Origin of the sequence: Frankia sp. R43 (genome assembly GCF_001306465.1) — a bacterium.
Taxonomy (GTDB): Bacteria; Actinomycetota; Actinomycetes; order Frankiales; family Frankiaceae; genus Parafrankia; species Parafrankia irregularis.
Map to the genome: position 1 here is coordinate 461,374 of NZ_LFCW01000002.1, position 444,990 is coordinate 906,363.

Annotated in this window: 490 protein-coding genes, 5 tRNA genes, 1 other RNA gene, 2 pseudogenes and 1 riboswitch (2 of these 499 cut by a window edge); of the genes and pseudogenes, 291 read left to right on the plus strand and 207 right to left on the minus strand. The window is 71.9% G+C overall.

Annotated elements, in window-relative coordinates; all coding sequences use genetic code 11:
• From ACG83_RS09420 to ACG83_RS09430, 3 genes are all read left to right on the plus strand, one after another.
• Positions 1-149, plus strand: the end of a protein-coding gene (locus ACG83_RS09420) for an SPFH domain-containing protein (RefSeq protein ID WP_054565773.1). It extends 811 nt beyond the left edge of the window; only the last 149 of its 960 coding nucleotides appear in the window; the start codon falls outside the window, past its left edge; it ends in the stop codon at positions 147-149.
• 278 nt (positions 150-427) lie between these two features.
• Complete coding sequence (locus ACG83_RS09425) at positions 428-961, plus strand: DUF3145 domain-containing protein (protein WP_054565774.1); 534 nt, start codon at positions 428-430, stop codon at positions 959-961.
• A gap of 191 nt (positions 962-1,152) precedes the next feature.
• Positions 1,153-1,443 (plus strand): DUF4193 domain-containing protein, encoded by a 291-nt coding sequence (locus ACG83_RS09430; RefSeq protein ID WP_006539043.1) that lies wholly within the window; start codon positions 1,153-1,155, stop codon positions 1,441-1,443.
• 49 nt (positions 1,444-1,492) lie between these two features.
• On the opposite strand, the gene ACG83_RS09435 is transcribed toward ACG83_RS09430, so the two are convergent.
• Positions 1,493-2,083, minus strand: a complete 591-nt coding sequence (locus tag ACG83_RS09435; RefSeq protein ID WP_054565775.1) for an isochorismatase family protein — start codon at positions 2,081-2,083, stop codon at positions 1,493-1,495.
• A 185-nt stretch (positions 2,084-2,268) separates the two neighbouring features.
• Between ACG83_RS09435 and ACG83_RS09440 the strand changes: the two genes are divergently transcribed.
• Positions 2,269-3,087 carry a DUF3097 domain-containing protein gene (locus tag ACG83_RS09440; RefSeq protein WP_006539045.1) on the plus strand — a complete coding sequence of 273 codons (819 nt, stop codon included), beginning with the start codon at positions 2,269-2,271 and terminating at the stop codon, positions 3,085-3,087.
• A gap of 257 nt (positions 3,088-3,344) precedes the next feature.
• Positions 3,345-4,175, plus strand: coding sequence for an N-acetylmuramoyl-L-alanine amidase (locus ACG83_RS09445; protein WP_054565776.1), 831 nt, complete (start codon positions 3,345-3,347; stop codon positions 4,173-4,175).
• 155 nt (positions 4,176-4,330) lie between these two features.
• Here the strand turns inward: ACG83_RS09445 and ACG83_RS09450 are convergent.
• The 3 genes from ACG83_RS09450 to ACG83_RS09460 all read right to left on the minus strand — a co-directional run bounded on the left by ACG83_RS09450 (position 4,331) and on the right by ACG83_RS09460 (position 4,607).
• Positions 4,331-4,405: transfer RNA gene (locus ACG83_RS09450), tRNA-Val, on the minus strand.
• A gap of 14 nt (positions 4,406-4,419) precedes the next feature.
• Positions 4,420-4,491: transfer RNA gene (locus ACG83_RS09455), tRNA-Cys, on the minus strand.
• A gap of 44 nt (positions 4,492-4,535) precedes the next feature.
• Positions 4,536-4,607, minus strand: a tRNA-Gly gene (locus ACG83_RS09460).
• Positions 4,608-5,084: 477 nt separating this feature from the next.
• On the opposite strand from ACG83_RS09460, the gene ACG83_RS09465 reads away from it, so the two are divergent.
• Positions 5,085-6,242 carry a chorismate-binding protein gene (locus tag ACG83_RS09465; protein ID WP_054565777.1) on the plus strand — a complete coding sequence of 386 codons (1,158 nt, stop codon included), beginning with the start codon at positions 5,085-5,087 and terminating at the stop codon, positions 6,240-6,242.
• 217 nt (positions 6,243-6,459) lie between these two features.
• On the opposite strand, the gene ACG83_RS09470 is transcribed toward ACG83_RS09465, so the two are convergent.
• Positions 6,460-6,891 carry an SsgA family sporulation/cell division regulator gene (locus ACG83_RS09470; protein WP_006544472.1) on the minus strand — a complete coding sequence of 144 codons (432 nt, stop codon included), beginning with the start codon at positions 6,889-6,891 and terminating at the stop codon, positions 6,460-6,462.
• Positions 6,892-7,448: 557 nt separating this feature from the next.
• Here ACG83_RS09470 and ACG83_RS09475 point away from each other — a divergent pair.
• Together ACG83_RS09475 and ACG83_RS09480 are read left to right on the plus strand one after the other, a co-directional pair.
• Positions 7,449-7,520, plus strand: a tRNA-Val gene (locus ACG83_RS09475).
• 594 nt (positions 7,521-8,114) lie between these two features.
• On the plus strand, positions 8,115-8,681 hold the full coding sequence (locus ACG83_RS09480) for an HIT domain-containing protein (RefSeq protein WP_054565778.1): 567 nt from the start codon (positions 8,115-8,117) through the stop codon (positions 8,679-8,681).
• A 40-nt stretch (positions 8,682-8,721) separates the two neighbouring features.
• Here ACG83_RS09480 and ACG83_RS09485 read toward each other — a convergent pair whose 3' ends face one another.
• On the minus strand, positions 8,722-11,154 hold the full coding sequence (locus ACG83_RS09485) for an elongation factor G-like protein EF-G2 (RefSeq protein ID WP_369812878.1): 2,433 nt from the start codon (positions 11,152-11,154) through the stop codon (positions 8,722-8,724).
• 200 nt (positions 11,155-11,354) lie between these two features.
• Between ACG83_RS09485 and pgsA the strand changes: the two genes are divergently transcribed.
• The 4 genes from pgsA to ACG83_RS09505 all read left to right on the plus strand — a co-directional run bounded on the left by pgsA (position 11,355) and on the right by ACG83_RS09505 (position 15,342).
• On the plus strand, positions 11,355-12,167 hold the full coding sequence (gene pgsA / locus ACG83_RS09490; RefSeq protein ID WP_054565780.1) for a phosphatidylinositol phosphate synthase: 813 nt from the start codon (positions 11,355-11,357) through the stop codon (positions 12,165-12,167).
• An 87-nt stretch (positions 12,168-12,254) separates the two neighbouring features.
• Positions 12,255-13,118, plus strand: a complete 864-nt coding sequence (locus ACG83_RS09495; protein ID WP_054565781.1) for a phosphatidylinositol mannoside acyltransferase — start codon at positions 12,255-12,257, stop codon at positions 13,116-13,118.
• Between the two features lie 13 nt (positions 13,119-13,131).
• Positions 13,132-14,316 carry a glycosyltransferase family 4 protein gene (locus ACG83_RS09500; RefSeq protein ID WP_054565782.1) on the plus strand — a complete coding sequence of 395 codons (1,185 nt, stop codon included), beginning with the start codon at positions 13,132-13,134 and terminating at the stop codon, positions 14,314-14,316.
• Positions 14,317-14,706: 390 nt separating this feature from the next.
• A complete protein-coding gene (locus tag ACG83_RS09505; RefSeq protein WP_054565783.1) occupies positions 14,707-15,342 on the plus strand; it encodes a hypothetical protein in 636 nt (211 codons plus the stop codon).
• Positions 15,343-15,395: 53 nt separating this feature from the next.
• Here ACG83_RS09505 and ACG83_RS47725 read toward each other — a convergent pair whose 3' ends face one another.
• Positions 15,396-16,208 carry a hypothetical protein gene (locus ACG83_RS47725; protein ID WP_054565784.1) on the minus strand — a complete coding sequence of 271 codons (813 nt, stop codon included), beginning with the start codon at positions 16,206-16,208 and terminating at the stop codon, positions 15,396-15,398.
• A 683-nt stretch (positions 16,209-16,891) separates the two neighbouring features.
• Here ACG83_RS47725 and pdxS point away from each other — a divergent pair.
• The 13 genes from pdxS to cutA all read left to right on the plus strand — a co-directional run bounded on the left by pdxS (position 16,892) and on the right by cutA (position 32,527).
• A complete protein-coding gene (gene pdxS, locus ACG83_RS09515) occupies positions 16,892-17,851 on the plus strand; it encodes a pyridoxal 5'-phosphate synthase lyase subunit PdxS (protein WP_054566528.1) in 960 nt (319 codons plus the stop codon).
• Complete coding sequence (gene pdxT / locus ACG83_RS09520) at positions 17,848-18,459, plus strand: pyridoxal 5'-phosphate synthase glutaminase subunit PdxT (protein ID WP_054565785.1); 612 nt, start codon at positions 17,848-17,850, stop codon at positions 18,457-18,459. Before pdxS ends, pdxT begins: the two co-directional genes overlap by 4 nt.
• On the plus strand, positions 18,456-19,211 hold the full coding sequence (locus ACG83_RS09525) for a YebC/PmpR family DNA-binding transcriptional regulator (RefSeq protein ID WP_054565786.1): 756 nt from the start codon (positions 18,456-18,458) through the stop codon (positions 19,209-19,211). The genes pdxT and ACG83_RS09525 overlap by 4 nt, the downstream gene beginning before the upstream one ends.
• Positions 19,212-19,297: 86 nt before the next feature.
• Complete coding sequence (gene ruvC / locus ACG83_RS09530) at positions 19,298-19,837, plus strand: crossover junction endodeoxyribonuclease RuvC (protein WP_054565787.1); 540 nt, start codon at positions 19,298-19,300, stop codon at positions 19,835-19,837.
• A gap of 37 nt (positions 19,838-19,874) precedes the next feature.
• A complete protein-coding gene (gene ruvA / locus ACG83_RS09535; RefSeq protein WP_054566529.1) occupies positions 19,875-20,567 on the plus strand; it encodes a Holliday junction branch migration protein RuvA in 693 nt (230 codons plus the stop codon).
• 49 nt (positions 20,568-20,616) lie between these two features.
• Entirely contained in the window at positions 20,617-21,684 is a 1,068-nt protein-coding gene (ruvB, locus tag ACG83_RS09540; RefSeq protein ID WP_054566530.1) for a Holliday junction branch migration DNA helicase RuvB, read from the plus strand.
• Between the two features lie 112 nt (positions 21,685-21,796).
• Positions 21,797-22,342 carry a preprotein translocase subunit YajC gene (gene yajC, locus ACG83_RS09545; RefSeq protein WP_054565788.1) on the plus strand — a complete coding sequence of 182 codons (546 nt, stop codon included), beginning with the start codon at positions 21,797-21,799 and terminating at the stop codon, positions 22,340-22,342.
• A 211-nt stretch (positions 22,343-22,553) separates the two neighbouring features.
• Complete coding sequence (gene secD, locus ACG83_RS09550; protein WP_054565789.1) at positions 22,554-24,677, plus strand: protein translocase subunit SecD; 2,124 nt, start codon at positions 22,554-22,556, stop codon at positions 24,675-24,677.
• 1 nt (position 24,678) lies between these two features.
• Positions 24,679-25,914 carry a protein translocase subunit SecF gene (gene secF, locus ACG83_RS09555; RefSeq protein WP_054565790.1) on the plus strand — a complete coding sequence of 412 codons (1,236 nt, stop codon included), beginning with the start codon at positions 24,679-24,681 and terminating at the stop codon, positions 25,912-25,914.
• A 186-nt stretch (positions 25,915-26,100) separates the two neighbouring features.
• Positions 26,101-26,655, plus strand: a complete 555-nt coding sequence (locus ACG83_RS09560; protein WP_054565791.1) for an adenine phosphoribosyltransferase — start codon at positions 26,101-26,103, stop codon at positions 26,653-26,655.
• Positions 26,656-26,857: 202 nt separating this feature from the next.
• Entirely contained in the window at positions 26,858-29,401 is a 2,544-nt protein-coding gene (locus ACG83_RS09565; RefSeq protein ID WP_054565792.1) for a bifunctional (p)ppGpp synthetase/guanosine-3',5'-bis(diphosphate) 3'-pyrophosphohydrolase, read from the plus strand.
• A gap of 23 nt (positions 29,402-29,424) precedes the next feature.
• Positions 29,425-32,001, plus strand: coding sequence for a bifunctional (p)ppGpp synthetase/guanosine-3',5'-bis(diphosphate) 3'-pyrophosphohydrolase (locus ACG83_RS09570; RefSeq protein WP_054565793.1), 2,577 nt, complete (start codon positions 29,425-29,427; stop codon positions 31,999-32,001).
• 196 nt (positions 32,002-32,197) lie between these two features.
• The gene (cutA, locus tag ACG83_RS09575; RefSeq protein ID WP_006540897.1) at positions 32,198-32,527 is read left to right on the plus strand and encodes a divalent-cation tolerance protein CutA; all 330 of its coding nucleotides are present in this window, start codon (positions 32,198-32,200) and stop codon (positions 32,525-32,527) included.
• Between the two features lie 10 nt (positions 32,528-32,537).
• Here cutA and ACG83_RS09580 read toward each other — a convergent pair whose 3' ends face one another.
• Complete coding sequence (locus ACG83_RS09580; protein ID WP_054565794.1) at positions 32,538-34,007, minus strand: helix-turn-helix transcriptional regulator; 1,470 nt, start codon at positions 34,005-34,007, stop codon at positions 32,538-32,540.
• A 180-nt stretch (positions 34,008-34,187) separates the two neighbouring features.
• Here ACG83_RS09580 and ACG83_RS09585 point away from each other — a divergent pair, with 180 nt between their 5' ends.
• The gene (locus tag ACG83_RS09585) at positions 34,188-35,990 is read left to right on the plus strand and encodes a DEAD/DEAH box helicase (RefSeq protein WP_054565795.1); all 1,803 of its coding nucleotides are present in this window, start codon (positions 34,188-34,190) and stop codon (positions 35,988-35,990) included.
• A gap of 174 nt (positions 35,991-36,164) precedes the next feature.
• Here the strand turns inward: ACG83_RS09585 and ACG83_RS09590 are convergent, their stop codons facing one another.
• Positions 36,165-37,034 carry a peptidylprolyl isomerase gene (locus ACG83_RS09590; protein WP_054565796.1) on the minus strand — a complete coding sequence of 290 codons (870 nt, stop codon included), beginning with the start codon at positions 37,032-37,034 and terminating at the stop codon, positions 36,165-36,167.
• Positions 37,035-37,502: 468 nt separating this feature from the next.
• Between ACG83_RS09590 and serS the strand changes: the two genes are divergently transcribed.
• On the plus strand, positions 37,503-38,765 hold the full coding sequence (gene serS, locus ACG83_RS09595; protein WP_054565797.1) for a serine--tRNA ligase: 1,263 nt from the start codon (positions 37,503-37,505) through the stop codon (positions 38,763-38,765).
• Here serS and ACG83_RS09600 read toward each other — a convergent pair.
• The 5 genes from ACG83_RS09600 to crtI form a co-directional block, all read right to left on the minus strand.
• A complete protein-coding gene (locus ACG83_RS09600; protein ID WP_054565798.1) occupies positions 38,738-39,817 on the minus strand; it encodes a phytoene/squalene synthase family protein in 1,080 nt (359 codons plus the stop codon). The genes serS and ACG83_RS09600 overlap by 28 nt on opposite strands.
• 37 nt (positions 39,818-39,854) lie before the next feature.
• On the minus strand, positions 39,855-40,814 hold the full coding sequence (locus tag ACG83_RS09605) for a VWA domain-containing protein (RefSeq protein ID WP_006540903.1): 960 nt from the start codon (positions 40,812-40,814) through the stop codon (positions 39,855-39,857).
• On the minus strand, positions 40,811-41,818 hold the full coding sequence (locus ACG83_RS09610; protein WP_083473119.1) for a DUF58 domain-containing protein: 1,008 nt from the start codon (positions 41,816-41,818) through the stop codon (positions 40,811-40,813). Before ACG83_RS09610 ends, ACG83_RS09605 begins: the two co-directional genes overlap by 4 nt.
• A complete protein-coding gene (locus ACG83_RS09615; RefSeq protein ID WP_054565800.1) occupies positions 41,815-42,990 on the minus strand; it encodes a MoxR family ATPase in 1,176 nt (391 codons plus the stop codon). The genes ACG83_RS09610 and ACG83_RS09615 overlap by 4 nt, the downstream gene beginning before the upstream one ends.
• A gap of 139 nt (positions 42,991-43,129) precedes the next feature.
• The gene (gene crtI / locus ACG83_RS09620; protein WP_054565801.1) at positions 43,130-44,650 is read right to left on the minus strand and encodes a phytoene desaturase family protein; all 1,521 of its coding nucleotides are present in this window, start codon (positions 44,648-44,650) and stop codon (positions 43,130-43,132) included.
• 341 nt (positions 44,651-44,991) lie between these two features.
• On the opposite strand from crtI, the gene ACG83_RS09625 reads away from it, so the two are divergent.
• Both ACG83_RS09625 and metF read left to right on the plus strand, forming a co-directional pair.
• Positions 44,992-45,678: a hypothetical protein gene (locus ACG83_RS09625; protein ID WP_083473120.1), complete on the plus strand. Its 687-nt coding sequence runs from the start codon at positions 44,992-44,994 to the stop codon at positions 45,676-45,678.
• A gap of 101 nt (positions 45,679-45,779) precedes the next feature.
• Positions 45,780-46,682 carry a methylenetetrahydrofolate reductase [NAD(P)H] gene (metF, locus tag ACG83_RS09630; RefSeq protein WP_054565802.1) on the plus strand — a complete coding sequence of 301 codons (903 nt, stop codon included), beginning with the start codon at positions 45,780-45,782 and terminating at the stop codon, positions 46,680-46,682.
• Between the two features lie 244 nt (positions 46,683-46,926).
• On the opposite strand, the gene ACG83_RS09635 is transcribed toward metF, so the two are convergent.
• Positions 46,927-47,178, minus strand: coding sequence for a hypothetical protein (locus tag ACG83_RS09635; protein ID WP_006540910.1), 252 nt, complete (start codon positions 47,176-47,178; stop codon positions 46,927-46,929).
• Here ACG83_RS09635 and ACG83_RS09640 point away from each other — a divergent pair.
• Positions 47,141-47,938, plus strand: coding sequence for a CDP-alcohol phosphatidyltransferase family protein (locus ACG83_RS09640; protein WP_054565803.1), 798 nt, complete (start codon positions 47,141-47,143; stop codon positions 47,936-47,938). The two genes, ACG83_RS09635 and ACG83_RS09640, sit on opposite strands and share 38 nt — an antisense overlap.
• 19 nt (positions 47,939-47,957) lie before the next feature.
• On the opposite strand, the gene ACG83_RS09645 is transcribed toward ACG83_RS09640, so the two are convergent.
• The 5 genes from ACG83_RS09645 to ACG83_RS09665 all read right to left on the minus strand — a co-directional run bounded on the left by ACG83_RS09645 (position 47,958) and on the right by ACG83_RS09665 (position 53,459).
• Positions 47,958-49,511 carry an NAD(P)/FAD-dependent oxidoreductase gene (locus ACG83_RS09645; RefSeq protein ID WP_054565804.1) on the minus strand — a complete coding sequence of 518 codons (1,554 nt, stop codon included), beginning with the start codon at positions 49,509-49,511 and terminating at the stop codon, positions 47,958-47,960.
• Positions 49,512-49,521: 10 nt separating this feature from the next.
• Complete coding sequence (locus ACG83_RS09650) at positions 49,522-50,727, minus strand: glycosyltransferase family 2 protein (protein ID WP_235497814.1); 1,206 nt, start codon at positions 50,725-50,727, stop codon at positions 49,522-49,524.
• Positions 50,728-50,801: 74 nt separating this feature from the next.
• Complete coding sequence (locus ACG83_RS09655; RefSeq protein ID WP_054565805.1) at positions 50,802-51,674, minus strand: carotenoid biosynthesis protein; 873 nt, start codon at positions 51,672-51,674, stop codon at positions 50,802-50,804.
• A gap of 140 nt (positions 51,675-51,814) precedes the next feature.
• Entirely contained in the window at positions 51,815-52,426 is a 612-nt protein-coding gene (locus ACG83_RS09660; RefSeq protein ID WP_083473122.1) for a GNAT family N-acetyltransferase, read from the minus strand.
• Positions 52,427-52,520: 94 nt separating this feature from the next.
• Complete coding sequence (locus tag ACG83_RS09665) at positions 52,521-53,459, minus strand: hypothetical protein (protein ID WP_054565806.1); 939 nt, start codon at positions 53,457-53,459, stop codon at positions 52,521-52,523.
• A gap of 158 nt (positions 53,460-53,617) precedes the next feature.
• Between ACG83_RS09665 and ACG83_RS09670 the strand changes: the two genes are divergently transcribed.
• The 7 genes from ACG83_RS09670 (at position 53,618) to ACG83_RS09695 (ending at position 62,062) form a co-directional block, all read left to right on the plus strand.
• Complete coding sequence (locus tag ACG83_RS09670; protein WP_235497815.1) at positions 53,618-54,289, plus strand: SAV_6107 family HEPN domain-containing protein; 672 nt, start codon at positions 53,618-53,620, stop codon at positions 54,287-54,289.
• Positions 54,280-54,984, plus strand: coding sequence for a hypothetical protein (locus ACG83_RS09675; RefSeq protein WP_054566533.1), 705 nt, complete (start codon positions 54,280-54,282; stop codon positions 54,982-54,984). The genes ACG83_RS09670 and ACG83_RS09675 overlap by 10 nt, the downstream gene beginning before the upstream one ends.
• The gene (locus ACG83_RS09680) at positions 54,981-56,693 is read left to right on the plus strand and encodes a DNA polymerase Y family protein (protein WP_054565808.1); all 1,713 of its coding nucleotides are present in this window, start codon (positions 54,981-54,983) and stop codon (positions 56,691-56,693) included. Before ACG83_RS09675 ends, ACG83_RS09680 begins: the two co-directional genes overlap by 4 nt.
• On the plus strand, positions 56,686-59,982 hold the full coding sequence (locus tag ACG83_RS09685; protein WP_054565809.1) for an error-prone DNA polymerase: 3,297 nt from the start codon (positions 56,686-56,688) through the stop codon (positions 59,980-59,982). Before ACG83_RS09680 ends, ACG83_RS09685 begins: the two co-directional genes overlap by 8 nt.
• Positions 59,983-60,083: 101 nt before the next feature.
• Complete coding sequence (locus tag ACG83_RS45780; protein ID WP_162604157.1) at positions 60,084-60,236, plus strand: hypothetical protein; 153 nt, start codon at positions 60,084-60,086, stop codon at positions 60,234-60,236.
• Between the two features lie 8 nt (positions 60,237-60,244).
• Complete coding sequence (gene dinB, locus ACG83_RS09690) at positions 60,245-61,447, plus strand: DNA polymerase IV (RefSeq protein WP_076824232.1); 1,203 nt, start codon at positions 60,245-60,247, stop codon at positions 61,445-61,447.
• A 192-nt stretch (positions 61,448-61,639) separates the two neighbouring features.
• Positions 61,640-62,062 (plus strand): DUF3040 domain-containing protein, encoded by a 423-nt coding sequence (locus tag ACG83_RS09695; protein WP_054565810.1) that lies wholly within the window; start codon positions 61,640-61,642, stop codon positions 62,060-62,062.
• 212 nt (positions 62,063-62,274) lie between these two features.
• Here ACG83_RS09695 and ACG83_RS09700 read toward each other — a convergent pair whose 3' ends face one another.
• The 5 genes from ACG83_RS09700 to ACG83_RS09720 are packed head-to-tail and all read right to left on the minus strand — an operon-like array spanning position 62,275 to position 68,552.
• Positions 62,275-62,565, minus strand: a complete 291-nt coding sequence (locus ACG83_RS09700) for a hypothetical protein (protein ID WP_083473123.1) — start codon at positions 62,563-62,565, stop codon at positions 62,275-62,277.
• Positions 62,566-62,600: 35 nt separating this feature from the next.
• Entirely contained in the window at positions 62,601-63,500 is a 900-nt protein-coding gene (locus ACG83_RS09705; protein ID WP_054565812.1) for an IS5 family transposase, read from the minus strand.
• A gap of 55 nt (positions 63,501-63,555) precedes the next feature.
• Positions 63,556-65,961, minus strand: coding sequence for a DUF3488 and transglutaminase-like domain-containing protein (locus ACG83_RS09710; protein ID WP_054566535.1), 2,406 nt, complete (start codon positions 65,959-65,961; stop codon positions 63,556-63,558).
• Positions 65,958-67,517 carry a DUF58 domain-containing protein gene (locus tag ACG83_RS09715; protein WP_054565813.1) on the minus strand — a complete coding sequence of 520 codons (1,560 nt, stop codon included), beginning with the start codon at positions 67,515-67,517 and terminating at the stop codon, positions 65,958-65,960. Before ACG83_RS09715 ends, ACG83_RS09710 begins: the two co-directional genes overlap by 4 nt.
• 6 nt (positions 67,518-67,523) lie before the next feature.
• Positions 67,524-68,552 (minus strand): MoxR family ATPase, encoded by a 1,029-nt coding sequence (locus ACG83_RS09720; RefSeq protein ID WP_054565814.1) that lies wholly within the window; start codon positions 68,550-68,552, stop codon positions 67,524-67,526.
• 539 nt (positions 68,553-69,091) lie between these two features.
• Here ACG83_RS09720 and mraZ point away from each other — a divergent pair.
• From mraZ to murC (ACG83_RS09775), 11 genes are all read left to right on the plus strand, one after another.
• Complete coding sequence (gene mraZ / locus ACG83_RS09725) at positions 69,092-69,523, plus strand: division/cell wall cluster transcriptional repressor MraZ (RefSeq protein ID WP_054565815.1); 432 nt, start codon at positions 69,092-69,094, stop codon at positions 69,521-69,523.
• A gap of 263 nt (positions 69,524-69,786) precedes the next feature.
• Complete coding sequence (gene rsmH / locus ACG83_RS09730; RefSeq protein WP_198955435.1) at positions 69,787-70,806, plus strand: 16S rRNA (cytosine(1402)-N(4))-methyltransferase RsmH; 1,020 nt, start codon at positions 69,787-69,789, stop codon at positions 70,804-70,806.
• Entirely contained in the window at positions 70,803-72,440 is a 1,638-nt protein-coding gene (locus ACG83_RS09735; RefSeq protein ID WP_054565817.1) for a hypothetical protein, read from the plus strand. The genes rsmH and ACG83_RS09735 overlap by 4 nt, the downstream gene beginning before the upstream one ends.
• Complete coding sequence (locus ACG83_RS09740) at positions 72,437-74,812, plus strand: penicillin-binding protein 2 (RefSeq protein ID WP_054565818.1); 2,376 nt, start codon at positions 72,437-72,439, stop codon at positions 74,810-74,812. Before ACG83_RS09735 ends, ACG83_RS09740 begins: the two co-directional genes overlap by 4 nt.
• A 195-nt stretch (positions 74,813-75,007) precedes the next feature.
• Positions 75,008-76,555, plus strand: coding sequence for a UDP-N-acetylmuramoyl-L-alanyl-D-glutamate--2,6-diaminopimelate ligase (locus tag ACG83_RS09745; protein ID WP_054566536.1), 1,548 nt, complete (start codon positions 75,008-75,010; stop codon positions 76,553-76,555).
• On the plus strand, positions 76,552-78,102 hold the full coding sequence (gene murF, locus ACG83_RS09750; RefSeq protein WP_054565819.1) for a UDP-N-acetylmuramoyl-tripeptide--D-alanyl-D-alanine ligase: 1,551 nt from the start codon (positions 76,552-76,554) through the stop codon (positions 78,100-78,102). Before ACG83_RS09745 ends, murF begins: the two co-directional genes overlap by 4 nt.
• Before the next feature lie 7 nt (positions 78,103-78,109).
• Positions 78,110-79,177: a phospho-N-acetylmuramoyl-pentapeptide-transferase gene (mraY, locus tag ACG83_RS09755; protein WP_006540936.1), complete on the plus strand. Its 1,068-nt coding sequence runs from the start codon at positions 78,110-78,112 to the stop codon at positions 79,175-79,177.
• Positions 79,178-79,335: 158 nt separating this feature from the next.
• On the plus strand, positions 79,336-80,874 hold the full coding sequence (gene murD, locus ACG83_RS09760; protein WP_054565820.1) for a UDP-N-acetylmuramoyl-L-alanine--D-glutamate ligase: 1,539 nt from the start codon (positions 79,336-79,338) through the stop codon (positions 80,872-80,874).
• Positions 80,875-80,932: 58 nt separating this feature from the next.
• Entirely contained in the window at positions 80,933-82,390 is a 1,458-nt protein-coding gene (gene ftsW, locus ACG83_RS09765) for a putative lipid II flippase FtsW (protein WP_054565821.1), read from the plus strand.
• 195 nt (positions 82,391-82,585) lie between these two features.
• The gene (gene murG / locus ACG83_RS09770) at positions 82,586-83,716 is read left to right on the plus strand and encodes an undecaprenyldiphospho-muramoylpentapeptide beta-N-acetylglucosaminyltransferase (RefSeq protein WP_054565822.1); all 1,131 of its coding nucleotides are present in this window, start codon (positions 82,586-82,588) and stop codon (positions 83,714-83,716) included.
• A 13-nt stretch (positions 83,717-83,729) separates the two neighbouring features.
• Complete coding sequence (gene murC, locus ACG83_RS09775) at positions 83,730-85,259, plus strand: UDP-N-acetylmuramate--L-alanine ligase (protein ID WP_063793034.1); 1,530 nt, start codon at positions 83,730-83,732, stop codon at positions 85,257-85,259.
• A gap of 73 nt (positions 85,260-85,332) precedes the next feature.
• Here the strand turns inward: murC (ACG83_RS09775) and ACG83_RS09780 are convergent, their stop codons facing one another.
• Together ACG83_RS09780 and murC (ACG83_RS09785) are read right to left on the minus strand one after the other, a co-directional pair.
• Positions 85,333-85,881: a nitroreductase/quinone reductase family protein gene (locus tag ACG83_RS09780; protein WP_054565824.1), complete on the minus strand. Its 549-nt coding sequence runs from the start codon at positions 85,879-85,881 to the stop codon at positions 85,333-85,335.
• Positions 85,882-86,002: 121 nt separating this feature from the next.
• The gene (gene murC / locus ACG83_RS09785) at positions 86,003-87,736 is read right to left on the minus strand and encodes a UDP-N-acetylmuramate--L-alanine ligase (protein ID WP_054565825.1); all 1,734 of its coding nucleotides are present in this window, start codon (positions 87,734-87,736) and stop codon (positions 86,003-86,005) included.
• 303 nt (positions 87,737-88,039) lie between these two features.
• Here murC (ACG83_RS09785) and ftsZ point away from each other — a divergent pair, with 303 nt between their 5' ends.
• The 7 genes from ftsZ (at position 88,040) to ACG83_RS45965 (ending at position 93,645) form a co-directional block, all read left to right on the plus strand.
• On the plus strand, positions 88,040-89,644 hold the full coding sequence (gene ftsZ / locus ACG83_RS09790) for a cell division protein FtsZ (protein ID WP_054565826.1): 1,605 nt from the start codon (positions 88,040-88,042) through the stop codon (positions 89,642-89,644).
• 6 nt (positions 89,645-89,650) lie between these two features.
• Positions 89,651-90,361 (plus strand): peptidoglycan editing factor PgeF, encoded by a 711-nt coding sequence (pgeF, locus tag ACG83_RS09795; RefSeq protein WP_054565827.1) that lies wholly within the window; start codon positions 89,651-89,653, stop codon positions 90,359-90,361.
• Positions 90,358-91,314: a YggS family pyridoxal phosphate enzyme gene (locus ACG83_RS09800; protein ID WP_054565828.1), complete on the plus strand. Its 957-nt coding sequence runs from the start codon at positions 90,358-90,360 to the stop codon at positions 91,312-91,314. The genes pgeF and ACG83_RS09800 overlap by 4 nt, the downstream gene beginning before the upstream one ends.
• A gap of 10 nt (positions 91,315-91,324) precedes the next feature.
• Positions 91,325-91,888: a cell division protein SepF gene (locus tag ACG83_RS09805; protein WP_054565829.1), complete on the plus strand. Its 564-nt coding sequence runs from the start codon at positions 91,325-91,327 to the stop codon at positions 91,886-91,888.
• A 94-nt stretch (positions 91,889-91,982) separates the two neighbouring features.
• Positions 91,983-92,237 (plus strand): YggT family protein, encoded by a 255-nt coding sequence (locus tag ACG83_RS09810; RefSeq protein ID WP_054565830.1) that lies wholly within the window; start codon positions 91,983-91,985, stop codon positions 92,235-92,237.
• Positions 92,238-92,330: 93 nt separating this feature from the next.
• Positions 92,331-93,368 carry a DivIVA domain-containing protein gene (locus ACG83_RS09815; RefSeq protein WP_054565831.1) on the plus strand — a complete coding sequence of 346 codons (1,038 nt, stop codon included), beginning with the start codon at positions 92,331-92,333 and terminating at the stop codon, positions 93,366-93,368.
• A gap of 106 nt (positions 93,369-93,474) precedes the next feature.
• On the plus strand, positions 93,475-93,645 hold the full coding sequence (locus tag ACG83_RS45965) for a hypothetical protein (RefSeq protein WP_165615827.1): 171 nt from the start codon (positions 93,475-93,477) through the stop codon (positions 93,643-93,645).
• A gap of 310 nt (positions 93,646-93,955) precedes the next feature.
• On the opposite strand, the gene ileS is transcribed toward ACG83_RS45965, so the two are convergent.
• The gene (ileS, locus tag ACG83_RS09820) at positions 93,956-97,312 is read right to left on the minus strand and encodes an isoleucine--tRNA ligase (protein WP_054565832.1); all 3,357 of its coding nucleotides are present in this window, start codon (positions 97,310-97,312) and stop codon (positions 93,956-93,958) included.
• A gap of 632 nt (positions 97,313-97,944) precedes the next feature.
• On the opposite strand from ileS, the gene lspA reads away from it, so the two are divergent.
• From lspA to ACG83_RS45970, 7 genes are all read left to right on the plus strand, one after another.
• A complete protein-coding gene (lspA, locus tag ACG83_RS09825; protein ID WP_054565833.1) occupies positions 97,945-98,694 on the plus strand; it encodes a signal peptidase II in 750 nt (249 codons plus the stop codon).
• Between the two features lie 235 nt (positions 98,695-98,929).
• Positions 98,930-99,871 (plus strand): RluA family pseudouridine synthase, encoded by a 942-nt coding sequence (locus tag ACG83_RS09830; protein WP_054565834.1) that lies wholly within the window; start codon positions 98,930-98,932, stop codon positions 99,869-99,871.
• Between the two features lie 20 nt (positions 99,872-99,891).
• Positions 99,892-100,944 carry a hypothetical protein gene (locus ACG83_RS09835; RefSeq protein ID WP_054565835.1) on the plus strand — a complete coding sequence of 351 codons (1,053 nt, stop codon included), beginning with the start codon at positions 99,892-99,894 and terminating at the stop codon, positions 100,942-100,944.
• 278 nt (positions 100,945-101,222) lie between these two features.
• Positions 101,223-101,867 (plus strand): DUF6308 family protein, encoded by a 645-nt coding sequence (locus tag ACG83_RS09840; RefSeq protein ID WP_006544916.1) that lies wholly within the window; start codon positions 101,223-101,225, stop codon positions 101,865-101,867.
• Between the two features lie 172 nt (positions 101,868-102,039).
• On the plus strand, positions 102,040-103,002 hold the full coding sequence (locus tag ACG83_RS09845; protein WP_054566537.1) for an ABC transporter ATP-binding protein: 963 nt from the start codon (positions 102,040-102,042) through the stop codon (positions 103,000-103,002).
• On the plus strand, positions 102,999-104,018 hold the full coding sequence (locus ACG83_RS09850; protein WP_054565836.1) for an ABC transporter permease: 1,020 nt from the start codon (positions 102,999-103,001) through the stop codon (positions 104,016-104,018). The genes ACG83_RS09845 and ACG83_RS09850 overlap by 4 nt, the downstream gene beginning before the upstream one ends.
• 481 nt (positions 104,019-104,499) lie before the next feature.
• Complete coding sequence (locus ACG83_RS45970; protein WP_235497816.1) at positions 104,500-105,078, plus strand: hypothetical protein; 579 nt, start codon at positions 104,500-104,502, stop codon at positions 105,076-105,078.
• A gap of 94 nt (positions 105,079-105,172) precedes the next feature.
• Here ACG83_RS45970 and ACG83_RS09860 read toward each other — a convergent pair whose 3' ends face one another.
• Positions 105,173-105,847, minus strand: coding sequence for an LON peptidase substrate-binding domain-containing protein (locus tag ACG83_RS09860; protein ID WP_054566538.1), 675 nt, complete (start codon positions 105,845-105,847; stop codon positions 105,173-105,175).
• Positions 105,848-106,089: 242 nt separating this feature from the next.
• On the opposite strand from ACG83_RS09860, the gene ACG83_RS09865 reads away from it, so the two are divergent.
• Positions 106,090-106,485 carry a hypothetical protein gene (locus tag ACG83_RS09865; RefSeq protein WP_235497817.1) on the plus strand — a complete coding sequence of 132 codons (396 nt, stop codon included), beginning with the start codon at positions 106,090-106,092 and terminating at the stop codon, positions 106,483-106,485.
• Between the two features lie 106 nt (positions 106,486-106,591).
• On the opposite strand, the gene ACG83_RS09870 is transcribed toward ACG83_RS09865, so the two are convergent.
• Positions 106,592-108,928 (minus strand): hypothetical protein, encoded by a 2,337-nt coding sequence (locus tag ACG83_RS09870; protein WP_054565838.1) that lies wholly within the window; start codon positions 108,926-108,928, stop codon positions 106,592-106,594.
• A gap of 125 nt (positions 108,929-109,053) precedes the next feature.
• Positions 109,054-109,275 carry a hypothetical protein gene (locus ACG83_RS09875; RefSeq protein ID WP_006545650.1) on the minus strand — a complete coding sequence of 74 codons (222 nt, stop codon included), beginning with the start codon at positions 109,273-109,275 and terminating at the stop codon, positions 109,054-109,056.
• A 160-nt stretch (positions 109,276-109,435) separates the two neighbouring features.
• Here ACG83_RS09875 and ACG83_RS09880 point away from each other — a divergent pair, with 160 nt between their 5' ends.
• The 5 genes from ACG83_RS09880 (at position 109,436) to ACG83_RS47890 (ending at position 114,056) form a co-directional block, all read left to right on the plus strand.
• Positions 109,436-110,458: a Nif3-like dinuclear metal center hexameric protein gene (locus ACG83_RS09880; RefSeq protein ID WP_083473124.1), complete on the plus strand. Its 1,023-nt coding sequence runs from the start codon at positions 109,436-109,438 to the stop codon at positions 110,456-110,458.
• Entirely contained in the window at positions 110,455-111,198 is a 744-nt protein-coding gene (locus ACG83_RS09885; RefSeq protein ID WP_054565839.1) for a zinc ribbon domain-containing protein, read from the plus strand. Before ACG83_RS09880 ends, ACG83_RS09885 begins: the two co-directional genes overlap by 4 nt.
• Positions 111,199-111,314: 116 nt before the next feature.
• On the plus strand, positions 111,315-112,451 hold the full coding sequence (locus ACG83_RS09890) for a bifunctional RNase H/acid phosphatase (protein WP_054565840.1): 1,137 nt from the start codon (positions 111,315-111,317) through the stop codon (positions 112,449-112,451).
• Positions 112,452-112,707: 256 nt separating this feature from the next.
• On the plus strand, positions 112,708-113,769 hold the full coding sequence (locus ACG83_RS09895; RefSeq protein WP_054565841.1) for a hypothetical protein: 1,062 nt from the start codon (positions 112,708-112,710) through the stop codon (positions 113,767-113,769).
• A gap of 89 nt (positions 113,770-113,858) precedes the next feature.
• Positions 113,859-114,056 carry a helix-turn-helix transcriptional regulator gene (locus ACG83_RS47890; RefSeq protein WP_369812879.1) on the plus strand — a complete coding sequence of 66 codons (198 nt, stop codon included), beginning with the start codon at positions 113,859-113,861 and terminating at the stop codon, positions 114,054-114,056.
• 34 nt (positions 114,057-114,090) lie between these two features.
• Here the strand turns inward: ACG83_RS47890 and ACG83_RS45260 are convergent, their stop codons facing one another.
• Both ACG83_RS45260 and ACG83_RS09905 read right to left on the minus strand, forming a co-directional pair.
• A complete protein-coding gene (locus tag ACG83_RS45260) occupies positions 114,091-115,200 on the minus strand; it encodes a hypothetical protein (protein ID WP_054565842.1) in 1,110 nt (369 codons plus the stop codon).
• Positions 115,197-115,799, minus strand: coding sequence for a SigE family RNA polymerase sigma factor (locus ACG83_RS09905; protein WP_054565843.1), 603 nt, complete (start codon positions 115,797-115,799; stop codon positions 115,197-115,199). The genes ACG83_RS45260 and ACG83_RS09905 overlap by 4 nt, the downstream gene beginning before the upstream one ends.
• A gap of 316 nt (positions 115,800-116,115) precedes the next feature.
• Here ACG83_RS09905 and ACG83_RS09910 point away from each other — a divergent pair, with 316 nt between their 5' ends.
• Positions 116,116-116,499: a hypothetical protein gene (locus tag ACG83_RS09910; RefSeq protein WP_054565844.1), complete on the plus strand. Its 384-nt coding sequence runs from the start codon at positions 116,116-116,118 to the stop codon at positions 116,497-116,499.
• Positions 116,500-116,676: 177 nt separating this feature from the next.
• On the opposite strand, the gene rnpB is transcribed toward ACG83_RS09910, so the two are convergent.
• An RNA gene (gene rnpB, locus ACG83_RS13695) (RNase P RNA component class A) lies at positions 116,677-117,089 on the minus strand.
• A gap of 118 nt (positions 117,090-117,207) precedes the next feature.
• On the opposite strand from rnpB, the gene ACG83_RS09915 reads away from it, so the two are divergent.
• Positions 117,208-117,678, plus strand: a complete 471-nt coding sequence (locus ACG83_RS09915; RefSeq protein WP_054565845.1) for a lipopolysaccharide assembly protein LapA domain-containing protein — start codon at positions 117,208-117,210, stop codon at positions 117,676-117,678.
• A 335-nt stretch (positions 117,679-118,013) separates the two neighbouring features.
• On the opposite strand, the gene ACG83_RS09920 is transcribed toward ACG83_RS09915, so the two are convergent.
• Together ACG83_RS09920 and ACG83_RS09925 are read right to left on the minus strand one after the other, a co-directional pair.
• Positions 118,014-118,661, minus strand: coding sequence for an MBL fold metallo-hydrolase (locus ACG83_RS09920; protein ID WP_054565846.1), 648 nt, complete (start codon positions 118,659-118,661; stop codon positions 118,014-118,016).
• A gap of 194 nt (positions 118,662-118,855) precedes the next feature.
• Entirely contained in the window at positions 118,856-119,956 is a 1,101-nt protein-coding gene (locus ACG83_RS09925; protein WP_054565847.1) for an S-(hydroxymethyl)mycothiol dehydrogenase, read from the minus strand.
• A gap of 537 nt (positions 119,957-120,493) precedes the next feature.
• Here ACG83_RS09925 and ACG83_RS09930 point away from each other — a divergent pair.
• The 38 genes from ACG83_RS09930 to ACG83_RS10105 all read left to right on the plus strand — a co-directional run bounded on the left by ACG83_RS09930 (position 120,494) and on the right by ACG83_RS10105 (position 146,157).
• On the plus strand, positions 120,494-121,480 hold the full coding sequence (locus ACG83_RS09930) for a ParA family protein (RefSeq protein ID WP_006540347.1): 987 nt from the start codon (positions 120,494-120,496) through the stop codon (positions 121,478-121,480).
• 234 nt (positions 121,481-121,714) lie between these two features.
• Positions 121,715-122,404 carry a Zn-dependent membrane protease gene (locus ACG83_RS09935; protein WP_054565848.1) on the plus strand — a complete coding sequence of 230 codons (690 nt, stop codon included), beginning with the start codon at positions 121,715-121,717 and terminating at the stop codon, positions 122,402-122,404.
• Positions 122,405-122,511: 107 nt separating this feature from the next.
• Entirely contained in the window at positions 122,512-123,549 is a 1,038-nt protein-coding gene (locus ACG83_RS09940) for a ScpA family protein (protein WP_235497818.1), read from the plus strand.
• Positions 123,546-124,157, plus strand: coding sequence for an SMC-Scp complex subunit ScpB (gene scpB, locus ACG83_RS09945; protein WP_054565850.1), 612 nt, complete (start codon positions 123,546-123,548; stop codon positions 124,155-124,157). The genes ACG83_RS09940 and scpB overlap by 4 nt, the downstream gene beginning before the upstream one ends.
• The gene (locus tag ACG83_RS09950; RefSeq protein WP_235497819.1) at positions 124,154-125,044 is read left to right on the plus strand and encodes a pseudouridine synthase; all 891 of its coding nucleotides are present in this window, start codon (positions 124,154-124,156) and stop codon (positions 125,042-125,044) included. Before scpB ends, ACG83_RS09950 begins: the two co-directional genes overlap by 4 nt.
• The gene (locus ACG83_RS09955) at positions 125,041-126,210 is read left to right on the plus strand and encodes a prephenate dehydrogenase (protein ID WP_083473127.1); all 1,170 of its coding nucleotides are present in this window, start codon (positions 125,041-125,043) and stop codon (positions 126,208-126,210) included. Before ACG83_RS09950 ends, ACG83_RS09955 begins: the two co-directional genes overlap by 4 nt.
• Positions 126,211-126,369: 159 nt before the next feature.
• Positions 126,370-127,209: a (d)CMP kinase gene (cmk, locus tag ACG83_RS09960; protein WP_054565851.1), complete on the plus strand. Its 840-nt coding sequence runs from the start codon at positions 126,370-126,372 to the stop codon at positions 127,207-127,209.
• Positions 127,206-128,231, plus strand: a complete 1,026-nt coding sequence (locus tag ACG83_RS09965; RefSeq protein ID WP_054565852.1) for a 1-acyl-sn-glycerol-3-phosphate acyltransferase — start codon at positions 127,206-127,208, stop codon at positions 128,229-128,231. Before cmk ends, ACG83_RS09965 begins: the two co-directional genes overlap by 4 nt.
• A gap of 131 nt (positions 128,232-128,362) precedes the next feature.
• The gene (gene der, locus ACG83_RS09970; RefSeq protein WP_054565853.1) at positions 128,363-129,763 is read left to right on the plus strand and encodes a ribosome biogenesis GTPase Der; all 1,401 of its coding nucleotides are present in this window, start codon (positions 128,363-128,365) and stop codon (positions 129,761-129,763) included.
• A gap of 205 nt (positions 129,764-129,968) precedes the next feature.
• Positions 129,969-131,669, plus strand: a complete 1,701-nt coding sequence (locus ACG83_RS09975; protein WP_152991303.1) for a hypothetical protein — start codon at positions 129,969-129,971, stop codon at positions 131,667-131,669.
• Positions 131,670-131,782: 113 nt separating this feature from the next.
• Positions 131,783-132,916, plus strand: a complete 1,134-nt coding sequence (locus ACG83_RS09980; protein WP_054565854.1) for a hypothetical protein — start codon at positions 131,783-131,785, stop codon at positions 132,914-132,916.
• 129 nt (positions 132,917-133,045) lie between these two features.
• Positions 133,046-133,531: a hypothetical protein gene (locus ACG83_RS09985; protein WP_054565855.1), complete on the plus strand. Its 486-nt coding sequence runs from the start codon at positions 133,046-133,048 to the stop codon at positions 133,529-133,531.
• A gap of 428 nt (positions 133,532-133,959) precedes the next feature.
• On the plus strand, positions 133,960-134,193 hold the full coding sequence (locus ACG83_RS09990; RefSeq protein ID WP_054565856.1) for a hypothetical protein: 234 nt from the start codon (positions 133,960-133,962) through the stop codon (positions 134,191-134,193).
• Positions 134,190-134,411 (plus strand): hypothetical protein, encoded by a 222-nt coding sequence (locus tag ACG83_RS09995; protein WP_054565857.1) that lies wholly within the window; start codon positions 134,190-134,192, stop codon positions 134,409-134,411. Before ACG83_RS09990 ends, ACG83_RS09995 begins: the two co-directional genes overlap by 4 nt.
• Entirely contained in the window at positions 134,408-134,752 is a 345-nt protein-coding gene (locus ACG83_RS10000; RefSeq protein ID WP_054565858.1) for a hypothetical protein, read from the plus strand. The genes ACG83_RS09995 and ACG83_RS10000 overlap by 4 nt, the downstream gene beginning before the upstream one ends.
• Before the next feature lie 109 nt (positions 134,753-134,861).
• The gene (locus ACG83_RS10005; protein WP_054565859.1) at positions 134,862-135,146 is read left to right on the plus strand and encodes a hypothetical protein; all 285 of its coding nucleotides are present in this window, start codon (positions 134,862-134,864) and stop codon (positions 135,144-135,146) included.
• Positions 135,146-135,949: a class I SAM-dependent methyltransferase gene (locus ACG83_RS10010; RefSeq protein ID WP_054565860.1), complete on the plus strand. Its 804-nt coding sequence runs from the start codon at positions 135,146-135,148 to the stop codon at positions 135,947-135,949. Before ACG83_RS10005 ends, ACG83_RS10010 begins: the two co-directional genes overlap by 1 nt.
• Positions 135,946-136,245, plus strand: a complete 300-nt coding sequence (locus ACG83_RS10015) for a hypothetical protein (protein ID WP_054565861.1) — start codon at positions 135,946-135,948, stop codon at positions 136,243-136,245. The genes ACG83_RS10010 and ACG83_RS10015 overlap by 4 nt, the downstream gene beginning before the upstream one ends.
• Positions 136,242-137,279: a hypothetical protein gene (locus tag ACG83_RS10020; protein WP_152991304.1), complete on the plus strand. Its 1,038-nt coding sequence runs from the start codon at positions 136,242-136,244 to the stop codon at positions 137,277-137,279. The genes ACG83_RS10015 and ACG83_RS10020 overlap by 4 nt, the downstream gene beginning before the upstream one ends.
• A 119-nt stretch (positions 137,280-137,398) precedes the next feature.
• Positions 137,399-137,698: a hypothetical protein gene (locus ACG83_RS10025; protein ID WP_152991305.1), complete on the plus strand. Its 300-nt coding sequence runs from the start codon at positions 137,399-137,401 to the stop codon at positions 137,696-137,698.
• Entirely contained in the window at positions 137,695-138,180 is a 486-nt protein-coding gene (locus ACG83_RS10030) for a hypothetical protein (protein WP_054565864.1), read from the plus strand. The genes ACG83_RS10025 and ACG83_RS10030 overlap by 4 nt, the downstream gene beginning before the upstream one ends.
• Entirely contained in the window at positions 138,177-138,611 is a 435-nt protein-coding gene (locus ACG83_RS10035; protein ID WP_054565865.1) for a hypothetical protein, read from the plus strand. Before ACG83_RS10030 ends, ACG83_RS10035 begins: the two co-directional genes overlap by 4 nt.
• Positions 138,608-138,907: a hypothetical protein gene (locus ACG83_RS10040; RefSeq protein WP_054565866.1), complete on the plus strand. Its 300-nt coding sequence runs from the start codon at positions 138,608-138,610 to the stop codon at positions 138,905-138,907. Before ACG83_RS10035 ends, ACG83_RS10040 begins: the two co-directional genes overlap by 4 nt.
• Positions 138,907-139,467 carry a hypothetical protein gene (locus tag ACG83_RS10045; protein WP_152991306.1) on the plus strand — a complete coding sequence of 187 codons (561 nt, stop codon included), beginning with the start codon at positions 138,907-138,909 and terminating at the stop codon, positions 139,465-139,467. The genes ACG83_RS10040 and ACG83_RS10045 overlap by 1 nt, the downstream gene beginning before the upstream one ends.
• Positions 139,464-139,793 carry a hypothetical protein gene (locus tag ACG83_RS10050; protein WP_054565868.1) on the plus strand — a complete coding sequence of 110 codons (330 nt, stop codon included), beginning with the start codon at positions 139,464-139,466 and terminating at the stop codon, positions 139,791-139,793. The genes ACG83_RS10045 and ACG83_RS10050 overlap by 4 nt, the downstream gene beginning before the upstream one ends.
• Positions 139,790-140,281 (plus strand): hypothetical protein, encoded by a 492-nt coding sequence (locus tag ACG83_RS45975; RefSeq protein WP_200931295.1) that lies wholly within the window; start codon positions 139,790-139,792, stop codon positions 140,279-140,281. Before ACG83_RS10050 ends, ACG83_RS45975 begins: the two co-directional genes overlap by 4 nt.
• Positions 140,278-141,108 carry a phosphoadenosine phosphosulfate reductase family protein gene (locus ACG83_RS10055; RefSeq protein ID WP_200931296.1) on the plus strand — a complete coding sequence of 277 codons (831 nt, stop codon included), beginning with the start codon at positions 140,278-140,280 and terminating at the stop codon, positions 141,106-141,108. Before ACG83_RS45975 ends, ACG83_RS10055 begins: the two co-directional genes overlap by 4 nt.
• Positions 141,105-141,329 carry a hypothetical protein gene (locus ACG83_RS10060; RefSeq protein ID WP_152991307.1) on the plus strand — a complete coding sequence of 75 codons (225 nt, stop codon included), beginning with the start codon at positions 141,105-141,107 and terminating at the stop codon, positions 141,327-141,329. The genes ACG83_RS10055 and ACG83_RS10060 overlap by 4 nt, the downstream gene beginning before the upstream one ends.
• Before the next feature lie 163 nt (positions 141,330-141,492).
• On the plus strand, positions 141,493-141,873 hold the full coding sequence (locus ACG83_RS10065; RefSeq protein WP_054565870.1) for a hypothetical protein: 381 nt from the start codon (positions 141,493-141,495) through the stop codon (positions 141,871-141,873).
• Positions 141,870-143,036 (plus strand): DNA polymerase III subunit beta, encoded by a 1,167-nt coding sequence (locus tag ACG83_RS10070; RefSeq protein ID WP_054565871.1) that lies wholly within the window; start codon positions 141,870-141,872, stop codon positions 143,034-143,036. Before ACG83_RS10065 ends, ACG83_RS10070 begins: the two co-directional genes overlap by 4 nt.
• Entirely contained in the window at positions 143,036-143,287 is a 252-nt protein-coding gene (locus ACG83_RS10075) for a hypothetical protein (RefSeq protein WP_054565872.1), read from the plus strand. The genes ACG83_RS10070 and ACG83_RS10075 overlap by 1 nt, the downstream gene beginning before the upstream one ends.
• Entirely contained in the window at positions 143,284-143,739 is a 456-nt protein-coding gene (locus ACG83_RS10080; RefSeq protein WP_054565873.1) for a hypothetical protein, read from the plus strand. The genes ACG83_RS10075 and ACG83_RS10080 overlap by 4 nt, the downstream gene beginning before the upstream one ends.
• Positions 143,736-143,978, plus strand: coding sequence for a hypothetical protein (locus ACG83_RS10085; protein ID WP_054565874.1), 243 nt, complete (start codon positions 143,736-143,738; stop codon positions 143,976-143,978). Before ACG83_RS10080 ends, ACG83_RS10085 begins: the two co-directional genes overlap by 4 nt.
• Entirely contained in the window at positions 143,975-144,373 is a 399-nt protein-coding gene (locus ACG83_RS10090; RefSeq protein WP_054565875.1) for a hypothetical protein, read from the plus strand. The genes ACG83_RS10085 and ACG83_RS10090 overlap by 4 nt, the downstream gene beginning before the upstream one ends.
• Positions 144,370-144,528 carry a hypothetical protein gene (locus ACG83_RS45265; protein WP_161934729.1) on the plus strand — a complete coding sequence of 53 codons (159 nt, stop codon included), beginning with the start codon at positions 144,370-144,372 and terminating at the stop codon, positions 144,526-144,528. The genes ACG83_RS10090 and ACG83_RS45265 overlap by 4 nt, the downstream gene beginning before the upstream one ends.
• Entirely contained in the window at positions 144,525-145,157 is a 633-nt protein-coding gene (locus tag ACG83_RS10095; protein WP_152991308.1) for a hypothetical protein, read from the plus strand. The genes ACG83_RS45265 and ACG83_RS10095 overlap by 4 nt, the downstream gene beginning before the upstream one ends.
• The gene (locus tag ACG83_RS10100; RefSeq protein ID WP_054565877.1) at positions 145,157-145,591 is read left to right on the plus strand and encodes an SLOG family protein; all 435 of its coding nucleotides are present in this window, start codon (positions 145,157-145,159) and stop codon (positions 145,589-145,591) included. Before ACG83_RS10095 ends, ACG83_RS10100 begins: the two co-directional genes overlap by 1 nt.
• The gene (locus tag ACG83_RS10105; RefSeq protein WP_152991309.1) at positions 145,588-146,157 is read left to right on the plus strand and encodes a hypothetical protein; all 570 of its coding nucleotides are present in this window, start codon (positions 145,588-145,590) and stop codon (positions 146,155-146,157) included. The genes ACG83_RS10100 and ACG83_RS10105 overlap by 4 nt, the downstream gene beginning before the upstream one ends.
• Positions 146,158-146,189: 32 nt before the next feature.
• On the opposite strand, the gene ACG83_RS10110 is transcribed toward ACG83_RS10105, so the two are convergent.
• A complete protein-coding gene (locus ACG83_RS10110) occupies positions 146,190-146,549 on the minus strand; it encodes a hypothetical protein (protein WP_054565879.1) in 360 nt (119 codons plus the stop codon).
• Positions 146,550-146,677: 128 nt separating this feature from the next.
• Here ACG83_RS10110 and ACG83_RS10115 point away from each other — a divergent pair, with 128 nt between their 5' ends.
• The 8 genes from ACG83_RS10115 (at position 146,678) to dnaE (ending at position 153,740) form a co-directional block, all read left to right on the plus strand.
• Positions 146,678-147,547, plus strand: coding sequence for a DNA adenine methylase (locus tag ACG83_RS10115; protein WP_054565880.1), 870 nt, complete (start codon positions 146,678-146,680; stop codon positions 147,545-147,547).
• An 88-nt stretch (positions 147,548-147,635) separates the two neighbouring features.
• The gene (locus ACG83_RS10120) at positions 147,636-147,863 is read left to right on the plus strand and encodes a hypothetical protein (RefSeq protein WP_054565881.1); all 228 of its coding nucleotides are present in this window, start codon (positions 147,636-147,638) and stop codon (positions 147,861-147,863) included.
• Positions 147,860-148,150: a hypothetical protein gene (locus ACG83_RS10125; protein WP_054565882.1), complete on the plus strand. Its 291-nt coding sequence runs from the start codon at positions 147,860-147,862 to the stop codon at positions 148,148-148,150. The genes ACG83_RS10120 and ACG83_RS10125 overlap by 4 nt, the downstream gene beginning before the upstream one ends.
• 37 nt (positions 148,151-148,187) lie before the next feature.
• The gene (locus ACG83_RS10130) at positions 148,188-148,697 is read left to right on the plus strand and encodes a single-stranded DNA-binding protein (protein WP_054565883.1); all 510 of its coding nucleotides are present in this window, start codon (positions 148,188-148,190) and stop codon (positions 148,695-148,697) included.
• 85 nt (positions 148,698-148,782) lie between these two features.
• The gene (locus ACG83_RS10135) at positions 148,783-149,499 is read left to right on the plus strand and encodes a hypothetical protein (protein WP_054565884.1); all 717 of its coding nucleotides are present in this window, start codon (positions 148,783-148,785) and stop codon (positions 149,497-149,499) included.
• Positions 149,496-149,858 (plus strand): hypothetical protein, encoded by a 363-nt coding sequence (locus tag ACG83_RS10140; RefSeq protein ID WP_054565885.1) that lies wholly within the window; start codon positions 149,496-149,498, stop codon positions 149,856-149,858. The genes ACG83_RS10135 and ACG83_RS10140 overlap by 4 nt, the downstream gene beginning before the upstream one ends.
• Positions 149,848-150,090 (plus strand): hypothetical protein, encoded by a 243-nt coding sequence (locus tag ACG83_RS10145; protein ID WP_054565886.1) that lies wholly within the window; start codon positions 149,848-149,850, stop codon positions 150,088-150,090. Before ACG83_RS10140 ends, ACG83_RS10145 begins: the two co-directional genes overlap by 11 nt.
• Positions 150,087-153,740: a DNA polymerase III subunit alpha gene (gene dnaE, locus ACG83_RS10150; RefSeq protein WP_063793035.1), complete on the plus strand. Its 3,654-nt coding sequence runs from the start codon at positions 150,087-150,089 to the stop codon at positions 153,738-153,740. The genes ACG83_RS10145 and dnaE overlap by 4 nt, the downstream gene beginning before the upstream one ends.
• Before the next feature lie 3 nt (positions 153,741-153,743).
• On the opposite strand, the gene ACG83_RS10155 is transcribed toward dnaE, so the two are convergent.
• Positions 153,744-154,034 (minus strand): hypothetical protein, encoded by a 291-nt coding sequence (locus ACG83_RS10155; RefSeq protein WP_054565887.1) that lies wholly within the window; start codon positions 154,032-154,034, stop codon positions 153,744-153,746.
• Positions 154,035-154,194: 160 nt separating this feature from the next.
• On the opposite strand from ACG83_RS10155, the gene ACG83_RS10160 reads away from it, so the two are divergent.
• Entirely contained in the window at positions 154,195-154,512 is a 318-nt protein-coding gene (locus ACG83_RS10160; RefSeq protein ID WP_152991310.1) for a hypothetical protein, read from the plus strand.
• Here ACG83_RS10160 and ACG83_RS45785 read toward each other — a convergent pair.
• Positions 154,505-154,723, minus strand: a complete 219-nt coding sequence (locus ACG83_RS45785) for a hypothetical protein (RefSeq protein WP_054565889.1) — start codon at positions 154,721-154,723, stop codon at positions 154,505-154,507. The genes ACG83_RS10160 and ACG83_RS45785 overlap by 8 nt on opposite strands.
• Positions 154,724-154,869: 146 nt before the next feature.
• Here ACG83_RS45785 and ACG83_RS10170 point away from each other — a divergent pair, with 146 nt between their 5' ends.
• Complete coding sequence (locus ACG83_RS10170; RefSeq protein WP_152991311.1) at positions 154,870-155,418, plus strand: hypothetical protein; 549 nt, start codon at positions 154,870-154,872, stop codon at positions 155,416-155,418.
• A gap of 7 nt (positions 155,419-155,425) precedes the next feature.
• Complete coding sequence (locus ACG83_RS10175; protein ID WP_054565891.1) at positions 155,426-156,019, plus strand: hypothetical protein; 594 nt, start codon at positions 155,426-155,428, stop codon at positions 156,017-156,019.
• Here the strand turns inward: ACG83_RS10175 and ACG83_RS10180 are convergent.
• Positions 156,016-156,543, minus strand: a complete 528-nt coding sequence (locus ACG83_RS10180; protein WP_054565892.1) for a hypothetical protein — start codon at positions 156,541-156,543, stop codon at positions 156,016-156,018. The genes ACG83_RS10175 and ACG83_RS10180 overlap by 4 nt on opposite strands.
• Positions 156,544-156,714: 171 nt before the next feature.
• Positions 156,715-157,023 (minus strand): hypothetical protein, encoded by a 309-nt coding sequence (locus ACG83_RS10185; RefSeq protein WP_152991312.1) that lies wholly within the window; start codon positions 157,021-157,023, stop codon positions 156,715-156,717.
• Between the two features lie 119 nt (positions 157,024-157,142).
• Here ACG83_RS10185 and ACG83_RS10190 point away from each other — a divergent pair, with 119 nt between their 5' ends.
• The 3 genes from ACG83_RS10190 to ACG83_RS10195 all read left to right on the plus strand — a co-directional run bounded on the left by ACG83_RS10190 (position 157,143) and on the right by ACG83_RS10195 (position 158,259).
• Positions 157,143-157,454, plus strand: coding sequence for a hypothetical protein (locus ACG83_RS10190; RefSeq protein WP_152991313.1), 312 nt, complete (start codon positions 157,143-157,145; stop codon positions 157,452-157,454).
• A gap of 233 nt (positions 157,455-157,687) precedes the next feature.
• On the plus strand, positions 157,688-157,864 hold the full coding sequence (locus ACG83_RS45270; RefSeq protein ID WP_161934730.1) for a hypothetical protein: 177 nt from the start codon (positions 157,688-157,690) through the stop codon (positions 157,862-157,864).
• A 182-nt stretch (positions 157,865-158,046) separates the two neighbouring features.
• Entirely contained in the window at positions 158,047-158,259 is a 213-nt protein-coding gene (locus ACG83_RS10195) for a hypothetical protein (protein WP_161934731.1), read from the plus strand.
• A 20-nt stretch (positions 158,260-158,279) separates the two neighbouring features.
• On the opposite strand, the gene ACG83_RS10200 is transcribed toward ACG83_RS10195, so the two are convergent.
• Entirely contained in the window at positions 158,280-158,783 is a 504-nt protein-coding gene (locus tag ACG83_RS10200) for a hypothetical protein (protein WP_152991314.1), read from the minus strand.
• Positions 158,784-159,276: 493 nt separating this feature from the next.
• On the opposite strand from ACG83_RS10200, the gene ACG83_RS10205 reads away from it, so the two are divergent.
• Entirely contained in the window at positions 159,277-160,038 is a 762-nt protein-coding gene (locus tag ACG83_RS10205) for a hypothetical protein (protein ID WP_152991315.1), read from the plus strand.
• A gap of 109 nt (positions 160,039-160,147) precedes the next feature.
• Here ACG83_RS10205 and ACG83_RS10210 read toward each other — a convergent pair whose 3' ends face one another.
• From ACG83_RS10210 to ACG83_RS10220, 3 genes are all read right to left on the minus strand, one after another.
• A complete protein-coding gene (locus ACG83_RS10210; protein WP_054565898.1) occupies positions 160,148-160,441 on the minus strand; it encodes a hypothetical protein in 294 nt (97 codons plus the stop codon).
• Between the two features lie 89 nt (positions 160,442-160,530).
• On the minus strand, positions 160,531-160,737 hold the full coding sequence (locus ACG83_RS10215; RefSeq protein ID WP_083473221.1) for a hypothetical protein: 207 nt from the start codon (positions 160,735-160,737) through the stop codon (positions 160,531-160,533).
• A 219-nt stretch (positions 160,738-160,956) separates the two neighbouring features.
• Positions 160,957-161,439 (minus strand): hypothetical protein, encoded by a 483-nt coding sequence (locus ACG83_RS10220; RefSeq protein ID WP_152991316.1) that lies wholly within the window; start codon positions 161,437-161,439, stop codon positions 160,957-160,959.
• Positions 161,440-161,863: 424 nt separating this feature from the next.
• Between ACG83_RS10220 and ACG83_RS10225 the strand changes: the two genes are divergently transcribed.
• Positions 161,864-163,465, plus strand: a complete 1,602-nt coding sequence (locus tag ACG83_RS10225; RefSeq protein WP_054565901.1) for a hypothetical protein — start codon at positions 161,864-161,866, stop codon at positions 163,463-163,465.
• A gap of 33 nt (positions 163,466-163,498) precedes the next feature.
• Here ACG83_RS10225 and ACG83_RS10230 read toward each other — a convergent pair whose 3' ends face one another.
• The 5 genes from ACG83_RS10230 to ACG83_RS10250 all read right to left on the minus strand — a co-directional run bounded on the left by ACG83_RS10230 (position 163,499) and on the right by ACG83_RS10250 (position 168,041).
• On the minus strand, positions 163,499-164,374 hold the full coding sequence (locus tag ACG83_RS10230) for a DNA adenine methylase (RefSeq protein ID WP_054565902.1): 876 nt from the start codon (positions 164,372-164,374) through the stop codon (positions 163,499-163,501).
• A gap of 211 nt (positions 164,375-164,585) precedes the next feature.
• Positions 164,586-165,275, minus strand: a complete 690-nt coding sequence (locus tag ACG83_RS10235) for a dihydrofolate reductase family protein (protein WP_054565903.1) — start codon at positions 165,273-165,275, stop codon at positions 164,586-164,588.
• The gene (locus ACG83_RS10240; RefSeq protein WP_054565904.1) at positions 165,272-166,009 is read right to left on the minus strand and encodes a class I SAM-dependent methyltransferase; all 738 of its coding nucleotides are present in this window, start codon (positions 166,007-166,009) and stop codon (positions 165,272-165,274) included. The genes ACG83_RS10235 and ACG83_RS10240 overlap by 4 nt, the downstream gene beginning before the upstream one ends.
• Positions 166,006-167,046 carry a hypothetical protein gene (locus tag ACG83_RS10245; protein WP_054565905.1) on the minus strand — a complete coding sequence of 347 codons (1,041 nt, stop codon included), beginning with the start codon at positions 167,044-167,046 and terminating at the stop codon, positions 166,006-166,008. Before ACG83_RS10245 ends, ACG83_RS10240 begins: the two co-directional genes overlap by 4 nt.
• 239 nt (positions 167,047-167,285) lie before the next feature.
• Complete coding sequence (locus ACG83_RS10250; RefSeq protein ID WP_054565906.1) at positions 167,286-168,041, minus strand: GntR family transcriptional regulator; 756 nt, start codon at positions 168,039-168,041, stop codon at positions 167,286-167,288.
• Between the two features lie 196 nt (positions 168,042-168,237).
• Here ACG83_RS10250 and ACG83_RS46570 point away from each other — a divergent pair, with 196 nt between their 5' ends.
• The 17 genes from ACG83_RS46570 to ACG83_RS10330 all read left to right on the plus strand — a co-directional run bounded on the left by ACG83_RS46570 (position 168,238) and on the right by ACG83_RS10330 (position 179,956).
• Positions 168,238-168,444 (plus strand): BldC family transcriptional regulator, encoded by a 207-nt coding sequence (locus ACG83_RS46570; RefSeq protein ID WP_054565907.1) that lies wholly within the window; start codon positions 168,238-168,240, stop codon positions 168,442-168,444.
• Positions 168,441-168,575 (plus strand): hypothetical protein, encoded by a 135-nt coding sequence (locus tag ACG83_RS47580; RefSeq protein WP_255354718.1) that lies wholly within the window; start codon positions 168,441-168,443, stop codon positions 168,573-168,575. Before ACG83_RS46570 ends, ACG83_RS47580 begins: the two co-directional genes overlap by 4 nt.
• Positions 168,572-169,399: a BRO family protein gene (locus ACG83_RS10260; protein WP_054565908.1), complete on the plus strand. Its 828-nt coding sequence runs from the start codon at positions 168,572-168,574 to the stop codon at positions 169,397-169,399. The genes ACG83_RS47580 and ACG83_RS10260 overlap by 4 nt, the downstream gene beginning before the upstream one ends.
• A complete protein-coding gene (locus ACG83_RS10265) occupies positions 169,396-169,665 on the plus strand; it encodes a hypothetical protein (RefSeq protein ID WP_054565909.1) in 270 nt (89 codons plus the stop codon). Before ACG83_RS10260 ends, ACG83_RS10265 begins: the two co-directional genes overlap by 4 nt.
• Positions 169,662-169,961, plus strand: a complete 300-nt coding sequence (locus ACG83_RS10270; RefSeq protein WP_054565910.1) for a hypothetical protein — start codon at positions 169,662-169,664, stop codon at positions 169,959-169,961. The genes ACG83_RS10265 and ACG83_RS10270 overlap by 4 nt, the downstream gene beginning before the upstream one ends.
• On the plus strand, positions 169,958-170,233 hold the full coding sequence (locus ACG83_RS10275; RefSeq protein ID WP_054565911.1) for a hypothetical protein: 276 nt from the start codon (positions 169,958-169,960) through the stop codon (positions 170,231-170,233). The genes ACG83_RS10270 and ACG83_RS10275 overlap by 4 nt, the downstream gene beginning before the upstream one ends.
• Before the next feature lie 221 nt (positions 170,234-170,454).
• Positions 170,455-170,994: an NADAR family protein gene (locus tag ACG83_RS10280; protein WP_054565912.1), complete on the plus strand. Its 540-nt coding sequence runs from the start codon at positions 170,455-170,457 to the stop codon at positions 170,992-170,994.
• Positions 170,995-171,002: 8 nt separating this feature from the next.
• Positions 171,003-171,572, plus strand: a complete 570-nt coding sequence (locus ACG83_RS10285) for an XF1762 family protein (protein WP_200931297.1) — start codon at positions 171,003-171,005, stop codon at positions 171,570-171,572.
• Positions 171,569-173,296 carry a DEAD/DEAH box helicase gene (locus ACG83_RS10290; RefSeq protein WP_054565913.1) on the plus strand — a complete coding sequence of 576 codons (1,728 nt, stop codon included), beginning with the start codon at positions 171,569-171,571 and terminating at the stop codon, positions 173,294-173,296. The genes ACG83_RS10285 and ACG83_RS10290 overlap by 4 nt, the downstream gene beginning before the upstream one ends.
• Positions 173,293-175,449 (plus strand): YfjI family protein, encoded by a 2,157-nt coding sequence (locus ACG83_RS10295; RefSeq protein WP_054565914.1) that lies wholly within the window; start codon positions 173,293-173,295, stop codon positions 175,447-175,449. Before ACG83_RS10290 ends, ACG83_RS10295 begins: the two co-directional genes overlap by 4 nt.
• Before the next feature lie 257 nt (positions 175,450-175,706).
• Positions 175,707-176,906 carry a DUF3987 domain-containing protein gene (locus ACG83_RS10300; protein WP_054565915.1) on the plus strand — a complete coding sequence of 400 codons (1,200 nt, stop codon included), beginning with the start codon at positions 175,707-175,709 and terminating at the stop codon, positions 176,904-176,906.
• Positions 176,903-177,427: a hypothetical protein gene (locus ACG83_RS10305; protein WP_054565916.1), complete on the plus strand. Its 525-nt coding sequence runs from the start codon at positions 176,903-176,905 to the stop codon at positions 177,425-177,427. Before ACG83_RS10300 ends, ACG83_RS10305 begins: the two co-directional genes overlap by 4 nt.
• A 394-nt stretch (positions 177,428-177,821) precedes the next feature.
• Complete coding sequence (locus ACG83_RS10310) at positions 177,822-178,133, plus strand: hypothetical protein (RefSeq protein WP_152991318.1); 312 nt, start codon at positions 177,822-177,824, stop codon at positions 178,131-178,133.
• Positions 178,130-178,402: a hypothetical protein gene (locus ACG83_RS10315; RefSeq protein WP_054565918.1), complete on the plus strand. Its 273-nt coding sequence runs from the start codon at positions 178,130-178,132 to the stop codon at positions 178,400-178,402. The genes ACG83_RS10310 and ACG83_RS10315 overlap by 4 nt, the downstream gene beginning before the upstream one ends.
• A 279-nt stretch (positions 178,403-178,681) precedes the next feature.
• The gene (locus ACG83_RS10320) at positions 178,682-179,185 is read left to right on the plus strand and encodes a hypothetical protein (RefSeq protein WP_152991319.1); all 504 of its coding nucleotides are present in this window, start codon (positions 178,682-178,684) and stop codon (positions 179,183-179,185) included.
• 34 nt (positions 179,186-179,219) lie between these two features.
• Positions 179,220-179,486: a hypothetical protein gene (locus ACG83_RS10325; RefSeq protein WP_054565920.1), complete on the plus strand. Its 267-nt coding sequence runs from the start codon at positions 179,220-179,222 to the stop codon at positions 179,484-179,486.
• 35 nt (positions 179,487-179,521) lie between these two features.
• Entirely contained in the window at positions 179,522-179,956 is a 435-nt protein-coding gene (locus tag ACG83_RS10330) for a hypothetical protein (RefSeq protein WP_054565921.1), read from the plus strand.
• A 545-nt stretch (positions 179,957-180,501) separates the two neighbouring features.
• Here ACG83_RS10330 and ACG83_RS10335 read toward each other — a convergent pair.
• Positions 180,502-180,978, minus strand: coding sequence for a hypothetical protein (locus ACG83_RS10335; RefSeq protein ID WP_054565922.1), 477 nt, complete (start codon positions 180,976-180,978; stop codon positions 180,502-180,504).
• Positions 180,979-181,169: 191 nt separating this feature from the next.
• Here ACG83_RS10335 and ACG83_RS10340 point away from each other — a divergent pair, with 191 nt between their 5' ends.
• The gene (locus tag ACG83_RS10340; RefSeq protein WP_152991320.1) at positions 181,170-181,622 is read left to right on the plus strand and encodes a hypothetical protein; all 453 of its coding nucleotides are present in this window, start codon (positions 181,170-181,172) and stop codon (positions 181,620-181,622) included.
• Here ACG83_RS10340 and ACG83_RS10345 read toward each other — a convergent pair.
• The 8 genes and pseudogenes from ACG83_RS10345 to ACG83_RS10375 all read right to left on the minus strand — a co-directional run bounded on the left by ACG83_RS10345 (position 181,587) and on the right by ACG83_RS10375 (position 185,075).
• Complete coding sequence (locus ACG83_RS10345) at positions 181,587-182,168, minus strand: hypothetical protein (protein ID WP_054565924.1); 582 nt, start codon at positions 182,166-182,168, stop codon at positions 181,587-181,589. The genes ACG83_RS10340 and ACG83_RS10345 overlap by 36 nt on opposite strands.
• Positions 182,165-182,554 (minus strand): annotated as a pseudogene (locus ACG83_RS10350) (RNase adapter RapZ); the annotation flags it as partial. The gene ACG83_RS10345 and the pseudogene ACG83_RS10350, both read right to left, overlap by 4 nt.
• Positions 182,555-182,579: 25 nt before the next feature.
• Complete coding sequence (locus tag ACG83_RS10355; RefSeq protein ID WP_054565926.1) at positions 182,580-182,777, minus strand: hypothetical protein; 198 nt, start codon at positions 182,775-182,777, stop codon at positions 182,580-182,582.
• Positions 182,778-182,799: 22 nt separating this feature from the next.
• Positions 182,800-183,267: a hypothetical protein gene (locus ACG83_RS10360; protein ID WP_054565927.1), complete on the minus strand. Its 468-nt coding sequence runs from the start codon at positions 183,265-183,267 to the stop codon at positions 182,800-182,802.
• Between the two features lie 10 nt (positions 183,268-183,277).
• Entirely contained in the window at positions 183,278-183,943 is a 666-nt protein-coding gene (locus tag ACG83_RS10365) for an NUDIX domain-containing protein (protein ID WP_200931298.1), read from the minus strand.
• Positions 183,944-183,981: 38 nt separating this feature from the next.
• Positions 183,982-184,206 carry a hypothetical protein gene (locus ACG83_RS10370; RefSeq protein WP_054565929.1) on the minus strand — a complete coding sequence of 75 codons (225 nt, stop codon included), beginning with the start codon at positions 184,204-184,206 and terminating at the stop codon, positions 183,982-183,984.
• A gap of 2 nt (positions 184,207-184,208) precedes the next feature.
• Positions 184,209-184,370: a hypothetical protein gene (locus ACG83_RS45275; RefSeq protein WP_161934732.1), complete on the minus strand. Its 162-nt coding sequence runs from the start codon at positions 184,368-184,370 to the stop codon at positions 184,209-184,211.
• Between the two features lie 66 nt (positions 184,371-184,436).
• Complete coding sequence (locus tag ACG83_RS10375; RefSeq protein ID WP_054565930.1) at positions 184,437-185,075, minus strand: hypothetical protein; 639 nt, start codon at positions 185,073-185,075, stop codon at positions 184,437-184,439.
• Between the two features lie 136 nt (positions 185,076-185,211).
• On the opposite strand from ACG83_RS10375, the gene ACG83_RS10380 reads away from it, so the two are divergent.
• The gene (locus ACG83_RS10380) at positions 185,212-185,475 is read left to right on the plus strand and encodes an AlpA family transcriptional regulator (RefSeq protein WP_054565931.1); all 264 of its coding nucleotides are present in this window, start codon (positions 185,212-185,214) and stop codon (positions 185,473-185,475) included.
• Between the two features lie 39 nt (positions 185,476-185,514).
• Here the strand turns inward: ACG83_RS10380 and ACG83_RS10385 are convergent, their stop codons facing one another.
• From ACG83_RS10385 to ACG83_RS10405, 7 genes are all read right to left on the minus strand, one after another.
• Entirely contained in the window at positions 185,515-185,751 is a 237-nt protein-coding gene (locus tag ACG83_RS10385; RefSeq protein ID WP_054565932.1) for a hypothetical protein, read from the minus strand.
• Positions 185,751-185,966, minus strand: a complete 216-nt coding sequence (locus ACG83_RS10390) for a hypothetical protein (protein WP_054565933.1) — start codon at positions 185,964-185,966, stop codon at positions 185,751-185,753. The genes ACG83_RS10385 and ACG83_RS10390 overlap by 1 nt, the downstream gene beginning before the upstream one ends.
• Positions 185,963-186,916 (minus strand): ImmA/IrrE family metallo-endopeptidase, encoded by a 954-nt coding sequence (locus tag ACG83_RS10395; protein ID WP_054565934.1) that lies wholly within the window; start codon positions 186,914-186,916, stop codon positions 185,963-185,965. The genes ACG83_RS10390 and ACG83_RS10395 overlap by 4 nt, the downstream gene beginning before the upstream one ends.
• Positions 186,917-187,014: 98 nt before the next feature.
• Positions 187,015-187,176 (minus strand): hypothetical protein, encoded by a 162-nt coding sequence (locus ACG83_RS45280; RefSeq protein WP_161934733.1) that lies wholly within the window; start codon positions 187,174-187,176, stop codon positions 187,015-187,017.
• Positions 187,177-187,222: 46 nt separating this feature from the next.
• Positions 187,223-187,414 (minus strand): hypothetical protein, encoded by a 192-nt coding sequence (locus tag ACG83_RS10400; RefSeq protein ID WP_054565935.1) that lies wholly within the window; start codon positions 187,412-187,414, stop codon positions 187,223-187,225.
• Positions 187,415-187,416: 2 nt separating this feature from the next.
• Positions 187,417-187,554, minus strand: coding sequence for a hypothetical protein (locus ACG83_RS45285; RefSeq protein ID WP_158230700.1), 138 nt, complete (start codon positions 187,552-187,554; stop codon positions 187,417-187,419).
• The gene (locus ACG83_RS10405; protein ID WP_054565936.1) at positions 187,554-188,687 is read right to left on the minus strand and encodes a hypothetical protein; all 1,134 of its coding nucleotides are present in this window, start codon (positions 188,685-188,687) and stop codon (positions 187,554-187,556) included. Before ACG83_RS10405 ends, ACG83_RS45285 begins: the two co-directional genes overlap by 1 nt.
• Positions 188,688-188,828: 141 nt before the next feature.
• Here ACG83_RS10405 and ACG83_RS10410 point away from each other — a divergent pair, with 141 nt between their 5' ends.
• The 24 genes from ACG83_RS10410 (at position 188,829) to ACG83_RS10520 (ending at position 200,350) form a co-directional block, all read left to right on the plus strand.
• On the plus strand, positions 188,829-191,105 hold the full coding sequence (locus tag ACG83_RS10410) for a hypothetical protein (RefSeq protein WP_152991321.1): 2,277 nt from the start codon (positions 188,829-188,831) through the stop codon (positions 191,103-191,105).
• A gap of 3 nt (positions 191,106-191,108) precedes the next feature.
• On the plus strand, positions 191,109-191,399 hold the full coding sequence (locus tag ACG83_RS10415; protein WP_054565938.1) for a YggT family protein: 291 nt from the start codon (positions 191,109-191,111) through the stop codon (positions 191,397-191,399).
• Positions 191,400-191,421: 22 nt separating this feature from the next.
• Complete coding sequence (locus ACG83_RS10420; protein WP_054565939.1) at positions 191,422-191,964, plus strand: hypothetical protein; 543 nt, start codon at positions 191,422-191,424, stop codon at positions 191,962-191,964.
• Between the two features lie 41 nt (positions 191,965-192,005).
• Entirely contained in the window at positions 192,006-192,236 is a 231-nt protein-coding gene (locus tag ACG83_RS10425; protein WP_054565940.1) for a hypothetical protein, read from the plus strand.
• Positions 192,233-192,562 (plus strand): hypothetical protein, encoded by a 330-nt coding sequence (locus ACG83_RS10430; protein ID WP_054565941.1) that lies wholly within the window; start codon positions 192,233-192,235, stop codon positions 192,560-192,562. The genes ACG83_RS10425 and ACG83_RS10430 overlap by 4 nt, the downstream gene beginning before the upstream one ends.
• Positions 192,559-192,813 carry a hypothetical protein gene (locus ACG83_RS10435; RefSeq protein WP_054565942.1) on the plus strand — a complete coding sequence of 85 codons (255 nt, stop codon included), beginning with the start codon at positions 192,559-192,561 and terminating at the stop codon, positions 192,811-192,813. The genes ACG83_RS10430 and ACG83_RS10435 overlap by 4 nt, the downstream gene beginning before the upstream one ends.
• Positions 192,798-192,974 (plus strand): hypothetical protein, encoded by a 177-nt coding sequence (locus tag ACG83_RS45290; RefSeq protein ID WP_158230701.1) that lies wholly within the window; start codon positions 192,798-192,800, stop codon positions 192,972-192,974. The genes ACG83_RS10435 and ACG83_RS45290 overlap by 16 nt, the downstream gene beginning before the upstream one ends.
• Before the next feature lies 1 nt (position 192,975).
• Positions 192,976-193,179, plus strand: coding sequence for a hypothetical protein (locus ACG83_RS10440; protein WP_054565943.1), 204 nt, complete (start codon positions 192,976-192,978; stop codon positions 193,177-193,179).
• A gap of 1 nt (position 193,180) precedes the next feature.
• A complete protein-coding gene (locus ACG83_RS10445) occupies positions 193,181-193,381 on the plus strand; it encodes a hypothetical protein (RefSeq protein WP_054565944.1) in 201 nt (66 codons plus the stop codon).
• A 1-nt stretch (position 193,382) separates the two neighbouring features.
• A complete protein-coding gene (locus tag ACG83_RS10450; protein WP_054565945.1) occupies positions 193,383-193,619 on the plus strand; it encodes a hypothetical protein in 237 nt (78 codons plus the stop codon).
• A 53-nt stretch (positions 193,620-193,672) separates the two neighbouring features.
• The gene (locus ACG83_RS10455; RefSeq protein WP_054565946.1) at positions 193,673-194,236 is read left to right on the plus strand and encodes a hypothetical protein; all 564 of its coding nucleotides are present in this window, start codon (positions 193,673-193,675) and stop codon (positions 194,234-194,236) included.
• Between the two features lie 36 nt (positions 194,237-194,272).
• Entirely contained in the window at positions 194,273-194,608 is a 336-nt protein-coding gene (locus tag ACG83_RS10460; RefSeq protein WP_054565947.1) for a hypothetical protein, read from the plus strand.
• A gap of 88 nt (positions 194,609-194,696) precedes the next feature.
• A complete protein-coding gene (locus ACG83_RS10465; RefSeq protein WP_054565948.1) occupies positions 194,697-195,014 on the plus strand; it encodes a hypothetical protein in 318 nt (105 codons plus the stop codon).
• A 160-nt stretch (positions 195,015-195,174) separates the two neighbouring features.
• On the plus strand, positions 195,175-195,432 hold the full coding sequence (locus ACG83_RS10470) for a hypothetical protein (protein WP_054565949.1): 258 nt from the start codon (positions 195,175-195,177) through the stop codon (positions 195,430-195,432).
• Positions 195,429-195,716, plus strand: a complete 288-nt coding sequence (locus ACG83_RS10475; protein ID WP_152991322.1) for a hypothetical protein — start codon at positions 195,429-195,431, stop codon at positions 195,714-195,716. The genes ACG83_RS10470 and ACG83_RS10475 overlap by 4 nt, the downstream gene beginning before the upstream one ends.
• Positions 195,713-195,979: a hypothetical protein gene (locus ACG83_RS10480; RefSeq protein WP_054565951.1), complete on the plus strand. Its 267-nt coding sequence runs from the start codon at positions 195,713-195,715 to the stop codon at positions 195,977-195,979. The genes ACG83_RS10475 and ACG83_RS10480 overlap by 4 nt, the downstream gene beginning before the upstream one ends.
• A gap of 582 nt (positions 195,980-196,561) precedes the next feature.
• Positions 196,562-196,879 carry a hypothetical protein gene (locus ACG83_RS10490; protein ID WP_054565953.1) on the plus strand — a complete coding sequence of 106 codons (318 nt, stop codon included), beginning with the start codon at positions 196,562-196,564 and terminating at the stop codon, positions 196,877-196,879.
• A gap of 96 nt (positions 196,880-196,975) precedes the next feature.
• Positions 196,976-197,101, plus strand: coding sequence for a hypothetical protein (locus tag ACG83_RS47585; RefSeq protein WP_255354719.1), 126 nt, complete (start codon positions 196,976-196,978; stop codon positions 197,099-197,101).
• Positions 197,098-197,415, plus strand: coding sequence for a hypothetical protein (locus ACG83_RS10495; RefSeq protein ID WP_054565954.1), 318 nt, complete (start codon positions 197,098-197,100; stop codon positions 197,413-197,415). The genes ACG83_RS47585 and ACG83_RS10495 overlap by 4 nt, the downstream gene beginning before the upstream one ends.
• Before the next feature lie 65 nt (positions 197,416-197,480).
• Positions 197,481-198,020 (plus strand): hypothetical protein, encoded by a 540-nt coding sequence (locus tag ACG83_RS10500; RefSeq protein WP_054565955.1) that lies wholly within the window; start codon positions 197,481-197,483, stop codon positions 198,018-198,020.
• Positions 198,020-198,517 (plus strand): hypothetical protein, encoded by a 498-nt coding sequence (locus tag ACG83_RS10505; protein ID WP_152991323.1) that lies wholly within the window; start codon positions 198,020-198,022, stop codon positions 198,515-198,517. The genes ACG83_RS10500 and ACG83_RS10505 overlap by 1 nt, the downstream gene beginning before the upstream one ends.
• A 66-nt stretch (positions 198,518-198,583) precedes the next feature.
• Positions 198,584-199,561, plus strand: a complete 978-nt coding sequence (locus tag ACG83_RS10510) for a glycosyltransferase family 4 protein (protein ID WP_152991324.1) — start codon at positions 198,584-198,586, stop codon at positions 199,559-199,561.
• A complete protein-coding gene (locus ACG83_RS10515) occupies positions 199,545-200,078 on the plus strand; it encodes a bifunctional 2-polyprenyl-6-hydroxyphenol methylase/3-demethylubiquinol 3-O-methyltransferase UbiG (protein ID WP_054565958.1) in 534 nt (177 codons plus the stop codon). Before ACG83_RS10510 ends, ACG83_RS10515 begins: the two co-directional genes overlap by 17 nt.
• Entirely contained in the window at positions 200,063-200,350 is a 288-nt protein-coding gene (locus ACG83_RS10520) for a hypothetical protein (protein WP_054565959.1), read from the plus strand. The genes ACG83_RS10515 and ACG83_RS10520 overlap by 16 nt, the downstream gene beginning before the upstream one ends.
• On the opposite strand, the gene ACG83_RS10525 is transcribed toward ACG83_RS10520, so the two are convergent.
• The 5 genes from ACG83_RS10525 to ACG83_RS10540 form a co-directional block, all read right to left on the minus strand.
• Positions 200,309-200,740 (minus strand): hypothetical protein, encoded by a 432-nt coding sequence (locus ACG83_RS10525; protein WP_054565960.1) that lies wholly within the window; start codon positions 200,738-200,740, stop codon positions 200,309-200,311. The genes ACG83_RS10520 and ACG83_RS10525 overlap by 42 nt on opposite strands.
• 94 nt (positions 200,741-200,834) lie before the next feature.
• A complete protein-coding gene (locus ACG83_RS45295; RefSeq protein WP_161934734.1) occupies positions 200,835-201,002 on the minus strand; it encodes a hypothetical protein in 168 nt (55 codons plus the stop codon).
• Positions 201,003-201,050: 48 nt separating this feature from the next.
• A complete protein-coding gene (locus ACG83_RS10530; RefSeq protein ID WP_054565961.1) occupies positions 201,051-201,347 on the minus strand; it encodes a hypothetical protein in 297 nt (98 codons plus the stop codon).
• A gap of 108 nt (positions 201,348-201,455) precedes the next feature.
• A complete protein-coding gene (locus ACG83_RS10535) occupies positions 201,456-202,178 on the minus strand; it encodes a hypothetical protein (protein ID WP_054565962.1) in 723 nt (240 codons plus the stop codon).
• A 27-nt stretch (positions 202,179-202,205) separates the two neighbouring features.
• Positions 202,206-202,574 carry a DUF6011 domain-containing protein gene (locus ACG83_RS10540; protein WP_054565963.1) on the minus strand — a complete coding sequence of 123 codons (369 nt, stop codon included), beginning with the start codon at positions 202,572-202,574 and terminating at the stop codon, positions 202,206-202,208.
• A gap of 113 nt (positions 202,575-202,687) precedes the next feature.
• Here ACG83_RS10540 and ACG83_RS10545 point away from each other — a divergent pair, with 113 nt between their 5' ends.
• From ACG83_RS10545 to ACG83_RS10560, 5 genes are read left to right on the plus strand one after another with little or no spacing between them, the layout of a single operon-like run.
• Positions 202,688-202,999 carry a hypothetical protein gene (locus tag ACG83_RS10545; RefSeq protein WP_054565964.1) on the plus strand — a complete coding sequence of 104 codons (312 nt, stop codon included), beginning with the start codon at positions 202,688-202,690 and terminating at the stop codon, positions 202,997-202,999.
• Positions 202,992-203,237, plus strand: a complete 246-nt coding sequence (locus ACG83_RS10550) for a hypothetical protein (RefSeq protein WP_054565965.1) — start codon at positions 202,992-202,994, stop codon at positions 203,235-203,237. Before ACG83_RS10545 ends, ACG83_RS10550 begins: the two co-directional genes overlap by 8 nt.
• 4 nt (positions 203,238-203,241) lie before the next feature.
• The gene (locus tag ACG83_RS10555; RefSeq protein ID WP_054565966.1) at positions 203,242-203,559 is read left to right on the plus strand and encodes a hypothetical protein; all 318 of its coding nucleotides are present in this window, start codon (positions 203,242-203,244) and stop codon (positions 203,557-203,559) included.
• Positions 203,553-203,723, plus strand: coding sequence for a hypothetical protein (locus ACG83_RS45300; protein ID WP_161934735.1), 171 nt, complete (start codon positions 203,553-203,555; stop codon positions 203,721-203,723). Before ACG83_RS10555 ends, ACG83_RS45300 begins: the two co-directional genes overlap by 7 nt.
• A 12-nt stretch (positions 203,724-203,735) precedes the next feature.
• Entirely contained in the window at positions 203,736-203,972 is a 237-nt protein-coding gene (locus ACG83_RS10560) for a hypothetical protein (RefSeq protein ID WP_054565967.1), read from the plus strand.
• Here the strand turns inward: ACG83_RS10560 and ACG83_RS10565 are convergent.
• From ACG83_RS10565 to ACG83_RS10660, 21 genes are read right to left on the minus strand one after another with little or no spacing between them, the layout of a single operon-like run.
• Positions 203,969-204,550, minus strand: a complete 582-nt coding sequence (locus ACG83_RS10565; protein ID WP_054565968.1) for a hypothetical protein — start codon at positions 204,548-204,550, stop codon at positions 203,969-203,971. The genes ACG83_RS10560 and ACG83_RS10565 overlap by 4 nt on opposite strands.
• Complete coding sequence (locus tag ACG83_RS10570) at positions 204,547-205,695, minus strand: hypothetical protein (RefSeq protein ID WP_054565969.1); 1,149 nt, start codon at positions 205,693-205,695, stop codon at positions 204,547-204,549. Before ACG83_RS10570 ends, ACG83_RS10565 begins: the two co-directional genes overlap by 4 nt.
• Entirely contained in the window at positions 205,695-206,729 is a 1,035-nt protein-coding gene (locus tag ACG83_RS10575) for a hypothetical protein (RefSeq protein WP_054565970.1), read from the minus strand. The genes ACG83_RS10570 and ACG83_RS10575 overlap by 1 nt, the downstream gene beginning before the upstream one ends.
• A 10-nt stretch (positions 206,730-206,739) precedes the next feature.
• Positions 206,740-207,591 (minus strand): phage tail domain-containing protein, encoded by an 852-nt coding sequence (locus tag ACG83_RS10580; RefSeq protein WP_054565971.1) that lies wholly within the window; start codon positions 207,589-207,591, stop codon positions 206,740-206,742.
• Positions 207,591-210,845, minus strand: a complete 3,255-nt coding sequence (locus ACG83_RS10585) for a phage tail tape measure protein (protein WP_054565972.1) — start codon at positions 210,843-210,845, stop codon at positions 207,591-207,593. The genes ACG83_RS10580 and ACG83_RS10585 overlap by 1 nt, the downstream gene beginning before the upstream one ends.
• 3 nt (positions 210,846-210,848) lie before the next feature.
• A complete protein-coding gene (locus ACG83_RS44045; protein ID WP_054565973.1) occupies positions 210,849-211,151 on the minus strand; it encodes a hypothetical protein in 303 nt (100 codons plus the stop codon).
• Between the two features lie 29 nt (positions 211,152-211,180).
• Positions 211,181-211,672, minus strand: a complete 492-nt coding sequence (locus tag ACG83_RS44050) for a hypothetical protein (protein ID WP_054565974.1) — start codon at positions 211,670-211,672, stop codon at positions 211,181-211,183.
• Positions 211,669-212,232 carry a hypothetical protein gene (locus ACG83_RS10600; RefSeq protein ID WP_054565975.1) on the minus strand — a complete coding sequence of 188 codons (564 nt, stop codon included), beginning with the start codon at positions 212,230-212,232 and terminating at the stop codon, positions 211,669-211,671. The genes ACG83_RS44050 and ACG83_RS10600 overlap by 4 nt, the downstream gene beginning before the upstream one ends.
• Positions 212,232-212,396 (minus strand): hypothetical protein, encoded by a 165-nt coding sequence (locus ACG83_RS45305; protein ID WP_161934736.1) that lies wholly within the window; start codon positions 212,394-212,396, stop codon positions 212,232-212,234. The genes ACG83_RS10600 and ACG83_RS45305 overlap by 1 nt, the downstream gene beginning before the upstream one ends.
• Positions 212,393-212,614, minus strand: coding sequence for a hypothetical protein (locus tag ACG83_RS10605; protein ID WP_054565976.1), 222 nt, complete (start codon positions 212,612-212,614; stop codon positions 212,393-212,395). The genes ACG83_RS45305 and ACG83_RS10605 overlap by 4 nt, the downstream gene beginning before the upstream one ends.
• Complete coding sequence (locus ACG83_RS10610; RefSeq protein WP_054565977.1) at positions 212,611-213,075, minus strand: hypothetical protein; 465 nt, start codon at positions 213,073-213,075, stop codon at positions 212,611-212,613. Before ACG83_RS10610 ends, ACG83_RS10605 begins: the two co-directional genes overlap by 4 nt.
• Positions 213,072-213,368, minus strand: coding sequence for a hypothetical protein (locus tag ACG83_RS10615; RefSeq protein ID WP_054565978.1), 297 nt, complete (start codon positions 213,366-213,368; stop codon positions 213,072-213,074). The genes ACG83_RS10610 and ACG83_RS10615 overlap by 4 nt, the downstream gene beginning before the upstream one ends.
• 47 nt (positions 213,369-213,415) lie before the next feature.
• Positions 213,416-213,757, minus strand: a complete 342-nt coding sequence (locus tag ACG83_RS10620; RefSeq protein ID WP_054565979.1) for a hypothetical protein — start codon at positions 213,755-213,757, stop codon at positions 213,416-213,418.
• Positions 213,754-214,206, minus strand: coding sequence for a hypothetical protein (locus ACG83_RS10625; protein WP_054565980.1), 453 nt, complete (start codon positions 214,204-214,206; stop codon positions 213,754-213,756). Before ACG83_RS10625 ends, ACG83_RS10620 begins: the two co-directional genes overlap by 4 nt.
• 1 nt (position 214,207) lies before the next feature.
• Positions 214,208-214,534 (minus strand): hypothetical protein, encoded by a 327-nt coding sequence (locus ACG83_RS10630; RefSeq protein ID WP_152991326.1) that lies wholly within the window; start codon positions 214,532-214,534, stop codon positions 214,208-214,210.
• An 11-nt stretch (positions 214,535-214,545) separates the two neighbouring features.
• Positions 214,546-216,363 carry a hypothetical protein gene (locus ACG83_RS10635; RefSeq protein WP_054565982.1) on the minus strand — a complete coding sequence of 606 codons (1,818 nt, stop codon included), beginning with the start codon at positions 216,361-216,363 and terminating at the stop codon, positions 214,546-214,548.
• Positions 216,364-216,372: 9 nt separating this feature from the next.
• Positions 216,373-217,851, minus strand: coding sequence for a ubiquitin-activating E1 FCCH domain-containing protein (locus ACG83_RS10640; RefSeq protein ID WP_054565983.1), 1,479 nt, complete (start codon positions 217,849-217,851; stop codon positions 216,373-216,375).
• A gap of 1 nt (position 217,852) precedes the next feature.
• Complete coding sequence (locus ACG83_RS10645; RefSeq protein WP_054565984.1) at positions 217,853-218,293, minus strand: hypothetical protein; 441 nt, start codon at positions 218,291-218,293, stop codon at positions 217,853-217,855.
• A 10-nt stretch (positions 218,294-218,303) separates the two neighbouring features.
• Entirely contained in the window at positions 218,304-218,954 is a 651-nt protein-coding gene (locus ACG83_RS10650) for a hypothetical protein (protein WP_054565985.1), read from the minus strand.
• Positions 218,951-219,295, minus strand: coding sequence for a hypothetical protein (locus ACG83_RS10655; protein ID WP_054565986.1), 345 nt, complete (start codon positions 219,293-219,295; stop codon positions 218,951-218,953). The genes ACG83_RS10650 and ACG83_RS10655 overlap by 4 nt, the downstream gene beginning before the upstream one ends.
• Positions 219,295-220,251: a phage major capsid protein gene (locus tag ACG83_RS10660; protein ID WP_235497820.1), complete on the minus strand. Its 957-nt coding sequence runs from the start codon at positions 220,249-220,251 to the stop codon at positions 219,295-219,297. Before ACG83_RS10660 ends, ACG83_RS10655 begins: the two co-directional genes overlap by 1 nt.
• 214 nt (positions 220,252-220,465) lie before the next feature.
• Here ACG83_RS10660 and ACG83_RS44055 point away from each other — a divergent pair, with 214 nt between their 5' ends.
• Positions 220,466-221,605 carry an effector-associated domain EAD1-containing protein gene (locus ACG83_RS44055; protein WP_152991327.1) on the plus strand — a complete coding sequence of 380 codons (1,140 nt, stop codon included), beginning with the start codon at positions 220,466-220,468 and terminating at the stop codon, positions 221,603-221,605.
• Positions 221,602-222,090, plus strand: a complete 489-nt coding sequence (locus ACG83_RS10665) for a hypothetical protein (RefSeq protein ID WP_054565987.1) — start codon at positions 221,602-221,604, stop codon at positions 222,088-222,090. Before ACG83_RS44055 ends, ACG83_RS10665 begins: the two co-directional genes overlap by 4 nt.
• A gap of 18 nt (positions 222,091-222,108) precedes the next feature.
• Here the strand turns inward: ACG83_RS10665 and ACG83_RS10670 are convergent, their stop codons facing one another.
• The 17 genes from ACG83_RS10670 to ACG83_RS10740 are packed head-to-tail and all read right to left on the minus strand — an operon-like array spanning position 222,109 to position 233,179.
• Entirely contained in the window at positions 222,109-222,816 is a 708-nt protein-coding gene (locus ACG83_RS10670; protein ID WP_054565988.1) for a hypothetical protein, read from the minus strand.
• A gap of 42 nt (positions 222,817-222,858) precedes the next feature.
• A complete protein-coding gene (locus ACG83_RS10675) occupies positions 222,859-223,863 on the minus strand; it encodes a hypothetical protein (protein WP_054565989.1) in 1,005 nt (334 codons plus the stop codon).
• Positions 223,856-225,304, minus strand: a complete 1,449-nt coding sequence (locus ACG83_RS10680; protein ID WP_054565990.1) for a phage portal protein — start codon at positions 225,302-225,304, stop codon at positions 223,856-223,858. Before ACG83_RS10680 ends, ACG83_RS10675 begins: the two co-directional genes overlap by 8 nt.
• Positions 225,305-225,311: 7 nt before the next feature.
• The gene (locus ACG83_RS45310) at positions 225,312-225,575 is read right to left on the minus strand and encodes a hypothetical protein (RefSeq protein ID WP_054565991.1); all 264 of its coding nucleotides are present in this window, start codon (positions 225,573-225,575) and stop codon (positions 225,312-225,314) included.
• Positions 225,572-225,694, minus strand: coding sequence for a hypothetical protein (locus tag ACG83_RS47590; RefSeq protein ID WP_255354720.1), 123 nt, complete (start codon positions 225,692-225,694; stop codon positions 225,572-225,574). The genes ACG83_RS45310 and ACG83_RS47590 overlap by 4 nt, the downstream gene beginning before the upstream one ends.
• Entirely contained in the window at positions 225,691-226,011 is a 321-nt protein-coding gene (locus ACG83_RS10690; protein ID WP_152991329.1) for a hypothetical protein, read from the minus strand. Before ACG83_RS10690 ends, ACG83_RS47590 begins: the two co-directional genes overlap by 4 nt.
• Positions 226,008-226,277, minus strand: coding sequence for a hypothetical protein (locus ACG83_RS10695; RefSeq protein WP_054565993.1), 270 nt, complete (start codon positions 226,275-226,277; stop codon positions 226,008-226,010). The genes ACG83_RS10690 and ACG83_RS10695 overlap by 4 nt, the downstream gene beginning before the upstream one ends.
• Positions 226,278-226,288: 11 nt before the next feature.
• Positions 226,289-227,845 (minus strand): hypothetical protein, encoded by a 1,557-nt coding sequence (locus ACG83_RS10700; protein WP_054565994.1) that lies wholly within the window; start codon positions 227,843-227,845, stop codon positions 226,289-226,291.
• Positions 227,846-227,868: 23 nt separating this feature from the next.
• Entirely contained in the window at positions 227,869-228,027 is a 159-nt protein-coding gene (locus ACG83_RS45315) for a hypothetical protein (protein ID WP_158230803.1), read from the minus strand.
• A gap of 2 nt (positions 228,028-228,029) precedes the next feature.
• Positions 228,030-228,608 (minus strand): hypothetical protein, encoded by a 579-nt coding sequence (locus ACG83_RS10705; protein ID WP_054565995.1) that lies wholly within the window; start codon positions 228,606-228,608, stop codon positions 228,030-228,032.
• The gene (locus ACG83_RS45980) at positions 228,601-229,065 is read right to left on the minus strand and encodes a hypothetical protein (RefSeq protein WP_054565996.1); all 465 of its coding nucleotides are present in this window, start codon (positions 229,063-229,065) and stop codon (positions 228,601-228,603) included. The genes ACG83_RS10705 and ACG83_RS45980 overlap by 8 nt, the downstream gene beginning before the upstream one ends.
• Positions 229,065-229,661, minus strand: coding sequence for a GTP cyclohydrolase I (gene folE / locus ACG83_RS10715; protein WP_054565997.1), 597 nt, complete (start codon positions 229,659-229,661; stop codon positions 229,065-229,067). The genes ACG83_RS45980 and folE overlap by 1 nt, the downstream gene beginning before the upstream one ends.
• Positions 229,661-230,386 carry a radical SAM protein gene (locus ACG83_RS10720; RefSeq protein ID WP_255354721.1) on the minus strand — a complete coding sequence of 242 codons (726 nt, stop codon included), beginning with the start codon at positions 230,384-230,386 and terminating at the stop codon, positions 229,661-229,663. The genes folE and ACG83_RS10720 overlap by 1 nt, the downstream gene beginning before the upstream one ends.
• The gene (locus tag ACG83_RS10725; RefSeq protein ID WP_054565998.1) at positions 230,383-230,754 is read right to left on the minus strand and encodes a 6-carboxytetrahydropterin synthase; all 372 of its coding nucleotides are present in this window, start codon (positions 230,752-230,754) and stop codon (positions 230,383-230,385) included. The genes ACG83_RS10720 and ACG83_RS10725 overlap by 4 nt, the downstream gene beginning before the upstream one ends.
• Position 230,755: 1 nt before the next feature.
• Complete coding sequence (gene queC, locus ACG83_RS10730; RefSeq protein WP_054565999.1) at positions 230,756-231,457, minus strand: 7-cyano-7-deazaguanine synthase QueC; 702 nt, start codon at positions 231,455-231,457, stop codon at positions 230,756-230,758.
• Positions 231,447-232,448, minus strand: coding sequence for a hypothetical protein (locus ACG83_RS10735; RefSeq protein ID WP_054566000.1), 1,002 nt, complete (start codon positions 232,446-232,448; stop codon positions 231,447-231,449). The genes queC and ACG83_RS10735 overlap by 11 nt, the downstream gene beginning before the upstream one ends.
• Entirely contained in the window at positions 232,445-233,179 is a 735-nt protein-coding gene (locus ACG83_RS10740; RefSeq protein WP_152991330.1) for a hypothetical protein, read from the minus strand. The genes ACG83_RS10735 and ACG83_RS10740 overlap by 4 nt, the downstream gene beginning before the upstream one ends.
• An 84-nt stretch (positions 233,180-233,263) precedes the next feature.
• On the opposite strand from ACG83_RS10740, the gene ACG83_RS10745 reads away from it, so the two are divergent.
• Genes ACG83_RS10745 through ACG83_RS10760 form a run of 5 tightly spaced genes read left to right on the plus strand, consistent with a single transcriptional unit; the run spans position 233,264 to position 235,352 of the window.
• On the plus strand, positions 233,264-233,521 hold the full coding sequence (locus ACG83_RS10745; protein WP_054566002.1) for a hypothetical protein: 258 nt from the start codon (positions 233,264-233,266) through the stop codon (positions 233,519-233,521).
• Between the two features lie 3 nt (positions 233,522-233,524).
• Positions 233,525-233,845, plus strand: coding sequence for a hypothetical protein (locus tag ACG83_RS10750; RefSeq protein WP_054566003.1), 321 nt, complete (start codon positions 233,525-233,527; stop codon positions 233,843-233,845).
• Positions 233,842-234,015: a hypothetical protein gene (locus tag ACG83_RS45325; protein WP_161934738.1), complete on the plus strand. Its 174-nt coding sequence runs from the start codon at positions 233,842-233,844 to the stop codon at positions 234,013-234,015. The genes ACG83_RS10750 and ACG83_RS45325 overlap by 4 nt, the downstream gene beginning before the upstream one ends.
• Positions 233,996-234,475 (plus strand): hypothetical protein, encoded by a 480-nt coding sequence (locus ACG83_RS10755; RefSeq protein WP_054566004.1) that lies wholly within the window; start codon positions 233,996-233,998, stop codon positions 234,473-234,475. The genes ACG83_RS45325 and ACG83_RS10755 overlap by 20 nt, the downstream gene beginning before the upstream one ends.
• Entirely contained in the window at positions 234,468-235,352 is an 885-nt protein-coding gene (locus ACG83_RS10760; protein WP_054566005.1) for a peptidoglycan-binding domain-containing protein, read from the plus strand. Before ACG83_RS10755 ends, ACG83_RS10760 begins: the two co-directional genes overlap by 8 nt.
• Here ACG83_RS10760 and ACG83_RS10765 read toward each other — a convergent pair.
• The 32 genes from ACG83_RS10765 to ACG83_RS10915 all read right to left on the minus strand — a co-directional run bounded on the left by ACG83_RS10765 (position 235,349) and on the right by ACG83_RS10915 (position 249,357).
• Entirely contained in the window at positions 235,349-235,561 is a 213-nt protein-coding gene (locus tag ACG83_RS10765) for a hypothetical protein (RefSeq protein WP_076829299.1), read from the minus strand. The genes ACG83_RS10760 and ACG83_RS10765 overlap by 4 nt on opposite strands.
• Positions 235,562-235,698: 137 nt before the next feature.
• Positions 235,699-236,754: a glycosyl hydrolase gene (locus ACG83_RS10770; RefSeq protein ID WP_054566007.1), complete on the minus strand. Its 1,056-nt coding sequence runs from the start codon at positions 236,752-236,754 to the stop codon at positions 235,699-235,701.
• Between the two features lie 594 nt (positions 236,755-237,348).
• A complete protein-coding gene (locus ACG83_RS10775) occupies positions 237,349-238,563 on the minus strand; it encodes a helix-turn-helix domain-containing protein (protein WP_054566008.1) in 1,215 nt (404 codons plus the stop codon).
• Positions 238,550-238,933, minus strand: coding sequence for an HIT family protein (locus tag ACG83_RS10780; protein ID WP_054566009.1), 384 nt, complete (start codon positions 238,931-238,933; stop codon positions 238,550-238,552). The genes ACG83_RS10775 and ACG83_RS10780 overlap by 14 nt, the downstream gene beginning before the upstream one ends.
• Positions 238,923-239,222 carry a hypothetical protein gene (locus ACG83_RS45330; protein ID WP_054566010.1) on the minus strand — a complete coding sequence of 100 codons (300 nt, stop codon included), beginning with the start codon at positions 239,220-239,222 and terminating at the stop codon, positions 238,923-238,925. The genes ACG83_RS10780 and ACG83_RS45330 overlap by 11 nt, the downstream gene beginning before the upstream one ends.
• Entirely contained in the window at positions 239,215-239,553 is a 339-nt protein-coding gene (locus ACG83_RS10790) for a hypothetical protein (RefSeq protein WP_054566011.1), read from the minus strand. Before ACG83_RS10790 ends, ACG83_RS45330 begins: the two co-directional genes overlap by 8 nt.
• Positions 239,553-239,774 (minus strand): hypothetical protein, encoded by a 222-nt coding sequence (locus ACG83_RS10795; RefSeq protein ID WP_152991332.1) that lies wholly within the window; start codon positions 239,772-239,774, stop codon positions 239,553-239,555. The genes ACG83_RS10790 and ACG83_RS10795 overlap by 1 nt, the downstream gene beginning before the upstream one ends.
• The gene (locus tag ACG83_RS10800) at positions 239,767-240,210 is read right to left on the minus strand and encodes a hypothetical protein (protein WP_152991333.1); all 444 of its coding nucleotides are present in this window, start codon (positions 240,208-240,210) and stop codon (positions 239,767-239,769) included. Before ACG83_RS10800 ends, ACG83_RS10795 begins: the two co-directional genes overlap by 8 nt.
• Positions 240,211-240,224: 14 nt before the next feature.
• Entirely contained in the window at positions 240,225-240,416 is a 192-nt protein-coding gene (locus ACG83_RS10805; protein WP_054566014.1) for a hypothetical protein, read from the minus strand.
• Positions 240,413-240,898 (minus strand): hypothetical protein, encoded by a 486-nt coding sequence (locus tag ACG83_RS10810; RefSeq protein ID WP_054566015.1) that lies wholly within the window; start codon positions 240,896-240,898, stop codon positions 240,413-240,415. Before ACG83_RS10810 ends, ACG83_RS10805 begins: the two co-directional genes overlap by 4 nt.
• Positions 240,895-241,173, minus strand: coding sequence for a hypothetical protein (locus ACG83_RS10815; protein ID WP_054566016.1), 279 nt, complete (start codon positions 241,171-241,173; stop codon positions 240,895-240,897). The genes ACG83_RS10810 and ACG83_RS10815 overlap by 4 nt, the downstream gene beginning before the upstream one ends.
• Positions 241,174-241,333: 160 nt before the next feature.
• Positions 241,334-241,690 carry a hypothetical protein gene (locus ACG83_RS10820; RefSeq protein ID WP_054566017.1) on the minus strand — a complete coding sequence of 119 codons (357 nt, stop codon included), beginning with the start codon at positions 241,688-241,690 and terminating at the stop codon, positions 241,334-241,336.
• Positions 241,687-241,875, minus strand: a complete 189-nt coding sequence (locus tag ACG83_RS10825) for a hypothetical protein (protein WP_054566018.1) — start codon at positions 241,873-241,875, stop codon at positions 241,687-241,689. The genes ACG83_RS10820 and ACG83_RS10825 overlap by 4 nt, the downstream gene beginning before the upstream one ends.
• A 3-nt stretch (positions 241,876-241,878) precedes the next feature.
• Positions 241,879-242,223: a hypothetical protein gene (locus ACG83_RS10830; protein WP_152991334.1), complete on the minus strand. Its 345-nt coding sequence runs from the start codon at positions 242,221-242,223 to the stop codon at positions 241,879-241,881.
• Entirely contained in the window at positions 242,220-242,480 is a 261-nt protein-coding gene (locus ACG83_RS10835) for a hypothetical protein (protein ID WP_054566020.1), read from the minus strand. The genes ACG83_RS10830 and ACG83_RS10835 overlap by 4 nt, the downstream gene beginning before the upstream one ends.
• A complete protein-coding gene (locus tag ACG83_RS10840; RefSeq protein ID WP_054566021.1) occupies positions 242,473-242,802 on the minus strand; it encodes a hypothetical protein in 330 nt (109 codons plus the stop codon). Before ACG83_RS10840 ends, ACG83_RS10835 begins: the two co-directional genes overlap by 8 nt.
• Positions 242,799-243,131 carry a hypothetical protein gene (locus tag ACG83_RS10845; RefSeq protein ID WP_152991335.1) on the minus strand — a complete coding sequence of 111 codons (333 nt, stop codon included), beginning with the start codon at positions 243,129-243,131 and terminating at the stop codon, positions 242,799-242,801. Before ACG83_RS10845 ends, ACG83_RS10840 begins: the two co-directional genes overlap by 4 nt.
• The gene (locus tag ACG83_RS10850) at positions 243,128-243,730 is read right to left on the minus strand and encodes a hypothetical protein (RefSeq protein ID WP_054566023.1); all 603 of its coding nucleotides are present in this window, start codon (positions 243,728-243,730) and stop codon (positions 243,128-243,130) included. The genes ACG83_RS10845 and ACG83_RS10850 overlap by 4 nt, the downstream gene beginning before the upstream one ends.
• Positions 243,727-243,957 (minus strand): hypothetical protein, encoded by a 231-nt coding sequence (locus tag ACG83_RS10855; protein WP_152991336.1) that lies wholly within the window; start codon positions 243,955-243,957, stop codon positions 243,727-243,729. Before ACG83_RS10855 ends, ACG83_RS10850 begins: the two co-directional genes overlap by 4 nt.
• Entirely contained in the window at positions 243,957-244,304 is a 348-nt protein-coding gene (locus ACG83_RS10860) for a hypothetical protein (RefSeq protein WP_054566025.1), read from the minus strand. The genes ACG83_RS10855 and ACG83_RS10860 overlap by 1 nt, the downstream gene beginning before the upstream one ends.
• A gap of 10 nt (positions 244,305-244,314) precedes the next feature.
• Positions 244,315-244,467, minus strand: a complete 153-nt coding sequence (locus tag ACG83_RS45335) for a hypothetical protein (RefSeq protein WP_161934739.1) — start codon at positions 244,465-244,467, stop codon at positions 244,315-244,317.
• Positions 244,464-244,754: a hypothetical protein gene (locus ACG83_RS10865; RefSeq protein WP_054566026.1), complete on the minus strand. Its 291-nt coding sequence runs from the start codon at positions 244,752-244,754 to the stop codon at positions 244,464-244,466. Before ACG83_RS10865 ends, ACG83_RS45335 begins: the two co-directional genes overlap by 4 nt.
• 2 nt (positions 244,755-244,756) lie before the next feature.
• Entirely contained in the window at positions 244,757-245,029 is a 273-nt protein-coding gene (locus ACG83_RS10870) for a hypothetical protein (protein WP_054566027.1), read from the minus strand.
• Positions 245,030-245,112: 83 nt separating this feature from the next.
• On the minus strand, positions 245,113-245,415 hold the full coding sequence (locus ACG83_RS10875) for a hypothetical protein (protein ID WP_152991337.1): 303 nt from the start codon (positions 245,413-245,415) through the stop codon (positions 245,113-245,115).
• On the minus strand, positions 245,408-246,340 hold the full coding sequence (locus ACG83_RS10880) for a DUF3560 domain-containing protein (RefSeq protein WP_054566029.1): 933 nt from the start codon (positions 246,338-246,340) through the stop codon (positions 245,408-245,410). Before ACG83_RS10880 ends, ACG83_RS10875 begins: the two co-directional genes overlap by 8 nt.
• On the minus strand, positions 246,337-246,672 hold the full coding sequence (locus ACG83_RS10885) for a hypothetical protein (RefSeq protein WP_054566030.1): 336 nt from the start codon (positions 246,670-246,672) through the stop codon (positions 246,337-246,339). Before ACG83_RS10885 ends, ACG83_RS10880 begins: the two co-directional genes overlap by 4 nt.
• Complete coding sequence (locus tag ACG83_RS10890) at positions 246,672-247,103, minus strand: hypothetical protein (RefSeq protein ID WP_054566031.1); 432 nt, start codon at positions 247,101-247,103, stop codon at positions 246,672-246,674. The genes ACG83_RS10885 and ACG83_RS10890 overlap by 1 nt, the downstream gene beginning before the upstream one ends.
• Positions 247,100-247,396 (minus strand): hypothetical protein, encoded by a 297-nt coding sequence (locus tag ACG83_RS10895; protein WP_054566032.1) that lies wholly within the window; start codon positions 247,394-247,396, stop codon positions 247,100-247,102. The genes ACG83_RS10890 and ACG83_RS10895 overlap by 4 nt, the downstream gene beginning before the upstream one ends.
• Complete coding sequence (locus tag ACG83_RS10900; protein ID WP_054566033.1) at positions 247,393-247,587, minus strand: hypothetical protein; 195 nt, start codon at positions 247,585-247,587, stop codon at positions 247,393-247,395. The genes ACG83_RS10895 and ACG83_RS10900 overlap by 4 nt, the downstream gene beginning before the upstream one ends.
• A 13-nt stretch (positions 247,588-247,600) precedes the next feature.
• Positions 247,601-247,909, minus strand: coding sequence for a hypothetical protein (locus ACG83_RS10905; protein WP_152991338.1), 309 nt, complete (start codon positions 247,907-247,909; stop codon positions 247,601-247,603).
• A gap of 174 nt (positions 247,910-248,083) precedes the next feature.
• Positions 248,084-248,311 (minus strand): hypothetical protein, encoded by a 228-nt coding sequence (locus ACG83_RS10910; protein ID WP_152991339.1) that lies wholly within the window; start codon positions 248,309-248,311, stop codon positions 248,084-248,086.
• Positions 248,312-248,613: 302 nt separating this feature from the next.
• Positions 248,614-249,357: a hypothetical protein gene (locus ACG83_RS10915; RefSeq protein ID WP_152991340.1), complete on the minus strand. Its 744-nt coding sequence runs from the start codon at positions 249,355-249,357 to the stop codon at positions 248,614-248,616.
• A gap of 208 nt (positions 249,358-249,565) precedes the next feature.
• Here ACG83_RS10915 and ACG83_RS10920 point away from each other — a divergent pair, with 208 nt between their 5' ends.
• The 21 genes from ACG83_RS10920 (at position 249,566) to ACG83_RS11015 (ending at position 259,428) form a co-directional block, all read left to right on the plus strand.
• Complete coding sequence (locus ACG83_RS10920) at positions 249,566-249,841, plus strand: helix-turn-helix domain-containing protein (protein ID WP_054566037.1); 276 nt, start codon at positions 249,566-249,568, stop codon at positions 249,839-249,841.
• 75 nt (positions 249,842-249,916) lie between these two features.
• On the plus strand, positions 249,917-250,132 hold the full coding sequence (locus ACG83_RS10925) for a hypothetical protein (protein WP_152991341.1): 216 nt from the start codon (positions 249,917-249,919) through the stop codon (positions 250,130-250,132).
• Complete coding sequence (locus ACG83_RS10930) at positions 250,132-250,467, plus strand: hypothetical protein (protein ID WP_054566039.1); 336 nt, start codon at positions 250,132-250,134, stop codon at positions 250,465-250,467. The genes ACG83_RS10925 and ACG83_RS10930 overlap by 1 nt, the downstream gene beginning before the upstream one ends.
• Positions 250,467-250,895 (plus strand): hypothetical protein, encoded by a 429-nt coding sequence (locus ACG83_RS10935; protein WP_054566040.1) that lies wholly within the window; start codon positions 250,467-250,469, stop codon positions 250,893-250,895. The genes ACG83_RS10930 and ACG83_RS10935 overlap by 1 nt, the downstream gene beginning before the upstream one ends.
• Positions 250,892-251,161: a hypothetical protein gene (locus ACG83_RS10940; protein ID WP_054566041.1), complete on the plus strand. Its 270-nt coding sequence runs from the start codon at positions 250,892-250,894 to the stop codon at positions 251,159-251,161. The genes ACG83_RS10935 and ACG83_RS10940 overlap by 4 nt, the downstream gene beginning before the upstream one ends.
• Positions 251,154-251,468 (plus strand): hypothetical protein, encoded by a 315-nt coding sequence (locus ACG83_RS10945; RefSeq protein WP_054566042.1) that lies wholly within the window; start codon positions 251,154-251,156, stop codon positions 251,466-251,468. The genes ACG83_RS10940 and ACG83_RS10945 overlap by 8 nt, the downstream gene beginning before the upstream one ends.
• The gene (locus ACG83_RS10950) at positions 251,461-251,727 is read left to right on the plus strand and encodes a hypothetical protein (RefSeq protein WP_054566043.1); all 267 of its coding nucleotides are present in this window, start codon (positions 251,461-251,463) and stop codon (positions 251,725-251,727) included. The genes ACG83_RS10945 and ACG83_RS10950 overlap by 8 nt, the downstream gene beginning before the upstream one ends.
• On the plus strand, positions 251,724-252,092 hold the full coding sequence (locus tag ACG83_RS10955; RefSeq protein WP_054566044.1) for a hypothetical protein: 369 nt from the start codon (positions 251,724-251,726) through the stop codon (positions 252,090-252,092). The genes ACG83_RS10950 and ACG83_RS10955 overlap by 4 nt, the downstream gene beginning before the upstream one ends.
• Positions 252,085-252,369: a hypothetical protein gene (locus ACG83_RS10960; RefSeq protein WP_054566045.1), complete on the plus strand. Its 285-nt coding sequence runs from the start codon at positions 252,085-252,087 to the stop codon at positions 252,367-252,369. Before ACG83_RS10955 ends, ACG83_RS10960 begins: the two co-directional genes overlap by 8 nt.
• Positions 252,366-253,097: an exonuclease domain-containing protein gene (locus ACG83_RS10965; protein ID WP_235497821.1), complete on the plus strand. Its 732-nt coding sequence runs from the start codon at positions 252,366-252,368 to the stop codon at positions 253,095-253,097. Before ACG83_RS10960 ends, ACG83_RS10965 begins: the two co-directional genes overlap by 4 nt.
• Positions 253,094-253,507, plus strand: a complete 414-nt coding sequence (locus ACG83_RS10970) for a hypothetical protein (protein ID WP_054566046.1) — start codon at positions 253,094-253,096, stop codon at positions 253,505-253,507. The genes ACG83_RS10965 and ACG83_RS10970 overlap by 4 nt, the downstream gene beginning before the upstream one ends.
• Positions 253,504-253,833 (plus strand): hypothetical protein, encoded by a 330-nt coding sequence (locus tag ACG83_RS10975; RefSeq protein ID WP_054566047.1) that lies wholly within the window; start codon positions 253,504-253,506, stop codon positions 253,831-253,833. Before ACG83_RS10970 ends, ACG83_RS10975 begins: the two co-directional genes overlap by 4 nt.
• Entirely contained in the window at positions 253,830-254,087 is a 258-nt protein-coding gene (locus ACG83_RS10980; protein WP_054566048.1) for a hypothetical protein, read from the plus strand. The genes ACG83_RS10975 and ACG83_RS10980 overlap by 4 nt, the downstream gene beginning before the upstream one ends.
• Positions 254,087-254,281: a hypothetical protein gene (locus ACG83_RS10985; RefSeq protein WP_054566049.1), complete on the plus strand. Its 195-nt coding sequence runs from the start codon at positions 254,087-254,089 to the stop codon at positions 254,279-254,281. Before ACG83_RS10980 ends, ACG83_RS10985 begins: the two co-directional genes overlap by 1 nt.
• Positions 254,271-254,771 (plus strand): hypothetical protein, encoded by a 501-nt coding sequence (locus ACG83_RS10990; protein WP_054566050.1) that lies wholly within the window; start codon positions 254,271-254,273, stop codon positions 254,769-254,771. The genes ACG83_RS10985 and ACG83_RS10990 overlap by 11 nt, the downstream gene beginning before the upstream one ends.
• Positions 254,771-255,826, plus strand: a complete 1,056-nt coding sequence (locus tag ACG83_RS10995; protein WP_054566051.1) for a hypothetical protein — start codon at positions 254,771-254,773, stop codon at positions 255,824-255,826. The genes ACG83_RS10990 and ACG83_RS10995 overlap by 1 nt, the downstream gene beginning before the upstream one ends.
• Positions 255,826-257,070: a hypothetical protein gene (locus ACG83_RS11000; protein ID WP_054566052.1), complete on the plus strand. Its 1,245-nt coding sequence runs from the start codon at positions 255,826-255,828 to the stop codon at positions 257,068-257,070. The genes ACG83_RS10995 and ACG83_RS11000 overlap by 1 nt, the downstream gene beginning before the upstream one ends.
• A complete protein-coding gene (locus ACG83_RS11005; RefSeq protein WP_054566053.1) occupies positions 257,067-257,600 on the plus strand; it encodes a WhiB family transcriptional regulator in 534 nt (177 codons plus the stop codon). The genes ACG83_RS11000 and ACG83_RS11005 overlap by 4 nt, the downstream gene beginning before the upstream one ends.
• Positions 257,597-257,755: a hypothetical protein gene (locus ACG83_RS45340; protein ID WP_161934740.1), complete on the plus strand. Its 159-nt coding sequence runs from the start codon at positions 257,597-257,599 to the stop codon at positions 257,753-257,755. The genes ACG83_RS11005 and ACG83_RS45340 overlap by 4 nt, the downstream gene beginning before the upstream one ends.
• Complete coding sequence (locus ACG83_RS11010; RefSeq protein WP_054566054.1) at positions 257,755-258,021, plus strand: hypothetical protein; 267 nt, start codon at positions 257,755-257,757, stop codon at positions 258,019-258,021. The genes ACG83_RS45340 and ACG83_RS11010 overlap by 1 nt, the downstream gene beginning before the upstream one ends.
• A 93-nt stretch (positions 258,022-258,114) precedes the next feature.
• Positions 258,115-259,428: a hypothetical protein gene (locus tag ACG83_RS11015; protein ID WP_054566055.1), complete on the plus strand. Its 1,314-nt coding sequence runs from the start codon at positions 258,115-258,117 to the stop codon at positions 259,426-259,428.
• Between the two features lie 187 nt (positions 259,429-259,615).
• On the opposite strand, the gene ACG83_RS11020 is transcribed toward ACG83_RS11015, so the two are convergent.
• Together ACG83_RS11020 and ACG83_RS11025 are read right to left on the minus strand one after the other, a co-directional pair.
• A tRNA-Pro gene (locus tag ACG83_RS11020) sits at positions 259,616-259,689 on the minus strand.
• 266 nt (positions 259,690-259,955) lie between these two features.
• Positions 259,956-260,477 carry a hypothetical protein gene (locus ACG83_RS11025; RefSeq protein ID WP_235497822.1) on the minus strand — a complete coding sequence of 174 codons (522 nt, stop codon included), beginning with the start codon at positions 260,475-260,477 and terminating at the stop codon, positions 259,956-259,958.
• 396 nt (positions 260,478-260,873) lie between these two features.
• Here ACG83_RS11025 and ACG83_RS11030 point away from each other — a divergent pair, with 396 nt between their 5' ends.
• Entirely contained in the window at positions 260,874-261,815 is a 942-nt protein-coding gene (locus ACG83_RS11030) for a class F sortase (RefSeq protein WP_235497823.1), read from the plus strand.
• 90 nt (positions 261,816-261,905) lie between these two features.
• Here the strand turns inward: ACG83_RS11030 and ACG83_RS11035 are convergent, their stop codons facing one another.
• Together ACG83_RS11035 and ACG83_RS11040 are read right to left on the minus strand one after the other, a co-directional pair.
• The gene (locus ACG83_RS11035) at positions 261,906-263,261 is read right to left on the minus strand and encodes a HAMP domain-containing sensor histidine kinase (RefSeq protein WP_054566058.1); all 1,356 of its coding nucleotides are present in this window, start codon (positions 263,259-263,261) and stop codon (positions 261,906-261,908) included.
• 26 nt (positions 263,262-263,287) lie between these two features.
• Entirely contained in the window at positions 263,288-263,947 is a 660-nt protein-coding gene (locus ACG83_RS11040; RefSeq protein ID WP_054566059.1) for a response regulator transcription factor, read from the minus strand.
• A 143-nt stretch (positions 263,948-264,090) separates the two neighbouring features.
• Between ACG83_RS11040 and ACG83_RS11045 the strand changes: the two genes are divergently transcribed.
• From ACG83_RS11045 to ACG83_RS11110, 14 genes are all read left to right on the plus strand, one after another.
• On the plus strand, positions 264,091-264,921 hold the full coding sequence (locus tag ACG83_RS11045) for a hypothetical protein (protein WP_152991343.1): 831 nt from the start codon (positions 264,091-264,093) through the stop codon (positions 264,919-264,921).
• Between the two features lie 1,055 nt (positions 264,922-265,976).
• Positions 265,977-267,041 (plus strand): C40 family peptidase, encoded by a 1,065-nt coding sequence (locus tag ACG83_RS11050; protein WP_054566547.1) that lies wholly within the window; start codon positions 265,977-265,979, stop codon positions 267,039-267,041.
• A gap of 151 nt (positions 267,042-267,192) precedes the next feature.
• On the plus strand, positions 267,193-267,813 hold the full coding sequence (locus ACG83_RS11055) for a CDP-alcohol phosphatidyltransferase family protein (protein WP_054566061.1): 621 nt from the start codon (positions 267,193-267,195) through the stop codon (positions 267,811-267,813).
• A 19-nt stretch (positions 267,814-267,832) separates the two neighbouring features.
• Positions 267,833-270,349, plus strand: a complete 2,517-nt coding sequence (locus ACG83_RS11060) for a mannose-1-phosphate guanyltransferase (RefSeq protein ID WP_054566548.1) — start codon at positions 267,833-267,835, stop codon at positions 270,347-270,349.
• Between the two features lie 95 nt (positions 270,350-270,444).
• Positions 270,445-271,323: a DUF881 domain-containing protein gene (locus tag ACG83_RS11065; RefSeq protein WP_054566062.1), complete on the plus strand. Its 879-nt coding sequence runs from the start codon at positions 270,445-270,447 to the stop codon at positions 271,321-271,323.
• A complete protein-coding gene (locus ACG83_RS11070) occupies positions 271,320-271,670 on the plus strand; it encodes a small basic family protein (protein WP_054566063.1) in 351 nt (116 codons plus the stop codon). Before ACG83_RS11065 ends, ACG83_RS11070 begins: the two co-directional genes overlap by 4 nt.
• On the plus strand, positions 271,667-272,455 hold the full coding sequence (locus tag ACG83_RS11075) for a DUF881 domain-containing protein (RefSeq protein WP_235497824.1): 789 nt from the start codon (positions 271,667-271,669) through the stop codon (positions 272,453-272,455). The genes ACG83_RS11070 and ACG83_RS11075 overlap by 4 nt, the downstream gene beginning before the upstream one ends.
• A 40-nt stretch (positions 272,456-272,495) precedes the next feature.
• The gene (gene gcvH / locus ACG83_RS11080) at positions 272,496-272,876 is read left to right on the plus strand and encodes a glycine cleavage system protein GcvH (protein ID WP_054566550.1); all 381 of its coding nucleotides are present in this window, start codon (positions 272,496-272,498) and stop codon (positions 272,874-272,876) included.
• Positions 272,877-273,397: 521 nt separating this feature from the next.
• Complete coding sequence (locus tag ACG83_RS11085) at positions 273,398-273,943, plus strand: FHA domain-containing protein (RefSeq protein ID WP_006540372.1); 546 nt, start codon at positions 273,398-273,400, stop codon at positions 273,941-273,943.
• A 16-nt stretch (positions 273,944-273,959) separates the two neighbouring features.
• Entirely contained in the window at positions 273,960-274,769 is an 810-nt protein-coding gene (locus ACG83_RS11090) for a MerR family transcriptional regulator (RefSeq protein ID WP_054566064.1), read from the plus strand.
• A gap of 158 nt (positions 274,770-274,927) precedes the next feature.
• Complete coding sequence (locus tag ACG83_RS11095; protein ID WP_006540374.1) at positions 274,928-275,413, plus strand: bifunctional nuclease family protein; 486 nt, start codon at positions 274,928-274,930, stop codon at positions 275,411-275,413.
• A gap of 373 nt (positions 275,414-275,786) precedes the next feature.
• On the plus strand, positions 275,787-276,413 hold the full coding sequence (locus ACG83_RS11100) for a MerR family transcriptional regulator (protein WP_006540375.1): 627 nt from the start codon (positions 275,787-275,789) through the stop codon (positions 276,411-276,413).
• Positions 276,414-276,508: 95 nt separating this feature from the next.
• Complete coding sequence (locus ACG83_RS11105; RefSeq protein WP_054566065.1) at positions 276,509-277,561, plus strand: ATP-binding cassette domain-containing protein; 1,053 nt, start codon at positions 276,509-276,511, stop codon at positions 277,559-277,561.
• Entirely contained in the window at positions 277,558-278,370 is an 813-nt protein-coding gene (locus tag ACG83_RS11110; protein WP_054566066.1) for an ABC transporter permease, read from the plus strand. The genes ACG83_RS11105 and ACG83_RS11110 overlap by 4 nt, the downstream gene beginning before the upstream one ends.
• Before the next feature lie 46 nt (positions 278,371-278,416).
• Here ACG83_RS11110 and ACG83_RS11115 read toward each other — a convergent pair whose 3' ends face one another.
• A complete protein-coding gene (locus tag ACG83_RS11115; RefSeq protein WP_076829203.1) occupies positions 278,417-278,947 on the minus strand; it encodes a hypothetical protein in 531 nt (176 codons plus the stop codon).
• Between the two features lie 313 nt (positions 278,948-279,260).
• Between ACG83_RS11115 and ACG83_RS11120 the strand changes: the two genes are divergently transcribed.
• From ACG83_RS11120 to ACG83_RS11140, 5 genes are all read left to right on the plus strand, one after another.
• Positions 279,261-282,272 carry an FtsK/SpoIIIE domain-containing protein gene (locus ACG83_RS11120; protein WP_054566067.1) on the plus strand — a complete coding sequence of 1,004 codons (3,012 nt, stop codon included), beginning with the start codon at positions 279,261-279,263 and terminating at the stop codon, positions 282,270-282,272.
• Complete coding sequence (locus ACG83_RS11125) at positions 282,256-283,533, plus strand: hypothetical protein (protein WP_235497885.1); 1,278 nt, start codon at positions 282,256-282,258, stop codon at positions 283,531-283,533. The genes ACG83_RS11120 and ACG83_RS11125 overlap by 17 nt, the downstream gene beginning before the upstream one ends.
• A gap of 82 nt (positions 283,534-283,615) precedes the next feature.
• Positions 283,616-283,879, plus strand: coding sequence for a hypothetical protein (locus ACG83_RS11130; RefSeq protein WP_006540381.1), 264 nt, complete (start codon positions 283,616-283,618; stop codon positions 283,877-283,879).
• Between the two features lie 457 nt (positions 283,880-284,336).
• Positions 284,337-285,857: a trehalose-6-phosphate synthase gene (locus tag ACG83_RS11135; RefSeq protein WP_006540382.1), complete on the plus strand. Its 1,521-nt coding sequence runs from the start codon at positions 284,337-284,339 to the stop codon at positions 285,855-285,857.
• Between the two features lie 69 nt (positions 285,858-285,926).
• Complete coding sequence (locus ACG83_RS11140) at positions 285,927-286,118, plus strand: hypothetical protein (protein WP_369812870.1); 192 nt, start codon at positions 285,927-285,929, stop codon at positions 286,116-286,118.
• A 109-nt stretch (positions 286,119-286,227) separates the two neighbouring features.
• Here ACG83_RS11140 and ACG83_RS11145 read toward each other — a convergent pair whose 3' ends face one another.
• From ACG83_RS11145 to ACG83_RS11160, 4 genes are all read right to left on the minus strand, one after another.
• A complete protein-coding gene (locus ACG83_RS11145) occupies positions 286,228-286,779 on the minus strand; it encodes a histidine phosphatase family protein (protein ID WP_054566070.1) in 552 nt (183 codons plus the stop codon).
• A 426-nt stretch (positions 286,780-287,205) separates the two neighbouring features.
• The gene (locus ACG83_RS11150) at positions 287,206-287,574 is read right to left on the minus strand and encodes a WhiB family transcriptional regulator (RefSeq protein WP_054566071.1); all 369 of its coding nucleotides are present in this window, start codon (positions 287,572-287,574) and stop codon (positions 287,206-287,208) included.
• 694 nt (positions 287,575-288,268) lie between these two features.
• Positions 288,269-288,631 carry a rhodanese-like domain-containing protein gene (locus ACG83_RS11155; protein ID WP_054566552.1) on the minus strand — a complete coding sequence of 121 codons (363 nt, stop codon included), beginning with the start codon at positions 288,629-288,631 and terminating at the stop codon, positions 288,269-288,271.
• A gap of 152 nt (positions 288,632-288,783) precedes the next feature.
• Positions 288,784-289,518, minus strand: coding sequence for a cysteine dioxygenase (locus tag ACG83_RS11160; RefSeq protein ID WP_054566553.1), 735 nt, complete (start codon positions 289,516-289,518; stop codon positions 288,784-288,786).
• Positions 289,519-290,287: 769 nt separating this feature from the next.
• On the opposite strand from ACG83_RS11160, the gene ACG83_RS11165 reads away from it, so the two are divergent.
• Positions 290,288-292,312 carry a GAF domain-containing sensor histidine kinase gene (locus ACG83_RS11165; protein ID WP_054566072.1) on the plus strand — a complete coding sequence of 675 codons (2,025 nt, stop codon included), beginning with the start codon at positions 290,288-290,290 and terminating at the stop codon, positions 292,310-292,312.
• A gap of 110 nt (positions 292,313-292,422) precedes the next feature.
• On the opposite strand, the gene ACG83_RS11170 is transcribed toward ACG83_RS11165, so the two are convergent.
• The 5 genes from ACG83_RS11170 to ACG83_RS11190 all read right to left on the minus strand — a co-directional run bounded on the left by ACG83_RS11170 (position 292,423) and on the right by ACG83_RS11190 (position 297,860).
• Positions 292,423-293,118: a response regulator transcription factor gene (locus tag ACG83_RS11170; RefSeq protein ID WP_054566073.1), complete on the minus strand. Its 696-nt coding sequence runs from the start codon at positions 293,116-293,118 to the stop codon at positions 292,423-292,425.
• Between the two features lie 444 nt (positions 293,119-293,562).
• Positions 293,563-294,867 carry an MFS transporter gene (locus ACG83_RS11175; protein WP_083473143.1) on the minus strand — a complete coding sequence of 435 codons (1,305 nt, stop codon included), beginning with the start codon at positions 294,865-294,867 and terminating at the stop codon, positions 293,563-293,565.
• 152 nt (positions 294,868-295,019) lie between these two features.
• Positions 295,020-295,898 carry a rhomboid family intramembrane serine protease gene (locus tag ACG83_RS11180; RefSeq protein WP_054566074.1) on the minus strand — a complete coding sequence of 293 codons (879 nt, stop codon included), beginning with the start codon at positions 295,896-295,898 and terminating at the stop codon, positions 295,020-295,022.
• Between the two features lie 211 nt (positions 295,899-296,109).
• Positions 296,110-296,424, minus strand: coding sequence for a zf-TFIIB domain-containing protein (locus tag ACG83_RS11185; RefSeq protein WP_200931299.1), 315 nt, complete (start codon positions 296,422-296,424; stop codon positions 296,110-296,112).
• 380 nt (positions 296,425-296,804) lie between these two features.
• A complete protein-coding gene (locus ACG83_RS11190; RefSeq protein ID WP_054566075.1) occupies positions 296,805-297,860 on the minus strand; it encodes a phosphotransferase family protein in 1,056 nt (351 codons plus the stop codon).
• 233 nt (positions 297,861-298,093) lie between these two features.
• On the opposite strand from ACG83_RS11190, the gene pepN reads away from it, so the two are divergent.
• On the plus strand, positions 298,094-300,775 hold the full coding sequence (pepN, locus tag ACG83_RS11195) for an aminopeptidase N (protein ID WP_054566076.1): 2,682 nt from the start codon (positions 298,094-298,096) through the stop codon (positions 300,773-300,775).
• Positions 300,776-300,944: 169 nt separating this feature from the next.
• On the opposite strand, the gene ACG83_RS11205 is transcribed toward pepN, so the two are convergent.
• The 3 genes from ACG83_RS11205 to ACG83_RS11215 form a co-directional block, all read right to left on the minus strand.
• Positions 300,945-301,766 carry an enoyl-CoA hydratase/isomerase family protein gene (locus ACG83_RS11205; protein WP_054566078.1) on the minus strand — a complete coding sequence of 274 codons (822 nt, stop codon included), beginning with the start codon at positions 301,764-301,766 and terminating at the stop codon, positions 300,945-300,947.
• Between the two features lie 481 nt (positions 301,767-302,247).
• Positions 302,248-303,333: a hypothetical protein gene (locus ACG83_RS11210; protein WP_054566079.1), complete on the minus strand. Its 1,086-nt coding sequence runs from the start codon at positions 303,331-303,333 to the stop codon at positions 302,248-302,250.
• A 33-nt stretch (positions 303,334-303,366) separates the two neighbouring features.
• Positions 303,367-303,615 (minus strand): hypothetical protein, encoded by a 249-nt coding sequence (locus ACG83_RS11215; protein ID WP_054566080.1) that lies wholly within the window; start codon positions 303,613-303,615, stop codon positions 303,367-303,369.
• Positions 303,616-303,835: 220 nt separating this feature from the next.
• Between ACG83_RS11215 and ACG83_RS11220 the strand changes: the two genes are divergently transcribed.
• From ACG83_RS11220 to ACG83_RS11245, 6 genes are all read left to right on the plus strand, one after another.
• Positions 303,836-306,061, plus strand: a complete 2,226-nt coding sequence (locus tag ACG83_RS11220) for a hypothetical protein (protein ID WP_054566081.1) — start codon at positions 303,836-303,838, stop codon at positions 306,059-306,061.
• A 157-nt stretch (positions 306,062-306,218) separates the two neighbouring features.
• Positions 306,219-307,100, plus strand: coding sequence for an AfsR/SARP family transcriptional regulator (locus ACG83_RS11225; protein WP_054566082.1), 882 nt, complete (start codon positions 306,219-306,221; stop codon positions 307,098-307,100).
• Position 307,101: 1 nt separating this feature from the next.
• Positions 307,102-307,356 carry a lasso peptide biosynthesis PqqD family chaperone gene (locus tag ACG83_RS11230; RefSeq protein WP_054566083.1) on the plus strand — a complete coding sequence of 85 codons (255 nt, stop codon included), beginning with the start codon at positions 307,102-307,104 and terminating at the stop codon, positions 307,354-307,356.
• Between the two features lie 45 nt (positions 307,357-307,401).
• Positions 307,402-307,623 (plus strand): hypothetical protein, encoded by a 222-nt coding sequence (locus tag ACG83_RS45345; protein WP_054566084.1) that lies wholly within the window; start codon positions 307,402-307,404, stop codon positions 307,621-307,623.
• Positions 307,584-307,973, plus strand: coding sequence for a lasso peptide biosynthesis B2 protein (locus ACG83_RS11240; RefSeq protein WP_054566085.1), 390 nt, complete (start codon positions 307,584-307,586; stop codon positions 307,971-307,973). Before ACG83_RS45345 ends, ACG83_RS11240 begins: the two co-directional genes overlap by 40 nt.
• A 380-nt stretch (positions 307,974-308,353) precedes the next feature.
• Complete coding sequence (locus ACG83_RS11245) at positions 308,354-310,054, plus strand: ABC transporter ATP-binding protein (RefSeq protein WP_235497825.1); 1,701 nt, start codon at positions 308,354-308,356, stop codon at positions 310,052-310,054.
• A 127-nt stretch (positions 310,055-310,181) separates the two neighbouring features.
• Here the strand turns inward: ACG83_RS11245 and ACG83_RS42190 are convergent, their stop codons facing one another.
• Complete coding sequence (locus tag ACG83_RS42190; RefSeq protein ID WP_200931300.1) at positions 310,182-311,906, minus strand: ABC transporter ATP-binding protein/permease; 1,725 nt, start codon at positions 311,904-311,906, stop codon at positions 310,182-310,184.
• A gap of 96 nt (positions 311,907-312,002) precedes the next feature.
• Here ACG83_RS42190 and ACG83_RS11255 point away from each other — a divergent pair, with 96 nt between their 5' ends.
• The gene (locus tag ACG83_RS11255; protein WP_235497826.1) at positions 312,003-312,626 is read left to right on the plus strand and encodes a DsbA family protein; all 624 of its coding nucleotides are present in this window, start codon (positions 312,003-312,005) and stop codon (positions 312,624-312,626) included.
• On the opposite strand, the gene nhaA is transcribed toward ACG83_RS11255, so the two are convergent.
• From nhaA to ACG83_RS11275, 3 genes are all read right to left on the minus strand, one after another.
• Positions 312,570-313,967, minus strand: coding sequence for a Na+/H+ antiporter NhaA (nhaA, locus tag ACG83_RS11260; protein ID WP_054566557.1), 1,398 nt, complete (start codon positions 313,965-313,967; stop codon positions 312,570-312,572). The two genes, ACG83_RS11255 and nhaA, sit on opposite strands and share 57 nt — an antisense overlap.
• A 196-nt stretch (positions 313,968-314,163) precedes the next feature.
• Positions 314,164-314,934, minus strand: a complete 771-nt coding sequence (locus ACG83_RS11265; protein WP_054566086.1) for a class I SAM-dependent methyltransferase — start codon at positions 314,932-314,934, stop codon at positions 314,164-314,166.
• A 269-nt stretch (positions 314,935-315,203) separates the two neighbouring features.
• On the minus strand, positions 315,204-316,280 hold the full coding sequence (locus ACG83_RS11275; RefSeq protein ID WP_054566088.1) for a PP2C family serine/threonine-protein phosphatase: 1,077 nt from the start codon (positions 316,278-316,280) through the stop codon (positions 315,204-315,206).
• Between the two features lie 439 nt (positions 316,281-316,719).
• On the opposite strand from ACG83_RS11275, the gene ACG83_RS11280 reads away from it, so the two are divergent.
• Positions 316,720-317,769, plus strand: a complete 1,050-nt coding sequence (locus tag ACG83_RS11280) for a sigma-70 family RNA polymerase sigma factor (RefSeq protein WP_054566089.1) — start codon at positions 316,720-316,722, stop codon at positions 317,767-317,769.
• Here ACG83_RS11280 and ACG83_RS11285 read toward each other — a convergent pair whose 3' ends face one another.
• A complete protein-coding gene (locus tag ACG83_RS11285; protein WP_083473146.1) occupies positions 317,770-318,111 on the minus strand; it encodes an STAS domain-containing protein in 342 nt (113 codons plus the stop codon).
• 221 nt (positions 318,112-318,332) lie between these two features.
• Here ACG83_RS11285 and ACG83_RS11290 point away from each other — a divergent pair, with 221 nt between their 5' ends.
• Positions 318,333-319,325 (plus strand): histidine kinase, encoded by a 993-nt coding sequence (locus ACG83_RS11290; RefSeq protein WP_054566559.1) that lies wholly within the window; start codon positions 318,333-318,335, stop codon positions 319,323-319,325.
• Positions 319,326-319,327: 2 nt separating this feature from the next.
• A complete protein-coding gene (locus ACG83_RS11295; RefSeq protein WP_054566090.1) occupies positions 319,328-319,981 on the plus strand; it encodes a response regulator transcription factor in 654 nt (217 codons plus the stop codon).
• Here the strand turns inward: ACG83_RS11295 and ACG83_RS11300 are convergent.
• Positions 319,968-321,272 carry a cation:proton antiporter gene (locus ACG83_RS11300; RefSeq protein ID WP_054566091.1) on the minus strand — a complete coding sequence of 435 codons (1,305 nt, stop codon included), beginning with the start codon at positions 321,270-321,272 and terminating at the stop codon, positions 319,968-319,970. The two genes, ACG83_RS11295 and ACG83_RS11300, sit on opposite strands and share 14 nt — an antisense overlap.
• Before the next feature lie 578 nt (positions 321,273-321,850).
• Here ACG83_RS11300 and ACG83_RS11305 point away from each other — a divergent pair.
• Entirely contained in the window at positions 321,851-323,785 is a 1,935-nt protein-coding gene (locus ACG83_RS11305; RefSeq protein WP_054566092.1) for a hypothetical protein, read from the plus strand.
• Between the two features lie 70 nt (positions 323,786-323,855).
• On the plus strand, positions 323,856-324,590 hold the full coding sequence (locus tag ACG83_RS11310; protein ID WP_152991344.1) for a VIT1/CCC1 transporter family protein: 735 nt from the start codon (positions 323,856-323,858) through the stop codon (positions 324,588-324,590).
• A gap of 122 nt (positions 324,591-324,712) precedes the next feature.
• On the opposite strand, the gene ACG83_RS11315 is transcribed toward ACG83_RS11310, so the two are convergent.
• The 4 genes from ACG83_RS11315 to ACG83_RS11330 all read right to left on the minus strand — a co-directional run bounded on the left by ACG83_RS11315 (position 324,713) and on the right by ACG83_RS11330 (position 329,452).
• Positions 324,713-326,209 carry a class I adenylate-forming enzyme family protein gene (locus tag ACG83_RS11315; RefSeq protein WP_054566093.1) on the minus strand — a complete coding sequence of 499 codons (1,497 nt, stop codon included), beginning with the start codon at positions 326,207-326,209 and terminating at the stop codon, positions 324,713-324,715.
• Positions 326,210-326,223: 14 nt separating this feature from the next.
• A complete protein-coding gene (locus ACG83_RS11320; RefSeq protein ID WP_006543133.1) occupies positions 326,224-326,538 on the minus strand; it encodes a hypothetical protein in 315 nt (104 codons plus the stop codon).
• Positions 326,539-326,880: 342 nt separating this feature from the next.
• Complete coding sequence (locus ACG83_RS11325) at positions 326,881-328,431, minus strand: TetR/AcrR family transcriptional regulator (protein ID WP_054566094.1); 1,551 nt, start codon at positions 328,429-328,431, stop codon at positions 326,881-326,883.
• Between the two features lie 79 nt (positions 328,432-328,510).
• Positions 328,511-329,452, minus strand: coding sequence for an SAM-dependent methyltransferase (locus ACG83_RS11330; protein ID WP_054566095.1), 942 nt, complete (start codon positions 329,450-329,452; stop codon positions 328,511-328,513).
• 314 nt (positions 329,453-329,766) lie between these two features.
• On the opposite strand from ACG83_RS11330, the gene ACG83_RS11335 reads away from it, so the two are divergent.
• Positions 329,767-330,300, plus strand: a complete 534-nt coding sequence (locus tag ACG83_RS11335; protein ID WP_054566096.1) for a pyridoxamine 5'-phosphate oxidase family protein — start codon at positions 329,767-329,769, stop codon at positions 330,298-330,300.
• Positions 330,301-330,321: 21 nt separating this feature from the next.
• On the opposite strand, the gene ACG83_RS11340 is transcribed toward ACG83_RS11335, so the two are convergent.
• Positions 330,322-331,059, minus strand: coding sequence for a neutral zinc metallopeptidase (locus ACG83_RS11340; protein ID WP_083473147.1), 738 nt, complete (start codon positions 331,057-331,059; stop codon positions 330,322-330,324).
• Between the two features lie 740 nt (positions 331,060-331,799).
• Between ACG83_RS11340 and ACG83_RS11350 the strand changes: the two genes are divergently transcribed.
• Positions 331,800-334,085: an ATP-dependent RecD-like DNA helicase gene (locus ACG83_RS11350; protein ID WP_369812871.1), complete on the plus strand. Its 2,286-nt coding sequence runs from the start codon at positions 331,800-331,802 to the stop codon at positions 334,083-334,085.
• Between the two features lie 74 nt (positions 334,086-334,159).
• Positions 334,160-334,819, plus strand: a complete 660-nt coding sequence (locus ACG83_RS47730) for a helix-turn-helix domain-containing protein (protein ID WP_304438429.1) — start codon at positions 334,160-334,162, stop codon at positions 334,817-334,819.
• On the opposite strand, the gene ACG83_RS42195 is transcribed toward ACG83_RS47730, so the two are convergent.
• From ACG83_RS42195 to ACG83_RS11370, 3 genes are all read right to left on the minus strand, one after another.
• Entirely contained in the window at positions 334,748-335,593 is an 846-nt protein-coding gene (locus ACG83_RS42195) for an ATP-dependent Clp protease proteolytic subunit (RefSeq protein ID WP_076829179.1), read from the minus strand. The two genes, ACG83_RS47730 and ACG83_RS42195, sit on opposite strands and share 72 nt — an antisense overlap.
• 191 nt (positions 335,594-335,784) lie before the next feature.
• Entirely contained in the window at positions 335,785-336,243 is a 459-nt protein-coding gene (locus tag ACG83_RS11365) for a MerR family transcriptional regulator (protein WP_035953426.1), read from the minus strand.
• 193 nt (positions 336,244-336,436) lie between these two features.
• Entirely contained in the window at positions 336,437-336,874 is a 438-nt protein-coding gene (locus tag ACG83_RS11370) for a MerR family transcriptional regulator (RefSeq protein ID WP_369812872.1), read from the minus strand.
• Between the two features lie 711 nt (positions 336,875-337,585).
• Here ACG83_RS11370 and ACG83_RS44070 point away from each other — a divergent pair.
• The gene (locus tag ACG83_RS44070) at positions 337,586-339,259 is read left to right on the plus strand and encodes a serine/threonine-protein kinase (RefSeq protein ID WP_152991345.1); all 1,674 of its coding nucleotides are present in this window, start codon (positions 337,586-337,588) and stop codon (positions 339,257-339,259) included.
• 114 nt (positions 339,260-339,373) lie between these two features.
• On the opposite strand, the gene ACG83_RS11380 is transcribed toward ACG83_RS44070, so the two are convergent.
• Positions 339,374-339,913 carry a helix-turn-helix transcriptional regulator gene (locus tag ACG83_RS11380; RefSeq protein WP_054566100.1) on the minus strand — a complete coding sequence of 180 codons (540 nt, stop codon included), beginning with the start codon at positions 339,911-339,913 and terminating at the stop codon, positions 339,374-339,376.
• A 554-nt stretch (positions 339,914-340,467) separates the two neighbouring features.
• Between ACG83_RS11380 and ACG83_RS11385 the strand changes: the two genes are divergently transcribed.
• Both ACG83_RS11385 and ACG83_RS11390 read left to right on the plus strand, forming a co-directional pair.
• Complete coding sequence (locus tag ACG83_RS11385) at positions 340,468-341,358, plus strand: DEDDh family exonuclease (protein ID WP_063793038.1); 891 nt, start codon at positions 340,468-340,470, stop codon at positions 341,356-341,358.
• Positions 341,359-341,390: 32 nt separating this feature from the next.
• Entirely contained in the window at positions 341,391-342,125 is a 735-nt protein-coding gene (locus ACG83_RS11390; RefSeq protein ID WP_235497827.1) for a DUF6629 family protein, read from the plus strand.
• Positions 342,126-342,143: 18 nt separating this feature from the next.
• Here the strand turns inward: ACG83_RS11390 and ACG83_RS11395 are convergent, their stop codons facing one another.
• On the minus strand, positions 342,144-342,806 hold the full coding sequence (locus ACG83_RS11395; RefSeq protein WP_054566101.1) for a DUF309 domain-containing protein: 663 nt from the start codon (positions 342,804-342,806) through the stop codon (positions 342,144-342,146).
• A gap of 16 nt (positions 342,807-342,822) precedes the next feature.
• Positions 342,823-344,031, minus strand: coding sequence for a serine/threonine-protein kinase (locus ACG83_RS11400; RefSeq protein ID WP_054566102.1), 1,209 nt, complete (start codon positions 344,029-344,031; stop codon positions 342,823-342,825).
• A gap of 305 nt (positions 344,032-344,336) precedes the next feature.
• Between ACG83_RS11400 and ACG83_RS11405 the strand changes: the two genes are divergently transcribed.
• Both ACG83_RS11405 and ACG83_RS11410 read left to right on the plus strand, forming a co-directional pair.
• Complete coding sequence (locus ACG83_RS11405) at positions 344,337-345,992, plus strand: ABC-F family ATP-binding cassette domain-containing protein (RefSeq protein WP_054566103.1); 1,656 nt, start codon at positions 344,337-344,339, stop codon at positions 345,990-345,992.
• Positions 345,989-346,474, plus strand: coding sequence for a DUF456 domain-containing protein (locus ACG83_RS11410; RefSeq protein WP_054566104.1), 486 nt, complete (start codon positions 345,989-345,991; stop codon positions 346,472-346,474). Before ACG83_RS11405 ends, ACG83_RS11410 begins: the two co-directional genes overlap by 4 nt.
• A gap of 244 nt (positions 346,475-346,718) precedes the next feature.
• Here the strand turns inward: ACG83_RS11410 and ACG83_RS45350 are convergent, their stop codons facing one another.
• The gene (locus ACG83_RS45350; RefSeq protein WP_054566105.1) at positions 346,719-347,204 is read right to left on the minus strand and encodes a hypothetical protein; all 486 of its coding nucleotides are present in this window, start codon (positions 347,202-347,204) and stop codon (positions 346,719-346,721) included.
• 354 nt (positions 347,205-347,558) lie between these two features.
• Here ACG83_RS45350 and ACG83_RS11420 point away from each other — a divergent pair, with 354 nt between their 5' ends.
• The 5 genes from ACG83_RS11420 to ACG83_RS11440 all read left to right on the plus strand — a co-directional run bounded on the left by ACG83_RS11420 (position 347,559) and on the right by ACG83_RS11440 (position 353,054).
• Complete coding sequence (locus tag ACG83_RS11420; protein WP_054566106.1) at positions 347,559-348,503, plus strand: sulfite exporter TauE/SafE family protein; 945 nt, start codon at positions 347,559-347,561, stop codon at positions 348,501-348,503.
• A 185-nt stretch (positions 348,504-348,688) separates the two neighbouring features.
• Entirely contained in the window at positions 348,689-350,488 is a 1,800-nt protein-coding gene (locus ACG83_RS11425) for an ATP-binding protein (RefSeq protein ID WP_054566107.1), read from the plus strand.
• 62 nt (positions 350,489-350,550) lie between these two features.
• Positions 350,551-351,192 carry a response regulator transcription factor gene (locus ACG83_RS11430; RefSeq protein ID WP_255354729.1) on the plus strand — a complete coding sequence of 214 codons (642 nt, stop codon included), beginning with the start codon at positions 350,551-350,553 and terminating at the stop codon, positions 351,190-351,192.
• Positions 351,193-351,429: 237 nt separating this feature from the next.
• Positions 351,430-352,020 (plus strand): hypothetical protein, encoded by a 591-nt coding sequence (locus ACG83_RS11435; RefSeq protein ID WP_063793039.1) that lies wholly within the window; start codon positions 351,430-351,432, stop codon positions 352,018-352,020.
• A gap of 26 nt (positions 352,021-352,046) precedes the next feature.
• A complete protein-coding gene (locus ACG83_RS11440; protein WP_161934741.1) occupies positions 352,047-353,054 on the plus strand; it encodes a peptidoglycan-binding protein in 1,008 nt (335 codons plus the stop codon).
• Between the two features lie 492 nt (positions 353,055-353,546).
• On the opposite strand, the gene ACG83_RS11445 is transcribed toward ACG83_RS11440, so the two are convergent.
• Positions 353,547-354,104, minus strand: coding sequence for a hypothetical protein (locus ACG83_RS11445; RefSeq protein WP_054566109.1), 558 nt, complete (start codon positions 354,102-354,104; stop codon positions 353,547-353,549).
• 95 nt (positions 354,105-354,199) lie between these two features.
• On the opposite strand from ACG83_RS11445, the gene ACG83_RS11450 reads away from it, so the two are divergent.
• Positions 354,200-355,603 carry a M20/M25/M40 family metallo-hydrolase gene (locus ACG83_RS11450; RefSeq protein ID WP_116437470.1) on the plus strand — a complete coding sequence of 468 codons (1,404 nt, stop codon included), beginning with the start codon at positions 354,200-354,202 and terminating at the stop codon, positions 355,601-355,603.
• A gap of 188 nt (positions 355,604-355,791) precedes the next feature.
• On the opposite strand, the gene ACG83_RS11455 is transcribed toward ACG83_RS11450, so the two are convergent.
• From ACG83_RS11455 to ACG83_RS11475, 5 genes are all read right to left on the minus strand, one after another.
• Positions 355,792-357,303, minus strand: coding sequence for an NAD(P)/FAD-dependent oxidoreductase (locus ACG83_RS11455; RefSeq protein ID WP_054566110.1), 1,512 nt, complete (start codon positions 357,301-357,303; stop codon positions 355,792-355,794).
• A 210-nt stretch (positions 357,304-357,513) separates the two neighbouring features.
• Positions 357,514-357,717 carry a DUF5703 family protein gene (locus tag ACG83_RS11460; RefSeq protein WP_054566111.1) on the minus strand — a complete coding sequence of 68 codons (204 nt, stop codon included), beginning with the start codon at positions 357,715-357,717 and terminating at the stop codon, positions 357,514-357,516.
• A 491-nt stretch (positions 357,718-358,208) separates the two neighbouring features.
• Complete coding sequence (locus tag ACG83_RS11465) at positions 358,209-359,603, minus strand: mannosyltransferase family protein (protein WP_054566112.1); 1,395 nt, start codon at positions 359,601-359,603, stop codon at positions 358,209-358,211.
• Complete coding sequence (locus ACG83_RS11470) at positions 359,600-361,516, minus strand: glycosyltransferase family 39 protein (protein ID WP_054566113.1); 1,917 nt, start codon at positions 361,514-361,516, stop codon at positions 359,600-359,602. The genes ACG83_RS11465 and ACG83_RS11470 overlap by 4 nt, the downstream gene beginning before the upstream one ends.
• Positions 361,517-361,735: 219 nt before the next feature.
• Positions 361,736-363,217: an NAD(P)/FAD-dependent oxidoreductase gene (locus tag ACG83_RS11475; protein ID WP_054566114.1), complete on the minus strand. Its 1,482-nt coding sequence runs from the start codon at positions 363,215-363,217 to the stop codon at positions 361,736-361,738.
• Between the two features lie 284 nt (positions 363,218-363,501).
• Between ACG83_RS11475 and ACG83_RS11480 the strand changes: the two genes are divergently transcribed.
• Positions 363,502-365,160 carry a hypothetical protein gene (locus ACG83_RS11480; RefSeq protein ID WP_054566115.1) on the plus strand — a complete coding sequence of 553 codons (1,659 nt, stop codon included), beginning with the start codon at positions 363,502-363,504 and terminating at the stop codon, positions 365,158-365,160.
• Here the strand turns inward: ACG83_RS11480 and ACG83_RS11485 are convergent.
• Positions 365,118-367,010 carry a glycosyltransferase family 39 protein gene (locus ACG83_RS11485; RefSeq protein WP_054566116.1) on the minus strand — a complete coding sequence of 631 codons (1,893 nt, stop codon included), beginning with the start codon at positions 367,008-367,010 and terminating at the stop codon, positions 365,118-365,120. The two genes, ACG83_RS11480 and ACG83_RS11485, sit on opposite strands and share 43 nt — an antisense overlap.
• Before the next feature lie 110 nt (positions 367,011-367,120).
• Positions 367,121-369,523: an AAA family ATPase gene (locus ACG83_RS11490; RefSeq protein WP_054566117.1), complete on the minus strand. Its 2,403-nt coding sequence runs from the start codon at positions 369,521-369,523 to the stop codon at positions 367,121-367,123.
• Between the two features lie 263 nt (positions 369,524-369,786).
• Here ACG83_RS11490 and ACG83_RS11495 point away from each other — a divergent pair, with 263 nt between their 5' ends.
• The 4 genes from ACG83_RS11495 to ACG83_RS45985 all read left to right on the plus strand — a co-directional run bounded on the left by ACG83_RS11495 (position 369,787) and on the right by ACG83_RS45985 (position 374,210).
• Positions 369,787-370,617, plus strand: coding sequence for a histidine phosphatase family protein (locus ACG83_RS11495; protein ID WP_054566118.1), 831 nt, complete (start codon positions 369,787-369,789; stop codon positions 370,615-370,617).
• Positions 370,614-371,477 carry an SCO1664 family protein gene (locus tag ACG83_RS11500; RefSeq protein ID WP_054566119.1) on the plus strand — a complete coding sequence of 288 codons (864 nt, stop codon included), beginning with the start codon at positions 370,614-370,616 and terminating at the stop codon, positions 371,475-371,477. Before ACG83_RS11495 ends, ACG83_RS11500 begins: the two co-directional genes overlap by 4 nt.
• A 102-nt stretch (positions 371,478-371,579) precedes the next feature.
• Positions 371,580-372,869, plus strand: coding sequence for a cysteine--1-D-myo-inosityl 2-amino-2-deoxy-alpha-D-glucopyranoside ligase (mshC, locus tag ACG83_RS11505; RefSeq protein WP_054566120.1), 1,290 nt, complete (start codon positions 371,580-371,582; stop codon positions 372,867-372,869).
• Between the two features lie 3 nt (positions 372,870-372,872).
• The gene (locus ACG83_RS45985) at positions 372,873-374,210 is read left to right on the plus strand and encodes a DivIVA domain-containing protein (RefSeq protein ID WP_200931302.1); all 1,338 of its coding nucleotides are present in this window, start codon (positions 372,873-372,875) and stop codon (positions 374,208-374,210) included.
• A gap of 35 nt (positions 374,211-374,245) precedes the next feature.
• Here the strand turns inward: ACG83_RS45985 and ACG83_RS11515 are convergent, their stop codons facing one another.
• A complete protein-coding gene (locus ACG83_RS11515) occupies positions 374,246-375,088 on the minus strand; it encodes a PAC2 family protein (RefSeq protein WP_006545928.1) in 843 nt (280 codons plus the stop codon).
• Between the two features lie 337 nt (positions 375,089-375,425).
• On the opposite strand from ACG83_RS11515, the gene ACG83_RS11520 reads away from it, so the two are divergent.
• The gene (locus ACG83_RS11520; RefSeq protein WP_076829151.1) at positions 375,426-376,112 is read left to right on the plus strand and encodes an HAD family phosphatase; all 687 of its coding nucleotides are present in this window, start codon (positions 375,426-375,428) and stop codon (positions 376,110-376,112) included.
• Between the two features lie 86 nt (positions 376,113-376,198).
• Here ACG83_RS11520 and ACG83_RS11525 read toward each other — a convergent pair whose 3' ends face one another.
• The 3 genes from ACG83_RS11525 to ACG83_RS11535 form a co-directional block, all read right to left on the minus strand.
• On the minus strand, positions 376,199-378,727 hold the full coding sequence (locus ACG83_RS11525; RefSeq protein WP_054566121.1) for an ABC transporter permease: 2,529 nt from the start codon (positions 378,725-378,727) through the stop codon (positions 376,199-376,201).
• A gap of 3 nt (positions 378,728-378,730) precedes the next feature.
• Entirely contained in the window at positions 378,731-379,903 is a 1,173-nt protein-coding gene (locus ACG83_RS11530) for an ABC transporter ATP-binding protein (RefSeq protein ID WP_054566122.1), read from the minus strand.
• A 249-nt stretch (positions 379,904-380,152) separates the two neighbouring features.
• The gene (locus ACG83_RS11535; protein ID WP_054566123.1) at positions 380,153-381,235 is read right to left on the minus strand and encodes a PD-(D/E)XK nuclease family protein; all 1,083 of its coding nucleotides are present in this window, start codon (positions 381,233-381,235) and stop codon (positions 380,153-380,155) included.
• 202 nt (positions 381,236-381,437) lie between these two features.
• Here ACG83_RS11535 and ACG83_RS11540 point away from each other — a divergent pair, with 202 nt between their 5' ends.
• Both ACG83_RS11540 and ACG83_RS11545 read left to right on the plus strand, forming a co-directional pair.
• Positions 381,438-382,628 (plus strand): site-2 protease family protein, encoded by a 1,191-nt coding sequence (locus tag ACG83_RS11540; protein WP_054566124.1) that lies wholly within the window; start codon positions 381,438-381,440, stop codon positions 382,626-382,628.
• Positions 382,629-382,827: 199 nt separating this feature from the next.
• Positions 382,828-383,904 carry a tRNA (adenine-N1)-methyltransferase gene (locus ACG83_RS11545; protein ID WP_083473150.1) on the plus strand — a complete coding sequence of 359 codons (1,077 nt, stop codon included), beginning with the start codon at positions 382,828-382,830 and terminating at the stop codon, positions 383,902-383,904.
• 226 nt (positions 383,905-384,130) lie between these two features.
• Here ACG83_RS11545 and ACG83_RS11550 read toward each other — a convergent pair whose 3' ends face one another.
• Complete coding sequence (locus ACG83_RS11550) at positions 384,131-384,499, minus strand: ferredoxin (protein WP_054566126.1); 369 nt, start codon at positions 384,497-384,499, stop codon at positions 384,131-384,133.
• A 120-nt stretch (positions 384,500-384,619) separates the two neighbouring features.
• Here ACG83_RS11550 and arc point away from each other — a divergent pair, with 120 nt between their 5' ends.
• The 5 genes from arc to prcA all read left to right on the plus strand — a co-directional run bounded on the left by arc (position 384,620) and on the right by prcA (position 390,684).
• Complete coding sequence (arc, locus tag ACG83_RS11555; RefSeq protein ID WP_006539392.1) at positions 384,620-386,425, plus strand: proteasome ATPase; 1,806 nt, start codon at positions 384,620-384,622, stop codon at positions 386,423-386,425.
• A 392-nt stretch (positions 386,426-386,817) separates the two neighbouring features.
• The gene (dop, locus tag ACG83_RS11560; RefSeq protein ID WP_347280134.1) at positions 386,818-388,335 is read left to right on the plus strand and encodes a depupylase/deamidase Dop; all 1,518 of its coding nucleotides are present in this window, start codon (positions 386,818-386,820) and stop codon (positions 388,333-388,335) included.
• A 221-nt stretch (positions 388,336-388,556) separates the two neighbouring features.
• On the plus strand, positions 388,557-388,775 hold the full coding sequence (locus tag ACG83_RS11565) for a ubiquitin-like protein Pup (protein WP_054566127.1): 219 nt from the start codon (positions 388,557-388,559) through the stop codon (positions 388,773-388,775).
• Between the two features lie 357 nt (positions 388,776-389,132).
• Positions 389,133-389,954 (plus strand): proteasome subunit beta, encoded by an 822-nt coding sequence (prcB, locus tag ACG83_RS11570; protein ID WP_193209700.1) that lies wholly within the window; start codon positions 389,133-389,135, stop codon positions 389,952-389,954.
• A gap of 1 nt (position 389,955) precedes the next feature.
• Entirely contained in the window at positions 389,956-390,684 is a 729-nt protein-coding gene (prcA, locus tag ACG83_RS11575) for a proteasome subunit alpha (protein WP_054566129.1), read from the plus strand.
• A gap of 109 nt (positions 390,685-390,793) precedes the next feature.
• On the opposite strand, the gene rsgA is transcribed toward prcA, so the two are convergent.
• Both rsgA and ACG83_RS47895 read right to left on the minus strand, forming a co-directional pair.
• Positions 390,794-392,074, minus strand: coding sequence for a ribosome small subunit-dependent GTPase A (gene rsgA / locus ACG83_RS11580; protein WP_083473151.1), 1,281 nt, complete (start codon positions 392,072-392,074; stop codon positions 390,794-390,796).
• Between the two features lie 436 nt (positions 392,075-392,510).
• Positions 392,511-392,996: a helix-turn-helix transcriptional regulator gene (locus ACG83_RS47895; protein ID WP_063793040.1), complete on the minus strand. Its 486-nt coding sequence runs from the start codon at positions 392,994-392,996 to the stop codon at positions 392,511-392,513.
• A gap of 224 nt (positions 392,997-393,220) precedes the next feature.
• Here ACG83_RS47895 and ACG83_RS11595 point away from each other — a divergent pair, with 224 nt between their 5' ends.
• On the plus strand, positions 393,221-393,658 hold the full coding sequence (locus tag ACG83_RS11595; protein WP_152991347.1) for a M20/M25/M40 family metallo-hydrolase: 438 nt from the start codon (positions 393,221-393,223) through the stop codon (positions 393,656-393,658).
• A 66-nt stretch (positions 393,659-393,724) separates the two neighbouring features.
• Here ACG83_RS11595 and ACG83_RS11600 read toward each other — a convergent pair whose 3' ends face one another.
• The gene (locus ACG83_RS11600; protein ID WP_054566132.1) at positions 393,725-394,483 is read right to left on the minus strand and encodes a dienelactone hydrolase family protein; all 759 of its coding nucleotides are present in this window, start codon (positions 394,481-394,483) and stop codon (positions 393,725-393,727) included.
• Between the two features lie 323 nt (positions 394,484-394,806).
• Here ACG83_RS11600 and ACG83_RS11605 point away from each other — a divergent pair, with 323 nt between their 5' ends.
• From ACG83_RS11605 to ACG83_RS11645, 9 genes are all read left to right on the plus strand, one after another.
• Positions 394,807-395,919, plus strand: a complete 1,113-nt coding sequence (locus ACG83_RS11605; protein WP_054566133.1) for a hypothetical protein — start codon at positions 394,807-394,809, stop codon at positions 395,917-395,919.
• A 10-nt stretch (positions 395,920-395,929) separates the two neighbouring features.
• Positions 395,930-397,288, plus strand: a complete 1,359-nt coding sequence (pafA, locus tag ACG83_RS11610; protein ID WP_054566134.1) for a Pup--protein ligase — start codon at positions 395,930-395,932, stop codon at positions 397,286-397,288.
• Positions 397,289-397,477: 189 nt separating this feature from the next.
• On the plus strand, positions 397,478-398,113 hold the full coding sequence (locus ACG83_RS11615) for an FKBP-type peptidyl-prolyl cis-trans isomerase (RefSeq protein ID WP_054566135.1): 636 nt from the start codon (positions 397,478-397,480) through the stop codon (positions 398,111-398,113).
• Between the two features lie 85 nt (positions 398,114-398,198).
• Entirely contained in the window at positions 398,199-399,353 is a 1,155-nt protein-coding gene (locus ACG83_RS11620) for a YafY family protein (protein WP_054566136.1), read from the plus strand.
• Positions 399,350-400,315: a YafY family protein gene (locus ACG83_RS11625; protein ID WP_054566137.1), complete on the plus strand. Its 966-nt coding sequence runs from the start codon at positions 399,350-399,352 to the stop codon at positions 400,313-400,315. Before ACG83_RS11620 ends, ACG83_RS11625 begins: the two co-directional genes overlap by 4 nt.
• A complete protein-coding gene (locus ACG83_RS11630; RefSeq protein ID WP_054566138.1) occupies positions 400,315-400,536 on the plus strand; it encodes a hypothetical protein in 222 nt (73 codons plus the stop codon). Before ACG83_RS11625 ends, ACG83_RS11630 begins: the two co-directional genes overlap by 1 nt.
• Positions 400,537-400,959: 423 nt before the next feature.
• Complete coding sequence (tatA, locus tag ACG83_RS11635; RefSeq protein ID WP_054566139.1) at positions 400,960-401,238, plus strand: Sec-independent protein translocase subunit TatA; 279 nt, start codon at positions 400,960-400,962, stop codon at positions 401,236-401,238.
• 209 nt (positions 401,239-401,447) lie between these two features.
• Entirely contained in the window at positions 401,448-402,473 is a 1,026-nt protein-coding gene (gene tatC / locus ACG83_RS11640) for a twin-arginine translocase subunit TatC (RefSeq protein ID WP_054566570.1), read from the plus strand.
• 54 nt (positions 402,474-402,527) lie between these two features.
• Positions 402,528-405,467 carry an RNA helicase gene (locus tag ACG83_RS11645; protein WP_054566571.1) on the plus strand — a complete coding sequence of 980 codons (2,940 nt, stop codon included), beginning with the start codon at positions 402,528-402,530 and terminating at the stop codon, positions 405,465-405,467.
• 58 nt (positions 405,468-405,525) lie between these two features.
• Here ACG83_RS11645 and ACG83_RS11650 read toward each other — a convergent pair whose 3' ends face one another.
• The 4 genes from ACG83_RS11650 to ACG83_RS11665 are packed head-to-tail and all read right to left on the minus strand — an operon-like array spanning position 405,526 to position 409,828.
• The gene (locus ACG83_RS11650; RefSeq protein WP_054566140.1) at positions 405,526-406,761 is read right to left on the minus strand and encodes an ABC transporter ATP-binding protein; all 1,236 of its coding nucleotides are present in this window, start codon (positions 406,759-406,761) and stop codon (positions 405,526-405,528) included.
• Positions 406,762-406,776: 15 nt separating this feature from the next.
• Positions 406,777-407,619 (minus strand): carbohydrate ABC transporter permease, encoded by an 843-nt coding sequence (locus tag ACG83_RS11655; protein WP_054566141.1) that lies wholly within the window; start codon positions 407,617-407,619, stop codon positions 406,777-406,779.
• Positions 407,616-408,503, minus strand: a complete 888-nt coding sequence (locus tag ACG83_RS11660; protein ID WP_054566142.1) for a carbohydrate ABC transporter permease — start codon at positions 408,501-408,503, stop codon at positions 407,616-407,618. Before ACG83_RS11660 ends, ACG83_RS11655 begins: the two co-directional genes overlap by 4 nt.
• Complete coding sequence (locus tag ACG83_RS11665; protein ID WP_369812873.1) at positions 408,500-409,828, minus strand: ABC transporter substrate-binding protein; 1,329 nt, start codon at positions 409,826-409,828, stop codon at positions 408,500-408,502. The genes ACG83_RS11660 and ACG83_RS11665 overlap by 4 nt, the downstream gene beginning before the upstream one ends.
• Positions 409,829-410,039: 211 nt before the next feature.
• Positions 410,040-410,116: riboswitch (cobalamin riboswitch) on the plus strand.
• A 53-nt stretch (positions 410,117-410,169) separates the two neighbouring features.
• Between ACG83_RS11665 and ACG83_RS11670 the strand changes: the two genes are divergently transcribed.
• The 4 genes from ACG83_RS11670 to ACG83_RS11685 all read left to right on the plus strand — a co-directional run bounded on the left by ACG83_RS11670 (position 410,170) and on the right by ACG83_RS11685 (position 413,372).
• On the plus strand, positions 410,170-410,406 hold the full coding sequence (locus tag ACG83_RS11670; protein WP_054566143.1) for a CbtB-domain containing protein: 237 nt from the start codon (positions 410,170-410,172) through the stop codon (positions 410,404-410,406).
• A 50-nt stretch (positions 410,407-410,456) separates the two neighbouring features.
• Positions 410,457-411,281: a CbtA family protein gene (locus ACG83_RS11675; RefSeq protein ID WP_054566144.1), complete on the plus strand. Its 825-nt coding sequence runs from the start codon at positions 410,457-410,459 to the stop codon at positions 411,279-411,281.
• A complete protein-coding gene (locus ACG83_RS11680) occupies positions 411,278-412,351 on the plus strand; it encodes a cobalamin biosynthesis protein (protein WP_054566145.1) in 1,074 nt (357 codons plus the stop codon). The genes ACG83_RS11675 and ACG83_RS11680 overlap by 4 nt, the downstream gene beginning before the upstream one ends.
• 226 nt (positions 412,352-412,577) lie before the next feature.
• Positions 412,578-413,372 carry a VOC family protein gene (locus ACG83_RS11685; RefSeq protein WP_054566146.1) on the plus strand — a complete coding sequence of 265 codons (795 nt, stop codon included), beginning with the start codon at positions 412,578-412,580 and terminating at the stop codon, positions 413,370-413,372.
• On the opposite strand, the gene ACG83_RS11690 is transcribed toward ACG83_RS11685, so the two are convergent.
• Positions 413,329-413,700 (minus strand): hypothetical protein, encoded by a 372-nt coding sequence (locus tag ACG83_RS11690; RefSeq protein ID WP_054566147.1) that lies wholly within the window; start codon positions 413,698-413,700, stop codon positions 413,329-413,331. The two genes, ACG83_RS11685 and ACG83_RS11690, sit on opposite strands and share 44 nt — an antisense overlap.
• Before the next feature lie 29 nt (positions 413,701-413,729).
• On the opposite strand from ACG83_RS11690, the gene ACG83_RS11695 reads away from it, so the two are divergent.
• Positions 413,730-414,203, plus strand: coding sequence for a hypothetical protein (locus tag ACG83_RS11695; RefSeq protein WP_054566148.1), 474 nt, complete (start codon positions 413,730-413,732; stop codon positions 414,201-414,203).
• A 111-nt stretch (positions 414,204-414,314) separates the two neighbouring features.
• Here the strand turns inward: ACG83_RS11695 and ACG83_RS11700 are convergent, their stop codons facing one another.
• On the minus strand, positions 414,315-415,619 hold the full coding sequence (locus ACG83_RS11700; RefSeq protein ID WP_054566573.1) for an NtaA/DmoA family FMN-dependent monooxygenase: 1,305 nt from the start codon (positions 415,617-415,619) through the stop codon (positions 414,315-414,317).
• 303 nt (positions 415,620-415,922) lie between these two features.
• Between ACG83_RS11700 and ACG83_RS11705 the strand changes: the two genes are divergently transcribed.
• Together ACG83_RS11705 and ACG83_RS11710 are read left to right on the plus strand one after the other, a co-directional pair.
• Positions 415,923-416,252, plus strand: coding sequence for a hypothetical protein (locus ACG83_RS11705; RefSeq protein WP_054566149.1), 330 nt, complete (start codon positions 415,923-415,925; stop codon positions 416,250-416,252).
• Between the two features lie 79 nt (positions 416,253-416,331).
• Positions 416,332-417,141 (plus strand): patatin-like phospholipase family protein, encoded by an 810-nt coding sequence (locus tag ACG83_RS11710; RefSeq protein WP_235497830.1) that lies wholly within the window; start codon positions 416,332-416,334, stop codon positions 417,139-417,141.
• 22 nt (positions 417,142-417,163) lie between these two features.
• On the opposite strand, the gene ACG83_RS11715 is transcribed toward ACG83_RS11710, so the two are convergent.
• The 3 genes from ACG83_RS11715 to ACG83_RS11725 form a co-directional block, all read right to left on the minus strand.
• Complete coding sequence (locus ACG83_RS11715; RefSeq protein ID WP_054566574.1) at positions 417,164-418,270, minus strand: alpha-hydroxy-acid oxidizing protein; 1,107 nt, start codon at positions 418,268-418,270, stop codon at positions 417,164-417,166.
• Between the two features lie 210 nt (positions 418,271-418,480).
• Positions 418,481-419,257, minus strand: a complete 777-nt coding sequence (locus ACG83_RS11720; RefSeq protein WP_054566151.1) for a FadR/GntR family transcriptional regulator — start codon at positions 419,255-419,257, stop codon at positions 418,481-418,483.
• A gap of 127 nt (positions 419,258-419,384) precedes the next feature.
• Complete coding sequence (locus tag ACG83_RS11725; protein ID WP_006539423.1) at positions 419,385-420,188, minus strand: enoyl-CoA hydratase/isomerase family protein; 804 nt, start codon at positions 420,186-420,188, stop codon at positions 419,385-419,387.
• Positions 420,189-420,699: 511 nt separating this feature from the next.
• Between ACG83_RS11725 and ACG83_RS11730 the strand changes: the two genes are divergently transcribed.
• Together ACG83_RS11730 and ACG83_RS11735 are read left to right on the plus strand one after the other, a co-directional pair.
• On the plus strand, positions 420,700-421,461 hold the full coding sequence (locus tag ACG83_RS11730) for an SDR family oxidoreductase (RefSeq protein WP_054566152.1): 762 nt from the start codon (positions 420,700-420,702) through the stop codon (positions 421,459-421,461).
• An 8-nt stretch (positions 421,462-421,469) separates the two neighbouring features.
• Positions 421,470-422,219, plus strand: coding sequence for an enoyl-CoA hydratase/isomerase family protein (locus tag ACG83_RS11735; RefSeq protein WP_054566575.1), 750 nt, complete (start codon positions 421,470-421,472; stop codon positions 422,217-422,219).
• Positions 422,220-422,334: 115 nt separating this feature from the next.
• Here ACG83_RS11735 and ACG83_RS11740 read toward each other — a convergent pair whose 3' ends face one another.
• Entirely contained in the window at positions 422,335-423,168 is an 834-nt protein-coding gene (locus ACG83_RS11740; protein WP_198955597.1) for an amidohydrolase family protein, read from the minus strand.
• 70 nt (positions 423,169-423,238) lie between these two features.
• Complete coding sequence (locus ACG83_RS11745; RefSeq protein WP_054566153.1) at positions 423,239-424,300, minus strand: phosphotransferase family protein; 1,062 nt, start codon at positions 424,298-424,300, stop codon at positions 423,239-423,241.
• Between the two features lie 333 nt (positions 424,301-424,633).
• Between ACG83_RS11745 and ACG83_RS11750 the strand changes: the two are divergent.
• The 3 genes and pseudogenes from ACG83_RS11750 to ACG83_RS11760 form a co-directional block, all read left to right on the plus strand.
• Positions 424,634-425,434 (plus strand): annotated as a pseudogene (locus ACG83_RS11750) (SDR family oxidoreductase); the annotation flags it as partial.
• Positions 425,435-425,512: 78 nt separating this feature from the next.
• Positions 425,513-426,277, plus strand: coding sequence for a carboxymuconolactone decarboxylase family protein (locus tag ACG83_RS11755; protein WP_054566577.1), 765 nt, complete (start codon positions 425,513-425,515; stop codon positions 426,275-426,277).
• The gene (locus ACG83_RS11760; protein ID WP_054566154.1) at positions 426,274-426,987 is read left to right on the plus strand and encodes a TetR/AcrR family transcriptional regulator; all 714 of its coding nucleotides are present in this window, start codon (positions 426,274-426,276) and stop codon (positions 426,985-426,987) included. The genes ACG83_RS11755 and ACG83_RS11760 overlap by 4 nt, the downstream gene beginning before the upstream one ends.
• A 7-nt stretch (positions 426,988-426,994) precedes the next feature.
• Here the strand turns inward: ACG83_RS11760 and ACG83_RS11765 are convergent, their stop codons facing one another.
• Positions 426,995-428,191 carry a cytochrome P450 gene (locus ACG83_RS11765; RefSeq protein WP_054566155.1) on the minus strand — a complete coding sequence of 399 codons (1,197 nt, stop codon included), beginning with the start codon at positions 428,189-428,191 and terminating at the stop codon, positions 426,995-426,997.
• Positions 428,192-428,503: 312 nt separating this feature from the next.
• Here ACG83_RS11765 and ACG83_RS11770 point away from each other — a divergent pair, with 312 nt between their 5' ends.
• Positions 428,504-429,511 carry a DUF2382 domain-containing protein gene (locus ACG83_RS11770; RefSeq protein WP_054566156.1) on the plus strand — a complete coding sequence of 336 codons (1,008 nt, stop codon included), beginning with the start codon at positions 428,504-428,506 and terminating at the stop codon, positions 429,509-429,511.
• 91 nt (positions 429,512-429,602) lie between these two features.
• On the opposite strand, the gene ACG83_RS11775 is transcribed toward ACG83_RS11770, so the two are convergent.
• Positions 429,603-430,817, minus strand: a complete 1,215-nt coding sequence (locus tag ACG83_RS11775; RefSeq protein ID WP_054566157.1) for an amidohydrolase family protein — start codon at positions 430,815-430,817, stop codon at positions 429,603-429,605.
• Positions 430,818-431,011: 194 nt separating this feature from the next.
• On the opposite strand from ACG83_RS11775, the gene ACG83_RS11780 reads away from it, so the two are divergent.
• The 6 genes from ACG83_RS11780 (at position 431,012) to ACG83_RS11805 (ending at position 440,068) form a co-directional block, all read left to right on the plus strand.
• On the plus strand, positions 431,012-432,097 hold the full coding sequence (locus ACG83_RS11780; RefSeq protein WP_054566158.1) for a TIGR03857 family LLM class F420-dependent oxidoreductase: 1,086 nt from the start codon (positions 431,012-431,014) through the stop codon (positions 432,095-432,097).
• Between the two features lie 293 nt (positions 432,098-432,390).
• Positions 432,391-432,570 (plus strand): hypothetical protein, encoded by a 180-nt coding sequence (locus ACG83_RS44080; protein WP_152991348.1) that lies wholly within the window; start codon positions 432,391-432,393, stop codon positions 432,568-432,570.
• Entirely contained in the window at positions 432,567-433,589 is a 1,023-nt protein-coding gene (locus ACG83_RS11790; protein ID WP_054566160.1) for a dihydrodipicolinate reductase, read from the plus strand. The genes ACG83_RS44080 and ACG83_RS11790 overlap by 4 nt, the downstream gene beginning before the upstream one ends.
• A gap of 345 nt (positions 433,590-433,934) precedes the next feature.
• Complete coding sequence (locus ACG83_RS11795; RefSeq protein WP_235497831.1) at positions 433,935-436,343, plus strand: LuxR C-terminal-related transcriptional regulator; 2,409 nt, start codon at positions 433,935-433,937, stop codon at positions 436,341-436,343.
• 571 nt (positions 436,344-436,914) lie between these two features.
• The gene (locus ACG83_RS11800) at positions 436,915-438,054 is read left to right on the plus strand and encodes a lipocalin family protein (protein ID WP_054566162.1); all 1,140 of its coding nucleotides are present in this window, start codon (positions 436,915-436,917) and stop codon (positions 438,052-438,054) included.
• A gap of 502 nt (positions 438,055-438,556) precedes the next feature.
• On the plus strand, positions 438,557-440,068 hold the full coding sequence (locus tag ACG83_RS11805) for an acyl-CoA synthetase (RefSeq protein WP_083473226.1): 1,512 nt from the start codon (positions 438,557-438,559) through the stop codon (positions 440,066-440,068).
• A gap of 158 nt (positions 440,069-440,226) precedes the next feature.
• On the opposite strand, the gene ACG83_RS11810 is transcribed toward ACG83_RS11805, so the two are convergent.
• On the minus strand, positions 440,227-441,693 hold the full coding sequence (locus ACG83_RS11810) for an aldehyde dehydrogenase family protein (protein ID WP_200931304.1): 1,467 nt from the start codon (positions 441,691-441,693) through the stop codon (positions 440,227-440,229).
• 94 nt (positions 441,694-441,787) lie between these two features.
• Entirely contained in the window at positions 441,788-443,506 is a 1,719-nt protein-coding gene (locus ACG83_RS11815) for a class I adenylate-forming enzyme family protein (protein WP_054566164.1), read from the minus strand.
• A gap of 437 nt (positions 443,507-443,943) precedes the next feature.
• Between ACG83_RS11815 and ACG83_RS11820 the strand changes: the two genes are divergently transcribed.
• A protein-coding gene (locus tag ACG83_RS11820) for a thiolase family protein (RefSeq protein ID WP_054566165.1) crosses the window boundary here: on the plus strand, positions 443,944-444,990 show its 5' portion. The gene runs 126 nt beyond the window's last position; 1,047 of the gene's 1,173 nt are visible here — the first part of the coding sequence; its start codon is at positions 443,944-443,946; the stop codon falls past the right edge of the window.

Below are 444,990 nucleotides of genomic sequence, written 5' to 3' on the forward strand. Positions count from 1 at the left end.
CGAGCGAGCTCACCTCCGCGCTGGGGGGCCTGGCCGGCCCCGGCGGGCTGTTCGACGTCGAGGCCCGCGCCGACCGGGCCACCCGCGGCCCGGCCAACGGCCCCGCCGGGCAGACCGGCCCCACCACGGCGGAGGAACCCATCGCCTGATCCGGCCCGTGCTGGTCCGAGGTGGGCCCTTTCCACCTCACGGCCCACGGTCAGGGAGGCCGAAGCCTGAGCCGACCACGGAAAAGGCTCACTGGTCCGGGCGGGCGATAGAACCAGTCACTCTGTTGGGGTGGGGCACGCCACAACTGGCACCAGGGGAGGGGGCGGGTCTAGTCCTGGCCCGCTGGTCATGGCACGATCGACTGGTATTCGAGGGGCTCACGTGACGAGACGCAGGGGAAGGCGTTCCTCGTCGACGGAGGTCCCGCGTGGTGGCAATGTCATCGACGGCTCGTGAGCTGTCATCCGGCACGTCGTCCTACGTCGTGCCGGGCAAGCTGGCCGTGCTGGCGTGTCCGCCGGCACTGTGCCCGCACCTGGAGTTCGCCGTGTCCGGCGCGCTGACCGCCCCGGTCTCCCTGACCTGGACGGCGCAGCCGGGCCAGCCCGGCTTCCTGTACGCCGGCCTGGAGTGGCGCGCGGCCCCGGGGACAGCGGGCCGGTTGGCGACCGTTCTGCGCCGGCTGGGGCACGTGACCTTCGAGACGGTCGAAGGCCCCTCCCCGGGGTGTGACGCGGAACGGTACTCCTTCACTCCCGAGCTGGGGCTGCACCGCGCCGCCATCGCCGCCAACGGGGACGTCGTGGTGGGCGAGGCGGCGCTGCTCGCCCTGCTGGAACGCGGCGAGGCGCGGGAGTCCCTGTCCCGGGGCCTGCATCGGCTGCTCGGCACCGCCTGGGATGATGTGCTGGAACCGCTGCGCCGCGGGGCACACGGCGCACCGGTCACCTGGCTCCGGCGCACTGGATGAGCCGTTTTTCCGGACAGATCGTGATCAGCCCGAAGCGTCCTTAGTCGGGCGTCCGCGCGGCGATGAGCGCCTGCTCATCTTGCTGTGGTCAAGCCCACATCGTGTTCCCGTGGGTCGGACGGGCACATACCCCCGGGGTCGTGCGTTGTGGGTTGCGCACGACAAGAGCACAACCTTTCTGGGAGAACTCAGTGGCCACCGATTACGACACCCCCCGAACAGCCGATCTCGAGGATTCCGAGCAGAGCCTGGAGGCCCTGAAGGCCCGGCGGGCGGACGCGGCGGCGGACCTTGGTGACGACGCTGATCCGTTCGAGACCGAGCTCGGCCTGCCGGGCGCCGATCTGTCCGGGGAGGAACTGACCGTCCGAGTCCTGCCACGGCAGGCGGACGAGTTCACGTGCACCAGCTGCTACCTGGTCCACCACCGCAGCCAGCTGCATGACGCTCGCCGCATGGTGTGCCGGGACTGTGCGGCCTGACCGCGGGTGAGGCCGCGGGGCCGCGGCGGGCGGTACTGGCCGGCGCAGGTCAGGCCGGTACCCGTACCCCCGCCTCGATCATCCGGGCGACCGCGCGTTCGCGGTCGCCCGAAACGCGTTCCACGAAGCGTGTGAGCGCGAGCGGGACAGTCACCTCAAGGCCCTGTTCCCGGGCGTCGAGGGCCGTCTCCAGCACGCAGTAGTCACCCGCCAGGCCGACCACGACGACGCTCGTCACCGCTCCCGCGGCGAGCCGCTGACCGAGCACGGTCGCGGACCGCTCGCCCGAACGCGGGTCCCGGACAGAGAAGGCCGAGTAGCCGTCCGCTCCGTCGACACCCTTGCGGATGACCTCACCGGCGATCACCACGCCGGGATGGAAATCCGCCCCGGGCGTGTCACGTATGCAGTGGGGCGGCCAGATACCCCCGTCGGTGACGAAGTGCGGTGTGGCCGGCGGATGCCAGTCCTGGCTGTAGAAGACCGGACTGCCCGCGTCGGCCGCCGCGGCGATCTCCTGGTTGACCCCGGCGACGATCTCCTCGCCACCGGCGACGTAGAGGCTGCCGCCGACCGTGGCGAAATCGTTCTGCAGGTCGATGACCAGAAGCGCCACCCCGTCGCCGTAACGCGTGCCCATCGCTGCGCTCCGATCCTCGGCCGGCCGGCCGGCCCGATCCCGCACCCGCTTGGCCGGACTCCGCGGGCGGGCTTCGCGGGCGGACGCCCAACGGCCCGCCCCACGGCGGCGGCTGATGGCTCGATCGGGACACCGGCGGCGTGTCGTCGGGAATGCCCGTCCCTGTCCCACTGTAGGTTGCGGGCGTGCGCAGCCGCGACTACGGATCCGATGTCCTGGCCCAGTCCAGCGCCGGCGCCAGGGCGCCCAGGCCGCCGCGGGCGGTCGAGATCGAGCGAGACCTGGTCGTGGAGGACGCCGAGTCGGGCTTCTGCGGCGCCGTGGTCGGTATCGAGGCCGGCGGCGTCATTCTTGAGGACCGGCACGGCCGCAGGCGGTCCTTCCCCCTGGACGGGGGCGTCTTCCTGCTGGACGGGGAGCCGGTGACACTCACCCGAGCCCGGTCGGCCGCGCCGCGTCCACCGGGGCGCACCGCCTCGGGCTCGATCGCCGTCCCAGGCCTGCCCGCCCGGGTGGCCCGGGCCAGCCGGATCTACGTCGAAGGCCTGCACGACGCCGCGCTGGTCGAACGAGTGTGGGGTGACGACCTGCGGATCGAGGGAGTCGTCGTCGAGCCGCTGGACGGTGTCGACGACCTCCCGGAGATCGTTCGTGGCTTTCGGCCCGGCCCGGGCCGTCGGCTCGGGGTGCTTGTCGACCACCTGGTCGCGGGCTCCAAGGAGAGTCGGATCGCGGCGGGCGTCACCGGCGAGCATGTTCTTGTCACCGGGCACCCGTACATCGACATCTGGCAGGCCGTGAAGCCTGCCTCGGTCGGCATCCAGGCCTGGCCCACGGTTCCGCGTGGGCGGCCCTGGAAGGAAGGTGTCTGCGCCGCGCTCGGCGTCGCCGATCCCGTCGAGATGTGGCGGCGGATCCTCGCGGCGGTCGACTCGTACGCCGACCTCGAGCCCGGCCTGCTGCGTGCGGTGGAGGAGCTGATCGATTTCGTCACCGCGCCCTGACTCCGTCCTGAGACTCCGTCCTGAGACTCCGTCCTGCGACTGCGTCCTGCGCCCGGCCGAGCTGTCGGGCCTGACACGGGAGGGCTGAGAACTAGCGCGTATATGGTTCTATACGGCTAGTTCAGATTGTCCGGCCCTTCGGTGGCTTCGTGGTGCGGGGCACTGGGCTGGTCGGCCTGTGGGGGGCGGACAGGAGCGGAGGGCGTCCATTGCCCAGAAGCAGGCCCGGGAGCAGGCCCCGGAACACGCCCAGAGCGGTGTCACCCTTTGCCGTACTCGCCGGCGCTGCGCTCGCGCTCATCGCCGTCGCTTCGGCAGGACTGGCGTTCTGGCCCGACGGCGCCAGCTCACCCGGCGCCCGGCCTCCCGGTGTCGAGGTCGCCTCCGCGCAGGATTCCCGGACCCTGCTCGGGCGGACCGTGGTACTCGATCCGGGTCACAACGGTGGCAACGGCGCCCACCCCGCAGCCATCAACCGGCGCGTCGACGCCGGTGGTTTCCAGAAGGAGTGCGACACCGTCGGCGCTTCGACCGACGACGGGTACGCGGAGCACGCGTTCGACTTCGACGTCGCGATCCGAGCGGCGGACGTCCTGCGCGCCCTGGGTGCCACGGTGATCCTCACCCGCAACGAGGACGACGGCGTCGGACCCTGTGTCGACGAGCGGGCCCGCATCGGCAACGAGGCCGGCGCGGACGCCGTGGTGTCGATCCATGCGGACGGGGGTCCGGCGGAGGGCAGCGGATTCCATGTCATCGCGCCCGCGGCCAGCCCGGACGGGTCGAACAACGCGATCCTGGACAGCTCGGGCCAGCTGGCGGACCTGCTTCGGGCGTCCTTCGGCGCGGCCACCGGGCAGGCCCGGTCCGACTATCTGGGTTCCGACGGCATCGCCATCCGCTCGGATCTCGGAGGGCTGAACCTCTCCCGGGTACCGAAGGTCTTTCTGGAGTGCGGCAACATGCGCAATCCCGGCGACGCCGCGCGGATCAAGGATCCAGCCTGGCGTCAGCGGGCGGCAGAGGGTGTCGCCGACGGGCTCGCCGCGTACCTGACCAGCAGCCCGCCGGGCGACGGCCGCTCGTAGGTGCAAGTGCCCGCCCGCGACGGATGATGTCCGTTCCTGATGTCCGTTCCCACCCAGTTCCCACCGGGTGATCCCAACAGGGGAAGTGATCTCGGACAGCAGAACGGCCACCCCGCCGGGGTGGCCGTTTCCGTTGCGCCGCAGCGCATCCGGAGTGGTGGGCGATACTGGGATTGAACCAGTGACCTCTACCGTGTCAAGGTAGCGCTCTCCCACTGAGCTAATCGCCCGCAATTTGGATCAGAGGCGGAGGCGGGAATCGAACCCGCGTACAGGGCTTTGCAGGCCCTTGCCTAAACCACTCGGCCACTCCGCCGCGAAAGGCCGTGATGGCTGCAATCTCTGACCACACCGCTTCCGAGCGGACGACGGGATTCGAACCCGCGACCCTCACCTTGGCAAGGTGATGCTCTACCACTGAGCCACGTCCGCATGTTCCGCTTGATCCCCCTTGGGGGACCCGGTTCGCCGATCGGATCGGCTTCCCGCTTGGCGGTGTAGGTAGCACTCTAGCGGACGATCGGGGCGGTCGTCGAATGTGAACGCCGCCGTGCCGGGATGTCGCTCGAATGTCGCCCGATCGTTGGTGGCGAGTTGGGCTGACAGTCACTTTTGGCGTCGGAAGCGGCGCCGGCGCTGGTCGAGGCGGTCGGTCGTCACTCTCGGTCGCCGGAAGGTCGCGATGGCGGCCCGCCCTCGTGGTGCAGGCGCCTCCCCTCCGGCTGGCCGGAGGGCGCCGGTCGGTGGGCAGAGGCCGGAGCACGGCCGACTGGCCGGCCGGTAGGCGCTGTATATCGGGTGGTGACGGGGTGAGCGCGGCCACGTCGACCGCGGCGATACGGTCAGCGGAATGAAGTACGCGAACAGGGGCATCACGACGGGGGGACGACTTTCAGGGAGCGGCGCGCAATGCGGTCACGGGCGGCTGGAGTGACCGTCCCAGGGGCGGTCCGGGGCCGGGAGTCCTATCTCCTGGCGGGAGGACTGCTCGCCACCGGCGTGGTGGACGTCTCCGACGACCTGCGCGTGCTGGACGGCGGCGGCTTCTGGGGAGTGGTCGTCGACTTCGAGGGCGGCTGCCGTTGCGTCCGCTTTCGCGAGGTGCGCCCGGCCCCGGCGGCCGCGGTGGAGGCCGCCGGGCCCTGGCAGGGGCCGGCACATGACTCGTGGGTCACGAGCATGGACGCCGCGGCCTATGTCGCGGGGGTCGGTGCGATCCGCGCGGAGATCGCCGCCGGCGAGGTCTACCAGGTGAACCTGTGCCGCCTTCTGTCGGCACCGATCGCCCCGGGCCCGGCGGGATCGGATCTCGCCGCCCTCGCGGCCGTTCTCGCCGCGGGCAACCCCGCGCCCTACTCGGTGGTGCTCGATGCGCCCGAGGCGGATCTGCGCATCGTCGGCGCCTCTCCCGAGCTGTTCCTCTCCCGAGACGGTGACGTGGTCCGTTCCGGCCCCATCAAGGGCACCGGCCGGACCGCCGCCGACCTTCGGGACAAGGACGTCGCCGAGAACGTGATGATCGTCGATCTGGTCCGGAACGATCTGGGGCGGGTGGCGCGACCGGGAAGTGTCACGGTGCCGGCGCTGTGCAGGGTCGAGCAGCACCCGGGCCTCGTCCATCTCGTCTCGACTGTGCAGGCGACACTTGCTCCCCAGGTCGGCTGGGCCGAGCTGCTCGCCGCGACCTGTCCGCCGGGATCCGTCTCCGGGGCGCCGAAGTCGAGCGCGTTGCGGATCATCAACCGGCTGGAGCCGGTCGCGCGCGGTCACTACTGCGGCGGCATCGGGTGGGTCGACGCCGACACCCGGCGTGGCTGGCTGTCGGTGGCCATCCGGACCTTCTGGCTCGCCGACGAGCGGATCTGGTTCGGTACCGGCGCCGGAATCACCTGGGGCAGTGACGCGGAAGCGGAGTGGCGTGAGACGGAGCTCAAGGCCGCCAACCTGCTGTCGTTGGCCTCCGCCGCGCCCTCGACCGCCACGAGCTGGAGCGGTCGGGCCGGACCGACGGCCGTCTCCCGCGGATCCGGGTACGACACGTCCGGGCGTGTCTCGGCGACAGGCTGAGGATCTCCGCGCCGGGGGATCTCCTTTTCGGTCGGGAGGTCTCCCACGGATCTACCCGGACCCACCGGCCCACGGACCCACGGACCCACGGACATAGCGAAGCGCCTGGTGGGGGAGAGTCCCCACCAGGCGCTCATGTCGACGGGAGCTGACTTGTGTGCCGGATGTGCCCGCACCGGCCTGCCCGGGATCGGACACGACGCCGACCCCGGTTGCGTCACCGTTCGGGGCCGCCCCAGATCAGGAGGGCGAGCTCGGCGTCCAGATCGATGACATCGCTCTCTCCGCCGAGCGGCACGGCCGCATACGTTCGGCGGAGGAACGCCAGCACCTCGGCACGTGGCATCTCGAAGAGCGCGTGACCGGACGGACTCGACAACGACAGGCACACGATCCGCCCACCCGACTGGGCGGCGGGCCAGACCTGTACGTCGCCATCGCCGGCTGGCCGGCGGACGCCGTCACTGAGGAGCTGCCGAGCGAAGGTCCATTCCACGACCTCATCGGCCCCGGTGCGGAAGCCGATGCTGACCGCGTACGGGTCGGCCGGCTCGTATCGGACCGTGGCGGCGACCGGAACCGGAGCGCCACCGGGAACGACGAGCCGAAGGGCGAGTTCTGCGGTGATCGAATCGTGACGAATAGTCATCGGGCGGCCTCTCATGGTGCGTGGTGCGGGCGAGCACCCGTGTAACGAGATAGTTCCCTCTCTGAGTCCCGTTTGAAACAAGGTTATGCCAGGACAACATCCGTTACGGCGGTTCGGGCGAGTTGCCCTGCCCGGGAAGACCGACCGAAGTCCCCTGAGAAGACCCGGTCGGTCGCGGTGGTGATCGCCGAGCCGAAGGTGTCGCTCGGTGATCGTGTTCCGCGTTCGACTGAGGGTTCCCCCGAGCACAATGGCCGTTCTGCCGAGGCCGTGCCACTCATAGCCTTCCCTGTCCGGACCCGTCTCAACCACGGCGAGTCCCGGCCAACCCGGCGTGTCCCGAGGATCAGCCGGAGGGCAGACATGCCCCCATCCGTCCGTTGGCCACCCCCTGTCCGTCCCTCGGTCGTGTCCGTGTAAGCTGAGCCCAGGCTCGGTGAGGGCGCAACACGTCCGGCCGGAGCTGCTGGTCTGAGAGGCTTTGGGGTAGTTTGGAGGCGGCGCCGGCCGGTCCGGTGCATCGGTTCCGTTCTGTCAGGTAGCTTGTTGGATCGCGCGGGCGTATAGCTCAGGGGTAGAGCGCTGCCTTCACACGGCAGAGGTCCGTGGTTCGAAACCACGTACGCCCACACACCGCGCGGTATCTCCGCGTCATCGCTGCGTCGCCCGATGGCGGCAGCCCTCTCCGCTCCCTACGGTCGGCCACCCTCCCATCTGCGCTGTTGGGCTGTGACCTGCGCCCCTCCAGGGAGCCGACCGGTACCCCTGAGGGGTACCGGTACGTCCGATTCGGTGATCCCACAGTCGTCTCGAGGTCTCCGTGACGAAGGTCCTCGGGCCGGTTCGACGCCCAGAAAATCAGATGCCTCGTGCTGCGCGGTGGTGGCACTTTGGTGGTGGCGCGGCCTTTCGGCATAGCGGTATGGACCTTCGGCCGGTCCTGAACCGACGGCCGGATCTGTCCCGGACGTGCCCTCGGGGGAAGTCGCCCGGCCGGCTACCGGGCCCGGCCAGGTGCGGAGACGGCCTGCCGAGCGCCAACCGGTGGCGGCTCGTGGATGGGTACCGTGGTCCCGGACGGAAGCAGCGGAGGAATCCATGGCCGGTCGTCGGTGGGGCTGGTCCCGGGGCGTGCGGGAGGCGGCAAGCGTGGTGAGGTTGGCTCACGTCCGAGCGGCGGGCCGGCGACGGCTCGAGGTCGCGCGCCCGGCAGGCCACTCCCGATGACCGCGGCCACCGCTCCGGGCGGCGCGCCGCTGGACGAGCAGGCGGGTGTCGGTCATCCGGACGCCTTTCAGCGCCTCTACACACCGCATCGCATGGCGTACATAAAAGGGGAGGGGCGGTCGCCCGGCGACCAGTGCCCGTTCTGCGCCATCGTCGCGATGACGGACGAAGAAGGGCTCGTGGTCGCCCGCGGAAAAACGGTCTACGCCGTCCTCAACCTCTACCCCTACAATGCGGGCCATCTGATGGTGGTTCCCTATCGTCACGTCGCGGACTACGCGGAGATGAGTTACGACGAGACGGTGGAGATGGCACTCTTCGTGCAGCACGCGCTGCGCGCATTGCGGGTGGCCAGCGGCGCACACGGCTTCAACACCGGAATGAACCTCGGCACGGTGGCCGGTGCGGGTATCGCCGCGCATGTGCACCAGCACGTGGTGCCGCGGTGGGGCGGCGACACGAACTTCATGCCCGTGGTCGGGGCGACCCGGGTCCTGCCGGCGCTCCTCGGCCAGACCCGGGAGCTGCTCGCCGCGGCCTGGAGCCGCACAGAGCAGGTGTGAGGCCCGCGCACGGGCCTCACATGCGCCACCGCGACGAGGCTCAGGCCAGCCCGGTCACCTTCGCCACGAGCTGCTCCGGAAGCCGCTCGTAGCCATGGGGCCGGCGGGTGAACACGCCGGTCCCATGGCTGACGGAGCGCAGGTCGATCGCGTAGCGGGTCATTTCCAGCGCCGGCACCTCGGCGTGAATCATGGTGCGCCCTGAACCGCGTTCGAGTCGTTCTGTGCCGGCACCTGCGCCCTCCTGGGACGTCACGCCCACGACTCGGCCGCGGCGGGTCGCGATGTCGTTCATCACCGCGCCGACGTGTTCGTCGGGAACGTCGACGTCGATTTCCAGCACGGGTTCGAGCAGCACCACGCCGGCGGCGTTGGCGGCCTCGCGCACCGCCAGCCCGCCGGCCGCCTGGAACGCCAGGTCCGATGAGTCGACACTGTGTGCTTTTCCGTCGACGAGCCGTACCCGCAGATCAACGGCGGGGAATCCGGCGACCAGCCCGCGTTCCAGCTGGGCGCGCACACCTTTCTCGACCGACGGCACGAACTGGCGGGGTACGGCGCCGCCGACGACCTCGTCGACGAACTCGATGCCGCTCCCGGCGGGCAGCGGTTCCACGACGATCCGGCAGATCGCGTACTGGCCGTGCCCGCCGGACTGCTTGACCAGCCGGCCGACGCCCTCGGCGCTGGCGCGGACGGTCTCGCGCAGCGGCAGGCGCAGCGGCACCTTCTCCAACGTGACGCCGAAGCGGTCGTGCAGGTGTTCCAGCACCAGGTCACCGTGGGCCTCGCCCATGCACCACAGGACGAGCTGGCCCGTGTCGGGGTCATGGCGCACGGTCAGCGTGGGGTCTTCGGCGCCCAGGCGTCCGAGCGCAGCGGAGAGCTTGCTCTCGTCGGATCGAGCCTGTGCCTGCACAGCCATGGGTAGCAGCGGCTCGGGCATGGTCCACGCCGGGAGGTACCGCGGGTCAGCCGGGTCGGAGAGAGTGTCCCCGGTCTCCGCGGTGGCCAGCCGGGTGATCACACAGAGGCCACCCGCGGCGCACTCGTCGACCGAGTGCAGGGACAGCCCGATCGGTTGGGAGAGGGCGCCGATCCGCTCGCGGTCCTCGTGGTCGGGGTGGCCCGCGGCGGCCCGGCCGTGCCCGGACACGTGCACCGACGCGTCGGGGCGCAGCGTGCCGGAGAACACCCGGACCATCGACATCCGGCCGATGTACGGGTCGGTGGTGGTACGCACGATCTCGGCGACGAGTGGCCCGGACGGGTCGGCATGTGCGGGTGGGCAGGGGGATCCGTCCGGGCGGGTGAGCCTGGGCAGCGGGTGCTCGCTCGGGGCGGGGAACGCGTAGGTGAACAGGTCGAGGAGCTCCACCGTCCCCAGACCGGGCTGGAAGTCGTGCGCCCCCCGCTCGGGACCCGGTGGGATCATGAGCGGCAGCACCGGGTAGAAGGAGCCGCGGGCCACCGCGGTCTCCAGATCGTCCAGCAGGATCTTCGGATCGAGTTCGGCGCCGTCGACATACCGGTCGAGCAACGCCTCGTCCTCGCTCTCGGCGATGACCCCCTCGAGCAGCGCGCCCCGTGCGTCGGCCGCGGCTCCGGTGAGCTCGACCGGGTGTTCGTGCTCGTGGCGGCCGTCGGCCGTGTAGTCGATCAGCCGTCCGGTCACCAGGCCGATCAGCCGGCGGGGCGGTGTTCGCCGCGCCGCCCCGGCGCCGCCCGCGCCGCCCGCGCCGTCGGTCCCGGCGGTGGCCGCGGTCGCCGGGTAGTCCGGGTCGGGGATGTTGGTTCCCTCCAGCAGGTAAGCGGGGAGGACCCCGGTCCCGAACGCCTCCTGGCAGGCCATCACCATGGCATCGAAGTCGGCCCGGGGATGGTCCAGACGGGTGATGGCGATGGCGCGGGGCATGCCCACGGCCGCGCATTCGTCCCAGAGCATTCTGGTGGAGCCGTCGATCCCCTCGATCGCGTTGATCACGAACAGTGCCGCGTCCGCGGCCCGTAGCCCGGCCCGAAGCTCGCCGACGAAGTCCGGGTAGCCCGGGGTGTCCAGCAGGTTCACGGTCACGCCGCGATGCCGCAGCGAGCCGAGAACCAGCGAGACGCTGCGTTGGGCGGTTTCCCCGCCGGAGGCCGTGCCCGCGCCGCCTCCGGCGGCACCCACCCCGGGCCAGGCGCCGTTCGCTCCAGTTGCTCCGTTCGCTCCAGGCACCCGGTTGGATCCAGGCGAGGACGGACGGCTCTCGCCGGCCGCGGTGTCCGCCGTGACATCGACGTGGCTGCCAAGGTTCGCCGCCACCTGGAACAGGTGCTGCCGCAGGGTCGTCTTGCCCGCGCCGGTGTGGCCGACGAGAACGACGTTCCGCACATCGTGTGCCGCTGTTGTCATACCGCCTCCCATCGGGGCTCGGCGGGCCGAGTGCACACCGGCACCGTTCGAGGCCGGCGTGGTCCGCCTCGCGGCCAGCGCCGGGAGGGCCCGGCGGTCACTGCCGGTGCCCCGGGCCGAGGAGGTTGGCCATGACGCTGACGCGTACCCCGAAGAGTCCCCCGATGTGACGGGGACAACAAATCCAGGCCAGATCGTGATGAGAAATGAGCGGATCGTGACGGCGGTACTGTGAGACCGCCCAACCCGGGCGGTACACGACAGACGACGGGACGGACATGCTCGCTAGCAATGCGCGACCCCAGATCCAGAAGGTGCTCGATCCGTTGAGCCAGTGGGCCGCGCGGTCGTCGGTGTCGCCCGACCTGGTCACGATCATCGGAACGATCGGCGTCGCCGGCGGCGCGCTGGGGTTCTTCACTCTCGGGCACTTCTTCGTCGGCACCCTCGTCATCACCCTGTTCGTCTTCTCCGACCTGGTCGACGGTGTGATCGCCCGTGCGCGCGGGATCTCCTCGAAGTGGGGTGCCTTCCTGGACTCGACCTCGGACCGGGTGGGCGACGGCGCGATCTTCGGCTCGCTGGTGATCTGGTACGCGGGCGACGGCGACTCGCTGCCGCTCGCCGGCGCGGCGCTGCTGTGCCTGGTCGCCGGCTCGGTGACCTCCTATGTGAAGGCCCGCGCCGAGAGCCTCGGCTTCACCTGCAACGTCGGCTTCGCCGAGCGAGGCGAGCGGCTGCTGATCCTGCTCGTCGCCGCGGGCCTGTACGGCCTCGGCGTGCCGTACCTGCTGCCGGTCGCGCTGTGGTTCCTGGTGGGCGCGACCGTGCTCACGGTGGCCCAGCGTGTGGTCCACGTGTATCGGCAGTTCGTCCGCTCCGGCCGGCCGACCCTCGTTCCGCCGGCCGGCGAGTCGAACGCCGCCGCGGAGGCCGCGGAGGCCGACCAGACCGGGGCGGGTCCTTCGGTGGCCTCTTCGGTGGTGAGCCAGACTGGTGCGCCTGACCTGGCGGGCGGGGCCGGTGTGGCTGGTTCCGGCAACGCGCCGCGGGGCGTGCCGCCGGTCCCGCAGGTCGCGCCGGGCCGCTGAGGTGGGAGCGGGCTCGGCTGAGGTGGGAGTGGGCTCGGAGGCGGGCGTGGAAGCGGGCCTGGAACCAGTCGCGGGAGCGGGCTGCCGATGACGCTCGCTGGCCGGGTGACGCTGCTCGCCTACGTGCTGGGGTGGCGGCTGGTCCGGTTGCTGCCCGGGGCGCTGGCGGCCTGGCTGTTCCGGCGGGCCGCGGACCTCGCATGGCGCCGCGGCGGGCGGGGGACCACCCGGCTGCGGGCCAACCTGGCCCGGGTCGTTCCCGCCGGCACTGATCTGGACGCGTTGACGCGCTCCGCGCTGCGCTCCTACGCCCGGTACTGGATGGAGGTCTTCCGCCTCCAGGACATGCCGACGGACTCGATCGTCGGCCGGATGCGGGTGCTGGACGAGGCGAGGCTGCGCGGCGCCCATGCGACCGGCCGGGGCATGATTCTGGCCCTGCCGCACATGGGGAACTGGGAGCAGGCCGGCGCCTGGCTGGTCGCGACGGGGGTCCCGTTCACCACCGTCGCCGAGCGACTGCGTCCGGAGCCGCTCTTCGATCGTTTTGTCCGTTTCCGTGCTGCGCTCGGCATGGAGGTCGTTCCGCTGACCGGCGGGGAGCAGCCGCCCGCGGAACTGCTCACCGAGCGGCTGCGCGCCGGTGGGGCCCTCTGCCTGCTGGCCGACCGTGATCTCTCCGAGGCCGGCGTGGAGGTCACCTTCTTCGGGGCGCCCGCGACGATGCCGCCCGGCCCGGCCGCCCTCGCGCTGCGCACGGGCGCGGCCCTGCTGCCGGTGACGCTCTGGTTCGATGACGACGGCTGGAGCGCGCGGATCCATCCCGAGGTCGAGCACACCGACGTCCAGACCATGACCCAGGCGCTGGCGGACGAGTTCGCCGCGGGGATCGCCGCCCACCCGGCCGACTGGCACATGCTCCAGCGGATCTGGCGCGAACCCGTGCGGTGAGGAAGGGTCGGCTGTGAAGATCGGACTCGCCTGCCCGTACACGTGGGACGTCCCCGGCGGGGTCCAGGCACACGTGCGTGACCTGGCCGAGTCGCTGCTGGAGGCCGGCCACGAGGTCTCGGTGATCACACCGGTGGACGACGAGTCCGCCCTGCCGCCCTACGCCGTCGACGCCGGGCGCGCGGTGCCGGTGCCCTACAACGGCTCGGTCGCGCGCCTGCTCATGGGACCGGTGTCGGCCGCTCGGGTGCGCCGGTGGCTGCGCGAGCACGACTTCGACGTGCTGCACGCGCATGAGCCGACGGCGCCCAGCATCAGCCTGCTGGCCTGCATGCTCGCGGACGGCCCCCTGGTCGCGACGTTCCACACGTCGAACCCCAGGTCCCGCATGCTGACCGCGGCCCAGGTCGCGCTGCAGCCGTCGTTCGAGAAGCTGCGGGCCCGGATCGCGGTGTCCGAGGCGGCGCGTCGCACACTGGTGGAGCATCTGGGCACCGGTGCCATCCTCATCCCCAACGGCGTCGCGGTACGCGCCTTCGAGGGCGCCCGACCGCTGCCCGGGTACGGCGGGTCCGGCAGCGGCAACGGCAACGGCGACAGCACGACGGGTGCGGGTGCGGGTGCGCCGACCGTGGTCTTCCTCGGGCGCATCGACGAGCCCCGCAAGGGCCTCGACGTGCTGATGGCGGCCTTCCCGATGCTGGTCGAGCGGGTCCCGGACGCCCGGCTGCTGGTGGCGGGCCCGGGGGACACGGCCGCCGTCCGCGCGCGGATCGACCGCTCGCTGGTCGATCGGGTCGACCTGATCGGCCTGGTGCCCGAGGCCGACAAGCCCGCGGTCTTCGCCTCCGGGAGCGTGTACTGCGCGCCCAACACGGGGCAGGAGAGTTTCGGGATCGTGCTGCTGGAGGCGATGGCGGCGGGAACACCGGTCATGGCCAGCGATATCGACGCCTTCCGGCGGGTGCTGGACGACGGGCGTGCCGGGCGGCTGTTCGGCGTCGGTGAGCCGGCGGAGCTGGCGGCGGGGCTCGCCGATCTGCTCCGCGATCCCACGGAACGGGCGCGGCTGGTCGAACGCGGTCGTTCGGTGGTCATGAGCTACGACTGGCGGGTCGTGACACAACGCATCGTGAGCGTCTACGAGATGGTCTCCGGGGACCGGCCGGTGTCGGTCGCGGCGACGGACGAGAGCTGACCGCAACGCTGACGGTCGACCCCCGGTGTCGCATCGTGGCTCGGCGCATGCAGGGGGACTCGACTGCTGGTGCCTCCGGCCAGGCTGGATGCGGAGCGGAGATGATCCGTCGCGGTGTCCTTCGTGTGGTCGATCCCGGGGAGAGTTCATCCATCGGAGTTGACTACGCTGCGCGAGTTGACGTCCTCCCCTCCCGTGAAGTGAACGTGGGGGATTCCAACTACACGAACAGGGGTTCGCGGTGTTGAGGTTGGCTCATCCAGCTGTGACGTCGCGTTCCCGAACGGTGGTCCGCCTGACAGCGAACCACCGCCCCCTGCCCGGCTCCGCGGGAAGCCGGATCCCTCCCCGGTCCGAAGGCCGGGGCCGGGGTATTCTCCGGGGCCCCCGATGACGGTCGTCGTGGCCGTGGTTGTGCTTGTCGTCGCGGCCGCGACCTATCTGACCTGGCTCGCGAGCCGGCTCGACCGCCTGGCGAGCCGGGTTGACGCGGCCCGGTCCGGCCTGGTCGTGCAGCTTCTCGCACGGGCCGAGGCCGCGCAGACCCTCGCGCGGCGGTACGAGCTGTCCGAACTCGCCACCGCCGCCGAGAGTGCCCGAGCCGGCCACACCGCTGCGCTCGCCGACGACGCTCGGCCCTCGGCACCGGCCCGGTCCGCGGACGCGGCTCCGCCGCCCGCGGACGCGGCTCCGTCCGCCGGTGCTGGCCTGGATTCGGCCGCCGAGGATGCCGAGAACGCGCTGAGCCGCGCGTTGCGCTCCTCCGCCGTCGTGGCGGTGGGGCGGGAGACGCCTGAGGCCGTCGCGGCCCTGGACGCGGCGGCGGCCAGGGTGGCGCTGGCCCGCCAGTTCCACAACGACGCGGTGGGGGACGTCCGATCGCTCGCCGGGCGGCGCATCGTGCGGGTGCTGCACCTGGCGGGGCGGCGGCCGTTGCCGGCCTACTTCGAGATCGACGACGCGCTGCCCGTGCGCGGGGACGGCCCGCCCCACCCGGAGGGCCCAGCCGCGGTCTTCGGCACCTGACCAGCCGCGCCCGCGCGGCCGTGCCCGCGTCCGCTACCGCGCCCCGGGCGGTGTCAGGCGTCCCGGGTGTCCGTGTCCGTCCCGCCGCCGGTGCCGCCTTGGCCGCGACCGGGCTGATCCTGCTGGTCGGAGCCCGAATCCGCCCCCGGAGCGGGGGCCAGGCACAGGACGAAGTCCGAGCCCCCGCCGGTCTCGGTGTACGTCGCCGTGGAGCGCGCCATCAGCTCGCACAGCGCATCCGAGTCGCCGGACACGCGGCTCAGGACGAGGAACTGGGCGTCTGGTGAGTCACAGCCGACGACCGCGACGCCGTCACCGTCCCGGCGGACGCAGTCTCCCGTGCTGACGCGGGTGGCGCCCGGCTGGCTCCCGACGATCACCCCGACCACCAGGACCAGCGCCGCGAGCGGGACCAGCACCCCGAGTGCGGCCGGCCGCCGGGTCAACGGCGGCTCCGGCCGCGGCCGCGGGCCGTAGGCGGGGCCCGGGGGAGGAAGTTTCTTGATCTTCAGGTTCGCGCCGAGGTTCATCATCAGGACCACCGGCGTGATCAGCAGGGAGGCGATGCCCCACCAGCCCTGCCACAGGGTCCGCGCGCTCATCGCGCGCAGCCTGGAGGTTCCGCAGTCCCGGCAGAAGGGGCCGGGTTCGGATCGGAACCGCATCAGGACGAAGAATCCCTGGTGCTCGCGGATCGTCGTCTGCGCGGCCGGCGCGGCGCCGCAGACGCGGCAGCGCGGCCCGGGTGCTCCGGCGCCGGGCCAGCCGGCGTTCGGGTAGCCGCCTGCGGGCTGCGGCCAGCCGCTGCCCGGCGGTGGGCCGGCATGCGCGGGCCAGCCGGGGCCGGGCTGTGCGGTGCTGCCCACGGGCCAGTTGGCGCCGGGCTGTGGGGCGCCACCCGTGGGCGTCGGCGCCGCCGGTGCCGCCGGTGCCGGCCAGCCGGGCGGTCCGCCGGGGGGAGCGCCGAATCCACCGGGAGCCCCGGGGCCCCGGGGTGCGGGGCCTGGCCCGGGCCATGGCTCTGGGGGCGGCGGGCCGTAGGGGTTTGTCATGTTTCTCCCGGGTGCTCCTCGTCGCAGCAGGGCAGGATACTCCGAAGTCCGTCGAAAAACGATTTGTCCCCAAGACCCGAGATCCGATCTGGTGGGCGATGTGGCGACCGCCACCGCCACCGCCGCTGTCGATCTCGCCGATGCCGGCGACCGGGTAGGACCGGCACGGTCCGGCCGTACGATGGTTTCGCAGCCATTACGTGCGGGCCCGCCATGTGCGGGTCCGTCCAGCCCGGAACGACCGCCGGAGAGTCAGCTCCCTGCGCGGCCCGGTGCTCGGCCGGCCGATCCGTTCGTCCGGTCCCGCACCGCTGTGCGCGGTCCTGACGTCATCGGTGGTCCGCCCGTAGCCGAGGGTTCCTCGGGGGCACCGGCCGTGGTCGGTCGTCGCCGGATCAGGGGCGCCGGATCCATCCGGCGGTCACCTGCCGGTCGGCATCGTCGCGGGCGCCGTCCGGAGAACCCGTGTCCGCACTATTCGAAAGAGACACCACATGATGTCCGACGGCCCGACCACCACCGCCCCAGCCGCGGGCACCTCGCCGACCGGCCCCGGCAGGCCGGGCGGCGGGGAGAGGCACGCCGGCACCGCCAGGGTCAAGCGTGGCATGGCGGAGATGCTCAAGGGCGGCGTCATCATGGACGTCGTCACTCCCGAGCAGGCCCGGATCGCCGAGGACGCGGGCGCCGTCGCGGTGATGGCGCTGGAGCGGGTGCCGGCCGACATCCGTGCGCAGGGCGGCGTCGCACGGATGAGTGATCCTGACATGATCGCCGGGATCATCGAGGCGGTCTCCATCCCGGTGATGGCCAAGGCCCGGATCGGGCACTTCGTCGAGGCGCAGATCATCCAGTCGCTGGGCGTCGACTACGTGGACGAGTCCGAGGTGCTGACCCCGGCCGACCCGCACCACCACATCGACAAGTGGGCTTTCACGGTTCCCTTCGTCTGCGGTGCCACGAACCTGGGGGAGGCGCTGCGGCGGATCTCGGAGGGCGCCGCGATGATCCGCTCGAAGGGTGAGGCGGGCACCGGCGAGGTCTCCAACGCGGTGGTGCACATGCGCACCATCCGGGCGGAGATCGCGCGGCTGTCGGCGCTGCCCCCGGAGGAGCTCTACGCCGCGGCGAAGGAGCTGCGGGCTCCGGTGGAGCTGGTCACCGAGGTCGCCCGGCTCGGTCACCTGCCGGTCGTGCTGTTCACCGCCGGTGGGATCGCCACCCCGGCGGACGCCGCGCTGATGATGCAGCTGGGTGCGGACGGCGTCTTCGTCGGTTCGGGCATCTTCAAGTCCGGTGACCCGGCCCGGCGCGCGCGGGCGATCGTCGAGGCCACGACGATGTACAACGACCCCGGAGTGCTGGCCAAGGTGTCGCGTGGTCTGGGTGAGGCGATGGTCGGCATCAACGTCGGTGAGCTCCCGCCGCAGGCGCGCTTCGCCGACCGCGGCTGGTGAGCCTCCCGCGGATCGGTGTCCTGGCGTTGCAGGGCGACGTGCGGGAGCACGCGCGCGCTCTCGCCGGGGCTGGCGCCGAGGCCTGCGAGGTCCGGCGGGCCGCCGAGTTGGAGTCGCTCGACGGGCTGGTCCTGCCCGGTGGCGAGTCCACTACGATCGGGCGGCTACTGCGGGTGTTCGAGCTGCTCGAACCGCTGCGGGCCGCCGTGGCCGGGGGCCTGCCGGTCTTCGGTTCGTGCGCTGGCATGATCCTGCTTGCCCGGGACGTGATCGATGGTCGGCCGGATCAGCCACTGATCGGTGGTCTTGATGTGGTCGTGCGGCGCAACGCCTTCGGTCGTCAGGTGGAGTCCTTCGAGACGGACCTGACGGTCGCAGGCGTCGACGGGCCGCAGGTGCATGCTGTCTTCATCAGGGCGCCCTGGGTAGAAAAGGCAGGGGACGGTGTGGATGTGCTGGCCCGGGTGGGCGACCGCCCGGTCGCCGTCCGGCAGGGGTGCCTGCTGGCCACGTCGTTCCACCCTGAACTGACGGGGGACATCCGGGTGCACCGGCTGTTCGTCCAGATCGTGCGATCCGAGCTCGGGCTCAAGAGGGGCAGGTCATGAGCGGTCACTCCAAGTGGGCGACCACCAAGCACAAGAAGGCGGTCGTCGACGCCCGCCGCGGGAAGCTGTTCGCCAAGCTGGTCAAGACCGTCGAGGTGGCGGCGAAGACGGGCGGTGGGGATCCGGCGGGCAACCCGACGCTCGCCGACGCCATCGCCAAGGCGAAGTCACAGTCGGTGCCGAACGACAACATCGACCGGGCGATCAAGCGCGGCTCCGGTGAGCTCGCCGGCGGGGCGAACTACGAGTCGGTCACCTACGAGGCCTACGGGCCGAACGGGGTCGCCGTGCTCGTCGAGTGCCTCACCGACAACCGCAACCGGGCCGCGTCCGACGTCCGGGTGGCGATCACCCGCAACGGTGGCACACCGGCCGACCCGGGCTCGGTGTCGTACCTGTTCAACCGCAAGGGCGTCGTGCTGATCGACAAGACGGCCGAGCTGACCGAGGACGACGTCCTGCTGGCCGTGCTCGACGCGGGCGCGGAGGAGGTCAACGACGTCGGCGAGGCGTTCGAGGTCGTCTCCGAGGCGACGGACCTGCACGCGGTCCGGGTGGCGGCGGGTGATGCCGACCTCGCGGTCGCCTCGGCGGACATCTCCTGGCTGCCCTCGGTGAGCGTGTCACTCGACGAGGAGCCGGCCCGGAAGGTCCTCAAGCTGGTCGAAGCGCTGGAGGACCTCGACGACGTCCAGAACGTCTGGTTCAACGCGGACATCTCGGACGACGTCATGGAGCTTGTGTCGAGCTGAGCCGGTCGCGGCGTGTCGCGGATGTCCCGGGTTGCCCCGGCCACTAGGATCGAACGGATGTTCGTGGACGTGGCCGGGAGGGCTCGTTGCGTGTTCTCGGGGTCGATCCTGGGCTGACCCGCTGTGGCATTGGTGTGGTCGACGGTGGCCCGGGCCGACGGGCCAGTCTGGTCGACGTCGGTGTGGTGCGTACGCCGGCGTCCGACGAGGTGGCACAGCGGCTGCGGGCCGTCTCCGAAGGCGTGGAGGAGTGGCTGGACCGGCTGCGCCCGGACGCGGTGGCCGTGGAGAAGGTGTTCAGCCAGGCGAACGTGCGCACGGTGATGGGTACCGCCCAGGCCGGCGCCGTCGCGATCGTGGCGGCAGCCCGCCGTGGGCTGCCGATCGGCCTCTACACGCCCAGCGAGGTCAAGGCCGCGGTGACCGGCAGCGGGCGGGCCGACAAGGCACAGGTGGGGTTCATGGTGACCAGGCTTCTTGATCTGGCGGAGGCGCCGAAGCCGGCCGATGCCGCGGACGCGCTGGCGCTCGCGCTGTGTCATCTGTGGCGTGGCCCGGCGCTGGCCCGCATGCGCGCCGCGGACCCTCGCGCCCGGGTGGCGGACCCGCGGGGCAGCCGGGCATGACGGCGACGGCTCCGACCTCGCCGACGGGACCGGCGGCGTGATCGCGTCGATCAGCGGAACCGTCGAGGCGCTCTCGCCCACCTCCGCGGTGGTGGACGTCGGTGGTGTCGGGATCCTCGTGTGGTGCACGCCCGCGACGCTGGCCGGGCTGCGGGTCGGTGAGCGCGCGAAGCTGTCGACGACCCTGGTCGTCCGAGAGACCGAGCTGACGCTCTACGGCTTCGCCGATGCCGACGAGCGGGATGTCTTCGAGACCCTGCAGGGTGCCGCCGGGGTGGGGCCCAGGCTCGCCCAGGCCGTGCTGGGCGTGCACAGTCCGGACGCGGTGCGCCGGGCGGTCGCGGCGGAGGACCTGGCCGCGCTCACCAAGGTTCCCGGGATCGGCCGCAAGGGTGCCCAGCGCATCGTCCTCGACCTGCGGGACAAGATCGGTCCGCCCAGCGCGCCGGTTCCGGCGCCACGCGGCGCGGTGGCGGCAGCCGCCGCCGTCGCCGAGCTTCGGCTTGGCGGCCCCGCCGAGCAGGTTCGCGACGCTCTGGTCGGGCTTGGCTACTCGGCGCGGGAGGCCCAGGACGCCGTCGTCGCCGCGGGCGCCGCGGCGGGCGCGGGCGCAGGTGGCGCAGGTGGCATGGGCGTCATGGGCGTCATGGGCGACGCGGGCGACGCGGGCGACGCGGTGGACCCGGCCGCGCTGCTGCGTGCGAGCCTCGCGATCCTGCGGCCGCGATGAGGGCATCGGTCCGGGCGCGGGCAGCGGCGTGGGCTGTCCGGGGGGCGTCATGACGGCGGACGACGGCGGCCTGGTCTCCGCCGCGGCGACACCTGAGGAGAGGGCGTTCGAGGCGGGTCTGCGCCCGCGGACGCTGAGCGAGTTCGTCGGTCAGCGGAAGGTGCGTGAGCAGCTCTCCATCATGCTGGAGGGGGCCCAGGGCCGTGGGCGGCCACCGGACCATGTGCTGCTCTCGGGTCCGCCGGGGCTGGGCAAGACGAGCCTCGCCATGATCATCGCCGAGGAGCTGGGAGTCCCGCTGCGGATGACCAGCGGGCCGGCGATCGAGCGGGCCGGTGACCTGGTCGCGATCCTCACCGCGCTGACACCGGGTGAGGTGCTGTTCCTCGACGAGATCCATCGCATCGCCCGCCCGGCGGAGGAGCTCCTCTACGCGGCGATGGAGGATTTCCGGGTCGACGTCGTCCTCGGCAAGGGCCCGGGCGCGACGGCGATCCCGCTGGACCTCGCCCCGTTCACCCTGGTCGGCGCCACGACCCGGTCGGGCCTGCTCACCGGGCCGCTACGGGACCGGTTCGGCTTCACCGCCCACATGGACTTCTACGGGGCCGACGAGCTGGCCCTGGTCCTCGCCCGGTCGGCCCGGCTGCTGGGCGTCAGGCTGACCGACGATGGCGCGGCTGAGGTCGCCGGCCGTTCCCGTGGCACGCCCCGCATCGCCAACCGGCTGCTGCGCCGGGTCCGCGACTACGCCGAGGTCCGGGCCGACGGTGTCGTCTCCCGGGAGGTCGCCCAGGCGGCGCTGCGGATCTACGACGTCGACGGGCTTGGCCTGGACCGGCTGGACCGGGCGGTGCTGGACGCGCTCGTGCGCCGTTTCGGCGGGGGTCCGGTCGGCCTCGGCACGCTCGCGGTGTCGGTGGGTGAGGAGGCGGAGACCGTCGAGGACGTGTCCGAGCCGTTTCTCCTGCGAGCCGGCCTGCTGGTGCGTACGGCACGGGGCCGGGTCGCCACCCCGGCGGCGTTCACCCATCTCGGGCTGGAACCGCTCGCTGATGGTCTTGGCAGGTCACAGGCGTCCATGGCGCTCTCCGGCGACGACTCGCCGCAGGCCTGAACGGACTGCCACTCGAGATGTCCGGCTTCGCCGGGAATCGCACCAGCGGCCTGCCCGCAGTGCGCGCGGCGCACCTACGTACGATCAGCCGCGACACTCAGGAGGGTAGGACGTGCAGGTACTCGCGACCATGACGACCGCGGCGGACAACGACGGCGGCAGCTCCATCAGCGGACTGATCTTCCCGCTGCTGATCGTCCTGCTGATCGTCTACTTCTTCTCCACCCAGCGGCGCCGCGCGAAGGCACAGCAGCAGCAGCTCGCGCAGATCGTTCCCGGCACGCTCGTCGTGACCACCGCCGGCCTGTACGCCACGGTCGTGGAGCAGGACGGCGCCGACATCCTGCTCGAGATCGCGCCGGATGTCGTGTGCAGGTTCAGTCGCAACGCCGTGGCACGGGTGATCAGCACGCCGGACTCGGATGCCGCTGACGGCGAGCACGGCGAGCACGGCGAGCACGGCGACGACGCGACCGCCTCCACGAACCCGCTGGCCACGACGCATGACGCCGACGAGGCCGGGGCGGCGGACCACGACGCGAAGTCATCCGGCTCCACTACGGAAAGTGACGACACGGACGGTGTCGGCGACGGTGACCGCGCCGGCGGTGCGGACGGGGCGGCTGGCCGGCCCGGCGGGCCGCGCAAGGAGCTCTGACCCGAGGCCGTACCCCGGGGTTCCCGCATCCGGAGCCCCGGGATGGTGGGTGTCGTGGGGTTGCCGTGGTGTTTGCTGCCGGGACCGTCACGCGCCTGTCGGCTGCGGGTGGTGTTACGTCAGGGCTGTTGGAACGTACCCTCGGTGACACTCGTTCGGAATCGTTGGGCGCCGCCGAGATCGGTGACGGTGTGTGAGGAAGGACCTGGCATTGGCACGTCGCTCGGCACGAGCGTCGGGAGGCATCTCCGTCGGCGCCCGGCTCGGAGCACTTGGTGCTCTGCTCGCCATCCTCTTTGGCCTCATGGCTGTTACCGGCACCTGGACGCCCAAGCTCGGCCTTGACCTCCAGGGCGGGACGAGTGTCATCCTCACGCCACGGTCGGTGACCGGTGGCTCGATCGACGACTCGGCGCTGAACAAGGCCGTCGACGTCATCCGCAGTCGCGTCGACGGCCTCGGTGTCGCCGAGGCCGAGGTGCGCCGCACCGGCGACACCATCGAGATCTCCGTGCCCGGCCGCGGCCGCAACGACGTCGTGGCGCTGGTGGGCCAGACGGCGGAACTGCGGTTCCGTCAGGTTGCCGGGTCGGCTGCCGCGCAGTCCGCGGCTACGCCGACCCCGTCGGCGACCGGCAGCCCGTCCGCGACGACGGCGCCGTCCACCGGTGCGACCGCGAGCCCGAGCGGAACGGCGGCTCCGGCCACCGGCTCGCCGGCACCGGCCGCGACGAGCGCGCCGGCCACCCAGAAGCCGGCTGCGCTGGGTCTCCCCGGAGCTGACAGCGGGTCCGGCCTCACGCTCCAGCCGGCGGCGTACACCGCACCGGCGGGTGCGGGCGGGGCACGCATCCAGCTCGCGGCGGCCACCAACACGACCAGCCCGGCGGCGGCGAGCACGCTCGCGGCCGCGGCGGCGACGAGCTCACCTGCCGCGGCCGCGACGGGCCAGCCGAGCGCTGCCGCCACGACGCCCGCGGCACCCGCCGCGTCCGCGTCGCCGTCCGCCGACCAGGCCGCGAGCGGCACCAGCACGGACGCGACGACACCGCCCGCCGACGTCCAGGAGAAGTTCGCCAACCTCACCTGCACGGCCAGCGGGGTCCGCGGTTCCGCGGTGAGCCTGGACCGCCCCGAGGACTGGACCGCCGCCTGCGACCGGGACGGCACGACCAAGTACCTGCTCATGCCGGCGGCCCTGGTCGGGACGGACGTGAAATCGGCCTCGGCCGGCCTGCTCAGCGGTGGCGGCACGACGAGCGTGACCACCGGCCAGTGGGTCGTCAACGTCGACTTCACCGGCAACGGCCAGAAGAAGTTCACCGCGCTCACCGAGAAGACGGTCGGCAGCCAGGTCGCGATCGTGCTCGACGGAGTGGTCCAGTCCGCGCCGCAGACCAACGAGCGCATCTCGGGCTCGGCGCAGATCTCGGGGGACTTCTCCCAGTCCGAGGCCCAGGACCTCGCCGATGTCCTGCGGTTCGGCGCGCTGCCGCTGGCCTTCGAGCGTTCGCAGGCCGAGTCGGTGTCCCCGACGCTCGGGCGTGAGTCGCTGCACGGCGGTCTGCTGGCCGGTGCCATCGGTCTCGGCCTCGTGGTGATCTACTCGTTCCTCTACTACCGTGCGCTCGGCGTCGTCGTGATCACCTCGCTCGCGGTGAGCGCCGCGCTGAACTACGCCGCGGTCACGCTGCTCGGGGATGCGATCGGCTTCACCCTGACACTGGCCGGTATCGCCGGTCTCATCGTCTCGATCGGTGTGACGGCCGACTCGTTCGTCGTCTACTTCGAACGGATCAAGGACGAGGTCCGCGCCGGCCGGAGCGTGCGGACGTCCGTCGACCGCGCCTGGCCGGCGGCCCGGCGGACCATGCTCTCCGCCGACACGGTGTCCTTTCTCGCCGCGGCGGTGCTGTACGTCCTGTCGGTCGGGTCCGTGCGCGGGTTCGCGTTCACTCTCGGCCTGTCGACCCTGGTCGACGTGCTGATCATGTTCATCTTCACCCGCCCGCTCGTCACGGCGCTGGTCCGCCGGCCCCTGTTCAGCACCAGCCGGTTCTCCGGGCTGACGGTGCGATCGGTGGGCGGATCGGCGCAGTCGCGGGGACCGCGGCTGGCCAAGCGCCCTGCGGGGCCCGGCCGTCCGGCCGCGGCCGCCGCCGGTGCGGGTGCCGGTGACGACGTGGATCCCGGCTCCGTGGACGTGGATGGGGACGGCGACCAGACGGATGACGGCGGGTCAGGCCCGCCGAACCAGGCTCCCCGGCTCACGAAGCCGGGGCCGGCGCGGCAGGGAACGGGCCGGCGCACGGCCGGGCAGAGGCGGGAGCACTGACATGTCGATGCTGGGGCGTCTCTACCGCAGCGAGTTCCACGTCGACTTCGTCGGCCGCCGGCGTGTCTGGTATGTCGTGTCCGGGGTGCTGCTCACGATCTGTGTGCTGAGCATGATTGTCCGCGGGTTCACGCTGGGTATCGAGTTCAAGGGCGGGGCCGTCTTCCAGTTCCCGGCGAACGGCGGCACCGTCGAGCAGGTCAAGGATGTCCTCAGCGACAGTGGGGTCGACGCCTCCGACAGCGTCGTCCAGCAGCTCGAGACGTCCAAGCAGTTCCGGGTCCAGACACCCACGCTGTCCGACGAGGAGACCGCGCGGGTGGAGGACGCCCTCGCGAAGCGTTTCAACGTCGCGAACCCGGACGAGAACATCGCGGTCTCGACCGTCGGGTCGTCCTGGGGATCCACCATCACCAACAAGGCGATCAAGGGTCTGATCGTCTTTCTCGTGCTGGTGATGGTCTACCTGTCGGTGCGGTTCGAGTGGAAGATGGCCGCGGCGGCGATGGCGGCGCTCATCCACGACCTGGTCGTCACCATGGGTATCTACTCCCTGGTCGGCTTCGAGGTCACCCCGTCCACGATCATTGCTGTGCTGACCATCCTCGGTTTCTCGCTGTACGACACGGTCGTGGTCTTCGACCGGGTACGGGAGAACACCGCCGGAATGGCGACGTCGTCGCGGCGGACCTACGCGGAGGCCACCAACGACGCGCTCAACGAGACGCTGGTCCGGTCGCTCAACACATCACTGATCGCGCTCATCCCGGTGGCGTCGCTGTTGTTCGTCGGCGCCGGGCTGCTGGGTGCCGGCACCCTGAAGGACCTCGCGCTCGCCCAGTTCGTCGGTATCGCCTCCGGTACCTACTCCTCCCTGTTCTTCGCGACCCCGCTGCTCGTCGACCTCAAGCGCAACGAGTCGGAGGTGCGCGCGCTGGACGCCCGGGTGGGGCGGGCCCGGGCGAGCCGGGCCAGGTCGGCCCGCGCCGCCGAGACCGGGCAGACCAGCCGGTCGGTGCGGTCCCGTCAGGGTGCGGACCCGGCCGGTGTGGACGCCGACGCGGACGGGCCGGACGTGCACGAGCCCGGTGACGCCGTGGGCGTCGCCAGTGGGATGCGCACCGCCTCGGCGGCGGCCGCGGCTGGACATGTCGGTGTTCCGTCCGCGCAACGGCGTGGCCCGAGGTCGAAGCCGACCCAGCCCCGGCGCTCCGGTGGTAAGAAGCGTTCGCGCTAGGGGGACGCAGGTCCGTCGCGCGTAAGGCAGGGCGAGGCCGGTGTGAAGCCGGGCGAACTGTGCGAAGTATCATGAAGTAGATGTAAAGCGCGTAAGACGCAAAACGGATAAACCGGCACGGCATCGGCGTGGACACGGCCGCCCGATCGGGCGGCGACGAATTTCTGAAGCGGAGAGGTCACCACGATGACGAGCGTCGAAAGCGGGCCGGCTCTGGGTGCGGCAGCGGAGGTGCTCGCCGCCCACGTCCGCGATGTCCAGGATTTCCCCAAGCCTGGAGTCGTCTTCAAGGACATCACCCCGCTGCTGTCCACCCCGGCGGCGTTCGGGGTGGTCATCGGTGCCCTGGCGGATCTCGCGCGAGACCTGTCGGTCACCACGATCGCGGGGATCGAGGCGCGCGGATTCCTGCTGGCTGCACCGGTCGCCGACCGGATCGGCGCAGGCCTCGTCCCGGTGCGCAAGGCGGGCAAGCTGCCGGGGGCGACCCGCCGCGAGACCTACGACCTGGAATACGGCACCGCCACCCTGGAGATCCACGAGGACGCGGTGGCCGCGGGGGAGCGGGTCCTGCTCGTCGATGACGTGCTCGCCACCGGCGGAACCGCCGCCGCCGCGCACAACCTGCTGCGTGGATGCGGCGCGGACGTGGTCGGCCTCGCGGTCCTGATGGAGCTGAGTTTCCTGGCCGGGCGTGACCGGACGGGTGCGCTGCCGGTCACCTCGATCATGACTCTCTGATCGGCTGAGCCGGTCCGGCGTCAGCACGTTCCGCTGGGTGGCAGGTGTTCGAGGGGTGTGGCGCGCCACGGCCACCTGAGTGTGGCCGCCGCGGGGTCTGCCCGGGGTTGCGGAAGGCCGCGCGGACCAGCAGCGTTAACCTCGATGTCAGGAGCCTTTCGCACATCCGTGCCATGGCCGAAGCGCAACGCAGGAGCGGCCCGTGCCCGAGGCGCCGCCGGTGACCACCGGAGCTGTGTCGGCGGCCGCGTCATCCGTCGGGGAGACGCGGCCGGTGTCGCCTGCCCTGAGCGCGGAGGGGTCCGCCGCACGCGGCGAGGCCGGTCACGGTGAGGTGACCCAGGCCGCGCCTGCGTCGTCCGCGGTGTCGATGGTGTCCGCGACGGCGGGCGGTGAGGATGACGCGGAGAGTGGTTCCCCGGTGGTGCCACGGCTGGGCCACGAGTCACCGCCACTGCCCCGTCGGGTGCGGGGGCGCTTCTCGCGCCTCGGCACTCATCGGGCCACCCCGCCGTCATCGTTGGACCCGGTGCTGCGCGGGCTCGTCGCGAACCATCCGCGGGCTGACATCGCGCCGGTGCAGCATGCCTTCGAGGTGGCCGACGCGGCGCACGCCGGCCAGGTCCGCTTCTCCGGGCACCCGTACATCACCCATCCGATCGCGGTCGCGAGCATCCTGGCCGACCTCGGGATGGACATCCCGACCCTGTGCGCCGCGCTGCTGCACGACACCCTGGAGGAGACGGACCTCCCGCCCGAGACGATCGAGGCCGAGTTCGGCCCGCAGGTGCTGCAGATAGTCGACGCGGTCAGCAAGCTCAACCGGGTCAAGGTCGGCGAGGCGGCGCAGACCGAGACCATCCGCCGCATGGTGGTCGCGATGGCCCGCGACCCGCGCGCGCTGGTGGTGAAGCTCGCGGACCGCCTGCACAACATGCGCACGCTGCGCTTCCTGCCCGAGCACAAGCAGGAGCGCAAGGCCCGCGAGACCCTGGAGATCTACGCGCCACTGGCCCACCGCCTCGGGATGAACTCCCTCAAGTGGGAGCTGGAGGACCTGGCGTTCGCCGCGCTGTACCCGAAGCGCTACGACGAGATCGTCCGGCTCGTCGCGGACCGCGCGCCCAGCCGGGACGTCTACCTCACCGAGACGTCCACGCAGGTCCAGGCGCAGCTCGCCGAGGCGCGCATCAAGGCCGTGGTGACCGGCCGGCCCAAGCACTACTACTCGATCTACCAGAAGATGGTCGTGCGCGGCCGGTCGTTCGAGGACATCTACGACCTGGTCGGCATCCGGGTCCTGGTCGACTCGGTCCGGGACTGCTATGCCGCGCTGGGCACGGTCCACGCGAACTGGAAGCCCATTCCGGGCCGGTTCAAGGACTACATCGCGATGCCCAAGTACAACATGTACCAGTCGTTGCACACGACGGTCATCGGGCCCGAGGGCAAGCCGGTCGAACTGCAGATTCGCACCCATTCCATGCATAACCGGGCCGAATACGGCATCGCGGCGCACTGGAAGTACAAGGAGGACGGCACCGGCTCGCGCTCGGGCGGCTCCGGCTCCGGCCGGCGCGGGGGAGCCAAGGCCGCCGGGGGTGCCGGCGGGACGGATCCGAACCTGCACAACTGGCTGCGCCAGATCCTGGACTGGCAGCGTGAGACCGCGGATCCGGGGGAGTTCCTCGACAGCCTGCGCTTCGACGCCGCCGCCGACGAGGTCTTCGTCTTCACGCCGAAGAGCGACGTCATCCCGCTGCCGCTCGGTTCGACGCCGATCGACTTCGCCTACGCGGTGCACACCGACATCGGCAACCAGTGCGTCGGCGCCCGGGTCAACGGCCGGCTGGCCGCCCTGGACACCGAGCTGGAGAACGGCGACGTGGTGGAGGTCTTCACCTCCCGCGCACATTCCGCCGGGCCCAGCGAGGACTGGCTGATGTTCGTGCGCTCCACCCGGGCCCGGACGAAGATCCGCCAGTGGCACGCGCGGGAGCGCCGCGAGGACGCGATCGTCGCCGGCCGGGACGCGATCGGCCGGGCGATGCGCCGCCACGGCCTGCCACTGGCCCGGCTGATGGCCGGCGACGCGCTGCTGACGCTGGCGAAGGACATGCGTTACGCCGACGTCGCGGCTCTGTACGCGGCGGTCGGCGAGAACAACGTCAGCGCGCAGGCGGTGGTGAACCGGCTGCTGCAGAGCCTGGGCGGCCCGGAGAGCGCGGAGGAGGACGCGGCCGAGACCGAGCTGCCGATCCGGGCGCTGCGCCGTTCCGGCGGCGATCCGGGTGTGATCGTCACGGGTGCGGCGGACGTCTGGGTGAAGCTCGCCCGGTGCTGCACCCCGATGCCGGGTGACGAGATCGCCGGCTTCGTGACCCGGGGCAAGGGCGTCTCGGTGCACCGCACCGACTGCGTCAACCTCGTCAGCCTGCGCGGCGGCCCGCACGACCGGACCGTCGCGGTGGAGTGGGCGCCGTCATCCGGCTCGGTGTTCCTGGTGGTGATCCAGGTCGAGGCCCTCGACCGGACCAGGCTGCTGTCGGATGTGACCCGGGTGTTGTCCGATCACCACGTCAACATCCTCTCCGCGTCGGTCACCACGACCCGAGAGCAGGTGGCGGTCAGCCGTTTCACCTTCGAGATGGGTGACGCCAAGCATCTCGGCCACATTCTCGACGCCGTCAGGTCCACCGACGGCGTGTACGACTGTTTCCGGGTCACCTCGGACGTACAGAGCTGACTGCGAGCGCGAGGGGGCACGCCGTGAATGCTGAGGCCGCGGGAGCGGGTCTGCCGGCGGGCGGCTTCTCGCCCGCGCTGTCCCGAGCGGACGGCGACGACGGTGACTCGCGGACAGTCATCGCGGCCCGCCAGGCCAGCCTCCGGCTGGCGCACCTGGCCCGCCGGATGGCCGCGCCGCGAACCCCGCAGGTGCCCCCCGAGCTGCGTGATCTCGTCGAGGCACACCGCGACTTCCACCCGAAGGCCGACATCGCCGCGGTGATCCGCGCCTACTCGGTGGCGGAGCGCCTGCACGCCGGCCAGACCAGGCGAAGCGGCGACCCCTACATCAGCCATCCGCTCGCGGTCGCGGAGGTCCTCGCCGAGCTGGGCGTCGACACCACGACCATCATCGCGGCACTGCTGCACGACACCGTCGAGGACACCGGCTACTCGCTCACCGCCGTCACGGCGGAGTTCAGCGGTGAGGTCGCCAACCTGGTCGACGGTGTGACCAAGCTGGACAAGATGCGTTTCGGGGAGGCCGCGGAGGCGGAGACCCTGCGCAAGCTGATCGTCGCGCTCGCCCGCGACTACCGGGTCCTCGTCATCAAGATCGCCGACCGGCTGCACAACATGCGCACGCTGGGGTTCATGTCGCCGGCCAAGCAGGAGAAGATCTCGCGGGTCACGCTGGAGGTCCTGGCGCCGCTGGCGCACCGGCTCGGAGTAAGCGTGATCAAACGGGAGCTGGAGGACCGGGCGTTCGCCGTCCTCAACCCCGAGGAGCACCGCCGGATCTCCGGCCTGGTGGACGACTTCACCGCCGCGGAGCGGGCCAGCGGCACGGTCTCCGGGCTGGTGGACCAGCTACGGACGGCGCTCGCCGAGGCCCGGGTCGACGGTGCGGTCTCGGTCCGGATCAGCCACATCTTCTCGATCTTCAAGCGGGCCCAGGAGCGTGGCCGCGCGCCGCGGGACTACACCGACATCGTCCGCGTACTCGTCCTCGTGGACGACGTCACGGACTGCTACGCCGCGCTCGGTGTCATCCACGGCGTGTGGCGCCCGGTGCCGGGGCGGCTGCGCGACTTCGTCGCGACCCCCAAGTTCAACATGTACCAGAGCCTGCACACGTCCGTGACGGACGACTCCGGGCGCACCGTCGACATCCAGATCCGCACCCCGTCCATGCATCGGCTGGCCGAGACCGGCATCGTGGCGAAGCCGGTCGGGCCGGGCGCCGACGGCGCCCGCCTCGAAGGCCTGTCCTGGCTGCACAGCCTGCTGGACTGGCAGGTCGACACGGTCGACCCGGGGGAGTTCCTGGAATCGCTGTCCTCGGACCTGAACTCCGACGAGGTGCTGACCTTCACCCCGAAGGGCAAGATGATCGCGCTGCCCGCGCGCTCCTCACCGGTCGACGTGGCCTACGCGGTGCACACCGATGTGGGGCACCGCGCCATCGGCGCCCGGGTGAACGGCCGGCTGGTCCCGCTGCACACCCGGCTGCGCAACGGCGACGTCGTCGAGATCCTCACCTCGAACCTTCCGGGAGCGGGGCCGAGCGAGGACTGGCTTGACTTCGTGCGGACCTCCCGGGCCCGGGTCCGGATCCGCAAACGCCTGGCCCGGCAGCGCCGGGATACGCACGGACGGTCGCCACACGGCATCGCGAGCGGTCTGACCTGGCCGTTCGGGCACTCGGGCGACCCCGCCCGGCGTGATGGCGCGACCGGGACGAGCACACCCGGGAGGATCACACCCGGGCCGGTCGAGCGGCCCGGCCAGGCCGCCGGGACCGCCCACGGTGCCGGGAGCCCGGCCGACGCCACCCCGGACGCCCAGCCCGTGGACGCCGGCCTTGCGCAGACCGCACCGGCGGCAGGGCCGGCCGCATCGGCAGGGCAGGCCGTGCCGGCAGGGCAGGCTGTCCCGACGGCGGCAGTCGCCCTCGGCGACACCACCGCACCGACCGCTCCTTCCGAGCCCACCGCTCCTGCCGCGGCCTCGGATGGCGCGGCCTCGCGTGGCGCCCGGCGGGTGCGGCGTGCCGTGCCGGGAAAGCAGGGCGAGCGCTCGGGCGACGCCGGTGGTCTCACGGGCCGCGAAACAGCCGGGGAGGTCGCGGCACGCGGCGCCGCCCGCCGCGGAACGCAGAACTGGGCGGGCTTCGCCGAGATCGAGGGCACGGATGTGCCAGTGCGTCTCGCGCGATGTTGTCTTCCGCTCCCCGGAGACAAGGTTGTCGGCTTCACGACGCACAGCAGTGCTGTCTCGCTGCATCGTCGGGAATGCGCGAACGTCGCCTCCTCGGCGTCATCACGCGAGCAGGTGACCGTGGCGGGATGGGCCGCTGCGGAGAGTCAGACCTTCCCCACCGAAATCGCGGTTGAGGCCTTCGATCGTTACGGCCTGCTGGCAGATATAACCGAAGTTCTCTCTGACACGTCCGCGTCGGTGCGTGCGGCGTCGACCTCGACTTCGGAGGACCGGGTGGCGCACGCCCGCTTCACGATTGAGGTCACCGGCCCCGAACAGCTCGATCGGGTGCTGGCGGCGGTACGCAGCGTTGGCGGTGTCTACGACTGTTACCGGGCCTGCCAGACGATCGTGTGACGCCGGGGGCCGGGATCCGGGAGCCTTATGCGCTCCGTGTCGCTATGGTCCCGGAAGTCGCTTTTCAACATTCCCCGGCCCGATCGGGTCGTGTACCGAAAGAATCACCCGTGGTCATCGGCGAAAAAACGTCGGCGCCGACGGTGGTCCGATGTAGAGTATCTCGCATCGCCATCGGTTATGGGTGGGAGTACGCGTGGGATTCCTTCAGGTCATCACGAGCATCGACTCACCAGACGCAGCGGACCGTATCGGCAGGGCGCTCGTCGAGCGGCGCCTTGTTGCCTGTTTCCAGGTGGTCGGGCCGATTCGGAGCACTTACCGGTGGAACGGCGAGATCGAGCAGTCGGAGGAATGGCTCTGCCTCGCCAAAACAACGAGTGAACGGCTGGCCGACCTGATCGCGGAGATCACCGCCGCGCACCCGTACGAGACGCCCGAGATCATTGCGACCCCTATCGTGTCGGGTCACACGGACTATCTCGACTGGATCACGGCGGAGACCGCCCCGTCGATCCGGAGCTGAGGCTCCGGCCTTACACGAGCGCGCGAAGCTGCTCGTCGAGATCCCGGACGGCCTGGGTGTTCTGCCAGGGCCGCAGATGCTCCCGAACCCGCCGGATCCTGGTGAGCCCCAGTGAGAAGTCGGTTGCCGCGACGATGGCCAGCGACTCGGCCGCGTACTGGGTCGCGGCGTCGATCTCCCGCCGCTGAATGTGCACCTCGGCGACATCGCCGAGTAACAAGGAGCGCTTCTTGGTGCCGCTGTGCGGAGACGTGGCACGCAGCGCCTCCGTCGCCGCGGCGTGGGCGGCGGCTGGCCGGCGCAGCCTCGTGTAGGTCGTGACCTTGATGCCGTCAAGCCGGCCACGGTCGAAGAACTGGGTCCAGACCCGGTCGCCGTCGTCGGCGCGGTCGAAGGCCTCCTGAGCGCGGTCCAACGCGGCCAGTGCCGCCCGCCCCTCGCCGCGGGCGGCCTGTTCTTCGGCCTCCCGCCCGGCCAGCCACGCCCGGGTCATGATGGTGCTCGCGCCCGCGGCGCGGCGCTGCGCCTCCGCCAGCAGCGCGCAGGCCTGGTCGTGACGACCGACCCCGGCGCTGTGGTAGCTCTCGTAACCCAGTACGCAGGCCCACAGCGCGCTGTCGTCGGCCTCCCGCGCCGCCTCGATCGCGACCCGGTAGTACGCCAGGGCGGCCGGGACGTCGTTCATGTCGAACGCGAGCCAGCCGGCCAGCGCCGCGGTCTCGCCGGCGGTCGCCGCGAGGTCGCGGCGAGCCGACGATCGGCCGCTGGACTCCAACAGCTGCGTGAGCGTCCCCAGATGACCGGTGACCCTGGGGAACAGCGCCCGGGCGGGAACGCGCTCCTCCAGGCTGTACAGGCCCGCCGTGCATCGGCTCAGCTCGTCCGCCAGCTCCGGGGTGACGGTGGTGCGCCGGCGCAGCGCCGCGGACAGCCGCTCCCACGGCGCGTTGTCGGGCCCGGCCGTGCCCAGCGGGACGACGGCGACGCCACCCGCGGCGGCGAAAAGCCGCAGGAACCCACGGCGCTCGACGGGAATGTCACCGGACGGTTCGGCCCCGGCCTCGGCCTGGATGAGAACGGTTCCGGCCGGGCCGATGCCGTGGGAAAGCTTGTCCGTGGCGGCGGGGAGCCGGCCGGCCAGGCCGGTGCTGGGGTCGTCGTCGACGAAGCCGAGTTCTGCCGAGGAGCGCTCGAACAGCGCGCGCAACAACCGCTGGTAGCGAAGGCTGGGCTTTTTGTCGCCCTTCTCCCACTTGCAGATCATATTTCCGGTGACGCCGGCCTCGCGGCCCTCATGGATGACGGAGAAGCGTCGGATCTCGCTCGCCAGGCGTTCCTGTGACCAGCCGCGTTCCTCTCGGCTGGTGCGAAGCCGAACGTTCGGAGTACGGGCCGGGCCGGCGGTGGCCGGCCTGGGGTCGTTTGGTCGCATGCTCCTTGGCGAGGTGTGACCCGCCGACGTTCCTGCCGGGCGCTCCATCGGGACCTCCGAGTCAAGCAGTTGACTTCAGGAGCTTAACCGTGTGTTAGCAAAGGCGGTGATACCCCTCGTGTGGTCCTTCGGTGACAAGAAACAGGCAAATCATCGAACGGGCGACCGCGCTCCGTGACGGCACGCGGCGTCATCGTCTCGCCGGTGCGTCACCATAGAGTCTGGTGTGTGAGAGCTGGTCCTCTGCCCCCGAGCCCCCGTGGCCCACGCTCACGCGTGCAGGCCCGGCCGCTGCGGGAGTGGCAACGCGCCGCCCTGGAGATCTACCGCTCGCGCACCGCCTCGGGCGGGCGGGACTTCCTGGCGGTGGCGACGCCGGGTGCGGGCAAGACGACCTTCGCCCTGGAGATCGCCGCCGAGCTGCTGGCCGCCGGTGAGATCCGGGCGGTGACGGTGGTGGCCCCGACGGACCACCTGAAGCGGCAGTGGGCCGGTGCGGCCTCGGCCGTCGGCATCGATCTGGACCCGACGTTCCGCAACTCCGCCGGTGCGACCGCGTCCGACTACACGGGTGTCGCCGTCACATACGCCCAGGTCGCGGCCCATCCGGCGCTGCACCGGATGCGTACGGCGGCCCGGCGCACCCTGGTGATCCTCGACGAGATCCACCACGCGGGGGACGCGCTTTCCTGGGGCGAGGCGGTGCGTGAGGCGTTCACGCCGGCCGCCCGTCGTCTGGCGCTCACCGGAACACCGTTCCGGTCGGACGTCAGCCCGATTCCGTTTGTCACCTACCTGCCAGATGCGGAGGGCGTCACCCGCAGCGTCGCGGACTCCAGCTACGGCTATGCGGACGCGCTGCGCGATGGCGTGGTCCGTCCTGTGCTCTTCCTGGCCTATTCCGGCGAGATGTCGTGGCGGACGAGCGCGGGTGCCGAGCTGAGCGCGCGGCTCGGTGAGCCGCTGAACAGCGAGCAGACCGCCGCGGCGTGGCGGACCGCGCTCGACCCGCAGGGCAACTGGATGCCGGCGGTCCTCGCGGCGGCTGACACCCGGCTCTCCCAGGTACGCCGGGGCGGCATGCCGGACGCCGGCGGCCTGGTCATCGCGACCGACCACACGACCGCCCGCGCCTACGCCGGCCTGCTGCGGGGGATCACCGGGACGTCTCCGGTCGTGGTCCTCTCCGACGACCCCACCGCGAGCTCGAAGATCGCCACCTTCCGGGAGTCGACGGACCGCTGGATGGTCGCCGTCCGGATGGTCAGTGAGGGCGTCGACGTCCCCCGGCTGGCGGTCGGCGTGTACGCCACCTCGGCCTCGACACCGCTGTACTTCGCGCAGGCGGTCGGTCGGTTCGTCCGCGGCCGCGGCCGCTCGGAGACGGCGTCGGTCTTCCTGCCGAGTGTGCCCGCGCTGCTCGCGCTGGCCGGTGAGATGGAGGTCCAGCGTGACCACGCGCTGGACAAGCCGATGCGCGAGCCGGACGCCTTCGACGACGACGCCCTGCGGGAGGCGAACCGCCGCCGGGACACGCCGGACAAGCCGGACAGTCCGTTCACCGCGCTGGGATCGTCCGCCCAGCTGGACAGGGTGATCTTCGACGGTGGTGAGTTCGGGACCACGGCGCAGGCCGGATCGCCGGAGGAGGAGGACTTCCTCGGCCTGCCCGGGCTGCTCGAGCCCGATCAGGTCGCCACCCTGCTGCGGCAGCGTGAGGCCGCACAGCGGGCCGCCGCGGCGAAGGCCTCCGCGGCTGCCGCGGCGTCCACCGAGCCGGTGGTCCCGGCGGCCAGGCAGGGCGAGGCGGCGGGGGAGCCGGAGGCGGCCGACCGTCCGGTCCACGAGCGGATCGGGGAGCTGCGCAAGGAGCTCAACAAGCTGGTGGCCGCGCACTACCACCGGACCGGCAAGCCCCACGGGATGATCCACGCGGAGCTGCGCAGGTCCTGCGGCGGCCCCCCGAGCGCGCAGGCCAGCGCCGCGCAGCTACAGGCGCGGATCGACACCGTCCGCCGCTGGGCGGGTTGACCCACACAGCCCACCGCGACCACACAGCCCACCGCGACCACACAGCCCACCGCGGCCACACAGCCCACCGCGGCCACACAGCCCACCGCGGACCTGGCCGGCGATGCCGCCGGCCTCGCGGTGGGCGGTGGGCGGTGCTGGACCGGTCTGGTGCTCGACCGGTGCAGGGCGGGTTTACTGCTCCTGGTTGATCTCGATGGACTTGATCTGGGCCTTGCTCGCCGGGGTGCCGTCCGAGCCGCCGCCCTCGATCCCCGGGGAGGTCAGCTTGTCCAGCACGTCGAGACCCTCGGTGATGTGGCCGAAGACGGTGTAGCCACCGGCCAGCGCGGACGCGCCGTCCGCGGTGGGATCGGCGTAGTTGATGAAGAACTGGCTGCCGTTGCTGTCCGGCTGGCTGCTGTGCGCCATCGCCAGCACGCCGCGGTTGTAGTTCACGCCCTCGGTGTTCTCGTTGGCGTATCCGAAGCCGGGGCCGCCCGTGCCGGTGGCGGTGGGGTCGCCGCACTGCAGGACGCTGATGCCGGCGTCGGCGCCACCGGTCTGGCGGTGGCAGGCGGTGTCGGTGTAGAAGCCCGCCTCGGCGAGGGAGCGCAGCGCGTTGACGGTGCAGGGAGCCTTGTCGGCGTCCAGCGCGGCGGTGATCGTGCCCTGGTCGGTGGTGATGACCATCGTGGCCGGGTTCTTGTTCACCGTCGCGGCGGCGGTGGGCAGTGAGACCTGGCGCGAGGGCGCCTCGCCGGTCGACGTGTAGACGCAGTCGCCGACCTTGCTGGTCTGGCCGGCTGGCAGCGCCGAGGTCGTCGGGGTGGTGGCCGTCTGGGTGGCCGAGGGCGAGGTCGAGGTGATCTCGTTGTTGTCGTCGGAGCCACCACTGAGCAGGACGCTCGCGATCACCGACCCCACGATCGCGACCACGACCACCGCCGCGATGACGGTGACGCGCTTGCGCTGCCGCAGGTGGGCCTCACGCCGCCGCTGTGCCTGGCGCGCCGCCCGCGCGGCGGCGAGCTCCCGCTGCCGCCGTTCCCTCGTGCTCGACACCGTCGCCGGCCTCCCGCTTCTGTTGTCCCGTGACCACCGGATGGTCCTCAGGCGGTCGCTGTGCCGTCCACGTTCCCGTCGCGGACGAGTCTGTCCAGGTGGCCTGTGGACGACCTGTGAGAAGGCGGGCGACCGGTGGGCCGGACGCGTGCCGTCGATCTCGGCCGCGGCGAGGCCCGGCAGGACGCGGCCTCCGGGGATCTGACCTGGCCACTTTCGTCACACAGGGTACTCGCCGGGATCGTGGCGGAATCCGGTGCGCAGGATTCGGTCGCGGTGTCGTGTGACGTGTCATGCGAGGTGCGGGCGCGGGGCCGTGGGCGTCGGTGTGCTGCGGGTGCAGTGCTGTGCGGGGGACCGGCCGAGCCGCGCCGTGGAGGTGGACATGGCGCCTGAAGGAAGAGGGCCCCTCGGGTGCGGCTGATAGCGTCTTGGCTCAGGACCCGACGCGAAGGCTGACACGAATTCATGCTCGACAAGCGCTTCATCCGGGACAATCCCGACGCCGTTAAGGACGCCGTACGGCTCAAGGGTGTCGATCTCGACGTGGACGAGCTGCTTGCGCTCGACCAGGAGAACCGCAAACTGCAGTTCGAGGTCGACGAGGCACAGGCGCGCCGCAAGTCCTTCGCCAAGCAGTTCGCCAAGGCGGACGAGGCCCGTCGCGCCGAGCTGCGCGCGGAGCACGTCGAGTTCGACCGGCAGCTGCAGGACCTGCGTGAGCGGCTGGCCCAGACGAGCGCCCGGCTGTCCGAGCTGATGCTCCTCGCGCCGGGCATTCCCTGGGAGGGCGCACCGGTCGGGCCGGACGAGTCCGCGAACGTGGTCATCCGCACCGTCGGGACGCGTCCCGAGTTCGACTTCCCGCCGCTCGACCACACCGAGCTTGCGCAGATGCGGGGCTGGGCCGAGTTCGCCCGCGCCCGCAGGGTCGCCGGCGAGCGGGCGTACGCGCTGGTCGGTGACATGGTCATGCTGGAGCGGGCGGTGCATTCCTATGCGCTGGACCTGCTGCGCGAGCGGGACTTCACCCCGGTCGCGGTGCCCGCGCTGGTCAAGGAGGCACCGCTCGTCGGCACCGGCATGTTCCCCAAGGGCCGGGACGAGATCTACGAGATTCCCGCCGACGACGCGTTTCTCGCCGGCACGGCCGAGGTCGCCCTGGTGGGGCTGCATTCCGGGGAGATCCTCGACGCCGACCAGCTGCCGATCCGGTACGCCGGTATCTCGCCGTGCTTCCGCCGGGAGATCGGCAGCGCCAGCCGCGACGTTCGCGGGCTGCTGCGGGTCCACCAGTTCGAGAAGGTCGAGCAGTTCGTCCTGTGCGTGAACGACCCGGCCGAGTCCGCCCGCTGGCACGCCGAGCTCCTCGCCACCGCGGAGCACATCCTGACCGATCTCGGCCTGCACTACGAGGTCGTCGAATGCGCGACCGGCGACATGGGCCTGGGCAAGTTCCGCATGAACGACATCAACACCTGGTTTCCCACGCTTGACCGTTTCCGGGAGACCCACAGCTGTTCGACGCTGCATGACTGGCAGGCCCGGCGGGCGAACCTCCGTTACCGCGACTCCGGTGGGAACATCCACTTCGCGCATACGCTGAACAACACCGCGGTGGCGACACCCCGGCTGCTGGCCGCGATTCTGGAGAACTTCCAGACCGCCGACCAGCGGGTTCGCGTACCGGAGGTGCTGCGGCCTTACCTGGGCGGGCGCGACCTGCTCTGACCGGGCGCGCTGCCCTGGTCGAGCTCCCTGTTCTGACCGGGCATCCTGTTCCCACCGGATGCCCGGTCGCGCCGGGAGTACGCGGCCCGGACGAGACCGGGCGCCGCGACACCGAGGCGCCGGCCCAGCCCGACCGACACCCGCCGGTCGAGAATCTGGTAGTCGGCGCGTTCGATCTCGTCCAGGATTCCGCTGTAAAGCCGGAACGCGGTCGACACGCAGTCCCGGGACGTCGGGTGCAGCAGCCGGATGCCTGGGCGGGCGGAACGGAACAGCTCGCGCGCTCGGGCGATCTCGAACGCCAGCAGGCGGCGCACCGGGCCGTCGGCCACCCCGGCGGCGAGGTGATCCCAGGTCACCCCGAACAGGTCCAGTGAGCTCTGCGGCAGGTACACGCGCCCGCGCCGCAGGTCCTCACCGATGTCCCGGATGAAGTTCGCGAGCTGGAAGGCGACACCGAGGTCGCGGGCGTACGGTTCCGCCGCGGGGTTCACCGGCTCGAGAATGGGCAGCATCTGCAGACCGATGACCACCGCCGAGCCGTGGATGTAGACCATGAGGTCATCCCAGGTGGCGTAGCTGGTGATCGTCAGATCCATGGCCATGGAGGCCAGGAAGGTCTCGAAATAGCCGACCGGCAGATCGAACCGTCGAATCGTGTGCAGCACGGCGGGCAGCACCGTCGCCTCAGCATCCGCGGCCGCGGCCGTGGCCTCCGCAGTCTCGCCTTCGGCCGTTGCGCCGGTTTCCGCCGCCGAGACGTCGGCCCCGGAGGCCAGTGAGGCCAGCAGGGTGCTGCCCCATTGCCGCAGCCACTGGGCCTTCGCCTCGTCGGTCAGCGTGGAGTCGAGATCGTCGACGATCTCGTCGGCATAGCGTGCGAAGCCGTAGAGGGCGTGGACATGCGGCCGTTTCCACTTCGGCAGCAGGAGAGTGGCCAGGTAATAGGTGCGCCCGTGCGCCGCGTTGAGTTCCCGCGCCCGGCGGTAGGAGGCACGTAGCCGCTCATCAGTGACACCGGCGGCGTCCAGTTCGCCGCGCAGACCACCCACATCAGCCAGAGTAGTCGAAGTCGCCTGAGCAGCAGGTTCAGGGCAGCCGCGAGGAGAAGGCCAGGGAGAGTGCCGCCGCGGCCAGGCCGAGACCGAGAGAAAGCCCGATGAACCAGGACGTTATCTCACGGTATTCGGTGCGGTACCCGATGGAGCTGCCCAGGCCGCGGTAGACGGACTGCAGCTCGTCACCGGTGGTCGCCCGGTGGTAGGAGCCACCGGTCTGCTCGGCCAGCTCGCGCAGCGCGTCCTCGTTCACGGGGACGGGAATCTGCTGCCCGCCGACATCGAGGGTTCCGTCCGAGGTGCCGTAGGCGATGGTGTCGACCGGAACCTCGGCGTCCCGCGCGGCGGTGGCGGCCTGGGTGTTCGGCCGGCCGCGGGTCGTCTCGCCGTCGGAGAGCAGGACGATCGCGGCGGGCGGTGGTGGCTGGCCCTCGTCCGACATCCGCTCGCCGGCGGTGGTGATCGCCTGCAGTGAGGCGAAGATGCCCTCACCGACCGCGGTCGCGGGGCCGAGCTGCAGGCCGCGGATGCCGGACCGGACCGACTCGCGGTCGGTGGAGGCCGGGACCAGAACGGCCGCCGACCCGGCGAACGAGACCAGCCCGAGGTTGATGCGGGGCGGCAGCTGGTCGACGAACGCCTGGGCGCCCTGCTTCGCGGCTTCGAGGCGGGTTGGCTGGATGTCGGTGGCCGCCATCGAGTTCGACACGTCGATCGCCAGGATGATGGTGGCGCGCTCGCGGGGAACCCGCTCGGCCCGCGCCGGCCGCGCCAGCGAGATCACCAGCCCGGCCAGGGTGAGCAGCAGCAGTGCCGCCGGCACATGGCGGCGCCACCACTGCGGCCGACGCGGCAGCACGCTGGACAGCAGCGCCGTCGAGGACAGCCGCGCCGCGTAGACCCGCCGGCGCATCGACACCACGATGTACGCCGCTGCCAGCGCGGCCACCGCGACGAAGAGCCACAGCCAGTGGCCCGCGAGGAAGCTCACGCGCCCGCACCCACCGGTGGCCGCCGGGCCGCGCCACGGGTCACCCGCGACGCCGACACGTACCGGACGATGTCGACCAGCCAGTCCGAGTCCGTGCGCAGCACCAGGTGCCCGGCGCCCACCCGGCGCAGCGCCAGCGCCACCTGGGCACGGTGCTCGGCCGCGGCCCGGCTGTAGCGCTCGCGGACCCGCCGTGACGAGGTGGGCACCTCCAGCACCGCGCCGGTCTCCGCGTCCACGACGGAGAGCAGCCCGACGGATGGCAGGACCAGCTCGGCGGGGTCGAGGACCTCCACGGCGAGCAGCTGATGGCGTGCCGCGAGTGCCCGCATCGGCCGCTCCCAGCCCAGGTCGGTGGAGAGGAAGTCGCTGATGACCACGGCGAGGCCACGGCGGCGGCGCGGCCGGTCCATCGCGGCGACCGCCGCGGCGAGGTCGGTGGCCGCGGAATGGTCAGGCCGCCGCACGGGACGGTCGTGAGCCGCCTCGGGAACGGACAGGAGCGCCCGCAGCAGGGTCCGCAGCCCCTGCCGGCCCGGCCGGGCTGGAATCAGCTGCGGCCCGGTCGGGGTCAGGGCGAGGGCGCCCATCCGGTTGCCGGTGCGGGCGGTGAGGAAGCCGATCGCCGCCGTGGCCGCGATCGCCAGCTCCCGCTTGCGGATCGAGGTGGTGCCGAACTCCTGGCTGGCGGTGAGATCCACCAGCGCCCAGGTCTCCAGCTCCCGGTCGGCGACCAGGTCGTGCACATGCGGGACCGTCGTCCGCGCCGTCACGGCCCAGTCCATCCGCCGGACGTCGTCGCCGACGTGGTACTCGCGGCTTTCGGCCTTCTCCGTTCCCTGACCCGGCAGGAGACCGAGGTGGTCGCCGAGGAGCATGCCGTCCAGGCGGCGGTTGACGGCGAGTTCGAGGCCACGCAGCGTCCGCTCCACCGACGGCGAGGTCGCCGGTGGCTGGGAGATCACCCGCGGCGTGGTCGCGCCGGGCCGATCGGACCGTCTCACCGCGCCGGCCCGCCGTCGAAGTACTCGGGGAAGCCGGTCCGCGGATCGGTGTGCCAGCGCCCGGAATGGGTCGGCGGCGGTGAACGGTGCCCGTTGTGCAGGCCGTGCTCGGCCGCGTTCTGCTGGCGGGGGGCGATCTGGGGAGGCGGCAGCGCGCCGAGGATGCGCCGGGCGATCTCTTCGGCGGTGAGTCCTTCGGCAAGAGCCTCGTAGGAGAGCACCAGGCGGTGCGGCAGCACGTCGAGGGCCACCGCCGCGACGTCGTCGGGGACGACGTAGTCACGCCCGCGCAGCAGCGCCAGCGCCCGCGCGGCGGAGATGAGCCCGAGTGACGCGCGTGGTGAGGCTCCGTAGGCCAGGTGCCCGCCGAGCTCGGGCAGGTTGACCTCGGCCGGCGAACGGGTGGCGAGCACCAGGCGGACGGCGTACTCGGTGATCGCGTGGTGGACGAACACGTCGTCCGCACGGTTCTGCAGGCGGACGAGCGCGTCCGGGTCGAGGACGGTCTCCGCGGTGGGTGGACGCACCCCCATCCGCCGGACGATCTCCAGCTCCTCGGCCGCGTTCGGATAGGGAACCGTCACCTTCATGAGGAAACGGTCACGCTGCGCCTCCGGCAGTGGATACACGCCTTCGGACTCGATCGGGTTCTGTGTCGCGAGAACGAGGAAGGGCAGCGGCAGCGGATGGGTGACCCCGCCCAGGGATACCTGCCGTTCCGACATGACCTCCAACAACGCCGACTGGACCTTGGCCGGTGCACGGTTGATTTCGTCCGCGAGAACGAAGTTGGCGAACACCGGGCCGAGCTCTATATCGAACGTCTCCCGGCTGCCGCGGAAGATCCGCGTCCCGATGATGTCGGAGGGGACCAGATCGCTGGTGAACTGGATCCGCACGAAGGAGCCACCGACGACCGTCGCCAGCGTCTGCACTGCCAGCGTCTTCGCGACGCCGGGCACACCCTCCAGCAGGCAGTGCCCGCGGGCGAGCAGCGCGACCAGCATGCGCTCGACCATGTGGTCCTGACCGACGATGACCTTCTTGACCTCGAAGAGCGCCCGTTCCAGCAGCGCGGCGTCGGTGGCCACGTCATGGGCCGGCGGATCGGCGGGCGTCCGGGCCTCGACGTCGGATGCCGCCACGCCGGGATCGGTCGTCCACTCGTTCATGAGTCCATCCTCCCAGACAACGGACGGAATCGAGGGCCCGAGGACTCGGGACAGTGTGGTCGGAAGCCTCTTCTAAGGCGCTCTTCAGGAACTCCGTCATCTGATGGCGGCGGGCAATCCTGGTGAACACACGGCGGAATCACGGAATGTCGACCAGCGCTCGGGTGCGGTAACCGCGATCACGGCCGAGGACCCGCTCCGCCGCCAGTCGGCCTGAAATCAACACCATGGGCACCCCCACCCCGGGCCGGGTGCCGCTTCCGGTGAAGATCACGTTGTCGAGGCCGGGTGCCAGGTTGCCGGGCCGGAACGGCCCCGTCTGGGAGAACGTGTGCGCCGCGGCGAACGGAGCTCCCGCGGCCATGCCGCGGCTGCGCCAGTCCGCCGGGGTGGTGATCTGCTCCACCTCGACCGCCGAGCCGAAGTCGGCGTAGCCGGCGCGCTCGAGGACGGCGACGACCTCGTCGCGATAGCGCGGGCCGAGGACGGACCAGTCCAGCGGCGCGGTGAGGTTCGGGGTGGGGAACAGGACGTAGTAGCTGTGCGCGCCGGCCGGTGCCGCCGCGGGCTCGGTCACCGACGGCGTGCTCACCAGGAACGACGGGTCGCTCATCAGCTCGCCCCGACTGATGATCTCCTCGAAGGTGCGCCGCCAGGCCTGCCCGAAGTGGATCGTGTGATGCGTCGCCTCGGGGTGGGCGACCCGGGCGCCGGCGAGCAGCAGGAAGCAGGACGGCGAGAAGCGCAGCCGGCCCAGCCGGGCCGGCGCGACCGACGGGGGAAGCAGGTCACGGTAGGCGACCGGCAGATCGGGATTGAGGATCACCACGTCCGCCGGCACCCGCTCACCGTCGGCCGTGTGCACGGCCACCGCCCGCCCGCCACGCACCTCGACCCGGCTCACCTCGGACCCGTAGCGGAAGACCGCCCCGTGCCGCGCCGCCGCGTCCGCCATGGCCGAGGCCACGGCATGGGGGCCGCCGTCGACGTGGTAGACCCCGGCCACCGAGTCCATGTAGGAGATCACCGCGTAAAGCGCCAGCGCCCGGTGCGGATCGAGACCGGCGTACATCGCCTGGAAGGAGAACAGCCGTCGGGTCCGCGGGTCGCGCAGGTACCGCCCGACCACGGTGTCGAGGCGCCGGAAGCCACCGAGCGCGGCGACCCGGGCCAGGGACGGGCGCAGCAGCGCCAGCGGCGAGTCGACCTGGGCGTCGATGAAGTCCCGCATCTCGGCCCGGAACATCCGGGTGGCGAAGTCGGTGAAGCGGCGGAAGCCCGCGGCCTCCGCGGGCCCGCACAGGTCCCGCACCCCCTGTTCGGTGTCCTCCGGGTCGGCCCGGACGTCCAGGACGGAGCCGTCGGCGAACCGTGCCCGGTACATCGGGTCGAGCCGGCGCAGGGTCAGCCACTTCTCCAGGTTCTCGCCCACGGAGTCGAACGCGTCGGCGATCAGCTCCGGCATGGTCAGCACGGTCGGACCGGTGTCGAAGCGGTAGCCGCCCAGCCGCAACGATCCCGCCCGACCGCCGGGGGAGTCCTCCCGCTCGAGTACGGTCACCCGCCTGCCGGCACCGGTCAGCCGCAGCGCGGCCGACAGCCCACCCAACCCCGCCCCGACGATCACGACATGCTCCGCCGGTCCGGTCACTGTTCGCATGGGACGTCCTCTCCGCCGCGCCTCTGCCGCAGGTCCAGCGTTTCACCAGGACGGACGGCGGTGCGGGCGGGACCACCTCGGTGGGTTCCGGGCGGAGCCTGCCCTGAGACGACCGTGGCGGGGAATCGTCGTCTCGGCCCGTGCCGGTCCGCCGACCTGCTGATCTGCCGCCAGGTCGTGGCACCGCCGCAGGAGCCGCACATCTCACCACCCGCCGGGACGTCCGGCCCGGTCCGACCGGCTGGGAAACCGGTAGCGTTCGACCGTCCCGATCTGTGATCTGTGAACTGCGGGCTGTCTGTCCGGGTTCGCGGTTCGCGGCTCCCACGCCCGGAGGTGTCGTGTCCGATCTGGTGGTCGTTGCGCTCGGCATCATGCTGCTTCTGGTCGCCGGCAGCGCCTTCGTCCTGCTGCGCATGCCGCCGGAGCGGCTGGAGAGCACGGTCGACGGGGTGGCGGCCGTCGAGGCCCGGCTCGCCGCCGGCCGGGTGGAGATCGGTGAGTACGACCGTTCGAACGTCCGGGTCGAGATCCTCGCGCGCCGCCGGCCGGGTCGGACCCGGCCGGTGCTGACCCGTGCGGGCGACGTGCTGCGCCTGGACGGCACCTCCAGCGACGCGGTCGTCCGGCTGAAGCTGCCGCGAGGGACGAAGGGCCGGGCGGAGGTCAGATCCGGAGAGATCACGCTCTGGGGTTCCGCCGGCGACCTGCTTCTGGTCACCGAGAGCGGCGGGATCACCGGGCGGGAGCTCACCGGCGGCCGGATCAATGCCCGTAGCCGCACCGGCGACGTCAACCTGCACTTCGACGCGCCCCCGGACAACCTGTCCGCGGTGAGCGACGAGGGCATGGTGATCCTCGTCCTTCCCGACGGGGACTACGAGGTTGAGGTGGAGACCGGGAACCCGCAGCTGGCGTCGGTCGAGCTGCCCAACGTGCCCGCGGCCCGGCGGCGGGTGTTCGCGCGCAGTGTCGCCGGCAAGATCTGGATCAAGCGTGCCTCTGAGCAAGGGCCAGTCCGCATCTGAGCGGTCCGCATCTGAGCGGGGCGGAATCTGAGCGGGGCGGACCCGGTCCGGGTCTGCGTCACTGCGGGACTACGCTCGTATCTCATGACGGGGTTCCACGCATGACAGCAGTCGGGAACGCGGCGAGGACGACGGCCAGGACGGTGGCGGAGTGCCTGGCCTCGGGGCGGACGTCGTTCTCCTTCGAGTTCTTTCCGCCGAAGACGGCCGAGGGCGAGCGGCAGCTGTGGACGGCCCTGCGTGAGGTCGAGGCGCTGCAGCCGAGCTTCGTCTCCGTCACCTACGGCGCCGGTGGCTCGACGCGGGACGGAACCATTCGGGTCACCGAGCGGATCGCCACCGAGACCAACCTGACGCCGATCGGCCACCTCACCGCGGTGAACCACTCCGTGGCCGAGCTGCGGCAGGTCATCGGGGGCTATGCCGGTGCTGGTGTACGTAACGTTCTGGCGCTGCGCGGTGACCCTCCGGGTGATCCTCAGGCGGAGTGGGTACGTCATCCCGACGGTGTCGCGTATGCCGAGGATCTCGTCCGGCTGGTCCGTTCACTGGGGGACTTCTGCGTCGGCGTCGCGGCCTTCCCGGACAAACATCCCCGGTCTCCTGACCTGGAGACGGACGCGCGTTTTCTCGTCCAGAAACTGGACGCCGGCGCGGACTTCGCGATCACCCAGTTCTTCTTCGGCGCCGACGACTATTTCCGGCTGGTCGAGCGCGTTCGTCGGCTGGGTTGTGACGCACCGATTATTCCCGGTGTCATGCCGGTGACCAACGTTGCGCAGATCGTGCGTATGGCGCAGCTGTCCGGGGCTGAATTCCCGGCCGATCTTGCTGCCCGGCTGCAGGCCGTGGCCGATGATCCGGCCGCTGTTCGCGCCATCGGGATCGAGGTGGCCACCGAGCTCTCCGAACGGTTGCTGGCCGGCGGAGCACCGGGGATTCACTTCATCACGCTGAACCGCTCCGGTGCGACGCGGGAGATCTACCAGGCGCTCAACGGCTGAAATCCGGCCGACAGCGCAACGGCCGGAGGCCGGGCACCGGCCGGGCCCCGGCCCCCAGGCACTGGCGGCCGGGCGCGCCGGCCGCCCGGCACCTGGCTCCGCCTCACCCGCTGCCGGAGGCCCAATCCAGCCGAGCCTCGGGCCCGGGCCGGCGCGCGCGGTCCGGGCCGAAGCGGGCGCGGCAGCCGGGTCGGTCAGTGCAGCGGTACCGAGTTCCGGGCGTCGAGTCGGCCCAGTCGTCGGCTCAGTCCTGGTCCTCGTAGGCGTCAAAAACGCACAGTAGCCATTCGTCGCGGAACGTCTGCTCCCGTACGAGAGCGAATCCGGCGTGGTTCGCCGCGTCCACCACGGCGGTGACCAGACCGAGATCGAGAGTGTTGAACACCTGGGTGATTCGCACGGCGAGGACCACCTGGTCGCGATGGGCGCTGAAAGCGTGATCCGGGTCCAAATCCTCAATGGACTCGACGACACCGGTCGGCTGGTCGGATACCACGACGGAACTCTACGGCGCGGGCACGATGGATGACGTGCGTACCCGAGTTCCTGATCGAGAGACCTACCTGGTCGAATGGGCCGCGTTGCACGGTGGGTACGACCCCCGGACAGGCTCTGGGATGGTCCGTTTCTGGCTTGGGCTGACATATCTCCTGGCCAGGCCGCTGGCCGCGGCGGGCGTGGCGCCGGGAGCGGTGACGGCGGCGACGGTGGTCGCCGCCGCGCCGGTGATTCCCGCCGCATGGGCGGGGGCCCGTTGGGTGCTGGTCTGCCCGGTGGTTGTGATCCTCAGCGGGCTTCTGGACAACCTCGACGGTGCGGTTGCCATCCTGCGGCGAAGGGTGACGGCCTGGGGCTATCTGCTCGACTCGGCGACGGACCGGGTCTGCGACATCGGCTACCTGGTCGCGTTCTGGCTGGTCGGTGCGCCGGGCGAGCTGGTGGCCGCGGCGGGTGCCGCTGCCCTGATGCTCGAATATCTGCGCGCCCGTGCGGCCGGGGCCGGTCATGGCGAGATCGGTGTCGTCACGGTCGGGGAGCGTCCGACCAGGATCATTCTCGCGGCTGTCGGCCTGGCGGCGGCGGGGCTGCTGCCGGCGCACGCGGGAGCGGCCGCATCGGCGGGCGCCGCCGCGACTCTCGCGGTGTGCGCGGTCGGGCTGGTCCAGTACCTCCTGTCGGTGCACGGGGCGTTGACAGCCGCTGCCCCGGACGTGGCGGGGCCGAGCGCACCCGCGCCAGGTGAGACCGGCGGATGAGGCCTGCCGGCGGGGTGCGTCAGGCCGGTCCGACCAGATCGGTGACGATTTTCGCGGAGAGGGCGACGAGTGGCAGGCCCCCGCCGGGGTGGGCGGAGCCACCGACCAGGAACAGTCCCGGAACCGGGGACTGGTTGCGAGGCCGCAGGAAGGCCGACCGGGGTCCGTTGGAGGAGACACCGTAGATCGAGCCGCCCGGAGCACCCGTCCGGCGGGCCAGATCGGCCGGGGAGATCGTCTGGTACCAGCGCACCCGCGCGCGGACATCGAGGCCGCGGGCGGCGAGAACGTCGAGGATCCGGCGGGCGTAGGCGTCGACGAGGCCAGGTCGGTCCCAGTCCAGGCCAGCACGCACCTCCGCGTCACCGCCCGGGCTGCCCGAGCCACCCGAGGCCCTGTGTGGGCTGGCGTTGACCAGCACGAACCAGGCCTCGTCACCGGGCGGGGCGACGGCGGGGTCGTCCGGTGACGCTATGTAGATGGTGGGGTCCCACGGCAGCCTGCCACCGAAGACGGCGTCGAACTCGGCGTCGTAGTCGGCGGGGAACAGCACGTTGTGATGGGCCAGCCCGGGCGTCCGGCCCCGCAGCGCCAACAGCAGGACGAAGCCCGACAGCGAGGGCGCGAGCCGGCGCACCCGTCGGCGGCTGGCCGGATGCTCGACGAGCGGTCGGGTGCCCCGCCGCCCCGGATGTTCCGCGGACGGAGGCGCACCGTCGTAGAGACGCGTCGCGTCGACATCGGAGACGACGACGTCGGCCGGCAGCACGACACCGTCGGTGAGCCGGACGCCGTCCACCCGCCCGCCGGGGGTCAGCGAGATCCGCGCGACCGGGGTTCCGGTGCGGATCACCGCCCCACGCTCGGTCGCCCGCGCGGCGATCGCGTGCCCGAGCAGACGCAGCCCACCCGGGATGTACCAGCCGCCGAAGCGGCGCTCGACGTGCGGCACCGTGACCAGGGCCGCGGGAGCTCGCCGCGGATCCGATCCGGTGTAGGTCGCGTAGCGCTCCAGCATCATGCGCAGCCGTGGGTCGGTGAGGTGACGGCGACCGAGCCCGCGCAACGTGGACGCGGGCGCGACTGTCGCCAGCGCGCCCGGCCGGCGCACGGCCATCCAGGCCAGCGCCCGCAGGGACACCGGGCTGCGCAGGAACGGCTGCTCCGACACCTCCCAGACCCGCCGGGCCCGATCGTCCAGGCGGCGCCATTCGTCGCCGGCGCCGGGGGCGAGACGCGCGTCCAGAGCGGCGAGGAACGCGGCTTCGTCGGCGGGTGCGTCCAGCACGGTGCCGTCGGCGAAACGGTAGGAGGCGATCGGGTCCAGACGGCGCAGGGTGAGGACGTCGCCGAGCGGGCCGCCGGTGGCGGCGAACAGGTCCTCGAAGACCGCGGGCATGGTCAGCAGGGAGGGGCCGGTGTCGAATCCGTAGCCGTCGCGTTCGTACCAGCCGAGCTTGCCGCCGATCTGGTCGGCGGCCTCGCACACGGTGACCCGGTGGCCGGCGGCGGCCAGCCGGGCGGCTGCGGCGAGCCCGCCGACACCCGCTCCGACCACGACCACCGTTGCCACGTGGTCGACCCTATGCGCGGGCCCCGTCCCGTCTGTTCTGGTCGCTCTGTCCCTTGCGGTCAGGCCGCCGCCGGTCAAGGCCCGTCAAGGCCTGGTGAGGCCGGTCGAGGGCCCGGCCAGCGGGCGTCGGCCCGGCCAGGAGGCGTCCCTTCCAGTGGGCGGTGCCCCGCCAGCGCCGCCACCACGACAGCGCGGTGAGCTGGCCCAGCAGACCCACGGATACCGGGTGGGCCAGTGCGTCCGGCCAGCTGCGGCTGCCGGTGCGCCGGGCCGCGACGACCCGGCCCGCCACCCCGGCCAGATAGCCGGCCAGACCGAGCCGGGAGCCGCGCAGGGCGGCCACGGCCGGCACGACGAACAGCCAGCCCAGGCCGGCCAGCTGCCCCAGACTGGCGGCGGGGCTCCCGCCCGCCGCCCACAGCGATTTGGCGTAGCCGTCGCGCAGCGGCGCCCATCCGTCGTACATCCAGGTGGTCGCGAGATCGGTGCCGTCGGCCACCACCCCCCGCCCGCCGGAGCGCTTGACCGCGCGCAGCAGTGCCAGGTCGTCGAGGACCGCGCCACGCACGGCCGCATGCCCGCCGGCCCGGGCGTAGGCCGCCGCGTCCACGCACAGGAACTGGCCGTTGGCCGCGGTCAGCGACGGCCGCGCGGAGCGTTCCGCGGCGCGCAGTGGCAGCAACGCCAGCCACGACCACTGCAGAAGCGGCTGGACGAGCCGTTCGGGCACCGAGACGGCGACCTGGCGGGGGTAGGGCGAGACGAGGTCGAGCCCGGCGCCGCGCAGGAGGCCGACGGCGCGGGCCACCCCGTGCGGTGCCACCGTGACGTCCGCGTCGACGAAGACGATCACCGTGCCGGTGGCCTCGCGGGCGGCCCGGGCGCAGGCGTGCGGCTTTCCCAGCCAGCCTGGTCCCGGTTCGGGCCCGGTCAGGACCCGCAGGCGTGGGTCCTCGGCGGCCAGCTTGCGCACGATCGTGTCCGTCCCGTCGGACGACTGGTCGTCGTAGACGAGCACCTCGAGGTCGGCGACGTCCCGGGAGGCCAGCAGGGCTGTCAGGCAGGTGTGCACCCGGTCGGCCTCGTCCCGCACCGGCAGCACCACGCTGACGCGCTCCCGGACGGGGACACTGCCCGCCGGGCCGCGCAGCAGCCACGCGTTCACCGCCGTGTGGGCTGCGACGACCAGCGCGCCGACGGCGCCGGAACGTGCCACGGCCCGGGCCACCGCCCGCGGCGGGGAAGGCGTGATGTGGTGGTCTGCCTGTCGTCTCCTGGTCCGGCCTGTGCTCACGCATCGGAGCGTGCCAGGTTCCCGCCACGGGCGGCGCCACGGCGGCCTGGCAGCACGCCGAGCCCGAGGAGGACGCCCATCGCCACCCCGCCGACCAGGGCGACCCCGGGACGCCCGAAGAAGGCCAGGTTGGCCAGCACCGAGGAGAGGTAGGTCCAGCCCAGCAGCGTCATCGGCAACCGGTCGGAGCCTGTGCTGTTGGAGCCTGTGCTGTTGGAACCTGCGGGGCCGGCGGCTGTGTGGCTGGCGGCCGTGGGACCAGATGTGGAGCGGCTGGCGGTCGCGCGGTCGGGCAGCGCGGCGAGTGCGCCGGTGAGGACGGTTCCCACCAGCAACCATCCGGCGGCGTTGCTCACCGGGATGCCGTTGATCGCGGGACCGCCGGACGACCACGACCAGTAGCCTTCGGCCACCATCTGAGGGTCGAGGAAGAAGTCCCAGGCGGTGAGGGTGGCGCCGCCGACCAGCGCCGTCACGGCCCATCGCGTGCCGGCGCCTGCTCCGGCACGCAGGCGGGCGGCGCAACGGTGGCCGAGGGCCAGTGCCGGCAAGCCCATCATCGTCCACGCGAGCGGGACCACGACCGGGACTCCGACCAGCTTCGGGCCGAGCGCTCCGCCGTAGGTGTAGTCCCCGAACGGCCAGCCGGTGTGGACCCCGACCGACTCGGCGATCAGGCCGGTCGCGCTCGCCACGGACGCCGCTGCCACCGCCCGGCCGAGGCCCTGCGCGGCTGCGGCGGCGCCTACCGACGCGGTGCAGAAAGCCAACACGGAGAGCACGGTGACGGTTGCGCGTTGATCCCCTGACGTCAGGGGATAGCAGATCTGGAGCCCGATGGTCGCCGCTGCCGCCAGCCAGGGCAGCACGGTGCTCCCGCCCGGCCAGGCTGGGCGGGAGACGCCGGAACGCCACACCACCCCACGACGAAGCCTGGGGCCGGTGTGCTGTGGGCGGGTGTGCTGTGGGCCGGGACGGTGCGGGTCGGAGCCGGTTGGTGCCGACCGGCTCAAGGCACCTGGGCCGGTTGCCCGGTTGTGGTCTGCGCGGACGAGGTACGCACGGCCGGCCCGGACAGATCCTTACCGAGCACGGCGTACTCGGTGTAGCTGCCGGGAAAGCGGAAGTGCGACAGCAACGGCACGAAGCCCTCGCTGGCGTACAGGCGGCGGGCGCGACTGCCGGGCAGTTCGAGCGCGGACAGTGCCGCCGTGCGCTGCGGGACGTCGCGCAGCAGCTCCTGCAGCAGGTCACGGCCGATCCGGCGGCCCTGGTAGCCGGGCAGCACGTGAAGCTCGACCACCTCCATGCAGTCCGCGAGCCAACGGACGGCGTCGTCGGGCGGGAGTGCTGCGGCGACCACGTCGTGCCACCACTGGCCGACCTTGCCGGGCAGCCCGTAGGTCATGCCGACGACCTGGTCGTCCGGCGTGAGCGCGACGACGGCGCGCAGGTCACCGCGGTCGAAGTGGCGTCGGGCGTGGGTCGCGCGGTCCCGCGCGGCCCGCACCGGGTCGTCCTCGTGCTCGTCGAGAAAAGCCGCCTTGTAGACGCCGATGACGTCGTCAAGCCGAGCCCGCATCCGAGCCGGTGACCACCGCACGATCCGGACGTCGGTCACGAGCCTCGCCTCCTGTCGCACCGGGCCATCCGACGATAACGCGCCGCGGACGCTCGTTGCCCGTTGGCGGGGACCGGTCTGGCGAACAGTGCTATTACGACCCGCCATCAGCGGCGTCGGGTGTGCGCGGAGCATCCGCCCCATGCTCGTCTGTGTGCTCCCCGCGGCGCTCCGTCGCGTCATCGGTCACATGTGCCGTCGGCAGTCGTGCCGTCGCCCCGAGGCGGCCCGCGCAGGGGTCCGTGCCCCGGACCGTCCCGTGTGAGCCGAGCACGGCGAAACGGGCGAACAGCTCCTCCGCGTACCAGCGTTCCCGGGGAGTTCGTTGGACGACCGCCGCGTGGGCCCGCCCCTGGTAGGCGAAGGCGCGCAGGGCGGCGCTGTCCCGCCACACGCTGAAGGTGCCCTGGTAGCCGATCGGGGCCTCGCCGATACCGGCGGTGAACAGCAGCCCGTCGGCGTCGCGGAGCTCCGCCGCCACCGGCGGTACGGCGCGCCAGAAGAGCACGGCCCGCCGCGGCGCGAGCCGGGCCCGGGTGAGGGCCACCACAGGCGTGTCACGAGCCGGCGTGTCGCCTGCTGGTGCGTCGCCTGCCGGTGCGTCGCCTGCCGGCGTGGCCACCGGTGCGTCGTGGCGGTCGTGTACCGGTGGGCGACCCGAGCCGGCGCCGGGCTGTGGCCCGAACGGTGCCTGCCCTGACCACAGCCCTCGGGAGTGCAGCGGACGCAGGTCGACCCGCCAGCGCTCGTCGGCCAGCCGCGCCCAGGCGCGGATCGTGCTCGAACGCTCGAACGCCCGCGCCGCCGCGGGTGTGTCCCACACGGCCAGCAGAGCCCACCGGGACGGGTCGGCGTCGAGAGGGGTGAAACGGCGGCCGCCGCCGGTGCCCAGCAGCCTGCTGAAGGTCAGCCCGGACGCCTGCCGCAGCCGCGGACGGTCGAGGGCCATGCGGGCCGCCGCCTGAGCTGCCCGGCGCCTCGGGACATGCCAGAGGTCGAAGGTGACGAACATGCAGGCCTTCACCGCCTCCATCGATCTGTCGGTCGCCTCGCCCCGCCGCCTGGCCCGATGGTGTGCCGCGCCGGCGGTTGACGTTCTGTTGGGCCACTACTATATTCGAACGTGTGTTCGACGTCCGAATGGGTGGGCGGGCTGACGTCCGAGAGGCCGGTACCTGAGAGGTGATCCCCATGGGCGCGGTTCGAAGGAACACCGTCGACGGGTGCGCGGCGGTTGGTGGCGAGCACGACGGTGGCCGGGGCGGCGGGGAACCTGACGGCCGGAGCCCGGTGGGTGGTGGCGCACCGGTGAGCGGGCCTGGTGGTGTCGACCGGCCAGGCTCATCCGGTGCCGCGGTGGCTTCTCGCGGGGGCGCGCCGACCGCGCCCGGGCAGGTGCCCGGGCGGCCCGCTGGTCGAACCATGCTCCCCGCCGCGGGGTTGCCGCGGCGTTCCCGGGACGAGCTTCTCGCCTCGGCGCGGCGTGGGCTGGCCGAGGCGGCCTTCGCGCGTCGGCCCGGCGAGCGTTACGCGCTGGCGCATCTGGCCGCGCTGCGGGTCGCCGCCGCTGTTCTCGCCGCCCGGGCCCAGCCCCGTCCGGGGCATCGGGGCCGTCCGGCGAGTGCCTGGCAGCTGCTGGCGGTGGTGGCTCCGGAGCTCCAGGAGTGGGCGGCGTTCTTCGCCGAAGGCGCCGGCCGGCGCGCGGCGGCCGAGGCCGGGCTCGCCGTCGTGACGGCCAGGGATGCCGATGATCTTGTTCGTCAGGTGGAGATCTTCCTCGGGATCGTCGAGGCGGCGCTGGGCGTGCCCTCCCAGCCGTCGTTGACGCAGGCCGAATCCTCCGAGGGGTGGACGTGGCGCTGAGTGCGCTTCAGCAGATCGTGGCCCACCCGGCGGCGGCGCGGGCCGGTGTGGCGCGGGCCGGCGCGGGCGGTGAGCGGCTTCTCCCGGTGCTGCCGGCGTTGGCCCGGGTGCTGCCCGCGGGCGGTCTGCGGCGCGGCACGACGGTCAGCGTCAGCGGGTCGTCCTCGTTGTTGTTGACGTTGTTGGCCGAGCCCTCCCAGGCGGGTGCCTGGTGCGGGGTGGTGGGGCACCGGTCACTGGGGATGCTGGCCGCCATCGAGGCGGGAGTCGTACCGGAGCGGCTGGCCGTGGTGGCGGATCCCGGGCCGCGGTGGCCGGTGGTCGTCGCGGCCCTGCTCGACGCAATGGACATCGTGGTCCTGCGGCCACCCCGGGGCGGGAACGGTTCTGACGCCCGCAGGCTCGCGGCCCGAGCCCGGGAACGGGGCGCCCTGTTGCTGGTCGCGGGCGACTGGGAGGCGGCAGACCTGCGGCTGTCGGTGGTCGCCCGGCGCTGGAGTGGGTTGGGGCAGGGCCATGGGCATCTACGTGGCCACAGCGCCCTGGTCCGGGTGGAGGGCCGGGGGGCGGCCAGCCGGCCCCGGCAGGTGTGGTTGGCGGGGCCGGGGCATCTGGTCGGGCCGGCCCTGCCGGGCATGCCCGCGGAACTGGCGGAGACGGTGACGGTGCTGCCGATGGCCGCCGGGGCGGGATGAGGCCCGTGTCGACTCGGATGCTCGCGGTGCACATCCCGGACTGGCCCGCCGTCGCGGCCGGCCGGCGGCCGGGTGAGGCGGTGGCTGTCCTCGCCGCCAACCAGGTTCACAGCGCCGGTCCGGCGGCCCAGGCCCGCGGGGTGCACCCGGGGCTGCGGCGGCGGGAGGCACAGGCGCGCTGCCCTGACCTGATCCTCGTGCCCGCCGATCCGGACCGGGACGCCCGGACCTTCGAACCGGTCGTGGCGACTGTCGAAGGCGTGGTGCCCGGAGCGGAGGTGGTGCGGCCCGGCGACTGCCTGGTCCGTTCCCGAGGCGCCGCCCGCTACTTCGGCGGCGACGGTGTGGCGGCCGCCCAGGTGCGGGGCGCGGTCGAGGCGTGCCTTGAAAGCGCGGATCTTCAGGCGGTCGTCCGGGTCGGTGTCGCCGACGGTCCGTTCGCCGCGCTGGCGGCCGCCCGTCTGGGTCGGATCGTCCCTCCCGGCGGTACTCCGGGCTTCCTCGCCCCGCTGCCCGTGGAGCTGCTCGACCGGCCGGAGCTGGTCGACGTCCTGCGTCGGCTCGGCCTGGCCACGCTCGGCGCCTTCGCGGGGCTGCCCGCGGCCGACGTGCTGGCGCGGTTCGGTCCGGATGGCGCTGTGGCGCACCGGCTTGCCCGCGGGGAGGACGAGCGGCCACTCGCACCCCGTGAGCGACCGGTCGACCTGAGCGTGTCCGTGGAGTTCGAGGCGCCGGCGGAGCGGGTGGAGCAGGCTGCCTTCGCCGCACGCCGGCTCGCCGAGCAGGCCCAGGAGCGGCTGCGTGACAGCGGCCTCGCCTGCACGCGGATCGTCATCGAGGCGGAGACGGAGCACGGGGAACGGCGGCAGCGGGTCTGGCGGCATGACGGGCCGCTGTCCGTCGCCGGCATCACCGACCGGGTCCGCTGGCAGCTCGACGGATGGCTGACCGGCACCGCACAGGAACCGGGCCCCACCGGGCGGCCGACATCCGGGCTGGTGCTCGTGCGGGTCACCCCGGAAGGGCTGCTGCCGGGGGATGGTCGTCAGCTCGGGCTCTGGGGCGAGCCCGGGGCCGCGTCCGGCCGGGTGGATCGGGCTCTGACCCGCGTCCAGGGGTTGCTCGGTCCGGGCGCGGTCACCATCCCCGTGGTCGAGGGCGGGCGTGATCCGGCCCGGCGGGTGCGGCTGGTTCCCTGGGGAGAGCCCCGGGAGCCTGCGGAGCTACGGGAACCTGGCGAGTCCCGGGAACCGGCGAAGCCGCGGGAACCGGCGGGCTCGCGGGAACCGGCGAAGGCCGGCCGGCCTCGCGGCCACGGTGGAGGCCCGCGCATCCATGGTGGGCGCCCGGGCGGCTGCGGCCGGGCCCGTGGAGAGGGGGCTCCGCCCTGGCCGGGAGCAGTTCCCGCGCCCGCGCCGGCCACGGTGCACGACGAACCGCTGCCCGCGCTCGTCCTCGACGAGGGCGGAGAACCCGTCGGAGTCAGCGGGCGCTGCACGGTGACGGCCAGCCCGGCCTGGCTGTCGGTCGACGGAGCCGCACCCACCCGGATCACGGGCTGGGCGGGCCCATGGCCGGTGGACGAGCGCTGGTGGGATCCGGCCGTCGGTCGGCGCCGTGCCCGCTTCCAGCTGGTGGCGGCGGACGGGTCAGCGTCCCTGCTCTTCGTGGAGATCGGCCGCTGGTGGTTGGAGGCCACCTATGACTGAGAGGCTGGTTGAGAAGCTGACTGCGAAACCCCAGGTGCCGGTGGTGCCCTACGCGGAGCTGCACTGCCATTCGGCGTTCAGCTTCCTGGATGGCGCCAGCCAGCCCGAGGATCTGGTCGCGGAGGCCGTCCGGCTCGGCCTGTCAGCCCTCGCGCTGACCGATCACAACGGGATGTACGGCACCGTCCGGTTCGCGGAGGCGGCGGCGACCGCGGGGCTGCCCACCGTGTTCGGCACGGAGGTCTCGTTCGGATCCCCGGCCCCCCGCGACGGGGCGGCGGATCCGGACGCGACCCACCTCGTCATCCTCGCCCGGGACGCGGAGGGGTACCGCCGGCTGTCCCGGGCGGTGTCCGACGCGCATCTGGCCGGCGGGGAGAAGGGAATCATGATCGCGGAGGTGGAGGCCTTCGCGGCGGCCAGCGGAGGGCACTGGCAGATCCTCACCGGCTGCCGCAAGGGCGCTGTCCCGCGTGCGCTGGCCGCGGGAGAACCGGCTGTGGAACACGAGCGGGGGATGGCCGTGGCCGAGCGGGGGGTGGACGCGGCCCGCCGTGCCCTCGACGAGCTCGTCGGTCTGTTCGGCCGGGAGAACGTGGCCGTCGAGCTGTGGGACCGCGCCGCCCCGCTCGACTCGGCCCGCAACGACGCCCTCGCCGAGCTCGCGCGGGACGCCGGGCTGCCGGTCGTCGCCACCGGCAACGTCCACTTCGCCACGCCGGCGTCGGCGCGGCTGGCCGCGACCATGGCGGCCGTGCGGGCCCGGCGGTCCCTGGACGAGATGGACGGCTGGCTGCCCGCGGCCGGCACGGCTCACCTGCGGTCCGGCCCGGAGATGGCCGCCCGGTTCGGGCGCTATCCGGGGGCGGTCGATGCCGCGGCCCGGATCGGCGCGGAATGCGCGTTCGGTCTCGATCTGGTCGCGCCGCGGCTGCCGGACTTCCCCGTTCCCCCCGGGCATGACGAGGCGAGCTGGCTGCGGCTGCTGACCATGCAGGGCGCCGTCCGCCGCTACGGCCCCGCGCAGGCCGAGCGGGTCGCGGGGGCCTACGACCAGCTTGTCCACGAGCTCAAGGTGATCGAGCAGCTGGGTTTTCCGGGTTATTTTCTGATTGTCCATGATATCGTCGAGTTCTGCCGGAGAAGCGATATTCTCTGTCAGGGGCGCGGCTCGGCGGCGAACTCGGCGGTCTGTTACGCGCTTGGCATCACCAATGTGGATGCGGTTTCCTTCGGCCTGCTGTTCGAGCGATTTCTCGCGCCTGAGCGGGACGGCCCTCCGGATATCGATATCGATATCGAGTCGGGGCGCCGGGAAGAGGTCATCCAGTACGTCTACGGGCGCTATGGCCGGGACCGGGCCGCGCAGGTCGCGAATGTGATCACCTATCGGCCGCGGTCCGCGGTGCGTGATGTCGCCCGCGCACTGGGTTTCTCGCCCGGCCAGCAGGACGCCTGGTCACGGCAGATCGACCGGGGGATGCCACGCCCCGCCCATCCCGCCGACCGGCCCGACACCAGGGCCGATGCCGATGGTGGCGCCGGTGCCGGCATCGAGGCACCCGACTCGTCGGCGGGGATTCCGGCCGAGGTGCTTGATCTGGCGGGCCAGCTTCTCGGGTTCCCCCGCCATCTGGGGATCCATTCCGGCGGGATGGTCATCTGTGATCGTCCGGTCGCGGAGGTGGTCCCGGTCGAGTGGGCCCGCATGCCGGGGCGCACGGTGGTGCAGTGGGACAAGGACGACTGCGCCGCGGCCGGGCTGGTCAAGTTCGACCTGCTGGGCCTGGGCATGCTGTCGATGCTGCACGGTGTCTTCGACCTCATCCGCACGCATCACGGCCGGCAGCTCGATCTCGGTTCGATACCGCCGGAGGATCCAGCGGTCTACGACATGCTGTGCGCGGCCGACTCCGTCGGGGTCTTCCAGGTGGAGAGCCGTGCGCAGATGTCGACCCTGCCCCGGCTGCGCCCGCGGCGGTTCTACGACCTGGTCGTCGAGGTCGCCCTCATCCGGCCGGGGCCCATCCAGGGCGGCTCGGTGCATCCGTACATCCGACGTCGCAACGGAGCGGAGGAGGTGGTCTACCCGCATCCGCTGCTGCGCCGTTCCCTGGAGAAGACGCTCGGGGTGCCCCTGTTCCAGGAGCAGCTCATGCAGATGGCGATCGACGTGGCCGGGTTCACCCCCGCCGAGGCCGACCAGCTCCGGCGGGCCATGGGGGCCAAACGCGCCACGGAGCGCATCGACCGGCTGCGGACCCGTTTCTACGCGGGAATGGCGGTGAACGGTATCACCGGGGCGGTGGCGGACGATCTGTACGCCAAACTCGCGGCCTTCGCGGACTTCGGTTTCCCGGAGAGTCATTCGGTGAGTTTCGCGTTCCTCGTCTATGCCAGCTCCTGGGTGAAACTGTATTACCCGGCGGCTTTCTGCGCCGCGTTGCTCAACGCGCAGCCGATGGGTTTCTACTCGCCGCAGAGCCTGGTCGCCGACGCACGTCGGCATGGTGTCGTCGTGCACGGGCCGGATCTCAACGCGTCCGAGGCGGGGGTGACCCTGGTCGGCTCGCCTGCGGCGCTGCGGCTCGGTCTGGCCGGGGTCCGGCGGCTGGGCGACGCGCTGGCCGAACGCATCGTCGCCGAACGCCGCGCGTGCGGTCCCTACCAGGACATGAGCGATCTGGTGCGCCGGGTGGGGCTGCGGAGCGAGCAGATCGAGGCCCTCGCGACGGCCGGGGCGTTCGGTTGTTTCGGGCTGGCCCGGCGGGAGGCGTTGTGGGCGGCCGGGGCGGTTGCCCAGGCTCGTCCGGGCCGGCTCGACGGCATGGTGTTCGGCGCGGACGTGTCGGCCGTCGCCGCCGCGCTGCCGGGGATGACCACAACGGAGACCGTGGTCGCCGACCTGTGGGCGACCGGGATAACCCCGGGCTGCTATCCCACCGAGCTTGTCCGCGGCCGGCTGGACGAGCTGGGAGTCGTGGTCGCCCGGCGGCTGCGGGATCTCGGCGGGGGCCGGCGGGTGCTCGTGGCCGGGGTGGTGACGCACCGGCAGCGTCCGCGGACCGCGGGGGGCGTGACCTTCCTGAGCCTGGAGGACGAGACCGGCCTGGTGAACATCATCTGTTCTCGTGGGGTGTGGGCCAGGCACCGGTCGGTGGCCCGGTCGGCACCGGCCCTGATCGTGCGGGGCCGGCTGGAGAGCGCGCAGGGTGTGGTGAACGTGATCGCCGAGAGCCTGCGGCCGCTGCCACTGGCCGTGGGCCGGCGGTCCAGGGACTTCCGATGACGGCGCGGCTCCGGCCGGCACAGCCCTTGCATACAGTCACAGACTCAGTCACCATCAGTTACTTTCGCGGGTGGGGTGATTACCGAGAGTGGTGATTTCTGGTGGCTGTGACTCGTATGGACGACCGGCAGGCGGCAGCGGAAGCGAAGAGCCCTCTGCTGCGACAGCGGAACACCTGGCTGCGGCGGCTGGCCGGGCTGTCGGCCGGGGGGCTCCTCCTCGGCCTGATCATCGGTCTGCTGCTGCCGCGCTAGGACCGGGCCTGCCGGAATGCCCCATCCTGCACGTGGACATGGACGCCTTCTTCGCCTCGGTGGCGGTGCGGGACACTCCCGGGCTGCGCGGGCGACCGGTGATCGTCGGGGGTGGTGACCGCGGCGTCGTGCTGTCCGCGACCTACGAGGCCCGAGCCTTCGGGGTACGCAGTGCCATGCCGATGGCGCAGGCGCGCCGGATGTGCCCGGCGGCGGTCGTCGTCCCCGCCGATCACGGGCGCTACCGCGAGGCCTCTCGCGCGATCATGGGCGTCTTCCGCGACCTGACCCCGCTCGTCGCCCCCATCTCCCTGGACGAGGCGTTTCTGGACGTCGCCGGGGCGCGGCGGCTGTTCGGCGGCCCGGTCGACATCGCGCGGGCGATCCGGGCGCGCATCGCCGCGGAGCAGGGGCTCACCTGTTCGATCGGGGTGGCGCCCTCGATGTTCGTCGCGAAGATCGCATCGACCCGCTGCAAGCCGGACGGACTGTCGGTGGTGCGTCCCGAGGAGGTGCTCGCCTTCCTGCACCCGCTGCCGACGGCGGCGCTGTGGGGAGTGGGGCCGCGCACCGAGGAGACGCTGACCCGGCTGGGGCTGCGCACCATCGGCGACATTGCACGGACCCCGGCGGACACGCTGCGCAGGGCGCTGGGAGCGGGTGCCGCGGATCATCTGATCGCACTCGCGCACGGCCGTGACGACCGCCGGGTCGACCCGGACCGCACCGAGGTGTCGATCGGCGCGGAGGAGACCTTCCCGGCGGATCTGGCCGAGCCCGAACCGCTGGCACGAGAGCTGCTCCGGCTCTGCACCCGGGTCGCCGGCCGGCTGCGCGGGCGTGGCCAGGTCGCTCGCAACATCTCGATCAAGGTCCGCTACGCCGACTTCACCACTGTCACCCGAGCGCGTACGCTGCGCGAGCCGACCGACGTCACCTGGCTGGTCTACCGTGCCGCCCGGGAGCTGTTCGACGAGCTGTGGGGCACCCAGCGGCCACGGGTACGGCTGGTGGGGGTGCGGGCGTCCGGCCTGGCGGCGGCCGCGCGGGCGGGGCGTCAGCTGACCTTCGACGAACAACCGGCACGCTGGGCGGACGTGGACCGGGCTACCGACGGGGCACACCGGCGGTTCGGGGACGGATCCGTCCAGCCCGCATCACTGCTGGCATCTCCGTCCGAACACCGGACGGTGATGATCGTCCGCCCATGATCGTAGGATGGGCCTGGCATGAACGCGGCCGGCCCGGGCAAGACGCCAGTACGCCGAATCGCTCTGGTCGGTAAGGGTTCGAACCTGCTTGGACACAGCATGACCAGTTGCCTACCGCCTCGGCCCCGCACATGCCTATTCTTGGGTGTCAGGTTCCGTCCGGCGGGCCTGAAGGTCGTGGGAGGAGCGTCGATGCCGCTCTCGGAAAACGAGCAGCGCCTACTGGAGCAGATCGAGCGCGCTCTCGTCGAGGACGATCCGAAGTTCGCGAGCACGGTCCGTTCGACGAATCCCCGGACTTACCTGCTCCGGCGGGTTCGGCGCAGTGCGGGGGTGTTCGTCCTCGGTCTCGTCGTCCTCGTCGTGGGGGTTGTCCTCAACCAGGTGCCTCTGACGGTCATCCTGGGGATCCTGGGGTTCGCGATGATGCTCTTCGCGGCTCTTCGGGGCGCTGCGGACCTGCGGCGGATGAGCGGGCGTGGGCCTGACACCGGGCGTCGTACCCCGGGGGCGAGAGGCAGGCCCGGCGGCAGGCAGCGCCAGCCTCGCTCGTCCTCGTCGTTCATGGAGCGGGTCGAGGAGCGCTGGCGCCGGCGCTGGGAAGACGGCTCCTGAGCCGAGGCCGAGACCTGTGAGCGCCGAGACCTGTGAGCCGAGACCTGGGCTGTGAGCCGGCTTCAGCCAGCCGGCGGTCCAGGTCCCGGGTCAGTCCAGGCTCCCGCCAGGTCGCCAGGACCCCTTGGCTGGGTCCGCCGGTTGGCTGGGCCCGCCAGGACGGCTGGGTCGGCTAGGGCCTGTTTTGGAAGTGGGTTGAGCTGGTCGGCGGGTTAGCGGCTGGTCATCCAGGCTGTGAGGTCGCCGGCGATGGCCGCGGGGTTGGTCGTGTGGGTCTTGTTGTGTTCACCGGTGCGGTGGTCGTGGCGTTCGACTTCGTAGGTGAGGGAGTCGAGCAGGACGGCGGAGGTGAACCAGGGCGGGTCGTCGGTGTCGGGCTGGATCACGACGAAGGTGTTGCCGGCCAGGTCCAGGGACGCGATCAGCCTGGTCAGGACCCGTGCGGAAGGGTCATCGACATGGTCGCCGTTCTCGCTGTCGGCGCAGTAGTGTTCGGCGGCCACGGCCCTGCCCTTCTGTTCCGCTGGCGGTTGCGGGTTCAGCATGACAGTCCGGTCCCGGCCGCCGGACGGAGCCATTCGCCGATCACGGCGAGGTGGAGGGTGGCCTCGTAGCGGACCGCGAGTTTGTCGAACCTGGTCGCTACGGCCCGGTGGCGTTTGAGCCGGTTGATCCCGCACTCGACGGCGTGGCGGGCCTTGTAGTCCTCCCGGTCGAACCGGGGTGGGCGTCCACCGGCGGAGCCGCGTCGTTTCCGGTTCGCGATCTGGTCGGCGGGCTCGGGGATCGTCGCGGCGATCCCGTGACGGCGTAGCCAGGTCCGGTTCGCGCGGGAGGAGTAGGCCTTGTCCGCGCGGACCCGCACGGGCCGGGTCCGGGGACGTCCCCGACCTGGGCGTGGTACCCGGATCCGGTCGAGGACGACGGTGAACTGGGGGCTGTCCCCGCGTTGCCCGGCGGTGACCAGCACCGATAGGGGTTTCTGTCCTTGTTCGACCACCAGGTGGATCTTGGTGGTCAGTCCGCCGCGGGACCGGCCGAGCCCGTGGTCGGCCGGTTCGACGGTCACGCCGCCGGGTGGTTCCTTCTGGGTGTCGCCGTCGCGGCGGGCGCCGGCGGCGTGCTGGTGGGCGCGGCAGACCGTGGAGTCGACGTTGACCTCCCAGACGATCAGACCGGCCGCGTCCGCGCGGGTCTGTAACCGGGTCACGATCCGCGCCCAGACGCCTTCCCGTTGCCAGCGGCGGAACAGGCCGTAGACCGTCTGCCAGGGCCCGTACCGGACGGGGAGATCCCGCCATGGTGCGCCTGTCCGGACCCGCCATCGGATCCCGTCGATCAGCCTGCGCTGATACCTCGCTGGACGTCCCCGTCCCGCCACCGGAAGCAACGGCTCCAGCGCTGCCCACTGCTCATCCGAAAGATCCCCACGACCCACAGCGGATCATCACCACGGTGAAGATCCGCCACGAACCGGGGTTCCAAAACAGGCCCTAGGCCCCCTCGCGGGGGCCGCTGCCGGTCACCGCGAGGACCGGTCTGTCATCGTGGCCCGGCGTGATCCGTCGCAGCACGGATGGCGGGGCCACGGTCGCCATCGCCCGCCGCCCACGCGGCGTGACGGACCACAGCACCCTGCGCGCCAGCGCCAGATCGGTCAGCAGAGCAGGGTCGAACGCGATCGTCCCCGTTGGGGCGTAGCGAGCCCGTTCCTGGGCCGTGGCCAGCCGCATCAGCGCGTCCCGCGCCGCGAGGATCTCCGGCGATCCGGCCTCGGGCCCGGCCTCCAGGAACGAGATCAGGCGTTGCGCGCCGGATCGTGGCGAGTCGCTGCTTCGCAGCCGGATCCCGAGGTCGGCGGCGATGTCGACAAGCTCGGCCCAGACGGCGTGGACCCGAGCGACCAGCGCCGCGTCCGTCGGAGCCGCCGAGCCCGCATGGCCGTGCGGGCCCGCGGCCATGCGGCGCCGTCGCAGCACGAGCCGGGTCAGCGCCGGCACGCTGAGCAGCCCCAGAACGCCGAGCCCCAGCCCGACCCAGGGCAGCCACGGCGGCGGGAACGAATGCGTCCGGGCACCCCTGGCGGCCGACCCCACCGGTTGCTCCGCCTCCTCATCGAGGGCGCCCGGGTCCGCGGGAACGGGCGTCACGACCGGGGTGGGCTCGACCCCGACCGAGTCGTCCGCCTCGGGGGTGGACGACGCTCCCGCGTCGTCAGCCGGGTCGGTGGACGGTGCGTAGTCCGGTGCGGGGGTGCTCCCGTCGGTGCGGCGGGTTGGCTCGAAGGGGATCCAGCCCAGTGTCGGGAACCAGACCTCGGGCCAGGCGTGTGCCTGCTTGTTGGTGATCAGCCAGCTGCCGTCGGACTGCTGCGTTCCATGCGTGAAACCGATGGCGACCCGGGACGGCAGGCCGAGCAGCCGTACCAGCACGGCCATGGCGGAGGCGAACTGCTCGCAGTACCCACGCCGGCTGGAGAACAGGAAGTCGGCGAGGGCGCCGTCCTGAGCTGTGGGCGCCCCGGTCAGGTCGTAGGTGAAGTCCGGGCCACGCAGATAGTTCTGGATGGCGACGACCTTCGCGTAGTCGGTGTCGGTGCGGGCGGTGACCCGGTCGAGCAGCGTCGGCAGCCGGGGATCGAGGCCGGCGGGCAGGGCGGTCACGACGCCCATGGAGCCGGGCACGGCGCCGGTGGCGGCCCTGATCTGCTCGGAGGTCGGATCGGGAACCTCGGCCTGCACGGTGTAGCGCAGCCCGGCGGTGGAGGTGCGGGTGGAGAACACCGTGCCGGTCGGCTCGGCGAGGCGCCAGTCGCCGACCAGGCCGTCGAAGCGGGTGGGGATACCCGGGACGGGGAGGTACCTTTCGGTCATCTCCTTACTTACCGTCACGGTCGCTTCGACCGGAACGGTACGGACGTCCGCCTCGGGTCCCGGCAGGCCCTCGCTGACCCGGGCATCCTTGGTGGCGTTCAGCGTCCGGAGCGTGAAGCGCTGGCCGTCGAAGTTCTCCAGCGCGGTGAGCCGCAGGTAGTTGGGGGTGGCGGTGGACACCCGCAGCAGCGGGACCTCGCGTTCGTTGTGGATCTGCTGGGACAGCGAGACGATGGGCTGGATGACGCTGGCCGAGCTGCGGCCTTCGCTGGCCCCGATCGCGCTGCCTCTGTTGACCACGCCCCGCCCGTCCAGAGACGGCAGCACCAGCGGCACGACCGCCGCGATCACCAGGCAGCCCGCGGCGATCTGTGCCCCGAGCCCGCCCAGCCCGTTGCTGATCATCCTGGGGGAGCGGTCCCCCGTCAGGCGGCCCCACCTGGTCACCATGCGGTTGCCGTCCAGCAGCATCAGCGCGACGAAACCGATCGCGCCCAGCACGAAGGGCAGGATGCCCACGCCGGCGGGGAGGATGGCGGCCGGGACGAGGAAGAGCGCGAGCAGCGGGATACCCGCCAGCGCCGGCCGGTCGACGACGACGACCAGCAGATCGACGGCCATGACGACCACGTAGGTGGCGACGAGGACCAGGACGACCAGGCCCGGTTGCTCGGGCACCGGTACCGCGAGCTGCCTGATCTCGTCCCTGATCGGCGTGGCCAGGTCGAACAGGGCCGACGTCGAGGCAGGTGTGGGGATGAGACCGAGCAACGCGGCCTCGTGGGCGCCCACCGCGGTGACGGACATGCACAGGCCGACGAGGCTCAGGCAGAAGCCGGTGAGCGCGGGGTGCCGGATCGACCGGCCGACATGCCGGCCCAGGACGGCCGTGCCCACCCCCACCACTGTCGCGATCAGGACAGGCCGGAACCACCAGACGGTGCCGGCGAACAGCGGTGCCATGGCGGTGCTGGCGAGCAGGCAGGCCGCGCCGCCGAACACGGAGGCGATCGGCCGTGGGGTCACCACCCGCGGCCTGCCGAGGTGGCCGGTCCGCCCGTGGTGGCCGCGGTCGGGGAGGGCTCATACGGCGAGCCGGGTCGGTAGAGCGGCCCGGTGGGCCCCGGGGCCGGGGTGGGCGTCACCCCCGGTGCCGTTCCGGGTGCCGGACCCGGGCCTGATGCCGAGCCCGGCACGGGAGTCCGCGGCCCGGCCCCGGTCGGCCGCGAGCCTGGCCGCGGCGTGTTGGTGCCGCCGGCGCCGCCGCCGACACCGGCTGCGCCAGGCGCAGCACCAGCACCAGCACCAGCACCGAAACCGCCGAGGCGCGAGTGCGTTCGTCCGCCGCCCGCCCCAGGACGGAAGATCCGCGGCCAGGTGTCCGCCAGCCGTGTCGTGCGGTCCGCGACCAGCACGGTCCACCCGTGCCTGGTCAGGATGTGCCGGGACATCTCGACGGTGTTGGCGGCGGTCGACTCCTCGGCGCTCCACTGAGCGATGTCGGTCAGCACGGCGATCGCCGGTGCCTTCCGTGGCCGGGCACCGGCGATCAGGGTGGCAGTGGCCTGGTCGACCCGTCCGAGCACGACGACCACCATGCCGGAGTGCTCCGCGGACCGCAGGCTCGCCAGCGCCGGGTTCAGCAGGGCGGACGGGCTCGGCTCGATGACCGCGAGCTGGTCGAGCAGCGCGCCGACGGCGTTGCCGGGGCCGGTGGCGGCCACCCTGCTGCCGGTGAGCAGTCGCACCCCGTAGCCGCTGCGAGCGAGGTTGACCGCGATCGAGCCCGCCGCGCTGACCGCCCACGAGAACGGGCCGTCGGGATGGTCCGCGGGCCAGGAGTCGGCCCGGGTGTCGAGCAGCACGGTGGCCGCACCGGTGAGTGGCCGCTCGCTTCTGCGTACCGTCAGCTCACCGAGCCGGGCCGTGGTCTTCCAGTGGACCTTGCGCAGGTCGTCTCCGGATTGGTAGGGCCGGGTCGTCGATTCGTCGTCACCTGCCCGAGCGGAGGAACGGCGCACCGCGTTGTTGAGCGTCGACAGCCCGACGGAGGGCACCAGCGGCATGCGTTCGAGCGCGGGCGCGACCGTGAGGTTGTCCTTGCCGCGGAAGCTGCGTTCCAGCTCGCACAGGCCGAACGGATCGGTCAGCCGGATGGTCAGCGGCCCGACCTGGTACCGGCCGCGGGTCTGGGCCCGCATGGAGTACGACAGGTCACGCGAGCCGCCCGGCTCGATGCGGTCCACCACGAAACGTGCCCGGTGGCCGAGATGGGACGTCACGTCCTCGACGAGCAGGACGGACGAGCGCAGCCGGGAGACGTTGTCCAGCCGGATCCGTACCGCGACGGTATCCCCGGCGGTCACCCGGGGTGGGTCGAGCCGGCGCGTGCAGGCCAGGCGGTAGCGCGTCCGGGCCACGAACGCGGCCGCGACCAGGGGGAACATCAGCAGCAGGAGGGCGACGGCGAGCAGGTCCTGCTCGCCGATGATCGCGGCCGCGGCGATGCACGCTCCACCGGCGGCGAGGAAGGAGCAGCCGCGTACCGTCAGCCCGCGCAGTGCGGCGATGTAGTCGTGCACGTGTCTCTAGCGACCGCGCCGCGGCGGCCGCGGTTGCGCCTGCCGGGCGACCGGGATCCGGGCGATCAGGTCGGTGACGATCCGCGCCGCGATGTCGTTCGTCGGCTCACCGGAGAGCGTGATCTCCGGGTGCAGCAGGAGGCGGTGCGCGAGCACGGCACTGGCCAGTGCCTGGACGTCGTCGGGGAGCACGTAGCCGCGCCGGTCGATGGCCGCGTGTGCCCGCGCGGTGCGGATGAGGTGCAGGGCCGCCCGCGGTGACGCCCCCAGCGTGATCTCGGGATGTCGCCGGGTGGCGCCGACCAGGTCGACGATGTACTGCCGGACCTCGTCCGAGACGTGCACGGAGCGGACCAGGCCGGCGAGCTTGGCCACCTCGGCCGCGTTGGTCACGGGGGCGACACCCGTCAGCGGATCGTTCTGCCCGTGGTTGTCGAGCATCGCCAGCTCGGCGGCGGGGGAGGGGTAGCCCATCGAGACCCGGGCGGTGAACCGGTCGCGCTGGGCCTCCGGCAGCGCCCGGGTGCCGTCCATCTCGATCGGGTTCTGGGTGGCGATGACCATGAAGGGCGGCTCGAGGCGGTAGGTGACCCCGTCCACGGTCACCTGGTGCTCCTCCATGCATTCCAGGAGCGCCGACTGTGCCTTCGGTTCCGCACGGTTGATCTCGTCGCCGACCACGATGTTCGCGAAGACCGGGCCGGGCCGGAACTCGAAGTCGCGGGTTCCCTGGTTGTAGACGCTCACCCCGGTCACGTCGCTGGGCAGCAGGTCCGGGGTGAACTGGATCCGGCGGACCCGGGCGTCGATGGAGCGGGCGAGCGCCTTGGCCAGCATGGTCTTGCCGACACCGGGCACGTCCTCGATCAGCAGGTGGCCCTCGGCGAACAGGACGACCAACGCGGTGCGGATCACATCTGACTTGCCGTCGATGACGGTCTCCGCCGAGCGGCGCACCCGGTCGGCGACCTCGGACAAGTGATCTATGTCGGCCGCGGGGTCATGCCAACGCAGAACTCCCGGCTCCGTCACCACGGTGTCGGCCTCCCTTGGATCTCGTGTCCTGGCCGCTGCCACCGTTACGGGAATGTTGTCCCGTGGCGTCCCGGTCGTCTCACGGGTCCCCCCGCTACACCACCCGGACATGACCGCGACGTGTCCTGCTCCCCTCTGAGTGTGACATCCGTTCGGGGGTGCCCGGGGCGACTGGTCGTCGTTGGTCCTTGCTGGGCCGGCAGTGGGTGATGGAGCGCGGTCTCGGCTCGCACCGTGATGCGCATTCGTAACATTTGCCGATTGCGCTCTGTGATCAATCAATCGCCAATTCAGTCGCTTTATACCACCTTCGTAGTGGCGAACAACCGCTGCTCCCGTCCGGAGTGGGGGAGGTGGGGTGTAGCGGGGTGTCATGGGGGTGTGAGGTGGGGGGGAGTGGAGTAGAGTGGCGCGCAGTGGGGGAGGGGAGCTTGCGGCGCGGGTAGCCGTCGTCTGGTGAACAGCTGCCGTCGGGTGAACCAACCGTCGTCTCTGGTGGCCAGGGCGCGTCTCGGTCGGAGCCAGGCGGGGAGGTGCCGGTGTTTCTCGGCAGCCACACGCCGCGGCTGGACGACAAAGGGCGACTGACGCTGCCGGCGAAGTTCCGGGAAGAGCTGGAAGGGGGGCTAGTGATCACAAAGGGGCAAGAGCGTTGTCTCTACGTGTTCCCTCTGGCGGAGTTCGCCCGGATCAGTGAGTCCCTTCGTACGGCTCCGGTCACGGCAAAGGCGCTTCGTGACTACAGTCGTGTGTTCTTCTCCTCGGCGGCGGACGACGTTCCCGACCGGCAGGGGCGGATCACTATTCCCGCTGCGCTACGCACTTATGCCGGGTTGTCCCGCGAGTGTGTGGTGAACGGCGCCAACACCAGGGTCGAGATCTGGGACTCCACCCGATGGGAGACCTATCTGGCGGACCAGGAGGAGACCTTCGCCGAGCTGTCGGAGGAGGTTCTGCCCGGAGTCATCTGAGTTTTCACAGGCACGATGTGACCATCGGTCGTCTGTCGAGGTCTCCCCCCGCTCCCACCGGCCGCCACTTCCCCGGCGTCCGGCGAACGAGCGGGGCGGGACCTGGGTGTACGACCCCATCGGCCGTTCCCTCGCAGAGCCGCTTCCGTCGTCGGCGCGGACTCGCGGCATCCCTGATCCGTGCACCGTGAGATGGAAGAGGATCACAGCGCGCCGGCGGCGGCGCGCCCGGCGTCACCTGAACCGGCGTGACCGTCCGGGGGATGTTCCAGTTTTCGACAAGGGCCGAGGGGTTGGCAGTGGACGTCACGCACACGCCGGTGCTGACCGAGCGCGTCGTCGAGCTGCTCACTCCCGCCATGCAGGGGCCCGGGGCGATCGTGGTGGACACGACCGTGGGGCTGGGTGGGCATTCCCTGGCCCTGCTTGAGGCATTTCCGCGGGCCCGGCTCATCGGGCTTGACCGCGATCAGCGCGCCCTCGCCTACAGCCGCCACCGGCTGGGCGACCTCGGTACCCGGGTGGATCTGGTGCACACGGTCTACGACCAGCTGCCGGACGCTCTTTCCGGGCTGGGTGTCGCCGAGGTGAACGGGATTCTGTTCGACCTCGGTGTCTCCTCCATGCAGCTCGACATGGATGAACGCGGATTCGCGTACTCCCGGGACGCGCCGCTGGACATGCGGATGGACCAGGAGCGCGGGCCGACCGCGGCCGACGTGCTTAACACCTACGATGTCGACTCCCTTACCCGCATCCTGCGGAACTACGGCGAGGAGCGCTTCGCCCGCCGGATCGCGCAGGCGGTGGTGAGCGCGCGGCAGACGGCCCCGTTCACCACATCCGCGCGGCTGGTGGACCTCATCCGCGATGCCATTCCGGCGGCGGCCCGGCGCACCGGCGGGAATCCCGCGAAGCGAACCTTCCAGGCATTGCGTATTGAGGTGAACACCGAACTGGATGTGCTCGAGCGGGCGCTGCCGGCCGCATTCGACGCGCTGGCGGTGGGCGGCCGGCTGGTGGTGCTCTCCTACCACTCCCTGGAGGACCGGCTGGTGAAACGCGCGCTCGGGCCGCGGGCGGTTCCAGCCGTACCGCCGGATATGCCGGTGATTCCCGACGACGCCCGCCCGACGCTGCGCTGGCTGACCCGTGGCGCCGAGCCGGCGTCCGACCAGGAGATCGAGCGGAACGCGCGGGCCGGATCCGTCCGCCTGCGTGCCGTGGAACGCGTGGCGGCCGAGCCGGGCCGTGCACAGAACCCGACCGGAGGTGTCCGATGACCGCTCCCGCGCACCCGCTGCCCCGTGGTGGTCGCGCCCGTCCGGCTCGTCGCGCGTCCGGTTCCGCGGGCCACGGGACGGACCCGGCCGGGCCTGAGTTCCGCCGCGCCGAGTACGTCTATGACAGCACCGCATACGACCGGGCCGACTACGACGAGGGTGCATACGACAGCAGCGCGTATGCCGATGCCGCATACGACCGGGCCGGTCAGGCCACCGTGACGCACGACCAGTCCGTCGAGTCCGTCGAGTCCGTCGAATCCGGCGAGACGTACGGCCAGGTCACCGGGACGTACGACGAGGCCACCGGGCAGCGCGGCCGTGGCGGCGTGATCCCGCAGCGGGACGGCTCGGCGTCCGGGCCGGCCAGGCGCGATCGGAGCACCGGCTCCGGCCGGGCCCGCTCGCGCGGCCAGAACCACGAAGGTGCCGGCGTCGACATCGCCGGCTACGCCGACATGGAAGACCAGACGATGGACGGAACCGGAACGCGTCCCGCCGCGACGAGGGCCGCTCGCGCGGGCACGGCGGCCCCGCGTGCCCGCGGCGGCGCACGATCGGGCGCGGCGGGCAGCGGCACAGTGCGGTCGGGCGCCGGCCGGTCCTCCGTAGCCCGGGGAGCCGGTGCCGTCCGCACGACCACGAGCCGATCGGCCGCGGCAGCCTCCCGATCCACGGCAGCCTCCCGATCCGCCACGGCCGCGACCAGGTCCGGCGCGGGCACGGCCCGTGCGGCCGCCGCGACGGCGGCGACTCGTTCAGGTACCGCGGCGAGCCGTTCCGGATCGGCCGCAGCCAGCTCTGGTGCGGCGGCGAGCCGTTCCGGCGCGACTGCGCGGGCTGGTGCGGCGCGGCCGGGATCCGGCCGGTTGGCCACGTCGTTGGGGGTCGGTGCCACGAGCGCGCCGCCGCTGGGCTCGCCGCTGCTGCGCCCGGACTGGCCACGGCTGTCGTCCTGGCGTCTCCCAGGGCGGTCGAACGCACCGCGTGGTCCCTTCGTGGCTCTTCTGCTCGTCCTGATGGGAGCGGGCCTGCTGTCCCTGCTCCTGCTCAACATCGCGCTCATGGAGCACGCGTTCCATGCGGACGAGCTCGAGCAGAAGGCCGCCACGCTGGCCCGTCAGGAGCAGGAGCTGTCGGTCCAGCTCGACGAGCAGTCGGACCCGGGCCAGCTCGCCGCACGTGCCACCCAGCTCGGGATGGTTGCCGGCGAAGTGCCCGTGTTCCTGCCGCGCGACGCACCACTGCCGCCGGGCGCGCGTGTGCTCACCCGCGAGGCGGGCAGCGGGATGCTGCTGGTGGTGGTCCCGTCGGCGGCGGCCGACGGAACGGCTTCGACCGGATCCGCCGCGGCCGGATCCGCCGCGGCCGGAACGACCGCGACCGCGACCGGAACCGGCGCCGGTCAGGACGCGACGGGCACCGCTGGGACGACCGCATCCGCGGGAGCCGGTACGCCCTCGGGGACAGGTGGCGCCGTGGGGACCGGCACGGCAGCGCAGGGCCAGGGCCAGGCTCAGGCGCAGGGATCGGCTTCGGCGGACGGCCAGGCCACGAGCGGCGACAGGGCGGCGGCGGGTGGCGAGCCCGCCGCCGGTGCCCGAGCCGGTGGAGAGGCGGTAGCCGGTCAGTGAGCTCGACGGGTCGCGGGCCGGCATCCGGCCGTGGACGTTCCCGGCTGCGTCTCGTCACCAGCTCGCCCGCGGAGCCGAGCTCGGGCAGCGACGACCTGCTCGACCCGGCGGTGCGCCGGTTCTCCGGCCGTGATCCGGAGCAGGAGCGCCCGCGGGTGCCTCCCGCGCGCCGGGTGCCCCCGCGCGGTGCCCCCGCTCGCCGCCCGCCGGTCCGTCGAGATCCCGATCCGGTCGAGGACGACTGGTTCGACGACTACACGGATGCCGAGGTCGACGGCGTCGAGACGATCACCGGCCCGCGGGCGGCGCCTGGATCCGTGCCCGCCCGTGGCGGCCGGCGGACCTCGGCCGGTGGCACGTCGGCTCGCGGCCGCTCGGCTGACCGTGGCCGTTCGGCGGAGCGCGCCGGGTCCTCGGCCCGGGGTGCGTCCTCGGCGAGGAGTGGGGCGGCAGGGACGGGCCGTCAGCCGGCGCGTTCCACTGCCCGCGGTACCGCGGGGGCTTCCAGGACCAGGCCCGTCCGGGGCGCGCCTGTTCGCGGGGCGGCTCGGAGCCGGACCGGGTCAGCCGGGCGGCGTCCGCCGGCACGGCGCGGGCTGGACGGCTCCGCCACGCGTGCCCCACGACCGTTCGTGCTCGCGAGCCCGCGGCGGCGGATCCGGGCGTCCGTCGTCCTGATGGTCGCCGTGCTGGTCGTGATCGCCGGCCGGCTCGCGCAGCTGCAGGGCTTCGGGTCGTCGGCCTACGCGGAGGCGGCGCACCAGCAGGTCCTGCGCAAGTCGGTGCTGCCCGCCGACCGTGGAATGATCACCGACCGGCATGGTTACCCGCTGGCACGGGACATCGAGCAGCGCGCCGTCTACGCGGACCCGTTCGTGATGTCCGAGGCCGAGATCCTCACGGCCGCGCGCAAGCTCGCGCCTGTGATCGGCAGATCCGAGAACGAGCTGCGGAAGCTGATGACGACGAACCGCAAGGCACGGTTCGTCTACCTCGGCCGGGGGTTCGAACGGTCGGTCGGCGACGAGGTCACCGGGCTGGGCCTGAGCGGCATCGGCGTCCTGGACGAGCGGGGGCGCAGCTATCCCGCGGGGACCCTCGGCGCGAACTTCGTCGGCTTCACCAGCCGCGGTGACAACGACGTCCTCGACGGCCGCGCCGGGCTGGAGCTGGCCTACGACGACGTGCTGCACGGCACGAACGGCCGCCGCCAGATCGAGGCGGACCCGTCCGGACGCGAGATCCCGTCCGCGCAGAGCATGGAGAAGGAGCCGGTCGACGGATCGACGCTGCGCCTCACCATCGAGAAGGACATCCAGTGGGAGGCGCAGCGAGCGATCGCGGAGGCGGTGCGGGACTCCGAGGCCGACGGCGGGACCATCGTGGTGATGCAGCCGAAGACGGGGGACCTGCTGGCCCTGGCCGACGCTCCCCAGTACGACCCGAACAACATCACCGAACGGGACCAGGACGCGATCGGAAACCGCTCCACCGGCCAGGCCTTCGAACCGGGCAGTGTCAACAAGGTCATCACGATGGCCGCGGCGCTCGACCGCAGCCTGATCGACGCGACGACACCGATCACCGTTCCGTCGTCCATCGAACGGGGTGGGGTCAGGATCAACGACTCCGAGCCGCACGGGACGGAGCACCTCACCGCGGCCGGTGTGCTCGCGCGGTCGAGCAACATCGGGACCGTGCAGATCGCCGAACGGGTGGGCAGCGCCAACCTGGAGGAGATGATGCGCGCGTTCGGTCTCGGTGAGAAGACCGAGCTCGACTTCCCGGGTGAGACGGCGGGCATCCTGCCGGCGGCGTCGGACTGGTCGGGCAGCCAGGCGGCAACCATCGCCTACGGCCAGGGCATGTCGGCCACCGCGATCCAGATGGCGTCGGTCTACGCGACCGTGGCGAACGGCGGCCTGCGGGTCGCGCCGCGGCTGGTGGACGCCATCATCGGCCCGGACGGGGTGGCGCAGGAGACAGCGCGTGAGCCCGAGCGCCGGGTGATCTCGACCGAGACGGCGACCACCCTCACCCGCATGCTCGAGGAGGTGGCCACAGACCAGGGCACCGCCCCGGCCGCCGAGGTCACCGGCTACCGGGTGGCCGGCAAGACCGGTACCGCCAAGCGGTACGACGCGGCCAGCGGGGGCTACAAGGGCTACGTCTCGTCGTTCATCGGCTTCGCCCCGGCGGACGATCCGCAGATCGTCGTCGAGGTCGTGCTCGACAACCCGCAGAAGGCGTACTACGGCGGCGAGGTCGCCGCGCCCGTCTTCTCCAAGGTGATGAGTTTCGCGCTCACGACGCTGGGGGTGCCGCCGCCGGGGACCAGGCCGGAGCCGCTGGTCCTCGATCTGGACCGCTAGCACCGTGCCGGCCTGTGACCGTCCCACCGAGCCGCGCACGCCCTCCGTGTCCGGAGTGTCCGGGGCGGCGCGCCCTGTTCTGGCTGGCGGTTCGCCGGTGAGCTGCCCGAAGACGGCCGGGTCGTCCCGGTGGACCACCGGCGTCCACGACGCCCGTGCGGATCCCCTGACTCCCCGCCCACTAAGGTCGTGTCCGTGACCTCCCCGGCACTACGTCCGGCAGCGCCGTCACCGCGGTCGCTGGCCGCTCTGCCTGGCGTCCTGCACCCCGTCGCCGTCGCGTTCGAGCCCTCCGGTGAGCCCGGCCCCGGCGTGCGCCTCGATGACGTCCGCGTCACCGGCGTCACCCATGACTCGCGTGCGGTGATCCCCGGCGATCTGTACGCGGCCCTGCCCGGCGCGAACGTGCACGGCGCCGACTTCGCCGTCGGTGCCGTCGCCGCGGGGGCGGTCGCGGTGCTCACCGATGCGTCCGGTGCCGCCCGGCTGGCCGGCCGGGTCGGGGTCCCCGTGCTGGTGACCGACGACCCGCGCCGCGACCTGGCCCCGGCGGCCGCCTGGGTGTACGGCCAGCCGACCCAGGCGCTGACGCTGGTCGGTGTCACCGGAACCAACGGCAAGACCACGACCGCGTTCCTGCTGGACGCCGGCCTGCGGGCCGCCGGCCACACCACCGGCCTGATCGGCACGGTGCAGACCCGCATCGGCGGCACGGTCGTCCCGTCGGTGCGGACCACGCCCGAGTCCAGCGACCTGCAGGCCCTGTTCGCGACGATGGTCGAGCGCGGGGTCACCGCGGCGGTGATGGAGGTCTCCAGCCACGCGCTGGCCCAGCACCGCGTCGACGCGCTGCGGTTCACCGGCGCCGCCTTCACCAACCTCAGCCAGGACCACCTGGACTTCCATCCGACGATGGAGGACTACTTCGCCGCCAAGGCGGCGCTGTTCGAGGCCGGGCGCAGCAAGGCCGCGGTGATCTGCGTCGACGACGACTGGGGCCGGCGCCTCGCGCGGCAGCGCCCGGACGCGCGAACCTACTCCGTCACCGGTGCGGACGCCGACTGGTGGCCGGAGGATGTCGTCGCCGGCCCGGCCGGCACGGTGTGCCGCGCGCTCGGCCCGGACGGGGCCAAGGCGGACCTCTCGGTAGCGCTGCCCGGCCGGTTCAACCTGGCGAACGCCCTTGGCGCGCTGGCCCTGCTGGCCGCGGCCGGAGTCCCGCTGGAGGCGGCGGCGGAGGGGATCTCCTCGCTGACCGGCGTTCCGGGCCGGATGGAGCGGGTCGACGGGGGCCAGCCGTTCCTCGCCGTCGTCGACTTCGCGCACACCCCGGACGCTGTGGTCACCCTGCTCGAGGCGGTCCGCCCGCTGGTGACCGGGCGGGTGATCGTCGTGCTGGGCTGCGGCGGTGACCGGGACCGCGCGAAACGGCCGCTGATGGGCGCCGCCGCCGCCCGGCTCGCGGACCTCGCGGTGTTCACCAACGACAACCCCCGGTCGGAGGACCCGGCCGTGATCCTCGACCAGGTCGTCGCCGGCGCCCGTGAGGTGGCCGGCATGGGCCGGTTCGTCGTCGAGCCCGACCGGGCGGCGGCGATCGCGCTGGCGGTCGCCGCGGCCGGGCCGGCCGACGCCGTGGTGGTCGCGGGCAAGGGGCACGAGACCGGGCAGAACGTCGCCGGCGTGATCACCCCGTTCGACGACCGTGAGGTGCTGGCCGCGGCGCTGCGGGCCGCGCGGTGATCGCGCTGAGCCTCGCCGAGGTGGCGGCGGCGACCAGGGGCCGGCTCGCCGACTGCGCGGGCGTGGACCCGGCGGCCCTGGTCACCTCGGTGGTGATCGACTCCCGGCAGGTCGCCCCGGGCTCGCTGTTCGTGGCGTTGCCCGGGGAGCGGGTCGACGGGCACGACTTCGCGGCCGCGGCCGTCGGGTCCGGTGCGCTGGCGGTGCTGGCGGCGCGGCCGGTGGGCGTGCCGGCGGTCATCGTCACCGATCCGGCGGTGGGCCTGGCGGCGCTGGCCGCGAGCGTCCGTGACCGCTACACGGCCACGGTGATCGGCGTGACGGGTTCGGCGGGCAAGACCACCACGAAGGACCTGCTGGCCGACCTGCTCGGCGGGCCGGACGGCGACAGTGCGGCCGATGGCTCCGGCGGGCCCGGCGGGCTGGGTGCCACGGTCGCCGCGGTGGGATCGTTCAACAACGAGATCGGCCTGCCGCTGACCATGCTCCGCGCGGAGCCGGAGACGCGCTTCGTGGTGCTGGAGATGGGCGCTCGCGGCATCGGGCACATCGCCACGCTGTGCGCGCTGGCCCGTCCGCAGGTGGGGCTCGTCCTCAACGTCGGGTCGGCCCACGTCGGTGAGTACGCCGACGGCCGCCGCGGTATCGCCGTCGCGAAGGGCGAGCTGGCCGAGGCGGCCAGCGAGCTGGTCGTGCTCAACGCGGACGACCTGCTGGTGGCGCCGATGGCGGCCCGGGTGCAGGCATCGGCGAAGGTCATGCTGTTCGGTACCGGCGCCGGGGCGGACGTCCGCGCCGAGCGGATCGAGGTGGACGCCGCCGGGCGGGCCGCGTTCGACCTGCTGGCCTCGGGTGAGCGCCACCGGCTGCGGCTGGGGCTGATCGGGGCACACCAGGTCGCCAACGCGCTGGCCGCCGCTGCCGCGGCGATCGGGCTGGGCCTCGCACCGGCCGACGCCGCGGCGGCGCTGGAACGGGCCCGGCCGCGCAGCCGGTGGCGGATGGAGGTCACCACCACCCCCGGCGGTGTCGTGGTGCTCAACGACGCCTACAACGCGAACCCGGAGTCGATGCGTGCCGCGCTGGCGGCACTGCTGGACATCCGGGGCGACGGGCGGGCGTGGGCGGTGCTCGGGCCGATGGGTGAGCTCGGTGCCGGCGCGGCCGAGGCCCATCGCGACCTCGGCCGGCTCGTCGCGAGTCTCGGCGTGCCGCGGCTGGTCGCGGTCGGGCCGGGCGCTCTCGGGATGCACGAGGCCGCCCGGGAGGACGTCGGCTGGGCGGGCGAGTCGACCTGGGTGCCGGGTGTCGACGAGGCCGTGGCCTTCCTGGGAGGGCAGGTCCGTCCCGGCGATGTGGTGCTGGTGAAGGCGAGCCGGTCGTTCGGGCTCGAAGCAGTGGCGGCGGGGCTGGCAGCGGGGCCTGTCACGGGCAGCGGTGCCGGTCAGGAAGATCGAAAGGACGGCGTCGCGGGCGCCGCGATCGAGGGGACCGAGTACACGTGGAATACGGTGGGGCACTCCGGCGAACCTGGCACGCGCGGGTGACATTCGCGTGAGAGGCGTTCTCGTCGCCGCGCTGGTCGCGCTGGTGGTCTCGCTGCTCGGCACCCCGTCGGTGATTCGTTTCTTCCGACGCCAGGGCTATGGGCAGGAGATCCGCGAGGACGGCCCGTCCAGCCACCTGACCAAGCGAGGCACGCCCACCATGGGCGGCACCGTCATCATCCTCGCCACACTGGTCGGCTATTTCGTCGCGCATCTGGTGGCCGGCATCGGCCTCACCGCGTCGGGCCTGCTGGTGCTGATGGTGATGACGGGCCTGGGCGTGGTCGGCTTCCTGGACGACTACATAAAGATCCGCAAGCAGCGCAGCCTGGGCCTCACGGCGCGGACCAAGTTCGCGGGCCAGGCGGCGGTCGCGCTGGCCTTCGGGCTGCTGGCCGTCCGGTTCAAGAACGACGCCGGCCTGCTGCCGGGCTCGACGTTCATCTCGGTGGTGCGTGACACCGGCTTCTCGGTCGGGCTGATCGGGTTCCCGCTGCTGGCCTGGATCATCATCGCCGCGACGTCGAACGCGGTGAACCTGACCGACGGCCTGGACGGGCTCGCGGCCGGCACCTCGGCGATGGTCTTCGGTGCCTATGTCGTCATCTCGTTCTGGCAGTTCGGCAACATCTGCGAGGCCGGTGCGCTCACCCAGGGCTGCTACTACGTGCGTGACCCGCTGGACGTCGCGCTGGTGGCCGCCGCGGCGATGGGTGCGTGCTTCGGCTTCCTGTGGTGGAACGCCAGCCCGGCCAAGATCTTCATGGGTGACACCGGTTCACTGGCGCTCGGCGGGGCCTTCGCCAGCATCGCGATCGTCAGCCGCACCGAGCTGCTGCTGTTCGTGCTGGGCGGCCTGTTCGTGATCGAGACCCTGTCGGTGATGATTCAGGTGGCCTTCTTCAAGGCGACGAAGAAGCGGGTGTTCAACATGGCGCCCATTCACCATCACTTCGAGCTTGCCGAATGGCCCGAGACTACTGTGATCATCCGATTCTGGATTGTTTCCGGACTGGCGGTCGCGTTCGGGCTGGGGCTGTTCTACGCCGAGTTTCTCTCCCATGGGGGCGGTTGACGATGAGTAGGTCCGGATCGCGGCGCGGCGGAGAGGCGGACATCGCTTCCGGGGGGGCCGCGGGCGCGAGGAACGATCCGGACAGCACACCAGGGCCGATGACGCCAGGACCGATGACGCCAGGACCGATGACGCCAGGACCGATGACGCCAGGGCCGATGGCGACGGGACCGGCCCCGGCGGGAGGCGCCGAGATCCTGGACGCGTCCGAGCTGGCCGGAAGGCCGGTTCTGGTGGTCGGGGTCGGTCTTTCCGGCGTCGCGGCGGCCGAGGCGCTGGCAGCCCGCGGGGCACGGGTGACGGCCGTCGACGCGGCCGACGGCCCCGGCCAGCACACGGCGGCCCACCGGCTGCGCCAGCACGGAGTCGAGGTCCGCCTCGGCGGGCTCCCGGCGGGCCACGGAGCGGCCACACTGGTCGTGACGTCGCCGGGCGTGCCGCCCACGACGCCGCTGCTGCGGGCCGCGGCGGCCGCCGGTGTCCCGGTGTGGGGGGAGGTCGAGCTCGCCTGGCGCTGGCGCGGGCTGTCCCGCTGGCTCGCGATCACCGGAACCAACGGGAAGACCACGACGACCGAGATGCTCGGCGCGATGTTGCTCGCCGGTGGCCGGCGGGCCACCACGGCCGGCAACATCGGCACGCCGCTGGTGACGGCGGTCGACGCCCGCCCGCCCTACGACGTCCTCGCGGTCGAGCTGTCGAGCTTCCAGCTGCACTACACCCAGACCGTCGCGCCGCGCGCCGCAGCGGTGCTCAACGTGGCGCCGGACCACCTGGACTGGCACGGCGGGGCCGCGGCCCACGCGGCGGCCAAGGCACGGATCTGGGCGGCGCCGCAGACCGTGGCGGTGGGCAACGCGGACGATCCGGCCAGCCTGGAGCTGCTGGCGCGGGCACCCGGCCGGCGGATCACCTTCGGCCTGGACCCGAACGGCAGCCCGCGGCCCGATCTCACCGTGGTCGGCGGCTATCTGGTCGACCGTGCCTTCTCCGGCGGCCGGCTGATCGCGGTCGCCGACCTCGGCGCGGCCGGCCACTCACCGGGTCGCGGCTCGGGTGCCGCCGGTCGGGTGGCCGCCGGCCGGGGCGCGAGTGTCGACCAGGCCGTGCGGGCCGAGCCGGGCGGGCTGGCCGCCAGCTCGCTGCCCACCGTCGGCGCCGACCTCGGGCCGCACAACATCGCCAACGCGCTCGCCGCGGCGGCGCTCGCCCGGGCGGACGGCGTGGACCCGGCCGCCATCGGCGCCGCGCTCGCGATGTTCCGCCCCGGAGCCCACCGCAACGCCACCGTCGGGCTCCTGCGCGGTGTCCGCTACGTCGACGACAGCAAGGCCACCAACCCGCACGCGGCTGCGTCGTCGCTGCGCGCGTACCCGTCGGTGGTATGGATCGCGGGCGGCCTCAACAAGGGCCTGGAATTCGACGATCTCGTGGTCACGGCCCGGCCTACCCTGCGCGCGGTGGTGCTGATGGGCCGGTGCGCCGACGAGATCGCCGCGGCTCTCGCCCGACACGCCCCCGATGTCCCCGTAGAACGCGCCGGCGGCATGGACGATGCGGTGGAGGCCGCCATGAAGCTCGCGGCACCGGGTGACACGGTGCTGCTCGCCCCCGCGGTGGCCTCGATGGACATGTTCCGTGACTACGCGGAGCGCGGTGACCTGTTCACCGCGGCCGTGCGGGCACGGGAAGGCTGAACGCGTCGGCGCGACCGTCCCCACCGGTGCGTCGGGGAGGGGGAGTGTGAGCGAGCGCATGACCGGCGCGCGTACCACGCGGGCAGGGGGCCCCGGGCGCGCCACCGGCACCGCGTCCGGTTCCGTCGGGTCGTCCGGGTCGTCCGGGGGGTCCAGAGCGGCGTCCAGGGCGTCCAGGGCGTCCGTGGCCGCCACGGCCGCCACCATCGCCACGGCGGGTCCCGGGCAACCCGGTCGCGGTGATCCGCCGGCGTCGGACGAGGCCGGCGAGTCCTGGGTGGACGACCCGCGCACGCCGATTCTCGACCGCCCGATGGCGTCGTACTACCTGCTGCTCTCCTCCGCCGGGCTGCTGTTGCTGCTGGGCCTGGTGATGGTGCTCTCCGCGTCCAGCGTGCGGTCCCGTCAGGACTTCGGTTCGTCCTACACGCTGTTCCTGCGGCAGGCGACCTGGGCCGGCATCGGGATCCCGCTGCTGGTGATCGCCAGTCGCCTGCCGGTGCGGGTCTTCCGCGCGGCCGCCTACCCGCTGCTGGGCATCACGGTGGTGCTGCTGATGGCGGTGCTCGTGCCCGGGATCGGGCATGTCGAGAACGGCTCCAGGCAGTGGATCCCGGTCGGTCCGTACACCCTGCAGCCCAGCGAGTTCGCGAAGATCGCGCTGTTGCTGTGGTGCTCGGACGTCCTCGTCCGCAAGCACCGCCTGCTGGTCGACTGGAAGCATCTGATCATCCCGGTGGTGCCCGGCTTCCTGTTCGTCGACCTGCTGCTGATGCTGGAGCCCGATCTCGGGGGCTCCATCTGCGTCACCGTCGTGCCGCTGGCCGTGCTCTGGGTCGTCGGGACCCCGCTGCGGATCTACGCCGGCCTGCTGGGCGGCATGGTCGCCGCCGCCACCGTCCTGGCGATCAGCGCGCCGTACCGGCTGGAGCGGCTGATGTCGTTCCGTGATCCGTTCGCGGACGCCAGCAACACCGGGTTCCAGGCCGTCCAGGGCATCTACGCGCTGTCATCCGGTGGCTGGTGGGGGGAGGGGCTGGGGGCGTCCAAGGAGAAGTGGCCGGACCTGCTGCCCGCCGTCCACACCGACTTCATCCTCGCGATCATCGGTGAGGAGCTGGGCCTGCTGGGCAGCCTGGTGACGGTCGGCCTGTTCGGGGTGATGGGCTACGCCGGTCTGCGCATCGCGCACCGCACCGACGACCTGTTCATCCGGCTCGCCGCCGCGGGGGTGACCGCGTGGCTCATCGCGCAGGCCGTCGTGAACATGGGCGCGGTCGTCGGGCTGCTGCCGATCACCGGGGTGACCCTTCCGCTGGTGTCGTTCGGCGGGTCGGCGCTGCTGCCGACGATGGGCGCCCTCGGCATGCTGCTGGCCTTCGCGCGGGCCGAGCCCGACGCCGCCCGGTACCTGGCGCAACGCGCCGAGGCGCGCCGGGAGGGCCGGGCGAACCGGGTCTGGCTGCGCCGCCGCCGCCGCTCCGCAGCCGCTCCTCTCGCGCAGGACCCGGCCTGACCCGAGCAGACCTGAACCGACCCGAGCAGACCCGCCCGAGGCTTGGACATGGCCCGCCCCAGGCTCGGACATGGCCCGCCCCAGGCTCGGACATGGCCCGGACCGGGCCCGGACGGGCAGGCCCGGCGAGCCACGCCGGGCCTGCGACCGACCATGTTGTGTGCGGCCGGTGCCGATGTGGAATCGTCAGGGCCGATGTTGCGAAGTGTGCTGCTCGCCGGCGGCGGAACTGCCGGCCATGTGGAACCGGCGCTCGCGGTGGCCGACGCGCTGCGTGCGGACAACCCGCGGATCCGGGTGACCCTGCTGGGCACCGAGACCGGCCTGGAGGCGAAGCTGGTGCCCGCGCGCGGGTACCAGCTGGCCACCGTGCCGAAGGTGCCGATGCCCAGGCGTCCGACCCCGGCGCTGCTGACCGTGCCGAACCGGCTGCTGGCCGCGGTCGGCGCGGCCCGCGCGGCGATGCGGGAGGTGCGCGCGGACGTCGTCGTCGGCTTCGGCGGGTATGTCGCCGTGCCGGCCTATCTCGCGGCGCGCCGGGCGAAGGTGCCGATCGTCGTGCACGAGGCCAACCCGCTGCCGGGCCTGGCCAACCGGCTGGGCGCGCGCCTCACCTCGTTCGTCGCCACGTCCTACCCCAGCACCCCGCTGCGGGGCGCCACGCTGACGGGGATCCCGCTGCGCGAGGAGATCCTCACCCTGGACCGCTCGGTGCCGGCCGCCCGGGACGCCCGGGCCCGCTACGGCCTCGACCCGCACCGGGCGACCCTGCTGGTGTTCGGCGGCTCGCAGGGCGCCCGCTCGCTGAACAGCGCGGCCGTCGGTGCCGCGCGGGCCCTGACCGGTGCGGGCATCCAGGTCCTGCATGCCGCCGGGCCGAAGAACTACGACGAGGTCGTCGCCGCGCTGCCGGCGGGCCTGCCCGCGCCGTACCGCGTGCTGCCCTACCTGGACCACATTCCGTCCGCCTATGCCGCGGCTGACGTGAGCCTGTGCCGGTCCGGCGCGATGACCTGCGCGGAGCTCGCCGCCGTCGGTCTGCCGGCCGTGTACGTCCCGCTGCCGCATGGCAACGGCGAGCAGCGGCGCAACGCGCTCCCCACGGTCGAGGCCGGTGGCGGCCTGCTGGTGGAGGACGCCGAGCTGAGCCCCGAGTGGCTGGCCGCCAACCTGCTGCCGCTGCTGACGTCACCGGAGCGGCTGGGCAAGATGTCCGCGGCGTGTGCGGGCAGCGGGCATCCGGACGCCGCCCGGACGATCGTCGAGATGATCAGACAGGCGGAGGCGACCCGCCGCCATTCGGGTCCCCGGCACGCGGCGGGCTGAGGACTCCGGCGTGATGGCGCGCGATCTTCCCGAGGGATGGCGGCGGGTCCACCTCGTCGGTATCGGCGGAGTAGCCATGAGCGGCCTCGCGCGGCTGCTGGTCGCCCGGGGCGCGGTGGTGTCCGGGAGCGACGCGGTCGAGTCCCGCCAGCTGGCGCAGCTGCGGGCGCTGGGTGTTCCGGTCACGGTGGGTCGTGATCCGGCCGGCTTCGACCCGGGCGGCCTGGCCGGCGTCGATCTCGTCGTGGTGGCGCCCGCGGTGCCCGCCGAGGATCCCGAGCTGGCCGAGGCCCGCCGGCGTGAGCTGCGGATCCTGACCCGCTCCGCCGCGCTCGCCGGGCTGATGCAGGGGCATCGGGGCGTCGCGGTCGCGGGCTCGCACGGGAAGACGACCGCGGCGATGATGCTCACCGCCGCGTTGCAGGCGTGCGGGGAGGACCCCACCTTCGCCGTCGGGGGGGACCCCGGCGAGGCGGGGTCACAGACCCACGCGGGCAGCTCCGATCTGATGATCGTCGAGGCCGACGAGGACGGCGGCGCGTTCTGGCAGCTCCAGCCGCACGGTGCGGTGCTCACCGGGGTGGCCGACGAGCATCTGGACTTCTACCGGACGGTGCCCGCCCTGCGCGCGTCGTTCGCGACCTTCCTGCACCGGGTCGAGCCCGACGGCTTCCTGGTCGCCTGCGTGGACGACGAGGCCGCCTGGAGCCTCGCCACCGAGGCGGCACGCCATGCCGCCAGGGCCACCGAGGCCGCCAGGGCCACCGAGGCCACCGAGGCCACCGGTGCCGGCCTCGGGGCCGGCACCGGGGGCGCCGGCAGGTCCGGTGGGCGGGGGCCGTGGCTGACCGGGTACGGGTTCGGACCGTCCGCGGACCTGCGCATCGTCGCGGCGGAGGTCTCCACCGCGGGCACCAGCGCCGAGATCATCGCTCACGGCGTACGCCTGGGCCGGATGTCGCTGCGGGTGCCCGGCCGCCATCACCTGCTGGACGCCGCGGCCGCGCTGGCGACGGGGCTCGCCCTGGGGGCGCCCGCGGACGGCCTGCTCGCCGGGCTGGCGTCGTTCGCCGGGGTCCGGCGCCGGTTCGAGCCGCTGGGCTCGGCCGCCGGGGTCCGGGTCGTCGACGACTACGCCAACCACCCGGACCGGGTCACCGCCGCGATCTCCACCGCGCGGGCGCTCGCCAGCGGCGGACGGGTGGTCGTCGCGTTCCAGCCGCATCTGTACAGCCGCACCGCGCTGCTCGCCGAGCGGCTGGGTGAGGCGCTGCGGTCCGCCGACTCGGTCGTCGTGATGGACGTCTACGGCGCCGCCCAGGCACCCGAGCCGGGAGCCGGCGGTGCGCGGGTCGCCCTGGCGGCGCGCGGCGGGCAGGCCGAGGTCGGCTACGAGCCGTCCTGGTCGGCGGTTCCGGGCCAGCTGATGGACCGGGCCCGCCCAGGGGACGTCGTCCTCACCCTGGGTGCCGGAGACGTTACCCAGATCGGGCCTGAGTTGCTGCGCCTGCTGACCGCCCGCGCCGCCTCCCACCGCGGCTAGCGCGCCTCCCGCGGGAGGCGCGGCCGCCTGGCGGTGTTCCGTCGGCGAGCCCTCGGAGAGGGTCGGGGAGGCCTCAGCGCAGCGGCGCGAGGATGACGACGGGGATCTCCCGGGTGGTCTGCTCCTGGTGGGAGCGGATTCCCGGCATGCCCTCCACCAGTGCCTCGTACAGCCGCTCCCGCTGGGCGCCGGTGGCGGTGGACGCCTGCGCGTCGAACCGGTCGGTGTCGACCTCGACGGTGACCTTCGGCTGTGCCAGCAGGTTGCGGTACCACTGCGGATGCTCGCCGGCGGCCATGTTCGACGCGTAGACGACCAGGCGGCGGGATCCCGAGCCCTCCGACCGGTCGGCCTCGCCGGAGCTGCCAGCCTCGCCGGAGCTGCCAGCCTCGTCCGCGGAGCCGTCGGCCGCGGCTGGCAGCTCGGATTCGTCCGGTACGTAGCCGAGCGGCGTGGTGTGCGGGCGTCCGGTGGTCTCACCGACCGTGGTCAGCAGCAGCAGGCGTGAGCCGGCCAGGGTCTTCTCCAGCTTCCCGCCGGTGGCCCGGTACTCGTTGATCACCGCCTGGTTGACCACCCTGAAGTCGAATTCACGACTCTGTGCGGGCCGCGTCTCGGTCATCGTCGATCCTCACCCTCGCCATCGGAGCGGCCGGTGGGGCTGTCACGCGGCCACTCACCGACGATTGTCACGCGGCGCAGTCAACCATTCGCGCAGGGTGGTGGCCGGCAGGGAAGGCCTGTCAGGCCGGTCGCGTCCTGGGGATCTGTCCCATCGTGTCCGGAACGGGGGTCTGGTCGTGGTCGCCGGGGCGGCGGAGCCGATCCAACAGGAGCGGGCCGACGGTGGTGATCGTGCCGGCGCCCAGTGTGAGGAGCAGGACGCCCCGGTCGCCCTGGACGTCGTCCGCCGCCGCGTCCAGGTCGGTGAGGAGCCGGTCGAGCAGCTCGGGCCAGCTCACATAGTCGCTGCGCCGAGGCCGGCTGATCCTCTTGGCCAGATCGGTCGCGTGCAGGCCGAGGTCGTCCGTCTCGCGTGCGGCGTAGATGTCGGTGACGTAGACGCGGTCGGCGTCCTCGAAGGCGGTCGCGAAGTCGTCGAGCAGCGCGGCGAGCCGGCTGAAGGTGTGCGGCTGGGTCACGGCCCAGACCTGGCGCCCCGCCGCCCGGTCGCGGGCGGCCCGCAGGGTGGCCCGGATCTCCGTCGGATGGTGGGCGTAGTCGTCGACGATCTCGACGGCGGTTCCGCCCGCCGTGATCGCCTGGCCGACGGTGTCGAAGCGCCGGGCCGCGCCGGAGAACGTCCCCAGCGCCCGCAGCGCGGTCTCTGGCACCACCCCCAGCTCCGCCGAGGTGGCGAGGGCGGCGAGGGCGTTCAGGGCGACGTGCGGGCCGGGGAGCGCCAGCGCGAGCTCACCCACCTCGACGCCGTCGTGCCACACGGTCGACACCGAGCCGCCGCCGGGCCGAGGCGTATAGCCGACGGCCTGCCAGGTCCGCCCCGCCGCGAAGCCGTAGTCGACGACCCGCGCCCGCGCCGCCGCGCCGGTCTGGTCGAGTGTGGGCCCGGTCTGGTCGGGTGTGGCACGGAGCTGGTCGGGCGCGGTGCGCGGCTGGTCGGGTCCGGGCTGCTCCGGTGTGGCGCGCGGCTGGTCGGGTGCGGTGCGCGGCTGGTCGGGTGCGGCGGCGCGCTGGTCGAGCCGGGCGAGCACGGCGGCGACCCCGGGGTGGTCGCCGCAGACCACGAGCCGCCCGCCCGGGCGCACCCGCGCGGCGAAGTCGGTGAACACCGCGTGGACCGACGCCTCGTCCGGGAAGAGGTCCGGGTGCTCCCACTCGACATTGGTGATCACGGCGAGCTCGGGGTCGAGCCCGGCGAACGCGCCGCCGTATTCGTCCGCCTCCAGCACGAACACATCGCTCGTCCCGGCCACCGCGCTGCCCCCCAGCTGGGCCACCTCGGCGCCGATGACGGCGGTGGGATCCACCCCGGCGGCCCGCAGCACCAGGGTGAGCATGGCGGCCGTCGTGGTCTTGCCGTGTGAGCCGGCGACGGCGACCAGCCGGTAGGCCGCGGTCAGCTCCGGCAGCCAGTCGGAGCGACGCATGACGGGGATGCCGAGCGCGCGGGCCGCGACGATCTCTGGGTGGTCGTCCCGCAACGCGCTCGAGGCCACGATGACGTCCGCCCCGCGCAGCTCGGTGGCCAGCGCGGCCGGGTCGGCGGGCGGCCCGACGCGGACCGCGATTCCCAGCGCCCGCAGCATGGCGACCCGGGCCGAGTCCTCCTGGTCGCTGCCCGAGACCTCCCCGCCGCCGGCCAGGTGGATCTGGGCCAGGGGCGACAGGCCGGAACCGCCGATGCCGAGAAAGTGCACCCGTTTCGCCCGATCGGGCTGTGGCTGGGAAGGGGTGACGAAGGACGCCGGCCCGGCCTTCTGCGCGGCCGCGGGTCCTGCCGAGTTCTGACCGGTCACGCCACGCAGTACACACCACCCGGCACATGCGCGGTGCCGGCGGCCGGGCGAGCCGGTACCGGTGTGACGAAGGGGACGTGAATCCCATCGGTGTGACGCGCCGACAGCTTCCTTGACCACTGCCGAAGCCGTGCCTACTGTCCGATCCACAGTCGGAAGTTGACATAACTGTAACCGTCTAGCTGACGGTGAAGGTTGAGGCTGCTCGGCTGCTTCCCCGCTCCATCGGTCGCAAGACCGCGGGCTCCGGAGCCGGGGAGCCCCCCTGCCTGCCCACCTACGCCGCTGGAGGACCGACACCGCATGGCAGCCCCACAGAACTATCTCGCGGTCATCAAGGTCGTCGGGATAGGCGGAGGCGGCGTGAACGCCGTCAACCGGATGATCGAGGTCGGGCTCAAGGGTGTCGAGTTCATCGCCATCAACACCGATGCCCAGGCATTGTTGATGAGTGATGCCGACGTCAAGCTCGACGTCGGCCGTGAACTCACCCGTGGCCTGGGCGCCGGTGCCGACCCGGAGGTGGGCCGGCAGGCCGCCGAGGACCACCGTGAGGAGATCGAGGAGGTCCTCAAGGGGGCCGACATGGTCTTCGTCACGGCGGGTGAGGGTGGCGGCACCGGTACCGGTGGCGCCCCCGTGGTCGCCAACGTGGCCCGTTCGCTCGGTGCACTGACGATCGGTGTGGTGACCCGGCCCTTCACCTTCGAGGGCCGCCGCCGTGCCACCCAGGCGGACACCGGTATCGACACGTTGCGCAACGAGGTCGACACCCTCATCGTCATCCCGAACGACCGCCTGCTCGCGATGACCGATCGCGACATCAGCGTGCTCGACGCCTTCCGCAGCGCCGACCAGGTGCTGCTCTCCGGTGTCCAGGGCATCACCGACCTGATCACCACGCCTGGTCTGATCAACCTCGACTTCGCCGACGTCAAGACCGTCATGTCCCACGCCGGCAGCGCGCTCATGGGTATCGGGCGCGCCCGCGGAGACGACCGGGCGACCGTAGCCGCCGAGCAGGCCATCGCCTCGCCACTGCTGGAGGCGAGCATGGACGGCGCCCAGGGCGTCCTGCTGAACATCTCGGGTGGGTCCGATCTGGGCCTGTTCGAGATCAACGCGGCGGCCGAGCTGGTGGCAGACGCCGCGCATCCCGAGGCGAACATCATCTTCGGTGCGGTGATCGACGACGCGCTGGGTGACGAGGTCCGGGTCACGGTGATCGCCGCCGGGTTCGACACGGTCCAGGACCGGCGTACCCGGACGCTGGCGAACCAACGGCGTCCACCTGGCCCGGGCGCAGGCCCGGGGACCGGCCCGCAACAGCTGCCGGCACCCGGCCAGGCCAACCCGCCGCAGAACCCGGGGGCGGCGCCGAACGCCACGGTGCTGCCGCCCATCCCGAGCGTCACCGCGCCGCCGCGGCCGGCGCCGACCCACGCCAGCTACCTGCCGCCGTCCGGCCCCCAGGTCGGTCACTACGTGCCGGAGCCGTTGCCGGACGACGGCCCGGCCGCCCCGGCCGGGGGAGCCGCCGCGGCCGGGACCGGCGGCGGTCAGCGGCTGCCCGGCGCGCCACCGCGGCGGGACTACCCGGAGGCGGGCGGCGAGGGCGGTTTCGGGCGTCCGGCCACCGCGGGGGCTGCCCCCGGCGGCCCGGCGCAGGGCACCGGGCAGGCGCCGGTGCACCAGGCCTCGGCGCAGGCCGCGCCGCCCCGGCCCGGGCTGGCACACAGCACGGGCCCGGTCGGTGGGGCTGGCACGCAGGACGCCGGCGGGCCCGCGATGGCTGCCCACCGTCCCGAGCCGGCCCGCCCCGGCCCGCGGCCGAACTACCCGCCGCGCCGCCCGGTCCGGCCGGTGGCCGACGACGACGAGCTGGATGTTCCGGACTTCCTGAAGTAGGCGGCGATGCCCGTCCTGGTGACCACCCGCGACGGCGGGACGAGCGGGCCGCCCTACACCGGGCTCAACCTCGGCGATCATGTAGGTGATGATCCGGAAGCCGTCGCGGCCAACCGGCGGCTGCTCGAGTCACGGGTCGGGCAGCCCGTCCGGTTCATGCGGCAGGTGCATGGTGCCCGTGTGAGCGTGGTGCGCGGCCCCGGGCCGCCACCGGAGGCGGACGCCATGGTCACGGATGTGCCCGGGGTGGCGCTCGCGGTACTGGTGGCCGACTGCGTGCCGGTGATGTTCGAATCCCCGGCCGCGGTCGGTGTCGCCCATGCCGGACGCCAGGGCATGGCCGCCGGGGTCCTGGCGGCCACGCTGGAGGCCTTTGACGGCCTCGGCGTCGACCGTGCCGAGCTCCGGGTCACCCTCGGGCCGGCGATCTGCGGGCGGTGCTACGAGGTTCCCGCGGCGATGCGGTCGGAGGTCGGGCGGGTTGTCCCCGGCAGCGCGGGGACCACCCGCGCCGGTACCCCGTCGCTCGACCTGCGGGCGGGTCTGCGGGGCCAGCTCGCCGCGGCGGGCGTCGGACCGGTGACCGTGTCGGATATGTGCAGTGCGGAGTCGAGCGAGCTCTTCTCGTACCGCCGCGACGGCCGGACCGGGCGCTTCGCGGGCCTGGCCTGGCTGTCGGATATCCGACCGGTGGGCATCCGGCCGGTCGGCACGTGAGCGTCGTGGATCCGCGGCGGGCGGAGGGGCTGCGGTCCCGCCTGACCGTCGTGCGGGGCAGGATCGTCATGGCGGCCCGCGCCGCCGGGCGTGATCCCGAGGACCTGACGCTGATCGCCGTCAGCAAGACCTGGCCGTTCGAGGATGTCGTGGCCCTGTGCTCTCTCGGTGTCCGGCACTTCGCCGAGAACCGCGAACAGGAGGCCGGGCCGAAGGTCGAGGCGGTGCGACGGGTCCTGGCCACGCTGCCGGCGCTTTCGGCGGCCCCCGGGCCGGGGAACGCAGGCGCCGGGAACAGGCCACCGACCGGGCGAATCACTCTGGCGGGCCCGCCCGACGGGGCATGGTTTCCATCACGTGCTGACGGCCTCGCGACCCTCGGCTCGGCCGTCCGTGTCGATGTGCCGGTCTGGCATTACGTCGGCCAGCTGCAACGGAACAAGGCGCGTTCCGTCGCCGGATGGGCACACTGCGTGCAGTCGGTGGACCGGGTGAGGCTCGCCGAAACCCTTTCCAGGGTGGCCACGGAAAGCGGCTCCACCATTGCCGTGTGTATCCAGGTGAGCCTCGATCGGGTGGGTGACGTGGCCGTCCCGTCGGTTGCGACGGTCGATAAGGCCTTTCCCACCAGGGAGAATTCCGCTGCGTCGCCGCCGGTGGCCGCGGAGCGCGGCGGTGCGCGGCCGGAGGACGTCCCGGCGCTCGCCGAGCTCGTCGCGCGCGCTCCAGGGCTCGTTCTGGCCGGCGTGATGGCTGTCGCGCCCCGCGGCGTGCCGCCACGCCCGGCGTTCGCGCGACTGCGGGTAGTGTCCGAACGGCTGCGTGGCGACTTTCCCGAAGCGACGATGGTGAGCGCCGGGATGTCAAGTGATCTTGAGGATGCGATCGCCGAGGGCGCGACACACCTACGGATCGGCACCGCTTTGTTCGGTGAACGGCACGGTGTCCCTTAGAGTCGCGCCCATGGGGCTCGGTCGCAGGGCGATGGTCTACCTCGGGCTCGCCGAGGAGGACGACGACTATCTCGACGACGACTACGACGACGACGATGGGCATGATGATGCCGTTCGAGGCGCCGTACGAGACGATCGGCGGACCACGGCCGACCCGGTTCCGATAGACCGGTCGGTCCGCCGGATCGAAGCACGGGAGGAATCAGTCGCCATGCCGCGACGTCCGCCAGTGGAGCACCTGCGACCGTCCGCGCCGACTCCGATGCGCCGTGTGGCGCCGGTCGAGGAGCCGCGGCCCTACCGGATCACGACGCTCCAGCCGCGCAGCTACAATGAGGCGCGTCAGATCGGTGAGGAGTTCCGCGATGGGACTCCCGTTATCATGAACCTCACCGAGATGGATGACGTCGACGCCAAGCGGCTGGTCGACTTCGCGGCGGGGCTGATCTTCGGGCTCCGCGGTGCGATCGAGAAGGTGACCAACAAGGTCTTCCTGCTCTCGCCGCACAACGTCGAGGTCACGGAGACGGACAAGCGACGCATCCGTGAGGGTGGTTTCTACAACCAGTCATAGCAAGGTCAAGACCGTCCGGTAAGGTCGTCAGAGGCTTCCCCACGTCACCTCAGGAGAGAGCACCATCAGCGCACTTGGATCGCTTCTCTTTTGGGTGCTGACGGCCTACCTGCTGCTCCTGATCGTGCGGTGGGTCCTGGACCTGGTACGTGCTCTCAGTCGTTCCTTCCGGCCGACCGGTCCCCTGGTCCTGGTCTTTGAGATCGTGTACACGGCGACGGACCCCCCGTTGCGTTTCATCCGGCGGTTCCTTCCGCCGTTGAGGGTGGGTAGCGTTGCACTTGACCTCGGCTTCCTGCTCCTCCTCGTGGTGATCATGGTTTTGAGGAGCTATGCGCAGGAGCTGTGACGAGGTCATGTGCACACCGCGACCGCAGGCAGGGCAGACTGCCCGCAGACCGCCCTCTCTTCGGGGAGCGGCGATGCCGCACGAGGAGGCGACGTGGCGCTGACACCGCAGGACGTTCAGAACAAGGTCTTCAGCCCGACGAGGTTCCGTACGGGCTATAACGAGGACGAGGTCGACACCTTCCTCGACGAGGTGGAAGCCGAACTGACGCGGCTGCTTGACGAGAGCAGCGACCTGCGCCGCCAGCTCGACGAAGCCCGTCGGTCCGGCGGAGGTGGCCCCGGCGTGCCGGCACACCTCATCGAGGAGAACCAGCAGCTGCGGCGTCAGCTCGAGGAGACCCGTCGGCATCTCGGCCAGGCCCAGGCGCAGGTGGCACAGGCGAGCCGCGAGCGTCAGGCGCCGGTGGGGCCGCCCGGTGGCCCGGTTGGCCCCGGTGGCCAGGCCGGTCCCGTCGGCGGCCAGCAGGCCGGCCCACCCGTCCCCGGCGGCCCGACGGCCGTCATGCCGGCTCTGGTCGGCGGCGGTGGCCAGCCCCCGGTCCGCCCCGGCGCCCCGGGAGCTCCCGGGCAGACCGACGCCGACATCGAGCAGCGGGTCGCGCGGACGCTGGTTCTCGCCCAGCGCACCGCCGACGAGGCGCTGCGCGAGGCGCGGGCGGAGTCCGAGCGGGCCCGGCGCGAGGCGCGAGCCGACGCGGACCGCATCATCGGCGAGGCGCGGGCGCACGTCGCCGAGCAGCTCGGTGGGCTCGAGGACGACAAGCGCCGGCTGGAAAGCCAGGTCGAGCAGCTGCGGGCCTTCGAGCGCGAGTACCGCACCCGGCTGCGGGCCTACCTGGAGATGCAGCTTCGCGATCTCGACGGTATGCCGACCCAGCCCGCCGTCGGCCCGGGTGGCCCGTCGCGCCCCGGCCTCAACCCCGGTCAGTCGGCACCGACGCCCGTCCCGGCGAACGTTGGCATGCAGAACACCGGCCCGGGGCAGCCCGCCCAGCACCTGGCCGCTCCGGCCTTCCAGACCGGCCCTCCGATCGGCGCGGGAGCTCTTGCCCGGGAGGCCAACGGCCACAACGGCCGCCCGGATCTGGATCCTGGTCGCCGGGAGGCGGCCGGAATGCAGGAGTTCTGAGCCGCCCGTGCTCTTCCCCATCGGCGCCTGGTCCGCAGCGAGCTGACCAGGCGCCGATGCTTTTGTGTGGTCTCTTCCTCGATGCCCAGCTCAGGATCGGTGCGGCATGGTGATGGTCAGCGGTGCTCTGGTAGCGGTTGCCGCGGTGCTCGCGGTCGTGGGTCTGTTCGGTGCCACAGCCTGGACCTACACATCGCTCGTCGTGCTCTGCGTCGGGGCGGCGTTGCTGCCCCTCGCGGTGGCCCGGCGGACCGCCGGGTGGCCCGGGGCTCGCTAGCCGCTGGGTCTGCCGCTGCTGCCGACCAGGAGTTGAGGTTCGTGGTCGTCGGGGAGGCTGTCGCGGATTGGCGCTGATCAAGATCGCCGGTCGGTGGGTGGGAGGCTTGCACTCCACGAACGCGGCCGGCCCTCGGAGCGCCCGGTAGCCCGGTAGCCCGATTTGGCGAGTCGCAAGAGTGAACGATTTTGGTCGGGCCTATACCCGTACGGCCACGTGCTGGCTACGCTGGCGGACCAACCAGACCGGTAGCCCGGCCTTCACCGGTAGCCCGGCCCCCGACGGGGCCGGGCCCGGAGTCCCGGGTTGGTCAGCTGGTTGCGGTCACAGACCGGGCGACCCGGCTCAGGGCGAAGGTCAGCCCGAGGTCGGCCGACGATCCCTGGTGCCACCCGGCCGCGGTCGGCAGCTCCTGATCCGGCGGTGTCTCCAGGAACACGGTGGCCAGGATCTCGTCCGCGACCGTCGCGCCGTGCTCGCGCAACGCCGTCTGGGTCTCCTCCCGGCCGGAGCTCCAGTGCAGCTCGATCCGGTCGGTGATCTCCAGCCCCGCGGCCCGGCGGGCGTCCTGCAGGACCCGCACCACGTCACGGGCCAGGCCAGCGCGGGCGAGCTCCGGGGTGACCGTCAGATCCAGTGCGACGGACAGACCCGACTCGCTGGTGACGGACCAGCCCTCCCGCGGCGTCTCGGTGATGATCAGCTCGTCGCCGCCGAGGTCGATGGCCTCACCGTCCACGGTCACCGTCAGCTGGCCGTCCACCGGCGCCCCGGCGGCGGCGACCGCCGCGGCCACCGCCTTGGTGCGACTGCCGAAGCGCCGCCCCAGTGCGCGGAAGTTGGGCTTCACGCTGATGTCGACCAGGTCCGAGGTCGCGGCCTCGACCGTGACGACGTTGAGCTCCTCGGAGATCTGGCCCCGCAGCTCGTCGGACACGTCCTCGAAGGCGGACGAGCCGACCACCGCGCGCGGCAGCGGCTGGCGGGTCCGCACCCCGCTCGCGGCGCGGGCCGAGCGGCCGAGCTCGACGATCCTGCGCACCAGGTCCATCTGGTCGGAAAGGCCCGGTTCGACCAGGTCGGCTGGCAGCTGTGGCCAGGCCGCGAGGTGGACCGAGTCCGGTGCCCCCGGCAGGATGCCCGAGAACAGGCGCGACCACAGCCAGTCCGTCAGGAACGGGGTGAACGGTGACATCACCCGGGTGAGTCCGTCGAGGCAGGTGTAGAGGGTGGCGAGCGCGTTCGGGTCACCGGCCCAGAACCGCCGCCGCGAGCGCCGGACATACCAGTTGGACAGGTCGTCGACGAAGCGCGCGATGCGCCGCCCGGCCCGCAGCGAGTCGAAGTGCTCCAGGGCCTGGTCCACCTCGGCGACCGTGTCCGCGAGCTCGGACAACGCCCACCGGTCCAGCACCGGGCGCCGGGCCGGAACGTCGGCCGCCGACCCGGCGGCGGCCTCGGCCGGATCGGCCGCCGTCGCCGCGGTGCCGGCCCCGTCCGCCGCCGTCGGACGCCAGTCGGCCGCGCCCGCGTAGAGGGCGAAGAACGACGCGGTGTTCCAGTAGGTGAGCAGGATCTTGCGGACGATGTCCTCGATGGCCTCGTGCCCGACCCGCCGGTCCGACCACGGTGAGCCACCGGCCAGCATCAGCCACCGGACGGCGTCCGCCCCGTGCTGCTCGAACAGGTCGAACGGGTCGAGGACGTTGCCCAGATGCTTGCTCATCTTGCGGCCGTCGGCGTCCAGCAGCAGGCCCAGGCACAGCACCGTCTCGTAGGACGACCGGTCGAACACCAGGGTGCCGATCGCCATCAGCGTGTAGAACCAGCCGCGGGTCTGGTCGATGGCCTCGCAGATGTACTGGGCCGGGTAGTGCTGGGCGAACTCCTCGGCGTTGCGGTGCGGCGCGCCCCACTGGGCGAACGGCATGGCGCCGCTGTCGTACCAGACGTCGATGACCTCGGGGACCCGCCGCGCGGTGGCGTCACAGCTGGGGCACGGCACCGTGACGTCGTCGACGAACGGGCGGTGCGGGTCGAGCCCGGAGTGGTCCTCCCCGGCGAGCGCGGACAGCTCACCGAGCGAGCCCACACAGGTCAGATGGGACGGATCCGCCTCGCACCGCCAGATCGGCAGCGGGGTGCCCCAGTACCGGTTGCGTGACAGCGCCCAGTCGACGTTGCCCCGCAGCCACTCCCCGTAGCGCCCGTCGCGGATCCGGCCGGGATGCCAGTCGGTCCGCGCGTTCTCGGCGAGCAGCCTGTCCCGCACCGCCGTCGTGCGGATGTACCAGGACGGCAGCGGGTAGTAGATCAGCGGGGTGTGGCAGCGCCAGCAGTGCGGGTAGCTGTGCGTGTAGGTCAGTGCCCGCCACATCAGGCCCCGGGCGGTGAGGTCGGCGGACAGCGGCGCGTCGGCGTCCTTGAAGAACAGGCCACCCACCAGCGGGACGTCGGGCAGGAACCGGCCGTCCGGCCCCACCGGGTTGACCACGCCCAGGCCGTTGGCGCGGCACACCGCGAGGTCCTCGGCGCCGAACGCGGGTGACTGGTGGACCAGCCCGGTGCCGTCCGTCGTCGTCACGTAGTCGGCGAGCACCACCGAGTGCGGACGGGCCGGCGGCGGTGAGCCGGCCGGCGCGGCGGCGACGACCTTCGCCGCCGCCTCCTCGAAACGTGCCAGCTCGACCAGCTCGAACGGCCGCGCGTAGCGGGTGCCGGCGAGCTCGGTGCCGGAGAAACGGTCCAGGATCTCGGCGTCCTCACCGACCGCGGCGGCCAGCAGCGGCTCGGCGACCACCAGGAGATCACCGCTCGCGGCCCGGGCGAGCACGTAGGTGACCTCCGGGTTGGCCGCCACCGCGGTGTTGGAGACCAGCGTCCACGGCGTCGTCGTCCACACCAGCAGGTGCGCGCCGCGCCCGGCCAGGTCCCGCGGGCCGTCCAGGATGGGGAAACGGACGTACACCGACGGGTCGGCGGTGTCGCTGTAGCCCTGGGAGACCTCGTGGTCGGACAGCGGCGTCTCGTCGCGGGGGCAGTACGGGGTGACCCGGTAGTCCTCGACCAGCAGCCCCTTGTCGAAGATCTGCTTCAGCGACCACCAGACGCTCTCGATGTACTCGGTGTCCATCGTGCGGTAGGCGGTGTCCAGGTCGACCCAGTAGCCCATCCGCTCGGTCATCGCGGAGAAGTCCGCGACGTGGCGCAGGACGGACTCGCGGCACTTCGCGTTGAACTCGGCGATGCCGTAGTCCTCGATGTCGCCCTTGCTGGTGAACCCGAGCTCCTTCTCCACCGCGAGCTCGACGGGCAGGCCGTGGCAGTCCCAGCCGGCGCGGCGGGGTACGTGGTAGCCCTTCATGGTCCGGTAGCGCGGGAACAGATCCTTGAACACCCGGGCTTCGACGTGATGGGCTCCGGGCCGGCCGTTGGCGGTCGGCGGGCCCTCGTAGAACCTCCACAGCGGGCGGTCCGCGCTGGCCTGCAGCGACCGGTGGAAGACCTTGGTGTCCTTCCAGCGCTCCAGCGTCTCGCGTTCGAACGCCGGCAGGTCGACCCGGGTGGGCAGGCTCCGGAACAGGGACGCCGACGCCTGCGCCGGCGTGGGTGCAGGCGGGGCGGACTCGGGCGTGTTGGCCGCGGGTACGTCGGGCGTAGCGGTCATGGTGGCGGTCTCCGTCGGCGGGTGGGGCTCTCCGGCGGAGGGACGACACCCCCCACGTCACTCCCCGCGGCGTCAGTCGCCCGCCGACAGGTGTGGTGGGGAGGTACCGCGGTACCACCCTCCTTGCACGCCCGGGCCGGGCTGCCCTGACGGACAGCGGCGGGCGGCCACTCTTTGTCTGCCGCGGTGGCCGGATCTACTGGGGGCGGCTGCCCTGTTCTCCCGGCGGCTCAGGGGTGATCTTCACGGCGCGCTGGCCACCGGGCTCGCACCGCCCCCGGCTCGCTGTGACTGCGCCCGCCGCTACTCGTCCCGTCGACGCCTTTCCGCGTCCCCCAGCGTAGCCGACGGCGCACAGGTCTCGACGCGGGCACGGCGGGTCGCTCGCGGGCGCCGCCCGGCGAGCGGATCGTCCCGGCGTGACCGGAGGGTGCGGGCGCACCCGTAGAGTGGTGGCTGTGGTGGGCGAGCCGGGAGCAGAGCTGAGTGCCGGTGGTGCCGTGCCGTCGGGTGCCGTGCCGTCGAGTCCTGTGCCGTCGGGTCCTGTGCCGTCGAATCCTGCGTCGTCGGGTGCCGCGCCGTCGGGCGCCGGGCCCGCGCCGGGCCGGCGTCTCACCCCACGGCCAGCAGTCATGATCGTCGCGGTGACCGCGGTCTGCCTGATCGCGCTGGATGTGGTGACCAAGATGCTCGCGGTCGCCAAGCTCTCCGGCCGCGGGCCGGTCGAGATCATCCCCGGCGCGCTCGACCTGCGCCTCACCCGGAACTCGGGGGCGGCGTTCAGCCTGGCCGGCGGCGCCACCGTGTTCCTCAGCCTGGTGGCGTTGGCCGTGGTCGTGGTCGTCGGCCTCACCGCCCGGCGGCTGGCCTCGACCGGGTGGGCGTTCGTCTTCGGGGCGATGGTCGGCGGTGCGGTGGGCAACCTGATCGACCGGATCTTCCGTGCGCCCGGCCCGCTGCGTGGCCATGTGGTCGACTTCGTCCACATCCATCACTGGCCGATCTTCAACCTGGCGGATTCGGCGATCGTGTGCGGCGGAGTGCTCGCGGTGGTGCTCTCGCTGCTGGGGATCGGGCTGGACGGCAGCCGGCTCACCGGCGACCAGCCGTCCGGGGCCAGGCCCGGCACTCCTGGTGCACCCGCCGCCTCCGGAGCCGCTGCGGTGTCTGCTGCCTCCGGTGCCGCTGCCGGGCCGCCAGCCGTTTCTGCCGGGCCGCCAGCCGTTTCTGCTGGGCCGCCGGCCGTGTCTGCTGGGGCGCCGGCTGTGTCCGGCCTCCCCGGCGGTGCTGCGGCGCCCTCGGGGACGGGTGCCGCGGCCGGGCAACCTCGACCGGATGATCCGCGCCAGCCGTCGGATCCGTCCAGGCCAGGTGGGCAATGAGCCTCTTTCCTCTGACGGTCCGCGACAGCTGGCGGGCAGGAGTCGAGGATTTCGGTCGCCAGAGCAGCCGAAATCCTCAACTCTTCGATTCGTGGCCGCGAGCGGCCGCCGTGGCTGGCGTTGCTCCCGAGCAGGAGTTGGGGATTTCGGTCGCCAGAACAGCCGAAATCCTCAACTCCTCTCGTCGCGGCCCCTGCGCGGCTACCGACCTGGAATCCCGGATGGGAACGGCCCGATGACGACGTCCTACACGGATCGGCGTTCGGTGCCGGTTCCGGACGGTCTGGACGGCATGCGGCTCGATGCCGCTCTCGCCCGCATGTTCGGGCTTTCCCGCACCGCGGCCGCGAGCGTCGTGGACGACGGGCAGGTGAGCGTCGACGGCCAGGTGCGGGGCCGCTCCGACCGGGTCGCCGGTGGTGCGTGGCTGGAGGTCGCGCTGCCCGCCCCGCCGCGTCCGGTGACGGTCGACGCCACCCCGGTCGAGGGGCTGGGCATCCTGCACGACGACGACGACATCGTGGTGGTCGACAAGCCCGTGGGCGTGGCGGCGCATCCGGCGCCCGGCTTCACCGGGCCGACGGTGATCGGCGCGCTGGCCGCGGCCGGCTACCGAATCTCCACCTCGGGTGCCGCCGAGCGGCAGGGCGTCGTGCACCGGCTCGATGTCGGCACCACCGGGATCATGGTCGTGGCGAAGAGCGAGCGGGCCTACACGCTGCTCAAACGGGCCTTCCGTGACCGCGAGGTGGAGAAGGTCTACCGGGCGGTCGTGCAGGGGCATCCGGACCCGCTGCGGGGCACGGTGGACGCGCCGATCGACCGGCACCCCCGGCGCCCCGGGCTTTTCGCGGTCGTGGCGGGCGGCAAGCCCAGTGTGACCCACTACGACACCGAGGAGGCGTTCCGCTCGGCCTCCCTGCTGTCGGTCCGGCTCGAGACCGGTCGCACGCACCAGATCCGGGTCCACCTGTCGGCGCTGCGCCATCCCTGCGTGGGGGATCTCGCCTATGGCGCGGATCCGACGCTGGCGCAGCGGCTCGGCCTGGAGCGGCAGTGGCTGCACGCCGCCAGCCTCGCCTTCGCCCATCCGTCCGACGGCTCCTGGGTGCGCTTCGTCAGCCCCGATCCCGACGACCTCGCCGAGGCCCTGAGACGGCTGAACGACCAGACCTGACCATGCCTGCCAGGAAACCGGTGTCTCCCCGTGCCCAGGGAGCTGCCCCACCGGACCCCGACGCCGCGGCGGGTGATGACGGTCCTGCGGGCGCCCCGGCGTCATCCTCCGGCCTGCTCGGCCTGCTCGACCGGGTGGACGACGCGGCGCTGCCGGCGATCGGGCGGGCGCTGAACTGGGCGCAGGCAGGTCTGGGCTCGGTCGGGGACCGCCAGTGGGCGGGGGCGAGGCGAGCGCGTGCCGCTGTGACCGCCAGGGTGGCCGTCGACGACGCGCCGGGGGCTGTGACCGGGGCCGAGCCGCGGGCAGCACGAGGCTGGGCGGCCGCGGGCGTGCTGGAGGCCGCCTTCCGGGTGCTCGTCCTCGGGCTGGTCGTGCTGATCGTGGTTGGGGCGGTCACCACCATGCTGCGCGGCTCCGATTCCGGCGGCGCCATGTCCGGCTCGAGTTCGGGCGCCGGCTCCGCTTCCGGGGCGGCGGGCTCCGCCGTCAGCCAGTCCGGAACCGCCGATGCCGCCGCCGACGACGACGGTGCCGCGGCCGGTCCGGTCGAACCCAGCATCGTGGTGGGCCCGGCTGCCGGTGACGCTGCCGGGGCCTATGCCGACAGGACACGGTCCGAGCTGGAGTCGCTGAGCGCGGCGGCGCCCGCCGCCGACCTCTACGCCGTCGTCAGCCTGACCGCCTACCAGACACCGGCCGAGCTGGTCCGGACGCTCGCGGACTACCGGGTGACCGAGGTGTTCTTCCGGGTACCCCCGGACGGTGCCGAGACGTCGGCGAACGTTCGTGACCCCGTCGCGGATGTCGAGTCGGCCTTCGACAGCGCCGCCGACGCCGCCGAAACCCTTGCGCGCGAGGACACGGATGCCGTAGCCGCCCAGCGGGCGCATCTGGAGGCGATGGCGTTGCGCGCCCGGTGCGGATGTCTGTACGCGGCCGTGGTGCGGGCCCCGGCGGAACGTCTGCTCGAGCTCACGCGTCGCGGGCCGGTGCGCACGGTGCATCCCGCGCCGCCGGGCAGCTCGCCGTCCGCCGTACGATTCGTCCCGTTGGACCCGGTCCGCTCCTGACCCGGCTCGCGATCCGGCCGACATTCACCTCGTTCGGGCCTGATCCGATCGTGTCGGTCGTTGCTTTCCGTCCTGTGCGCTGCGAGGTGCCCACCCGCACGTCGCCAGCGGCACGCCTGGGCGGGGCGGCTTGCCCGGTTGTCCCACGGGGGCGTCTTCCGCGTGCGGGGGGTGACAGGGCAGGATTGCTCGTGGTGCGCATCGGCGCGTGCCGGCGAGTCGCGGTCCGGCCGTCGACGACGACGACGGGGGTGGTGTGACATGAAGGGGGCGCTCGGGTGAGGCTGGCGAGGGGCACCCGGGAGGTCTTCGATGCGGAGAGCCTGCTGGAGGAATACGTAGGCCCGCGCCGACGAGGGCTTCGGTACGCCTATCCGTACTACGACGGCCTCGTCACCAACGGCGACCCCGACCTCCTGTGTACCGGAGATCTGCTGTCGCCCTGCCTGCTCGGTGTGAGCGTCGACGTCGACCGTATGCACACCCTGACCGCGCTCCTGCCGCTGCTGCAGCGCGCGCTGGACCGGCTTCCGCCGGGCATCGAGCTGATCGAGGCGGACGAGGTCACGCTCGACCTGGTGGCCGCCCTCTACGACCCGCTCGACGATCCCGACGTCGCCGACCGGGACGTCAAGGGCTCGCTGATCGCGAAGGTGCTGCACCGCAAGCGGCCGGCCCTGGTTCCGCTGTTCGACTCGAAGGTCAGGATCTTCTACCAGCACGAGGACTGCGTGCCCCCGTCGCCGCGGGACGGGCGGTCCTGGCGGCAGTACATGCAACTGCTCGTCCGTGCCATGCAGCACGACCTTCGGGAGAACGCCGACGAGTTCCGCCGGCTCGCGGGCCTCGTGCCGCCGGGTGGTCCGCCGGTGACGCCGCTGCGGATCCTCGACATCGTGGTCTGGATGAGCAGCGCCGTCTGACCGTGTCGTATTGCCCTGACTGTGTGGTTGTCTCTGCTGTCGGTACCGGCGCGCGGGCCGGGCGCGTGACGGGGTGTTCGAGGGTGTCGGGGCGTTCGGGTGTGCCGGCTGGCCCGGGTGTGACGTCGGTGGCATCGGCCCGCGGCGCCACCTCGGCGTGGCGGCTGCGAGAATGACAGCCGTGCTGAGCTACGCCGTGCGTGGCCTCACCCGGCGGCACGGTGCCGGGGAGTGCGCCGTTCTCGCCAACGACCGTATCGATCTCGACGTTCGACCGGCCGAGGTCTTCGGCGTGCTCGGTCCCAACGGGGCCGGAAAGACCACACTTGTCCGCCAGCTGATGGGCCTGCTTCGGCCCGACGCTGGCTCCATCACCATGTTCGGTCACGACATCGTCAACCGGCCCGCGGCCGCCGCTCGGATGGCGGCCTACCTCGGCCAGGACGATCTCGCCCTGGCCGACCTGCCGGTCGGGCTGGCCGTGGAGACGACCGCGCGGCTTCGCGGCCTGTCCCGCGCCGCCGCGCGCCGCGAGCGTGACGAGGTCATCGAGGAGCTCTCGCTGGGCGCGGTGGTGAGCCGGCCACTCGGGCGGCTTTCCGGTGGTCAGCGCCGGCTGGCCTGCGTGGCGGCCACGCTGGTCGGTGAGCGCCCCGTGCTGGTGCTCGACGAGCCGACCACGGGCCTGGATCCCTCCGCGCGCCGGTCCGTGTGGGCGGCGCTCGAGCGCCGGCGGGCCGAGCGTGGGACGACCGTCGTGCTGATCACGCACAACGTGCTGGAGGCCGAGACCGTCCTCGACCGGGTCGCCGTGCTGGAGGCCGGTCGCGTGATCGCCTGTGACTCCCCCGGCCGGCTCAAGGCGTCGGTGTCGGACGACGTCCGGCTCGACCTCGTCTGGCGGCACGACCCACCGGTGGATGATCCGACGGTCGCCCGGCTCGCCGCCACGGCGCGGGTCACCGGCCGGCGCTGGACGACGCGGCTCGCGCAGGCCGACGCGCGGGACGCCCTGGGCCAGCTCACCTCCGGGCCGGCGTTCGCGGCCCTGGACGATTTCAGTCTCGCGACTCCGTCGTTGGAGGACGTGTATCTCACTCTCGGCGGTACCTGCCGTGATCTGGAGCGGACATGACCTTGACGACGCCTCACACCGCGGCCGGCCCGGGGACACCCGCGCCGGCCGGCTCGGCTGGCTCACGCAAGCCCGCGGTGGCGGTTCCGGTGGGCTCGCTGAAGCTTCCGGTGGCCGAGGCGGCTGGTGCGACGAAGCTCCCGGCGGCCCCGGCGGCCGAGGCCGCTGCGGTGGCTGAGGCGGCGAAGGCCGCGGTGGCTGACACGGCGGTGCGGCCCATCGCGGACCTGGGCGACGGCGTGGCTGACGCGTCACCGGTGCCGCTCCCGCTGGGGACGGCCTTCCCGGCCGCCCTCGCGGCCGTGTACCGGGGCCAGCTGGCCCGTGCGCGGGTGGCGCGGGTGCCGTTGCTGTTCGTCGCCGCGTTCCAGTCGCTGGGCATCATGATCCTGTTGCGGGGCATCGTCGACGTCGGCGACGACTCGGCGGCGGCCTCGGTCGTGGCCGGCTCGACGGTGCTCGTCGTGGCCTTCGTGGCGCTCAACCTGCTGGCGCAGCGGTTCGGCGCGCTTCGCGCCGCCGGGGCGCTCGACTACTACCTGACACTGCCGATCTCCGGCGCCGCGGTCGTCCTCGGAACGGCCGCGTCCTACGCGACGTTCGCGGTACCGGGCACGATTGTGACGGTGTTCGTCGGCTCGGTACTGTATGGCCTGCCGATGGCGGGTCTGTGGCTGTTGCTTCCGGTCACGGTTCTGGCCGGGGCGAGCCTGGCCGGCATCGGTGCGGCGATCGGGTTGCTCGCGCCGAAGCCGGAGCTCGCGACGGTCGCGGGTCAGCTCGGCATGAGCGTGGTGCTGTTCCTGGGGGTCATTCCCGCCGACAGGCTGCCGGGTATCGGGCGTCTGGCGCGTGACCTGCTGCCGAGCAGCTACGCGGTCGACGCACTGGCCCAGGCGTTCGCGCCCTCGGTCGACTGGGTGGGAGTCTCGGCGGATCTCGGGGTCTGTGCCGCGGTCGCCGTGGCCGCGCTGCTGGTGGCCGCACACGCCCTGCGGCGCGTCACCCGCTCCTGACCTCGGGCCCGCCGCACGCTGGGCGTGGCTCCGGTCGCCGCGGGCCGGAGCGACCGGGCCCGGACCACCCGTGGTCCGGGCCGAGCGGCGGGAGGCGGGGCTGTCGCGGCGGCGGGTACGGTCGATGCCTGAGTCCGGCATCGACGGGGGTCGGCTCGCCCTGGATGAACCGGGTCACCCCGGAGGATCCGGGTCGAAGGGCCGGTGTGGCTGGCGAGGAGACGGACGGGTCGTGGCAGAGTTGCCGGGCGGCACCCGGGGCACCCGGGACATATCGGTGTGTTCCGCGCCGGATGGGCACCCGCGGGCCGAGGATGGGGCCGAGCCCGTTCCGGCTGACCCTGCGGCCTCCTCAGACCGGTCCGCCGGGACACCGGCCGAGCCGGCGGACACGGTGACGCCCATCGGGCCGGCGGTACCGGCGGAGCCAGCGGCGGCGGTGCCGGCGGAGCCAGCGGCGGCGGTGCCGGCGGAGCCAGCGGTGCACGAGGAGGCAGTGGTGTCCGCGGCGGATCTGGCCGAGGGCGAGGCCGCGGCCTGGGCGAGCACGTCGCCGCCGCAGAGCATGCGGGCCAGGCTGCTCGCCGGGGCCGTGTGTGCGCTCGCGATGGTCGTCGTGGGTCCGCTGCTGGGGTTGTTGTGGGCCGCCTGCGCCCCCCACCTCGACGTGGCGGCGGTGCTCGCCGGGGCGATGTCCGTCTTCTCGGTGCAGAGCACCGTCGACGCCTACTTCGCGATGATCTGCGCCGTGGCCGGAGTGATCGGCGGCCTCGTCACCTACTGGCGCGCGGCGGACGTGGGCTGGCCGGTCGCGGTCGGCCTCGGGGCCGGCGGCGTCGCCGGCTCACTGCTGGCGGGGGAGGTCGGGCGGCTGCGCCGCTCCGACGCCGCCCTCGACTCGCTCCCTCCCAACGCGACCGACCTCCTGCGTGACCTGGCGGACTTCCACGTGCGGGCCACCGGCCTCTACCTGGTGCTGCCCGGAGTCGCGCTGCTGGTGCTGGCGTTGGCGCTCTGGGCCGGCGGGACCACCTTCGGCTGGCCACGGCGCCGCCGCTGACGGAGCCGCCGCTGACGGCGCCGTGCTGACAGCGTCGCCGCAGGAGCGAGCCGGCGGGGCCGGAGCCGGATCGGGTCGGCGTGTGCGCGCCGGGTCAGTTGGAGCTCGGCGTGATCCGGTTCAGCTCGCTCGAGCCGACGGTCGTGATGCGTTCGAGCAGGCCGAGCTCGCGGCGCAGCAGGGCCCGTTCCCCGCGCAGCCTTGCGGCGGCGTCCGGCGCGGCGAGAAGTTCCTGCCGCTCGGCGATGTCGTTGGCGACCGCCGCCGCGACGAGGAAGGACAGCGCGATCGGGTCGGTCGGCAGCTCGGGCAGCTTGACCTCGACGGTGCCGCTGGCGGTGAGGCGCTCGGTGTACTCCCGCAGCAGCCGGGTCACCACCGCGGCGTTGCCGGCGGCGGCGGCCTCGTCGCCGACGACGTCGTCGAGGTACTCGACATCGCCGACCAGGTAGGGGTGGCTGCTCTCGTCGACGGAGTGGACCCGGAAACGGGAACCGCCCACGGTGACCATCGAGAACCGCCCGTCCGGGAGGGCCTCCACCCGGCGGACCAGCGCGGTGCAGCCGATCTCGTAGGTCTGCGGCACCGCCGGGCCGACCTCCCGGCCGCGCCGGATCGCCACCACGCCGAAGCGGCGCGGTTCGGTCTCGGGTATTTCGAGCAGTTCGCGGACCAGGACCCGGTAGCGTTCCTCGAAGATCTGCAGTGGCATCAACAGACCTGGCAGCAGGACAGTACCGAGCGGAAACAGCGGCAGTCGCTCACTCACCGTCGCCCGCACCCCCTCACGTCGCAGCATCACCGACCCGTGAGTGGGCCCGTATGTTCCCACCCTGTCCTGTACCGGCCGCCGCGTCCATCCACCGCGGCGGGCGTCACGCGCCGCGGTGGCGGCTGATCCCCGAGAGCGGCTGATCCCCGAGAAGAGGAGGACACCCGGTGAGTGCTCGAGGCCCCGCGCAGTCGGCGTGCGGCGAACCGGAACCGGAACCGGGGAACGGGGAACCGGCTGTGCCGGAGCCCGAGCCCGAGCCCGAGCCGGTGCCGGAGCCGGAGCCGGAGTCGTCTGGGCCGGGGGAGCCGGGGTGGGGGGCGCCGCGCGAGCTGTTGTTCGTGCTGGCCGAGGACGCCACGGCGGCGGGCACGGCTCTGGACGTCATCGGGCGGTGGGCGCAGGTGACCGCGCGCCTGCCGCCGCGCCTCGCGCTGGTGGTCGTGCCCGCCGGGCGGCTGGCGGACGCCGCCGCCGTTCCCGGTGTTCTGGGTGTCTTCGCCACGGACGTCCCGGTGGAGCTGGCCGCGACGCTGGACCCCCGGGAACGGCTCTTCGTCGACGGCTGGCTGGCCCGCGCCGTGGCGAAGCCGCCACGCCCCTTCGAGGGCCGGCCCTGGGACGAACCGACCTGACCCGTCCTCGAGCCCGCGCCAGCCGGCCCAGCGCCAGCCGGCCCGCGCCGGTCGGAGCCGGCGGTCCGGTCCGGCCGGGCCGCCGGCGTGGGGGTTCGCCCTGGAGTCAGAGCACCCGCTGCGGGGTCGACCAGACGGCGTCGGCACCGGATCGGGTCAGCAGGTACAGCCGGTTCGCGACCCGGGCCAGCACCTCCAGGTTCCCGGAGTAGTTGCTCTGGATGAGGGCGACCGAGTCCACATGGCCGAGTGACGCGCCGAAGGGCCGTGGCCCGCTCCAGGCCGGTGTCGCCCGGTTGTTGTCGCGGAAGAAGTGGATCAGTCCGGTTCCGGCGGCGGGCACCACCACCTCGAAGTTGCGGGCGCCGGGGTAGAGGCTCTGGATCAGCACCGGGTTGCCGGAGACCCCCTCGGCGAAGACGCCGTTCGTCCGCCAGACGGCGGACGAGTCACGGGTGAGGTGCACCAGCCGGGTGCCGACCAGCGCGACGGCCTCCAGCAGGCCGGCGCCGCCGCCGAGCGTGCCGTGGATCAGGCTGACCGCGTCGACCCGGCCGAGGTTCGCGGCGAACAGCTTCGGCGCGCTCCAGGGGTAGCCCGCGACGTCGTGGTTGCGCCACATGTGGATGATGCCGACGTCCGCCGCGGGTGCGAGCAGCTCGAAGTTGCCCCGGCCGCCCAGCCGGCTCTGGACCATCGACGGCACGCCGCCGACGTTCTGGGTGAGCTGGACGGGTGGGCGCCACTGGAACGCGCCGGTGCTGTCCCGCCAGAGGAAGAACAGGCGGCTGCCGACGCGGACGACGGTCTCCAGCGGCCCGGGGGTGGCCAGGGTGCTCTGCAGCATCGTGACGGCGTCGACCCGGCCGAGCGCCTGGGCGGTCTGCCAGGGGTCCCGCCAGGGGGTGTCGCGGGCGTCGTTCTCCCGCCAGACGTGGGTGAGCCCGGAGAACGCCGAGGGCACCACGACGTCGAAGTTGCCCCGCACGCCGAGCCCACGGGACTGGATGAGCACCGGGTTGCCGCTGACGCCGTGGCCCCAGCCGATGTGGGCGGGGGTGTACCGGCACAGGGCGAACGTGTTGGCCCGCATCAGGCAGTCGACGGGTGCGGGGGCGCAGGCGTCGCAGTTGCCGTTGGGGACGCCGTACCGGCCCCAGCTTCCGCCGCAGTCGCAGCCGGCGCCGGCGTATTCGTCGGGCGCGCCGAAGATGTGCCCGGTCTCGTGCGCGAAGACCCGGTCGATGTTGTCGGGGCCCCAGCCGTCGGCGTCGGCGGCGAGCACGAGGCGCGGCCCGCCGATCGACGCGTAGGCGAAATGGCCCAGCGGGTACTTCGTGACGAAGGCGCAGTACGCCCATTTCGTGCCGAGACGCCCGCGCAGCCCCTCGACGTAGTCGTAGACACCGTCGAAGGTCGGGGCGTAGCCGAGCCGGCTCATCGCCGGGTTGCGCCACACCGACTCCAGGTCGCTGGCGCCCGGGTCGGCCGGGGTGGACAGCTGGACCAGCTGGATGTCGTAGCTGAAGGTGAGCTCGGCGGCCGGATTCTGCGTCGCGTACCAGGACAGCCCGTTCTGGACCTCGGCGACGATCTTCGTGCGTTCCGCGGCGGACATCCGCAGTGCGGCGGTCGGGCCCTCGACGAGGATCAGGCCGACCGCGACCGAGCCCTCCAGATAGGAGCTGAGCCCGCTGGTTCCCGGTGCGCCGGCGGTGCTCTGGGCCGCGTCGGTGCCGTTCGCCGAGGGCGCGTTGAGCAGCGTCGGCATCAGGCGGGGGGTGACGGACGTCCCCGACCCGCGGGCCGGGGCGATGTCGGTGCAGGGGCGGGCCATGTCCCAGGGCGCGGCGTCGCGTGGGCGGGCCCGCTTGCGGCGGCGGTAGCCGTCGCTGGCGCGCAGGCGGAACGCCTCCACGCCGAGGGACTCCGTCCGGCTCAGGCCGCCGGGAAGGGCGAGGGTGGACACGATCGTCCCGTCGCCCGGGGCCGGCTGGGCGGTGGTGGTGCCGGTGGTGCCCGTGGTGTCGTCCTGTGCCGCGGCGACCGTCGTGTCTTGTGCCGGGCCGGCATGCGGCCGGCCGAGGACCCTGACCCGGCCGTAGCGGTGCACCGTCCGCTCGCCGTGCTGGGCGCCCGCGTTGCCGCCGGCGCCGGCCGGCGCGGTCGAGCGGCGGGTCCTGGCTCCCCAGACGGGCATGTCGTCGAGGGACGAGTCGTCCAGCAGCCCGCGGGCGGTCCCGCCTGCGCCCGTCGCGTCCAACTCCAGCGCACCGGCCGCACCGGTCGCGCTGGTCAGGCCGGTCGGGTCCGGCGAGTCCTCCTGGCCGCCACCGGCCGCTGGATCCCGCGGGCCGAGCAGGCCGCGCCGGGTATCCGCCCCAGGATCTGGATCATCGATGGTGATGAGGATCCGTTCGTCGGCCGGTACGTCCCCCGCCATGGGAAATCAGGTGTCCTCTCGTAGGGAATGCTTTGCGAGGTTGTATCGCGTTGAGCCGACGTTGTTGTCGGATTTCCGGTTTTCTGGCAGCAACCGACCCGGCGGTGGTCCGGGCTGCCCCGGGTTCACTGCTGCAGGCGCGGACCCGGGTTGAAGGTCGGCGGGGCCGGCGCCACCGGGGCGCCCTGCTGCCACGAGCTGCCGACGGCCAGCCGGTCCGGTGCGGCCATGGCGTCTGCGACCTTGCCCATCAGCGCCTCGACCAGGCGCACAGCCTGCGCCGTCGCCAGGTTCAGAACAATCTCCGAATCCCCGGCGATCTGGAAGCGCACCGATACGTCAGCCATGCTCCAACCCTTCTTTCCGGCGTGGTAACCCCGTGCGGACGTCCTACGCCAGGGGTGACGTTACGGGTCAGGCCAGGACGAACTGACGGCGCCCGGTCAGTTGACGGCGGATGGTCACCGGTCGACGCCCCCGAGCGGTCGTCCGGGTAAGGTCGCGGGGATGACCACCGTTGCTGCGACGGTCCGTGACTGCGTCTGGGCGCTCGAATCGTGCTATCCACCGGCCTGGGCCGAGGCGTGGGACGCGGTCGGGCTGGCGGTCGGCGACCTGGATGCCCCGGTCCACGACGTGCTGTTCGCGGTGGACCCCACGCCCGAGGTCGCCGCCGAGGCGGCCGCCAGGGCACAGCTGCTGGTGACCCACCATCCGCTGTTCCTGCGCGGCGCCCACAGCGTCGCCGAGTCGACGACCGGTGGCCGGGTCGTGGCGACGCTGGTGCGGGCCGGGGTGGCGCTGTTCACCGCGCACACGAACGCCGACGTCGCGGACCCGGGCGTCAGTGACGCCCTGGCGGCGGCGATCGGCCTGCGCGACGTCGGGCCGCTGGTGCCCAACGGGTCGCGCGCCGAGGGTGGGCGCGTGCGCACGCGGACCGATGCCGGCACCGAATGCCGCGGGCTCGGGCGGGTCGGTGTCCTGCCGGCAGCCGAGCCGCTCGCGCAGTTCTGCCAGCGGGTCGCGCAGGCGCTGCCGGTGACCGCCGGTGGGGTGCGGGCGACCGGCGCTCCCGACCGGGCCGTGCGCCGGATCGCCGTGTGCGGCGGCGCGGGTGGCGAGCTCGCCGCGGCGGCCGCGGCGGCCGGGGCGGACGTGCTGGTGACCGCGGACGGCCGCCATCACCACATCCTCGACGCGGTCGGGGCGCATCCCCTGGTCATCGTCGACGTCGCGCACTGGGCCAGCGAATGGCCGTGGCTCGCCGGTGCCGCCGACCGGCTGCGTGCCGGGCTGGCCGCGCGGGGACGTACCGTGAACACGGCGGTGTCCACACTTGTCACGGATCCGTGGCGGCTGCAGGTGTCGGCGACACCCCGGCTGGACCAGCCGGCCCAGCCGGAACGGCCCGAGCAGCGCGACCAGCAGGACCAGCCAGAACAGCCCGACCACGCAGATCATCTGCCCGCTCCGGTCCACGCGCCCGGTGCGCGTCCGGAAGAAGGGTTCCAGGCGAGGAGCTCATGAAGGCCGACCCAGCAACGCAGCTTCGCCTCCTCGACCTCCAGGCGCTGGACACCGCGCTTGACCGGCTCGCCGCCCGGCGCCGCGCCCTGCCGGAGCTCGCGACCATCGCCGAGCGGTCGGCGGCGTTGGACAGCGCCGACGCGGACATCGTCCGGGTACAGACGGAGATCGCGGATATCGGGCGCGCCCAGCGGAAGCTGGAGACCGAGATCGAGCTCGTCCGCACCCGCGCCGACCGCAACCGCACCCGGGTCGACTCCGGCCAGGTCGGCAACCCGCGGGAGCTGGAGAACCTGCAGGCGGAGCTGGCCTCGCTGGCCCGGCGCCAGGGCGTGCTCGAGGACGAGGCGCTCGAGCGCATGGAGGCGGTCGAGGCGCTCGAGGTGAAGCTGACCGACCAGGTCAGCGGGCGAGAGCGCCTCGCGGATGAGCGGCAGGCCGCCGAGGCGCGCCGCGACGAGCAGTTCGGTGAGATCGACACCGAGGCGGCGAAGCGGCGCGGTGAGCGCGACGCGCTCGCGCCGTCGCTGCCGGGCCCGCTGATCACCCTGTACGAGCGCATCCGCTCGTCGTCCGGGGGCGTCGGCGCGGCCGCGCTGGTGCGTCGGCGCTGCGAGGGGTGCCACCTGGAGCTGTCCGGCGGGGACCTGCGCGCGGTCGCCGCGGCCCCGGCCGACGAGGTGGTGCGCTGTGAGGAATGCCGCCGCATTCTGGTCCGAACGGCCGAATCGGGCCTCTAGGGCCGGATTCGTCCCCCGTCCGCTGTTCACGGCGTCGCACGGCCGGTAGAGTCTCCCCTCCCCCGTGGGGGCGGCCACCTCCTCCGCGGATCCGGACGAGCGAGGGGAGTGACGGCATGAGCGCTTCGCGCAGGCTGGTCATCGAGGCCGACGGAGGTTCCCGGGGCAATCCCGGGCCTGCCGGGTACGGCGCCCTCGTCCGGGACCCGGCGACCGGTGAGGTGCTCGCGGAGCGGGCCGCCGCGATCGGGACGGCCACCAACAACGTCGCCGAGTACGAGGGCCTGCTCGCGGGGCTGCGGGCCGCCGCCGACGTCGCCCCCGACGCCGACCTCGAGGTCCGGATGGACTCCAAGCTCGTCGTCGAGCAGATGAGCGGGCGCTGGAAGGTCAAGCACCCGTCGATGCGCCCGCTCGCCACCGAGGCGTCGGGGCTCGTCTCGCGGTTCCCGAGCGTCCGGTTCGTCTGGGTGCCCCGGGCCCGTAACGCCGACGCCGACCGGCTGGCCAACGAGGCGATGGACGCGGCTGCCGCGGGCCGCACCTGGGAACCCGCGATCCCGCAGTCGCCGGATCCGCTGCCGCACCAGGCGCCGACCACCAACCGCCTGTCCGGGTGGATGGCCCCGCCCGCGCCGCCGACCGTCACGGTCCTGCTCCGGCACGGCCAGACACCGCTGTCGGTGGAGAAGCGGTTCAGCGGCACGGTGGAGGCCTCGCTCACCGACACCGGGCTCCTGCAGGCAGCGGCGGCGGCCGACCGGCTGGGTGCCGAACCGTTCGATGCCGTCATCTGCTCGCCGCTCAAGCGGGCGCGCCAGACCGCCGACGCGCTCGCGCGCGACTACGTGATCGACGAGGATCTTCGCGAGACCGACTTCGGTGCCTGGGAGGGGCTGACGTTCGCCGAGGTCCGGGAGCGTTTCCCGGACGAGCTGAACGCCTGGCTGGCAGATCCGGCGGTGCCGCCGCCGGGTGGTGAGAGCCTGCTGGGCACCGTCGCGCGGGTCGCCGCGGCCCGGGACCGGATCATGGCGGAGTACGCCGGCGGCCGCGTCCTGGTGGTCTCACACGTGACCCCAATCAAGGGGCTCACCCAACTGGCGCTCGCCGCCGAACCGACCGTGCTCTACCGCCTGCACCTCGACCTGGTGTCGATCACCACGATCGACTGGTATTCCGACGGGCCTGCCGTTCTGCGCGGCTTCAACGACACCCACCACGTGGCCCGTCTCGTCGTCGAAGGCGAGTAGCAGCCTCAGGCGACCGGCTCCCCGCGTGGGGAGTCGGTTGACCTTTCGTAGTGCAAATGTGGGTGTGTGCGGAGCCAGTGGACACACCTGCCCGCACCAGCTGCGCAACAGTTGTGTCCCGCAGTGGCACACCCGGTGACGAGCCCTCCCGAGCGGACGCAGGATTCCGTGACATGTGCGGAGTGCGGGGTCCGTCGACGGCGCCACCTCGGAGGCGGTTGCCGTCCTCCGCTGTGCCACGCGGAGGACATCAACGATGGATGCCAGTTCCCGGCGCCGGCTGCTGGCCGCCGGCGCCCTGCTCCCGCTCGACCTGCTCGCCGCCGGCGAGCGCCTCGGCGTGGGTGGATGGCTGGGCGCGGGTGGGCGGCTCGATGCGGGCGACGGCGGCATGAGTCCGTCGTCGGATCTCCTCGGGCATCTGGACGGCCGCGTCGCGCAGATCACCGCCGACTACGAGCGGTCCCCGATCAGCGCGACCGCCGCCCAGCTGCGTCGTCACCTGCCCGTCGTCCGCTCGCTGCTGCTGCGTGACTCCATCCCGCCGCTGACCCGGCTGCGGCTGCACCACGTGACCGGGCGGCTCGGCGCGCTCTGGGCCACCACCCGCCATGACCTCGGCGACGTCGCCGGCGCCGCCGCCGCGTTCGACGAGTCCTACGCGCATGCCGCCCAGGCCGGCGACGCCACGCTGATGTGCTGGATCCGGCTGTGGCAGTCGTCCCTGGCCCGCAAGGCCGGGCGGCTGGCGGACGCGGCCGAGCTCGCCGCCGCCGGGGCCGCGCTCGTCGGCAGCGGCACGCCGGCGGCGGCGCGGGCGGCCGCCATCGAGGCCCGCGCCCACGGCGCCCTCGGTGACCGCTGGGCCGTGCACCAGGCGATCGGCCGGGCCTGGCACATCGCCGGTGTACTGAGCCCGGACCAGCACGGCGAGCCGGGATTCTCGATCGACACGCTGCATGTGCTGACACTGTCCGAGCTGTCCGCCGCCGCCTACGTCGAGCTGGGCATGCCGGGCGCGGCGAGCGTCTACACCGACGCGGCGATCCACCACCTGGACGCGGCCGGTGCCACCGGCCTGCGCTCGATGGTCCGCATCGCCGCCGCCACCGCCGCGGCCAAACGACGCGACCTGGACCAGGCGGTCGAGCTCGTCGACCAGGCCCTCACGATCTCCGGCGACCGGCCGAGCACCGTCATCGCCGGGCGGTCACGAAGGTTCGTCTCGGAGGCCCGCGGCTACGTCGGCTGGCACGCCGATCTCGACGACCTCGACGATCGCGTCCGCGCCTGGCACGCCCCGCGCCTGGCCCCCTGACCGCGCAGTGCGCGACCGCGCCCAACGGCGAGGAGCTCCGCCGGGCCCCAGGCGGCGCGACGTTCGCACGCCAGGTCGCGAACCGGGTCATCGACCACCGCGCCCGCCACGGCCTGTCCCAGCGGGACCTGGCGAGGCTGGTCGGCATCGCCCAGCCCGCGATCTCCCGCCTGGAACAGGCCGAACACCAGCCCTCACTCGAGACACTCGCGAAGCTGAGCCGCGCGGCCGGCCTCATCTTCCACCTGGAGGTCACCGACGGCGCGGTCGACGTCGTCGAGACCTGACCGGCCGGAGTCGATCCGTCTGTCCGGGGAGGCCTCACCCGTCGCTGGTGGGCGTGCCGACATCCGTCGCCGGTGCCATCCTCGGAGCGGACGTCAGGGGCGAGGGCAGGTGGGTCTCGGCGGCCTCCGACCCGTTGCACGCCGGTCGCTGGCCGCAGGCGGCAGTCGTGGCGTGGGTAAGCAGTTTTCCGGTGGAGTCGTAGGCGTACAAGGTCAGCGGCGTCTGGTTCAGGGTCTGGAACTCGGCGACATCCGGGGTCGTGACCTGGATGAGGGTGATGAAGGCGCCGGTAGAGGGCTCGAAGGGGACGATCACGGCGTCCCCGGTCGGGAGCGCTGCGACGAGTTGGGCGACGTCCGGGGCGACCCGGCCGACGGCCCACCGCCGCGCGTTCCACGCGCCCAGCTGGCCGGACCCGTCCTCACCGGAGCTGAACACCTCGACGGGGCTCGCCGGCGGCCCGCTCAGGTCGTGCTGGCCGGGTGACCACAGAACAGGGCCGTTCAGACCGGCGAAGTCGGGGGCAAGGTCGTCCTCCGCCCCGGTCTCGCTGTAGGCCCGGCACATCCCGCCACCACCGGCGTCCACGATCAGGACCTGCAGGCCCCACCGGCCGGCGACGGCGACCATCTGGCGCGGAGCGTCCGGCGGCAGCTGGGATTCGTACGGCGTGCCGCAGTGGGAGTCGACGATGCCCCGCTGGGCGGCGGTGAGGGCCAACAACCGCGGGGTGTCCACGTAATGCAGCTGGACCGGCGGCCCGCCTGCGGCGGCCGGTACCTCGGTGGGGGTGGCGGCCGGCGCGGCGGGTTGGACGGGCGGAGAAGTGCGGACCGGCGCCGAGGAACGGCCCGGCGGTGAGGTGCGGACCACGCCGGGGGACCCGTCCGCGGGCCGGATCGTCGCCCGGCCCTCCGGTGGGCCACTGGTGAGGACACCCACCCCGATCAGGACGGCCGCGAGGACCGCGGCGCCGGCCGGGACGGCGACGGTGAGGCGACGGCGCCGCCGGCGGGCGGCGGGCCCCGCGGCCACCGCGGTCGGCACCAGCCCGGCAGGCAGTCGGACGTCCAGCTGGTTGGCCGCCGTGTGCAGCCAGCCGGCGATGGCGTCGTCGGAACTGGGTGGCGAGGTCTCGTTCATGGAAGCTCCTCCCGCCCGATGACGGGGCGTGCGACCCGGGACGGGCTCGGCGGGCCGGCTGGGCCAGGGAGGCCAGCGGGATCGGCGGGGCCGGTGCCGAGGCCGGTGACCGCGGGATGGGCACGCAGTTTGGCGAGGCCTTTCGCGGCCTGGCTTTTCACCGTGCCCGTCGAGCAGCGCAGCAGCGTGGCGACCTCGGCCTCGGGCCGGTCCTCGCAATAGCGCAGCACGACGACGGCCCGTTGCCGCGGCGGCAGCGTGGCGAGCGCCGCGGCCAGCCCCACCCGGTCCTCCACGGCGGCGAGCTGCGACGACGGCTCGGCCCGCTCCGGCGGGACGTCGACGAGAACCTGGCGGACCCGCCGGCGGCGAAACCGACGGGCGTTCGCGTTGACCATCACCCGGCGGGCGTAGGCGTCGGGCCGGTCATGACCGCGGACCCGCGGCCAGACGACGAACATGCGCACCAGCGTCATCTGCGTCAGCTCCTCCGCCTCCCCGGCGTCGCCGGTCAGCAGAAAGGCGAACCGCAGCAGCCCGCCCGCCCGCGGCGCGAAATACGCCGTGAACCCGTCGCTGTCGCCCTCGTCTGTATGCAACCCGACCTCCCTGCCCTACAGAGGCCAGCAGACGACTCCCGGGTTGCCCGGCTTTCCGAACTTCCGGGCTCAGTGGGGCCGGATCGGGCGGGGCTCAGGTGACCGGGATGCTGCGGATTGCCAGCGGGTGGCCGCCGTGGTGGAAGTCGGCGATGGTGAGAGCGAAGCACGTGACGGCGGGGATGCGGTCATAGACGGCCAGCTCGAGCGGTGGGCCGCCGAGAACAGGCCGGACAAGGCGGAGTAACGCCTCCCGCTAGCCTGACCCCCTTACCCGGGGGGACAGATGACGACGCGTAGGGCGGCACTCGCATTCGTGGCCATCGTGGCCATCGGCGCAGGCTGCGGCAGCCACGCCGACAACATCGAAACCCATACCATCGTCGGCACACTCACCTACCCCGCCAGCAGCGGACTCTCTGGCACCCGAACATGCAACGGGACCGGCGGCTACAGCGACATCCGCTCGGGAGCGCAAGCCACCCTCACCGACGCTGACGGCACCATCGTCAGTGCCGCCCACATCGGCAGCGGGACGCACGGAGGGACTCCGCACTGCACGACTACCTTCGCGTTCCCACCCATCGAGATCGAGAGCGGCTTCTACTCGGTTGAGATCAGTCACCGAGGAAAGATCACCAAGAGTGTCGCCGAACTCGATGCCGACGGATGGGTCTTCGAACTCTCCCTTGGTCTCTGACCATCGCGAGCCTTGGCCAGCAAGGGCTCTACTCACGTTCCGTGACGAAACAAGGAGGGGGAGGGGACGGGAAAAGGGCCTGATCCGTAGCAGTGCCGGACCGTCAGTGGACCGTTGCAGTCGGCCGAAGCAGCAAGGTTCTGAAGAACAAGACTCGCGGCAGGCGTACAGATGGGGCGGACGAGCTGGCCTGTACGCCGGGTTCTGTACCGGGTCGCCTTGCGGCTTGCCGGTGACGGTCATCCATCTAGGACCGCCGTTGCCGGCGGCCTCCAGCGGCCTACCCGCAGGCTCGGGCGGGCAGCCCTCGAACGCCTGCGCAGCCCTGACCGAATCCGGCCGGGGCCTCTTGGCCTTGCTCCAGGTGGGGTTTACCTAGCCGCCCGGGTCACCCCGGGCGCTGGTGCGCTCTTACCGCACCGTTTCACCCTTACCGGCTCCGTGCGGTGCCGGCGGTCTGTTTTCTGTGGCACTGTCCCGCGGGTCACCCCGGGTGGGCGTTACCCACCACCTCGCCCTGTGGAGCCCGGACGTTCCTCGGCGGCACCGGGTCAGTGCCCCGCTGCCGACGCGACCGCCCGGCCAACTCGTCCGCGGGGCTCAGCATATGGCACCGGCCGTCCTAGACTGCGTCCACGGGTATCAGTGCCCGGAATGACGAACTCCTGCCGGCCTGGGCTGGCTGGACGCATCCGCAGGGGGCGGGCGATGACGGCACCACAACAGCCGGGTGGCGGCCTGGACAAGTCGCTGACGGCGGCCCCGGGGCAGCTCCCGCCGGCGACCGGGGCCCTGCCGGCCCAGCCGCAGCCCGGCCCGTCGGGCCCCGCCGGCGCAACCGGTGCACCGGGCACGCCGGGTGCACCGCCGGCACCGGGTTCGCCGGGCACCGGGCCTGGCGGGGGTGCTCGGGCGGCCCGGCGGGGGGTCGCCTACTCGACCTACGCGATCACGGTGCTGGTGCTGCTGATCGCGATCGCGGTGATCCTGTTCGTGGTGAAGAACGACCAGCAGATGAGCATCTGGATCTTCGGTTCCACGCAGGTCATGTCCGTCGCCGGCGCGCTGGCCGCGGCCGCCGCGGCGGGGCTGGTGGTGGGCCTGCTGATCGGGGTGATCCCGCAGATCAGGCTGCGCCGGCAGCTACGTCAGCTGCGCCGGGACAACCGCACCAGCTGACCGGCGACACTGCTGCGCGTTCCCGTGGCGGCGCCGATGGCTCCGCCACGGGGATCGGCGTGGTTGTCCCGCGAGATCCCGCCTCGGTGCGGCCGGCTCGATGCTGCCGTTCGAAGGGTGAAGGCTTCTGGTTGTTCTGGCGACCAGAATCCATCACTCTTGTCAGGTAGCGACGTCGGTCGCGGCCATCGGGGCCCGGATCCGGCGCTCCTCGGGATTCTGCGACAACCTCAGCCCCGACACGCGGCGAGCATCGGAAATCCCCAGCGCCAATTCACGACCGGCGCACCGGCGCGCCAGCGCACCGGTGCTCAGTTGAACTGAACCCGAAGGATTCAGTGACCGCGGCGCACCCAGTCGTCATAGTCGACCGCTTCCTCGCCGATCGTGGTGTCATCGCCGTGGCCGGTGTGCACGATGGTTTCCGAGGGAAGGGTGAGCAGCTTTCCGCGGATGGAGGAGAGAATCGTCGGGAAGTCGGAGAAGGATCGCCCGGTCGCGCCCGGTCCGCCGCGGAACAACGTGTCGCCGCTGAACAGCACCGGGTCGCCGCCCAGCTCACCGAACAGGCAGATCCCGCCGGGGGAGTGACCGGGAGTGTGCAGCACGCGCAGCGTGCCGCCCGCGATCGGGATGGCCTGGCCGTCCCGCAGCGGCTGGTCGGCCGGGCGCTCCGGGTAGATGTGGCTCCACAGCTCCGTGTCGTCCGGATGCAGGGCGATCGGTGCGCGCACCCGGTCCGACAGCTCCGCGGCCGCGTTGATGTGGTCGTTGTGACCGTGCGTCGCGACGATCAGTGACACCTTGCGCCCGTCGACGGCCGCCTCGATGACGGCCGGGTCGTGCGCCGCGTCAATGATGATCACGGTGCGGTCGTCGCCGACGAGCCACACGTTGTTGTCGACGGTGAACGACTGTCCGTCGAGGGTGAAATCCCCTCGGGTGATGACTCTGTCGACGCGCTGGGCGCCGTTGACCGTCACGTTGACTCCTCTCGGTGCCGGCCCCCGTCCGGTACCGGCAGACCCCGACCGACCGTACCCGTCCGATCGTCGGCGCGACGTCCCGCCGGCTGGCCACACCCGTCCGGCTTCACCGGAACCGGGCATAACGCCCAAGGTTGGACGGAGCGCAAGTCACGGGTCGCGGGACGGCGGCGGGACGGCGGCGGGGTGGGTCAGATCAGGACGACGCTGCGCAGCACCTCGCCGCGGTGCATGCGCTCGAACGCGGCCTCCACATCGCCGATGCCGATGGTCTCGGTGATGAACGCGGACAGGTCGAGCCGGCCGCGGCGGTGCAGGTCGATGATGATGGGGAAGTCCCGGGTCGGCAGGCAGTCCCCGTACCAGGACGAGGACAGCGACCCGCCGCGGCTGAACACCTCGATGAGTGGCAGCTCGAGGGTCATCGACGGGTCCGGCACACCGACGAGCACGAGGCGGCCGGCGAGGTCGCGGGAGAAGAAGGCCTGCCGGTACGTCTCGGGACGTCCGACCGCCTCGATGACGACGTCCGCCCCGTTGCCGTCCGTTAGCGCGCGCACGGCCTCGACCGGGTCCTGCGTGCTGGAGTTCACGACGTCGGTGGCACCGAACTTCCGGGCCCATTCCAGCTTGCGGTCGCTCAGGTCGATCGCGATGATCCGGCGGGCGCCCGCCACCGAGGCGCCGGCGATGGCCGCGTTGCCGACCCCGCCGCACCCGAACACGGCGACGGTCTCGCCGCGGCCGACCCGTCCGGTGTTCACCGCGGCGCCGAAGCCGGCCATCACCCCGCAGCCGATCAGGCCCGCGGCCTGCGGCGGGACGGCCGGGTCGACCTTGACGCACTGCCCGGCCGCGACCAGCGTCAGCGGGGCGAAGGCGCCGATGCCGAGGGCCGGCGTGAGCGGCGTGCCGTCCTGCAGGGTCATCGGGTTGACCGCGTTGCGGGAGTCGAAGCAGTACCAGGGCGCGCCGCGCAGACAGGACCGGCAGACCCCGCAGGGGGCCCGCCAGGCGAGCACGACGTAGTCGCCGGGGGCGACCGAGGTGACGCCTTCGCCGACGGCCTCGACCGTTCCGGCGGCCTCGTGCCCGAGCAGGAACGGATAGTCGTCGTTGATCGCGCCTTCCCGGTAGTGCAGGTCGGTGTGACACACGCCGCAGGCCTGTACCCGCACCCGGGCCTCGCCGGGCCCGGGAGCCGGCACGACGATCTTCGTCAGGCCTACCGGCTCACCCTTTCCTCCGGCGACGACCGCCTCCACCGTCACTGCCTGTGGGCCCTCGGCCATGGCACTCCTCTTTCCGTTCGCGCCGGTGATTCCGCCGCACCGATGCGGCGGCGCAGGCATCAGCCGGCGAACTCAGCCAACACCCGACCGTCGCCGTACCGCAATGTGCGCCAACGCGGAAGCCCGTGGACACGACCGAGTGGAGACGGCGGGTGAAGCGGCGACTAAATCACCGCGAAACGCGCCGGGTGGGCACCGAAGTTCGAGTCATGCATGCGAGATTGAGCGCGACACGCCGACTGGCGGGCCCCGAGACGGCCGATACCGGGTCCGGGTCGGTACGCTCCAACCGGTCCGTTTCTGCTCGTCACAGGAGGAGATCTCCGCCGAAGACGCAGTAACAGGCGACACACAGCAAGCCCGCAAGCCAGTGACAGCCCGCAAGCCAGTGACAGCCCCGAAGCGGTGACGAACCGCCCCGAACGAGTGACACCCCGAACCTAGTTACACCCCGAACCTAGTGACGCCCCGATGCAGTGACCCACCCGAACGAGTGGCGCAGGGACTGTCCGAGCAGTCGTGAGGAGCAGGTACTTCGTGGTCCGTTCCGACTCCGCGGTCACCGGTCCGCCGGGCCGCCGCTACTACGGCGAGGTGACGGTCGGCGAACCTCGCCTGTCCGAGGACGGCCGCTTGGAGGTTGGCGAGGATATCGCCGACGACGGTACCGGCAAGCCGGGCCCCACCGGGCGCCCCATGCCGGTCTTCCCGGTGCCGGACGCACTGACCTCGCATGGCCCCGCATGGGTCGTCGCGATGTGTAACCAGAAGGGTGGCGTGGGGAAGACCACCAGCACGATCAATCTCGGCGCGGCGCTGGCCGAGTACGGCCGGCGGGTCCTGCTGGTCGACTTCGACCCGCAGGGCGCGCTCTCGGTGGGCCTGGGCATCAACCCGATGCAGTTCGAGGTCACGGTGCACGACCTCCTGCTGGGTGGCGACGTCGACATCCAGGACACGATCGTCGAGACCCAGGTGGAGAACCTCGATCTGCTGCCCAGCAACATCGACCTGTCGGCTGCCGAGGTGCTGCTGGTCACCGAGGTCGGCCGGGAGCACAGCCTGGCCCGCACCCTCGCCCCGATCATGGATGTGTACGACGTCATCCTGATCGACTGCCAGCCCTCGCTGGGCCTGCTCACCGTGAACGCGCTCACCGCCGCCGACGCCGTCATCGTCCCGCTGGAGTGTGAGTACTTCGCGCTCCGCGGCGTGGCGCTGCTTCTGCAGACCATCGACAAGGTGCGGGAGCGCCTCAACTCGCGGCTTGAGCTCGCCGGGATTCTGGCGACCATGTACGACGCCCGAACACTGCACGCCCGGGAGGTCCTCGCCCGGGTCGTGGAGCGTTTTCCCGACGAGGTCTTTCACACCGTGATCAACCGTACGGTGCGTTTTCCGGAGACGACCGTCGCGGGTGAACCAATCACCACCTATGCCCCCACATCGGTCGGCGCGGCCGGATACCGTCGACTGGCCCGAGAACTGATGGCTCGCTACGCGACGCCGCCAGCCGTCGGGTGATCCGATCGGTCGGTGACCGGCCCGCTGGGCCGGGCGCCGCACCACGGGACCGGCTGCCGCGTCACCTGGGCCGGCTGTTCGGGCCGCTGCCCGGGTGGTCGGCCACGGTGATGCCGCCGCCGGTCGGGTCGGGTGGTGAGCGGGCCGGGCGGTAGGCGGCACGGTCGCGGGGAGACGGGGCCCGGTCGGCGGGTCCTGCGACAGGGACAACCGATCGGGGACGGAAGAAACGCTGTGCTGTTTCAGCTCGCCGAGCCAGCGGCGCTGCTCGGCATCCTGCTTGCCTTCGTCGTCGGCGTCTTCGTGCACGACGCCGCGCAGATCTTCGCCGCCCGCCTCGCCCGGGACCCGCTGCCCGCGCGGTCCGGGAGGCTGACCGCACGGCTGGGAACCCAGCGGGTCAGCCCGTTCAGCTGGGTCGGTGTGCTGCTCAGCGGCGCCGGTTGGAGCGAACCGATCCGGATGAACGACGTCTGGCGCCGGCGTCGGTTCCACGTCACCGCCGCGTTGCTCGCCGGCCCGCTTGCCTACGCGCTGCTGGCCCTCGCGGCGCTGGGCGGCACCCGTGGGCTCACCGAGTTCGTGCTGATCGTCCAGGGTGATCGGGTGGCAGAGACCTTCGGTGCCAGCTTCGCGGTCGAACTGCTGATCTGGATGGCGTACACGTTCGCCTCGATGTGCATCCTCAGCCTGGTTCCCGTCCCGCCGGCCGACGGGGGGCGCATCCTGTTCCTGCTCGGGCCGCAGAGCGAGGGCTGGCGCAAGGCTCATTACCAGCTCACCGAGCGCAACATCGGCGTCGCGATCCTCCTCGCGGTGGTCCTTCTGCCGGTGCTCTTCGTGGGCTTCCCGTCCGTGCTCGGCCAGCTCACCCCGCCGCTGCTGCGCGGCCTGGGCTCGCTGATCGGGCTCGATCTGCCCTGAGCGAGGACGAGCCCCACACGGACCGGGCCGAGGCGACGGCACCGGCCGCAGGCACGGCGGCGGCATCAACGGCCACGGCGGCACCAAAGACTGTGGCACCAACGACTGTGGCGACCGGGGCTGCGGACGTCTCCGCGGCCTCGGGGGCCAGCGCGCGAGGGGGCCGCACCGAGCCGTTCGTGGTCGAGCTGGACAACTTCTCGGGGCCGTTCGACCTGTTGCTCTCGCTCATCGCCAAGCACCGGATGGACGTCACCGAGGTGGCGCTGTCGAAGGTGACCGACGAGTTCGTCGCGCATATCCGCCGCCTCGGCGACCGGTTCGACCTGGGGCAGGCCACCGAGTTCCTGGTGATCGCCGCGACCCTGCTCGACCTGAAGGCTGCCCGCCTGCTTCCCGGCGCGATCTCCGACGACGAGGCCGAGGACCTCGCCCTGCTGGAGGCGCGCGACCTGCTGTTCGCGCGGCTGCTGCAGTACAAGGCCTACAAGGAGGCCGCCTCGATCTTCAGCGCGATGATGGCGCTGGAAGCCAGGTTCGTCGCCCGGGCGGTGCCGCTGGAGCCGAGGTACGCCGCCGCGCTGCCCGAGGTCCAGATCAGCATCGGCCCCTCCGAGCTCGCGGCGCTCGCCGCCCGGCTGCGGGAGCCGCCGCTTCCGCCGCAGGTGGCCACCGACCACGTGCACCTGCCCAGGGTCAGCGTTCGCGAGCACATGATCGCCGTCATCGGGATGCTGCGTGAACTCGGTGTGGCCTCCTTCGGCGTGCTCTGCGTCGGGCTGCTGGAGACGATCGAGGTCGTCGCGCGCTTCCTGGCGCTGCTGGAGCTGTTCCGTGAGGGACGCATCACCTTCGAGCAGGAACGGCCGCTGGGTGAGCTCATCGTCCGCTGGGTGGCCCGCGCCGAGGATGAGGACCGTCCGGTCGGAGCATCGCTCTACCCTGGCGAGGCAGGGCAGGACGGGCCCGCCTTCGACCCGGGCCTGCCGGATCTGACGGCCGCGGCGCCAGCCGAATCCGGATCCGTGGCCGGCGACGGATCCGAGGCCGGCGACGACGGCGGAGACTGGGACGGTGACGACGACCTGGCCGGCCGTCGGAGAAGGCCGAGGAGGCCTCGAGGAGCGAGGAGAACCACGGAGTGAGCGGCGATCCCACCCCCGCGGGGGAGGCGGGGGCAACAGGCACGACAGCCGTCGAAGAGGCGAGCCGCCCCTCGGACATCGCGCTGGTGGAGGCGGTCCTGATGGTGGCGGAACGGCCGGTGGGCGTCGCCGAGTTCGCCACCGCGCTCGACATCCCCGCCCGCCGGGTCGAGCAGCTTCTCGTCGAGCTGGCCGAGGCGTACAGGCGCGAGGAGCGCGGCTTCCGGTTGCGCCACGTCGGCAAGGGGTGGCGGCTCTACACCGCGGACGAGTGCGCGCCATGGGTGGAGCGTTTCGTGCTCGCGGGGCAGTCGGCGCGACTGTCGCAGGCCGCGCTCGAGACGCTCGCGATCGTCGCCTACCAGCAGCCGGTCAGCCGCGGGCGGATCTCGGCGGTGCGCGGCGTCTCGGCCGACGGGGTCATCCGCACCCTCACCGCGCGCAACCTGGTCGAGGAATGTGGCCATGACCACGAGTCGGGGGCCATCCTCTACCGGACCACCGACTACTTCCTCGAGCGGCTGGGCCTGCGCGACCTTGACGAGCTGCCCCCGCTCGCACCCCTGCTGCCCGGCGTCGCGGATATCGATGACATCGTGGCGTCATGAACGGCACCGTCTCCGACCCGAACGACCCGAACGACACCTCCGACCTCGCTGGTTCCGACCACGGCGGTTTTGACCTCGCCGACCCCGGCCGCGTCGCCTCCTCCGGTGCGGGCTCCGCCTCCGGTGGCTCCGGCCGGCCGGGTCCGAAGGCGGGGCCGGAGGCTGAGGGCATCCGGCTGCAGAAGGTGCTGGCCGCGGCCGGCATCGGGTCCCGCCGGGCCAGCGAGGAGATGATCGACGCCGGGCGGGTCCGGGTCGACGGTGAGGTCGTGCGTGAGCAGGGCCGCCGGGTCGACCCGGAGCGGGCGGTCATCGAGGTCGACGGCGAGCGGGTCGTCACCCGGACGGGGCTCGTGCACCTGGCGCTGCACAAGCCCCGCGGTGTGCTGTCGACGATGGCCGATGACCGGGGCCGGCCGACGATCGCCGACCTGCTCACCGAGTTCGGCACCAGGCTGTTCCACGTCGGCCGGCTGGATGCCGACAGCGAGGGCCTGCTGCTGGTGACCAACGACGGTGACCTCGCGCACCGCCTGATGCACCCCTCCTACGGTGTGCAGAAGACCTATCTGGTCGAGATCAGCGGCCCCGTCCGCAAGGACCTGCCCCGCCGGCTGCGCTCGGGGGTGGAGCTGGAGGACGGCCCGGTGAAGGTCGACTCCGCCAGGATCATCGACATGGCCGCGTCCCGGGTGATGATGGAGATCGTCCTGCACGAGGGTCGCAACCACGTCGTGCGCCGGGTGATGGAGAGCGTGGGCCATCCGGTGCACCGGCTCGTCCGCGTCTCGTTCGGCCCGGTCGCGCTGGGCACCCTGCGGGCCGGCCGGGCGCGGCACCTCACCCGGCACGAGGTCGGTGCCCTCTACAAGGCAGCCGGGCTGTGACGTCCAACAGGTTCGCCGCGCCGTATGTGCGGCCCGGGGTCGACACGGCGGCGGCCGACCCCCCGGCCTGGGACGACCGGAACCTGCCCGAGCTGCGGCGGGTGGCCGTCGTCGGCTCCGGGCTGATCGGCACGAGCATCGGGCTGGCACTGTCCGCGCGCGGGATCGAGGTGTTCCTGCGGGACACCGACGAGGCGCAGGTCAAGCTGGCCGAGGCGATGGGCGCCGGCCGGCCGTGGCAGGGGGAGCGGGTCGACCACGCGGTGATCGCGACCCCGCTGCCGACCGTCGCCGCCCAGCTGCGTGAGCTGCAACGGGGCGGCCTGGCCGCCACCGTCAGCGACGCCGGCAGTGTGAAGGCACGTCCACTGGTGGAAGCCGTCCAGCTCGGCTGTGATCTCGGCAGCTGGTGCCCGGCGCACCCGATCGCCGGGCGGGAGCGACACGGTGCCGTGTCGGCCCGTGCGGACCTGTTCGCCGAGCGGGTCTGGGCGATCTGCCCGGTCCCGCACACCGGTGCCGACGCCGTCGCCGCGACCGCGGCGCTGGCCCTCACCTGCGGAGCCATCCCGGTCCGGACGACGCCGGAGCGCCACGACGCGACGATGGCGGTGCTCTCCCATGTGCCGCAGCTCGTGGCCAGCGTCCTCGCCGGGAGCCTGCTCGGGCTGGACTCCCACGACCTGCCGTTCGTCGGCCAGGGCTTCCGGGACACCACCCGTCTCGCCGACAGCGACGCGGCCCTGTGGGCGTCGATCATCGACGGCAACCGCGGCCCGATCGCGGAGCGGGTGCGCCTGCTCGGGCGGGAGTTCACCCACCTCGCCGACGTGCTCGCCGAAGGCACCCGGGAGGAGGTCGTCGCCGCCGTCTCGGGGGCGATGGGCCGCGGCCACCGGGGCCGGGCGCTGCTGCCCCGCAAGGCCGGTGCGAAGGCACTTCCGTGGGGGTGGGTCGGCGTCGTTCTCGACGACCGGCCGGGCCAGCTGGCGGCCCTGTTCGCCGTCATCGGCGAGTGGGAGGTCAACATCGAGGACGTCGGGCCGTTCGAACACAGCCTCGACGCGCCGGCCGGGATCGTGGAGATCGCCGTCGACCCGGCGGGTGCCGATGGCCTGGTCGAGCGGCTGACGGAGGCCGGATGGACGGCATACCGGCGCTCCTGACGGAGCAGCGAGTAGCCTGATCCGGGTCGGCCGCCCGGCAGGTGCCCGTAGGGACCATCGGCACGTGCACCGGGGACCTCGGTGTATGGAGCTCGGTGCTGCCGGCCGGTTGCACAGAACATGCGGGTCGACAGACACGCGTCCGGACGGAGGAGACGGGTGAGCCCCGACGACGGGTCCGCTGCGCCGGGGGTTGCGACCACCGGCAGCCACGACGATGTTTTCGTGACGGAGGACCAGGAGACCACGCGGTCTTCGTCCTCGTCGCAGGCGGGAGCCGCCCCCGCGCCCGACCCCGCCCGGTCCGCCGCCGGCGGCCTCGTGGTCGCGGTGGACGGGCCCGGCGGCTCCGGGAAGAGCACCGTGTCCAGGCAGATCGCACGTCAGCTGCGGCTGCGGTACCTGGACACGGGTGCCATGTACCGGGCGATCACCCAGGTCGCGCTGGACCGGCGCATCGACATCGAGGACCCGGTCGCGGTCGCGGAGGTCGCCGAGCGCACCGTGCTCACGATCGGCACCGACCCGGACCAGTCGACGATCCACGTCGACGGCGTCAACCTCGACGAGCAGATCCGTACCCGGGCCGTCACCAACGCGGTGAGCGCGATCGCGGCCGTTCCCGCGGTGCGGGCACGGCTCGTCGCCCAGCAGCGAGAGATCATCGCCGAGTCGCTCGCCGCCGGCGGCATCGTGGTCGAGGGCCGCGACATCGGCTCGGTCGTCGCACCGGAAGCCCCGGTGAAGGTCTTCCTCACCGCGTCCACCGAGGTGCGCGCGCTGCGGCGGTCCCGCCAGCTGGGGGAGAAGGGCGTCGACGACGTGGCCCGCACCCTCGCCGAGCTCGACCGGCGGGACGCGCTCGACAGCTCCCGGACGGTCGACCCGCTGTCCATCCCGGAGGGCGCCATCGTGCTGGACTCCAGCACGCTGTCGGTCAGCGAGGTGGTGGACGAGGTCATGCGCCGCAGCGAGCACCTCCTGGCGCCGGCACCATGACCAGCCCGGACGCCATCACCAGCTCGGACGGCCCGGCCAGTTCGGCGGGCCCGGCCGGCCAGAGTGGCGCACCGGCGGTGAATGCCGCCGCCGTCGACACCAAAGGTGTGGGCGCGGTCGACACCAAAGGTGCGGGCGCCGTCGACACGGTGAGCGTGGCTGAGGAGACCCCGGAGGCGCCCGCGGCGCAGGTGGCGTTGGCGCGACCGGCTGAGCTGGCCGCCCAGCCCACCGCCTCGTCCTCGGGCACGTCCCCGGCCGCCACGGCCGCCGCGTCCCCAGCCGCCACGGCCGCGGCGTCCACGACAGCGAGCCGGGCCGGGGCCCGAGGCACGGCACCTGCGCACCGCGGCGCGGCGTCCAAGCCGTTCAACGACATCACGCACCGCGTGCTCAAGCCGCCGGTGCGCTGGGTGCTCAACCACCTCGTGATGAGTGTCACCCACGAGGGCTGGGAGAACATTCCCCGCGACGAGCCCCTGATCTTCGCCGGCAACCACAGCAGCTGGATGGACGGCCCGCTGGTCGTCATCGAGGCGCCGCGCACCGTGCGGTGCCTGGTGAAGTCCGAGATGTACAAGGGCATCGTGGGCTGGTGGCTGACGTTCGTCGGCCAGATCCCGGTGGACCGCGGCCGCCCGGACCGGGCCGCGCTGCACACCGCGCTGGACGAGCTCAGCCGCGGCGGCGCCATCGGCGTCTTCCCCGAGGGAACCCGCGGCAGCGGCGAGATGGCCGCCGTCCAGCACGGCATCGCCTACCTCGCGGTGCACGGGCGGTGCCGGGTGCTGCCGGTGGCCTGCATCAACACCGGGGACGCCCTGCCGAAGGGCGCGCGCTGGCCACGGCGTTCGGTGAAGTGCCGGGTCGTGTTCGGTGAGCCGTTCGCGGTGGAGGTGCCGGCGAACCCCCGGTCCCGGCGGGCACTCGCCGCCGTCGCGGAGGACATCCGGGTGCGCCTGGCGGACCATCTGACAACGGTGCGTGCCGGTGCGTCCGGGGAATCCGCGTCGGCGGAGTAAGTTCTACCGGATCGCTGTTTGTTCCGGGTGCGTCGGACGGGCCTGTCGTCCACGGAAGGGCAGCTCGTCAACCACCCACCGAGATGTCCAGCCCGAGCCGGATGTCCAGCCCGAGCCGGAGTGCAGCAGTCATGAACATCGAAGACCTCGCCGCCGAGACCCACGACGACCTCGCGGGCCGGGGCTCCTCGGCGTCGGGGCCGGCCGCCGGCGGGCAGCCGGTGCTCGCCGTCGTCGGGCGGCCGAACGTCGGCAAGTCGACGCTGGTCAACCGCATCCTCGGCCGCCGCGCCGCGGTCGTCGAGGACACTCCCGGCGTCACCCGCGACCGCGTCGCCTACGACGCGGTCTGGAACGGCCGCCGGTTCACCGTCGTCGACACCGGCGGCTGGGAGCCGGACGCCCGCGGCCTCGCCGCCAGGGTGGCCGAGCAGGCCCGGGCCGCCCTCGACACGGCCGACGGCGTGCTGTTCGTCATCGACACCACGGTCGGCGCGACCGACGCGGACGAGGCCGTCGCCAGGGTCCTGCACCGGTCGGGCCGGCCGGTCATCCTCGCGGCGAACAAGGTCGACGACGCGCGGACCGAGGCCGACGCGGCCGCGCTGTGGAGCCTGGGCCTGGGTGAGCCGTACCCCGTCTCCGCGCTGCATGGCCGCGGCAGCGGTGACCTGCTCGACGCGGTCCTCGCGGTGCTTCCCGAGGCGCCCAGGGAACGCTTCGTCGAGGAGGACGGCCCGCGGCGGGTGGCGCTGATCGGCCGGCCGAACGTCGGCAAGTCCAGTCTGCTCAACAAGATCGTCGGTTCCGAGCGCTCGCTGGTGCACGACGTCGCCGGCACCACCCGCGACCCGGTGGACGAACTCGTCACCGTCGGCGGCGAGACCTGGATGTTCATCGACACGGCCGGCCTGCGGCGGCGGGTGAAGGAGGCGTCCGGCGCGGAGTACTACTCCTCGCTGCGGACGGCGTCCGCGCTGGAGGCCGCCGAGGTCGCGATCGTGCTGCTCGCCGCCGACGAGCCCATCACCGAGCAGGACCAGCGGATCATCAGCATGGTCACCGAAGCCGGGCGGGCCCTCGTGCTGGCGTTCAACAAGTGGGACCTGCTCGACACCGAGCGCCGGCTCGACCTGGAGCAGGAGATCGTCCGGGACCTGGGCCGCGTCGCCTGGGCGCCCCGGGTGAACATCTCCGCCCGCACCGGCCGCGCCACGGACAAGCTCGCGCCGGCCCTGCACACCTCACTGGAATCCTGGGGCACCCGCATCCCGACCGGGCGTCTCAACGCCTGGCTCACCGAGATCGTCGCGGCGACGCCGCCGCCGTCACGGAGCGGCAAGATCCCCCGCGTGCTGTTCGCGACCCAGGCCGGGGTGCGCCCGCCACGCTTCGTCGTGTTCACCACCGGCTTCCTGGAGTCGGCGTACCGCCGGTTCCTGGAGCGCAAGCTGCGGGAGGACTTCGGCTTCGCCGGCACCCCGATCGAGATCTCGATCCGGGTCCGCGAACGCGCCGACCGCCGGGCCTGACGCCGACCTGTACCTTCGCGGCCAGGTCCGGGATCGGCTCGTTTCTTCTCCGACCTGCCTGCGTTCGGTTGGCTGATTCGGTGTGATGACGGCGCCTGTGGCGCGAACGCGAAGCCCGGCCACAGCCCCCTGGCCATTTTGGCTGCCTCGAACCGCTTGACTGCTGCTACTCTAGGTAACTAGTCAAGTGCGTAGAGGAGTTTCGATGACGGGTTCTGCAGCGTCCGTTCGTCGACCGGTCCCGGTTCGCGGCCGGCGGGCGACGGCCTGGCCCGATCATCAGCATGTGCCCGAGCTCGGCACCTGGCCGACCGCCCACGTGGCGGCCGACCAGGAGGCGCGGCGTGGCCCGACCGCGGCGGCGGACGGGCAGCGTCGATCGCCTGAGCTGGTGCCCGGAACCCTGTACCGGTTCGTGCAGGGCGTCGACGAGCGCCCCACGCCGATGTCGCCTGAGCAGCTTCAGAGCCTGCAGGACCCGTTCGCCGCCCGCCTGCTGGCTTCTGGCGTCTTTCCGATGACGCTGCCGGAGCTGCTCGGCGGCCTGACCGAGGCCAAGCTGCTGCTGCGGCAGCGGTCCTACGTCATGGGCGAGGCCGGGCAGATCCCGCCGGAGCAGGCCCGGCAGGCGAACCTGTTCCGGGACCTGCGCTACGTCGTGATCCGCTCCGACCACGGCGGCGAGGCTGACCTGCTGGTCAGCACCAGCGCGGTCGACCCGCCGGAGATCACCTTTCTGCAGGTCGCGGCCTGGGATGACGAGCACGGCCTGTTCAACTACTACATGCGCGTCGCTGGTAGCTGGGTGTGGGGCGGCGACTCGTACAGCGCGCTCGCCCCGGAATCTCGCGGTAGGGGGTGCTTCGACAGCCATGTCAACGGCAGCGTGGTGATGAAGGAGCTGCGCGCGCCCTGGCTGCACTGGAAGTCGATGAAGGCAGGGGTGCGGCTCGACGACGACGACCCACTGCGCACCGAGCCGCTGTTCCGCGACGCCGACGGTGCGGAGGACCTCGAGCTGCTCGTCCGCGCCTCGGTGAGCAGATGGACGCACGCTCGACTCGACCGGGTCGACCGGGCTGGGCAGATCGACCACCCGGACTGGCTGTTGCGCCACCTGTGTACCAGCACGACCGTGAACCTCGCGAGCTCCGACCAGGAGAGCCGGGTGCTCGCCGCGTCGCAGGACGAGAACGACCGGCTTGTCGTCCCGACCAGCTTCTGGCTCGACGTCGACCTGTTGCTGAACACCCTGGAGATCCCGGCGAACATCGACCCGGTGGCTGTGCCGGTGGCGCTGTACGCAGCCGGTCTGCACAAGTACGACTACGCGCTGGTCGAGGGGGACTTCCGCCAGCCCGGCGACACCCACTTCGCGTTCTGCGTGCCGGAGCCGGCGTTCGAGGACACTGAGGTGGTCAGGCAGATGGTGAGACGTGGGCTGCTCACACCACGCCTGGTGGCCTGCGTGGCGATGGTGGACTTCCCGAACCCTGTGTTCAGCGATGCCCGGGAACGGCTGCTCGAGTACGTACCGGACGGCCCTTTGGAGCTGCCGGCCGGCGTGCCGGGCCGGTTGGCAGCGGAGTTCGCCGCTGCGATCCTCGCCGTCGCCGAGAAGACTCCTGACGGCAGCCCGGAGCGGGAGTTCGCCGCGAACTGGCAACTCGGCGACAGCGGTTGGCAGGATGCCTTCGCCACCCGCCTGGAGGACTACATGAAGGCGGTCACCGCGCAGGCTGCCATGCCAGCCGGGTTCGATGCCTACGTCCGGCTGGCGGAATCCCGGCGGAACCGGTTTCGGGCGATGCGCCTCGCCGAGTTCACCCTCACCCTGCCGACAACCAACATCCCGCGAGGCGCTCCGCCGCTGCGGATGACCGCTGGCGGCGCCGTGACCGCATGACCGCCGCGGCCACCTGAGTGCGCGGTGATCTGCGGCTGCCGCGGCGATGGAGCGATCACCTTGTCGGGCGGCCCGGCGCCAGCCGGGCGGCGGGCCCGTCGAGAGGAGCTGTAATGACGGTACTGAAGCAGTTCGATCCACCTGGGCACCTGACCGACCTCGACGCGAACGGCAGGGCGGTGTGGAGCAGCTTCATCTCGGAGCAGTTCGACGCGTCCGCCGCCGGCCGGCGTGACCACCTCAACGACGCCCCGCGGGCCCGCTTCTACAACCCGACCAGGGTCGACACCGCCCCCGACGCGCAGACCAGTGACATCAGCTGGATCGCGTTCCCACGTAACATCAAGGTCAACTCGGTAGCGGACGTCCAGCGTTGGCGGCGCGCCGACGCCTCGCGCGACGTGCAGGACGAGTACTGCGAGTGGAGCGTCACCCGAAACGAGCAGGGCCAGATCACCCGGGTGGACTTCACCTGCGAGGGCCCGGAGTACTGGGAGGTGCTCGCCCAGCTGGACCCGGCCAGGGTCGTCCGGCTCTACCAGGAGTTCGTCAGCCCCAAGGTGAGCCAGGGCGACCTGTTCGACGCCTCCGGCAACTATGTGCGGCGCAATCCCTGGAACACCGGAACCGTCCAGGGGGCGATGCACCTGGTCCAAGGGGCGAACACGCTCTCCGCCGAGATCGAGCTCGCCGCCGCCGCGACCATCGTCCGCGTGGTCAACGACACCGAGCTCACCAGCGAGCAGGAGCTGATCAAGTGCTCGCAGTACGGTGACGCCACCCGCAACAGCGACCCGCACATAGGCGGGGTGGTCAACGGCCTGGCCCGCCTCGACGCCGACATCACCCTCGCCAACCCGGTCGGGCTGTACTTCGACGACCTGTCGACGGCGGGCTGGGAGAGTCCGGACGGCTCCGACCCGAAGCGGTTCTGGACCTACACCCGCGGCGAGGAGGGCCACCCGGTGCGCGCGGCTTTCGAGGTGCCGGCAAGCGAGAACTTCACCGTCAGTGACATTCGCGTCGGCGGCCAGCCGATCCACTTCGGCGCGCAGATCGCCGATTTCATCAGCATCAGGCTGACCGGGGTCGCGTGCCGGATCGGGAAGAGCCGGGTGGCGCCGATGCCCTGTGTCGCGCCCACTCTGGACGTGACCGGTGCGCCGGTGACGCCCGCCCCTGTCGTCGCCGCCGGTCCGTCACCCTCCGCTGCGATCCGTGACATGGACGTCATCGCCACCCGCTGACACCGGGCGGCCACGTGCCGAACTGCATGTGCGAGTCGATGTCCTCCGCGTGCACCGGCCTGACCACCCCGGCCCCGCCGGTCGAGCCGCCGAGACCCGCGGCGGAGACGCTGACGCTGGCTGCCTGGCGTGAGCGCTGGTGGCGACCTGTTGCCGGTCGACCCGCAAGGCCGCGCGCAGCTCGAGGAGACGGACCGCTGCTGGCGGCTGCACCTGGAACCCAGCTGGGGAGAGACCCTCCTGGCCGGGTTCGACCGGCCGGACATCCAGGACTGGGCGGACGAGGATCTCGCCGGGTGGAAGGCACCGGGCACGGTCGAGCTGATTTACGAGGACCTCCAGCTCCTGCTCTCCGGTGCGGCGGACAATCGGCCAGCGATTCTGACGTACAACCCCCGCTACAACATCCGGCTACCGGAGGGAAATGACGCCGAGGCCATTCACACCGACGCCTCCGACACCGCCGGCATCCCGGACTCGGCGGCCAAGGCCCGTCTCGGGCACAGTCGGCGCGGTCGGGGCATCTCCGGGGTTTACTCCCACGTCCTGCCTGAGACCGAGGACCGAATCATCAAGGTCCTCCGAGCTCGGTACGAGGCGGCGATCCTGCGCTGAGCCCGCCTGCGGCTCTGGCTGGCGTCCGCAAAAACCTCCATGGCGCCTCATGAAAGCCAAAAGCCCTCTCCATCGATTTTGATGGAGAGGGCTTTTCCCCTGTCGGGACGACAGGATTTGAACCTGCGACCCCCAGACCCCCAGAGTGGGGTTTGATCATTGCGGGGTGCCCGTCCTGTCAGGCGCTCGACCACCGTACCTTCCTGCGCTACAGCGGTTTTGAGCGTCCATTGGCACTGTTCGGCGGTCGTCGTCGGCGCCGATCAACAGTGATCGTTTGAGCCGAGTTCCCATGGAGTGCCCATGGGAACTCGGCCTCGGCGGCATCTCGTCGATCTCGGAGATCTCTCTGCTTCTCTCGTCTCACTGACATATACTGCTGTTGAACCTGAATGCATCGGGGTGTAGCGAGACGATTGGGAGTGGCCATGGGACGACTCACCTGGGAGCCGGCCACCTGGCCGGGCGACCCCGAGACCCCCGCCCTGGTGGGCGAGGTCGACGGCGCGGAGGTGTACGTCGGCGAGGGCCCCGTGCCGGGCCGGTTCGCCGCCGTGTTCCACGGTCTGGACGCGATGACCGACCGGCTGCCGAACATCGAGGCGGCGATGGACTGGTCCGAGCGCGTGGTCGGCCGCGCCACCGCGCGAGGCCTGCTGTGACCGCCCCCGGCCTCACGGACCCCTGCGGCCGGTGCGGGCGCCGGGCGGTGGACCACGAGCCCGCGTTCGGCGAGGGCGGCCTTTACGTCGACCGCGGGCCCTCCGTTGACGAGCCCGGCGGCTGGGCCACCGACCCCAGCACGGGCGAGCCCGCCTTCATCACCCCTCACGTCATCGGCTGCCTGGGATTCGTCCCGGCGGAAGGAATCGCCCTGTGACCGACTACATCTGCCCGGAGTGCGGCGAGCCGTCCGAGGGCGGCTTGCACCTCGACGGCACCCCGCTGTGCCCCGTCATGGGTGCCGGGGGTTACCAGGCCGCGCAGCCGGTGGCAGTGAACTCCCTGGAGGGACAGCAGGTCCGCGGGGACCTGCTGGACGCCTTCGGCGCCGACGCCGCGCTGGACGTGCTGCGCGCCGGCGCCTCGGAACAGAACGCGCTCGACGAGGTACTCGGCTCGGCGCCGGCCTTCGGCCTGGACCGCGACGAGATCGCCCCGATCGTGGACGGCGCCTTCCGCCGCCGTCTGGACGGCTACGGACGGAGGAACGGCCGGTGATCGCGCTCACCGGGAAGGTCCGCGTCGCCGCGCCTCTGGCGGACGGCCTCGTCCCCGAGGGTGTCGGGCTGTCTGTCTACCCGGACACCACGACCACGAGGGAGCACCCGTGATCGAGAAGCTCTACGAGTCCGACGGCTACACCTACGGGGCGCCGGCCGAGGCTGGCGTCGTCGGCCGGACGGTCGAGCATCTGCCGCGGGGAACCGTCACCGCCCGCACCTTCTACGACGTTGGCATGGACGAGCCGGCTCCGGAGCTGTCCGTGGAACTGGGCCGCGACTTCACACCGCTGTTCGGCTCCCGGGAGGACGCCGAAGGCTTCCGTGACTGGCTGGTGGGCTCCCTGGACGCGGGGATCGATGCAGCCTGGCCACAGGGCGGGAGCGAGTGATGGTCGCACTCGTGCCGGAGGTCCGCGCGGCCCTTACCTCCGCTGTCGTCGACGGCACCACCGTCCGCCTCGCGGGCAAGCTCGACCGCGGGACGTACACCGCCACGGACAAGGCGCTGCGCGCTCTCGGCGGCACCTGGAACCGCAAGGCCGGCGCCCACGTCTTCCCGAGTGCGCCGGGTGAGGCGCTGGCCGCCCTGCTCGCCAGCGGCGCCGTGCCGGCGATGCCGAAGGCTCCGCACCGGGTCGAGGGTTACTTCGCCACGCCCGACGCCCTCGCGCAGCTCGTGATCGAGGCATACACCGACACCCCGAGCCTCTCGCTGTTCGCGCGGGTGCTGGAACCGTCGGCCGGTGACGGCGCGCTGGTCCGCGCCGTCCGCCGGGTCAACCCGGCCGTCGAGGTTGTCGCCGTTGAGCCCAGCGGCGAGCGTGCCGCGCGGATCGACGGCGACGGCGGCCTGGTGACCGTGCAGGTGGACCGGTTCGAGGAGGTGGCGCGGCGCCACCTCCAGGTCGAGGCACGACCGTTCGACGCCGTGGTGATGAACCCGCCGTTCGCCCTGCCGGGCGCGCCCAGCGCGTGGATCGATCACGTCGAGCTGGCCTGGTCGCTGCTGCGTCCCGGCGGCCGGCTGACCGCGATCGTGCCGGCCGGCTTCACCTACCGCGCCGACCGCCGGCACCGGGCCCTCCGCGAGCGGGTCGCGGATCTCGGCGGCTGGCGGGCGCTGCCGGAGAAGTCCTTCGCCGCGTCGGGAACCGACGTCGCGACCGTCGTGATCTGGATGGAGAAGCCATGACCCCCGAGGTAAAGATCGACTACCGCGACTTCGTGCCCGAGCGCCCCGACGATGCGGATGTCTGGTCGGCGACCTTCCCTGCCCGCGGGTGCGACGAGGCTGTCGAGATCCTGATCGACCACGGCCTGACCGAGGCGAACGGGCCGGACGACTACTACCAGCCCGACGGCTCGGTGCTCCTCTATCCCCGCACGGGGGAGCGGAGCGAGATGCACGGAGCCTTGCACGGCTTCCCGCCGAAGCACGAGAAGCGGGTGGGTGACCTGCTGGCCCGCCGTGTCCGGGGTGAGCGATGAGCGCGGTGCTCGACCACTGCTGGATCTACAACGGCCACGCCCTGTACGTCACCTCGAAGCCGCTCCGGATTCGCAACGACTGGCGCTCGAACTGGGAGGTCTACTACCGGCCGTTCCCGTACGCGCGTACCGAACTGGCGGGCATGGCGGGCCGGCAGGTGCTGGCGGAGCACGAGGACCGGGACCAGGCTTGCAAGGCTGGCGAGACCGCGGTGGATGCCGGAGACGCGCGGACGCCGCCGGACGTTGAGCAGACCCGACTCAAGGCTGAGAGTCTGGACCGCGAGGACGGCGTCGCCGGGTTCATCGCGCCGGAGAAGCTGCCCCAGCTCGACGTGGTGCCGTTCCGGTACGAGCCCGCCTGGCCGCCGATGCCGCCGGACGGGCTGGAGATCGGCCGGGACGACGCTGGCACCTGGCGCACCTACCAGGAGCGGTACCCGGCCTCGACGCTGACCGCCGGACACGCGGACAACATCGAGGCGTACTGGGCCTGCCACGTGCTGCGGGACCTGGCGCCGTGGGCGATCACCATCGACGTGCGCGCCGAGGCCGAGGGCGAACCGTCACGGTGCCGGCTGGAGCGCGAGATCCTGGCCGGGCGTGTCGACGCGGCCGGGAAGAGGTATGCGAGCTGGCGCAGCACCATCCACCCGGAGCCGAAGGCGCCGCGGGAGGTCAAGGGGGCCCCGGGACTTGTCCTGGTGAACGCCGGGCGGGGGGACTGGTCGGTGGTCCGCAGCGTCGACAGCCGCCGGCTGCTGGGCGGGATCGGCTCGCAGGCCAAGGCCGCCACTGCCGCTCGCGCGCTGGCCGCACTGGGTGACCTGGTCACCGTGCCGGTCTACGTCCTTCCGCACTTGCCCGCGTTGCGCGAGGACGTCAAGGCGATCGAGTGGGAGGCCGCGGGACTGAGCCTGGAGGCGCCGCAGTGGGCCCAGAGGCACCGCGCCCGCGCCGCCGAGATCCGCGAGGCGGTGGCCAAGGAGGCCGCCCGGGAGGCCGCCCGGGAGGCCGCGCTGCGGCGGCGATGACCCCCTGAGAGAAGCCGAGAGCGCCCACGCTTACCCGTGGATCTCTCGGCTTCTCTCTTCTAACTGTCATATACTGCTGTTGTGTCCGCGTAAGACGGGACGGAAGGGAGGGTGTGTCGATGGTCGCCACCACCGCACCTGGCCAGAAGCCGCGCGTCATTCCACGTAACCGCCTGGAGTTCTCCGAGATCAAGGCCCTCGCGTTGAGCGGCGCGATGACCTGCGTGGTTCAGAGCAGGGACTCCGACTACCGCGAGATCCCGGGCTCGCCAGAGTCCGCCTGGAGCTGGCTGGACGAGGACCCGAAGGCCCGCCTGCTCGACCTCGGCGGCGGCACCTACAAGATCGAGCGGCCTCCCCGGCCGATGTGGTACCTGCTGCGGCCGAAGCCGGCCGGGGCCGCTGGCGGTGCGGCGTGAGCGCCCGGGTCTTCGTCGCGAAGAGTGTGCCTCTGTCCTCCCTGGGGGCCATGGGGACCTCGGTGAAGGCCGAGGAGGGGAGCCTGGCACTCACCATCGAGTGGCAGACCAAGCCCATGCGGAACGGTCGCGGCGCACACCCCTGCCGGCTTGTCCGGATCACAGGCGTCACCGGCGGTGGTGAGGTCAGCCGGTACGTCCGCCTGGAGACCGACCAGGAGCCGGAGACGGAGATCCGGTACTCCTACTTCTTTCCCGACTATCTGGTGGACGCCTCCGCGTACGACCCGGACGAGGTGATCCGCCTCTACCGCCAGTTCCTCGACGACCGCATCGAGCAGGCGATCGGGCGGGCGGTCACGGGGGACGAGCTGGATCACCGCCGACGGCGGATCAGGCCGTGGGACAGCTTCACCGACGCGCGGGCGCTTCTGGCCCCCGCTCTGCTGCTGCCGGCGGCGCCGGCTGAGGCCGCATCATGACCGCTCACCGCGAGGGCAATGTGATGGTGCTGGTCACCGGGGACAGCGCCCCCATCGATGGCTGGTCGGAAGACCGCACGTGGTTCTCCTGCCCGTGGTGTGGCACCGGGCAGCGGGCCGACGAGCACACCTGCCCCAACCCGGCGTGCGTGGCCTCCCAGTGGGCGGACGAGCAGTACGTGCGGGACGTCTTCACCCGCCTGGCCGCCGCGGACGCCCACCGGGAGCAGGCGCGGCGCGAGGCCGCATCCCTCGACCGGAGCCGCGAGGCAGGCGAGGCCGCCCGGCAGGCCGCCTGGGACGCGGTGGCCACGGAGGCCGCCGAGCGCGGAGCCTGCCTGATCTGCCTGCGCGGCTCGCCCTGGGAGGGCGGCCACCCGCGCTACGTGCGGCACCGCCGGGCCGACCACCACGACAGGAGCGCGCGATGACCAAGTACCTGGCCTGGGGCGGCGACTTCGAGGACGCCGACACCCCTCTTCTGCTGGGCAGCGACGACGTGGCGAACCTCCTGGAGAGCAGCCACTACACCGGCCTGACGCCCTTCGCCGGTCTCGCCGAGGTGAAGGTGGTCGACGGCGACCTGACCGTCACTCGCGTGGAGACCACCCGGGCCGGCACCACGACCGACGAGCAGGACTACCTGCACACCACCTACGACGTGGTGCCGGTCGACGGCGGTCCGGCGGTCGACCGGGTCACGGTCCGCATCGACGGGCGCGCGTGATGGCGACCAACGACACCTGGGACGGCGAGTCCGTCATGTACCGGCGCCGGGTGGAGATCCCGGGCGGCTACGACCTGGAGGCGCACCGGAACGCCTGGTCGCCGATCTCTGGTCACCGTGAGGCCGACGGTGTCTGCGCCGAGGACGGCGAGCCCTGGCCGTGCTCGACCTTCTCCGCCGCCCCGGAGTGGACGCGTGTCCTCACCGCGCACGGGATCTACCCGAGCGAGGTGCAGATGGGCATCGTCGTCAGCCCCGGCGATGCCGAGGTGGATCTGACCTGCACCGGGTGCTCGCGTGCCGCGCGGCCTGTCCGGCACATGGGCGCCTGGCAGTCCGGGCTCACGCCCTGCGAGGGCGACCGTTTTTGCTGGCCCTGCACGGAGGCATACCTGTCCGAGCGCACCAACCCGCGGGTTCGCGACGCGGACGGCCGGGACACCGGCTACCGCGAGCTGGACTACATCACCCCCATCTCACCCAGCAAGTTCTCCGAGGGTGACCGGCAGGCCGTGCGCGCCGCTCGACGCCGGGGCCGGGGACGACGGAGCGCAGCGTGACCACTTCATCGCCAGACCAGATCACCCCGGAGGAGATCTGGCACCTCGACCTGACCGATGGCGCGCTGGACTACGTCGACGACGTCATTGATCAGGGCGACGGCAGCGTGCTGGTCAACTCCTACAGCGGCCCGGAGGGGCTGCGCGAGGCCATCGCCCTCGGCCTGCCGGTGCGGTACTGGTCGCAGGACCACACGCGCCTCACCGCCGAGGAAATCGCGGTGGCCGAGCGGGTCGCCCAGGACGCCGGCTGGCTCACAGAGCTGCCGCTGGACCGGCCGTGGGGCTGGGTCATGCCGCCCGCGCTGGCCGGGGAGTACCTGTGATCGCGCCCGCGCCTGCCGTGCCGCCGCCAGCCGACCCGAGCGACCTGCTGGGCCGGTGGGGTGACCTGACGTTTATCCAGGGCCGACTGGACGGCGGGTGCCGCTACTGCGGCAAGGGCGGGCCGGACGGTGACCACCTGCCCACCGCCTGCCGCGCCTGCGGGATGAGGATCTGCCGCTACCCGGGCGAGTGTCCGATCTGCTTCGTGGGACTGCTCGACGGCGTGGCGTACACCCTCGGCTCCGGGCCGGTCTGCGGGTACGCCCGATGCGGGAAGCCGCCGGTCGCGAAGGCGCCGCGGGTGCGGTACGTGTGCGCGGATCACCTGGACCGGCCCACGCAGCTGCTGGTCGGGCGATACACCCGGCAGCGCGTGACGCTGGGCGAGCTCGTCCGTGGGCGCGCGGAGCGGACCCGCACGATCGGGCGGCCCGAGCCGTCGTTCGCCCATTCCCGCTGGGTGTGGGTGCCGGGAGCGACCTCGTGAGCGCCTCGTCCGGCCCCGACCTCGGCGACTACGACCTGATCCTGGCGAACTCCAGCGCGGGCAAGGATTCGCAGGCCGCGCTGGACGTGGTCGCGCAGGCGGCCCGCGATGCCGGGGTCACGGACAGGGTGATCGTGGTCCACGCCGACCTCGGACGAATGGAGTGGCCGGGAACACGGGAGCTCGCGGCTGAGCACGCCGCCCACTACGGGCTCCCGATCCGGATCGTTCGGCGCGAGATCGTCGACAGCGCGACGGGCGAGCGGCGACCGCAGGATCTGCTCGACCAGATCGAGGGCCGAGGCCGGTGGCCGGATGCCGCTCGCCGGTACTGCACCTCTGACCACAAGCGGGCGCCGTCCTACCGGCTCATGACCGCCCTGGTGCGCGAGCGTCAGCACCTCGAGCGACCGGTGCGTGTCCTGAACGTCTTCGGGTTCCGTGCCGAGGAGTCGCCGGCGCGTGCCCGGCGGGAGCCGTTCCGGCGTGACGACCGGGCCTCCAACGGCCGCCGGCACGTCGACGAGTGGCTGCCGATCCACGCCTGGACGACGGCGCAGGTCTGGGAGCGGATCGCGGCGGCCGGCACCCGCCCGCACCCCGCGTACGCCGCCGGGATGCCCCGGCTGTCATGCCGCTTCTGCGTCCTGGCCTCTCGCTCGGCGCTCGTCCGTTCGGCGCAGCTCAACTCCGAACTGGCGGCCGAGTACGCGGCCGTCGAGGCGCGCATCGGCCACGACTTCCGTCACGGGCTGCCGATGGCCGAGATCGTTGCCCAGGCCAGGTCGACGCCGACTCCCCATGAGGCAGAGGGGTGGGCGGCATGACGATGTCCGGTGGCGAGGAGGTTTGCGCCTACGGCCGCTGCCTGGCCCCGGGCGAGCGGCTCGTGGTCGCGGTGTCTGGCCGCACCAACCTGTCCGCCCTCGTCGGTGCTCCGGTGCTCGAGCCGGTGCTGATGTGCCCCGCGGATGCCCAGGAGGCCGTTGATCACCTCGGCTTCGCCTACGTCGAGGACGTCCTGACCTCCCCGGGATGTCCGCTGTGACCCCATCCGCCCCGTACGCCTGATCTACTCCCGGCGGGTGCGCTGAGAGCTTCTCGACGACGCACTCGCCGGTTCATTCATCTCTCTGTCTCTCTCTTCACACTGACGTATACTGCCGTTGTGGGGGAGTAAAACGAGACCCTCGACCGTGAAGGAGCCAGACGTGACCAACCCGCTGGACCTGCTGACCAACCCGAATCTCCTCCCCGACCCCTCGTCCGAGGCGTACCGAGCGGCCCGTGAGGTGCTGGAGTTCCACCCCACCACCCGTGGCCTGGACCCGATGGCCATGGACTCGTTCGCGCAGCAGCTCGTCGACGCCATCGAGCGCCACTGGATGACGGGCGAGGAGCTGGACGAGCGGAACACGGAGCGGGTCGAGAAGGCGTACGAGGGCTTCGAGAAGCTGCTGGACCGCAAGGGCAAGCGGCCCGCCTACGTGGACGAGGCGATCCCCGAGTGGGCGCGCGAGCGGTACGCCGCCGAGGGCGTGCCCGCCGAGCCCGCGCTCGACGCGCCGCTGCCGCTGGCTGGTGCGGCATGAGGGCCACCCTCGCCGCCCAGGACTTCGCGGACGCGGTGGTCTGGATCGAGAAGGCGCGGCGCACCGGCGACGCCAGCCAGGTACAGACCGCGGTCCGGCTCGCTGCCGAGGACGGCCGGCTGACCCTCCAGGGCACGGACTTCGACGTCTGGGCCACGGCCGAGATCGAGGCCACGGTGGACGCCCCGGGCGAGGCGATCCTGCACGCCAAGCTGATCGCGGACGTGGCCGGGCGCCTGCGCAAGGCCCCGGTCACGCTCGACTTGGAGGGGACCACCCTCACCCTGACCTGTGGGTCGATGACCCTGCACGCGCACAACATGCCCCTGGCCTGGCCACAGGTGATGGCGGTGCCGGAGGAGATCGGCAAGGTCAAGACCGAGGCGTTGCGTGACGCGGTGGCCCGGGTGGCTCCCGGTGTCGGAGACCCAAAGGCTGACCCGCCGTTCCGCTCCATCTCCCTGGACACCTCGGACACGCTCACCCTGGCAGCTACCGACCGGCGCCGCCTCGCGGTGGCGCGGGTGACCTTCGAGCCGGTACTGGGCTACACCGGCGATGCCGGGGTGCTGCTTCCGGCGGCCCTGGTCGACATCGCCCAGGGCCTGCCGAAGACCGGCGAGGCCACGCTGCACCTAGACCCGGTCAGCAGGGCCACCCAGGGCGCGCGCCGGTTCGGGCTGAGCTGGCCGGGCCGGGTGGTGAGCGCGGGCACGGTGATGGGAGTCGCGGCGCCGTACGCCAACACACTGGCCATCGCCACGCCGGTGCTCACCGCGAAGGTGGACCGGGCCGAATTGCGGGACGCGGTGCGGCGCGTGGACCCTGCTGCGAAGCGGGACGAGGTCAAGGCCATCCGGATGGACCTGATCTTCCGGCCTGGCGAGCTGGAGCTGGCCGGCGCCTCGGCGGCCGGCGAGGCGCGCGAGATCGTCGCGGCCGAGTACGACGGCCCGGAGATCCCGCTGCACCTCAACGCCCGGTACCTCGCGGACGCCCTGGACGCCACGGGCGGCGAGACGGTGTACATCGGCCTGGCCAAGGACACCACCAACCCGCGCCAGCACGCCACGCTCATGATCACGAACCCGCAGGACCCGAACTACATCCACCTCCTCACGCTGATCCGCCAGGCGGTCGCGCCGGCTCGGAAGGCGGCGTGATGGAGGCCTTCTACGTCACCGTGCTTCGCGGTCGCGCGACGGGCTGCCTGCTCGGCCCCTACGACACCCGCGAGGAGGCCGAGGCCAACGTCGACCGCGCCAACCGCGCCGCGCGCGAGCTGGACCCCTGGTGCGGCTTCGACGCCTTCGGTGTCACGCGGGTGGTGCCGCGCCCGGGGCGCGTCCTGCCCGCCGGCTACCTCAATCAGCGCATCGGCCTCGTGGCCAACGCCGAGATGAGTACGGCATGAGCCGACCCGTCACCCGCGAGCACGGCATCCACTACACCAACCTGGACCCGGACCAGGTCCGCGAGGGCCGGCCCTGGATCGAGGACCCCGAGTACCCCGTGGAGATCTTCGCCGAAGAGGTCACGGGCGGCGAAACGTGGGGGCCTCAGCACGCTGAGGACAGGTGGGCCGAGCTCGCGAACCCGACCAGCACTGCCCCGTACGAGCGCGTGGTGCGGGATATCGACTACGGGAACTGGCGCGAGCCCACCGACGCCGATGTCGATGCTGTGCGTCGCGGCAAGGGGCACCGGCGCCTGGACTGGGGCGTGCGCGACGGCGACGGCGACCACTACCACTACGGCTCCCACGACGCCGCCCGCCGGGCGGTCCATGACAACTACTACGGCTGGGAGCTGGCCGTGCGGGACATGACGCCGAGCCCGTGGGCGCGAGTCGGGGGCGGGCGATGACCGGGGTTCCCGACCTGGACGACTTCGCCCACGGCACGGTCACCATGGCGGACGTCCGGGCCTGGCACGGCACGGAGTTCTTCCCCGGCGACGACCCGGGGACGGTCACCGAGGACTGGGCCCACTCCCTCGTTGACATCTTCGACGAGCCAGCCCACAGCACGCGGTACGCCCGGTTCTGCAACAAGGTCGCGGCGAGCAACCAGCTTCGGGACTACCTGCGCGAGCGTGCGTCGTGACCGCCGACCTGTCCATCCCCACCGGCGTGACCCGCCGCCGGGAGGCTGTGGGTCGCAGTCCATGGCTGGACGTCCCGCACACCCCCGGCCCGCACGCCCTGCCGGTTGGCCACATCGTCGTGATTGAGATCGGCGACGACGCGGCGCATCGCCAGTTCGGGGCCGGCTACCGATCCGCCGGGGCGGCGGTGTGGGGCTCCGGGTGGGGCACCCGGACCACCGAGGTGTTGGCCGAGGACGCCGCCGGGCGCGGCTGGTGGGTTGAGAACGCCCTACGGTCCGTGCTGGTGCGGCCGGAGGACCTCCTGGGCGTGGTGGACACCGGGCCGCTGGAGCCGGGGGTCCTGCGGGCGCACGACCGCGTCACCGCCGGAGTCCGCGGGGCGTCGGCATGATCGTCGTCCTGCTGCCGCACGCCACCTTCGGCCCGGTCGTCCGGGACGGCCGGGTCGTGCTCGCCCCGCCGATCTCACGCCGCTCGCTGAGCCGTCCGGCACGCGAGGTGTGGGACTACTACGCCTTGCGCGGCCAGGTCCGGTGGGTTCCGTGAACGGCCATTGCCCGAGCTGCGGGCGGACCTACAACGTGCGGGTCCGCCGAGGCGACCGGATCGCCAATCACGCCTGCCCCACGTGCGATGTTCCGCTGCGCGGCGTCACCGCCGGCGCGGGAGGGGGACGGTACCTCTGCCCCGTCGAAGACGCCGTCGTGACCCTCGGCCTCACCGGCTGGCAGCTTGACCAGCCCTACTGCCTGGACTTCCAGCCCGGACCCGATGCGCTGGGGGACCGCCACCGGGACCAGCCGTACAGGCACGAGCAGGGATGCCTCAGTCGGGTGCACGGGCGCGTACTGGGCGCCGGCGCGGTGGTCAACGCGCAGCTCAACCCCTATGAGAAGAGTGTCGCGGCGGGCCTCGTCCTAGAGCCGGTCGACGAGCCGGGAGAACCGGACGGCTGGATCACCAACGAGCCGCTGACCTACCGGAGGTGCGTTGCCTGCGGTGGCCGGGTGCCGAACCTCCCGCGCCACCGGCCCGCCGAGCCGTGGACTCCGCGGCGCCGGAACGTGCTGCGTGGCCGGGCACGGGCCGACCGCCGCCTCGATCTCGTCGCCCAGGGCCCGCACCCGGCGGGCAGCCTGGCCTGCCTCGACTGCGACCCGAGGGGTGTGGCCTGATGCGCATCCTGACCACCGGCGCCCGCGTGTGGCGCGACCCGCGTCGCGTGTGGGCGGACCTGGACAGGGTGCACGCGCTCGCCCAGTCCAGGGGGCAGCAGCTCACCGTGGTGCACGGCGACGCCTCGGGCGCTGACCGACACGTCCGCACCTGGTGTGAGCGGCACCCGGAGGTCTCCGAAGAGGGCCACCGCGTCTCGCCCGCCGAGTGGCGGATCAACGGCCCGATCGCCGGACATCTGCGCAACGGGCGCATGGTCAGGCTCGGCGCGAACGGTGTCGTCGCCTTCTGCGTGCCGTGCAGGCAGTCGGGGCCGTGCTACGGGCTCGGCGGCGTACTGCTGCCGGCCGGGCACGCCACCCACGGCACCTGGGGCTGCATGGGCCTGGCCCGGGAGGCCGGCATCACGGTGTGGGAGCGGTGGGCAGCGTGAGCCGCCCCAACGCCAAGCTCACGGTCGCCGACGTGGTGGAGATCCGGGGGCTGATCGCCGCTGGCGCGAGCAACCTTGACCTCGCCCCGTTGTACGGCGTCTCGGTCGAGACGATCCGCAGGATCAGACACGGACACAGGTGGCGCAACCTCGGCGAGGCACCGCGGACGCATTGCTACCACGACCATCCCTATGCCGAGCACAGCTACCTCGATCCAAAGGGAAAGCGGCGTTGCCGCGCCTGCGAGCGCCTGTGCGCCTCCTCGCGGCGGCCGAGCCGCGAGGAGTACCTCGCTAAGCACGAGGGCCACGAGCTGCGCACCCGGACCGATGGCGCCGTGTTCTGCCTCTCCTGCTGGCGCGGCGAGGCCTACGTCGACGAGATCGCGGTAGAACGCGCCGTCGCCGGTGACCCGCCCGAGTACCTGACCGTCGCCGAGCGGGCCGAGGCGATCGACCGCCTGCTCGCCACCGGGATGTCCCAGCTCGCCGCCGCCCGGCGGCTGAAGATCTCGGGCCGCACCGTGCAACGACGCGCGGCCGAGCTACGCAAGGCGGCGGCGTGAAGGGCTCCGCCCGCTCGCCGCTGGGGCTCCGATCAGGAAGCGGCGCGACTCCCGCTGCCGGTGCTGTGCGGCGTGGTGTTGAACAGGCGGGCGAGGTATTCGGTGCGCAGGACACCGCGGCCGTCGGCGCCGATGTAGCCGACGTCGCGGGTGAGGTAGCCCTCGGGGTAGTCGTAGCCGGCGGAGGTGACCTCGCCGTTGCGGGTCCACCAGGCCTTGCGGTGGGTCTCGCAGCGGTCGCAGGCGTGAATCACGTGGTACGCCCGTGCCTCGCGGTCCCAGGTGGCGGTGTGCGGCTGCCAGCGGTGCCCCATGGTGCGGCACTCCACGAAGCTGACGGGCAGCTCATGCGCCCAGGACTCGATGCTGCGACGGGGAGCCTGCTCGGGCACGAGGTGGCGACCTTCCTGAAGGGGCTGCGGGCCGGACGAGTACGACCGGCGGCAGTCTCGCGCATGTTCATGCGGATATCGCGCCATCTGGCTGGATCAGCGTGTCGGCGCCTTCGCCGGGCGGCGGCGTGAAGTCGCCCCTGCCGTACTACGGCTCGAAAGGAAGGCTCGCGCCCTGGATCGCTGACCTGCTGCCGGCACACCAGGTCTATGTGGAGCCGTTCTGCGGCAGTGCCGCGGTGCTGTTCGCCAAGAACCCGGCGCCGCATGAGGTCATGAACGACCTGGACGGCAACGTCGTCACATTCTTCCGGGTGCTGCGGGAGCGAACCGAGGAGCTGGTGCGGGCCTGCCGGCTCACCCCGTACGCACGGGAGGAGTACCGCGCCGCCAGCCTCGACGAGGACGTCGACGACCTGGAGCGAGCCCGGCGCCTGTTCGTGCGGGCGACGCAGTCGTTCAACGCCGCCGGCCTGTGCGCCGGGCGGTCAGCCTCCTGGTCGAACGGCCGCCGCAAGGGCTGCTCCTCACAGGCCGTGACGGTCCGGGACGTCGCCGACCGCCTCGACGAGGTGGCGGAGCGCCTGCGCACCGTCGTGGTGGAGAACCGCGGGGCCGAGCACGCCATCCGCACCTACGACGGGCCGGACACCGCCTTCTACGTCGACCCGCCCTACCTCGGCTCCACCCGATCCAGCCTGAGTGCCGGAACCAATCGGCACTCCATTGACTACCGGTTCGACATGCCTGGAGAGGACGACCACCGGGCACTGGCGAAGGTGCTGAACGCCTGCGAGGGCGCCGTTCTGCTGTCCGGCTACGACAGCGATCTGTACGCCGATCTGTACGCGGGCTGGTGGAAGGCCTCCGTCGCCGTTGACCGCCCGTCCGCGCGCCGGCCGGGCGCAGCTGGCGCGAGCGCCGTCGAAGTCCTCTGGTCCAACCGCCCGCTGATTCCCGATGACGGGCGCGTCGACCTGTTCGCCCTCGAAGCCTGAGCCGCGGGACCGCCCCGTGGGCCACTACTCCATCCACGCCGAAGGAGATTCTCATGATCGGAAAGCCCGATGCCGAGCAGGCGTCCCGATGACCATCAAGCGCCTCGACAGCGGCGAAGTCAGCTTCGACTTCGCCGACGCCAAGGAAGTGCTTGGCCGGGAGGTCTCCCTCGTCAACAACTTCGACGGTGAGCCGCTCGACAGCATGGGCGGCGGCCTGTGGCTCGAAGCGGACGGCTCTCTGACCGTCTACCTCAACGTGCCGCACCTGACGGCGGCGCCCGATGCATGCCCCGAAAGCCCGGTCCTCTCGTGAATGACCACGAGGACCGGCCGCCTCACACCGGCTTCTACGTCACCCTGCGCCCGCCCCAGCGTGAGGGATGGGTGTCCGTCCTACTCGGCCCGTACGACACCGACGAGGAGGCGGCGGCGGACATCGGCCGCGCCGCCCAGGAGGTGAAGCGACTGCACCCGCCGCTCGGCGAGGGCGTCTACGGGGTGGAGCGGGCCACCGCCGTGGGCGACCAGCGCCTGGTGCCGGGCTGCCTCAACAAAAGCGTCGGCCCGCTCGACGCGGCCACGGTGCTCTCGACTTCCTGACTTTCGTCACATCCCACCACCACTGAAGGAGATCCACATGGCCGGAGAAACGTCGATCACGATCATTGGCAACCTGACCAGCGATCCGGAGCTTCGCTTCACCCCGAATGGCGCGGCCGTCGCCAGCTTCACGGTCGCGTCCACCCCGCGCACCTACGACAAGGGCAGCAACGAGTGGAAGGACGGCCAGGCTCTCTTCCTGCGCTGCTCGCTGTGGCGTCAGCCCGCCGAGAACCTCGCGGCGTCCAACCTCGCCAAAGGCTCGCGGGTCATCGTCCAGGGCCGGCTCAAGCAGCGCTCCTTCGAGACCCGTGAGGGTGAGAAGCGCACGGTCATCGAGCTCGACGTCGACGAGATCGGCCCGTCGCTGCGCTATGCCACCGCGCAGGTCGCCAGGACCGAGCGTGGTGAGGGTGGTCAGAACGGCGGTAGCCGACAGGCCCGTCAGCAGCCCAGCGGCCCGCGGTCGGACGGCAGCGCGAGCGCCTCGGACGACCCGTGGTCGATGGCCCCGGGCGGCTACAGCGGCGACGAGCCGCCCTTCTGATCCATCCGCTCTCCGAGGTGCGCGACTCGACCGGGTTGCGCACCTCGACCCACCCCCACCGCTCCAGCCAGGAAGCGAGGCCGCCATGGCCCAGCCCAAGAAGCCCGCGCCCACCACGCCGCCAGTCACCAGCGTCGACCTCGCGAACCTGAGCGGCCTCGTGGGCGAGTACGTGCACATCAGTCGGCTGCCGACACCGCTGGAGGCGGAGGCGTACGGCTCCAGTCCCGGCTTCGAGAACATGGGCGGTAGCGGCCTCGTCGTCGCCGTCCACCCTGAGCAGACCATCCAGCAGAGCTGGAGGGGCGAGACCGAGAGCCTCACCGGGCGGCAGGTCGACTTCGACTACGGCATGGGCACGTTCGCCACCGCCGACGCCACCGTCCAGGTGGACCACGCCGCCGCGATCTCCGAGTTCGTGGTACGCGCGGCCCGCGCCGGCCAGGCCGTCGAGGACGTGCTGGCGCGGGCGCTGGCGGAAGCGCGCCGGCACTCGGGACTGCCCTTTGGCACCCAGCTCCCGGACGTCCGGGAGGTCACCTCCCTCCTGCGTGACCTGAACGCCGCGGTGGAGTTCCGAATCGGGGACACCAGCGCGCACTGGATCGAAGGGCAGCCGCCGCCATCGGTCGAGGTGAAGCCGGCAGGCGGCGGCGAGTGGACGGTCGGCCGCGGTCGGACGCTCTACGGCCGCACGGGCGCGTGGGTGCGCGACCCGGAGCCCACGGACGACTTCTACTGGCCACGGGACGAGGCGCTGAGCGTGGCGCACCGGCTCGTAGCCGGCGAGGCGGCGTCATGACAGACCCCCGCGCCTCGCTTCAGGAGCTGGCCGCACTCTCGGTCGGAGGCGGCCCCTCCTTCCGGGAGGGCTACGAGCCCACCCACTACTTCCCGCACTGGGTGTGGCTACCGGGCATCAGTGCGACCGACGGCCAGAAGCGGTGGGGAGGCCCAGGGCTCGGCCGCACCCCCGAGGATGCCGCCCAGCAACTCTACGACGAGCTGACCAGCCTGCCCGACGGGCATTGGGTCCAGGCCACCCAGTTCGACCGGGGCCGTAACGGCCCGCGACGCAGCGACTGGCCGACCCGGCGTGTGGCCTGGGACGGCGAGCACTGGACCTACGCGGACGAGGGGGGCACCAGCGATGGCCAGTGAACGACGCCTGGAAGTACTGCGAGGGGCGAGGGAGGGCCGCCTGCTCTACAGCCCCACTGCGGAACGCTGGGGGCTCGCGGGCGAGAACGTCTCCGTCTCCGCGCGGGCGGCGGTCCGCGCCGGCCTACTGGCTGGCCCGCCGGACTTCTTCGGCCCGGTGGGCCTGACCGACGCCGGCCGCGAGGAACTGCTCCGTGCCGAGGAGCCAGACGAGGGCGAGGCCCTGGGATGAGCCCCGACCAGTTCGTTCACCTGCACGTCCACACCGACCACTCGATGCTCGACGGGGCTGCCCGTATCAAGGACCTGGTCGCCGAGGCCGCCCGGCTCGGGATGCCGGCGGTCGGGATGACTGACCACGGGACGATGTCCGGGGCGTACGACCTGCACCGCGCGGCCACGAAAGCGGGGATCACGCCGGTCATCGGGATCGAGGCCTACGTCGCGCCTGCCGGTCGCGAGCACAAGGCCCCGGTGTTCTGGGGTGGGGCGCACCAGCGCTCCAGCGACCAGTACGGCGAGGGTGGCGACGTCTCCGGCGCCGGGGCCTACACCCACATGACCATGCTGGCCGCGAACGCGACCGGCCTGCGGAACCTGTTCCGGCTCTCCTCGACAGCCTGGGCCGAGGGCTACTACCGCAAGCCGCGGATGGACGCCGAGGTGATCGCCCGGCACGCGGGCGGGATCATCGCGACCACCGGCTGCCCCTCGGGGGAGGTGCAGACCCGGCTGCGGCTCGGCCAGCCCGCCGAGGCCCTGCGCGCGGCCGAGACGTACCTGGAGATCTTCGGCCGGGAGCACTACTTCCTAGAGCTGATGGACCACGGGCTGGCGATCGAGCGCAGCGTGCGGGATGGTCTGCTCGGCATCGGCCGCCGGCTCGGGTTGGCCCCGCTGGCCACCAACGACAGCCACTACGTCACCGCGGACCAGGCCGGGGCGCACGACGCGCTGCTGTGCGTCCAGTCCGGCAGCAAGCTGACCGACGCTAAGCGGTTCCGCTTCGACGGCAACGGCTACTACCTCAAGAGCGCCAGCGAGATGCGGGCGCTGTGGGACGACCAGGTGCCCGGCGCGACCGACTCCACGCTGCTCATCGCCGAGATGGTCGGCGACTACGGCGAGGTGTTCGCGCATCGGGACCTGATGCCGGCCGTACCGCTGCCGGACGGGGCCACCCCGGCGTCGCACCTGCGCGCGGAGGTGGCCGCGGGGCTGGCCCGGCGCTACCCCGGCGGAGTGCCGTCCGACCGGCGTGAGCGTGCGGACTACGAGCTGGACGTGATCTGCGGCCGGTCGCTGGAGACGTACATGCTGCTGGTCGCGGACATCACCCGCGAGGCCCGGGAGCGGGGCATCCGGGTGAACGCCCGGGGCAGCGCGGTGGGGTCGATCGTGGCCTACGCCCTGGGGATCACAGGCATGGACCCGATCACGTACAAGCTGCTGTTCGAGCGGTTCATCAACCCCGAGCGCCCGTCCATGCCCGACATCGACCTGGACGTGGACGAGCACCGGCGCGGCGAGCTGATCGCCTACGTGGCCGACCGCTACGGGCACGACCGCGTGGCCCAGATCATCACCTTCGGCACGATCAAGGCGAAGGCGGCTGTGCGTGACGCCGCCCGGGTGCTGGGGGTGCCGTTCGCGGTAGGGGACAAGATCACGAAGGCCCTGCCGCCGGCGGTGATGGGCAAGGACGTGCCGCTCGCGGCCGTCGACGACCCGAAGCACCCCCGCCACGGCGAGGCCGCCGCGGTCCGGACGATGCGCGAGACCGACCCGGTGGTGGGCCAGGTGCTGGACACCGCAGCCGGGCTGGAGGGACTGATCCGCCAGGCCGGTGTGCACGCCGCCGGGGTGATCGTGTCTCGGGAGCCCCTGGTGGACGTCCTGCCGGTGTGGCGCCACGAGGATGGCGCGACGGTCACCGGGTTCGACTACCCGACCTGCGAGGCCATGGGCCTGCTCAAGATTGACTTCCTCGGCCTGCGGAACCTCGGCCTCATCGAGGCCACGCTCGCCCACATCCGGCGCACCCGCGGCGAGGACATCGACCTGGACGCGGTGCCGCTCGACGACCCGGCGACGTTCGCCCTGCTGTCCCGTGGCGAGACCCTCGGCGTGTTCCAGCTCGACGGTGGGCCGATCCGGGTCCTGCTGCGCGCGATGGAGCCCAGCGAGTTCGAGCACATCTCCGCCGTGCTCGCGCTCTACCGGCCCGGCCCGATGGGCGCTGGGGCGCACACCGACTACGCCGAGCGGAAGAACGGCCGGCAGGAGATCCGACCGATCCACCCGGAGCTGGCCGAGCCGCTCGCGGACATCCTCGGTGACACCTACGGCCTGATCGTCTACCAGGAGCAGGTGATGGCCATCGCCCAGGCGGTCGCCGGCTACTCGCTCGGGAAGGCCGACCTGCTGCGCCGGGCGATGGGCAAGAAGAAGAAGGAGGTCCTCGACGCGGAGTTCGAGCCGTTCTCCGCTGGCATGCGGGAGCGCGGCTACTCCGACGAGGCGATCACCACGCTGTGGGACATCCTGGTGCCGTTCTCGGACTACGCCTTCAATCGGGCCCACACCGCCGGCTACGGGATGGTGTCGTACTGGACGGCGTACCTGAAGGCCAACTACCCGGCCGAGTACATGGCCGCGGTGTTGACCTCGGTGGGGGACAACAAGGACCGGATGGCGGTGTACCTGGCGGAATGCCGGCGGATGGGCGTGAAGGTGCTGCCGCCGGACGTCAACACCTCCGAGCTGGACTTCACCCCGGCCGCCGGGACCGTGCGCTTCGGCCTCGGCGCGGTGCGCGGCATCGGGTCGGGTGTGGTGGAGGCGATCGTGGCCGCCCGAGCCGAGCGCGGGCTGTTCGGCTCGTTCACGGACTTCCTGGACAAGGCCGAGGCGACAGCCTGCACGAAGCGTGCGGTGTCCTCACTGGTCCAGGCCGGGGCGTTCGACTCCCTCGGGCATCACCGCCGCCCGCTGTTCGACGCACACGAGGCAGTGATCGCCGCGGCCGTGCCCGCAAAGCGGTACGAGGACGCTGGGCACCTGGACCTGTTCGCGGAGACCGCCGCCGAGCTCGGCGAGGACGCGCCGGCGCGTCCGGGGGAGAGCGTCGACCTGACCGGCCCGGAGTGGCCTCGTGCCGAGCTGCTGGCGCGGGAGCGGGAGATGCTCGGGCTGTACGTCTCCGGCCACCCGCTGCACGGCACGCAGGAGCTGCTGGAACGGCACAGCACGGTGGCGCTGTCGGACCTGGAGGAGACCACCCGGGACGGCCAGGAGGTGCACATCGCCGGTCTGATCTCCGCGGTGGAGCGCAAGGTCTCCAAGTCTTCGGGCAACCCGTGGGCGCCGGTCACGCTGGAGGACCTCGGCGGGATCGCGGAGGTCCTGTTCTTCTCGCGGACCTACCAGGAGTGCGGCCACCAGCTCGCCGTGGACGCGGTGGTGTCGATCCGCGGGCGGGTCAACGTGCGGGACGGTGCGGTCAGCGTGGTGGCCGACGCCCTCACCGTGCTGGACCCGGCCACGGCGACCGCTGACCAGGGACCGGTAGGCCTCGCGCTGGACGCGACCGCGGTCACCCCTGATCTGGTGGAGCGGCTGCGGGTGGCGCTGGAGGCCCACCCTGGGCACCGCCCGGTACGGATGCGGGTGCTCGGGGAGGGCGGGCGCTGGACGCTGACGGAGCTGGGACCGCGGGTGGCGGCCACCCGGGCGTTGCGCGCGGAGCTGGAGCGGCTGCTGGGAACCGAGGCGGTGGCGCACTGGCCGGTCAACGTGCCGGCGCTGGCCACACGGCCAGCGTCCCGGTGGAACGGACAGGCCCGCCGCGGGCACCGACCCCGTCGTCCGGCGGCGGCGTAGGGCTCACCGGCCCAGCGGGTCACTCCAGCCGGGCCGGTGCCGGTCCAGCCAGGCCTCCACGTCGACGCGCAGCCACAGGCGGATCTGTGGGTCGGCCGCGCTCGGGTGCGCCACCACTGGGTCCGGGAACCCCTTGGAGTTGGCAATCTCGACCGCGTAGGAGCGTGCGACCCGCTCGCCCCGGCGGGCGTCCCGGCGCGCCTGGCCCAACAGGTCGCGGAGCTGGTCGATCCCGACCAGGTCACGCAGGTCGGACCTGTGTATCCACTCCTTGTCTCCGCCGGACCCAGCCACGCACCCGGACGCTAGAACCGGATGGCCGTACCGGCAGCCCGTGGTGTACGGCCGTACGGTAATCGGCTACCGTGAGCGGTCCACTACACATGGCGCGGCCCCGTCCGGTGTGTCACCACCGAGACGGGGCCGAGTGCGAACGGTCAGGAGAGGACCGCCCGTGCCATCAAAATCATCTCACTCCTTCCCGGTGGTCGCCGCGCTGTGCACCAGCACGCAGGGCGAGCCATCAGTGCCCGAGGCGCCCGAGCACCGGTACGAGAAGCCGGCGCCCTACGTCGTGGAGGCCGACGAGCACGGGGCCACCGTGCGGATGCGGGCCGGCGTCTCCGGGGCGGACCTGCTGCTCGGAATCCTCAGCGCCGTGGCAGGGCGGTCACCCATGCGGCTGTACCAGGTGGCGCCGGAGCGCGGCGGTTTCATGATCCGGCTGGTGCGGGACGTGCCGGACGACCTCGGCCCAGGTGGCCCTACCTGAGCTCGTGCCGAATCTGCTCCGGCAGATCGTCCACCCTGCCGGCCAGTGCCACCGTCGCGCAGGCCTGCGCGTAAGCCAGCAGTCCGGCCTGGTCGAGCTTGTTCGGGTCCACCTTGGCGATGGCGTCGGTGGCCGCCTGTAGGTAGGCGGTGCCGTCCACCAGGAGGCGCCTGTGATCGAGGATGGGGCGCGGGGGGCGTCGCACGGTCACCCATCCATCATGACCCCAGTGCGTTTCGTGGGGGGGGCGCACTGTCGGCAATCGGGTGCACCGCGCGCTCCGACCCGCGCCGGCCATTCCGCCCCTCTCGTCACACCGGGACCGACTGTCGGTGTGGCGAGAGGGGGTGAGGCGGTGTGGGCGATACCGTGCCGGGCATGCCACTGATCTTCGCCGTCGACGCCGAGACCAACGGGCTCTACGGCCCGGTGTGGGCGATCGGGGCCGTGGTGCTCGACCCCGAGGCGGGGGCGGTCCGGTCGGTCTTCCGTGGGCAGATCTCACCCGGCGAGGTCACCGACGACTGGACCCGCAAGCACGTCGTGCCCGTCGTCGATCTTCCGCGCTACTCATCCCGGGCCGAGCTGCTGGAGGCGTTCTGGGGCTTCTGGGAGGGCCACCGGGGCGAGGAGCGCGCCTCAGCGGTGGCCGACGTCGGGGCGCCGGTGGAGGCCGGGCTCTTCCGGGCCTGCGTGGAGCGGCATCCGGCGGCGCGGTGGGACCGCGGGCCCTACCCGCTGCACGAGCTCGCCAGCGCGCTGTGGATGGCGGGGTTTGACCCGGACATCGACCGGCGGGCGTTCTGCGGACGGGCGGACCTCACCCCGCACGACCCGGTGGACGACGCGACCCTGGCAGCGCTGTGCTGGGCGCGGCTGGCCCGGATGCGCCCGGTGGCGGCGTGAGGCCAGGATGCGCGTAACCGTCGCGATCCCCACGCACCCGCCTCGCCTGCGCTCAGGCCTGCTCGACCGTGCCCTGCGCTCGGTGTGGGCCCAGACGGTCACGCCGGCGGCAGTCAGCGTGGCGGTGGACCTGGACCGGGCCGGCGCGTGGGCGACCCGGGCACGGGCGCTGGAAGCCGTGTGCACGGAGTGGACTGCGTTCCTGGACTCCGACGACGAGCTGCTGCCGCAGCACCTGTGGGAGCTCGGCACCTGCGCGGCCGACACCGGAGCGGACTACGTGTACTCCTGGCCGCGGACAGTGGGTGGCACCAACCCGCACGAGCACTGGTTCGGCGTGCCATGGAGGAACGCCGAACCCCACGACACCACCATCACCGTGCTGGTACGTACCGAGCTGGCCCGCGCCGTGGGGTTCTCCGGGCCGCACGGGGGCGAGGACCTGCGGTTCACCCTGGGCTGCGTGGCGGCCGGGGCGCGCATCGTGCATCTGCCCAAGCGCACCTGGATCTGGCACCACCACGCCGCGAACACCTCGGGGCGGCCGGACCGCTGGGGCGCCGGCGACGTGCACACATCCAGACTAGCCGAGCTCTCCTAGCCGTCCTGACCATGGTCGTGCCGGTCCTGACGCTCCTCCCGCTCGCGGCGAGCGTCTTCCTCCTGGGCGCGGGCGATCTCCTCGTCCATCTCCGCCATGAGGGCAAGGCCTTCACGGTGCCGAGCAAGTATGGCCAATTCAGCCGGCGGCTCCTCCCTGCGACGGTAGGCGCCCAGTACGTTCTGCGCTTCACGCACGGCCACTCGGAGCACGGTGTAGGTCTCGCCGGGCAGATACATGGAGTCGGCGTAGGTCAGGATCTCGACGACGAACTCCAGGCGTCTGCGAACCTCGGCGTCGGTGAGGTCGAGAAGGTGCCGCTGGACTCCCATGATGATCAGCCGTATGCGGTCGTCGTAGTCGCGCCTAGTCCTGTCGAACAGGACATCGTCCGCCAGCGCCTCGACCTGATCGAGCAGGTCGAGGATCTCGCCCGCGGCGGCCTCGGCGCGGTCCCGCACCACCGCACGTCGCGCCATCCAGTCCTGGAACAGGGTCGCGGCCAGGCCGCCAATGATCGACATGGCGCCACCGAGAAGGACGCTGAGTAGCGTGCCCAGAATGGGAGCCCACCTCCGAGTATGAGCTGATCAACCCCATTGTCGCCGGTGCGGCGAAGGCGTCGCGCCGGACATGACGCGACCCCGGGCCACGGGTGCGGCGCCGGGGGCGGCGGACGGACGGGGGCGAGGCGGTTAGAACTCGTCGGCGGCGGGTTCGTAGACGGTGACCGTGTCGCCGTAGAGGCGAGCCGGGTGAGGGGAACCCTCCACGGGCACCTCCACGTAGGCGTCCTCGTCGGGGCGGCCTGGGAAGGTGTGGAGCACGGCGTCGCCGGCGACGACGGCCACGGCGCTGTAGTCGCCGGGCTCCGGGCTGACGATCACATCGCCCCTGCTCAGGACGCCTGGGCCGACGAGGGAGAACGCGAGGTCGGTCGCCTCGCTGGTGTCGATCGCTGCGGCGAAGCGACGGGCCGCGGATGGGATGAAATCACTGGACATCGCGATCTCCTTGCGATCTGTGTTCATCTGCCTACAAGGTCGACACTACAGTAGTGTTGTACAAATCGAGTGATCTTGCGGGGATAGACGCAAGATCTTTACGCTGGTGGTGTTGTAGCTTGGTGCTCATGGAGGAGGCCAACGGCTTCGAGGCCGCGTACGCCGCGCTGGACACGGAGCGCTGGAAGCGGGCGCAGGCCGATGTCATCGCCCTGGTGACGCGACGCCACTACCTGGCCGAAAAGGCCGCGGGCACTGCTCAGCCGCAGGTCGCCGTCGCCGAGGCGCGCGGGATCAGCCAGCAGAACGTCTCGCGGGCGACCCGGCGCGGCGCCCAGGTCGAGCAGGATGTCGAGCGGCTCGCGGACGCGAGCGCGCTCGCGCGGGCCGCGGGGGTCGACCCGGCTCTCCTCGGTGGACACGTCTCGTAGGCGGCTGCGCTCCTGCCCTCAGTGGGGTGGGCGCGCTACGGTAGAAGTACCTTGCGAGCTGAACACCGAGGCAGTGCCCGACTCGGTGCTCGCCCGTAGCGCCAGCGCGGCGAACGACTGCCGTGACCTGGCGCCGCATCCCTGGGCACACAGCTTGGCCACGCCGGTCGTGGCCCGGCCCGCCCGCCTCGTGGCGATACCGGGGCTCGATTCAAGATCGCAGGGAGTTTGTTATGGGCAAGCCGACTCCGATGGACCGCGAAGCCGCCGACCGGATCAGCCGGACCGCGTGGGAGCGGCCGGATTCCTACACCACACGTAGCGGATGGGACGGACGCGCGCAGGGAGCGGCCGACAAGAACGAGGGCTACGTCGAACCGATCTGGGACGACGACGAAGACGACGAGTGATCCCGTCGGCCCGGTGGGCTATCGACCGGCCAGAGTGATCAGGGCACGGAGAGTCAACGCCGTGGCCTCGGTGATCGTCCTATCGTGAGTGCGTGCGCCGGGTCGCCAGCGGCCGGCGGGGGCACGGCCCGGCGCACACTCGCGGCACGTATGTGCAGGTCAGGGGTGCCAGTGTGGCGCAGGTGTCGAACCTCTGTGCGATGCTGGTGGGCGTGCGACTGATCATCGACGGCGAGCGGTACGAGCTGTCCGAGGCCTACCTCGACGCCGAGGCCGAGCGGAAGCGCATCGAGCAGGCGATCTTCCGCTGCGAGGTCGAGCAGGTCCACCTGGCCGACGGGCGGCGCGTGCTCGTGAACTGGCGATCGGTGCGGTTCGTGAGCATCGAGGAGTAGCGGGCCAGGCCCCGACGGGGTCACTCCTCCCAGAGCACGACCTGCACCACCGTCGCTCGCACGCCAGCGGCCATCATCGCCGAGGCGCGGTGTCGGCCGTTGATGTACTCCCCGTCCTCCAGACAGATCGGGTCGTTCAGTAGCGACTCGAACGCCTTCCGCTCCCAGCCGGGCAGATCAACGGTCCGGCCCGCGGTGACCACCTGATAGCCAAGCTCGTCCTGGTCCGCTTCACCGCCGCGGGCGGCCTCACGCAGCAGCCTCACGGCCAGGCTTGAAGCGACATGCCAGTCGCCGCCGTGGTACCAGCAGCAGTCCCGGCCGCCACGGAGCGGCACCGCTTGGCGGTACCGCCGGCGCCACGGCGAGATCGTCCGTACGCAGGCGTCCGGCAGGTGCTCGTCCTCGGCCCGGCGTGGCAGGAGTGACGTGCGGGGAAGCGAGGCCACTGAGACCACGCGGAATACGTTCGTCGGCCCGATCATGCTCGCGCAGGCCTTCCGCTGGAATCGCCCATGGGTCATGGGTATCACCGTCCGTGGCTGGCTGGTCCCGCTTTACGGAAGGTACTGCGACCGGGTACATCGACCACGTGGCAGCGATTCGGCTCCCACCTCCGCTGGCGCTGGCGCGGCCGACGGACACGCTCGTCCCGCCCGGCGCCCGGGGCCGTGCGCCGCTGTAGAAGCCGAGGCGAGACAGATTCTGGGCGGTGGTCCACGGCGGCCGGCATAGAGCCCGGCTGTGACCACTGGGTCTGCTGATCACGTCGGTGGATCTCGGATGTTGACCCACGCGACGGGGTCACCGCGCCATGGGACTGCGGGTCGAGGACTGCGGGCGATGGAGCCCACCGCGCGGCCCGGGTCGGCCGAGACGAACGCGGGTCTGCCCAGGGGGGCGAGGTGGAATCCGTGTGATACCGCCTCGCCCTCATTCGCAACGTCGAGTCCTAGGGGTGTCGAGACTGAGCGGAGTCCGAAGTGGGTAGGCCAAGTCGCGCCGTACCCTGTATTGGTGCGTGTCGTTGACGATGAGAGACACAAGGCGCTTGCCTTCGTTGCTGCCTGTAACCGGGCGGGCTACCGCCCGACCAGGATGGAGGTCGAAGCATATTTGAGTTCAGACTTTATGGGCATGATCGGTCAGATCCATCTCGGACTTCTGGGGATGCGCCACTCCGCAGTCGATTCGCTACTGCGCATGAGGTGGCTCTACGGTGATTCCGGGCTTTCTCTGTCGAGCCTTGGTCAGGCAATGCTCGCGGAGGCGGAGCGAGCCGAGGTGGAGGAACCCGAAGCGGCTGCCGTCGTTGTGGTGCTGGACCGAGAAGACCCGCTGTCGTACCCGCGCCTCGTCGGCCAGCTGGTTAAGGCAGGCGCGGGCACGCTGGTAGACCAGTACATGAACCTTGAGCAGTTCATGATGGTCTTGCAGGATACGGCGCTCGCCCGGGTGCTACTGGGTACCAAAACATCCGCCAGGATCCAGGCGGAGATCAAGACGCTCTGCGCGAGCCCCGCAATCCCTCGCTCCGTGGAAGTCCGCGTTGCGACAGAGCGAGTGCATGACCGCTTCCTGGTTTCGGATGACGACTCCGTCTACACGCTCGGAGGGTCCCTCAGTACGGTAGGAAAGTCGACGACAGTTATAACGCCAGTTCCTGAGTCCGGCGCGGATGGAATCCGGAGTCGGATCGAGGAGTGGTGGAAGAAGGCCGAGATCATCGCACCGATACCTGTGGAAGAAGGCGAGGACGACACGGGCGAGGTCGCCTGAGAAGCGAGCGGACCGAAGTCACGGCCGGGCGATGAGCGCATGTTGGGGCCTGTCGCACGGCCGGGCTCTGATGCCCGTCTTGGCCCGGCTGGGGCGACAGCGACCTAGATCAGTCCCGGAAGATGTCGTGCGAGCCGACCCGCGCCCAGATCACGTGCGGGTCGCTGCCGTGGCCGGGCTGCGGCGGGCCGTAGGACCACAGGGCGCGGCCGTCGGGCGCCCAGGTCAGCTCCCACATGCCAGGCTTGCTCTTGAACGACTTCACGCGCAGGGACGGGTGGAACCGGCCCTCGGTCAGCCCCTGGAAGAACAGCTTCCGGGCGCGGTCGAACGCGGCGCGCTGCTCCGGGCGTAGCCGCCGGTAGTCGGCGTAGAAGCGGACGGTAGCCGCGTACGTGGGCACGTCGCCACACTAAGCGAGCAATACGACCGAAACTGCCCTAGGAAGGCGATGAGCCCACAAGCAGATACAAAGAGACCACAGCCGTGGCCTCAGCTCGCCCTTGGGCTGGTGTGCGGCTCGGCGACCAGCTCCGCCAAGAGGGCGTCGAACTCCTCGGCGGACTGGCATACCACCATCCCGCCCTCCTCGACGTCGGCCATCGCCTCGTCGAAGGCCCGCGCCACGCCGGGCTCGGGCTCGTCGGCCCACTCGTGCGGCTCCGGCACGGGATACGGGAGGTCTGCGGGGTACACCATCGCGTTCACCACCCTCAAGTAGTCCTGAGTTCCCGGCCGCAAGGCCAGACGTGCCGCAACAGCCTGCCCCTGGCTGGACAAGTTGCGTAGTCATCTGCTGCCAGGGTAGCGGTGCGGCCACCTCGTCGCCTGACGAAGCGGCCACGAGAGTGCCGATGCCACGCCGAAGGACTTGACAGGCTGGCCCTGTGGTCACGCAGTGGCACGCGGCCTGTGTCGTCAGGCCAACAGTGCGGCGAGTACCGCTGCCGCCCGCGGCGACTGGACCCCACCTGTGAGCCCGGCCCGCGCCTGCTCGACATACGCGCGTGAGGCGTCCAGGTCGCCGGCGGCGGCGTGGGCCTCGGCCAGGTACGCCTGCGTCAGCACCACGTCGCGCGGGTACTCGCCGAGCCCGGGAAGCTGCGCGGTCAGGATCTCCACCGCCCGGAGCGGCTCTCCGACCATCGTCAGCGCCCGGCCGTTCTCGAGCACCATCGGGAACTCGGCGCCCTCGGCCATCCAGTACGCCCAGGGCGGGCCGTCGCCCGCGCGGGCGCTGTCCAGGATCGCGGTGCCCCGGGCCAGCGTCGTGCGGAAGCCGGTCGCGTCCCCGGCCGCCGCGCGGGTGCGTGCCTCCAGGCCGGTCACGATCGCCCGGACGGTGGGCGCGGCCGAGTCCCGCAGGCCGATCTGCGCGGACTCGAAGATGGTCACTGCCACGCGGTGCTGGCCGGCCAGGGCAGCACCGGGAGGTCACCCTCAGTGTCGTCCAGGTGGGGCAGCGTCTCGATAGGTCGGATATCCAGCCGAGTGGCCTGCTGGGGCGTAGAGATCGCCTCCGGGAAATTGGAACGCTCAGGGCATGCCCGGGTCGTCGGCCCTGACACTCTCTGCGATCGCACAATCGCCATTCGTGAGTGTCGGCGATCGAGGCTCATGGCGATCGAGATCAGTGCAACACCTTGGGTTTCAATGCGGCTATGATCGCTCAGGTTGCCCGGTTGGCTACTTTCCGCGACTCGCGGGCTCAGGTCGCCAAGCGGCGTTATTCGCTTGTCGAGGGTGATCATGTCCGGTAATGATGGTCGCGTCTAGTAACACGGGCGCAGTCGCCGGAGATCGCGGCGATCACGGGGGAGGAATCATGGTTGCGCGTTGGCCGATTGAGGAGCGGACTCTCGACGATCTGGATCTTGATTTGCGTAACGTCCGGATTCCCGGCGGGGACTTGGATGAGTCGGCGATCGTTAATTACCTGGTCGAGGCTGCAGACTTGCTGGATCTGATGCGTGGGATCCTCCGTGACGGTTACATAGACAACGAACTGCCAGTAGTTCTCGATGAAAACGGCCGCCTCATCGTGCTGGAAGGTAACCGACGCATCGCGTCGCTGAAGGCCATCCAGCGGCCATCGCTACTTGGCAAGGCTGCGGCGAAGGTTGAGCGGCTGGTCAGCCGTCATCCGAATGCTGATACGCCGACCGAGATCCGAGTAATGGTTGCTCCGTCGCGCGAGGCGGCTCAGCCGCTGCTGGCGCGACTGCATACCCGCAACCCGAAGAAGCCCTGGATCCGTGAACAGCAGGCGATCTTTTACCACGCGCAACTTGCGCCGGGTATGACCATTGACGCTCTCCGAGCGCTATACCCTGGTGAGCAGGGCTCCGTCATCACGAGCTACATCCGTATGGGCGAGATGCGTGAGGTCGTCCGCAACCTTCGCTACGATGATCCCGATCTCGAAGAGTGGGTCAAGTCGGGCAAGCTGACGATCACATCGTTGGAGTACGCCTACGATCTTCCGAAGATCCAGGACGCCCTCGACCTGCGGTTCGACAAGAACGGTCGGTTGGCATCCAAGCGGATGACCGAAGGGCAGCGCCAAGCGCTGATCTATCTCCTTATGCGGATCCGCGCGAAGACCCTGAATACCCGATCTCCTGAACTCTTGGCTAAGCGCGAGGAGCACGCCGAATTTGCCGGTCACCTGCGGCTGATCGTGACCGGTGCGGCCGACGGCGCCACGAGTGACCCAGACGTCGACGCTGCGAAGGGGAACGGCGTAGGGTCGTCTGGCCAGCCTGCCGCAGGTACATCTACGGCTACCGGCTCAGCCCCGGGCGGGGGCACCCCCCTCTCCTCTGATGCCGCGGCGCAGGGCGCAATTCCGCGTGACGGGGCCGGACCCGGGCCTGCTGCCACGACGGTCGGTGAGTCGGCTGGAAACGCGGGCACGAGTGGCGGCGTCGCTGGATCCGGTTCGGACAGCAAGCCGGCGTCGCGTGGCCCCAACCGTGGTGACACGCGGTCTCGGCTCAACATGGACGGTTTCGAGTATGGAGGATCCAAGGGTGCCATGCGGCGCCGGTTCGAGGAACTACACCGCCTCGATGTCCAGATCTTTCCGAATGCTGCACACGACCTGCTCCGGACGGTACTGGAGTGCTCAATCAAGGAGTACTTTGCGGTCAGGGTTCAGCCACCAGCTACCCAGTCACCGTTGAAAGGCAAGCAACTCGGAGCGTGCGTCGAGTCACTCGCCAAGGAGTTCCAGTCGGACCGGCGGATGACGGCATTGATCGACGCGATCAACCGAAAGGGCCGGCTGCCAGCGGCTCAGTTCGCTGGCACCGAGTTCTCTCTCAATGCCGGTAACCACGAGCCTGATTATCTCGTGGCAGGGAAAGACGTCCACGAAGCTTGGGACAAGATCAAGCCAATCCTCATCGAGATCGTTGGAAAATAGCGCGACCCATCGAACAATAGGACCCTGTCTAGCTCAGCTTGTGGCAAGGAGGCGTGAGACGGAGCGGGAGGCGATGAGCAGCTCGTGTGCCTTGCCTGTTCGGTGGGCGCTGTAGCTGAGCTGGTACTCCCGAACGTCGTGATGCTGGTAGAGCTGGCGGATGAAATCCGATGGGTCGTAGGTTACGACCCAGTGCCCATCCGGGTGGCGGTCAAGTATTTCGGCGAGCTCCGCGTGGTCTCGGTGGGTAAAGGCGTTCAGATAGAGGCTGCCGCCCATCTCGACATAGGGCGGGTCGACGTAGATGAACGCGGAGGCGTCGGTCACGTAGCGGTTGACGATAGCCATGCCGTCGAGGCTGAGCACGGTGATCCGTGCAGCGTGCGCCCCGATCGCAGCAACTCTCTCAGCGAGCTGGTCGCGGTTGAATCGGGCGTCGATCTTGTAATTGCCGTTCTGGTTGACGCCGCCGATGGGACCGGCGTTCAGGATCCCGGATCTGTTCGTCCGGTTGAGGTAGAAGAACGCGAACCCCAGCTCGAGTGGGTCCGACTCGTCGGCCGACCGGTAGATCTGCTTCTGGCGCCGCCACTCCTCCACGTCCAGCGGCGTGTCGACGATCTTGGCCGCGAACCGCTGCGGCTGACCTACGACCGCGAGCCAGAAGCAGTAGACCGCGGGATCGATGTCGTTGATAACCAGCTCTTGGACTAGGTCCCGCCGGAGCAGCTCGATCCCCGCCCCCGCGCCTCCCGCATAGGGCTCCACGTATCTGGCGGACTTGATTCCGAGGCCGGCGATGATCTGGCCGAAGAAGCCGGCCAGCGCGGCCTTGCCTCCTGGGTATCGAAGCGGACTCGCCGCCGCCGTTCGACCTGCAGCCTTGACCGTCAGCTGCGGCGATGTCATCGCCCACCTCTCGAAATAGTTGCGTTTGACCCGTGGGCATGGGTGGGGAAGGCCGCAGTGCGGAGCCTGTCCGCGCTGGTGCGAGCCAGCAGCTCGGTCCCGCACTGCGCAGGCGGGTGCACCTTGCCAGCATGGCCCAACTGCTGATGGTGCAAGTGCCGGATGACCATATCGGCATTCGGCGCGGCCGGGTGCGCGCTCATACTGTCGATCACCCACCCGCTAGGTATCGCAGGAGTACCACGTCGCCGATCGGCTTCGCCTCGGCCAACGTCATGCGGTGGTCAGAGTCCCACCGGAACTGACCGTCACCCACGAACCGGGGCGCGCGGCTGTCGCCGACGAAGAACGGCGCTACGGCCAGGTGCAACTCGTCCACCAGGCCAGCGGTGAGGAACTGGGTCAGCACGCTGGTGCCACCCTCCACCATCAGCCGCTGCACGCCGCGGTCGGTCAGGTCGGCCAGCACAGTGGGCAGGTCGAGCGTGGGGCCGGCGTCCACCACGGTCGCCACGGCGGCCACCCCCTCCGCCACCGTGATCTCCAAGGCCGGCGTCGGGCAGTACACCAGCCTCTCGGTATCGCCCGCGGTCGCGGTGAAGAAGCTGGCCGCGGAGTCGAGCCGACCACTGCGGGTCAGCGTGACCTTGGTCGGGCTCGGGGGGAGGCCGGCGACCACGCGGGCGTCCCGGCGATCCTGGGAGCGCACCAGCAGACGCGGGTTGTCCCGCCGAATCGTCTCGGCACCCACCAGGATCGCGTCGCAGCTTGCCCTGACGGCGTCCACCCGGTCGAAGTCCTCATCGTTGGACAGCAGCAGCCGCTCGGGGCCGGCGCTGTCGATGAAGCCGTCGAGCGACATCGCGCAGCTCACCAGCACGTAGGGGTGGGCGCCCTTCATGCGACCTTCTGTGCGACGAGCAGCAGGAACAGCGGGCGGGTGAAGTTTTCCTCCCACCACGGGTCATCCCGGCGCTGCTGCTCGCTCGGGCGCGGCTCGGTGATGCCGCTCAGGGTGAAGCCGGCCGCGGTGAACGCCGCGGCGAAGTCCTCCAGCGGCCGGGTCCAGGCCACCACCGGCGCGGGGGATACCTCACCGGCGACGTCGAAGTGTTGCTCGATCCGCCGCGGTCGGAAGTAGGTGTCCCGGTCCACGGGCGTGCCGCGCGAGCCGTAGAAGCACGGGTGCAGCAGGAGCGACACCGCCCGTCCGCCCGGACGCAGCACGCGGGAGAACTCGGCGATGGCCGGCGCGGGGTGCTCCAGGTCGTTGAGCACGTGGTTCGCCACCACCAGATCGACGCTCGCGTCATCGAGCGGGAGCGCGGCGACGTCGGCGGTTTCGTATCGGATGTCGAGCCCTTCGTCGGTGGCCTGCTGCTGGGCGGCGTCGACCAGCTCGGGGCACAGGTCGACGCCGAAGCTGGGGCCGGCGCCGCGGCCAGCCAGGAGCCGAGACAGATAACCCTCACCGCACCCCGCGTCCAGGACTGCCAGGCCAGTGACGTCGCCGGCCGCGGTCAGCATCGCGGCGTTGGTGAGTCCGGTTCGGTACTGATCGAGATTCTCGCGGATGATCCGGACCCAGTAGTCGGCGTTCAGGCTGTAGCTGGATGCGGGGCTGGTTGTGGTCATCGGACTCCCGTCGGAAGGCGGCGGATCAGATCGTCGACGCTGCGGCGTGCTGCGGAATCGTTGACGGTGTCGCGGCGGGCGAGCAGGGCGGCACGAAGCTCGTCGACGCGAAGCCCGAAGGTGCCGTCCTGGGCGAGCGCCAGCGGCAGGTAAGCGGTCGCGAGGTAATACAGGTACCCCTCGCCGTAGGAGTCGATCTCTCGCAGCACCTCAGCGGCCGTGTTGCGCAGCAGGATTGACCCGGGCAGGCTCATGTCCGCGCTGGGGCGGCAGTCGCGGGTCCAGGAGGGGAAAGCCCACTCCTCCACGAGGCGCACGACCGGCTCGGCGTCCACCAAGCGCCGGTACCGCTCCGCCGGCTCGATATCCGCGGTGGTGGCGAGCGCCCCCATGGTGTTGCTGCGGAGGGCGAAGGCAGCGCGTCGGTCGAGGCTGCCCGTGTCGCCGCCAAGCTCGACCGGGTCTCCGGTGGCCTTCGCGACGTGATGGGCGAGGTGGGCCTGGGCGAGGACGGTGTTGAACGAGTAGGAGCGGCGCACCATCTGCGGCACCAGCTCGGCCGCCGAGGTGATCAGGGTGGCCGTGTCGATGATCAGGCCGCCCGGCTGGAACAGCGCTGACAGTGCGTCGTCGGGAATGCGGCCCCAGAAACGTGGCAGGTACTCAGTTGCCGCCGCGAGGTCGCGGCGGACGATGCGCAGGCAGGCATCGAGGGCGTGGAGGAGGTAGGGCCGGGGGATGCCCCGCTCGGCCAGGCGGTCGGCCTGGGCGACGTTGACCGCTATGCCTTCGCCCGCGAGATCGCGGATGAGCTCGGCGAGGCGGGCCTGTTGGGGTGCCGTCGTGACGTGCTCGGCGATCCCCGGAACCGCGGCGATGAGGGCCTGAAGGGTGCGCCCGCGGACGCGGTCGAGCCAGTCGGGCGCTGACCACAGCCGACCGATCGTGGTCTCGTCGATCCCGGCCAGCAGGGCGACGTCGGCGATGCCCAGCCCTGTGCGCTCGGCGATCTGCGACAGCCGAGAGGCCTGCGTCATCACCTGCTCCTCACGTCCTCACCTTGAGCATCGATCTTGATCGTGCTTGCGGCGGTCTGCATGGGTCAAGGCCACCTGCGCGCACGCAGGTCGGCCCTCGTGGGCGCAGGGCCTCCCGTTGAACGCAGGGGGCGGTGACGAAGCGTTCTCGCCCCCTGACTATCGGGAACATGGGTTTGTGGGTTTTGCCGGTGTTGGCGAGCAGGCTGCCGCCAGGCGCGCGGTGCATGCTGGGCGGCTCAGTCCGCAGGGATCTCGTAGACCAGCTCGTAGTAGTCGGCGCGCATCAGCATCCGGTTGACCTCCACCGGGCGCTCGGCCGTGCGAGCGATCCGGGTGACGGTCAGCAGGGGGACCCCCTGTGCCAGGCCAAACCACTCCCGCTCCTCGCGGGACGGGGCGCGAGCACCGACCCGCTCCACGAACGGCGTGACGAGGTGGTGCCCCATCTCCTCCAGGCGCGCGTATACCCCGCCGTGGCCGGTGTCGCGCTGCTCGATCGGCGTGCCTCTTGCAATGTCGGCCGGGAAGTAGGAGGTGGCGAGCTGCATCGGGGTGTCATCGCCGTACATCCGCCGGCGGCGAGCCAGGAGGGGGGTGCCCTCGTCCGCCTCCAGGTCCAGCGCCAGGGAGGAGTCGGCCTCGGCCAGGACGATCTCGGCGTCCACTCGGGGCTCCTTGCCGAGCGCGGTCATGTCCGCGGAGAAGGTCCCGCCGGTGCGGGCTCGCTCGCCGCGGGAGAGCCGGTTGCGGGCCAGGCGGATCATCCGGGGCTGGTCGCGGACGAACACGCCCGACCCATGGACTGGGACGACCAGCCCTTCGGCTCGCAGCACCTTGATCGCCTCCCGGACCGTTCCGCGGGTGACGCCGGCGTCTTCGGCCATCACGCGCTCCGACGGCAGCTTCGCGCCGGGCGCGAGGTCGCCCCGCAGGATCCGGCGCCGGAGGTCGTCAGCGATCTGCGGGTAGCGAGGGGAATCGGTGGTGCTCATGCCGTCCAGACTACTGGGTTGTACCAGCAGTACCAGTCGACCAGATTCCCCGAACGCCCAAGTGGGTTGTACCTGTCAGCCCAGTCAAGCTAAAGTAATCGCACGACCACCACAAAGGCGGCCCCCGGCCGGTGCGCCAACACCGACCAGGGGCCTGGTGGCCAGACCTGCACCCGCTACCAACGGAGGTCCAGCCGTGGACCATCATGCCCGCAGCTCGGGCGACCGCCCATCCCGCCTACTCAAGCCCGCCGAAGTCGCCGCGATGTTCAGCGTCGACACCCAGACCGTCGGCCGCTGGGCCGACGACGGCAAGCTCACCGCGATCAAGACTCTCGGTGGCCACCGGCGGTACGACCCCGCCGAGGTGCGCGCCCTGCTCGGAACGCCGAGTGCGGCATGATCGCCGCCTTCACCCGCGTCGCGCGAGGCTTGGCTGCCGCGCTCTGCTGCCTGATCTGCGGCAGCATCAGCCACGAGGCGGAGAAGTGCCCGCACCGCTGGGACTTCCACCGCGCGGGTGGTGCCGCGTGAACGAGATTGTCCTCTTCACCTACCCGCTCACCGGCGACCAGGTCCGTGTCGTGGGCAGCAGCGCCGCGCCGCTGTTCCACCTCGCAGACCTCTGCCGGGTGCTGGAGCACACCAACCCGACCGTGGCCGCCCGCATGCTGGACGACGACGACAGCGTGATGATCGACATGCGGGACGTTTTCGCAGGTCAGTCCGCCCTAAACACCGCCGAGAGCACGGGCGCCGCACTGAACACCACGGCCCGGTTCGTCACCGAGCCCGGCTTCTACACACTCGCCCTCAGCAGTCGGGCGGCCGGCGCGACGAGGTTCCGCCGCTGGGTCGCCCGCGAGGTCCTGCCGACGCTGCGCAAGACCGGCCGGTACGAGACGCCGACCGCCGCGCCAGCGCTCGACACGGCCGAGACGGAGCGCCGGCTGCGGATGCTCGGGATCGCACGGCGCGCTGGCGTCCTCTCGCTCGACGAGGTGCGGGAGCAGGGCCGGGAGCTGCTCGCGCCGTTCGGCCTCGCGCCGAAGATCGAGACGCTGGACCAGCAGCGCCAGGCCGAGGTCATGCGCTGGATTCACCGGCGCTACACCCCCGGCCAGGAGGTCTCCCTCAAGGAGATGTACCGCGGGCTGGACGGCCGGACCTGGGTGAACCGCACCGCCGACCTGGAGCCCGTGGTGGTCCAGCTCGTCGCGAACGGGCATCTGCGCCGTCTCCCGGTGCCGGAGGTGCCGAAACGTGGCCGCCCGGCATCCCCACGCTTCGAGGTCATGACCAGGCCGGACCGGCCGATCCTGACCGTCGTGCCGGCCGGAAGAGGGGTCGCGTCGTGAACCCGCTGGGCGCGCCCGTGCTCGGCGACATCGCCCTGGACGCGATGGCCCGCGCCGTGGCCGGCGCCACCCGGGCCGCCGGACGCCCCTACTACTCCGACCCGGCATGGATGGGCGACGAGGCCGCCCTACGCCGTGAGGCCGACCGCGGCGACCTGGCTCTCTACCACTTCGACGACCAGGCACTCGCCGAGGTCGTCGCCCTCGACTTCGAGAACCGCACCGCCGGCGCAGCCGGCGACCTGACCCTCCTGGAGGCGTCGTGACCAGCCCCAACACCCGGACCGGCTTCGACGACCCCTTCGAGGGCGAGGACGCCAAGGCGGTGCTGGCCGCCGCTGCCGAGGCGGTCGACCCGCTCGCCGAGCTGATGGTCCCGGCCCGGCTCCTGGAGGAGCTGTGCGAGGACCTCACCCGGATGATCCACGCCGAGCAGGAGGCCCGGCGCGACCCCGACGCCGACGACACCGACCGTGACCGGGCCGGGATGGCGGCGTTCGCACTGGAAGGGGCACGCGAGCTGGTCAACCGCCAGCTCGGGAAGGTCTTCGGTCTGTCATGAGCGCCCGCGCCCTCCCCGCCGCCGGGGCTCCGTGGATCACCAGCGGTCCCTTCGCGGCCGGGAACGGCCCCGCGCGGGGCACCCTGGCCCGCTACGACCTCGGTGACGGGGAGAGGCTCGACGTCGAGGTGCTCGGCCTGGCCGGTGACGGCGAGACCGACCTCAACGGCGTCGAGGCGCCGGACGAGACCAGCGCCGACGAGGCGCACTACTGGCTGCGTGGGGAGGGCTTCGGGGCCTTCCTGGGCGCGGCCTCCGAGCTGACCTACTGACCACCGGCGACGCGGGCAACCGCGTCGCTAGCCACCCTGAACTGGCCCTACGCACGCCCGCAGAGGTCTCTGGATATCTCGGCACACCGTGGGACGCGCCCTTGCTGATGTTGTCAGCAGAGAGGTGTCGGAAGAAGGTGGACCGACAGGCGAAAGGCCCCCGACCGCAGATCGGGGGCCCTGCTGGACCGCTCGCGCTGGTGGGGCAACGAGAGGTACCGATGACAACGACCATGCTACCGGCGCCCGAGCCGGAGGACGCCGACGCGGCCCGGCAGCGCGGCACGGAAACCCGTGGCCGGCGGCCGGTCATTAGCTCGTTCAGCGGCGGCTGGGGCTTCCTGTCCAACTTCCACATCAGCGTCCTGACCTGGGAGGGACGGCAGTACCCCACGGCCGAGCACGCGTTCAACGCCGGCAAGACGCTGGACCCGACCTGGAGAGACCGCATCGCCGCCGCGGGCAACCCCGGTGAGGCCAAGCGCCTCGGGCGCCGGGCGCCGCTGCGACCGGAATGGGACGCCCGGGTCCGCTACGAGGTCATGGCACAGGTCCTGGCGGCCAAGTTCGTCGGGCCACAGCGGATCGCCGCGCTGCTGTCCACCGGCGACGCCGAGCTCGTCGAGGGCAACCGCTGGCACGACCAGCACTGGGGAGACTGCCGGTGCGGGCGGCCCGCGTGCGCCGAGCCGGGGCTGAACCACCTCGGGCGACTCCTTATGGCCCGGAGGGCCGAGCTCGCCGCGCGAGGTACGCGGTGAACGGGCCCGTGCATCAGCCGCGCCTGAGGATCGTTCCGATCACCCGGGACACTGCGCTCGCCTACATCAAGGCGTGGCATCGTCATCACGCTCCGCCGGTCGGCTACCGCTTCGCGCTCGGTGTCGCGGCCGACGACGTGCTCGTCGGAGTCGCCACTGCCGGCCGGCCCGTAGCCCGTTCGCTCGACGACGGATGGACGCTTGAGGTAACCCGAACCAGCACGAACGGGACGCCGAACGCCAACAGCGCCCTGTATGGCGCCGCCTGGCGAGCAGCTCGAGCCCTCGGCTACCTGCGATGCATCACCTACACCCAGGCCGGGGAATCCGGAGCCAGCCTGCGGGGCGCTGGCTGGCTTATGGTCGCCGAGCTCGCGGCACGCAAGGGGTGGGATACCCCGAGTCGCCGTCGCCGGAGTCACGGAAACGACGGTGTGGCCCGAGCTCGCTGGGAGATCAAGGCAGAGCTGGAGGCGTTGTCTCTCCGGCCGCCGGGCCACTCGAAGCCGCCGGATAGTTCCGAGGATGAAGTCGACGGACAGGTCGACCTGTTTGGCGACCTCAGGGAAGCGTCATGAGCGCCGCGCACCTGGCCCTACGGCCGTACCAGCGCGAGGCCATCGACGCGGTCAGGAAGGCGTGGGAAGGCGGCACGAACCGGCCAGCGATCATCTTGCCCACCGGGGCCGGGAAAACCGTGGTCGCGTCCCATCTCATCGAAGAGGAGACCGCCAGAGAAGGCGGCCGGACGCTGTTCCTGGCGCACCGCGAGGAGTTGGTCGACCAGGCCGCGGAGAAGATTCGTGCCGTCACATCCGGGCTGCGGGTGGGCATTGAAATGGCGAACCGGAAGGCGGACCTTTCCTGTGGTGTTGTCGTGGGGTCGGTTCCCACGCTGGCTTCAGGGAGGCGTATCGCGAAGTGGCCCCGGGATGCCTTTGAGCGGGTGATCGTCGACGAATGTCATCACGCTGCCGCCCGCACCTACGGCGGGGTGCTGGACCACTTCGGATGCTTCCGGGAGGTCGGCGGAACCAACACCCTCGGCATCACCGCCACGCTCGCCCGCGGGGACGGTGTGGGACTCGGCGGCGTCTGGCAGGCGGTGGCCTACGAGCGCTCCGTCCTGGAGATGATCGTCGAGGGCTTCCTGGTCAACCCACGTGGCCGGCGCGTCGAGGTGGACATCGACTTCTCCCAGGTCCGCACCAAGGGCGGCGACTACGTGGCCTCTGAGCTGGGTGAAGCGCTCACGGAAGCCGGCTTCGAGCAGGAGGTGGTCGAGGCCTACCAGCGCCACGGCGGCGGCCGGCCGGGGCTGGTCTTCGCCCCCACGGTGGCGACGGCGCAGTCCGTGGCCGAAGCGCTGTGCGCGGCCGGCGTGAAGGCCGAGGCCGTGTGGGGGGAGATGGACCGCGACGCCCGAGCCAAGGCCATCGAGGGCCTGCGCAACGGCGATCTCGACATCCTCACCAACTGCGCGGTGCTCACCGAGGGGACGGACATTCCCCGCGCCGAGGTCGCCATCATGGCCCGGCCGACAAAGTCCGGAGTGCTTTACCGACAGATGGTCGGCAGGGTGCTGCGCCCCTTCCCCGGAAAGGCCAACGCCCTCATTCTCGACATTGTCGGAATGACCACGGACCATCGGCTGTGCACCCTGTTGGACCTCGCCGACGGTGAAATCAAGGAGAAGCCGAAGGCGAAGCCGGAGGAGGACGAGCAGCAGGAGCTGTTCGACGGCGAGGATCTTGTCGGGGCCGTGGAGCGCATCAGCAGGGCGAAGGTGCGCAAGGTCTCCGCCGTCGACGTGAACCTGTTCGCCTCGACGTCGAAGGTCACCTGGCTCCAGACCAAGGCCGGCGTCTGGTTCATCCCCGCTGGCGACGGCCAGGTGTTCGTGCGCGAGTCCTCGTTCAAGCCGGGCACCTGGGCGATCGGGGGGATGCCGCGCACCGGTGACCCTGTGCCGTTCGGGAGCGCGCCGGATCTCACCCTCGCGATGGCCCTGGGCGAGGAGCACGCCGCCCGCGTCGAGCGCAAGGCCGGCTCCCGGTTCGCCCGCAAGGGCACCCGGTGGCGGGACCGCGAGCCCGGCACCGAACAGCTCCAGGCGGCGGAGCGCTGGGGCGTCCACCCGCCCCCCGGTGCCTCGGCCGGCGAGGTCAGCGACCTAATCTCGATCGCCATCGCCACCGCGCGCATCGACGGCCACTTCGCTCGGCAGGCCGCACGGCCCCTGCGCCTGCCCACCCGCCCCGGACAGCAGGCACCGCGCGTGCCGGTGAGGACGGCAGGATGAGGGCCCTGGGCGCGGACGGCGCCAGCGAGTCGGGCGCGGCGGGAAGCCGCAGGTCAGGGCAGCGAGGCGGCGGCGAGCGGGACGCCCAGGTGCACCTGCACCCCGCGGCCGTCGCCGCGGGCGCGGACGGGCCGGAGATCGACCCCGGGCTGCTGCGCGCGGAGCGGGAGTGCCTGGGCTTGGCCCTGCGTGACCCCGAGGCGCTGGCCGTGGTGCTCGGCACCCTGGAGGAGACCGACTACGCCCGGCCGGCGCACCAGCTCATCCACAACGCGCTCATGGAGCTGCATCCGGAAAGGCCCACGGACGAGGCCTCCGTGGTCGGCTACCTCGCCCACCGAATGGTCCCCATGGGCAGCGGAAAACCGGCTTCGCTGCTCAGCAGGGTCGGCGGGCAGATGTACGTCCATGACCTGGTGTGGAAGACGTCCGCCACGCCGACGCAGGTCGGTTACTACGTCCACCAGGTCTCCGCGGCATCCACCCGCCGGGCCATCGCCGAGCGTGCCGTCGCACTGCACCGGCTGGCCAGCACCCCCGGCGTCGACCTGGACGAGCTCCAGCGCGAGATCGACCGGGCCCACGAACGGCTGCGCTGGCGCCCCGGTGGCGGGTGGGGGGAGCCGCGCCCGCTGACCCGGCAGATGCCGCCGCTGCCGGTCAGCTCGCTACCCGGGGTGGTGCGCCGCCTGGTGCGGGCCGTCTCCGCCACCACCGAGTCCCCGCCTGACCTGGCCGCGTTCGCGGCGCTGGCCACGCTGGCCGCGTCCACCCGCGGGGCCTGGCAGGTGCACGTCGGCGGGGGGTGGACGGAGCAGACCTGCCTGTACGTGGCCGCGCTGAGCGACTCCGGCACCCGCAAGACCGCCGTGGTCAACCTGACCACGGCCCCGCTGCGGGCCCTGGAGCGCGACCTGGCCAGCGAGAGCGGCGGCAGGGCGCGACGGGAGATCCTGGCCAAGCGCTACGCCGCGGCGGTGGACACGGCCGCCCGGGAGCCCGAGGGGGAGGAGCGCGACCAGGCCGAGGCCGAGGCCGAGGAGCTGGAAGCCGAGCTGCACAGCCTGGAGTTCCAGATCCTGGCCGACGACGTCACCCCGGAGGCGCTGGCCGCGCGCATGGAGCGCCAGGGCGGGCCCCTGGCCACCATCGTCGACGAGGGCGGCCTGCTGGGCACGGTGGCCGGGCGCTACTCCGCCAACGTGCCCAACGTCGACCTGATCCTCAAGGCCTACAACGGCTCGTTCACCCGCGTGGACCGGGCCAGCAGGGCATCTCTGGTCATCCCGCGACCCATCCTGACCATCGGGCTGATCGTGCAGCCGGACGTGATCGCCGAGGCCGCCAAGGTGCGCGCCTTCACCTCCCGCGGCCTGCTCGCGCGGTTCCTGTTCGCCCGCCCGGAGTCCACGGTGGGCACCCGGGCCGGCGGCGCGCCGCCGATGGAGCCCGAGGTGGAGGCGGAGTGGGCCGCCGTGGTCGGCAAGGTCTTCGCCGCCGGCCAGGAGATCACCGCACGCGGCGAGGTGGGTGCGATCCGCCTAAACCACGAGGCAACGACGGCGTTCGAGGCATGGAGGAACCTCGGCGGCCACGAGAGCCGGATGCACTCCGAGCTTGGAGACCTGGCCGACATCCAGTCCTGGGCCTCGAAGCTGCCCGGGGCCCTGGTGCGGCTCGCGGCCCTGTTCGCCCTCGCGGAGCGCCCCGGCGACGCCCACCCGGTGATCACCGGGGCTGAGATGCAGGCCGCCCTCGACCTCGCTCCGTACCTGGTGGAGCACGCCAGGGAGGTGCTGATCGGCACCTACGCGGAGCGCGCAGAACGCCTGGAGGCGGTGCTCGGTTTTATTCGGCGTTTTCTTCGAGAGGGGGGTTCCGCCGGTAAGGCGAGAAGTGGCTCGGAAAATCGGACATCCGAGGACACTTCGGAATCTAACGACATCTTCACGGTGAAAGAGGCGTACCGGGCGCTAGACGGGCGAAGCTGGGTAACCCGGACATCGGACGTCGAGGAGATCGTCGAGCACCTCGCTGATCTTGGTTACGTCCGGCCGCTGCCGCCCGAGCCGCCCCGTCGCGGCCGGCCTCCGTCCCCGCGCTACCAGGCACATCCACGTCTGGTGACCGCTGCGAGGCGCGAAACCGCCTGACCAGGCCGTCTTCTTAACGTCCTTTTTTACACCCGGTTCCTGGGGTCCACGGAGGGAGCGAGCGATTCTGATGGAAAACAAGATCGTTGATCTTGTAAGTCCTATTGATCTGGGAGCACGACCCATACCGCTAAAAAGGACAAGAACAGCGGCGCAGGTCAGGGGTCCGCCGACTTTCGGCCTTTGGATTAGTTGATCATGGAAAACAAAACGTAGAAGTCGCCGAGCGCCGGCAGCCACCCGAGAGGACCCCCGCCATGACCCCCACCGCAGCCCCCGTCCCGAACCCCACGACCCTGACCGGACCCGCGGGGCGCATCGCCACCGCGGTGGCCGCCGCCTACCAGTTCCCCGTCGATCTGGCCGCCCTCGCTGCCCTCGGCGTGCTGTCCGCCGCCAGCCGCGGGCGCTGGCGCGTCCGGCTCGCGCCCACCTGGACCGAGTCGCTCGCGCTCTACACCCTCGGCGTGGCCGAGACGGGCACCCGCAAGAGCGCCGTCCTGAACACCGTGAGCGCGCCGCTGCTGGCCCGGGATCGGGAGCTGGACCGCGAGACGATGGCCGCTCGCGTCCAGGCCCAGGTCGACCGCGAGATCGCCACCCGCCGGCGGGACGCCGTCCTGCGAGCCGCCCCCCACGGCACCGACGCCGAGCGGACCGAGGCCATCAAGGAGGCCGGAGCCCTCCAGCGCCGGATCGACGCCATCGGTGAACCGCGCCAGGTGGATCTGTGGTTCGCCGGCGCGACCCCGGAGGGGCTGGCCGCACGCTTTGCCGACCAGGGCGGTGTCGGCGCGCACCTCGGTGACGGCGAGCTGCTCGCCGACGTTGCCGTCGAGCGGTCTGGCGCCTGGGCCTGGGCCGGGCTGGACATCCTGCTGAAGGCCTACAACGGTGACCCGCTGCGGATCAGCCGCGCGGGCAAGCCCACCGTGCACCTGGCGGAGGCGTTCCTGGCGCTCGTGATGCTCGCCCAGCCCGAGACGGTGGCCGAGGCGGTGCGGCACCCGGAATTCCTTGGCCGCGGGCTGATAGCCCGGTTCCTGTTCGCGGTGGCGCCGCCGGTCGTCGGCACCCGCGGCGTGGACATCCAGGAGGTGCCCGACGAGATCACCGCGGAGTGGGACCGGACCGTGCGCGGTGTGCTCGACGTCGCCCTCGCTGCCGAGACCGTGACCGAGCTGGAGCTGACGCTGGAGGCGGACCTGGAGTTCACCGTGTTCCAGGCGGAGTGGGAGCCCCGGCTGCACCCGGAGACCGGCAACCTCGCCGTGATCTCGGCGTGGGCGAGCAAGTACCCCGGGACGGTCGCGCGCATCGCCGCGCTGCTGGCGCTGGCCGACGACCCGACCACCACCTGGGTGGGCGTGGAACACCTGCGGGCCGCCGTGAGCCTGGCCGAGGTGCACGTGGCCGGTGCCCGCGCGGTGCTGGCCGCAGCGGCGGTGGCGGCGTGAGTCCGACCGCGGGGGCAGGCGCCGTCCCGCGGCAGCGCAAGCCCCGGCGCACCCCGGTGGTCCAGTGGCGGCGCAAGCGCACGCTGGAGGGCGGGGACTTCGAGGTCCACAGCGTGATGCCGCCGCTGGAGGCCGTGGGGTTCGTGGCCGTGGCCTCCCGGCTGTCGCGGGGGCCCTACGACGTGTCCGCCTGGCGCCCGCCGCACCTGCTGATCGTTGCCGCCCGGCTGACCGGGGTGAGTCTGGACGGCACGGTGGCGACCAACCCGAGCTTCTCGACCAAGGAGCAGAACACCCTGTGGGAGCTGTCGCTGCGGTCCACCCCCGGGTTCCAGGTGGTGCCGTTGATCGCGACAGCCCGGCACGCGGCGGCCCCGGGCAGGGGCTGCGAGTGCTCAGGGCTGCCGAGCGACCCGGTGCGGTTCATGGCACTGACGGGACCCTCAGCCGGGCCGGGCCGGGCGCCCAACTGGCGAGCCTGGAGCCCAGAGGACCTGTTGGAGCTGGAGCGGGCCGCGTAGGCAAAGTGAAGCCTCTAAGAAGGCCGTAGTCCGTAGGCTGTTGCCGGAGGTAGACCTACAGCGGGGCGGTGCGTTCGTGGCCCTACGGGGACGCTGGGGGCCACGACGGGGGGTTGGGGGGGGTGAGGGTGTCGGAGGGGTTGGGAGCAAATCTTTCTCCCAACCACACCACCCGCCCCCACCTCCTTGTCGCACCCCATCACCGCACTGCGTCGGCGGCGTCGTGCGGCGCGGCCGGGAGAAAGATCCGTCAGACTTTCCGACCTTGATCGACAGTCCGCGGCACTGTAGCGCGAAGGCAGATGCGTATGCTGTAGTCCACTCAGGTCAATCTGATCTTCGGGGGTGTGACATGGCCAACATCGAGCGCGTTTCCCGCGCAGGGCGCCCGTCCTTGCCCCGTGGCAAGGCTGCCCTCGACCGGGCGGTCGCCCTGGCCGACGAGATCGATGCGGCTGGCGGCCTGGAGAGGCTGGCCCGGGACGACCCGCGGCGCCTGCGGCTCGCCCGCGCGGTGATGCGGGTGGCGGGCCTGGAGACCCTGCCGATGAGCAACCGGAAGGTCTGGACGTCCATCGAGCACGTCACCCGCTACGAGAAGGCCGCCTTGGCGGTCCGCGCGGAGATGCTGCGCCGGCGCCGGCTGGCGCCGGCGGTGGCGCGGGTGCAGGCGGCCCTGGCCGAGGACGGAGGGCAGGCTGCATGACGGCCCAGCTCGGTGATCGCGCCCTGGGAAAGGGCGACCGGGTCCGCCTGGTTACGGAGACGGCCCCGCTCGCCGTCCGGTACGGCACGGCGACGGTGGAGGAGCGAGACCAGCTCGGCGGCCGGATGTGGTGGTGCAAGGTCGAGTTGGACACCGGTGGCGGGCCGGACGGGAGCGAGTCGCTGGGGAAGTGGATCCTCGAGCGTCAGCTCGCGCTCGTCCGGCGGGCGGGGGAGCGGGTGGTCGTGAGCCGGCGTGGTCAGGCGTGAGGGCGCCGTGTCCGCTTCCTCCTCCTTGCTGCCGCTTGTGAGGTTGGTCCGGGGTCGCGTGAGGCGCCCGCGGGTCCGAGGTGTCTCGGGCTTCGCGGGCGCTGTCGTGTGCGGGTATCCGCGTGACCTCACACGCCGACCATCATCGTGCGTGATCGAGTGAGGGGAGTGAGCGCCCTGTGCGGATGCCTCGTCCCGGGGTCCGCGTGAGGCCCCGTGTTGCACGAGGGGTCCGAATCGGCGTATCGATTCGAGAGTTCCTGTGGCAAGGTCGCCATCGTGGGAGCGGCTTTGATCGGCGTGCTGGGCGTGGTGGTCGGCTCGATCATCGGACTGGTCGCGGTGTGGCTGACGGCGCGGTATGCCGAGGGCGTGCAGGAGCGCGCCGAGCGACGACAGCGGCGGGGGGAGCGCTTGGAAGTGCTCGCCGATCTTCTGCTTGTCCTGGACCGCACCCGACCGTTCCTTCTGGAGGGGCTCCGCTCCCGGGAGAACCTCGACGAGGTCTTCGCAGAGTTCAGCGACCGCTGCGCGCCGGTCTGGCGCATGCTGGCGACAATCGCGATCAGCGACCCGGATCCGTCCCTGCGTGCCCTCGCTGGAGATCTTCGACTCGCCACCGAGCAGAGCCTGCGTCACACCTACCTGCTCGCCCTAGCCGTCCAGCGTCGTACCGACCCCCAGGACGCTTCCGCCCTTCAGGGCCTCGATGTCGTCGCGCGCGAAAGCTCCGACCGGGCTCGGGAGCTTCACGAGCAGCTCGCCACTGCCGTCCGCGGCTGAAGTCTGGTAGTCGCATCGAACTGCGGCGGCCCGGTTGGCGCGCGTCCTGTCGGGGCGGGCTGCCCCGCAGTACGTGACCGCGGCGGTGTCGAAGGCGCTGGCTGCGTGGACCGAGCTGAACGACCGCCAGCAGGGAACGCTCGCGATCATCTTCGCGCTCGACCAGGCCGCCGAGGACGCGCACCGCGCGGCCGGCGCCAGCGGTGACTTCGACAACCGTCCCGCCTCGGTCTGGCCTCTCGCGGCTGGGACAACCAGGGCAACGGCTCGACTGTCGCCGCGCTGGAGACGCGCGGGCTGATCACGCGCGGCTCGCGGCCGACCCGCTTCGGCTGGATGATCACGGTCACGCTCACCCGGGCGGGCCGGGCCGCCGCCCGCGCGGGCACGTCGACGATGCCGGCCCGGACGCCGAAGCCGGCGCTGTCGGAGCGGTCGTGGGAGGTGCTGGCGCTGCTGTGGATGGCCGACCGGCGCGGCGGCCGGCTGCGCTGGGGGCGCTCCGCGACCATCGACCGGCGCCTGATCGAGGCGCATGTCCCGCCGCTGGCGGAGCGGAGCACCGGTGCGCTCGGCTACCGGATCACCGAGCGGGGCCGGGAGTTCTACCGCGAACACCACGCCACCCACGTTGCCGCCTACCCGGACGTCCGCGCCCCGCACCCGGACGGCGAGGCCGCGGACGTCCGGGTAGGCGGCGGCCGACGCGATCCTTCTGCGGCACCGCGCGTACTACCGGGCGCTGTGCGCGCAGTGGCAGGCGGCCCGTGACGCGCAGCGGGCTGCCGAGGTCGAAGCCGCCGCGGTCGCGCCCGACCTGCCGGACGTCCTGCCCGCCTCGGTGCGGACGCAGTCCGCGGAGCGGCACGAGCTGTGGTGCGAGACCGCTCGGCAACGGGCCGAGCTCGCGGGAGTGCACGCCAGCGATCTGGCCAGCCGGGCCGAGCGGGCCGCTCGCGCCTACGCCGCCGCGGCGCTGGCCGCGTTCCGTGCGGCGACCGCGGGCACCGATCCACTCGCCGTGCTTGAGCCGCCCGGTGAGGCCGACACCTGGGACGAGCGGCCCCTGGCACCGCCGCCCGACCGGCGTCCACGCGATCGACGACGCGGCGCGGAAGCTATTCGCTGCGGCCGTGGGTGCCCCGCCGTCTCGCCGCGGTCCCGCTCCCAAGCGTCGCGCTCGCCGTGTTGTAGCCGAGGCCGGGCCCCCACCGCCTGGCGACGCGCTCGTCGACCTGGCCGAGTTCCTGCGCGGGTGGGTCGAGGGCGGGCCACTGACCCGCCGGTTGCACCCGGTCGACCACTGACGCTGAGTGCTACCGCACGAGGAGGCTCACGGACTGTTGCGGATCTGAATGGTCCGGACGCTGATGCCAGGTGACCTCGATGCGCTCGGTGGTGGTATCCGTGGTCCGGAGGAGAACGAGTTGTTGCTGGTCTCCTGCCGGGAACTCATTGAAGGTGGTGACCTGGCCTGATGAGCCGAGCAGGTCGCCCGTGTCGACATGCACGCCGTAGGCGGTGTCGGTCCCCGCCTGCTGGAGGTACCAGGTAGCACCGTTCGATGCGATGTCGGGTATCAACTCGAACCGCACGCGGTTCCGTTCGGCCTCGGCGACCTCGTCCGCCCGCCGGGCCTGCTCGATCCGCACCGTCTCCGCCGCGGCGTCTGCGGCGCGCTGCGCCTCTGCGACAGCGAGGTCGGCCGCGTGCTTCTGCCCCCGCGCGAACCAGGCCGAGGCCGCAGAAGCCAAGAGTGCGAGGCAGGCAACGACGAACGCGGCGATGGCCATGGGGCGGAACGCTACCGTTCAGCGCACTTGTGGCGATTCGGGGCCTCGAGCTGGCCGGCGCAGCCTGGCCGGGCGGCTTCCTGCAGCCTAGGACCGCAGAAACTACACAGCTGTGACTTTGCGGTCGCCGTGGCTGGCCGTAGTCCCTACGATCTAGGGGACATCTCCGTCGGCCGGGAGGGTGACCCGCCATGTCGAAGACTGTCGCTCCGAGACGGGGCGCCCTTCGGCGCGTGGACCGGATGCGGGCCCAGCTTCGCCGCGCGCAGCTGGTTCGGGACGCCCTGGAGGACGCGCGGGACTGCGCCGCGTTCGACGCCTACGTGTACGGACTGCTGTTCGCCCCGCTCGAGGATCTGTCCGCGGCGCAGCGGCGCCAGCGTGCCGAGATCGAGCGGGTGACGCTGTCGGACCCGGAGGCCGAGGCGGCGATCGAGCGCCAGCGTGCCGCCAGCCGGACACCGGCACCGGCATGGCCTTCGCGGGTGGTGCTGGCGCACCTGGCGGCCTGGCTGCGGGAGATGGCGCTGGAGGTGTCCATCCCCGAGCCGGCGCCGTCGCGCCGGACGCCTGCCTCCCGGAGGATGGACCGAAGTGCTGGCCGGCGTTCACTCACTGCGGCGCCAACCGCTCGCACGCCCTGAGAGGCTCCAGCGCACCACCTCGGCAGTGAAGGCGAGGGTGACGCCGCTCTCGGCGACCGCGAGCACGGTGAGTGCGCCGATCGGAGCGAGGGTCCAGTAGGCCGCCAGGGCGGCGATACTGGCGGCCGAGAAGGCGATCAGGTCGACAGCAACGTGGCCGATCTTGCCGAGTCGGCGCTCGATGCCGGTCCGGCGAGTGGATTCCCAGCCGAAGGCGGTGGCCCCGTCGGGCAGGCGCTGGCCGATGCGCCCACCGAGATCCCTGCGCAGGTACTCCCGAATCTGCACGATCTTCTTGTCGTTGGCGAGGTAGGTCCAGCCGAGGACGGCTGCCACGGCGGGCAGCGCCAGCATGATGTGTACGGGCCCGCCACCGCCGAGCACGCCTGCGACGATGGCGGCGTAGGCGGCCAGCGTGGCGTAGAGCAGGTTGTCCCGGGTGCCGATGCGGGCGAGCTGCTCGGCCTTGAGGGCCTGGTACTCGGCGAGCATCAGCTCGACGTCGAGGTCGGCCTCCCGATGGCCTCCGCTGGCGATGCTCGTCACCGATCCACCTCGCGCACCGCCCGCTCGACGACGGCCTTGCCGAGGTCGCGGTGGAACAGGTCCACTTCGCCACCAGCCGCACGCAGCCCGTCGGCGATCATTTCGCCGGCAACCGGTCCACGGTGCCGGCCGCCGGCGCAGAAGCTGGTGATTGTCACCTCGTCCTCGTCCAGCGCGAGCGCGCGGGCGACAGTCTCGTCGACGAGGTCGGTCACGCCCGGTGTGCCGCGGACGGCGTCCTGGACCTCCTGGTCATGCGCGGTCAGGTACCGCAGGTTCGCGGCGGCGTGCGGGTCTCGGTAGGGGCGCAGGTCGACCTCGATATCGGTCTCGCCGGGGTCGCCGTGCAGGTAGCCGCCGGAGGTGATCTGGTAGCGGGTCATGGGGTGCTCCTTCGTGCGGTGGGCGGGTTCAGGACTCGTCGACGGAGGCGAACGCGGAGATGGCGACGTTCGCCAGGTCGCAGCCCTGGGCGCGGGCGATGACGATCGGGTCGAATCCGGGGTGCTGGCGGGTGATCAACCACTCGACCTCGCGGACGAGGCCGCGCTCGGCCTGGACGCCGGCGTAGGTGGTGCCGTCCTTGCTGGTCTTCGGGGGGACGAGCATCGGGTTCTCCTTCTGGGGCGGACTACTGGTGGTCGAGCGGGAGGACGGACAGCTCTGCGTTCTCCCAGGCGTATTCGCTGGCCGGGTCGCGCCACGGGCGGATCACCGAGACCTCGCGACCGGGGGAGTCCTCGTAGGGCTGGCCCGGGTACTCGTGGGACTCGGGATCGGCGTCCCAGTCCTCGCGACTGAGCCAGGGGGACTCGCCGCGGCGGACGTACCAGCCGACGGCGCGTGCCGCGTGGTCGGGATCGCGCAGGGAGAGGCGCTCGGTGCTGGTCTCCCAGACCAGGTCGCCGACCTGCGGGGTACTCATCCGCTCCCGCAGGCGCTGGATGATCCCGGCCTCGGGGTTGCCAAGGGACAAAGCCAGTCGGAGCAGTCCGCCAGCGGCGATGAGCCGCTGCGCTTCGGTCATCTCCGCGGCCGGGGTCGGCTCCTGGCCGACGTTCCAGTTGTTCGGCTCGGGCGTGGGTCGGTGCTCGATCATCGGTCCTCCGTCAGGTGTTGGCCGCGAGCGCCAGCAGCGGCTCGTGGGCGAGGTAGAGCTGCTCGCCGGCGGCGGTCAGCGCGGCGTGCAGGGCGTCCAGATCGACATACGGCCACCAGCGGGCGTCGGTTGCGTCGTCCTCTCCGGTCACCTCGGCGGGCTCGGCCAGCTCGAACCGGCCGAGCGTGGACGAGATCCAGGCCCAGTCGGTGTTGCGCGGGTCGTCGACTACGCCGGACCACAGCACCTCGACCGGCACGCCAGTGAGGTTGAGCCCGGTCTCCTCGGTCAGTTCACGCCGCATGGCCTGCTCGGCGTGCTCGCCGGCATCGGTCATCCCGCCTGGGATGGCCCACTGGCCGGCGTCGCCCCGGCGGATGAGCAGCACCTGGCGGTCCGCGCCAGCTCCGGCGGTGACCAGCGCGTCGGCGGCGGCGTTTTCGCCCCACGCGCCCAGGTCGCGGCCGATGCGCCCGGTGGGGCCGGCGGGGTTGACCGGGCGGCCGTCCACGACCTCGAAGGGGACAACAGCGCGTGCCTGGCGGGCGGGCCAGTCAGTGATCTCGCTCGGGTCGAGCTGGGTGTCGCGCACCCATCCCTCGCGGACGCTGGCCGCGATGCATTCGGCGCGCAGCTCGGGCGGGGTGATGTCGGCGGTAATGCGGGTGTCGGCCACGGCGCCTCTCCTCGTGGAGTCCTGAACGGCGGTGCGTCTCAGAACGGCGGCTCGTCGGCGTAGCCACCAGCCGGCGGCGGGTACTTGATCAGAGACACCGGCGGGTCGGGGTACGGGTCGCAGGCCGGGGTGCCGCCGCAGACGCAGTCCCGGTCATGGCCCGGGTCAACCGGGCCGGTCGGCTGGAGCGCCGCCTCGTAGTCGGCGGCCGGATATCCGATCAGGTAGTCGAACAGGAACTCGGCGCTGCTCCTGGCGGTCACGATCAGGCCTCCTGCGCCACATGGACGTAGGCGGCAGTCCCGCCGTCGTGGTGGGTGTCGTCGTGGGCACCGGCCAGGTCGAGACCGGCGAACAGGTCGTCCGTCTCCACGGCGAGGTCGGGGCAGATCTGGCAGCGGACGGCGAGGACCTGGGTGGTGTCCATCGGACCTCCTGGGTGCGGAAGCGGGGTGCCCCGCCCGGCCGCGGTGGCCGGGCGGGGCGAGGCGGATCAGGCGGTCTTGCGGGCGGCGATCAGCTCGGCGATGTAGCCGCCCTTGTCGGCGGCGTCCTCCATCTCGGCGATCACCTTGTGGTCCCGAGCGGCCCACGCAGTCCGGTAGGCCGCGATGGCCTCGGCCCGCTCGTCGCGCTGGCCGTTGTCGACGATCTCGACGTCGGGGTTCCATCCGCCGTCGGTACGGACCGGGATGGCTCGGATGGCCAGGATGTTGTTGCCGGCGAGTTCCGCCTTGGCCGCGGCGATCACGCGGCCGACGTAGTAGCCCTTCTTGGCGTTGTTGCGAACCCGGACGGGCCGGTCCATCGCCTCCGAGGGGTTGAACCACCCGGCGGTGCGGCCGTTGGCGTCCAGCAGGCGCCACGCCTTGCGGGTCCCGCCGAAGCGGGCCTCCTTGAACTCCAGACGGGCCGGGACCAGGTTGCCGTCCAGGCCGAACAGGGCCGGGAAGTCCCAGACCCCGCCGCGCTCGATGATCGCGGCCTCCAGGCGCCGCTCGTCGGCGCTGAGGCCGGCCGCGCGCTGGGTGAGCATGCCGTCCGCGCCGCACCGCTGGCGGGACTCGGCGGCCTGGGTGTCGAAGGCGTTGGCCTCGGCGCGGAGCTGCTCGGCGGTGGCGTTGGTGCGCATCTGGGTCTCCTCCCGTGCCCCCCGCGGGGGCACGACTCAATACTACAACGCTGCGTTGGCGTTTTAGGTCGGATCGCGAGATCCATGTGACTCAGATCACCAATCCAGCGTTGGGGATTTCTGAAACGATCGGGTGATGACCGAGAACTCCGACCCGCTGCTGACGGTGGCGGAGGTGGCCGCGCTGCTGGAGATCAGCCCGGCCACCTGGCGCAGCTACGTCTCCCGTGCGGCCCAGACCGGCGTCCCTGCTCCGGACGACCCGGACCTGGACCGCCCGTCGTCGCGGCGCTCCCCACGGTGGCGGCGCTCCACGATCGAGACCTGGGCGGCCACCCGGCGCCCCCCGGGCCGTCCCCGCAAGAACCCCGAGGCAGGCGCGGCGGACGAGGCCGACTGACCCGCGCCTCGTCCGCACGTCGGTGTGAGACACGAGCGGTCAGGCGGCGGGGCTGCAGGGGAGGACCCCGTCGGCCGGGCCGAGCAGGACAGCGGCTAGGGCTCCGACGAGCGCGGTCAGCTCGTTCAGGCTTCCCTCGACCACCAGGGCGGTGGCGCCCGGGTCGCCGATCACCACGGCGTGGTCGGCGATGACGTTGTCACCGAGCTCGGCGCCGGGGCCGAGCAGCTCGACCTCCGCCTCGGACGCCGCGATGTTCTCGTAGCGGGCGCTCATCAGTCCTCGATCTCCTGGGTCAGGTCGGCGTCGATCCAGCGGTGTCCGCGCCCGGACGTCGGCTGGACCAAAAGCTGGGTGCGGCCGTAGCTGACCCGGGCGTCGTGCACCCGCACGCCAACGAGCACCTTGCCGGTGGTGATGGAGGTGGCCGGGGCGAGCCACAGCAGCTCAGCCCTGGTGCGGGCGAGCTCGCGGGCCTGGTCGAGCGTCACGCCGCTTCCTCCGCCCGTTCGGCGCCGCGCCGGGGCCGCTCGACCCCGAGCTCGGCGAGGATCCGCTCGGCGGTGTCGGCCACCCGCTGGGCGGAGGCCTTGACCGCTCCGTCGCCCTCGCCGGCCCAGTGAGCGACATAGGGGACCGAGTACGCCAGCGTGTCCAGTCCGCAGAGGTCCGCGACGATGCAGGCCACGGACTCGGCCTCCACCTCCCGGACGTGGCCGGACATGTCCGCGGTGTGGCCCAGCAGGACGTGCGCCAGCTCGTGGCACAGGGTCTTCGCGGCCTGCGCCGGGTCGACGCCCTCGCGGATCCGCACCACCCGTGTCTCGTGGTTGACGTGGCCGTAGGCCCGGCCGTCACCGCCTGCGGATCCCCGCTCGATCGCGTAACCGGCGGCGGCCACCTGCCTGGCCAGGCCATCCCAGAGCCCAGCGGGGGCGTCCCCGCGCAGCTCCACCGGCAGCTCCGGATCGACTCGGGCGGGCGGCTCGACGAGCTGGGAGACGTCTACGACGGGTACGAGGATGAAGCCGCGCTGGACGAGCGTGGCCGTCTTTGGTTCCGCGCCGGGCTCGCTCGCGGTTCCTTCGGCCGGGGTGTCCTGCTGCTGGAGCTGGACCCGGCTGCTGGTGGGCTTCCAGATCTTGATCTGCGTCTCGCCCTTGCGCATGCGGCACCCGGCGTCGTTCCAGGCCTTCAGCGGACGGACGTCCGTGGCATCCGGGCACTGCATCAGGATCATGATCTGGTTGCCCACGGAGTAGTTCAGCCACCGGCGGGAGGCGAGGAACTGGCGCCAGCCGGTCTCGGTGGTCAGCCGCTCGACTCCGGCGGCGAGCTGGGCGCGGGCGGTCTCGATCCGCTCGGCGCGCTGCTCCGGGGTGAGGGCGTAGCGGCTCTTGCTGGACGAGCGGCTGGTGCGCTTGCGGGTGTCCGTTGACACGTGCGCTCCTTGGTGCGGCGAGAGGGTGGAACGAGAGAGGGAGAGAGGGCCCGGGGCATGGCTGTGCATGGGTGCCGGCTGGCACCGGGCCCCGGTGGCTAGCGGGCGGTCTTGTCGGGGGTGTCGTCTCCGGGTTGCGCGTCGTCGTTCTGGCGCTCGATCACGAAGCGGGCCATGCTCCCGGCCTCGATGTACTGGGCACAGAAGTAGGCGCCCGCCCCGATCAGGGTGAACAGGACGGCGCTGAGGACGCTGGCCATGGTCAGAACTCCTTGCGGTTGCTGTGGTGGGTGGCGGTGAGCGAGGTCAGCGGGGGCCCAGCTTGCGCGGCGGGACGAACCCGCGGGGGTGGCGGTGCTGCGGCAGTCCCCGGCGGCGCGCTCCGGCCCGGCGCGGCGGGCGGGTGCACCACTCCGCGACGTCGGCCTGGGCGTCGGGGTCGACGGAGGCGCTCAGGGCGAGGCGGGCCAGGCGGCTCGGGTCAGCGGCGGTGGTCATGGTCAGCTCTCCGATCCGGAGTCGGGGTGGCGGCGCTTGCGAAGCAAGCGCATGAGGGCGTCGAGTGCGCCGATGCTGTCCAGCACCGGCAGGAAAAGCAGGGCGGCCACGAGCGGGCCGAGCGCGAGTAGCCAGGCCATCACGCACCCGCCCCGGCCAGCCGGTACCGGACGGCCTTGCCGCGCGAGCCCTTGCCGTCAGCGACCATGCGGCCATCGGTCACGAGGCCGTCCAGCTCGCGGCGCACGCGCTCGATGTCAGCCGCGCTCGCGTCCTTGCCGATCCAGGCGGCGGCGACTTCGGGGGCGGTGAGGCCTTCGGGCTGGCCGCTCGCGACCACGTCCACCACGTCCCGCGGGTCAAGCGCGAGCTTGACGTCGGCCTCCTTGACCGTGATGCCGCGACCGAGCAGCCACAGCCGGGCGTCGAAGGCATCGCGGCTGCCGACCCGCTCGAAGGCCAGGCGCAGCGCGTCAACGCCGGTCATGGTGCGCAGCAGGGTGACCTCGCGGACCCGGGCAATGGCCTCGTCCACGTCGGTGATGCCCTCGCGCTGGGCCAGCTTCCAGGCGGCCCAGGTCTCGCGGGTGGCCACCGACGGCAGCCACCGCTTGCCGAAGTCTCCGATCTTGACGCCCTGGAACCGCAGGCCCTCGTCGATCCGCTTCCACCGGCGCGCGAACGCGAGCGTGATCTCCAGCAGTGCCGGGCCGGTCAGGCTCATTACCGGGAAGAACCACTCGTCCCACTCGGCGGTCGTGCTGGTGCCGAAGCCGTAGTTGATCCCGGCGCTGATCAGCGCGATGGACCAGGAGACCAGGTGGAAGGCCCCGCCGTGCTCGCCGCGCAGGGCGGCGATGGTGACCATGGTTATGCCGACGATGGCGGTGCCATCCAGGGCGAGCAGCGGCAGCCACACCAGCCAGGTGTCCAGGTCCAGGCCGTGGATCGGCTCGCCGGCCCACTTGATCAGGTGGGCGCCGGACAGGGCGGTCGGGGCGATGATCACGGCGGCCAGCGCGACGACCGCTACGCGCCACAGCTTCTCGGTGGCGGTCAGCTTCGCCTTCGGCTCGCCCTTCTTCTCGCTTGGGGCCTCGGCGCGCTCGGGCTTCGGCGCCTTCCTCGTCTTCCACTCGCCCCCCCGCGGTGACACGGAGGCCACGTCCGGGTCCTGTAGGCCGTAGTCCATCGTGTCGCCCTCCGGATCTCCGGCGGGCGGTGTGTCGTACGTCTCAGTCGGGGGCGGAACGGTCCCGTTCCTGCTGCTCACAGCACTCTCCTTGGCGTGTGGCGCCGTCCCGCTCGGCTGGGTGACGGCGACTTTCACATCGCCATCTTACATGGTCTGTAGTCAATGTGTAGGCTGTAGTCATGTTCGAAACCGGCACCGGCCACGAGGAGGGACGCGCTGATGGCATCGGTTAAGAGGGCTCCGACCAAGCGGCGCAAGCCCCTCTCGACGTACGACCTCAGCGACCCGCGCTTCTGGATCGTTGGGGGGTGGCGTCTTGGCCTCGGGTCCGTTCGCGTAAGTGCCGCTGGGCACGACCGCTGGCGAACCTGGGGCGACATCGCAACGCCCGTGGCCGGTGCCGGCTCTCTCTACCTGCTGTCCGCCTTGGGTGCGGACCCGCTCGGCCCGCTGGGGCCGACGCTGCTGGAGTCCGACCTCTTCGACCTGACCGACCCCTACCGCCTGACCGCCGCCGCCCTCGGCGGCACCGCCGCACTGCTGCACCAGCGGTCCGACACCGCACGCGGCCATCGAGAGCGGCGCGCTGTGCTCAAGGCCTTCGCTGAGCTGAACGCGGGCGAGGGCCCGACGCTGCTGCACCCGTCCGGCCGCCCGGTGCAGGTGAAGCTGCCTGAGCCGACCCTGGCTGGCGCCCGATTCGTGATGAAGATTCCCGACGGCGTCACCGAGGCAGAGCTGCTCCAGGCCGCCCAGCGCCTGGCCCCGATGCTCAAAGGCCGTGTGTCGATGCGCCCCACGGTCGCCCCGGCCTCCGGCCGCAAGGTCCTGGCCGCCCTGGCCAGCGGTGCCGCGACCAAGACGGTCACCGTGGCTCGCAGGGCCCGGACCGTCGAGGCAACTGAGCCGAAGCCGGCGCGCAACCCCCTTGAGGAATTCCTCGCCTGCTCGCACGTCGAGGTCAACATCCGCCGGCGCGAGACGCTGAACACGACCGTGCCCTGGGAGGGCCTGGAGGAGATCCGCCGCGCGGGCGCGAACTACAAGGGCCGCTACGTGCAGGATCCGTGGCACATCGGTCGTGACGAGGACGGTAAGTCCGTCTACGACACGATCTTCGCCCGCAACAAGTTGTCCGGAGGTGAGGCCGGAAGCGGAAAGTCCACCGGTGAGCACGTCGACATCTGCGCGGTGAGTCAGGACCCCCGCGCTCGGAACTTCTTCATCGATCCGTCCGGTGGTGCGGAGTTCGGCTTCTGGGAGCCGCTGGCCGCCCCGATCAAGGGTCGCTGCGGTGTGGCCTACACGGTGGAGGATGCGTACGCGCTCCTGCGTGACCTGCACGCCGAGGGGGTGGCCGCGCTTCAGTGGATGGCCGACACCGCGAACGAGCGCGAGGCCGCCGGACTGCCGCGGACCAACGTCGCCCGTGGCGAAACGACCACGTGGATCTGGATAGACGAGCTGCTGGCGCTGACCCGCCATCCGGATAAGAAGCTGGCGGACGCTGTCTCCTTCCTGCTGTTCGACATCATCGGGCGGCTCCGCAAGGTCGGCTACCACGTCGTCTGTTCGACACTGAAGCCGACTGGCGATGTCATCCCGACCTTCGTGCGGGACTTGATCACCATCAAGCAGGTGTTCCGCTGCACGACGGCGGACGCCTCGACGGCCGTGCTGGGCGACAAGATCTGGGCGCTGCTCGGCTACGGCGGCCACAAGATCGAGATGAAGGCCCCGAAGGGGATCTCCTACCTGCTCGGCACCGAGGGCTACCCGCTGCGCATGCGCTCGGCCTTCGTGGACAACGAGGTTCGTGACGGCCAGGAGATCAGCGAGCGGCACGAGGTGCTCAACGCGGCCCTGCGTCTGCGCGGGCTGCCCGAGGTGCCGCCGTTGGTGAAGAACATCGACCCGGCGCGCGCCGCACTGCTGGACCCGTCCCGCCCGCAGGTTCGGGAGTCGGTCACCCTCACGCCCCCGGCGTCGGCCGGCGCGGACGTCACCCCGGTGCCCGCGCAGCGAGTCTCCACCGCGAAGGTGGCCGCCCCGACCCCAGCTCCCGCTCCTGTCGAGGTGGAGCCCGAGCCCTCCCCCAACGTCGCCGAGACCGAGGAGGTCGACAGCCTTGCCGAGGTGCTCCGCGTCGCCGCCGAGATGGCCGTCGAGGCCGGACACGTCACCCCCCGGATGCTCCAGGTCCGTCTCGGGTTGGACTTCGACGCCTGCGCCTGGGTGCTGGGCCAGCTGACCGACCGCAAGGTCATCGGTTCCGCCTCCGGCGATTCCGGGGCGCGCAAGGTCCTGGCCTCGGCCGCGGACCTGGACCGCTTGCTCGCTGACGAGGACGAGGACAACCCCCCGCCTCCCGCCGACCCGACCGAGACCGCCCGCGCGGGCTACGCGCAGCGCCAGCACCGCCGCCGTCCCGACAAGCGCACCCGTAACGCCGCCCGTGAGACCGCAGGCGCCGGCTCCAGCTCAAGGGAGGGCTGATCCATGGAGATCGCCGCGATCGCCGCCGAGGCAATCCTGACCATCTACTTCTTCCTGCTGGTCATTCGCTGGGGCGTGGACCTGCTGACCCGGGTGGGCCTGTTGCGTGAGCCGAACCGGGGCGTGGCGCTGGCCCTGGAAGGGCTGCGTACCACCACCGATCCGCTGCTGGGCCCGATCGGCAAGCGCGTGCCGCCGCTGCGGTTCGGGTCGCTCGCCTTCGATCTCTCGTTCCCGCTGCTGCTGATCCTGCTGCCCATCGTCAACGCCTTCATCACCGCGCTCGCCGGCTGAGACCCGGCAGGGAGGAACCGCCATGGCGAAGACCGTGAAGTGCCCCCGCAAGGGCTGTGAAAAGGAGTTCAAGGTCGGCTTGGTCGGCAGCCTCGTAGGCCACCGCAAGCTGTGCAAGACCTGCCGTGTTGACCTGGTGGACCCGGGCGTCCGGGTCAAGGGCGGCGTCGGTGAGATGCGATTCGCGCCCTGGCACAAGCCAGACCGTCGCCACGTCACCAACTCCATGCTCGGCAACCGCCCACAGAGCGCCGCCGAGCGCAAGCGCGCCGCCGTCATGCACGGACTGGCCAACAACCCCAACTTCCAGGTTCGTCCCGGCGATTTCGAGCAGCCGGACATGACCATCCAGCTTGACCCCGACTCGGGCACGGCCGAGGTCAACTTCGGCCCGGACTTCGGCTTCCTGGACGCCCACCGCGGCCGTGTCGGCCGGGCGCGTTTCGCAGCTGATCGCGGCCTCGGTCCCGCCCCCGAGATCGATGAGACAGAACTGCTCGGCTCCTCCTACGACTTCGACGGCGGCGTCATTGACAGCGAGGTCCTCAACACCACCTACCTCTGACCTCAACACCTACCTGGATGTCCCTCAGAAGGGAGACCACCATGCCACCTCCGTACCGCTGGCCGGGCACCGTGTTGGTGCACGACCAGCAGGTCCCGATCCCGGGGCCGGGCGAGCAGAGCGACCCCGCCTGGACGCTGGAAAGCGTCCAGGCCGACAACGCCGACGAGCACGAGGCGGGCCGTCACGGCCCGGACTGCCCCGGCGACTGTGCCGAGCGCACCTACGCCCGCTGGTCGGGCCTGCTGAACACAGAGCTGGTGGCGGCATGAGATGGGGCAGGCGCACACCCGCCCCGGTCACCTCGACCGAGCTGGTTCCCACCGAGGCGCCGGCCCTGGTGACCTGGCAGAAGACGTGCGCTCTGGAGAGCACTGACCGCCGCTACCTGGCCGGTGAGGCGTTGCTGCACGCGGAGTTCGCCGCGCAGGCCACCGACAGCGCCGGCTTCGGGGCCCTGAACGACTTCCCCACGGAGGAGGTGGCCTCCTACGCCGATGTCGCCCTCGCCCACAGCGCCACCTCGCAGGCCTACTCCGCCATGCTGGCCGCCCTGAGGCCCGGTGATCTTCCGCGCGACGACGAGGACGACCAGTGATCGCGGACGGCGTGGCCTCGGCGCTGGCCAACGGCAGCCTGTCCGCGGACCCGGCCAGGGCGGGCTTGGCTGGCTATGCGCTGCTTCGCCTCTCCCTCGTCGCGCACCGACTGCGCGACGGAGGAGACCTTCTGACTCCATACGACGCCACCCGGGCCAGCGTGCCGGATCGAGACGACCGTCCCAGCCTGACCTCCGGCCGCTTGGAGCTGGCCGCCAACACCGCCGAACCGGCATGGCCGACCTTCTGAACCCCTTCAGCGACCTGCCTGTGCCGGTGTCCACGCCGCGCCCGGCCGGGAGGGCCGCACTCCGAGTGATCTTCCGGATCGAGGCGCCCGTCCGGTCCGACACGGCGCTGGGCGAAGTCCGCCCGATCTCGGCGCCGGGCGCCACCGAGACGGAGGACTGACATGCGCGAGATCACCGCCGACGACATCTACGAGCACCTGATGAGCAGCGTGTCCGACGAGCAGTTGCGGGACCAGGAGACCGACGAGGTTCTCGGCATCTTTGACCTCCGTCCCGACGACACGATCCACGTCAACGAGCCGGACGTGTACCCAACGCGGATCCTCGGCAGGTTCCGCGTGCACGTCGAGAAGGTCGAGGACTGAGGTGGCCATCTCCGCTACGACCATCCGCGAGCGCCTGCTGGCCGGGCTGGTCGACGACAACGCGCTCGTCTACGACGACGGCCACGAGGTCCAGCTCATGAGGGACTTCGCGGGCGCCGACGTTACGGCCGTCGACCTGGACTCGCCGGAACATCCGACTGCGGGCCGCTTCCGGGTGACCGTCGAGAAGCTGGAGGACTGACATGTTCGCCGACAAGTTCGCGAGTGACGATCGTTCGGCGCGGCAGGGCCTTCTCGGCCACGCGCTGGAGAACGCCGAGTTCGCGGCGGAGGCCGCCGATCTGGCGGGCGCCGAGCATCTGGACGACGACGGATTCCGGCGCGCCGTGGGCCGCGCGAGCGCGTTCTCGGCGGCGTCGCAGGCGTTCTCTGCGCTGCTCGCGGCGACCGTCCCCGCGGACTTCGGGGACGAGTCGTAGGCGCTCGTCGACTCCGGCCCGCACCAACCCAAGAACCGAAGGAGGGAATTGGCATGAGCACCCTGACCACCGAGGACGCCGTGGCCACGCAGACGATCGACGACGTTCTCAACCATCTGGACGAGGCATTCGGCGATGCCGACCTCGTCTCGACCGACACCGGCGAGACGGCCGGCGGCACGCGCTTCGACCCCGAGTCTGGCCTGCTGACCGTCCACGAGCCGGACGGCTGTCCCGGCCGGCCGCGCGCCTACTTCCGGGTGACCGTGGAGCCGATCCCGCTGGTCGAGGGCCCGCAGGTCCTCGACGGGGACGCCAACCCCCCGCACGGTCAGGCGGACACCGAGCCGGGCGCCGAGGTCTCCCGCTACGGCCGGACCGGAATGGTGCTCGGGTGGGGCCACCGCCACAACCTGGAGCGCGGCGACGCCGAGCTGATCGACATCGCGCCCGCCCCCGCGTCGATGTCGGACGCCGCGTACAGCGCGCTCTGGCTCGCCGTCGCGTGGGGCGTCCCCGCCGGCACCAGCCCGGATGGGTTGGACGACTCCTACGAGCGCGCCTGGATCCCGGCCGCGGGAACGGTCGCGACGCGGACCTGGTACCCGGCCAACTAGTCAATCGGCCGCACGACGGCCACAGGAAGGGTCGACATGGACATCGAAACGTACGAGACCGACGACACGACCACGTTCTGGGGCGCGCTGAACCTGACCGACGGAATCAGTGGCGTGCGGCCCTTCGGTCCGAACGAGGACGGCGCCCGCGCACACATCGAGAGCACGCCCGACGCCCGGTCGGCACTGCTGAGCCAGGGTCCGGACGACACGCACTGGACCCAGTCCGACCAGTTCGCCGGCGGCGAGTGGATCGGCCCGGTCTCCCCGCTGGAGTCGGACGCGGTGCGTGACCTGCGTGCGGCGGCGGCGAAGCCGAGGCGGACCACCAAGTCGCGCACCTCGCGTCGCACCCCGGCGGCCACGCGGTGAACCGGATCCGGGTGGCCGTCTCACGCCTGATGACCGAGGTGGTTCTGGTGGTTCCGGTGCTGATCGCGGGCCTGCTGGTGGCCGCGTCATGACCACCGTGCTGGACCGGATGACTCTCGCGTCGACCTGGCCGGAGGTGCTGCCGGCGTCCGGTGATGCCGCTCTGGCGGGCGTGGAGCGGATCGCCCATGCCCTGCTCCACGAGAACGGCCGCGGGCCCGAGGTGGGTGCCCTCGCGGAGCAGCGGGGCGACGCGGTGCGCGCGATCAGCTCCGGCCTGACCTCGGGCGTGCGCGGTCTGGCCCAGCGACTGAGCCCGCCGGTTCCGATCGACCTGGAGCCGATGCCCGAGGACATCTTCGGCCGGGGCTGGTTCCCCGGCGCCAACAACGCCGTGGAGGACTGATGTTTCGCACCAGCCATGAGGAGCCCGACGACCACGTGGAGCGGACGTTTCGCACCCGTCGCGAGGTTCTTGCGGACCATCCTGAGTTGGATATCCATGCCCACCCGGATGACTCGGCCGCGGACCTGTCGGGGACGTCGTCTCACTCGGGGCGGCAGTCATGACCGATCCGATCGGCGACATCGTCACCCGGCCGAGTGACTGGAGCCAGGCCAGCACCCCGATCACCACTCCGCTGCGCCGCCGCGAGTTCGTGATCTCCGTACCCGACAGCCCGGAATTCGAGCGGGTACTGGACACCCCGCTGCATGTCGTCGAGAGCCTGGAGTTCGCGAGCGGCGTGTACGGCTCCGTGCGCGCGCGGTCGGCCTCCGGCCCGGAGGACGACTGGACGGCGTCGCAGTGGGCGACGCCATGAGCCTGCGGACCTGCTTCCAGGGCCTGCGCATGGTTGCCAGGGTCGACGACGGCGGATCGTCGTTCGACGACCAGGACCTGCCGGTCGCCAGCGACCGGGTGCTCGACCCGCTGCCGCCCGCGGCCCCAGGCGACCCGGACACGCTGCTGGAGGTCCGGGTGCTCCTGCCCGAGCGCGATCGCGAGGGAGCGCAGCTCCTGGAGGACGCGCTGAGGGCCAGGCCCGGGGACTGGGTGATGCACTCCCGGAGGGTCCCAGGCTCTGGTCCGGCGGAGCGGTCATGAACCTGCTCGCCCGCATCCAGAAGGTGCTCGACCCGCGCTGCGACCACATCGACTGTGGTGAGCCGTTGCGTGGCGACCGCCTGACGCTTCCGGTACGGCTCTCCGACAGGGCCGCGGATGTGCTGGGCCGCCGCCATGTCGAGTTCCACGCCGACTGTGCCAACAGCAGCCACCTGCTGGCCGGTGGCGACGAGTCGTGGCAGGTCGACCAGGACGCCGTCAACCGGGCCCTCGGCCTGGTGCCACCAGTGGGGCCGTCATGACCTTCCATCCATTCTCCGGCCTGTTCGCGCCTGGTGAGGGTCCGGGTCTGCATGGCGGCGTCGATGACGGTGTCTGCGCGTACGAGCATTCCGGTCGGTGGCGCTCGACGTCCTGCCGTTCGACCGACACAGTCGCCGTCGTGGCGGGCGCCGGACCCCAAGGCGACGAGCCACTGCTGTGCAGGGATCACGTCGATGCGTGGGCTCAGACCCCTGAAGCGCGGGATGGCTTTCACAGGATCCACGAGTTCGAACTCAAAACGTCCGCGGAGGATGGATGACCGACGCCATGAGGTTCCATCCGATCGCCGGACTGCGGCGGTCGGGCGAGGGGCCCAACCTGAGCGAAGACGCAGGCGATGCCTGCGCTTTCGAGGATCACGGCCGGTGGCGGACTACTCGATGCCGCTCGGCCGATGTCACCTCTGCCGTGGAGGGGTTTTCCCTCTACGGGGAGCCGTATCTGTGCGCTCCGCACGCCGAGCAGTGGGCGCAGACTCCTGGCGTGCAGGCGGGGTGCCAAGCCATCTATCCGCTGTACCAACGCGGAGGGCCGCCGATTGACCTGGCGGGAGGCCGATCATGAACCGCAGCCCAGGGTGGGCCGATCTGGGGCCGGATGCCCCCGACACCGAGGACGCCTACGGCGCGGTGTTCGGCATGCACCCGACACCCGGTCTGGTCGCTTACGACCTCCAGGGCGGTGGCTCCGACGGCGAGCCGCTCGCTCTGGTCGTGGGGAACGCGGGGCCCGGCGAGGGCTACGAGGCCCTGCCCGGGTTCGACCAGAGCTGGACCGTCACCCCCCAGAAGCGCGCGGCGGAGGGTGGCCCGCACGAGCCGGACTCCGAGGCCGACGACTGGGCTCCGGCCTCCGTCTACTACCGATACCTCCTCTGACGAGACGGGCGGCCGGTCCCGCACCCGGCCGCCCGCTCGCAGTCCACCCCCACCCTCGCCCGCACTCGGGGCGGACCCCACCATCAAGGACACTTCATGATCAACACATTCGCGGCGGCCGTGGTCGCCATGCTCGCCACCGATGTCTCACCCGCCGCTGGAATGATCGCCGCCGGACTGGCCTTCGTGGCCGTCCCGCTGCTGCGCGGGCGGTTCCGGTGACCCCCGACTGGAGGAACACCGCCACTCGCGTCGGGCTCGGCGCGCTCGCCCCGTTTGTCTCTCCGGTTCTGCCGGAGGGGAACGACAGTGAGGTGCGCGAGCAGATCAGCTCCATCGCCCGCGACGGCGACAACCGCCTGCTGCCGGTGGTGGCCGGTGCCGCCGCGCTCGGCGCCCTGCGGACCCGGCGCGATCAACTCGCCCTGGAAGCCGGGCCGGAACGCCTTGCGCTCGAAGCCGGCCCCACGCCCCTGGAGCTGGAGTCCAGCGACGGGTGGACCCCTGACATGGACCCCGATCTGGGCTGGGCTTGATGACCTCGCCCGAGGAGCTGCCCAGAGAGTGGGACCTCGTCGCCCGCGAAGGCGACGACCTTTAGATGGACACGACCTTTGCCGTCCTGGGCGCGCTCCTCGGAACCGTCCAGGATCTGGCCCACCTGGACGTGACCGTCGGGTCCGTCCTGCTGGCTGCGGCTCTGGTGGCGGTGCCCGCTGGGCACGTTGACCGCTGGGTCGAGCGCAAGCGGTTCCGGGTGACCATGTGGCGCCACGGCTACAGCCGGCACCGCGAGTACGTGCGCGGGAGCGAGTGGAAGGATCGGCGGCGCCGGTACCTGCGCGAGCACGACCCGGCCGAGTGCCGGCTGTGCGCGCGATCCTGGGAGCCGAAGTGGCCGCTGCACCACAAGAGCTACGAGCGCGCCGGTGGAGGCCAGGAGTTGGACCGCGACCTGATCCCGGTGTGCGAGCGGTGCCACAGCTTCATTCACAGCCTCGACCACAAGCGTGGGCCGCTGCGCCGGCTCGGATTCTCGCTGCGGCTGACCACCTGGGTGGCGATCGGACTGTGGCTGCCGGTGCGCCTGGCGCGCCGCACGGCCTCGCCGTCCGCGCCCACGGGGCAGGGCGAGCGCTGATGCCCGCGGAGGTGCCGCCGACCGGCGCCCGGGGCTTGCGCGTCGCCTCGGGCCCGGTACCGATAGCGTCGAAGCGTGACCTACACAGTGACTACAGCCGCAAGGGGGGCGAGGCGATGACACCCGGCTCCATCGCCTCCGGCCCAGGGGAGCCCACCGAGCGGCCCGGAGTCACACCCACGGCCCGCGTACACCGCGGCCAGTTCGTCGAGCCTGTGGACGCCTGGGTCACGGCCGGGCCTGACCAGTGGTGGCGCATCCCCCTGGTGGATGTTCCCCCGCCGGCCCCCTCCGGGACGAAGAACAGCCCGGAGCGCAAGAGGGCCCTTACCCGCATCCGCAACGCTTGGGCGCGTGAGGTCAAGCGCCGCGTCGAGGCCGGGCAGATCAACGGCGAGTTCGTCTCGATGACCGTGATGGCCGAGGGCCAGGAGTGGTTCTACTGGGGCCCGGCCGCCCCGGGCGAGCAGGCCCCCATCGGCGATCCCGAGGAATAGCTCCACACCTGCATCTCGGGCGCGCCTGACGGAGTGTGACGAGATCTCTCGCTAGCCTCGCTGTCCGTGAGGGTGTTCGGGTGGGCGGCAGACGCCAGTGCGTGCGGCTACTACCGGCTCGGCCTGCCGATTGACGCGCTCCGCTCCCGCGGCCACGAGGCACTGGTATCCACGGTGCTGCCCGAGGAGTGGGCGGACGCGGACATCATCGTCGGCCAGCGGGTGTGCCTCCCGGGCCCGTCGGCAACCTGGCAGCGCCTGGCCAGCGAGGGGCGGGCGCTGGTCTACGAGATCGACGACGACCTGTTCGACCTGCACCCCACCAACCCAGCCCGCCAGGTCTTCGCGGACGCTGAGGTCCAGCGGCGCATCCGCGAGAACGCCGCCGCGGCCTCTCTCGTCACCGTGACCACCGAGGCGCTGGCCGCGGTGATGCGTGAGATCAATCCGCGTGTGGCCGTGTTGCCCAACGCCATCCCCGGCTGGCTACTGGAGCGCACTCGCCCGCACCGAGAGCGGCTCACGATCGGCTGGGCCGGCTCGGCCACTCACCACGCGGATGTCGCTGAGGTCGCCGGTCACCTGCGCCGCTTCCTGGCTCGCCACCCCGACGTGGCTATGCACCTGATGGGCACGGACTACACCGCCGCGCTCGGCCTGCCGACGGACCGCGTCCGCTACACCCCGTGGGCCATCGACGTCGCGGCCTACCTGCGGATGGTGGACTTCGACATCGGCCTGGCTCCGCTGGCGCCGCATGCGTTCAACCGCTCGAAGTCAGCACTGCGCCCGCTCGAGCTGGGCGCCCTCGGCATCCCCGTGGTGGCAAGCGAGTACGGACCGTACGAGCGGTTCGTGCGCCACGGCGAGACAGGCTTCCTGGTGCGCCGTGACCACGAGTGGTCCACCCACCTGCGGACCCTCGCGGCCGACGCCGAACTGCGCGAGCAGATGGGCACCAAGGCCCGCGCCCTGGCCGCCGAGCACGCGATCGAGGCCACCGTCGGTGCGTGGGAGGAGGCCTACCGTGCCCTACTCCAGTGAATGCGGGAAGGCCTGGATCACGTCCTGGCTGGCCGAGCTGGCCCCGGCCAGCGTGCTGGACATCGGCGCCGGCGCCGGCGGCTACGCGCGGATCTGCCGGCAGGCCTGCCCGGCCGCGCGCCTGACCGCGGTGGAGATCTGGGAGCCCTACGTGGCCCGGTTCGGCCTGGCCAGCCTGTACGACGAGGTGCTCGTCGGCGACGCGCGCACGCTGGCCCTGCCCGCGGTGGACGTCGTGATCCTCGGGGACGTCCTGGAGCACATGATCGCCGCCGAGGCCGTGGAGCTGTGGGCCCGCGCCCGCGCGGCATCCCGGCTCGGGGTACTGGCCTCGCTGCCCGTGGTGCCGTACCCGCAGGGCGCGGTCGAAGGCAACCCGCACGAGGAACACAGGGAGACCTGGAGCCATGCCCGCGTGCTGGCCCGCCTGCCCGGGGTGGTGGCCAGCGACGTCGACGGCGACATCGGCGTGTACCTGGCCAGCCCGACCGAGGTGTCCGCGTGCCCCGCCGCCTAGGACCGATCGGCCGCCAGATCGACCCGATTCCCTCGAGCGTGCGGTTCACCCTCTCGCCGACCGCGGACCGGGACGCCTACCGCGCCGCGCTGCACATTGGCTGCGCTGTTGTCGGCCTCGGTGCGAGCCGTGACGAGCTCGCCGAGATGATCGAGGCGGTCGGCCTGGAGCGGAGCGCGCTGGTGCACGGCCGGGGCGAGGAACGTGCCGCGCGGGCCGGCTCCAGCCCGCTACCGCCGGCCGGCGACCACCGGCGCAGCGGCGGCCAGTAGGCGCAGCGCCTGCACCGCGGGCTGGCCGTAGCCGGCAACCCGGGCGTACCAGTAGTACGTCTCCTCTGTGCTCATCCCCGCGATGCCCTGGGCGATCCGCTCGGCCTGCGCGGCGCCGGTGACCTGGGTGGCCAGTACCAGCGCGAGCCGCACCCCGGCCTCCTCCTCCAGCGGGATAGGGGTGGGGGTGCGCGAGCCCAGCACACTGGCCGGGTGCCCGCTGGCCCGCACGGCGGTGTGGATCGCCTCTCGGGCGCCCCGCGCCAGCGCCTTGCTGTCGGCGGCCAGGCGCAGACCCCTCCAGCCCGGCCCGTCCGCGCCGCGCAGCTCGGCGCTGGACAGCGCGCCGCCGATCCAGCGGGCGGCCAGAGTGAAGGTGCGCGCGGTCATGTCTGCTCTCCTCGCGGACGGGTTCCCCTACCGGACGGCTGTGATCAGGAGTCGGCCGCGCGCTAGGACGACGCGCGGCCGAGCCGCTTCAGCGTCAGACCCACTTCTGTCCAGGGATCTCCAGGAACGTCTGGACGTCGTTCTCGTCGCGGACCTCGAAGGCCTCCGCTCCGGTCTCGCGCCCGTAGGCGATGGCCTCCCCCTCGGTCGGGAAGTCCGCGGGCTGGTGGCCGTTGGGGTAGCAGGTGTAGGTGCGCTCCATGGCGATCTCCTTTGCGTGCGGTTCAGGCGGCGGCAATCCGGGCGTGGGTTAGCAGAGCGGTCCGAGGTACCGGCCGTTCACGATTACGTTGGCGAAGCGCGTGCGGCCGTTCTCCGCCCAGTGCTCGGCGACGATGGCCCACGTCTCACGGGCCATGGCCCGCTCGTCCTCCGGGGTCGACATGCGGTCGACGCGAACAAGCAGCGTGGAGCACTGCGACGCGCGCTGGCTGGTCACGCTGATCACAGCCCCGGACAGGACGGAGCCCGCGACCTGACGGGCGCGGAGTGCGGTGCGGATCTTCTTCGCGGCGGTGGCGACGGCGGAGAGGGTTCGAGTGGTCATGGCGTGCTCCGTTCTCAGGCGGCGGCATCAGGCTTGGCAGGCGGGCGAGTGTCGAGATCGGCGAGGCCGCCCGCTGGCCGCCCGGAGGCGGGCGGCCAGCGGGCGGATTCAGGGCCGGCTGATGCCGTAGTCCCGGCGGCACCGGGCGGCGACCTTCTTGGCGCGCTGGGCGCGTTCGATGTCCGGCGTCGTGCCGTTCCGGTGCGAGATGGCCGCCAGGAACTGGTCCACGTACCAAGTCGCCTCGTCGACCAGGCCGGTGCCGCGGTAGCCGTATTCGCAGGCCATCAGGTACGCGGCTTGGTCGACGTAGTAGGCCTCCGCAGTCCGCACCGTGCGGATCACGGAGCCTCGAGGCTCCTCAAGGAGCGGCTCGCCCGCCGGGGTCGTGATCGCGCTGGCCTCCGCCTTGGCCCTTCGTGCCTTCGCGGCGTCCTCTCGGGCAGTGCGCGCGGCTTCCTCGGCGCGCTCCTCGTCGGTCTTGATCTGCGTCGGCCGTCGGCGGACCTCCACGGGGGCCTCCGGGAAGCAGACCGTGCAGGCCCGCTCTCCGGCCAGTTCGACAACCTCGCGCCGGGCCTTACCGGACAGGGCGGGGAGGAACACCTTCTGGGTGGTGGGGTAGCAGGTGTGGCAGGCGGTGCTGCTGTGGACATGGCCGCCGGGGACCACCCAGTAGCGGGTCCACGGGTCACGCCGGTACTGGTCGTCGATGGCCCGCTCGCGGCGCTTGAGCCGATCGAGCTCGGCCCGGAGGCGATCGGCCGTCCGCTGGATGCCGACCAGTTCGGTGTCGATCTCGGTCGGCGTGGCGAGAGCATTCGTGGTCACGGTTCGGTCCCCTTCCGGGAGCGAGGGTCAGGCGGCGGCAGTGACAGCGCGGACGGCCTCGCCAGCCGAGGTGGACATCAGCCAGGCGACGGCAGTGTGGTAGCACCGGCGGCCGTGCTGCCCGGCGGTGCAGTCGCAGTGGGTCGCGGAGGCTCGGTAGATGGAGCCGGCGCTGCCGACGACGGCGAAGATCTTGTTGTCTCCCATGCCTGGCAGGTGGACGACCCCGCCCAGCTCGATGACCTCGATGGCCCTCTCCACCTGGCTGGCGGAGTAGCCGGCGGCCGTGAGGGCGGCGCGGCAGGCGCAGGCCGGGCCATAGCCGGCGGCGCGCGAGGCCTCCGTGTGGAGCGGGCGGTTGCACCCCTTGCAGCGGATGGTCTCCTGGGTGATCACGCGACCTCCAGCCTCTCTGACCTGCGGCGACCTCTAAATTGTAAATGGCCATGTGACAAAACGTCAAATAAAGATGTGATGTTCTGTCACATGGCCATGTTAAGATCGTGCGCATGGCAGGAGACGAGAGCGAGCTGGCCGCACTGGTGGCGGCTGTCAACGCCGCGCGTGAGCGCGAGAAGCAGGTGCGCGACGCCGCGCACCTGGACTACTGCCGGGCGATCCGCTCGCTGGTGAAGTACGAGGAGGACGCGCACGGCAAACACGGAGCCCAGCGTCGGGTGGGGCGCCACCTGAACATGTCCGCCCAGAACGTCGGGACGATGTTGGACCAGCTCTACAGGGCCGAGACTGGCCAGGAGCGCCCCAAGAAGCCGCGCGCCGCGCGAGCCGCGGCGACAGGGGGAGCGGCGAGCGATGCGTAGGTCTTCGCTCACCGCCGAGGACCTGGAGCGCGCGAACCAGATCCGAGATCTCTTCACGCGAGCGAGCCGCACGACGGACACGCCGCCCGCGGTCCAGGCCGCAATGGAGGACGCGGTGCGCGGCAACCACGGGCTCATCCAGTCGCACGGCCCGCTCATCGCGGCCGAGACACTCGTCGAGGTGGCGTTCCTTGCCGGCTACGCCGCGGGCGCGGCCGGACTGGATCTAGGGGCCTAGGGAAATGATCGACAACAGCTATCTCACCGACATGCCTCGCTGGCCGCAGGAGGTCAGTGAATGGCAGAACTGCGCCACCCCCAACCTGGAAAGCGGCTCCCTGGCGGAGGGGGACCGCGTCCGGCCGGCGGACGACAGGATGAGCCCGGACCATGAGGGCGGGGAAATCGAGGAACGCCTCGTTCTACGCGGAGTTTGGCACGGTCGGGTGAAGTGGGACTCCGGCCAGAAGGACGATGTCCCGCTCTACGCGCTGAATGTCGATCGGGTGCGAGTACGAGGTGCGGTGCCGCGAGAGGACTCCGAGGGCGCGTCGTGCTGACCACCTTGGCGGCCGTGCTGTTGGCAGCCTGCATGGCCGCCTTGACCCTGATCGTCACGGGCGTCATCGATACCGACGGCGGCACGTTCGTCGGCCTGTGCGCGTCCACCGCCGCGCTGGCGCTCGCCCTCACCGTCCGGATCGTGAGCGCCGGCCGGCGCTGAGGAGGCATCGTGATGAACGAGATCATCGGACGCCAGGATCGTGCGCCACGCCTGGGCCTGTTCTTCGACGGCGCCCTCGTGGGAACCGCCGCCTCCGATGACACCTACGGCCACGAGGCGCAGCGCGCGGCAGCGGTCGAGCTCGGTGTCGACCCCGGACGCATCGAGGTACTGGGGGTCTGCCCCGACCACCCGGAAGCCTCGGCCGTTGACTGCCCCGACCACCCGGACCCGGGCTGGCCAGACTAGGCCACCGCGAGCCAGTAGAACGTCCGCGCCCCCGCGGACACGTTGGCCCCGTCCCGGCGTTGCACGACGAACGCGAAGTCCGTAGTGGTCATGTTGCCCACCGAGAACGTCGGCGCGGCCAGGTCCAGCAGCGGGCCGGACACGAATGCCGCGCTTGGCGCCACGGGGAACGCGGCCGGGAACGTGACGGTCACGGTGAGGCTGTTCGTGCCGCCCGGGAACGTGCCCACTACGCTGCCGCGCTGGCCGGTCAGGGCCGGCACCCCGGTCGCGGTGGGATCGGTAACCGCGCCGGTGACCACGTAGGAGTCCCCGGCCGGCGCCAGCACCACCCGGTCGCCCGCCACCGGGGCGTACGGGCGCAGGTATGGGTACGGGCCGGTGGCCACCGCGTCCCCGTCCACCAGCACCAGCGGGTCACCGCCGGTGTAGCCGGGGTCCACCGTGCCGTACCGGGGGTACAGCGTCCGCCCGGACTGCACCCGCGCCGTCCGCAGCTCGAGCGCGGCCATCCGGTGCTTCAGGTCCGCGATCGTGGCCGCGAACCGGACCTCCAGCGACGGCAGGTAGCGGCTCATGGCACCAGCCCCAGGTGGATGTCGCCGAGCTTGAGGGAAACCTCGGCCCCCCGGTCCGCGCCGGGCGGAGTGGCCGTCCAGCCCACCAGCCGCACCAGCGCTACCAGTCCGGGCCGCCCACCGCCGGGGGAGGGGTGCAGCTCGGAGGTGACCGACAGCCACAACGTGGAGCCCAGGTCCAGGTCGGCCAGCGCGGGCATCGCGTCCCCGGCCAGCTTGACCTCCGGGATGGCCGTGCAGCCGCACCGGGAGGCCACCGTGGTGTCCGCGTAGGTGTCCACCTCGGCCTGGCCGGTGACGGTGCCGGAAAGGGAGACGGTCTCCTCCAGCAGCGGGTAGCCGGCAGCCAGGTCCTCGGTGCTCACCCCGTGTCCGGATGTCGATATCCACGCCTCCTGGCTGCCGGAGTCCGCCGACGCGGTGGCCGTGGCCCGTACGTCGTTGGCCGACTCGCCTCCGGTGCGCGGGTAGGCGTAGTCGGTCACGTTGCCCGGGTAGGTCAGCGTCAGCCCGCTCTCCTGCGCGCCGCGGCCCACCCGCGGCTGCCCCAGCACCAGGCGCACCGAGCCGCCCGCGGTGGGGTGATAGGTGGGCGCGAAGTCGAACTCGAGGTCCGCGGTGGCGGCCAGCTCCTGGAGCGCGGCCAGCACCTTCTTGCTGTCGGACCCGGCGTACTGCACGGAGGCGGTGACCGTGGAGGCCTCGGTGGTCAGCTCCAGCGCGGCCACTCGCCCGGAAGGCCCCTTGCCGGTGGTGGCGTAGGTGACCAGCGCGCGGGCGATGTCGAACGGGTCCACGTTCGTGTACGCGAGGTCCTCGCGGATCTCTCGGCGCGCGAACAGGGAGTGCATCGTCTTGGCCTGGATGGGCAGCTGCCCGGAGCCGATGGAGCTGTGCGGCCAGTCCCACACGAGCCCGGCCCACACCGGCTCGGCGCCCTCGCTCACCCACAGCAGCGTGCGCCGCGGCTCCAGCGCGGCCAGCAGCGGCCCGTTGGCCGCCGGGACCCGGCGCAGGTCCAGCGTGGCCGACAGGTCGCCAGCCTCGCCCAGCGTCCGGGAGAAGCTGTCCACGTCCAGCGGCAGCCAGTCCGCCAGCACGTCCCCGGTGAGCAGGTGGGTGGACCAGTAGCGCAGCTGCCGCATCAGAACTCGATCGTCCACACGTCGGACGTGAACCGACTGAAGATCACGTTCCCGCCCGAGCTGGCCCCGTTGCCTGCGGTGATCCGCACCGGGATGTTGCCAGCCGGCGCCCCCCAGATGGCCAGCACGTCGATCGGTGCCGCGCCGGAGGTCGACACACCCTCGTTCTGCGCGAGCCGTCGCACAGTGCCCACCGGGTTCTCAATCTGGAGTGCCGCGAAGGCCGTGCTGCCCAGCCAGCGCGTCCAGACCCGGGCCTTGACCACCACCAGGCACGGCCGGGTCGGGTTGACGGTGGTGTAGTCGATGTACGTGCCCGAGGCGCCGGGCGCCCGGGTGACATCGGCCGCGAAGTCGTACATGTAGTTGGTCACCCCCGGCGCGCGGGCCAGCATCTCCCAGGCCGCCCCGGTGTAGGCCCGCAGCGCCCGGGTGTCGGTGTCGTACCGCAGCAGCCCCGCGAACGCGGACAGCGCGTCCGTGGACAGCGCCGGCACCACCCCGCCGGCCGGCACCGCGAACACCCGTAGATCCGTGATGTTGCCGGCGACGATGGAGGAGGTCCCGGCATTGACCCGCACCCGGGCCAGCCGCAGCGCGTTGGCCGGCACACTGGGGTCCACGGGCGACGAGGCCGCCGTCCCCTGGACCACCTCGACACGCCCGTACGAGCTCGCGGAACCCACGTCGGAGACGTAGGCCACCACCAGGTCGTTACGCGGCAGCGAAGCGTGCGCGGCGTTGGTGTTGACGCCGGCCGCCGCGGACAGCCCAAGCCGGTACACTCCCTGATCCGCGGACTGCGTGCCCTGAACCGAGGCGAAGCCCGCCGCGACGGTCAGGTTCAGCCCGCCGGCCGCGGAGACCTTCAGCGGGTCACCTGCCCCCGGTGTCACCCCGGAGCGGACCACGATCGGCCCGGAACCGCCCGCCAGCGGCATCGCGCCCGCGCCGTCGAGCTGCCGCAGCTCCTTGGCGTCGAAGGCGACTCCGTCCAGCCAGGTGGGGTTGATGGTGGTCACGAAGGTGGCCACGGCTCTCCTCTCAGATCCAAGCGTCGCGCCAGGTCACGGTCATCACGGCGGTGCCATCACTGGCTCCGTCCAGGCGCAGTGAGTTCTCGCCCGGGGACAGCACCCACCACCCGGACAGCGGGCTGGCCGCGCGGAATGCCCCGTTGTAGGTGGCCTGGCGCAGGTCCAGGTCCAGCACCAGCACGTCCCCGGCAACCAGCTCCAGCCCGGGGAAGCTCACCTGCGCCCCGCTGCCCAGATGGGTGATGGCCGGCGAGGCGATGGCACCGGTCAGCGTGACCACCGGCCGGCTCTCGAACGTGCCCGCGTTGACCACCGTCACCGAACCGCCAGGCGGGGCCTCGGCGAAGGTGAACGGCGGCGTGATTGGCAGCGAGATGCCCGCCGCGGAGACTGTGTTGACCGCGGGGATGGACGTCTCGTGCAGCTCGGCGCCGTACCAGCGCGGGTCCGGCGCCACCAGGCCGATCTCGAAGTCGGCCGAGGTCAGCGTCGGGCAGACCTCGGCCAGCGAGCCCGAGCGGCGCACCTGGCACTGCTTGGGCACCGGCTCGTCGTACCGCAGCGTGGTCAGCGCGTTGACCGGGACCGCCCCGCGCATCCGGGCCCGCGCGGCGTCCCGCGCGGACTGCGAGGGGGCGTCAGCGCTCACCCGCAGCGTCAGCGTGCGCGGGGCGTAGTACTGCGGCCCGGCCCACCCGCCGTGGTCCCCGGAGCGCTGCGCCACCGTGCCCGCGGTCGCCGGCCCGTCCCAGGCGTTGAGCCCCTGCCAGGTCCAGGCCACCCCGGCCTCGTCCACGAGCCCGAACTCCAGCGCGCCCAGCGCCCCGGTCCAGTAGCCGCACCCTGCCTGCGCCGACATCAGGCCACCGCCAGGGCCAGCTTGCGCTGCATCTCCGCCAGCATCTCCGGCGTCGACATCGAGCGGTCCAGGTGGAAGTGATTCGTGATCGTCTTCCCGCCGCCGGCTTCGTGGTTGGGGGTCACCCGGGCGCGGGGCGCCCCGCGGCCGAGCAGCATCAGCTCCGGCCCGTCCTCGCCGACCCAGAACGGCACCCCGTGCGGGGGCAGGCCACCCCGCGCGTAGCCGCCTGGCCGGGCCCACGCCGACAGCGAGCCGTAGCGGGCGAGCGTGTAGCGGATCGAGGCGTAGATGTTGGCTAGCGGGTCCGTGCTCACGCCGTACAGGAACGGCCCCTTGTCGCGGAACTGGCCGGCATACGCCTCGAAGGTCGAGCGGATGAGCTGCATCGGGCCAACGCTGGGGTGCCCCTGCTGCCAGTTGATGTCCCAGCGGTTGACCGCCTGGGTGTTGCCGCCGGACTCCTGGTTCATGCGCTGCAGCAGCAACGTGATCCAGCTTGCAGGCTGCCCGGCCAGCGAGAGCGCCTGGAGCGCGACTCCGCGCCACTGCTCCGCGCCGCCGCCCGGCCCGGGTCCGACGGACTCGCCCTCCTTGCCGCGGACCCACTCCAGCAGCTTGTCGAAGGGCGACTGGACGAGCCGGCCCAGCGCGCCCTTCAGGTCGGTGCCGGTGCCCAGCGTGGCGTTGATCGCCGCGCGCAGCGGGGACAGCGCAAGCTCGAACCCGCGGGCGATGCCCTCCCGGGCCAGGTCCTCGACCTTGTCCACCACCCGGCCGCCGGTGGCGTCCCAGGCTGCGCCCAGCCCGCCGGTGATGGCCCCGCCGATGCCCATGGCTGCCCCGCGCGCCTGCCCGCCGCCGCCGAACAGGCGCCGCAGCGCGAACATCGCCTTGTGGCCGCCGGCGTTCGCCACCTCCTGGGCGGTCCAGACGTGCTCATTGAACATCAGGCGCCGCAGCACGCTGTCCTTGCCCGGAGTCCCCTCCAGGATCGGCCCGCCGCGCGCTAGGCCCGGCACCTTCAGCTCCGGCATGTCCGGCACCCCGGGGATGCGCCCGACGATGTTGTTCCATGCCTTGCGGATGCCCGAGTTGTAGACCGTGTTCACGACGAAGCGCACCGGTGCGGCGGCGACCTCGCGCAGCCCGTCCCAGATCGTGCGGATGCCCCCCACGGTGGTCGAGAAGATCGTCTTGATGCCGCCGAGCGCCGTGCCCACCGCGCCGGAGACCAGACCGAAGATTCGTGTCGTGGTCGCCCTGATCGCGTCGAGGGCGCCGGACCAGTCGCCGCGGAAGATCGCTGACCAGAACGAGAACAGGCCGCGGATCACCTCGAATCCGACCCGGAAGGGCAGGGTGAACCACGTCCACCAGACCTTGACGTTCGTCAAGATCGCGCCGAGCCCGATGTCGATTGCGCCACGCCAGATGGCCAGGCCGCCCCGCACGATCGACGAGACGAAGTCGAAGCTGCCCCGCCAGATCCCGACGAAGAAGCCGCCGAACGCAGCCGCCGCCGAGCCGACGGCGCGGAACACGCCCATGGTGTCCGACCCGAAGCCGACGAACCAGCGGCCCACGGCCTGCGCGGTATTACCCACCCAGCGCAAGGCGCCGTCGACGATCCGGCGGAAGGACTCGCTGTGGGTATAGGCGTACGCGAACGCGGCGGCCAGAGCGATGATCGTCGTGATGACGATGCCGATGACGTTGGCACGCATCGCCGCGTTCACGCCCATGATCCCGCCGCGCATCAGCGCCAGCCCGCCGGTCACCGCCCGGGTGGCCGCGCCCATCAGCAGGGTGCGGGTCTGCCAGATCCACTGCGCGGTCGTCACCGCGGTGACCGCCCCGCGGTAGGCGTACCAGGCCGCGGTCCCGGCCAGCACCGCCACCACGAGCGTGTTGATCAAGGTTCGGTTGCGCTCGTAGATGCCGAGCGCCCCGCTCACCACCGCGACCACCGCGGCGATCGTCACCTTGATCGGCGCCATCGCGTGTGAGGCGCCCGCGAACACCGGCGAGATCCCGTTGCCGAAGCGGATCAGCGCAGGCACCGCCGTGCCGCCGAGGTAGTCGATCAGGTCGGCCTTGATCGTCCGGATGAAGCCGGACAGCCGCTGCTGCGGAGTGGAGTAAAGAGCCTCCCCGGCCCGCGCCGTCGAGCCGGCCAGGTTGGCCACCCCAGTAGCGCTAGTGGACATCGCGGCCATCACCTTCGGCCCGAGGTCCTCGGCCTGGGTCCCGAAGAGGTCCACCAGCGCGGTGTTGTAGGCCACCGGATCCTTGATCCCGCCCAGGGCCTTCGCCGTCTCGGAGAAGGCGTCCCGCGCGGAGGCGCCCCCGGCCGCGATGCGCCGCGCCATCGTGTCCGCGTCCAGCCCGGCCAGCCGGAACCCCTCGGCGGAGGTCTCCGACCCGTCGATGGCCCGGATGGAGAACTCCTTGAGCGCGTCCGCGGCGATGTCGCTGTTGTGGGCCCCGGCGGCCATCGCCGCGTCGATCAGTGAGAGCGACTGCGGGCCCGTCAGCCCGAGCTTGACGAACTGCCCGCTGTACTCGTTGAGCGTGTCGATCCAGTCGTCGCCGAGGTTCAGCCCGGACTGGAAGCCCGTGGTGATCACGTCGAAGGCGGATGTCATGTCCGGTACCAGGCCGGACTTGACCATGGTCGAGGCCGCCCGCAGGGTCTCGGGCACCTCGACGCCGAAGACGTCGCGGATGGTCAGCGCGCCCTGGGTGGCCTTGCCCAGTTCGGCCTTCGAGACGGCACCGAACCCGCCCATGGACTGGGCGATCTGGCCGACCGTGTTCTGGACGTCGGCCAGGGACTCACCGAAGTTGTTCCTGAAGACCTGCTGGGCCACGGACCCGGCGGCCTGAGCCTCCTTGGCGGTGGCGCCGAAGGCGGCCTGAAGCTGGGCCTGGCCGGTGGTGGCCGAGTCGAAGGCGCTCTTGAGGGTGGCGCCCACCACGCCGGCGATCACCGTGCCCATGCCGACCAGGCCGACCTTCAGCCCGGCGGTGAGCCGCTGGCCGATCCGCCGTCCACCGCCCTCGCCCTCGGCCTCACCCTGGCGGCCGGCGTCGCGGACCTGGCGCCGCACCTCGCCCGGGTCCACCTGCACCGGGATGCGCACCGGCTCCATGCGCCCGAGCCGGGACGACAGCTCCCGGGCGAAGCCGCCCGTCTCGGGCAGGACCGTGACGTGCCCACGAGCGATCTCGAAGCCGGCGGCAGTGGACACGCGCTACCCCCGGCCCCACTCGATCAGCCCGGCGAACCGGGAGGAGTGGCGCAGCTCCTCGTCGCCGACCCGCTCCGGCGCCCCGGCACTCGAGTCCGACCGGCCCGCCACCCGCGGGTCGCACGGGGAAGAGGAGTGCCGCTGGTGCTCCAGCGCGAGCTCCTCGGCGCGCATCCTCATCACTCCTCGGTAGGCCGCGAGCCGCCAGGCCAGGCGGAAGAACCGCGGCCCGGACAGCGCGTACATGTCCTCGATGCGGTGGATGGCGGAGAGATCGGACTCGATGTCGGCCAGGTGGTCCAGCACCCAGATCACCTGCTCGATGCGGGGCCGGGTCAGCCTTTTCCCTGCTCCAGGCTCCCGAGGACGACCTTCTGCGCGGTGCTCAGGATCCGGTCGAGCTGCTCCTGCTTGAGCGGGTCGTGCTCCATCAGCGCGCGGTAGCCGTCCTCGCCGACCATCCGCTCCAGCAGCATCTGGTCGGCCACCCCCTCGCCGTGGTGGCGGGCCTCCCACAGGTACAGCAGGGCGACGTTGACCTTGGGCGCATCCGGGATGGTGTAGACCTTGCCGTGTAGCCGAAACAGCTCCACCACCCCTGGCGGCGTGGTGGGCGGGGGCTCGGCGTCAAAGTCGACCACCACCCCGTTGACCGCGGCCGTCGTGGCGTTGCTCGGGCCGACCAGCGGTGCCGGGGGAGCGGACGCCGTGGCCGGCGCGGGCTGCGGCCACGGCGCCACCGGGCCCTGCGGCGGGTACGGGCTGTGCGGCGCCGCGGGCACGTGCAGGGCGTAAGGGTTCGCGCCGAGCTCGGCGGGCGCGGTCATGCGGTCGCGTCCACGATGCGGAAGGGCGGCACCGAGGCCGACACGTAGTGGGCCGCGAAGGTGACCGGCAGCAGGGTCTGGTCACCTTTCTTGTACGCCATGCCGACGTCCTCCACGGACAGCGTGCGGCGTACGAACACCCGACGCCGGTACCCCTTCGGTGCGATCCCGTCGAAGATCAGTGCCGTGTAGCTCGGCTGAGTGGCGCTGGTGTCGTTCGGCGGCGACCAGGCCGCGAAGCCGGCGCCCGTACTGGTGGCCGTGGCGTTGTTCAGCGAGGTGGCGAGGTTCTCCAGAGTGGCCTCGGCGAGGTTGGTCTTGATCGTGGCCTCGCGCTTGGTCAGCCGGCGGCCCGGGATGTCGACGACCTGGTCCACCTCCAGCTCCGAGTAGGTCTGGGAGATCGTCATCGTGACGCCGTCCTGAGTGCCGCCGACGTCCGTCCAGCCCGACGGCGCGGGGGTGGCATTGACCTGGGTGTCGGACGGCTCGGCGGTACCGAACGCGCCTCGATAGAGGGTCCCCGGACCCTGGATCAGGTTGGAAACATCGACCGGCACTACTCCGCCCTCCCGCTGTCCGACCCACGCCGGGCCATCTTCGGTGCCTGCTCCTCGCGTCCGTCCTCCACGAGCAGCCCCTCGTGCCGCAGCAGGCTGTACTCGGTGTCATCCACCTCGATCTCCTCGTCCGGGCGGATAGTCGTGCGCACGGTGTGGGTCACCGGTAGTCCTCCTTGCGCAGGGGAAAGCGAACGGCCGCCATGCCCGGGTGCACCGACAGCGGCATCGAGGTAGCGACGAGGTCCGTCGGGCAGGGCACCACTCGGCTGGCCGGGAACAGGAACTCCAGCTCGGCCCGGTCTCCGTGCACGATCGCCCGGCCCTGGTAGCTCAGGACCTCGCCGGAGCGAGCGCCCACCAACGCCCACAGCGCGGTCACGGCCGCACCCCCGACGCATCCGTCCAAGGCAACGCGAGGTCCAGGTCGTACCGGGCGTAACCGGCCTCGTCGTCGGGCACCCGGCGCGGCTCGGTGAGTACGTAGGCCTCCAGTACCCGGGCCCGCAGCCCGCCGACGGGCAGTTCCACCACGCGCCCGGCCGCGCCCCAGGTGCCGGCCCGCACCGCCTCGGCCAGCGAGTTGGCCTTGCCCCACGGCGGCTTGCCGCTGGTGCGCGGCGCGCACGCCCAGCAGCTCACCGCAACCACCGGCGCACGCACGGGAAGGTGCGGGTTGGGGGAGCCGCCCACCACGGCCACCTGCACGAACCCGGTGGAAGCCCAGGCGGCGGTGTCCGTCGGCAGGGTGGTGGCCACCTGCTGTGCCGGCACCTCCGGCACGGTGCGCAGCCAGGCCACGGCCACCAGGTCGGTGGTGGCGACGACGGCCGGCGCGGTCACGGGGTGCGCCGCCGCATCAGCGCTGGGCGCAGGTAGGGCTGCGCGCGCGTCCGGGACGTGCCGCGCTCCACCAGCTCGCCGTAGTCCGTGGCCCCGCGCGGGCCCACCCGCAGCTCCAGGCCGTGGGCCTCGGCGCCCAGGTCGCGGTACAGGTCCCCGGTGTCCACGGGCACCGCGCGCCGCGCGTCGGCCAGGATCGCCGGGCCCAGGGTCTGGCGGTGGAAGCGCTCGACGTTCGGGGTGAGGTCGCGCAGCCAGGTGGGGAACATCTCCACCCTCACCACGTCTGCCATCGTCCCCACCTCCTCGACGGAGGCGGCCCGCGGCGGGGGAGGCCGGTCTACCCGGTGGGAGTCACCCGGCGCAGGTCGCACACCACGTCAGCCGCATGCACCAGGTCAGTGGATGTGACGACGTCAACGACTACATATCGTGTTCCAGACGCTACATCACGTATCCGATCGCCGCTAGAGAGTGAGACTCCCGGCCTAAACCTCCCCCGGGCCCGGCGCACCGTGCGCGGCTTGCCGGTGGCTCGGTCCCAGGTGGTGCGGGAGGTCTCCGTGATCACCGCCGGCAGCCCCCGATACGCCAGCACGTCCGCGTCCGCGGCGTCCCCGTAGGCGTCCGGCAACTCTCCGCGCAGCACGTCCACCCGGTGCGTGGCCACGAACGCGCTCACAGCGGAGTCCAGGTCTCGTCGTCGTGGTCGCGAACCTCGGTCCGCCGGGCCAGCGCGTCCCGCACGTCCGGTGGCACCTCGCCCTGGCCCTCACCAGCCACCCGCGCCGACCGCATCCGCCGCCACGACAGCCGGCGCAGCGCCCGGTCCGCCAGCGGGGCCAGTAGCCAGGCATCCGCGCTGGCCGGGGCGGCCCGCAGCCCGTCCTGGTCCAGGCTGGTCACGTCCGTGCGACTGAACACGTCCACCTGCGAGGCCATCCACGCGGCCTGGTAGGCCACCGCCATCCGCAGGTGCCGCACGTCCCGGGGCCGCACGGCGAGATCCGCCGCCGCCTCCTCGGTGGTGCCGGAGTAGAGGTCGATCACCGCCTGCGCCTGCGTGAGTTGGCCGTCCGTCACGGTCACCCCGGTGATCTGCTCGGTGTAGCTCGCCTCGGCCCACGGCATCTCAGATCACCCGCACCCGTCCGCTCGAGCGGCGCACCGGCCGCTCCTGCATGCCTCCGCTGGCCCGCACCCACACGTCATAGGTGCCGCGGGGCAGGGGCACCGCCCCCTCTGGCCCGACCAGTACCCGCGCGTGCCACAGGCCCAGGGCGCGCTCCCACTGCGCTGTCACCCACGCCTCGGGCGCTGGCACGGACCCGGGTCGGACGAACGCCAGCTCCGCGGCGATCCCGCGCGCCACCGGGTCCACGTCCACCCCGTCCGCCGTCATCACCCACGGCACCAGCACGTATTCGAGACTGTCCGCGGCCAACTCCAGCGGCTGCATGCCCCCTCCGCTCAGGTCCACGGCGCACCCACCTGGCAGTGCGTCCAGAGCCAGCCCGTCCACAGCTCGACGTCGCCGGTGATCTCACCCTCGGCGGCCACCAGCACGGCAACGGCTCCGGCCTCCTCCGCCAGCGCCACCGCGCCCGCGCCGGACAGCGTGTCCGCGGCGCTGGCCGGGCCGGTCAGGTCCAGACGGACGTCCAGGTCCGCCAGCACCGCGGCGCCCTCGGCCGCGTCATCGAGCGCCGCTGTGGCGCCGGCGGCCTCGCCGAACTCGACTAGGCCCGCCTCGGCGAGCGCCGCATCCACGGCCGCGCCGAGCTCCTGCCCGGCGACCCCGGCGTCGTCGAGCCCGGCGCTCGCACCTGCGGCCAGTCCGGCATCACCACCGGCCAGGTCCTCCAGCCTCACGGCCACCCCGTATGTCAGCCCGTCCGCCCCGACGCCAGCGTCGACCAGGGCCCCGGACGTCACCACCGCGAGCAGGTCCGTCCCGACCCCAGAATCGAGCAGCGAGGGCTGCCCCTCCTCCGAGACCACCAGCCCGTCCGCCCCCACGGCCCCGTCGCCGAGGCTCGCCCCGACCGAGGCAGTGGCGCTGTCCGCCCCGCTGCCCGCCTCGGGTAGCGGAGTGCCCACCGCGACGGTGAGCACCTGCGTGCCCGCGCCCCCGTCGGACAGTGCGCGGGGCTGGCCTGTCACCAGCGTGTCCGCGGCCGTCGCGGCGTCGGCGAGGCCGGGTGCCCCGGTGACGGCGACCGTGTCCTCGGCAATGCCCGCCTGGGTGAACCCTGCGACCTCTGCCGCCCCCAGGGCCTCTTCCGCGCCGGACCCATGATCAGCCAGGGCCAGCTGCTGCCAGGCGCTGAGGACCTCGACCACGCCTGCCTGCTCGGCCAGCGACACCTGCGCGGAGGCGGCGAGCGCCTCACCGCCAGCACCGGCGTCGGGCAGGTCCGAGCCCACCTGCCGAGTAAGCGCGTCCGTGGCGGCGGTCGCGTCCACGATGCCGCCCTGGCCGGCGACCGCCACCGCCTCGACTGACTGCCCGGCCTCCGCGGCTGGCGCGGTCCCCGCGGCGCCGAGGGTCTCGGCGGCCAGGGCGGCATCGACGGGGGTCACCTGCCCGGAGGCCGACAGTTCCTCACCAACTGCCCCGGCGTCCGCGATTCCGATCGGCGTGCCCACGCGCAGCACGTCCACCGTGCCGCCGGAGTCGGAGGTACTGACGGCCTGGCCGGCCGCCGTCAGTACCTCGGCGCCGGCGGCAGTCTCGGTCAGCGCCACGACGATTCCCGCCACGTCCTGACCGTCCGTGGCCACCGCCGCATCAGTCAGCGCGCCGAGCGCCGCCGGGGGCACGAACGTCTCGGTGCCCGCGCCGGACTCGCCCAGCGCCGCCGTACCCGATGCGGTCAGCGCATCGGCACCTGCCGCGTTCTCCGTGGTACCGGACCCGGCCAGTGCGGTGAGCGCGTCGACGGCCATGCCGGCATCGGCCACGGCCGCGGGGGAAGGCTGAGCCGACAGCGCCTCCCCGCCCGCAGCGGCCTCGACCAGCCCGGCGCCGGCGGCAACGCCCGCTGCCTGGGTGCCGGTCCCGGCGTCGACGCTCGAGCAGTCCACCGCCGCGGTCAGGGCCCCTCCCGCCGTCGCGGCGTCGGCCGCGCTGGCCGTGATGTCCGCGGTCAGGACCTCGCCAGCGCTGGCCGGCTGAGACATGCCGGCGGCCACGACCACGGCCAGGACATCCGAGCCGGCACCTGTGTCCACCAGGCTCACGGCCACCTGCTGGAACTGCCAGCGCGGCATCAGCGGGAAGGGCACAGCCGGCCCCTACCGCTGGTTGACCAGGATGCGCGATACCCGGATCTGCTTGGCCGAGGCGGCCAGCGTGGTCACACTCGCCTGGTAGCCGAGCTGGGTGAACGCGCTCGGGATGGTGACGCTGTGGGTCGCGACAAGGACGTCCCCGACCCAGAAGCGCACGACGCTGGCGGCCCAGTTCAGCTCCGCGCGCAGCTCGTAGGTGGTCACCGCGGCGATCGCTGCGATGGTGACCGTGACGGTGGCGTTGGTGCCGTCGCAGGTAACCGTGCGCCAGTAGGACGTGCCGTCGATCGCAGAGTCGTAACGGAAGTAGATCCCCGTGGCGGTCGACGCGCCGCTCGCGGCCGGGCCCGCGCCGCTGGAGCGGTCCGCGGTGACCAGGCCGACGACATAGCGAGTGCTGGCTACGGAGGTGTTGTCTGTCTGGATCTTGCCGTAGAAGTAGGGCAGCGAGCTGGTGCGCAGGTGGGTGTAGTTCGGGCTCGTGACCCCGCCGACGCTTCCCGCGGTCGCAGCCGTGGTGAACAGGGCGAAGTTGCTTTCGATGGTGTCGGCGCCGCCCGCGGTCGCGGCGGTCAGCGTCGGCGCCGGGCAGCCGATTGTCTGGAAGGTGGACGCGCCGCCGGAGGCATGGATGCCCCAGGTGATCCGCCTCGATGGCGCCCCGAGCTCCTCCTGGTGCCCCGAGGAGGTACGCAGCATGAGCCGCCCGGCCCGTGACCACAGCACCACGCCCGCACGGGTCGCGAATGCGTTCTCGGCCGTATGGGAGCCATCCGGGTTCGAGCTCGGCGGGGTGTCGGCGTCCCCCAGGGCCAGCACGTCGATCCCGCCGCCCGGGTCGCCCTGGGCCATCCGCACGCCGCCGTAGGAGTTCGCCGCGAACCGGCGGTCGAACACTCCGACGGCCGTGAACAGAAGGTCGTTCGGGTCAGCGGAGTACAGACCCGCGCCGCCGAATGGCGCGACGCCGAAGATGACCGCGCCCCGGAAGTCGCGCACGAGTAGCAGCTGGCGACTGGAGCCTTCTCGGCCTCGGATGACCACGCCATCCCTGGAGCCGTCCGGGAGTAGAAAATTCCAGACGCCCTCGTTCGAGCTCCCCGTGCCTCCCAGGACCCGCTGGACCGTGCCGCCGGAGACGTAGGTGCCCGACCCTGTGGCGGCCGAGAGGGTGAAGGCGGTGTTGCTAGTGATCGCGGCGATGGTGCGGACGCCGTTGACACCGGAGATGCCGGTGGCGCCCGAGATGGTCACCACGTCACCCGCGCCGTAGCCGTGGCTGGCGGACGTGGTGATCGTGACGGTGGAGGTTCCGGCGACTCCGGAGATTGCCAGAGGCGCCTCGCCGGAGATGATCGTTCCGTCCGCGAGCACCCCGGCGCGGGCTGCGATGTCCCCGGGCAGGCGCGTGTCCCATACGCGGGCGGTGATCGCGGAGGCCACCCGGCCGGCGAACGCGGTTACCGCGCGGGTCAGCGGCATCTCAGGTCCACTCGGCGACTCGCGCCGCCCCGTCGGCCGCGGACCAGATCCCCGAGACGATCCCGGTGTACCGGGCGGGCAGCTCGTAGTAGTCCCCGGGGCCGAGCGCGACCGTGTAGGACGTGGCCGTCACGGTGCCGGCGCCCACCCGCAGGTAGAGCGTGGCGGTGGACTCGTTGGTGATCGCGGCCCCGATGCGGGCGGTGTTGGCCGCCAGGACGGTGACCGCACTGGCGGAGGCGGCGACGTTGGTGTGCGTGCCGGTGCTGGCGGCCCGCTCGCGCACCGCGAGGTTGCCCGCGGCGTCCACCCCGGCTACGCGCCCCGGGGTGATCCCGTCTCCGAGGGTGACGGTCTGCTGGAGCTCGCCGCCGACATCCTGGGCGTCGAGGGTCTTGGTGGTGTCGGCGGCGTCCTTCGCGCTGATGTTGGAGTCGGCCATGCCGCCCCCGCTACGTGAAGCTGAGAGTCGCGGTGGCGGTCCAGGTCTGCCCGGCGGCCTTGGTGCCCTGGGCGATCGACGTGGCGTGGTTGAGCAGCGGCGCGGTCACCGTCGCGCCGGACGCGGTGCCGGCATCCAGGCCCATCTCGTTCCACGCGAAGTTGCCGTCGGAGCCGCCGAACACGGCCACGTAGGTCAACGTCTTGGGCACGGTGCCGCCCACCGTCGGTCCGCCTGTGCTTGCGGTGACGAGCTGGAACCAGCGGTTGGCCGCGCCCGAGGCCGCCGCGAGGTCGGTGTCCGCGGCCACCGCCGGCACCGAGCCCCCGCCCGCCGTCACGGTGCCGTTGCCCACCCCGATGCGCGTGTGAGTGTTGTCGTAGGCCTGCCCGCCCAGGCCGCCAGCCAGGTTGAGCAGCCTGGTCCACCCGGCGGTGCACAACACGTTGCCCAGGTGCTCGGTCACCGCGTACGGCGCCACCCGCAGGCGCGCGAAGTCCCGGTCCGTCGGCGCCCGGTCCAGCCGGAGCGTCGCCCACCGGGTGGCGTCCGCGCCCCAGCGCTCGACCCGCCACAGCGTGGTGGCCCGCCCATCACCGGGGAGGGGGATGCCGGCACCGGCCGCCAGCGCGCCGCCGGCGTGACCGTGATCGAGGGTCACGACTGCTCCACTTCGGCCTGGGCGGCCTCGCGCGGGTCCGCGAGCTCCACCGGCACCGCGTAGGTGAGCACGGTGTGCCGGCCGTCCCGGTGCGGTTCCTCGCTGACCAGGCGGGCCTCCCCGGCCGGGCGCAGCCCGGCGAAAACGGCCTCATGCGTGGTGCCGGCCTGGTTGGGGCCGTGGTCGAAGCCCTCGCCGTAGGAGCGGGCGTCCACCACGAACTGCCGGCGGAACTCCCGAGCCTGCCCGGCCCGTTCGGGCTCGTCCCGTCCCCGGCGGGCGATCACCTGCTCGGCGCTCTCGCCGCGAGGGGTCTCGGCGCTGGCCTGCCGGGTGGCCATCAGCGGGTGTCTTCCATGATCGCGAAAGCGCCCGGGTGGCCGATCGTGAACCCGCGCCGTGAGCGCATCTTCAGGATCGACTCGTCGGACAGGAAGCCGATGCCGGTGTCGCCGGACACCATCCGGGACTCCGGCCCCGAGCGCATGCCCAGCTTGAGCATGGTCCGGTTGCCCACGATCATCAGCGGGTTGCCGCCAGGCCGGGCGGTGTTGATCGCCGAGGTCCGCGCGCCCATGCTCCAACGCACCGGCAGCTCGAACAGCGTGTCCGGGGTGCCCTCGCGGCCACTGATGAAGATCGGACGGCCGGAGTCGTCCTTGATGCCGCGGAAGTTCTTCCGAAAGGTCGGGTGCGCGAGCACGAGGACCTCGTCCTCGGCCCAGTAGTCCGAGTTCTCCACCAGGTTGACCGTTTCGGACAGCGCGTCGTACGAGGGACCGCCGCTCCCGGTCGCGGTGTAGTTGCTGTTGGCCACGTAGCCGACGTCCGGGTCATCGGTGCGGATCGCCCGGTAGACGCTGGTGAACAGGACCGTGGTCCCGTTCTCCGCGCCGGTGCAGCCCAGGGTGGAGTTATCCAGGTACTTGGCGTACGAGGTCGCCCAGTCCCGCTGCTTGACCTGGATGATCGCCACGGGGGAGTCCGCGAGGTCCTCATCCGCGATGCGGATGGCCTTGCCCATCTTGCGGGCGGTCAGCAGCACCTCGTCGTTGAGCGAGACGTCCTCGCCGTAGGTCTGCCCCTTGCCGACGCCCTCGACCTCCACGCCGCCGGAGCGGGGGATGGTGCGGGTGTCGGTGCCCATCGGGACGCGCAGCGCCACGTCCTCGACCACGGACATCTGGCGGATGCGCTGGATGACATCGGAGTCCTGCTCCTCCGGAATCCAGTCGTCGAAGATCGTGCGAGCCACGGCGGGCGCCTTTCGGTGCGGATGGGTGAGTGATTCGCCCATCCGGGCGTCCTGCCGTGCGCTCCACCTGGAGCCGTGGTGCCGGTGCCTCCGCTCGCCGCGCTCATCCGGGCGCCAGCGAGACGTGCCGTCGATCCGTCACGGATCTGGCGGTGATGCTAACTCTCTGTTGCGGCCCTGTCGAGGTAGTGGAAGGTGTGCGGGGCGGGTGTGACCCAATGGTGACGACGTGCACCAAGTGTGGCAATCTGGGTGCATGGCGGATGTCGATCGGGGGACTCGGTTCCAGGGCGCGAACCGGTTCACCGGCGAGGAGGTGGCGGAGCTTGCCACCGCCTACCCGAATCTCGCTGACACTCGTCGCTTGCTCGATAGGGCTGGATTTCATTTCCCCGATCTCCCGCAAGTTTGGCAGATTTGGTTTGAAGTGATTGCCGGTGTCGAAGATGGCACATTGAGAGACGGGAGGGAAAAGATTCTTGGAGTGGCACATCAAGAATTTCCCGAAAATCCCGTCTTTCGGCGCGGAACCCTTTTGAGTAAACTTGGTACTCAAGGCGTAAACCTGGTTGATTCAAATGTTTTCATGGAGGTGGCGACCTCTCCTTTCGCGGAGCTGGCGAATCTTTGGAGTGCCTCCCATTTTGCGTGGCAAAATAGACCGCAGGAAACGGAAGCCCCGCTCCATCGGAGGCGTATCGAGGCGTTCGTGCTCAGGAATCCGGGTCTTGGCTCTGGGCCGGTTTCGGTCGTTATTTGGGGCGGAGATACGGGTGCACGGGAGAGTCCGCCGAGCGATCCGCCGCCCCCGCGAGGAAACGTGGGGGGGCGGCGCGCTAGGCGCGCTTCGTTTGAATTTGAAAGTGATTACCGCCATCGGCTACCGCTGGAATTGCAACTCCTGCGGGCTCAGGTCGCAAGGGAACGTGCGCTTCTCGGTAAGCTTTCTGAGGAACGCCAGAGGCTCGCAGCGCAGCTGGCCGGAGAGGGTGAGCTGCTCGCTGAGATATCCAGAGAGCGGCAGCGCATCCAGCTCCTATCTGCCGACGAGGCGGGGCGGTATTCACCTACCTCGAGTGTCGACGAAATTGGGTCGACTGATAATCCGTCGAATGCGGACGGTCAACGGGATTCGCTCGGGCCCGCATCGCCGCAAGGAGGCTTTTTCAAAAAGATCCTCGGTTCGGCGCTCCGTGCTTTGCGTTTCTCTCTCCCAGTCAGGCCACAGCCTCCTACGCTGCCGCGCGAGCCTGATCAAGGCGAGGTTTCGGCTAACCTCCATGCAATTCTAACTAAGATCGAAAACGAACTTGACGGTCAGTTCCAACGCTTCGGTGAGCTCGTGGCCGAGGAGTCTTCCTACACTACTACGAGTCATGAGGATCCAAGACGGTGACCGCCTCCCATGAGACATCGACCGCCACCGTCCCGGGTCTGGATTCGCTCGATGTCGGAAGACTCTATGACGCCAGCCTTATTGAGAGGCTCAGTCGCAAGGACCCTGAGGTTCGCGCGTTCGTCATGGAGCGCATGAAGGCCGAGCACGACAGCCTCATCGAACAGCGCCGCGAGCGGACCCGCCGGGCAGGCAGTGAGGCGAGTCACCGGTACCGGCAAGCCTGGGCGGAGATAGGTGTTCGTGTAGCCGGGATCGGCTTAGGCTTCGCTGCCGTCATAAATCTCTCGGCGCTCGCCAAGCACTACAGCGACATCGGCCAAGCCGGCTACGGCGTCCTCATCGTCACGAGCGGCGCCGTGGCGATCGCCGGCATCTTCGTCCTCGGCAAGTTCGTCGGCCGCATGCCGCGAGTTCCGATCAACACACAGAGTCCGCCGCCGGTCGACCCCAGCGCCAACGGAGGCGGCCCGGCCGCACCCTGAGCGACCGGGCCGCCGCCCTCAGCCCAGCAGCGCGGCCAGTCGCTCGGCCGAGGTCTTGGCCTTGGCCGGCTCGGGCTTGCGGTCTGCGGCGTCGGCCTTCGGTCGCTTCGCCGGCTCCGGCTTGGGCCTGGGGAAGAACTCCGGGTAGTCGGCCTTGATCGCCTCCACCTGGTCAGCCAGGCCGGTCACCTCCCCGTCCACGTCCACCTCGATGCTGTCCTGGTCCAGCAGGCGGTACAGCCGCGCGAACTTGCCCTCCGACGGCTTGCCGTTCTCGTCGATCAGCGCGGCATTCGCGTCGTGGAACGCGGCCTTGGCCGCGGAGCGGACGATGATCGGCTTGTAGCGCCCCTCGGTCTCCTTCGCGGACTCCTCCTGGGCCTCCCTCAGGGCCTTGTCGTGGTCACTCTCGCCCTTGCGCTTGTCCGCGGCCACCTGCTCCTTGAGCTTGCGCAGATCGGTGCGGTAGCGGCGTGCCTCCTCCCGAGTGCGGGCCAGGGAGTCCCGCAGGGTGCGCAGTTCGGACGCGCTCGGCCGGTCCTCGTCGCCGTTGTCGTCCGCGTCCTTGCTGGCGTTCTCGTCGGCGTCCGCGTCGCGGTCGTCGTCCCCGCCGCCGGACTTCGGGTCGGTCCTGCTCTCCTCCTTGCTGCCGACCTTGCCCTCCTCAGCGCCGGCGTCGTCGGTGTCGTCGTCCTCCGGCTCGGGCCGGGCGTCCTCGTCTGCCATCGCGTGCTCCTCTCATGTCGGTCGCGCCCAACGGGCGGGTGGTCAGCGGGTTGCTACGGGGACCTGCCGGCCCGGGAAGTGGCCCTCGCGTACGGCGCGGGCAGCCACCTGACGCACCGAGGCCGGGGCGCCGGCGGGGGAGATCGTGGCCAGCAGCCTGTCGGCCGCGCGCACCCGTGCGGCGCCTGACTCGCTCGGCAGGGACCAGCCGCGCAACACCGAGCGCACCGCCTCCCGGCGTAGTGCCGCCGCCCAGTCCGCGTCCCGGTCCGGCGCGTACGGGATGGTGTGGCACCGGCACCGGGGATGGCGAGGTGCTCCCTTGAGGGCGCCCGCCACCTTCGGTGCGGTGTCGCCGTAGGTGGCGGTCTTGCTCCAGGTGCCGTCCGCGTCGCACACCACTCCGGCCAGGCGCGTGCAGGCCAGGCAGGCGTCCCGCTCGGCCACCCACACCCGGCGCATCCCGGCGGCCTGGCTGACCTCGGCCACGGCATCGTCCACCGCGGAGACCACCACCACGGCGGTGTGCGTCTCCAGCCGGGTGACCGCGCGGCGGGCCTGCCCGAGTGCCATTTCCAGCGCGGAGTACCCGGAGGCCCGCACCAGCTCGGGCCGCAGCAGGGCCAGCGCGGCCACCTGCTGCTCGCCCACCATCGCGGCCACGGGAGCCAGCGCGGCCCGCGCGCCGGGGGTAGCACCCCCAGGCGCCGGCACGGGGGGATCAGCGCCTGGAGGTAGCTGCTCACGAGCCTGCCGCACCCCGAGCGCGCGAGCACGCACCAACGCGGCCGACAGTGCCCGTGTCGCGATATCGGCGGCACCGGCGAACGCTCCGGCCAGCGCGGTACGCAGCGAGGACAGCAGCCCGACCACCCCGGGGCCGGCCGGGGCCTCCAGCGCGCCGAACGCGCGCAGCCACCCGCGGGCCGCCACCGTGGCCCACCCAGCCAATCCCGCGGCCAGCTCACCGGCGACGGCCTCGGTGGTGGCGTCCACCAGCTTGCCCATCTCATGCGCCGCGGCGTCCAGCGCCTCCTGGTCAGGCACTGGCGTCCTCGTCCGGGGCGTCGATCAGGGCGCTTACCGCGCGCTCCACCTGCTCCGCGCTGATCACGTTGAGGGCCACCCCGGCCCCGAGGGACTGCACGGCCTGCCCGAGCTTGACCAGCAGGTCGACCTTCGGCTTGATCTCGTCGCCGCGGTGGTAGCCCCAGGCCTCCACCTGCTCCGCGGAGTAGCCGGACTCCAGCAGGGCCTGCCGGGTGGGAACCCCGGCGTCGATCTTGGCCTGGATGGCGTTCCAGCCCTCCAGGTCGTCAATGCTGCGCACCGGCGCCCACGCCGGCCGGATCTCCACCTCCTCGCCCAGGCCCGCCGCGCGGGCCGCGCAGCGCCAGGCGGCTTCGTGGGTGTCGCCGAAGCCGGCGAGGCGGTCCTCGACCTTCTTGTCCAGCGGCGCCTCGGCCGCGCGCAGGCTCTCCCCGCTGGGCGCGTCCCCGGAGATCTCGAAGAAGTGCGCCGGGGTGGCGGTGGTGGCCCCCATCCACTGCACCATCGCCGTGGCCGGGTCGAGGAACGCCGCGACATTGGCGGCCTGGAACTCGCCCACCTTGTCCACGTTGCGCAGCCACCACAGCTCCCCAGGCCCAGCACGCAGGGTGGACCGCTCTGCCGTGGGGGCCTGGGTCTCGTCCTCCTCGTCGAAGCCGCCCGGGTCGTCCGCGTCGCCGCCGGCTACGGCGTAGCGCTGCGGGAAGCCCTGGAAGTCGATCGAGGACATCAGGGTGGCCACCAGCTTGGTGATCGCGTTCTGCGGCCCGTAGGCGTTGGCGTGCTCGGGCACCCCGTAGGGCCGGGCGGTGCGCAGGTGAAACACCGGCACCTCGCCGAGCTCGTGCTCGACCTCGTGGTCGTCATCCTCCCCGTAGGGCTCCCAGTCGCTGTCCACCTCGCCGCGCTGCCTGGGCTGCTCCACCAGCACCCACCGCTCCACCCGGTCCGGGTAGTAGAGCGTGGAGCGCAGCCGGCCCGAGGCGGGCAGCCACAGCTTCGCGCCGTAGCGGACCTTCCGCGGGTCCTCGTCGTCATAGAACGCCCGGGTGGTCAACGGGGAGTTGTGGAACACGTCCACGTCCCCGTCCCTTTCCCCGGGCCACACCAGCAGGTAGGCGTCCCCGTACACCTCTGCGTCCCGGTGCGCGTCGGCCACCTCCGCCCGCATCCGGTTGCGGCGCCACTGCGCGGCCAGCCAGTCGGCCGCCGCCTTGTCCGGGGAGGTCAGGCCCAGCAGGCGCAGCCGCTCCAGCACGGCGTCCACCGGCCGGCAGGCAAGGTTGATCTTGTAGTGGGCGCCGGTGGCCTGGAGCTTCTTGCGGATGGCCGGTGAGGCGAACACCTCGTCCACCTGCCCCCGGTAGTAGGCCATCGCCTCTTCGTAGCCGGGCCGGGCCTCCCGGATCGCGCACACCGCCGCGGTCAGGTCCGACACGTCGCCCTCACGAGTCCCACCCGGCTCCGGGCGCCAGCCGGTCCGCGCTGGAGCGGGCGGCGTACTCCGTCCGGGCGCCGCGGCGTGCCCAGTCCGGCACCGGAACCCCCGGCGCGGCCTCGGTGTGCCGAGTCGAGCCAAGGTCGGCCCCGCACACGCAGTTGCCGGCGCCGCTGGTGACGTCCCGGGCATAGACGTGCGGGCGCCCGTACGCGCCGGGCCCCGGGCCGACCGTGCCCTCGAAGCCGGGCACCTCCCGCTCCGATGTCACGAGTCACCGTCCAGGTGCTCGATCTCGGCGTTGGCGTACTCCTCCGCGTACACGTGATCCGGGCTCTCGCCGCCCGCGCACCGGCGCAGCATTCGCAGCAGGTCCTCGCCGGAGATCACGTGCCAGCCCAGAGAGCCCGCGGGGGCGTCCGCGTCCGGGAGCTGCTGCGCGGGCAGGTCCACCGCGCGCTCGGCTCCCCGAGCCAGTCCAACCACACCACGCGGGTGGCCCCGCCGTGGCCGTGGATGGCCCGGACCTGCTCCATGCTGGCGTAGATCCCGGTGGAGCGGTGTTCCCCGTGCCAGTGCAGCGCGGCCACCCCGTCGTCCCAGCAGGTGCCCTGTGCCACCTCCCCGAGGCCGGACACCCCGGAGATGTCCCGGTCGCGCACCAGCAGGAACCGCCGGGGGAGCGCGGCGCTCCCGGTCCTCGTCACGCCTCCTCCTGCTCGGTGCATACCCGCAGCGCCTCGTGCAGCAGGCCGCGGAGCTGCCACAGCGGCATCTGCTCGTCGCGGCAGTGGATCTGCACCATGGCCAGCGGCCCTACCCCGTCCACCCGCGTCCACGCGGAGACCGCCACCCAGTGGGTCAGCACCCCGCCCGCCACGTACGGGACGGCGTCCGGGTTCTGCTCGGCCTGCGCCGCCAGGTCCGCGGTCAGTGCGTCCTCGATGGCCGCAGCTGGCATCGATAGGCTCACGAGTTCTCCTCTCAGGCGTAGGTGCTGGCCGAGCCGGACGGCCCGCTCGGCTTCTTTCGATCAAGGAAGAACCAGACTCCGGTCCCGGTGGCATCGACCACGTCGTCCGTCAGGCCGCGCGGGTAGGCGAGCATCTCCGTCTCCGCCGCGGGCAGCCGCCGGGCGTGCACCACCTCGGGCAGGCCGTCCGCGCACCGGCGCTGGTAGTGGTTCAGCGTCCGGGCCGCGCGGAAGTCCTTCGGCTCGGACTGGTGCACAGTGATCACCCGCACCGGCAGGTCGTGCAGGATTTCCAGCCAGGCCTCGCCGCCCTGGTTGGTCTCGATCAGCACCGCGCCCACCTCCGGGTGCCGCGCGAGCACGCCCAGCACAGTGGTGCGCAGGTCCGCGGGGGGCAGGCGCAGCGAGGCGGCGTAGCGCACCACGCACCGGCGGATCTTCGGCGCCGGCCGGGCCAGCCCCACCACCGCCAGGCCGTAGGGGTGGGAGGCGGTCTTGGAGGTGGTGGCCGGGTCGATCGAGAGCAGCGCCCGCACCAGCGGCGGGTCCGCGTAGACGATGTCCCCCGGCCCCCAGTAGTCCCCGTCCAGCGAGACGGGCTGGTTGGCGAAGTTCTTGGCGTACGAGCGCGTGTGCTCGATGGACTCCAGGTAGGCCAGCGTCCACTTGCCCGGCCAGCACGAGCGGCGCGTGCCGTCTCCCCGGTCCACGATCGGCGCGAAGTGGTGCACCGCGAACCGCTCGGCCGCGAGCCGTTCGTCCAGCTCCGCCTCGGGCTCGGTGATGGTCCGCACGAGCTGGTGGATGATCGATCCGGCCATCACCACCGTGCCCACCACGACCACCCGCGCGAAGGCGTTGAGCGGCAGGATCGCGTCCACGATCGCGACCAGGCGCTTGCTGGCCTGGTACGCGCTGTACGTGCCCTCGTGGGGCTCGACGTCGTCCAGCACGAGCAGGTCTGGCCGCAGCGCGCCCACCTTCATGCCGAGCACGCCCGCGTCGATGCCTCGCGCGGCGAACACGAAGCCGCCGCGCTGCTGGATCATGTGCTGGGTGTCGGCCACGGTGGTGCCTCGGGGCCGCGTGGCCGGGGCGCACAGGTCCGGGTAGTCCTGCCGCAGCAGCGTGTTGGTCTCCAGCTCCCGGCGGAAGGTGTCCAGGTGCTGCTCGGCCTGCACCCCGGCATCGGCGAACGCGGCGATGAACCGCACCCACCCGTGCGCGGCGGCCCACAGCGGCAGGATCAGGAACAGGAGAGTGGTCTTGCCCGCGTTGCGCGGGGCCACCCAGACGTCCCGGTGCTCCGCTGGGCTGGACGGCGGCAGTGCCCACGTGCGCGCGTGCCGGAACAGCGCGAGGTGGAAGTCGGCGAACGTGATCTCCCCGTTGGTCTCGTCCCCGCGCAGGTGGTGCGGGCAGTACAGCAGCGCGAAGAGAAGGGGCGAGAGGCGTGTGAGCGTGCGTCGCCCCTCCGGGCTGGCCAGCAGCCGCTCGTCGAACGTGGCGAGCCACCCCTCCAGGTCGAACGTCTCCGCGTCCGCGTCCGGGCTGTACGGGTCTGCCACCCGCGGGCGCTCCAGCAGGGCGGTCAGCGCGCCTTCCCCTTCCCCTTGCTCTTCTTGATCGCGACGAGCTGCTTCACCGCGGCGGCACGGGAGGAGTGGTCGGCCTTCTTGCCGGCAGTCTCGCCGGTGCCCTTCTTCACCACCCGGTGCTTGCCGCCGCGTTTGGAGATCCGGTACGGCACGGCTACCCCTTCCCGCGCTCGGCGCTCTGGTGGTCCTCGTCCCTCCACTGCCGTGGCGTGCTGTCCGCGTGGTGCTCGCACAGCAGCAGCGCCCCCCGGCGGGCGTCCGACTCGTAGGCGCCGCGGCGTACCCCCGCCACGAATGCCAGGGCCGCCGGCTGCTCGCACCAGCCGAGACCACACCGGTACGACGCTGGCGCCGGGGAGGCCTGCCATCCCATGCGCCACGACCAACGCACCCACAGGCCGGTCCGGCTGGGCCCGCCGGAGTCAGGGTCTGGGACGAACCGGACCATGCCCTCGGCGAGAGACTGCTCACCCTGGAGGTCCGGCACCTCCGGGAGGAAGAGGTACTCGGTCGCGGCCCGGCCGCCGAGCTCGGGCGGATAGCAGCCCGGGTCGACCGGTGGCAGGTCCGGGCTCTCCACCAGCACCAGCAGCGCCATCCGCATGAAGTCGGCCGACACCCCGGCCACCCGCATGCCGGCGGGCAAGGTCAGAAGCTGGGCGATCGTGTCCTCGTCGAGAGTGATCACGGCCCGGCCCGGACGCTCCTCCAGCTCGGTGTCCCGCTCACCCATCGGCGCGCCCTTCCTGGGTGCCCTGGCGCAGCGCCTCCTCCTCGACCGCGGTCCGCGCCTTGGCCTCACGAATCAGCGCGGCCAGCTCGATGTCGGCCGGGTCCACGCGGGTGACCTGCACGTCCACCTGCCCGCGCTCGCCCCACCGCTGGGTGTGCCGGCGAGACAGCCAACCCATCGCCGCGCGCCAGTCCCCCTCGGCCGCCGCTCGTTGGACCACCGTCAGCGCGCGGATCACAGCCTTGGCCTCGGCCTGCTCGTATTCGGCGACGAAGCGGGCGTGCGCGGTGTCCTCCTGACCCTCCGCGAGGTCCCGGCGGCCGGCGCGCAGCCAGCCCAGCAGCGTGTTCTCCGCGACCCCGGCGAAGCGCGCGGCCTCCACCTGGTAGGCGCCGATGCCGATGGCGTCGCAGATCCGGGCCTGGACCTCCGGGGTGAGCCCACTGGGCCGGGCCATCAGCCACCCCCGCCGATCAGCCCGCCGGCTCGCGCCGAGGCCCGGTGTTCGTCCAGCACCGTGCGCGCGTCCGTGCTCTGCGGAGTCCAGCGACCCTGCCAGGAGGCGGTCATGGTGAGCGCGGCAGGCTGTCGGATGCCGCGCACCGCCATGCACCCGTGGTGCGCGGTGATCACGCATCCGGCCCCCACCGGATCCAGCGCGCCGGACACCGCGGCGGCCACCTGGTAGGTGAGGGTCTCCTGCACCTGGAGCCGGCGCGCGGAGTCCTCCACCACCCGCGCGAGCTTGGACAGCCCCACCAAGCGGCCCTGCTCCCCGGGCCGGTAGGCGACGGTGGCGGTGCCGGTGATGGGCAGCAGATGGTGCGCGCAGGTGGTGGTCACGCGGATGCCGGACACCACCACCAGGTCGCCGGACGGCGGGCCAGTGAAGGTGGTGGCCAGGTGCCGCGCCGGGTCCTCGCCGTAGCCGGACAGCCGCTCCGCCCACGCGCGCGCCACTCGCCCGGGGGTGTCCCGGGTGTGGTCGTCCGCCTGTACCCCGAAGGCATCCAGCAGCTCGGCCACCGCCGCGGCGGCCCTGTCCAGGTCCATCACCGGCCCCTTTCGTCGCCCCAGGCCAGGACGTGCAGGCGGTGGGTGGCGTTGAGGCCGTGCTCGGTGGCGGCCTGGGCCACCACGGGCCAGGTGGCGTCAAGCTCCGCCCGCGTGGTCCCGCGCGGCATCACCCACACCCGCACGCCGGGCCAGCGTGTGCGGGAGGCCAGTGCGGCGGCCTGGGCCACCTCGGCCTCGTCCGCGCACACCACCTTCAGGTGCACCCCGGTGCCCTCCCAGGCCAGCGCTGGCCAGTCCGGGTGCAGGGCGGGGTCCTGGTGGCCGCGGTGCGGGCCGGCGCTGGGCAGCTTGGGGGAGACCACCCAGGCGGTCACGGAGGCCAGGCTGACCTCGTTGGGGCCGCGGGTGCCGTTGGTCTCCACGTGGATGGTGTGGCCGCGGTCGCGCAGCAGGTCCAGCAACCGAGCCCACGCGGGGGAGTCCTGATGCAGCAGTGGCTCCCCACCGGTGATCACTACAATCGGCGTGCCCGCCTGCGCCGCCAGCGCCTCGGGTGAGGTGGGGGTGAGTTCCACCCGCAGGTCATAGCGCGACCCGTCCCAGGTGTACGCGGTGTCACACCAGGCGCACGAAAGATCGCATCCGCCGAGGCGGATGAACGTGGCCAGTCGGCCCGCGTGCGGCCCCTCTCCTTGCAGGGTTGGGCCGAAGACCTCTGACACCGGCAGGGTGGCCCCGCCGGCCCGCACCAGGGCCGTCACGAGGTCTCCCGCCAGGTCGCCCAGGTCTTGGGCGTCTCGGACACCGCCACCGACACGGAGACCCCTTTGGGGATCTCCACCAGCCGGGGCACCAGGTTGGCCAGGAACCGGGCGAGGTTCTCCGCGGTCGGGTTGAACTCCAGCTCGTCGTTGAGGTGCCTGTGGTCCAGCACTCCGTCGATCCAGCGCTTCACCGGGGCCAGCGCGCCGTAGTCCACGACGAATCCGACCGTGTCCAGCTTCTCGGCGGACAGGATCACCCGCGCGACGTAGTTGTGGCCATGCAGTCGGGCGCACTGGTGCCCATCGGGCAGCCCCTCCAGCACGTGCGAGGCCGAGAAGGGGAAGTCCTTGCTGATCTCATACATGTCATCTCCCCTCGGCGGCACCGACGGCACTGCGCCAAAAGTTGGGGTCGGCGTACTCCGTGGGGTCGAGCACGCCCGCGAGGTGGAGAGCCTCGGCGCGCTCGACGCAGGTTCCGCACCGGCCACAGTGCCGCTCGCCGCCCTCGTAGCAGGACCAGGTCAGCGCGACGGGAAGCCCGACCAAGCCGGCGATCCGGGCGATGTCAGCCTTGGAGGTGTGCACGTACGGTGCCTCGACGGTGACCGCACTGTCGGTGCCCCGCTGCGTAGCCTCGCTCGCCGCGGCGATGAACTCGGGCCGGCAGTCCGGGTAGATCGGATGGTCCCCAGTGTGGACGGCCGTCAGCACTCGGTCGCACCCGTGCGCCAGCGCGACGCCTGCGGCGGCCATGAGCAGGGTTGCGTTGCGGTTCGGCACCACCGTCGCCCGCATCGACTCCGCGGCGTAGTGCCCGTTCGGCACGCCCACCGCCGGGTCGGTCAGCGCGGAGCCGACCAGCAGCGAGCCCCAGGCAGTCAGATCGAGCACGAGGTGGGGCACCGCGTAGTGCGCGGCGACCTCGGCGGCGGCACGCAGCTCCCGAGCGTGGCGCTGTCCGTAGTCGACCGACAGCGCCAGTCGCGCGGTGTTCTCCTTCGCCCGTTCGGCGAGCAGGGTGGAGGAGTCCAGCCCCCCGGACAGCAGGACAAGGTCACGCGGCATCGGTGAGGCCCCTTCGGCGGCAGACGTGGCGACTTCCCCAGCGCCGCCAGATCGGTGGGTTCCAGGGAGCGACGCGGGCGGGGTCCTGTCCGAGAAGCGGCAGGGCACCCAGTCCGGCGCCGACGGGACGTCGCCCGTGCAGGTGAGCGTCGGCGGCGCTTGCGCCCTCGTAGTCGTTACCCGACACCGAGCTGAACAGGTGCGGTCCGCTGTTCGTGAACCGGACAGGTGGAGGGACAGGGATCCATTGGCGCAAGGCCTCGTCGGCGGCGGCATAGGAGAGACTCATCGCCTTCATCAGGTCCTGGCGCCCGCCGGCCTTGCTGGGGAGGCGCCCGGCTCGGACCAGCGGGGCTAGGTCGATCTCGTGTTCCATGAGGTGCCGATGGGCGCGAAGTATCGCCGCATGGTCGGCTACGGTCACTTGGCGTACGTCGCGTCCGTCGAAGTAGGCAATCCCGCCATAGCGGAACTGCACTGAGATATTGGAAGCGTCCGCGGAGTATGGCCGAGCCCTACGCAGGACGCTCAGCGCCCCAACACCGAGGGCGTGGATGCCTCCGCCGAGACGTTCGGCTCGACGCTGGAGCATCCCGACCCGCGCCGTCTGTGCCTCGCCGGGCATGCCGACCAGCCCTCCGACACAGACGTAACCGACCTCGCGCACCATTGCGTCGAACTCGGCGAGAGAGTCGCCGCGAGTGAACACCGGCATAACCGGAAGTCCGCGGTCGTGCAGCTTACGGGTGTTGGCCCGGGTGGCCGCGGGGTCGCCGATGACGTCGAGGGTGATTGCGTGGTCCCAGTGGCCGCGCCACCGCTCCAGGTACCACGCATACGCCCCCAGTTCAATCGGACGACCGCTGCTGTGAGCAGTGAAGGCGCCTGAGTCGATCATCATCTGACCGCACACGAGGTTCGTCCGAACGGCAGCGAGGTCGACGCTGGCGTTGAGCGCGTACGACAACAGCAGGTTGACGGACACGCTCACGTCCCGGCCAGGTCCAGCAGCACCCCGACGCGAGCCGCGTCGTCCGCACCGTCCACCGAGCGCCAACGTGCATACAACTCGTGGGAGACCTGCGCGCGAATGACCGGCCAGGCCGCGCGGTCGGTGTCGTCGAGAACGGCCTGGTCCGCCTCGTCCCCGGAGATCGCAGGGGATTCGCCCCCATCCATCCCGGCCCCGGATGGCCCAGGAACAGCGCACAACGCCACGAGCGCGTCGAAGTGGGTGTCGTCCCATCCGGCGAGCCGGCGCAGTTCGGCGTCCGCGGAGTCGAGATCGGCCAGCAGTCCGGTGAGCGCAGGCTCGTCCCACCCGCCGCGCGTGGTCGCCTCGTTCAGCGCGACGCCGAGCGCCTCGGCCTCGGCATCCGAGCGGGACGACCAGCCGTGCTCCACCGGCATCCGCCAGGTGCCGTCCTCCCCGCGCACGATGCCGTCCGGGGGGTCCTGGCCTTCGGCCTCCATCGCGCGCAGGGACTCCAGCCGCCCATGGCCGGCGATGATCCGCCCGGTGCGGCCGTCGTGCACTGCGGAGCCAGCGAACCCGAACCGCGTGATCAGGGCCTTGATGTGGTCGAGGTCGTGGGCCTTGGCGTTGCGCTCGGCCTCACGCACCTCACCCAGCGGCACGTAGGCGATCCATCGGGGTGAGCCGCCCGCGCCCGCACTCAGCCCCGTTTCGGGTGCCTGCGGACCGCTATCAGCTCTCGCCATGTCTCTGCCTACTTCCCTCGCGGCGGATGACAGCGCAGTGTAATGCTATGAGTACGGACGGGTGTCGAAGGTAGGGGGCTCGCCATGTCGGGACGGGCGCAGGCGGCCGTGGCTGCGGTGGTGTTCACGGGGGCGGTCGCTCTCGCGGTGGTTGTGCTCGTGCGGGACGGTGACCTGAACTCGGTGGCCACCGCGGTCGGCATTGCCACCGCGGCGATCGGCACTGTGCTGGCCCTACTGCGAAGCGAGCGAGCCAGCGCCGAGGCGCGTGAGGTCCGCGAGATCCTGCCCATCCCGCCGCGCGACGTCTCGCTGGAGCGCGGCGACCAGCCGGATGCGTAGCCGGTGCGCGCGGGCGAGCTGGTGGCCTACGCGATGTCCGGCGGGCTTGGTACTTCCCCGCTGCTGTTCGCGCTGACCACCGGCGGTGGGGACGGCGTGGGCGTGGGGACGGTGACCCAGCTCGGGGTGACCGGGGCGCTCGCGGCTGGGCTCGTGACGTTCGCCCGCACCGTGTACGCCCGCGAGGTGCGCCGAGCGGACGAGACCGCGGCGGAGCTGCGCACGCTCAACACCAAGGTGATGGAGGAGTACGCGCGGACGCTGGCCGAGGCCAACCGAGCTCTGTCCGACGCCGCCGCGACGCTGGCCAGGAGGTCGCCGTGAGCGATGAGCCGGAACGCATCTCCGCCACCACGGCGGCCAGCCTGGCGCGCCTGGACGCCCTGCTGATCCAGGTCCAGTCCGCCGTGGACGCCGTACGGGTCGAGATCGAGCGGGTGGCCCCGCCCGGCCGCACCAAGGAGGGAATCGGCGATGGCCTCACCGCCCCATGAGCAGCCAAGGCCCCTGGTCGAGTCCGTCAATGACCTGAGCCGCCAACTGGTGGGGGTGCGTGCCACCCTCACCCTCACCAACAACGTCCAGCAGGGCCGACTCGCCGTCCTGCGCCGCCTGGCCCTGGTTGCCACAGGCTCCGCCGCCCTGGCCACGGCCGGCGCCGTCGCCGCGCTGGTGCTGCTCCTTGGCGCGATAGGGGACCTGCGCGATCAGCAGGACGTCCTGGATGCCAAGACCACGGCCGACTGCGCGTTCCACCGGGAGGTCGCTGCCCTGCCCGATCTGGTGCGCTCCGTCCCGCGCTCGCCGGGGTCAATGCCGCCCACCGTCGGGCCGGTGACCTCCGCGCTGGGCCGGGAGTCCGCCAACGCCTACAGACTCGCCGGCTGCCCCGAGGTCTTCGGAGCGCTGCCAACCCACGCCTCGTCGAGACCCTCCGGGAGTCCTCGTGGCTGAATGGCCCTACATCCCTGCCCGCTGGCAGCCCTCACGCTCCGGCCAGTCCGTGATCTGGGTGGTACTGCACAGCATGGAGGCCCCGCTGCGCGCCGGCACCGCCGCCAGCGTGGGCCGCTACTTCCAGGGCGTCGAGCGGTACGCCTCCACCCACGTCGGCGTCGACCCGGGCGGCATCGTGCGCTACGTCCCGGATGCCTCGGGCTGCTACGGCGCGGAGCGCAACTCCAACAGGCGCGGCTGGCACATCGAGCAGGCCGGGTACGCGCGGTTCGCCGCGGAGTGGCACAGCCCGGATGGGCTGGCGATGCTGGACCGCTCGGCCGAGGCCGCGGCGTACGCCGCGCGGCAGTTCAACATCCCCGCGCGGATGCTGGCGGACCGCGAGGTGGCCGCGTACGCGCCCGGGTTCGTCCACCACGCCCAGCTCGCCCGGGTGTTCGGAGTGGCGGCCGGCCACACCGATCCCGGACTCAACTTCCCCTACGGCGAGCTGCTGACACGGGTGCGTGCCCGGCTTGGCCAGCCGTCGCTGGCCCCGGTGCCGGACCCGGCCCGCGCGGACAACCGCTTCCGCAGACTTCCCACGCTGCGCGCTGGCGCCCGGGACGACGCTGCCCGGGTGGCCGCGGCGCGGGCGAAGGGCGGCACGGTGCTCGATGCCGGTGTCCCGGTGCTCACCCTCCAGAGCGCGCTCAACGAGGCGATGGGCGCCAAGCTGGGCGGTGACGGGGTTTACGGCGACTTCACCGAGGACGCGGTCCGCCGCTTCCAGCAGTGGTGGCGTGGCAACGGGCTCGACCTGACCGTCGACGGCATCTGCGGCCCAGCCACCTGGTCCCAGCTCGACGTGGTGGCCGACCTCCAGGGGCGTTAGCCCTCGCGCTCGCTGGCTCGCCGCGCCATCCCGCGGGGCCGCCAGTACGACACGACCCACAGGAAGGCGACTAGCAAGGCAGCCAGGACCACGGCCATGGACACGTTCGCGGCGACAGCGCCGAAGGCGCCCAGGTTGGCCGCAGCCGAAATGGCGACGTAGACCGACAGCACGAGAATGATCAGGCTTCTGCGGCGACGGTTGCTCATGAGGACCCTGCCCGGGGTGAGGGATCGAACGCCCACGCGGGCGCGCTGATCCGCTCACGATACGTGGGCATATCCTCTCGTTCCGCTGCAGGGTCGCCGTGCACTGCCCGGCCGGTCACGCAGGACTGACGGTGGCCCTACGCGACACCCCAAAGCCGCGCGTACTCCGCCGAGGCCTTCGGGTTGCGCTTGGAGGTCAGCGACGAGCCCACGTTGGCCGGGTCGTCCTCGGAGAAGTACATCTCCCCGACGAAATCGAGGTCCGTCCGCGCGGCGCACCCCTCGAAGAAGCCGCGCATGCCCCGGATGAAGAACGCGCTGTCGCCGCCGCCCTTGTCGCCGCCAGCGTTCGGGGCGTTCTTGATCCCCCACTCCTGGAGCATGAAGCCCTTGCGGTGCTCGGCGGCGATGTTGGCCCACCACCGCGCCCCGCCGGCCTTGTCCAGCTCGCGGGCGAGCTCGGCGTCGGTGCGCGCGGGCGCGTAGTGGTCGTAGGCGTCCACGCCGATGACGTCCACCACGTCATCGCCCGGGTAGGCGTCCAGCGGGTTGTGGCTCGGCGGGTTCTGCGAGTAACCCTTGTTGGCGATCAGCGCGAACCGGGCCTTGCTGCCTGTCTCGCGCACCAGGACGCGCACCCGGCGCCAGGCGTCGCGGAACTTCCGCGCGTCGGCCGCGGAGTGGTGGAACCAGTCGCCGTTGTACTCCCAGGCCAGCGGCACGATCATCGGCGCGAACCCGGCGGCCTCCCGCGCCACCATCGCCTGGCCCATCGCGCGGATGTCCGCGTCGTAGCGGCCGGAAAGCACCTCGTCGGCCGTCACCGCGTTCTTCCCGGAGGTGACGTTCTGCCGCTCGGGGCCGAAGGACTGAGCCAGCACGAGGGTCATGCCCTTGTCCGTGAACGTGGTGGTGTTGATCAGGTGGGCCGAGCGCCACATCGTGGCCGCGTCCTTCTCGCGGTCGGAGTAGACCAGCCACATCCCGGGCCGGAACCCGAAGCGCCGGGCCCACTCGTCCGGCCCGGCCTGGGTGTAGTTGTTGCCCGCCAGGTAGGCGCCGGACAGCCACGTGCTCGCGGCCGGCGGCGGGGTCGACCCGCGCTCCACCGCGGTCAGCCGCTTCTCGATGTCGTCCATGCGGTCCAGCAGGACCTCGTGGTCCGTGAGCGTCGGTACGTTCACCCCGGTCATCTCGCTCCCCTTGCCGCAGGTACTCCCCGTAGACCACCGATACCTCTCTGGCGTCATAGATGCACCCTGTGTAGCGTGTCGTGGCGGTGGTTGTGGCTGGGAGGCCATGGGCGGAGAGCGGCTTACGTCGCTCTCCGCCCTGCCGCATCTGGGCCCCGGTGATCGCCGCCGAGGGTGCCGAGGGTGGCGAGGTCTGGAACACGCCGAGACCCCCGGCCGGTGCGGCACGGGGGTCTCGGCGTGTGAGGGCTACGAGCGGTGTGCCCTCACGGCTCGGTCGAGTTCCTTCGCGGTCACATGCCACCCGGCCGCGTAGTACCAGGTTGCCCTCAGCTCGCTGTTGGCGATCCAGTCGATGATGACTCTCGGTTTGACGCCAGCCCGCCTGGCTGCTGCGTAAAGCCCCAGTTCCTGACTCATCTCAACCCCCCGGAATCGATGGGTACCTGTGCGTGGTAAAGGAGCTTCCGCGCAGGTCAGGGTCCTGTCGAGGGGTGACCACGGGTTGTTGTCCGATCGTTGCCGTGCGACAAACGCGGGTAGTCCGAACGAGTCGGGTGACAAGGCCCCGTTCGGACCAGGGTTGATCGCCCGTCAGGCCTGGTCCGCGGGTGCGCCGATGGCGGCGACGGAGAGCGCCGCTTCGAGGGCGGCCCGCATCCGTGGGTCCTCGTCGGCGCGTACCATTCCGCGCGACGCAGGGGTTCGCAGGTGCGCGTCGTGGCCGGCGCGAACCATGGCCGCGGTGACCACAGGGATCGGCGTGCCGGCGGCGAGAACGAACGTGGCGCACCTCCAACGGTCGACGTGCACGCCCCGGTGCAGATGCTCGCACCGGCCACACGTCGCGCACGGCGGATCGAGATGGGGCCCATCGGTCGGACCATCCCATCCGGGACAGGTGCCGGGATGCGCCCACGGGCCCCCGGCGCACTCCAGACAGAAGGCGTGCCTACGGCCATGGAACCAGTCGTCCTTGGCGCGTTCCAGGTCCACTGGGACGCCAGTTGCCGTTGGCTGGGAGGTGGCCGGCGTGCCGGCGGCGCGTGCCCAAGGGCAGGGCCACCGCACGTAGTCGCACATCACGTCCGAGCAGCGGCGGCAGACGGTGACAGAGTCGCCGACCGCGGTGGCGTTGGGGATGACCTCGGGCTGGTGCTCGTAGTTTGGCGCACCGGTGGCGTCGAGGGCGGCGAGTGTCGCGCACCGGAGGCCCGTCCCATCGGGGTGGAATCGGGTCCGCGCGCCATCCGGCGTGTAGCAAAGATGATCGCCGACATGGAGAACTCTCACCGCGCGCTCCCGCGCCTCACCGGACTCGGCGCGTTCCGTCATTGCCTGGAGTTCGACGCGCAGCGCGTGCTCGTCGTCCAGTAGGACGCCGCTCTTGCGCTGCCAGCGGGCGCAGAGCTTCTCCAGTTCGGTGATCCGTTTGCGGAGCCCGTCGATCACGCCCTGCGGGCAACGGGCGGCGTGGGCGCCGCGGGGTTGGTCGCAGGTGCGGCAGGTCTGGGTCGCGGCGCTCCCGTCCGCACCGGTCGGCTCGGCCTCCTCGCCGGACATCACGCACGGCCCGATGATCCGCACCTCGCATTCGGACGTGCCGAGGAGGCGATCCACCGTGGTGTCGAGCGCGGCGGCGAAGCGAACCAGGTCCTCCAGGGAGAGCGGCTGCTCGCCGTCGAGAACGAGCGCGAGGTCGTCCACGGTCATCTCCATGGCTGCGGCGAGCTGGTGCTGGTCGAGCGAGCTGGCGACCCACGCCGCCCGCAGGTTGTCGACGATCTGGTCGTGCTCAGGGGCTGGCACGGTGGACCTCCCTCGTGGGCCAGATCGGTCCCATCGCGTCCCCGGCGTAGCGGGGGACGAGGTGGACGTGGAGGTGGAACATGGTCTGCGTGGCCGCCTCGCCAGTGGACTGGATGATGTTGATGCCGTCCGGCCGCAGCTCCTGGCGAAGCTTGCCGGCCACCAGGTGGACCACACCCATCAGCCCCTGCCAGGTCGAGCGGTCGACGTCCCAGATGCCCTCGTGGTGCCGGTTCGGAACCACGAGGGTGTGGCCGCGGGTGGCCGGATTGAGCGGTGTGAACGCGACGGACCCGGCGTAGCGGCGCAGGGCCTGCGCCTGGGCGCGGCCGGTGGCGATGTCGCAGAACGGGCAGGGTTCAGGCGCCACTGGGGGACTCCTCGTGGTGGTTGGTGCGGCACTCGGGACCAGAGACATGGTCGCCGCCCTTAGCCGGGGCGGACCGGGGAGTCAGGCCGCCCCACTGATCCACCGCGTAGCCGCGCTCCGTTCGGGCACCGTCGCGCACGTCGTAGCGTGGGTCCCCGCTCCACCCGCAGTAGCAGGCCCACGGGCCGTAGATGGTCCCGATGCCGACGTCGGCCTCGTCGCGGCTGCACTGATCGCCGCAGCTCGGGCAGACCTGACCCGTCTCGGCGGTGATCGCCCGCTCAGACACTGTCCTGCTCCTCGGCGGCGGCCGTGCCGGGCACCCGGTAGTGCGAGGCAAAGAGGCGCTCGACTTCCTCCGTGCCCGGCCAGCCGCACCTGCCGCATGGCAGCTCCGCGTGGATCACCGGGCAGTCCATCCACGCGCGCTCGGGCTCGGCCCCACTCGCGGCCATGGCGGCCGTGTCGGTTTCGTCGACCACGTGGTGGGTGACCTCGAACCCGGCAGCGGAGAGGAGTGCGCGTAGCAGCGTCACGCTCCCGGGCTCGGCGGTCGTGAGGTCGATCTCGGCAGTCGACCCACCAGGGGTGGCCGCGCGGATCCGGTGGCGCTCAGGCATCAGGTGAACCTCAGATCGGCCTCGGCCGCGTCGTCGCAGGGCACGCAGTCCGGGCCGCACTGACCGGCGACGTGCAGCGCATCCTCGACGCTGGCCTCTTGTGCCTCGCCATCCATCACGGCGCGATCCCACCCGCAGTCGTCGCACAGGTCATCGGTCGGGTCGGCACGGAGCGGTAGCTCGTCCCCGCAGGCGTCGCAGAAGCGGCGGGGTTCACGCATCACGCACTCCCTCACCGGTCGCGGTGTGGCGGCAGGAGCACGGCTCGTCCTCGCCGTCGTGGGTCGGCACCACGCCGGACCCGTTGCAGCGGTGGCAGCCCTCGGCGCCGAGCTCGGCTGGGGCGGGCTCCAGCGGCACCAGCGACGTCCTGATCAGGGACTCCATGTGGATGATCTCCCAGGTGTCGTACCGAGCCCTCTCGGGATCGGCGCGCAGCTCGGCGATCTGGGCTCGGGCCTCATCGGGGGAGCCGACGGGCGCGAAGGCGCACGACGAGCCGGCCCGCTCGCCGACGGTCTCCGTGCCCTGAACCCGCCACCAGCGCAGCGGGCCGAACGTGCCGAGCGTCCCCGGCCTGACGTAGTGGTCCGCCCCGGGCTCGCCCCAGATCTCGATGTCGCGGGCGACGGTGCCCGGCGGCGTGGACTCAGGCATCGGTCTGGTCACTGTCAGCCATGCCGCCGCCCCACGATCTCGGATGCGATGGTGCCGAGATTCCCAGCAAGGGCCTGGACGGCGTCGAGCTGAAAGTCGTCCAGGGCGTCCAGGGCGTCCCAGGCGGCGTCCTCTTTCTCGGCCCAGAGCAGTCCGATGGCGCGAGCCATGGTCGCCCGGGTGGCCGGCGTCGCGTCCCGGGTCACCAGAGGTCCCTCGTGGTCCGTACGCGCGAGAGCCTCGTGGCCACCAGCGCAGCCAGCCACAGCATCCCGGCGTGTGCGGCCTGGTCGCCGCGGTTGAGGCCCGGCTTCCACGGCATGCCGGGCACGCTGGTGGTGATGGTCATCTCGGCGAATGCCGGACTTCCGGTGACGGCCATGAGGCGCCGGATAGGCCAGCGCCGGTCGATGAACCCGTGGCTCGCCGCTGAGACGACGAATCCAGCCAGAAGGCCCCGACCGGACACCGGCACGCGAGTCACACGCACCGTCGCCCCGACCATGGCGGCCATCACCGCGTGATAGGCGGCGACGTGCCGCAGGTTCGCACACCAGCCCTCGGCGCCTGGCTTGTCCTTGCGGCCAGCCTGGTTGTCGGTCTGGCCCAGTAGGTTGTCGGCGACCTCGTGGGCGGCGAGGGCGGCGGCGAGGAGAGTCGGGAAGGCTGCGGACCGGTCGGTCTTCACCGCTCCTCCCGCTTGTCGAGGCGCCGACCGAGCACGCGGCAGCGCTCGCAGGGGTCGCCAAGCTCGGGCGGCGCGGCGTCGGCCAGGCAGGTGCAGGGGAGCTTCTCCACGTAGCTGGCGAGGCGCTCGATGGCCTCGCTGACGATGGAGACCTCCGCGAAGTCGCTGTCCGGCGGGTTGAGGCGGTCGATCACAAGATCGGCCACCATCCGGTACTCGCAGATGTCGATGCCGCCGGGCTCGCAGGTGCAGACCTCGTCCGGGTCGTGGCCCATCATTCGGGTCCTTCCTCGTCCCAGGGGATTCCAGGGATCTGCTGGGACCAGGCGGTGTCAGCGTCCGGGTCCCAGTCAGGCTCCTGTGATCGCGGCGCCGTGGTCCTGGCGTGGAGTTCGGGCCAGTCGAGACCCTCGTCGGGGCCGAACAGGATGGGCATCACACGCCCCCAGCCAGGTCGTCGGCCTCCAGCAGTTCCAGCAGCCGCTCGGCCGCGGGCCGCCGCAGCAGAATCTCTCCGCCGGAGACCGACAGGTCGTCGGCTTCCACGTCAGGAATCAGTCCGCGGAACCGCCCGGCGATGCCGCGCATGGTCTCGTTCTCGACGCGCTCGGCGGCCTCGCGGTCCCTCCAGGCAGCCATGGAGGCATCGGACCGGCGCCGGCCTGCCAGGTGCGGCCCACACAGCCCAGCCTCGCGCTGCTCGTCGGTCTTCAGCGTGCGACCGCAGGCCCGGCCGCCCCACGAACCGCCCGGCGGGTGCACCGTGGCCGGGCAGGTATCTGCGGCGCTCACTGGAACTCCTCCGGGCGCGGCGAGAGCAGACGGCGGGCCGCCGCGAGGGGCGTGTCGACCGCGTCCGCCAGCGTGCGGGCGACGTCGCCCATGTGCTGGCGGTAGTGCCCCTGGAAGTTCTCGTAGGTGACCTCGGGGGTCTCCTCGGGCTCCGCCGGCTCGCCGGTGGCAATGGCTGTGATCATGTGTCAGTCCTCCGTGGGTTCGGGGTAGAAGCGGGCGACGGCCTCGGGGTAGGTCAGCCCGCCCTCGCGCACCGAGGCGGCGAACTCCCCGGCGCGCTCGTCCTCGGCCTGGTCCTCCGGTAAGACGGGGAAGTCCCGGACGGCGCGGGCGGTGTGGTAACTGGCCCACCAGGTGGGGCCGTTCGAGCCGCCCTCGAACAGGGGCCGGTCGCGCTGGATCTCGTACTCCCAGGAGCCACCGTGGGGCTCGGCCCCGAGCACGGTGGCCGTGCCGCGCATGGCCTCCGGGTACTGCTGCGCGCGCCAGTGGTACACCCGGGCGCCGGGCGGGAGCGGGTGATCAGTCACCGCACACCCCAGTTCGGGCCGTTGTGGTCGGGAACGTTCTCCACTTCGAGCCGCTCGATGAGGAGGTTCCGGAGATCGCCGACAACGGCAATCGGGTCGCCGTCCCGGGCGGTCTGCGCGGCGTAGGTGTCGAGGTGGTCGAGGACGGCATTGAGGGCGCCGCCCATCTGCTCGGCGCTGGGCTCAACGACTCCGTGGTCGTCGGCGGACTCGTAGATCAGCTCGGCGATCCGTCCGCGAATCGGATCGTCAGTCATCGTCGCCCCGGGCGAGCAGCTCGTCGACCTGCGCGTCGACGAAGTCCCGGGTGGCCTGCACCGACTCCGAGCGGCGCCGAGCGATGATCACGTCCGGCTCGGCGAGCAGCCGGTTCCGGGTCGGCGTCGGGTCACCGTCCAGCGGAGTGGCCTGGCGGACCGCCCAGGCAAGGTCTTCCTCGAAGTCCTCCATGTCGCCAGGGCTGATCTGGTTCTCGCGGAACTCCTCCAGAGCCCGCTGGTAATCGCCCTCCGCCGCGAGGGCGCCCAGCCAGCCCATGGGTGAGAAGTCGGGGGCGCTCGGGTCGCTGATCTGGGTCATGAGATCTCCTCGGCTCCGTCAGCAGCGACGCCGACGCAGGCCTGCATGTCGTTGTCGAGGACGCGGCGCCACGCCGCGGTCGGGGTGAGCCCTTCGGCGCGAGCCGCCACGCGGACCCGGGCGGCACGCCACAGGTCGGGTTCGTCGATGTACTCCGGGAGGCCGCGGCGGTGGCGAAAGTCGAACAGCGCCCACGAGTAGGCGCTCATCAGGTTGGGCTCGTCATCGGTGCGGGCGGCACGTTCGGCTTCGGTGTCGGTGACCGCACGGAGGTCCACGACAACGTCCGCGCTCATGTAGACCGCGCCGCAGCCCGGCTCGGCAGTCATCCCACGCCGCCAGCCGCCGCCAGCGCGGCGCTGTAGGCGGGCGAGGTCTGGCGCACGACCCCACGGCGCCGGTCCTCCTCGACCAGCGCGCCGTAGTAGAGCCGCTCGACCTCGTCCATGCCGAGCCGGTCCACTGCGAAGTCCCAGTACCGCGCCACGATGACCGCGTGCCGGCAGGCCAGCTCCGGCGGCAGCGCCACCAGGCGGGAGTCATCCAGGTAGCGGGCCGGGTAGTGCTCGCGGGCGTAGCCGGCACCCTCCCAGCGCCGCTTCCAGACGTGCAGCAGGGCCGCGCCCTTGTCCAGGTCGTGCAGCTCATCCCATGCGGGCAGGTCGGAGACCCGCCGCGGGTCGAACAGGGCGTTGAGGCGCTCGCGCTCGCCGTTGGTCAGACGGGCGTCGAAGCCGTTGGGCCAGGTCAGTTGCAACGCACCCCAGTAGGCGCGCTCCACCCGGCCGCAGTTGCGCCCGTGCTCGTCGGCCACGGTGGCCAGCGCCTCGCGGGTGGTGCCCGTCAGGTGCTCGACCGGGGTCACAGGGGCTGGCGTCACCAGCAGGGTGCGGCCCCGGTCCAGGGCGAAGGTCAGCGGTTCGGTCATCGGGTCGTTCCCTCGGCGGTGAAGTTCCGGGTCAGCCAGTCGTCGTAGTCGTGCTCGCGAAAGACCGGCAGGTGATTGGCCTCGTGCACGGCGAGCAGCACCTCGATGGGCACCGCGTCCAACTCCTCGCTGTCCGGCAGCGGCACGCCGGAGCCGGTCAGCAGGTTCGGGTGCGCGCGGGCCAGGTGGGCGATCAGTGCCTCGCGGTCGACGTCGGGATTGGCCATCACCAGTCGCCCAGCCGCGTGTGGTGTTGGCAGTCGTTCCGGCTCTCGATCTCGGCGGGCTCCATCGCCCGCACGTTCACGATTGCCGTGAGATCGACCTCGACGGTCGCGTCTGGGTATTCGAGGCCAAAGGACTCGGTCTCGCCTCCAGCAGCCAGGACGGCGCACCGCCAGCATCGAGAAATCCCATGATCGGGATCGGGGTACTGGTTTCTCGGATCGTCGTCCGAACAGGAGGACCGGTCGTGTTCCCGAATCTCGTTCGCTACGAGCCGTCCGATTTCCGTGGCGAGGTCGTTGGCGCGCCCGGCCCAGTCGCCAACCGAGAACGTTGTCTTCTTGAACACAGGATCTCCGTTAGATGTCGTGGCGGACGGCCCCGAGCTGCCACCAGGAGGTGCAACTCAGGCTCAAGGCGATGGTCTTGACCAGGTGCGCGACCAGTGCGGCAGGGTCGACGACGGCGCTCACCGGCGTCCGCGTGCCCTTGACGCCGTAGAAGCGGCTCACGGCTGCACCCGCTCGGCGTTGTCCGGCAGCTGGTCGGCGTACTCGTCCGGGATGGCGCCCTGGTGCCAGAGGTTGGCGGTGTGGAACAGCTCGCCGCCCTCGTCGAGGCGGAAGGCGAAGGGGTGGCCGCCGAAGCCCGGCAGCGGGTCGCCCTCGGGGCCGACCACGTAGTGCTCCCCGCCTGAGCGGATGACCTGCTGACCCTTGTCCGTGCGATCTCCGTTCGCGTGCCAGGCGATCTTTTCGTCCCAGAACTGCGCGACGAAGGGATCGAGCCCGTTCGCCATCGTCACCACCCCCGCTCGCGGAAGCGGCGGAGCTGCACGCGCAGCGCGTCATCCGCACTGCCGGCCGCGGAGTCGGAGACCACCTGCGGGGTGAACGCCTGCGCGCCCGCCTGATAGTGGCCGGTGATCTCGTAGTGGTGGCCGGGGCCAAAGGCGTCGGGAACGCGCTCGGCGCGCAGGGTGACGTGGTGCGGCACGGCCAGCAGGTGCACGCGGGTGGCGGTGTCGGTCGACCCGGCGGTCTCGTCCGCCGGGTCGGTGGTGGTCTGGTCCATGCGGTACCTCTCGGTGGATGGTGTGGGGTGGTGTTTCGAGAGAGGCAGAGAGGTCCCCGGGCATGCGAAAGCCCAGGGACTCGTCACCCCCCGCCAGGCCAGCCGGCCCGGCAGTAGTGGCGCTCGTCGTCGCGGTCGGCGGCCTCGCCGAGCACCCGCGCCCGGTCGAGCACGTCCATGCCTTCCAGGCGAGCGAGCACCAAGGTGGCCGCGTCCCACAGCGCGCCGCCGCGCTCCACCTCGCCGGCGTCCCCCAGCTCGGCCGCGCGGTCGAGCATGTCGACGGCCACCTCCTCGGGGCCGCCAGAGTCCGGGTCGGAGCCCAGGCGCAGCACGGCCACCAGCCCGGCCTGCACGCCGACAGCAGCGATATCGAGGTCAGGCACGGCCACCCTCAGGGAGGTTCGCGGCGGCGTGCTCGGCGGCGGTGCGGTGGCCGGTCACCTTGTCGTAGGGGATGGGGACAGGCGCGAGGTTCGGGCTGTCCGGGTTGCGGAGGCTCACGGACTTCGTGTTGACCCGCAACACCCGGTGCCAGCGGGAGCCGCCGCACTGGATGTAGTCGCCCTTGGCAAAGTCGGTGGGCCGCCAGACCTTCTTGCCAGCTGCCTCTGCGGCGGCAACGTGGGCCTTCCAGTGGGCGATCTGCTCGTCAAGCTGGGCGAGCTTCGCTGTGATGCGCGGATAGGCCGGGGAGTCCTCCGAGAACCGGTCGAGGTCGCGCGCCAGGCGGCGGCGTTCGGCCTCCAGCCGGTCAATGCGGCGCAGGGTGACGTAGACGTTCTCCCGGTACTGCTGGGAGATCTCGGCGGACTGCGCGCGCCCCTCCCAATGGGTGGCCTTGCGGCCCTCCTCCACGGCCTTGTCCCAGCCGCGGTCGATGCGGGCGAGTACCCTCCTGTGCCCGGCCTCGGAGTGATGGCCGACGAGCACCGGCTGGCCGAACGGGATGTGCTTCTGGATCTCGCGGGCGCCCGCCTCGGCGGCTGCCGAGCGCTTGGCGGCGTTCTGCGCGTACCCGGCGAACCGGCCCGCGCGGGAATCGGCCCGCTCCGCGCGCTCAGCCTCCACCTCGGCGGTGGGGCGCGGGGTGTCGTCCACCTCCACGGCCACCTCGAAGCCTGCGGCACGCAGAGCCTTCGCGGCGGCCTCGATGCGCCAGGAGGACATCCGGTCCCGGCTCCCACGGATGCGCCAGGCGCCGTACCGGAACCAGAAGCCGTTGGCCTTGAGGACGTCCCCAGCGCCGTCGCCCTTGCTGGTGCCCTCGGCGACGGTGCCCTCGGCGTGAGTGTGCGAGATCGTGATCATTCGGCGCCGTCCGGCATGAACTGGTCGTAGAGGCCCTCCAGGACTCCGTAGAGGGCCTCGTCGGACCCGTCGGTCTGCTCCCGGCGGTCGTACTCGGTGAAGAGGACCTCCCGGGTCCCGTTGACGTCCAGGCCGTGGCAGTCGGCGCCGTCGAGGTAGGCGCAACCGGTGCCGACGCTGGCGCCGTCACGCACCGGCCGGCGGGCGTGCACCTCAACCCCGGTGAGCTGGTTGAACGTGACGGCCCCCTCGGGGCCAGAGACGAGGTGGACGGGGAAGCTTCCGGCGCTGATCGCCGGGTGCTGGCGGCGGGTGCGGGTGAGGTCGGACATCAGGCGTCGCCTCCTTCGAGGACGGGCGTCTGTGGCATGGGGGAGAGGTCGTCCACCACCCGCTCGACGGCGGTCATCAGCCGGACCATCTGGCCGGCCTGCTCCTGATCCCCGGCGGTGTGGGCCTCGCGCAGGAGGCTCAGGTATGCGCGGTTCGCGCTGAACCCGCGCTGCGAGGCGTCCTGACGACTCGTGACCGGGCCGAGGTCGGCGGTCAGTGCCTCCCGGACGTTGACCAGGTCGGTGGCGGTGGGCTCCAGATCGGTCTCGCTTACGACCAGGCGGGTGCGCAGAGCGTCAGAAAGCAGGCCGATCCGGCTGCGCAGCTCCCAGACGTCCGCGTTGTACTGAGCGTCCGGGCCCTCGGAGTCGGTCGGCTGCCCGGCAGCGTCCAGCAGTTCGGCGAAACCGCCGCGGGTCGGCCCGCTCACGCCACGTCGTCCGTCCGGGCGATGAACCCCTCGATCAGCTCCTCGGTCACCTCGTTGACGGCGGTCATCTCGCGAGTGACTCTGACGATCTCGTCTAGGTCGCCACGCAGGACTGCCCGGCGAAGCGCACCGAGGTCAGAGCTGTGGGCCCCAAGGGCGCGGACGTACACCCCGTTGACATCGCGGATCGGGCCAGGCGCGCTCATGTGGCGAAAGGCGGCAGCCTTCTCTGCGGCGTTGGGCTCGATGTCGGCCTCGGTCGCAAGCCTCAGATTGGCGGCGAACGTGCTCACAGCAGCTCCTGCGGAACTCGGATGATGCCGGCGGCGGTCAGCGCCAGTACCTGGCGGGCGGCAAGGGTGGTGGGCGCGGCGAGGGGCTCGGCGACGGTGCGGGGCCGGGTGTGCTGACCGACCCGGCGCATCCGGCGCGGCTTGCCCTGCGGGCGCATCGGCTCGTGGGCAGGGGAATCCTCGGTGAACATGCGACTGCTCCTCTCAGGCGGCGGTGGCCAGCGCCGGGCTGGCAGCGACGGGCAGGACGGGAACGGCGGCGAGTGCGAGCTCGTAGCGGGCGGCCTCGACGGCGGCGAGCACCTCGTCGGCCTTCTCGGGCAGTTCGACGTAGGCCAGCTCGTCCTCGGCCGCGGCCAGCAGCTCGTCCAGGTCGCCCTCGTCGGGGTTCTCGGCGGCGTAGGTGGCGAGCGCGTCCAGGCCGTCCACCACCGCGTCCAACAGGGAGCCGTTGGCCATCTCGCCCCAGCCGGGGTGCCCCCAGCCCTCGTCCCAGCGGTCGTCGAGTGTCACCGGGTCTCCCTTCACACCCCGTGATCTCGGGGATCAAGCGCAGTATACGTCAGTGTAAAGAGAGAGACGGAGAGATGAGAGAACTGGCGGGCGCGCCTCGCGCGGCATGAGAAAGGCCGCCGTGCCAGGCATTACTGCCCTGGCGCGGCGGCCGGATGGCGTGGGTTCCCTGGGTCAGGTGCGGTCGAGTGGTGGACAGGGCTCGTCGGATGGCTGGGCGCCAACCTTGCGCAGGGCCTGCGCCAGCAGGTCGCGGCGTACCTCGGCGCGCCGATCAGGCGTGAGGGAGTCCGCGGTGATGATTAGTGCCAGGGTCCGGCCGCCGTGGCGTGCGATCCGTACGTAGCCCTCAACCCCGGGCGGAAGGGTCGCCGATCCCCAAAGGCGCTCGACCATATCCACGGTCTGTAACCGTATCGTCGCTGAGAGCCACAGGTGGTCTCTCCATCCCTACGTTCGGACACGCCTGTCACAAAGGGTGACTGGTGACATCACAACTATCACCATGGGTTAGGTGCCCCTTGAATGCATCGTGACCGAGCGCCTGGATCTCGTGCAGGGTCTCCTCGCGGAGGACGACACCCTGGACCCCGAGCGATGGGGGCGAATGGAGGGATGGGCCGAGGCCCTGACCTGGATCTGCGGCCTGATCCGCGGCGCCGATCTCCCGGTGTCCGCGGAGATGAAGGGTGTGGCCCGAGCGGTCAGCCGCCCTGGCGACGTTCCCAGTCCCGCAGCATCTCCTCCACGACCGCCGCGAGACGACCGCGATCCTCGGGTGACATCTGCGGCGCCACGGTAGTGGCCCGGCCGGAGACCTGGTACCACTCCTCTACTGTCACCGCTGGCGGGGCCTGTGGGAACTCGAAGACCAGGCGCCGGTCGCTCTCGACAGGCTCGGGCTCCTGTCCATCCACTGCCACCCGCTGAGCTGACCCCGGCCGCCAGGCCATCGCCCCATCCACGTCCAGCAGTGCCTGCACGGTGGCGGACGGCAGGGAGCCGCGGTCCAGGGCGTCGAACAGGTCGTCCGCGCTGGGCAGTGCGGGCAGCAGGCCCTCCGTTAGCGCGGTCCAGATCCCCACGGGGATCTCGGTGGCGGGGTCGACCCCACGCTCGGCACACCGAGCCTCGATCTCGCGGCGGAGTCGGGCCGGCAGCTCCTCCAGCGGGGTGGGTTCCTCGCCGTGCACCGCCACCCGCAGGGCGGACCGGGGAGTCCACTCCATGCGCTTGCTCCACTTGGACAGGCCCGTCAGCAGGGCGGGTCGCCCGTCGCGGAGGCTGTAGAGAGTCGAGCTGGTCCCTCCGGCGCCGGCCAGCCACCCGCGCTGAATGCGCCGGTGCTCCACGGCCTCGTACAGGGCTTGCGACTGATCCGGCGTCGTGACCGCGCGCCCGCGCCCGTCGACGGGCGTCGGGCCCGGCTCGTCGTGTCCCACTGCCATGGTCACAGCATCCCATCCCGCCTCGACAGTCGGCCGTGCAACACCGTCATCTTCCCGGACATCGCGTCACACCTCGGAACGTGACGCGCTCGTCGCTGTGTGAAGAGAGACTCGCTGCGATTCGCCCGCGGTTCTCTCTGTCTCTCTCTTCTAACTGACGTAGACTGCCGATGACTGGCGGTGCGACGGTGATGGGAGGAGATATGCGGTGATCGGAAGAGGGAAGCGCCCGAGTCCTGCCGGCCCCGATGGGCTGGACGGACTCTTCGGGCGGATCGACGCGCTTGCGGACGGAGCGGTGCTGACCGCCCCACAGGTGGCGGAGATCTTCGGTGTCAGGGACCGGACAGTAACCGCCTGGGCACGCGATGGCCAGCTCGCCGGGCTGTTCCACAGTCGCCGCGTCGGCTGGCGCTTCACCCCGGCGGACCTGCGGACGTTCGCGAAGCGCCACTACCACCAGGCCGCGCCCGCGGCTGCATGACAGCGGCCGGGCGCGGGGGGTGACCAACCCGTACCCCGCAACCCGGCCGAGATGTCTCACCTGAGAGGGAAGACCTTGACCAAGCATTACACAGTGGCGCTCGCCCGAGAGCGCACCACCCGCGCCACCGAGTACGCCACCTGGGAGGGGAAGGCTGACGACCCCGCGCACGCCCAGGACCTGGCCGAGCACGCCAACCTCGCATGGGCATCGGGCGAGGACAAGATCGTCGAGGTTGGCCCCGCGCGGGCGATCGGCATCGGCGTCATCACCGAGCTGGCGGAGGCCTGATGACCGACCTCGCCAGGCGTATCGACGTCGCCGAGACGCTCTTCACCCACTGCACCGAGGCTGCCGCCCGAGCCGCAGGGAACCTCGCCGAACTCCTCACCGCGCGCGTCACCCTCGCCGTGCGCGACGCCTGGCCGCAGGCCACCGATGTCACGGTGGACTCCGACCACAACCTGCACGGCGTGTACGCCGAGGACGAGAAGCTGGCCGACGACTGGCACCACCAGTTCGAGGGCGTCGCCGAGCAGGTCCGCGACGACCTGCTCCTCCTCGGCCAGACCGGCCAGTTCGCCGAGGACAACCGCGTCGTGAACCTCGGTGAGGCGGCCTCCTGATGTACGGACCGAGCTACTGGGCGGCCGGCATCACGGTCGGCGCCGACGAGCGCGCTGATGGAACTGTCCGCTGGGGCGCCTCTCTGGAGTTCCAGGACGACGGATTCGTTGACGCCGATGACCTGGACGCCGGCCAGGTCTCCACGGTGGGACGCCTCGGCACTCGCTACTTCCTTGACAGCACCGAGGCCACCGACGGCCTCACCGCCGCGATCGACACGATCAAGGCCGACGCCGACCGGCTCGGCATCAAGTTCCGCTCGTCCCCGCATGGCGCTCCGCTGATCCACGTCAGGGGCGATGGCGAGTACGCCGACGAATGGCTCCCCGAGAACTGGCGCGGACGGCTCGCCGCGCAGGCCCGGCGGCTCGGGTGGCGCACCTACGGCGACCCCACCGGACAGAGCCGTGAGTGGGGTATCCGATGACCACCTGGCGCTACAGCAAGATGCCGGCCGGCCAGCCCGTCGACGCTCGCGTCAACACGCTGTTCAATCTGGCGCGGATCGGCGACCTGTTCGAGCGACCCGCCGAGACCGCCGACGCCCGGCTGTGGGTCGTCACCCGCGATCCGGAGGCCGGCAGGCTCATCCTCCAGGTCGAACCGAAGCGCAACGGCATAAGAGTGGTCGACCTCCACGAGGTGCCGGCCGACATCATCCCGTTGCGTCGCGGGGGTGGTAGCCGTGGCTGACTCCTCCGCCCGAGCCGAGCGCCTCGTCGCGCTGCTGCACCACCGCCATCCGGACCGGGCCGCCGCGCTGGACCCACGAGGCATCCGCGCCGGCACCGCGAGCGACCCGGTGGGCCAGATCTATGGCCCTGCCGACCAGGCCGGCTACGACCGCGCCCTCCACGACCTCGGCATCCACACCGACCCGAGCGTCTACGGGCTGACGGCCCGCCACTCCACCGACACCCCGGACGGACTCGATAGAGCGTTGAGCGGGGCCGTCGAGGACTTCCTGGCCCAGGGGCACCTGGAGGACTTCCATGACTGATCAGTTCAACTTCGGAGAGCACCCACATCGTTACGGGATCGCCCGGCGTGGTCACGACGACAGTTGGGCCGTCCTGAACGGCGGTACCGGTTGGGACACCGCCGAGGTCCTCAACCGCGACGGGCAGTGGGAGTGGGAACCTCGGCCGTCCGAGCGGACCGAGGACTTCGTCGCCCGCACCCGATTCCCGTTCGACGAGGCCAAGGCCCTCGTGGACGAACTGCTGGAGGATGACAGCAGCCAGGGCGGCAAGATATGAGCGCCGCGCCGACCCGTCCCCACCTGGGCGAGATCGAGCACCGCCTGCTCGCCGGGCAGGCCACCACCGACGACGTGATCGACCTGATCGCCGAGGTGCGGCGGCTGCGCGGCGTCGAGGACTTCGCGGCCGGGATGCTGTTCGACTCGGTGGTCACCTTCGAGGGCTCCACCATGTCCCCCCTGGACCTGCTGGAGCAGTACAACCCGCACCTGCGCCGCCGCTTGGCTGATCTGCGCCGGGCCGCCGCGTACACGCCGGAGCACGTGGACACCGCGCTCGCGCTGGTCCGCGCCAGCCGCGAGCCCGAGCCGGCGCGGACGGGCATCGCGCGCCGGTGGCGCCGGGGGGCTGGCCGTGACTGACTTGACTCGGGTCGCACACCTCGCACTCGATGACGCGGTTGTCGCTGCGGAGCGCGTCCAGCGCGCCTACGAAGGCAAGGCCTGGGGCCGGGGTTCGGCGCCAGACCGCCACGACTCGCAAGTCCTCTTCGCGCTGACGTGCCGCGACCTCGTCGCGTCCATCGACGCACTCCCGCCACACGAGCAGCCCGTCGGCTGGCAGATCGACTGGGAGACTGCCGCCCACTCCGACGCGTACGGCGACGGAGTCTCCCCACGCGGCAGGGAGGTGCCGTGACCCCGGACCTGCCCGCGCCATGGCTGGCCCGGTTCGGGGTCGTCGACACCGAGACCACCGGGGTGGACGTCGAGACCGACCGCATCGTCCAGGCCGCCTGGGTGGAGATGGGGCCGGAGGGCCCCGTGGACACCCACTCCTGGCTGATCAATCCGGGGAAGGAGATCGGTCAAGGGGCGATCGACGTCCACGGGATCACCAACGAGCGCGCCCGAGCCGAGGGGGTCGAGCCAGCCGGCGCTGTTCTCCGGGTGGCCGAGCGCATCGAGAAGTTCCGCGCCGAAAGGCTGCCGGTGGTGGCGTTCAACGCCACCTTCGACCTGACCCTGACGGACCGGGAGATGCGCCGGCACCACGGCCGCGGGCTGGACCTCACCGGCATCCGGGTGATCGACCCGATGGTGCTGGACCGGGCCTGCGATATTCACCGCAACCACGTCAAGGGCGGCAAGCGCCGGCTCGGCGAGCTGGCCCGGCACTACGACGCGCGGCAGGTCGGAGCCCACGACGCGCTCGCCGACTGCCTGACCACCGCCCGGGTGCTGTGGCGCATCGCGCAGCGGTACCGGCACCTCCGCGAGATGGACCTTGACCAGCTCGTGGCCTTTCAGACCCAGGCCAACCTCGCCTGGGCGATCAACACCGAGTTGTACCTGAGCCGTCAGGGCCGACCCGATATCGAGATCGACGGCTCCTGGCCCTACAGACCGCTAAAGGACACGGCGTGAGCATCCGCCGCCTGCTGACCTCGCGCGGCCCGAGTCTCGAGCGTCAGCAGACCATCGCCATCCACGAGGCCGGGCACGCGGTGGCCGCGCGCATGCTCGGCGCCACCGACATCGCGGTCAACGTGGGCCGGCGCGCGGGCGGCTTCTCGTTCACCTTCGACGGCTCGGCCTACGACGAGGCCGTGATCCTGCTGGCGGGCCACGAGGCCGAGGTGGCGCTAACCGGCGCCGACTCCGGCGGGGCCAGCTATGACCTGAAGCAGGCCAGGAAGGTCCTGCGTTACCAGCTCGTCCCGCTGGCCAGCGCGGGGACCACTGCGGCCGAGCTGGTACGCGGCGCCCGGCTGGACATCGAGGCCGAGGCGGCGCGGCTGCTGGACGGCGCCCTCATCGGACGGCGGGCGGCATGACCACCGTGACCCGTTCCCGCGCTCGCCGCTCCCACGCGGGCGCTGACACCAGCAACCCCCTGCGCCCGAAGGCGCTCAGCTACTACCGGGACATCCGCATCCTCATGGGCAAGATCCAATGGGGCACGGACCCCGAGCGCCCCGCGGTCGTCCGTGCCCGGATCTCCGCCGCCCCGAACGCCCCCGGCGTGTCGGAGTCGGGAGTGGTCGAGCTGAAGGACGGCGTCTGGACCTGCACCCGTCACCCGAACGAGAACGCCTGCCCCTGCCGCCTGGCCGTCCAGATGGTCACCGGGTGGGAGCACCTCGGCGGGAGGGCGGCGTGACACATCAGCCGCCGAGCGCCCTGCGCGTGGCGCTCGATGACCTCTACGTGGCTGGTTACGAAGTCGGTCGCGCACGGCGCGGCGAGGAGAACCCGCGACTGGGCCGGGTGCGGAGCCTGGCCGAGACCCAACTGGAACTCGCGCTCGACGCGCGTGACCTCGTCCGGATCGTCGACGCGCTGCCGCCGGACGAGCGGCCTTTCGGGTGGGACGTCCCTGACTTCCCGCCTGGCATCGAGAGCGAGCGGTCCTGATGCGCCCCGGTGGCCATTACGACCGCACGTCCTACAGGGACTCCCGCCCCGGCCGGCATGCCACCAGGGCCACGGTGCTCGCCGACGCCCTGGGCGAGGCTGCTGACGAGATCGACGACCTCCCGGCTGCGGACCAATCCCTCGGCGCATTCGCCATCCCCCACGAGCTGGACGGAGCACCCGATGAGCGGTAGCGAGGTCATGACCCCCACGATCCGGTTCAAGCCGGGCACCAGCCAGGCCGGAGCGACCGGCTACGACGTCCCGAAGAGCACCCTGGACCCGCGTTATGCCGCCTGCTCGGATCACCACGTTGCCTGTGACTGCCGGGAGGCCGAGCACGCGGAGACCGTCGCGGAGCTGATCGCCGAGTTGCAGGAGTACCGCAGGGTGTTCGAGGCGCTCTGGCTGGCAGCTCCCCATCAGGTGCTCAGGCAGGCCCAGATCGCCTGGACGGTGGCGCAGAACGGGAGCTATCCGCTGGCGCCGCGGTGGGCCCGGCAGGCTCGGGAAGGCGGCCACGACGCCCGGCAGGTGGGGCTACTGCGCATGGTCCACGACAAGAATCTCTCGCTCCAGGACGTACGCGAACTTGCTCACACCCTCCTGGGATTCGAGCCGGGCGAGGAAGGGACGCCACGGCTGAATGTCAGCGAGGAGATGGCTGCGGAGCCCCCGTTCTGATGGGCGGTCGACGTAGCGACGAGCGCTGGTACAGGGCGTTCTGGGACTCAGGGCTCCTGCTGCCCTCGGTCACCACGATCATTGGCAGCGTCAGCGCCAAGGGCGGCATCCCGTACTGGCACGGCACCGAGGCCGCGCGGTACGCGGTCGAGCGCCACGACGAGATCGCCGACCTGATCGCGCAGGGCGAGGAGAAGCGAGCCATCGCGCTGATCGCCGGGGCGCCGCGGCGCATCACGGCCGAGGCCTCCGAACTGGGCAAGCTGTTCCACCGAGTGGCCGACGCCAAGATCCGCAACCGGAACCTGCCCCTCACTGAGGATGAGGCCGAGGCGGTGGCCCCGTTCGAGGCCACGCTCGATCGGTTCATCGAGGAGATGCAGCCGACCTACCGCTGGACGGAGGCCACTCTCTACAACCGGCGCCTGCTCTACGCGGGCACCGGGGACTGCGGCCTGGAGCTCGGGGTGTCGCTCCCGGTGGTGATGCGCCGCAGGCTGGTTCACACCTTTCCGCCCGGCGAGCTGCTGATCGGGGACTACAAGAGCGGCAACGCCGTGTACGACGAGACCGGCGCGCAGCTCACCGGCTACGCCTCGTGCAGCCACATGAGTCTGCGTGACGCCACCAACACCATCGTCGAGATGCCCCGGGTGGCCGGCGGGGTGGTCATCCACATCCGCCCGGACGGCTACCGGGCCCACGGGGTGCTGATCACCCCGGAGATGCGCGCAGGGTGGGAGTACGCCCGGCGCTGGTTCGAGGTCCAGCGTGAAGTGGTGTCGGGCTCCGTCGGCCTAGGCGTGCGCGCAGGCGGCTTCCGCGTAGACGACTTCACCTCGATCGACATTCGGGTGCGTAACGCACTGGCCCTACGCGGCGTGTCCACGCTCGCGGACCTGGAGGCATTCGGCCCGGAGAAGCTCCTGGCCATCAAGCACGCCGGACCCGCCACGGTGGGAACCGCGCGGGAAATCCTGGCCATCGAGGGCAGGGAATGGCCCCTCGGGCCGGACGAGACCACGGAAACCACCCAGGAGAGGGGGGCCGCGTAATGGCGATCCTGTTGCCGGAGATTCTGAACATGCAGCAGCGAGGCGTGCTGGAAGGTCAGCTCCGTATTGGTACATCCAAGCCCGGGAAGAATGGCGGGAAGCAGCCCGTCAAGCTCAAGACCTGGCGCATTACCTCTCCCTCCAAGAAGTCCGTCGAGGCCGCCGCAGCGAAGTTCGGCGGAGAGGTGGTCCGGTGGGATGCTGACCAGGGCCTCCAGTGGGAGGTGATCACGCCGCTGGAGGCGCTGCCGGTGGACTTCGGCGGGGTCAGCGGCGCGGTGGACCAGTGGATGACCCACTTCGACCAGGGCATCCTGATGCGCCGCTGCACCGGGGGCGAGGGTGCGGTCAACGAGGTCTCCAGGCGTCCCTGCGAGTGCCAGGCGGCGGACCGCCTGCTGTGCAAGCCGGAGACGCAACTGCTGGTGCGGTTCCTGGACCTGCGCGGCATCGGGTGGTGGCGCTTCACCTCGCGCGGCAAGTTCGTGGCCGCAGGCTTCCCCGTCAAAGCCAACTGGCTGCGTAACGCGGCGGCCGAGCTGCGCAAGCGTGCCGAGAAGGAAGGAAAGGGCGGGGACTGGTTCCTGCCCGCGAAGTTGGTGATCCGGGAGATGAAGCTGCCACCCAAGACGCCCGGCGGCCCGGGGCGGCGCTTCCCGGTGGTGGACATCGACATCGATGCGTCGGTTCTCCAGATCATGATGGGGGAGGGCGGCGGCACCATCCAGGAGCTTGCCGCCGTGCGCCAGCAGGAGCGTCTCGCTCTCACCGCCGGCACCAGCGCGGGTCCGGCCGCACTACCCGCCGGCTCCGGCGGGGCCGCGTCGGTCCTGGCCTCGGCTCCGGCCAACGCGGTGCCCGAGCAGCAGGCCGCGCCCCTCCCGCCGCGCCAGGTCAGCCGACCCGCACAGCAGGCTCGGCCGGCGGCACCCCCGGCGGATGACGCCGAGCGGGCCCGGCAGGCCGCGGAGTGGGCGCGGCGCCCCGACATCACACGCCAGAAGGTCCTGGACTTCCTGGAGAAGAACAAGGCCAACCCGGCGATGGACGAGTTCCTGCCGAGCGAAGGTGACGAGCCGGCCAGCACGCTGCGGGACTTCCTGGGCGACCGACTCCAGGAGCTGAGCGAGGGCGTCAAGGAGCGCCCGGACGGCTGGGACGAGGAGTTGGGCATGGCCGTCCCGGTGGACGCGGGCGTGTCGCCGGAGGAGATGGAACAACTGGCCGCGCAGGCCTCGCCGTGACCAGCGAGACCGTGGACAGCCCGGCGTGCGCGAGTCACGTCGAGCTGTACGACCAGATCACCGATCTGGGCGACCAGTCGCCGATGACCCTGCTAACCCGGGCGCGGCACGTCTGCGACGGCTGCCCGGCTGCGCTGGACTGCCTCGCCGGCGCGGTGGACCGAGGGGAGCAGTGGGGCATGTGGGGCGGCGTGGTAATGACCCCGCCCGCCGAGCCCACGCTGGACCAGCGGCTCGGGCTGCGTACCGGACTGGAGATCGGGGACTTGGTGGAGGCAGTGGTCTCGGGCGAGCTGATCCGCCGTCACGAGGACCGGCGCGCCGCCTTGGCTCGGCTCTACCAGGAGGTGGAGATCGTGTCCCGGCGGCCGGAGTTCGCCTCCGTGGAGCACCCGCAGGCACCGATGATGGCGGCCCGTCGGCACCACGGCGTGTCAGACCCGCTCTGGCTGGCCACGGTGCGTGCCCGCGCTGTGGCCGCGGCAGGGTCGGCCGGGGCCCACGACGACGAGTTCGCCGCGGCGTCATGACCGAGCCCGAGCAGTGGGCGCTGGACTGGGCCGAGGACGGGACCGTGCTCGCGCGGACCGTCCCGGCCCGGCCGGACGGCCCCGAGCCCATCCCCCTCGTGGAGGCGCTGGGCGAGCTGTGTGACCACCTGGATACGACAGGAGCGGAGAACTGATGGCCACACGTGCCGCCAACGTGGGGCAGGACCGGGTTCCGCCCGGCCTGGCCCGCATCCTGGCCCCACTGGACGCCTATGACGGCGAGGAGCCGTTCGGTGCCGTGACGGCCGCGCGCCTGCTCGACGTGGAGCCGCGGACCGTGACCTCTTGGGCTACCGCCCGCCAGCTGTCGGGCCTGCTGCTGTCCCGGTCGATCGGGTGGCGCTTCACCGTGGTGGACCTGCGGGAGTTCCTCACCCGTCGCTACTACCGGGCAAACTAGCGGACCAGCTGGTGACCGTCACCGCGGGTCACCCTCCAACCGCGGGCGGGTGGCGTCGAGGTGGGCCGGCGTTGGTGCTTACATAGACCGACAATGGCCTCCTTCGAAAAGCTGCCCGCCCGCTCGGGTGACGGCCTGCGCCGGATCCGGGTCAAGCTGGTTCGGGCCCACCATCGGGCGCCCACGGATCAGACCATGTGGCGCCCGATCTTCGATACCAAGGCGGCGGCGCGGTCCTGGGTGGTCAAGGCCGAGAAGCACTTGGACTACGGCCATGTGCCGGACTGCCTGTGCGAGTCGATGTCCTCCGCGTGCACAGGCCTGACTACTCCGGCCCCGCCGGTCGAGCCGCCGAAGCCCGCGGCCGAGACGCTGACTCTGACCACCTGGCGCGAGCGGTGGTGGCCCACCTACTGCCGGTCGACCCGGAAAGCTGCGCGCAGCATCGAGGAGACGGACCGGCGCTGGCGGCTGCACCTCGAACCCCGATGGGGCGAGAGCCCTCTGGCCGCCTTCGACCGGCTCGACATCCAGGACTGGGTCGATGAGGAGCTCGCCGGATGGAAGGCACCCGGCACGGTCGAGCTGATTTACAAGGACCTCCAGCTCCTGTTGTCCGCGGCGGCGGACAACCGCCCTCCGATCCTGACCTACAACCCTTGCTACAAGATTCGGCTCCCCGAGGGGAATGGCGCCGAGGCTATTCACACCGACACAGCCGGCATCGCGCGAATAGCCGATCGCTGTGACTTCTACCGGGACCTGGTGTGGTGCCTGTACGGCAGCGGATGGCGTTGGGCTGAGATGGCCGGGCTGCGTGACGATCTGGTCGTCACCGGCAATCGCGACGCCGACGACAACGGGCCGTGCATCGACCGCGAGGCCGGGGTGCTGCGCATTCACCCGGAGCTGGGTTGCCTGGTCGAATCGAGTGGGAGTCTGGCCTCGGGCCCTCCGAAGACCCGCGGGTCTGCGCGGACCACCCCTGTCCCGGAGTTCGTGTTCGACATGATCGACGCGCGCTTGGACGTGATGCCGAAGAAGGGCGAGCGGGACTCGTTCGTCTGGCACGGCCCGCGCGGCGGACTGCTGCGGCGGTCCGGGTTCAACCGCCGGGTATGGCGGCCGGCATGTGACGGCCGCGAGGAGGAGCCGAAGCGGCGGGGAACGCCGGGGCGCCCAGCGTGGGATCCGCTTGTGCCTGGCATGAAGGTCCACGGCATTCGCCATTCGCACAAGGCGGTACTGGAAGCGGCTGGCATTCCCGACTCGGCCATCGAGGCCCGCCTCGGCCACAGCCGTGGCGGTCGGGGCATTTCCGGGGTCTACTCCCACGTGCTGCCCGAGACCGAGGATCGGATCGTGAAGGTGCTCCAGTCCCGCTATGAGGCCGCGATCCTGCTCTGAGCCACCCCCGACACGCTGCGTGATGTAGATCACACATCATGTCTGGGCTCCGCCGGCCCCTGAGCTCGACCCACCACTGCCCATGGGAATGGTGTCCGTGGGCAAGATCGAGAAAAGTTCCCATGGAGTGCCCATGAACGCCGAACGCCCCCTCCTCCGTGATCGGTGGAGAGGGCGCTTTCCCCTGTCGGGACGACAGGATTTGAACCTGCGACCCCCAGACCCCCAGTCTGGTGCGCTACCAAGCTGCGCCACGTCCCGTGCTGACCAACGTTACCTTACCGGAAAACCGGCGCCTCGACCGTGCCGGGTGGACCCGGAGTGTGAGGTGAGGTGCGACGCCGCCCCCAATGATCAGGGGTGGAGCCTGCCTGCGGTGCTGGTTGGCTGGCGCAACCGTATCGCATGGGGGATCGACCGCGTCCGTGGGGGTGGCGCGGGTGTCGTGGCTCGGCTGAGATCCGGGATCGGCCGGTGCGGCGAACGCACACCGGCCGATCCCATCCTCATTTCTGGGGAGGGTCGGCTCAGATGGACCCGTGCCCGCGACGACGCATCCCTGCGCCGATCAGGAGGGCACCGAGGCCGGCTCCGGCGATCGGCAGCAGCGGCGAGTTGTCCCCGCCGGCCGCGCCACCGCCACCGGCACCGACGCCGCCCACCGGGGCACCGCCGACGCCGACGCCGACCGCGCCACCTGCGATGACACCTGCGCCGACCGCGCAGTCGCGGTCCTTGTCATCCTTGTCGGCGAACCAGTCGTCCTTGTCGTCCTTGCCCTGGTCCTTGTCGTTGAACTTGTCGTCCTTGTCAAGGTCCTTGCCGTCCTTGCCGTCGACCTTGTCGTCGACCGCGGCGCGGGCTTCCTTGTCGTCCTTGTTGTCCTTGTCCTTGTCGCCGAAGATGTCCCAGTCGTCCTTGTCCTTCTGGTCGGCGCACTTGCCCTTGTCATCAAAGATGTCGGCGTGCGCGGCCGTCAGGCCCGGCCCGAAGGTGAGGATGACGGAAGCCGCGCTCGACATGGCGAGAAGCGCGGCGCTCCGTCCCATTCCCTTCCTCATTTGGTCCCCTCTCTCACGCATGGTGACTACCCGATCACTGCGAGTGACACCATAGCGAGGACTGGTCCGGATGGGACGCAGCGAGACGGCGTGGTGCGACAGGTTCGAACGGCCGTGGGCTCGGTCGCGGACGGTGTGGCATTCCATTGCGGGACTTGAGGTGAGCCGCGCTCCCTGTGCCCATCGCCCTCGCTTGGCCGATGTGGCTGGGGCTGGTGCGCGCTCTCGTGCGACGCGGCTCCTGACTACGGTCCGCATCCTCCTCGTGTCGTTAGCATCACGTTACGTAGTTCCTGGAGGTCGTCGCGGGAGATCGTCCCGGGAGGCTCCAGGAGGACGGAGAGCGCTGTGGGACGTGCGGAGTCGGGGCGGTTGCCGACGCGGATGACGTTTTCACGCCTCCTGCTCGTCGCGGGCGCGGTGCTGATCGTCGGAAGCGGGTTCCGCCTGGCCGATGTCGGTTCCGATGCTCCTTCGGACACGGAGCGTGTGGCGGTGAGCGGCCTGGGTGCGGACGTCGGTCGCGCCGGCGCGGCGGGCGCCCCGGGTGCTTCCGGCGCCCCGGGCGCGAGCGTGACGCCCCTGCCGACGCTCCCGCCGGTCGTGGTGACTGATCCGACCCGGGTGCGGATCCCCGTGATCGGCGTGGACGCCCCGGTCATCCGGCTCGGTCTCAACGCCGACGGCTCGCTGGACGTGCCGAAGAAGTGGGGAGAGGTCGGCTGGTACGACAAGGGCCCGGCGCCGGGCGCGATGGGGCCCTCGGTGCTCGTCGGCCACTACGACTCGACCTCTGGACCGGCGGTGTTCTACCGGCTGCGGGCGCTGCGTCCCGGTGACCAGATCGAGGTCTCGTCTCCGGATGGCCTGAAGACGACCTTCACCGTCGACCGGACCGAGGACGTGACCAAGAAGACGTTCCCGACCGATCGGGCCTACGGGCCGGTGACCCGTCCGGAGCTGCGTCTGATCACCTGCACCGGTGCCTTTGACGAGAAGACCAAGCACTACCTCAGCAACCTGATCGTCTACGCGCACGCCAACAGCATTGCCGCGACGCCTTCCACGGCTGTCGGACCAGCCGCGCCAGCCTCGCCAGCCGCGCCCGGCGCTGCTGGCGGGACAGCGGCGGCGCCCGCCTCGACAGCTTCACCTGCGCCTGCTCCGGTTGGTCCCGCTCCGGCCGGCTCCCCGGCTCCGGCACCAGCCGGTCCGGCGCCGGCGGTGCTGCCAGGCCCGACGGCCCCTGCCGGCGGGCCTGCGGCGCAGTCGTCACTGCTGGTGGTTCCGAGCAGGCCGGTCTCGGCAGTGCCAGGTGCGCACTAGCGGCAGGGTGTCCCGATGGCGGTGATGGCATTGTGCTGGGGACGAGGGTCTCCCGAGGGCCTCAACCGGCCGGTGCCGGCCACCGTCGCCTCACCCGGACGGTGTCACGGCACCCGGCCGGGAAGCGGAACGGGCTGGCCGGCCGGGCGGCGCGAGCTTGGAGCTCGCCGGTGGCGGTGGCTGGGCCGGCAGGAAGACATCCATCTCCAGGCCGCCTTCGGGCCGGGACACGGCCCGGACCGAGCCGCCGTGGGCGCGGGCGATCGAGGCGACGATCGACAGGCCGAGGCCGGCACCCCGCTCAGGACTCCATGATCCCCGCCCGGCCCGGCTGAACGGCTCGAACAGGTCGGCGGCCGAGGACAGAAGCACCGGCGGGCCGGTGTTGGTGACGGACAGGACCGGATCCGCACCTTCGCGTACCCACACCGTCCCGCCAGGCCGGTTGTACTTGATCGCATTGTCCACCAGGTTGGAGACCAGCCGCTCCAGCAGCAGCCGGTCGCCCCATACGGCGTAGGCCGGGGCCGCGGCACGGTCTCGGCCCGTGTGCTCCCAGCGCAGGTCCACCCCGGCCGCGGTGGCGACCGGGCGGTGCATGTCGACGACAGCGGCGACGACTTCGCCGATGGGCACCGCCTGCCGGGAGGCGAGCCCACGGTCGCTGCGCGCGAGCACCAGCAGTCCCTCGATGAGCGCCTCGACACGTACGTTCAAGGTCAGCAGGCGGGTGCCCAGATCGTGCAGGGCCGGATCGGCCCCGGGCCGCTCCATCGCAACCTCGACAAGGGTTCGCTGCGCGGCCAACGGGGTGCGCAGCTCGTGCGACGCGTTGGCCACGAACCGGCGCTGGCTGTCGAAGGACCCAGCCAGCCGATCGAGCATCTCGTCGAAGGCGTCGGCCAGCTCGGTCAGCTCGTCGCGCGGTCCGCGCAGCCGGATCCGGGCGTCAAGGTTGTCCGCGCCGAGCCGGCGGGCCGTCGAGACCACCGCGTGCACGGGCCGCAAGGTCCGGTCGGCGGCCACCCACCCCAGCAGCAGCGCGAGGACCAGCGTCGCCCCGATCGCCACCCCGGACTGCACCAGCAGGGTGTTCAGGACGTCCCCGCGATAGCTGCGGACCGCGCTCACCACGGTCAGCGTGCTGGAATCCGGGCCCGGACCGGGCACGCCGACACCGAGTCCCGGCGACACGGGATCTCCGGGCGACACGGGATCTCCGGGCGACACGGGATCTCCGGGCGCCGCGAGATCTCCGGGCGCCGCGGACTCCGGTGCTCCGGGCGCCTCGTCGGCCGAACCGGTTGTGCCGAAGGCGGATCCGGCCGCGATGGCCGCCGACGGCAGCGCGGCGCGCACCAGGACGTAGTTGACGGCCAGCAACACCACACCGCTGAGGAGGAACAGGCCGCCGCACATCAGCGCGAGCCGGACCTTGACCGACATCGCCCTCGGCCGGGGCCGGTGCCGCCTCAGCTGCTCAGGCGGTATCCGACCCCGGCCACCGTCTCGATCACCGGCGGCGATCCCAGCTTGCGGCGCAACGTCATCACCGCCATCCGTACCGCGTTGGTGAACGGATCGACGTTGGAATCCCACGCCTTCTCCAAGAGCTCCTCGGCACTGACCACAGCCCCGTCGGCCCGCATGAGAACCTCCAGGACGGCGAACTCCTTGCGGGAGAGCAGGATGAAACGACTGTCCCGGGACACCTGGTGCCGCGGCACGTCCAGCTCGACACCGGCGCGGCGAAGTACCGGCGGCACCGCGGCACGGGCCCGCCGGCCCAGCGCCTGCACCCGGGCGACCAGCTCCGCGAACGCGAACGGCTTGGTCAGATAGTCGTCGGCGCCCACCCCGAACCCGTGCACCCGGTCGGCGACGTCCCCCGCAGCAGTCAGCATGATGACCCGGGTGTCGCCGCCGGCGGCCACCACGGCCCGGCAGACATCGTCACCGTGCACCTTGGGCAGATCCCGGTCGAGCACGATCACGTCGTAGGGATGGAGCGCTGCCAGCTCCAGGGCGCTCGCCCCGTCCCCGCAGGTGTCCACCGCCATGGCCCGCTGGCGCAGGCCCTCGGCGATGGCCTCCGCCAGGATCACCTCGTCCTCGACCACCAGGATCCGCACGCAGCCGCCTCTCCACCTACGTCGATCATCGACCGGCGGTCATAAAGAGAGCGTAAGCGGCGACGCTTACGGGACCCGGATCGTCCGGTCACTAGATCTGTTCGTGGCCGGCGAAACCGCGCCGGCCACGAGTGAGGTGACAGATGAGACGACACTGGTCCGCGCGTGTGATGATCGGGACGGCGCTCGTGCTGGCGGCCTGCACTGGCAGCACCGCCGCAGCGATGGCGGCCGGGCCCGCGGGCACGGGCACGCCTGAATCCGGTACGGCAGCGCCCGGTGCGCCGGCCCTGCCGCCGGGCAACGACGACTACACCCGGTGCCTGAAGGAGAACGGTGCCCAGGTGCAGACCGAATCGGCGGGAAGCCATCGGCGAACGGTGCGCCTGATGATCGATTCCGAGCGCGGGTCGAAGGCGGTGGATGCCTGCCAGCAGTACGCGCCCGCTCCCGGCGCCATCGGTGGCCCGCCCTCGATCGAACCACTGACCGCGGAGCAGAACGCGACCGTCACGAAGTGCCTGCAGGACGCCGGGGTGACCTTCCCCGCTCCCGGCACCACGCAGGTACTGGGCCTTCCGCCGGCGGACGGGCCGGTCGTCGCCGGTTCGGGTTCCGGTCCGACCGTCGTGCCCGGCCCGGGCGAAAGCGGCGGTACCGGCAGCGGCGGCGCGGCCGGCAGCGGTGCGGCCGGCCGCGGCGGCCCGGTGCTCCATGGCGAGTGGGGTTCCGAGGAGGGCCCGGTGCTGCACAGCGACAGCGACCCGGATTCCGATGAGGGCCCGGTGTTCGTGGGCGAGGCGGGGCCTGGCGACGGCCCGGCACCTGGCCTCCCCGATGCTCCCGACCCGAAGGTCACCAGCGCGCTCGGTCAGTGCGCGCAGGAGGCCGGCCTGCCCGGTCTCGCTCTGGAAACGCGCTCAGCGGACGGGACCACCACATCGGTGGTGGTCGTGAGCGCGGCCCGCGAGTAGGCCGAACCTGCGTCCCAGCCGCGTCAGGTGTGCACCGGTTCGGCCCGTTACCGGACCACCGAGCACGCCTGACGCGGCTTCGACCTGCTCCGTGGTCGCCCAGGCGAACGGCACCCCCGGTCGGTGATCGCCCGGACCAGCATGGCGATCGCGGGGCGGGGCCTGGTCCCGGAATCGACCCGGCAGCGGGACCCGCGGCGGTTCCCGGTGGGTCGCCAACGGTGGGAATTCCATTCAGTGGTCCTGCTCTGGTCTTCCGGGGGCCGGGGATGCGCAGGGTGGCGGCGCGGCCCGATTCCGGCACGTCGGTGTGTGATTCGCGTGGCCAATGTGTATTGCCTGGGCGCTGCCTGCTTGCCGGTGTGGCGGCGATGGCACTGCCGGCGGTACACGGGGGTGTTCGGGTGATGCACCACCAAGGGTGGGATCCGCGGTCTACGGACGGCCTCCGCATTGTGTTTCGAACGCATTGCCTGGAGGCGGCGCGCAGGCGCTCGCCAGGGGTGTCGGACCGCGGTCTGGGCGGTGGCGCTTCGGTCGCCGCCGATGGCCGTCCGGGCCGCCGTCCACCTCTGCGGGTGCCGTCGGATTCTCTATACCAGGCAGGCTCCGCAGGGCATTGCCCGGGCTGGGAGCGTGGGTCGATCCGGGCGGCGCCCGGCCGGTTCGCTCCGACAGAAAGTAAGCGGGTATTTCCGCATCGTGATCGAAGGGTGTGGTGGGCGATTGTTGTGTGGGGGGTGATTGTCGGCCGACTGCAGAAGTCCACTATCTTCAGCATCGGCACCTGCGCGCAGATCTAATCGAGAGTGCCGAGCACCGCCCGATGTATGTAAAGCGTCAAGCCGAAGCGCCGCGTCCTGCCCCCGGCCTGACGACCCCTCCGAGACAGGTGGGGCAGGACGAGGGATGTCGGCTGCCGGCAAGCGGGTACCCCCGTGCCCGATCTGCTGGTCGACCGGTCCGGTCCCGTCGGCCGATCGCGGCCGGTGGGACGGCGCGTTGCCGAAACCTGGCAGCGTGTGTCGCAGGCGCCGGAGAGAGAAGGACTCGCGTTGCCCCGTCGCGGAATTGCCTGGCTGCCTGAGGACTGGGACCAGTTCGTCAAGGGGCGGCAGCGCTCCTCGAACGTCCGATCCGGCACCGGCTCCCGACGAGGTGGCCAGCCGCCCCGTCGCGCTGCGACGATCGCCGCCTTCACGACCGGGACGCTCGCGGCGTCCACCGCCGCGTTCGCCGCGACGGTGCCTTCCACGCCTGACACCTCCGCCTCCCTTGAGCCGGGCACGACCCAGACGGCGTCCGTACTGCCGGGCCAGGGCCAGAGCAGCCCCGAGGACGAGGCCGCGGCGGCGGCCGCGGCCGCCGCCGCTCCGCTGGCGGGGGCGATCGCCGCCTCCGAGCCGATCTTCACGAACATCGAGCTGACCACCGACGGCTCCACCGTGGCCCCGAACGCGCCGGTGGTCCTCACGGTCCGGGCCAGAGAGGCGAGCGGCACCCCGCTGGGCAACCAGCAGGTCCGCGTCGTGGTGGTGAACGGGCCGAAGTGGCAGACCACCCGGGCGCTCACGACCGACGCCAACGGCCAGGCCCAGATCACCGCGCGGCTGCTCAGCACGACCACGATCACCGCGGTGTTCGACGGCACGAGCGCGCTGCGGCCGTCGGTCGCCACGTCGGCCACGATCACCATCAAGGCGCCGACGACGACGTCGTCGTCGCGTTCCAGCGTCAGCCAGGCGATCCCCTCGGTGATCCCGGGCAGCTCCATCGGGGAGAAAGCGGTCTACCTGGCCTCGCTGCAGAAGGGCAAGCCGTACGTGTGGGGGGCGGAGGGCCCCTACTCGTTCGACTGCTCAGGGCTGGTGCAGTACGTCTTCAAGCAGCTCGGCCGATCGTTGCCGCGTACGGCGCAGGGGCAGTACAACGCCTCGACCCACGTCCCGCAGTCCGGCAAGCAGCCGGGCGACCTGATCTTCTACGGTACCGAGAACAACATCTACCACGTGGGTATCTACGCGGGGAACGGCTACATGTGGGCCGCGCCGCAGACCGGTGGTGTGGTGTCGCTGCGGCCGATCTACAGCTCCACCTACAAGGTCGGGCGGATCATGTGATGGCGGCCCGCCGCGGACGACACCCGATGACCTCAGCGACACACATCCGCTAGCGTCAGGGCACGACCCGCGTCCCGAGGTCGGCGCGCGAGGCCGTTGGCGCCGTCGGTGCCGCCACGCGCATGGCCGGGTCGGGGAGGAGGGACTCGGCGTGACGGCGGCTACGCAGGCCTCCGACCGGATCTGGACCATTCCGAACCTGCTGTCAGGTCTGCGGCTGCTGGGCGTCCCGCTGTTCCTGTGGCTCGCGCTCGGGCCGGAGGCGGACGGCGCGGCACTCGGGGTGCTCGCCTTCGCCGGCGTGAGCGACTACCTCGACGGCAAGCTCGCCCGGGTTCTGAACCAGACCAGCCGCCTCGGGGTGATGCTCGACCCGCTGGCCGACCGGCTCTACATCCTCGCCACGATCGTCGCCCTCACCCTGCGCGACATCGTCCCGTTGTGGTTCGCGGTACTGCTCGTCGCCCGGGACGCCGCACTGCTGCTGCTGGTGCCGATCCTGCGCCGGCTCGGTGTCGGTACCGCCCTTCCCGTCCACTACCTGGGCAAGGCCGCGACCTTCAACCTGCTCTACGCCTTCCCGCTGCTGTTGCTGTCGGCCGGCGATTCGTGGCTGGCCACGGCGGCACGTCCGGTCGGGTGGGCGTTCGCCATCTGGGGTGTCGCCCTGTACTGGTGGTCCGGCCTCCTCTACTTCGAACAGGCCCGCCGCCTCGCCGTCGAACGCGCACGGCCGGTGGCGTCCGCGACGTCCGGGAAGATCGGGAGGTAAGGCCGTGAGAGCCGTCGTCATGGCGGGCGGCGAGGGCACCCGGCTGCGGCCGCTGACCGCGAACCTGCCGAAGCCGCTGCTGCCGGTCGTCAACCGGCCGATCATGGAGCATGTCCTGCGCCTGCTCAAACGGCACGGGTTCGACGAGACCGTCGTGACGGTCCAGTTCCTCGCGGCGATGATCCGGAACTACTTCGGGTCCGGTGACGAGCTGGGCATGCACCTGTCCTACGCCACCGAGACGACCCCGCTGGGTACCGCCGGCAGCGTCAAGAACGCCGAGGACGCGCTGCGGGACGAGCAGTTCCTCGTCATCAGCGGCGACGCGCTGACCGACATCGACCTGACCGACCTCGTCGCCTTTCACCGGGAGCAGGGCGCGCTGGTCACCGTCGCGCTCAAGTCGGTGCCGGACCCGTTGGAGTTCGGCATCGTCATCGCCGGCGAGGACGGGCGGATCTCCCGTTTCCTGGAGAAGCCGACCTGGGGCCAGGTGTTCTCGGACACGGTGAACACCGGCATCTACGTGATGGAGCCGGAGGTGCTCGGGTACGTCCCGGCGGGCGAGGCGGTCGACTGGTCGGGGGACGTCTTCCCGCGGCTGGTCGAGGCCGGCGCCCCGGTCTTCGGCTACGTCGCCGGCGGCTACTGGGAGGACGTGGGCACCATCGCCAGCTTCCAGCGGGCCCAGGCCGACGTGCTGAACCGGCAGGTGGACGTCGAGATCGGCGGTTTCGAGCTCTCCCCGGGCGTGTGGATCGGCGAGGACGCGGACGTGCATCCGGACGCCGTCCTCAAAGGCCCGCTGATGGTCGGTGACTACAGCAAGGTCGAGGCCGGCGCGGAACTGCGCGAGTTCACCGTGCTCGGCAGCAACGTGGTGGTGAAGCGCGGCGCCTTCCTGCACCGCGCGGTCGTCCAGGACAACGCGCTGATCGGGCCGCGGACGAACCTGCGCGGCTGCGTGATCGGCAAGAGCACCGACGTGCTGCGGGCCGCGCGTATCGAGGAGGGCGCGGTCATCGGGGACGAGTGCGTCATCCAGGAGGAGGCGTTCGTCTCCCACGATGTCAAGGTGTACCCGTTCAAGACGATCGAGGCCGGCGCGGTCGTCAACACCAGCGTGATCTGGGAGTCGCGCGGGCAGCGCTCGCTGTTCGGGCCGCGTGGCGTCTCCGGGCTGGTCAACGCGGAGATCACGCCCGAGCTGGTGGTGCGGCTGACCAGCGCGTACGCGACGACCCTGAAGAAGGGGACCACCGTCACGACGGCCCGTGACGGCTCCCGGGCCGCCCGCGCGCTCAAACGTGCGGTGATCAGTGCGCTGACGGCGGGCGCGATCAACGTCCGTGACCTGGAGGTGGCCCCGCTGCCGGTCGCGCGGTTCGACGTGCGGACCTCCGACGCGGCCGGCGGCATCATGCTGCGCTCCAAGCCCGGCGACGCGGAACGTATCGACATCGTCTTCCTCGACGCGGACGGCCACGACCTCTCGCCGGCCGCGCAGCGCAAGCTCGACCGGGTCTTCAGCCGGCAGGAGTTCCGCCGGGCCTTCCCCGGCGAGATCGGCGACCTGCGCTTCCCCGCGCGCACGGCCGACGTCTACAGCCAGGATCTGCTGGACCGGGTCGACACCAGCGGGCTGGCCGAGGCGGATCTCAAGGTGGTCGTCGACCCGTCCGGGGGAGCGGCGTCGCTGCTGTTGCCGACGCTGCTCGGCCGGCTCGGCGTGGATGTCCTGACGGTCAACGGCCGGCTGGACGAGACGTACCCCGAGCGCGGTGCGGCGCAGGAACGCCGGGCTCTGGACCGGCTCGGCGCGCTGGTGGCGAGCTCGCGGGCCGCCTTCGGGGTCCGGTTCGACCACATCGGTGAGCGGATCACGATCGTCGACGAGCGCGGTGACCTGATCAGCGACGAGCGGGCGCTGCTGGTCATGCTCGATCTGGTCGCGGCGGAGAACCGCGGGGCCACGGTCGCGGTGCCGGTCGCCACCACGCGAGTCGCCGACCAGGTCAGCCGGTTCCACGGGCTGACCGTGCGGCGGATGCCGATGTCGGGCGCGGGGCTGTCCAAGGTCGTCGAGGACGAGCGGGTCGTGTTCGCGGCCGACGGCAAGGGCGGGTTCGTCGTTCCCGAGTTCGCGCCGGTGATCGACGGTCTCGCCGCGTTCATCCGGCTGGTCGCGCTGGTCGCGCGGACCCGGCTCACCCTGAGCGCGATCGACGCGCGGATCCCGCCGGTGGCGATGGTCCGGTCCTCGGTGCCCACGCCGTGGGCGGAGAAGGGACTGGTCATGCGCCGCGTCGTCGAGTCGGTCGGCGGTGACTCCGAGACACAGGTGGACACGACGGATGGTGTGCGGGTCGTGAACCCGGATGGTTCGTGGGCGCTCGTGCTGCCGGACCCGTCCGAGGCTGTGACCCACCTGTGGGCCGAGGCCGCCGACCTGGGCGACGCGCAGCGGCTCCTTCGCCGTTGGAGCGCCGTGGTGGAGGCCACACCACCGGTGGAGGCCACCACCGGCCAGCGCTGACCGGTCGGCCGCGAGCTGTGTCGGCCCGCCGGCGCGGGGCGGAGGCTGCGGAACGCGGCGGGGAGGTCACGGCTCCGGTTCGGGCATCGGCAAGAATGCCGGATGTGCAGGCACGGACCCAGACGGCGCTCGAGCGGGTGGCCGCGACGGCGCTCGATCCGGGCTACGCGCAGGCGTCGGCGGGTCGTCCACCCGCCCGCCCGGGGCGTCGGCGGGGGTCTCGTCGCGCGCGGCGCAACCGCTGGCATTCGCTCGCGATGCCGCTTGCGCTGCTGCTGACGGGGCTGCTGACGGCACTGACCATCCGCCAGGGGGTGGCGGCCCTGCCGGCGGGGGAGCGGCTGCGGGCGCGGCTGAGCGCCGAGTACGAGTCGCGCTCGGCGCACCGGGACGACCTGGCCGCCGACGTGCGTGAGCTCCGTTCGGCCATCGCGGACCTGCACGCGCGCCAGCGGTCCGCCGACGACGCCTGGGACACCGCCACCGCACGGATCGGCGCGCTGGCCGCTCCGGCGGGGCTGACGGCGGCCCGGGGCCCGGGGGTGCGCCTGACCCTCACCGACCCGGCGACCGGCCCGCCCGCGGACGCGGGGAACCCGCGGCCGACGGCGGAGCTGACGCCGGGCGGCCGGCTCGCCGACCACGACCTGGCCGACATGGTGAACCTGCTGTGGAGTGCGGGTGCCGAGGCGGTGGCGGTCAACGGTGTTCGGCTCACCGCGCTGAGCGCGGTACGCGCGGCGGGTGACGCGATCCTGGTGGGGCTCAGCGCGGTCGAGGCGCCCTACGTCCTCGACGCCATCGGCGACTCCGCGGCGATCGTGTCCCGGGTGTCGGCCGCGCCGGTCACCATGCGGCTGCGTACCCGGGCCGGCGCGCCACCGGACGCGGTGACGATCGCCCGGCTCGGCGCGGTGACGCTGCCGGCGGCCGCGGACCCCAGCCTCCGATACGCCCGAGGGAGTGGATCATGACACGTGCGGCCGCGATCACCGGCCTGGTCGCGATCGTCGTCGGAGTCCTCGCCGGGCTGCTGGCCACACCGCAACCGCCCGGGTGGCTGGATCCGTATCTGCCGGTCGCGGTCCTGGCCGCGGTCGACGCCGCGGTCGGAGGGCTGCGCGCGGCGCTGGAGCGCCTCTTCTCCGACCGTGTCTTCGTCGTGTCCTTCCTGTCGAACGTCGTGCTGGCGGTCGCGCTCGTCGCTCTGGGTGACGCGCTGGGTGTCGGGGGTGCGCTCTCGACCGCGGTGCTCGTCGTGTTCGGGATCAGGATCTTCACGAACGCCGGCACGATCCGTCGTCTGGTGCTGAAGTCGTGACGACAGACGGTGTGGTCGGCCCCGCCCCGCCCCCGGCTGCCCTGCCCCCGCCAGCCCCGGCTGTCGCCTCCCCGACTGTCGGGAACGGGACACCGGGCGGTGGTTCCCGGCTTCGCCTCGTTCGGCTCGCGTCGATCCTGATGCTCGCGCTGCTCGGGTTCGGGGTCACCGTCGTGATCCGATCGGCGGACTCGGCGGACCATCTCGCCCGGGTGCGTCCGGACGAGCTCGCGAGCCGGCTGGACAGCCTCTCGATCGGTGGGCAGCGGCTACAGGTCGAGGCGAGCGGGCTGCAGGAGACCCGTGCGGCGCTCGCGGACGACGGCCGCGCCCAGGCCGAGCTCGACCGGGCCCGTCAGGAGGCCGACACGCTGGCGGTGCTCGCGGGGACAGCCCCGGTCACCGGGCCGGGCCTCACGCTCACGGTCAGTGACCCACGCGGCAAGGTCGACGCCTGGATCCTCGTTGACGCGCTCCAGGAGCTGCGGGACGCCGGCGCCGAGGCCATCGAGCTGTCCGGGGTGCGCGTCGTGGCCTCGACCTACATCATCGACGCCCCTGGCGGGGGGATGACGGTGGACGGCGCCACCGTCGCCGCGCCCTACGTACTGCGCGTGATCGGGGAAGCGCACACACTTGCCCAGGCGATGCGGATCCCCGGCGGGGTGCTCGATACGGTAGCTACCCGGGATGGCGCGCAGGCCGAGATCACGAACTCCGACCGGATCGAGATCGGGGCCCTGCGCACCGTGCCGAGCCCCCGTTTCGCCCGTCCGGCGGACTGATCGGCCGGTGTTCGACACCACGACCCAGGAGGCGATTGCGCTGTATCCCGACGACCTGAAATACACCCGTGAGCACGAGTGGGCCCGGGCCGACGGGAACCGGGTGCGTGTCGGTATCACCGCGTACGCCCAGGAGGCGCTGGGTGACATCGTCTTCGTCTCGCTGCCCGAGGTCGGGGAGGAGGTCTCGGAGGGTGAGCCGTGCGGCGAGGTCGAGTCGACCAAGAGCGTGTCGGACATCTACGCGCCCGTCGCGGGCACGGTCACCGCACGCAACGAGGTGCTGTCCTCCGCTCCGGAGCTGGTGAACTCGGACCCGTACGGCGACGGCTGGCTGGTCGAGGTCACGGTGGCGGATCCGTCGGTGCTCGGTGAGCTCCTCGACGCGGCGCAGTATCGGGACTACGTCAAGGAGCAGTGAGTCCTCTCCGCCGTCGGCTCCGGCGTCGGTTCCGGCCTGCTGCGGCAGCGCCCGACCGGCGTGCGACGGAGAAGGCTCAGCAGACCGGCTTCCGGAAAAGTCAGGCGATCCGTACACGCATCGTGGCAGGCCGGTCATGAGCCGGCCGTGCATAGCTGCTCGGAGTGGCGCTCATCGTCGGTGCTGTGGCTATCTGTCCGATATGTCGGCTCGGACGGATTGTCAAGCGGCCTGCGCTCGCCGCATGCGTCCGGTGACGCCACGCCGAACAATCGCCCGACGCATCCTTTTCACGACGGTGCTCCTGATGCACTAGCCTCGGAGTGCGCCGTGACGGGATCGGGTGCGGCCACTGCCGCGTTCGACCGTCCGCGTGCGGTGATGGCTCGGGTACCTCGGGTTTCGCCGGGTACTTCGGGTCCACCCCTGTCGGGCACCACTCCAGCCGCCGTGAGGGCGGCGGACCGAGCGGCCGGCCACCCGCGTGCGTTGCGGGCGACCGGCAGGAAGCGGACGAGACTGTGTTCTGCACGAGGTGCGGCCAGCAGAACCCGTCCGACGCGCTGTACTGCGCGCGGTGCGGGTCGCCTCTGGTACGTCCGGGCGAGCCCGTGGCGCCGGAGCGACCCGCGGAGCAGACGTCGACCCTGAACCTTGCCGCGGCCCTTTCCGGTATCGAGGGCGACCATGTCGACGACTCGACCGAGCGCGACGCCGTCGCCGCGGTCGATGCGCTTCCGCCGGGCTCCGCCCTGCTTGTCGTCAAGCGGGGGCCGAACGCGGGTAGCCGGTTCCTGCTGGACGCGGACCTCACCACGGTCGGGCGCCATCCGGAGAGCGACATCTTTCTGGACGACGTGACCGTTTCCCGCCGGCATGCCGAGTTCCACCGCTCGCCCTACACGAAGGGTTTCTCCGTCCGTGACGTCGGCAGTCTCAACGGCACGTACCTGAACCGCGAGCGGATCGACTCCGCCGAGCTGACCGGTGGGGACGAGGTCCAGATCGGCAAGTTCCGCCTGGTCTTCCTGACCGGTGCGACCTACGGCGGGGTCGGCGTCCGGTGAGCGGGGGTACGGCGCGGTGAGCGGCGGCGGCGCCGCGGCGGAGTCGATGCGCCCGTCGGTCCGTGCGGAGGAGTTCAGGCCGGGCGTGGCCCGGCGCAGTCCGTCCACCCGGGCCGAGGACGCCGCGAAGACGCTGAACATCGGCGAGGTCCTGGACCGGCTGCGAGCCGAGTATCCCGACATCACCCTCTCGAAGATCCGCTACCTGGAGTCCGAGGGGCTGGTCGAGCCGGCACGCACCAGCTCCAACTACCGGAAGTACTCGCTGGATGACGTTCTGCGGCTTCGGCATGTTCTGCATGCCCAGCGCGAGCGTTACCTCCCACTCCGGGTGATCAAGGAAGAGCTGGCCGCGCTGGACCGCGGCGACACCGGGCTGCCCCGCCCGGGGCCTCGGGCTGTCCCGGACCGCCCTGTCGGGCATGGCCTGGACGCCCTGATCGGCGCCGAGCGGGTCCGTCTGTCGCGCCGGGAGCTGTTGGCCGCCAGCGGTCTGGACGACGACGTCCTCGCCGAGCTGGAAAGCAACGGGCTTGTCGGGCCCATCGCCGGCGGCGGGTACTACGACTCCGACGCACTGCTGGTGGCCCGTACCGCGGCCCTGCTCGCCTCGCACGGCGTCCAGGTGCGCCACCTACGTGCCGCCCGTGCCGCGGCGGACCGTGAGGCAGGTCTCATCGAGGCCGCCGTCGCACCGCTGCGCTCCGGGCGGCTGGGAGAGTCCGACGGGCGCGCCGCGCAGACCGTCGACGAGCTTGCGACGCTGCTGGTGCGCATGCATGCCGCACTGCTGCGTACCCGGCTTGCCGCGAGCCGGTCGGGGTAGCACATACCCACTACGCACATGGTGCGAGTCCGTACGGAAAGTGAGAACCGGCGGCCGCGCTGACGCGGGGCGGTAGCGGGGATACTGTCTCCTCGTGGGGTTTTCCGGCTCCGGTCACAGCGTCCCACCCTGCCCCACCTGCGCTAGGAGGTAGATCGGTGCATCGGCTGGACATCGTCGGCGTGCGTGTCGAGCTTCCGTCGAAGCAGCCGATCGTTCTGCTCAAGGAGGTGGGGGGCGAGAGGTACCTGCCGATCTGGATCGGAGCGGTCGAGGCCACGGCCATCGCCTTCGCCCAGGAGGGCATCACGACGGCCCGCCCGATGACCCACGACCTGATGCGGGACGTCCTGCGCGCCCTGCAGACGGAGCTGACCCAGGTCACCATCACCGACCTGCAGGACGGCGTGTTCTTTGCCACCCTGGTCTTCGGTAACGGGGTCGAGGTCTCCGCCCGGCCCTCGGACGCGATCGCCCTGGCCATGCGGATGGGCGCGCCCGTGTACGGCGTGGAGGCGGTGCTGGCGGAGGCCGGCATCACGGTCCCCGAGGAGCAGGAACAGGAGCAGGAGAGCGAGCTGGAGAAGTTCCGGGAGTTCCTGGACACCATCTCGCCGGAGGACTTCAACACGCCGGGCTCGTGATCATCGGTAGGTTCGGCCGGCCCGCTGGTCACGGCCACGGCCACGGCCGAGCCCCCGTCCGATGTGTCCAGAACGCGGGTGTTTCGACAAAATAAACCCGAACTCCGCTGTTTGACGCCCGCATGTCCACTGGACGACGGACACGCCGGCTTGGATCATTGAAGGGACGATGCCCCGCCCCTACGGTCGGGCGAACCGGTTGCCGAGCCAGTGGTTGGCGGGGCACCGGGGTTCACCGCCGCTCAGGGGAGCGCGCGCTCATGTCGCGGCGCGTCGGGCTGCGCGACGCGCCTCGGCGCGGCGGCGGTGACGGTGTGCGGCATCGTCGGCGGGCGGGCCGTGAGGCTCCCGGACTGTCCGGAGGATGGGACTGGTGAAGAGTGGCACCTCGATCGGGGCGGCCGCGCGGGTGGCGCCGGACGATGCGGATCCCCACTGGGGGGACGACGAGCAGGCGACCATGATCGAGCAGGGGCAGCTCTTCGGCGACGAGATACCGCAGCCGCCGGGGGACGATGTCGGCTACCGGGGGCCCACCGCCTGCGCGGCGGCGGGTATCACCTACCGCCAGCTCGACTACTGGGCCCGGACCGGGCTGGTGGCGCCGAGCGTGCGGGGTGCCAGCGGGTCCGGCAGCCAGCGGCTCTACTCGTTCCGGGATGTGCTGGTGCTGCGGGTCGTCCGCAAGCTGCTGGAAGCCGGGGTGTCGTTGCAGAACATCCGGGCGGCGGTGGAGCACCTGCGGACCAGGGGAGTGGCGGACCTCGCCCACCTGACACTGATCAGTGACGGCTCGACCGTCTACGAGTGCACCTCGGACGACGAGGTCATCGATCTCGTCCGGGGCGGCCAGGGCGTTTTCGCCATCGCGGTGGGCCGGGCCCTGGAGGACATGCGCGGCCAGCTCGCGGAACTGCCCTGTGAGCGCCCTGGGCAGCCGGCGGCGGCCCATCCGGGCGATGAGCTGGCCCACCGGCGACGGCGGCGCAGCTCGGCCTGAGAGCCCGAGACCCTCGGCGGCCGGCCGCGGTCCGCGGCCCCGCCACAGCGAAAACTCGCTCGAGAACTGTCGGTGCCCTGGCGTACCTTCGCCCTGTGACCGATCAGACAGCGGTCCTCGTCGAGGGCCTTCGCAAGAACTATGGCCGACATACCGCCCTGGCCGGGCTTGACCTGAGTGTCGGCGTCGGCAGTGTGCACGGTGTCCTCGGCCCGAACGGGGCCGGCAAGACGACCGCCGTCCGGATTCTGTCGACGCTGCTCGCGGCCGACGGTGGCCGGGCCGAGGTGCTCGGTGTCGACGTGCTGCGCCATCCGGAGCGGGTCAGGCCACGCATCGGCCTGACAGGCCAGTACGCGGCCGTGGACGAGCGGCTGACCGGCCTGGAGAACCTGGAGATGTTCGGCCGGCTGTACCGCCTGCGGGCCCGCACGGCGCGGGCCCGCGCGATCGAGCTGCTGGAGCGGTTCGAGCTGACCGAGGCCTCGCGGCGGCAGATCAAGACCTATTCGGGCGGCATGCGCCGCCGTCTCGACCTCGCGGCGAGCCTCATCATGGCGCCGGCCGTGCTGTTCCTGGACGAGCCCACCACCGGCCTGGACCCGCGCAGCCGCCAGGCGATGTGGCGCGTGATCGCGGATCTGGTCCGCGAGGGCACCACCGTGCTGCTGACCACCCAGTACCTGGAGGAGGCCGACCAGCTGGCGGACCGGGTGTCCGTCATCGACGGCGGCCGGGTGATCGCGGAGGGGACCTCCGACGATCTCAAGCGGCAGATCGGCGGTGACCGGCTGGAGATCACGATCGCGCCTGGCGACGACCTCGACGCCGCCACGGCCGTGCTCAGCCGGCTGGGTACGGGGCCGGCCGGTGTGGCCGCCGAGGAGCGCCGGGTGATCGTGCCGGTCGCCGGCGCGGCCGTGCTCGCCGAGGCGGTGCGGTCGCTGGACGAGATCGGCGCCACGATCGTCGACGTCGGGCTGCACCGGCCGTCCCTCGACGACGTCTTCATGGCCCTGACGGGTCACGGTGCCGCCGGTGGCGCTGATGGTTCTGCTGGCGCCGACGGCGCTGATCGCGGGAAGGACGCCGTGCGGCCGCCCGGCCCGCGGTCGGGTGACGACGAGTCGGATCTGGTGGCGACATGAGCACTCTGGACCTGAGCCCGGTTCCGGGGCGTGGCAGGCTCGCCTGGGAGGCCGCGGACGCCTGGGTGATGTGTCGGCGCAACCTCGTCCAGACCTGGCGGGTGCCGGAGCTGCTGGTCTTCGCGACGATCCAGCCGGTGCTGTTCGTCCTGCTGTTCACCTATGTCTTCGGTGGCGCGATCAACGTCGGCCCGGGGGTGGAGTACGTCGACTACCTGATGCCCGGCGTCTTCGTACAGACGGTGATCTTCGGGTCGATGATGACCGGCATCGGGCTGGCCACCGACAAGGAGGCGGGCCTGATCGACCGCTTCCGCGCGCTGCCCATGAGCCGCTCGGCGCTGCTGACGGGCCGGACCCTCGCGGATCTCGTCCGCAACGCGTTCATCATCCTGATCATGCTGCTGGTGGGTCTGGCGGTCGGCTTCCGGTTCGGGAACACGACGGTTCTCGCCGCACTGGCGGGGTTCGGCCTCATGCTGCTCTTCGCCTACGCGTTCTCGTGGCTCTCGGCGGTCATCGGCATGTCGGTCGGCAGCGCGGAGGCCGCGCAGTCGGGCGGAATGATCTGGATCTTCCCGTTCGTGTTCGCGAGCTCCTCGTTCGCCCCGGTCGAATCCATGCCCGGCTGGCTCCAGGCGTTCGCGAAGCACCAGCCGGTCACCTGCACCGTCGACGCGGTGCGAGCCCTGTTCCTCGGGGGCCCGGTGGCCGGGGACCTGCTGGCGGCTCTCGCCTGGTGCCTGGGAATCCTCGTGGTGGCCGGGCCGCTCGCCGTCCGCGCCTACCGCAGGGGGACCGCCCACTGACGCCCGCCCACCTCACGACCGGGCGGCTCCGTACCGCCCGGTCACCTCAGGTGCGCCCCTCCTCGTTCTGGGCGTTGCCCAGGGTGGGCTCGTAGGCGAGCCAGTCCGCACGCAGGACGGGCCAGCCGTCGGCGCGCAGCAGCTCCACCACCGCCGGGTCGTCGTCGACCACGACGGCGACCCGGCGGCGTGAGCCGAGACGGCGCAGCTCCGACCGCTTGAAGATCCGCCCGGGCCGCCGGTCCGCGTCCGGGCGCATCCGCAGCTCGCCCACCGGCAGGCCCTGCGCACGCAGCCAGCGCTCGGTGGCGGCGCGGGAGCGCTCAGGGCGACCCGTCAGCCAGATCACCTCGTGGTCGCGGGCGAGGGTGCGGACGAGCTCCACGCCCTCGACGAGCGGCGGGTCGACGTCGGCGGCGGCGAAGAAGGCGTCCCAGTCACCCGGGAGTGCCCGCAGGAACCGCAGGCGGTGCCGGACGTCCGCCACGACACCGTCCACGTCGATCACCGCGAGCGGTGGCTCGCCCGCATGCTGAGAGCCCACGCCCAGGTCGGACACGCGCCCCGGATCCGCCACTTCTGCGCCTCCTGTACAGCAATCACGTCGCAGCATCTCCGCTGGGCCATTGCTCATTGAACACCGCGCCACGGTGGATAATGCGCCGGTCTCCCTGCCAGCATCCGGTACGTTCCAGTTCGTCGCCGGCGGTCACCGTGCGGAACCCGCCGAACGGGCCGGGGGACACCCTGGTGGTCGCTGATCCGGCGTGTGGTGAAACGGCACGATGTGACGGAGCGGTCGCTAGCGTGGTGTCTCGGGCACGGCGGCGGGGCGACGGCCGTCGGCCGCCTGCCGCGGACGCGGAGCACAGCTGTCGCGAGGAGGTCGCGTGTCGGGCACACGGCGAGCGCGCCTGCTCGTCTCCGGGATCTCCGAGAACCTCGGGGTGGTCCTCTCGCTTGCCGACCGGCTTGACGAGCAGGCCGCGCGGCTCGAGGCCGGCGAGGGGCCGTCCGCCGCGACCGTGACGCTGGACGCGGAGACGATCAACGAGGCGGCCGCCGACCTCGCGGGCAGTCTGGAGGGCGTCCGGCTCGCCCTGAGCGAGGCGGCGTCGCTCGCACGGCGCCACGCGCCCGCGTTCGCCGGTGCCGGCTGGGACGCACCCGAGTGGCACAGCACATCCGTCGCCGCACCCGTCGCCGGCCCAGCTGCCGCCGGCCCCGCGGGCGCGGCCGGTCCGGCCGGCCTCGGTGGCCCCGTGATCGGGCCTGGGGGGCAGCCCGGCCTGTGGCGGCTCGGGCGCATCCTCGTTCCGCCGCTGGCGCGCGGGGGGCGACCGGTCGAGGTGCCGCTGGCGGTGCCGCTGCTGGACGCCGGGAACCTCCAGATCACCACGACCCGCGAGCGCCGCGGTGAGGCCGTGGGCCTCGTCCGGGGTCTGCTCACCCGCGTTCTCGCGAGTGCGTCGCCGGGCGCGGTCCGGGTCACGGTCTACGACCCGCACGAGCTCGGCGCGGGGCTCGCGGGCTTCGCGCCGCTGCGTGCCCACGGAGTGGTCGGGCCCACCCTGACCTCCCGGGCGCGGCTGGAGGCCGCCCTCGCGGAGCTGTCCGCCGAGGTCGGCCGCATCACGGTCGACCGCCTCGGCGGCCGGTTCGACTCGCTGCGCGAGCGGGAGGACGCCGGCGTGCCCCGCGGCGAGCCCTGGCGGCTGCTGATCCTGCTGGGCCTGCCGCCGCTGGCCGACGAGGCCGCTCGCACGCTGGAGGCGGTGGCGGCCCAGGGGCCGTCCTGCGGGGTGCACATCATCGCGGTCGTCGAGGCGGAGGAGGGTGCGGACGCCCCGGGCGGCCGGGGGGTGCCGAGCCTGCCCCGGGCCGAGACGGTGACCGCGGTGGAGCTGCAGGGGGACCCGGGCGACGTCGGCGCGGTCATGCCCGGCGGGTGGCGGACGTCGATGTCGGGCCTGCTCGGCTGTGCGCTGGACGACGCGCCTCCGATGTCGGTGGTCGCCCAGGTCACCACCCGGGTGGTCGCCGGGGTGGAGCAGGCCGTGGTCCGCGGTCCGGATCTGGGCGGCCTGCTTCCGCCGGGGCTTTGGGAGTACGAGAGCTCCGCCGGGGTGTCGGTACCGGTCGCGCACGGCCCCGACGGAGCGGTCGGGCTGACCTTCGACGACGACACGGTCCACTGCCTCGTCGGTGGCCAGGCCGGGGCGGGCAAGTCGACGCTGCTGCTCGACGTGGTCTACGGGCTGGCCGCCCGCTACGGTCCCGACCAGCTGCGCTTCCACCTGCTCGACTTCAAGGAGGGCCTGGAGTTCGCCCAGTTCGCGCAGCGGCCGGGCGACCCGTTCTTCCTTCCGCACGCGGACACCGTCGGCATCGAGAGCGACCGCGAGTTCGGTGTCGCGGTGCTGCGCGCGGCCCGCAACGAGATGCAGCGGCGGTCCGTCACGATGCGCGCGCTGGGCGCCCGTGACCTGCGCGGGCTGCGCGCGGCGGACCGTAGCTCACCCTGGCCGCGGGTCGTGGTCGTCGTCGACGAGTTCCAGGTGATGCTCACTCCGCTCGACACGGTCGCCCGGGAGGCGGTCTCGCTGCTGGAGGTGCTCGCGCGGCAGGGCCGGGCCTACGGCATCCACCTGCTGCTGGCCAGCCAGACGCTGTCCGGTATCGACGCGCTGGACGCGACGGCCGGCAAGCGGGGGTCGATCTTCGGCCAGTTCGCGCTGCGCGTCGCGCTGCGGACGTCCATCTCCGAGTCGCGGGTGCTGCTGTCGACCGCGAACGAGGCGGCGGGTGCGCTGTCCGGGGTCGGTGAGGCGATCGTGAACCGGCGCAACGGTCACCCCGTCGGCAACGAGCACGTCCGCGTCGCCTACCCCGACCCGGCGGTGCTGGCCGAGCTGCGAGACCAGCTGAGCGCGATGGTGGTCCGGGCGGTTCCGGCGATGCGCCCACCGCGCGTCTTCGTCGGCCACGCTCCGGCCGTCCTCGAGGACAACCCGGCGTTCCAGGCACTGGCCGGCCGGCCGGTGCCCGCCTCGGGTGATCCCGCCGGGGGCGGCGCCGCGTACGGCTCCGGCACCGCGCTGCTCCCGGCGGACGGCTCGGTCGACGGCTCGGCGGGGGATCCGCTGGCGTTCGTCGGGGTGCCTTTGGATCTCGCTCCGCCGGCGGTGGGCGTGCGGCTGGCCCGGCTGCCCGGCCGTCATCTGGCGGTGCTCGGCCCGCTGCGGCGGGAGGCGGTCGGGATGCTGCAGGCGGCGGCGGTGTCCGTCGGTGCCCAGACCGCGCCGGGCGGCCTCGTCGTCGACATCGTCGCGGTGGATCCGGCCACGGTGGCAGCCGCCGAGACCCTGGCGTCGGCGTTGCGCCGCACGGGCCATCCGACCTATGTGACGGACGTGACCGGTCTGCGGGGGGTCCTCGCGTCCGCGGGGGCGGAGATCCGCGCCCGCGAGGAGGCGGCGCTCGCCGGGCAGGGTGGTGCCGCGTCGACCACCCGGCTGCTGGTCGTCTTCGCCCTGGACGCGGGCCGGGCCGGCCTGGAGGCGCGCGACGACGCCTCGCGGCGGTCCGGGCTGGACGATCTGCGGACCCTGACGCGCCGCGGCCCGGCGGTCGGGGTGCACCTGCTGGGCTGGTGGCGTGCCCCGTCCCGGCTCGCCGACGACCTGGGGCCCGGGCACCGGGACGACATCGCCGCCTGGGTCGCCACCGGGCTGCCCGGGGGGGACCTGTTCGGCCTGGCCGGGCACCGTCCGGTCACGGCCGGTACGACCCCGAACCGGGCCGTGCTGTTCGACCGGCACGTCCAGGCCGAACCCCGCACGGTTGTCCCCTTCGCACCCCTTGAGACCCGGTCCGGTGCTGACAATGGGACGGCGGTCTGACGGGGTGGCGGAGGTCGACGACGAGTGGTGGAGGGACGGCGTGCGAGGTGAACACGACGAGGGCCCCGGCGCGGTGACCGACGGGGAGCCCGGCGCGGTGACCGACGACGCGTCCGCCTACAGCCTCGCCGAGCTGCCGGGCCGGCACCTCGTGCCCTCGCCGGTGCCCTCCCCGGTGTTTTCGGCGTCGGCGTCGGCCGCGATGGCGATGGAGTTCACCCAGCCGCCCGGCGGCCACGTCAGGCCGCTGCCTGCCGCCGCGGCGCCGGGCAGCCATCCGGTGGCGCTGGTTCCCCCGGCGACCGGGCAACCGGTGCCGGTCGATCATCCCCTGGTTGCGGCGAACCGCTACCGGGAGCTCATGGGCGCCTCCGACACGGTGCGGGCCCTGCTCGCGCAACGGCTGGCCGAACGGCAGGAGGGTCACGACGTCCTCGCCCGTCGCCACCGGGCCGCGGCCGAGGACATCCGCTCCCGGGTCGCCGTGGTCTGGTCCCAGGTCGGCGGGTCGTTGGAGTCGCATGGGCTGGACGGCCTCGACCAGCTGCGACCGCGGGAGGGCACCGAACCCGACGTCGAGGCCGTCTACCAGCAGTACGCGGGCGACCTGGACGGGCTCGGCAGCGGTCGCGGTCGCGGTGGTCGTGGTGCCCGCGCCGCCGTCGCGCTACCCGGTGAGAAGCGGCTCGGCGCGGCGGCCTCGATCGATGGCGGTGGGATCGACGGCCGCGGGAAGGGCGGCCGCGGCCGCTCGCAGGCACCCGCCGACGGGCTCGTCGGTGCCGACGACCTCGTCGACCCGGAGCGGGCGAGGAAACTGGCCTACCGCCTGTGCCTGGAGGTGATGTCCCGCTCCGCCGAGCTTCGGGCCGTCACCAAGGGGGTCCCCACCGGGTCGAGCGGGCTGATCGTGGCCCTGGTCTGCGTGCTTGCGGGTGCGCTCACAGTGGCGGCCCGGGTGTTCGGGGAGGCGCCGGCGCTGCCCTGCCTGGTCGCGGCCGGGGCGCTCGGCGCCGTGGCGGTGGTCGCCAGCGCGGACGCGTCCGCCGTGTCCGCCGCGCGTTCGGCCCTGCTCGCGGCGGGATCGGCGGGGGTGGCGGTTCTCGCGACCTTCCGTTTTGTGCCGATCGAGCCGGCGGGGACAATCGGTGCCCTGGCCTGCCTCGCGCTCGCGATGCGCTTCGGGCTCGGCGTGGGCGCCGGCGCGAGCACAGGTGCGGGTGCGGGTCCGGCCGGTGGCGGCCGGAGCAGACGGAGCTGAGCGGCCGGCGGCGGCGTCGCCGGGTGGGCGGGGCGTTGATCGGCTGACGGAACGTTGATCGGCTGAAGGAACGGAGTGCACGGTGGCAGGGACGATCGCCGACGTCAAGGCGCAGCTCGACGAGGCGTTCCGGCGAACCGAGGAGGTCACGGGCCAGCTCGAGGGCGCGCTGAACATGATCGAGGAGGCGCAGGCGATGGTCGTCGCGGCGACCGACGGCAGTGAGCACCTCGCCGTCGAACAGCTCACCAGCGCCTTGGTCGAGACCCGGGACAGCCTGGAGAACGCGCTCGCGGCGCTCGGGTCCGCGGTCCAGGAGGTCAAGGTCTACCGGGACACCCTGTAGGCAGGAGAAAGTAGGCCGCGATCGCGTCCGGCGCGGAACACGTTCGGCGGAACACGCGGAACACGCGGAAAACGTGGCGCGGAACACATCGTGGCGTAGGGCACATCGCGGCTGCGGGCAGTCACCGGGTCCCGCCGGCCCGCAGGCGGCTCGGCGGGATCGCCCGCGGACGTCTGACCAGGTGTTGCGCAGTACTGTGCCGAACGGGCTCGCCTCGGCGCGACCGAAGCCGATCCTTGCACGGGCAGTGTGGATATGGTGACCGGACGAATTTCCGGGTAACACCTCTCCAGCCACGCGGCGACGCGGTGCATCCGGTTTCCAGGCTCACTACAGTCCGGGTTGTCCCGTGCGCCCGACCCTTCGGTGGGCTCCGGCCGACAGTGTCCGCATTGCCGGCCGAGTGCCTGCCGTTCGACAGCCGGGCACCATGACGACCAGGAGGGCTCCTTCTGCCGTGTCGGATATCGACCTGCTCGATCTCCCGCTGGTTCTGTTGTCCAACCGAGGTCCTGTCAGCTTCGATCGCGATACGTCCGGCCGAACCGTCAACCGGGGTGCCGGCGGGCTGGTCTCCGCCCTGTCCGGCCTGGCGGAGCATCTGGATGACGCCGTCTGGGTCTGTGGCGCGGCGACCGCCGAGGACGCCGCCGTCGCCGCGGAGAACGATGGCGGCGCGATCCTGGTGCAGACCCAGCCCTTCCCCCACGCGGTGGAGGGAGACCCGGACGGCCCGTCGATCAGGGTGCGTCTGGTGGTGACCGACCCGGCCGCCTACGCCGACTTCTACAGCGTGTGGTCCAACCCGATCCTGTGGTTCATCCAGCATGGTCTGTACGGGCGGTCGCTCGCGCCGGTGCTCACCCGCGCCGAGCACGACGCGTTCGAGCGGGGCTACGCGGCGGTCAACCGCGCCTACGCCGACGCGGTCGCCGACGAGGTCCAGTCACGGGGCGGCAAGGCGCTGGTGCTGCTGCAGGACTACCACTTCTACCTGGTCGCCGAGCACGTCCGCGAACAGTGCCCGGACGTCGTGCTCACCCACTTCGTCCACATCCCCTGGCCGGGGCCGGACGAGTGGCGGGTGCTGCCGGGCGACATCCGTGAACGTCTCCTGCGTGGTCTTCTCGGCAGCGACGTCGTCGGCTTCCACACCCGTCGCTACGCCCGGAACTTCGTCCTGTGCGCCGGCGAGCTGCTCGGGCTGCCCATCAACCTCGACGAGCTGACCGTCCAGGTCAACGACCGGACGGTGCGGGCGCGCTACTACCCGATCTCGGTCGACCCGGCCGCGCTCGACGCCACCCTCGCCAGCGAGGAGGTCGCCGCGCACGTCGCGATGCTGCGCTATGTCTTCCTCGACGACGACCGCCAGCTGGTGCTGCGCGTCGACCGCACCGACCCCAGCAAGAACGTGGTCCGCGGCTTCCTGGCCTTCGGGACGCTGCTGGACCAGCATCCGGAGCTGGTCGGGCGGGTGAGCTTCCTGGCACTGCTCCAGCCGAGCCGCACGGACGTCCCGGAGTACGCCGACTACATCGCACTGATCGGCGCCGTCGTCGCGGAGATCAACGCGAGGCACACCAAGGAGGGGCGACAGCCGATCGATCTGCGCATGGTGGAGGATTTCACCCTCGCGGTCGGCGCCTACTCGATCTGCGACGTGCTGATGGTCAACGCGATCGCGGACGGGATGAACCTGGTGGCCAAGGAGGTGGCGATCGTCAACCGGCGCGGCGGCGTGCTGGCCCTGTCGGAGATGGCAGGCGCGCACGAGGAGCTGGGCGAGTTCGCCGTGACGCTGCACCCGTTCGACGTCCAGCAGATGGCCGACGCCCTCTACGAGGCCCTGGTCATGCCCATGGACGAACGCCACCGCAGGCTGGCGGCCGCGGCCGAGCAGGTCCGCACCCACGATGTCCGGCGCTGGCTCAACGACCAGTTGGTGGATCTGCGTCACCTGGCCGGATTCGGCTGAGTCGTGCCCCATGCGGGTACGCTCGGCGGGAGGTCGGGCATGTGTGCCATGGTCGAGACAGGAGTGGACGTGTCGGATACCGGTCATGTGAAGGCCAACATGGGGTCCTGGGCCGCGGTGTACATCCTCATCGTGGGCTTTGTCCTGGGCACCCTCGCGCTGATCCTCGGCTCGGTGCCGCTGTGGATCGGGACGGCGGTGGCGCTGGTCGCCGGTGCCGGTCTGGCTCTGGTCTCCAACATCATGGAGCAGGCCTACTAGACCGCCGGCCCACCCGCGTCGTCGTGCCAGGCCGGCCGGCGCCGGACCGGAGGTGAGCCTCCGCCCTGGCGCCGGCTTTGCCTTGCCGGCTCCCGGCCAGGGCTCGTGATCAGACGTCGGTGGCCTGCTCGGGCGTGCCGGCGGCCTCCCGCAGCGAGCGTGGGGTGACGAAGTCGACCAGCCGTGTGGAGGCGGGTCCGATCTCGCTCCACCGTGGCACGGTCAGGTCATGGACGGCAAGCGCGGCCGTCGGGAAGGTCGGCACCCGGTGCCGCTCCGGCGGGCTGAGCAGGCCCATCGCGAGGCTGTGCAGGCCCGGGTTGTGGCCGACGACGAGTACCGAGGGCACGCCGTCATCGACCTGGCGAAGGCGCATGAGCAGGTCGTTCGCCTCGGCGAGGTAGAGCTGGTCCTCGACCAGGACGGGGACGCTGCTCGGCAGGGCATGTGCGAGATGCGCGACCGTCTCCCGGGTGCGCACCGCGGAGGAGCACAGCACCAGGTCGGGTTCCAGCCCGGCGGCGACCAGGTGGTCGGCGATCAGCGCGATGCTGGTACGGCCCTTCGGCGAGAGCGGCCGGTCCTGGTCGCGCATCGTCGGGTCGGTCGCCACATCGGACTTCGCGTGCCGCAGCAGCAACAGGCGGGGGGAACGTCTCACCGTGCGACTCCGGCGTGCGGGGCGGCTCCGGTGTGGAGGGTTGACCGCCCCGGTGACGCCGGCGTGGTTCCGCCAGCGGCCGGGTCACGCCATCCGCCCGTGATCCCTGCGTGATCCCCGTCGGCACCGGACACGTCAGCTCCTCCCGTCCGTCACAGCTCGAACGATCCCCGCGCGAGCCAGGTTCGCCGCGACGACTCGCAGACTGCCGACATCCGGACGTCCTCGTCAATTGCGGTGCCCGTTGCGGTGCCCACATACGGTGCCCACAGCGGTGGAGCTGCCGGGACGACGACCACGGCCCGATCACCATCCAAGTGATCGGGCCGTGTGATGTCGCGGGGCGTGTGATGTTGCCGGGAAGGTCGGCCGGCCGGTGCTGCGGCCTGCCGAGGGCTGGCCCGCCGACGGGCGGCCAGCCGGGGGTCAGCTCGCGACGGAGATCGTCAGCAGCAGGCGGTCGGCGGCGGCGAGCGCGTCGTCGGCGTTCAGCCGGCCACGGGGGATCAGGGTCGAGCGCTGGTCCGAGGTCAGCCCGCCCCACACACCGTGCTCCTCCTGACGGAAGATCGCGGTCGCCAGGCAGGCGCGCTGGACCGGACAGCCGGAGCAGATCTTGCGGGCGCGGGACTCGGCGGCGGCGCGGGCCTTGGTGTTACGCCCGTCCGGCGGGAAGAAGGCGTCGGGGTCGCCGTCGCGGCAGGCGGCATCCTGGCGCCAGTAGACCGGCCAGCCCTCGCCGAACGGCTGCGGCGGCAGGTCCCGACCAGGCAGAACGGGTACACCGGCGCTCATCGTGCGACCTCCGTCCGGACCGAGTCGGACGGCGGCGGGGACATGGGTTCGGCGGGGCTACCGACCGGTAGCATGCCGGGCATCGTGGGCATACCGTCTCCTGCTGACGTTGCAAAGGCGGACAGGTGCGCTGCGGACAGGCAATACCCGGCGTTGCGCCAGACGCCGGACTGGTGGTGGGGCCTACCTGCTACAAGCCGAGAGCCCCCGGGCCCGTCCATGTGGTGCGACCGGAAGGTTCCGGTCTCCCGCACGGAAACGGGCCCGTCTCGTCTCGTTAACCGAGGAACGTAGACTTCTCTCGAGCGGATAGCAAGGGTTCCGAAACGCCCACGTCCGGTCCTCTGTGGAGGTCGATGATCCGTCGGCTGACGTGGCCGCGGGTCTCACCCTCTCAAGCTCCCCGTAACCATGTAACTGCTTTGGTCCGACGTGTGCTGCAGGTCTCGTGTCTGCGAATGTTCCTGTCATGCAGGCTTTTTGGGTGGCCAGCAAGATCATTTGTTGGGTGCCGGGTGGGGTCGCCGTGACGTATAGGGGTGCCTGATCTACCTGATCCGCTGCCGGGTCGGGCTCCGGTTGCCGGCAGGTAAAGGGGGACTTGCCGCCGTCCCGGAGTTCAGATCGGCGGCCGGCGGGGGCCGAAATGTGCTGAGGACCACACAGGGGTACGGGCGCCGTTGGGCGTCCGGCGTCAGCCTCGGGTGATCGGCAGGCCCGCCGCGGCCCAGGCGTGGAACCCGCCGATCACGTCGGTCGCCGCGGTCAGCTGAAGATCCAGCAGCGCCGCCGCGGCGAGGCTGGAGGTGTAGCCCTCCGAACAGATGATGATCGGCCTGATGTCGTCGCCGGTGGCGAAGGCGGCCCGAGCCTCGCAGGTCGGATCGAGACGCCATTCCAGCACGTTGCGCTCGATGATCACGGCGGCCGGAATCGCGCCCTCGGCCGCCCGCTGCGCGGCCGGCCGGATGTCGATCAGGATGGCGCCGGCGGCAACGGCCGCCGCGGCCTCGTCGGGCGTGAGCCGATCCAGTCGGGCCCGTGCGGCCGCCAGCATCGCGTCGATGCGGCTGCCACTCGCGCCACTGCTCACACCGAGGCCGCCGCCGGCCGCGCTGCAGCTGCCGCTGTCGTCGCCACCGCTGCCACCTGTACCGCCGCCGCTCACACCGCCGCCGCTCACACCGCCGCCGCTCACACCGCCGCCGCTCACACCGACATCCCGGACGTCAGGCGGGGGTGGCCCGCACGGGGCCGCGGCGCGAACGGGTCCGTCGCCGGCGGGGCCGCGGTCGTGACCCGTGCCGCCCCGGCGCCGGCACCGGCGGCGACGACCGCTGACCGGGCACCGCGCTGTGCGACGTCCGCCCGGTCGAGCGGTACGGGCTGGTCGAGCGGTACGGGCTGGTCGAGAGGGGCGAGCTGGCGAGGCGCATAGCGCAGCGGAAGCTCGGGGGGTGAATAGGCGTGGATGGTGGTCGCCCGCAGCTGGCCGCGGTTCACGATCCGGTGCACATGGTCGGTGCCGAAGCCGGCCACCGCACCGGTGCCGTGCCGGCGGGTCCGGGAGATGCTCCAGTCCCGACCACATTCGTCCTCGTCCAGGACGCCCGCCGCGACCGCCAACGCGCCGAGCGCGCCGCCGTGGTCGTGGATGTCCGTCTGCTGGCCGGGGCACCAGCCGATGAGCCACACCTCGACGGCGCCGGACAGGACCAGGCGGGTGTACCAGCGCCGGCGCGGATCGTGGCGCACCAGGGGCTGCCAGAGGTGCTCGGCCGCGGCGAGGCCGGCGACCAGGTCACGCAGCTCGGGCAGGTCCAGCTCGCGCGGCTCGTCGACCAGGAAGCGCTCGGGCACGAACGGGACACCGGCCCGGGTGGCGGCAGGCGCCGTCGACGCGGGCTGGACCGGCTGGAGCAGGGCGGGATGGATCAGGGGCATCGAAGCTCCTTCGAACACCGTCGCCGCTGCGACGGACCACTGGAGGACACCGTGAGGCGTCTGCGGATCGGCCGGGGGCACGGCGTCGACCGGAACGTTCATGGGCGCGGGGCCTGGTTGCGCCGGACGGCAGGCGCGCGGCCACGGGCAGGCCTGTCCGGAGCGGGGTGAGGCGCGAGTGTGTGCCGCGTGTGGGCGCTTTGGCAGCCACGTGCGGCTCCGCAACTACCCCGCAGCCACGCCTGGGACCGCCTGCGCCGTGCTCGGGCGGTCTCGTCGCTCTCGCCCTGCCAGGGCTACGGCCTGCCGGCCACCGCCCGCGGAGCCGCCGACGGGGGCTGGCCGCAGGTGGGGCGGCCCTGCCCGCGGCAGGTCACCGTGGGGAGAGGTCGGAGGGCTAGCGGAACGCGGACGCTGCCACGCGGGCCGCGGCGGCACACTCGTCGTCGCGCTGAACCCGCAGGTGCGAGGAGCTGCCAGGGGGCGACGAGGCGGCGCAGCGCCGTGTCGGACCTGAGGGCAGGCTGCGCGGCGTTACGCCGCGGCCTGCGAAGTCAGGCCCGGGTCATACAGGCCGCGGCGACGACCCTGCTCAGGTCGGTCACGCGGTCGCTGTGCAGAAGGAAGCCAGAGGCGGCCATGCGTGAACTGTACGCCAACGCGGTGCGGTCTCGTGGCAGGGCGCAGTTCGTTCGATACACCCGGCAGTGTCCCAGACCGGCGCCTGTCTGGTTATCGTCACGTGAGGCCTGTGGACGGGAGATGCGAGATGGTCCAGACCGGCTCGGGGACGGACGCACTCGTGGCCTCGGCGGGCAGCGCTGGTTCCAGCGGGAGTGCACACGGCCCGCCGACGACGCCGACGGGGGAGACCTTCACGGTGCAGAGCCGCATGCGCGGCCTGCTGGACGCCGTCGTCGACGTCGCCCGTGAGCTGAGTCTCCCCGTCACCCTGCACCGCATCGCACAGGCGGCGCGCTCGCTGGTGGACTGCGAGCTGGGCGTGCTGGGGGTGCTGGGCCCGGACGGTCAGATCACGGACCTGATCAGCGGCGGTGGGACCGGTGACGAGGTCCCGGCCGGCATCGTCCGGATGCCGCGTGGGCGGGGCCTGATCGGCGAGCCCGCCGGGGAGCATCCGGCGCCGGCCGCGGCGGTCACAGGCACGGTTGTCGTGTCGCCCCAGGCCCTCGGCTTCCCGCCCGGCGGCTGCAGCTTCCGGACCTTCCTACGGGTGCCGATCGCCGTGCGCGGCGAGGCGTTCGGGAATCTGTACCTCGCCGGCAAACGCGGCCCGGAGTTCACTCAGGAGGACGAGGACCTCGTCGGCGCACTGGCCGCCGCGGTGGGCTTCGCCATCGAGAACGCACGTCTCTACGAGGCGACCAGGCGGCGTCAGGCGTGGCTCACGGCGAGTGCCGAGATCACCACGGCACTGCTGTCGGTGGCGGAGCCGGTCGAGGCACTCGGGCTCGTCGCGCGGCGGGCCAGGCAGGTCACCTCGGCCCGCCTGGCCGCGATCGTCTCGCCGGCGCGCACCGCCCGCCCGGGCGCCGCCGGGCCGGCCCTGACCGGCCCGTGGCGGCCTGCGGCGGCGCCCGGTGTGCCCGGTGCGTACGGCTCCTCGGGTTCCTCGGACGCCTCCGATCCGTCCGGTGCCCCGCGTGCGTCCGGTGCGTCGGGTGTGCCGCGTGCGAACGGCGACGGGTTCGCGGTGCCGCTGGAGATCGCGGTGGCCGACGGGGCGGGCGCGGAGAGCCTGCAGGGGCGGAGCCTGCCCGAGTCGACGGGCCTGCTCGGCGTCATGCAGGCCGGCCGGGCCAGGATCATCCCGCCGGAGCGGGTGGACCCCGCCGCCCGCGATCTGCTGGGGGAGGTCGTCGACGGGCTCGAGATCGGCGCCGTGATGATCGTTCCGCTGTTGGCGGCGGGGCGGCCGCTGGGGCTTCTGGTGCTTGCGGCACCCCCGGGAGTGGCCGTCTTCGAGCACCTCGATCTGGAGATGGCGGCGGCGTTCGCCGGGCATGCGGCCCTCGCGCTGGAGATGGCCCGGGTGCAGCGCGAGCGGGAGCGGCTCGCCGTGTTCGAGGAACGCGACCGCATCGCCCGGGATCTGCACGACGTGGTCATCCAGCGGCTGTTCGCCACCGGTCTGCAGATCCAGGGGCTGTCGCGGGTGATCGACGACGCCGCGGCGGCCCGGCTGACCTCAGCCGTCCGCGAGCTGGATCAGACGATCGCCGACATCCGACAGACGATCTTCTCGCTGACGGCGGCCTCCGGGGCGGTCGACCTGCGGGCGGAGATCGCGGCGATCGTCGCCCAGGCCGAACAGGCGCTCGCCATCCGGCCGACCGTGCGCATCGACGGCCCGGTCGACCGCGGCATACCCACGGTGATCCACCCGCATCTGCTGGCAGCCATCCGTGAGGCGCTGTCGAACATCGCTCGCCATGCTCGGGCCACCCGGATCCAGGTGCTGGTACGGGTCACCAACACGGACGTCTCGGTTCAGGTGCGCGACGACGGCTGTGGCCCTGGGGGTGCCTCCCGCAGCAGCGGCCTGGCGAACCTTCGCCGCCGCGCGCTCGACCTGGGCGGCCGGATGGAGTTCGGCCCGGGGGAGGGCGGCATCGGGACCACCGTGCGGTGGCATGTCCCACTGGTTCAGCCCGTTCCGGTGCCGCGGGCGCTGAGCCGGCTGGGCCGCACGGCCCAGCCTCCGGGTGTCGCGACCCCGGGCGGCGCGGTGGACCCCGGAAACCACGGCGACAGAGCCCCAGGGGCACTCTGAGCGCCCGCGCGGCGCCCTGTGGCCGTGCGCTCGGGAGCCGGTGGTGTGCCCCGGCTAGGAGAGCGTGTGCCAGGTCGACCGTACGGGCCGGGGCACGGCGTGGGTCAAGGTCAGGTCGACAGCTTGGTGGCGAACACCGCCGCCTGTGTCCGGCTCTCCATACCGAGCTTGGCGAGCATGCTCGACACGTAGTTCTTGACGGTCTTCTCGGCCAGGAACATGCGCGCGGCGATCTGGCGGTTCGTGAGCCCCTCCGCGATGAGGGACAGGATCCGCCGCTCCTGGTCGGTGAGGCCGGAGAGCCGCTCGTCCTCGACCGGACCTTCCCGCAGCCGGTAGAGCACCCGTGAGGTCACCGCCGGGTCGAGCAGGGACTGCCCTGCCGCCACCTGACGCACCGCGTCGACGAGGGCGTTGCCGCGGATCTGCTTGAGGACGTAGCCCGCTGCCCCGGCCATGATGGCGGTGAACAACGCGTCCTCGTCGTCGAACGAGGTGAGGATCAGGCACGCGATCTCCGGGGCGTGGGAGCGGACGTGCCGGCAGACCTCGATGCCGCTGCCCTCCTGAAGGCGCGCGTCGAGGACGGCCACGTCGGGCCGCAGCATGATGATCTCTGCGATCGCGTCGTCCGCGCGGCCCGCCTCGCCGACGACGACGATGTCGGCCTCGTCGGACAACAGGTCGCGCAGCCCGCGGCGCACGACCTCGTGATCGTCGAGGAGGAAGACGCGGATCGACCCCGGGCGCGACGACCTGGCAGGTGACGCGCCGGTTTCGGGACTGCTCGTCGTTAGCTCTGCCACCGTTGACTCCGCCCGACCCCGCCGTCGTTGAAGACCGTCATCATCGCTGAGGGCGCGCGCCATCGTTGAGCCAATTCCGTCTCACGTTTGTCGAGCGCCGTAGCCGCAGGGCCGTAGCCACAGGACAGAGTCGACGATGGAAGGGGCTCATTGAGGACCGTCGCCTTATGTCACGTGCAGCACGCAGATTATAACTCTCCCGATCGGGGACTCCGGTGGGTTCGGCCGTTGTGGGGCGGTGCTCCGGACCGGCGCCGACCCCGTCGCCAGGCGTGTCGCGTTCGTGTTGGTTCGGCCCGATCCACTCTGGCTGGAGGGCGGGCTCGACGGGAGGCGGCCGGCCGGTGCGGTCACCGATCCGGCCGGTGTCGCTCTTTGATTGCCTATCCATCGCTTTTTCTGAGATGTCCGATCGCTGCCCGACTGCCGCTGGTCGCCCTTCGATCACCGTGCGATCGTGGCGTGGTCACAGTGCGGTGGTCGCCCTGGCGGGGCTGCCCCGCCGCCGTCGAGGGCGGTGGCGGCGGGCTGGGTGGCTCCGACGCCCGGCCGTGATGCCGCGGACCCATGCCGCGAGGCGATGGCCCGGCGCCCCAGCAGTGCGGCGATGCCGATGGTCAGGCCGGCCACCGCGGTGACGAGCAGCCCGTGATGCGCGCCGCCGCTGTCGACGAGCATGCCCGCGACGGGTGTGCCGGCCGCGAGCCCGCTGACGACGGCCATGGTGAGCCAGGTGAAGCCCTCGGTCCGGGCCTGGGCGTCCACCAGACGCTCGACCAGCGCGTTTCCGGTGATCAGCGTGGGCGACGAGGTGGCCCCGGCCAGTAGCGCGAGCGGGATCATCAGCGGCAGGGCCACGCCGGCGAGTGGCAGCGTCATGCCGAACGCCATGAAGGTGGCGGCCCGCAGGAAGCGGTCGGGCAGCGGTCGGGACTGGGCCCGTGCGCCGTAGACGAGCCCGGAGAGGGCGGATCCGCCGGCGAACAGGCCGACCAGCAGGCCGCCGACCGCGGCCAGGCCCTCCTCGCGGGCGAAGGCGACCATCGACACGTCCACCCCGCCGAACGCGAGACCGATACAGAAGAAGACCACGAGCACGGTACGAGTTCCGGGATCGCGCAGCATTCGTGGCCTTGTAGTGATCTCTGCATCGCGTGGTCCCGGGTCGGTGTCCCGCAGGAACACCAACGCCGTGGTCCCGGCGGTGAGAAAGACCATCGCCGCGATCAGCCCGGCCGCCGGCGTGACGAGCACGGCGAGCATGGTGACGAGGACCGGCCCGAGCACGAAGACCAGCTCGTCGAGCGCGGACTCCAGGGCGAGGGCGGTGCCGAGCAGCTCGTCCCCGGAGAGACGGGCACTCCAGCGGGCCCGGGAGCACGCGGCCACGGGCGGCAGCGAACCGCCGGCCACCAGGGCGGCGGTGAACCAGACCGGGTGGGGTGCGCCGGCGGCCACGGTGGCGATGAGCGTCGCCATGGCCGCCAGATGGCAGGCCAGGCAGGCGAGCAGCACCCGGGCCTGCCCGAAGCGGTCGAGCGCGCGCCCGAGGCGGGGTGCGAGCAGGGCCTCACCCACCGCGCTGGTCGCCGCGACCGCGCCACCGAGCCCGTAGGAGTCCGTCCTGGCCTGGACGAACAGGACGGTTCCGACGGAGACCATCGCGATGGGTAGCCGGCCGATGAACGCCGCGGGCACGAAGCGGACGGCGCCCGGGGTCGCCAGGGCGCGGTGATATGCGGTGGTCATGACCGCATTCACACTGCCCCATCAGACAGGCCCATGACCAGCGGTTTTGTGCCACATCTGAGCGGCCGGAGAGGTGTGGCGGCCGGTCGGACGCGGCGGGGGCTCCGGCCGCGGCGTCTGGCGTCTGGCGTCTACGTGTGGGAGCCCTCGTCTCAGCCGCGGTGGCGGGGCCGGGACGCACGACGCGTCCCACCGAGGCCGGGCGGCTCCCGGACCCACCGCGGCTGCGCCGCCTGACGGGGCGAGGGCCCTGCGGCGCGCAGGCGCTGGACGAACGGGGCCACCAGCACGGCACCCAGCACGAAGCCGACCACATGGGCGCCGTAGGCGACGCTCCCGCCACCGGAGACGCCGATACCGGTGAAGTACAGGTACTGCAACGCGAACCAGAACCCCAGCACGATCCAGGCCGGCAGCCAGAAGGGCAGGAAGAACAGAACCGAGACAAGGCCGATCACCCGGGCGCGCGGGAACACGACGAGGTAGGCGCCGAGTACCCCGGCGACGGCGCCCGAGGCGCCGATGAGGGTGTCGGTGGTCTGGCCCTCGAAAAGAGCGAAGCCGTAGGCGGCCGCCATCCCGCAGGCCAGGTAGAACAGCAGGTACAGCAGGCGGCCCATCCGATCCTCGATGTTGTTGCCGAAGACGCCGAGGAACAGCATGTTGCCGATGAGGTGCAGCCAGCTTCCGTGCAGGAACATCGAGCTGAGCGCGGACAGCACCGGTGACTTGTGGAACGTCGCCGGCGACTCCACCAGGCACCCGACCCGCCCCTGGCTGTCCACCGTGAGCCGCCCGGAAGCCGCCGACGGGAGCTGCTTGTTGGTGAGCAGCTCCTTGGGGATCGCGCCCCACTCCGCGTAGAAGCGCTGCTGTTCGCAGACGTTCTGCGGGCGCGAGGCCTGCACGCCGGCGACCGAGCTGACCATGGGCGTGAAGAACACGAAGACCACGACGTTGGCCGCGATCAGCAGCCAGGTGATGACCGGTCTGCGCCGCATCGGGTTGATGTCGTGAATCGGAATGACCACGACGTCATCCTGCCGTACCCGATCGAGTCGGTCGCATCGTCATCCACCATCGCGATGGCCGGGCGGGCAGGTGCCGGGATGCGCGCGGGCCGCCAGCCGCCCCCGCCAGGCCCTGACGCCCGCCCTCCCACGGGGGACGTCCGCACGGGGACGCGCTCGTGGGGAGGGCACGGCGTCTCAGGACGAGAACGGTTCCAGGGCGAGAGCAGTCTCAGGAGGAGAACAGGAGGCGGGTGAGCCGCCCGTGCCCGTGCCCGTAACCGTGCCCGTAGCCGCCGTGGCCGTGGCCGTGCGAGCCCCAGGCAGGCTGGCTGTAGTGGCCACCGGGCGGCGGCATCGGCGCGGGCGGGGGCGCCGGCTGCGACCACTGGGACTCGAGCCGGGTGATGGCCTCGAGCTCGCCGTAGTCCAGGAAGATCCCGCGGCAGTTGTCGCACTGCTCGATCTGGACTCCACTACGGGTGTAGGTCCGCATCGCGCCATGGCACTTGGGGCATACCAGGCCATGTCCAGCAGAGTAGTTCATCCCTACCCTTTCCATGCGTACAGTCGCGCCGTGGGGCGGAAGCTACGCCACGGCGCTCACCTGCGATCGCCAGGGGTCGCTCCGGGCGGGCCCTCGGCGCGGAGGACCAGCGAGAGATTATCCGTCGATGGTCAACAGAGGCGAGGTCCGCACTTCGTCGGCAGGCCGACTGGACCAGGCCGACTGGACCAGGCCGAGTGAAAACGGTGCCGTCGCCTCGCACCGACCTCGCACCAGTCTCGTTCCGAGCGGTGGTCAGACGCTGTGATGTCCGGCTCCGGCGGAGTCCATCGTCCGTGAACGGGGCCCCGGGCGTCGTCGGACGTCGGGCAGGTGACAGGGCGCGGCGTCGAGGGATCCCCGCGCTCGGCATTTCGTGATCAGGTGCCCGAGGCCAGTCGGCGGGCGCAGTCGAGGAAGGCCCCGGCTCCTTCGTCGAACGGGGTGCCGCGCAGCAGGTGGTCGGTGATCGCGCCCGCCGCGTACTGCACGGTCACCGCCCGGGCCGGTCCGTCCACCGCCGCCCAGGGATCCGGGTCGGAGCCGAGGGCGACCCCGCCCGCGCCCCGGTAGGCGTCGACGAAGCGTGACCAGACAGCGCCGGGAAGCACGCCGGCGGCGAACCACGCGGCCGGGCGGGCCAGGTCCCAGGCGGGGTCGCCCCAGCCCAGGTCGTCGATGTCGATGATCCGCCAGCACTGGTCGGCGGCGGCGGCATGCGGCTCGCGGGGCGCCCGGACGACCTGCCCGAGGTGCCAGTCGCCGTGGATCAGCGCCACCCGCCTGCCCGGCCGGCTCGGTGCCTGCCGCAGCCAGGGTGGCAGTGCCGCGTGCGCGCCACGGACGTCCTCGGCGAGACTGAGGATCTCCGCGGCCACGGGTCTGGCCGATCCTTCGCCTGTGGTCGTGGTTGCGTTCGAGAGCCCGGTCTCCATGTGGTCCATGGCGCGCTGCAGGCGGGTGCAGACCGCGGCGGGTGGCACGGTCAGGGGGTGCAGGGCCGCGAGGTCCGTGGCGTGCAGGCGGGCGAGCAGCTCGGCGGCGGCCTCCCAGGGAGCGGCCTCGACGTCCCGCTCGACCTCGGCGAGGCCCAGCGCCGTCGCGGCCGGCCAGGCGGTGACGAGCCGGCCGTCGACGGTGGCGAGCAGCCCACCCTGGATGCCCGGCCCGCCGTCCTCCCCGTCCCCGGTGCCGAGACGCAGCGGGGGCAGGAACAGCGGAGCCAGCCGTGGGTCCGCGGCGAGGCGCAGCCGGGCCAGCAGCGGGCCCGCGGCCTCCTCGGCCATGTGGGTCTTGACGACGATGTCACCGTGGCGAACGACGTGCCGGCCCTTGCGGTCGGTGAGGACCTCCCCGCCCGGTCGGGTCAGCTCGCCCGCGTCCACCGTCCGTGGTGTGGCGCGCAGGCGGGCGCGCTCGGTGTGACCGGTGCTCATCGAGCCTTTTCCATCGTCGACCCGGGCCTGTGGCGGCCCTGACCGCGCGCCGTGAGAGGGAGAAGGCTCATTGGTCTGATTCTCCGCCGGGCTGCCGGCGGATGACCACGGTCCGCCCGGGGATCACGGGCCGCCGGGACCACTGTGCGCCGGGACCACTGGGCGCCCTGATACGGCCCACCCCGCTCGACCCGTCCGGTGTGCTCGGCCCGGCCGGCCACTAACGTCGGCTGATGCAGCCGCTGAGCCAGGCCGAGGCCGTCGCGCGAGCCGAGCTCGTCCAGGTCCGTTCCTACGACGTCGATCTGGACCTGACCGGGGTGCCGGACGGCCCGCGGTTCACCTCGACGACCACGGTGTCGTTCACCTGCCGGGTTCCGGGCGCCAGCACGTTCGTCGACGTCAAGGCCGTCTCGCTGGATCTGGTCCGGCTCAACGGCCGGGAGCTCGACGCGTCGCCCGCGCCCGCCGGCCGGCTTGTGCTGACCGACCTGGACGTCGAGAACACGCTGGTCGTCCGGGCGACGATGGCGTGCACGAACACCGGGGAGGGGCTGCACCGGTTCACCGACAGTGAGGACGGCGAGGTCTACCTCTACGCGCAGTCCTTCCTCGACGACGCGGCGCGGATCTTCGCCTGTTTCGACCAGCCCGACCTCAAGGCACCGCTGCGGCTGGCCGTGTCCGCGCCGGGCGGCTGGGAGGTGCGGGCGAACGGTGCGGGAAACCAGGTGGCACCGGGCCGCTGGGAGTTCGAGCCCACCGTCCCGCTGGCCACCTATGTGGTCTCTCTGGTGGCCGGGCCGTATCAGGTGTGGAGCCGCACCCACGACGAGGTCCCCCTGGCGCTGCTGTGCCGCCGGTCGCTCGCGCCCTTCCTGCAGGCGCAGGCGGCCGAGATCTTCCAGATCACCACCGAGTGCCTTGATCATTACCATGAGCTGTTCGGCATTCGCTATCCGTTCGGAAAGTACGACCAGGCGTTCGTGCCCGAGTTCAACATGGGCGCGATGGAGAATCCGGGCCTGGTCGTCTTCCGCGACGAGCTGGTGTTCCGGTCCGCGGTGACCGAGGCCGAACGGGAGCGCCGGGCCGTCGTGATCGCCCACGAGATGGCGCACATGTGGTTCGGCGACCTGGTGACCATGCGCTGGTGGGACGACCTGTGGCTCAACGAGTCGTTCGCCGAGTACATGGGCACCCGGGTGACCGCGGCGGCCACCGGTTTCACCGAGGCCTGGACGAGCTTCGCGGTGGGCCGCAAGAGCTGGGGCTACGCGGCCGACCAACGCCCGTCCACCCATCCGGTGGCGCCGCCCGCCGTCGCGGACACCGCCGCCGCGCTGCTCAACTTCGACGGCATCTCGTACGCGAAGGGTGCCTCGGCGCTGCGCCAGCTCGTCGAATGGGTGGGGGACGAGGCTTTCCTGGCCGGGCTGCGTGCGTACTTCACCGCGCACGCCTACGGCAGCGCCACCCTGGCCGACCTGCTGGCGGCGTTGGAGCAGGCCAGCGGCCGGGACCTGGCGGGCTGGGCGCAGGCCTGGCTGCGCCGGCCCCGGCTCGACACGCTGCGGCCGCGGGTCAGCCTGGACGAACAGGGCGCCTACGCGGCGGTCGAGATCGTCCGGACCGAGCCGGCCGGGGAGCCCGCGGCGCGGCCGCACCGGGTGGGGATCGGGGTGTTCGACGCGCCCGGGGAGGGTGGTCCGGTGACGCTCGTGCGCCGGGCGACGGTCGACCTCGAGCCGACGGCCCCCGGCGGGCGCACGCCGGTGCCGCAGCTCGTCGGCACCCGGCCGGGCCGGCTGCTGCTGGTCAACGAGGGCGACCTGACGTACGCGAAGATCAGGTTCGGGTCGGAGGACCTGGCACGGCTCGGCGCGGTGCTGGCCGAGCTCGCGGATCCGCTGGCACGGTCCGTCGTGTGGTCCGCTGCCGCCGACCTGACCCGGGACGCGGAGTGGCCGGCGGCCGACTACCTGACGCTGGCGGCTCGGGCGTTGCCCACCGAACGCTCGGTCGCGGTGCTCGAGGACGCGCTCGGCTTCGCGGTCGGCACGGTCGTGCACTGCTACCTGCCGGACAGGGACCGCTCGGCCGCCCGACGCATGATCGTCGACGCCTGTCAGTCGGTGATCGACCGGGCTGCCGGGCCGGCCCCGGCCGGCGCGTCGGCCGGATCGGCCGGTGCTGGCGGTGCTGCCGGGCCTGGTGGCGCTGCCGGGGCCGGGGCCGGGGCCGGAGCCGGGCTGGTGCTCGCCGCGGCCCGCGGGCTGGTGTCGTGCGCCGAACGGCCGGAGGCGGCGCGGCTGCGGGGCTGGTTGGCGGGCCGGGACGTCCCGGCCGGGCTGGTCGTCGACCCGGACCTGCGCTGGCGCCTGCTCGACCGCCTGGTGGCGTTGGACGAGGCCGGCGAGGCGCAGATCGCGGCTGAGCTCGACAACGACCCCAGCAGCCGTGGCATCGAGCAGGCGGCGCGGATCCGGGCGGCGGTCGGCGACCCGGCGGCGAAGGCCCGGGCCTGGCGGACCGTCACCGCGGACGAGGCGATGTCGGTGCGGCTGGTCGCCGCGACAGCGCAGGGCTTCTGGCAGCCGGACCAGGGCGATCTGACCGATCCCTACGTCGAGCGGTATTTCGCCGAGCTGCCCCGGGTGGCGGCGCGGCGCTCACCGCATGCCGTCCGGCAGGTCGCGGCGGCGGCGTTTCCGCGATACGCGGTGCGGCCGGCCACCCTGGCCGCGGCGGAGAGCCTGCTCGCCGGCCCGGACGCGGGACCCGTGCTCTCCCGGGTCGTCATGGATGCCGCCGACGACCTGCGCAGGGCCGTGGTGGCCCGGGAGATCCACCGGCGGGCCTGCCCGCGGGGATGGCCGGGCGTGCCCGCCGGCGACGGCGCGGTCAGCGGCTGACGAACGGTCAGCGGCTGACGAACGGTCAGCGGCTGACGAACGGTCAGCGGTTGATGAACGGTCAGCGGTTGATGAACGGTCAGCGGTTGATGAACGGTCAGCGGTTGATGAACGGTCAGCGGTTGATGAACGGTCAGCGGTTGATGAACGGTCAGCGGTTGATGAACGGTCAGCGGTTGACGAACGTCGGGGCCCGCCGTTCGCCGAACGCGGCGCGGGCCTCGGCGTAGTCCTCGGTGGACTGCACGACCGCCATGTGGGACGCGATGAGGTCCAGGTTCGTCCGCAGGTCGAGGTTCTGGGACTGGTAGACGGCTCGTTTGATCATCGCGGTCGAGATGGGGGACATCGCCGCGAGGCGACCGGCGAAGGCGTAGGTCTCGTCGAGCAGGACCGCGTCGTCGTGGACGCGGTTGACCATGCCGATCCGCTCCGCCTCGACGCCGTCCACCGTGTCGCCGCTGAGCAGCAGCTCCAGGGCCTTCGCCGGCCCGACCAGGCGGGGGAGCAGGTAGGTTCCACCGTCGCCGGGAACCAGGCCGATCCTGATGTAGCCCTCGGACAGGCGCGCGGAGCGGCCCGCGAACCGCAGGTCGCACATGAGCGCCATGTCGAGCCCGGCACCGACCGCGACGCCGCTGATCGCCGCGATCAGCGGCTTGCTGAGGTCCAGCACCGCCCGGGCGACCTTGTGGACGCCTTCGGTGAGCATCCGGCGGCGCGCGATCGGGGTGGGCTCGATCCCGCTGAGGACCGCCAGGTCGATGCCGGAACAGAAGGCCCCACCGGCCCCGGTCACCACCACGACCCGCACCTGCGGGTCCGCCTCGGCGGACCGCAGGACCTCCGCCCACCTGTCGATCATCGTCAGGGTGAAGGCGTTCTTGAGGTGGGGACGGTTGAGGGTGATCGTGGCGATCCCGTCGGAAACCGAGTAGATCAGCTCGTCGGGCTCGGCCGTGTCGGTCCCGGGCAGGTTCTCGTCGCTCATCTGGCTGTTCCTACCAGTCCGGTCCGGGAGAGGACGGCCGATGTGGGGCTGAGAACTGTTGGTGATCCGCGCCAGACGGGTCCTCGTCCGGCAGTCGCGCCCGCAGCCAGCAGACCATCCCAGGATTTCGCCGGAGATGTCGCAGATCGGCACCGATCTGCGATCGCTGGTCGATGGGCGGGGGCTCGCGCTCCACGAACGCCGCCGGACCAGCGGGAGTCCGGCGGCCCGGCTTGGCGAGTCGCAAGCGTGCAGGATTTTGGTCGTGCGAACGACCAAAATCCTTCCTTCTGACAGGTTGCCAGGTGCTCGTTCGACCCCTTTGCCCCTCTTGAGGTGAATTATGAGGTGAGTTTGTGGTGCTGCGTGGCGGTGCGGGCAGGCGCCGGCCGGTACCCACGCCCCAACCCGCCCGCGGGGTATGTGCTCCCGCGGGCGGACGGGTTGCCGGGAGGTACGCGGGGACCTGCCCCGGTCGGGATCAGTGCGGGCGCTCCCACCAGTGGTGGCGCCCGGAGCGTGCGCCCGAGCCGGCGCCGATCGGCGCGTTCTGGTCGGTACGACGCTCCTGCTCGGCCCGCTCACGGTCGCTCATCGCCCGCCCGGCGGCTTCCTCGTCGGCACGGGTGCCCGGCCCACGGTGGCCGTCAACGCCGTGCGTGTCGACGGCGCCGTGCCTGTCGACAGCGTGGTCGGCCGACGCACGCGGATCAGCGTGCCCGTTGTGGAACCGGCGCGGTTCGTCCGGGTAGACCGAGGCCTCGTCGAGTCGGTCGGACCCGGCACCCACCGGCTCGCGGCCGACCTGTGCCCGATCGTCGGGCCTGCCTGCGGAGCCCTCAGGACCGAAGGGCCGGAGCCCGGCCGGCTCGGCGCCGGCGTACTCGCGGCCGGCCGATTCGCGACCGGCGTACCTGCGGTCCGCGTACTCGCGATCGACGTACTCGCGATCGGCGTACGAGCGGTCCGCGTACTCGCGGTCGGCGGGTGCCGCGGCGGCGCCGACCTCGGCGTGACGTCGGTGCCCGCGGGCGTGCCGACCGGTGGCCTCGGCCATCCCGAGCCGGCGGTTGCGGGCGGCGGCGACGTCACGCACACCGACCACGCTGAGCCGGCCCAGGGCGCTGGAACCGAGGAACAGGATCAACGAGCCCAGCCCGTAGAAGAAGCTGATCATGATCAGGGTCTGGCGGGTCTTCCCTCCGAGCGGCGTTCCGAGCGCCCCCGGATTCCAGATCTGGGAGAGCGGAGCACCGAGGACGAACCACAGGCCGGCCACCGCCGCCAGGGCCGCCCCGATCAGAGCGTTCGCCCGGTTGCGGCTGAACATCAGGATCAGACCGGCCACGATCGCCACGATTCCGGGCAGCACCGACAGCCAGAACCGGTTCGCGGTCCAGGACCACGCGTCGGTGGTGAAGCCGAAGTCGAAGTACGGCCCCACGAAGGGGATGAGTGCTCCCCACAGGCCCGCCGCCACGAGCAGGACCCCGCTGAGCGCGCCCTTGGTGCGCGGGACGTGCATCATGTCTCGGCCGCGTGGCCGTTCGATCACATTTGTGTCCATCGCTTCTTCCTCCCCGGCGGACCGGTCGTGACCTCACCGCGGTCTGCGGTCGGTCGCCGACTGGGTATCGGTCGCCGACTGGGTCGTGGTGACGTGGGACATCACCCCCGCCGGCAACAGCGCGAGGGCTGCCAGTGCCGCGACGCCCGCGGCCAGCCCCAGCAGCACCCAGGCGTTGAGGATCATCCCGACGAGCGCGAGCACCACTCCGACGACGACGACTGCGGTCAGTGCCCAGACGAGGACTGGTCGCTGCTGGGTCGGGCCGGTGTGCACGGTCATCGGACACCTCGGTGTGGTTGGTGGCCGCGGTCTCACGCGCGGACCGTTCCGTATCGGGGTACCCCGGTCCGGCGCATCCCATCGGGGGATCTGGCCACCAAACGTGGGACGACCTCGGCTTTCGTGCCGGTCGCCGGCGCGGCGCTCGGTAGTCTGGCGTCCCATGGGCCGGCCGAGCCGTCCCCGCCGGGGAGGACTCCTGGCAGGGACCTGCCTGGCAGTGCTGGCCGCGGCCGTCTTCGCCCCGGTCGGTACCGCCGTGCTCGTGGTGCACGAGACCGCCCAGAACGCGGCCTTCTACCGCGGCGCGCTGGAGACCGCCCAGGTCCACGAGCGGATCAGCGACGAGGTCCTGACCGACCCCCGGCTGGCGGACGTGACCAGTGACCTGCTGGCCGATCTCCCCGTCGACCCCGACCTCGTCGTCGACAACCTGCAGCTTGTGGTCCCGCCGTCCGCGCTGCGCGGGCTGACCGACGGTGTCGCCGACAACGTGGCCGCCTACCTGGACGGCAGCCGGGCGGAGTTCGTCCTCGCGGTCGACCTGAGCCCGGTCCTGGACAACATCGGCCGGCTGGCGTCGGTCTACCTGGCCGGCCAGGTGTCCGGCGCCCCGCGCTACCGCACCGAGGACGTCGCCGCGGCCCTGCGCGACGTGCTCGACGGGGTGGACCGGGTGAGCCAGGGCCGCCCGCCGGCCTCCATCCCCGAGATCGAGCTGACCGACGACCAGGCGGCCTGGGTGGCCGACCTGCTGCTGAGCAGGGTGGCGCAGGCCCGGCGGCCGCACGTGCGGGAGCAGGTGCTGGTCGCGCTGCGCTCCGGCGACCTCGGCGAGGCGCTGGCGCTCGTCGGCCCGCTGATCTTCGCCGGGGACGTCTCGGCGGTCGCCGACCTGCGCGCCCGGCTCGCCGGCGGCGCCGTGCTCGACCTGGGGCGTCCGCTGTCGGGCGGTCGCGGCGGGTCGGCCGGGCTCGCGCTGCGGACGGTCCACCGGATCGGCGGCACCGGCATGGTGATCCTCGCGGCGCTCTGCTTCGCGCTGCCCGCCTGGGCCCTGGTGCGTGCGCTGCGCCCGCCCGGCCGGGCCGGTCCGCCTGGCCCGATCGGGCGGCCTGCTGCACCCGGACCATATGGCCCGTCGGGTCGACATGGCCCGTCCGGGCGACGTGCGCCGTCGTACCGGCCCGGGCCGGCGGCCGCGTTGCGGACGGTGAGCCTGGTGCTGATCGCCGCCGGAGCGACCGCGACCGCGGCGAGCGTAGGGGTGACCACCGCGATCGGCGATCCGCTGGTCGCGCTGCGCGGCCCCGACTCGCCGCTGCCGCCGGCGGGTCAGCGGCTGCTCGCCGACGTCGGGCAGGTGCTCGTCGCCGACGTCCGGTCGACCTGGCTGGCCATGGCGGTCGTCCCGCTGGTGGCCGGGGGAGTGCTCGCGACCGTGTCAGTGCTGGCCAGCTACATCTACCGGGCGCGGGGGCGGTTCCGGCGCCTGCTGGCGGTGGCCGGCGCGGCCCTGATGTTCCTCGGGGTGTCCTGGACGGTGCTGCCGGGCCGGGCGGGGACCGGCACCGCGTTCTGCAACGGTGGGGTCGACCTGTGCGCCCGGCGTTACCCGGACGTCCTCTACCCGACGACGCACAACGGCATGGCGTCGGTGCGGGCGGGCTTCCTCGGCGCCGTGCAGGACCCGGACCTGGTCGGCCAGCTGGACAGCGGAATCCGGGCGCTGATGCTCGACGTCCACCACTGGACGACACCCGCCGAGGTCGAGTCGTTCCTGGGCGAGCTGCGCCCGGCCGCCCGTGAGGCCCTCGCACCGTTCGCCACCGGGGCCCGCTCCGAGCGCCCCGGGCTCTGGCTCTGCCACGGGATCTGCCAGCTCGGCGCCACCGCACTGGACGACGCGCTCGCCGGCGTCGCGGGCTGGCTCGCCCGCAACCCGGCCGAGGTCATCACCCTGATCCTGCAGGACGAGGTCCCGCCCGAACCGGTCATGGCCGCCTTCCGGGCCGCCGGCCTCGGGGACTACCTGGCCCGCCCACCCGCACCGGGACGGCCGTGGCCCACGCTGGGGCAGATGATCGACCGCGGCCGGCGGCTCGTCGTCTTCGCCGAGAACGGTGACGTGCCGGGCACCTGGTACCGCAACTTCTTCCGCCTGAACGCGGACACACCGTTCGACGTGCGGATCCCCGGCGGTTTCAGCTGCCGGCTCGGCCGGGGCAACGCCCACCCGCGGATGCTGCTGATCAATCACTGGCTCACCGACCATGCCGCGACCCGGGCGGACGCGGCCCTGGTGAACACCGCGTCGGCGCTGGCCGCGCACACGGAGCAGTGCGCGGCCAGCGGGCTGCGGCCCACGTTTCTCGCTGTGAACTTCGCGACGGTCGGTGACCTGGTGCAGACCGTCGCGAACTACAACCTGCGCCGCCCGCGCTGACGACCGACGCGAGCCGCCGCGGTGCGCCCGGCCAGCCCGCGGCGGCGGTCAGCGCCGTCGGACATTTCCGCCGCCGGTGGAACGGACGCGACATCCGCGCAGGTAGCCCGGCTGTCGTGCCGTTCGAGGACGGCGCCGTCGGGGGAGGAATCCGGCCATGGAATCGCGGCGGCACCTGCCCTTCCGGATTCTGGGGCCGGTGGAGGTAAGCGCGCCCGACGGCAGCGCCGTGCCCATCGCGCAGCCGAAGAAGCGGCGCCTGCTGTCGCTGTTGCTGCTGGTTCGTGGCCGATGGGCGAGCACCGAGCACATCCGCGCCGTGCTGTGGGATGTCGACCCGCCACCGTCGGCTGTCGGCAACATCAAGACCTACGTCTCGGACCTGCGCCAGGTTCTGCCGGAGGGTGAGACCGCGGGCCTCGGCCGGATCCAGGGCCGGCACGGCGCGTACCGGCTCAACGCGGCGGCGACGGAGGTCGACGTCTGGCTGTTCGAGGATCTCGCCCGCCGCGGCCAGGACGCCCGCTGGAACGGGGACGCCGCCCGCGCCGTCGAGCTGCTCGGCGACGCGCTGGCGGTGTGGCGGGGCGAGCCCTACGAGGATCTTCCGGAGGAGGTCGTCCGCACCGAGGCGGCCCGGCTGCGGGAGCTGCGGGCCGTCGTCCACGAGGACCTCGCCGACGCGCTGCTCGACCGCGGCCAGTACGACCGGGCGCTGCCGATGCTGCGGGCGCTGACGCTGCAGTACCCGCTGCGGGAGCGGCTGTGGGAGCAGTTCCTGGTCGCGGCGAGCTGCTCCGGGCACCGCGCCGACGCGCTGGCCGCCTACCGCACGGCCTACCACCTGCTGTCCCAGGAGCTCGGGGTCGAGCCGAGCGTCGAGCTGCGCCGGATTCACGCCCAGGTGCTCGCCGGCGAGCCGGCCGAGACCGCCGCGGCGCGCAGGGTCCGGCACGGAGCCGGTACGGACCACACGGACCACGCGGCCCAGGAGGGCCGACCGCGGCCCACCGGTGCTGGACGAGAGGACGGATCCTGACATGTCAACCCAGCTGCGAGAGCATGTCGTCCGCACCCGCACCGACTACGGTGCCGTGCTGCTGGACGAGCGGACCGGCCGGTACTTCACGCTCAATCCGACCGCCGACGTGGCGGTCGGCGTCCTCTCCGGCGGCGGCACACCCGACCAGGCCGCGCAGGCGGTGACCGAGGCCTACGAGGTGGACACCGCCACCGCGCGGGCCGACATCGACGCGCTCGTCGCGCAGCTGCGCGACGCCGGGCTCGTCCGGTGACGTCGGTGACGATTCACGGCATCCGCGACCGGGCGTGTCGGCCCGGTGGACGTGGCGAGCGTCCGGGCGATGGCCCGGTCGGGCGTCGTGCCCGCGCTGGACGTCGTGCCGGCGCTGGACTTCATGCCCCGACGGGACGTCGTGCCCGTGCCGGGCGTGGTGGCCCCGCGTGGCGCGGCGGCCGTGCCGGGCGCGGGCCCGCCGGCTGGCGGCGGGCCGCGGACACCGTGGTCGCCGTACCCGTCGTCGCGGTCGCCCGCGGGCTGACGAGGCTGCCGCCACGACGGCTGCGGCGGGTGATGGAGATGCTGGCGGCCGGCACCCGCCCGGCAGGGTACGGGCAGACGCTGGCCGCGATGGAGGCGGTCACGGCGGTGAGCCGGACCTGCCGTGGCCAGGCCGGATGCCTGCCGCGCGCGGTGGCGACCGCGCTGTTCTGCCGGGTTTCGGGGAGGTGGCCGACATGGCGGACCGGAGTCCGCGTCGCAGGCTCGTTCGCGGCGCACGCATGGGTGGAGGCCGACGGGCTGACGGTCGGCGAGTCGTTTCCCCCGGACGCGTTCCGACCTGTGATCACAGTCCGGTCGCGGCCGCGGGGCCGGGTGCGTTCGCGGTGACGCCGGCCGCCGACGGGTGGCCGGACGGGTGGCCGGCCGGGGCACCGCCGGTTCCGCCCGGCCACCCGGCCTATGCCGGCCCGCCACCAGGACCCCCACCGTCCGGGCCACCGCCGGGATTCCCGCCGTCCGGGCCACCTCCGGGTTTTCCGCCGTCCGGCCCGCCGCCGTCCGGCCCGCCGCCGTCCGGGCCGTCCGGCCCGCCACCAGGACCCCCGCCGCCGGGGGCATTTCCGCCGGGGCCGCCACCGCCCCGATTCCGTGGCCGGGGCAAGGCCCGCCCGGACGGGCCCCGGCCTGGTTTCGGGGACCTGTGGCGCCTGCTGCGCGGGCACGGCCGCCTGATCACCTTCGCGACGGCCCTGACCGCGTTCGGCTCCGTGATCGGTCTCGCGCAGCCGCTGCTGGTCCGCGGGGTCATCGACGGGGCGAGCACCGGGCACGTGCCGGCGCTGCTCATCGGGGTGCTCGTCGCGGTGTTCCTGCTGGAGGCGGCGGTCGACACCTGGGGGCACTACCTGCTGGAACGGACCGGCCAGCGCGTTCTGCTAGGGCTGCGCCACCGGCTGATCGGCCACCTGCTGCGGCTGCGCATCCGGGTGTTCGACGCCCAGCGGATCGGGGACCTGCTCTCCCGCTCCAACGCCGACACCATGGTCGTGCGAGACGCGGTCGCCTACAGTCTCACCACCCTCGTCACCAGCACCATCGGCGTGCTCGCGGCGATCGGGCTGATGGTGTGGCTGAGCCCGGTGCTGTTCGCGTTCGTGGTGGTGTCGGTCGTCGTCGCCGGATCGGTCGTGGTGACGGCGCTGACGCGGGTGCGGTCCATCTCCGAGCAGGGGCAGGCGAGCGTCGGGCGGATGTCCGCCGACCTCGAGCGGGCGCTCACAGCGATCCGCACCGTGCGCGCGAGCAACGCCGAGGCCAGGGAGAGCGAGCGCATCGGCGGGCACGCCGAGGACGCCTACCAGGCCGGGATGCGGATGGCGCGGCTGAGCGCGGTGATCGCGCCCGCCACCCAGCTCGCCGTCCAGGGCTCGGTGCTGGTCGTCCTGCTCGCCGGTGGTGTCCTCGTCGCCCGCGGGACCACCTCGCTGGGCGACCTGGTCGCGTTCCTCCTCTACGCGACCTACCTGGTGATGCCGCTGTCGCAGCTCATCGAGTCCGCGCAGACGATCCAACGTGGGCTCGGCGCGCTGACCAGGGTGAACGTCGTCTTCACGATGCCGCGGGAGGAACCCGACCCACGGGATGGATCCGACCAGCGAGACGGATCCGACCGGCGGCCCCAGCCGGTCGGGTCCCAGCCGGCCGGGCCGGGCCAGCCGACCGCCCCGGGGGCCCGGCCGCCCGCGCTGGAGTTCCGTGACGTCTGGTTCTCCTACGGGCCGCGCCCGGTGCTGCGGGGCGTGTCGTTCACTGTTCCGGCCCGCGGGCAGGTCGCGCTGGTCGGTCCGTCCGGCGCGGGCAAGTCGACCATCCTGGGTCTCATCGAGCGCTTCTACGAGCCGGACGAGGGCGAGATCCTGCTCGGTGGGAGGCCGTTGGAGCAGGTGGGCCGCGCGCTGACGCGGCGCGAGGTCAACCTGGTCGAGCAGGACGCCCCGGTGCTCTGCGGCTCGCTGCGCGACAACATCGTCTACGCCCGGCCGGACGCGACCGAGGCCGAGGTCGCCGAGGTGGTCGACATCGCGCGGCTGACGACGGTGGTCCGGCGACTGCCCGCCGGGCTGGACACCGACGTCGGTGACCACGGGGTCCTGCTCTCGGGAGGCGAGCGCCAGCGGGTGGCCGTCGCGCGTGCCCTGCTGGCGGCACCGGATCTGCTGCTGCTCGACGAACCGACCTCGCAGATGGACGCGGTCAACGAGCGGGCCCTGACCCGGGCGATGGCGGACATCGCCGCCCGCCGCGCGCTGCTCGTGATCGCCCACCGCATCTCGACGGTGCGGGCCTCGGACCTGATCCTGGTCCTCGACGACGGGGTCCTGGTCGCCGCGGGCCGGCACGAGGACCTGCTGGGGCGATCCCCGCACTACGCCCGGCTCGCCGCCGGCACCCTCGACCGCACCGCCTGACCGGCCGGCTCGTTCCGCCTGATCAGCTGGCATGTCCCGGCTGGCAGCCGGTGAGTGCTGCCGGGCCGGTCACCCGCCGGGCCGGTCACCCGCCGGGCCGGTCACCCGCCGGGCCCGGTTCGTCCCGTCAGGGGGTCTGCCGGCGCAGGGTACCGGCCGCCAGCGCGAGGGCGACCACGGCGCACCCCGCGATGACGAGGGCGTCCCGCACGACCATCATCGACACCCCGGGTGTCGTGCTGATCCGGCTCAGCGCATCGACGACGTAGGTCATCGGCATGAGCATGCTGACCACGCCGAGTACCGGGTGCAGCTGATCGTGCGGGACGAGGATGCCACAGAGCAGGAACTGCGGGAGCAGCACCGGCGGCAGGAACTGCACCGCCTGGAACTCGGAGTTCGCGAAGGCGCTCGTGAGCAGGCCGAGCGCGGTGCCGAACAGGGCGGAGAGCACGGCGAGCAGGCCGAGCATCACCAGCGGCCCGGCGATGGCCAGGTGCAGTAACGCGACGGCGGTCGTCGTCGTGATCGCGGCCTGCGCGACGGCGAGCAGGCCGAAGGCGACGCCGTAGCCGGTGAGCAGGTCGCCGCGGCCGATCGGCGTGGTCATCAGCCGCTCCAGGGTGCCGGAGCGCCGCTCCCGCAGCATCGCCACCGAGGTCAGGAAGAACATCGTCATCAGGGGGAACACGCCGAGCAGGCCCGCCCCGGCCCGGTCGAACGCCGTCGGGCTCTGTGCGAAGATCGCCTGCAGCAGCACCAGCAGTGCCGGTGGGAGCACGAGCACGAGCAGGATGGTCCGCGGGTCCCGGCGCATCTGGCGCAGCACTCGCAGCGCGGTGACGGTCGTGCGCGGCAGGTTCAGCCGAAGGCCACGGTCGTCGCACTGCTGGGGGGCCGCCGCGGAGCGGGACGTCCCCGGAGAGTCGGCGCCCTCCGGCGGGTTGGTGGTCTCCGGCGGGTTGGTGGTCTCCGGCGGGTCGGCGCAGTCCGTTGTCGCCGGACTGAGGCCCTGGGCCCGCTCGGCGGGTGGCGGTGGCGTCTGCCGCGGCGCTCGGCGGGGTTCGACCAGGCACAGAAAGGCGTGGTCGAGATCAGCGGCGCCGGTGATCTCGAGCAGCGACTCGGGGGTCTCGTCGGCGATCAGCCGTCCCTCGCGCAGCAGCAGCAGCCGGTCGCAGCGGGAGGCCTCGTCCATCACGTGGGAGCTGATGAGCAGGGTGAGCCCCCGGTCGGCCAGCTGGTGGAAGCCGTCCCACAGCTCGCGCCGCAGCACCGGGTCGAGCCCGACGGTCGGCTCGTCCAGCACGAGGAGCTCCCGCCCGCCGATGATGGCGGCGGCCAGCGAGACCCGGCCGCGCTGACCGCCGGAGAGCCGTCCGACCTGGGTGTGCATCTCTGCCGACAGGCTGACCTGGGCGGCGGCACGCTCCGCCCCGCGGATGACCTCCTGCGGGCTGAGCGCCCCCTGCTGGGCGCTGAGCGCGGTGAAGTAGCGCAGGTTCTCCGTCACGGTCAGATCGCTGTAGACGGAGGCGGTCTGGGTGGCGTAACCGACTCGGCGGTGCAGCTCGCGCTCGCACGGCCCGCGGCCGAGCACCCGCAGGTCACCGCTCACCCCGCGCTGAATACCGACGATCGCCCGCATCAGCGTCGTCTTCCCGCATCCGCTCGGGCCGAGCAGGCCGGTCACGGTTCCCCGCTCGACCTCGAAGGACACCCCGTGGACGATTTCCCGGCCGTCCCGGTCACCCCAGGTCGTCCCGCGCCGAATTCGGACGTCGACCGCTTTGATCGCCAGCACGTCGTCCACATTCTCGGTGCGCCGGTCCGATGTTTTCACCTCGGCCACGGGCTCAACCCTAGCCGGATCGCCGTCCCCGTGACGCCCGATACAATGGCCCGTATGGCCGAGGTCGGCGGGAATACGACGAAAAATGTGAAGCGCGTGGCGGCGGATCCGTTCCGGCATTCCCGGGGATTTCCGGACGCGGCCGTGGTGATTGTCGAGTACGGTGACTTCGAGTGCCCGTACTGCGCGCGAGCAGCCGGTATCCTGCATGAGCTGGTGAATACTTCCGACGGCCAGGTCCGGCAGGTCTTCCGGCACTTTCCGGTGTTCGATCTGCATCCCTACGCGCTGACAGCCGCGCTGGCGGCCGAGGTGGCCGGCGCGCACGGGCTTTTCTGGGAGATGCACGACCTGATGTTCGCCAATCAGGACAAGCTCGCCGACAAATACCTGATGGGCTTTGCCCGGGCCGTCGGCCTTGACTCCGACCTCGTCGTCGGCGACCCGGCGCAGCCCTACGGCGACGCGGTGGAGGACGACTACGCCGGCGCCGCGCAGCTGCGGGTCGAGGGCACCCCGACGATCTTCATCGACGGGGTGCGTTACCGCGGCCGGCTGGAACTCGGCCCGTTGCGCGCCGCCGTCGCCCGGGCGGGGGGCGGCGGCGGGGCCGGCCAGCCAGCGAACGGGCAGCCAGCGAGCGGCCAGCCAGCGGACGGACCGTCATCGGATGACGGGGCTGACCGCCGGCGCCGGCGCGCGCCATGGTCGCGGCGGTAGCGCCGGGATTGCCTCGTCCGTACCCGGAGAGCACAGCGACCAGCGTTCTCCGACATACCGCAGGGTGATCGTGCCCAGTACGGCGGAGATGACGGAACCGGCGATGATCCCGATCTTCGCCTGTTCGGCGAGGGCGGGGTCGGTGAAGGCCAGCTCGGTGATGAACAGGGAGATGGTGAAGCCGACCCCGGCGAGGATGGCCGCGCCCACCAGGTGGCCGTAGCGAACGCCGCCGGGCAGGGCGCCGAGCCCGCTGCGGATCGCCAGCACCGCCGCCGCGGTGATGCCGACCGCGTTGCCGACCAGCAGCGCGACGGCAACCCCGATCGTCACCGACGACGACGCCGCGGCCGTCAGCGCGTGGCTGTCCAGGTGCACACCCGCGTTGGCCAGACCGAAGACCGGCACGATCACGTAGGCGCTGAGCGGATGCAGGCTGTACTGGAGCCGCTCGCTGGTGGCGACGGTGGCCCGGGCGGCCGACACGGCGAGCGCGGCGCGCCCGGCGGTCGAGTCCTCCCGCAGCGCGCGCACGTAGATCGGCACGTTGTCGATCTGTTCACGGCGCGGGGGAGCCGAGGGCAGCACGAGGCCGACGATCACCCCGGCCAGTGTTCCGTGCACGCCGGACGAGTAGATCGCGACCCACAGCGCCACCGCGGCGAGCACGTACGGCCCCAGCCGCCAGACCCGCATCCAGCGCATCGCGGCGATCAGCAGCAGCAGCGCACCGGACGCACCCAGCCACCCGGGCTCCACGTGTTCGGTGTAGAAGACCGCGACCACGGCGATCGCCCCGATGTCGTCGACGATCGCGAGGGTGAGCAGGAACAGCCGCAGCCGGTCCGGGCAGCGCGGCCCGAACAGCGCGAGGATGCCGATGACGAACGCGGTGTCCGTCGACATCGGGATCCCCCAGCCCACCGCGGCGGGACCGGACGGGTTGAACAGGAAGTAGATCAGGGCCGGCAGGCCCAGGCCACCGACGGCCGCGAGCGCCGGGACCGCCACTGTCCGGCGGTCACGCAGCTCCCCGGTGGTGAACTCGCGGTTGATCTCCAGGCCGACCACGGCGAAGAAGATCGCCATGGCGCCGTCGTTGACCCAGTGATGCAGCGACATCGACAGCGTCGCGTCGCCCACGCCGAGCGTGGCGGTGGTCTCCCACAGGTCGTGATAACTGTCGCTGACCGGGCTGTTCGCCCAGACCAGTGCCATGACCGCGGCGATGACCAGCAGGACGGCACCACCCGCCTCGGTGGCGAGGAACTCCCGCACCGACGGCGCGACCTGGGGAAGCCGGACCCGCAGCTCGGGCCCCGGCCTGGTCGGCGCGGTCACGCCGCCTCGGACCGGGACGGTGTCGCCATGCGGAGCGGTGTCGCCATGCGGAGCGGTGTCGCCATGCGGAGCGGTGCTGGCCTTCGGAACGCTTCCGGCATCCGCAGCGGTGCCGGCCTTCGTGTCGTCATCGTGGGCGGTCGAACCTCCGCGGCAGCCATCCGGCAATCGTGTCAGGTCGTGAGGCGTCGACTCGTCAGCTGCGGCGGACCTTCCAGATGCACTCCGACGGCCACCGGCGGGCCCATGCCTCCTCGGCGCTGTCGCGGTGCGACGAGTCCAGCCCGTTCTCGGGCCGCGGCTCGACGAGGTCCTCGACGACCAGCCCGCAGTCGCGGAACAGCCGGATCCACGCCCCGTACGGAAGGTTGGCGCTGACCAGGCCGTCGGTGTCGGAGATCAGGCGAAGGCCGAAGTAGTCGCCGACGAGCCGGTCGCCGGCCGCCTCCGCGCCGTCCGGGATGCTGATCTCGTAGATCGGGCTGACATGCCCGAACGCCAGCAGACCGCCGGGGCGCAGGATCCGCGCGGCCTCCGGGACGGCCCGGTACGGGTCGGCGAACGAGAACGCGCCGTGGTCGGCGAAGACGATGTCGAACGCGGCGTCGGCGAACGGCACGTCCTCCGCACTGGCCTGGACCAGCGGGAAGTCCAGCCCGGTCTCGCGCTGCAGCTTGCGGCTGTGGTGCAGCTGCCGTTCGGACAGGTCCAGTCCGACCGGGCGGGCGCCGCGCCGGGCGAGCGCGGTGGACCACTGACTGCCGCCGCAGCCCATCTCGAGCACGTCGAGTCCGACGACATGGCCGAGGATGTTCAGCCGCGACTCCGGGATGCCCCACACGCCCCAGGTGATGTCCCCGGTGAAGGCCTGCTCCCGAATCTGCGGGGCGTTGAACCGCTGGTAGTCGTCGGAGATCTCGTTCCACCGGGTGCGGTTGTTCCGCACATGGGCGTCGTTGCCGATCATCCTTTCGTCGCTCCTCGTTGAACGTCGTCGCCACGTCACGTGGCCCGGGCTGGTCGGGGATGCCGGTGGTGGACGACGTCCGCGCCGTGTCCCGGATATCCGGGCTGTCCGCCCTGGGCGTGGGCCTGCGCCGGGTGACCGGCCGGGTGACCGGGCAGGTGAACAGCGAACGCGCGGCATCCGCCGGGCTCCGTGACTGTATGAGACACGACAAAGAACACATGCGGCGGGTACACCCGCGAACGGGACCGGTCACTCCGCGGTGACGGTCAACCCGGTCTCGCCGGAATGTCGATGACGATCACGGTGATGTTGTCGGCCCCGCCGGCCCGCAGTGCGACGTCGACCAGATGCCGCGCCACGGCGATCGGCGTAGCCCCGGTGCCGGAGCCGGAGCCGGAGCCGGAGCCGCAGGCGCAGGCGTCGACGTGTGCCGCGAGCGTCGCCGCGGCCGAGGCGTAGTTCCACAGCCCGTCGCTGCACAGGACGACCCGCCCGGGCGGCCGCAGCCCCACGACCCGGGTCCTCGGCGGCCAGGACGTCCGCGCGTTGCCCAGCCAGCGAGTGATGGTGTGCGCGGCGCGGCCCTGCTCGGCGAGCTCCGGCGGCAGCAGCCCGGCCCGGACGGCCTCCGCGGCCATGGTGTCGTCCTCGGTGAGGACCCGTGCCCCGGCGCCGTCGACCAGGTAGGCCCGGCTGTCCCCGAGCCAGCCGACGGCGAGGACGTCGTCCAGCACGATGGCGCCGACGAACGTGCATGCCGGTGCCAGGCCCTGCTCCTCGGCGACGCCGAGCACGGCGTCCTGGGCGACCTGGACGGCGTCGGTGAGCGCTGTGGTCAGCGCCTGGTGCAGCCTCGGCGGCACGGCCCGTACGGTCTCGGGTCCGGCCGGCTCAGGGCCTGGGGCGGGCATCGCGGCGGCGGCCAGCCGGGCCAGTGCCGCCGCGGCTGCCGCGGCGGCAGCCTGCGCGGCCGGGCCGGAGCCGAACGCGCTGGACACGCCGTCGCAGACCACACCGACGGCGCCGCCGAGCCGCGGGCCGTGGACGCCCGGCGGGAGCAGCTCGAGACCCATCCCGTCCTCGTTGTGGATGTGCACCCGGCCGCGGTCCGACAGGCCGGCTGCGGCGCCCAGGTCGGACAGCCAGGTGTCCGGACCGTGCAGCGGCGCGGCCCGCAGGCCGCACACCCGGCAGAAACCATCCTCGTCGACGGCCGTCGCGCCGCACTCGTCGCAGGCGGTGCGCCCGTCGGCCTCGGTGGTCGGCGAGGCGGCGGCCGGGTCCACCGCGGGAGGATGCGCGGAGGGCTCAGGGCCGGCCGGCTGCGTTCCTCCCGTATCCATACGGATGACCTTCTCCTACCGGATTGTGTGGGAGAAGGCCCCCGCCCTGTCGGCTGCGTGTCAGGGCGGACACGGTTTCCCCCGGGAGATTGGCGCGCTTTCTCCCGGGAGAAGCCTGGCGCGGACTGGCGCCGATCAGGACCGCTGGTCGGCGCGCGGGGAGGCTCGCACTCCACGAACGCGGCCGGATCTCCGAGAGCCCGATGACCCGGTCTGGCGGGTCGCAAGGGTGAACGATTCTGGTCGTGTCAACGACCAAGATCCTCACTTCCCGCGGGTCGCCAGCTGAATCTGCGCCCCTTTTGCACCTCTTGAGGTGAATCGCCGGTGCTGCGGGGTGGCGCGGGATCCTCGACAGGTGGGCCGCGCGGGTGGGGACGTGGAGCGGCGCGAATTCTGTCGGAGGTGACCGGCACACTGCTGGGCATGAGGGTCAACGATGAGTGAGGTTCTTGCCGGCCCGCCCGTGGCTGCCGGCCCGTCGGGCGAGGATTCGGCCGTTCCCGGAGCGTCAGCGCAGGCCGTCGAGCTGCTGGAGCCGTTCCGCCGGGAGCTGACCGGCTACTGCTACCGGATGCTGGGCTCCCCGTTCGACGCGCAGGACGCGGTGCAGGAGACGATGATCCGCGCCTGGCGCGGTATCGACCGGTTCGAGGGCCGGGCCGCCCTGCGGTCATGGCTGTACCGCATCGCGACCAACGTCTGCCTCACGGCACTGAGCGCCGGTGAGCGCCGGGCCCGCCCGATGGACCTCACCGGCCCGTCCACCGCCGACACGCCCGTGCGCGCACCGCTGCCGGAGGCGACCTGGATCGTCCCCGCACCCGACGGGCAGGTGCTCGCCACCGGCCCGGGCGGCGCCGACCCGGCGGACGTCGCCGCCCGCCGGGAGAGCGTCCGGCTCGCGTTCGTGGTCGCGTTGCAGCACCTGCCGGCCCGCCAGCGGGCGGTGCTGATCCTGCGTGAGGTGTTCGGCTGGTCGGCGAGCGAGACGGCCCAGCTGCTGGACAGCACGGTCGCCTCGGTCAACAGCGCGCTGCAGCGGGCCCGGGCCACCATCGCCGCGATCGACCTCTCCGAGGCGGAGCCACTGCGGCCGGCCGACGCCGAGCAGCAGGCGCTGCTCGCCCGCTACGTCGACGCCTTCGAGCGGTACGACATGGACGCCCTGGTCGCGCTGCTGCATGAGGGCGTGACACTGTCCATGCCGCCGCTGGACCTGTGGCTGCGCGGGCACGGCGACGTCCGGGCCTGGATGCTGGGCACCGGGTCCGGGTGCCGGGGCTCCCGCCTGCTGCCGACGACGGCCAACGGTCATCCCGCCTTCGGCCAGTACCGGCCGAGCGCGTCGGGGGCCGGTCACGACCCCTGGGGCCTGGTCGTCCTGGAGATCGCGGCCGGCCGGGTGATCGGCATCAACACCTTCCTGGACGTCGAACGCCTTTTTCCCGCGTTCGGCCTGCCGGCACACCTGCCGCCCGAGGCGTGATCATCCGGTGGGCGTGGCCGGGCCGGCCGATGGAGGGTCGTCGGCCAGCCCGGCGAGGCCTGTGAGGGCGAGCAGGTCCCGCAGCGGCGCGGGCGCGTCCAGCCGGAACGCGCGGTTGTGCTGTCTGGCCACGAGCGCCAGCCGGGCGACCGCCTCGACGACCACCAGGTCCGCCCGGCCGACCGCGGTGGCGTCGACGAGCATGGCCTGCCCCGGGTGGTCCCGCAGGAGCCGTTCCGCCTGCCCGCACAGACCGGAGAGGCCGTCCCGGCGCGGCGCCGCGGGCAGGCGGAACACCACCGGGGCCAGGCCGGGCGGAGGGGATGTCGGATCCTCGGGCATTGCTGCGCTCCCATCCGTCGGGGGGAGCTGCCACCGCCCGCCCACAGACTGCAGACCCCCGTCACGGGACGAACTCATCGCCCCGCGGGCCCGTGGTGCCCGTCGGTCCGGCGTGGGGCCGCGCCGGCGAATGGGTGGCAGCCCCGATGGACAGCGGTGACGGCGCCGGAACAGGCTGGGGCGTGTGCGCAGCGGCTGAGGACGGTGACCGGGCCCATGGGCTGACCTTGTTCTGGCGGGTCTTCGCGCTCAACGCGGCGGTGTTCACCGCGGCGATGCTCGGGCTCATGCTCGGCCCGGTCACCGTCTCCGCGCCGGTGGTCCGGACCGAGGTGCTGATCCTCACCGGGGGGCTGGCCGCGATGCTGGTGACGAACGCCGTGCTGCTGCGCGTCGGCCTGCGCCCGATCGATCGGCTCATCCGGGCCATGGCCACGATCGACCTGACGCGCCCCGGCCACCGGCTGGCGGCCGCCGGGCAGGCGGGCCCGATCGGGGATCTCATCCGTACCTTCAACGCGATGCTGGACCGGCTGGAGGCGGAGCGCGCGGCCAGCACGGCCCGCGCCCTGACCGCGCAGGAGGCGGAGCGGCAACGGATCGCGCAGGAGCTGCACGACGAGATCGGCCAGACCCTCACGGCGGTCCTGCTCGAGCTCAAGAGCGTCGCGGACACCGCACCGCCGCCGCTGCGCGCGCGGCTGCGGCAGGTGCAGGAGACCACCCGCAACGGGCTCGACGAGATCCGCCGCATCGCGCGCCGGCTGCGTCCGGGTGTCCTCGAGGAGCTCGGGCTGACCAGCGCGCTCAAGGCGCTCGCGGGCGAGTTCACCACGGGCGGGCTCGTGGTCCATCACAGCGTCGAACGTCACCTCGGCCTCGGCCGGGACGCCGAGCTGGTGCTGTACCGGGTCGCACAGGAATGCCTCACCAACACGGCCCGCCATGCCGGCGCCCGCCACGCCCGCCTCGAGGTGGCTCGCCGGGGCACCGGCATCGAGCTGCGGGTCCGCGACGACGGCCGCGGGCTCGGTGGCGCCGCGGAGGGCTCGGGCATCGGCGGCATGCGCGAACGTGCGCTGCTGATCGGGGCCGACCTCACGATCGGGCCCGCCGCCGGCGGTGGCACCGAGGTCCGGCTGCGGGTGCCGCTGCCCGACGAGCCGCGGGTGCCCGACGGGCCGCGGGTGCCGCTGCGCGAGGAGAGGGACTGACCATGCCCCGACCGATCCGGATTCTGCTGGCCGACGACCACGCGCTGGTCCGCCGCGGGGTACGGCTGATTCTCGACAGCGAGCCCGACCTGACCGTCGTGGCCGAGGCCGCCGACGGCGCCGAGGCGATCGAGAGGGCCCGCGCCGAACAGCCGGACCTGGCGATCCTCGACATCGCCATGCCGCGGCTGACCGGCCTGCAGGCCGCCCGCGAGCTCTCCCGGGCGCTGCCGGACGTCCGGATACTGATCCTGACCATGTACGACAACGAGCAGTACTTCTTCGCCGCGCTGCGGGCCGGCGCGTCCGGTTACGTGCTGAAGTCCGTCGCCGACCGGGATCTCGTCGAGGCCTGCCGGGCCGCGGTGCGCGGTGAGGCGTTCCTCTACCCGGGGGCGGTGAACGCCCTCATCCGCGACTATCTCGAGCGCGCCGCGGCCGGCGACCCCGGTCCCGGCCGGGTCATCACCGACCGGGAGGAGGAGGTGCTCAAGCTCGTCGCCGAGGGGCACTCGTCCCGGCAGATCGCCGACATCCTGTTCATCAGCGTCAAGACGGTCGAGCGGCACCGCTCGAACCTGCTGCAGAAGCTCGGCCTGCGGGACCGGCTGGAGCTGACCCGCTACGCGATCCGCGCCGGGCTCATCGAGCCGTGAGCGGCGAGTCGTGCGGCGTCGGCGCGTGCGGCGTCGGCTCATCCGGCGGCGGATGAGCTGTGGCGCCCTGCGGCGCGCCGTACGGAACGGGAACGGCGGTATCCGCGGGAGTCCTCGCGGGACTCCTCCCGACGGCCGCCGGCAGGCGGACGAGCCAGCCGGACCGGCCGGCCATGATGGGACCGAGCACCGCGAGAACCAGCACGTACCCCGCGACGAAGGACGCCAGGCGGCCGTCGAGCCCGGCGCCGGCCGCCATGGCCGCCAGGATGAGCGCGAACTCGCCGCGGGCGACCAGGGTGGTCGCGATGTTGGCGGCGGGCTGCGCTCCGAACCCGTGCAGGCGCGCGGCGACCAGACCGGCGATCACGCTCGTCGCGGCCGTCAACGCGACGGCGGCGGCAACCGGCCCGGCCACCCCGGCGACGTCACCGGGGTCGATCGAGAGCCCGAAGCCGAAGAAGAAGATGGCCGCGAACGCGTCGCGCAGCGGATGCACCAGCTCGCGGATCCGCGGTGCGGAGCTGGTGCTGCCGAAGATCAGCCCGACCATGAACGCGCCGATCGCGTCGGCGACGCCGAGCACCTCGGAGACCCCGGCGACCAGCACCGCTGCTCCGAGGAACGTGACCACCAGCAGCTCGTCGTCCCGCACGGCGATGAGCCGGCCGACCAGCCGGGTGCCGAACCGGGCCACCACGGCGAGCGCCACCAGGAAGCCGAACGCCTTCGCGGCCTGCGCGATCGTCTCCCCGACGCCGTGGACGTCGGCGAGGACGGGCTGCAGCGCGGCGAGGTACATCGCCAGGAACAGGTCCTCCACCACGAGGACACCCAGGATCAGCCGGGTCTCGGGGTGAGCCAGCCGGCCCAGGTCGATCAGGATCTTGGTGACGATCGCGGACGAGGAGATACCCAGGACGCCGGCCAGCACCAGCGCCTCCCGCGCTCCCCAGCCCAGCGCGAACCCGAACCCCAGGCCGGCCCCGACGTTGAGGAGCAGGTAGATGCCGCCGGCGGCGAACAGCCGCCGCCCGCCCCGCCGCAGGTCGTCGAGGTGGAACTCCAGCCCGAGGTAGAACAGCAGCAGGACCAGCCCGAGCGCGGAGAGCATCTCGAGGTCCTCGGGGCTGTCCACCAGGACGACACCCGGGGTGTGCGGGCCGAGCAGAATTCCGGCCAGCATGAACAGCGGGATGGTCGGGAGCCCGATCCGGACCCCGGCGCGGGCCAGCAGCGCCGCGGCCAGGAAGGCTCCGCCCATGGCGAGCAGGGTGTCGGCGTGCCCCACGGATCAGCCTCCCCGGGTCCGGCTCGGCCCAGCCGTGAGCGACCCCGCCCGCCTGTGTTCGGCTTCCTTCAGCACTGCGCACCTCACCTTTGCGTCACGACAACCGTTTCGGTCAACGATCCGGTAAGGCGACGACGGTGACCATCGGGGCGCACACCCATTTCGGCCCCGGACCGGACTCCACGGACACCGTCAGAGGTCCGCGGCCGACGCCGGTCACGACGACGATGGGACGGTCGTCACAGCGTGGCGATCGAGTACGACAGAGCTGGCAGTCGGTGGCTGCCTCGTACCGGCGGGCTGCCTCGTACCGGCGGGCTGCCTCGTACCGGCGGGCTGCCTCGTACCGGCAGGCGGCTTCGGCCGGCGGGCCGGCCGGGGGCTGGCGGGCGGCAGGTCGCCGAGGCTGCCAGTATCGGCGTAGGTTCGTCGAGCACGGGCCGAGGTGTGCCCACCGCGCTGCGCGCTGCCGCCAGCGCCCGCGACGGACCGGAGACATGCCCCATGCTCCGCCCCTGTACGACCGGCCAGCCGCTCGCGGTGGCCCGACGCCATGCCTGTGACCGCCGAGGCCGCGGATGACCGCGGTGCGCCAGCGGGTGGGGGACTGGCTGATGGCCGGGACCGAGCAGGCGCGGCGACACGCCGGGCCGCACACCCAGCCCGAGCCGGAGCACCAGCGCCACCACTGGCTGCGGGTCATGTGCCTGACCGGGGTGGACTACTTCTCCACCCTCGGCTATCAGCCCGGCATCGCGATTCTCGCCGCCGGGGCGGTGAGTCCGATCGCGACGCTGGTGCTCGTCGTGGTGACGCTGTGCGGGGCGCTGCCGGTGTACCGGCGGGTGGCGGGGGAGAGCCCGCACGGTGAGGGCTCCATCGCGATGCTGGAGAAGCATCTTTCCTGGTGGAAGGGAAAGCTGCTGGTCCTGGTGCTGCTCGGGTTCGCCTGCACCGACTTCCTGATCACGATCACGCTGTCGGCGGCGGACGCGTCCGCGCACCTGCTGGAGAACCCGTACGCCCCGGACGCGCTGGCCGGCCATCACGTCGCCGTCACGCTGGTGCTGCTCGCGCTGCTCGGCGCGGTCTTCCTGCGCGGGTTCACCGAGGCCGTCGGGATCGCGGTGGTGCTGGTGGCCGTCTACCTCGCTCTCAGCCTGACCGTGATCTCGGTGTCGCTCGTCAAGGTCGTGACCCACCCGTCGATGCTCGGGGACTGGCATCGGCTGCTGGTCGCGGAGCATCCGAACCCGGTCGCGCTGGTCGGTGTCGCGCTGATCATCTTTCCGAAGCTGGCGCTCGGCCTGTCCGGCTTCGAGACGGGTGTCGCGGTGATGCCGTTGATCCGCGGCGCGCCGGGCGACACCGAGGCACGCCCGGCGGGACGTATCCAGGGGGCCCGGCGGCTGCTGACCACCGCCGCGCTGATCATGGGGGTGCTGCTGCTGTCGAGCAGCCTCGCGACGACGGTCCTCATCCCGGAGAAGCTGGTGGAGCCGGGCGGGCCGGCCAACGGGCGGGCCCTGGCCTACCTGGCCCATGAGGAGCTGGGTAACGCCTTCGGTACCGCCTACGACCTGAGCACGGTGGCGATCCTGTGGTTCGCCGGCGCTTCGGCGATGGCCGGCCTGCTGAACCTGGTGCCCCGCTACCTGCCCCGGTACGGCATGGCGCCGCAGTGGGCCCGTGCGGTCCGGCCGCTGGCGCTGGTCTTCACGGTGATCGGCTTCGTCGTCACGCTGGTGTTCGACGCGAGCGTCGACAAGCAGGGCGGCGCCTACGCCACCGGTGTGCTGGTGCTGATCACGTCGGCGTCGGTCGCGGTGACGATCTCGGCGCACCACCGTGGCGGCTGGCGGGGGGCGGCCGGGTTCGGCGTGATCAGCGCCGTGTTCGTCTACACCACCATCGCGAACATCATCGAACGGCCGGACGGGCTGATCATCGGCTCGATCTTCATCGTCGTGATCCTGCTGGTGTCCTTCCTGTCCCGGGCGGTGCGGTCGTTCGAGCTGCGGGTCACCGGGATCGAGCTGGACCCGGCGGCGACCCGGTGGGTGCAGGAGGCGGCGCGGGCCGGGGCGCTGCACCTGGTCGCCAACGAGTTCGACACCGGCGAGGCCGCCGAGTACGCGGACAAGGCCAGCAAGGCGCACGAGCTGCTGCACGTCCCGCCCGCACAGCACCTGCTGTTCATCGAGGTGGACGTCCCGGACTCCTCGGAGTTCGAGAGCGAGCTGGTCGTCCACGGGCGGGAGCGGCACGGGTACCGCATCCTGAGGCTGACCAGCACGTCCGTGCCGAACGCGATCGCGGCGCTGCTGCTGCACCTGCGGGACCTGACCGGCACCCGGCCGCATGTGTACTTCGAGTGGTCCGAGGGCAACCCGCTGCAGAACCTGGCGCGGTTCGTGTTCTTCGGCGTGGGCGAGGTCGCCTCGATGACCCGCGAGATCGTGCGCGAGGCCGAGCCGGACCCGGAGAACCGCCCCTTCGTGCATGTGGGATAGACGTGCATGTGGGATAGATCCGTCACGAAGGCGCTGCGCCGGGTGGCGGTCGGCCTTAGCCTCGAAACCCGTGGGAACTGACGAGACGAGCGTGGCGCGGCCGGCGGAGGCGCATCCGGCCGGCCATTCCGCTCATTCCGCGGGTGCCGGCTGGCTGCGCCCCGCGGTCTTCGGCGCGATGGACGGGCTTGTCAGCAACGTCGCGCTGATCAGTGGGTTCGCGGGCGGGGCGGCGGGGCGGCCGGCGGTCATCCTGGCCGGCCTGGCCGGCCTGGCCTCCGGGGCCTTCTCGATGGCGACCGGGGAGTACACCTCCGTCCGGTCGCAGAACGAGGCGATGCGGGCGCAGATCGAGGTGGAGCGCCGCGAGCTGGAGCTGTACCCGCAGGCCGAGGCCGCGGAGCTGGCGGCCTACTTCCAGGGCCAGGGGGTGGACGCGCAGACCGCCGCGTCGGTGGCGCGCCAGCTGGGGAACCGGCCCGACTCCGCGCTGCGGGCCCATGTCGGCACCGAGCTCGGGCTGAACCTGGACGAGCTGCCCTCCCCGATCGGCGCGGCCGGGGCGTCGTTCTGTGCGTTCGCCGTCGGGGCGGTCATCCCGGTGGCGCCCTACCTGCTCGGGTTCTCCTCGTTCGCGCTGGCCGCGATGCTCGCCGGGCTGGCGCTGTTCCTGCTCGGGGCCGTCGTCAGCAGGTTCACCGAACGGTCGTTCGCCTACAGCGGGGCCCGCCAGCTGCTGCTCGGTCTGGTGGCCGCCTCGGCGACCTACGGCATCGGCGTGCTCGTCAACGCCTCCATGGGCTGACCGGCCGGCCGGCGGCTGACTGCGGGCTGGCGGCGACCGCGGGCTGGCGGTTGACCGGCGCCGGCCGGCCGGACGTCACCGTCCGGCCGGCACGAGCCCTGTCAACCCCCTGTTGTCCACCCTCAGGTGAACGCGTTCTCCAACTCGGTGCGCAGGACCCGGCGCAGCAGCTTGCCGTTCTCGTTGAACGGCAGCTCCGAGCGGAACTGGATGTGCTCGGGCGTGCGGCTGGAGCGCAGCTGCGCCCGCACGTGGCTGCGCAGCTCCTCCTCGGTCACCTCGCCGGAGGCGACGACGGCCGCGACGACCTGCTCGCCCCACTCGCGGTGCGGGATGCCGACGACCGCGGCCTCCTCGACGGCCGGATGGGTGACCAGGACGGCCTCGATCTCGCCCGGGGACATGTTCTCCCCGCCGCGCACGATGACGTCGTCCAGACGCCCGTGCACGAACAGGTAGCCGCCCGCGTCCAGGTGGCCCTCGTCGCGGGTCGGGAACCAGCCGTCGTTCTCGATCCGGCCGATACCGAGGTACTCCCCGGACACCTGGCCACCGCGGACCCAGATCTCGCCGCGCTCCCCGGTCGGCACCTCCACGCCGGCGGGGTCGCGGATCGTGACCTCCAGGCTGGGTAGCGGCCGGCCGACCGAACCCAGCCGGGCCCGGACCTCGGGGTCGGTGCTGCCGATCGCCGCCTGGTGGTCGTCCGGGCCCAGCACCGCGATCGTGCTGGACGTCTCGGTGAGCCCGTAGGCGTTGACGAAGCCGACGTGCGGCAGCATCGTCACCGCGCGCTCGATGACCGGCACCGGCATCGGCCCGCCGCCGTAGGAGATCGACCGCAGGGACGGCAGGCCGAGCCCGTCCGCCTCGACGACGTCCAGGATGCGGCCCAGCATGGTCGGCACGACCATCGCGTGGGTGACCGACTCCGCCCGGACGAGGTCCACCCAGGCCCGCGGCTCGAAGCTCTCGAGCTGCACGGTCCGGCGCCCCGAGTAGGTGGCCGAGCAGGACGCCGACACACCGGCGATGTGGTACGGCGGGACGCTGACGATCCCGACCTCGTCGTCGGCGGCACCGGCGAACTCGACCGTGGTGATCACGTATTCGGTGAGGTTGCGGTGGCGCAGGACGGCCGCCTTGGGCTCGCCGGTGGTGCCGCTGGTGAACAGCAGCACCGCGATGTCCTCGGGGTCACCGCCCCAGCCGTCGGCCTCCTTGGCCTCGCTGTCCGCCGCGAGGGCGAGCAGCTCGGCCCGGGTGACGAGGTGGATGCCGTCGATGTCACCGAGCCGCTCGGCGACACCCGCCCCGACGACGATCGTCGCCGGTGCGGTCCGGGCGACGATCGCGCGCAGCTGCTCGTCCGCCAACCGGTAGTTGATCGGGACGAACGGCTTGCCCGCCAGTGCCGACCCGAACAGCGTCAGCGGCACGGCGGGGGAGTTCAGATCGATCAGGCCGACCCGGTCACCCGGCATCGCCGCCAGCGCGGCGCCGGCCCGGCGCGCCTGGTGCCCGAGCTCGGCGAACGTGAGCCCGCCCGCGAGCGGGCCGAGCGCGACGCGGTCGGCCAAGCCGTCCGCGGCCATCTCCAACAGCATCCCGAGGTGCATGTGCTTCTCGCCCGTCAGTCAGAGGAGGGGAGGGGCTTTGCGTCCTTCAGCGGAAGCGGGACGTCGCCGATCGACAGCGAGCCGGCGCCGGCCTTGGTGGCCAGCAGCTCCAGCCCGGACTCCGGATCGGCGAAACGCTTGCCCAGCGGCGTGCCGGCGGAGAACGCGGGGTCGAGCGTCAGCCCGGCGGGGGCCTCCTCGCCGACCTGGACCACCGGATGCCCACCACACCGCAGATCGATGGCGGCGGACGCGGGCTTGACTATGATCACCTCGGTGTCGCACACCGTGGACTTGTAGCGCGTACCGGGCTTGACCAGGGTGCTCACCCGTGTGACCTCCTTGTGCGGGCCTCCCACCGTGGCCGTGGAAGGGCCGTTCTCGCCTCGTAGGACATCGCAGAACCGCCACGGATCCGTGCCCGCCGGGCACCGCGGTCGTCGGGCTCGGTCGTACGCACGGGCCGCGGGGGCGCGACGGCGGTGCGGCGCCGCGGCCGCCGCGACGAAACATCGTCACGAAACGGCGCGGGCGACCGAATCCGGGACCAGGTGGTGCCGGCAATCACAGGTCACGAGGTTATTCGTGTTCCGCCCACGGCGCTGAAGTTCACTGACGGCGACGGCGCTGCTTCCTGCCGTGACGACTTGGAGATCTGCTCCTACCAGGGACTACGGCAGGTCGGGCGCCACCGGGAGGCTGACGCCGGTGAGCAGGCGGGTGCGGTCGAGCGCCGCGGCCATGACGTCCACGATCTGCGCCACGGGCCGCTCGGGGGTGGCGTCGACGAGCGCCTCGGGCAGCCGCTCCAGCACGGTGAAGAACGCGATGCTGGCGATCCGCGGGTCGAGCGGGTGCGGCCACCGGCCGCCGCCGGGGACGGTGGCGTAGCCGGTGTGCAGCCGCTCGCTCATCACCCGCCGGACCTCGTCCAGCCGCGCATGGTGTGGCTGCTGGTCGAGCCACACCCGGGTGACCCCGAGATACCGCAGCGCAAAGGTCGCGACCGCATCCAGCCAGTCACGCAGATCGCCGGGATCGGGCGCGGCGGGCGCGGCCGGTGTGGTCGCCGCGCGGATTCCGCGCAGCCTTTCGTCAAGCTCGGTGATGGCTCCCAGTGCCCGGTCGCTCAGCGCCACCAGCAGGTCGAGCTTTTCGTCGAAATACTTGTAGAAGGTTCCGCGGGCGTAACCGGCGAGTGAGACGACGTCATCCACCGAACATTGGTGGTAACCCTTTTCGGTAAAGCATTGGACGCCGGCGTCGAGCAGTCGGGCGACGGTGGCTCCCGCCCGGCTGCTGAGGCCGGCGAACCGGTCATCGGGGCGCGGTGCGGCGACCGGTGAAGAAACCGGTGTCGGTGGTTGTGCGGGCGCCGCCGGGGCCGGCGGTTGTGCTGATGCCGAGGCCGGCGCCGCCGACGGCGCGGACCACAGCCGCTCGCCGCCGCTCGGCGGGCGCGGTGTCGGAATCTCGCGGCCGAGCTGCGCGAAAACGGCCGGCGGAGTCTGTGGGAAAAGCAGCAGCTGGATGAGGACGGCCAGCCCGTCGGTCAGGTGCTCCGTGCTGATCGCGGTAGAGCGTGCGGCGGGCCGCGCGCCGCCCGGGCCGGTACCCGGACCGCTGCCCTGGCCGGCGGTGCGCCCGGCTGCGGGACCGGCCGCGCCGTCGACGTGCCTCGTGTAGTTCGCGGCGTTGACCAGCGTGGTCAGCACGACCGCGGCGTCCACGGGATCGATGCCGGTCACACCGGAGGCGGTGAGCCGCCGGGCGATCCGCTCGTGATAGTCCGCCAGGAAGCGGCTGGCCATCTCCGGGATCGGGGTGCCGGGCGAGCTGATGTTCGCCCACTGGACGAACATGGTCGAGTACCGGTCGTAGACCCAGGCCCACTCGCCGAGCCACCAGTGCAGATTGTCGAAGCCGAGCTCGGTGGGTTCCAGCGGGCCGATCCGGCGGACCACCCGCATGAGCGCCGTTCCGCATTCCTGGAGCAGCTCGATGAAGATCTGCTCCTTGCTCTCGAAATACTGATACAGCGTGGCCCGGGACACGCCGGCGGCCTTGGCGATGTCATCCACCGACGTGCCGTGGAAGCCCTGCGCCTCGAATAGGCCCAGGGCCGTCTCCACGACGCGTGCGCGGGTACGTGAACCGCGCGCTCCGACCACCGGACTGGTGGGGCCGTAGCTCGCTCGCCGAAGGATCTCGTTCTCGGACATCCACGTCAGAGTATGCGAACAGGCGGCGTTGTATTCCGTTCCGCGCGTCGGAACACGCGCGTTCGCCGAAAGGTGGAATTCACCCGGTGGTCGCCCAGGGGCGGCGCCCGTTGAACCGGTTGCTCTCGGTCGCCCCGGCGTGGCTTGGCGCGGTGGCCCGGGTGACACCGGCCGGCTCCGACGGGCCGGTCCGTTGGGCGGTCACGAAGGACCCCTCGATGGGCATCGACTGGTCCGGGCGCCGGCCGAGCCGGTCCGCCGCCCGGGTGAAGGTGGTCTCGTGGCCGCGCCAGCCGTGGTCGCCGAGCCAGGCCGCCGACTCGCCCTGCAGGCCACCGTGCCACAGCTCGGCGAACTCACCCATCGGCGGTATCCGGCGCACCTCGTCGAGCAGCTCCTTCGACAGGCCGGTCGCGTCCTCGAGGGCGAACCGGCTCGACGGCGCGGACAGGTCGGTGACGTTCGTCAGCAGCCGCTCGGCCTGGGCGGCCTCCAGGTAGACGAGAATGCCCTCGGCCAGCCAGGCCGTGGGCAGGCTCGGGCGCAGGCCCGCCCGCAGCAGCCGGTCGACCCAGTCCTCGGTCAGGTCGGCGACCACCGGATGGCGTTCACACCGAGGCCGCAAGCTCGTCGAGGCGAGCACCCGCTCCTTGAACGACAGCATGTCGGGGCGGTCGACCTCGAACAGGAGGGTGCCGTCCGGCCAGGGCAGCCGGAAGGCCCGCGTGTCCAGTCCGGCGGCCAGCACCACCACCTGCCGGCAGCCGGCGGCCACCGCCGCGCCCAGCTCGTCGTCGAAGAAGCGGGTGCGGACGTCCAGGTAGGTCATCAGAGTTCTGGCCCACATCCGCAGCTGGTCGTCGGCGTCGGGTGGGACCACGGGCACCGCGTCGCCGGCCGCGTCCACGAAGAGCTGCGCGAGCCAGTCGTCGAAGAGACGGTCCGGCCGGCGGCTCGCCCTGGCCCGGATCCAGGCCGTGGCGAGCGCCGTCCGTCCTACGCCGCGAGGAACCTCGTCCATGCGCTGAACGTAGCTGGATGCTCTCGAAGGGTGGTGCTTGTTGGAGTTTTCGGCCCCGGATGTGGCCTATGTCGTGGCCTTTGTCGTCCGCGACGCGGTCAGGCGCGGGTGGCAGCCATCGGGTGCCGCGGCCCGGTTCCGGCGGCCATCGGTCCCGGCCGCCGCCCGTCCGGACGGCGGCCGGTGACCGGCCGCAGGAACCATCCGAACGCGGCGACCGACACTGCCCGCGGCGGGCGGGCCACGCCTACGGTGGCCCGGTAACCGGTCAGAACCCCGGTTCCACGACCAGATCCACGACCAGGGAGGCCGTCATGACGCGGACCAATGCTCCTGCTCCTGCGCACATCGGCGCTCCGGCGGCCTCCGCCGCCGCACGGGCTGACGGTGATCTGGGGGGCATCCCCGGGCAGGACATCCCGCGTGACCACGCCGGCTTCGGCGTCCTCACCTTCGACGTGTGCCTGCGCCTGGTCGGCGGCGAGCGCATCGGCCGGGTCGCGTTCGCGGCCGACGGCGAGGTGCTCGTGCTCCCCGTCAACTACATCGTGGACGGCAACACCATCGCGTTCCGGTCCCGCGTCGGGTCCAAGCTCTCCGCCGCCACCAGCCACAGCGTGGTCGCGTTCGAGGTCGACGGCTTCGACGAGACCGTCCGGGTCGGCTGGAGCGTCCTGATGAACGGGTACGCCGAGGCCGTCCGCGACGACGCCGAGATCAGGCGGCTCGAGGCCCGCGGGCTCGCACCCTGGGCGGCGAACCTGGAGCGGCCGACCTGGATCCGCATCCACTGGGACTCGGTGTCCGGGCGCTCCACGACGCCGGGCTCCGCCGGCCGGCGCTGCTGAGCCGGATCAGGCCACCCCGGGTCAGATCAGCGGGACGTTCCCGTCCCGGGACTGGCCGATGGTGCGGCAGGTGGCGATGCTCTGCTGGTACCCCAGCGAGAACGACTGGGCGCGCTGGGCCGGCGTGCCGTGCGCGTCCGGCGCGGTGCCGCCCTGGTCGAGCCAGCCGCCGCGGGTGTCGCCGAGGCTGTAGAACAGCGTGGTGCCGTTCACGGCCTCGTCCTGGGTGAGCCGGCCCGCGTCGACGGCGAAACGGGCCTGGTTGCCGGCGAGGCAGTCGGCCTGGTTCTCCTCGGCGCGGGACACCGCGCCGAGCACGCCGGCGATCCGGTCGCCGCGATGGCCCAGCTCGTGCATGACCACGAAGGCCGGGTAGGACGGGCCGCCGTCGTCGGCGAGCCGGGACATGAAGTCCGTGCTGTAGGCGATCGTGTCGTCGAGGGTGCAGTAGAGGGCGTTGTCGGCGAACACCTGGGGATCGGTGACGCCGTCCGCGCAGGCGATCTTCGGGATCTCGCCGTTGCGGTACGGCACGTAGTGCGGCTCGGTCCACGCCGTCCCGAGCTGGTTGCGCCAGTAGCCGTTCACCGAGCCCGGGCAGTCGGCGGACTCGGTGATCAGAGCGACGACGTCGTCCGTCGAGGAGACCCGGCCCCCGCAGGCCGGCCTCGGCGTCTCCGCCCATGCCGCCGCCGTCGTCCCGGGAGAAAAACCGAACCAGCTCGCAAGCAGCAGGACCGACAGGGTGAATGCGGCCACAAAGGCCCTTCTGGCGTGCACGACGGCAACCGTAAAGAGCGAAGTGCGGCTTTTGGCAGGTGCGCTGGCCTTCGTGGATCCCCGAATTCGGGGGGATGGCCTCTACGGGCCGGCCGGTTTACCCCGGGCAGCGGCCGTGCCCAGCACATCTGCGTTCCGGCGGCGCCCGCCATCGGACGTCCGGCGGGATGTGATGGTCGTCGCGCGCCCCCGGTGAGCGGCACCGACGGGTCAGCCCGCCGGTGGGTCGGTCCGCCGGCGGTGGGTCGCCGACGGTGGGTCGCGGGCAGGCCGGGACGGGGATCCCGTGCCATCGCGCAGCGCCGGTCCGGCGATTCACATCAAGAGCGGCAAAAGGGGCGCAGAGCCACCTGGCAATCCGCAAGAACTGAGGATTCTGGTTGCGAGAACGACCACGATCCTCAACTGCTGCCCGGCAGCAGCCACAGTCGCGGCGGCCGCCCGACGCGGCGGCGCGAAGAGCCGAGGATTTTCGTCGTCCCGACGACCCCGATCGTCAGGTCCCGTTTGGCGGCGGCCACAGCCCGAAGCTCGCGATCTGCCACACGTTCGCTGGCTCTGGCGACCAGAACCCTCGGGTCCTGTTCGGCGGCGGCGGAGGCGCTCCGCTGGGCCTGGACCCGGAACCGCACCGCCCCCCGAAGGTGTCGTGACCGGGCCTGATAATCAGGCGACGTCCACGCGCACGTCTCGCGCGCGCCGGCGGCCCTGGCCTGAGGATGGAGGGAGCGGCCGTGTCCACAACTGCCGCGGGTGGTGCCGCGGATACTGCCGCGGGCCGCGCGCCGTTCCAGCTCGCCGTGCTGGAGGCGGTGCTGGAGCGGATCACCTACGCCAACGAGGAGACCGGCTACACGGTCGCCCGCGTCGACACCGGCCGCGGCGGTGACCTGCTGACGGTGGTCGGCGCGCTGCTCGGTGCGCAGCCCGGCGAGTCGCTGCGCATGCGCGGGCGGTGGGGGTCGCACCCCCAGTACGGGCGCCAGTTCCAGGTCGAGGACTACACCACCGTCCTGCCGGCCAGCATCCAGGGCATCCAGCGCTATCTGGGCTCCGGGCTGGTCAAGGGGATCGGCCCGCGCTTCGCCGAGCGGATCGTCGACCACTTCGGCCTCACCGCGCTGGACGTCATCGAGAACACCCCGGAGCGCCTCATCGAGGTCCCCGGGCTCGGCCCGAAGCGGACGAAGGCGATCGCGGCCGCCTGGGACGAACAGAAGGCCATCAAGGAGGTCATGGTCTTCCTCCAGGGCGTCGGTGTCTCGACGTCACTCGCGGTCAAGATCTACAAGCAGTACGGGGACGCCTCGATCGGCGTCGTGCGCACCGAGCCCTACCGGCTGGCCACCGACGTCTGGGGCATCGGGTTCCGCACCGCGGACGTCATCGCGCAGGCCGTCGGCATCCCGCACGACAGCCCGCAGCGGATCAAGGCCGGCCTGCTGTTCACCCTGTCGGAGGCGACCGACGGCGGTCACTGCTTCCTCCCGGAGAACCAGCTGATCAGTGACGCGGTGCGCATCCTCGCCGTCGACACCGGGGCGGTGATCGAAGCTCTCGCCGAGCTGGTCGCCGAGGAGGGGGTCACCCGGGAGGAGGTGCCGGGGGAGGACCCGCAGCAGCCGGTGGCCGCCGTCTACCTGGTGCCGTTCCACCGCGCCGAGGTCTCGGTGGCGAACCAGCTGCTGCGGCTGCTGCGGGCCGACACCGACCGCCTGGCGGCCTTCGCCGACGTCGACTGGGAGCGGGCGCTCGGCTGGCTGCACGGGCGCACCGGCGTCGAGCTCGCCGAGGGCCAGCAGGCGGCGGTGACCCTGGCGCTGACGTCACGGGTCGCGGTGCTGACCGGCGGGCCGGGGTGCGGGAAGAGCTTCACGGTCCGGTCGATCGTCGAGCTGGCCCGCGCGCGGCGGGCGAAGGTCGTGCTCACCGCGCCGACCGGGCGGGCCGCCAAGCGGCTCGCCGAGCTGACCGGCCACGAGGCGTCGACCGTGCACCGGTTGCTGGAGCTGCGCCCCGGCGGGGACGCGGCCTTCGACCGGGACCGCCCGCTCGACGCCGACCTGGTGGTCGTCGACGAGTCGTCCATGGTGGACCTGCTGTTGGCGAACAAGCTGGTCAAGGCGGTCGCACCCGGCGCACACCTGCTGCTGGTCGGCGACGTCGACCAGCTCCCGTCCGTCGGCGCCGGGCAGGTGCTGCGCGACCTGCTCGCCCCCGGCACTCCCATCCCGCACGTGCGGCTGACCCAGGTGTTCCGGCAGGCGAGCGAGTCGGGTGTGGTGACGAACGCGCACCGCATCAACCGGGGCGAGCAGCCGCACGTGCGCGGGCTCGACGACTTCTTCCTCTTCGCCGCCGAGGACGCCGAGCAGGCCGCCGCCCTCACCGCCGACGTCGTCGCCCGCCGCATCCCGGCGAAGTTCGGCCTGGACCCGCGCCGCGACATCCAGGTGCTCGCGCCGATGCACCGCGGGCCCGCCGGCGCCGGCGCGCTCAACATCGCGCTGCAGGAGGCGCTCACCCCAGCCCGCCCGGACCGGGCCGAGCGCCGCTTCGGCGGGCGGGTCTTCCGGGTCGGCGACAAGGTCACCCAGGTGCGCAACAACTACGACAAGGGCGCGAACGGCGTGTTCAACGGCACGCTCGGCGTCGTCACCGCGCTCGACGAGGACAACCAGACCCTGACCGTGCGCACGGAGGAGGACGAGGACGTCGACTACGCCTTCACCGAGCTCGACGAGCTGGTGCACGCCTACGCCGTGACGATCCACCGCTCGCAGGGCAGCGAGTACCCGGCCGTGGTCATCCCGCTGACGACGAGTGCCTGGATGATGCTCCAGCGCAACCTCCTCTACACGGCGGTGACCCGCGCGAAACGGCTGGTGGTGATCGTCGGGTCGCGGCGCGCGATCGGCCAGGCGGTCCGTTCGGCCGGCCACGGCCAGCGGCACACCTCGCTCGCCCACCGGCTGCGGACCGCGGTGGGTTCGGCAGGTTCCTGACCGGGAGGCCGTCGTCCCGGCGCGTCGGGGCGCGTACCCTGCGTGCAGGGGCAGGGCGGGGAGAGGACGCGGGCGTGACGACAACCGACGGACCGGTGGCCGGGGCCCGCGAGGCGGTCACGCCGCCGCTGCGTGACCTGTACGGAGAGGCGCTGCGCCGGCTGCGGCGGGAACAGGGCCGCACCCTGCGGGACGTCGCCGACGCGGCCCAGGTGTCGATGCCGTACCTCTCGGAGGTCGAACGCGGCCGCAAGGAGGCCTCCTCGGAGGTGCTCGCGGCGATCTGCCGCGCGTTGGGCATCAGGCTGGTCGACCTGCTCGTCGTCGTGATGGGTGAGCTCGTCCGCTATGAGCCTCTGCCCGCGCAGCCCGCCCGCCCGGTCGGCTTCGTCAGCTCCAGTTACAGCTCCAGCTCCAGCGCCGGCTTCGGTGTCAGCGCTGTCCGCTCCGGCGGCGGTCTGGTGGGCCAGGCGGGCCAGGTGGGGGTGGCCGGGCCGCACGAGATCGTGTCCGGTGGTTTCTCCGGTCCGCATGCGGTCCTCGGCCGCCACCTGGCCCGCCGGGCGCTCGCCCGCCACCGGTACCCGCTCTCGCCGCGGCCAGGGCTGCAGCGCCGGCCCGCGGTCCGTCCCGGGGCGGCGGGCCCGGCCGTGCCCGCTGCGTCAGGCGGGCCGGGCCACCCGGGTTTCGGGAGCCGGTCCGCCGTGGCGTGGCACGCGGTCGTGGCGCGCTGAGACGTCCACCAGGCCGCCGGGCGGGCCACCCGCCGGGCCGCCGCCCAGGCCTCCTGCCGGGCCACCCGCCGGGCCGTCGGTCAGCTCGCCGGCACGGTGCAGCACATGGTCGACCAGGCCGTACTCGCGTGCCTGCTCGGCGGTGAACCAGCGGTCCCGGTCGGCGTCCGCCTCGATGCGTTCGACCGGCTGCCCCGAATGCAGGGCGATCAGCTGCTGGAGCAGGCGCTTGGTGGCCAGCATCTGGGTGGCCTGAATCGCGATGTCCGAGCTGCCACCGCCGATGCCGCCGGATGGCTGGTGCATCAGCACCTGTGACCGCGGCAGTGCGTAGCGCTTGCCGGGCGCGCCCGCGGTGAGCAGGACCTGGGCCATCGAGCCGGCGAGCCCCAGCGCGACGGTCGCGACGTCGTTCGAGACGTACTGCATCGTGTCGTAGATGGCCATTCCCGCGCTGACGGAGCCACCCGGTGAGTTGATGTACAGGTAGATGTCCGCGGTCGGGTCGTCGGCGGCCAGCAGAAGCAGCTTGGCGCAGATGGCGTTCGCCATCGCGTCCTCGACCGCCGAACCGAGGAACACGATGCGGTTCGCGAGGAGGCGCTGGAAGACGTGCTCCTCGGACGGTCCGGACGGTGAGCCCGTGGCGTCACCGCCCGCGTGGGCCGGGAGCTGGGCCTGCGCCGGGAACTGCGCCTGCGCCGGGAACCGGGTGTGGGCCTGCAGCTGTGGGCGGGCCTGGACCCGCGGGTGAGCCTTGGACGAAGTGTGCATGGTGGCTGACCTCCCGCCGGCCCGGCGGGGGTGGGAGACGACGAAGGGCCGGCGCTGCCAGCCTCACCGACGGCGACGGCCGCCAGGGGTGTGCTCTGCCTCCGGCAGATCTGCTGCTGGCAGAGCACAGCGCCGGTGCCGACCCGGAGCCGCCGGTGCCAGGAGCCGCCCGGTGCCAGGAGCGGCAGGCGTCAGTAGGCGTCCGGGTCGGCGTCGAAACGCAGCCGGGCGCGGACGGTGTCGTCGTGCAGCGTCACCATGAAGTCCTCGGCGACGCGCACCTGCTCCTGCAGCGACGCCAGCTTGTCCTCCGCGAGGCTGACCCAGGCGGAGAGCCGTTCGTGCAGCTCCTCGCGTCGCTGCCGGGGAAGCCCGTCCTGCTCGATCTCCTCCCGCAGGCCCACCAGCGCGCGCATCTCGTCGAGGGTGAAACCGAGCGGCTTCATCTTCTTGATGAGAAGGAAACGGTCGAGCGCGTCGTCGTCGTAGAGCGGCCCGCCACCGTCGGCCTGCCCGACGGCCACGAGCAGGCCAGCCTCCTCATAGAAGCGGACCGTCCGCAGGGACAGCCCCACCAGAGTGGCGACCTCGCCGATCTCGTAGCTGCCGCGGTGGGCTGAGGACGGGGTGATGTTGCCAGTCGTGGACAATTCGACCCTTACGTCGGTATCGCGGGCGGGGTGACTGTGGGGTTGGCGCGACCGCGCCGGCCGGGGCGCATTCGGCTGCCGCGCCGTGGCCGGCAGGGGCGAACCCAGCATATTGCGGACCCGCCGGCGGGCATGGAGGCGGCGCCGAACGCGCCGGAGCGATCGAACCCGGCGCGGTGCGCGGCGGGACTGGTCACTGGGCCTGCTGGTCGTCCACCTGGCTCGGCCGCCCCTGCTGTGCCGACTGGCCGGGCTGCCCGTGCGGGTCGTCGGAGCCGGCACGGGACCGCTCGACGTCCCCGTGCAGGCCGACGACGAAGTCCTCGGCGACACCGGCCTGTTCACGCAGGGCCGCGAGTTTCTGTTCGGCCAGGACGGCCCAGGTCCGCAGCCGCTCCCGAAGCTCCACCCGCCGCTGCGCGGTCAGCCCGGGGTCGGCCAGCTCGTCGCGGACCGTGAGCAGCGACCGCATCTCCTCGAGCGTGAAACCGAGGGGCTTCATCTTCTTGATGAGAAGGAGGCGGTCAACCGCGTCGTCGTCATAAAGGCGAAAACCGCCGGGTGTGCGGCCCGTGGGGACGAGAAGGCCGGCCTCCTCGTAGTAACGGACCGTTCGCAGTGACAATCCCACCCGCTCTGCGACTTCTCCGATCTGGAGAGCGTTGCGGCGGATCAGGCCGGGATGGGATTCGTCCCTGCGTATCGTCGACAAAGCTACCCTAACGTCAGGGTCGGGAATCGTGTGCCGTGGCGGACAGGCGGCCGAACGGGGTGACTCCCGAACACGTCTACAGAGACTGTGCCATTGGTAGGGAGCACTGTACGACGTCTGGGAGTCCGGCGAAAATCGGCCAGGGGCGGAAGATCCGGACCTGCTCGGCGGGTCGCGGAGCAGGCGGGCATCGGAGGGCCGCGCCCGGATCGCCGGGGTGTGCCGGCGGCCCGCATGGTCTCGTCCCGTGGGCGGGGCGCTCTCCTCCGGTGGGCCGGCCCGCAGGTGCCTCGGGCGGGCGCCACTTCCGTGGTCGGACGGTCACCCTCGATGAGGTGCGCCGTCGCGGCGGAGGCGGCGGCGCGTGCCGTGGCCGGCTGTGTCGGCCCGGCGATCGGTGGGCGGCCGGCAGGGCGTCCAGCAGGCCTCTCAGTGGCTCCTGGCCGGGCCGACCGGGCGGGCGTGACGGGCGTCGCAGTCGATTCATGATCGAATCTTCGTGGGTCCTTGGTCCCGAACGGGTGTAAGGGCTAGCACGGTCTGGCGGAAATTTCCGGTACATCCGTTTTGTCAGGGCACGATTTCGGTGGATGTCTGTCCGGACATTCAGAACGGGGGGGAGCCCGGCGGATGGAGATTCCGAGGAGGTTGGGGCCGTTCCTGCTCACCCGCCGCATCGGCGCCGGCGGGATGGGGACGGTCTACTACGGGACGATGGGCGGGCCGGACGGTCCGCCGGCAGCAGTGAAGATCATCCGGGCGGAGCTCGCCGATCACCCGGAGTTCCGGGCGCGGTTCCGGCGCGAGATCGAGGTCGTGCGCCGGGTGGCGGGCGCCTGCACGGCCCGGGTGCTCGCCGCTGATCCGGATGGCGACCCGCCCTACCTGGCCACCGAGTACCTGGCTGGGCCCAGCCTCGCCGAGTACGTGCGCCAGCACGGCCCGCTCGCCGGTGACTCGCTGCGCACGCTGGCCGTCGGCCTGGCCGAGGCACTGGTCGCCATCCACGACGCCGGCGTGGTCCACCGTGACCTCAAGCCCTCCAACGTGCTGCTCACCAGGGAGGGGCCGCGGGTCGTCGACTTCGGTATCGCCCAGGCCGTCGACACGGTGTCGCTCACGGGCGCGGGCTCGTCGGTGGGCAGCCCCGCCTACATGAGCCCCGAGCAGATCAGCGGACGCTTCAACGACCCGGCCATGGACGTGTTCGCCTGGGGCTGCACCGTGGCGTACGCGGCGACGGGACGTTCGCCGTTCGGCGGGGGCTCGGCGGACGCCGTGCTGTTCCGCGTCCGGCATGACCCGGCGAACCTGGACGGGGTGCCCGGTCGCCTGTACGGGCTGCTCGCCCGCGCCCTGGCGAAGAACGCGCAGGCGCGACCCGACATCCGCGCGCTGCTGCGGGAGCTGCTCGCCCTGTCGGACGTGGGACCGACGGTCAGCAGTGACGCCGAGGGCACCGACCTGACGGCGCTGGTGAACGAGGTGATCGCGGCGGGCTGGCTGTCCACCGCGCATCTCGACGCCCGGATCCTCGACCTCGACACCCAGGACGTCGAACTGCTGCCGATCGTGCGGGCTCCGACGCCGCCGCGCCCCACGCCGTCTCCCTCGGCGTCCCCGGCCGCCGGCCGGCGCAGGCCCGGCGCGGGCGTCCCGCCGGGACGGAGCGTCCCGGCGGCGTCGACGGGACGAGGCGCGCCCCTGGCGTACCTGCGGTGTGTGCTTCCCGAGCAACGGACCGAGGAGCAGCGAACCGAGGACCAGCGAACCGGCGGAGCCGAGACGACGGCGCCGCGGGCGGCCCCCAGGATGGACACCGCCGCCGGTACGCGCTCCCCGGGCGGCAGGCCTGCCTGGGGCGGAACCACCGCCGCCGCGTCGAGACGGGCGGCGTTCGGGGCACAGCATGCGCCTGGGGCACAGCACGTACCTGGCGCACCGCATGCACCTGGGGATCAGCAGGTGGTACCTGAGGCGCAGCGGGTGCCCGGGGGGCAGGTCGCGCCCGGGGCACCGGCCGGCACGGTGACGGCCGCGGCGCCGCCCCGGCCCCCGCGACCTCGCAGCCACCGGGCCGAGCGGAGGCGTTGCCGGCACCGGCGGGTCGGCGGATCCCACTCCGTCCGGGCCCGATCCAGGAGCCAGGCCGTGGGAGAGCGGACCGCCCGGGTGGGTCCATGGTCGGTGACAGCGGCTGTCACCGCTGCCACCGCTGTGACAGCCGTCACCGGCTCGTTCGGGATCGCCATCGTGGCGCTCGCCGTGCTGGTGCTCATGCTGGTCGGGCTGGCGGCCCGCTGACGGCTCGGACCCCGGCACCGCACCGCTTGGCCGGAGAGGCTCCGGCGCGGTCGTCCCGTGCGGGCTCGGGACGGGACGACCGCGTTCCGGACTGACAGGAATGCCGCGGCGCCGTCAGGAACGGAGCTGACCGGGGGCGCGGTGTGGCGAGCCGTGCCGTGACGTCCGGACCATCGCGTTGCGCACCGCCGATGTGCGCAGCAGCGCAGTGTCCAGCACCATCTCGTCGACGGGGACGGTCAGGCCCTGCTCGACCAGAACCGACGCCGTGACGCTGTCGCCGGCGCGCAGAGTGTCCCTGACCTGTTCCAGGAGCCCGCGCAGGGTCGCGATCTGCTGGGCACAGGTCGGTGCGCCGAGCGACGGCAGCCAGGTCGGCCACGGATGGGCGCTCACCTCGTGGTCCGAGACGCCCAGTTCGCGGGCGAGCGCGAGCTGGGAAATCCGATCCGGGATCACCCCGCGATTCTCCCAGCGCCAGATTTTCTGGCGCTGGGCCGCCATGCTGGAGACACCGAGTTCACGGGCACGTGCGGCGACGATTCGCGCCACGGTTTCATAGGACCAGCCGTGCAATGCCCGTAGCCGGCGGAGCGGATGGGTGGGCCCTGGCTCTGGAAAAACAAGGGGATGGTCGGGCCGCACGACGAACATTCATCTCACCTCTTTCTTGCGCGCCCCCGCCCTCCGATCCGTGCCGCGGACTTCATCTCGACATCTCGACGCCTTTGTCGCGTGCTTTCGATCGCCGCGCACCGTTGTGCCGCCCTGGCCCGCCCTGACCCGGAGGTCGTCTGGTGGTGGCACCCGGGTGGTGCCTCCACAGCGGAAGGAGCCGCATCGCGCCGCCCCCGACAGCGACCGGTGCAAGCCTCGTCGAAACCCCGGCAGGCATCGGCGAGACGCTTCCGACCCGTGCCCGCACCGGACGCGCGGGACGGCCGGACCCGCCCGCACGCTCCACGCGCGGAACGTCGATCGGCATTCAAGCAACGGAAGCACAATAGCACCGTTTCGCGCGGGAAGTATTTGTCGTTTCCCTCGCGCGGCACTCCGTGCGCACCAGGAACGCGCTGCCTGTGCACTGCTCCGTCCTGGGTGGCGCCCGTTGTCGCAGGTCTGCGCCATCATCTCCGGCTGTGAGTGCTGAGGTTGCTGACCCGCTCGGCTTTCCAGCGCGGTTCCCGCGCCCGTACGCGGTGGTTGACGTGGAGACCACAGGCCTGTCGCCCGCTCGGGACAGAGTGCTGTCCGTGGCCGTTGTGCTGACAGCTCCCGACGGCGCGGTACAGGGCCGTTGGTCCACACTTCTCGATCCGGGATGCGATCCCGGCCCCGTGCACATCCACGGTCTGACCCGGGAGCGCCTTGCCGGCAGCCCGACCTTCGCGGCCGTTGTCGACGAACTGTCCGAGCTGCTCGCCGGGCGCGTTCTGGTCGCGCACAACGCGGCATTCGACTGGCGGATGCTCGCCGGTGAGGGGCTGCGTATCGGGCGCACGCTGCCGGTGGAATGGCGGCTGTGCACGCTGACACTGGCCAGCAGGCTCGGCCTGGAACTGGCGAGCCTGCGGCTGGCGGCCCTCGCGGAGCACTGGGGTGTCACCCAGCGGCGGGCGCATGACGCCGAGGACGACGCCGAGGTTCTCGCGGCACTTCTTCCCCGCATTCTCAGCCGCGCCGCGGAGCAGTTCCTCGAACTGCCGCTGACCCGGTGCGGTGTCGAACGTGACGGTGTCGCGGTGTATCCGCCGCGCTACTCCGTGGCGGGGCGGCCGCCGCCGTGCGGCTACCGCAATCCCGGCCCGTTGGCGCCCGGGGCTCCGCTGGTCCAGGGCATGCGGGTCGTCTTCACCGGACCGACCAGGACCGAGCGCGGCGCGCTCGTCGACCGGGCGGCGGCCGCGGGCCTGGAGGTGACCGCCAGCGTCAGCCGGCGGACGAGCCTTGTGGTGACCAACGAGAGGCGCGGAGCCACCCGCAAGGCGCGGGCCGCCGCGCAGCTGGGAATTCCGACCCGTGACGAGCGGGAGTTCCTGGCGTTGCTGGCGGCCGTCGCGCCCGGAGCACCGGAGGCGACGACGCCGGCGCCCACCTGATCCGGGCGGCGGTCGGCCGCCGGCTGATCCCGGTGGACCGGCGCCGGCCGGGGGCGGCCCGCGCGATACTCGAAGGGGCGGCGATCGGGGGTGGGTTCCGGGTGTGCTTCTCCCCGGAGGCGGACGTCGTCGCCGCTGCGGTGATCGGCGCCGCGGGTGTCGATGCGCTCCGGCACGTTCAGCGCCGTGCGCAGTGGCCGCTTGCCGCGTTGCCGATCCTGCTGGCCGGGCACACGTTCGTCGAGGCGTTCGTGTGGTGGAGCCTGCGGGGTTCGGTCGGTGCGCCGGGCCAGACGGTCGCGACCGCGATCTACCTGGGATTCGCCTTTGTCGTGCTGCCGATGTACGTGCCCGTCACGGTGCTCGCGCTGGAACGGGTGCCCGCGCATCGGCGGTACGAGATCGTGAGCCTCGTCGCCGGGGCCCTCTGCGCGGTGGCACTCGCCGCGACGTTGATCGACGGGCCGGTCACAGCCAACGCGGACCATCACCACATCGTGTACCGCGTGGATCTGTGGGCCGGCATCGCGGTCATCGTGCTGTATCTGCTCAGTACCTGTGGTGCGCTGCTCGTCTCAAGCCTCCGCTTCCTGCGCTGGTTCGGCGCCGTCAACCTGGCCGCGGTCGGCCTGCTGGCCTGGTTCGAGACGGACGCCGTCACCTCCCTGTGGTGCGCGTGGGCCGCCGTGACCAGCATCGCCGTGGCGGTGCACCTGCGCCGCCAGGGCGACAGCCGCAGGTCCGGTGCGCGCGCGTCCGCTCCCTGACTCCGCCGGCCGGCGGAGTCAGGACCGAAGGAGGCGGGGCGGTCGCAGGTCCGCCACCGGCACCTCACCGGCCTCCAACCGGCGCAGCAGATCGTCGGCCCAGCCGGTGACGCCGGGAAGATCGACGTCGCGTCGTCCCCATCCGCCGCCAGCTCCACCGGCCTGACCGGCCTGACCGGCCTGACCGGCGGCAGGTTCGGCGGGTGCCGCCGCGTCGGGCTCGCGGGGCCGGTCCGGCCCGCCAGGTGGGAGCGGGGAGTCGGCGGCAGCGGAGTCGATGGCGGCGGGTGCTGACGCCGGCCCCTCGGACGGGCGCGGTCGCGGTGCCAGGCCGGCCAGTCCGCGCCTCAGCAGCGTGATCGCGCCCTGCCGGTTGCCGCGGCCGACATGGACGAGGCCGACCACGATCTGGGTGAGCCCACGCCACAGGTCACGTTCCAGGGCCGGAGCGGCCTTCCAGGCGGCCTCGAGTACCTCGTGTGCCTGGAAGTACAGGCCTTCGTCCAGCAGGTTCTGCGCGGTGAGCAGGATCTCCCGGGGCGACCGTGGCAGGTCCTCGGTGAGTGGAGGGACCCCGGGCGAGCCGTAGGGCAGTGGCCGCCCGAGCCGGTCCCGTGGTCGTTGTGCCGCGGCCAGCGGTGGTGGCTCCCTGCGGTGGCGTGGTATCGGGCGATCGTTCATCCAGGCAGCTCGATCGTCAAGATCGTCGCCAAGGTGCCGACCTCCAGGATCTCCTCGGCCGCCGCGGGTGCTCCGGCGGCGGGCGGTGCTCGCTGTCCGTCAGTGCGTCACCGTCGCTGTCAGCGGCGACGGCCCTTTCGGGAGCGGTGTCACCGTCGGGAGCGGTGTCACTGTCGACAGCGACGTCGTCGTCGACCGTATCCGGTCCGTCGAGGACCGGCTCCAGGCCGTGGTCGGCCCCGGGGGGCGTGCTCGCCTGCCGCGGCCGCTCGGCGGTCCGGGCCGGGAACCGACTGGCCGCCGCCCGGACGTCGTCGTCCAGGAACGTCGGCGTCCGGGCCCGCGTGAGCCAGTCGGTTCCACGTGTGCCCGCCATCGCCTGGGCGAGGGCGAGGGCGAACTCGCGGGCGTCGGCCGGGCGCCGGTCCGGATCCTTGGCGAGCGCCCACTCGACGACCTGCGCGACCGGCCCGGGTATGCCGGTCAGTGGGCGCGGAGTGACCGCGACATGGTGGTTGGCCCAGCCCTGCTTCGTTGACGGCCGCACCTGGAAGACGGGCCGGCGGGCGAGCAGTTCGTACAGCACGACGCCTAGGCCGTACAGGTCGGTCGCGGGGCCGAGCTCGCCGAGGGTGAACTGCTCCGGCGCCATGTAACGCGGAGTGCCCGAGGGTGCGCGGACGGGTGTTCGTCCGCCGGCTCTCGGGACGTCCGCATGGGCGATGCCGAAATCGGTCAGCTTCGGGACACCGGCCGAGGTGTGCAGGATGTTCGCGGGCTTCACGTCGCGGTGGAGGATCCCGCGGGAATGCGCGTGCCCGAGCGCCGCCGCCGTACCGAGCCCGATCGCGCAGGCGGCCTCGACGGAGAGCCCGGCGGCGGCCCGCTGCGCCAGGCTGCCGCCGTCGAGCAGCTCCATGACGATCAGCGCGACGTCGCCGTGGCGGACGTGATGGGAGACCTTCACCAGGTGCGGGTGGTCGAGGCCGGCCAACAGGCGTGCCTCGGCCTCGGCGTCGGGATCGGTCGCGGCGAGGACACGGGGCACGCCGGTGACGCCGAACAGGGGCCGTTCCTCGTCGGCGATCTGCATGATCTTGACAGCGACCCGCTGGTCCGCCTCGTCCCGGGCGGCGAGCACGACACCGGAGCCCCCACGGCCGAGCTCGGCGCCGAGGGTGTAGCCCGGCAGTGCCGCGGCGATGTGGTCGCGATCGATGTTCACGACGCCGCCCGGTGCGCGGGCACGTTGACATCCAGCAGGCGCCGATGGCCCGCGCGCCGGTCACCCGGGCGCCGGTTACCCAGGCGCCGCTGGCTCACGCGCCGGTATGAAGGTAAACACCGCATGATCGCACCATTGTGGACGTTTCGGTGGCTCTGCGGCGAATTCGCCTCCCGGCCGGACCAGGGTGAGCCGCCCGTCCGAGCCGCGGCCTGGGCTTGGATCAGCCGCCGGCGTGACCGGGTCGACCGGGCGTCGGCGTGACCGGCTGACACAGCGCCCGCGCGGCGGACGACACTGGACCCATGTCGGCCACACTTGTCGCCTCCGATCTGACCGTGCTGCGTGGCGGTGCCGTCGTCCTGGCGGGCGTCTCGCTCACCGTCGCGCCGGGCGACCGTCTCGGCGTGGTCGGCCCCAACGGGGTCGGCAAGTCGACCCTGCTGCGGGCGCTCGCGGGCCTGGTCCCCCTCGACGGCGGCCGGATCGACCTCTCGCCGCCCACCGCCGTGGTCGGGCTGTTGCCCCAGGAACCCGACCGGCGTGCCGACGAGACACTGCGGGAGTTCCTGGCCCGGCGGACCGGTGTCACAGCGGCACAGCTGGCCCTGGACGAGGCCACCGCCGACCTGTCCGGCTCGGTGGCCGGCGCGGATGATCGTTACAGCCACGCGCTGGACCGCTGGTTGGCGATCGGCGCGGCGGACCTGGACACCCGGGCCGAGCAGGTCGTCGCCGACCTCGGCCTGCCCGCCGGTGCGCTGGACCGTCCGACGGTCGCGCTGTCCGGCGGCCAGGCCGCGCGCGGCTCGCTGGCGAGCGTGCTGCTCTCCCGGTTCGACATCACCCTGCTCGACGAGCCGACCAACGACCTGGACTTCGACGGCCTGGAGCGACTGGAGCGCTACGTGGCGCAGATGGCGGGCGCGCTCGTCGTGGTCAGCCACGACCGGGAGTTCCTCGACCGTTCGATCGACGGGGTCGCCGAGATCGATCCGCACCAGCACACGGTCACCCGCTACGCGGGCGGCTGGGACGCCTACCTGGAAGCACGCGGGCTCGCGCGCCGTCAGGCCCGCGAACGCTACGAGCGCTTCGCCGACCGCCGCGCCGATCTCGTCGAGCAGGTACAGCGGCAGCGGGAGCAGTCGGTGCGCGGTGCGGTCAGGGCGAAGCGCCGCTCCTCGGACTCCGACCGCTCCGCCCGGGGCGCCCGGATCGAGGCGGCGACCAAGAGCGCCGGGCGCGTTCGCACCCTGCAGACGCAGCTCGACCGCCTGGACAACAGCGAGGGCGCGGTCGCCGAGCCGCGCAAGGAATGGCAGCTGCGGATGTCGATCGCCGCCGCGCCCCGCTCGGGTGACGTGGTCGGGACGCTGTCCGGCGCCGTCGTGGAGCGCCCCGGTTTCCGGCTCGGGCCGGTGGACCTCACGGTCGCCTGGGCTGACCGGTTCGTCATCACCGGACCGAACGGCGGTGGGAAGAGCACCCTGCTCGCCGCGCTGCTCGGCCGGTTGCCGCTGAGCGCGGGGACCCACTCGCTCGGCTCCGGCGTGCGCCTCGGCGAGATCGACCAGGCGCGGTCGGCGTTCCGTGGGGCGTCCACCGCCGCCGCCGTCGCCGAGGAGGCCACCGGTGCCTCGGCCGCCGACGTCCGGACGCTGTTCGCCAAGTTCGGCCTCGGTGCCGATCAGATGACCCGGCCGTCGTCGTCGCTGTCGCCCGGGGAGCGCACCCGGGCGGCCCTGGCGCTGCTGCAGGGAGTCGGGGTGAACTGCCTGGTGCTGGACGAGCCCACCAACCATCTGGACCTTCCCGCGATCGAGCAGCTCGAAAAGGCCGTCGAGGGCTTCGCGGGAACCCTGCTGCTGGTCACCCACGACCGCCGCCTGCTCGACGCGGTGCGGGTGACCCGACGGTTGCATGTCGCCGGTGGACAGGTGACGGAGACGGTGCCGTGAGCGGCGTCGAGCTCCTCGCGGTGGCCCTGGTCATGGCGGTCGGGGTGGTCGGTGTCCTGGTCCCCGTGCTGCCGGGCCTGCTGCTGGTCTGGGGCGCCGGCGCGTGGTGGACGATCGCCGACGGTGGCGGGCCGGGGCGCTGGGCGGTGCTGGCGGTGATGAGCGCGCTGTTCGTCGCCGGCACCCTGGCCAAGTACGTGCTGCCGGGCCGCGCCGCGTCCGCCTCCGGTGCGCCGATCGGGACGATGCTCGTCGGTGCGGTCTGCGCTGTCGTCGGGTTCTTCGTGGTGCCGGTCGTGGGCCTGCTGGTGGGCGGCCTCGCCGGCATCTACCTGGCCGAGCTCGCCCGCCTGCGGGACCCGGTGCGGGCGGGCGCGTCGACCTGGGCGGCGACGGTCGCCTTCGGGGTCGGCCTGCTGGTCGAGATCTGTGCCGGCCTCGCCATGGCGGCCGTCTGGGGCCTCGGTGAGCTGGTCACCTGACCGCCTGGTGGCCGCGCTGACGACTGGCGACCAGGTGCGGCGCTGACGGCCCGGTGCGGCGCTGGCGGCCTGGTGGCCGCGCGCCGGGGAACGTCCCGCCGGTGCCCGCTGATGTCGCCGGCATCCTGACAGGCCTGTTCCCCGGCGCCGTCCCCGTGCCGCTGCCCGGCTCGGCGGTGATCAGCGGTCTGGGACGTGGTGGATCAGGAATGTGGTGGGTCAGGAACGTGATGGGGGCAGCGGACTACCAGCCCCAGTCGTCCTTGTCCCACTTGTCCTTGTGCTTACGGTCCTTGTCCCACTTGTCCTTGTGCTTACGGTCCTTGTCCCACTTGTCCTTGCGCCAGTCGTCCTTGTTCCACTTGTCCTTGTGCCAGTCGTCCTTGTCCTTGCGCCAGCTGGCTTCCTTGCCCCAGCCGTCCTTGTCCCACTTGTCCTCGTCCTTGTGTCGCTTGTCCTTGTCGCCGAACCAGTCGTCCTTGTCCTTGTGTCGCCTGTCCTTGTCCTTGTCGCCGAACCAGTCGTCCTTGTCCTTGTGCCGCCTGTCCTTGTCCTTGTCGCCGAACCAGTCGTCGCCGAACCAGTCGTCCTTGTCGTGCTTGTTCTGGTGGTATCCCTTGTCGTCCCAGAACGCCTGCGCGGACCCGGCACCCGGACCCAGGGCCAGTGCGGCGGCGGCAACGCCCGTCGCCGCGAGGGCGAGGATCCTACGTGGTGCGGACTTTCCCATCGTTCCCCCATCGCTGAATTCACGTGCGGCGGCCCCGCAGCAATGAAGGGCCTCCCACCCGGAATTCATCGACAAACAAAAATCTTTCCGCCGCGAAATTGCGGCGAATTGGTGCGGGGTAATTTCCGGAATGTTGGTGTGCCGGGTCGCGAACTGGCCGGAGAATGATTTGGCGGATGGTGGGACCTGGCGACGGGTCCGACCCGGGGCTCGCCCAGCGGGGTGGTGGCGGCGGGAATGACCACGGCTCCCGCCGTCCTGGTGCGGATCGAGAACCTCTGGTTGCTCTCGGTCCGCACTGGGTGGACTGTCGCCGGAAATGCGTATCATCCCCGTCGGGAAGGTGGTCCACACATGGAGATCGACCCGTTGGTCACCCTGGCCGGGGTGCTGGTGGGATTCGTCGTCGGGCTGACCGGCATGGGCGGCGGCGCGCTGATGACACCGATTCTGGTGCTGCTCTTCGGGGTGCAGCCGCTCGCGGCCGTCTCGAGCGACCTGGTCGCGTCGGCGGTGATGAAGCCGGTGGGGGCGACGGTGCATCTGCGCCGTGGCACGGTCCACCGCGGGCTCGTCACCTGGCTTGTCCTGGGCTCGGTGCCCGCGGGCTTCTGCGGTGTCCTGATCCTGCGCGCGATGGGCGACGGCGAGGCCGTCCAGGACCGGATGAAGATCTTCATGGGGGCGGTGCTGATCGTCGCCGCGCTCGCCATGCTCGCGAAGGCGGAGCTCGACCGCCGCCGCGGACCCGCACCGACCGACGACGACGCCGCCGTCGAGGTCACCGTCCGGCGGTTGCCGACGCTGGCCGTCGGTGTCGTCGGAGGCCTCGTCGTCGGGATGACGTCGGTGGGCTCGGGCTCGCTGATCATCGTCCTGCTGCTGGCCCTGTACCCGTCGATCCGTGCCTCGCAGCTGGTGGGGACCGATCTGGCCCAGGCCGTCCCGCTGGTCGCCGCCGCGTCACTCGGCCACCTGCTCTTCGGCGACTTCCAGCTGGGGCTGACCGGCTCGCTGCTCATCGGCTCGCTGCCCGGGGTCTACCTCGGCGCCCGGATCTCGGCGGGCAGCGCCACCAGCGCGCTGATCCGCCCGGCGATCGTCGTCGTGGTGTCGCTGAGCGGACTGAAGCTCGTGGGTGTGCCCACCGGGGCCCTGGGCGTGGTGTTGGCGCTCATGCTGGTCGCTGCGGCGGGCGCCGTGGCGCGGGGTCGTCGCGCCCAGCCAGCCACCCCCGCGACGCCGGCCGTGCCCGGGCCTGGGGACACACCCGTCGAGGCGGTGCCGCGCCGGCCCTGATGCCAGGGGACCTGACGCCAGGGGCCCCGACGGAGATGTCGCGCCACCGACCCCCCGAACAATCCGGACCCGTCGATGCCAGACTTGCCGGTGGGCCGGTATCGGTGTTCCGGAGCCGGTAGCGGCAGGGCGTCGGTCGGGTCGCGTCGCTTGGGGGGCGGGTGCGGGCATCGTTTGCCTCGGCGGTGTCACGCGTCACCGCTGCCGGCGGGGGAGAACAGGACCGCGCCGGCGAGGTCGCGCTGCTGGCGGTCCTCGGCGGAGCATTCGGAGCGACCGTTCTGATCCTGACCAGCCCGGACCGATATGACGGCTCCACCGGCACCGTGTTCTCCGGCCTGGTCGGATTCACCTATTTGGCCACCGGTGCCGTCGCCCGTCGGCGGGCGCCCCGCAATGCGGTCGGCCTCCTCATGATGCTCGTGGGCATCGGCTGGTTCGCCGAGGACGTGCAGATTTCCGGCGATCCGCTGCTGCATACCGTCGGGCTTTTCACCCGGGCGGCGTCCGGTGGATTTCTCACGCACCTCGTCGTGGCGTATCCGGACGGAGAGTACCGCTCGGTCTGGGAACGCCGTCTGGTAATCGCCGCCTACGTCATCGTGTTCGCGGTGGTGCCGGCCGCCAGCGTGTTCGACGACTCGTCCGTGACGAACCTGCTGCTCATCCACTCGTTCCGCGGTTTCGGTGCCGGGTATGACGTGGTGCAGGGCGCGATGGGTGTCGCGGTCGTCGTGGTGCTCGTCGCCCACTGGCGTGCGGCGGCCGGTAATCCGGCGGCTCGTGAGCGGCTCGCTCCCGTTCTCGCGGTAGGCCTGCTGGGCGCCGTGGTCAGCGCGCTGCGGGCGGCGAGCCCGCACGGTGGATGGCTGCGCCTGCTCCTGGGCCAGCTGTCGCATGGGTCGATGGTGGCCCTGCCGATCGCCTTCCTGATGGGTGTGCTGCGGGTGCGGCTGGGGCGCCGCGGCGTGGTCGATCTTCTCGTGCGGCTGCCGGGGTCGTCCCCGGACGAACTGCAGGCCCTGCTGGCCAAGGCTCTGCGGGACCCGTCGCTGCGGGTCGGCTTCCACCGGCCCGACCACGGCGGATATGTGGACGCGGCCGGGCGGCCGCTGCGCCCGGCATCGGGGCAGGTGGCGACTCCGGTCGAGCGCGACGGGCGCGCGGTGGCGATCCTCCTGCACCACCCGGCGCTGCGGGAGGATCCGCACCGGCTCGCGGCAGTGGGTTCGGCCGCCGCGCTGGAGCTGGACAACCAGCGCCTCGCGGCCGAGGTCCGGGCCCAGCTGATCGACGTGCAGGCGTCCCGGGCGCGCCTCGTCGCGGCCGAGGACCAGGCCCGCCGCGAGCTGGAGCGCAACCTGCACGACGGCGCGCAGCAGCCCGTGGTCGCCACCGCGCTCGAACTGAACATGGCCCGAGGCATCCTCCGCCGGCGCCCCGAGCCGGACGAGGAGCTCGCGCCGATCCTGGCCCGGTGCGCGGCATACGTCGAAGAGGCGTCCGCCCGGATGCGGCTGCTCGCGCGGGGAATCCATCCCGCGGCGGACGGAGACCTGCGGACGCCGCTGGAGGAGCTGATCGGGCGCAGCCCGTTCCCGATCCGGCTTTCGGGCCGCCCCGTCCCCAGCCTGCCACCGCTCGTCGCGACGGCCGCCTACTTCGTCGTCTCCGAGTCGATCACGAACGCGCAGAAGCACGCGCACGCCTCGTCGATCACCATCGAGGTGGAGTACAGCACCGAGCCGGTCGCTGCCGACCCCACCGAAGATGATCAGGATCTCGCTGGCCGCGTCACCGAGTTACGACTGGCGGTCATCGACGACGGGGTCGGCGGGGCGGTGTGCGACGACGGGCCGGACAGCGGTACGGGGCTGGTCGGCATCCGGGACCGGATCGACGCCCTGGGCGGAGAGTTCGAGCTGGAAAGCCCACCTGGAGAGGGGACGGTTGTGCGGATGACGCTGCCGGTCGCACCACGGTGACGCCGTGCGACGCCGTGCCGGCCGCAGCTGCGAGTGGTGTTCGGGATGCTCGGTCGCGGGTGGTGCTCGCCGACGATCATCCGATGTGGCGTTCGGGTCTCGCGCGGTTGCTGACGGCCGAGGGCTTCACGGTGGTCGAGGAGGTGGGCGACGCGGACGCGCTGCGCGCGGCGGTGTCCGCGCGGCGGCCCGACCTGGCGATCGTGGACATCCGGATGCCACCGGGCGGGCGGCTCGACGGGCTCGAGGCCGCGATCGACCTCCGGCGGTCCCAGCCGGGTCTCGCCGTTCTCGTCGTGTCGGAGCATCTCGCGACCGCACACGTCGACCGCCTGATCGGTGACCGCAGGCATGGCGTCGGCTACCTGCTCAAGGCACGGGCCGGTGAGGACGACTTCCTCGACGCGGTACGGCGGGTGGCCGGCGGTGGCTGCGCCTTCGACCGCGACATCGTGGAGATCATGCTGGGGGCGACGCGACGGCGGACCGGCCTCGGCGCGCTGACCGACGCCGAGCGGAAGGTGCTCGAACGGGTCGCGCAGGGGAGGTCGAACGCCGCCGTCAGCCTGGATCTCCAGATCAGCCGACGCACCGTGGAAGCGCACATCCGGAGCATCTTCGACAAGCTGGGGCTGCACGACGACGAGGAGCACAACCGCCGGGTCATGGCGGTGCTGATCTACCTCCGCGCGGGCGCGGGCTGACCGGGGTCGGGCGGCGGCTCCCGGTTCCCGGCGGCTCCCGGTTCCCCCGGCGCTCCGGCAGCGGCGGGTCTTCACGGTGCCGATCGTGACCGCCCGGTGGCGGCGCCGCATCGGTGCTGGCACCTAGGGCTGCACCGCAAAGGCAGGTGACCGCACGGATGGCAGCGCCATCCGTGCTCAGCACGATGGAGGCGCCGGGAAATCCCGGCGCACCTGCCGGTGAACAGTGGAGCAGTCATGGACGATTCCTCGAACAGCCCGTCGCGCCGCGCACTTCTCGCCGCCGGTCTCGGGGCCGGCTCCGTCGCCCTGAGCGTCGCCACGGCCGGGACGGCCGACGCGATGCTGACCGTGAACTGGTCCCAGACCGACTGGCGGTTCTGCGGCCAGTGTTACTGCCTCGTTCGGCTCGGGGACGCGAAGAACCGGTGCTCGCTCGGCAGCCGGACGCACTGGCTGATCGGCTGGAACTTCCGTCTGGACTACACGAAGGACTACGGGCCCCATGCTGGTGAGACGCCGCATAAGCAGAGCGCGTGGCTGCGTTGCTCCTACTGCGCGGTGCTGTACTACAAGGATTTCGGTGGAAGCTGTCCTGGCCGGGCCGGCGCGGTCCACAAGACGACGGTCCCGTTCGTGCAGTTCCTCGTGCCGCACGACGTGAACCCGGTGCCGCGGGACCGCCAGTCGCGGTGGCGCTTCTGCACCAAATGCAGCGCGATGTACTTCGACGGTTACGCGCCGGACCGGGGCGTCTGCCGGGGCAACGGCACGCTGGGGCACGCCCCGGCCGGAAACGTGTTCCAGCTGCCGATCTACCACTACTGACCTCCCGCGGCGGTGGGGGAGACGACATGAAGCGGCGGAATGCGGTGGCGTCGGGCCTGCGCAGACTGGCGGCCACCGGCCTCGCGCTGGCGATCGCCTCGGTGGTGGCGATCGCCTGCGTACCGGGCGGTGGCGAGGACCCACCGGGTGGCGACCCGCCAGGCGGAGGGTCGGCCCAGCCCGGCCTCGCCGGCTGCCCGACCCTGCATCCGGGGGACCAGGACCCGGTCGACGGTACGGACTGCGTGGCGGCCCTGCAGCAGGCGCTGCGTGACAACGGGTACCCGGACCAGGGGCTGGACGGCCAGTTCGGCTCCGGCACGAAGGCGAATGTGATCGACTTCCAGGCGAAGAACGGGCTGACCGCCGACGGCGTCGTGGGCGGGCAGACCCGGGATGCTCTGCTCTCCACGGGCGGCGGTGGCGGCGGGGGCGGGCAGGATCCGCCCGCCGAGGCGAGGATCGTCGCCGGATGCGCTCCCGAGAACTCACTCGGGGCCACCTGCCCGATCACCGGCTCGGGCTTCGCGCCGGGAGAGAAGGTCCGCCTCGACTTCTTCCTGCCGGCCGGTGGCGCCTCCGGTGACGCCGCGGTGGCGGACGACCAGGGTGCCTTCACGTTCACGTTCACGAACGAGCCGCATATCGCGAACACGGGAACGATCCACGTCGTGGCGACCGGTGAGCAGTCGAAGCGCACCGCGAACGCCCAGTTCATCCAGGACGGATCCGCGGGTTCCGGCCCGGCCGAGATCCATTGCGTGCGCATCGACAACGACGGGTACGGGTTCACCTACGCCGGATCCGGATTCGGCGCCAACGAACCGGTCGAGGTGACCATCGCCCCGGACTCGAATGACCCGGAAACAATCTCGGAAACCGCACACGACGATGGATCGATCCAGCGAGGTATCAACTATCCGGTGAAGCAGGGAATCCATATCGGCCTGCGGGCCCGGGGTAGGACCACCGGCCGGGAGGCCAGCTCGACCGTTTACTGGGCGGGCCCGAGCAGCACGTCGACGAAGTGCTGACATCCGCTCGCAGAGAGGACCTCACTCGGCCGCTCAGTGCGTCGCCGACGCCGGCCTCGTCCTACGAGCCGTCTCCGCCATCGGTGAATCCGACGACTGCCGGACCTCTCTACCGCACAGGCCAGGAGATCTCGCTCGCGGGGGAGACCTCCGCCGTGTTCCCCCGGGAAGTTCCCGGCTTCCCGGGGGACGCTGCGGTGACGACGGGCTCTGGTGGAGCGACCTGTGCCCGCCGGTGACCGTGCCCGGCCGACCCGGTCCCGCGAAACGGGCCGGATGCGCCGCTGTCGTGAACAATGCCGGACGGAACCCGGCGGTGACGGGGCCGGTCGGCGTGTCGCTGCCAGCGCAACCGACCGCCCGCCACAGGCCGGTCGAACCTGGCGCCGGACCACCCGCGCACCCCGGTGCCCGAAGCGGCCCCGCTCCCGGCGCCGAGTTGCACCGGGAGCCGCGAGCAGCACAGTGCGAGCAGCACAGCGAGCAGCACGGCTAGTGACGCCTGCGGCTGTCCGATTCACTGTCCGGCGCCGTGGCCGCGGTCAGCTCCCGCACCCGGCGCTCCGCGGGGCGTCGGCGGCGGGGGAACCGGGCGGTCCGGCCCCCGCCCCGGTTGCCCCCGCCGCGGTGGCTGACGCTCCGGTCGCCCACGCCCACGCCCACGCCCTCGCCCTCGGCCGGGCCGGATGCGGGGCGCAGTGGGCGGTCCGTGCCGCCCGTGTTCGCGGCCTCGATGGCCGGGCGCTCGCCGATGGTGCCGCTGTCGATCGCCGCCCGGTCCCCTGCTCCTGCCGCTGCAACGGGGCGGGCGTCGCGGGCATGACGGGACTGCGCGGTCGTCGGCGTGCCGGCGCCACCTTCGAGCCCGTCCGGTACCCGACGCGCCGGCCTGGGCCCGCCGGGCAGCGCCCTCGTGGGGGGCAGCGCCGCGCCGAACCGCGCGAGACGTCCGTAGTAGTGCGCGAGGTGCAGGTGATAGTCGAGGTCACCGGTGGTGGGGAAGGTGGCGGAGCAGCCGAGATCCTCGCGCGGGCAGCGGTACAACGTCATGGCGGGTCCTCCTACCGGAAACCGGCGTGGAACGCTTGGCCCGACGGTACGTCCCTGCTCCGGTGAACGCACGGCCGGAAGAGCAGACTGGGGGCATGGCAAACGTGTCCCACGATCCCTCCGAGGACCCTGTGGCGGTCAGGCAGAGACCGGCCGCCGCGCCCGCCGCGCCCGCCGGGCGGCCAGCCGGTGCCCGACCGGCACTCACGGCCGAGTCCGAGGTCGTGGACCTGTGTCGGGACATGCTGCGCTTCGAGTCGGTCAACCGCGGGAACGGTGAGGGCCACGAGCGGCCGATCGCCGAGTACGTGGCCGAGAAGCTGGCCGAGGTGGGGCTGGAGCCCGTCCTGCTCGAGTCCGCCCCGGGGCGGACGAGCGTGGTGACCCGGGTGGCCGGCGCGGACCCGACCCGGTCCCCGCTGCTGATCCACGGCCATCTGGACGTGGTGCCGGCGGATCCGTCCGACTGGCGCGTGCACCCGTTCGCCGGGGAGGAGGTGGACGGATGTCTCTGGGGCCGCGGCGCCATCGACATGAAGGACATGGACGCGATGACCCTGGCGGTCGTCCGTGACCTGGCCCGATCTGGCCGCCGGCCGCCGCGTGACCTTGTTGTGGCCTTTGTTGCCGACGAGGAGGCCGGCGGAACGCTGGGGGCGCGCTGGCTGGTGGACAACCATCCCGACCATTTCGCCGACTGCACCGAGGCGATCAGCGAGGTCGGCGGCTTCTCCTACACGGTTTCGGACGACCTGCGGCTGTATCTCATCGAGACCGCGGAAAAGGGCATCGCCTGGATGAAGCTCACCGTGGCGGGCCGGGCCGGGCATGGGTCCATGCTCAGCGAGGACAACGCGGTGACGAAGCTGTGCGAGGCGGTGGCCCGGCTCGGCCGGCACCAGTTCCCGATCGTCGTCACGCCGACCGTGCGGGTGTTCCTCGACTCGCTCGGGGAGGCGCTGGGCATCGAGCTCGACGCGGGCGACATCGAGAGCACGATCGCGAAGCTGGGGCCGATCGCCCGGATGGTCGGGGCGACGATCCGCAACACCGTGAACCCGACCCAGCTGGTGGCCGGGCACAAGGTGAACGTGATTCCCGGCGAGGCCACGGCCTACGTCGACGGTCGGTACCTGCCCGGGCAGGAGGAGGAGTTCCTGCGCCAGGTGGACGAGCTGATCGGGCCCGAGGTGCGCCGTGAATGGGTGGTGAACGACCAGGCGGTGGAAACCGGTTTCGACGGCCCGCTGGTGGACGCGATGGCCGGCGCGCTGCGTGCGGAGGACCCGGCGGCCCGGGCGGTGCCCTACATGCTCTCCGGCGGGACCGACGCGAAGTCGTTCTCCCGGCTCGGCATCCGCTGTTTCGGCTTCTCCCCGCTGCTGCTGCCGCCGGACCTCGACTTCGCCGGCATGTTCCACGGCGTGGACGAGCGGGTTCCGGTCGAGTCGCTGCGCTTCGGTGTGCGGGTGCTGGACCGTTTCCTCGCGGCTTCCTGACCGCGTGACGTGACGCCGGGCCGGCGTCACCTGACGCCGGGACGGAACGAGACGAGCCCGTCCCGGGCGCATCCCCGGGACGGGCTCATCGTTTGTTCTGTTCCGCTGCCTCGCCGGCCTGGCAGTTCTCCGGCCTGACGTTCGGCGGCCTGGTGGCTCACCGGTTCGCCGGTGCGGTGCCCGGTCGGTCAGGCGGTGCCGGCGGACGCGGTGCCACCGGTCGCCGGGCTGTCCGGGGTCAGCCGGGACGGCTCGGCAGTCGCCTTGCGGGCCTTGGGCACCGCGCCCGGCTGCGCGGCCGGCCGGGTCACCGCCGACGAGCCACGGGAGGCCCAGTCGTCCGGCAGCGTCGGGAAGAACCCGTCGCCGAGGCGTTGCAGCGCCGACCGGGCGAAGATCTGCTGCTGGGTGACCGTGCGCTCCGAGCGGCCGCGGCCGATGAAGCTCACCGTCCAGTGCAGCAGGGTGGTCACCCGGTGCTTGAACCCGATGATGTAGACGAGGTGCACCGCGAGCCACATCAGCCAGGCCAGGAACCCGCTGAGCTGCACGCCCTTGATGCTGGCCACCGCGCTGAAGCGCGAGATCGTGGCCATGCTGCCCTTGTCCTTGTACTCGAAGTTGCGCATCGGCGGGCCGCTGCGCAGCCGGGTGGCGATCGTCTTGGCGGCGTACTGGCCGCCCTGGATCGCGACCTGGGCGACACCGGGCAGCCGGTCGAGGGTGGCCATGTCGCCGACGACGAAGACCTCGGGGTGACCGGGCAGGGTCAGGTCGGGCTGCACCTGGATCCGGCCGGCCCGGTCCAGCACGGCGCCGGACTGCTCGGCGAGCTGCTTGCCCAGCGGGCTGGCAGCGACACCGGCGGCCCAGATCTTGCAGACCGACTCGATCCGGCGCCGGTTGCCGTCGGAGTCCTCGACGTCGATGCCACGGGAATCGACGTTGATGACCCGGGCACCGAGCTGGATCTCGACCCCGATCTTCTCCAGCTTGGCGGTGGCCTTGGCGGCGAGCTTCTCGCCGAACGTCCCCAGCACGGTCGGGGCGGCGTCGAGCAGGATGATCCGGGCCTTGGTCGTGTCGATGCGCCGGAAGTCGTGGCGCAGCGTGCGGTGCGCCATCTCGGCGATCTGACCGGCCATCTCGACGCCGGTCGGGCCGGCACCGACGACCACGAAGGTCATGTAGCGCGCGACGTCCTCCGGGTTGGGGGCGGTCTCGGCGACCTCGAAGGCGCCGAAGATCCGTCCGCGCAGCTCCAGCGCGTCGTCGATGCTCTTCATGCCGGGCGCGTGCTCGGCGAAGTGGTCGTTGCCGAAGTACGACTGGCCCGCGCCGGCGGCGACGATCAGGCTGTCGTAAGGCTGCACGTCCGACCGCCCCAGCAGGTTCGACGTCACCGTCTTCGCGGCGAGATCGATCTCGGTGACCTCACCCATGATCACCCGCGCGTTCGTCTGGCGGCGCAGCACCTCGCGGGTGGCCGGGGCGATCTCGCCCTCGGACAGGATGCCCGTCGCCACCTGGTAAAGCAGTGGCTGGAACAGGTGATGTGTGGTCTTTGCGACGACAGTCACCTCGACGGGCTCGCGGCGCAGCGCCTGGGTGGCGAACAGCCCGCCGAAACCCGAGCCGATGACTACGACCCGGTGCTTTTGGTGTCCGTCGCTCGTAGCGGTCACAATCGCTCCCCACATGCCGATGGGTCTCTGACGGAGTGGTTCACGGTCCGTCCGCCTCACCATCTTCCGCCGTGAATCGGAGCGGGGATCGTGGCGATACTCACGTCTCACCCGGCGATGTCCGTCCCGGCGGGTCGGACGTCACATCTGCCGTGCTGTGCCAATTCACCTTTGGCAGGTTGTCGGTGGCGTGGGCCCGCTGCGGTCGGTGACCGGGCCGCCGGGTCAGGTGGGGAGATAACCGGGCAAGCCGCCCGGCCGGCGCCGTCGGCGTAGCACTACTCGGCGGGTCCCATCGGGGTAGATACGGGAGCGATCAAGCTCCCAGTCCCCGAACTCGGCGTGCAGGGTGAGGATCGCCACCGCGGTTCGCCGGTCGGTGCCCGGGGGCATCGTCAGCTTCTGGTACTCGAGCTCCCTGTCGACCAAGGTGCCTGCACCTCCCGTTTCGCCGGCCCGGTGAGCGCACGGACGCCCGCTCGATCACCGGCTCCCAACCCGCCTGCGCGCGTCTCGCGCGCACCTGTTCGGTCACCGTGACACCGGGGACCTTGATGAACGCACGGTGTCCTGGAAAGAAACCTTGTCGTAGCGGTCGATCGCGCACAAGCCGTTGTCGGGTGTGCCGTGGGGAAAAGTCACACCGATCCCGGTCGACGGGGACGGCGGGGCGCCTCGCCAGGGCACCGGACAGGGGCGCCGGACAACGACATCCCGCGTTGCCGGGGGTGAAGTGCGCGGCAATGGGACGCCGCGGGCGACATTGGCCGGCCTGCCCGGCGGAATTTCGGACCAGCACGGAACGACCAGGCCACGGAAGTCCGGTGAGGCGAACGGTGGCGCGGCGACGGCGCGAGAAAACGACGCCGGCCCGGTCCGTCAGACGACGGCCCGGGCGCGGCGACGCCCGCCAGGGGACGTCAGGGCACGTACGAGAGCGTGAACGCGAGGGTCGCGTAGACGGTCATCGCCGCGGCGGAGACGGTGATCACGAACGTCCACACCTCGCGGCGGGCTGTGGCCAGGGCGGCAACGAGGAGGAACGGGAACGCGCCGTAGAGGTAGCGCTCGGAGGAGTCGAGGTTGCTGCCGGTCACGATCGCCAGCAGCACGAGCGTCGACCAGACCGGGTACGACACGGGCAGCCAGCGGAACATGACCACCAGGGCGAGCACGGCCAGCACCAGCCAGGGCACATGCAGGGCCGTGCCCAGCTCGCCGCTGGTCGCGCCGCGGGCCGCGTCGATGATCGTCGAAAGCGGGTTGGCGCTGCTGCCGTGCCGGGCCGCGTCACGTTGCATCGTCAGCGGGGCGAGCCCGTCACCGTGGGCGGACGCGGACCACAGCAGGTAGATCCCGGCTCCGGCCAGCGGGGCGACGAGCGCGCCGAGCCGGCCGGCCAGCTCACGCCCGCCGCCACCGGCAGGCCGGCCGCCAGCCTGCCCGCCGCCGGTCGTCGGCGGCGCGGAGGCGTCGGGCGCTCCGGGCGCTCCGGGTGGGAGCAGCGGGGTGGGCGGGCCCGGTGCTCCGGCAGGCCCCAGCCGGCCCAGCAGCGGGAGGCGCAGCCCGCGGGCCGCCTCGATCGCGACCGGCACGGCGAGCAGCAGGCCCAACGGCCGGCACAGGCCGCCGAGCAGCCCGGCGACGATCGCGATCTCCCAGCGGCGGGTCCGCGCCCCGAACAGGACCGCCGCGGCCAGCAGCCCCGCCAGCGCCTCGGCGTAGCCCATCACCAGCACGAAGGCGGGCGGCGCCAGCGCCCCGATCCAGATGACCCGGCGGGTCGTGTCGTCGTCGAAACCCTCGGCCCGCGCGACGCCGACCAGCACCAGGGCGAACGCGACGGCGATGAGGTTCACCAGGACGAGCAGCACGGCCCCGGCGTGGCCGCCCGCGCCGGGCAGGGCCGTGAACAGGCGGACCAGCAGGGGGAGCAGGGGGAAGAAACGCCGGCTCTCGTCACCGGCCCCGTCGTAGCCGTGCTCGGCGATGGTGAGGTACCAGCCGGCGTCCCAGCCGAGCAGGTCGGTCGTCGCAAGCGTGACGCCGCCGTCCTCGCTGGCGCTGTCCGCGATGAACCGGGTCAGCGCCAGCGCCGCGCCGACGACCACCCGTGCGGCTACCCAGGCGACGAGGACGTCCCGCAGATACCAGCGGCGGGCCCAGGCCCGGGCCCGTGCGGCCGACGTGCGGTCGCCACGGCTGACCCCGTGCCTGCCCCGGGCCGGCTTCTCCCGTCGCGGCTGCGGCGTCTCCCGCGTACCCGGAGGCTGCCGTGGCGCCTCCGGGTACGCGGGCTGGCGCGCTGCGGTCATGACACCCGGAACCGCAGCAGGGCGTAGTTCTCGTACACGCGGGCCGGAATGCCCTGCGTCATCACCTCGTCGGCCAGCGGGCGCTGCTCCTGCAGCGTCGTGCGCACCTGGGTGCAGAGCTCCTCGTAGGTCCGGTACGCGCCGGAGCCGGCCATGAACACGGTGTGTGATCCGGCCTCGGCCAGCGCACGCTCGGCGACCGCGACGCCGTTGGCCTTCTTGTTCCGCTCCTCGTAGTCGACCCAGTTCACCCGGTCGGGCGGTGCGTAGGTCGGGACCACGTAGACCTTGAGCCAGGAGGGCACGGTGCGGGCCAGACCCGGCCCGAGCTGGTCCGGGCACACCAGCAGGACGTCACCGGGCTTGGACAGCCGGGTGAGGACCGCGGCGGCCTCGCCGGCCTGGCTGCGTTCCCGCCGGACGTCGCTCGTCCCGGCGACGACGCCGATCAGCGCGGCGAGCACGACCACGCCGCGGAAGACCCGCCGGTCCGCCAGCATCGTGGCGCCGAGGCCGACCACGAGGAGGAACGGGACGAACGCGGTCGCCGTGTAGCGGTCGGCCCAGGCGTTGCCGACCGCCTTGCCGGCCGCCACCGCGACGATCAGGGTCCCGGTGGCGAGGAAGAACAGCGTGCGGCCCGGTTCGAGGCCCTTCAGGTCGAGCAGCATGAACCGGCCCCCGAGGGGACGTCCCGCGATACCGGCGGCGACCAGACCGGTCACGATGAACAGCAGCAGCCGTCCGAGGGTGGTCGGTCCACCGGCCCACTGCCCGTAGGCGTGGGTGACCGCGGCGAAGCTCGCCGGCTCCCCCCAGGGGGTGCCGGTGTGGGCCAGCTGGGAGAAGAAGTTCGACAGCCAGGGCGCGAACACCAGGCCCCCGGCGATCAGCCCGACCACACCGGCCAGCGGGCCACGCCGGTGCCACTGCGGGACGGTGCGGGTGGCACCCCCGGCCGCGTCGGCCAGCAGCTCGGCCGGGCTCGCGCCGGAGCGGGCACCACCACCCGCCGGATCCGCCGGCTGCGTCCCGGCGGTCGCCGGCGCCAGGCCGCCGGCCGCGTGCGGCATGCTCCCGGCCGCCGTGTGTGCGGGGTTCCCCGCCGCATGCGCCGGATTCCCCGCAGCCGGCCATCCGGGCACGGCAGCCGGCGCGGTCGCCGCAGGGGGGCGCGGCGCGCGTACGGCGCCAGGGCGGTGCCCACCCCGGCCACGCCCGGCGCGGGCGCGCCGGGTGGCCTGCGCCGCTGCGATCCGGGGCCGGATGATGATCAGCCCGATGAGCCACGCGCCGACCGTCAGCAGGACGTAGAGGCACCAGTAGTGCGTCAGCGCGAGACAGCCCGCGCACAGCGCGAGCAGCGCGATGTTCTTCACGGCGGGATCGCGCAGCACCCGTTCCAGAGCCAGCCCGCCCAGCGCCGTGAGCAGCACGATCAGGCTGTACATCCGGGTCTCGGTGCCGAAGTACAGCGCGAACGGGGAGGTCAGGTAGAGCACGACCGCGACCTTCGCGGCCCGCTCGCCGACCAGCTGGCGCCCGAGGAGGAAGATCGGCACCGCCGAGAGCAGGTTGATCACCGCGGACATCGCCCGCACCGCACCCGCGCCGTTGCCGAACAGGCCCACCCACCCGTGCAGGAGGATGTAGTACAGCGGCGGCGAACCGTCCTCCAGCAGCCCGTCCCACATCGTCGGGCCGGAGCCGGACAGGGGGAGGCGGGCGATGGCCACGCTCTGCGCCTCGTCGAGCCAGAGCGGCTGGCGTGCGCTGAAGCGCACCGCCACGGCCCCGGCGATGATCAGAACGAGCGCGGCCCGGAAGATCCGGTCCTCGCGGCCGGGTCGCGCCCCGACCCGTTCAGCCGGCTCGGAGGGGTTTTCCGCCGGCCGCACCGCGACGTCGGTCACGGTCAGTCCCTTCGGTGTGCCAGGGGTGCGGTGCGCGAGGGCCGGGGCTGCCCAGGCAGGCACCCGGCGCTCGCTCGCGCCCGTTGCTACTGGTGAACGTGGACGCGTTCACAATGACGCGTGACGCCGCGGGTCGGCCACGCGAAGGCAGGCGGCGGGCTCGTCGGGAGCCCCCGGCCGTGTCACGGAGGGAGTCCCGACGCCGCCGCCGCGCGTCGCCTAGGCGCGCTTCGAGGAGGACTCCTCGTGGTAGTCCTCCTCGACGTTGACCTCCCAGACGTCGTGGGACTTTCCGTCGATGATGTTCTCAACCGTCAGCATCGCGGTGAGCATCGAGTGGTCCTGGTTGTTGTACCGGTGCATACCGTTACGGCCGACCGGGTGGACGTTGGGAGCGTTGTCCTCGAGCCAGCCGCGGATGATGTCGACGTTCTTCTTGTACTCCGTGTCGTAGTACGGGTACGCCTTGGGCATCCGCACGACGTAGCCGGTCTCGACCTGGCCGGCGCGGACGAGGCCGAGCCGGGCCAGCTCCCGGGTGCCCAGCGCGATCAGGTCCTCGTCGGACGAGTTCCACATCTCGTCGCCCTCGAAGACGAAGTACTCCAGGCCCAGGCAGGTCTTGCCGTCCTTCACCAGGAACGGCGACCAGGACGAGAAGTTCTGGATGCGGCCGACCTTGACATCCGGGGAGTGGATGTAGATCCAGTTGTCCGGGAACCCGGCCGACTCGGGAACGACCAGCGCCACGGTGAGGAAGTCGCGGTACTTCAGGGCGTTCGCGGCGGCGAGGACGCGCGGCGGAACCGGCGGGTCCATCACGCGCACCAGCGAGGAGAAGGACATCGAGGAGATGAACTGGTCACCCGTGTACTGGTACTCGGTGCCGATGTCCGTCCGCGACGACTCCGGCGCGCCCGCGCCGGGCCCGTAGCCACCCGTGACCACCGTGGTGACACCGGTGGCCTTGCCGTTCTCGTGGTGGATCTTCTTGACCTTCTCCTCGAAGACGATCCGGCCACCCTGCTTGGTGATCTTGTCTGCGGCGGTCTCCCACATCATTCCCGGCCCGTACTTCGGGTACTGGAACTCCTCGATGAGGGAGGTGATGTCCGTCTGGTTGCGCTTCGGCAGCACCGCGTTGATGACGGCGTTGCTCAGGGACAGGCTCTTGATCCGCTGAGCGGCCCAGTCGGAGGGCATCTCGCTGACGGGAACGCCCCAGACCTTCTCGGTGTAGGTCTTGAAGAAGGTGCGGTAGAGCCGCCAGCCGAATCGCGCGACCAGCCAGTTCTCGTAGTTCGACTGGTCCTTCGGCGGGCGCACCCGGGCCGCCGCGTAGGAGCCGATGCAACGCGCCGCCTCCAGCACGCCCAGGCCACCCAGGGCGTTTCCTGGCTTCAGCGGGTAGTCGAAGAACTTGTTGTTGTAGTAAATGCGGCTGGAACGCGGCCGGAGCAGGAAGTCCTCATCCGGCAGAATCTCGTGCCACAGCTTCTCGACCTCGGGAACCTTGGTGAAGAAACGGTGGCCACCGATGTCGAAACGCCAGCCGTCCCGCTCGGCCGTGCGGCTGATTCCGCCGACCACCGAGTCACCCTCGATAATCGTCACGGGGATCTCCCGCTTCATCAGCTCCCAGCCGGCGGAGAGACCGGCCGGCCCGGCTCCGATGACGACTACCTCTGGCTTTTCGGTCACTGTGCCGGACCTCTCCTCAACAACATCGTCCGTGGTCAGTCGGGGGACGCACAGGCGGCGCGTTTCGCGCCCGCGGCTGGCTGGACCCCTCCCGGTGCCGGAACCTTCGCATCCGGCCTCCGGGGCAGTCTCGCATGGGAGTTACCGCCGCTTCACCGGACCCCCCGGTGGGGCGCCGATATCGGCCCGGCACACCTGATGCGGTGGGCCTTGCCCGGGCGGCGCCGCTCCAGTGTGCCTGACCTCGGCGGCCGACCCGCCGGGCGCTCTGGCATGGTGCGGACATGCCTCGCGCACTGCCCACCCCGCGTGCTCCGGAGCCGGCGCTGCTCCTGGCCGGCTGGTGCGGCTGCGCGGTGGGCATCAGCCTGTCGGACGGCAGGTACAGCCCCCTCGCGCTCGTCATGGTGCTGCTGGGCGCCGCCGCGGCCGTGGCCGCCCTCGCCGTTTCTCCGGTGGCGGGTCTCACACCGGGCGGCGGGTCCCCGACGTCGCGGCGCGGGTGGGGTGGCACGGCGGCACGGTTCGCCCCCCGGGCGGTGATCGTCCTGTGTGGCGTCGTTGTCGCGGCCGGCCCGCTCGTGCGTCACCCTCGCTACTACGCCGCGGGCCCGGCCGCGGCCGTGGCGGACGTCCTGGCGGCCGCCGCGGGGCTGCTCGCCGGGGCAGCACTGCTCAGCGCCGCCCGCACGGCCAGGCCCGCAGGTCCGGCCGGCGCGGACGCTGCGCGGTCCGGGTCCGGGTCCGGGGTGGGGGCCAGGGTGGGCCTGGGCCTGGGCCTGGCCGGGAGCCGGGGGCCGTGGTGGGCGCGGTCCTGGGTGTTCTGGGCGGTGCTCGGCCTCGCGGTCGCCGCCGGCGTCGCCACCATCGTCGCCGCGCCGCGGCCCCGGATCGACGTGTTCCACCTGCTGCAGGGCTCGACGTCAGGGCTGGCCGACGGCGAGAACATGTACCGCCAGCAGTGGGGGCCCGACCCGGTGACCTACGCCCACACCGCGGGCGGGCTCTTCGACGTCTACCCCTACCTGCCGGGCACCTCGCTGCTGCTGGCGCCGTTTCGGTGGATATTCGGTGACGTCCGGTACGGCCTGCTTCTGGCGGTTGCCTGCGCGGCGGTCATCGCCCGCCCACACGGCGCAGGGCACGGCACCGCGGGCCCGGGCACGGACATGTCCACCGGCACCGGCCCGCGCGTCACCCGGCTCCTTCCGCTCCTGCTCGTCGTGTTCCCGGAGTCGATGTACGCGCTGCAGCAGTCGTGGACGGAGCCGCTGCTCGTGGTGGCGCTCGCCGTGATGGTCCGGGCGGTCACCACCGGCCGCACCCGGCTGGCCGTGGTCGCCCTCGCGCTGGCGTTGGCCAGTAAGCAGCATGTGGCGCTGCTCCTGCCGGTCGCGGCCTGCTGGCCGGCCTTCGGCCCGCGCCGGGCGCTGGCGTCGGCCGGCCTCGGGCTGGCGGTGGTGGCGCCCTGGATCGTGACGGCACCGCGGGACTTCTTCGCCGACGCTGTCCGCACCAACCTCGACTACCCGGTGCTCGACCACTCGCTTTCGCTGCCGGGCTGGGCCCACCATTTCGGGATCACGCTCGGCTTCGGCGCGACCGCCGCCGTGCTGGCTGGCAGCTACCTGCTGGCCTGGCGGGCCCGCGGGGGCGCGGCAGGCTTCTGCGCGGGCTCGGCGGTGGTCCTGCTCGGGCTGGATCTGATGAACAAGCAGACCTTCTTCAACCACTACACGCTGCCGATGGCTCTGCTCGTCCTGGCGGCGACCAGCACGGCGGCCGCGCGGGGCCACCTCGTGGCCCCGCCGCAGCTCAGGGCGCGGCCTCGGCGTGCCGCGGACGGTCAGCGTGCCGCGGAGGGTCGGCGTGCCGCGGAGGGTCAGCGTGCCGCGGACGGTCAGCGCAGAGTGGAGAACCGCTCCAACGCCGCGCCCTCGTAAAGATTGCGCTTCTCGACCTGCAACGCACGGTCGCGCAGCGCCGCGAGCTGGTCGGAGACCACCGCGCAGGCACCTTCCAGGAATCGGTACCCATCGGCCCGCACGAGCAGCACGGCGTGGTCGGGCCCGGCGAGCCCGTTCACCTCGGCGGCGAAGGCCGCGCCGTTCGCGCGCTTCATCCGGTCCGCGTAGTCGACCCAGTCGACGAGGGCGGGGCCGGTCTCGTCGGCGTAGACGATCTCCCGGACGTCGATGTCGCCGCGGCGCACGATCGCCCGGTGCACCGCCGGGCCCAACTGGTCCGGGCAGTAGGCGACGACGTCGCCCGGCCGGGCGATCCGGGCGATCCGGTCGGCGATCTCACCGGCCTGGGTCCGTTCGGTGCGGGCGAGCTGGTACCCGCCGATCAGCCCGCTGACCGAGGCGATGACGAGCACGGCCACGAACGCGCGGTGAACAGGCAGGTGGGCGATGCCCAGCGCGGCCAGCAGGAGGCAGGCCGGCAGGGCGATGCCGGTGTACCGCTCCGCGTAGGCGCTGCCGCCGAACATGTTGACGAAGTAGGCCAGCACGAGCGGAACGAGCCAGATCGCCGCGAGGTACCGGCCCGGCGTGCGCCCGGAGATCTTGACGTGGAGCTCGCGGCCCAGGGGCCTGGCGGTGAGCCCGATCAGCGCGCCGCCGAGCAGGATGACGCCCAGCAGGGCCCCGGTCGACTGCGGCCCGGCCCAGTCGAAGACGGTGTCGAGCAGTACCTGAGCCTGCACCCGCGGTGCCCAGGGCGTCCCGGTGTGCAGCATCTGGAAGAGGAACACCGGCATCCACGGCGCGAAGAGCAACGCCGAGGCCGCCATCGCGGCGAACGCGCGCAGCGCCGGGCGGCGGTAGCCGGGCCGGCGCCGCGCCTGCACGAGCAGGAACGCCGCCACCGTGAACACCAGCAGGAACGTCCAGTAGTGCGTGTAGACCAGGGCGGCCGTCGCGAGTGTCAGCAGGGCCAGCCGAAACGGGCTGCTGCGGTTCAGCGCCCCGATCGCCGCGAACCCGAAGACCAGCACCAGCAGGACGACCAGCGAGTACATCCGCGCCTCGCTGCCGTAGCGGATCGCGTACGGCGAACAGGCGAAGAGCAGCAGGGCGGCGCGCCCGACGCGCTGTTCGGCTGTCGGCCCGCCGTTGCCGAGCGCGGTCGCGTAGCGGCCCACACGCCGCCCGGCCAGCCAGGCCAGCGGCAGCGTGGCGAGCGAGAGCACACCGGACAGGGCCCGGACGGCGACGTCGCCGTCACCGAACAGCGTGATCCACCCGTGCAGGAGAAGGTAGTACAACGGCGGCGAGCCGTCGTGGCGGAGCGCCTCGAGCAGGTCGGGCACCGACCGGGACGCGATCCCGACGGTCAGCGACTCGTCCAGCCACAGATGACTCGGCGTGGCGAAGCGGAGCACGGCACCGGTCACGACCGCCAGCAGCGTCCCGACGAGAACGAGCTGGGGTGCCGCGGCCACCGTCCACTGCCGGGCCAGCCCCAGCCCGGCCGCCCAGCGCTGCGACCACCCCGGTCGGACGCCCTCGGGAGCGGATCGCCGCGCGGACTCCCGCGGGTCGGCCGGCGTGGCGGCCTGCCTGACCGGCACGGCCTGCTCACCCGGCCCCGCCAGCTCGATCGGCACCCGCTGGGCGAGCACGGGACCGTGGGCGGGCGTCTCGGCCGCGGCCGGCGCCTCGCCCGTCTCGTGGGCCTCCAGAACCGGTGCCTGCCCCGGTTCCGAGCTGGTGCCCGGCGCCGAGGACGATTTCCCGACCTGCCCGGTCGGCAGGTCGTCAGGGCTCACCACCCGAACGCTACCCATTCGTGTGCCACGCGATCTTCGTCAGGTCGGGTTCGGCGCCCCGCGACAGCTTCATGACAGGTTTCCTGGCAGTCCTGTGCCCCATGACGTGTTCCTCATGACGGGCTGCCTCATGACGATCCCGCCCGCGTACCGGCCTGCGCCGGTACGGCCAGCGCGTCGGCCCGGCTGCTCGGGCCGCGCCGGCCGCTCTCGTTCGGCGTGTCGTCGGCCGGCAGCTCGTCGGTGTCGTCGTAGGCGTCCTCGTCGTCGTCCACACCCGGGCCGAAGGGGTCGACCGAGCCACCGGCCAGCAGCGCGGGCAGCAGCGTCGCCCGCCGCCGCCCGCCGGCGTCACGCACCGCCGCGCGCAGCGCCGGGCCGTTCACCGAGACGATCGAGAGATGACTGCGGGCCCGGGTCATCGCCGTGTAGACCAGCGGGCGGTTCAGCATGCGACCGGCCTCCGGGGGGAACACGCCCACCACGGCGGCCCACTCGCTGCCCTGGGCGCGATGCACCGTGACGGCCCAGCCGTGCCGCAGGTCCACCACACCGTGCGACGGGATGTCGAGCTCCCCGCCGGGGAAGGCCACCCGCAGCGCGCCCCGCTCACCGAGCGCCACGACGACGCCGATCTCGCCGTTGGCGAACCCCAGGTCCAGATGGTTCGCCGTCGCCACGACCCGGTCGCCCACATCGAACCCGGAGACCTCACCGGGGCCGGGGTTGAGCGCCTTCTTGAGCGCGGTGTTCAGCGCGGTGGTTCCGGCCGGCCCGCCGTGCACCGGGGTCACGACCTGCACCTCGGCGGACGGGATGCCCAGCGCCCGCGGGATCGAGTCGGTGACGAGCTGGACGACCCGGTGGGCGGCCTCACCGGAGGTACGCGCCGGCACGACGACGACCTCGCGGCCGGGGCCGCTGGGCGGCGGAGGCAGCTCGCCCTGGCGGACCGCCGCGGCCATCGTCGCGATCGCGCCACCGTCCGCCTGCCGGTAGAGCCGGGTCAGCTCGGTGACGGGAACGATCTCGGACTCCAGCAGGTCGGCGAGCAGCTGGCCCGGCCCGATGCTCGGCAGCTGGGCGGGATCACCCACGAGAAGGAGATGGGTGCCGTCCGCGCACGCGTCCAGCAGCGCCGCGCCGAGCTCGGCGTCGACCATCGAGGTCTCGTCGACGACCACCAGGTCCGCCTCGAGCGGGTTGTGCTCGTCGCGGGTGAAGCCACCGCCGCGGCCCTGGGCACCGAGCAGGCGGTGCAGGGTGCTGGCCGGGGCGCCGCACAGCTCCTCCAGCCGCTTGGCGGCCCGCCCCGTCGGCGCGGCGAGCGCCACCTCCACTCCGGCGGCCTCGGCCAGCCGGACGACCGCGGCCACGGTGCGGCTCTTGCCCGTACCGGGACCGCCGGTCAGCACGCTGACGCCGGCCTCGAGCGCGGTGCGCGCGGCCCGCAGCTGGATCTCGTCCAGACCGGCGACGGCGTGGTCAGCGGCGGCACCCTGGTCCACCGACCCGCCCCGTGGGCCGCCGGCCGCACCGGGTGCCGCCGGGCCGGCCGCACCGTCGCCGTGGCCGCCGTCGCCGACCTCGCTCCCGCTCCCGGTGCCGGCCTCGTCGCCATCGGTACCGTCGCCATCGGATTCGTCGTCGTCGGCGTAGTCATCGTCGAACATCGACCGGGGCTCCGGCGCCGGGAGTTCGGAGGCGGCGCCGCCGGAGGGCGTGAGTGCCGGTTCCCCGGGCGACCCGGAGGCCGCCCGCCGGCGCCGCCGGGCCTGGCCGTCCTCGCCGTCGGCGCGCAGGGGCTCTGCCGTCGCGAGCAGGCGTTCCACCCCCTCGGCGATCGCCTGCTCGGCCATCGCGAACCGCTCCAGGGCCACCCGGTCGTCCACCTGGACCACCCGGCCGACCTCGAGTGCGCTGGTCAACGCCGTCAGCGGGTCGGTGACCCCCTCACCTGCCGCGGCCCGGGACACGGCCGCCACCTCGGCGGCGGTGTCACCGGCCCGGCTGGCGGCCCGGCCCAGCAGGTGGGTGACGACCGCCGGGCCACGCCGTGGGTCGGTGCGGCCCAGCCCGAAGTGACGGGCGAAGCGGTCGGCGTCCCCGAGCTCGGCCTCACCACCGTCCAGCAGTGACCAGGGGTCGGCGCGCAGCGCGTCGACCGCCGCGGGGCCCAGCGCCTCGCTCAGGCCGCGCGCGAGCCGGGCCGGCAGCCGAGCCGCGATGAGCAGCTCCACCGCGGCGTAGGTGGCCTCGGCCGCGCGGAACGTGTCGAGCAGGCGCCGGGCCCGCGGCCCGGAGACACCGGGCACCGCCGACAGCCGGGCCAGGTCGACGTCCGCCCGGCCTTCGATGCCGGCCTCGCCGAGGCGGCCGGCCGTCGTCCGGCCCAGGCCCGGCCAGAGACCGGCGGCGCAGAAGGCCGCGAAGACGACCCCGTCGTCTGGACCCGTGCCCGCCGCGGGCGAGGCCGGCCCGCCAGGGTCGGCGGTGGGCGCAAGCGGGATGTCGACGGCGTCTTCGGGCATTGCCGAAGCGTAACGACGGCGTCGGGAGCTCCGGGTACGCCCGCTCGGTAGCGTGGTGCGGTAGGTGGTCCGCGGGTGGTCCGATCACGCGTCGTGACGTCGGCCTCTGGCCGGCGGGCACGTCACGTCTGACCTGGTGCGTGTGTCCGGCCTGGCAGCCGCCGGCCGGTGCTCGGCACCGGCAGCCCCACCCGTGTGCCTGCCGGTGTCCGCTGGTGTCCGCTGCGGGTACGCGCCCCGCACTGGTGAAGGAGAAGTCAGGGTTGACCACAGTCCTGCTGGTCCGGCACGGTCTCACCGAGGTCACCGGCAAGATCCTGCTCGGCTGGACTCCCGGCGTCGGCCTCGACGACCGGGGCCGGGCGCAGGCCGCCGCGCTGGCCGATCGCCTCGCGGAGATCCCGCTGGCCGCGATCGTGTCCAGCCCGCTCGACCGCTGCCAGCAGACCGCCCAGGCGATCGCCGAGCGCCGTCCGGCGGGGCCCGCCGCCGCGGGCGGGCGCCAGCCCGTCCAGACCGACGACCGGGTCGGGGAGTGCCACTACGGCGACTGGACGGGGCAGGAGCTCGCCGTGCTGGCCCGCGACCCGCTCTGGAAGATCGTGCAGAGTCAGCCGAGCGCCATCACCTTCCCGGGCGGCGAGGCGCTGCGCGACACCCAGGCCCGCGGGGTCAACGCGGTGCGCGAGTGGAACGCGCGGCTCGGGCCGGACGCGACCTGGCTGCTGTGCTCACACGGTGACGTGATCCGGACCGTGGTCGCCGACGCGCTCGGCATGCATCTGGACATGTACCACCGGATCACCATCGATCCGTGCTCGCTGACCGTGGTGCGCTACGGCGAGCACCGCCCCTTCGTCCGGCGGATCAACGACATCGGCGGCTCCGTGACCGATCTCCTGCCGGCACCCGCCGCCCCGGTGCCGTCCGCCGGCGCGGTCGCGGAGGGCGGGTCGGGGGCCGACGGCGCGTCGGCCGCACCGGGCGAGGACGAGATCATCGGGGGTGGCGCCGGGGTGGCCCCGGTGGCGAGGGCCGCATCGGGCGGGCACCCGTCCCCCCAGCAGCCGCCGGCGGCGAGACTAGAGCCGTGAGCATTTCCGCGGCCGGTCCCGATCCGGGAGAGGGCCCTGCGCTGGATCCGCTCGACAGCGGCGGGCTGGACGCCTCGCAGGCGCTGGAGCTGCTGCGGTCCGGCGAGCTGGAGATCACCGGCCGGCTCGTCGACGCGAGCAACGCGACCCTGCTGTGCGAGATCCGCCTGGACTGCGCGGTCGCGGATGTCGTGGACGTCGAGGCTGGTGCCGGTGCCGGTGCCGGTGCGGATCCCGGTGGTGATGGTGCCGGCCGGGTCACCAGCGCGCGGTGTGTCTACAAGCCGGTGCGCGGCGAGCGTGCGCTCTGGGACTTCCCCGACGGCACACTGGCCGCCCGGGAGCTCGCGGCCTACGAGATCTCCGAGGCGATGGACCCGGGCATCGTCCCGCCCACGGTGATGCGTCCGGGCCCCTTCGGTGAGGGCATGGTGCAGCTCTGGATCGACGTCGACACGACCGTGGACCTGGTGGAGCTGACCCGTTCGGACGATCCGCGGCTGCGGCGCATCGCACTGTTCGACGCGGTCATCAACAACTCGGACCGCAAGGGCGGGCACCTGCTGCCCGCGCCGTCCGGCCGGGTCTACGGCATCGATCACGGTGTGACGTTTCACACCGACGACAAGCTGCGCACCCTGCTGTGGACCTGGCGGGGGGAACGGTTGACCGCGCGGGAGTGCGCCGTGCTCCGTGGCCTGAGCGAGTCCCTCGGAGGCGATCTGGGTGAGCGTCTGACGCCTCTGCTCACCACCGCGGAACTGGCTGCGCTCCAGGCGAGGGTCGAGCGGCTGCTGGCCCGGCGCCGCTTCCCGATGCCGTCCGCGGACTGGCCGGCCATACCCTGGCCGCCCTTCTGATCAGCGGCGCGCTTTCCGACCGGCCGGGTGGTGCGTCCCGGTCTCGGGCGAGCCGGCCCAGCTTGTCCCGCAGCCCGCTTCGGCGCGGTTACCCTGACACGCATGTACGCGTGGCCCTCTCCCCAGCTTCCCAGGCTTCCCGGACAGGGTCGCGACCTGCGTGTCCTCGACACGGCGAGCGGACGGGTCCGGGCGCTGCGGCCGGGTCCGACGGCCAGCCTCTACGTCTGTGGGATCACCCCCTACGACGCCACGCACCTGGGCCATGCGTTCACCTACCTCACCTACGACCTGGTGCAGCGGGTGCTGCGCGACGCCGGCCACGAGGTGCGTTACGTCCAGAACGTGACGGATGTCGACGACCCGCTGCTGGAGCGCGCCGATCGCGACGGCATCGACTGGCGTGACCTCGCCCGCCGCGAGATCGACCTGTTCCGCTCGGACATGACCGCGCTGCGCGTCCTGCCGCCCGACCACTACGTCGGCGTCGTCGAGGCCGTGCCGCTCATCGTCGAGATGATCGGCCAGCTGGTCGAGCGGGGGGCGGCCTACTCGGTCGAGGGCGACCTGTACTTCTCGGTGTCCTCGGCGAAGGAGTTCGGCGAGGTCGCCGGGCTGAGCCCGGCGCAGATGCTGGCGCTGTCCGCCGAGCGCGGCGGCGACCCGGGCCGGCCGGGCAAGAAGGACCCGCTGGACCCGCTGCTGTGGCGCGCCGAGCGGCCGGGGGAGCCGTCCTGGCCGTCGCCGTTCGGCCCGGGCCGGCCGGGCTGGCATGTCGAGTGCTCCGCCATCGCCCGCCACCATCTGGGCGCCCCGATCGACATCCAGGGCGGCGGCAGCGACCTCGTCTTCCCCCACCATGAGTGCAGCGCCGCGCACGCCGAGGTCGCGGGGGGCACGGCGCCGTTCGCCCGCGCCTACGTACACACGGCCATGGTCGGCCTCGACGGCCACAAGATGTCGAAGTCCCGGGGGAACCTGGAGTTCGTCTCGCGGTTGCTGGCCGGCGGCGCGGACCCCGCGGCGATCAGGCTGGCGCTGCTGCATCATCATCACACCGTGGAGTGGGAGTGGACGCCCGCGGACCTGCCGGCCGCCGACCTGATGGTGCGGCGGTGGCGGGCCGCGGCGGCACTGCCCGCACCCACCGCGCCGGACGCCGGCCGGCTGCTCGCCGTGGTCCGGGAGCGGCTGGCCGACGGACTCGACGCACCGGGAGCCGTCACCGCCGTCGACGAGTGGGTGACGGCCGCGCTCGGTGCTGGCGGTGCCGGTGTGGGCGCTTCGGGGGCATCGGGGGGAACAGACGTGACGGAGTCGGTGACCGTCCGCGATATCGTCGATGCGTTGCTCGGTATTGATCTTGGTTCGGGCCTACCGAGAGGAACGTAGCCGATGGGGGCGCACCACCGCCGGGAAGAGTCCGGCGCCGGCATGGAGCGGCCGACGTTCGACGAGGTCGCCCAGGGATACGACCGCCGCCAGGTCGACGACTACGTCGGTGTCCTGTGGCGGTACGCGAGCGAGGTGACGTCCCGGCTGGCGGCGGCGGAATCGGCACTGCGTCACGAGCGTGACCGCCAGGAGGCCCAGGCCCGCCTCGCCGAGGGCGTCCCCGCGCAGGCGGGCGGGCGGATCGGGCTCATGCTCGAGATCGCGCAGCGGGAGGCGGACGACATCCTCGGCGCGGCCCGTCAGATCGCCCAGTCGGCGCTGGCGGAGGCCGTCGCCGAGGCCGGCGCCAACCATCCGATCGTGCGCGAGGCCCGAGAGCAGGCGGAGAAGCTCCTGCTCGACGCGGTCGAGGAGAGCCGCCGGCTCGCGCTCACCCGACACGAGGACCTCGAGGCCGAGATCGCCCGCGGCACGCACTCGCTGGACGCGCTGCGCCGCCAGCAGGGTGAGATCGTCGGCGCCGTCCTGCGGCTGCGCCGCCTGCTCGGCGAGGACGAGATCGACCGTGCCGTCACCGATCTCGTCCGTTCCGGGCTCGCACCCGAGGGCCTGGCGGGCCACGTCGGCCACGACACCGGCGCCGCGGCAACCGGCGGTGCCGCCACCGGCGCCGCGGCGGCAGGTTCCGCCGGCACCGGTGGCTCCGCCGGCACCGGTGGCTCCGCCGGCACCGGTGGTTCCGCTGGAGCCGCTGGGACGGCCACCACGGGGAGAGCCGCCACCGGGACGGCTACCGCAGCCACCGCCGCCCCAGCAGCCCCGCAGCCGGGAACGGGTGGTCCCGGCGCGGGTTTCGCCACCGACGGCTACGTGGGCGCGCAGGCGGCCGCCCCGTCCGGGTTCGCGGTGGGGGGAGTCCGGCACGCGACGGCAGGCGGGCGCGCGGGCCCGGCCGCGGCCGCCCGCCGCGGCCGGCACCGCCAGCAGCGCGATGTCGCCGACGCCGAGCCCTACGCGGCGGCGGACTCCTACGCGGCCACCGACCCGTACGCGGCGGCGGACTCCTACGCGGCCACCGACCCGTACGCGGCGGCGGACCCGTACGCGGCCACCGACCCGTACGCCACGGCGGACCCGTACGCCGCGACCGGCCCGTACTCGACTCCCGGCCCGCGCTCCGCTGGCAACCCGAGTTCGGCGGCGGGCACCGCCGGCGGATTCGTACCCGCGGGCGCGCAGGGCCGTGGCCCGGCGACCGGCGCGGTGCACATGCCTCCGGCAGGTCACCGGCCGGCGCGCGAGGAGGACATCATCGACGCCGAGATCGTCGAGGAGTGACCTCGCGCCCGCCGCGGCGGGCGCGAGGTGTGCGGTTATTCGCCCCGCCTGCGCAGGTAACGCTCGAACTCCCGGGCGATGGCGTCGCCACTCGCCTCCGGCAGGGCGGTCTCCGGCTCGCGTGACTCCAGCGAGCGGACGTACTCGGCCACCTCGGAGTCGCCGGCGGCGAGCTCGTCCACCTGCCGTTCCCAGGCCTTCGCCTTGTCGGGCAGCTCGCCGAGGGGGATCTCCATGTCGAGGAGGTCCTCGACCCGGCGCAGCAGGGCCAGCGTCGCCTTCGGGCATGGCGGGTTCGCCACGTAGTGCGGCACCGCCGCCCAGAACGACACCGATGCCAGCTCCGCCCGGGAGCAGGCATCGGAGAACACCCCGACGATCCCGGTCGGCCCCTCGTAGCGGGACGCCTCCAGCCCCAGCCGGGCAGCGGTCGCCGGATCCCCGGCGGTGCCGCTGATCGGAACGGGGCGAGTGTGCGGAGAGTCGGCGAGCAGGGCACCCAGCGTGATGACCATGTCGCTGCCCAGCGCGTGGACCGCCTCGATCAGCTCGTCGGTGAACCCCCGCCAGCGCATGTTCGGCTCGAGCCCACGCACCAGCACGAGGTCGGAGTCCGACTTCGCCGGCCGGGCGACCGACAGCCGGGTCGTCGGCCAGGCGATCTTGCGTGAGGCGCCGTCGGTGCCGCTCACCGTCGGCCGGTTCACCTGGAAGTCGTAGTAGTCGTCGGGGTCGATCGCACCGATGACCCGAGCGCCGAAGACGTTCTCCAGGTGCTCAACGGCAGCCGACGATGCGTCGGCGGCGTCGTTCCAGCCCTCGAAGGCGGCCACGACCACCGGCGACCGTAGCTGGCCGACGCCGGAGAACTCGATCACCTACCACCTCCTGCCGCCACCTGGCGGCCCCCAGTCCCCGTAACAGGGCAACGGTACGTCCTCGCCGAGTGCGAGAACGTCTGTCGTCCAGTCTGCCGCGTGATCGCAACCTCCGCCTCAAGGGCGCCGAACAACCCCGGCCCGGGGGCCGTCACCGGCCCCGGGTGTTCCACAACGTCATGTCCCGTCGGAGAGGGTATGCCGCACAGGCGCCACCCGGGTGACGACGGGTCACCGCGGGGCTCCCCGGTGGCCCGCGGGCGGCCTTTCGACCCGGTCCCGGTACCCTTCCGGAAGCGTCCCAAGCGGCCGCGGACCTTTCGGAGGACGACATCCTGTGAGTGATTTGCCGGCGGCGGTTCTGCTCGACATGGACGGTCTGCTGGTCGACACCGAGCCGTTGTGGACGATCGCGGAGCACGAGGCGGCCGCGCGCCTGGGCCGGGAGTTCACCCCCGAGATGAAGCAGGCCATGATCGGGCACGGTATCGACACCGCCGTCCCGATCATGCTGGAGATGCTGGGAGCCCCGGCCGCGGAGGAACCCGCGACCGCCGAGTTCCTGCTGCGCCGGTCGGCCGAGCTCTTCCGGGAGCCGGGGGCGATCATCCCCCAGCCGGGCGCGCCGGAGCTGCTGGGTGTCCTCACCGCCGCGGGTGTGCCGACCGCGCTGGTCTCCTCCTCGTTCCGGTCCCTGGTGGACCCGGTGGTCGCCCTGCTCGGCGCGCGGCACTTCACCGTGACCGTCGCCGGCGACGAGGTCGAGCGGCGCAAGCCGCACCCCGACCCGTACCTGGCCGCCACTCGGCTGCTCGGCGTCGACCCCGCCGCCTGCGTCGTGCTGGAGGACAGCCTCACCGGCGCGGCCGCCGGTGTCGCCGCCGGCTGCGTGACGGTTCTCGTGCCGTCGATGCCGCTCCCGCCCGGCCAGGACCTCCCGCCCGTCCAGGCCCGGGTCGCCAACCTGCACGAGGTCGACCTGGCGCTGCTCGCCGGCCTCGTCCGGCGCTCCGACGTCACCTGACCGCGCACCGGCGTCAGGTGACGTCGTACCGGCGTACCGGCCTGACGTACGCCTGACGGCCTCACCACGGTCACGGCGATCATCGGTCAGGTCGAGGCGATCGCGCGCAGGATGTCCATCCGGGCCGCGCGGCGGGCGGGGAAGACGGCGGCCAGCACGCCCAGCAGCGCCCCGACGATCATCACGGCGATGATGGTGCCGACGGGATAGGCGAAGGTGCTCACGCCCTGGCTCTCCAGGGCCCCGGTGAGCGCCCAGCCGAAGAAGCTGCCGACGACCACTCCGAGCACCGCGCCGAAGATCGCGATGATCACGGACTCGACGATCACCATCAGCCGCATCTGCGGCCGGGTCATCCCGATCGCGCGCAGCATGCCGATCTCGCGAGTGCGTTCGATCACCGACAACGCGAGGGTGTTCACGATGCCGAACAGTGCGATGACCACGGCCAGGGCGAGCAGGACGTAGACGAACCCGAGCAGCTGGTCGACCTGTTTCTCCTGCTCGGCCACGAACTCGCTCTGGTCGTTGACCTTCAGGTTGGCGTACGGCTTGACGACCTTGTCGATCTCGGCTCGCACCGCGGCCGGGTCGGCGTCGTCGGCCCTCTGGACCATCACGAACAGATCCAGGTTGTTGCCGGAGTGCTTCTCGTAGTCGCCGGTGGTGATGAGGACCGGACCGGCGATCGTGCTCTCCTCGTAGGTTCCGACCAGGGTCAGGTTCGTGGTGCCGTCGGGGAACGTGACCGGTACCGGCGCGCCGACCCGCAGGCCCTGCTCCTGGGCGATCTTCTCGTCCATCAGGACCGAACCGTCCCCGAGTGCGCTGAGGTCGCCGTCGACCTGCTTGATCGCCAGCAGCTGGCGCAGGCCCGCGGGATCGCCGGCGGTGACGGACGACGTCTTCGACCCCAGCTTGATCGCGGTGCTGCGCACGCCGCTGGAGGTGGCCACACCGGGCAGGTCCTTCAGGCCCTTGGCGACCTCCGGACTGAAACTGGCGTAGTTCTCCCCGAACACGTAGAAGTCGGCGCCGAGGCTGCTCGACACCGTCTCCCGCACCGACTCCTTGATGGACTGCCCGAGGACGGCGAACGCGCTCACCAGCGCGAGGCCGATCATCAGCGCCGACGCGGTGGACGCGGTGCGCCGCGGGTTGCGGATCGCGTTCTCCTGCCCGATCCGGCCGCTGGTCCCGAACAGCGCACGCAGCGGCATGCCCACGATCCGCGTCACCGGCGGGGCGAGCAGAGGGGAGAGCGTGGTGATACCGAGGAAGACGAAGGCGGCGCCGGCCCCGACGACGGTCGCGTTCGCGGACTCGCCCGTGGTCAGCCCGGCCACGACCATGATGGCGCCGAGCCCGGTCAGGACACCGCCGGCGATCGCCCGGGTACGCAGCGACCTGGTGGGCAGCACGTAGGTCTCGCGCATCGCGGCCACCGGCGGCACCGTGGCCGCCTTGCGGGCGGGCACGAACGCGGCGGCGCTGGTGACCAGCAGCCCGATGAGGTAGGCGACGAGGATCGTCCGGGCCTGGAACACCAGGCTGCTCGAGGGCAGCGACACCCCGAACGCCCCCACGGCCGCCCGCAGCCCCACCGCGAGCAGCGCTCCGAGCGCAAGCCCCACGGTCGCGCCGATGAAGCCGACGATCAGCGCCTCGAGCTGGACGGAGAGCTGGACCTGGCCGCGGCTGGCGCCGATCGCGCGCAGCAGCGCCAGCTCGCGGACGCGTTGCGCGACCAGCATCGTGAAGGTGTTGAAGATGATGAACGCGCCGACGAACATCGCGATGCCGGCGAAGACGAGCAGGAACGTGGAGAAGCCTCCGATGGCGTCCTGCACGGCGCTCGCGCTCTCCTCGGCGAGGGCGGTGCCGGTGATCGCCTCGATGCCGGCGGGGAGCACCGCGGCGACCCGCTGCCGCAGCTCCTCCTGGGTCAACCCGCCGGCCGCCGCGAGGTTGATCGAGGTGAACCTGTCAGGGGCGAGCATCAGGCGCTGCGCTGTGGCCGTGTCGAACACGGTGACGATGGCGCCGCCCATGCTGTCCTCGCCGCCGATGCGGAACGTGCCGGCGAGGGTGAACTCCTCCGGGTTCGCGGCGGTCTGCACGGAGAGCTTCTGCCCGAGGGTGAGGTGGTACTTGTCGGCGGTCGCCTTGTCGACGGCGATCTCCTGGCCGGTCGGGGCGTGACCGTCGGCGATCGTCTCGGCGCTGGTCGGGGAGTCGCCGCTCCAGTTCACCCCGATGCCCGGCGCTCCGCCGCTCGAGAACGGATCGCCCGTCGCGGGGTCGATCAGCGTCGCCGTCCCGCGGACCACGCCGTTCGCGGCCGCGACCCCGTCGACCTTGGCCAGGGTCGGCACCAGCGAGGCGTCCACCGGGCGCCGGCTGTTCATGTCCTGGTTGCCCACCGCGTTGACGGCGCGGACCGAGACGCTGACGTTCTTGTTGATGTCGGTGAAGAGGGTGTCGAAGGTGCGGTTCAGGGTGTCTGTCAGGACCAGCGTGCCGGTGACGAAGCTGACGCCCACGACCACCGCGAGGACGGACAGCATCAACCGGACCTTGCGGGCCAGCAGGCTCCGCAGCGTCGCGCGCAGCATCCCTCAGGACCACCCACCCGGCTGGGGCCGGCCGATCGCCGGCCCACCGGGGCGACCCCCGCGCGGGTCCGGGCGGCCGAAGTCGACGGGAGCCGTGTCCGTGGGGCCCGGTGCCGCGTAGCCGGACACGCCGCGATCGGCGGGGCCACGGTCGGACCCGCTGTGGTCGGACGCGCTGTAGTCGGACGCGCTGTAGTCGGACCTGCTGTGACCGGCCGCGCCGTAGCCGGGCGTCAGATCGCCGGGGTACTCGTCATCCGGGGCGTCGTAGTCACCGTGGTCGGCGTCGACGGGGGTCCGCTGGGGGCGCGCGGACCGTGGCCGAGGCGGCCCGCCGTCGAACGGCCCGTCGTCGAACTCGGTGTCCGGGTGGGCGCCGGCACCTCCGCGGGCGAGCGCGTCCAGGTTCTTCATCCGGTCCAGGACGGCGTCCGGGGTCGGTTCGGCCATCGCGTCGACCAGACGACCGTCCGCGAGGAAGATCACCTCGTCGGAGTACGAGGCGGCCGTCGGGTCGTGGGTGACCATGACCACGGTCTGACCCAGCTCACGCACCGAGTCGCGCAGGAACGACAGGACCTCCGCACCGGACTGCGAGTCGAGGTTGCCGGTCGGCTCGTCGGCGAAGATGATCTCTGGCCGGGTGACGAGCGCGCGGGCGCAGGCGACCCGCTGCTGCTGCCCTCCGGAAAGCTCCGGTGGGCGGTGGCCGAGCCGCTTCTCCAGACCGACGGCCTCGACGACCATCCGCATCCACTTCTTGTCGGGCCGGCGGCCCGCGATGTCCAGCGGCAGGGTGATGTTCTCGGCCGCGGTGAGCGTGGGCAGCAGGTTGAACTGCTGGAAGATGAAGCCGATCCGGTCCCGGCGAAGCTGGGTGAGCTGCCGGTCGCCCAGGCGGGAGAGATCGATATCCCCGATGAAGACCCGCCCGGAGGTGACCGGGTCCAGGCCGGCGAGGCAGTGCATCAGGGTGGACTTGCCCGAGCCGGACGGGCCCATGATCGCGGTGAATCTGCCGTAGGGGAAGGTCAGGTCGATACCGCGCAGGGCGGTCACCGCGGTGGGGCCAGAGCCGTAGACCTTGGTGAGCCTGGAGGCGCGCGCGGCTGAGCCCTGCCGGCGGCCGGAGCCACGGCGGGCGGGCGGGTGGTCCGATGCGGGGCGTCGGGCCATTGCGTTCCTCCAAGTCGCGTACTACGTCACCGGCCGGCGGGTGCTGCCCGTGCGGCGCCTCCGGTCCGGGGGCTCCGAACGAACAACGCGGAAGGTAAGATCAACATCTTTCCGCCTGACATGTTCGCAGCTGACGGTAACCGGCCCGGCCTTGGGCCGTACTGCCGGATATTCCGGACATGCTCCCACCGGTCACGCCGGGTGACCACACCGCGGGTGTGGACCGCTCCCGACTGCGCCGTCCACCGGTCAGCCATCGGCCTCACACACCGCGGGCGCGCCGTCGTCGACCGGCACCTCGGCCACGCTTTCCGGCAGCGGCGGAGGCGTCCCGCCGAAGGCCGGGCAGCGCACCTTGTGGTCGCACCAGTCGCACAGCCGGCCCGGGGTCGCCCGCCAGTCGCCCGTGCTGTGGGCGCGCGCGATGGCCGCCCACAGCGCCTCGATCCGGCGTTCCGTCGCCCGCAGCTCGGCCTCCTCCGGAGCGGCCCGCAGCCAGGTGCGGTCGCCCAGGTAGTACAGCCGCAGCTCCCGCGGCAGAACGCCACGGGAACGCCACAGGACCAGGGCGTAGAAGCGCATCTGGAACATCGCCGCGCCCTCGAACGCCGGGCCGGGAGACCGCCCCGTCTTGTAGTCGATGACGCGCAGCGCGGTGCCCTGCGGTGTCTGCGCCTCGTCCAGACGGTCGACGTAGCCGCGCAGCCGCAGGCCGGACCCGAGAACGTGCTCGACGTACAGCTCGCGCGCCGCCGGCGCGAGCCGGCGAGGGTCCTCCAGGGTGAAGTAGCCGGCGAGAAGGTCGCGGGCGCTGTCCAGCCAGGCCGCCAGCGCGGTCGGATCGGTGAACAGGCCGCCCAGCGACGCGTCCCGCGCCAGCAGGTCCGCCCAGACCGGCTCGACCAGGCCCGCCGCCGCCGGCTGGGTGCGCTCGCGGGCGGGGAGATCGAACAGCCGCTCGAGCACCCCGTGCACCACCGTGCCGCGGGTCGCCGCCTCACTCGGCGGTTCGGGGATCCGGTCGATCACCCGGAAGCGGTAGCGCAGCGGGCAGTTGACGAAGTCGGCGGCCCGAGAAGGCGACAGCGAGGCCACCGGACGGGGGCCCTGCGACGGAACCGACGGAGCCGCCGGATCCCCGGCCCGGCCGGGCCGCCCGCCGAGCTGCCCGGGAGAACGACCCTCGGCGCCCCGGCCGGCGGCACCCGGCGTGCCGGACACCGGCCTCGCCGCCGCCGATCCCTCGGCCGCCGCCACCTCCGCCGCCGGGGCATCGGTAGCCGGTGCGTCGGCAGCCGGAACAGGTGGGGCGGAGGCCGGTCCTGTGCTCATGGGTCCGACCCTAGAACGCCCCACCGACACGATCGGTCCCGGCTCGTGCCGGTGCCGGCCGCGGTGTCCCGAACGACCGTGGCGCCAGCCCTGTCCGCGAACCGGGCGTGACGCAGCCCACCGGGAGCAACCGGGCATCTGTGGGAGGAGGGGCGTCATCCGGACCGGACAGAGCGCCGGTTGGTCCGTAGCATCTACACCTATGGAGGGTCAGCCCGGTCCGGGGCAGCGCAGAGCATCGGGGGCGACCGAGCCGCCCGAGCGGCGCCCGGCCGAGCGTCCACAGGGGCTGCGGGTCGGCGCGGTGCACGGCGTCCCGATCTTCGTGTCGCCGATGGCGCTGGTCTTCGCGGCACTGGTCGCCTCGCTGCTGGTCGGCACGATCGGGAACCGGCTGCCGTCCGCGACCGACGAGCACGTGCTCGCGCTGTCCGTCATCGTGTCCGTGGGTTTCGTCCTGTCGCTGCTCGCGCACGAGATCGGGCATGCGCTGACCGCGCAGGGCTTCGGGCTGCGGGTCCGGTCGGTGACGATTCACGGGTTCGCGGGCTTCACCGAGTTCGAGCCCGAGCCACCGTCGGCTGGTCGCGAGTTCCTGATCGCCTTCGTCGGCCCGGCCGTCAACGGCATCCTCGCCGGCCTCTGCTGGCTGGGGCTGCTGGCCGTCCCGGACGACGGAAGCATCGGAACGGTGCTGTTCTACCTGGGCTTCACGAACCTGACGCTGTTCGTGTTCAACCTGGCACCCGGCCTCCCGCTCGACGGCGGTCGCGTGGTGGTCGCCGCGGTGTGGGCGATCGGGCACGACAGGCTGCGCGGCCAGCGGGCCGGGGCCTACGGTGGCTTCGTCGTCGCCGGGGCGCTGGTGGTGTGGGGCACGCTGACCAGCTCGGACGGGTTCGGCGCCTTCTACGCGTACCTCCTGGCAGGTTTCCTGGGCTTCGGGGCCTACCAGTCGCTGCGGCTGACGAAGGTGCGGGAGCGGCTTCCGGGACTGTCCGCGGGGCGGCTGGCCCGGCGCACGCTGCCCGTCGAGGGCGCGGTGCCGCTCGGCGAGGCGCTTCGGCGGGCGCAGGAGGTCGGCGCGACGGCCGTCGCCGTCATCGACCGGGGCGGCATGCCGGTCAAGATCATGAATGGTCTGTCGGTGGACGCCATGCCGCAGCACCGCCGGCCGTGGACGACCGTCGACGAGGTGAGCCGGACCATCGGCCCGGGGATGACCCTGCAGGCCGAGCTCGAGGGCGAGGCGCTGCTGTCCGCGGTGCAGCGCGTTCCCGCTCCGGAGTACCTCGTCGTCCAGCACGGCCGGCCGGTCGGCGTGCTGGCGATGGTCGACCTCGTGGCCAGAATCGACCCCGCGGCCGCGGCCCGTATGGTCTCTTCTCGGTGACGTTTCGAAAAGCAGGGCGTGTGGTGGCCGTGGGCTGACCGCGGGCACGCGCCGAGAGGACATCGAGATCAGTACTGACCCGACCCCGCCGCACGCGGTCGCGTCCGGCGCCCATGCGGAGCCGGCGGCGAGCGAGCACCGTGAGAACGAGCCGACGCCTCGCCCAGACGAGGCCCAGGAGCCGGTCGAGCTCCTGCCTGTGAGCGGGGAGATCCCGCCCGACCTGGGAGAGATCGCGGCCAGTCGAGCCCCGACCGGTGCCGCGCATCGCCGCGGGGTCTTCACCAAGGGCGACCGTGTCCAGCTCACCGACCCGAAGGGCCGGCGGCACACGGTCGTGCTGGAGCCCGGCAAGCAGTTCCACACCCATCGCGGCGCCATCCCGCACGACGACCTCCTCGGGCAGCCGGAGGGCATCGTGGTCCACAGCACCGGTGGAACCGACTACCTCGCGCTGCGACCGCTGCTGGCCGACTTCGTCCTGTCGATGCCGCGCGGCGCGACCGTCGTGTACCCGAAGGACGCGGCGGCGATCGTCATGTACGCGGACGTGTTCCCGGGGGCGCGGGTCCTCGAGGCGGGTGCCGGGTCGGGGGCGCTGTCGTGCGCCCTGTTGCGCGCGGTGGGCGACGGGGGCCGGCTGGTCTCCTACGAGCGCCGGGCCGACTTCGCGGAGGTGGCACGCAAGAACGTGGAGGCGTTCTTCGGCGGACCACATCCAGCGCACACGCTGCACGTCGGCGATCTGGGTGAGGCGTCCGAAAAGGGTATGGACAGGGTGATTCTGGACATGCTTGCCCCCTGGGAGGTCGTGGGTGTCGCGGCCGACGCGCTCATCCCCGGCGGGGTGCTGTGCGCCTACGTCGCGACGACCACCCAGCTCTCCCGCACGGTCGAGACGCTGCGGGAGCACGGTGGCTTCGCCGAGCCGGCGGCCTGGGAGACGATGATGCGCGACTGGCACGTCGAGGGGCTGGCGGTGCGGCCGGGCCACCGCATGGTCGGCCACACCGGTTTCCTGGTGACGGCCCGGAAGCTGGCGGACGGCGTCACCGCCCCACCGCGACGCCGCCGGCCCGCCAAGGGCTCCTACCCGGCCGGGCAGCTGGACCAGGGCAACCCGTCAGGTCTGGCGGACCCCGCGAGCCTCCCGGGGCCCACGGGCGCCGCGGTGCCCCCCGGGCTGGCCGTGCCCTCGGGCGAGCCGGATCGGGCGGTCGGGCTGGATCAGCCGGACGAGGCGGGCCAGCCGGACGAGGCGGGCCAGCCGGACTAGGCGGACCATTCGGACGGGCCGCAGCCGCGGGCGTAGATCCGAGCCGCGGGCGTAGAGCCGAGCCATGGGCGTGATCCGAGCCAGCGGCGTGCAGCCGGATGGCCGGATTCGTTCCGACCCGCCGGAGAGGCCAGGTGGGCGGGGGATGCGGCCGGTGCTGCTCGGGTGCCGTGGCCGCCGGTTTAGGCGGCGGGGTGGGCGGAGAGGTCTGCGGGGGTGAGCGCTGTCATCCGGCGTCCGCGCGGGCCTGCTCCGCCGGCTCCTCCTGTGGGCCGCCGGCCTCCAGGGTGCCGTCCGCGTGTTCGAGGTAGATGCAGAAGCCAGGGCACTGCTCGGCGGCGTCACGGACCTCGGTGAGCAGCGGCAGCGGCACGACCACGTGGGTGCCGGGCTCGCTCTGCAGCTCGCCGTCGGCGTTCTTCACGTAGGCGAGGCCGTCGATGTCGAACTCGAACACGGAGGGTGCATACTGGACGCACAGACCGTCGCCGGTGCAGGAGTCCTGGTCGATGCGGACCCGGAGGTCGGGCGAGAGGTCGGGCGAATCGCCCGGGTTCACTGGTGTTGCCACAGAGCTCCGATCTTCTGTCACCATGGCACCGTAACCCGCTGTTTACGGCAAAGCCGCGTCGTACTCGTGCGACAGGCCTGCCAGCGGCTGTGACAACGGTAGTGTTGGTTGCGTCCCGGTCGGCACGGGGGAGGTGGAGGCGCGGTGTCCGGTCCCCGTTCGGGCTCTGGCTCCGGTGGGAGCACGGGTCGTCCTGGTGACGCCGATTCGCAACGGTCGGTGTCCGAGAAGGAAGTACACGAACTCACGACTCAGGTCACCTTCCTGGAGGAAGAAGTGGCCATGCTGCGGCGAAGGCTGTCTGAATCGCCTCGACAGGTACGTGTCCTGGAGGAGCGGCTTGCCCAGATACAGGCGGAGCTACAGACCGCCACCGGGCAGAACGACAGGCTTGTCGCGACCCTTCGGGAGGCACGTGACCAGATCATCTCGCTGAAGGAGGAGGTCGACCGGCTCGCGCAACCGCCGAGCGGGTACGGCGTCTTCGTTCATGGATACGACGACGGCACGGTCGACGTGTTCACGCAGGGCCGAAAGCTCCGCGTGACGGTGTCGCCGAACGTCGACGTCAAGCTCCTGCAGCCCGGTCAGGAGGTCATGCTCAACGAGGCGCTCAACGTCGTGGAGATCCGCGCGTTCGAGCGGCAGGGCGAGATCGTCCTGCTCAAGGAGGTCCTCGAGAGCGGTGACCGGGCTCTGGTGATCGGCCATACCGACGAGGAACGGGTCGTCATGCTGGCCCAGCCCCTCCTGGACGGGCCGATCCGAGCGGGCGACTCGCTTCTCATCGAGCCCCGGTCGGGCTTCGCCTTCGAGCGGATCCCGAAGTCCGAGGTCGAGGAGCTCGTCCTGGAAGAGGTGCCCGACATCGGGTACGAGCAGATCGGTGGGCTCAAGGGTCAGATCGAGTCGATCCGCGACGCCGTCGAGCTGCCGTTCCTCTACAAGGACCTGTTCCTGGAGCATCAGCTCAAGCCGCCGAAGGGTGTGCTGCTCTACGGCCCGCCCGGCTGCGGCAAGACGCTGATCGCCAAGGCGGTGGCGAACTCCCTGGCCAAGAAGGTCGAGGCACAGACAGGCCAGGGCTCCGGCCGGGCCTTCTTCCTCAACATCAAGGGTCCGGAGCTGCTCAACAAGTACGTCGGTGAGACCGAGCGGCAGATCCGGCTGGTGTTCCAGCGGGCGCGTGAGAAGGCGTCCGAGGGCATGCCGGTGATCGTGTTCTTCGACGAGATGGACTCGATCTTCCGGACCCGTGGCTCGGGTGTCTCCTCGGACGTGGAGAACACGATCGTTCCGCAGCTGCTCAGCGAGATCGACGGCGTCGAGCAGCTGGAGAACGTGATCGTGATCGGCGCGTCCAACCGGGAGGACATGATCGACCCGGCGATCCTGCGGCCGGGCCGGCTGGACGTGAAGATCAAGGTGGAGCGCCCCGACGCCGAGGCGGCCAAGGACATCTTCGCCAAGTACGTCCTGCCCGAGCTCCCGCTGCACGCCGACGATCTCGCCGAGCACGGAGGCAATCGCGAGGCGACCTGCCAGGGCATGATCCAGCGGGTTGTCGAGCGGATGTACGCCGAGAGCGAGGAGAACCGGTTCCTCGAGGTCACCTACGCCAACGGTGACAAGGAGGTCCTGTACTTCAAGGACTTCAACTCGGGTGCCATGATCGAGAACATCGTCGCTCGGGCGAAGAAGATGGCGGTGAAGGACCTCATCGAGAGCAACGTCCGGGGCCTGCGCATGCAGCACCTGCTGTCGGCGTGCCTGGACGAGTTCAAGGAGAACGAGGACCTGCCCAACACCACGAACCCGGACGACTGGGCCCGGATCTCCGGCAAGAAGGGCGAGCGGATCGTCTACATCCGCACGCTCGTCACCGGGACGAAGGGCACCGAGGCCGGGCGCTCCATCGACACCGTGGCGAACACCGGCCAGTACCTGTAGGTCGGATGAGCAGGTGGGTGCGGGCCGGCGGCGGGCCCGCACCGGCAGGGCACGCGCGGCGGCCGTCTCGCTAGGCGAGGCGGCCGCCGCCGCTTTGGTGTGCCGCCCCGCCGTAGTCCCGCGCGGCCCTGATGCGCCCGCCCAGGCCGGGAACTCGTGCCCTCGCTGTGGCCTCCTGCCGTGACCGTCGCACCCCATGATTCAAGATAGTCAACGGTGTTGACGTACGGTCGCAACCAAAAATGATCATGAAAATTCGGGCTGCTGTTCCTGGTTCCGGAACCCGCAAAGACCACGCTTCCGTCGCCGAGGACCTTCCGGGCGGACGGGTCGGAACGACCAAGGGCGCCGTCCGGCCGCCCAGGTGGCTCCTCAGCACCTACGCTTGCAGGGTGAGCGTGCGCCGGATCATGGGGATCGAGACCGAATACGGCGTGTCCGTGCCCGGTCAACCCAACACAAACCAGATGCTGGCCTCGTCGTTGGTGGTGAACTCCTACGCCAACAGAGCCGCGACCGGGGGCAGTCGTGCCAGGTGGGACTTCGAGGAGGAGTCCCCGCTGCGCGACGCCCGCGGCTTCGAGCTGCCCAGGGAGCCCGCGGTCGATCCGAGCGCGCCCGCGAACGAGGATGACCTCGGGCTGGCGAACGTCATCCTGACGAACGGCGCCCGGCTGTACGTCGACCACGCCCACCCGGAGTTCTCGACGCCAGAGGTGACGAACCCACGCGACATCGTCCTGTGGGACAAGGCCGGCGAGCGGGTGATGGCCGAGGCGGCCCGCCGTGCTCTCGCGGTTCCCGGCACGATGCCGGTCCACCTGTACAAGAACAACACCGACAACAAGGGTGTCTCGTACGGGTGCCACGAGAACTACCTGATGGCCCGGTCCACCCCCTTCGGTGAGATCGTGCGGCATCTGACCCCGTTCTTCGTCTCCCGGCAGGTCGTCTGTGGCGCGGGCCGGGTGGGGATCGGCGCGGACGGGCGCGAGGCGGGCTTCCAGATCAGCCAGCGCGCGGACTTCTTCGAGGTCGAGGTCGGCCTGGAGACCACGCTCAAGCGCCCCATCATCAACACGCGCGACGAGCCGCACGCCGACCCCGAGAAGTACCGGCGCCTGCACGTGATCATCGGTGACGCCAACATGAGCGAGATCTCCACCTACCTCAAGGTGGGTACGACCTCGCTGGTGCTCGCCATGATCGAGGAGGGCTGGCTGGAGGTCGACCTGTCGGTGGACGCGCCGGTCGCGACCCTGCGGGCCATCTCCCACGACCCGTCGCTGCGGCACCTGCTGACGCTGCGCGACGGGCGGCGGATGACCGCGGTCCAGCTGCAGATGGAGTACTTCGAGCAGGCCCGCAAGTTCGTCGAGGACCGGCAGGGGGCGGACGTCGACGCCCAGACGGCCGATGTGCTCTCGCGCTGGGAGTCGGTGCTCGCTCGCCTGGAGGTCGACCCGATGTCCTGCTCACGGGAGCTGGACTGGGTGGCGAAGCTGTCGATCCTGGAGGGCTACCGCTCGCGCGACACGCTCGGCTGGGACTCGCCCCGGCTGCAGCTCGTCGACCTGCAGTACCACGACGTCCGGCCGGAGAAGGGCCTCTACAACCGCCTGGTGGAGCGTGGGCGCTTCAACCTGCTGCTCGGCGAGGATGAGGTCACCAGCGCGATGACGGAGCCTCCCGAGGACACCAGGGCGTTCTTCCGCGGCCGCTGCCTGGCGCAGTACCCGCAGCAGGTGGCTGCCGCGTCCTGGGATTCGGTCATCTTCGACATCGGCCGGGAATCGCTGCAGCGTGTGCCGACCCTGGAACCGCTGCGCGGCACCAAGGCCCACGTGGGTGCGTTGCTCGACCGTTGCCGTACCGCTTCCGACCTGGTGGACGCTCTGTCGGGGAACTGACACCCAACCGTTCTGGTGGGCGTGTCTCCGGAGGCCTGCACCGCGAGGCGGCGGTTCATCCGGGGATGGCGGACGGTGCCATGGGTGGTCGGAGTTTTTGCGCCCTCGGCGGACGAGGCGACGTCGTCGCAGGTTCGTGATGGAGTGGAGCACGCACCGGTCCATCGGAAGTTGTCGGTGGAGCGGGATAGTGTCGCCCCAGGCGATCGAAGGAGGCTCCCATGGCCCAGAGGGACAGCGGTGGCGGGCAGCAGCACACCAGCCGCCGCACCGACGAGAGTGGCGAGGCCCAGGTCGAGGAATCCGCTGCCTCGGACCTCAAGGAAAGGCACGAGAAGCTCTCCGAGGACGTCGACTCCCTGCTCGACGAAATCGACGACGTTCTTGAGGAGAACGCCGAGGAGTTCGTGAAGGGATACGTCCAGAAGGGCGGCCAGTAGGGTCTGTCGTCCCCGCGGGCGGTCAGGTCGGGCACTCGCCGTGCCCGGCTGACCGGCCCGCGGAGGGCTGCGGCGCTGCGCCCTGCGCTGCTTTGGTCGGTGCTGTTCCTGCCCTGCGCTGCTTCCGCCCTGCGCTGGCCCGCTGTCCGGTTGGTCCCGATGGAGGGTCGGATCGGGCCGGGTCGAGCGCCCGGCGCGGTGTGGCCCTGGTGGGACGGAGCGGGGCCACTGCCACTGCGGCCGCCCGTCACGCGACCTCACGTGGCATGTTGTGCGTCACCGGCGGCGGCGGCGGGCTGGGCCAGGGGGCCATCCGACGCTGCCGGGGGGAATGATCGACTATCTGAAGGGGGATGCGTGCCTGATCCATCGGGAGTCGGGCGTCTACCGGCTGTGTTCATGACGCCGGGAACGTCGTCGTTCACCGATTTCCTGTCCGTTGCGGCGCCGGAACTGCTTCCGGGCGCCCGCGGCCCGTTGCCCGCTCCGGTGACCGACGCGGCTCACGGCACCACCATCGTGGCCGTGACCTTTCCCGGTGGTGTGATCATGGCCGGCGACCGCCGTGCCACACAGGGGCACATGATCGCCCAGCGGGACGTCGAGAAGGTCCACCACGCGGACGAGTTCTCCTGCGTGGGGTACGCCGGCACCGCCGGCGTGGGCGCCGAGCTGATCCGCCTGTTCCAGGTGGAGCTGGAGCACTACGAGAAGATCGAGGGCTCCACGCTGAGCCTGGACGCCAAGGCGAACCGGCTCGCGTTCATGGTGAAGGGCAACCTTCCCATGGCGATGCAGGGCCTCGCGGTCATCCCGCTGTTCGCCGGCTTCGACACCGAGACCGGCCAGGGGCGGATCTTCTCCTACGACGTCGCCGCGGCGAAGTCCGAGGAGCGCACCTACGAGTCGATCGGGTCGGGTTCGGTCTTCGCCCGCGGCTCGCTCAAGAAGCGCTTCCGCCCGGATCTCAGCGCCGACGACGCGGTCCGTATCAGCATCGAGGCTCTCTACGACGCCGCCGACGACGACTCGGCGACCGGTGGGCCCGACCTGATCCGCAAGCTGTATCCGATCGTCGCCTCGGTGACCGCCGACGGCTACCGCCGCCTCACCGATGACGAGGTCGGCCCGGTGGTCGAGTCGCTCATCGACGCCCGCGCGCAGAACCCAGGAGGCTGACGTGACCATGCCGTTCGGTTACGCGAGTCCCGAACAGCAGGTCCGGGACAAGTCCGAGTACGCGCGCAAGGGCATCGCCCGCGGCCGGAGTGTGGTCGTCCTGACCTACGTGGACGGGATCCTCTTCGTCGCGGAGAACCCGTCCTCGACCCTGCACAAGATCAGCGAGATCTACGACCGCATCGGTTTCGCCGCGGTCGGCAAGTACAACGAGTTCGAGAACCTCCGCACCGCGGGCATCCGGATCATGGACACGCGGGGCTACATGTACGACCGCCGTGACGTCACCAGCCGGGCACTCGCGAACGCCTACGCGCAGACACTGGGTGCGATCTTCACCGAGAGCATCAAGCCCTACGAGGTCGAGATCGTCGTCGCCGAGGTCGGGGAGACCGCCGCGGCGGACCAGATCTACCGACTGACCTACGACGGCTCGATCGCGGACGAGCGTGGCTTCATCGCGATCGGTGGGCAGTCCGAGCAGGTGATGACCTCGCTGCGCGAGCACCACACCGAGGGCCAGCCGCTGGCCACCGCGCTGAGGGTCGCCGTGTCCGCGCTGACCGCCGGTGCCCCTCCGGGAACGGCACAGAACGGCGAGCGCACCCTGACGGCCGCCAACCTCGAGGTCGCGATGCTCGACCGCACCCGCAGCCGGCGACTGTTCAAGCGGATCGCCGGCAGCCAGCTCGAAAGCCTCCTGGCGGAGTCCGCACCCTCCTCGTCCTGACACGGGCGGTTGTCTCACCGCGCCGTCCCGGGGCCAGCCCCGGGACGGCGCCGCGCCTCAGTCAGCCCTGCCGCCGTAGGGGCTCGGCCGCTGCACCGTCAGGTTCGGCTCATCGATGCCGGCCCTGACGTTCACGGTCGGCGTACAGCCGACGCATCTCCTTGTGGGTGCTCTTCCACCGCGCCCGTTCCTCGGCGGCGAGCCGGGCGTCGTGACGGGCCTGGATCCAGGTGCTTTCCCGCTGGAGCTTCCGGTAGCTCGCCAGCCTTCGACTGGGCAGGGAGCCGTCCTCGACCGCGGCGAGCACCGCGCATCCGGGTTCGGAGCTGTGCTCGCAGTCGGTGAACCGGCAGCCGGACGCAAGCTCGGTGATCTCGGCGAAGGTCGAGTCGATGCCGTCACCGGCCCCCCAGAGCCCGACGCCGCGGATGCCGGGAGTATCGATCAGCACTCCGCCGGCGGGCAGGGCGATCAGCTCCCGGCGGACGGTGGTGTGCCGGCCCTTCCGGTCACTGGCCCGTACGGGCCCGACGGCGAGCAGGTCCGTGCCGACGAGGGCGTTGACAAGGGTGGACTTCCCCACGCCGGAAGGTCCGACGAGCACGGCGGAGCGACCGGCTGGGCTGGGCCCGGCCAGCTCGCCGCGCAGTTCGTCCATGCCGAGTCCGTCCGCGGCGCTCACGGTGAGGACGTCGACGCCGGGTGCGACTGCCGCCGCAGCAGACAGCCATTCCGAGTGGGTGGCCGTTCCGGTGACAGCCAGGTCGGCCTTCGTCAGGACGATCAGCGGTCTGGCACCGCTCTCCCAGGCCAGTGCGAGCAGCCGTTCCAGCCGGGCCATTCGTGGTGGCTCGGTGAGCGCCGCGACGACCAGCACCAGATCGATGTTCGCGGCGAGAGCCTGGCCGGTGGAGCGCCCGCCGGCGGTGGCGCGGACCAGCACGCTGTGTCGGGGGAGTACCTCGAGGATCACGGCGGCGCTGGCCGGGTCATGCGTAGCCGGTCGTCGCGGGCTGGGCGCGCCCAGGGCAACCCAGTCGCCGGTGCACGCAGACAGGAGCGGGTCGGCCGCGACGTCCCGGCCGATCTCGGCCTCGCACGGCCCGTGCTCACTTATCAGGCTGCATCTGCTCCGGTCGCGCCGGACGACCCGGGCCGGTGCCTGACCCGCCCGGCGACGGGCCGTGAACGCGGTTTCGTCCTTCTCAGTCCAGCCGTAGCGGCTCAGGAGAGGTCGCGGCGTGCCCGGGGCCGCGGGTGGTGGGCCCGCGGGTGGTGGGCCCGCCGGGAGGCCGGCGGAGGAGGGCAACCGGGGGTCGAGGGTCGGCGGTAGGGAGGGATTCCGGGGAAACGGCGGATTCTGCGAGGATGACGGAATACGAGAAGACAAGGTGGAGACCTTCGGGATGAGGCCTCCCTGACCCGCCAGGCGAACTCGAGACCACCCGGCCGGGCTGGCCGGATGGTCGTGGCGGGGCTCAGGCAGAGGCCTTGCGGACAGGACGGAACGACTCGTCTGAAGCGGTCAAAATCCGCGCGGCCATGGCCACCCTCTCCCGTGTTCTCACCTGCTCGATCACGTGCTGCCAGCGACCCGTCCAGCTCGGGCCGGTCAGGCGCCGTGGTTCTGGTCGTGCTCGCTCGCGGGTCGGGACATTACCTTGCCGGCGCCGCGGCGCCCACCGGTTTTCGTGCCGCCTGCGGCCCCGTGTACCCCGCCCGCGGGGAGAACACCCGCGGGCTCGCCGGCACCTGGTCCGCTCAGACCGGGCGTACCTGCCGCGCCGCCCAGCGGTGTCGGCCGGCGCGGCCGTGTTCTCCTCGCCTCAGGGCCGCCGGAAACTGTCGGATGTGAAGCCCGGGACTGACGACCCGAGGGCCACTGTTCCCATGGGCCTGGTGGTGGGCGCCGGCGCGGGGGACGTGTCGAAAAGCTGGGCCACCATAGCGGCGCGAGTCGAGACGGACAGCTTGGCGAATGTTCTGCGCAGGTGAGTGGAGACTGTCCAGGTGCTGATTTGCAACGTGCGTGCTATTTCTTTGTTTGTGTAGCCTCTGGCTACCATCTGCGCGATTTCCTGCTCGCGGGGGCTGAATATCTCCGCGTTTTCTGGAAATGGGCTCCTGGGCGTGCGGGTGAGCAGGTAGCGGCGGCCTTCGATGGTGATGTCGAGCAACAGGGTGCTCTGGTCCGTGCACCCGGACTCGTCGACTGCGGCGAGGAGCTGCCGGAGTGCCGTCTCGACAGGTGTGCGACTTCGTTGGTGAGGAACCTGGTTCGTGGTGCGGTCGCCGAAAGGCGATCCGGGCATTTGGTCACCGCCCCCTTCGTCACCCCGCCCTGTTCCGGGCCGGAACCGTCCGGTTGTCGGGCGGGCCCGGCGCGTACGGCCTCTACCAGTTCGACCGCGGCAGCGGATGGCGGTTGCCGGCCGTGAGGTGCTGCGATGGCTCGCGCAACCGCACCTGTTGCAGACCACCCGGGTGCAGTTCGAGATGCTGCTGCTTGAGATCGCCGAGTACGCCGAGGAGTCGGGTGACGGCGATTCCGGGTCGTGCGTCGGCGGCTGTCAACGTCCGGGTGGCGGCTGGCCAGGACCCTGCGGCAGTGGTCCAGGCGCTGCGCGGCCACATCGCCGGCACGCTGCCGACCACGGTCCGGGCCACACTGCGGATGGTTTCCTCGACCGGCCCCGTGGAGACCATGCCTGGCCATCCCGCGATGCGGGTGGCCGCGCAGGCCTATCGGCATGGCTTTGGGCGAGCGCCGGTTCTGCTCCGCTCCGGGGGCACCATCCCGGCCGTGTCCCTCATGCGGGACATCTTGGGCATCCCGGTCGTGCTACTCGGCTTCACCCTGCCCGACGCGGGCATCCACGGGCCGAACGAGCAACTGAACCTGGAGGTCTTCTGGCGGTCCGTGGACACCTGCATCTGGTTCCTGCACGGCCTCGCGCGCCCGTCGAGGGCATGAAAAGATCTTCGGGGTGCCTCGCGGCATCCCTTCACGGACTGCCGGGCGCGCCGACGCGTGGCCTGCTCAGGCCGGGCGCACCCGCTGGTCCAGGAAGTCGACCGTCCGCCGCCAGGCGTCGACGGCCGCCTCGGGGCGGTGGACGGCCGGCCGGTCGTGGCTGTGGAAGGCGTGGCCGGCGCCCGGGTAGCTGACGAGCTCCGTCGGCTGGCCCGACCGGGCCGCGGCGACCCGAAGCTCGTTGATGTCGGTGAGCGGGATCAGGGCGTCCTCCTCGCCGTACAGGCCGAGCCAGGGGCCCATCAGCGCCGGCGCGATGTCGAGCAGCGGGGGCACTCCGGGCCAGGTGGAGGTGCTGACCGATCCGCCGTAGAACGACACCGCGGCGGCGAGTGGCCGGCGGCTCGCCGTGGCCAGCGCCACGGTCCCGCCCATGCAGAAGCCGATGACGGCCGTCTGGGACGGGTCGAGGCCGACGTCGCTCAGGTGCGCGAGGCAGTCATCCACATCCGCGTGGATGCCGTCACCGGTGAGCGTGCCCATCTGCGGTATCGCGCCGGCCCAGCCGTCGGTGGGGTCGACCTCGGCGATGCCGTCCCGGTGGTACAGGTGGGGCGCGATCGCGAGATAGCCCGCATCGGCCAGCTCGTCGCAGACGGACAGCAGGTAGGGGGTGATCCCGCGGGCGTCCTGGATCACCACGATCCCGCCGCGCGGCGGGTCGTCGGCGGCAGGGGCGGTCACGGTCGCGGGCGTGCGGTCCCGGGCCGTCACCTCGGTTCGCAGATGGTCGTGCGTGTGCTTCTCGTTGGCCTCGGCTGTCATGCGGCCATCCTTCCCCCGCGCGGGGCAGGGCAGCACCATCCGGGCCGATGTTCCCGCTTCGGATCCCGCTTCCGCTCCCACCCGGTTGCGGCCGGGTCGTGGTCGACGCCCGCGGCGCGCACCTTTCCGCCGCGGTGTCGGTGACGCGGGCGATGTGGCCTCCGGTGTGGTCCCACCCGGACACGCCACCCCTGATGCCACCCCACCCGGACGCCCTGACCTGCGGGACGCTGCCCCCTGGTCGCCCTGTGTAGGGCAGTAGCCGCCGACGGTGGCCAGGCAGTGGACAGGCAGCCAGGTAGCGGACAGGTAGTGGAGGCGTGATGGTGCTGACAGTGGAACGCCGCAGCCTGACCGTGGTGCGTCGCGCGGCAGCGCTGCCCGTGGGGATGGCTGTCCTGCTCGGCCTGATCGTCTGCCTCTACGGCTCGACCGTCACCTCCGTGCGTCCTCGTGGCCTGCCGGTGCTCGTGGCGGGCCCGGCGCAGTCGACGCAGGCGTTCATGGACGAGGTGGAGCACATGTCACCCGGTGCCATGCGGGTGACCGTCGTCGCCGACGCCGATGCCGCCGACCGCGCACTGCGCGACCGCAAGGCGTACGCGGCGTTCGTCTTCACCGCGGACGGCCTGTCGCTGCGGCTCGCCTCCGCCGCCAGCCCGGCGGTCGCCGAGGCGTTGGTGCGCGGTATGGCGATGACGTTTCCCGATCTGCGCATCCCGGTCGTGGACGTCGTCCCGAACGCCGCCGCCGATCATCAGGGCGGCGGGGTGTCGGCCGGGTACCTGCCGCTGGTGCTGATCGCGGCGGCGGTGGGCGTGTTGCTGGCACGTTCGGGCCGGTCCCGGCAGCAGCGTCTCGTGGGCCTGTCGTGCTTCGTGGCCGCCGGTGGGGTGGCTGGCACGCTGGCGTTGAGCGGTGGTCTTGATGTGCTGCCCGACAACTTCCTGCGCAGCGTGGTCGTGCTGGCCGTGATCACCGCTGCGGTCACCGCGCCCGTGATGGGGCTGGGCGCGGTGGCCGCTGTGCGCGGTCTCGTCGCCGCCGTCGCCCTGACGGTGGTCGGGGTGGCGTTGTCCGGGGCGTCGTCGGCGCCGGAGATGCTGCCGACCCCGTGGGGCGGGTTCGGCCAGCTGCTGCCGCCCGGCGCGGGGGTGACCCTGGCGCGGTCGACGCTCTACTTCGACGGGGCCGGTGGGGGCCGGGCCGCGGCGGTGCTGACGATCTGGGCCGTGGCCGGGATCGCGCTCATGCTCGTCGGCCGGGAGCGGGCCGGCGCCGGGCGCGCCCGTGGGCCGGAAGCCCCGTTGCCGGGTGAGCCCGCCCCCGCGGAGGTGGGCACGACGCCGGTGACGGGGCAGATCGTACGACCCCGAGAGGGTGGACTCGAGATCAGCCATGGCGTCTCGCCGCGCGAGGAGGGCTTCCGAGCATAGGGTCGGTCTCGTGGATCGCCGCATCTTCGGCCTGGAAAACGAGTACGGCGTCACCTGTGTGTTCCGAGGGCAGCGGCGGCTGTCTCCGGACGAGGTGGCGCGGTACCTGTTTCGGCGTGTCGTGTCCTGGGGGCGCAGCAGCAACGTGTTCCTGAAGAACGGCGCCCGGCTCTATCTGGACGTCGGTAGCCACCCGGAGTACGCCACTCCCGAGTGCGATTCCGTGCCGGACCTCGTCACGCACGACAAGGCCGGTGAACGCATCCTGGAGGGCCTTCTCGTCGAAGCCGAGCGCAGGCTGCGGGAGGAGGGCATCGCGGGCGACATCCATCTGTTCAAGAACAACACGGACTCGGCCGGGAACAGCTACGGCTGCCACGAGAACTACCTCGTCGGCCGGCACGGGGAGTTCAGCCGGCTGGCCGACGTGCTGGTGCCGTTCCTGGTCAGCCGCCAGATCCTGTGCGGTGCGGGCAAGGTGCTGCAGACTCCGCGTGGCGCGGTCTACTGCATCTCGCAGCGCGCCGAGCACATCTGGGAGTCGGTGTCCTCGGCGACAACCCGTTCGCGGCCGATCATCAACACCCGCGACGAGCCGCACGCCGATGCGGAGCGCTTCCGTCGCCTGCACGTCATCGTCGGTGACTCGAACATGAGCGAGACGACGATGCTGCTCAAGCTCGGCTCGACCGACCTCGTGCTGCGCATGATCGAGGCTGGTGTGGTGCTGCGGGACATGTCGCTGGAGAACCCGATCCGGGCCATCCGCGAGGTCTCGCACGACATGACCTGCCAGCGTCGGATCAAGCTCGCCAACGGCCGCGAGGTGAGCGCGCTGGACATCCAGCGTGAGTACTACGCGAAGGCGGTGGAGTTCGTCGAGCGGCGCGGCGGGGATGCCGTCGCGAAGCGGGTTCTCGACCTGTGGGGCCGTACCCTGCTGGCCATCGAGACCGAGGATCTGGAGCTTGTCGCCCGGGAGATCGACTGGGTGACGAAATACGTGCTGATAGACCGGTTCCGGCATCGGCACGGCCTGCCGTTGTCGTCGCCGCGGGTCGCCGAACTGGACCTGAAGTACCACGACATCCACCGCGAGCGCGGGCTCTACTACCGGATGGAGCGGGCCGGTCTGGTCGAGCGGGTGTGCCGCGACCTCGACATCTTCGAGGCCAAGTCGGTTCCGCCGCAGACCACCCGGGCCCGGTTGCGTGGGGAGTTCATCAAGCGGGCGCAGGAGAAGCGGCGCGACTTCACGGTGGACTGGGTCCATCTGAAGCTCAACGACCAGGCGCAGCGCACGGTGCTGTGCAAGGACCCGTTCCGCTCGGTCGACGACCGGGTGGACAAGCTGATCGCGAGCATGTAGGCGCGAGCAGCCCAGGGCGTTCGGCGCGGCCGGGGTGTTCTGCCGCAGCCAGGTCGCGGGTGGTCGGTGTGTGGTCCTCTACAGTCGTCTGCACATGTGCAGCCAGCTCGTCCGGAGCGTGGCGCCGAACGCGGCGGCGGTGTTGCCTGCCGTGCCGGCGTCCCGCGCAAGCAGAGGATCTCAGTTTCCGTGACCGTTTTCTCCCGTGACGTCGCAGCCCGTCATCGTCGCCGGCTGATCGGCCTCGTTCTCCCCGCCGTGCTGCTGGTGCCGATGGCCGCGTGCAGCTCGTCGGACGCCCCCGACGGAACCAAGGCCGCTCCGATCGCGGCGCCGTCAGCGGCGGCGACCGCGGTCGGGGAAGGTACGCCCGCGGTGGAGAACGCCACCGACCTCAAGCGCAAGCCCGTCGCGGCGGCCGGCGAGGGCGAGGCGCCGTCCGAGCTGGTCACCAAGGACCTGGTGGCCGGCGACGGCAAGGTGGCGAGCGCGTCGAGCACCGTCACGATCCACTACGCCGGCACGATCTGGAAGACCGGCAAGCAGTTCGACGCGAGCTGGGACCGCAGCACCCCCGAAACGTTCCCGCTGCAGAACACGGTGACCGGTTTCGGCCAGGGCATCGCCGGGATGAAGGAGGGCGGTCGGCGCCTGATCGTGATCCCGCCCGACCTGGGCTACGGTCCGATGGGCGGCCAGCCGGCGGCGGGGATCGAGGCCGACGACACGCTGGTGTTCATCGTCGACCTGCTCGCCGTGGGCAGCGGCGACGCCACCGGCGGCGGCTCCGGGGGCGCGGCGGGCTCGACCTCCGGGCAACTGTGAGTAGCAGGCGTAGCTGACGATCGGCGTGGTCATCGCGGCAGGCCGGTTGCCGAGATCACACCGAGTACCGCTAGCCTGATCAGATGTGTCCCGCCGACGGCTGGAGCGCCTGCTCAATCTGACGATGTGCCTCATGGCGACATCGCGTTTCCTCACCGTGTCCCAGATCGGGGAGATGGTGGACGGCTACGAGCCGGGGGAGTCGGAGGAGGCCCGGGAGGCGTTCCGCCGGATGTTCGAGCGAGACAAGCAGTCGCTGCGTGAGATCGGCATCCCGGTCGAGACCGGTTCCGACTCGGCCTTCAGCGACGAGCTCGGCTACCGCATCCCGCGCGGCGACTATGCGCTCGGCGAGATCCCACTGGATCCCGACGAGTTCGCCGCGCTGGCACTTGCGGCCTCCCTGTGGTCCAGCGAGGCACTGGCCGCGCCGGCGGCGAGCGCGCTGCGCAAGCTCGCCGCCGCCGGGGCGCCGGTCCGTCCCGCGGCGCTGCGCGGGCCGGACCCGCTGGCTGTCTCCTCCGGGCCCGCGGCCGGGTTCGACGCGGCGGACGGCCTGGGCGGCCTCGGGTCCACCGACGGGTTCGCGGGGTTCGAACCGAGGGTCGACGCGACGGAGCCGGCGTTCGAGGCCGTGCTCGCCGCCGTCCAGGCCAGGCGTGAGGTGCGCTTCCCCTACCGCCGCCCTGGTCAGACTGAGGACACGGAGAGGCACCTGCAGCCCTGGGGCGTGTTGTCCTGGCGTGGCCGCTGGTATCTGGTCGGGCACGACCTGAACCGGCAGGCGTCGCGGGTGTTCCGGCTGTCGCGGGTGACCGGCCCGGTGCGGGCGGTCGGCCCGGCCGAGGCGTTCACCGTGCCACCCGAGGTGGATCTGCGGGCGATGGTGTCCGCGACGGAGCCCACCGAACCTTCCCGCACAGCCCTGCTGTGGGTCCGGCGTGGCTGTGGCCATGCGCTGCGCCGCCATGGGCGTCCCGCGGGGCCTGCTCGGGCGGCGGCAGCGGAGCGGGTGGGCCGCCTCCCGGGCGGTGATCTTCTGGAGGTCGAGTTCTCCGATCTGGAACGCTTCGCCCGCTGGGCGGTCGGCTATGGTCCCGACGTGGTCGTTCTCGAGCCGGCGGATCTGCGCGGTGAGGTCGTCCGCAGGCTGCGGGCCACTGTCGCGGCGACAGCACTGCCAACGCCGGCGGCATCGCCGGTGGCCCGTGCGGCGGCGGTGGGAACCGGGCCCAGGTGAGCGGATCGGTGGATCGGTTCAGCCGCCTGCTCGCGCTGGTTCCGTGGCTGCGGGCCCACCCGGGGGTGTCGCTGGAGGACGCGGCGAGCGAGTTCGGGATCACGGAGCGCCAGCTCCGCGCCGACCTCGACCTGCTGTTCGTCTGCGGGCTTCCCGGTGGTGCTCCGGGCGACCTCATCGATGTGAGCTACTCCGGGGACCGGGTGACCGTGGTCGACCCGCAGACCCTTGACCGGCCGCTGCGGCTGTCGGCCGACGAGGCCATGGCGCTTCTCGTCGCTGCCCGGGCGCTGACCGACGTGCCGGGGCTGACCGGCCGCGAGGCCCTCGACCGGGCGGTGCGCAAGGTGGAGGAGGCCGTCGGTCACGAGTCGGCCCGCCATGTGCGGGTGGCGCTCGACCCGCACGACGAGGTGCTCGCGGTCCTGCAGGAGGCGATCCGCCTGCGCCGTCGGGTGCGCCTGCGCTATCTGGTCTGGGCCCGGGACGAGATGACCGAGCGGGAGGTCGACCCGATGCGGGTCCTCGTGCGCGGTGGCTACTGGTACCTGGAGGGCTGGTGCCACCGGGCGTCGGCGGTGCGTCTGTTCCGGCTCGACCGGATCGATGGCCGCGCGGGCGTCGACGTCCTGGAGGTCGCCGCGCAGCCGCCGCCGGACGCGACCCCCCGGGACACCGCCGAGGGGGTGTACCAGCCGGGGCCGGACGACATCCCGGTCCGGCTCGACCTCGATCCGCGGGCGCGCTGGGTGGTCGACTACTACCCGGTGTCCCAGGTGTGTGACCTGCCCGACGGGGGGGTCAGCGTGGTGCTGCGGGTGGCCGACCTGGCGTGGCTGAGCCGGCTGGTCCTCGGCCTCGGCGAGCTGGTGCGCGAGGTGGCGCCGGCGTCGGTCGCCGCGAGCGTGAACGAGCTGGCGGGCCGCGCGCTCGCCGGGTACGGCGACGAGATCATAGGGTGATGGGTGTGCCTCTGCTCCTCGTACATCTGGTGATGATCTTCGGCTCACTCGGCGTGCTGGCGCTTTGTGCCCTGCGGCTGTGGAGGCAGATCAAGGCGACGAAATCCGCGGCCTTCGAGTTGAAGGACCGCGCCGCCGACCTCGGAAACAAGGTGTCGGAACTGACCGAGCGCCTGGAATCCGTGGATGTCGCCGCCCGGCTGGCGGCCAACGCGAGGTGAGGAGGCCGGCGGCCAACGCGAGGTGAGGAAGTCGACTTCGGTGGTGGCCGCGCCAGGTTTCCGGATGGCGACGCCGGGTGATGGTGTGGTGGTGGGGCTCGCTGTATGGCTTCGCAGGGTCATTGCGTCACGGCGGTCCGGCACCGAATGCCGGCCGGTATCCGTCGGTGATCGACCGGAGGGTGGGTCGCCCGAGGTTGGCAGCGCGCGACAAACCGTGGTCGGAGTGTCCTGGATGCCCTGCGTCGGCGGTCCGGTTTGTAGCGGAAAGTGCCGGTGAGGCAGCTCATCATCTTCGCGTTGCGAAGACGTCACCTGCGGGATACCCGGTTACTGTCTATCGCTTCCTAGGCTGACCGACGTAGCATCGACCGCACCGGTCTCCCGACCGCACCGGCATTTGCATTTTGGAGGACGCCTGCCATGCCCAACCTTGGCACGACCGAGATCATCATCATCGCGCTGGTAGTCATGGTGCTGTTCGGCTCCAAGAAGCTTCCCGACGCCGCCCGTTCCTTCGGCCGGTCGCTGCGCATCTTCAAGGCTGAGACGAAGGGCCTCCGCGAGGACGACGCCCCGGCCCCGGCCACCGCGGCCCCCGCGGCGCAGCCCGTCGCTCCGCTCCCGATCGAGAGCCGCCCCGTGGTCACTCCGGCCACCTCGGTCAACGGCGCATCGCCGGTCGACGCCGAGCGCCGCTGAACGATGCCGGTGCGGTCCGGGCCGTCAGGCCCGGACCAGCTTGCCGATCGGTCCGCGCGCTGGCCGGCCCGGCGTGCGCACATCGGCGGATTCTCCGTCTGAACCCTCACGGAGCGGTGGCGGCGAGCTGAACGACAGCGTCGCCCCGATCATCCGTGGTGAGCCCGTCCGTACGAACCATCGCCCTCATCGAGCAGGAGCCTCAGCCCGTGCCACGGTTGCCAACGCCGCGCACCCTCGCCTCGTCGGTGAACCAGCGGCGCACCCGCACGGTCGAGGACAGCAGGATGCCTCTCACCGAGCACCTGCGAGAGCTGCGGAACCGCCTGGCCAAGGCGCTTCTCGCCTTCGGCGTCGCGTCGATCGTCTGCTTCATCTGGGAGCCGAACATCTTCCAGTGGCTGATCGACCCGTACTGCTCCCTGCCAGCGGACAAGCGCGGTGACTTCGGTGGCGGCGACGGGTCCTGCAACCTGTACTTCTTCGGCATCCTGGATGCCTTCACCATCCGGCTGAAGATCTCGATGCTCTCCGGTGCCGTGTTCTCGGCCCCGATCTGGCTTTACCAGCTCTGGTCGTTCATCACCCCCGGTCTGCACCGCAACGAGCGGCGCTGGTCGCTGACCTTCGTCCTCGCCTCGCTCGTCCTGTTCGCCGCCGGCGGCTTCTTCGCCTACATCACGCTCCAGACCGGCCTGAAACTGCTGCTCGGCTTCGGTGGCGACGGTCTTGTCAGCGTCCTGGACGGAAGCAAGTACCTGAGCTACGTCTTCGCGATGCTGCTGGTCTTCGGGCTGTCGTTCGAGGTGCCGCTGCTCATCACGATGCTGAACCTCGCGGGCCTCGTCACGACCGCGAAGCTGCGCTCCTGGCGGCGGGCCGAGATCTTCCTGGTGTTCGTCTTCGCTGCGGTCGTGACGCCGAGCCAGGACCCCTTCACCATGCTGGCACTGGGCCTGCCGATGATCATCCTCTATGAGGTGGCGCTGATCATCGGGTGGGTCAACGACCGGCGCAAGATCCGCCGGGGTGACACCTCGCCGTACGCGGACCTGGCTGACGACGAGGTCTCACCGCTCGACTTCGACGACACCAGGGCGGACCGTACGACCAGCACGGGCAGCCGGGGTGGTGGGGCCGCGGCCGGCTCGGGCAGCGGGTTGAACGTCGACACGGTGGTGGCCGGTGCCGCCGGTGCGTCCCCCGCCGACAACCTCCACGGCGACGTCACCTGATTCCGCCGAACACCCACTTTTTGCGCCACGCCCAGGCGGCGTAGGGTGAGCAACGTGTCCTCCGCGCCTGGCGCCGTCGAGGAATTCGCGGCCCGGTATCCCTTCGGGCTCGATCCGTTCCAGTCCGAGGCCGTCAACGCCCTCGCCCAGGGCGAAGGTGTGCTCGTGGCCGCGCCGACGGGCGCCGGCAAGACGGTCGTCGGCGAGTTCGCGGCGCACCTCGCGCTCGCCACCGGCACCCGCTGCTTCTACACCACGCCGATCAAGGCGTTGTCGAACCAGAAGTACGCGGATCTGGTCGCCCGCTACGGTGCCGACTCGATCGGCCTGCTGACCGGCGACACGTCGCGCAACGGCGACGCCCCGGTGGTCGTGATGACCACCGAGGTCCTGCGCAACATGCTCTACTCCGAGGCCGCGGGCAGCGGCCGGCTCGACGCGCTCGCCTACGTGGTCATGGACGAGGTCCACTACCTCGCCGACCGCCAGCGGGGCGCCGTGTGGGAGGAGGTGATCATTCACCTTCCTCAGCACGTGCGCCTGGTCTCCCTCTCGGCGACGGTCAGCAACGCCGAGGAGTTCGCCGAGTGGCTGGTCACCGTCCGGGGCCACACCAGGGTGATCGTCAGCGAGCATCGCCCGGTGCCGCTCTACCAGCATGTGCTCGCCGATCGTTCCCTGCACGATCTCTTCGTCGATCGCTCCTCCGGGGCGCGTGCCACGGCCTCCGACGGCCCGGTCTCCGGTTCTGACGCGCGCACCACGACCACCCCGGACAGCCCCGACGCCCCCGTGGCCGGGAGGCGTGCCGCGAACCGGGCCGCCGCCGCGGAGCGGGTAACGCCGGGCGGCCCGCGGTCGAGTGACTCGGGTGGCCAGGCAGCGGGCGGCCGGGTGGTCAACCCGGACCTGCTCAGGCTCGCGCGCGAGGAGTCACAGTCCGGCTACGAGCGCGGCCGCGGGCCCCGCTCCTCGCGGGCCGGCCGGCCGGGTGGCGGTGGTGGCGGCGGTAATGGTGGCGGTCGGCGTCGTTTCGGGCCCCCGAGCCGCCCGGACGTCGTGATCCGGCTCGACCGGGCTGGTCTGCTCCCCGCGATCGTGTTCATCTTCAGCCGGGTCGGCTGTGACGCCGCGGTGAACTCCTGCGTCCAGGCGGGCCTGCGCCTGACGACATCCGACGAGCGGCGGGAGATCAACGCGCACGTGCGGGCCCGGACGGCGGGCATTCCGCAGGCCGACCTCGACGTGCTCGGCTACTGGCAGTGGCTCGACGGGCTGGAACGCGGCATCGCCGCCCACCACGCCGGCATGCTCCCCACCTTCAAGGAGGTGGTGGAGGAGCTGTTCGTCCGCGGGCTGGTCCGGGCCGTGTTCGCCACCGAGACCCTCGCCCTGGGCATCAACATGCCGGCTCGCACCGTCGTGCTCGAACGCCTGACGAAGTTCAACGGCCAGACCCGCGCGGACATCACCCCGGGGGAGTACACCCAGCTCACCGGGCGTGCCGGGCGACGAGGGATCGACGTCGAGGGCCATGCGGTGGTGCTGTGGCAGCCCGGGCTGGACCCCCTCGCCCTCGCCGGCCTCGCGTCGACCCGTACCTATCCGTTGAAGTCGTCGTTCCGGCCGTCCTACAACATGGCGGTCAACCTGGTCGGGCGGCTCGGTGCGCAGCGCGCGCGGGTGGTGCTCGAGTCGTCGTTCGCGCAGTTCCAGGCGGACAAGGCGGTGGTGGGGATCGCCCGTGCCGTACGCCGCAACCAGACCGCGATCGAGGAGCTGACCGCCGCGCTGGACTGCGACCGCGGTGCCGTCGCGGAGTACGACGAGCTGCGTCGCCAGATCCGGGAGCGGGAGAACAACCTGTCCCGTGCGGGCACGGCGCGCCGGCAGTCCGAGGTGGCCGAGGCGTTGGCGAAACTGCGCAGCGGGGACGTGGTGCGCGTTCCGTCGGGGCGGCGCGGCGGCCTTGTCGTGGTGCTGGACGCCGGGCTTGACACCGGGTCACCGGAAGGGCCCCGGCCGGTCGTCCTCACCGTGGACCGGCAGGTCCGGCGGCTGTCGATGATCGATTTCCCGGTCCCGGTGGAGCCGCTGGCGCGGGTGCGGATCCCGAAGTCGTTCAACCCCCGCTCACCGCAGGCCCGCCGCGATCTGGCCTCGTCACTGCGCAACACCCGGCTGCCCGAGGAGCCCGGCCGGCGGGAGCGGATGCGGTCGCTGGCGGCGGACGACACCGAGCTCGCCCGGCTGCGCCGCGCCATGCGGGCCCACCCCGTGCACGACTGCCCGCAGCGTGAGGCCCACCTGCGTTCCGCCGAGCGCATCGACCGGCTGCGCCGGGAGACCGCCGGCCTCGAACGCAAGGTCGAGGGGCGGACGAACACGGTGGCCCGAACGTTCGACCGGGTCCGGGACACCCTCGCCGAGCTCGGCTACCTCAGCGCCGGCGGCGACTCCGTCACCGAGGCCGGGGCGATGCTGGCACGGATCTACACCGAGCAGGACCTGCAGGTCGCGGAATGCCTGCGCACCGGGGCGTGGGAGGGGCTGACGCCGCCCGCACTGGCCGCGGCCGTCTCGACGCTGGTGTTCGAACCGCGTGGCGACGATGTCGCGGCTCCCACGTTGCCCGGCGGTGCCGCCCTGCAGGAAGCCCTCGCGGACATGGCGAACATCTACACCCGCCTGAGCATGGTCGAGGACGATCACCGGCTGGGCTTCCTCCGCCCACCGGATCTGGGTTTCGTCGCGGCAGCCTTCGGGTGGGCGTCGGGCCGTGGGCTGGAACGGGTGCTCTCGGAGGCCGGCACCGAGCTCACCGCCGGCGATTTCGTCCGCTGGATGCGTCAGCTCCTCGACCTTCTCGACCAGATTGCGCAGTTGGCGCCGAGGTTCATGGCGGGCGAGAGCGGGGCCGGGGTGGGCAAGGCCGCCCGGGACGCGATGGACGCGATCCGCCGCGGAGTGGTCGCCTACTCGATGTCGACCTGAGCGCACATCGGGCCCGTGCGGAGTCGGGCCCGTGCGTGCGTCGGGGCCGCGCGGACTCTCAGACCCGGGGCGCGGTGAGGTTGGCACCGCTGACCGGGTCGAACAGGTGGAGCCGGGTCGTGTCCACCCACAGCCGCACCGGCTCGCCCTCGGCCGCGCGGCTGGCCGCGTCGAGCCGCGCCACCAGTTGCGTGCCGGCGCCTGCGGGCAGGGGCGGATCGGTGCGCAGATCGGCGGGTAGATCGGTGCCCAGCGCCACCGGGCCCGCCCAGGACGAGTAGACGTACTTGTCGGAGCCGAGGGACTCCACGACCTCGGCGTGCACCGTGCACCGTGCGCCACCGCGGTCGGCGGGGACGAGGGCGGCGTCCTCGAAGTGCTCGGGACGGATCCCGCACACGAGTGGGCGCTCACCCGACGGCCGTGCCGCCCGGCGCAGCCGGTCCAGCCGGTCCAGCAGCCGCCCGTCGTCGGGCTGGCGTCCGTCATCAGGCTGCGGCCCGTCCAGCCGCCACTCGCCCAGGGGAGTGCGCAGCGTGCGGCCGTCGGCGGTGAGGGTCACCGGCAGGAAGTTCATCGCCGGCGAGCCGATGAACCCGGCCACGAAGATGTTCACCGGCGCCGAGTAGAGCTCGCCCGGGGGAGCGATCTGCTGGATGCGTCCCGCCCGCATGACCGCCACCCGGTCGCCGAGCGTCATCGCCTCGGTCTGGTCGTGGGTCACATACACGGTGGTTGTTCCGAGGCGGTTCTGCAGCCGGGAGATCTGGGTCCGGGTCTGCACGCGCAGCTTCGCGTCCAGGTTCGAGAGGGGTTCGTCCATGAGGAAGGCCTGCGGCGAGCGGACGATCGCGCGGCCCATCGCCACCCGCTGGCGCTGCCCGCCGGACAGCGCGGCCGGCCGGCGTTCGAGGTGCTCGGTCAGGCCGAGGATCCGTGCCGCCTCCTCCACCTTGCGGGCGATCTCGATCTTCGGCCTCTTCGCCAGCGACAGCGCGAACCCCATGTTCTGCCGCACCGTCATATGCGGGTACAGCGCGTACGACTGGAACACCATCGCGATGTCGCGATCCCTCGGCGACAGCCGGTTGACGACCTTCCCGCCGATGCGCAGCTCGCCGGCGGAGATGTCCTCCAGCCCGGCGATCATGTTCAGGGTGGTCGACTTCCCGCATCCTGACGGGCCGACCAGGATCAGGAACTCGCCGTCGGCGATCGTCAGGGTGACGTCGTCGACCACGACCCGGCCGTCGGCGAAGCGCTTGCTCACATGATCCAGAACGATGTCGGCCATGACCGGTGCCAACCCCTAGCCCTTCACCGCGCCGGAGGTCAGCCCGGCGACGATCCGTCGTTGGAACAGCAGAACGAAGACGATGATCGGGATGGTGATGACCACGGCCGCCGCCGCGATCGACCCGATCGGCTGGGCGAACTGCGACGCCCCGGTGAAGAAGGCGATCGCCGCCGGGGCGGTGCGGGACGACTCGGTGGACGTCAGCGAGATCGCGAACAGGAAGTCGTTCCAGCAGAAGATGAACACCAGGATCGCGGTGGTCACCGTCCCGGGCGCCGCCAGCGGGGCGATCACCCGGACGAAGGTCTGCGCCGGCGTGGCCCCGTCCATCGCGGCGGCCTTCTCCAGGTCCGGCGGGATCTCCCGGAAGAACGTGGCGAGGGTGTAGATGGCCAGCGGCAGCGAGAACGTCAGGTACGGAACGATCAGCCCGATCCAGGTGTCGAAGATCCCGAGCTGGCGCCACAGGTTGAACAGTGGGCTGACAAGGGAGATCTGCGGGAACATCGCGATCAGCAGCGCCAGCCCCACCAACGCCCGCCGCCCCGGGAAGCGCAGCCGGGCGATCGCGTACGCGGCCAGGCCGCCGATCCCGACGGCGAGCAGGGTCGAGATCAGTGCGATGCCGAGTGAGTTCACCAGCGCCCGGGTGAACAGCGACTGCGTGAAGATTCCCCGGTAGTTCGCCAGTGTCCAGTCGGTGGGCACGAGACGGCCGTCGCCGATGGACTCCGGCGTTTTGAACGACAGGGACACCAGCCACAGCAGCGGTACCAGCGACAGGACGACGACGACCGTGTTCGCCGTCACCCAGCCCAGCAGGGCCCGGTTTCCGGCTGCCGGGTCGCTGGTCAACGGTGGTCCGTTTCCTGGCCCGGCGCCGCCGTCCCGAATCCCCGGATGAAGACGACGGCGATCAGCGCGACGACTCCGAAGATCAGAACGGACAGCGCGGAGCCGACGCCGAGGTTCAACGCGGTGAACAGGTTGTCGTAGCCGAGGATGGACACCGAGCGGGTGTCGTGGGCGCCTGCCGTCAGCACATAGATGTCGTCGAAGATGCGGAAACCGTCCAGAGTGCGGAAAAGCAGCGCCACCAGGATCGCCGGCTTCATCAGCGGCAGCGTCACCCGGCGCAGCCGCGCCCACGCCCCGGCTCCGTCCACCCGCGCCGCGCGCAGCAGCTCCTCGGGAACCAGCGCCAGCCCCGCGAGCAGCAGCAATGCCATGAACGGCGTCGTCTTCCACACCTCCGCGAGGATGATCACGGCTACGCCCCAGGTCTGCGAGGTCAGGGGCGCGGCGTCCCCGAACAGGCCGGCCAGGTAGCCGGTGCCCGGCGTCCAGGCGAAACGCCAGCCGAAGGCGGCGACCACGGTCACGATGCCGTAGGGGATCAGGATGACTGTGCGTACCAGGCCGCGGCCAACCAGCGTCCGGTGCATCAGCAGCGCCAGCGCCAGGCCCAGCACGAACTCGATCGCCACCGAGACCACCGTGATGATCATGGTGATCTTCAGTGCCTGCCACCATAGCCCGCTCGACAGCACCGTGCCGTAGTTCGCCAGCCCCACGAACGCCGTGTCGGCGGGGAAGCGCAGGTCGTACCGGCGCAGCGACAGATAGACCGCATAGCCGATCGGATACGCGGTGACCAGCAGGATCACCAGCGCCGCCGGCGCGCACAGCAGCCAGCCCGACCGCCGCTCGGCCCGCGCCCGCGGCGACAGCCCGCTCAGGGGACCAGCCCCTTCGACTCGAGCGCGTCGGCGATCGCGGTGCGCAGGCCGTCGATCCGCCCCACCGAAGCCGACCGTGGCGGCGACAGGGCGTCGGAGATCTGCAACGACACGGTCTGGTACGCCGGGGTCCGCGGTCGGACGCTCGCGTTGCGCAGCGCCTCACCGACCGCGGCGGCGAACGGGTAGCCGTCGAGCAGCGCCCGGTCGGTGTAGAGGGCCTCCAGTGTGGGCGCCAGCCCGCCCCTGATCGCGGTACGGATCTGGTTGGACCGGCCGCGCAGGCATTCGATCGCCCGCCGGGCCAGGCCGGGATGGGCCGAATAGGAGCTGACCGCGAGGTTGTAGCCACCGATGGTGGGATGCGACGGCTGCCCGGCGACGAGGCCAGGCCACTGCGCCCAGCCGATCTCGGGCACCAGGCCAGGCGCGTTGTGCCGCGCCGACGGATAGACGAACGGGTAGTTGAGCTGGAACGCCGCCGCCCCGCTCTCGAAGACCAGCCGGTTGTCGTCCTCCCGCTGGTTCGACCAGGACGGGTCGGCCGCCGGTGAGTCCGCCAGCGCCCGGATTGCCGCCACCGCCTGCGCCGCCGGTGCGCCCAGCGTTACCTGAGAGCCGTCCGCGGAGAGGATCGAACCACCCGCCGAGGCCACCAGCGTGTTGAACAGGACCGTCAGCCCCTCGTACTGGGCTCCCTGCACCTCGACGAGGTGCGGCCTCCCGCGCGCCGCGAGACCGCGGGCCGCCGCGAGCATCTCGTCCCAGGTCCGCGGGGGAGTGGGAACCAGGTCCTTGCGGTACCACAGCAGCTGCACGTTGGTGTTCAACGGCGCCGCGTAGAGGTGGTTCGCCCAGGTGCCGGTGCGGGTCGCGACCGGGAGCGTGCCGGTGGTGATCCGCTGCGCGGTGGCGTCGTCGAAGGCCTCGATCCACCCGGCCTCGGCGAACTCGGGCGTCCAGGTCACGTCGAGGGCGAGGATGTCCATCGAGGTGTCCTCGGCGGCCAGCCTGCGCACCAGCTGCTGGCGCTGGCCGTCGGCGTCGTTCGGCAGGACGTCGATACTGATCCGGTAGGCGCCATCCGAGGACTCGGTGCAGTCCGCCGCCGCTGCCGCGAACGACCCGGACGACTCGTTGTAGACGTACCAGTGCAGGGCCGGTGGACCGCCGGCCGGCCGGCTCCCGCAGCCGGCGATGAGCAGCGTCGCCGAGCCGACCACCACCGAGCCAGCGGCTGCCGTGCGGACCGCTGCCGAGCGGAGCAGCGCTGCGTGGGCCGGCCGCACCAGCACCGAGCGGGCCGACCGCGCGTCCAGCGTCACCGGCCCAGGCCGCCTTCTCGGGAGCACAGTCCCTCCTTCCTGACGGAGATCAGAGTGCTACCCGGCGCGGCCCCATGCCCGGATTTCGGGTGAGAAGAGTTGCGTGCCGATCACGGCCGGCGTTGTGACTTGGAACAGACAGGTGGAACTCACCGTTGACGGTGCGTTCGGAAATCTCGTAGCCTGACTGCCGATAGTCGTGATGTTGACAGGAAGCCGGTGAGATTCCGGCGCGGCCGCGCCACTGTGACCGCCTGGGGGGATTTCCCTCATGGGTGGAAGCCAGACCCGATTCGTCACGTAACAACCAGTGGGACGCGTGATCCCTGGGAGGTCCTCGCATGGCCGAGTCTGTTGTTCCCTCGTCTGTTGTTCCCGCTCCGTCAGTCGGCGGCGCGCGGCCGCTCCAGCTTCCGCTGCGTGAGATCGCTCCGTGGGCTGTGCTCACGGGCGTGCTCATGCTGCTCGTGATCTACTTCGTCGGGTCCGAGGAGGGCGCCTTCTCGATGGTGGGCGGCACCTGGATCCACGAGTTCGTGCACGATGGTCGGCACCTGCTCGGTTTCCCCTGCCACTGATCCGCCTCGGCCCGCGGAGCATTCCGCGCTGACGGCGGAGGCCGTTTCACATGATGCGCAGACTTCTTGTATTTGGCATGCTCGTAGGTCTCCTCGCCGGTCTGGTCGCCTTCGGGTTCGCCTCCATCGCGGGTGAGCCGCAGGTCGACGCGGCGATCGCCCTCGAGGAGGCGGCTGCCCAGGGGGAGGCGGTTACCCCGCATTCCCACGGCGAGCATGACGACGAAGCCGCGGCCACGCACTCGCACGAGGAGCCCGCGGAGGTGTCACGGTCGACCCAGAAGGGGATCGGCCTGGCCGTCGCAACCGGCCTGTACGGCGTCGCGATGGGCGGGCTTTTCGCCATCGCGTGCGCCGTCGCCTACGGCCGCATCGGCGTGCCGGGGATGCGGGCCACCGCCGCGACCGTCGCGCTGGGCGGTTTCGTCGCGGTCGCCCTGGTTCCCTTTCTCAAGTACCCGGCGAATCCCCCGGCTGTCGGGAACGCGGACACCATCGACCGCCGGACCGGTCTGTACGTGGTGATGGTTCTGGTCTCGGTGCTGGCCGCACTGATCGCGGCTCAGGTCGGCCGGATGCTCGCCGGCCGCAGCAGCCGATGGAACGCCTGGCTCGCCTCGGCCGGGGCGTTCACCGTGCTGGTGACGGTGGCCGCCGTTCTCATGCCCGTGGTCAACGAGGTGCCCGCATCCTTCCCGGCCGAGCTGTTGTGGCGTTTCCGGTTGTCCTCGCTGGGCACCCAGGCGCTGGTCTGGGTGGTGCTCGGGCTCGGGTTCGGCCCGCTCGCCGAACGTGTGCTCAACCCGTCACCGGCCCGGCGTACCACGGCCCTTCCGGTGTCGGCCTCGCCGGCGTCGAGCGGCTCGGCCGGTTGATCGGCCGCCGAGCCCTGGGCCTGCTGGTCGGCGCGGGGCTCGACGTGCTTTTCGCGGATCCGGCCCGGTTCCATCCGGTGGCTGGTTTCGGCCGGGTCGCCGGGAGTCTCGAGCGTGTCGTCCATCGTGACAACCGGCTGGTCGGTGCCGCGTACGCGGCGGTGCTCGTCGGGGTCCCGGCGCTGGCCGCGCACCGGGTGGAACGAGCGCTGGCCGCCCGCCCCGCCAGCCCGGCGGCCGGGCTGGCCCTGACGGCGCTGACCGCCGCGACCACGTGGACGGTGCTGGGCGGCATGTCGCTGCGCCGGGAGGGCCGAGCGCTCGGCGGTGAGCTGGCCCGGGCCGACCTGGCCGCCGCGCGTTCCCGGCTGCCGTCGCTGTGCGGGCGGGACCCGTCGATGCTCGACGTGGCCGGGCTCGCCCGGGCCGGGGTCGAGTCGCTGGCCGAGAACACCTCGGACGCCGTCGTCGCACCGCTGCTGTGGGGTGCGGCCGCCGGCCTGCCCGGTCTCGCCGCCTATCGGGCGGTGAACACCCTGGACGCGATGGTCGGCTACCGCAGCGCCCGCCATCGCCGCTTCGGCTGGGCCGCTGCCCGGGCCGACGACCTGGCCAACCTGCTACCCGCCCGGGTCTGCGCGCTGCTGACCTGCGCCTGCGCCCCGGTGGTCGGCGGCTCACCGGCGCAGGCGCTGCGGACGGTGCGCCGGGACGGCCGCCGCCACCCCAGCCCGAACTCGGGTATGGCCGAGGCCGCGTTCGCCGGGGCGGCCGGCCTGCGGCTCGGCGGCGAGCTGCGGTATGCCCACGGCGTCGAGCACCGTCCCGAGCTGGGCACCGGACGTCAGCCGCAGGTCGAGGACCTGGCGGTGGCGGCGCGCCTGTCCGGAGCGGTCACGGTGGCCGCGGCCGGGCTCAGCGCCGGCGTCGCCGCCGTGGCGGCGACGAGGTCGAGGACGAGGTCGAGGACGAGGTCGAGGACGAGGTCGAGGACGAGGTCGAGGACGAGGTCGAGGTCGAGGTCGAGATCGAGATCGCGGTCGCGGGCCGCGGCGGGGGAGCAGGCCTGATCGCTGGTGCGGCCACGGCGGCGCGCCCTGCTTCACCCGTTCTGATCGTCGGGCGATCGCCTGGCGTCGGCAGGCCGTCGGCGAATTTCTCGCAATGCCGCGGCCGTGCGGCGATGAGTTTCTGTCGGTGGTCGGGTCCAATCTGTCGACAGCACGAGCACGGCGACCTGCGGGCGCACCTCCCGCGCCCCGCGCGCCGCGTGCCACGACGATGAAGGAGCCCGTGATGCCCGCCAACGACACCACCCTGCCTGGCGCCCCCTGCTGGATCGACCTGATGACCTCGGACGTCGAAGGCGCCCGCGCGTTCTACGCGGAGCTGTTCGGCTGGGTCCCGGCGGAGCCGTCCGAGGAGTTCGGCGGCTACTTCATGTTCTTCAGCAAGGACGGAAAGATGATCGCCGGCGGGATGCCGAAGCAGGAGGCCGAGCTCCCCGACGTCTGGACCACCTATCTGATGGTGGCGGATGCGGAGAAGACCGTGGCGGCGGCATCCGCGCACGGGGGAACCGTGCTGGTCCCGCCGATGCCCGTGGCCGACCTGGGAACCATGGCCGTGGTGACCGATCCCGCGGGTGCGGTGATCGGCCTGTGGCAGCAGGGCAGCCATCGTGGTTTCCAGCTGCTGGCCGAGCCGGGAGCGCCCGGCTGGTTCGAGCTGATGAGCCGTGACTTCGCTGCCTCCGTCCCCTTCTACCAGGAGGTCTTCGGCTGGAAGACGAAGATCATGGGGGACACCGACGACTTCCGCTACCTCGTCCAGGTCGACGACGCCGGCGAGCAGTACGCGGGGATCATGGATGCTTCGCGTTTCCTCCCCGAGGGCGTCCCGTCGCACTGGGGTGTGTACATCGCGGTGGAGGACACCGACGCCGCGGTGGCCCTGGCCGAGAAGCTCGGCGGCACGATCGCCCAGCCGCCGATCGACACTCCCTACGGCCGGCTCGCGATCGCGGCCGACCCGTTCGGCGCCGCCTTCAAGCTGGTCGGGCCCAACAAGGAGGAGCAGGCGACTGCCTGAGGTGGATACCGCCCGCGGCCCCGGTGAGATCCGCCCGGCGGGAGGTCCGGCCCCGGTGAGAGGTGTTCACCGGGGCGGGCCGCACGTCGTCCCGGGTTCCGCCCGGCCGTTGCCTGCCCGGCCGCAGCCGCTCGATCGCCGCCTCAACCTCCGGGTCCCGCAGCGTCACCAGCTCGACCTCGACACGCTGCCGCCGCTGCGCCGCCGACAGTGCCTCCGCCGGAGCCACCAGCAGCGCGAACACGTACGCATCGAAGGCGGCGCAGTCCCGCGCGTCCTGCAGGGCCTCCCGGGTGCTGACGCGTGGCGCGAGGTCCCGAATCGCCACAACCGCACCGAACGCTTAGCGTTCGTCCCATGGCCACAGTCGCGTTCGTCGTTGCCTGCCTGGCGGTGGTGGCCGCCGGCTTCTCAGCCTGGTACGGGCGTGGGCAGAAGCGTGCGGCCGACCTCGCCGCGACGGAGGCGAGGCGTGCCGCGGACGCTGCGGCAGAGGCAGTGCGGATCGAGCAGGCCCGGCGGGCAGACGAAGTGGCCGACGCCGAACATCGACGCGTGCGCTTCAAACTGGTCCCCACCGGAGGGCAGAGCGGAAGCCTCCATCTTCTCCGAAACACGGGAACCGACACCGCCTACGGGGTTCACATCGACACGGGCGACCTGCGTGTCGCAAACCAGACCTTGGACTTCGACGAGATCAAGGCGGACACGGAGCACACGCTCTACCTCGCGAGGACCATGCGAACTACTACCGATCGCATAGAGATCACCTGGAGCCGAAGCCCCGACCACTCGGCCTCGCAGAGGTCCGTGAGGCTGCTCGTGCGGTAGTGAGGCGGGCGTCCTTCGAACTCATGCGTTCGCAGCGGCCGGGCTTCCTCCCGACGCCCGCCGGTGTCGTTCTGCCAGGCCTTGCACGAAGTCAGCGTCAGTGTCGATCGATCAGAAGTCGAGCAGGTTGTCGCGGAACAGCCGGTGCGGGTACGACCCGCGCATGAGCCCGCGGCGGCGCAGCGCCGGGGCGAGCCCGTCCACGATCTCGCTGACCGAACGGCGGTGCACCGGCGTGGCGATCAGGAAACCGTCGCCGCCGACGGCGTCCATCACCTCGCCCATCTGCACGGCGACGGTGTCCGGCGAGCCGACCAGCTCCACCGACTCGACCGTGTCGTGATCCATCACGGTCTCCCGCAGCGTGCGTCCGGCCGCGGCGGCGGCGAACCGGGCCATCGAGCTCTGGTGGCCGTTCACCTGGCCGGTCAGATCCGGGAAAGGAGCGTCCAGGTCGAACTGCGCGAAATCGATGCCGCTGAAATAGGACATCTGCCCGAGGATGGTGTCCATGACGTCGGGGTCGTGCTGCCGTGCGCGGCGGCGGGCCAGGGTCTCGCGGGCCTCCGCGTCGGTCTCGCCCAGAACCGGGTTGACCAGGAACAGCACCTTGCAGTCGGCCGGCTTGCGCCCGTGCCGAAGCATGCGCTCGGAGATGTCGTCCCGGTAGGCGCGCATCGCGTCCACCCCGTGCGGCACCGCGATGATGGTGTCGGCGTGCTTCGCGGCGAGCTCCCGGCCCGCGGGTGACCCCCCGGCCTGGCAGATCACCGGGCGGCCCTGCGGCCCGGCCGGGGCGTTGAGAGGCCCGCGGCTGCGGTGGAAACGCCCGTCGAAGTCGATGGTGTGCACCTTGCGGTGATCCGCGAAGACCCCGCCACTGGCGACCACCGCGCCGGGCTCCCAGGAGGACAGGAGCCGATCCACCAGGTCCATCCACTCGTCGGCCATCTCGTAGCGCAGGTCGTGCTCGAAATGCTCCGCGAAGCCGAAGTTCTGGGCCGAGCGGTGGCTGCTGGACGTCACCAGGTTCGCCCCGGCCCTGCCTTCGGAGAGGTGATCGAGAGAGGCCAGCATCCGGGCTGCCATGAACGGTGGACAGAACGACGTGGACAGTGTCGCCACCAGCCCGATTCGCGAGGTGGCCTGGCTCATCACGGCCACGGCGGCCATCGGGTCCAGCCGGGGGGATTCCCAGGCGTGGGCGAGGTCGACCTCCATCGTCCCCTTGTAGGTATCAGTGATCATCAGGCCGTCTTCGAGGATCAGGTAGTCGAAGAACGCGCGCTCGAGCGAACGGGCGAGATCGGTGTAAAAGCTGCCCCTGGTCCATTCCGAGGAAAGCGTGCCCGACCACATGTCGTTCCAGGCCGGCGGCCCGAATCCACTGCCGACGAACCAGCCCAGGTGGAACATGCGCACCTCTTCCTCACGGTCGTACCCACGACGGGCGGCGCCGGCCGGGGCCGACGGGGCCGTGCACGGGTCGTTGATCCAGGCACGCGGCAGTCTCGTCGCCGCGGATTGCCGGCCAGGAGCCGTCTGGTTGCCCTGCCGTTGCGCCGGTTGATCCGTCGCGTGGCGCCCGATCGGCGCGCGATGTGGTTCGATCGCGCCGCCGTATGCGCCGCTCACCGGGCGCCTGACCCGGTTTCGTCGCGGGTGGTCATCCCGCGCGCCGTGAGGACGACGTCCCGAACAGAACAGAAAGGGACCACCGTGGAACTTGGCCTGTTCACCGCCTGCCTGCCGCGGCTCGGGCTCGCCGACATCGCGGCCTGGTGTGTCCGGTCGGGATATCAGACGCTGGAGGTCGCTGCCTGGCCGGTCGGAAGCGAGCAAGCTCACCAGGCCAGCCACCGTTACCGCGTTCCGGGCCGCGGCCAGCTCGACTGGAACCGCATCATCGACGTCCTCCATGACGGGGGTTTCTCCGAGACGGTCGCCGTCGAGCACGAGGACCCGGTGTGGAGCGGTTCGGAGGCGAAGGTGAAGTGGGGCCTTGAGATCGCCGCGCGAACTCTCGGCCCGCTGGTCCTGGGCGGATGATTTCCGGCGAACCCGCCTGCCGGGCCATCCACGGGCGGGACTTGACCTCGACCTCCCTTGAGGTCCGATGCTGGCGCGCATGACGTTCTCTGCCGCTCAGGCGGTCGTGCTCGGTCCCGGTGGGCTCGTCGGCATGGCGTGGCTGTTCGGGCTCGCGGCCGGGCTTCGCGACGAGGGCGTGGACCTGGCGGACGCCGATCTGATCGTGGGAACCTCCGCGGGCGCGATCGCCGGCGCGGCGCTGGCCTCCGGCGGTGATCTCCGGCGGCTGGCGGCGCCTCCCGAGTCGTCCGGACCGTGGCACCGGCCCGATCCCGACCTCATGGCCCGAGTGCGGGCCGTTCTAGGGGATTCCGGGCTGGAGCCGGCCGAGGCCCGCCGCCGCGTCGGCCGGCTCGCGCTCACCGCGCCCACCATCGCCGAGGAGGAACATGTGGCCTCGATGGAGTACCTGGTCGGTGCCGGCGGCTGGCCGCAGCGCGCAATGCTGATCACCACCGTGGATCTCGATACCGGTGAGCCCGTGGTGTGGGACCGCGCCAGCGCCGCTCCGCTGGCGAGAGTGGTGGCGGCGAGCTGTGCCATGCCCGGTGCCTATCCGCCGGTCACGATCAACGGCCGTCGCTGTATCGACGGAGCCCTCGCCGGGGGATCCCATCCGCATCTTGCCGCCGGGGCGAAGACGACTGTCCTGGTGGAGCCCTTCGGGGTCGACTCGGGCGACGTGCTGGTGCAGGGCACCCGCACCACACGCGTCGTGCCCGACGATGCCGCGCGCGAGGCCATCGGCACGGATGTGGGTGACCACACCCGTTGGGTACCGGCCTTCGAGGCGGGCCTGCGACAGGCCCCGGCGGCCGCCGGTCGAATCCGTCTTCCGCTTTCCTGAAGCCGGACCGCGCGCGGAAGACCTATCGACGGCGCAGGGCAGCGGGGCCGAGGTCGGCGATCCGTGGGTAGCCGTCGACCGCCATGAGCAGGTCGGCCTCGGCGAGCAGCGAACGCAGCACGTGGACGACTCCGTCCTCGCCGCCGAGCGCCAGACCGTACACATACGGTCTTCCCACGCCGACCGCCCGGGCGCCCAGCGCGAGCGCCTTGACGACGTGGTCACCGGAGCGCACACCGGAGTCGAAGACCACCGGGATCTCGCCGGCGGCCTCGACGACATCGGGCAGCATGTCGAGCGAGGCCAGCCCGCCGTTCGCCTGGCGACCACCATGGTTGGAGCAGTAGATCGCGTCGACACCACCGTCGACCGCTCGTCGGACGTCCTCCGGATGCATGATTCCTTTGAGGATCAGCGGCAGGCTGGTCATGGACCGGAACCAGGTCAGGTCCTTCCAGGTAAGGCTCGGATTGCCGAAGGTCAGCGCCCAGGTCCCCACGGCGGCCTGGAGATCCTCCCGCGGCGGTCTGGCCAGCCGGGAGACGAAGACCGGGTCGCTGAAGTAGTTCTCGAGTGCCAGCCCGCGTAACTGGGGAAAGTTCGATCGGGTGAGATCGCGGGGCCGCCATCCCGGAACCCAGGTGTCGAGCGTGACGACAATCCCTTTGAAGCCCGCCTTCTCAGCCCGGTGCACCAGGCTCTCGGCCAGCTCACGGTCGTTGGGTGTGTAGAGCTGGAAGAATCCCGGAGTTTCCCCGAGCTGGGATGCGACATCCTCCAACGGGTCGGTGGCGAGAGTGGAGGCGATCATGGGTACGCCGGTCCTGGCCGAAGCCCGCGCCACCGCCAGGTCTCCGTGGCCGTCCTGGGCGCACACACCGATCACGCCGACGGGAGCCATCAGCAGCGGTGACGGCAGCGTCATCCCGCAGAGTTCGACCGACAGATCCCGCTGGCTGCCGTCGACGAGCATCCGGGGAATCAGGCCCCAGTCGTCGAACACCGAGACGTTGAGATCCTGGGTGTGTTCGTCGCCGGCACCGCCGGCCACGTACGAGAGCAGCCACGGGTCGAGCGCCCGGGAGCCGCGTTCCTCCAGTTCGGCATAGGTCATCGGCATCGTCGGCATGACGCCGGAGAGGCCGTTGAGGTAGATCTCGAACTGATAGTCACCGAAGTTCGCCACAGGGTGCGCCTGCTCGCTCGTAGGTGGCGCAACCGTACGCCCGTACCGCCGTATCCGCCACCGGCGGTTGCCGGGCAACCACCAACGCCGGACCGCATTCGGCCAGGAACGACACCTGGTCAGGAACGACACCCGGTCAGGAACGACACCCGGTCAGAAGGCGTGCTGCATCAGATCGATGACGGTCTTCGCGCGCTGTGCGAGCATGACCCGACCGACGATCTTCATGTGCCCGGCCCAGTGCTCCTCGGCCGCGCCGGCGTCGCCCTGCTCGATGAGGGTGGCGAGCCGGGCCTGGGAACGCAGGCCGCGCAGTTTGGTGCTGGTGGCGTCGCCGGCGTCGTCGGGCTGGCTCACCGCGGCCACCGCCCGGGCGACGACCTCGTTGAGCATCTCGATGACAATGGACAACGTCTGATTGCCCGCGAGCTCGACGAGCCGGCTGTGAAAACGTGAGTTGGCCTGCCCGAATGCTTCGGGATCGTCAACCACCTCAAGCTGCTCGGCGGTGAGCCGCCGCAGCTCCGCGGCCGCCGACCGGTGCGAGCGCGACGCGGCCACCAGCCTTGCCGCGACCGGCTCGATCATGCTGCGGGCGTCGTAGACGTCCACCAGCGGGACGTTGCGGGCCTGCAGGACCATCGCCGCCGTGCGTGCCGTCAACCGCTCGTCGGGCTGATGGACGATCACACCGCCGAGCACCCCGCGGCGCACGGAGATGAGGCCTTCCGTCTCCAGGATGCGCAGCGCCTCCCGCAGCGACGGGCGGGACACGCCGAAGCGGTCGACGAGGTCGGGCTCGCGGCCGAGTGACTCACCCTCCGCCAGTTCGCCCTGCACGATGAGCCGTCGGAGCTCGTCGGCGATCCGCTGCGGCTTCTCGCGGGGCGCTGCCCGCTCACCGCCGCGGGCGTTCCCGGCCTCGGTCACCTGGCTTGACCTTCCTTCCGCTGGTTACCTTCCACGGGTCGCCTTCCGCTGGTCGCCCCGCCCAGGCCACCTGCCTTCCACGGACCGGCGCGTTCGGCGCCGGCCGCAACGGCCACGGTCCGCGGGATCAGCTGCACTGCCACTTGGGCGTGCGCTTCTCCATGAACGCCTGCGGTCCCTCCTGGGCGTCGTCGGTGCGTACGACGCGCTCGCGATAGGCCTCGGCCATGATCTCGGCCTCGTGCAGGGGGAGGTCGCGGCCCTTGCGGATGGCGAGGCGGGTGCCGCGTACGGCGAGGGGGGCGTTGCGGTTCACGATGCCGGCGATCTCATGGGCGCGCTCGAGCAGCCGGTCGTGTTCGACGACTTCGGAGACGAGCCCGAGATCGTAGGCACGCTGGGCGCTCATGCGCTCGTGCCGGCCCATCAGCGCCATCCGCATGGCGATGTTGGTGGGCAGGGCGCGGGCGAGGCGGACGGCCTCCCGTCCGCTGACCAGGCCGATGCTCACGTGCGGGTCGAAGAACTCGGCGCGTTCGGAGGCGATGACGATGTCCCCGGTGGTGACGAGGTCGAGCCCGGCGCCGCAGCACAGGCCGTTGATCGCGGCGAGGATCGGCTTGGTCATGGTCCGGAAGGGGGGTGTGCCTTCCTGCGGGGCCTCCCACTGGGGGTAGGTCGTCAGGTACGGCTCCTCGTAGACGACCCGTCCGTCGCCGGAGATCTCGCCGACGTCGGCGCCGGCGCAGAAGGCCCGGCCGTTGCCGGTGATGACGAGGATCCAGACGTTGTCGTCGGCCTCGGCCTCTGCATAGGCACGGCGCAGTTCCTCGATCATGGCCGGGCTCAGGGCGTTGAGCTGGTCGGGCCGGTCGAAGGTGATCGTGGCGATGCGGTCGGCGACGTCGTACTGGATCGACTCGAACCCCATGGGTGTTTCTCCCTCTCGTCCGTCTGCCCTGCACCGACGTCAGGCACCGTAAACATATAGATATTACGGAGCCTAGCTTCTCTCGTGGTGCGCGCGCAACGGTCGCGGGCCGCGCTGTGGTCAGCCGTGTCGTCCGCGCACCCGCATGCCGCCGCCGGCTGGGCGGTCGCCGCGGAGGACCCCGCCTGCCGCACCTGCCGGCGGCGGTACGCGGATCGGTGAGGCGTCGATCCTCCGTGAGGTGCGGCGTGAACATGACGCCCAAAAAGTGTAGATTTTTCGAGTTAGCTGGTTCGGTGCCGCATCCGGACCGGTCGCCCGCGCTGTGCTTGCGGGTGACCGGTCCGCAGGGATAAAAGAAAGAAATACTTTATCCAAAATCAGCCTCGCCGCCTGCGGATGTCGTCCAGCGGGCGGGGCGGCCGAGGCGCGGGCCCACCACCCGCATCGGGTGGCCGGCCAGGAACCGGCCGGGCCGGCCAGGACGTGAACCTCAGAGAGGAAGCATCACGTGGAACTGAAAGGCATACGGGCGGTCGCCGTGGGCGGCGCCTCCGGGATGGCCCGTGCGACGGCCGAGCTGATCGGTGCCCGCGGTGGCCGGGTCGCGATCCTCGACCGTGCCGCGAGCGACGGGGAAGCGGTCGCCGCCGGCCTCAACGGCACGTTCCACCCCTGCGATGTCACCGACTTCGCCGGGTTCGAGGCGGTCCTGGACGCGGCCGTGGCCGCGCTCGGAGGCATCGACGTCGTGGTGAACACCGCGGGTGGCGCGAGGCCCGGGCGAACCCTGGGCAAGACGGGTCCGCTGCCCATCGAGGAGTTCCAGCAGACCATCGATCTCAACCTCGTCGGCACGTTCAACGTGGCCCGGCTGGCGGCCGCCCGGATGGCCACCAACGAGCCGAACGCCGAGGGCGAGCGGGGCGTGATCATCAACACGGCGTCGATCGCCGCGTTCGAGGGCCAGATCGGCCAGATCGCCTACACCGCGGCCAAGGGCGGTGTCGCGGCGATGAGCCTCACGATGGCCCGGGAGCTGGGCTCGCTGGGAATCCGGGTGAACGCGATCGCGCCCAGCCTGTTCCACACCGGGCTGACCGCGGGGATCCCCGAGGACTACGAGAAGGTGCTGACGAAGGACGCGGCCTTCCCCAAGCGGATGGGCCGGCCCGAGGAGTACGCCCTGCTCGCCGTCGGGATCGTCGAGAACCCGATGCTCAACGGCCAGACGATCCGTCTGGACGGCGGCCAGCGCTTCGCCCCGAAGTGAGCGACCAGATGAGCATCCTCACCGACCTGACCGACGGCGCGCTCGTCGTCACCATCAACCGCCCCGAGGCCCGCAACGCCCTGAACGGCGAGGTCGGCCAGGGCATCGTCGACGCCCTCGCACGTGCCTCGGACGACGCGGACATCCGCTGCGTCGTTCTCACCGGTGCCGGTGACCGCAGCTTCTGCGCCGGCCTCGACCTCAAGGCCCTGGCCCGCGGTGAGAACCTCAAGCCCGTCATGGATGGCCTGAACGCGCTGCGGGACTTCCCGAAGCCGCTGCTGGGCGCGGTGAACGGTGCCTGCCTGGGCGGTGGCTTCGAGGTCATGATGTTCTGTGACCTCGTGGTCGCCGTCGAGGACACGCCGTTCGGGCTGCCCGAGGTCCGGCGTGGCCTGCTGGCCGGTGGCGGTGGCACCCGGCTGGCGCAGCGGCTGCCGATCGCGGTCGCCCTCGAGCTCGGGCTCACCGGGGAGCCGATTCCCGCGTCCGAGGCGCTGCGCTGGGGCCTGATCAACCGCGTGGTGCCCCAGGACGAGCTGCTGCCCACGGCGCTTGGGCTCGCCGCCCGCATCGGGCTCGGCGGCCCGCTCGCCGTCACCGCGACCAAGCGGCTGATGCGTGCCGAGCTCGGCGACGACGAGGCGGCGATGAAGCCGGTCTTCGCGGCGATGGGCACGCTCATGGGGAGTGAGGACGCCCAGGAGGCCGGTCGTGCCTTCGCCGAGAAGCGGACTCCCGTCTGGAAGGGCCGCTGATCGCCGGCGGGCGATAGAGCACGGCCTCTGCGCGGTCGTTCGCAAGCGCTGAGCCTGGATGGCGGGACCGACGGTTGGTCCGCCATCCAGGCTTTCCGCGGTATGGCGTCCGCTGTTACGAGGCGGGCTCGCGGTTGAAGAAGAAGGCATCCGCATTGCCGTACAGCCAGTTGTCGCGGACCTCATCGGTCAGCGGGAGGGCCTCGGCCTCACCGAGGCACCGCTTGAACGACAGCACGGGGTAGTCCGAGGCGAAGATGACCCGGTTCTTGCCGCGGGTCGACATGAAGTGCAGCAGCGATTCGGGCAGCCGCTTCGGCGACCACGCCGACGTCATCAGGCGCAGGTTGCGGTACTTGATCATCAGGCGGATCGCGGTGTCCCACCACGGATCCGCGCCGTGGATCATGCACAGCTTCAGTTCGGGAAACCGGTAGCAGACCCGGTCGAGGTGAATCGGGTCCTGGGGCTCGGCCGGCAGGGGTGGGCCGGGGATGCCGGTGTTGACGCACAGCGGCAGGTCGAGCTCGCAGCACTTCGTGTAAAGGGGGTAGTAGACCGGGTCGGTGGGCGGGTACATGCCGTCACCCCAGAAACTGGGGCCGACGGTGGCGCTCACCACCGGAAAGTCGCGGGCGAACGACTCCAGGGCGCGGACCGTCGGCATGGGATGCAGCAGGTTGAAGCCACCGATCGCGAGGGCGAACCGGTCCGGGCGGGCCTCGGCGAACTGGAACGCCCGGCCGTCGGGCTTCCCGGCCTTCGCGATCAGGACCGCGCGCTCGACACCGTTCGCGTCCATGTCCTCCAGCAGCTCGGGCAGCTCCGGGCTGCGGAAGAAGTTGTCGCCGCCCTTGAAATAGTCCTCCTTCACACGGACCATCCAGTCGGGCTGCTTCTTCGTGTCGCCGAAGTCGACGTTCACCAGGCAGTCGATGGCACGGGTCAACGTGATCTCCTTTCCTTGTCGGGATTGTTCGGCCCGCGTATACCCCCTGCGCAGTCGCGCTGGGCCGTGGTCAGACCTGGGAGAGCACTCGGCGGAGGGCCTGGCTGACCATGTTGTCGTAGGGGAAGGTGTCGGGCATGAAACCCATGTCGACGACCAGCTTCCCGATCCGGACCATGATGACGGTGAACCGCAGCCCGGCGAACACCTCGAAGTAGTCGAGGTTGTCCGTGGGGCGCCCGGTGACCGACTGCCAGAGCGCGGCCGTCTCGTCGCGGGAGGGAAAGCCCGGCAGCCGGTTGACACCGGGGCCGGTGGTGAGCGTCTCGTCGGCGAAGATCCACCAGCCCAGGTCCAGGAGGGGGTCGCCGACGCTCGCCATCTCCCAGTCGAGCACCGCGGCGACCTCGAAGTCCTGGAAGATGAGGTTGCTGAGCCGGGCGTCCCCCCAGCACAGCGCCGGGGCGTCGACGGGTGTCGACGGCTTGTTGCGCCTGAGCCAGGCGAGTGCGTCCCGGGCCAGCTCGAAGGGCCTGCCCTCCTCGGCCCAGGCCAGGAACCGTTCGTAGCGGTCGAGCTCCGCGCCCACCGGATCGTCCGGGGGCACCAGCAGGCCCGCGGGGACGTCGAGATCGGCGAGCGCGGTGGTGTGGATGCCCGCCAGTGCGCGGACCCCGCTCACCCAGGCCTGCCGCTGCTGCTCGGGCGACGCGTCGGCCAGCCACCCGGCCGACGCGTAGGGCGGAGTGTCGCTGGGGATCAGGCCCGCGACCCTTTCCATGATCCAGAACGGGGCGCCGAACCAGGAGATGTCCGGCTCGAACCAGTGCATGCGGGCCATCGGCACACTGGAGGCTTCGGCGAGCGCGCGCATCACGTGGAACTGCAGCGCGAAGGTGTCGTCGGGGAACACCACGTAGCTCGTCGGCGCGATGCGCGCGACCAGGTGATGCCGTTCCGGCCCGGCGGGGCCGGCCCAGCTGGCGTCGAACAGGACCGTCTCGTTGGATGCCCCGGTCCCGGCCGGGATGGTCGGTTCCCCGACCTCGACGTCGGTCAGCCCGCGGACGTCGGTGAGCCAGCTGCGCAGGCGGCTGGCGGTCTCGAGGGGGTCACGTAACTGGAAGTCCATGGGCAGGCCTCACGGTGGTAGCGGCTTAAAAGAACTATATGTTTCGGAGGTCTGCGCCGCTAGCCTGCAGTCCGTCCTGACGGCGGAAAGCCGCAGTTGATCGCAAGCCGAAGTCAGAGTACCAGCGGCGTGTGTGGCGCAACAGCTCCAGCTGCTGGCTGGGCCGGCCCGCCGGCGTGCTGCGGGGCGAGCGTCCGCCGTTGATGGCGTGCGCCCATGTATCTAAACTATTTGGACCTTCCTCCTTCTCCCCGTCGTGGCGTGCGCCTGCCCGTGAAGGCGACTACCTTGCTTTCTAAGCTGTCCGCTTTAACTGAGGGAGGCCTGCATCGGATGACACATCCCCTGGAACTCGCCGGAGCCGCCGTGGTCGTCACCGGCGGGGGCAGCGGCATCGGACGGGCCAGCGCGCTCGCGTTCGCGCGCCGCGGCGCCCGGGTAGTCGTGAGCGACCTCGATGCGGCCCGGGCCCAGGCCGTCGCCGCGGAGATCGCCACCGACGGCGGCGAGGCGATCGGCCTGCGGGTCGACGCCACAAGCGAGGCCGACCTCACGGCGATGCGCACCGCCTGCCTCGAACGGTTCGGCCGGGTCGACGTCGTGATGAACAACGTCGGCGTGCTGGCCCTCGGCGCGCCGGAGTCGCTGCCCGACGAGGCCTGGCAGCGTGTCCTCGACGTGAACCTGATGAGTGTGGCGCGCAGCAATCGGGTCTTCCTCCCGGTGCTGCTCGCCCAGGGCTCGGGGCACGTGGTGAACACGTCGTCCGCCTCGGGGCTGCTCGCCTACGGCTTCGACCGGCTGCCCTACGTCGCGAGCAAGCACGCGATCGTCGGGCTGTCCGAAGCGCTGGCGCTGTACCTGGGCCCGTGCGGTGTCGGGGTCACCTGCGTCTGCCCCTCGGGCGTGATCACGAACATCGTGGAACAGATCGCCGTCTATGGCGAGGTGGCCGCGTCGCCGCGGGCCCCCGACCACCCCCTCGTCTCGGCGGAGACCGTGGGCGAGCTGGTGGCCGAAGCCGTGGCGGAGGGGCGGTTCCTCGTTCTCACCGTGCCCGAGATCTCCGACGAGCTGGTCACCCGGGCTGCTGACCTGGACGCCTACCTGCAGGTCCGCATCGCGCAGCAGTCATCGGACACCGCGAACGGCACCGCGGCGGCCGGCCCGTCCGCCGCACGTCCGTCCGTCCGCCGCACGAGAGGAACGATCATGACTGTGAGCATGCCCGCCGACGAGCTCTACCGCGCGGTGATGACCGTCGAGCCGCCGGCTGTGGAGACACCTTTCGAAGCCACGTCCCGGCGGTTCCTGTTCGGGGAGATCTGGAGCCGCCCGGACCTGGGTATCCGCGACCGGCGCCTGGTGTCGCTGGCCTGCGTCGCCGCGGCCGACGCGGCGACGCCGATCGCCGACCACGTCTACGCGGCGTTACGCAGCGGCGATCTGACCATCGAGCAGCTGAATGAGGTGACACTGCACTTCGCGGTCTACTGCGGCTGGCCGAAGGCCTCGTTCCTGGAACAGACCGTCCGTGCGCAGTGGCAGCGGCTGCACGAGGAGCGTGGGCAGGAGGCACCGCCCTGGCCGACCCTGACCGCCGAGGATCTCGGGCCCGAGGACCGTGCGGAACGGATCCGCGGCGGGCAGGAGGAGTTCCGGACCGTCAACGTCATTCCGGCGCCACCGTCCGATTCGCCGTACTTCTACGCCGGCATCCTCAATTTCGTCTTCGGTCATGTGTGGCGCCGACCGGGTCTGAGTCGCCGTGAACGACGACTCGTCACGATCCCCTGCGTGGGGGCGTCGGACGCGGTCGGGCCGATCTTCTCGCACGTCGGTTCGGCACTAGAGTCGGGCGATGTGAGCTACGAGGAGATGCAGGAGATCATCCTGCACTTCAGTGCCTACTACGGTTTCGCCAAGGGCGAGGTGCTGCACGACGCTGCTCGACACTGGCGAGCGGGCCGGGCATGAACCAGCCGCAGGGCACCCCATCGAGCCATGTGCCGGGCACCCCGCCCGGTGCGATGGCGCTGCGGCTCCTGCTGGCCGCGGAGCGGCTGTTCGCCGAGCATGGCATCGACGGGGTGTCCCTGCGGCAGATCGCCGCCCAGGCCGGGTCGGCCAACAACTCGGCCGTGCACTACCACTTCGGCTCGAAGAGCCAGCTGATCGAAGCGATCTTCGCGCACCGGCTGCCCCAGCTGGTGCAGCGGCGCGCGCTGCTGCTCGCCCGCATCGACCGGGACGACCTGCGGGCACGTTTCGAGGCACAGCTGCTGCCGGTGCTTGAACTGGCCGAGTCGCCCGACAACCTCTACGTGTCCTTCGTCGAGCAGCTACAGCGCAGCGAGGAGTCGGGCGCGCTCGCCCAGTCGACGGAGATCCAGCAGTCGCAGCAGGATTTCTTCGACGACATGCGCCGGCTGCTGGCACACCTGGATGAGCCGGTGCGGACGCTGCGCATCCGCGAGGTACAGGAGCTCAGCGTGCATGCCGCCGCGCGGCGCGAGCGGGCGATCGCGGCAGGCGAGCACGTCAGTCCGTTCGGCCTGTTCGTCAGCACCCTGATCGACGGCTTCACCGGGCACCTCGCGGCCCCGGTGTCCCCGGAGACCCGCCGCTTCCTCCAGGGAATCGACCAGGACCAGGGTTCCTCGGACATGCCCCCGCCGATGCTCTGACGCCTGCCTAACGGCCGACCGAGAGCGGGAGCGATTCCCAGCCGCGCATGGTCGAGGTGGAGGACAACGCGGTGTTGTCCCAGTCGACGTCCCATACCGGGAAGCGGTTGAGGAGCTCGTCGAGGGCGATACGGCCCTCGAGTCTCGCCAGGGCGGCGCCCAGGCAGTAGTGGGTCCCGAGCCCGAAGGTGATGTGCTGGTCGATCCGGCGGCGGATGTCGTAGCGTTCGCCGTCGTTCCACCGCCGCTCGTCGCGGTTGGCGGAGGCGACGAGCAGCATCATCGCGCTGCCTGCCGGGACGGTCTGGCCGTGCAGCTCGACGTCCCGTGTGACGTAGCGGGCGATGGCGTGCCCGGTGGGCTCGAAGCGCAGCGTCTCCTCGATGGTGTTCGGGATCAGGTCCCGGTTGGCGACGAGGTCGGCGCGGTGGTCGGGGTGGCGGTCGAGCAGGGCGGCGAGCCAGCCGATCAGGCGGGCGGTGGTCTCGTTTCCGGCCCCGGCCAGGACGGTGACGTAGGTCAGGATCTCCTCGCGGGTGAGGGTGCGGGTGACGCCCTTCTCGTCGACGAACTCGGCGCGCAGGAGCTCGGTCATCAGGTCGTCGGAGGGATGCTCGGCGCGCCAGTCGATGTAGTCGGCGAAGATGTCGGTGTCCATGAGCGCGTCGGCCGACACCTTCATCTGCTGGCCGGGCTCGGTGCGCAGCTTGGCGTCGGCGCGCTCGCGGACGGCCAGCTGGTCGGCTTCGGGGATGCCGAGGAGCATGCCGATGACCCGCATGGGCACCTCGTTGGCATACTCGGTCATCAGGTCGAACCGGTCGGCGCCATCGAGCCGGTCGAGGCAGCGGACGCAGTACTCCCGGATCTCGGGCTCCAGCGAGAGCACCCGCCGCGGCGTGAACACCCGCGCGAGCAGCCGCCGGTAGATGTCGTGGATGGGCGGGTCCTCCATGAGTAACGTGCCCGGCGGGATCTCGATGTCGGCCTTGATGACCTCGAGGATCGGCCCTTTGGCGGAGGAGTAGGTGGCCCAGTCGACCAGCCCGCCGTTGACGTCGTCCCAGCGGCTGAGGACCCAGAAGTCGTGGCGGTCGTTGTACCAGAGCGGGGCCTCGGCCCGCAGCCGCCGGTAGACCGGGTACGGGTCGCGCGCGATCTCACGGTCGAACGGATCCCAGTACACCGGGCTCGAGTCGCTCACTCGGACACCTCCTGACATGGCCGCATTTCGCGGTCGAAGTTTGAACAGTGATTCAAACTATCGGTGAGGACTGCTGTCAACATCGAGTGGCGGCCGGCCGGCCCTGAGTGGCGGCGGGCCAACTACGAGCGGCAGCAGGCTCGCCGCCCCGAGTGGCGCCTCGGCGCTTAATAGTTTTGGTGCACCCGACCCCCGAAAATCCGTTTCGCGTGCTGTTGTCCGTGGCCGACTATCTTGCCGGCGGACGTATTAGAGGAGCCCCGGCGGGAAAACGAACATCAGTGACCGGACTAATCAGGAGAAGGGGATCGCATGCCTGCGCTCACCGAATTCGACCGCTGGCCGGGCCGTACCGTCGTCGGCCGCGACGGGGAGAAGATCGGGACGATCTCGACTCTCTACGTCGAGCCGTCCAACACCGAGCGCCCCGCCTATGCCGCCGTGCACACCGGGCTGTTCGGGACGAAGACGACGGTCGTGCCGCTGGACAAGGCCTCCGTCCAGGGGGACAAGCTCGCCGTGCCCCTGACCAGGGAGCAGGTGAAGGACGCGCCGAGGATCGATTCCGGTGAGGACATCTCGCCGCGCAAACAGGAGGAGATCAACGCCTACTACGGCTTCGGCACCGGCAGGACAGTCCGGGGTTCCGCCGCTGGAACGGCGGCCGGTGCCGCGGCCGGCACTATGGGCGGAACCCTCGCGGGCAGTGAACGGGCCGACCAGCGAACCGTGGAGGCGGACGAGAGCGCGACGGGCCGGCGAGCCATGGCGGCGGATGAGCGGACCGCTGGGCAGCGAGGCATGGACACGGAGCAGCGAGCCTCCCGGCAGGCGACGTCGGCGACAGACCAGCGGGCCGGCGCCGCCCAGGGCAGGGCGCCCGACGAGCGGGAACGCGGCGCACCGGTCCGTGGTGCCGAAGGTGAGATGACCCGCTCGGAGGAGCGCCTCCGGATCAGCACCGAGACCGTCGAGACCGGTCGGGCTCGGCTGCACAAGTACGTGGTGACCGAGAACGTTCGCAAGTCCGTTCCGTTCAGCCACGAGGAGGTGCGGCTCGAACGCGAGACCATCACGGATGCCGACCGGGCCGCGATACGCACCAGGCCCGAGCTGACCGAACAGGACCAGGAGGTGACGCTGCACGCGGAGCGGCCCGTCATCCAGAAGGAGACCGTGCCGGTCGAACGTGTACGGCTGACCACCGAGCGGGTAACCGAGGAACGGCAGATAGAGGAGCAGTTGCGCCACGAGGAAATCAACATGGACGTCGACGAAAGTCAGGGTCGCAGCGGCGAGCAGAGGCCCCGCCGGCCCTGAAGCCGGAGACCGTCGCCGCCACCGCCCGGGAGCGGGGGCGGCGACGGCTGTGTCACGCCGCCGGGCTGTGTCGCGTCACGCCGCCGGGATGTCAGGCCTGAGCTGTGGCCGGTGCCGGGCGCTTGAGCCCGAGCAGGTCGAACATGTTGGCGGACATGATCTTCTCGATCTCGGCCGGGGTCCGGTCCCCGAGCTCGTCGGCGAACGAGAGGGGTTCGGCGAGGCCTTCGGGGTGGGGGTAGTCGGAGCCGAAGCAGACCCGGTCGGCGCCCATGAGGCTGATGAGGCCGTCGAGGGAGTCCTCCCAGAACGGATTGATCCAGATGTTGCGCCGCAGGACCTCGATGGGGTGGGTGGGGAACTCCCGCGGCATCTTCTTCCAGGCGAGCTCGAGGTTTCTGGCCAGCAGCCCCACCCAGCTGCCGCCGTTCTCGACGCTGATGAGGCGGACACCGGGGAAGCGGTCGAGCATCCCGTGGCAGATGGCGGAGGCGAGGGTGTCCTGGATGGTGCGGCCGCCGTCGGCGACGTAGGCGAAGGTCTTGGGCCTGAAGGCGACGTACTCGCCGGTGTTGCCTTCCCAGGTGTTGAGGTAGTCCTGGTAGCCGCTGTCGGAGGCGTGCAGGGCGACCAGCACGCCGGCTTCCTGGACCCGGGCCCAGAAGGGGTCGAACTCCGGCAGGAACGGTGAGCGCAGGCCACGCAGGCCGGCGACCGGTGCCGGACGGACCAGGATCGCGCGGGCGCCGCGCTCCAGGACACGTTCGAGCTCGGCGATGCCACCCTCGACGTCGCAGGGGGAGATGATCGGGGTGGTGAGGATCCGGTCGGCGTAGCTGTACGTCCAGTCGTCGTACAGCCAGTCGTTGAAGGCCCGGATCGCGATCTGGGTGAGCGCCGGGTCGTCGCGCAGCCGTTCCTCGACGAGGCTGGCCAGCGTCGGGAAAAGCAGGCAGGCCGCGACGCCCTGCTCGTCGAGCTGGGCGAGGCGTGCGGCCGGCTCGCGGAACGCGGGAAGCGGTCGGATGGGCTTGCCACTGAGTTCGCGCAGGGTCCTGCCCTCGGGGTTGTTGCCCGAGTAGAACGCCATGTGGGCGCCGGGGGCGGCGACGACCTCGAAGGTCGGGTTGGGGATGAACTCGGTGAGGGTGTTGCGCACGACCAGCTTCTTGCGGCCGCCGAGCTCGACGAAGCGGAACAGGTCCTTGTGCCGCGCCGGCAGGTGCCGGGTGAAGGCGTCCTCCGTCTCGTACAGGTGGTGATCCGCGTCGAAGACCGGAAAGCCGAGATCCTTGCTGGTGGTCATCCTGGACATCCTGGGTGCGTAGAGGGAAGTGGCGCTTTCGCGGACCGGAGGGCCACGGGTCTTGCCCACAGTGCCCTCTTCGGGTTATACCCCAGGGGAGGTTGAGATATCTAGATGTATTGAGGTCCTCCGGCCTGTCGGCTACGGCGTGCGCCGGGCCGCCGCGGGCCGGGCCGCTGTGAGGGAGATCGCCCATGACGACCGACCAGCTCACGGAGCTTGGCTTCTACACCCTGCCCGGGCATTCCGGCACGCCCCGTGACCTGGTCACGGAGGTCCTGGCCGGCGAGCGGCTGGGACTTGGCGCCACGTTCGTCTCCGAGCGGTTCTCGACGAAGGACGCGGCGGTGCTGTCGGGCGCGGCCGGCGCCCTCACCGAGACGCTCGGGATCGCCACGGCGGCGACCAACCACCACACCCGCCATCCGCTGGTCACCGCGACCTTCGCGACGACAATGCACCGCCTCACCGGTGGGCGGTTCGCGCTCGGGCTGGGCCGGGGCTTCGACCGGTTCTGGTCCGCGGTCGGGCTCAGCCCGGTGACCAGCGCGCAGATCGAGGACTTCGCCGGGCTCATGCGCCGGCTGTGGCGAGGAGAGATGATCCTCGGCCACGACGGCCCGGCCGGGAAGTACCCGTACCTGCAGCAGGACCCGGACTTCGACGAGGACATCCCGCTCATGCTCGCCGCGCTCGGACCGCGCAGCCTGGAGCTCGCCGGGCGCTGCCTGGACGGCGTCGTGCTGCACACCTTCTTCTCGGACGTCGCGCTGACGGAGTCCGTGGAGGCGGTGCGCCGGGGAGCGAAGGCGGCGGGACGGGACCCGGACAGCGTCCGGGTCTGGTCGGTGCTGGCCGTCGTCGGTGATCACATCCCACCGGACCAGATGCTGCGGCGCACCGTCGGGCGGCTGGCCACCTACCTGCTGGGCTACGGCGACATCCTGGTGCGGGTCAACGACTGGGATCCGGCGGTGCTCGCCCGGTTCCGGGCCGACGAGTTCGTCCAGGGCTTCCAGGGTGCGTTCGACGCGAAGGCCGACGAGCGGCAGCTGGAGCATCTCGCCACGCTGATCCCGGCGGAATGGCTGGCGGCGAGCGCGACGGGGACGGCCGAGCAGTGCGCTGCGGCCGTGGCCCGCCAGTTCGAGCTGGGGGCCACCGGTGTGATCCTGCACGGCGTCTCGCCGGACGAGGTCGCTCCGGTGGTCGAGGCCTATCGCGGGATCCGGCCGCCGTCGGTGCGCGGCCTGCCCGCGAACCCGGGCCGGCTGTCCTGACAGGCCGGCGACTCCGCGGTTCCAGAACCATGATCGTGGTTCCACAGGCATGATCCTGACGATGTCCACGCTGATGCCCGGCGGCGTCGGGCTGGGCTTGACCACCGGCTTCGCTTGACGTTGAAATATATAGATAAAACTCTGACCTCGCTGGCGGGGGTCACTCCCCAGGTGACGCTGCGGGTTCCGCGGTGTATCGGGCGCTGGCGGCGCCGAGGCCCTCGTCGCAGGTGGACCCGGATGGTGCGGCTGTGCGGATCCTCCCGGCCGCGGTGGACGTCGGGAGGAACGCGATGACTGTGTTGTCCGGGCACGGCCCGGGGCGCGATGGCACGGCGGACGGCGGCCCGGTCAACGAGGCCTTCGCCGGCAGGTACGGGCCGTGGGCGGTTGTGGCGGGAGCGGATGCGACCGGGATCTGGCGCGCGCTGCAGGAGACCTCGACCCGCCGCCCGGACCGGATCGCCCGATGAGCCGGCGGCTGCGCGTGGTCCAGTGGACGACCGGTAAGACCGGGCGTGCCGCGGTCCGCGGCATGGTCGGCCACCCCGTACTCGACCTGGTCGGCTGCTACGCCCACGCACCGGACAAGGTCGGCCGGGACGTCGGGGAGCTGTGCGGCCTCGACCCGATCGGCGTGCTGGCGACCGATGACGTCGAGGCGCTCCTCGCGCTGGAGCCCGACTGCGTCTCGTACATGGCCTACCGGCCGAACTTCGACCACCTGGAACGGATCCTCGAATCCGGCGTCAACGTGGTCTCGACGATGTACATGATGGCGGGATTCGGCTACGGGCAGGAGGCCACCCACCGGCTGCGGGACGCCTGCCTGCGCGGTGGCTCGTCGCTCTACGCCTCCGGCATCTATCCGGGGCATGCGCCGAATGTGGCGCTGGCCGCCAGCGCGATGTGCAGCCGCATCGAACGGGTCTCGATTCTGGAGTCACTCGACATCGTCGGCTACGCCAACGAACAGATGTTCCGCGCCCAGGGCTTCGACCTGCTCCCCGAGGATCCCGCGGCCGCGCTGGCCTGTGAGGCGTCCTGCGGATCGTTCAAGGACCAGATCCCGGTGCTCGCGAAGGAACTCGGCGTCCGGATCGACAGGGTCGGCTTCCGGGTGGAGTTCGCCACCGCCAACGAGGACACCGACTTCGGGTTCATGACCGTCCGCAAGGGGCACATCGCCGGCTTCAGGGGCACCGTGTCCGGTGACCGGGACGGCCGATCCCTCATCGAGTGCTCTTTCGTGTGGAAGCTCGGCGCGGACATGACCCCGAAATGGCCCGTCACCCACGGCTACATCATCGAGCTTGACGGCGATCCCGGTGTCCGGGTCCGTCTCGAGCCCCAGGGCGACCACCTCGACGGCACCGTGACCACGGCGCTGCCCGCCGTCAACGCCATCCCGCAGGTCTGCGCGGCGCCGCCCGGCATCGTCAACCTCACCGGGCTGCCGTTCGTCCGGGGCGCCCACCAGCTCAGGCCCTGAAATGCGGCTCAGGCCCTGAAACACATCCGGCCCTGAACCACATCGAAGGCTGATTCCACCTCCTCACGGTCGAGGAAGGTGGCTCGCCCACGCCGGCAACGAGGCCATCGGGGCGACGTTCATTCCCGACCGGGTCAACGAGCATCTCTGGCAGGACCGGGCTTTGTCCCGGTCCGTGGCAGGGTCGGCCCTCCTCTCGGTTTCGGTGCGCGACGCGTCGGAGTACCGGGACCTGGGTGTCCGGAGTCGCGTGGAGCGGCCGGGATGTCGGACCCGGCCACGGCAAAAGGATGGGCGGTTTTCCTGGCCCCGTCCACAGTGGAACTACGTAGACGGACTACGGAGATGTCTGACCTTGACGTCCGGTTCCGCGCCCAGAAAAGTTTGGTCATGACCGCGTCCGTGCCCGGGTCACCGCGGCCGCCCGGTGCCGTCCTGCCCACGGAGGTGACCAGCTTCGTCGGCCGGCGGCAGGAGCGCGCCGACCTACGGCAGCGGCTCGGGCGGTTTCGGCTGGTGACGCTCGTGGGCGTGGGCGGTGTGGGCAAGACGCGGCTGGCCCTGCGTACCGCGACGGAAGTCCGCGGTGAGTTTCCCGACGGGGTGTGGTTCGTCGAACTGGCGCAGTTGCGTGACCCGGACCTGCTCGCGCATCAGCTCGCGGCGACGCTCGGCTGCTCGGCGCCGGCGGATCGGACCGTTCTGAGCACGCTGGTGCGGCACCTGAACGAGCGGCGGTTGCTGCTCGTTCTCGACAACTGCGAGCATCTGGCGGACGCCTGCGCAGACCTGGTCGACAGGCTGCTGCGGGCGTGCCCGCGACTGCGTGTTCTCGCGACGAGCCGCGAATCGCTGCGTGTCGAGAGCGAGTGCACGTACCTGGTCACGCCGTTCTCGGTGCCCGAGCGGTCCAGTATCTCCGAGCGCGGTGAGTCCGGCGGCGACGCCGCCGCCCTCTTCCTGGACCGGGCGCGCGCGGTGTGGCCAGGCTTCGATCTCACCCAGGACGACCGCGACGCGATCGGAGACATCTGCCGTCTGGTCGACGGGATCCCGCTCGCGATCGAGCTGGCGGCGGTCAGGCTGCGGGCGCTGTCGCCAGCCGAGGTCCTGCGGCTGCTCCACGAGGGCAGCGAGGTCCTGCGCCACGACGGTCGCCGGATGCCGGAGCGGCGGCGCACCCTGCGAGGCTGCATCGACTGGAGCTTCGACCTCTGCACCAGTGCCGAACAGCGCCTGTGGGCGCGGCTGTCGGTGTTCGCCGGTGGCTTCGAGCTCGATGCGGTGCAGGGAGTCTGCCAGGGACCGGGGCTGTCTGAGCCGGTGGTCGACCTGATCCTCTCGCTGGTGGACAAGTCGATCCTGATGCCCGAGCCGGGCTCCGGGAAGGCGCGTTTCCGGCTCCTGGAGATGCTGCGCCAGTACGGCTACGAGAAGCTGCGGGACAGCGGCGAGGACACCACGATGCGCCGGGCGCACCGCGACTGGTTCCTTGACCTCGCGACGCGGGCGGAGGCCGGGCTGCTCGGCACCGACCGGCGGCAGTGGCTGCACCGCCTGCGCCGTGACCACGCCAACCTCCAGCGGGCGATGGCCTACAGCATCGACGCGCACGACCACGCGCAGGGGCGCGCCATGGCGCGGTCACTGCAGCACTACTGGGTGGCCGACGGTCGGTTCGACGAGGGGCGGACCTGGCTCGCGCGGTTCCTGCGCGCCGACGACGGAACCGTGCTGGATCGGCTCCAGACCGTACATGCCGCAGGCTGGCTGGCGACCTTACAGGGCGACACCGTCGCGTCGGCGGCGATCCTGCGCCAGGGAGCACAGCTGGCCGCCAGCAGCGATGACGCCTCGGCCGCCGCTCTGATCACCCAGCTGGACGGAATGGACGCGCTCTACACCGGGCAGCCGGTGGCGACGGAACACCTCGAACTCGCACTGGAGCGGTTTCGCCGGGTCGGTGACGTCGACCGCCAGCTGGAGACCCTCGCCCTGCTCACCGTGGCCGCGGCGCTCAGCCCCGCCCCCGTGGAGGCGGGGCGTTACCACGCGGAGTGCGGCGCGCTGGCCAGGTCCCGGCGCGAGCCGGCACTGCGCCTGTACACGGCCTGGCCCTATGCGCTCGCCGTCTGGCGCTCCGGCGATGTGGAAGCCGCGCTGTCGAGTGCCCGGGACGCGCTGTCGTTCGCGGCCAGCCGCTCCGACCAGCTGAGCCTCGCGCTGTGCCTGGAGACCATCGCCTGGATCGAGGCAGGCCGCGGCCGGCAGGTGAACGCCGCCGTCCTGCTCGGCGCGGCGGACCGACTGTGGTCGCGGATGGGGACGTCCACCGCGGCCTTCCCCGGTCTGTTCCGCTTTCGCCGTGACTGTGAGACGGACTGCCGCCGGTTGCTCGGTGACGGCCCGTTCGAGGCCGCGCGGGTTCGCGGTGCCGAGCTGACGCCGGAGCAGGCCTGTTCTCGCGGCCGCGGCCAGCATGAGGAAGGCGCCCCGCCTGGTGTCGCGGGCGGGATCGCCGAGGGGGGCCCACTGTCCGCCGCGGGGCTGACCCGCCGCGAACGGGAGGTTGCCGGCCTGCTGGCCCTGGGACGGACCAACAGGGAGATCGCGATGGAGCTGATGATCGCTCCGCGGACCGCGGAGTCACATGTCCACCAGGTCCTCAGCAAGCTCGGCTTCCACTCCCGGGCGAAGGTCACCGTGTGGCTGGCCGACCAGCTTCGTGGCGCCCCCGAGACGACGGCCAGCTGACACAACGGCCGGCCGCCGCGAAGCGCTGACAGGAGTCGCCGGCGGACCGGCGCCCGGTTGGGACCGGCTCGACTGCCGTCTTGAAATTTCTGGATGTTTCGGCTAGGTTCACTCGTCGGATGATCGTCGTATGTCGGCGGCGGCCGTCCGGACTCACGGTTCACCCACGACCAACAGGCCCAGGCGATCGTCGCGGTTGCCTCGAGTGCGGTTTCCTGTTCGAGATCCTCCGCCAGTCCGTATTCTGGACGCAGGGACGATGTACGACATGAAATCCACCGACGAGCGGCGACGAAGCGGGTCGCGTAACCTCTCGAACGCGTTTTCCCGGCCGGCGGTCGTTGTCGAGATCCTGTGAACAGCGCCGCTGTCAGTCAGCGATGAATCGAATTTTCTGCCGGGCCGGCGAAACCAGCCCCTGGGTCTCCCGGGAGTATTTCACCTCGGCGTTTCCGTCTGCACGGGCAGCGGTCGCCGATTTTATGGACCTCGGCGGCATGGGACAGGCCGCCGACGGCCGGCGAAGCGCCTGCTTCGCCGCGCGACCGCAATTTACGAAAGGAGCGACGTTATGACGTCGACCAAGGGCTTCCGGGTCCGGCCGCGGTTCCGGAGGCTCGCATCGGTCGTGTTAGGTGCAGCAGCCGGCCTGGCGCTGGTCGCGGTGCACATGCCGGTGGCCTCGGCGGCGACGCCCCCGGTGGTGCTGCCGGCGGACGAGTCCGCCCACCCGGACGCGGGGATGGAGTGGTGGTACTTCACCGGCCACCTCACCGGCAAGGATGTCTTCGGCAAGAGCCACTCGTACGGCTTCGAGACAATGGTCGTCCGTAACGACGGGCTCGACACCGCGCCGACCGGGGTCATCTACAACGTGAACATGTCGGTCACGGACCTGACCAGGGGTACCTTCAAGCAGAACCGGGACATCTACAGCATCCAGAATGACCAGACCCCGGCCGGCGGCGGATTCAGCTTCGACGTCGGTGGCGTGCACATGGACGGAAAGAACGGAGTCAATCACATCTGGGGAGGCTTCCCTGACCTCAGCTATGTGTACAGCGGGCTGACGCTGAAGCAGAGCACGCCGGCCGCGCTGCACGGGGGACCCTCGGGCGTGATCCCCTACGGCCCGTTCGGCGAGTCGGCCTACTACTCGCAGACGAATCTCGACGTCTCCGGGAAGCTCTTCGACCACGGCCTGCTCGTGAACGTCACCGGGAAGGCCTGGATGGACCACCAGTGGGGCAACTGGAACCCCGGCAAGGGTGGCTGGGAGTGGTTCAGCATCCAGCTGTCCAACAACACCCAGTACATGCTCTACTTCATCCGCGACGAGAACCACAACTACGTCCAGACGGTCGGGACGCTCATCAACCCCGACGGCAGCACCGTGAACCTGCCGGCGAGCCAGCTCAGTGAGACGGCGCTCGGCAGCTGGACCAGTCCGCACACCGGCATCGTGTATCCCCAGAACTGGAATGTCACTGTTCCGGGCGGCACGCTGACCGTGACGTCACAATTCCCTGACCAGGAGGTCTACAGCGACATCGTCACGGTGGGGTCGTACTGGGAGGGCACCACGACCGTGTCCGGGACGATCAACGGCCAGGCTGTGACCGGGCAGGCCTACGCCGAGGTCATTCCCTTCATCGCGATGCCGGGCCACGGCTATGTCTGGGAGCAGGTCGGAGATCTCCTGGGCCTTTAGTCTCGGGTCGGCACCCCGTCTCGGGAACATCCTCTGACCCCTGGGTGGCGGGATCCATCACGGACCCGCCACCTGGTCGGGCAGGGGGCACGGTGCTGATTCTCTGAAGGACCGTCGGGTCCGCCTGCGGATCGGTACCGCGATGCCGCATTAATGCGTCGCCGCGTCGCCGCGTCGCCGCGTTACGGCGGTGCAGGGGAAGGCTCAAAGTGACGGCGGGTCCGTGTGACGGGCCCGCCGTCGCCGTTCCTTCCGCGCCACGGGCGTCGGCTGGCGCAGGACGGGAGTGTCTGGTGGGGGCCGGCCTCTGTCGGTGGGTGTGGCCCGACTGCGGCCCGTTGGCGCGTCGCGGAAGACGCCCGTGGCGGTGCGTTGCGTTGTTCGCACGGTATCCCGATCAGCTCGCGGAGCAGGTGCACAGTGGAAGCGATGTTGATATATCTATATCTATTGCTTAGGGTCCCGTGAGGCGGTACCGGAACGCGAGGGAGTCCGCATGGACATGGAGCATCCGAAACGGTTCGCGGGAACGGCGCCTGACCGCCCGGCGGTGGTCATCGGGGACCGGACCGTTTCGTACGCCGAGCTCGAGGCGCGTTCCAACCAGCTGGCGCATGCGTTGAGGTCGCTCGGTCTCGAGGTCGGTAGCCATCTGGCTGTGCTGATGGAGAACCGGTCGGAGTACTTCGAGGTCGTGTGGGCGGGGCTGCGTTCCGGGTTGCTCGTCACGCCGATCAACTGGCATCTGTCCGCCGCCGAGGCCGAGTACATCGTGGCGGACTGTGGTGCGACGGCGTTGGTCGCGTCGGCGCCGCGGGCGGACATCGCGGCCGCCATCGACGCGCCCGCGCTGAAGGTGCGGCTCGCCGTCGGCGGGCCCATCGACGGGTTCGTCCCTTACGAGGAGACCGTTGCGGCCCATCCCACGTCGCCGATCGGTGACGAGTGCGAGGGCAACTGGATGTTCTACTCGTCGGGTACCACCGGGCGGCCCAAGGGGATCACGCCGGCGACCGTCGGCGGCCCCCTCGGCGAACCCACCGGTTTCACCGCCATGGTCCGGTTCCTTTTCGGCGGCGACGAGTCGACCGTCTATCTCAGCCCGGCGCCCTTCTACCATGCCGCTCCACTGGGCTGGGCGACGGCGATCCATCGGATCGGCGGTACGGTCGTCGCGGTCGAACGGTTCGACGCGGGTGAGTTCCTCGGGCTGATCGAACGCCATCGGGTGACGTTGGCTCAGGTGGTGCCGACCCATCTGGTGCGGTTGTTGAAGCTGCCTGAGGCGGATCGGGCCCGGTTCGACCTGTCCAGCCTGCGTACCCTCGTGCACGCGGCCGCGCCGTGCCCGCCGGAGGTGAAGCGGGCTGTTCTGGAGTGGCTTGGGCCGGTGGTCCACGAGTACTACTCCGGCAGCGAGGGCATCGGGTTCTGCGTGATCGGGCCGGAGGAATGGCTTGCGCACCCGGGATCGGTCGGGAAGTCGATGCTCGGGCCGGTGCACATCGTCGGGGAGGACGGCAACGAGCTGCCACCGCGCTCCGAAGGCAGGGTGTACTTCGAGTCGCCGAACGGCTTCGCCTATCACGGCGATCCGGAGAAGACGGCCGGCGCGTTCAATGAGAAGGGCTGGGGTACGTTCGGCGAGATCGGCTGGGTTGACGAGGAGGGTTATCTCTACCTGACCGATCGTGCGTCAAACATGATTATCTCGGGCGGGGTGAACATCTATCCGCGTGAGATCGAGGATGCGCTGATCCTGCATCCGTCCGTCGCGGACGTCGTCGTGATCGGCGTTCCGGACGCGGAGATGGGGGAGTCGGTGCGTGCTGTCGTCCAGCCGGTGACCCCGCCAGCCGACTCGGCCGCGCTCGAGGAGGAGCTCATCGAGTTCGTCCGGGAGCGCATCGCCCGTTACAAGGCGCCGCGTTCGGTGGTGTTCCTCCCCGAGCTGCCGCGCCTGCTGACCGGGAAGGTCGCCCGCCGCCTGCTGCCCCCCGAGGCGACACGGTGAACCGGCGAGCACCCTGATCGGGCATGGCGATCCGTTCGCCGCGGCGTCGGTGCCGGCGTTCGCGCGGGTGAACGCCGAGTTCCACCAGGGAGGCCGCGCACCGCCGCCGCGCTTCGGGGATCCGCCGATCCCCGAAGCGCGGCGTTGCGCCGTTCCGGTCACACGGCTGCCGGCCACCCTACGGTCTTGGTCTCGGTGAAGATCTCCAGGCCTTCGAGGCCGCATTGCCGCCCGATGCCGGACTGCTTGTAGCCGCCGAAGGGGGCGTCCGCCCCGTACCACATGCCGCCGTTGATGCCGAGGGTTCCGGTGCGGATCCGCCGGGCGACGGCCTTGGCCCGGTCCAGGTCACCAGAGGTGATCATTCCGGACAGGCCGTAGACGGAGTTGTTGGCGATGCGGACGGCGTCGTCGTCATCGTCGAAGCCGATGACGACGAGGACCGGGCCGAAGATCTCCTCCTGGGCGATGGTCATGTCGGGTGTGACGTCGGCGAACAGGGTCGGCTCGACGAAGTAGCCACGGTCGAGGTCCTTCGGTACCCCGCCGCCCAGGACGACGCGGGCGCCCTGCTGGCGGCCGGAGTCGAGGTAGCCGAGGACCCGCTCCTGCTGGCGGCGTGAGACCTGCGGGCCCTGGAGCACCGACGGGTCGGTCGGGTCTCCGTACTTCACGCCCTCGAACGCGACCTTGGCGAGCTCGATCGCCTCGTCGTAGCGGGAGTTCGGGACGAGCAGCCGGGTCGGCATGGCGCAGCCCTGCCCGGCATGCATGCAGACCATGGCGGCGGTGGGAATCGCCTTCGTCAGGTCGGCGTCTTCCAGGACGAGGTTCACCGACTTGCCGCCGAGCTCGAGGAACGTCGGCTTCACCGTGGCGGCCGCGGCCTGCATGACCCGTCGCCCGGTCGCCGTCGAGCCGGTGAAGGCGACCATGTCGACGTCCGGCGAGGTCGAGAGCACCTCGCCGACCAGGTGGTCGGAGGAGGCGACGATGTTCACGACGCCCGGCGGGATGTCGGTCTTCTCCGCGATCAGGCGGCCCAGCCGGGTGGTGTTCCAGGGCGTGTCCGGGGCGGGCTTGAGCACGCAGGTGTTGCCCATCGCGAGGATGGGGCCGAGCTTGTTCAGCGCGATCTCGAGGGGGAAGTTCCAGGGCACGATCACCCCGACGACGCCGACGGGCTCCTTCCAGACCTCGCGGGCCGACGGGAAGCCCATGCCGAACGCGTCGTGGTCCGGCAGCGAGCGCGTCCATGGGAACGACTCGATCTGCTCGGCGGGCCAGCGCAGCGCCTCCCGCAGGGGCGCGTCGAGCTGCGGGCCGTAGGTGGTGATGACCGGGCAGCCCACCTCGGCGACAAGCTCCGCGCGCAGCTCCTCGACCTCGGCCTCGATCGCGGCCTGCAACTGCAGCAGGCCCCGCTTGCGAGCCTCGGGGTCACGCGACCACTCGGTCTGGTCGAACGCGGCGCGGGCCGCGCCGACGGCCCGTTCCATGTCGGCGCGCGAGGCGTCCGCGGTGACCCCCAGCACCTCCTCCGTGGCCGGGTTGATGTTGTCGAACACCCGGCCGCCCTCGGCCTCGACAAGCTTTCCGTCAATCAACAGGCGGTGCTCGGACACGGTTGCGCCCTCCAGAGGCGCCGGCTTCGCCGGCACACGTGGTTGTGGGGTCTCGGACCGGCCTGGTCTGGTGGTCAGCGGCGCTCGGCGCGGGTCACCAGCCACGGACGATCCTGTCGGTGTCGTCCGTGATCAGCGCACGGACGTCGTTCTTGGCCACCTTGCCGGTGGCGGTCTTCGGTAGCTCGGCGATGATGTACAGCGCCTCGGGGCACTTGAAGGCGGCCAGCCGGCCGGTCGCGAAGGCCCGCAGATCATGGAGGCCGGGCGCGGCGCCGGGCCGCGGTACGACCACCGCGCAGACCCGCTCGCCCATCATCGGCTCGTCCAGCCCGACGACGGTCACCTCGGCCACGCCCGGATGCTCGTGCAGGACTGCCTCGACCTCGGTGCAGTAGACGTTCTCGCCGCCCCGGATCACCACGTCCTTCAGCCGGTCGACGACGTGCAGGAAGCCCTCGTCGTCGAGGAAGCCGACGTCACCCGAGCGGAACCAGCCGTCCTGGAACGACGTCGCGGTCGCGGCCTCGTCGTTCCAGTAGCCCCTGGCCACCTGTGGGGAGCGGAAGCAGACCTCGCCGGTCCCGCCGGCCGGAAGCGGTTCGCCGTCCGCGTCGAGGACCCGCACGTCCGCGGTGAGGTTCGGCCGGCCGACGCAGTCCGGACGAGCCTGAAACTCGACGCCGACGTTGGTCACCACGGCGGATGTCGTCTCGGTGAGACCGTAGCCGTTGAAGACCTGGACGTCGGGACCGAGCACCTCGACGGCACGCGCGACGAGGTCGGGGGGGACGGCGGCACCGCCGATCGAGAAGCCGCGGACGTGCTCGGCGAGCGAGCGGGTCCGCGGGTGTTCGAGCATCTGCCGTGCGACGGCCGGGACACCGCCGAGCGCGGTCACCTGCTCCGCGGCGGCGAGGCGCAGGGCCTCCTCGACGTCCCACCGGTGCATCATCACGATCTTGGCGCCGCCGAGCGGGCTGGAGATGATGGTGGTGACGCCGCCGATGTGGAACATCGGGCCGGTCGAGAGCGTCGCGGGCTGGCGGTTCTCGCGCGGCGCCCGGCCGGCGACGATGCCTTCACGCAGGTTCGCGAAGGCCATGTTCCAGATGTTGGCGGTCATCGCCCGGTTCGTGCTGACCGCGCCCTTGGGGCGTCCGGTGGTGCCGGAGGTGAACAGCAGGGTCACCGGGTCGTCGCGGTCCAGCCGGGCGATGGATCCGTCGTCGATCGGCTCCGCGGCCGTGAGCTCGGCGAACGGGACGTCACCCAGGTCGGAACGCACGCCGACGAGCGTGAGGCCGTCGGGCCTGCCGGCCGCGCGCACCCGGCTCAGGCGCTCCCCGTCCGCGAACAGCACCGACACCGCGGCGTCCCGTAACGCGTAGTCGAGTTCCGGTGTGGTCCACCACGCGTTCAGCGGCGTGACGATGGCGCCGACGAGCAGGGCTCCCCAGAACGACGTCACGTACTCCGGCAGGTTGCGCATGGCGATGCCGACCCGGTCGCCGGGGCGCACACCGTGCACGGAACGCAGCTGAGCCGCCACCGCCCGCGCCTGCAGCCCGGTCTGGGCGAAGGTCTGCCGCTCGCCCTGATAAACCGTGTGGATCAGGGCCTGGTGGGCGGCGCCCATCAGGAAGATGTCGTTGACGGTGCGCGGCCCGCGGACGAAGTCGCGCAGTGGGATGCCGTGGAGCTCCACGTCCTCGACCTCGAACGGTCCACCGGGCCCGACGAGGGGAGCCAGTCGCGGATCGTCGCGATAGACCGGCGCGATGCCGGAGCCGGCCAGAAAATGTCGGGTCATCGTGGGAGAACCGCCCTTCACACGTGGGTCCCTGTCCGTCCCGGCCGCGGAACCGCAGGTCGACGGACCATCCCTCGGTGGGTTGTACCTCATCCGGGCGAAAACATCGAGATGTATCCGAGGTCGATGGTGGACGCTGCGCCGGCGCGGACGTCCCAGTCGCTACTACGGTGGCTGCTTGCGGCGGGCCTGAGGGCGGCCGTTTCCCGATGCGTCGGGCCTGTCTGGCGTTGTTAGATGTAGATGTATTACCGGGCTGGGTGTGTGAGTCCGCGCACCGGGCGCCGGTCCGCGGTGCGGCGAGTGCCCGGGTGAGCGATCAGTTCGCGCCTGACGGGCCGCTCCAGGCCTGGTGCCCGGCCGTCCACGTTCAGCGCGCCATCCGCCGTAGGTGTCCGGCGTCCCCGGGCACAGCCAACCTCCCGGAGGGGTCCATCGTGACCGAAGCAGTCATCATCTCGACCGCCCGCACCCCGATCGGACGAGCCCGCAAGGGATCTCTGGTAAGCCTGGACGCCTTCGACCTCGCGGAGATCGTCGTGCCCGCGGTGCTCGATCGCAGCGGCGTGCCGGCCCGGGACGTCGACAGCCTGGTGCTCGCCGAGGCCTACCAGGGCGGCGGGGTCATCGCCCGCAACGTCGCGGTACGGCTCGGCCTCGACGACATCGCCGGGGTGGCCACCAACCAGCACTGTGCCGGCGGGCTGAGCGCGGTCGCGATCGCCGCGGGCAGCGTCCGTGCCGGCATGGACAAGGTCGTCATCGCCGGCGGGACGGAGAGCCTGAGCAACAGCGCGATGACGACCACCCGCAAGGGCGCGGACGGTCAGCCGGTTACCTGGGTGTCGGCGTCACACCCGGAGAGCCCGCAGGCTCCGGCCTTCGACATGTCGATCACGGTCGGTGAGAACACCGCCCGCGAGCTGGGGCTGACCCGTCTCGACGTGGACGAGTGGGCCGTGTACAGCCACGCGCAGGCGATCGCCTCGATCGACGGCGGGTACTTCACCGAGCAGATCGTGCCGGTGCCGGTGCCCCAGCCGGACGGCTCGACCCGGCTGTTCGACACCGACGAGTTCCCCCGCCGCGGAACCACGGTGGAGGGGCTGGCCCAGCTGCGGCTGCTGCACCCCGAACTGCCGAACCCGACGGTCACCGCCGGGAACGCTGCCGGCCTCAACGACGCGGCCGCCGCCGTCACGGTGGCCAGCAGCGAGTACGCCGAGGCCCACGGGCTGCGCCCGCTGGCCCGGATCCGGTCGTGGGCCTCGGTCGGGGTCGCCCCGGCGCTGACCGGCCTCGGCCCCTCCCTCGCGATCCCGAAGGCGCTGGACCGCGCGGGACTGACGCTCGCCGACATCGACCTCTTCGAGGTCAACGAGGCGTTCTGCTCGGTCCCGGTGGCCACGATCCGCAAGCTCGGGATCGCGCCGGAGATCGTGAACATCAACGGCAGCGGCGCGAGCCTGGGCCATCCGATCGCC

Coding starts and splice junctions, on each gene's coding strand:
- ACG83_RS09425 (WP_054565774.1), top strand. CDS start 428: ATGTCATCGACGGCTCGTGAGCTGTCATCCGGCACGTCGTCCTACGTC.
- ACG83_RS09435 (WP_054565775.1), bottom strand. CDS start 2,083: ATGGGCACGCGTTACGGCGACGGGGTGGCGCTTCTGGTCATCGACCTG.
- ACG83_RS09465 (WP_054565777.1), top strand. CDS start 5,085: ATGCGGTCACGGGCGGCTGGAGTGACCGTCCCAGGGGCGGTCCGGGGC.
- ACG83_RS09470 (WP_006544472.1), bottom strand. CDS start 6,891: ATGACTATTCGTCACGATTCGATCACCGCAGAACTCGCCCTTCGGCTC.
- ACG83_RS09480 (WP_054565778.1), top strand. CDS start 8,115: ATGACCGCGGCCACCGCTCCGGGCGGCGCGCCGCTGGACGAGCAGGCG.
- pgsA (WP_054565780.1), top strand. CDS start 11,355: ATGCTCGCTAGCAATGCGCGACCCCAGATCCAGAAGGTGCTCGATCCG.
- ACG83_RS09495 (WP_054565781.1), top strand. CDS start 12,255: ATGACGCTCGCTGGCCGGGTGACGCTGCTCGCCTACGTGCTGGGGTGG.
- ACG83_RS09505 (WP_054565783.1), top strand. CDS start 14,707: ATGACGGTCGTCGTGGCCGTGGTTGTGCTTGTCGTCGCGGCCGCGACC.
- pdxS (WP_054566528.1), top strand. CDS start 16,892: ATGTCCGACGGCCCGACCACCACCGCCCCAGCCGCGGGCACCTCGCCG.
- ACG83_RS09525 (WP_054565786.1), top strand. CDS start 18,456: ATGAGCGGTCACTCCAAGTGGGCGACCACCAAGCACAAGAAGGCGGTC.
- ruvB (WP_054566530.1), top strand. CDS start 20,617: ATGACGGCGGACGACGGCGGCCTGGTCTCCGCCGCGGCGACACCTGAG.
- secF (WP_054565790.1), top strand. CDS start 24,679: ATGTCGATGCTGGGGCGTCTCTACCGCAGCGAGTTCCACGTCGACTTC.
- ACG83_RS09560 (WP_054565791.1), top strand. CDS start 26,101: ATGACGAGCGTCGAAAGCGGGCCGGCTCTGGGTGCGGCAGCGGAGGTG.
- ACG83_RS09580 (WP_054565794.1), bottom strand. CDS start 34,007: ATGGAGCGCCCGGCAGGAACGTCGGCGGGTCACACCTCGCCAAGGAGC.
- serS (WP_054565797.1), top strand. CDS start 37,503: ATGCTCGACAAGCGCTTCATCCGGGACAATCCCGACGCCGTTAAGGAC.
- ACG83_RS09615 (WP_054565800.1), bottom strand. CDS start 42,990: ATGAACGAGTGGACGACCGATCCCGGCGTGGCGGCATCCGACGTCGAG.
- crtI (WP_054565801.1), bottom strand. CDS start 44,650: ATGCGAACAGTGACCGGACCGGCGGAGCATGTCGTGATCGTCGGGGCG.
- metF (WP_054565802.1), top strand. CDS start 45,780: ATGACAGCAGTCGGGAACGCGGCGAGGACGACGGCCAGGACGGTGGCG.
- ACG83_RS09640 (WP_054565803.1), top strand. CDS start 47,141: ATGGACTCGACGACACCGGTCGGCTGGTCGGATACCACGACGGAACTC.
- ACG83_RS09665 (WP_054565806.1), bottom strand. CDS start 53,459: ATGGAGGCGGTGAAGGCCTGCATGTTCGTCACCTTCGACCTCTGGCAT.
- ACG83_RS09670 (WP_235497815.1), top strand. CDS start 53,618: ATGGGCGCGGTTCGAAGGAACACCGTCGACGGGTGCGCGGCGGTTGGT.
- ACG83_RS09680 (WP_054565808.1), top strand. CDS start 54,981: ATGAGGCCCGTGTCGACTCGGATGCTCGCGGTGCACATCCCGGACTGG.
- ACG83_RS09685 (WP_054565809.1), top strand. CDS start 56,686: ATGACTGAGAGGCTGGTTGAGAAGCTGACTGCGAAACCCCAGGTGCCG.
- ACG83_RS09695 (WP_054565810.1), top strand. CDS start 61,640: ATGCCGCTCTCGGAAAACGAGCAGCGCCTACTGGAGCAGATCGAGCGC.
- rsmH (WP_198955435.1), top strand. CDS start 69,787: ATGTTCCAGTTTTCGACAAGGGCCGAGGGGTTGGCAGTGGACGTCACG.
- ACG83_RS09735 (WP_054565817.1), top strand. CDS start 70,803: ATGACCGCTCCCGCGCACCCGCTGCCCCGTGGTGGTCGCGCCCGTCCG.
- murD (WP_054565820.1), top strand. CDS start 79,336: ATGGCGACGGGACCGGCCCCGGCGGGAGGCGCCGAGATCCTGGACGCG.
- ftsW (WP_054565821.1), top strand. CDS start 80,933: ATGACCGGCGCGCGTACCACGCGGGCAGGGGGCCCCGGGCGCGCCACC.
- murG (WP_054565822.1), top strand. CDS start 82,586: ATGTTGCGAAGTGTGCTGCTCGCCGGCGGCGGAACTGCCGGCCATGTG.
- murC (WP_063793034.1), top strand. CDS start 83,730: ATGGCGCGCGATCTTCCCGAGGGATGGCGGCGGGTCCACCTCGTCGGT.
- ACG83_RS09780 (WP_054565824.1), bottom strand. CDS start 85,881: ATGACCGAGACGCGGCCCGCACAGAGTCGTGAATTCGACTTCAGGGTG.
- ftsZ (WP_054565826.1), top strand. CDS start 88,040: ATGGCAGCCCCACAGAACTATCTCGCGGTCATCAAGGTCGTCGGGATA.
- pgeF (WP_054565827.1), top strand. CDS start 89,651: ATGCCCGTCCTGGTGACCACCCGCGACGGCGGGACGAGCGGGCCGCCC.
- ACG83_RS09805 (WP_054565829.1), top strand. CDS start 91,325: ATGGGGCTCGGTCGCAGGGCGATGGTCTACCTCGGGCTCGCCGAGGAG.
- ACG83_RS45965 (WP_165615827.1), top strand. CDS start 93,475: ATGGTGATGGTCAGCGGTGCTCTGGTAGCGGTTGCCGCGGTGCTCGCG.
- ileS (WP_054565832.1), bottom strand. CDS start 97,312: ATGACCGCTACGCCCGACGTACCCGCGGCCAACACGCCCGAGTCCGCC.
- lspA (WP_054565833.1), top strand. CDS start 97,945: ATGATCGTCGCGGTGACCGCGGTCTGCCTGATCGCGCTGGATGTGGTG.
- ACG83_RS09830 (WP_054565834.1), top strand. CDS start 98,930: ATGACGACGTCCTACACGGATCGGCGTTCGGTGCCGGTTCCGGACGGT.
- ACG83_RS09845 (WP_054566537.1), top strand. CDS start 102,040: ATGACAGCCGTGCTGAGCTACGCCGTGCGTGGCCTCACCCGGCGGCAC.
- ACG83_RS09850 (WP_054565836.1), top strand. CDS start 102,999: ATGACCTTGACGACGCCTCACACCGCGGCCGGCCCGGGGACACCCGCG.
- ACG83_RS09870 (WP_054565838.1), bottom strand. CDS start 108,928: ATGGCGGGGGACGTACCGGCCGACGAACGGATCCTCATCACCATCGAT.
- ACG83_RS09875 (WP_006545650.1), bottom strand. CDS start 109,275: ATGGCTGACGTATCGGTGCGCTTCCAGATCGCCGGGGATTCGGAGATT.
- ACG83_RS09880 (WP_083473124.1), top strand. CDS start 109,436: ATGACCACCGTTGCTGCGACGGTCCGTGACTGCGTCTGGGCGCTCGAA.
- ACG83_RS09885 (WP_054565839.1), top strand. CDS start 110,455: ATGAAGGCCGACCCAGCAACGCAGCTTCGCCTCCTCGACCTCCAGGCG.
- ACG83_RS09890 (WP_054565840.1), top strand. CDS start 111,315: ATGAGCGCTTCGCGCAGGCTGGTCATCGAGGCCGACGGAGGTTCCCGG.
- ACG83_RS09895 (WP_054565841.1), top strand. CDS start 112,708: ATGGATGCCAGTTCCCGGCGCCGGCTGCTGGCCGCCGGCGCCCTGCTC.
- ACG83_RS45260 (WP_054565842.1), bottom strand. CDS start 115,200: ATGAACGAGACCTCGCCACCCAGTTCCGACGACGCCATCGCCGGCTGG.
- ACG83_RS09915 (WP_054565845.1), top strand. CDS start 117,208: ATGACGGCACCACAACAGCCGGGTGGCGGCCTGGACAAGTCGCTGACG.
- ACG83_RS09925 (WP_054565847.1), bottom strand. CDS start 119,956: ATGGCCGAGGGCCCACAGGCAGTGACGGTGGAGGCGGTCGTCGCCGGA.
- ACG83_RS09950 (WP_235497819.1), top strand. CDS start 124,154: ATGAACGGCACCGTCTCCGACCCGAACGACCCGAACGACACCTCCGAC.
- ACG83_RS09965 (WP_054565852.1), top strand. CDS start 127,206: ATGACCAGCCCGGACGCCATCACCAGCTCGGACGGCCCGGCCAGTTCG.
- der (WP_054565853.1), top strand. CDS start 128,363: ATGAACATCGAAGACCTCGCCGCCGAGACCCACGACGACCTCGCGGGC.
- ACG83_RS09975 (WP_152991303.1), top strand. CDS start 129,969: ATGACGGGTTCTGCAGCGTCCGTTCGTCGACCGGTCCCGGTTCGCGGC.
- ACG83_RS09980 (WP_054565854.1), top strand. CDS start 131,783: ATGACGGTACTGAAGCAGTTCGATCCACCTGGGCACCTGACCGACCTC.
- ACG83_RS09990 (WP_054565856.1), top strand. CDS start 133,960: ATGGGACGACTCACCTGGGAGCCGGCCACCTGGCCGGGCGACCCCGAG.
- ACG83_RS10010 (WP_054565860.1), top strand. CDS start 135,146: ATGGTCGCACTCGTGCCGGAGGTCCGCGCGGCCCTTACCTCCGCTGTC.
- ACG83_RS10015 (WP_054565861.1), top strand. CDS start 135,946: ATGACCCCCGAGGTAAAGATCGACTACCGCGACTTCGTGCCCGAGCGC.
- ACG83_RS10020 (WP_152991304.1), top strand. CDS start 136,242: ATGAGCGCGGTGCTCGACCACTGCTGGATCTACAACGGCCACGCCCTG.
- ACG83_RS10025 (WP_152991305.1), top strand. CDS start 137,399: ATGGTCGCCACCACCGCACCTGGCCAGAAGCCGCGCGTCATTCCACGT.
- ACG83_RS10035 (WP_054565865.1), top strand. CDS start 138,177: ATGACCGCTCACCGCGAGGGCAATGTGATGGTGCTGGTCACCGGGGAC.
- ACG83_RS10040 (WP_054565866.1), top strand. CDS start 138,608: ATGACCAAGTACCTGGCCTGGGGCGGCGACTTCGAGGACGCCGACACC.
- ACG83_RS10045 (WP_152991306.1), top strand. CDS start 138,907: ATGGCGACCAACGACACCTGGGACGGCGAGTCCGTCATGTACCGGCGC.
- ACG83_RS10060 (WP_152991307.1), top strand. CDS start 141,105: ATGACGATGTCCGGTGGCGAGGAGGTTTGCGCCTACGGCCGCTGCCTG.
- ACG83_RS10070 (WP_054565871.1), top strand. CDS start 141,870: ATGAGGGCCACCCTCGCCGCCCAGGACTTCGCGGACGCGGTGGTCTGG.
- ACG83_RS10075 (WP_054565872.1), top strand. CDS start 143,036: ATGGAGGCCTTCTACGTCACCGTGCTTCGCGGTCGCGCGACGGGCTGC.
- ACG83_RS10080 (WP_054565873.1), top strand. CDS start 143,284: ATGAGCCGACCCGTCACCCGCGAGCACGGCATCCACTACACCAACCTG.
- ACG83_RS10085 (WP_054565874.1), top strand. CDS start 143,736: ATGACCGGGGTTCCCGACCTGGACGACTTCGCCCACGGCACGGTCACC.
- ACG83_RS45265 (WP_161934729.1), top strand. CDS start 144,370: ATGATCGTCGTCCTGCTGCCGCACGCCACCTTCGGCCCGGTCGTCCGG.
- ACG83_RS10100 (WP_054565877.1), top strand. CDS start 145,157: ATGCGCATCCTGACCACCGGCGCCCGCGTGTGGCGCGACCCGCGTCGC.
- ACG83_RS10120 (WP_054565881.1), top strand. CDS start 147,636: ATGACCATCAAGCGCCTCGACAGCGGCGAAGTCAGCTTCGACTTCGCC.
- ACG83_RS10130 (WP_054565883.1), top strand. CDS start 148,188: ATGGCCGGAGAAACGTCGATCACGATCATTGGCAACCTGACCAGCGAT.
- ACG83_RS10135 (WP_054565884.1), top strand. CDS start 148,783: ATGGCCCAGCCCAAGAAGCCCGCGCCCACCACGCCGCCAGTCACCAGC.
- ACG83_RS10140 (WP_054565885.1), top strand. CDS start 149,496: ATGACAGACCCCCGCGCCTCGCTTCAGGAGCTGGCCGCACTCTCGGTC.
- ACG83_RS10145 (WP_054565886.1), top strand. CDS start 149,848: ATGGCCAGTGAACGACGCCTGGAAGTACTGCGAGGGGCGAGGGAGGGC.
- dnaE (WP_063793035.1), top strand. CDS start 150,087: ATGAGCCCCGACCAGTTCGTTCACCTGCACGTCCACACCGACCACTCG.
- ACG83_RS10175 (WP_054565891.1), top strand. CDS start 155,426: ATGCGCGTAACCGTCGCGATCCCCACGCACCCGCCTCGCCTGCGCTCA.
- ACG83_RS10180 (WP_054565892.1), bottom strand. CDS start 156,543: ATGTCGATCATTGGCGGCCTGGCCGCGACCCTGTTCCAGGACTGGATG.
- ACG83_RS10185 (WP_152991312.1), bottom strand. CDS start 157,023: ATGTCCAGTGATTTCATCCCATCCGCGGCCCGTCGCTTCGCCGCAGCG.
- ACG83_RS45270 (WP_161934730.1), top strand. CDS start 157,688: ATGGGCAAGCCGACTCCGATGGACCGCGAAGCCGCCGACCGGATCAGC.
- ACG83_RS10200 (WP_152991314.1), bottom strand. CDS start 158,783: ATGACCCATGGGCGATTCCAGCGGAAGGCCTGCGCGAGCATGATCGGG.
- ACG83_RS10215 (WP_083473221.1), bottom strand. CDS start 160,737: ATGGTGTACCCCGCAGACCTCCCGTATCCCGTGCCGGAGCCGCACGAG.
- ACG83_RS10225 (WP_054565901.1), top strand. CDS start 161,864: ATGGTTGCGCGTTGGCCGATTGAGGAGCGGACTCTCGACGATCTGGAT.
- ACG83_RS10230 (WP_054565902.1), bottom strand. CDS start 164,374: ATGACATCGCCGCAGCTGACGGTCAAGGCTGCAGGTCGAACGGCGGCG.
- ACG83_RS10235 (WP_054565903.1), bottom strand. CDS start 165,275: ATGAAGGGCGCCCACCCCTACGTGCTGGTGAGCTGCGCGATGTCGCTC.
- ACG83_RS10240 (WP_054565904.1), bottom strand. CDS start 166,009: ATGACCACAACCAGCCCCGCATCCAGCTACAGCCTGAACGCCGACTAC.
- ACG83_RS10245 (WP_054565905.1), bottom strand. CDS start 167,046: ATGACGCAGGCCTCTCGGCTGTCGCAGATCGCCGAGCGCACAGGGCTG.
- ACG83_RS10250 (WP_054565906.1), bottom strand. CDS start 168,041: ATGAGCACCACCGATTCCCCTCGCTACCCGCAGATCGCTGACGACCTC.
- ACG83_RS47580 (WP_255354718.1), top strand. CDS start 168,441: ATGATCGCCGCCTTCACCCGCGTCGCGCGAGGCTTGGCTGCCGCGCTC.
- ACG83_RS10275 (WP_054565911.1), top strand. CDS start 169,958: ATGAGCGCCCGCGCCCTCCCCGCCGCCGGGGCTCCGTGGATCACCAGC.
- ACG83_RS10280 (WP_054565912.1), top strand. CDS start 170,455: ATGACAACGACCATGCTACCGGCGCCCGAGCCGGAGGACGCCGACGCG.
- ACG83_RS10290 (WP_054565913.1), top strand. CDS start 171,569: ATGAGCGCCGCGCACCTGGCCCTACGGCCGTACCAGCGCGAGGCCATC.
- ACG83_RS10295 (WP_054565914.1), top strand. CDS start 173,293: ATGAGGGCCCTGGGCGCGGACGGCGCCAGCGAGTCGGGCGCGGCGGGA.
- ACG83_RS10300 (WP_054565915.1), top strand. CDS start 175,707: ATGACCCCCACCGCAGCCCCCGTCCCGAACCCCACGACCCTGACCGGA.
- ACG83_RS10315 (WP_054565918.1), top strand. CDS start 178,130: ATGACGGCCCAGCTCGGTGATCGCGCCCTGGGAAAGGGCGACCGGGTC.
- ACG83_RS10330 (WP_054565921.1), top strand. CDS start 179,522: ATGATCACGGTCACGCTCACCCGGGCGGGCCGGGCCGCCGCCCGCGCG.
- ACG83_RS10335 (WP_054565922.1), bottom strand. CDS start 180,978: ATGGCCATCGCCGCGTTCGTCGTTGCCTGCCTCGCACTCTTGGCTTCT.
- ACG83_RS10340 (WP_152991320.1), top strand. CDS start 181,170: ATGTCGAAGACTGTCGCTCCGAGACGGGGCGCCCTTCGGCGCGTGGAC.
- ACG83_RS10355 (WP_054565926.1), bottom strand. CDS start 182,777: ATGCTCGTCCCCCCGAAGACCAGCAAGGACGGCACCACCTACGCCGGC.
- ACG83_RS10360 (WP_054565927.1), bottom strand. CDS start 183,267: ATGATCGAGCACCGACCCACGCCCGAGCCGAACAACTGGAACGTCGGC.
- ACG83_RS45275 (WP_161934732.1), bottom strand. CDS start 184,370: ATGGACACCACCCAGGTCCTCGCCGTCCGCTGCCAGATCTGCCCCGAC.
- ACG83_RS10375 (WP_054565930.1), bottom strand. CDS start 185,075: ATGCGCACCAACGCCACCGCCGAGCAGCTCCGCGCCGAGGCCAACGCC.
- ACG83_RS10380 (WP_054565931.1), top strand. CDS start 185,212: ATGACCGAGAACTCCGACCCGCTGCTGACGGTGGCGGAGGTGGCCGCG.
- ACG83_RS10385 (WP_054565932.1), bottom strand. CDS start 185,751: ATGAGCGCCCGCTACGAGAACATCGCGGCGTCCGAGGCGGAGGTCGAG.
- ACG83_RS45280 (WP_161934733.1), bottom strand. CDS start 187,176: ATGGCCAGCGTCCTCAGCGCCGTCCTGTTCACCCTGATCGGGGCGGGC.
- ACG83_RS10400 (WP_054565935.1), bottom strand. CDS start 187,414: ATGACCACCGCCGCTGACCCGAGCCGCCTGGCCCGCCTCGCCCTGAGC.
- ACG83_RS45285 (WP_158230700.1), bottom strand. CDS start 187,554: ATGGCCTGGCTACTCGCGCTCGGCCCGCTCGTGGCCGCCCTGCTTTTC.
- ACG83_RS10410 (WP_152991321.1), top strand. CDS start 188,829: ATGGCATCGGTTAAGAGGGCTCCGACCAAGCGGCGCAAGCCCCTCTCG.
- ACG83_RS10415 (WP_054565938.1), top strand. CDS start 191,109: ATGGAGATCGCCGCGATCGCCGCCGAGGCAATCCTGACCATCTACTTC.
- ACG83_RS10420 (WP_054565939.1), top strand. CDS start 191,422: ATGGCGAAGACCGTGAAGTGCCCCCGCAAGGGCTGTGAAAAGGAGTTC.
- ACG83_RS10425 (WP_054565940.1), top strand. CDS start 192,006: ATGCCACCTCCGTACCGCTGGCCGGGCACCGTGTTGGTGCACGACCAG.
- ACG83_RS10430 (WP_054565941.1), top strand. CDS start 192,233: ATGAGATGGGGCAGGCGCACACCCGCCCCGGTCACCTCGACCGAGCTG.
- ACG83_RS45290 (WP_158230701.1), top strand. CDS start 192,798: ATGGCCGACCTTCTGAACCCCTTCAGCGACCTGCCTGTGCCGGTGTCC.
- ACG83_RS10440 (WP_054565943.1), top strand. CDS start 192,976: ATGCGCGAGATCACCGCCGACGACATCTACGAGCACCTGATGAGCAGC.
- ACG83_RS10450 (WP_054565945.1), top strand. CDS start 193,383: ATGTTCGCCGACAAGTTCGCGAGTGACGATCGTTCGGCGCGGCAGGGC.
- ACG83_RS10455 (WP_054565946.1), top strand. CDS start 193,673: ATGAGCACCCTGACCACCGAGGACGCCGTGGCCACGCAGACGATCGAC.
- ACG83_RS10460 (WP_054565947.1), top strand. CDS start 194,273: ATGGACATCGAAACGTACGAGACCGACGACACGACCACGTTCTGGGGC.
- ACG83_RS10465 (WP_054565948.1), top strand. CDS start 194,697: ATGACCACCGTGCTGGACCGGATGACTCTCGCGTCGACCTGGCCGGAG.
- ACG83_RS10470 (WP_054565949.1), top strand. CDS start 195,175: ATGACCGATCCGATCGGCGACATCGTCACCCGGCCGAGTGACTGGAGC.
- ACG83_RS10475 (WP_152991322.1), top strand. CDS start 195,429: ATGAGCCTGCGGACCTGCTTCCAGGGCCTGCGCATGGTTGCCAGGGTC.
- ACG83_RS10480 (WP_054565951.1), top strand. CDS start 195,713: ATGAACCTGCTCGCCCGCATCCAGAAGGTGCTCGACCCGCGCTGCGAC.
- ACG83_RS10490 (WP_054565953.1), top strand. CDS start 196,562: ATGAACCGCAGCCCAGGGTGGGCCGATCTGGGGCCGGATGCCCCCGAC.
- ACG83_RS47585 (WP_255354719.1), top strand. CDS start 196,976: ATGATCAACACATTCGCGGCGGCCGTGGTCGCCATGCTCGCCACCGAT.
- ACG83_RS10500 (WP_054565955.1), top strand. CDS start 197,481: ATGGACACGACCTTTGCCGTCCTGGGCGCGCTCCTCGGAACCGTCCAG.
- ACG83_RS10505 (WP_152991323.1), top strand. CDS start 198,020: ATGCCCGCGGAGGTGCCGCCGACCGGCGCCCGGGGCTTGCGCGTCGCC.
- ACG83_RS10525 (WP_054565960.1), bottom strand. CDS start 200,740: ATGACCGCGCGCACCTTCACTCTGGCCGCCCGCTGGATCGGCGGCGCG.
- ACG83_RS45295 (WP_161934734.1), bottom strand. CDS start 201,002: ATGGAGCGCACCTACACCTGCTACCCCAACGGCCACCAGCCCGCGGAC.
- ACG83_RS10530 (WP_054565961.1), bottom strand. CDS start 201,347: ATGACCACTCGAACCCTCTCCGCCGTCGCCACCGCCGCGAAGAAGATC.
- ACG83_RS10545 (WP_054565964.1), top strand. CDS start 202,688: ATGGCAGGAGACGAGAGCGAGCTGGCCGCACTGGTGGCGGCTGTCAAC.
- ACG83_RS10550 (WP_054565965.1), top strand. CDS start 202,992: ATGCGTAGGTCTTCGCTCACCGCCGAGGACCTGGAGCGCGCGAACCAG.
- ACG83_RS10555 (WP_054565966.1), top strand. CDS start 203,242: ATGATCGACAACAGCTATCTCACCGACATGCCTCGCTGGCCGCAGGAG.
- ACG83_RS10560 (WP_054565967.1), top strand. CDS start 203,736: ATGAACGAGATCATCGGACGCCAGGATCGTGCGCCACGCCTGGGCCTG.
- ACG83_RS10565 (WP_054565968.1), bottom strand. CDS start 204,550: ATGAGCCGCTACCTGCCGTCGCTGGAGGTCCGGTTCGCGGCCACGATC.
- ACG83_RS10570 (WP_054565969.1), bottom strand. CDS start 205,695: ATGCGGCAGCTGCGCTACTGGTCCACCCACCTGCTCACCGGGGACGTG.
- ACG83_RS10580 (WP_054565971.1), bottom strand. CDS start 207,591: ATGTCGGCGCAGGCAGGGTGCGGCTACTGGACCGGGGCGCTGGGCGCG.
- ACG83_RS44050 (WP_054565974.1), bottom strand. CDS start 211,672: ATGACCGCGCCCGCCGAGCTCGGCGCGAACCCTTACGCCCTGCACGTG.
- ACG83_RS10615 (WP_054565978.1), bottom strand. CDS start 213,368: ATGGCAGACGTGGTGAGGGTGGAGATGTTCCCCACCTGGCTGCGCGAC.
- ACG83_RS10625 (WP_054565980.1), bottom strand. CDS start 214,206: ATGCCGTGGGCCGAGGCGAGCTACACCGAGCAGATCACCGGGGTGACC.
- ACG83_RS10630 (WP_152991326.1), bottom strand. CDS start 214,534: ATGCAGCCGCTGGAGTTGGCCGCGGACAGTCTCGAATACGTGCTGGTG.
- ACG83_RS10640 (WP_054565983.1), bottom strand. CDS start 217,851: ATGCCGCTGACCCGCGCGGTAACCGCGTTCGCCGGCCGGGTGGCCTCC.
- ACG83_RS10645 (WP_054565984.1), bottom strand. CDS start 218,293: ATGGCCGACTCCAACATCAGCGCGAAGGACGCCGCCGACACCACCAAG.
- ACG83_RS10655 (WP_054565986.1), bottom strand. CDS start 219,295: ATGGCCACCCGGCAGGCCAGCGCCGAGACCCCTCGCGGCGAGAGCGCC.
- ACG83_RS10660 (WP_235497820.1), bottom strand. CDS start 220,251: ATGGGCGAATCACTCACCCATCCGCACCGAAAGGCGCCCGCCGTGGCT.
- ACG83_RS44055 (WP_152991327.1), top strand. CDS start 220,466: ATGGCGGATGTCGATCGGGGGACTCGGTTCCAGGGCGCGAACCGGTTC.
- ACG83_RS10670 (WP_054565988.1), bottom strand. CDS start 222,816: ATGGCAGACGAGGACGCCCGGCCCGAGCCGGAGGACGACGACACCGAC.
- ACG83_RS10705 (WP_054565995.1), bottom strand. CDS start 228,608: ATGGGTGAGCGGGACACCGAGCTGGAGGAGCGTCCGGGCCGGGCCGTG.
- ACG83_RS45980 (WP_054565996.1), bottom strand. CDS start 229,065: ATGGCCCGGCCCAGTGGGCTCACCCCGGAGGTCCAGGCCCGGATCTGC.
- folE (WP_054565997.1), bottom strand. CDS start 229,661: ATGGACCTGGACAGGGCCGCCGCGGCGGTGGCCGAGCTGCTGGATGCC.
- ACG83_RS10725 (WP_054565998.1), bottom strand. CDS start 230,754: ATGTATGAGATCAGCAAGGACTTCCCCTTCTCGGCCTCGCACGTGCTG.
- queC (WP_054565999.1), bottom strand. CDS start 231,457: ATGCCGCGTGACCTTGTCCTGCTGTCCGGGGGGCTGGACTCCTCCACC.
- ACG83_RS10740 (WP_152991330.1), bottom strand. CDS start 233,179: ATGGCGAGAGCTGATAGCGGTCCGCAGGCACCCGAAACGGGGCTGAGT.
- ACG83_RS10745 (WP_054566002.1), top strand. CDS start 233,264: ATGTCGGGACGGGCGCAGGCGGCCGTGGCTGCGGTGGTGTTCACGGGG.
- ACG83_RS10755 (WP_054566004.1), top strand. CDS start 233,996: ATGGCCTCACCGCCCCATGAGCAGCCAAGGCCCCTGGTCGAGTCCGTC.
- ACG83_RS10765 (WP_076829299.1), bottom strand. CDS start 235,561: ATGAGCAACCGTCGCCGCAGAAGCCTGATCATTCTCGTGCTGTCGGTC.
- ACG83_RS10770 (WP_054566007.1), bottom strand. CDS start 236,754: ATGACCGGGGTGAACGTACCGACGCTCACGGACCACGAGGTCCTGCTG.
- ACG83_RS10790 (WP_054566011.1), bottom strand. CDS start 239,553: ATGCCTGAGCGCCACCGGATCCGCGCGGCCACCCCTGGTGGGTCGACT.
- ACG83_RS10795 (WP_152991332.1), bottom strand. CDS start 239,774: ATGCGTGAACCCCGCCGCTTCTGCGACGCCTGCGGGGACGAGCTACCG.
- ACG83_RS10800 (WP_152991333.1), bottom strand. CDS start 240,210: ATGCCTGAGTCCACGCCGCCGGGCACCGTCGCCCGCGACATCGAGATC.
- ACG83_RS10815 (WP_054566016.1), bottom strand. CDS start 241,173: ATGGGCCACGACCCGGACGAGGTCTGCACCTGCGAGCCCGGCGGCATC.
- ACG83_RS10825 (WP_054566018.1), bottom strand. CDS start 241,875: ATGATCACAGCCATTGCCACCGGCGAGCCGGCGGAGCCCGAGGAGACC.
- ACG83_RS10835 (WP_054566020.1), bottom strand. CDS start 242,480: ATGACTGACGATCCGATTCGCGGACGGATCGCCGAGCTGATCTACGAG.
- ACG83_RS10840 (WP_054566021.1), bottom strand. CDS start 242,802: ATGACCCAGATCAGCGACCCGAGCGCCCCCGACTTCTCACCCATGGGC.
- ACG83_RS10845 (WP_152991335.1), bottom strand. CDS start 243,131: ATGACTGCCGAGCCGGGCTGCGGCGCGGTCTACATGAGCGCGGACGTT.
- ACG83_RS10850 (WP_054566023.1), bottom strand. CDS start 243,730: ATGACCGAACCGCTGACCTTCGCCCTGGACCGGGGCCGCACCCTGCTG.
- ACG83_RS10855 (WP_152991336.1), bottom strand. CDS start 243,957: ATGGCCAATCCCGACGTCGACCGCGAGGCACTGATCGCCCACCTGGCC.
- ACG83_RS10865 (WP_054566026.1), bottom strand. CDS start 244,754: ATGGCGAACGGGCTCGATCCCTTCGTCGCGCAGTTCTGGGACGAAAAG.
- ACG83_RS10870 (WP_054566027.1), bottom strand. CDS start 245,029: ATGGACCAGACCACCACCGACCCGGCGGACGAGACCGCCGGGTCGACC.
- ACG83_RS10880 (WP_054566029.1), bottom strand. CDS start 246,340: ATGATCACGATCTCGCACACTCACGCCGAGGGCACCGTCGCCGAGGGC.
- ACG83_RS10885 (WP_054566030.1), bottom strand. CDS start 246,672: ATGTCCGACCTCACCCGCACCCGCCGCCAGCACCCGGCGATCAGCGCC.
- ACG83_RS10900 (WP_054566033.1), bottom strand. CDS start 247,587: ATGTTCACCGAGGATTCCCCTGCCCACGAGCCGATGCGCCCGCAGGGC.
- ACG83_RS10915 (WP_152991340.1), bottom strand. CDS start 249,357: ATGGCAGTGGGACACGACGAGCCGGGCCCGACGCCCGTCGACGGGCGC.
- ACG83_RS10930 (WP_054566039.1), top strand. CDS start 250,132: ATGACCGACCTCGCCAGGCGTATCGACGTCGCCGAGACGCTCTTCACC.
- ACG83_RS10935 (WP_054566040.1), top strand. CDS start 250,467: ATGTACGGACCGAGCTACTGGGCGGCCGGCATCACGGTCGGCGCCGAC.
- ACG83_RS10940 (WP_054566041.1), top strand. CDS start 250,892: ATGACCACCTGGCGCTACAGCAAGATGCCGGCCGGCCAGCCCGTCGAC.
- ACG83_RS10950 (WP_054566043.1), top strand. CDS start 251,461: ATGACTGATCAGTTCAACTTCGGAGAGCACCCACATCGTTACGGGATC.
- ACG83_RS10955 (WP_054566044.1), top strand. CDS start 251,724: ATGAGCGCCGCGCCGACCCGTCCCCACCTGGGCGAGATCGAGCACCGC.
- ACG83_RS10975 (WP_054566047.1), top strand. CDS start 253,504: ATGACCACCGTGACCCGTTCCCGCGCTCGCCGCTCCCACGCGGGCGCT.
- ACG83_RS10985 (WP_054566049.1), top strand. CDS start 254,087: ATGCGCCCCGGTGGCCATTACGACCGCACGTCCTACAGGGACTCCCGC.
- ACG83_RS10990 (WP_054566050.1), top strand. CDS start 254,271: ATGAGCGGTAGCGAGGTCATGACCCCCACGATCCGGTTCAAGCCGGGC.
- ACG83_RS10995 (WP_054566051.1), top strand. CDS start 254,771: ATGGGCGGTCGACGTAGCGACGAGCGCTGGTACAGGGCGTTCTGGGAC.
- ACG83_RS11000 (WP_054566052.1), top strand. CDS start 255,826: ATGGCGATCCTGTTGCCGGAGATTCTGAACATGCAGCAGCGAGGCGTG.
- ACG83_RS45340 (WP_161934740.1), top strand. CDS start 257,597: ATGACCGAGCCCGAGCAGTGGGCGCTGGACTGGGCCGAGGACGGGACC.
- ACG83_RS11010 (WP_054566054.1), top strand. CDS start 257,755: ATGGCCACACGTGCCGCCAACGTGGGGCAGGACCGGGTTCCGCCCGGC.
- ACG83_RS11015 (WP_054566055.1), top strand. CDS start 258,115: ATGGCCTCCTTCGAAAAGCTGCCCGCCCGCTCGGGTGACGGCCTGCGC.
- ACG83_RS11025 (WP_235497822.1), bottom strand. CDS start 260,477: ATGGGACGGAGCGCCGCGCTTCTCGCCATGTCGAGCGCGGCTTCCGTC.
- ACG83_RS11030 (WP_235497823.1), top strand. CDS start 260,874: ATGACGTTTTCACGCCTCCTGCTCGTCGCGGGCGCGGTGCTGATCGTC.
- ACG83_RS11035 (WP_054566058.1), bottom strand. CDS start 263,261: ATGTCGGTCAAGGTCCGGCTCGCGCTGATGTGCGGCGGCCTGTTCCTC.
- ACG83_RS11045 (WP_152991343.1), top strand. CDS start 264,091: ATGAGACGACACTGGTCCGCGCGTGTGATGATCGGGACGGCGCTCGTG.
- ACG83_RS11060 (WP_054566548.1), top strand. CDS start 267,833: ATGGCGGGCGGCGAGGGCACCCGGCTGCGGCCGCTGACCGCGAACCTG.
- ACG83_RS11065 (WP_054566062.1), top strand. CDS start 270,445: ATGCCGGATGTGCAGGCACGGACCCAGACGGCGCTCGAGCGGGTGGCC.
- ACG83_RS11070 (WP_054566063.1), top strand. CDS start 271,320: ATGACACGTGCGGCCGCGATCACCGGCCTGGTCGCGATCGTCGTCGGA.
- ACG83_RS11110 (WP_054566066.1), top strand. CDS start 277,558: ATGAGCACTCTGGACCTGAGCCCGGTTCCGGGGCGTGGCAGGCTCGCC.
- ACG83_RS11125 (WP_235497885.1), top strand. CDS start 282,256: ATGGGACGGCGGTCTGACGGGGTGGCGGAGGTCGACGACGAGTGGTGG.
- ACG83_RS11150 (WP_054566071.1), bottom strand. CDS start 287,574: ATGAGCGCCGGTGTACCCGTTCTGCCTGGTCGGGACCTGCCGCCGCAG.
- ACG83_RS11155 (WP_054566552.1), bottom strand. CDS start 288,631: ATGCTGGCGGCCGCACGGGCCCGACTGGATCGGCTCACGCCCGACGAG.
- ACG83_RS11160 (WP_054566553.1), bottom strand. CDS start 289,518: ATGCCCCTGATCCATCCCGCCCTGCTCCAGCCGGTCCAGCCCGCGTCG.
- ACG83_RS11165 (WP_054566072.1), top strand. CDS start 290,288: ATGGTCCAGACCGGCTCGGGGACGGACGCACTCGTGGCCTCGGCGGGC.
- ACG83_RS11175 (WP_083473143.1), bottom strand. CDS start 294,867: ATGACCACCGCATATCACCGCGCCCTGGCGACCCCGGGCGCCGTCCGC.
- ACG83_RS11185 (WP_200931299.1), bottom strand. CDS start 296,424: ATGAACTACTCTGCTGGACATGGCCTGGTATGCCCCAAGTGCCATGGC.
- ACG83_RS11190 (WP_054566075.1), bottom strand. CDS start 297,860: ATGAGCACCGGTCACACCGAGCGCGCCCGCCTGCGCGCCACACCACGG.
- pepN (WP_054566076.1), top strand. CDS start 298,094: ATGCAGCCGCTGAGCCAGGCCGAGGCCGTCGCGCGAGCCGAGCTCGTC.
- ACG83_RS11205 (WP_054566078.1), bottom strand. CDS start 301,766: ATGAGCGACGAGAACCTGCCCGGGACCGACACGGCCGAGCCCGACGAG.
- ACG83_RS11210 (WP_054566079.1), bottom strand. CDS start 303,333: ATGGACACAAATGTGATCGAACGGCCACGCGGCCGAGACATGATGCAC.
- ACG83_RS11215 (WP_054566080.1), bottom strand. CDS start 303,615: ATGACCGTGCACACCGGCCCGACCCAGCAGCGACCAGTCCTCGTCTGG.
- ACG83_RS11225 (WP_054566082.1), top strand. CDS start 306,219: ATGGAATCGCGGCGGCACCTGCCCTTCCGGATTCTGGGGCCGGTGGAG.
- ACG83_RS11230 (WP_054566083.1), top strand. CDS start 307,102: ATGTCAACCCAGCTGCGAGAGCATGTCGTCCGCACCCGCACCGACTAC.
- ACG83_RS11265 (WP_054566086.1), bottom strand. CDS start 314,934: ATGATCGGCAACGACGCCCATGTGCGGAACAACCGCACCCGGTGGAAC.
- ACG83_RS11275 (WP_054566088.1), bottom strand. CDS start 316,280: ATGGATACGGGAGGAACGCAGCCGGCCGGCCCTGAGCCCTCCGCGCAT.
- ACG83_RS11280 (WP_054566089.1), top strand. CDS start 316,720: ATGAGTGAGGTTCTTGCCGGCCCGCCCGTGGCTGCCGGCCCGTCGGGC.
- ACG83_RS11285 (WP_083473146.1), bottom strand. CDS start 318,111: ATGCCCGAGGATCCGACATCCCCTCCGCCCGGCCTGGCCCCGGTGGTG.
- ACG83_RS11295 (WP_054566090.1), top strand. CDS start 319,328: ATGCCCCGACCGATCCGGATTCTGCTGGCCGACGACCACGCGCTGGTC.
- ACG83_RS11305 (WP_054566092.1), top strand. CDS start 321,851: ATGACCGCGGTGCGCCAGCGGGTGGGGGACTGGCTGATGGCCGGGACC.
- ACG83_RS11315 (WP_054566093.1), bottom strand. CDS start 326,209: ATGCACCTCGGGATGCTGTTGGAGATGGCCGCGGACGGCTTGGCCGAC.
- ACG83_RS11325 (WP_054566094.1), bottom strand. CDS start 328,431: ATGTCCGAGAACGAGATCCTTCGGCGAGCGAGCTACGGCCCCACCAGT.
- ACG83_RS11330 (WP_054566095.1), bottom strand. CDS start 329,452: ATGGACGAGGTTCCTCGCGGCGTAGGACGGACGGCGCTCGCCACGGCC.
- ACG83_RS11335 (WP_054566096.1), top strand. CDS start 329,767: ATGACGCGGACCAATGCTCCTGCTCCTGCGCACATCGGCGCTCCGGCG.
- ACG83_RS11350 (WP_369812871.1), top strand. CDS start 331,800: ATGGAGGGAGCGGCCGTGTCCACAACTGCCGCGGGTGGTGCCGCGGAT.
- ACG83_RS42195 (WP_076829179.1), bottom strand. CDS start 335,593: ATGCACACTTCGTCCAAGGCTCACCCGCGGGTCCAGGCCCGCCCACAG.
- ACG83_RS44070 (WP_152991345.1), top strand. CDS start 337,586: ATGGAGATTCCGAGGAGGTTGGGGCCGTTCCTGCTCACCCGCCGCATC.
- ACG83_RS11380 (WP_054566100.1), bottom strand. CDS start 339,913: ATGTTCGTCGTGCGGCCCGACCATCCCCTTGTTTTTCCAGAGCCAGGG.
- ACG83_RS11395 (WP_054566101.1), bottom strand. CDS start 342,806: ATGAACGATCGCCCGATACCACGCCACCGCAGGGAGCCACCACCGCTG.
- ACG83_RS11405 (WP_054566103.1), top strand. CDS start 344,337: ATGTCGGCCACACTTGTCGCCTCCGATCTGACCGTGCTGCGTGGCGGT.
- ACG83_RS45350 (WP_054566105.1), bottom strand. CDS start 347,204: ATGGGAAAGTCCGCACCACGTAGGATCCTCGCCCTCGCGGCGACGGGC.
- ACG83_RS11420 (WP_054566106.1), top strand. CDS start 347,559: ATGGAGATCGACCCGTTGGTCACCCTGGCCGGGGTGCTGGTGGGATTC.
- ACG83_RS11435 (WP_063793039.1), top strand. CDS start 351,430: ATGGACGATTCCTCGAACAGCCCGTCGCGCCGCGCACTTCTCGCCGCC.
- ACG83_RS11440 (WP_161934741.1), top strand. CDS start 352,047: ATGAAGCGGCGGAATGCGGTGGCGTCGGGCCTGCGCAGACTGGCGGCC.
- ACG83_RS11445 (WP_054566109.1), bottom strand. CDS start 354,104: ATGACGTTGTACCGCTGCCCGCGCGAGGATCTCGGCTGCTCCGCCACC.
- ACG83_RS11450 (WP_116437470.1), top strand. CDS start 354,200: ATGGCAAACGTGTCCCACGATCCCTCCGAGGACCCTGTGGCGGTCAGG.
- ACG83_RS11455 (WP_054566110.1), bottom strand. CDS start 357,303: ATGTGGGGAGCGATTGTGACCGCTACGAGCGACGGACACCAAAAGCAC.
- ACG83_RS11465 (WP_054566112.1), bottom strand. CDS start 359,603: ATGACCGCAGCGCGCCAGCCCGCGTACCCGGAGGCGCCACGGCAGCCT.
- ACG83_RS11480 (WP_054566115.1), top strand. CDS start 363,502: ATGCCTCGCGCACTGCCCACCCCGCGTGCTCCGGAGCCGGCGCTGCTC.
- ACG83_RS11485 (WP_054566116.1), bottom strand. CDS start 367,010: ATGGGTAGCGTTCGGGTGGTGAGCCCTGACGACCTGCCGACCGGGCAG.
- ACG83_RS11490 (WP_054566117.1), bottom strand. CDS start 369,523: ATGCCCGAAGACGCCGTCGACATCCCGCTTGCGCCCACCGCCGACCCT.
- mshC (WP_054566120.1), top strand. CDS start 371,580: ATGTACGCGTGGCCCTCTCCCCAGCTTCCCAGGCTTCCCGGACAGGGT.
- ACG83_RS45985 (WP_200931302.1), top strand. CDS start 372,873: ATGGGGGCGCACCACCGCCGGGAAGAGTCCGGCGCCGGCATGGAGCGG.
- ACG83_RS11525 (WP_054566121.1), bottom strand. CDS start 378,727: ATGCTGCGCGCGACGCTGCGGAGCCTGCTGGCCCGCAAGGTCCGGTTG.
- ACG83_RS11530 (WP_054566122.1), bottom strand. CDS start 379,903: ATGGCCCGACGCCCCGCATCGGACCACCCGCCCGCCCGCCGTGGCTCC.
- ACG83_RS11535 (WP_054566123.1), bottom strand. CDS start 381,235: ATGAGCACAGGACCGGCCTCCGCCCCACCTGTTCCGGCTGCCGACGCA.
- ACG83_RS11540 (WP_054566124.1), top strand. CDS start 381,438: ATGGAGGGTCAGCCCGGTCCGGGGCAGCGCAGAGCATCGGGGGCGACC.
- ACG83_RS11550 (WP_054566126.1), bottom strand. CDS start 384,499: ATGGTGACAGAAGATCGGAGCTCTGTGGCAACACCAGTGAACCCGGGC.
- ACG83_RS11565 (WP_054566127.1), top strand. CDS start 388,557: ATGGCCCAGAGGGACAGCGGTGGCGGGCAGCAGCACACCAGCCGCCGC.
- ACG83_RS47895 (WP_063793040.1), bottom strand. CDS start 392,996: ATGCCCGGATCGCCTTTCGGCGACCGCACCACGAACCAGGTTCCTCAC.
- ACG83_RS11600 (WP_054566132.1), bottom strand. CDS start 394,483: ATGACAGCCGAGGCCAACGAGAAGCACACGCACGACCATCTGCGAACC.
- ACG83_RS11605 (WP_054566133.1), top strand. CDS start 394,807: ATGGTGCTGACAGTGGAACGCCGCAGCCTGACCGTGGTGCGTCGCGCG.
- ACG83_RS11630 (WP_054566138.1), top strand. CDS start 400,315: ATGGGTGTGCCTCTGCTCCTCGTACATCTGGTGATGATCTTCGGCTCA.
- tatA (WP_054566139.1), top strand. CDS start 400,960: ATGCCCAACCTTGGCACGACCGAGATCATCATCATCGCGCTGGTAGTC.
- ACG83_RS11650 (WP_054566140.1), bottom strand. CDS start 406,761: ATGGCCGACATCGTTCTGGATCATGTGAGCAAGCGCTTCGCCGACGGC.
- ACG83_RS11670 (WP_054566143.1), top strand. CDS start 410,170: ATGGCCGAGTCTGTTGTTCCCTCGTCTGTTGTTCCCGCTCCGTCAGTC.
- ACG83_RS11675 (WP_054566144.1), top strand. CDS start 410,457: ATGATGCGCAGACTTCTTGTATTTGGCATGCTCGTAGGTCTCCTCGCC.
- ACG83_RS11685 (WP_054566146.1), top strand. CDS start 412,578: ATGCCCGCCAACGACACCACCCTGCCTGGCGCCCCCTGCTGGATCGAC.
- ACG83_RS11695 (WP_054566148.1), top strand. CDS start 413,730: ATGGCCACAGTCGCGTTCGTCGTTGCCTGCCTGGCGGTGGTGGCCGCC.
- ACG83_RS11700 (WP_054566573.1), bottom strand. CDS start 415,619: ATGTTCCACCTGGGCTGGTTCGTCGGCAGTGGATTCGGGCCGCCGGCC.
- ACG83_RS11710 (WP_235497830.1), top strand. CDS start 416,332: ATGACGTTCTCTGCCGCTCAGGCGGTCGTGCTCGGTCCCGGTGGGCTC.
- ACG83_RS11715 (WP_054566574.1), bottom strand. CDS start 418,270: ATGCCGACGATGCCGATGACCTATGCCGAACTGGAGGAACGCGGCTCC.
- ACG83_RS11725 (WP_006539423.1), bottom strand. CDS start 420,188: ATGGGGTTCGAGTCGATCCAGTACGACGTCGCCGACCGCATCGCCACG.
- ACG83_RS11735 (WP_054566575.1), top strand. CDS start 421,470: ATGAGCATCCTCACCGACCTGACCGACGGCGCGCTCGTCGTCACCATC.
- ACG83_RS11745 (WP_054566153.1), bottom strand. CDS start 424,300: ATGGACTTCCAGTTACGTGACCCCCTCGAGACCGCCAGCCGCCTGCGC.
- ACG83_RS11755 (WP_054566577.1), top strand. CDS start 425,513: ATGACTGTGAGCATGCCCGCCGACGAGCTCTACCGCGCGGTGATGACC.
- ACG83_RS11760 (WP_054566154.1), top strand. CDS start 426,274: ATGAACCAGCCGCAGGGCACCCCATCGAGCCATGTGCCGGGCACCCCG.
- ACG83_RS11770 (WP_054566156.1), top strand. CDS start 428,504: ATGCCTGCGCTCACCGAATTCGACCGCTGGCCGGGCCGTACCGTCGTC.
- ACG83_RS11775 (WP_054566157.1), bottom strand. CDS start 430,817: ATGACCACCAGCAAGGATCTCGGCTTTCCGGTCTTCGACGCGGATCAC.
- ACG83_RS11780 (WP_054566158.1), top strand. CDS start 431,012: ATGACGACCGACCAGCTCACGGAGCTTGGCTTCTACACCCTGCCCGGG.
- ACG83_RS44080 (WP_152991348.1), top strand. CDS start 432,391: ATGACTGTGTTGTCCGGGCACGGCCCGGGGCGCGATGGCACGGCGGAC.
- ACG83_RS11790 (WP_054566160.1), top strand. CDS start 432,567: ATGAGCCGGCGGCTGCGCGTGGTCCAGTGGACGACCGGTAAGACCGGG.
- ACG83_RS11795 (WP_235497831.1), top strand. CDS start 433,935: ATGTCTGACCTTGACGTCCGGTTCCGCGCCCAGAAAAGTTTGGTCATG.
- ACG83_RS11800 (WP_054566162.1), top strand. CDS start 436,915: ATGACGTCGACCAAGGGCTTCCGGGTCCGGCCGCGGTTCCGGAGGCTC.
- ACG83_RS11805 (WP_083473226.1), top strand. CDS start 438,557: ATGGAGCATCCGAAACGGTTCGCGGGAACGGCGCCTGACCGCCCGGCG.
- ACG83_RS11815 (WP_054566164.1), bottom strand. CDS start 443,506: ATGACCCGACATTTTCTGGCCGGCTCCGGCATCGCGCCGGTCTATCGC.